Genomic DNA, 461373 nt, shown 5'->3' with positions numbered 1-461373 from the left:
TTTTATTGTTACAAATTTCAATAATTGCTTTTTAACACTTAATTATAGTACAATCTAATGCAGGAGGTATTATATATGGAAAATAATGAACAAAATAAGAAAAAAATAGATAAATCTCGGCCATTAGTAGAAATTTTGAATCTAACAAAGGAATATAAAAATAAAGTAGCCTTAGATAAAGTTAATTTAACTATTAATCCCGGTGATCGAATTGGAATCATTGGTGCAAATGGTAGTGGTAAATCAACTTTAAGTGAAATTATTGGTGGTATTCGTAAACCAACATCTGGTGAAATAATTCGTCAAGAACATCTAGTAAATGGTTTACAATTTCAAGAATCTAGATATCGGGCCGGAATATCTGTTATGGATATGATTAAATATTATTTACATACTTTTAATATTTCAATGAAAGAAGATGAGTTATTAGAGTTACTGAAGACATACCAATTACTTGGAATTGAAAATAAGTTTATTCAAACACTTTCAGGTGGACAACAACAACGTTTAAATATTTTACTTGCTGTTATTCATGATCCTGATCTAATTATTTTAGATGAAGTTTCCACAGGATTAGATATTGAAGTTCGTTCAGAAATTTTTGAATTTTTTAGAAAAAATATTATTGACAAAAATAAGACAATGATCTTAGTTACTCACAATATGAGCGAAGTTGAAGAATTTTGTGAAAAGTATATTTACATTCATAATGGAATTATAAAAGAAGCAGGAAATGTTAAAGATATTGTTAAAAAATATGGTTCAGTTCATAACTTTACATGAAAAATGTTTGATAAAAATAAAAAAGCTGATTTAAAAAAACAATATGAAGAAATAAAAAAAGAAAATGCTGAAATCAAAAAAACAAAGAAAAAAAATAAATGAATTCATAAAGCCAAAATGCCCGAAAAAAGTCGACCATGAGGCTTTTATGTAATCTGTGTATCTTTGTTTTACAAAGTACTAGTTTAGATTAATTCTATCTTCAAATTTTATCATAAAATGAGCAATTGCTGTATTTCAATTTTGAATGGGCATTGTTCATTTTTTTGTTATATTTTCAATTGCTAAATAAAATATTTTAAAAACTGCCATATCATTAGGAAAAACTTTTTTATTTCTGATAACTTTTCGTAATTGACTATTTACAGATTCAATAGCATTTGTTGTATAAATAACTCTTTTGATTTCTGTAGGATAACTAATAAAAACCATTAAATTATCTCAATTTTTATATCAAGATTTAGCAATTTGAGGATATTGTTTATTTCACTTATTTTCAAAGGATTCTAAAGCCTGCATTGCTTGTTCTTCACTACATGCAGTATAAATTGGTTTTAAATCTGCAACTAGAGATTTTCTATGCTTATATGAGACATATTTCAAACTATTTCTAATTTGATGAACTATGCATAATTGATGTTCTGTTTTAAGATAAACTGATTGTATTGCTTCTGACATGCCTGTTAAATTATCACTGCAGGCAATAAGAATATCATTTAAGCCACGATTTTTCATTTCTGTTAAATTTGCTAATCAAAATTTAGCACCTTCATTTTCACTAATTCATAAACCTAAAACATCTTTTTTACCTTCTAAATCAACTCCTAAAGCTATATAAACTGATTTATTAATAATCCTTTTATCTTGTCGTACTTTCACTACTATGCAATCAAAATAAACAATCGGATAGACACTTTCTAATGGTCGATTTTGCCATGCTTTTACATCATCAATAACATCATCAGTAATTTGACTAATAACACTTTCACTAATATCAGCACCATGATATAACTCTTGTAATTGCATTCTAATATCTGATAATGTCATACCTTTTGCATATAAAGAAAGAACTTGTTGATCAAAACCATCAAATCTTCTTTGTCTTTTTGCAACTATTATAGGATTAAAATTACTATTGCGATCTCGTGGTACATCAATCTCAATTTTACCTTGTTGAGTTATTATTTTTTTTGAACTTATACCATTACGAGCATTGTCACTATTACTATGTTGATTCTTTTCATATCCCAAATAATTTTGCATCTCAGAATTCAACATTTTTTCTACTAATCTTTTTGTTAATTCTTTATACAATCCTCCCTCTTTAAAAACTGTTGTTAAATCTTCAGTATTTTCTAATAATAAATCTACTGCTTTTGATATTGGATCATTATTATTAATATTTTGCTTTTTAGCCATCTGTAACTCACTCTTTCTAGTCATTTAATTATATTTACTAGAATTAATTAAACATAGTTATTTTTGTAAGTTACACAGATTACTAAACATTACCTCGACCATTAATAAACTTAATGTTTAAATATTATTATCGATGATTTTTTGTACCCTTCTTTCTAGTTTTATTTCCAATTCTAATGTTGTTCTTAGAAGGTTTTGCTTTTAAACAAATGGAAGGTGATACTGTAAAAAGTTTACATACTTTAGTTGGTTCAATTTCAATGTTACAACCAATGGCAGTAGGAATTTTCATTATTCCACAAACAATTGTTGAATTTAAAAATAGTGTTTTAATGAAGCGAATTGGAGCAACAAATATTAAACCAATTTTCTTTGTTCTTTCAGTTATGATAATTGGATTTTTCTTTATGATAGCAACATTCTTATGATCTTTATTATGAGCTGGAATTATGTTTGGTGGTACTTATCGGTGAAATAATATAGTAACAGCAAATTTTATTGGAGAATCTATCCCATTTATTATCTTAATTTTCTTTTCATCAATGGGTTTAGGAATGTTATTGGCCTCAATTTTCAAATCAGTAACTGCTTTAGTTGCAGCATCAAATGTAATTTATTTTCCAGTTGCACTTTTAAGTGGGGTATTTTTCCCAGCTGAGTTAATTAATAGTAGTCCTGTTTTAAAATACGCAACTTACTTTAATCCATTTAAATACGCTATGGATCCATTTATTCAAGCTTGAAGTGGAACAAATTTTAAATTTTACAACAACTTATGGAATATATCTAGGAGTTGCGCTTGGATTAATTGGTATTTACACAATAGTTGCAAGTTCAAAATTACGTTTACAAGCATAAGATATTAAATCTAATAATTAAAAATAATAAAATTAAAAAGGACTAAAAGTCCTTTTTAATTTTATTATTTAAATAAATCACTATTACGTCAAAATTTATGATCTTTTGTATCTTTTTTATTATCATTATCTAAACTATCATCAAAAAGTGATGGATCGATTTCATAGGGTTTACCACTTAAAGCATTATTAATAGCATTTTGATATTCCGAATTGGCTCTCATAATTTTATTACGATCAATTTTTGGATTAAGAATAGCAATAACTAGTATAATAGCAATTGGTAAAATTGCTGATGCTGCTGTAATATATGTTAATATTTGAAAAGCTTTAAAAGTTGCTAATCCTTTTAATCAAGGTAAAGCATTAGGATTAAAATCATCAGGTTTATCTAAAAAAGAAGTAAATGTTCTTTTTAATGAATCATCTGTTGTCATATAAATTAAATTTCAAATTGTATAAATTATTCAAAAAATTAAAATAAGTATTAAAAAATATGATGTTCGATATAAATCACGACCTAATTTTGGTGGTTTTAAAATTGAATATAAAAAGCCTCCATTTAGAACTATTGTTGTAACAATAGTGAAAACTATAGTTTTTGATTGTTTTGCAAAATTATAATAGTCAGGTGCACTATTATTTTTAATTTGAAAAGTACCTGCTATAAAATAAGTTAGTATATAAGTAGCTATTGCTAGCACTGTTGTTAATAAGAAAAAAGCTGATAATATTTTCTTTAAAAGTGGAATATATTTTGGTTTATTCATATACGGGTAAAATTTAGGATTTGTGGCGGGATGTTGCGGTAATACACCTAACTTCGCTAAATTTGCTAAACTATTATTATCAAGATTATTAATATTTAAATTATTACCTAGATTCCCAATGCCACCAATATTAGGATTTGTATCAACATTATTATCAACATTCTGATTATTTGGAGTAACACTTGGCTTAACCTCAGTAGCATCATCACTAAAATTATTTAATGCAGTAATTTGATCATTTAATTCATTAAAAGTATTATTATCAAACTGTCTTATTCGTTCAAGACTTTCTTTTTCCACAGTCTTACAAATATTAGTAATTGTAACTATTAATAAGTTACGCTCTTCAAGAATTTCAATACGATTTTTAGGAGAACTTTTAGTAATACTCAAACTACGATTTACCAAATTAGAAATTAACTGCAAAAATTCTATTGCATACTTTTTATCTTTTAATTCTTTTAGTTCTTTTTCAAGAAAAAATAAATTAGAAATTTGTAATTCTAAAATTTTTAAAAGTTCTTCATTAGCAAAAATAGATTTTCTAACAATTAAATTATTTAAACTGTTATATATAGTACTTGATATTTCATAGTATAATGCAACATTTAAATCTTCTTCTGAGTACACTTTTTCGGTTTTTTTATTTGTAACTCTTTTTACTTTTGGTTTAACCAATGTAATGTCACTATTTTCTTCTACTAACTTTTTTTCTGTAACATCAGTATTTTTATTACTTTTCATTATATGTATCACCTCTTGAGTTTAAAACATCTATAATTATATACTAAATATTCAAAAAAAATAAATCAATTGCAATATTTTTATTAAACTTTCCTTTTTTGATATTGTAATCTAATTCATATAATTTTAACAAAATATTATTAATATTTAAATTAATATTTAAATATTGTTCTAATATTTTTACTTGAAACTTAGAAATATTTAAAATATTGGAAATATCTTCATTACTTTTTTTTTGTTTAACTAAAATTTTGATATCTCTAATTAATTCTAATTGATATACAAGAATATTAATCAATTTAATTTTATCATAATTAATAACATTATAATAGTTATATTGTGTTCAAAAATTGTTATAATCTTTTTTTAATATATATTCAACAGTTTTAAAAATATTTGTTTCAAAATATTTAGGAACCACCTCAATAATAATATCTGAAGTTATTTTTTTTCCAATTAATCTTAATTTTGATAACTCATTTAAAATAATACTGACATCATTTGGCAAGTATTCTAAAAGAAAATTAGTTGCTTCTTGAGTAATGTTAATTTTAAAATTATTGCAAACTTTATTAATTAATAATAATAATTGTGATTTTGTATAATTTTTAATTTTGATAATATTAAATTGTTGAAATTCTCTACTAATTTTAAAATCAACATTTAAACTTTTAATAATTATCATTGTTTTTTGATTATGATTAAGCAAAGCATTAACAAATTTTTTTTCTTTAATATATTTTTGTCATAAATTACTGCTATCATTAATTACGATTACTTTATTTTCTTCAAATATACTCATAATTTGAATTTCATTAATAATATTAACAATTGTATCCTCTTGTAATTCATATAGATTATAATCATAATTTTCTTTTTTATGATTTTTTTTAATTAATTGTTCAATATTTTTTCTTACTAAATACTCATCTTGACCATGAACAATATAAACCATGTTTCCAACCTCACAAAATTATTAATATATTTTATGTTAATGTTATAATATCATAATGTTTCATATATAATCACACTTTTATTTTTTCCTCAATAATAAACTTTTTTAAGATTATTCAGTGTTTCAATATTCGGAAAATACTTTTGTTTTTGATAATATTCCAAATTTGAACTTTTATCTTATATAGTAATTATTAGACTTCTTGCAAAACCTATCTATTAAAAATTTAATTTTTAAAATAAAATTAAAAATAAAAAAGATAGGTAATCTATGATGTTTGATAAATTAAAAACTATTAACAATCCAGAATTATTAAGATTAACTGGTATAAATGATATTATTTTTAATAAAATTCTAGAAATTTTAAAGACAGAAGAAGTAAAAAAGTTTAAAAATGGTGGTACACCTAATAAATTATCATTAGAAAATCGTTTATTAATGACTTTAGAATATTGAAGAGAGTATCGAACTTATTTTCATATTGCTAAAAGTTATGGAATTAGTGAAAGTAGTTGCTAGAGGAATATCAAGTGAATAGAAAATACTTTAATAAAACATCCTGATTTTCAACAACTTGATGGGCAAAAATCACTGTTAAATAATAATTTTAAAGATAAAACAGTTATCATTGATGTGACTGAAAGTACTATTCAACGCCCAAAAAAAGTCAAAAACAATATTATTCAGGAAAAAAGAAAAAACATACAATAAAAACTCAAGTCAATAATTGAAAAAGATAGTAAAAAAATTATAAGTTCTTATTTTTCTTATGGTAAAAATCATGATTTTAAAATTTTAAAAAATTCAAAAACGAAATTTTTATCAGAAACAACTATTTTAGTAGATTTAGGATATCAAGGTATACAAAACATACATAAAAATGTCTTATTACCTAAACGAAAATCAAAGAAAAACCCTTTAACTAAAGAAGAAAAGAAAAATAATAAGGCTATTTCAAAAATGAGAGTTGTTATTGAACATGTTTTTGCGATTCTTAAAAAATTTAAAATTATTAGTGAAAAATATCGAAATAGAAGCAAAAAATTTGCATTAAGATTTAATTTAATAGCTTCAATTTATAATTTACAATTATTAATTTAAATATATTTGATAATTTAATATTTTATTTTTTTATTTGAAATAATAATTTTTGTTGTATTTTAATGACAAAAAATAAAACATATTTTGAACAATAATTTTTAAAAAATATTAAAAGTGTTATTAAAATAAATTTTTAAACTTAAAAAATGTGATTAATATCATAGTTTTGCAAGAAGTCTATTATATCTAATGTTTTAAAACATTATCACTTTTCAACTAAATTATAAAGATCTTCAGCAACCGCTTGATGCACTAATGTTGTTGGATGAACTTCATCAAAGAAGAAATAATTATTTAATGTTTCTTTTGTTGAACCATTAACATATGTTGCTGTAACAGCACCATCTAATGCCATATGAGCATAATCAGATTCAATTGCATTTTGAGTAATATTTTTACCTTCTTGTTGAAATATCAGCGCATATTTACTTAATGCTTCTCTTAAACTAAATCTTCTAATAAAATTAGGATAATTAGTTATATATAAAGATATCTCGTGATTTCAAAGTGTTTTATAAGCATCAGATAATTGTTTTGCTAAAACTTGCGATTTAGTTCCATAATATTTTGGGACAAGACTAAAATCTGGAACATCAGTAGCAACAATATGTTGGATGCCTTTATTAATTAATTCTTGAATTATATCTCCTTCTTTTATAATTGCATTATAAATAATATCAAGTCCTTTATAATAATTACCACTATCAATAGCAGCCAACATATCATTATTTCCTGATTCAAGAAAGACTAAATCATCACTTTGTAAATCTTGATGTTGAGATAAAAAAGCAGCCATTTGATGTTGAAGGCTAAAACGATTTGAATAAAATGTTCCTGTTCATGAATCATTTTCAGCTGCAACAGCACCCCCAACCGCATAGTTATTACCAAATTGTTCATAAGTTGCTGCATCATTTAAATCGTATATTTTCATCCTGCTTGTAAGTTTAAATGTAATTTATTAGCTAAAATTTCAGCTGCAACCTTACCATTACTGAAAGAGCGATTTAAATAATATGGATCTCCTAATTCTACTTGAGCGACTCATCAAGGTGCTAATGGTGATTTTTGGACAAAGTCACTCCCAGCTCCAACAAAACTCCCAGTATCAGAAAGACTATCACCAAGAATGTATAATTGATGATAATCAATAACTGTTTTTTCTTCCTTAATATTGGATGTAATAGTAGTTATTAACATTGAAGGTAACAACAAAATTTTTAATAAATGATTTATTTTTTTCATATTTTTCCCCTTTTGTTTTAATTATATATTTTTTAGTTTCTTTTCTAAAAAGTAATTTTCTTTTAATTATTCAATACTTTTTACTAAATATTCATATTGAACATGAATAATATAAATACTATTTCTAATCTCACAATATTATTATATCAGTTTATATTAACGTTATAATATCATAATGTTTCATATATATTCTTATAATCACAGTTTTATTTTTTCCCGAATAATAAACTTGAGCATTAATTTTTTTAAGATTATTCAATGTTTCAATATTCGGAAACTGTCTTCGTTTTTGATAATGTCCGGAAATTAATGCTATTTCTGGATTAAGAGTTTTTAAAAAAGTAATAGTTGATGAAGTTTTTGAACCATGGTGAGGAACTTGTAAAATATTAATTTTACTTAATACATGGGCGTTAACTAATAAATTTTCGGTTTGTTCTTCAATATCACCATTAAATAAAATTTTATAATTATAAATTTTTAATAACAAAACTAAACTTTTATTATTTTCAGAAACATATTGCAAATTAAAACCATAAACTAAATTATGAATTGGATTAAAACCATCAATAATATATTGTGATAATTGATTGGTATTTTCATAAATTTTATCTATTTTTAAGTGCATTTTTAAAAATCCAATATTACTAACATGGTCTAAATCATGGTGAGTTAAAAATACTGCTTTTAAACTATGAATTCCTTTTGCTGAAAGATAATTATAAATAGTTGGATTACTTGGTTTTAAATCTTCTGTACCTGCATCAATTAAAATAGCAGATTTATTATAAGGACTAGTTAGTAAAAAACTCATAGCATTACCAACATTAATCATTGTTAATTCATAATAAGGTTTAATAATACTATTCATTCATAATGTTGAAATTAAAACAAAATTAATAATAATAACTGTTAACATTCTTCAATTAAAATATCGTCAACAGTTATAAATAACTATTAAAATTAAAAAATAAAGTTGTAAAATTCAAATTTCAATTTGAAAAGTTGGGATTCAAATATTACTCATATTTATTAACTTAATAGTAATAATTAAAAAATTTAAAATTGGAGAAACAAAAAAACTTAAAATTGAATTTAAAAATAAATTTAAAAATAAAATAACATCACAAAAAATAATGATTGGTGTAAAAAATAATAAATATGCAACAGTTAACAAACTAAAACCATGATTTATTTGTCACTGAATAGGAATAGTGAATAAAAATAAAACAATATTAATCAATAATAATCTAATCCAATAACTATATTTTTTAAATTTATTATTAATAAATAAAATCAAAAAAGTAATACCAAAAGAAAGTTGAAATCCTAAAAGATAGAATTGTAAAGATCATAAACAAAGACAACAATAAGCACTAAAACTAAGAATAGAAATTGGATGAATAGTTTTTTTATTAAATTTTAAAATACAACTAAAAATTAAAAAAAATAATGCTTTCATTGCTGCAATAGATCAATTAAGTAAATATAAATAAAAACATTAAATTACAAAGCAAATTAAAAGTTTAATTAATTCATTTTTGATAAATCAAAAACTTTTTTTTAAAAAACAAAGAAAAAATTAATGTGTAAACCACTAACAACAATAATTGGAGTAATACCAAACTTATTAAAAATGGTAAAAGTAGATTTGTTTTCTTCGGTTTGCTGACCAAATAATAATAATTTAGTTCAAGTTTTAATTTCCTTTGGAAAAGTATTTATATAATTAAAAAAAATACTTCTAAGAGTTTTTCCAAAAACAACTTTTACCTTATTTTCATTAACTACTATTTGTTTATTAACATTATTAGCATTTAAAAATAATTTAAAATCAAACTCATAAAAATTATTAATAGTTTTTAAATCTTTAGTTTGACCTTTAAAAATAAATGTATCATCTAATTGGGCATTAATAGTATACTGCATATTATTAATATAATAATGTGATAATAAATAATATTTTTTTCATCCTTCTTGTACTATCAAATAATTTGGATGGGTTTCTACTACTTTCAAATTAACATTTTCAATATTTATATGTTCATCTTTTTTAAAGTTAATGTTAACTAAGGAAGTAAAAGTAAATACTAATAATAAAAAGAAATACTTATAAAATGATTGCTTTTTAAAAAAAATAAAATACAAAATAATAATTATTATTAATAATAAAACTAAACCACTAAATATCGTAAAACTTGATAAAAAGAAAACTAAAAATATTAGAAATAAAACTAATAAAGCATGATAAGTAAACATCATTAAAAACTAATAAATTTATGCATCAATTGTATATATTTTCTGGTAATGTTTAGTAATCTGTGTAACTTACAAAAATAACTATGTTTAATTAATTCTAGTAAATATAATTAAATGACTAGAAAGAGTGAGTTACAGATGGCTAAAAAGCAAAATATTAATAATAATGATCCAATATCAAAAGCAGTAGATTTATTATTAGAAAATACTGAAGATTTAACAACAGTTTTTAAAGAGGGAGGATTGTATAAAGAATTAACAAAAAGATTAGTAGAAAAAATGTTGAATTCTGAGATGCAAAATTATTTGGGATATGAAAAGAATCAACATAGTAATAGTGACAATGCTCGTAATGGTATAAGTTCAAAAAAAATAATAACTCAACAAGGTAAAATTGAGATTGATGTACCACGAGATCGCAATAGTAATTTTAATCCTATAATAGTTGCAAAAAGACAAAGAAGATTTGATGGTTTTGATCAACAAGTTCTTTCTTTATATGCAAAAGGTATGACATTATCAGATATTAGAATGCAATTACAAGAGTTATATCATGGTGCTGATATTAGTGAAAGTGTTATTAGTCAAATTACTGATGATGTTATTGATGATGTAAAAGCATGGCAAAATCGACCATTAGAAAGTGTCTATCCGATTGTTTATTTTGATTGCATAGTAGTGAAAGTACGACAAGATAAAAGGATTATTAATAAATCAGTTTATATAGCTTTAGGAGTTGATTTAGAAGGTAAAAAAGATGTTTTAGGTTTATGAATTAGTGAAAATGAAGGTGCTAAATTTTGATTAGCAAATTTAACAGAAATGAAAAATCGTGGCTTAAATGATATTCTGATTGCTTGTAGTGATAATTTAACAGGCATGTCAGAAGCAATACAATCAGTTTATCTTAAAACAGAACATCAATTATGCATAGTTCATCAAATTAGAAATAGTTTGAAATATGTCTCATATAAGCATAGAAAATCTCTAGTTGCAGATTTAAAACCAATTTATACTGCATGTAGTGAAGAACAAGCAATGCAGGCTTTAGAATCCTTTGAAAATAAGTGAAATAAACAATATCCTCAAATTGCTAAATCTTGATATAAAAATTGAGATAATTTAATGGTTTTTATTAGTTATCCTACAGAAATCAAAAGAGTTATTTATACAACAAATGCTATTGAATCTGTAAATAGTCAATTACGAAAAGTTATCAGAAATAAAAAAGTTTTTCCTAATGATATGGCAGTTTTTAAAATATTTTATTTAGCAATTGAAAATATAACAAAAAAATGAACAATGCCCATTCAAAATTGAAATACAGCAATTGCTCATTTTATGATAAAATTTGAAGATAGAATTAATCTAAACTAGTACTTTGTAAAACAAAGATACACAGATTACATAAAAGCCTCTATTTTCTTTTTGTAGTTATTAATAATTTTTCTAAATTCTCTAACAACTGTTTTGCATTTAAATTTTTTTTATTAAATAATAATAATACTTTTTTGGCATCTTGACTATTTAAACCTAAATTAATTAAAGACTCTAAAGTAATAGTATAACGTGAATAATATTTAATAGCATTATTTCTTGGTGATAATATTAATTTATAATTTTCACTAATATTTTGATTTAGATTTAACGCTAAAATGTCAAAATAAACATTAGAAATATTTAAAGTATTAATTAAATTAATAATACTTATTTTTGAATTAAGAATTTTAACATAATAGACTTCTTGCAAAACTATGATATTAATCACATTTTTTAAGTTTAAAAATTTATTTTAATAACACTTTTAATATTTTTTAAAAATTATTGTTCAAAATATGTTTTATTTTTTGTCATTAAAATACAACAAAAATTATTATTTCAAATAAAAAAATAAAATATTAAATTATCAAATATATTTAAATTAATAATTGTAAATTATAAATTGAAGCTATTAAATTAAATCTTAATGCAAATTTTTTTCTTCTATTTCGATATTTTTCACTAATAATTTTAAATTTTTTAAGAATCGCAAAAACATGTTCAATAACAACTCTCATTTTTGAAATAGCCTTATTATTTTTCTTTTCTTCTTTAGTTAAAGGGTTTTTCTTTGATTTTCGTTTAGGTAATAAGACATTTTTATGTATGTTTTGTATACCTTGATATCCTAAATCTACTAAAATAGTTGTTTCTGATAAAAATTTCGTTTTTGAATTTTTTAAAATTTTAAAATCATGATTTTTACCATAAGAAAAATAAGAACTTATAATTTTTTTACTATCTTTTTCAATTATGACTTGAGTTTTTATTGTATGTTTTTTCTTTTTTCCTGAATAATATTGTTTTTGACTTTTTTTGGGCGTTGAATAGTACTTTCAGTCACATCAATGATAACTGTTTTATCTTTAAAATTATTATTTAACAGTGATTTTTGCCCATCAAGTTGTTGAAAATCAGGATGTTTTATTAAAGTATTTTCTATTCACTTGATATTCCTATAGCAACTACTTTCACTAATTCCATAACTTTTAGCAATATGAAAATAAGTTCGATACTCTCTTCAATATTCTAAAGTCATTAATAAAGGATTTTCTAATGATAATTTATTAGGTGTACCACCATTTTTAAACTTTTTTACTTCTTCTGTCTTTAAAATTTCTAGAATTTTATTAAAAATAATATCATTTATACCAGTTAATCTTAATAATTCTGGATTGTTAATAGTTTTTAATTTATCAAACATCATAGATTACCTATCTTTTTTATTTTTAATTTTATTTTAAAAATTAAATTTTTAATAGATAGGTTTTGCAAGAAGTCTAATATTTATTTCGTATACATAAATCTTCTCTAATTGGTAAATGTTCTTTAATTTCAACAGTAATAGTAATAATTTTTGTATCATTTTTTTCCTTACTAACTATTTCATTTTCATTAAAATTTTTAATCAACTTTAATACAACTAATCCATTACTTGCAAGAAAAAGAATTGTCAATGTTATAATTAATAATCTCATTTAATTTCACCTCAATAATTATTAAAAATGAGATAAGCAATTTCCTTTTTTTATTTTTTTTAATATAATAAAATAAAAAAGATAATGCAAAGGCTGATAATAATGACAAAAATAAAAACTGATGGTAAGAAATGAGAAAATAATTTTATAAAAATAATTAAAAATAAAACATTTATTAAATGATGCAAATATAATTCTATTATATTAATATTAGGAACTTCATTAATACTAAATATTATTTATATCCCAAAATTCTTAAATGGTACTACTAATCAAAATAGCATTACTACTAATATTGAAATTACAGCTATCAACGGCAAGGAAACTATTCTTGAAAAAACTAATTATATTACTACTTTTAATACACTTGGTAATTTACTAAGTGCTTGTTCTAATGATTTTACTGTTGAAAAAAGTCAAATTGGAAGATTTTTGGTTGCTGTAAAAGGTAAAAAAGGTACTCAAGAAAATAAAAAATTTTGATACATTGAACACTGAAATGGTAAAGAATTTATTGATTTTTCAGTAGGTATCGATGATATTAAATTGGAAAATAATGAAATTTTTCAACTTGAATTAAAATAAAAGTTTTTTATAATTCTTTAATCTTGGCATTGATTAAAATTTTTTGATTTTGATACTTTTCTAATTTTTGCTTTTCTATTTCAACTTTTGTTGGTGGTGCCTTTGCTAAAAATTGTTGGTTACTTAAAATATCTTTACTACGTTTTATTTCATTTTCAATATAAACTAATTCCTCTTTTAATTTTGCTAATTGTTCTTCTTTATTAAATAAATTTGAAACATTAATTTCTATTATTGCTGAATTAATAATTTTAATTATTTTATTATTAACAGACAACGGACTATCACTAATAGTAACAATTTGACTATTAGTTAATTGTAATAAATAAGGATTTAAAGTATTTTTTTCTAATTCAAAAAAAGAATTAGTCGTATTGATATGAATAGTTAACGGTAATTTTAAAAATAAATTAAGTTCTTTACGAATTTCTCGAATATTACCAATAATTTCAATTAATATTTCAACAAATTGTGTTACATCTTTTGTTTTTTTCATAACTTTAACTTTAGGAAACTTATTTGTTAAAATGCTATTTTTATACCCCATTTCTTCATAAATTGCTTCTGTGATAAAGGGAATAAAGGGATGAACCATAATAATAATTTGTTGTAAAACATAATATAATGTTTGTAATGAGTTACTTTGTTGCTCTTGATTTTGTAAATTAACTTTATTTAATTCAATATATCAAGAACAATATTTATTTCATATAAAATTTGATAGTGCTTTAACTACTAAAACAAATTCATATTTTTCCATATATTGCTCTACATAAATAATCAATTGATTAAGTTCTTGTAAAATTCATTGATCAATAAATGATAATGAATTATTATAAACAATATTTTCATCCAATTGAAAATTATCATCAATATTCATTAGTACATAACGTGCAGCGTTTCATAACTTATTATTGAAATTTCAAGCTGACTCAACTTTAGTAATACTAAATCTTAAATCTTGACCCGGAGCACAATTGCTAACTAAAAAGTAACGTAAAGCATCCGCACCATACTTTTTAATAACTTCCATTGGATCAATTCCATTATTTAATGATTTTGACATTTTTCTACCTTGTTCATCACGAATTAAACCATGAATTAAAACATTAGTAAATGGTTTTTGATTAGTAAATTTTCAACCCATAAACATCATTCGTGCAACTCAAAAAAATAAAATATCATAAGCAGTAACTAATACTGATATTGGATAATATTTTTGCAAATCAACATTTTTTTGTGGTCAATCCAAGGTTACAAAAGATCATAAACCACTAGAAAATCATGTATCTAATACGTCTGATTCTTGAATATAATCGTTAATTGGTGATGGTGGATTAGTATCAACATAAATTTTCTTAGTTTTTTTATGATATCAAACTGGAAGCGAATGACCTCATCACAATTGACGAGAAATACATCAATCTTGAATATTATTTAATCACTGCAAAAGTTGTTGTTCAAATAATATTGGATGAAAATCAATCTTTGTTTTCTTATTTTTTTGTTTATAAATAATCATTTCAACTAATGGTTTCATTTTTATGAATCATTGTTGTGATAAATATGGTTCAATAATAGCGTTACTTCTTTCTGAATAACCAACTTGATGAAGATGGTCTTCAACCTTTACAACTAAATTTTCTTTTCTTAATTGTTCAACTAATTGTTTACGACATACCATTCGATCTTGATTAATATATGATTGTGCTAATTCATTCATAGTTCCATCAACATTCATACAAATAGGCATTGCTAAATTGTGACGTAATGCAATTTCATAGTCATTAGCATCATGAGCTGGTGTACATTTCATAGCACCTGTTCCAAAATTCATATCAACATAATCATCAGCAATGACTTTAATTAACATTTTATTAGCCGGATTAACAACCATTTTACCAATAAATTGTAAATAACGTTTATCTTTACTATTTACAACTATACACTGATCAGCAAACATTGTTTCTGGTCTGGTAGTAGCAATAGTAATAAATTCACTACTATTTTCTATAAAATATTTTAAATAATACATTTTTCCTTTTGTTTCATGATAATTTACTTCAATATTAGAAATAGCGGTTTTTAATTCTGGATCTCAATTTACTATCTTTTTTCCTCGATAAACTAAACCTTCTTTATATAACTTTACAAATACTTCATTAACTGCTTGCTTAACATTTTCATCTAAAGTAAATACTTCATGCGAATAATCTAATGCTAAACCAAGTTTTGCTCACTGTTTTCTTATGTTTTGTGCATATTCTGTTTTTCATTTTCATGCTTGTTGTAAAAATTTATCTTTACCTAATTCTTGCAAATTAAGTTTTTGTTCTTCTTTAATACGTTGTGCAACTTTAACTTGCGTGGCAATGCCAGCATGATCCATACCAGGTATAAATAAAGTATTAAATCCTTGTAAACGTTTATAACGAATTAATAAATCTTGGATAGTACTATCTCAAGCATGACCTAAATGTAAAAGTCCGGTTACATTAGGTGGTGGTAAGATAATAGAAAATGTAGGATTAATAGAACTAACATTTGCCTTAAATAATCCAGATTTTACTCATTGTTCATAACGATCCTTTTCAATTTCAATATGATTATATTTTTTGTTTAAATTTCTATTCATTTGTTATACTCCTTTTTAAAATAAAAAACATTCCACAAATAGGAACCTTTTTTAACGAGGTACCATCCTAATTCATTTACAAAGTAAATGCACTTAATTATTATTTAAATTGCTAATAATATAAGTTACCTTCAAATTAAACTTGCTTAGTTTACAGCAACCACTAAGTCTCTAAATTACCATTTAATTTTACTCTTTTATATTTTAAATTAATTATGAATTTTATTTTACATTGTTAATTTTAAAAAACAAGACATTTGAGAAAAGAAAAAATCTAAATATTAAAATTATCTTTTTTAAAAACAGGAGTTGATGTTTTCATAGACTGCATGCAGTCTAATTTATTTTTTATATTTTGATCAAAATCACACAATAAAGGAGTATCATCTTTTTTTATTATCTTTTTTTGATATGCTTGTTTTTCTAATAATTTTATTTTTCTTTGTTCTGGTGTTAAGTTATTTCATCATTTTTTTGCCTCATTTTTAACAACATCTACTTGTTTGGGGGTTAAAGTATTTCATCATTGTTTTGGATTTTTGATTATTTGTTCTCTTTGTTGATTAAATCAATCAATAACTTTTTGATAATCTTCCTTGAAAATTGATTCTTCATGTATTAAAACTTCATCTAAAATACTAGATAATATTTCACTATCCTCTAATATCTTTTGTTCATCATTTATAGCTTTTGATTTTGATAAGTCAAAATCAATAAAAATTTCTTTTATTTTAATATTTTTTCACTTTTCAATTTCATCTCTTTTATTAAAAATTGCATGAGGTATATTAATTTCATAATCATAAAAAAAAGTTTTTTTTATTTCATGCATAAGTGAATCCTAATTTTTCATAAAATTCACCGACAGTAACATTAGTTGGACCTGATAATAAAATAAGGTTTTCGATATTATTGCTATGACATATCTCAAAAATTTTGTAAATAAGTAAACTACCATATTGTTGCTTACGATATTTTTCTTCAATAAATATACTTTCTAAAATAGATTCTTTTTTTTCTAAATCAATAATAAGTATTGCGTCACCGATTTTATTATTAAATTCATCAATTTATAATAAACTTTTTATACTTGGATTATTTAAATTATTCGTAATAATAATTTCTCTGCCGTTTGCCATATTTTAACTTCTTTCTAATAAACTCAATATAAAACTTGACTTTAAACGCAATAAACCCAATATATAATATTTTTTTAATTAAATTAATTTAATAAAAACAAAAAAACTAATATAGATAAAACTATCTATACTAGTAATTAACAGTTATTAAATTAATTTAATAATATCATAAAAATATCTTTATTTTAAAAGAATAAACAAATTGTATGTAAATTAAAATATATTACATAACTCTTACAGTAGATTTAAGTTTGCTAGTTGTTGATTGAAATAAAAATAGTTATCAAAATGGTAACTATTTTTATTATTATAGATTAATTTATTTTCGTCGATATTTATAAGCCATAATTGCTCCAAATATTAATGCTCCAATTCAAAGTAAACTAACTAAAATCGATATTCAGTAATTATCAAAAAGTGCTGCATTGATTAAATCATTTGGAGTACCATAATTATTTCATCCTCTATTCATAATAGAAACAGGATAAGAAAAAGGAATAATTTTAGCAATAATAACTAAAACTGGTTGTCCTTTAATGGCTACATACGGAATATATTGACCGGATAAAAATGATGTTGGCAAATATAATAATAAAGCAAAAGCATTAGCAATTTTAAAATCAGAAGCAAGAATACCAACCATTATTCCTACTGCTGAACACATAATTGATGAAAGCAGAATTGCTAGTAATATATAACCTCAATTAATTAGTTCTCAATTAATCTGATTATGATATAAAGCTGCACCAATTCCTAATGTTCAAAAACTACCAATAAAAATTAAAATAACATGAAATATTAAAATACTACTAATAAATTGTCATGGTTTTAATGGTGTTGCACCAATTCTTTTAATAATTATTGATTGTTTAAAATCAGAATATGTCATTGATAAAGTAACAATTCCTAATACTGGTGAAGCTGACATCACTAACCCCGGTAATACTGTTTGTGCAGCATTTGGGTTACCGGGTGTTAATACAGCAACTAAAATTATTAACATAATAATAGGGAAAATAAAGCCAAAGAAAATACTATGGAAAGATTTCTTAAAATAACCAAATAATAATTGAAACATTGCTAGCATTATTTTTTTTCCTTTCTCGTAGTTATTTCTAATGGTGTTTCTGTTTTTTCTAAATAATATTTTAATAATGAACCATATTTTTTAGTAACTTCAACAACAGTAGTATCATCAATAATTTGACCATCCTTTAAAAAAATAATACGTTTACATAAAGCTTGGATTTCATCTAAGTTATGACTAACTAAAATTAAAGTAATGTTATTCAAACTAATTTGTTGTTGTAAAAAATTAATAATATCAATTCTTGTTTTAACATCTAAACCAGTTGAAATCTCATCACCAATATAAATTTTTGGTTGATGAAATAATGATAAAAATAAATTAACTCTTTGTCTTTGACCACCCGATAAACTATTTACTTTACGTTTGTATAATTCTTTTAATTGAAACTTATCTAACATACTATTAAAAATTTCGGGTTTTATTTTATCTAAATAAATCTTATGATAAAAATTTATTAATTCTTTAACTGTTATAAAGTTAGGATAAACTTGATCTTGAAAATTTATTCCAACAACATATGGAATATCTTTTTTATTAAAGTTATATTCAATTTCTCCTGTACTTGCATTTTTAGTATTACTAATAATCTCACATAATGTGGTTTTACCAGCACCATTAGCACCAAAAATAGCAACAGAACTACCACTCTCAATTTCTAAATTAATAGGTCCGAGTACAACATTACCATTATACGACTTCGTAATATTTTTAACCTTAATTACTTTCATAATTGCTTCCTTTCATATTATTTTAAACTTTATAAATAAGTATAGCATTAAAAAAATCTAATTTTATATCATAAGAACCAACATTTTTTTTAATTAAAATTTTTTTTAATATATTTAATTTTAAGTAACATTTTAAATGTTACTTAAAATTTTTATTTAAAATTGTTTTAAAACTATTTAGTGTTATTGAATATAGAAATAAATATTTTTTGAAAAAATAGTTTAAAAAATGAGTTTACATTTTAAACAAAAAATTGTTAATAATATTTTTATATTAACTCGATAAAAATTTAAATTTTAGAGGCTTTTATGTAATCTGTGTATCTTTGTTTTACAAAGTACTAGTTTAGATTAATTCTATCTTCAAATTTTATCATAAAATGAGCAATTGCTGTATTTCAATTTTGAATGGGCATTGTTCATTTTTTTGTTATATTTTCAATTGCTAAATAAAATATTTTAAAAACTGCCATATCATTAGGAAAAACTTTTTTATTTCTGATAACTTTTCGTAATTGACTATTTACAGATTCAATAGCATTTGTTGTATAAATCACTCTTTTGATTTCTGTAGGATAACTAATAAAAACCATTAAATTATCTCAATTTTTATATCAAGATTTAGCAATTTGAGGATATTGTTTATTTCACTTATTTTCAAAGGATTCTAAAGCCTGCATTGCTTGTTCTTCACTACATGCAGTATAAATTGGTTTTAAATCTGCAACTAGAGATTTTCTATGCTTATATGAGACATATTTCAAACTATTTCTAATTTGATGAACTATGCATAATTGATGTTCTGTTTTAAGATAAACTGATTGTATTGCTTCTGACATGCCTGTTAAATTATCACTGCAGGCAATAAGAATATCATTTAAGCCACGATTTTTCATTTCTGTTAAATTTGCTAATCAAAATTTAGCACCTTCATTTTCACTAATTCATAAACCTAAAACATCTTTTTTACCTTCTAAATCAACTCCTAAAGCTATATAAACTGATTTATTAATAATCCTTTTATCTTGTCGTACTTTCACTACTATGCAATCAAAATAAACAATCGGATAGACACTTTCTAATGGTCGATTTTGCCATGCTTTTACATCATCAATAACATCATCAGTAATTTGACTAATAACACTTTCACTAATATCAGCACCATGATATAACTCTTGTAATTGCATTCTAATATCTGATAATGTCATACCTTTTGCATATAAAGAAAGAACTTGTTGATCAAAACCATCAAATCTTCTTTGTCTTTTTGCAACTATTATAGGATTAAAATTACTATTGCGATCTCGTGGTACATCAATCTCAATTTTACCTTGTTGAGTTATTATTTTTTTTGAACTTATACCATTACGAGCATTGTCACTATTACTATGTTGATTCTTATCATATCCTAAATAATTTTGCATCTCAGAATTCAACATTTTTTCTACTAATCTTTTTGTTAATTCTTTATATAATCCTCCCTCTTTAAAAACTGTTGTTAAATCTTCAGTATTTTCTAATAATAAATCTACTGCTTTTGATATTGGATCATTATTATTAATATTTTGCTTTTTAGCCATCTGTAACTCACTCTTTCTAGTCATTTAATTATATTTACTAGAATTAATTAAACATAGGACATATTCCGTAATTAAATTTAATTAATTGTCAATAAAATTGTTTTAAAACTATTTAGTGTTATTGAATATAGAAATAAATATTTTTTGAAAAAATAGTTTAAAAAATGAGTTTACATTTTAAACAAAAAATTGTTAATAATATTTTTATATTAACTCGATAAAAATTTAAATTTTAAAAAAATATTTTTAATATTTTTTTTTATTTTAATGGTTTTATTTTATTAAAAATTTCACAAAGTAAGTTAAATCTTAAGTACATAAGTCTAAATTTAGATTTTCTACATTTATTTACTAAAATTTTGAATCTTTTCAATCAAGCAAAGACATGTTCAACTTTAATTCTAATTTTAGATACAATCTTATTGTATTTTCTTTCTTGTTTAGTTAATTTTTTATTTTTAGTTCTTTTAATTGGTATTATTGTATTTTTATAAATATTTTGTATACCTTGATATCCTAAATCACCAATAATTATTGTTTTTTCTGAAAATTCAAGATTTGAATTTTTTAATATTTGAAAATCATGCACTTTACCATTATCAGCAAAAATATCAACAATTTTTTTATTAAAAAAATCATATACAATTTGAAATTTTATAGAATACATTCAACTTTTACCAGAAAAATATTCTAACTGTAGTTTTTTTTAGTTGGTCTTTCAATTTCAATCTCAGTTGAATCAATTAAATAAAATTGAAATTCATTTGAATTTTCTTGTTTTTTATCAATTTTTAATTTATATCTTTCTTTTAAAAATTGGTAATCTTTGTGGTTACTAAGTTTATTTTCTACTCAAGTAATATTTCGAAAACAACTTGATGGGCTCATTTTAGATTTAATACTCATTTGAAAAAAAGTATAATATTCTTTTCAGTATAATAAAGTCATCATTAATCTTTCTTCTACTGAAAGTTTATTTTTTCGACCTTTATTTTTTTCTAATTTTTCTATTTCAATTAATTTTTCTAACATTTCATTAAAATGAAAACGTTTTATACCAAAATATCTATAAAATTCTTCATTTTTTAATTTTTTTAAATTTTCAAAAATCATTTTTATCAACACTTTTCTAAATTTATTGTTAATAACAAAATTATAAAATAAATTTTAAAATTATTAATTGACTTTTAAAAAATTTAATTACGGAATATGTCTATAGTTATTTTTGTAAGTTACACAGATTACTAAACATTACCGTAAGTTACACAGATTACTAAACATTACCTTTATATTTAGCTTTATTTTTGACAATAATTTCTATTTTCTGCCTATTATTAGTGCTGCTTGCTTTAAAATATCATTTTCCATTCGTAATTGCTTTAATTCTTTTCTTAATTTAATTAATTCATTTTCTTCAAAAGAACGATTATCTTTAGTTTTAAAACTTCCTGAATTACTAAATTGCTTAATTCAATTGTAAGTAACTGCTCTTGTAACATTATATTCTTTAGCAAGGCAAGATACTGATTTGCCACTTTGATATAAAGCTACTATTTGTTTTTTAAATTCATCGGTATATGAGTTAATATTGGCCATAATTATAGTTCCTTTCTTTTAACAAATTTGTTTACTTGTCTACGTAATTAGTGTCCAATAAATTGTAACCCATCCACATTAATATAATATTCATATAAAGAATCTCAATTATCACTTGTTAAAAACATATCTTCTTCAATCATGTTATTAATACATTTATTACAATAGTATGTATTTTCTAATTCACTAAATCAAATATATTTTTCATTATGAATATTACATTTCATTTTTTTCACCAATTAATTTATAAAAACATTTATTACAAGTTCTATTTGCAAATGATGAATTTTTATGACAAATATCACATGAACCATTAATTCTATATTCTGTACATTCCATTTTATTCATCCCTTTCTATAATTTTTAATATTTCTTGTATTTCAATATATTTTTTATTTTTAAGTAATTTTTCATTACATAAATTTTTAATTAATTCTATTTTTTCAACATTTAATAACATATTAATTTCCTTTAATACTTTAAATAAAATATTTTTTCATTATGAGTATTTATATCTTTCATTGGTGTAACAATATAATTTATTACTAAATCATTATCTTTATATGGATTATTTATTTTAAAACTTTTCATATCTTTTTCTCATGTAATGTTATATTTAAAACATTCTTGATTTTTATCATTTGTAAAAATATAATAACCATTATATTTTTCATAAAATGTACAAGATATTAATTCATTTTCATTTGTAGTAATATCTGAAATATTTTTTATATATTTTAAAATATCACTACCTTTAATACTTTCAATATCTTTTGTAATTGATTTTTTACCTAATTTATAATTAAAATCTTCAATTATTTTTAATGCTATTTTTTTATTTTTTTCATCAATAGTAGTATATTGTTTAGGAAATCATGTTTCATATTCACCAATTTCTAATAATATGCCACCTTTATTTTTTTCATCTTTATATGTTTCTCTAATTTTAGTTTTCAAATCTAAATTAACATTAATCATTACGAATCCTTTCTATGTATAAGCCTTATCACATACAGTGATAAAAGGCTTATATACTACTAACTAATACTTCTACTACTACGTAAGGCTTTGCTACTTACAGTAGCAAAGCCTTGGAGGGTAGGGGTTCTAGGGGAAGGGAACCAAAAAATATCAAGTTTTAAAAGAGCAACACAAAAATTACTATTAGTTATATCTGCACTATAGCCTTTAATAATTTTTATTTAGTTATGTAATAATTAATTACTTTAATAAAGTACAGATTTATCAAAATAATTAATTATAATTGTTCAACAATTAAAAATGAGAGTTTTATCTCTCATTTAATTTCTTATTAAACCGTATCCAAGTTTGCAATGCGCCCTTTCATAAACCGTTATATAATTTATCACTATTTTGTTTAAGTAGTTCTATTTCCAATTTTAATGAATTAATTTCTTGGTTTTTTATTCATATTTATATCTCCTACTTAATCTAACATTTAAAATACAGTCATAACAAATTGCTTTATTATTTTTGTCTCTTAAAAAGTTTTGTCTTGTTTTTATATCATTAGTATTAAAGAATAAATAATCTAATTTATGTTGTTTACATGTTCAACAAAAATACTTTTTCATAATAGTTCTTTTTAATATATTCTGTTGCTTGTAGCATAAAGAATATATATTTTTATTTTTATATTATTAATACTATTAGTTTTATTAATTCCAGCAATTCTGGGCTCAAAAATAAATTGTGAAATTTTAAAAAACATTGAGGCATTCGATTCAATATTTATTTAATTTGTGTTAAACAAATTAATATTTTAATTGAACCGGCACTGCTCAATTTTTTTTACAAGTTTGAAATTTATTTTCTCGCCCAAAAAATTTTTCAAAAAAAATAAAAAATAAAACCAACACTTGCTCACTGGGGAGTGGCAAGGTTGGTTAAATAAAGAATAGAATTAATACAATAGGTCTCTACAACAGGTCTATATATACTAGTTTCCAATTCGCTCCCACCCCAAGAATTACCATTAATGGTTAGTATATTTTATTAGGTATCACTCCACTTTTTATTTATACATGCAAATCCACATGCTCTAGCTACTATTTTTAACAACTGTGTTGTAGTTCACTCTTTTAGTTCCCTAACACGTGTTGATAATAGCGTTAAAGACGGTTATTAATTATTAACTTTCTCCTACTTGGTCACTGCGTGTAGTAGATATTTAAAGGATGTTAATAATAAAAAATTTTAAAATTTTACAATTACAAAAAAAGACAAGATTTTTATTCTCGTCTTTTATCATTTATTTTTAATTTAAGGGTTTAAAAAAGAAAGGAGCTATTTTTAAAACTTTTTAGTTATCGACATCTTCGCCACGCTCCCAAATATTTTTAAGTCATACTTTAATATGATAATATTTATTATTATTTTATTTTTAATTGTATTAAATTAAGGTATGATTTTTTAATTTAATATTAAAATTTCTAAAAAGGAATGTTTAACTTAGTTCTTCTATTTTAATATTACTATTAATATTTTTTTTGTTATCTACATTTTGCTTATTTTTATTATATAATAAAGAAATTCCTATTATTAAACCAATTAAATTTAATGTTAAAAATAATAATATGATGCCTAATGCATTATTACTATTACATAAAGTTATACCTCAAATTAAAAACACTATTCAAATTACTAAACATATTCATATAATAAATGTAATTAAACCAATACTCATTACCTTGCACCTTTTTCTTTCTAAAAAATAATTAAACTAAATAAAATATAGTATTTTCTATTAGATTCTTATAATTTAATATTTTTTTCTTTATACAAGTATTTACTCTATATAAATATAAGAAAAATGCATATTTTTATGCATTTTTCTTATATTTATTAAATCAACCCCTATCTATATCCTTTTCTTATGATCAATTTATTTCATTTGGTTTCATTGGTTTTTCATTATTCTTTACACTAATAATTTTACCATTTTTAACGTTAATAACAGTATTTGCAACATATTGGAAGTTAGGATTATGAGTAACCATAATAATTGATGTTTTATATTCTCGATTAACATCCAATAAAATTTCTAACACCTTACGTCCCATTTCCTCATCAAGTGCTCCTGTTGGCTCATCACAAAATAAAATTGTCGGATTTTTTGCTAGTGCTCTACCAATCGATACTCTTTGTTGTTGTCCACCCGATAATTGACTTGGAAACTTATTCATATGTTCATCCATTTCAATAACTTGAAAAATATCATCAATACTCATATTTTTATTTTTATTTTTAGCAAGATTTTCACCAACTTCAGCATTTTCACGAGCAGTTAAGTTAGTTAATAAATTGTATTGTTGAAAAATAAAACCAACATTATCTCGTCTAAATTTAGTTAAATGACTATCTTTTAATAAAGATAAATTGTATCCCGCCACAAAAACATCACCAGTATTAGGTTTATCCAATCCCGAAATAATATTTAATAATGTTGTCTTACCACTTCCCGATCGTCCTAAGATAACAACAAAATCACCTAATTTAATTTTTAAATTAACTCCTTTTAATACTTCATATTCTAAGTCTCCAGTTAAGTAAGATTTTTTAACATCAAATAATTCAATAACATTAGTTTGAGTATCAGGAGTATTATTAGTCATTGATATAATTTTACCTGCTAAAATTTCTTTTGAATGAGTTTTTGTTAATTTTTTAATTGCTTTTTGATTATCTTTAAAAGCTTGCAATTTAGCTTTATTAGCTTCTATTTCTTCCTTTGATTCTGGTTTATCATGAGATTTATGAGTTACTGGTGGTATTGTACCTTCGGTTTTAGATACTGACTTCTTTGTAAAACTAGATTCTAACTTATTTTTAGTTACTTGTTCACTTGAATTTTTAGTGTTTTTTTTATCATTTTTCATGTTTTTATTCCTTTCTGCTTTTAATCAATTTCATTTAAAGTTTTAATTGGATTAATCTTCTTCATGGCATATCAATCAATAATAAAGGTTGTTGCATAAATACCAAAGACAATTAAACCAACCACAAGCGGTAATCATCAAACAAAGAATAATGGTAAAACCCATGTTGTATTAGCAGCTAAATAGTTAAGAATAAACTTAACAATTATTCATCCTACAGGAAAACCAATAACAAACATAACAGCAATCACTGGTAAATACATACCAATAACAATATTAGTTATTTTTGCATCACTATAACCAAGTGTTTTCATTGTTGCTATTGTTTTACGATTTTCATAAATTACTAAATTACTTGTTAATAAAATAATAAAGAACGAAATGATTAATGAAAAGATAATAAATGCAACCAATACTGTATCAACTAAAGCAGTAATTTGATTTAACAACTGATGATGGATATCTTTTGGGGTAATATTAACAGCACTACCTGCACCATAACCTTGATAAGTACCAGAACCATCAGTACCACCATTTAAACCAAAAGCACTGTAATCTCCATACATTTGCGAAGTTGAAAATGAATTAGTTATATCTGGTAATGATTGCGAATTTGAAAATTTAAAATTAAAGATTGGATTTTCATTTTCAAATATTTGATTAAGTTTATAAATAACGGGATCATTTAATTGATTAAGAAAATTTTGATATTCATTAAATGATTTTAATTTACCAAAATCAACATCACAAGTTGTTTTTTTGTCTTCTCATTCTTTTTTAAATAATAAAAATAAAAATTCTTTTGTTTTATTAAATGATAAAACTTTATCAGCATTAGTTTTACTAATATAAGCATTAGGTTGACCATAACCATTATATATACCAACTACTTTATACGTTGGTGTTTTAGAACTTATCTTATCATTATAAGAATTAACAACCTTACCAGCAGCAATTTCTTTTAACATATTTGTAGCATTAATACCCGCATTAACATAAGCCTCATCCTTTAACTCATCAACTTGTGTATAACCAGTTTGTTGTTTTAATAATGTTACATTATTAACATTTTTACTATCACCAACAACGTTATCAATATTAATTTTATCCAAATCAAAAGGTTTCAATTTATTATTATCTTTAAATTTCATAGTATTACCATTACTACTCATTTTAAATTCATCATTTATTTTTAAATTTAATTGTTTAGCAATTGTTTGATTAATAACAAGACTAATACTATCATCACTATTTTCTTGTTCTAAAAGTTGATTTAATGAAGAACCTCCAGCATCATATAATTGCATCATTGAAGGTTTGCCTAACTGTTGTTGATTTTGTAAACCATAAACTTTCATTAAATATTTGTTCTGTTTAAATAATTTTTCAGGAGTACCAATAAAGTAAGTTCCTAATTCATCAGTTTCTTTATCAAAAGGCACAACATTAAAAGCAACATTAAAAGGAGCATTGGGATCACTATAAGCTTTGGCAATATTTTGACGAATAAAATATGGGCTTTTAGTATAAGCACCTTGCACTACAGTTTGTCCCATTCTATTATAAAATAAAGCACCAAATCAAATTCCAACTTTATTAATTCAACTATCACGCTCTTTGTCACTAATTTCAGATGCATTATTATTCAATAATTGTGTTTCATTAGTTAAATGTCACGGATATAATTTATCGTTAGTATCAAAACTTAAATTATCAATATCATTAATAAAAGTAGGACCCTTACTTGAGGCATTTTTGTAAGCAGGAATATTACTATTTGCTCAATCTTTGAATTTTGTAATATCTAAATCATTAGGATTAGTACTAATCTTACCAGTCTTCGAAATCGTACCACTAATATTCATTGCCACTGTTGTTCGATAGTTTTGATAAAATTTTCTAATAATATTATAAGTATTCTCACTATAAAAACTGTTAATATTAGTATTTTTTAAAACTGTGTCATACATTGGTAATGCATTTGGTCAAGCCATTTGTACCATAATTCCAACAATCACAGAAGCATCTTTAATATCACTAGAATCTAATCCATTTAAAAAGTTTTTAGTAAGCATTTTACCATTTAAATACGTTAAACCAGTATATCCTAAATCACTAATAGCAGCACTGGGATTAGATTCATCTGACATTGGAGCATATGCTTCAGCATTAATATTATTTTCTAATAATTCTTTAACAAAAGTATCATTTAATGGTCCAGAATTATCAAAACGTGGTGAATGTCAATATGTATCACCAGTAGTACTATCAACACTAGAAGTATAAGTTCAATCATCTTTATTATTTGGATTATAAGTTTTATAAAAACTATATGGAGAATTATAAGTCGGAATGTCATATTCAACTAAGGAGTGATAATTCATACCAGTAAAAGAAAGTAATTTATTATCAGCCATAATTTTTGGACCAATAATAGATGTTGTCATTAAAGTTGTTCCTAAAAACATAGTTAATGATGCTGCTGCCATTTTTCCAATTGATGATGTAAATAGTGATAAACGGAATCTTGTTAAAAATCCACGATTAATACTTTTTGTTTTAATAATTCGACTAAAGCGAGAATTAACAGTAGCTGATTCGTTTTTAATTAAATCTATTGGTTTTTAATAACTGTTAAAGCACTAATAACTCATGCAATAATTGATAAAAAACCAAATATTAAAATTAAACAATATATAAATCCTAAACCATTAAAAATAAAATGACCAAAATCTAGATTAAAATAGTTGGCAAATGTTTGAACTATAATTACTTGTAAACCATTTGCTGGTAAAAACACTAAAATAGTACCAATAAGTGCTGCTACCATTGGATAAGCTAAAGATGTAATTAAAATTTTAATATTACTATAACCTAATGATTTTAAAATTCCAATTTGTGTTCGTGAATTATCAATATTTTTATAAGTAATTAATATTACTGTAATTGCTGTAATAATTAAAACAATTAACAATAAACCAATTAATAAACTTTTAAATCCAATAATAGTTGCATTCAAAGTAGCAGTACGATTATTAAACGTATACTTATTATTTCCTAACTTATATACTAAAGCAGCATCAGAATCAATAGTATTAATATATTTACTTCTTAAACTTTGTGAAATTAATTTAATATCATTAATTTTACCTATTGTTGATTTTCCAACAAAATAAATTTCGCGATCATTATCAGAAGAAATTGTGATTTTTTCATTAGCTTTATCATATGATCAAATATAATTATTTTTTTCTAACCTTTTACTTAAACCAAATTGCATTGGATAAACGTATAATAAACCTTCACGAGTTTTATTTGGAATTGGTGTAGTTTGATCAATAATTGGGGTTGTGAAATCAGCAGATACACCATATCCAACAATTTTTAATCAATTATAACTACTATAAGCAGCATCATTTAAATCATATCCTGAAACTTTTAAACTACTTCCTAATTGATCTGATTGCACACGAATTGTATCATTAATATGCAAATTATTTTTTTGAGCAAATTCTTTATTAATAACTACCTGTTTTCAACTTGGAGTTTTATCTGGATTATTACTATCTCCTATTTGATAACCATCACTAATGATTAATTTATCAATACGAGCATCTTGATTATAAGTTAATATTTTTAAAATTCTAGGATTACTATTATTATCTAATTGCATAGTTCTGCCTTCAACACGATCTCATATAAATTCATTACCAGCATCATTTGCAATATTGTTAATATCAAAATCATTCTTTTCATCAACAGCAGTTGTTGATGTTGAGATTTTATTAGAAACAGTTTTTGGAGTAGTATTAGATAAATCAATAACAAAATCATGTAAATTAGATTTTGCAACTAATGTTGAATATTCATCAGAAATTCTTGCTAAACTTGTTTGCATTAATGAAAAAATAGTTGATGATAATAATACTAAAACAATTAAACCAACTAATTGAATTTTATTACGAAATGCTTGTTTAAACGCATTTTTAAAAAGCAAAAATGATTGTTTTTTCATATTCGTTCTTCCTTTCTTTTAAATTTTAAAACAAAAAAAGTTATTGAATTAAAGCCATTTTTCAACCATTAATTAAAGTTTTTAAATCTTGAATAGTTTTAGTAATAAGTAGTGTTAATTGGGCACTTAAAAAATAAGTTAAATTCTTCTTAAAAATAGCAATTAAAAGTTTTTTATTATTATCAGTAATAGAAACTTGGTGGTCAAAATTAGTAAACATTTGTTTTTTAAATTGCCATGTTAAAATGATAATTTTAGTTTTAGTATATGCTTTTACTGGAAATTGTTTATTAATAATATTGGGTAATGAAGAATTACTAAATAATGTTACTCAAGTTTTTTTAATTAAATTAAAAATTGTAAATAAATTATCACTAAGCATTTTTCATGAAAAGAAACCTAATCAATAGTAAAAGAACACTAAAATTAGTACTGAAATAAAGTTATTTATTGATGGTAATGATATTTTAATCATAGTAAAATTAAATTGTAAAATAATAGCAATTATAATAATTCACAAAATAGTAAAACGCATCACTTTCATAATTTGATTATTATTACGGCTTAAAAAACTAAAACAAATAAATAAATGTAAAATCGAAATCAATGATAGCATTGGTAAACTTTCTAAATCTAAAAAATTAATATTAATTACCATTTCTTGAACTGGTAATAAAAATAAACAAAATTGTGCTAAAAATCATAAACTAAATTGAAGAATAATGATTTTTGTTTTATTAAATATTTTTTTATTATTATTACTATTTTTATGAAAATTAATAGTAATTAAAAAAGTTAATTTCATAATTAAAAGTAAAAAAAAGAACTGGTAAACCAAAAAAAATAAATAATTGTTCAAAATTATTAATACTATTAATTTTTAAAATATTACTACTACGTAACATTATATTCACCTTTAAATAAACTTTGTTATTATTATAATTATAAACTATTAAAATTAAATAATGCAATTATTTAATTTTAGATAGTGTTCAAATATTCAAAAAGAAAAGGAAAAAAGAAAATGTTATGAAACTGCTGTATTAAATTCTTTAGTAATAATTTTGATAATGAATATCAATATTTACAAACTATGGATTCAAACTATATGTACTACCCCACTACTAATTATCAAACTACTACATCTACTACTAAAATAATAGCTGTTGAACAACCAACTAAAAATACATCAACAGTTTTTTCAAATAGAAAAATTATTTCAAAACCATTGAAAAAAAAGATACAAGAAAATTAAGGTAATGTTTAGTAATCTGTGTAACTTACAAAAATAACTATGTTTAATTAATTCTAGTAAATATAATTAAATGACTAGAAAGATTGAGTTACAGATGGCTAAAAAGCAAAATATTAATAATAATGATCCAATATCAAAAGCAGTAGATTTATTATTAGAAAATACTGAAGATTTAACAACAGTTTTTAAAGAGGGAGGATTGTATAAAGAATTAACAAAAAGATTAGTAGAAAAAATGTTGAATTCTGAGATGCAAAATTATTTGGGATATGAAAAGAATCAACATAGTAATAGTGACAATGCTCGTAATGGTATAAGTTCAAAAAAAATAATAACTCAACAAGGTAAAATTGAGATTGATGTACCACGAGATCGCAATAGTAATTTTAATCCTATAATAGTTGCAAAAAGACAAAGAAGATTTGATGGTTTTGATCAACAAGTTCTTTCTTTATATGCAAAAGGTATGACATTATCAGATATTAGAATGCAATTACAAGAGTTATATCATGGTGCTGATATTAGTGAAAGTGTTATTAGTCAAATTACTGATGATGTTATTGATGATGTAAAAGCATGGCAAAATCGACCATTAGAAAGTGTCTATCCGATTGTTTATTTTGATTGCATAGTAGTGAAAGTATGACAAGATAAAAGGATTATTAATAAATCAGTTTATATAGCTTTAGGAGTTGATTTAGAAGGTAAAAAAGATGTTTTAGGTTTATGAATTAGTGAAAATGAAGGTGCTAAATTTTGATTAGCAAATTTAACAGAAATGAAAAATCGTGGCTTAAATGATATTCTGAGACTTTTATGTAATCTGTGTATCTTTGTTTTACAAAGTACTAGTTTAGATTAATTCTATCTTCAAATTTTATCATAAAATGAGCAATTGCTGTATTTCAATTTTGAATGGGCATTGTTCATTTTTTTTGTTATATTTTCAATTGCTAAATAAAATATTTTAAAAACTGCCATATCATTAGGAAAAACTTTTTTATTTCTGATAACTTTTCGTAATTGACTATTTACAGATTCAATAGCATTTGTTGTATAAATAACTCTTTTGATTTCTGTAGAATAACTAATAAAAACCATTAAATTATCTCAATTTTTATATCAAGATTTAGCAATTTGAGGATATTGTTTATTTCACTTATTTTCAAAGGATTCTAAAGCCTGCATTGCTTGTTCTTCACTACATGCAGTATAAATTGGTTTTAAATCTGCAACTAGAGATTTTCTATGCTTATATGAGACATATTTCAAACTATTTCTAATTTGATGAACTATGCATAATTGATGTTCTGTTTTAAGATAAACTGATTGTATTGCTTCTGACATGCCTGTTAAATTATCACTGCAGGCAATAAGAATATCATTTAAGCCACGATTTTTCATTTCTGTTAAATTTGCTAATCAAAATTTAGCACCTTCATTTTCACTAATTCATAAACCTAAAACATCTTTTTTATCTTCTAAATCAACTCCTAAAGCTATATAAACTGATTTATTAATAATCCTTTTATCTTGTCATACTTTCACTACTATGCAATCAAAATAAACAATCGGATAGACACTTTCTAATGGTCGATTTTGCCATGCTTTTACATCATCAATAACATCATCAGTAATTTGACTAATAACACTTTCACTAATATCAGCACCATGATATAACTCTTGTAATTGCATTCTAATATCTGATAATGTCATACCTTTTGCATATAAAGAAAGAACTTGTTGATCAAAACCATCAAATCTTCTTTGTCTTTTTGCAACTATTATAGGATTAAAATTACTATTGCGATCTCGTGGTACATCAATCTCAATTTTACCTTGTTGAGTTATTATTTTTTTTGAACTTATACCATTACGAGCATTGTCACTATTACTATGTTGATTCTTTTCATATCCCAAATAATTTTGCATCTCAGAATTCAACATTTTTTCTACTAATCTTTTTGTTAATTCTTTATACAATCCTCCCTCTTTAAAAACTGTTGTTAAATCTTCAGTATTTTCTAATAATAAATCTACTGCTTTTGATATTGGATCATTATTATTAATATTTTGCTTTTTAGCCATCTGTAACTCAATCTTTCTAGTCATTTAATTATATTTACTAGAATTAATTAAACATAGTTATTTTTGTAAGTTACACAGATTACTAAACATTACCTGATAAACTTTTACTAGCATTCAACATTAACCGTTCTTTAAGTAAAAAAGGTTGTCCTTATGATAATGCTGTTGCTGAAGCAACTTTTAAAACTTTTAAAACCGAATTTATTAATGATAAAAATTTTACATCATTAATCCAATTAAAATTAGAATTATTTGATTACATCAATTGATATAACAATATAAGAATTCACAGCACTTTAAACTACTTAACTCCAGTTAAATATCAACAACAAATGTTTACCAAAAAATAGTCCTAAAAAGTGTTGCAATTCCATAACATAGTTTAATCCATTTCATTGACCACGAACACTATAATATAATTCTTTATTACCTTTTTCGTAATATTTTGCTTCAATAGTGTTACTAAGTTTTACTGTTAATTTGACATAATTTGTTTTATCTTTCATTTTTATAATTTCCTTAAATAATTATCAAAAATTAATATTTTTTTATGATTTTTTAAATAATATTGAATATGTTTATAAGCATCTTGTTCATGTTTTGTTAATTTTATATTTCCTTTATAATTTTCTATTTTAGTTTTATTTTTTGGTTCACTTTCTTGATAATCTCAATTCATAACATCTTGAACTAATACCATTAATGCACCAATAATTTTAGGGGTTGCTAATGGATTAGTTAATAATTGTTTTGAACTTAAAAAGAAATTTTCTACAATAACTAATATTTTTTTATCAATAAATTTTTCTTTAATTAATTGAAATTTTTCTTTATAAATATTTTTAGTTCATAAAACAGTTAATGTATTGAATGTTTCATTAAAAACAATATTATTAGTTTCATTTGAATATATAACAATTCCATTATTACCAATACCAGCAGGGTCAATACCAATAATTAAGTGATATTGCATTAGACTTCTTGCAAAACCTATCTATTAAAAATTAAATTTTTAAAATAAAATTAAAAATAAAAAAGATAGGTAATCTATGATGTTTGATAAATTAAAAACTATTAACAATCCAGAATTATTAAGATTAACTGGTATAAATGATATTATTTTTAATAAAATTCTAGAAATTTTAAAGACAGAAGAAGTAAAAAAGTTTAAAAATGGTGGTACACCTAATAAATTATCATTAGAAAATCGTTTATTAATGACTTTAGAATATTGAAGAGAGTATCGAACTTATTTTCATATTGCTAAAAGTTATGGAATTAGTGAAAGTAGTTGCTATAGGAATATCAAGTGAATAGAAAATACTTTGGACATATTCCGTAATTAAATTTAATTAATTGTCAATAAAATTGTTTTAAAACTATTTAGTGTTATTGAATATAGAAATAAATATTTTTTGAAAAAATAGTTTAAAAAATGAGTTTACATTTTAAACAAAAAATTGTTAATAATATTTTTATATTAACTCGATAAAAATTTAAATTTTAAAAAAATATTTTTAATATTTTTTTTATTTTAATGGTTTTATTTTATTAAAAATTTCACAAAGTAAGTTAAATCTTAAGTACATAAGTCTAAATTTAGATTTTCTACATTTATTTACTAAAATTTTGAATCTTTTCAATCAAGCAAAGACATGTTCAACTTTAATTCTAATTTTAGATACAATCTTATTGTATTTTCTTTCTTGTTTAGTTAATTTTTTATTTTTAGTTCTTTTAATTGGTATTATTGTATTTTTATAAATATTTTGTATACCTTGATATCCTAAATCACCAATAATTATTGTTTTTTCTGAAAATTCAAGATTTGAATTTTTTAATATTTGAAAATCATGCACTTTACCATTATCAGCAAAAATATCAACAATTTTTTTATTAAAAAAATCATATACAATTTGAAATTTTATAGAATACATTCAACTTTTACCAGAAAAATATTCTAACTGTAGTTTTTTTTAGTTGGTCTTTCAATTTCAATCTCAGTTGAATCAATTAAATAAAATTGAAATTCATTTGAATTTTCTTGTTTTTTATCAATTTTTAATTTATATCTTTCTTTTAAAAATTGGTAATCTTTGTGGTTACTAAGTTTATTTTCTACTCAAGTAATATTTCGAAAACAACTTGATGGGCTCATTTTAGATTTAATACTCATTTGAAAAAAAGTATAATATTCTTTTCAGTATAATAAAGTCATCATTAATCTTTCTTCTACTGAAAGTTTATTTTTTCGACCTTTATTTTTTTCTAATTTTTCTATTTCAATTAATTTTTCTAACATTTCATTAAAATGAAAACGTTTTATACCAAAATATCTATAAAATTCTTCATTTTTTAATTTTTTTAAATTTTCAAAAATCATTTTTATCAACACTTTTCTAAATTTATTGTTAATAACAAAATTATAAAATAAATTTTAAAATTATTAATTGACTTTTAAAAAATTTAATTACGGAATATGTCTTTTAATAAAACATCCTGATTTTCAACAACTTGATGGGCAAAAATCACTGTTAAATAATAATTTTAAAGATAAAACAGTTATCATTGATGTGACTGAAAGTACTATTCAACGCCCAAAAAAAGTCAAAAACAATATTATTCAGGAAAAAAGAAAAAACATACAATAAAAACTCAAGTCATAATTGAAAAAGATAGTAAAAAAATTATAAGTTCTTATTTTTCTTATGGTAAAAATCATGATTTTAAAATTTTAAAAAATTCAAAAACGAAATTTTTATCAGAAACAACTATTTTAGTAGATTTAGGATATCAAGGTATACAAAACATACATAAAAATGTCTTATTACCTAAACGAAAATCAAAGAAAAACCTTTTAACTAAAGAAGAAAAGAAAAATAATAAGGCTATTTCAAAAATGAGAGTTGTTATTGAACATGTTTTTGCGATTCTTAAAAAATTTAAAATTATTAGTGAAAAATATCGAAATAGAAGAAAAAAATTTGCATTAAGATTTAATTTAATAGCTTCAATTTATAATTTACAATTATTAATTTAAATATATTTGATAATTTAATATTTTATTTTTTTATTTGAAATAATAATTTTTGTTGTATTTTAATGACAAAAAATAAAACATATTTTGAACAATAATTTTTAAAAAATATTAAAAGTGTTATTAAAATAAATTTTTAAACTTAAAAAATGTGATTAATATCATAGTTTTGCAAGAAGTCTATTTTATTTTTTTATTTGAAATAATAATTTTTGTTGTATTTTAATGACAAAAAATAAAACATATTTTGAACAATAATTTTTAAAAAATATTAAAAGTGTTATTAAAATAAATTTTTAAACTTAAAAAATGTGATTAATATCATAGTTTTGCAAGAAGTCTATTGTGAAATTTTAAAAAACATTGAGGCATTCGATTCAATATTTATTTAATTTGCGTTTAGCAAATTAATATTTTAATTGAACCGGCACCGCTCAATTTTTTTTACAAGTTTGAAATTTATTTTCTCGCCCAAAAAATTTTTCAAAAAAAATAAAAACTAAAACCAACACTTGCTCACTTGTCAGTGGCAAGGTTGGTTAAATTAAGAATAATAATAGTTCGTCCCCACTCCGGGTCTATATATACTAGTTTCCAATTCGCTCCCACCCCAAGAATTACCATTACTGGTTAGTATATTTTATTAGGTATCACTCCACTTTTTATTTATCCATGCAAGTCCACATGCTAGCTACTATTTTTAACAACTGTGTTGTAGTTCACTTTTTTAGTTCCCTAACACGTGTTGATAATAGCGTTAAAGAGGTTTATTAAAAATTTTAAAATTTTACAATTACAAAAAAAGACAAGATTTTTATTCTCGTCTTTTGTCATTTATTTTTAATTCAAGGGTAAAAAAAAGAAAGTTTTTATTTTTGAAAATGATTAGTTACCGACATCTTCGACACGGTCCCCTAAATTTTAATCATATAGATAGTATAAAAATTTATGTAATATTGATAAAAATAATTAAATTTTCTATACTAAATATAGAAAATATGATATTATTTTTTTAAAACTTAATATAAGTTTTAAACTCATTACTTATTCAAAAGTAAATGAGTTTTTTTTATTTTTTTTAAAAAAGGAGAAGTTAATAATGACTTGATTAGAACTAGAAAAAGCAATTGCAGATTTAGATGAAAGACAAAAAGATGAAACTAATTTTATATTAGTTGATAGTAATTATCATCCAGAAATGACTAAGAAAAAATACAAATACTGAAAAAAATTTAAAACAAAGCATTCAACAACAGCAAAAACGTTAAAAATTATTTGTGCGTCTACTAAAGGACTTGTTAAGGGGGCTTATGAAGGGATTCCTGAAGGTGCTGTTAGAGGTACTATTATTGGTGCTGCTGGTGTTTTGGTTACAACTTTTTTTATATCTCCACCTGCAGGCATTATTGTTGCAGGAGCTGCTGTTGCTGGTGGTGTTACTTATGCAGTTGTTAAAGGTAGTCATGTAGTTATTATAAAAGGAAAAGTAGCAGCAAAAAAATTTGATGAAAAGAAAAAAGTACAAAAACAAGATTTAGAAGAAGCACAAAAACACGCAATAAATTTTAATACAGATTTACAAAATAAAACAAAAACTAAATCAAAAAAATCAATTAATTTATAGGATAAATAATTTTTAATTTCATTAAATTGTGGAAAACTATTTTTACTTTTATTTTAAATTTTTGTATTAAAATAAGTGTTATTTAATAAATATAAATCGTATTTAATTATTGATAAAAGCATGTTAAAATTGTAAAGAATTATATTATAGAAGAGGATAAGTATGGAAAATAAAAACCAAGAAGTTAATTTTGAAAATAATAGTGAAAATACATTTCTAAGAACTAAGTTTTTGATAAGTGTTGGCTATTTAATAATACAAGTATTAATTCCAGGGATTATTCTTTTTTTTACTACTAGTACTGATTTTACTTTTACTTTTAAATTACCTTTTTGAATAATGGTACTTTCTAGTTTAAGTTTAATCATATTTACTTTTATTATAACCTTTATTACATATAAGTTAAAATTACATCAATTAGATCAATTTACATATAGTATTCCATTTGCTTTTGTTTTATCATTATTTTATTTGTCAGGATACTTTTTAACTCCTCAACAAATTTTAATACGTTTTATTATTTCAATCGCTGGTGCTGTTATTGGTATTTTTTTAACGAGTATTATTTTATTATTAGTATTAAGAAAAAAACAAAAAAAATCATATATTAAGTTATAATAAGTGATATAAATCTAAAAAAATAAAACGAAAAAAAGGCGCGTAATATATGTTACGCACCTTTTTAAATATATGTTTTTTATTTACTGTATAAAAATTATTCAATAGACTTCTTGCAAAACCTATCTATTAAAAATTAAATTTTTAAAATAAAATTAAAAATAAAAAAGATAGGTAATCTATGATGTTTGATAAATTAAAAACTATTAACAATCCAGAATTATTAAGATTAACTGGTATAAATGATATTATTTTTAATAAAATTCTAGAAATTTTAAAGATAGAAGAAGTAAAAAAGTTTAAAAATGGTGGTACACCTAATAAATTATCATTAGAAAATCGTTTATTAATGACTTTAGAATATTGAAGAGAGTATCGAACTTATTTTCATATTGCTAAAAGTTATGGAATTAGTGAAAGTAGTTGCTATAGGAATATCAAGTGAATAGAAAATACTTTAATAAAACATCCTGATTTTCAACAACTTGATGGGCAAAAATCACTGTTAAATAATAATTTTAAAGATAAAACAGTTATCATTGATGTGACTGAAAGTACTATTCAACGCCCAAAAAAAGTCAAAAACAATATTATTCAGGAAAAAAGAAAAAACATACAATAAAAACTCAAGTCATAATTGAAAAAGATAGTAAAAAAATTATAAGTTCTTATTTTTCTTATGGTAAAAATCATGATTTTAAAATTTTAAAAAATTCAAAAACGAAATTTTTATCAGAAACAACTATTTTAGTAGATTTAGGATATCAAGGTATACAAAACATACATAAAAATGTCTTATTACCTAAACGAAAATCAAAGAAAAACCCTTTAACTAAAGAAGAAAAGAAAAATAATAAGGCTATTTCAAAAATGAGAGTTGTTATTGAACATGTTTTTGCGATTCTTAAAAAATTTAAAATTATTAGTGAAAAATATCGAAATAGAAGAAAAAAATTTGCATTAAGATTTAATTTAATAGCTTCAATTTATAATTTACAATTATTAATTTAAATATATTTGATAATTTAATATTTTATTTTTTTATTTGAAATAATAATTTTTGTTGTATTTTAATGACAAAAAATAAAACATATTTTGAACAATAATTTTTAAAAAATATTAAAAGTGTTATTAAAATAAATTTTTAAACTTAAAAAATGTGATTAATATCATAGTTTTGCAAGAAGTCTATTTTATTTTCTGTAATTTTAACTAGGGTATTTACATCACCTCAATCGTCAAAACGATATTTTTTAGTATTACCAGTATTAATATCTAATTCATAAACATTACCAATACCAGTACCAACATATAACTTATCTTTTGAACCTTCAATTAAAGTTTTAGAATCATACTTATCACCAAATCCAGTGAATTTCTTTTCTGCAGTTTCAGTTTCTAAATTAATTTCTCAAACTGTATTTGTTATTGTACCAGCATATACTTTACCATTTGATGCTTTAATTAAACTATTTATACGTTCTTCATTTAATTGATATTTATTGATTTTTGTATTATTAGTAAAATCAATCTCTCAAATATTTCCGTTCTCTGTTGCAGCAAATATTATACTATCTGAGATTTGAAGAAATTTATTTATTTTTCCATCATTTAATTCATATTTATTAGAAATTTGACCTTCACCTATGATAATTGTTAGATTAGTAGTTAAATTTTTAAATGAATCATAATTATAATTAATTTTTGCATCAATAGAACCACTAACTGTGAAGTCTTCATCTTTTAAATCAATTTCTTTATTATTAGTAATTTTGTTTAATGAAAATAAATTATTTTTAAAAGAATTTTTAATTTCAGAAATTAATGAATTTTTAATAAATTCAGCATTAATTGAATCATTTAATTCCATTACTGAACTTTGAAAATTAACTTTTTTTGTATATTTTGTTTCACTAATAGCATCAACAATTTGTTTATCTGAATATTTTACACTGATTTTTAAATCAACAAATTGATTTTTAATTTTTCCATAATTATAATTAATTTTTGCATTAATAAGTCCTATTTTTTTAAAATCATTATTATTAATTTCTTCATTTTTTTCATTTATAATTTTATTTAATGAAAATAAATCATTATTAAAATTTTTTTGATTAATTTCATCTAATGAATTTTTAATAAATTCTGAACTAATGTTTGTTTTTAATTCATCTATAGTACTATTAATTATAATATTATCAAGTGAATAATTAGTTTGATTAATTCAATTTACTATTTTTTGATCATTATTTTTTTGTTTTTCTTTTATTGCACATGATGCAATACTTAAAGACATTGGTAATACAACAGTTAATGCACCAACTGTTGCTAGCATTTTTTTGTAACTTAATTTTCTTTTCATTTTTCACCACTCCAAAGTGTTATTATATTTCCTTTCTGTTTTAATTTCAATACTTAAAAAGGAATGAGTTAAATTGAATATCAATTATATTTTCATTCCTAAATAATTTTTTAATGTTTTAATTTACTATTGATTAGTTTACATTAGTTTTAATTTATATTGATTTGTTGAAGATTTTTTTTGTGAATTTAGTGAATTTGCTTCTTTTTTTATTGAAGAAAAATCTTGAATCTTATTTACTTTTTTCTTGATTTTATATCCTTGTTTCAATATTTGATATTCTGGTCTAGATTTTACATAATTACTACCTTTATCAACAATATATTTGCCACCTTTAGCAATTATAATACCACCAGCAGTTGCTTCTAATGTATTCATTAATGATGCTTCTGGATTTAATATTGCATTTAATACACCAGCACCAGCACCACAAATTAATGATGTTCCAACTTTGGTTTTATTTTTATCTTTATGTTTTATGGATTTTTTAATTTGATAACCTGTTATTCCTCCGGCTACAGCACCAATTGCAATGTCGGTAACAGGTAGTGGATTTGTTCATGAAAGACCATCAATTGCTCCTAATCCAGCACCAATCAATGGTAAATAATCAATTGTTTCATTAACGATATTTTTATCTTTAGCGATTTCTTTTAATCTTCCTTTCTAAAAATAAAAAACTCATTTACTTTTTAACAAGTAATGAGTTAAAAACTTATATTAAGTTTAGAAAAATAATATCATAATTTTAATAATAATTATAAAAAAATATTAATTACATAATTTAGTGTAGATATAATTATAGTTATATTAAATATTAAGTATTAAAGATATATTTTTTTATTTTTCTTTTTTTAGTAATTTTTATATTTAAATTATGTGTATAATTACTAAATTTTGTATTGCTTTTAATAAAAAATACTTTATAATATTTAAGACTGTTTATGAAGTTTCAACCGCTCTACTTTAGGTTAACAAGTGATTTATTCCACCTATAAGGCGAGTCTAAACTGGAGGTAATAAGAAAAATGTTTGTAGTTATTCAAACAGGAGGAAAACAAATTAATGTTTCCTATGGTCAAGAAATTTTTGTTGAAAAACTTGTTGGCAAAGCTAAAGATAAGATTATTTTTGACAAAATATTGATGATTGATCAACAATTCGGTAAACCTTTCCTAAAAGGTGCTGAAGTTCATGGTGAGATTATTAAACAAGATAAATCAAAAAAGATTCGAGTGTTTAAATATAAACCTAAGAAAAATTCAAAAACAATGTATGGACACCGTCAGCCATATACAAAGGTATTAATTACTGATATTTTACTTGCTGGTAAAAGTCTTGTTGATAAGAAGGCAGAACAATCAAAACCAGTAATTAAAGATGAAGTAAAAAAAGAAGTAATTTCTAAAGTAGTAACTCCTATTATTTAAGAGCCAAAATCAGTAGTTAGTAAAGTAAAAAAAGAACTTACAAAAGAAAAAGTTGTTAAAACTAAATCAGTTGTTAAGGATAATATTACAGAACCAGATAACACTAAAACTGTTGTTAGTGAAGGTAATTTAAAAACTATTTTTGATCATAAAAATATGACTGTTAAAGATGATGATGAAAATAATAAAAAATAATTTAAGGTAATATCAAATTATGGTTAAAGTTACTTATAATTACCAAAATAGTAACATTGTAGAAGTTATAATTACTGGTCATGCTAATTTTTCAAAAATTGGAAATGATATTGTTTGTGCAGGGATTTCAGCCATTGTTATTGGTACATTAAATGCACTTCATGAACTTGATAATGATCAAGTTCAAGTAATTAATAATACTGCTGGATTAGTTAAACTTAAAGTTGCTAGTTTCACTAATAATAGTCAAATCATTTTAAAAACAATGCTTTGACAATTAAAAACTATTAAAGAACAATATCCAAAATATATTAACATAAAGGAGGTGTAATTATGTTTTATAAATTAAATTTACAATTATTTGCTTCAAAAAAAGGAGTAGGTTCAACTCGTAATGGTCGTGATTCACATTCTAAACGTTTAGGTGCTAAAATTGGTGATGGACAAAGTTTAAAAGAGGGAACAATTATTTATCGTCAACGTGGAACTAAAATTCACCCTGGTGAAAATGTAGGGCGTGGTGGTGATGATACCTTATTTGCTTTAAAATCAGGAATTGTTAAGTATACTATTTTTAAAAAAAATAAAACACGAGTTTCAGTTATACTTGATAAAAAGTAAAAATAAATTTTTAATAATAAAAACCTATTTTCAATGCTATCATATTTTAAAGATAGGTTTTGTTTGTTTATTTTATGTTTAATGATATGATAGGAGAAAATAATGAAACATATTACTTTAATAATTACTGGTAGTATTGCAGCAAACAAAGCCTTAATTTTATTAAAACAATTAAAAAAAGAATTTTTAGTTGATATTATTTGTACTAAAAGTTCTTTACATTTTCTAGAAGATAAAACATTTTCTTATTATTCTGAAATGTTTGAACAAGAATCGTATGTTAAAGGAGATTTAATTACTCACACTAATTTAGCAATTAAAACAAATTTAATTGTTGTTTATCCTGCTACTATGAGTTTTACTAGTAAAGCAAATTTAGCAATTGCTGATAGTTTAGCATTATCAGTATTTTTAGCTTCCAAAGCAGAAAAGATATTATTTCCAGCAATGAATCATAATATGTATCACAATCAAAGTTTTCAAAAAAATTTATTAGAATTATCTAATTTTGAAAATATTACTATTATTCCTCCAGATTCAGGAATGTTAGCCTGTAAGATGATTGGTGATGGACGGGTTAAAAGTCCAAATAATGCATTAACAATAATTAAAGATTTTTTTAAAAAAAGTATTGATTTATCTAATAAAAAAATTTTAATTAATATTGGTCGTACTAGAACTTATATTGATCCAATTCGTTATATTACTAATAATTCTTCAGGAAAAATGGGTAAAGCATTAGTAGATGCTTTTCTTAAAACTAAGGCTAAAGTAGTATTAGTTGCAGGTGATTGTGATTTTGAAATTAAATCACAAAAAAACCTAACTATTATTGAAGCAAATACTAATGAAAAAATGTTCTTAGCAATGAAAGAAAACTTTGATAATGCTGATATTGTAATATGTGGTGCTGCTTTAAATGATTATAAAGTAAGTAAATATATTCCTAATAAAATAATTAAAAATAAAAATGAAAATTTATCTTTATCACTGATTGCTAATATTGATGTATTGGCATTTTTAGGTAAGCAGAAAACACAACAAGTTTTAATTGGTTTTGCTGCTCAAGAATTTAATGATAAAAATCTTGGTATCGAAAAAATGAAAATTAAAAATTGTGATGGTATTTGTATTAATAATATTAGTGTTATGGGTAAAAATGAAACAGAAATTAATTTTTATTTTAAAAATAATAATTATAATTTGATTGGTTCAAAAGTGGAAGTTGCTAAACAGATAGTTGATATTATAAGTAAGAATATTTTAAATTATTAATAGACTTCTTGCAAAACTATGATATTAATCACATTTTTTAATTTTAAAAATTTATTTTAATAACACTTTTAATATTTTTTAAAAATTATTGTTCAAAATATGTTTTATTTTTTGTCATTAAAATACAACAAAAATTATTATTTCAAATAAAAAAATAAAATATTAAATTATCAAATATATTTAAATTAATAATTGTAAATTATAAATTGAACCTATTAAATTAAATCTTAATGCAAATTTTTTTCTTCTATTTCGATATTTTTCACTAATAATTTTAAATTTTTTAAGAATCGCAAAAACATGTTCAATAACAACTCTCATTTTTGAAATAGCCTTATTATTTTTCTTTTCTTCTTTAGTTAAAGGGTTTTTCTTTGATTTTCGTTTAGGTAATAAGACATTTTTATGTATGTTTTGTATACCTTGATATCCTAAATCTACTAAAATAGTTGTTTCTGATAAAAATTTCGTTTTTGAATTTTTTAAAATTTTAAAATCATGATTTTTACCATAAGAAAAATAAGAACTTATAATTTTTTTACTATCTTTTTCAATTATGACTTGAGTTTTTATTGTATGTTTTTTCTTTTTTCCTGAATAATATTGTTTTTGACTTTTTTTGGGCGTTGAATAGTACTTTCAGTCACATCAATGATAACTGTTTTATCTTTAAAATTATTATTTAACAGTGATTTTTGCCCATCAAGTTGTTGAAAATCAGGATGTTTTATTAAAGTATTTTCTATTCACTTGATATTCCTATAGCAACTACTTTCACTAATTCCATAACTTTTAGCAATATGAAAATAAGTTCGATACTCTCTTCAATATTCTAAAGTCATTAATAAACGATTTTCTAATGATAATTTATTAGGTGTACCACCATTTTTAAACTTTTTTACTTCTTCTGTCTTTAAAATTTCTAGAATTTTATTAAAAATAATATCATTTATACCAGTTAATCTTAATAATTCTGGATTGTTAATAGTTTTTAATTTATCAAACATCATAGATTACCTATCTTTTTTATTTTTAATTTTATTTTAAAAATTAAATTTTTAATAGATAGGTTTTGCAAGAAGTCTATAAATAAAAATAGAATTTATTGCGGTAATGTTTAGTAATCTGTGTAACTTACAAAAATAACTATGTTTAATTAATTCTAGTAAATATAATTAAATGACTAGAAAGAGTGAGTTACAGATGGCTAAAAAGCAAAATATTAATAATAATGATCCAATATCAAAAGGAGTAGATTTATTATTAGAAAATACTGAAGATTTAACAACAGTTTTTAAAGAGGGAGGATTGTATAAAGAATTAACAAAAAGATTAGTAGAAAAAATGTTGAATTCTGAGATGCAAAATTATTTGGGATATGAAAAGAATCAACATAGTAATAGTGACAATGCTGGTAATGGTATAAGTTCAAAAAAAATAATAACTCAACAAGGTAAAATTGAGATTGATGTACCACGAGATCGCAATAGTAATTTTAATCCTATAATAGTTGCAAAAAGACAAAGAAGATTTGATGGTTTTGATCAACAAGTTCTTTCTTTATATGCAAAAGGTATGACATTATCAGATATTAGAATGCAATTACAAGAGTTATATCATGGTGCTGATATTAGTGAAAGTGTTATTAGTCAAATTACTGATGATGTTATTGATGATGTAAAAGCATGGCAAAATCGACCATTAGAAAGTGTCTATCCGATTGTTTATTTTGATTGCATAGTAGTGAAAGTACGACAAGATAAAAGGATTATTAATAAATCAGTTTATATAGCTTTAGGAGTTGATTTAGAAGGTAAAAAAGATGTTTTAGGTTTATGAATTAGTGAAAATGAAGGTGCTAAATTTTGATTAGCAAATTTAACAGAAATGAAAAATCGTGGCTTAAATGATATTCTTATTGCCTGCAGTGATAATTTAACAGGCATGTCAGAAGCAATACAATCAGTTTATCTTAAAACAGAACATCAATTATGCATAGTTCATCAAATTAGAAATAGTTTGAAATATGTCTCATATAAGCATAGAAAATTTCTAGTTGCAGATTTAAAACCAATTTATACTGCATGTAGTGAAGAACAAGCAATGCAGGCTTTAGAATCCTTTGAAAATAAGTGAAATAAACAATATCCTCAAATTGCTAAATCTTGATATAAAAATTGAGATAATTTAATGGTTTTTATTAGTTATCCTACAGAAATCAAAAGAGTGATTTATACAACAAATGCTATTGAATCTGTAAATAGTCAATTACGAAAAGTTATCAGAAATAAAAAAGTTTTTCCTAATGATATGGCAGTTTTTAAAATATTTTATTTAGCAATTGAAAATATAACAATAAAATGAACAATGCCCATTCAAAATTGAAATACAGCAATTGCTCATTTTATGATAAAATTTGAAGATAGAATTAATCTAAACTAGTACTTTGTAAAACAAAGATACACAGATTACATAAAAGCCTCGTTTATCAATAATTTTATTGTTAAATTCATTACCGCGATCACTATGAAATATTTGAATATCTTTTAAACAGCGATTTGATTGCATAAATGCTTGATGTACTAATGATGCATCTTTTTTAACTCCAACACTATGTCTGATAATTTCGCGGTTAAATAGGTCTATTAATAGGCAAATATAGTTTCACCTACCATTAACTTGTACATAAGTTAAATCACTAACAATAACTTCATTTTTAATCCTATTCTTAAATTTTCTATTAACAAGATTAGTTATTTGACTATCGTTAACTTTGTTATTATGATTTTTGAATGATAATTTAGTATATTTTGATATTAAATTATGTTCATTCATAATTTTTTTAATTTTTCTGCCCGATAAATAAATTTCTTGGTTTTCTAGAATTTTTTTTAATCTTCTAGTACCATAAACTTCTTTATTTTCTTTAAAAGCACTAATAACAGCTTCATCATAAATATTATTTTTGATTTTATTTTCTTTTTTCTTTAAATTAAAATAATATGTTGATTTAGATATTTTTAAAAAACGACACATTGTGCGAATTTTATATTTAGTTTTATTTTTGACAATAATTTCTATTTTCTGCCTATTATTAGTGCTGCTTGCTTTAAAATATCATTTTCCATTCGTAATTGCTTTAATTCTTTTCTTAATTTAATTAATTCATTTTCTTCAAAAGAACGATTATCTTTAGTTTTAAAACTTCCTGAATTACTAAATTGCTTAATTCAATTGTAAGTAGCTGCTCTTGTAACATTATATTCTTTAGCAAGGCAAGATACTGATTTGCCACTTTGATATAAAGCTACTATTTGTTTTTTAAATTCATCGGTATATGAGTTAATATTGGCCATAATTATAGTTCCTTTCTTTTAACAAATTTGTTTACTTGTCTACGTAATTAGTGTCCAATAAATTGTAACCCATCCAAAGAACAATTTATATTTATGAAATTGAACGTTTATTTAAAAATAATGAAAATAATAGTTTAAAATTTTCAGCAAATACTATTAAAATAGGTTTTATTGATATTGATAAAGCATTAAAAACTACTGCTGTTGAAACATCAGACTTTACTATGCAATTAAATCAAAGAGCTAGCACAAATATTAATGATAATACTATTGAATATACTATGACTGATATTAAAAACTTAATTTTTCAAGAAATAAATTTATTAAATCAATTTAAGTTATATGCTGTATCTATTAATGAGCCACTAACTGAAAATAATATTGATAATTTATATATCATTAATAACTACTCACAACCTTATCAAAACCCTAAAACAAGAAGTACTAAAAGTATAACTATTATTAAAATTAAAGATTTTAAAACAAGAGATGGTTATCCAATTATTATTAAATTACAAAAACCATTAGATAAAGATACCAAAGTAATTGGTTTAAAAATTAAAGCCCCTAGAAGCATGATTTTTGGCAATATAAAGGTACTTGGTGAAGTTGATAATATGGAAGTATACCCAAAGTTATTTGTTAAAGATAAGATAGAATTTCCGCTATTATCAATGCCTATTGAAACTCAACCAAAAGTTAGAATACTAGAACAATGATTTAGTGAACAAATATTACCTTGAAATTTAGCAAAACAATTTATTGGACAAGAAAAATCAGTATTAGATTTAATTGCTATCGGTGGTGGAACTGAAACAAGAAAAGAAATTATTAATAATGCAAAAATAACATATGCAAAAATTGGTAAATATGATGGTGGAAAACCAGTACCGAAAAAATTACCAGATTTTGAAATGAAAAAGAACGAACAATATTTCTTATATAGTCATCAAGAACCAAACCCACCATATCCAAGTAGAGTTATTGCTATTGAATTATCACAGAACTTTAATTCAATTGAAATTGAAGTAAATGATAAACCACCAATTGATAGTTTACAAAAAGTATTATTAGATATGCTAACTTACACATATACTTATAATAGAAATTTTGATGGTTTTGACCCTACTAATTTGTCACAAGATATTGCAAAATTACGTGCTAAATTTGAAAATCAAAAACCAAGTGATGTTATTACTAATTTATTTAAGCAATGAGAACTAGATTATCCAAATTACATTAATTTACCACAAATTCAAATATTTAAACAAATAGTAATTATGTTATCAAAAAATATTTATTCAACAATGTCAATTAATAATGGTTTAAATGATGATTATAAATTATTATTACCATATTATTTTGAATTAAAATCAAATTCCATACATTCTACACCTGAAAAAGTTTGAGAATTTAAAGATGCAAAAGTAGTATTAAAATCTGTCTATTTTGAATTTACAGATATTAATAAATATAAATTAAAAAATAATGATATTAGTCAAAATCAATTATTCAAATTTGATGATAATCAATTTAATTGATTATCTATTACAAACGAATTAGAAAGCAATAATATCCCATCATTAATTCCGGCTGACTGAACATTAGGAAATGGCGAATATGGAAAATATTTTACAAGAGCAATTATTGATAAAAATAAAATTGAAAATGCTTTAAATTTATATGGTTCAAACAAATTTCAATTATTTTCTAGATTAGAATTTTATAAAGAAATTTCACAAGTTGATAATAATAGTAATTTTGAATTACAAATTTCAATCCGATTTAAATTATTAATCGGATTGAAATTAGTGGCATATTTGGCGCTGGTAACTATGATTTAATTCTAATAACAGATAAACGAGAAATCAATTTAACTAATATTAATTTATTTGATAAATATAACGAAAATATTTCTTATATAAATATTGAAACTTAATGATTAAAGTATCCTTCTGGATATTTTCCATCTCATATTATATCATCAGGATTTTGTTTTATTGTATCAAAATACAAATGTATTTTTTGTTTACCACTTATTTTTTCTGACCATATAATAGCCCCCCAAGTCACTGTATAATTAGGATTTAAAAAATAACTTATGTTATTAGTTTTGTTTTGTGCTACTGAGCCAATTATTAAACCAGTTACTCCACTTATAGCACCAGTTAATGCTAATGCTAATGTTATTTTGTTTAAATTTGTTTTTATTCATGTTTTCATTTTATTGTCCTTCCTACAAGAATATTTATGGTTTTATTCTTTTACCTTTTGCAATATTAATTGGTTTAGATTTTTCTATTTTATTATCAATACTATTTATGATTTTTTTTGAAAAAACTGGTGCTTTTTTAGTATTTAATATTAATAATAATTCATTACTTTGATATATTTTTTCATTAAAATAATCTATTACAGATTCGTGGTATTTAATTTTAGAATTTATTTTTTTATTTCAATCAGTAAAATCAAAAGATGTGTCTTTTAAAGATATATTATTAAATTCTTGATTTTTTTTCTTTTCTAAAAAAGATATTTCTGTATGAGCATTTTCTATATTTTTCTTAAAATCTTTAATAGATTGTTCTATTTTATGTTTTTCAAATTGACTCATATTAAATTACTCTTTATGTCTTAATTTTACTTTAAAATTGTACTATTTTTCATTATTTTTACAAGTATGCTTTTAAACGAAAAATAACGCCTAAATTCAAGGCGTTTATTTTGTGAAACCATAACTATTAATTATATTGTACTTGTTTATTATATGGCAAATGTGAAGATGCTTTTTTTCACAGTAGCATTATTTTTACCCCTAATTATATTTTTATATGGATATAGTGCATAAAACAATGCATCATATGGGTCTTGATACATATTTTTGTCAGGAATGTTAGTTTTGGTTTGGTCATAACGTAATTCTTCTAAACATTGAGTAGTTTTTGGTAAATCATCTTTATTAGCATAAAAGTTTCCATAACTCATAATATTTCTCATTCAAACTACTCTATTAGTTAATCCTGCTTCTTGATTTAGATTTGAAGCATGTTTAATAGCAGTTTGTGTTATTAAAATAGTATTATGTTCATCTATTAATTTTTGATTTAATCAATCAATGGCTGTTCTTGCTTTATCATCATAAAAATAAATTGCTTGGTCAAAATTTTCAAAATTATCCATTAATCCTAAAATTTCATTTACATAAGCATTAATTTTTTCATTTTCATTAATAAAATCATTTGGAGTAACTACTAATTCACAAATAACATAAGGGTCATAATATCCAGTATTATTATATTCTTTAAAACCAACTATCATAAATACAGTATGGTCTTTTGGACCAGTTGCTCAATCAATACCAACACTATAAAAATCAAATTTATACATATCTTTTTCTTGATTATAAAATTGTTTTAAGTCATATAATTGTCAATATTTTACTGTTTTTTGAAATGGGAAAATTGTTGCATCACTATCTAAAAATTCAAAACCATAATAAACAGTATTAAATTCATCAGGATTACTTTTTTCCATTTCTAATAATGTTTTTTGTTGAATTTCAGGTAATTTATCTCAAAACGGTTTAATAGTAAATCTTAAAATAAATAAGCCTAAACCACTAAATATATCTTTATTTTCATAATAAATTTTACCAACTTTTTTAAGATTTTCCATGACCTTATCATTTAAAGGTAAAAATGGCGTGCAATACTTTAAATAAAATGGGTGGTATTTATCATAAGGATTGCATGTAAAAGTAATAAAAAAACTTTTGTAAAAATAGCGAGTAATTGATTTTCCAAAGGTACTACTATATATATTTTTATCAATAAATGTTCAACTTCACTCTTTAATTGGTTCATTTGAAACTTTAATACGATTACTTCTAAACATAGAATTTTGTAATCATTCATATCGATATGTTAATTGCTTTTCTGTTAATGTTTCTTTTTCTTCTGCCATAATTATTTCATCAGTACGTGAACCTAAAAAACTTGACCCACCTGCTTCTTTTCCAAAAATCTTATTACCATTAGCATAACCAATAAAATCAATTTGTTGATTATTAGGAAAAATAATACTACCACCATCCTTAGTAATTTTTCACTTAATACCATATGAATTATTAGGTAATAAATTAATATCATATTTTTCTAGTAAGACTTGACAAACATTCATTAAAGCACCAATTGTAGTTTCACTATGGGTATTTTCGTATCTTCTTACTTCTTGAACACTGCTATCGCTAAAATTACAGCATATAAATAAATCAAATGCTAAACAATTTCAAGTTTTTCTTGTTCCCCGTGCAGTTGGAATAAAACGATAAAAACAATTAGTAGTAAAATATTCTGCTCATTCATCACCAACAAATTGTTTAAAAATATCTCAACTAAAACCATAATTATTATCACTAAAATTAAGATTATATTTTTTATTTAATTGTGCATAACTAGTGATAAAATCCATATTTACTCCTTATTAACACATATAAGTTAAAATTAAATTATTTAAAAGAAAGGAAAATTAAAAATGATAAAATTACCATTTCCTAATCATTTTGATTGAGACAAACACTATTTTAATCAAGATGAATTAAATTTACAACAAACAGAAGAATTATTTGCAAAAATAGATGATTATTTATGAAGTACATGTGATAAATCTGCATATAAATCATATAGATTTAGAAAAAGAAAATTAAAAACAAAAAAAGGTTTATTAAATTATAAACGACGTATTTGTACACATTATAACATAGAAAAACAAAAAACTGAATACGTATCTTTATTAGATAATTATCTTGGTGTTAAAAAATATAGTAAACTTGCACCTAATGTTATTAAACAAATTTTAAAATTTTTTGCTGATGGAAAAAAGTATCGTGATGTTTGTGATACTTTTATTGAAGATTTAATAGGTACTAGTACAGTTTGTAGAACATATAAAAAGTTTGAATTACCAAAAGCTAATATTCCTAAAATACCATTGCAACTAAATCAAACTCTATACATAAATATTGATGAGGGACATAGAAAATTTAAGTTTAATGAAAAACACAATACTAAAAATTGTAAAAAATGTTCTATGAGATTAATAGTATTTTGTACTGGTAAAAAGAAAAATGGAAAATTAATTAATAAAAGAGCTGTATGTAAAATAAGAGTATCAAAAACAGAAATTGGTGCAGAAAAAACAGCTAAATTAATTCAAACATATGGTAATTTATATTTTGAAAATTTTGACCAAGCAAATTTAGTAGTTTGTGGAGATAGTGCAAAATGAATTAGAAAAACTGCTACAATTTTAAATGCTAAATTTATTTTAGATAAATTCCATGCTTTTCATGTTTTATTTCTTGGTATAATGGCCGGAAGAAGAAAAAATAAAATTGCTAAATTACACTATCAAAATGCAATAAATTTATTTTCCAAAGGTCAATATTATGAATTAATTGATTTTTTACAATTACTAACTTTGCAATATAAAAAATTAAAAGTTGGTTATTTTATTAATGCAAAAGATGGCGTATTAAACCAAGCATTAGTTGAAAATATTGGTTGCTTTACTGAAACTAATATTAAACAAATTTTAAAGCATATGATTGGTGATAGAACCTATAATATTGATATGTATACAAAAATGGTTAATTTTAAATGCTATCAAATAAATACCGCCATCCAGTTATTATAAAATAAAAACTTAAATTTAAAAATAACTAAAAATAAAATAAAACTTATTAAAGTAACTATTAATAAGGATTTTTGAATTATAAAAGTAAGTATTATTGTTGACTAATATTTTACAAGTGTTAATATTAACATACAATTGCATATTGAAGTCAAAATTATTTTCGTCTAACTTTATAATTTTAAGACAAATTTGAATATTATTGACATCTTCGGTATGCTCCCAAATTTAGTAAACTATATCTATAATGACTAGAGTTACCCCAAACTGCTTACTTTTTAATTTTCTTTCTTCTTAATATTGCTATAACTACTGGAATAGCAATAATAACTAATAAAAAAGTACTACCAATAATTATAATATTTCAATTATTAATTAAAGTTGTTGTTTTTGGTTTTATTTCTGGTAAGGCAAAAGGGTTATTTTTATTTTTTTCATCATGTTTAACATTAGCATATAAATGAGTAATTAAATCGTGCTCATAAAACAATAATCAATAACGTAATTGACCTGGATTTAGTACATCAATTGCACAATCTATATTAGTGGTTTCTTGTAAATACTGATTAAAATCAATACCAGATTGACTATTAGCAAAATTAGTAAAACCAGAAAACTTAGTTGATAAAGGATTAATATTATAAATATTTAAATATTGTCTTGAAGAACTATCAACTTTATCATTTACTATTCTTTGTAATAAATAAATAGTATGATCTTCAGATTGATATGTTTTTAATGGTTGATTTGAAATAGGTGTTACCTTTTCTTCTTGTGGAACAAGATTATCATCAACACGCTGATATATTCATTTATCTTCACTAACATTAGCAGTAATAACAGCTTCTGATTTAATTTGACTAAAAGCAATCATTTGTAAATTATTATTTTTTTCTTCATTAATAAAATATTGATGAATTAATGAAGATTTATCTTCTTTTTCATTAATAAATTGAATGTCTGGCATAGAACTATTAATAGTAAGTGTTTCTTGTCTTAAAACGGTACTACCATCACTATCATTTCATTTAACATTATATATAGTGGGTTTATTTTTAGTATAATCTTGGTTTAAAATAGCATAGTCAAAAGTTTTATTACTATTAGTTTTAACAATTTTTTTTATTTCTCTGTTTTCATTATTAATAGAAATTTGGGTGAGTAAAGTTAATAGTTATAATTTAATTTTCTTTAAATAAAAGACAACTTTAAATTATTAATTGTTGGTTACATTATATACCTTTTTATATTTATAATCAAGTGTTTTAAGTTATTATTTTACAATTATCTAAACTAAAAATTCCTAACTATTTAGGTTTAGATTTATTAATTTTTTAAAATATTAAAGTAAAAGATTTAATTTATTAATTCTTGCTGAATTAATAATAAGCATATTATCAAGAACTTTATCATTAAAAATTTTAGCACCATATCCTTTTAAAGATTTAACTAAATGTGATACATCACTTTCAGCACAAACTCCTTGATTTCAATTTTCTTTTTGATTTATAACACCATCTTTATTATTTTTAAAATATTTATATACTTCTTCATTTACATTATTTTCTTTTAAAAAATCTAATAATTTATAATATTCACCATTAACAAATAATTCATATGCATTAGTTAATTTTTTATTATCTACTTTTCTATTAATAATAAATCCTTTTTTAAGTGCTTTAAATGCATGATGTCTATCAATTACATAAGGAATATTTTCTTTTTTAGCAGTAGTTTTAATTCAAGGTGCACCATCACCAATAAATATTAAACTACTTTTACTATAAATATATTGTAAATCAAGAAATTCATAAATTTTATCAATTAATTCTTGTCTTTTAATTCTTTGACCATTTTTAGTTTTCATATAAGTAATTTTTTTATCTTTTAAAACATTTCTACTTTTAGTTGATTTATCTAAATCTTTACCCTTATTTGCACTAATAGTACGAATACGATTTTTTTGTTTTTTGTTATTAAATAATGAAGAAATAAAACAATCATCCATATTTATAAATAATTTTTCATTTGGTAATACTACTTTTTTCTCTTTTATTTTTTCAACTTCAATTATTGCATTTTTCATTACATTAGTCATATATGTTTTAGAAAAATTAGTATTTTTTATTATATCTTGTACATCAGATTGTCTTTTACCATTACCTGAATTTTTTATTATTGTATGTTCTAAACTTGTAAGTGTTCTTTTTCTTTTTTTAATTTTTATATAATTATCTAAAGGATAATAATATTTATTAGTTTCTAATATTAAATAACCTCTACGATAAAAATTATTTATTTTACCATATTGAGTATTTGGATTTCTTTTTGCAGTTTTAACATATTTATATTTAGTTTTATCATATATATTTTGATATCAAAAATCATCATATGCTTTTAATAGATTTGTAAAATAATTTAAACCATTATTTTTAATTTGATTATCAAGTTCATCATAATTAAGTTCATTATTAAGAAAATTCATAATATTATTTCCTTTCTTAATTTATGATTTTCATTATAGTAATTTTAGAAAAAAAGTTTGGAAATATGATAATTGTAAAATGATATAATTAAATATATATGTTTTAAAATAAGGTGATTAATATGCCAGCAAAAAGAAAAGAATTAGGAAATTATAAAGAAAAAATAAATGAATATTTTAGAGATAATAAAAATGTTCCAACTAGAATGACAAAAACTGGTTTAAATTTAGCATTAGGAATTGATAGAAAATATATATTTGATTGCCGACGCTACCAGACAAAATGACAACAAAAATTTTTAAAAGATTATGATAAAGCATGTCAAAAAATTGCTAATTATTTATTAAGAAGTACTATGCAAGACCCAAAGTATCAATGAGAATATTTAAGAAAATGTCATCCAGAAGAATTTGATGATTTACAAGAAAATTATCAAGATAATACCACTAAAAATAATATAATTATTAATATTTGTGAACCAAGAAAAATTGAAAATGATGATTAAAGGTCTATATTATATATAGATTTTTTCTTTATTTTAAAGGGAAAAAATGATACAATATATTAAAGTGAATATGTTAAATTAACATATATAAAAGTGACCTATTAACCAAGTGAATTATTAAAATTTTATTAACAAGGGAGATTAAAAGTATGAGTGATTTTACTTTTGATGAAAAAGAGAATTATAGTTTAGATGATGTTAAAAATTTACTAAAACAACATAGAAATGTAGTATATGCTGAAAGTAAAAAAGATATTGAACCTAAATTAACTAAATTAAGTGAATATGAAATAAAAATAAAAGAATATGAAAATAAAATTAATAGTTTTGAAGAGCAACAATTATTTTCTAATATTAAAGATACAAAAAAAGTAAATTTAATTAAAAATTTAATGAGTACTGATAATTATAAATCTTTATCTAAACAAGAAGCATTTAATAAAATAAATGAAGATTATAAAGAATTTCTTATTGATAAAACAGAACCTATTAAATCAGAAAATAAACTTAATTCAAATGATTTTAATCCTAAAACTCTTTTAGATTTACATACAAATAGTATTAATCCAGAAGAATTAGAAAGAAAATTAAATGAAAAAGCAAAAACTACAGGTATTACTGACCCTAAAGAATTAGAAAAACTTGTAAATTTAGCAAGAGGAAATGCACTTCAATCTATTAAATAGAAAGAGGATAATATGGCAATTCCACAAATACCTAAAGCATTTATTATTGGTGGTAATTCTCCTACTGAAAATGCTGTTTTAAGTGTACTTGAAGCACAAGTTCGTGGTGAATTAACTGCTGAATTAAGTACTTTATTTATGAGAAATACTGTTACTGCTGACCAAATAGCAAATATTAGTGGTGTAGCAATGGCAATATATAGAGCAACTGTTCGTGTATTATGAGGTTCAACATGAGATGAATTTACTGGTACTAAAAGACAAAAAGGAACAGTTAAAACAACAACATTAATTATTGATAAAGAATTAACAATTGATTTTAATATTCCAGAATTTGATATTGGACATATTCCGTAATTAAATTTAATTAATTGTCAATAAAATTGTTTTAAAACTATTTAGTGTTATTGAATATAGAAATAAATATTTTTTGAAAAAATAGTTTAAAAAATGAGTTTACATTTTAAACAAAAAATTGTTAATAATATTTTTATATTAACTCGATAAAAATTTAAATTTTAAAAAAATATTTTTAATATTTTTTTTATTTTAATGGTTTTATTTTATTAAAAATTTCACAAAGTAAGTTAAATCTTAAGTACATAAGTCTAAATTTAGATTTTCTACATTTATTTACTAAAATTTTGAATCTTTTCAATCAAGCAAAGACATGTTCAACTTTAATTCTAATTTTAGATACAATCTTATTGTATTTTCTTTCTTGTTTAGTTAATTTTTTATTTTTAGTTCTTTTAATTGGTATTATTGTATTTTTATAAATATTTTGTATACCTTGATATCCTAAATCACCAATAATTATTGTTTTTTCTGAAAATTCAAGATTTGAATTTTTTAATATTTGAAAATCATGCACTTTACCATTATCAGCAAAAATATCAACAATTTTTTTATTAAAAAAATCATATACAATTTGAAATTTTATAGAATACATTCAACTTTTACCAGAAAAATATTCTAACTGTAGTTTTTTTTAGTTGGTCTTTCAATTTCAATCTCAGTTGAATCAATTAAATAAAATTGAAATTCATTTGAATTTTCTTGTTTTTTATCAATTTTTAATTTATATCTTTCTTTTAAAAATTGGTAATCTTTGTGGTTACTAAGTTTATTTTCTACTCAAGTAATATTTCGAAAACAACTTGATGGGCTCATTTTAGATTTAATACTCATTTGAAAAAAAGTATAATATTCTTTTCAGTATAATAAAGTCATCATTAATCTTTCTTCTACTGAAAGTTTATTTTTTCGACCTTTATTTTTTTCTAATTTTTCTATTTCAATTAATTTTTCTAACATTTCATTAAAATGAAAACGTTTTATACCAAAATATCTATAAAATTCTTCATTTTTTAATTTTTTTAAATTTTCAAAAATCATTTTTATCAACACTTTTCTAAATTTATTGTTAATAACAAAATTATAAAATAAATTTTAAAATTATTAATTGACTTTTAAAAAATTTAATTACGGAATATGTCTATTGAAAGATTTATGACTTCACCAGCAAATGTAGCAACACAAATTGTTTCAAATTGAACAAGTTCATTTATGAGAAATTTAAGAGAAAACTTTGAATTAATATTTTTACAAGGTACAAAAGATTATGCAATTGCTAAATCATTAGTATTACCTTTAAATTTAAATAATATGACTAAAGAACAAGCATTAAATGCTTATTATATAATCGGAGAAAGAAATAATAAATTAATTAAAAAAGTAGATGATATTACAGTTGGTATTAATAAAGCAGATTTAACTGGTGCTTGTGGTATTGATAGTAGTTTTAATTTAGCAAAAGCATTTACATTATTAAATTATGGACAAATTGCTGCAAATACTTTAGCAACTGGTAAAAGATATACAAATCAAATTATGGGAATGGAATTTTATGAAAGTTTTTATTTAGAACAAGATTTTATTCATGATACTGTTTCTGGTATGCATTTAGAAAAAGATTATAAATTATTAGATTTATTTGGTGTAGTTTATAACAGATATATGTGAGGTATGCCTATTTCATTTACTAAAGTAAGAAATAAATTAGATAATGCTACAGATAATATTCGTATTATTGGTAAAGCATTATATTCATTACCAGCAGCAATAAGACCTAATTTAATGTATATAATTCAAGAAAAAATGCCTACAATAGATGAAATTAAAGAAGCAAGAGCAAAAAATTATAAAGTTGATGCAACTAATATTAATGCAAGTTATCAATCAACTGATTATGATAATATGAATATTTTAGATTTACAAGATGTAATTTATTATAAAAATTTAGGAAAAATTACTATGGCAGGAACTACTCCTACTAATGATGAATTAGAAACTGTAATATTAAATATTGGTAATAATGGTTATGAAAAAGGTAAAGTAACATTTAGTAATATTACATCAACAAGTGCTACTATTTCTGGCAATAATAAAGATTATTATGGAACAGTAAAATTAGAATTTACTAAAAAATAATTATGGAATTTATATATAAATATTTTGATGAAAAAGCACATATTACTATTTATTCACCTAAACCAGAAGATTTAACTAGTAGTAATGATATAAGAGCAATTTTATTAGATGAATATCCTAAATTAAGAAATGATTATTTTATAGTAAGTGATGTACATGATAATTATGCTATATGTGTTGGAGATAATATTCATTGTGAAGGTAAAGTAATTATTAAAATAGAAAAACAAACTAATTTATTAAAAGGAGTAAATGAAAATGCCAAATGACATTACTATACAATCAAATAATTATACTTTATTAAAGATAATTCGTTCTTCAATTAGTCCATTATCAGCAATGATTGGTACAAGTGCTTATTATGGTCAAGTAATTGCAAATCCAGTATTAGGTTCAATCAATAGTTTATTATTTGGTAAAAAATTAGGTTTAGATATTTGAAATTTAAATCAAAGACCAAATACTAAAACTAAATTAATTAATAGTTCTAAAAAAATATTATTAGGTTTAGGAACAATTGGATTATCAAATTATAGCAAATTTACTAATTCTTCAATTAATCCAAATCCATTTCCAGATTTATTATTAAAAAATAATAAATTAATGGATTGAGATACATATATTAGTTTAAATGCTTATGGTATTTCAAATCTTATTAGTGGATTAACTGAATTAATCCCAAATAGATTTGAAACTATACGTAAAATAGCAAATATGGGTACTGGTGGATGTTTGATTAGTAGTGGTGTTGCTATGGGTATTAATAATGATTTTAATAATGCTTATGCAATTCCAACAATAGTTGCTGGTGCATCTGAAATAATTCATAATTTATTACCTATGGAAACTACTAATCATGTTGAAGAAATGCAAGAAACACCATTTAATAACGAAACTTCAAGATTAATTAATGATAATAGATTCACAATTAATAGTGAAACAACTAGTCAATATGGTAGTGATAATATGAGTGAAGTAATATTAGATAATGCTTCATTAAATTGAGATTATAACCATATGAGCTTATAATGTTACCTTTAATTATTAGAATTATTTATTCTGCATTAGAAACTAATGATATAAGAACTGCAATTATTAGTTTATTAAAATTATATAGTAAAAATCAAAGTTTAAAATCAATTTTAGATAGTGAAAATGTTAGTAATGAAGAACTTGACCAACCATATTCAACTTTTAATCCAAATATTATTAAAAAACTTATTTCAATTTTAAAACCTAGTCAATTAACTGAATTAAAAACTCAATTAGATAAATTAATATTTAAACCTATAAAAAAAGTTAATAATTTGTTTAAAGAAGATAAAAAAGATATTAATGATAAAGATATTAAACAACACAATAATAAAGATTATAAAGGATGAGTAATATTATCAAGTTCTTGATTTAAAAAAGGTTTATTTTATAAATCAAATAAATCATTAAAAGTAGGAATATTACAGGGTTTATTTCAAAGTGATACAAGTAAAAATAAACGTTGATATGGTCCTTATACTTATCCAAATGTACCAGAAGAAACTTGAAATTTAATGAAAGTTCAAAAAGGTAAAAATGGTTCTGGTGCTGGAACAATATTTTGAAGATATTTTTTAAGAGGGTTTTTACCAAGTCAAATACGTTTATATGTAAAGAAACAACTTAAAGAACAGAAAGGTATTAGTAAAGGTAAACAACGTTATAACATTATTAAATCAATTAATATTAATGTTTTAAAAACAACTGCATTTATTAATAGATTAGAACGTGGATTTTTTAAACTTAAAGATTTTAAAACTTTACCAAAAACTGAATTAGGTAGTAGAGCATGAAGAGTAGAAAGAAAAGAATATTTAACTTTTCATAAAACTAATAATTTAAATAAAAATATTGGTATTTCAATTTATAAAAATAAAAGTAAATATAAAACATGAAAGTAGGTGGTAATTATTATTGAATTAGATAAACCAATTAAACCAATTGGTATATGAAATACTATTAATCCTATAAGTAAAGATAATAAAGAATATAAAAGATTAAATAAGATTTGATTTAATAAAAATAGTACTCATATTGATAAAATTAAAATTTTAATATCAAATATTTTAAAAATAACTAGTCATATTATTGGTATATTAATAACATTATTTTTTACTAGTACACCTTGATTAATACCTAAAATACCAATAGAAATGGGAATAGGAAATTATACTAATCAATATAATTTTACTTGACCTGACCATTTAATATTAACTTTATTTCCTATGTTTGGTCATATTGGATTAAATCTTATTACTAAATTAGGTAATTATGGAAAATTAATTAAATATATATTAATAACTATACCAATTATTATTACAAGTCCTTATTTAATATATCAATATAAAGAAATTAAAAAACATAAAAAAGAATGTCATTTATGTAAACAACATTCAAATAAAATACAATTGGAGGAATAAAAAATGAATTTTTCAATAGAATTAATATCAGCAGTAATAGGAGGAGCAGTTGCTAGTGGAATATGTATTACTTTAGCATTTCTATTATTTGGAAAATCAATTAAAAAATCAAAGAAAAATAAATTAGCAAAAGAATTAAAAAGAGATAAAGAAATTGAATTTATTAAATCAAATATTAAACAAATAAATTCTCAATTACAATTAGAAACTACATCAATTGCTAAATCTTTAGATAGTTTTAATAATGATAATGAAAAAGATGAAGTATTTAAAAATACTATTATTAGTCAAAGAGCTTCTAAAAAAGAATTATCAGAAAAAGATAAGAAAAAAGCAACTAAAGTTGGAATTTAAAGGGTTTAAATACCCTTTATTTTACATTAAGGAGTAAATTATTATGGCTATTAAAGACCCAATTTTATTTATAACAGTTGAAGAATTTAAAAATTCTAAATATTTTAATGATTTATTATTTGATAAAGTTACTACTCCAGATAATGAAATTTGATTTGCAATATCTGTAGCAAGTAGTAATATTAATTATTTAAGTGGTTTTACTATTTCAAAAAAATGACCAGAAATAACACCAACTGATTTTACAGATAATATTCAAACAGCAACTACTCATTATGTTAGATTTTTATTAACTAAAGATGTAGATTATTTACGTGGTCAAGGTTCAATTAGTCAAGGTGGATTAACTTATAGTGAAACTAATCCAGATGACCCTTATTTTATACCACCCGAAGTATTTAATTGTTTAAGAAAAATTAAAGAATATCCAAATATTAAAGGTTTTAATTTAAAAGGTATAGAATCACAAAAAAAATAATTGATTTAATAAATTTATTTCAAATTGTGGTGAAGATAGTCCATTAAATGCATATATACCTTATAATAATATAAAATCATTAGATTCTAGAACTAAAATTACTATTACTCATCCACAAAATATGTTAAGACCAATAGTTAATATTGATACTAGTGGAATTAAAACAGATATTGATAATTCATTATGAGAAGTTATTGAAGATAATTCTAATTTTATTAAACCAAAAGATGATAAAGGTATTGATGCTAATAGTAAAAGAATAATTGATGTTGGTACACCTACATTTTTAACAGATGCTACAACTAAAGAATATGTTGATAATAAAATACCTAATTTAACTGATTATTATAAAAAAGAAGAAACTGATAATAAATTGTTATTAAAACAAGATAAATTAATTGCTGGTGATAATATTAAAATTGAAAATAATGTTATTAGTGCTAAGGGTAGTAGTGTTGAATCATTATGAGAAATAGACCCTAATTCGCCTAATATTATTCAACCTAAAGAAAAAAGATTAATTACTTCTAATAATAAAAGAATTATTTATATAGCAGACCCTGAACAACCACAAGATGCTGTAAACAAAAGATATGTTGATAATAAAATACAACCAAGTCCAAGTATTCCACAATGAAAAGAAGTAGGAACAAAAGTTAATATAAATCATATTAGATATAATTTTATAACTAATAAAAAGTATAAAATTTATTATAATTTTGAAAGTCAATCAAGCATTAAAAAATTTGCTTTTATTTGTAAAGAATTTTTATACGGTGAGTTAAATACTGATGTTCAAACTTTGGATTGAGATAAAGTTAATGATAGAATAATGGTTTCTTTACAAATGCAAAATGATACAATTGCTATTGTTAGTGACCCTGTAAGATATGGTCAACTTTTAAAATTAGAAGAATTACAGGAATAATATTATGAATAAAGAATTTACTTATTTACATGAAATTAGTTATTGATTATTAAATAAAAGTGATTTTACTCATAGTGAATATAATTTAAGTGGAAGTAGATATTCAAGTAAAACATATAGTATTGCTGAAGAATTAGCAATATTAATAGCAATTTCAATTAAAGTTAATAAATCAATTGCTATATATTGTTTTAGAAAACTTAATAAAGATATTAATGATTTATTTAAAGAAATATATAATGCTTTAATAATAATTAGTTTTAATGATTATAAAGATTTTACTTTAAAATATCCAAATAAACAAGCAGATTTTAGATTTAAAGGTAGTAAATCATTTATTAGAGTTATGGGTGTATATAGTAATTCAAATGATAGAATACCTTTAAAAGGTCTTTCTCGTAGTGAAATAAAAGGATTTGATTTAGCAATTGAATGATGTGAAGAAGCAAATGAATTTAGTCAACAAGAATTTCAAGCAATTACATTTGCATTAGGTAATGCTAAAAAAAGAATAAAAATTAAAAGTTGTAATCCAGATAATATTTATCAATATTTTATTGAATATATGAATAATATTGTACCTTTTAACTTAGAAATTATGAAATCTAATAATGAACAAATTAAATCAGTATTTGATAATAATATATTTAAATTATTTCATTATTCAAATTGAAAAGTAAATAATCATAATTTGACATTAGATATGATTAATGATTTAGAAGAATTAAAAGTATTAGACCCTATTAAAGCACAAAGTTGATATTATGGTGTACCTAGTATTTTAACTGGTGCTATATTTGCAAGATATTTAGATAAAGTAGGAACTAAATTAGATTTTCAAGTACAAAGATTAACTGGTGGATTAGATATTGGTATGGCAACAAGTAGTAGTGGTCATCCAACTGCTGCTTCATTATGATTTATTGGTGAAAATGAAAATGGAAGAAGAGCGCATAAAGAAAGTGAATTTTATCATAGTAATGTTACTATGCAATATAAAGATACTGATACTTTAGCAAATGATATTATTAATTATTATTTAAATGAAAGTAAACGTTATATAGCAATGATATTTGGTTTTACTTGTTATGTTGATTATGGTAATGGTGGATTAGTATTTATTGATGTTTTAAAAAGTTGAGTTAAAAAACGTAATATAACATGATTAAAATTTATAGCAGTAGATAAATTAACTTTATATTTAAATGATAGAATTGATTTTACAACAATTTGTATGCTTAAAAATATTATTAGTTTTAATTGAGAAAAATGTCTAGAAACTAAAAGACAATATAGTTTAATGCAATGATTAGATAAAAAGAAATTAGATACTAATAATAATACTCCCAAAATGTTAGATTTACATGATGATACTTGAGATAGTGATATGTATGCTTTAATGCATGAAATGAAATGATTAATTAATAAAAATAAATTTAATGGTGATGAATTATGATAAATACAATGGAATATTTAAGTTGTGATAAATCAAATTGATATATTGATATACCTATGATTATTGCTCAAAAATCAACTAAATTATGATTAGGTAAAGGTTTTTTATTTAATTCAAGTAAAAAAGAAATATTAGATTATTTAAATGAAATGAATTTAAAAGATAAATGATTAGAAAAATTTTATAAATTTGGTTTACAAAATAGTTTAATGGGAAAAGTATTTATAATGATTATAGTAAATGAAGATAATAGTAAATCACTTAAAATATTACCTAATAGTTTTTGTGGTAGAGTTGCTAAATATAATGAACAAGAACAAGCAGCTGAATTTTATTTTATTAATGAACAAGCAGATTCAGCAACTTTAACTTGAGTAACAATTCAAAATGGAAAAGTTAAATATGAAACATATAAAGATAATAATAAAGATATTATTTTAGGTTCTACAAGAACTAAATTAAAACCAAATATTACTCCATTAAAAACTTATGAAATTAAAAATCCATTTAATTATATACCTATTTTTGAAATTACTAATTTACCAATTATAAATTTATATGGTAATGCTACAACTTTAAATGCATATCCAGATTGTACACCAGTATGAGATTTAATTTGAGATTTAAATCGTGTAATTAGACAAAAAAGATTAGAAAGAGAATTAAATGTTACTACTTTATTTGCATCATTAGATAATGAAACAGTTAAAGAAATACAAGAAAATGGCAATATTGTAGAAAATCCTAAAAAAGATATGTTTGTTAATGTTGGTAGTGCTGGTTATGATAAAAATGGTAATGGTGGTATGCAAATTATTCAAGATGACCCTAAATTTAATGAATATTGATTAGATTATAATGGTACTGCTAAAGTAATATTTAATGGTGCTGGATATGATTATGATGAACATGGTAATGATGTTTATACTAATAAAACAGAAAGTATGTTTAATAATAAATATGATATGGAGACAACAGAAATAAAAATAGCATTTTATAGTGCTTATTTTTATCGTATATTTGATTTATTACTTATTAGTGAAAATTTATGAAATGGTATTGGAGAAAGACCTTATAGTTTTAAATTTATTCCAATTGCTATGACTGACCAAATAATACAAGACCAAATTATTAATTCAAGATTAAATAATGGCACAATGACAGTCATTGAAGCAATTGGTGAATATGATAATATTGACCAACTTATGGCTGAAAATAAATTAGAAAATATTATTAATGAAAATCAAAAATTAAATAAAGATTTAGGAGGTAATAATAATGAGCAGACATCAACAAATACAATTAATGAAACACGCTCACATGAGATTAAAGATGCAACAAATATTGATTAAAAGACAAAGTCATTGAAAAATATTTCCATTTGTTATAAATAATGGTGCTATACCTTTAACTGAAACTGGTTATAAACCAATTAATAGTAAAATAAGTGATTTTGGACAATATGAATTAATATTAACTGGTAATACTCCAGTTGTATGTATTTGAAAAAATAGTACAAAAATATATCAAAAAAATAAAGGTATAACAGACCCAAATACTCATAAAACTACAGGTCAAGATGAATTTTATACAAAAGAATATAAAATTGGTGATTATTGAAATGCTTATTTAATTGATGATACAAGTGGTGTTGATTTTAGTAATTTACCAAATAATCAAATATTTAAAACAGTACAAACTAAAAGACAGTATACTTTAGTAATGTTTGAAGAACATATTACAATTGATGATTATTTACAATTTTTTGTTGTATTTAATGATGAAAATGAAAATATTGGTGGTAATTCTTGTAAAAATCAAGATAGACAATTATTATATATTTCAAATGTAACAAATTATTATAGTCCTTATAATGGTGCATTTAGTATACAAGTATTAACTTTTAGTAGTTTAAATGATAGAGTAATTAGTAGTGGTCAAAATACACTTGATTTTGTACAATATGCAAGTCCTGGTAGTGGTTATGCTTTTCCTACTATTCAACAAGGAAAAGTAACATTAAATCGTACTTTAATGTGTGATATAGGAGTAAGATATAGTCATAGACAAAGTTATGGATTAGAATTATTATCAAGTTGTTATTATTATGGAAGACCTATTATTCAAGGACAAAAACCAATACAACAAAATAATGAAGAAATATTTGAAAGTAAAGTATTTGCTTCAAGAAGATTATTTATTGCTGGTAATAATGAAAAATCTACAACTGATATTAAAAATAATGGTGGTTTACTTGCTGGTATAAATGATAAAATAACAACAAGTAGTCATCCAGAAACTACATTTTATAATATTATGGATGCAAAACCTACGGGATTTACTAATTTTAAAAATTTTACAGAATGATTAAAAACTTCATTAAATTTTCAAGATAATTTATTTGTAACAAAAGATTTTAAAGGTATGTTAGCATTTGATAAAGATAAAGCAAGATTAAGTAATGCTGAAGATATTGGTAATGCTAAATTCTTTTGAGATAGTGAATGAAATATTAATAATTTAACGGGTAATTATAATGTAGATATGAGTAGTAATTTTAAATATAAAGACCCAGATACTCATTTAATTATAGGAAGTCCAACTGTTGATTATAGTAAAATATCACAAAAATATATGTCTGCAATATTAAATTTTAATTCAGTTGTATTTAGTCCATTAATACAAATGCCTTATGATAGTAATCAATGATTACCATTTGCATTAAGTGATATACCTTTAATTGGTAAATTATTAAATGCTTTAACATTAGGTATTTGAAGTAGTTGAGTTATTACTCAAAATGTTCAACAATATAAAAAAATGTTATATTTTAATGGTTTTATGAGTGCATTTTTTACAAGTAATTTAGAAAATATTATTGGTAATGGTGGTTTAATTCCTTTAAATGCTTTTACAAATGATAATGATTTTACTATTGGTAAATTATTAGGTGCAAATGTTTCAACAACTGCTATGACAATGAAATTAAGTGATAGAGTAAGTGTTTATCCATGAGACCCTACTAGTGGTAAGAAATTAACTACTAAAGAACAAATAAGTACAATTGATTTATCACAAAAGAAAAATAATAAAGTTTATATTTTAGCAGAAGATACTGAATTTTTAGATATAGCAAGTCCTTTTACAAATGAAGATAAAAATTGTCAATGAAATCCTACTGCAAATGGTGTAATTGATGGTTCAAATTATGCTTATATTATTGATACAATTGTTACACAAAGTTTACATCAAGGTGAAGAAAGACATACATTTTATAGTGATAATCCTTTTACTTATCAAGGTGATTATAATGAAATAGCAGTTGCTCAATTTCGTTATAATAATATGGGTTATTTAACTGGTAATGCTTTTTATTGAACAACATTATATAAATTAAATCATGATGAATATGAAGAAAGTGAAGAAACTACATTTAGTTATCCTGCAAAAATATTACCACCAAGTCCACAAAATATAGCAAAAAATATAACAATTTTAAGTTCAAAAGAAGTATCTGCAAAATATATTAATCAAAATGTAAATTTAATTAATTCTAAAATTACAAATAATTATTCTAATTGATATGGTAGTACTGAAATTGGTGATATAAATGAAAATGATTTAAAAGTTTATTCTATTGATTTAAAATCATTATTAGACCCTACATTATTAATCAATACTTTTAATGATTTAAAAAGATATTATAAATCAATAACTATTGAATATTATATAAATGCTGATTTAACTACTAATTTTCCTATACAAGGTTTTAATTAGGACATATTCCGTAATTAAATTTAATTAATTGTCAATAAAATTGTTTTAAAACTATTTAGTGTTATTGAATATAGAAATAAATATTTTTTAAAAAAATAGTTTAAAAAATGAGTTTACATTTTAAACAAAAAATTGTTAATAATATTTTTATATTAACTCGATAAAAATTTAAATTTTAAAAAAATATTTTTAATATTTTTTTTATTTTAATGGTTTTATTTTATTAAAAATTTCACAAAGTAAGTTAAATCTTAAGTACATAAGTCTAAATTTAGATTTTCTACATTTATTTACTAAAATTTTGAATCTTTTCAATCAAGCAAAGACATGTTCAACTTTAATTCTAATTTTAGATACAATCTTATTGTATTTTCTTTCTTGTTTAGTTAATTTTTTATTTTTAGTTCTTTTAATTGGTATTATTGTATTTTTATAAATATTTTGTATACCTTGATATCCTAAATCACCAATAATTATTGTTTTTTCTGAAAATTCAAGATTTGAATTTTTTAATATTTGAAAATCATGCACTTTACCATTATCAGCAAAAATATCAACAATTTTTTTATTAAAAAAATCATATACAATTTGAAATTTTATAGAATACATTCAACTTTTACCAGAAAAATATTCTAACTGTAGTTTTTTTTAGTTGGTCTTTCAATTTCAATCTCAGTTGAATCAATTAAATAAAATTGAAATTCATTTGAATTTTCTTGTTTTTTATCAATTTTTAATTTATATCTTTCTTTTAAAAATTGGTAATCTTTGTGGTTACTAAGTTTATTTTCTACTCAAGTAATATTTCGAAAACAACTTGATGGGCTCATTTTAGATTTAATACTCATTTGAAAAAAAGTATAATATTCTTTTCAGTATAATAAAGTCATCATTAATCTTTCTTCTACTGAAAGTTTATTTTTTCGACCTTTATTTTTTTCTAATTTTTCTATTTCAATTAATTTTTCTAACATTTCATTAAAATGAAAACGTTTTATACCAAAATATCTATAAAATTCTTCATTTTTTAATTTTTTTAAATTTTCAAAAATCATTTTTATCAACACTTTTCTAAATTTATTGTTAATAACAAAATTATAAAATAAATTTTAAAATTATTAATTGACTTTTAAAAAATTTAATTACGGAATATGTCTTTAGTTCTTTTAATTGGTATTATTGTATTTTTATAAATATTTTGTATACCTTGATATCCTAAATCACCAATAATTATTGTTTTTTCTGAAAATTCAAGATTTGAATTTTTTAATATTTGAAAATCATGCACTTTACCATTATCAGCAAAAATATCAACAATTTTTTTATTAAAAAAATCATATACAATTTGAAATTTTATAGAATACATTCAACTTTTACCAGAAAAATATTCTAACTGTAGTTTTTTTTAGTTGGTCTTTCAATTTCAATCTCAGTTGAATCAATTAAATAAAATTGAAATTCATTTGAATTTTCTTGTTTTTTATCAATTTTTAATTTATATCTTTCTTTTAAAAATTGGTAATCTTTGTGGTTACTAAGTTTATTTTCTACTCAAGTAATATTTCGAAAACAACTTGATGGGCTCATTTTAGATTTAATACTCATTTGAAAAAAAGTATAATATTCTTTTCAGTATAATAAAGTCATCATTAATCTTTCTTCTACTGAAAGTTTATTTTTTCGACCTTTATTTTTTTCTAATTTTTCTATTTCAATTAATTTTTCTAACATTTCATTAAAATGAAAACGTTTTATACCAAAATATCTATAAAATTCTTCATTTTTTAATTTTTTTAAATTTTCAAAAATCATTTTTATCAACACTTTTCTAAATTTATTGTTAATAACAAAATTATAAAATAAATTTTAAAATTATTAATTGACTTTTAAAAAATTTAATTACGGAATATGTCTATAATAGTTGAGAAAGTCCACGTGGCCGTGGTTATATTGCTTATGCTTATTCACAATCACAATGAACTTATGTATTTCAAAAAGCAAAATTTAAAATACAGTTTAATGGTCAAGGAACAAATTATAATAATGTATTAGATTATATTCCTTTATGTGGTATAAATTTTGATAATTCATCAAATAGTTTAATATGAAATATTGGTACTTCAACTTCTTATTTTGAGTTAGATTGTACACCAAATGAAATTGATAATAGAATTGGTAATATAAAAAATGGAAATAACAATTCTTTAATAATTAATAAAATTGTGTTAAATGCAAGATAAAAATTATTTTTTTGTTATAATTTCTTATGATAGATTAGATAAATTAGGTTATATTAATTATAATAAAAGGGGTATTTTCATATGAAACGTATTTTAAAGTTATTAAGTATTATTAAATTAACAACAATATCAGTGACAGTCACTACTGCTTGTGGCATTGAACAAGGTCTTCCACAAAATTTTACAGCAAAATTTGATAAAATTAGTAAATTTAATGTTATCATTATTAATATGTCAATTCCAGTAATGGATTTAAAACTTTATAAAAGTGATGTATTAGATAATGCCGGCTCTCTTAATGATTTTTATAATAAAGAAGGATATATAAAAATTGAAATTAGCGGAACAATGTTTAGTAAATTTTTAAATGTATATGGATTAAATATGAATAATACCAAAAGTGAAATAAAAGATAAATTAAATAATACTATTGTTTCAAATGGTAATATTACTATTGTTAAATATGCACCTTATGTTAATTTTTATTATCTTAATGATTTTTCTGGTAAAGTCTATCCAAATAACATTCCATCAAAATCTTAAAATAATGTATAATAAAAAGACTTACATAAGTAAGTATATGAAATAAAAAAGTTCTCAAACTTATATTAAGTTTTATATAATTAGCTTGGCACCTAATTAAAAAGTTACCTTATTGGTAACTTTTTTTACTTATATATTTAAATTTACTATAAACTTGTTATATTATTTGTAGAGAAATTTGTTTTATTATTAATTGCTAAATGTTGTTCATGATTAATAGATTTTGTAAATTCATTAGTTCATTTAGTTGAATTAGAAATAATATTTCTTTTTTTTCTATCATTAGAATTTGAAATTTGAGCTTCTGTATCATCATTATATAATCTAAAACCATTACCTACTTTCATTCAGCAATCCAAGCTAGCACCAGAACCTTGTCAATTTAAATATTGATATGTAATAAATTGTAAATAATAATTATTATTTTCTCGATATCAACTTAATCCTGCTCTTTGTCTGCTTTCATATCACATTGTATGTAACAAATTAGCTCCATTAACTTTTTGTAGTAACATTGGAAAATTTTCCTCTATATTATTATTTTGTATGTTTATCTCATCAAATTTTTTATTTTTAATTATATCATGAAAATTATTATTTCTACTACTCATAAAATATCTTAAATCATAATGATTTGATGGTCAATAGTTTTCCTTATTACCGTCAGAAACTCAACTACCTCATGCCGATTTTACTCCTCATTTATCAGAATAAACATCACCAATAAATTCCATTTTTTTGTAATTATTAACTGGATGAATACTTTTTAAATTTATAGTAAAAATTTCATTATGTTTAAGAGAATCTGTTAAAAACAATATTTGATGATGGTAAACTTCGTTTTCATGATTATAATTATAATATATTTTTAATTCTTTATTTAAATCACAACTTTCCATATTTGATAATTTTTCAGAACCTCATCCAATTAAATTTAAATGATAAATTTCACATTTATCATTTATTACATAAGCACTACCATTTCCATCTAAAATAATATCTTTTATTGGAAAATTTAAATTATCAAATCTACTTACATGTCCTTCAGGATAAATTAAATAAACACCATTATCTGTTCCTACATATATAGTCCCTTCTTTTAAATTACCACCTTGTGTCTTTTCATCTAAAACTTTTATAGCAGTTATTTTTCCTTGAATTTTATCAATTTGTGGTTTTAAATCACAAAATTTTTCATGTCAATAATTATTATTTATTATTTGTCTTGCTTGTCTTCTATTACAATTATCTAAATTTCGTTTAATAAAAAAAGATAATATAATTCTAATATTGCTATGTCCCAGAATATTTGTAAGTTGATTTATTGGCAAAATTAATATTCTTGATAAGAAATTTACAAAATGTTCATCGTCTCTTCTTCTTAAATAGCCAAATTCAGTCAATATGTTTCTTGCTTCTTGATTTGAATTTGGATTATGTCTTCTATCATTTGGAGTTGAAAGTAAATCTATTATAAGAGATTGAGTACGAGATTCTTCACTTCAATTAACTAATGTATTGTAAATAGGATTGCGATTATTACGTCCTAAAGTAATATATTCATTATTATTAACTAATTGTTGAATAATATGAGTATGAAGTGATCAAAATCTTAATGATTCTGCAGTAACTAAAATTACATCACCCAAAGATCTAGCTAAATTTCCTAAAGCACCTTCTATTAAAATTCCTTGCTCATTAAAATTATCATCCATACGATTTATCAATTGAAAAAAAGAACCTCAAATATTACTTCAGTAAATATTTTCATCGTTTTCACGTATCATATCCCTGTAATCTGGACTAATTCCATTTAACACTATATTATTTTGTATTCCTTCAATTCGTTCTAAAAGAGGAACCGAACCATCTCTAACAGCTTGTGGTTGCATATTCATATTGATATTTGTAAAATCAAAATGATAATAATAATTATTAACTATAAATCCTTGAAGATATAAATTATCTGTTCTTAAAACTAATTCTAAATTATTTTCAATACTTTGTGTATCTTGTTCTCATCGAATTGCAACTGGTAATCTAAAATAACCATAATTTGATTCAGGATTTAAAGCCAAAATAGTATTATCTTCACAAATAAAATCAGCATTAACTAATACATTTAGATCTCTAATTCTTCTTAATACTCCTCTATCAACTAATTCATTAATAATAGTTTGAAAACTAATTTGATATTCTCTTCGATTATTTTGATTAATAATTATTTTTTCATTTAATTTCAAAATTTCTTTAGATGGTCTTGGATTTGGTGTCACTTGTTTTTTAATTCTGTTTCTACTTTTTTGATGACGGTGTTTATGATGTTGATTATGTATAGTTAAATTGCTATTTCATAATGGTAAATTTAATAAAGATGTTTGATTATTTGATAAAGTTAATTCTTGATTTATTGATTCTAAACTACTAGTATTTTTGCTAGCTCAATCTTTAATATTTTGATTATCAATTGACTTAGCATATATACCTTGATTTTCAGAATTAAATAATGGTCCAGATAATAGTCATAATTTAAATCAATAAGTTGGATTAAAATATTTCATTATAAATATTTCCTTTCATTAATAAATATGTGTTAAAAACAAAAAAAGAAAAAACTACTCTAACTTCAACGAATTAGAAAGGCTCTTCTTTTTATTTTATCTATTTAAATAAAAATATTTTCATTAAGTTTTTAACAATTAAATTATACATATAAAAATTTTAAAGTGTGAAAATATAATTTTTTAAAATTTAATTTAATTATTTTTATAATATTCTTTTATTTCTTTTACTTTATTTTTAAATTGTTTTTTATGAAAATAACACATATTAAAAAATTGAACTACACTATCTTCTACATTTAAAGTTTTTAAAGTAACTAATACTTTACTATTACAATCTTTAACAATACATTTTAATAATACTTTTTCTTCTTTTTGTTTTTGCATTATTTAACTTCCTTATTATTTTTAATTATTTTATTAAAAATTTCATATTTATTTACTTCAAAAATAATATTTTTTTTCATACCTTCAAATATTTCAATATTTCATTTAACTTTTTTTAATTCATCAACATTTTTTTCCATTTTTTTATAATTTAAAATAGTAGGATTTTGAATAAATTTTTTCTTTTCTAAATAAATCAATTCTTCAATAACTTTTATTTTTTCTTTGCTCATTATTTATTCTCCTTATTTAAATAATATCAACCAATTAATAAACTATCTGCTTCATCATGATTTGATATTGTTATATTTCAATTATTTTCTTCTATTAAATTTTCACACGTAAATAAAGAAACATTTTTATCTCATTTATAATTTATACCATTTACAAATGTAATAGCAGAACAATATTTATCATTTTTTACATATCATTTTTTTCATTCACTTGGACTTATTAACATATTTTTTGTTAATAATTTATTAAATTGTCCAGCAATAAAACCTCTTAAATGTTCTTGAGTTTCATAACCAATACCATTTTTTGAATGAAAAGTACCACGTTCAATAATTAAATCTATATCTTCATCTCTTTTTCTCTGAAAAAATATTTCACCTTGAAAATCAATAAAATCTAATTTTTTATTGTTAAAACTAAAACTTCCCATTCATATTGGCTTTCATTTGTATACATATTCAATTTCATTATAATTAACTTCACATTCACTAATTCTTTTTGTTTTTTCTCATAAAGTAAATCCAGTATTTTTAATACTTGGGTCAATTGAAAGTAAATAATTATTCATAATTATTTCTCCTTAATTTAAACTTAGTTTTTTTAATATTTTCATTAATTGTTTATCTTTTTTTGCTACTTTAATTCCATGTTCAACTAATTTTTCATTATATTTAAATTGTTTTCTTTTATTCATTATTTTTTTTCCTTATTTTTATTTAAATTTATAACTAATATTTTTAAACAATTCATACATCAATATTGAGAAAATCAAATTCTTTTATTACAATATTTACATTTATTCATAATTTCTATACTCATTTTTATTATTATTTTTTACATTTTTAAATCTTTCACGAATTTCTTTAAATTTATCAAATAAAGTTTTTAAATAATTTTCACCCATTAATATTAAAAAATCTTTATTATTATTTGGATTTAATCTTTCCATATCTTCTCTTATACATTCATCAAATAAAACTGTATTTGTAATCATATATTTTTCAAAATAATCTAATTGTTTTTCACTTGGTTCTCATTTTTCATTAGATACTTTTATATTATTAACGTAATTATTTTGTGATTTATTATTTTGTATTAAATTAACATTATCATTATCTGGGTCAAGTTCATCTTCACTTAATAATAATAAATTCATTAAAAAATATCTATAAGCATAAGTTTCTGCACTACCTTTTGCTTTTGCTATATCTGTATTTTTAGCACAAGCTAATATATCAAAATATTTAATTTCTTTATCATTATCTAAATCTATAATTGTATATCTTTTAAAATAAGTTATTTCTATTTCTTTAGTATCTAAATAATTTATTTTTCTATCAGTTGTTAATATATCTTCATGTGTAATAACAATATTTAATTCTTTACATAATAATTTAAATTTATTAAAAATATCACTTAATAATCAATATTTATAATTTCCAAATTTATTAAAACCATTTTTAGGTGTACTACCAATTTCTAATTGTAATTTAAGTATTTTTTTATATAAATTATTCATTATAATCACTCTTTCTATTTATTTATTGCTTTTTTAATTAAACTTCTTATAAAACCATTAATTTTCATATTTTTTTCTTCACAAATTTCTTTTAATTTTTCATAATCTTTTTCAGTAAATCTTAAATGAACAATAATTTGTTTAATCATTAAATCTTCTGCTTTCTTTTTTGGGGCTGCTGCCATATTTATTCACTACTTTCTTTTTGTATAAATAATTGTTTAATTCTTTCGCCATATTTACCATTTTCAATATCTTGAAAAAATAATTGCATATCATTTTTTATTTCTTTAAAACTTTTATCTTTCATGATTTATTACACTCCTTTAAAATTTTCTAATTGTAATTCATTAATATAATATTCATATAAGTAATCTCAATTATTACTTGTTAAATACATATCTTCTTCAATCATTTCATCTATACATTTATTACAATAATATGTATTTTCAATTTCATGTAATTCAGAAAATCATATATATTTTTCATTATGAATATTACATTTCATTTTTTTCACCTATTAATTTATAAAAACATTTATTACAAGTTCTATTTGCAAATGATGAATTTTTATGACAAATATCACATGAACCAAATATTTTTTCTTCTTCATATTTTATATATATTCTTTTATCTTCTTTTAAATTCAACATAATTAATTCCTTTCTATAATTTTTAATATTTCTTGTATTTCAATATATTTTTGATTTTTAAGTAATTTTTCATTACATAAATTTTTAATTAATTTTATTTTTTCAACATTTAATAACATATTTAATTTCCTTTAATACTTCAAATAAAATATTTTATTATTATGAGTTGATATATCTTTCATTGGTGTAACAATATAATTTATTGCTAAATCATTATGTTTATATGGATTATTGATTTTAAAACTTTTCATATCTTGTTCTCATGTAATGTTATATTTAAAACATTCTTGATTTTTATCATTTTTAAAAATATAATAACTATTATATTGTTCATAAAATTCACAAGATATTAATTCATTTTCATTTGAATTAATATTTGGAATATTTTTAATATATTTTAAAATATCACTACCTTTAACACTTTCAATATCTTTTGTTATTGATTTTTTACCTAATTTATAATAAAAATCTTCAATTATTTTTAATGCTATTTTTTTATTTTTTTCATCAATAATAGTATCTTTAATAGGAAATCATGTTTCATATTCACCAATTTCTAATAACATACCTTTAGTTGTTTCTTTAATTTTATTTTTAATATCTAAATTAACATTAATCATTACGTATCCTTTCTATGTATAAGCCTTATCACCTACAGTGATAAAAGGCTTATATACTACTAACTACTTATCTACTATACGTAAGGCTTATGCTACTGTAGGTAGCAAAGCCTTGGAGGGTAGGGGTTCTAGGGGAAGGGAACCAAAATTTCTGAAATTTTCAAAGAGCAACAGAAAAATTACTATTGGTTAATTCCAGCACAATAGCCTACATAATTTTTTATTTAGTTATGTAATAATTAATTACTTTAATAAAGTGCTGGTTTAATAAAATAATTAATTATAATTGTTTAACAATTAAAAAATGAGAGTATTATCTCTCATTTAACTTCTTTTTAAATCTAACCATTAACTTTATACGCCCTAGAAATTTCTAATCCTGATTTTTTAAAAGGAGGATGCACATAAAAAACAAATATTTCATTACTAAAACTATCCTTAGTATTTGCAAATGGTCCAATTGGAAATATTTTAGCACGCGTTTCAAAATTAGATTTTTGAAAATTAGTACTTGGTTGTAAATTATATGGAACTTCCATTAAAGTATTAATGTCACTTGCTTCATATATTGTTGCAAAAAGTCCTGCATCAATACTTTCTTTAATTGTTTGATGATATTGTAAAATTAAATTATTACTTTTTTCATTAAAAGTATGACCAAAAGCACCCGCAGTAAGAAAACCTTGTGCATTTTTAAAATAACTACTATTATCATTAATAATACTTTTTAATTGACTATAACCTTGATCATTAATAATATCATTGGTTTCAATATTACTATGTGTTCAATCATTATTAATAATTTGATCATAACTATCAAAATTAACATTTAATGGTGTACTTTTAACATTATTATATAAATATTGTGAATCATTATTTCAAGATTTAATACTATTAACTAAGTTACGATTTGATGACTTAACAGTAATATGAAAGCCGCTAACTTTACTATTACTAGTTTGATGATTTTTATTATTAAAACTAATACTTAATACTGAGGTTACTAATAAACTGCTAGCACTAAGTAATAAAATTAATTTTTGTTTAAATTGTTTCATAATATTTCCTTATAAATTTAATATTTAAAAGTTATTAAATTACTATTTTTTATTTTTATCTAGCAATTATGTAATTAGTATATCAATTCTTTTAAAAATATGATATATATTATTTACACGAGAAATATATATTTAAGATCTAAAATACCTACAAGATCTATCACAAATATTAATATTATATTAAGTTTCTTTAATTGAAAATACTTATCCCTAAGTCAATTAAATATAAAATTAGCAGTTACTACTTGAAACTGCTAATTTTATTTGTTAGTATATTAATATGATTAGCAATCAAGTAATTATAGTGCTAAAAAGAGGAGTGACATTATGCAATTAAATGAAATCCCTAACTATAGTAATGATCCTAAAATTCTTGATAAATTTGCTCGTAATCTAATTGTACAAGCTAAAACAGGAAAAATGGATCCTATTATTGGACGTGATGAAGATATTCGTAAAGTAGAAGAAATACTCTCACGAAAAACTAAAAACAACCCCGTCTTAATCGGTTTACCTGGTATTGGTAAGACTGCTATTATTGAAGGTTTAGCCCAACGTATTGTTCGTGGTGATGTTCCCAGTAACTTAAAAGATAAAATTATTTATGAACTAGATATGGGAGCACTAATTGCTGGCGCTAAATTCCAAGGTGAGTTTGAAGAACGATTAAAAGCGGTTATTAACCAAATTAAAAATTCTAATGGAAAAATTATTTTATTTATTGATGAACTACATTTAATTGTTGGTGCTGGTAGAACACAAGGTTCAATGGATGCTTCTAATTTACTAAAACCAATGTTAGCACGCGGTGAACTACGTTGTATTGGTGCCACAACACTTGACGAATATCGTCAATACATTGAAAAAGATGCAGCCCTTGAACGAAGATTTCGTAAGATGATTATTAAAGAACCAACAACAGAAGATACAACTGCTATCTTACGTGGTTTAAAAGAACGTTTTGAAGCTTATCATGGTGTCAAAATTCATGATAGTGCATTAAGAGAAGCTGTTTATCTATCTAATAAATATATTAATGATCGTTACTTACCTGATAAAGCAATTGACTTAATTGATGAAGCTTGTGCTAGTATTAAAACTGAAATTGCTTCGGTTCCTAGTGATTTAGATGATATAAGAAGAAAAGTCTTACAATTAAAAATTGAACAAGCAGCCTTAAGCAAAGAAAAAGATGAAAATTCGCAAACAAGACTAATTGAAGTCGATAAACAATTAAAAACTAAAAAAAATATTTTACAACAATTAGAAGATAAATGAATCAAAGAAAAGTCAGCATTAGACCATATTACTAGTTTAAAAAATAAATTAGAAAATGCTAAATCAGAATTAGAATTGTATCAATTATCAGGTAATTTTACAAAAGCTGGTGAACTACAATATAGTATTATTCCCAACTTAGAAAAAGAACTTAAAGATAGTGAAAATATAAAAAAAGATAATCCTTTACTACGCGAAGATGTTACTAGTGAAGATATTGCAAAAGTTGTTGCAAAATGAACTGGCATTCCTGTTACTCGTTTATTAGCAACCGAAAAAGAAAAATTATTAAAATTACCCTTAACTTTAAATACGAGAATTAAAGGTCAAAGTAATGCCCTACAGTTGGTAAGTGATGCTTTAATTAGAGCTCGTGCTGGCATTAAAGATCCCAATCGCCCAATTGGTTCATTTATTTTCTTGGGTCCAACCGGTGTTGGAAAAACTGAAGTTGCTAGAACCTTAGCTGATATTTTATTTGATAGCGAAAAAAATATGGTTCGTATTGATATGTCAGAATTTATGGAAAAACACGCAGTTAGCAAATTACTAGGTTCACCTCCTGGCTATGTTGGTTATGAAAACGGTGGACAATTAACCGAAAAAGTAAGAAGAAATCCTTATAGTATCATTCTTTTTGATGAAATCGAAAAAGCCCATCCTGAAGTATTAAATATTTTATTACAAATTCTTGATGAAGGTAGAATTACAGACAGTCATGGTCTCTTAATTGACTTTAAAAACACAATAATTATTATGACTTCAAATCTTGGTTCACAAGAACTATTAAGTGGTAAAGATAACAGCAAAGAGCAAGCATTAAATATCTTAAAAAAATCATTTCGACCAGAATTTATTAATCGAATTGATGAAATTGTTATCTTCAATCCATTAAGTAAAAAAGTTATAACAGAAATTATTATTAAAGAATTAGATACTTTATTATTGCGATTAAGACAAGAAAAAAATTTACAATTATCTTATGAATCAGAAGTAGTTAATAAAATACTAAAAGATGCTTATGATGAAGAATATGGCGCACGACCGATTAAACGCTATATTCAACACTATATTGAAACTATTATCGCACAAGCTATTATTAAAGAAGAACTAATACCCCACAAACGAATGATAATTACTATCAATAAAGACAATATGTTTATTCTCAGTAAAAAAATAAAATTCAATTAAGTCTTGATATTATTACACTCTCAGTTATAATTATATAAGTATTGGCATTCAATGTTAATGAATGCTAAAAAAGGTGGTGAACAATGTTAAGTAACAGACAATCACAAATTTTAAAAATCATTGTTGAAAAATATATTAAAACAGGATTACCAATTGGTAGCAAAACTATTTTAGAAAATAATAACAATATTAATTTTTCTAGTGCTACTATTCGTAATGAATGTGTTGAATTAGAAACATTAGGATTATTAGAAAAAGCACATAGCTCTAGTGGTCGTATTCCTTCAACAAAAGGTTATCGCTATTATGTTGATAATTTAATGAATATGGGTGAACATCAAGAACTAGAAATCTTGAAGAAAAAAATAGCAGAAGTATTTAATAACCGTAACTTAGTAATTACCGAAGTATTAAATAAAACTAGTAGTATTTTAAGTGAAATGACTAATTTGATTAGTATTGTTACTGGTCCTAATATTAATGAAGATACTTTAAAAAAAATTGAATTAATACCGATTAGTAATGATAATGCTTTAACAATTTGTATTACTAGTAATGGTCATGTTCAAAACAAAATGTTTAATATTCAAGAAACATCATTAACCGATTTATCAATTGCCATTGATATTTTTAACACCAGATTAATTGGTACTAAAATTAGTGAAATTAGTGAGAAAGTAAATTTATTAAAACCAATCCTTGAACAACAAGTACAAAAATCAGAATATATTATTCAAGGATTTGTTAACACTTTAATTAATTTCTCACGACCACTATCAACAACACACGGTGTTCAATATATGTTAGAAAATCCTGAATTTAATGATATTAATAAGGTTAAAACAATTATTAAATTCATTGAATCACAATCACCATGAATGTATTTTGATGAATTAAATAATAATCAACTACAAATTAAAATTGGTGAAGAACTGGGTAATGAAAATAACGATATGGCAATGATTACTACTACTTTTAAAGTTCATGATGGTGAACAAGGACAAATTGCAATTGTTGGACCTAAACGTTTAGAATATGAAAAACTAACTGAAATTCTAAATTGGATTAATCAAACATTGATTAAAAACTTTAAATAGAAATGAGATGATAAAATGACAAAAGCTAAAAAAGATAACATTGATAACGTATCAGCAACAGAAACTAAAGATACAACTATTTCAACTCCTGTTACTGAAACACCAGTAAGTGTCGAAGAAGAAAAAATATCATTAAATAAAGAAATCGAATTAGAAACAAAAATTAAAGAATTAACAACAGAACTTAATAAAATTAATTCACAACAAAAGCAATTAATGCTAGCTACTAGATTAAATACCATTAAAGAATTAGAAATTCAAAATAAAGAACACATTAAATATGCTAACCAAAAAATTATTAAAGATTTAGTTCATACTTTATTAAATTTCCAACGAGCACTAAACTTTAAAACTGATAATGCAGCTGTTCAAAATTTCCTAGTTGGTTTTAAATTTATCTATGAAGAATTAATTAAAGCACTTGGTAAAGAAGGTTTAAAAGAAATTACTGCTAAAGTTGGAGATCAATTTAATTCTCACCAACATGAGGCAGTAGAAATTATTAATGATAATACAAACAATGCTTATCAAAATGTAAAAAATAATACTATTGTTGAAGTTATAGCTAATGGTTATGAATTGCATAATCGTGTCATTAGCACCACTAAAGTTAAAGTTTTTCAAACTAAAGAAGAAAAAACAGAAACAAAGAAAAATTAAGGAGTGAAAATATTATGTCTACAAATAAAACAACAAATAAAGAAATCATTTTAGGAATCGATCTAGGAACAACTAATTCATGTGTTGCCGTAATGGAAGGTGATAAGCCAAAAGTTATTGAAAATGCCGAAGGCGGAAGAACAACACCATCAGTTGTTGCTTACAAAGATGGTCAAATTATGGTTGGTGAAGTTGCTAAACGTCAAGCTATTACTGATCCAGATAATACTGTTAGTTCAATTAAAAGAATTATGGGAACTAAAGAAACAGTTAAAGCCGGTACTAAAACACGTAAACCAGAAGAAGTATCTGCAGAAATTTTACGCACTATTAAAACTTTTGCTGAATCAAAATTAGGTAAAAAAATATCAAAAGCAGTTATTACTGTTCCTGCTTACTTTAACAATGAACAACGTGAAGCTACTAAAAATGCAGGAATTATTGCAGGATTAAAAGTAGAAAGAATTATTAACGAACCAACTGCTGCTGCCATCGCTTATGGTTTAGACAAACAAGATAAAGATCACAAAATTTTAGTATTTGACTTAGGTGGTGGAACATTTGACGTTTCAGTTCTAGAATTAGCAGGTGGAACATTTGAAGTATTATCAACTAGTGGTGATAACAAACTTGGTGGTGACGACTTTGATGCCTTAATTGTTCAACATTTAGTTAGTGAATTCAAAAAAAGTAATGGTGTTGACTTATCAAAAGATAAAATGGCAATGCAACGTTTAAAAGATGCTGCTGAAAAAGCAAAAAAAGACTTATCAGGAGTAGTACAAGCTGATATTTCATTACCATTTATTTCAATGAATGCCTCAGGTCCATTACATTTAAATGAAAAATTAACACGTGCCAAATTTAATGAACTAACAAAATCACTAGTTGAAAGAACTATTGCTCCTGTTCGTGATGCCTTAAAAGAAGCTAAATTAAGCAAAAATGAAATTGATGAAGTTATTTTAGTTGGTGGTTCAACAAGAATCCCAGCTGTGCAAGAAGTTATTAAAAACGAAATTGGTAAAGAACCACATCGTGGTGTTAACCCTGATGAAGTAGTAGCTTTGGGTGCTGCTATTCAAGGAGGAGTATTATCGGGTGATGTTACTGACGTTTTACTATTAGATGTAACTCCTTTATCATTAGGTATTGAAACTTTAGGAGGAGTAATGACGCCATTAATCTCTCGTAATACTACTGTTCCTACTAAAAAGTCACAAGTTTTTTCAACTGCTGAAGACAATCAACCCGCTGTTGATATTAGTGTTTTACAAGGAGAACGTCCACTAGCTAAAGATAATCATTCACTGGGTCGTTTCCAATTAAGTGGTATCGAACCAGCACCAAGAGGTGTTCCACAAATTGAAGTTACTTTTGATATCGATGTTAATGGTATTGTATCTGTTAGTGCTAAAGATCTAAAAACTAATAAAGAACAAAAAATTACTATTAGCAATAGTGGTACTTTAAGTAAAGACGAAATTGAAAAAATGGTACAAGATGCTGAAAAGAATCGTGAAAACGATGAAAAACATAAAGAAGAAATTGAATTATCTAATCAAGCACAAGCCTATATTTATGATATTGATAAAATGACTGCTGAAGTTACTAAATCAGCAAAAGAAGGCGAAGCAGAAAATCCACAAATTGCTGAAATGAAAAAACTACGTGATGACTTACAAAAATCACTAGATGAAAAAAAATATGATGATTTAAAAGAAAAACTAGAACAATTAAAACAAGCATTTGCTGCTGCACAACAATTTATGAACCAACAAAAACAAGAACCAACAGATCATATTAAAAAAGATGATAATAAAAGTGATGATGTTATTGATGTTGACGCAACAACTAAATAAAATAATTAGAGGTGGACAAAATGGCAAGTAAAAAACGTGATTATTATGAAATTCTAGGAGTTTCGCGTAATGCTACTCCAGATGAAATTAAGAAAGCGTTTCGTACGCTTGCAAAAAAATATCATCCCGATTCACCAAGTGGTGGTGATGAAGCTCGATTTAAAGAAATAAGTGAAGCTTATCAAGTTTTATCTGATACTAATGAAAGAGCAAAATATGATCAATTTGGTCATGATATGCCCGGAGTTGGTAGTTCTTCTGGCTTCGGTGGCTTTGGTGGTTTCGGTGACTTTAGTTCGGCATTTGGTGACTTATTTGGTGACTTATTTGGTGGTAATAGAAGACAACAACAACAACGCTATAATGGTAAAACACCAGGTGATAATATCCTAACAAAAGTTGAAATTAGTTATCGTGATGTATTCTTTGGCAAAAAAATGACCATTAGTATTAACATTGATGTTGCTTGTAAGGATTGTAAAGAAACTGGTGCTAGAACTCCTAATGATATTAGTACATGTGATAAATGTAAAGGTAAAGGAGTTCTTGAATATGTTCAACAATCACCATTAGGTATGTTTAGACATCAAGGTGTTTGCAACCAATGTCAAGGACTTGGTAAAATTATTCGTCAAAAATGTTTAAAATGCAAAGGACATCGCTATTATATTGAAAATCAAAAATTAGAATTTGATATTCCTCGCAGTATTTTTGATGGTCAACAAATTAGAATTAAAGGTAAAGGTAAAATTGGTCATAATGGTGGCACTCAAGGCGATTTATTTGTTGGTATTAATATTAAGCGACATGCTTTCTTAGATCGTCAAGGTAGTGATATGTATATTAAATTACCAGTATCTTACTTAGATATTATTTTGGGAAATATTATTATGATTCCTACCTTTGAAGGAATAATTAAACATAAATTACCATTAGGACTACAATACGGTGACAAAATTACTTTAAAAAATCAGGGATTCTATTACCCTAATAGTAGTAAACGTGGTGATTTACATGTTATTCTTGATATACAAATGCCTAATAAAGTTACTAAAACAGAGCAAGAAAAATTATCAAATATTAATAACGAAACTAAATTTGATCCAAATGAAGATTTTGTTAATAGTGCAATAAAAAGAATTTAATAAATTAATATATAAAAAATAAGAACATATGTTCTTATTTTTTATATATTAATTTTTTCACTGGACATATTCCGTAATTAAATTTAATTAATTGTCAATAAAATTGTTTTAAAACTATTTAGTGTTATTGAATATAGAAATAAATATTTTTTGAAAAAATAGTTTAAAAAATGAGTTTACATTTTAAACAAAAAATTGTTAATAATATTTTTATATTAACTCGATAAAAATTTAAATTTTAAAAAAATATTTTTAATATTTTTTTTATTTTAATGGTTTTATTTTATTAAAAATTTCACAAAGTAAGTTAAATCTTAAGTACATAAGTCTAAATTTAGATTTTCTACATTTATTTACTAAAATTTTGAATCTTTTCAATCAAGCAAAGACATGTTCAACTTTAATTCTAATTTTAGATACAATCTTATTGTATTTTCTTTCTTGTTTAGTTAATTTTTTATTTTTAGTTCTTTTAATTGGTATTATTGTATTTTTATAAATATTTTGTATACCTTGATATCCTAAATCACCAATAATTATTGTTTTTTCTGAAAATTCAAGATTTGAATTTTTTAATATTTGAAAATCATGCACTTTACCATTATCAGCAAAAATATCAACAATTTTTTTATTAAAAAAATTATATACAATTTGAAATTTTATAGAATACATTCAACTTTTACCAGAAAAATATTCTAACTGTAGTTTTTTTTAGTTGGTCTTTCAATTTCAATCTCAGTTGAATCAATTAAATAAAATTGAAATTCATTTGAATTTTCTTGTTTTTTATCAATTTTTAATTTATATCTTTCTTTTAAAAATTGGTAATCTTTGTGGTTACTAAGTTTATTTTCTACTCAAGTAATATTTCGAAAACAACTTGATGGGCTCATTTTAGATTTAATACTCATTTGAAAAAAAGTATAATATTCTTTTCAGTATAATAAAGTCATCATTAATCTTTCTTCTACTGAAAGTTTATTTTTTCGACCTTTATTTTTTTCTAATTTTTCTATTTCAATTAATTTTTCTAACATTTCATTAAAATGAAAACGTTTTATACCAAAATATCTATAAAATTCTTCATTTTTTAATTTTTTTAAATTTTCAAAAATCATTTTTATCAACACTTTTCTAAATTTATTGTTAATAACAAAATTATAAAATAAATTTTAAAATTATTAATTGACTTTTAAAAAATTTAATTACGGAATATGTCTACTTTATTAATTGGACCTTTTTTACCAATATAACACATTACACAACTAGTTTCATTTAAATATTTGTAATAATCTTCATTAGAGTGGAACCTTTGTCATTGTTTTACTTCTCATATTGGTATGTCGGTAATATTAATTACTACAACATTAAAATACAACGGACTTAATAATCATAATAAATGAAATAAATAATTTATATCACTATTAATATTTTTAAATAATAAATCACAAATAAACAATGCTGTCATCATATATCAAAACCCAATTTCTGCTAAATAATTAGGGTGACGACAATCTTTTCATAAACCATAATTAATAAAAAATAAATCATGTTTTTTCTTTAAGGAAAATCTAAACTTTTGTCAATCTGCAATTGTCTCAATAACTAAAAATAAAATAGCAAGCATAATAAAAATAAGTAAGTAATTATTAAATGTACTATTAAAATAACCAATATCAAGACTTAATGCAAAAACCGTAGGAATACTAATCATAAAAACTGAAATTCCTTGTAAAATTGAAAAAATACTAAATTTTCAAAAATTAATAATAATTTTATCAAAACGATATTCAACCTTATGTTTAATAATTTTTAATAATAAAAAACTACCTAATCTTAGAGCTCAAATATTATAAAGAACAAACAACGAAATTTGGACAGGACTAAAATTTTGCTTTCACGCAACGATGATCACACTTAAATAAATAAAACTTAAACAATAAATAATATCAGTTAAAATAGTAGTTTTAAAAATAAAAGCTATCATAAAGAAAATAAAATTAATAGTTAATGATATTAAAAATATTCAAAGTATAATATAAAAATCCATAATAAATACCTCTCTAAATTATATTAAATATATTTCAATTATAACAACTAATGAAATAAGTTTAATAACTTAGATTTAAATTTTAATTTTGTACAAAAATATATTTAAATTATATATTTTAAATATATAATTCAATTATAAACTTACATAATATAAGTTTATAATTAACTTTAGTTTTAAAGTAATTGAATTTTTAATTTTAAAATAAAGGGGAATTAAAATTATGCCATCAATAACTGAAATAGTTAATATATATTACACACAAGATTTATTAAAAGAAAGAGAAAAAAATAAAAATATTAAAAAAGAAAAAGTAAATGACAAATTAGATGTTATTAAAATAAATGCTAATGATACACAAAATAAACAAAATTCAATAAACAAAGATAATAGTTATTGTAGTATTTCATAATTTGTTATTAATACAAATATACAAAAATAGTTAATTGCATTTATTTTTAAAAACACTAAAATGTAGTTAACTTCTTAAATTTAAGAAGTTATTGGAAAAAATAAAAAGGGGGTTTTCATAATGAAAACATTATTAATAGCAGTAAGTCTTTTAACACTTGCAACAACCACAGGAAATTTAACAAGTTTCTTAAACTCAACTATACAAAAAAATGATATTACAACTAACTATATTCAAAATAAAACTCAACAAGACACAATTTATATTGACAAAGATGGCAAACAAATAACAACTAGTGAAAGAGACCTATCAAAGATAAATAGTAAAGAAATTATTCAAATTGGATTTTTTAAAAATACATTAGAAGAAATTCAAGTTGTTAGAATGCCAAGAACAATTGAAAAAGTACCTGACAAATTACCACCAGAAATCACATCTTTAAAAAATATGTTTACAGGTGCAACCTTATTCAATCAAGACCTTTCAACATGAGATACTTCCAATATAACAAATATGAATTTTACATTTAATGGAGCCACTTCATTTAATAGTAATATTACTAATTGAAATGTTTCTAATGTAAAAAGTACTTTTGTTATGTTTGCAAATGCAACTTCATTCAATCAAGATCTTTCAACATGAAATGTATCTAATATAAACCGTTTTAGTCTTATGTTTTATGGTGCAACCTCATTCAATCAAAACCTTTCAAATTGAAATACTTCTAATGCAGTATATATGAATTTTATGTTTTATGGCGCTAAATTATTTGATCAAGACCTTTCAACATGAAATGTAAAAAAAGTAAGAGAACATAGTAACTTTGCAAATTATTCAGGAATTACTAATCCTAATAAATTACCAAAATTTAAAAATAATATTATAACAATATATTAATTAATATATTACTAATTTTTCTTGCCTTTTATATTAATACTTAAAGTGTTAAAATTAAGATGGATAGAAAATATTTCCAAGTTTTGGATTAATATTATCATTCCTAAAATTTATAGAAACTATTATTAATCCAAAATATCCTTTTAATTTATCACATATATAAAGAAGGTGTTTAAAATGAAAAATTTAATTACTGCCCTAAGTGTTTTAACACTTGGTACAACTGTAGGAAATTTAAGTAGTAACTTAAAGACTAATCAAAAAACAGAAGCTGTTAATACTATTTTAAACCAAGATATAAAAAAAGTAAGTAATGTTGATTTATCTAATATTACTGCTGAAAATAACGTTTGAAAATATCTAACAAAAAATAACGTAGCAACATATGCAGGTGGCGAAAACTATTATCAATATTATTTTGCTTACCATGTTATTGGATTAAATCATGATACATTAGACTTCTTGCAAAACTATGATATTAATCACATTTTTTAAGTTTAAAAATTTATTTTAATAACACTTTTAATATTTTTTAAAAATTATTGTTCAAAATATGTTTTATTTTTTGTCATTAAAATACAACAAAAATTATTATTTCAAATAAAAAAATAAAATATTAAATTATCAAATATATTTAAATTAATAATTGTAAATTATAAATTGAAGCTATTAAATTAAATCTTAATGCAAATTTTTTTCTTCTATTTCGATATTTTTCACTAATAATTTTAAATTTTTTAAGAATCGCAAAAACATGTTCAATAACAACTCTCATTTTTGAAATAGCCTTATTATTTTTCTTTTCTTCTTTAGTTAAAGGGTTTTTCTTTGATTTTCGTTTAGGTAATAAGACATTTTTATGTATGTTTTGTATACCTTGATATCCTAAATCTACTAAAATAGTTGTTTCTGATAAAAATTTCGTTTTTGAATTTTTTAAAATTTTAAAATCATGATTTTTACCATAAGAAAAATAAGAACTTATAATTTTTTTACTATCTTTTTCAATTATGACTTGAGTTTTTATTGTATGTTTTTTCTTTTTTACTGAATAATATTGTTTTTGACTTTTTTTGGGCGTTGAATAGTACTTTCAGTCACATCAATGATAACTGTTTTATCTTTAAAATTATTATTTAACAGTGATTTTTGCCCATCAAGTTGTTGAAAATCAGGATGTTTTATTAAAGTATTTTCTATTCACTTGATATTCCTATAGCAACTACTTTCACTAATTCCATAACTTTTAGCAATATGAAAATAAGTTCGATACTCTCTTCAATATTCTAAAGTCATTAATAAACGATTTTCTAATGATAATTTATTAGGTGTACCACCATTTTTAAACTTTTTTACTTCTTCTGTCTTTAAAATTTCTAGAATTTTATTAAAAATAATATCATTTATACCAGTTAATCTTAATAATTCTGGATTGTTAATAGTTTTTAATTTATCAAACATCATAGATTACCTATCTTTTTTATTTTTAATTTTATTTTAAAAATTAAAAATAAAAAAGATAGGTTTTGCAAGAAGTCTATTACATAAATTAAATAATGCGATTGGTTCGGGAATAGGAGCAGTCTCTGCTGTCCTAGGTGTTGCCTTACCAGCATTAGCTCCAATAATTGGTGCAGTTGCAGCAATATTAATTGCACAATGATACATATGACAAATTTCTGACTATGATAATGGTAATGGAGTTGTTATTGATATGGTTAGTTTAACACCAACATGAATCGTTAATGTTTCATCACAATAAAAAATAATAATACTTAAATTTATTAAAAACAGACCTGTGAAATAGGTCTGTTTTTAATAAATTTATTTTTAATATAACATAAAATTTAAACGACATAATTAACATTTTTCACTGATTTATCGCTTTCAATAATTTTTTTAGCATCTGCTAATTTAATGGCTACCATTTTCGTAATTCCTTGATTTTGCATAGTTGTACCATATAATACATCACAATTTTCCATTGTGCCTGGACGATGAGTAACAATAATAAATTGTGTATATTGTGAAAAACTACGAACATATCTAGCAAAACGCTCTAAATTTGCTGGATCCAATGGTGCTTCAACCTCATCTAATATTGTCAATGGCAACGGCTTGACTTTTAAAATAGCAAATAATACTGCTAATGCAACTAATGATTTTTCACCACCTGATAATAAGTTTAAATTACTAATTCTTTTACCAGGAGGATTAGCAAGCACTTCCACACCTGTATTTAAAATATCATCAGGTGATGTATATCGTAAACTACAAGTTCCTCCACCAAATAAAGTTTGAAATGTTTCGGGCAATACCATATTAATAGCTTTCATTGTTTCATCAAATTGCGTTACCATAACATTATCCATTTCATCAATGGCTGTTAACAAAGATTGTGATGCTAATTGTAATTCATCATGTTTAGTTTTTAAACGTAAATAACGTTCATTTTCATTTTCAAATTCTTCAATAGCATTAATATTTACAAATCCTAAATCTTCAATTTCACTACGTAATTGTTGTACCAAATTACGTGCTTGTTGTTCGTCTGCTAATGGTTCACTATAATGTTCTCTAGCATATTCATAAGTTAAATTATAAGTTTCAACTAAACGTCTTAAATGTTGTTCTACTTTTGACTCCATTTTTACTTGTTCAAGCTTTTGATTATTTAATTTATCACTAGTCATAAAATGTTCTTGATTTAAACTATATAATTCATTTTCTAAACTTTGCATTTGTTCTAATAATTGATGTTTCTGTTTACGAATTAATTGTAGTTGACTTTTTATTGTTGCTTGATCATATTTAGAATTTTCATATTGAATAAAAATATCATTTAATTGGTTTGTAGTATCAATATCTAATTTTTTACCAGTTAATGTTTGATATTGAGTAGTTAATAATTGTGATTGATTAGTGATATCACTAATTTCACTAATCAGTTTATTTATTGTTAAAGTAATTGTCAACTTTTGACCTTGATAATTATTTAATTCGCTTTCAATACTTGTTCTTTGGACATTTATATTAACTAATTGTTGTTCTAATGATTTAATTTCTTCTTTTAATTCAGAAACTATTAACTTTTCTTTAAAAACATTAATACTATTTTGATGTTGATAACCTCCAACAATAGCACCACCAGCTTTAATTAATTGACCATCTAAAGTTACACATTGGTATTTAGCAGCAATTAATTGTGAAATAACTCTTGCGCTTTCTAAGTCTTCACAAATAATAGTACGACCTAAAAGAAAATTAATAATCGGCTGAATTCTATTATCAACTGCTGTAACTAAATGATGAGCAAAACTTAAATAACCTGATTTATTATTAACAATAATTTCATCTTCTTTAGTCGCTGTTCGAACTTGAATTGAATTTAAAGGTAAAAAAGTGGCAATTCCCGCTTTATTTTGTTTTAAAAATTCAACAGCCTTGGTTGCATCTTTGTTAGTCGCCGTAACAATGTTTTTTAAAGTATTGCCCAATACTTTAACAATCGCTTCACTATAAAGATCGGGCACCGAAATTAAATCACTCACTACTCCAATGATGCCATATAGTTTATCTTTATTATTTAAAATTGTTTGAACACCCAAATATTTTTGATTTTGTCGTTGTTGATAATTAATTACCGATTCTAATTGTGCTTTTTTTTCACCTAAACCACGATGAATATTATTTTGTCCTAAAATTAAATCTTGATGTTGAACATTTAGTTCTTCAAATAAATTATTAATTTTATCAAAATTTTCTTGTTCTTTTTTTTGTAAAAAAGTTTTTTGTTCAATAATAGTAAGCAAAGTTTCAATTTCATTTTTTAATTTTTCAACTTCTGTTTGATCTTTTATTTCACTTTGTTTTGTTTTCATTAACGATTTTTGTTGTTCTAAAACTTGCAATAAACTATTAACATTAGATAAATTCATTTCTAAACTATTAATGTTTTTATCTAAATCATAACTTTTATTTTTTAAAAATTTTAATTGTTGTTCATTCTTACTAATATTTAAATTAAGTTGTTGTTGTAAAATTTCATTATCATTTATACTAACTGTTGTAAGTTTTAATTGATTATGATATGTCTCCAAATCTTTAACAATAATAGTAATTTCATATTTTTTTAAATTATCACGTAATTCAACATAAGTTTTAGCTTTCTGTGCTTGTTTTGCTAATGGTTCAATTTTTCTACTTATTTCACTAATAATATCATTAACTCGAACTAAATTTTCATTAGTACGCTCTAATTTACGTAATGACTCTTCTTTCCTCTTTTTGTATTTTGAAACACCAGCAGCCTCTTCAAATAAAGTTCTTCTTTCTTCTGGCTTAGAATCAGCAAATCGTGAAACATTACCTTGACTAATAATTGCAAGTGAACCTTTAGCTAAACCTGTACCCATAATAATTTCTTGTACATCTTTTAAACGAACACGAGCTTTATTAATGTAATATTCATTTTCTGAACTATTACGAAAAGTTTTTCTAGTAATTTGTACTTCATTAAAATCAACTTTAAATATTTTATTAGTATTATCAAAAACTAAAGTAACTTGAGCACTATTTAATGGTTGTTTTCCTTTAGCACCATTAAAAATTATATCTTCACTATTTTCACCACGTAATGATTTAACTGATTGTTCACCTAAAACTCAACGAATAGCATCATTAATATTAGACTTCCCAGAACCATTAGGGCCAACAATACCTACAATATTAGTATCAAATTCTATTGTTAAAGGCTCTGCAAATGACTTAAAACCATATGCTTCGATTCTTTTTAAGAATGCCATCTTACCTCACCTATTTTAAAATATTAAAATATATATTTATATTTTACCATGAATCAGCTTAATATTTATTGTTAAGATTTAGCAGAAATATTACTTTATTTGCATTATTATTTGTTCTTTAATTGTTTTATAATAAAATTTATTAATTCACAAATAAAATAATGTAGTACTAATAATAGTACTAATAATTAACATTATAACTAAGATACTATTAATTCATAATGGAATTCCAATAATTGAATAATTAAAGTTGAGGATGTTATAAGGATAAATAAAATTTTTAACATCATTTGCTTGTAAAATACCGGCTCTAATATAAATATAAGTTAGATAAATAATTGGATAAATAACCACTAATATAAATTGTTTTTTAATATTGATATTAAATTTGTTTTTTCTAAACGTTAAAATTAAAAAAATAATCATCAATATTGGTGATACTAAATGATCTAAAAAGGAACAAAATAAAGATAAATTATTCAATTTTCAAAATCAATTAAGTTCTAAATCTAACTTTGAAACACTATCAATAAATATCCACACTCAAAAAATAAGGGCAGTAATAGTTATGTATATTGTTAAATTAATTTGACTATAAATATTAGTGAATCTATTTGTCTGCTCTTTTTGATGATAAATTAAATAAAATAAAAATCAAATATTAACAATAAATATTAGACTTCTTGCAAAACCTATCTATTAAAAATTTAATTTTTAAAATAAAATTAAAAATAAAAAAGATAGGTAATCTATGATGTTTGATAAATTAAAAACTATTAACAATCCAGAATTATTAAGATTAACTGGTATAAATGATATTATTTTTAATAAAATTGTAGAAATTTTAAAGACAGAAGAAGTAAAAAAGTTTAAAAATGGTGGTACACCTAATAAATTATCATTAGAAAATCGTTTATTAATGACTTTAGAATATTGAAGAGAGTATCGAACTTATTTTCATATTGCTAAAAGTTATGGAATTAGTGAAAGTAGTTGCTATAGGAATATCAAGTGAATAGAAAATACTTTAATAAAACATCCTGATTTTCAACAACTTGATGGGCAAAAATCACTGTTAAATAATAATTTTAAAGATAAAACATTTATTATTGATGTGACTGAAAGTACTATTCAACGCCCAAAAAAAGTCAAAAACAATATTATTCAGGAAAAAAGAAAAAACATACAATAAAAACTCAAGTCATAATTGAAAAAGATAGTAAAAAAATTATAAGTTCTTATTTTTCTTATGGTAAAAATCATGATTTTAAAATTTTAAAAAATTCAAAAACGAAATTTTTATCAGAAACAACTATTTTAGTAGATTTAGGATATCAAGGTATACAAAACATACATAAAAATGTCTTATTACCTAAACGAAAATCAAAGAAAAACCCTTTAACTAAAGAAGAAAAGAAAAATAATAAGGCTATTTCAAAAATGAGAGTTGTTATTGAACATGTTTTTGCGATTCTTAAAAAATTTAAAATTATTAGTGAAAAATATCGAAATAGAAGAAAAAAATTTGCATTAAGATTTAATTTAATAGCTTCAATTTATAATTTACAATTATTAATTTAAATATATTTGATAATTTAATATTTTATTTTTTTATTTGAAATAATAATTTTTGTTGTATTTTAATGACAAAAAATAAAACATATTTTGAACAATAATTTTTAAAAAATATTAAAAGTGTTATTAAAATAAATTTTTAAACTTAAAAAATGTGATTAATATCATAGTTTTGCAAGAAGTCTAATATAGTAAATTCATTATTGATAGCATCACATATTCTATTAATATTTCATTCTAAACTATCTGCTGCAAATTGTTCAGTACTATTAAAAATAAGAAATTGATAATAGTAATTCATTATCTTAGAATCTTCAATATTATTAATAAAATTTTTTAATTCATTTATACTTTTTGATAATTTTTTTTGAAAACTATTATAGTAATTTTCATTATTATAATCTTCTAAATCAATTAAAAATTGTTTTCTTTTCATAACATTACTAACTAATACTACTTGATCACTACATTCTTTAACTTTTTCTAGATTTCTTTTATGATTTAAAATAAATTCTTGATAATTTTCAACAATAATTTTAAATTTTTTAATATTTTTTTCAAAATTAATAAAAACATTACACAACTCAGCAATTTTTTCTTTTCACTCTACTGATAAAAACTGTTCTAGATTTTCTTCTTGTATAATTTGTTTTCAAAAATTAATCGCATTATCAGGAATTTTTAATTCAGGAAAAAAGTAATCAAAATTAATTCGTGCTTGTTCTTGTTTAAATTTTATAATTTCAAAATATTGCTCTGGAAATGATTCTTTAACTATATTTTTTAATTCAATAATTAAGTTATGTTCTTCATTAAAAATTTGCTGTTCTTTCTCAATTCATTCTAATGAATCTATTAAATTTTCTAATAAAAGTTCATCAAATATTAAAAACTTTTTATTATTATAAAGAGAAAATAATTCTTTATAAAGGACATATTCCGTAATTAAATTTAATTAATTGTCAATAAAATTGTTTTAAAACTATTTAGTGTTATTGAATATAGAAATAAATATTTTTTGAAAAAATAGTTTAAAAAATGAGTTTACATTTTAAGCAAAAAATTGTTAATAATATTTTTATATTAACTCGATAAAAATTTAAATTTTAAAAAAATATTTTTAATATTTTTTTTATTTTAATGGTTTTATTTTATTAAAAATTTCACAAAGTAAGTTAAATCTTAAGTACATAAGTCTAAATTTAGATTTTCTACATTTATTTACTAAAATTTTGAATCTTTTCAATCAAGCAAAGACATGTTCAACTTTAATTCTAATTTTAGATACAATCTTATTGTATTTTCTTTCTTGTTTAGTTAATTTTTTATTTTTAGTTCTTTTAATTGGTATTATTGTATTTTTATAAATATTTTGTATACCTTGATATCCTAAATCACCAATAATTATTGTTTTTTCTGAAAATTCAAGATTTGAATTTTTTAATATTTGAAAATCATGCACTTTACCATTATCAGCAAAAATATCAACAATTTTTTTATTAAAAAAATCATATACAATTTGAAATTTTATAGAATACATTCAACTTTTACCAGAAAAATATTCTAACTGTAGTTTTTTTTAGTTGGTCTTTCAATTTCAATCTCAGTTGAATCAATTAAATAAAATTGAAATTCATTTGAATTTTCTTGTTTTTTATCAATTTTTAATTTATATCTTTCTTTTAAAAATTGGTAATCTTTGTGGTTACTAAGTTTATTTTCTACTCAAGTAATATTTCGAAAACAACTTGATGGGCTCATTTTAGATTTAATACTCATTTGAAAAAAAGTATAATATTCTTTTCAGTATAATAAAGTCATCATTAATCTTTCTTCTACTGAAAGTTTATTTTTTCGACCTTTATTTTTTTCTAATTTTTCTATTTCAATTAATTTTTCTAACATTTCATTAAAATGAAAACGTTTTATACCAAAATATCTATAAAATTCTTCATTTTTTAATTTTTTTAAATTTTCAAAAATCATTTTTATCAACACTTTTCTAAATTTATTGTTAATAACAAAATTATAAAATAAATTTTAAAATTATTAATTGACTTTTAAAAAATTTAATTACGGAATATGTCTAAAGATGATGAACAATATTTAAAAAGCAAAGTAATGAATCTGCTTTAATTAAACTATTAAAAAATATAGTAAGGTCATCACTATTAATTGTTTTTATTAATTGTTTGCAATATTTTTTTCTATTTTTGCACTTGTAATCTTAGAAGTTATTTCTTTTCTAAAATCCTTAATATTTTTTTGCTTTTTATTATCAGAACCTATTTCTTGAATTTCTGTAGGCACTTTTTTACATCCTTTCAAATAAAAAACCCATTTATTTTATTAAAAATAAAACAATGTCCTTGAAAAACATATTTTTTTGAATTTTTTATTTTAAATTTTCATTAAAATAAGCAAAGGAACAATTCTAAAATAAATTAGTTATAATTTATTTGAAAAAGTTAATTAACAATTTCTAAAATCTCTTGTTAATTAGCTATAATAATGCATATAGTTTATCTCTAATATTTGAGATAAACTATTGCTAAATAATAGCATGTATAAAATGTATTACAAATAATATACAAAAATCATACTTTATATTACATTAATTTTACTAATTAAAATGATAAATAAAATCATATTCAATTAATTTTAACACTTTTATTATGAAATAAATTTTATTTTGTAAATAAAATATTTTATAATAAAAATACTATTTATATATAGAATAGGGGTTACATAAATCCACTATTATAAATAGTACTACTTAAAGGGGGAGGAAATTATGAGCAAATTATTAACATCAACACCAAAAAAAGATGGTTTTTTTGCCCCAATTGAATCAATAGAACATAAAGGCACATGAATGATTTGACCGCTTATGAAAGATAATTAACAAAAAGAATGTCAACCAGCACGAACTGTTTTTGCAAAAATAGCTAACTCAATCAATAAGCATGAACCAGTAAAAATTATTATTAATAAAAGTAATTGAAATGAAGCTCGCAAACTATTAGATCCAACTATCAAATTAATCGATATTAAATATCAAGATAGTTGAGCGCGTGATATGGGACCAATTTATTTATTAGACTTCTTGCAAAACTATGATATTAATCACATTTTTTAAGTTTAAAAATTTATTTTAATAACACTTTTAATATTTTTTAAAAATTATTGTTCAAAATATGTTTTATTTTTTGTCATTAAAATACAACAAAAATTATTATTTCAAATAAAAAAATAAAATATTAAATTATCAAATATATTTAAATTAATAATTGTAAATTATAAATTGAAGCTATTAAATTAAATCTTAATGCAAATTTTTTTCTTCTATTTCGATATTTTTCACTAATAATTTTAAATTTTTTAAGAATCGCAAAAACATGTTCAATAAAAACTCTCATTTTTGAAATAGCCTTATTATTTTTCTTTTCTTCTTTAGTTAAAGGGTTTTTTTTGATTTTCGTTTAGGTAATAAGACATTTTTATGTATGTTTTGTATACTTTGATATCCTAAATCTACTAAAATAGTTGTTTCTGATAAAAATTTCGTTTTTGAATTTTTTAAAATTTTAAAATCATGATTTTTACCATAAGAAAAATAAGAACTTATAATTTTTTTACTATCTTTTTCAATTATGACTTGAGTTTTTATTGTATGTTTTTTCTTTTTTCCTGAATAATATTGTTTTTGACTTTTTTTGGGCGTTGAATAGTACTTTCAGTCACATCAATGATAACTGTTTTATCTTTAAAATTATTATTTAACAGTGATTTTTGCCCATCAAGTTGTTGAAAATCAGGATGTTTTATTAAAGTATTTTCTATTCACTTGATATTCCTATAGCAACTACTTTCACTAATTCCATAACTTTTAGCAATATGAAAATAAGTTCGATATTCTCTTCAATATTCTAAAGTCATTAATAAACGATTTTCTAATGATAATTTATTAGGTGTACCACCATGGGAGATTGTCAAAAATCCGGAATAAATTAAATCTATATATTTTTATTATAATTTTAGACAAGAAATAATTTGGATTTTTATGAAATTGTACATTCATCTTACTATTTTTTAAAATATATTTCAACTAAAATACTTAATTTTAAAAATTACTAAAATAAATTTAATATTTATACACAATAAAAATTCTTAACTTATTAAGTATATGTAAAGTATTTATTTTTTATTAAAATATTTTTAATTAGAAATTTTTATATAAAATTATGTTTCAAAATTTATCTTATTACATTTAAAAATAACCATTTTAATATAAATTGAAATATTATATGTTCTATTACCAAGCATTTCTTTTAAAACATGCCAAATATTAGTTTCTGTAAAACAACCAATATTTCACTTTGCACCTTGATTTTCAATATCTTCTTTATTATTTTTAAAGTATTGTTTTTTTAATTTTTTATGATTATCTAATTGATTATATAAATAGTTAATTAATTGTTCATATTGACCATTATTAATTAAATATTTACAATGATTATATTCTTCTAAATATTTTTCTTTATTTCCAGCCATTATACCAAGATATAATGTTCTAAAGACATATTCCGTAATTAAATTTTTTAAAAGTCAATTAATAATTTTAAAATTTATTTTATAATTTTGTTATTAACAATAAATTTAGAAAAGTGTTGATAAAAATGATTTTTGAAAATTTAATAAAATTAAAAAAAGAAGAATTTTATAGATATTTTGGTATAAAACGTTTTCATTTTAATGAAATGTTAGAAAAATTAATTGAAATAGAAAAATTAGAAAAAAATAAAGGTCGAAAAAATAAACTTTCAGTAGAAGAAAGATTAATGATGACTTTATTATACTGAAAAGAATATTATACTTTTTTTCAAATGAGTATTAAATCTAAAATGAGCCCATCAAGTTGTTTTCGAAATATTACTTGAGTAGAAAATAAACTTAGTAACCACAAAGATTACCAATTTTTAAAAGAAAGATATAAATTAAAAATTGATAAAAAACAAGAAAATTCAAATGAATTTCAATTTTATTTAATTGATTCAACTGAGATTGAAATTGAAAGACCAACTAAAAAAAACTACAGTTAGAATATTTTTCTGGTAAAAGTTGAATGTATTCTATAAAATTTCAAATTGTATATGATTTTTTTAATAAAAAAATTGTTGATATTTTTGCTGATAATGGTAAAGTGCATGATTTTCAAATATTAAAAAATTCAAATCTTGAATTTTCAGAAAAAACAATAATTATTGGTGATTTAGGATATCAAGGTATACAAAATATTTATAAAAATACAATAATACCAATTAAAAGAACTAAAAATAAAAAATTAACTAAACAAGAAAGAAAATACAATAAGATTGTATCTAAAATTAGAATTAAAGTTGAACATGTCTTTGCTTGATTGAAAAGATTCAAAATTTTAGTAAATAAATGTAGAAAATCTAAATTTAGACTTATGTACTTAAGATTTAACTTACTTTGTGAAATTTTTAATAAAATAAAACCATTAAAATAAAAAAAATATTAAAAATATTTTTTTAAAATTTAAATTTTTATCGAGTTAATATAAAAATATTATTAACAATTTTTTGTTTAAAATGTAAACTCATTTTTTAAACTATTTTTTCAAAAAATATTTATTTCTATATTCAATAACACTAAATAGTTTTAAAACAATTTTATTGACAATTAATTAAATTTAATTACGGAATATGTCCTAACTAAATGAAATTTATCTAAAACAAACTGTGCACCTAAATAATCAGCAACTTCTTTAATTCATCCTGCACTATCACCACAAATAATAATTTTTGCTTGTTCAATATTTTCATAAAATTTTTGACAATGGTCTTTAACAAATTCAGCAGTTTTTTTAACTCCAATTGGAGTTCTTGTTTTTCTTATAATTGCTTTTACTCTTTTATTTTGTACTTTATGATTAATATTATCTGTATATGTTACTATTAATCTCATAGAGTATTTTGTACCTTTACGTTTAAAATCTCAAAATTTTCGATGTCCATCATCAATTGCTACAAAAATAGGTTGATTTTTTTCCAATTTTACTTTTACTGGATTTGCTTCATTTATTTTTAAATTTTTAAAAACTCTATGAACGCTACTAAGACTAATACCTGCCTGTTTACAAATCGCACAAATATCACGATATCTTTTTCCATCAGCAAAATTTTCAATAATAGTATCTTCGATATCTTCACCAATTCTTTTATATTTTGGAAGTTCCATTTTTTCATCAACTAAACAAACACGAACTAATTTTTGTAATTTTTCATCAAAATATTCATAAATTCTTCTTTTATAAGTTACTAATCCATACATTGTTTTTCTTGTTCGATATTGAAAATCAACAATTTTATATTTCTTTTTATCTCTTGTATTTTTTATTCTTCAATCTCACTTTTCTCATTTCTTTGTTATATGTTCTAAAATTAATTTATCAATTTTAGGATATTGTTCTTTATAAGTTCATTTATAATTAAAATTCAATTTTACTTCTCCTAGCTATTTTAAAAAAATCTAAATTTATTGTAAATATATTTAAAAAATTAATTTACTTAATTATTATATAAATATATAAGTGTAATTTTAAATAAAATAAAAATTATTTTAAAAAATGCTTTCATATTTAAAATATAATAAACAATTTCAATATAATTAATAGTATAGGTATCACAAAATAAACGCCTTTAATTTAGGCGTTATTTTACATTTAAAAGCATACTTGTAAAAATAATCAAAAATAGTACAATTTATAAGTAAAATCAAGGAAAAAAGGAGAATTTATGAGTAAAAAAAGGAGTAAAGTTCGAAAAAAGGTAAAAAGTAAACAAAAACAATTTAAAATAATGAATGATAATTTTGATGAAGAAATTGTAATTTGTCAAAGAAAAGGATGTAATAATATTTCAGATAATATTGTTCATGTAGTAATTGATGACGAAGAATTAGCAAATATTTTTGCATGTGAAGAACATGCAGATGAATGTGAAGATAGATTTGTACCTGAATTATTAGAAAATATTAAAAAAATAGAAAATGATGACGAAATTAATAATGCAGAACATTTAATAAATTAAAAAGGAGAAGTTTATTATGAAAACATGAATAAAAATAAATTTAAGTAAAATAACATTAGCATTAGCACTAACTGGTGCTACAACTGGAACAATAGGTTTAATCATGGGGGGATGCTTACCCATAATGTTAGTGGAGTTAAATATTTTTTAACTCCACATAAACAAGTTGAATGAGGTGTTCAAAAAATATGAATGTCTGATATTCATGGTATTTCAGTCGATATAAAAAATGAATTTAAAATTTATTTTTCTGATACTCCTGAAAAAACAGAATTTTATAATAGTGGAAATACTCTTGAAAGAATAGATATATCATGAGATGGTAATTATCCTGATGGATATTTTTGATAATTAAAGTTCAATATTTATATAAGAAATATTTTCGTTATATTTATCAAATAGATTAATATTTTTTAAATTTATTTCTTGCTTATCAGTTATTAAAATTAAATCATAATTACCAGCACCAAATATTCCACTAATTTCAATACGATTTAAATTATTAATTGCTTTTTTAATTTGTAAATCAAATTCATTATTGTTATCAATTTGTAATATTTCTTCATAAAATTCTAATTTAGAAAATAATTGAGATTTATTTGAACCATATAAGTTTAAAGTATTCTCAAGTTTATTTTTATTAATAATTAATCGTGTAAAATATTTACCATATTCTCCATTTGCTAGTGTTCAATCAGCAGGAACTAATGATGGAATATTATTACTTTCTAATTCATTTGTAATAGATAATCAATTAAATTGATTATCATCAAGTTTAAATAATTCATTTTGACTAATATCATTATTTTTTAATTTAATATTATTCTTATCTGAAAAATCAAAATATTCAGATTTTAATATAACTTTTATATCTTTAAATTGTCAAATATCATTTTTACTGGGTTTTATTGGACTTGATTTTAGTTCAAAATAATAAGGTAATAATATTTTATTATCATCATTCAAACCTTTATTTATTGATAAAGTTGAATAAATATATTTTGATAACATAATAAATACTTGTTTAAATATTTTAACTTGTTGCAAATTTATATAATTTGGATAATCTAACTCTCATTGTTTAAATAAATTAGTAATTATTTCGTCAGGTTTTTGCCCCGAAAATGTATCACGTAATTCTGCTATTTTATTTGTTGGTTTACCCGTTTTTTCATCATATGTAGCACCTTCAAAATTTCTATTGTAATTATATGTATAACTTAACATGTTTAATAATAATTGTTGTAAACTATCATTTTTTGGTGCATCTTGTATTTCAATTGCAATATCTTTAAATCTATTATTAGTTGCAAGATAAACATATCATCCTTCATTACTAAAAGATAAAACTTTTTTATCTTCTAAATGTATTTCATGTTTTAATGGTCAATTACCATTTCAAATACCACCCATTTCTCAACCTAATCAAGTATCAGTTACTCTTGCATTATTAATTACTTCTTTTCTTGTTTCTTTAGACATATTCCGTAATTAAATTTTTTAAAAGTCAATTAATAATTTTAAAATTTATTTTATAATTTTGTTATTAACAATAAATTTAGAAAAGTGTTGATAAAAATGATTTTTGAAAATTTAAAAAAATTAAAAAATGAAGAATTTTATAGATATTTTGGTATAAAACGTTTTCATTTTAATGAAATGTTAGAAAAATTAATTGAAATAGAAAAATTAGAAAAAAATAAAGGTCGAAAAAATAAACTTTCAGTAGAAGAAAGATTAATGATGACTTTATTATACTGAAAAGAATATTATACTTTTTTTCAAATGAGTATTAAATCTAAAATGAGCCCATCAAGTTGTTTTCGAAATATTACTTGAGTAGAAAATAAACTTAGTAACCACAAAGATTACCAATTTTTAAAAGAAAGATATAAATTAAAAATTGATAAAAAACAAGAAAATTCAAATGAATTTCAATTTTATTTAATTGATTCAACTGAGATTGAAATTGAAAGACCAACTAAAAAAACTACAGTTAGAATATTTTTCTGGTAAAAGTTGAATGTATTCTATAAAATTTCAAATTGTATATGATTTTTTTAATAAAAAAATTGTTGATATTTTTGCTGATAATGGTAAAGTGCATGATTTTCAAATATTAAAAAATTCAAATCTTGAATTTTCAGAAAAAACAATAATTATTGGTGATTTAGGATATCAAGGTATACAAAATATTTATAAAAATACAATAATACCAATTAAAAGAACTAAAAATAAAAAATTAACTAAACAAGAAAGAAAATACAATAAGATTGTATCTAAAATTAGAATTAAAGTTGAACATGTCTTTGCTTGATTGAAAAGATTCAAAATTTTAGTAAATAAATGTAGAAAATCTAAATTTAGACTTATGTACTTAAGATTTAACTTACTTTGTGAAATTTTTAATAAAATAAAACCATTAAAATAAAAAAAAGATTAAAAATATTTTTTTAAAATTTAAATTTTTATCGAGTTAATATAAAAATATTATTAACAATTTTTTGTTTAAAATGTAAACTCATTTTTTAAACTATTTTTTCAAAAAATATTTATTTCTATATTCAATAACACTAAATAGTTTTAAAACAATTTTATTGACAATTAATTAAATTTAATTACGGAATATGTCCAAAGAAGATTTGATGGTTTTGATCAACAAGTTCTTTCTTTATATGCAAAAGGTATGACATTATCAGATATTAGAATGCAATTACAAGAGTTATATCATGGTGCTGATATTAGTGAAAGTGTTATTAGTCAAATTACTGATGATGTTATTGATGACGTCAAAGCATGGCAAAATCGACCATTAGAAAGTGTCTATCCGATTGTTTATTTTGATTGCATAGTAGTGAAAGTACGACAAGATAAAAGGATTATTAATAAATCAGTTTATATAGCTTTAGGAGTTGATTTAGAAGGTAAAAAAGATGTTTTAGGTTTATGAATTAGTGAAAATGAAGGTGCTAAATTTTGATTAGCAAATTTAACAGAAATGAAAAATCGTGGCTTAAATGATATTCTTATTGCCTGCAGTGATAATTTAACAGGCATGTCAGAAGCAATACAATCAGTTTATCTTAAAACAGAACATCAATTATGCATAGTTCATCAAATTAGAAATAGTTTGAAATATGTCTCATATAAGCATAGAAAATCTCTAGTTGCAGATTTAAAACCAATTTATACTGCATGTAGTGAAGAACAAGCAATGCAGGCTTTAGAATTCTTTGAAAATAAGTGAAATAAACAATATCCACAAATTGCTAAATCTTGATATAAAAATTGAGATAATTTAATGGTTTTTATTAGTTATCCTACAGAAATCAAAAGAGTTATTTATACAACAAATGCTATTGAATCTGTAAATAGTCAATTACGAAAAGTTATCAGAAATAAAAAAGTTTTTCCTAATGATATGGCAGTTTTTAAAATATTTTATTTAGCAATTGAAAATATAACAAAAAAATGAACAATGCCCATTCAAAATTGAAATACAGCAATTGCTCATTTTATGATAAAATTTGAAGATAGAATTAATCTAAACTAGTACTTTGTAAAACAAAGATACACAGATTACATAAAAGCCTCTTTTAATGACAAAAAATAAAACATATTTTGAACAATAATTTTTAAAAAATATTAAAAGTGTTATTAAAATAAATTTTTAAACTTAAAAAATGTGATTAATATCATAGTTTTGCAAGAAGTCTATTATTTTTTGTATTTGTTTTTTGGTAAATCTTAATTTAAGTTTATATTTGAAAAAAATAATATACAATAAAAAAACTAAAAAAATGTGAATTACAATTACACTTTATCAAAATTATATATGTAATATGTATTGTTTCCCTTTATTTATATTGTGATTCTTAGTTAGTTATGGTATTCTATTATGGTATTCTATATTAAAAGATGGTCTTGTAAGTGAGGTGTTTGTTATGTTAAATTTAGATTTTGTTGGACCTCACGGCATTACTGATACTTATGGTGGATGGTTTCATGTTTATGCATTTGCTATTATGTCAGGTATTTTTGCTTCAATTATTGCTTCTTGAGTAAAATTTAAACGTTATCGTGTTCCTACTGATTCTTTAGCATCATCAATAATATTTATTATTCCTGCTTCATTATTTGGTGCTAGTTTTCTTGGTAAGGATGATCCTGATAAGTCAATTAGTTTTTTTGAAAAATTTGCATTTTGAAAACCAGGGATGTCTATTCATGGTGGTGTTTTATTTGGCATTATTGCTGGTGCAATTATTTTTTACTTTGTTGGTCGTAAGTATAAAATATCATTATGAATATATGGCGATTTAATTATTCCTAATATTTTATTAGGGCAGATATTAGGACGTTGAGGTAATTTCTTTAATCATGAATTACTTGGTAACGTTGTAAGTTATGATTCATTATCATGATTACCTGCTTTTATTCGTGATAATTGTTTTAAATTAATTGGTGCACCAAGTGGTAATCCCGAAATGATTAATGGTGAAATTGTTTATCGTGCACCAATATTTCTTTATGAATCAATTGCTAATTTAGGTTTATGATTAGCGATTACATTTATTGTTCCAAATCTTGGTAAATGATTTGGTAAAAAGCCATGAAAAGTAGAGCCAGATAAGTTTCAATTTGATTTTAAAGATAATTTTAAATACTGAGGAAAAATAACTTTTAATCCAAAATATTGAAATAAAGTAAATCGTGATCCAAAGCATTTGACTTGAACTAAAATGTGAAATGAAGTTTACTATTATAATCAAGTACAAAAAAATGTAGTAAATAAAGCATTAGCAGAAGTCAAACCTTCTGGTAAGAAAATTAATGATTATACAAATAAAAGCAAAAAACTTTATGAAATAAATAATCCACATCATTATCGAATGATGCATGCAGGTGTTCAAATGGGACTTTACTTTTTTGGATGAAATTTAATTAGATTTATTTTAGAGTTACAGCGCCCACCAGAAGATTTATTTTTAATTAATCGTCCAATCCTTGATTATACAATTTTATTATTGATTACTTTCTTTGGTCTGTTTCTAGCAATATTTGCACAATTTGTTGCAGCAAAATATTTACGTAGCGAAGAATGAACATATGAAAAAGAATATTAATAATATTCTTTTTTATTATTAAAATAATTATTATAACAGAAAATAAGCTATTAAATAGATAATATTAATTAGATTTGGTGTTTTTGTTATAATATTTATATACTAATGTATGAGGTGAAATTAGTGTTAGCAGTAGTAAGTGATGATAGTAGTACTAATACCATTAAGTTTTTAGGTTTTGAGATTCCAATTACTACTTTTTTATATTCAATGGGTGGGTTAGCACTTTTGATTTTTCTGTTATTATTATCAATTTTATTAATAATGTATTTACGCAAAAGGATTTCTATTAAAGGATACTTAAGTTTAGAAGAAAAAGATTATCAATTTGAAGATAAAATTTTGGAAATTGAACATGAAATTGCCAAATTACAAAGAAAATTTTATTCAAGTAAACATATTTCTAAAAAGACAAAAAAATATTTTAACTAATTAAATGTAGGTGATGTATATGTCTAAAATAAAATTTAAATTATTTGATAAATTTTTTTCACAAAAAAATAGGTTATCAGATAAAGAAGGTTATCAAAAATCAACTAATAATAACACTTATTTTAGAAATGTTGTACCACCAATTAATAAAAATAAAGAAAATATTCATAATTCTGATTTTAATGAAAATGATTATAATGAAAAAAAATATGATGGTAAAAATATACAAGTTACTAGTTCTTATATAATACCTTTACAAGAAAAAAAGACAGTGCCGATCAATGAAAACTTTACTAAAGAAAAAGATATGTATTATGATCAACCACAAACATTTAATACTATGGAAATAGTTAGTTATAAAAATAGTTTTAAAATTCCAAAACCAATTAGCAGAGAAATTAAATCAGAGAAGCTAAAAAAATTGATTTTATTATTTATTGGTGTTATGACATTAATTATTGCTTCAACTTTTATTGGTTTATATTTTGGTATGATTAACATAAAAATTATTCCTCATCCTGTAATTACTATTCCATTAGCAATTATTGCTCTTACTATTATTTTGATTAATATTATTGAATTTGTGACATTAAGAAGAGAAGTGGATTTATATATTGAAAGAACACTAAAAGGATCGCTATTACCTCCTAATTTTATAATTAGAAATTATCGTAAAATTCATGCTAACTTGATAATTGTTAATTGAATAAGTATTAGTAGTTATATTGTTCTTGGTATTATTATTGGCATTATGTTTTTGATTAGTGGTCAGAAATTAACTTTTATTATTCAAAAATGAACAGTTAATGTTCCTGATATTATTAAAGATGCAATAACATTAGCAATTATTTTAGGTGTTATTTTCTTTATTCATATGATTAATATTGTTATTTTTAAATTTCGTAAACGTAATATTATAAGTTATTATGGCTATGAAATTATTAATCCACAAGAGTTAAATCAATACAAAAAAAAGATAAATAGAATATGTATGATTATTACTATTGGTTTTACTGCTTTAATATTTTTTGCAATTGTTATTCCAATATTTGTATTAAAAAGAAGAAAGAAAAAGTAGTTATTATTTATAATATATATATATATATAGTAATAATCATTTTTATAAGGTGTTAATTATGTCAAAAAATTTAAATAAATGAGGAAGAGAAACAATTACTTTCAATGAATTCCAAAATAAAAAATGTCAATTTAAAAGTTGTGAAGAAAATATTTTTAGTCATAGTTTAGATTTAAATTATTTTAAAAAAATGATTTTTGAACATTTAACAAATTTAAATAAATTAGAACAAAATAAAGAGTTATTTAAATTTAGTAACTCTATATATGCATCTGATTTTTGCAAAAATCATTTATTTGAAATATATTTTTCTTATTTAACTAAACTTAAGATTATTGATTTTTTAATTCCTCGTTCAAATAAAATAATAGAGTCATGATTTTTTGATTTTTTAATATATAATCAAACTAATGATGAATGATTAAGATGTTACCATGATAATAAAGGTATTGACATTTTAAAACCTAGTTTGATAAAAATAATTCCTGATGATTTTTTTCAAATAAATAATAGTGAAATTAAGTGATTTAATGACTCTAATCATTATTTAGGAATTCCTATTAAAATAAGAAAGAATTATATTTTAAAAGAATATATAGGTACTACAAAAGAACAAGGTAGATTAAATGGCCCAGATTTTATTTTAGAAAATATAAATAATAAAAAAACATTAGGACTTGAAATTGTTGAATTAAATCCTGTGTTGTTTGTTTTTCCTAATGGAGTAAGAGATTTTGAAAAAGTTTGTAAAAAGTTAGATAAACAAATTAATGAACAAAAAGGTGGAAATTTTTATAGAAATTGAATTAATTTAATTAAAATAGTTGAAGATAAAATTAATAAGTGAAAAAAATTTCAAAAAAACTGATGAAAAGGCAATTGGAATAATGTTAAATAATTGAGTTCCCGATATTTGATATTATATTTTTGAAATATCTTTAAAATTTTCCAAATTTAATAATGAAATTGATTATTTTTTTATTCTTTAAAACAAAATTATTTTTTTTATTTTGAAATGATTATTTTAGTAAATTTATTTTTTATGACAGCAATAAAAGAATTTTAGAAAACAATTATTAGTAGATGAAATTAATGATTATAGATTAGACTTCTTGCAAAACCTATCTATTAAAAATTTAATTTTTAAAATAAAATTAAAAATAAAAAAGATAGGTAATCTATGATGTTTGATAAATTAAAAACTATTAACAATCCAGAATTATTAAGATTAACTGGTATAAATGATATTATTTTTAATAAAATTCTAGAAATTTTAAAGACAGAAGAAGTAAAAAAAGTTTAAAAATGGTGGTACACCTAATAAATTATCATTAGAAAATCGTTTATTAATGACTTTAGAATATTGAAGAGAGTATCGAACTTATTTTCATATTGCTAAAAGTTATGGAATTAGTGAAAGTAGTTGCTATAGGAATATCAAGTGAATAGAAAATACTTTGGACATATTCCGTAATTAAATTTAATTAATTGTCAATAAAATTGTTTTAAAACTATTTAGTGTTATTGAATATAGAAATAAATATTTTTTGAAAAAATAGTTTAAAAAATGAGTTTACATTTTAAACAAAAAATTGTTAATAATATTTTTATATTAACTCGATAAAAATTTAAATTTTAAAAAAATATTTTTAATATTTTTTTTATTTTAATGGTTTTATTTTATTAAAAATTTCACAAAGTAAGTTAAATCTTAAGTACATAAGTCTAAATTTAGATTTTCTACATTTATTTACTAAAATTTTGAATCTTTTCAATCAAGCAAAGACATGTTCAACTTTAATTCTAATTTTAGATACAATCTTATTGTATTTTCTTTCTTGTTTAGTTAATTTTTTATTTTTAGTTCTTTTAATTGGTATTATTGTATTTTTATAAATATTTTGTATACCTTGATATCCTAAATCACCAATAATTATTGTTTTTTCTGAAAATTCAAGATTTGAATTTTTTAATATTTGAAAATCATGCACTTTACCATTATCAGCAAAAATATCAACAATTTTTTTATTAAAAAAATCATATACAATTTGAAATTTTATAGAATACATTCAACTTTTACCAGAAAAATATTCTAACTGTAGTTTTTTTTAGTTGGTCTTTCAATTTCAATCTCAGTTGAATCAATTAAATAAAATTGAAATTCATTTGAATTTTCTTGTTTTTTATCAATTTTTAATTTATATCTTTCTTTTAAAAATTGGTAATCTTTGTGGTTACTAAGTTTATTTTCTACTCAAGTAATATTTCGAAAACAACTTGATGGGCTCATTTTAGATTTAATACTCATTTGAAAAAAAGTATAATATTCTTTTCAGTATAATAAAGTCATCATTAATCTTTCTTCTACTGAAAGTTTATTTTTTCGACCTTTATTTTTTTCTAATTTTTCTATTTCAATTAATTTTTCTAACATTTCATTAAAATGAAAACGTTTTATACCAAAATATCTATAAAATTCTTCATTTTTTAATTTTTTTAAATTTTCAAAAATCATTTTTATCAACACTTTTCTAAATTTATTGTTAATAACAAAATTTTAAAATAAATTTTAAAATTATTAATTGACTTTTAAAAAATTTAATTACGGAATATGTCTTTTAATAAAACATCCTGATTTTCAACAACTTGATGGGCAAAAATCACTGTTAAATAATAATTTTAAAGATAAAACAGTTATCATTGATGTGACTGAAAGTACTATTCAACGCCCAAAAAAAGTCAAAAACAATATTATTCAGGAAAAAAGAAAAAACATACAATAAAAACTCAAGTCATAATTGAAAAAGATAGTAAAAAAATTATAAGTTCTTATTTTTCTTATGGTAAAAATCATGATTTTAAAATTTTAAAAAATTCAAAAACGAAATTTTTATCAGAAACAACTATTTTAGTAGATTTAGGATATCAAGGTATACAAAACATACATAAAAATGTCTTATTACCTAAACGAAAATCAAAGAAAAACCCTTTAACTAAAGAAGAAAAGAAAAATAATAAGGCTATTTCAAAAATGAGAGTTGTTATTGAACATGTTTTTGCGATTCTTAAAAAATTTAAAATTATTAGTGAAAAATATCGAAATAGAAGAAAAAAATTTGCATTAAGATTTAATTTAATAGCTTCAATTTATAATTTACAATTATTAATTTAAATATATTTGATAATTTAATATTTTATTTTTTTATTTGAAATAATAATTTTTGTTGTATTTTAATGACAAAAAATAAAACATATTTTGAACAATAATTTTTAAAAAATATTAAAAGTGTTATTAAAATAAATTTTTAAACTTAAAAAATGTGATTAATATCATAGTTTTGCAAGAAGTCTATTAATTGTTAATAAGTTATTTAAAATTTTTATAAAAAAGCATATATCCAAAAAAATATTGACTTTCGCGTTAAAGTTATATATATTACAAAATAGTATTTGAATAAAGCTAATAAATTATATATAGAGGAAGATATAAGATGCCATCAAAATTAGTAATCATGGAATCTCCAGTTAAAAGTAAAGCAGTACAATCATATTTAGGTAATGATTATTTAGTGTTATCTTCGGATGGACACATTCGTAATTTAGCAATTAAAGGTCAATATGGTTTGGGAATTGATTTAGAAACTTTTGAACCAATTTACAAAATTGATCGCAAAAAAATGCCAAAGGTAAAAGAATTAAAAAGTAAATTAAAAAGTATTACTCATGTTTATCTAGCAACCGATCATGATCGTGAAGGAGAAGCAATTGCTTATCATTTAGATCAAGTATTAGCAACAAGTAATATATCATCACGAATAACTTTTAATGAAATTACTAAAGATGCAATTTTAACAGCATTTAAATCTCCACATAGTATTGATTTACCATTAGTTCGTAGTCAAGAAGCAAGAAGAATGGTTGATCGTATCATTGGTTTTCGCTTAAGTAATCTATTACAAAAGAAGATCGGTTCACGTAGTGCAGGGAGAGTACAATCAGTAGCATTAAAATTAATAGCAACAAGAGAACGTGAAATTACTAATTTTATTAGCAAAGAATTTTGAACAATTAATAGTACTTATCAAAAAAAAATAATATTAAATTGTGAAAAATATAAAGAAGAACTGTTAGTTATTAATAATGAACAAGAAGCAGTTGCTATTAAAAATGCATTAAGTGATAGTTATCAAGTAATTTCTGTTACTGAACAAAATCGTAAGCGTAATTCATTAAATCCATTTACTACTAGTAGTTTATTACAAGCAGCATCAACACAATTAAATTTTAGTACTGCTAAAACAACGCTTATTGCTCAGCAATTGTATGAAGGAATTGATGTTAATGGAACACTTACTGGATTTATTAGTTATCCTCGTACTGATTCAATACGTTTAAATGATAAATTTATTGAAAATGCCAAAACATTAATTGTTAATGAATATGGTGAACAATATCTTGGGCAGAAGAAAGAACAGACTAATAAAAAAAATGTGCAAGATGCTCATGAAGCAATCAGACCAACTGATTTAACAATGAATAATAAACGTGCTATTGATTTTTTAAATAAAGATCAATTAAAACTTTATAATTTAATTTATTTTCGTGCCCTTAGTTCATTAATGGCACCAGCACAATTAATTAGTACTACTGTCTTATTTAAAAATAATGATTATCAATTTCGTTTAACAGGACAACAAATCAAGTTTAAAGGATTTTTAATGCTTGATGTAGAAAGTCTTGAAAATGAAGAACTTTTAGTTTTACCAAAATTTGAAAAAAATCAAATTATTAAAGTTGAGTCAGTAAATTTACAGCAACACTTTACTAAACCAAAACCAAGATACACAGAAGCTAAATTAATTAAAACATTAGAAGAACTAGGAATTGGTCGACCATCGACTTATAATCCAATTATGAACACTATTAAAGAACGCGGTTATGTTATTATTGAAAATAAGTCTTTTAAAGCTACTGAGAAAGGTCTTTTAACTAATGATAAACTTCAAGAGTTTTTTTATGATATTATTAATGAGACATATACTTCACAAGTTGAAACTCAATTAGATCAAATTGCTCATGGTAATTTTGATATGCATCAAGTGGTAAAAGACTTTTGAGTTAAGTTTGAACCAAGGATTGATGATGCTTTTGATAAAATGACTGAGTTTAAAATTAAACCGGTTTTATTAGATCAAGATTGTCCACTTTGTGGTGCCCCACTTGTGCAAAGAACAGGAAGATATGGTAAATTTAAGGGTTGTTCATCATTTCCAAAATGTCGATATATTCAAAAACAATTAGAAAAAATTAAACCTTGTTTAGTATGTACAGATGGTTGAATGGTTGTTAAATCTTCAAAACAAAATCGAAAATTTTTAGGATGTACTAATTATCCAAATTGTAAACATGTTGAAAAGTATCAAGAAGTAACTTCTGATAAAGAAGTAAAGTAGGTGAAACACATGTTAAAAGATTATATATTATTAATAGATAAACCTTCATTTATGACATCACAAGATTGTCTTGTTGTTATTAAAAAACGTTTGAAATTAAATAAAATTGGTCATACAGGTACGTTAGATCCTTTAGCAACAGGACTAATGGTAGTACTTGTGAATGAAGCAACCAAAATTAGTGATTTTATTTTAAAAAGTGATAAAGTTTACATTGCAAAAATGCAACTATTTTTAAAAACCGACACCGGCGATATTACTGGTAAAATTATTGAATCAAAACCACATCTTGATTTAAAAGAATCAGAAATTGTTAAAGCACTTGAATTTTATAATAATCGTCAATATCAGCAAATAATTCCTGCTTATGCAGCAGTTAAAATTAATGGTAAAAAACTTTATGAATATGCTCGTGAGAATATTCCTGTTGAATTACCAAAACGTAAGGTTTATATTAAATCTTTAAAATTAATTAGTTTTAATAATGATTTAGTTACTTTTGAAGTAGTATGTTCAAAAGGAACTTATGTTCGAGCTTTGGTTACTGACATTGCTAGAATTTTACATACATCAGCAACTTTAACTTATTTGAGAAGAATTCATCAATCGGGTTTTGATTTAAGTAATGCCCTAAATTTAGATGTTATTAATGAAGAAACAGTTAGTAAAAATCATATTAGTATTTATGATGGTGTTAAAAATATTATGCCAGCGATTGTTGTTGATAATAGTAAAAGTGTTATTGATGGTAAACCCTTAGTTATTGATAGCACTAATGAGCCATATGTTTTAGTTGTTAATTCTGAACATTTGCCATTAGCTATTTATCGTAATCAAAAAAATAATTTATACGTAAGCCAACGAGGTTTTAAATGTAATGAAGATATTAAAATTGAAAAATCTAAATATTCAAAATCAAAAATTGATGTCTAAACCAATTATTGCTTGTTGAGGTTTTTTTGATGGTATTCATCAAGGTCATCAAGCCCTATTTAAACAATTATTAGTTAATTCAACAATAAATAATTATCAAACATGTATTATTAGTTTTGATAGAAAACCACAAAGTGTAATTAGTAATAAAAATAATGAGGTTTTATTAAGTAATGAAGATAAAATTAAAACAATTGCTAAATACAATTTTGATTATTATTGGGAAATTAAGTTTAGTAAAGAAATAGCAACACTTTCACCAGAGCAATTTATTTCGTGATTATTGGCAAATAATGTTAAAGCAGTAGTTGTTAACCCAAATATTAGGTTTGCTTATCAAGGGCAAGGTAATATTAAAACATTACAACAATCTTCATTACAAGTTTATCTTTGTAATGATATTATTGTTAATAATAACAAAGTTTCTTCAACTTATATTAAACAACTTTTACAAAATAAAGATATTAGTAGTGCTAATCTTTGTTTACAACAAGAGCCATATACAATTAGTGGTAAAGTAGTTCATGGTATTAAAGAGGCTAGAACGATTAATTTTCCAACTGCTAATTTATCGTTATTAACAAACTATGCATTACCGGGTCTTGCTACTTATATTACGCTTACTGAAGTAGATAATAGATGATATCAAAGTATGACAGTAATTATGTTACGTAATAATAAGCCGTTAGTTGAAACTTACTTATTAAACTTTAATCAAGATTTATATGGAAAAATCATTAAAGTTAGATTTTTAGATTTTCTTCGTGATAATTTAAAGTTTACTAATTTAGATGATTTAAAAAAACAAGTCGATAAAGATTTAATAGAAACAATTAAATATTTTGCTAATTCTAGTACTAAATTATTAAAGCCATAATAATTGTGATATTCTTTATATTTACAATAATTATGGCTTTAATAATTGTGATATTCTTTATATTTACAATAATTATTAACATTATAAATACTATTTATTAAAAACTATTTCCAATAAAATTTAATTTTATTGTATATGCTAATGAAAAATAAAAAAGAAAAAAGGGACTAAATAAATAATGAAATATTGAGTAAAAGAATTTATAAATCAAATAAAAGATAATAATGAAATTTGCGCAAACTGTGATTATAAAGAAAATTTACAAAAAAATATTACTTCAAATGATAATTGTCAAATTGTAAATGATGAAAGAATGCCATTGTTACAAGAACACGCTTCAAATAATAAATGTATAGTTATTGAAATAGAATCAAACATTTCAGCTGTTAATAATATAGTAGAAATAAATTTACAAGGAAAACAAATTGAACAAAAAAAACAGACTACTAATAAATTACCTAATTATGGTTCAATTTGTTAAGAAGTTAAAACTACATAATCAGACTTAAAATGATGAATTATTTAAATAACTTATTTTAATAGATTAGTTAATTTACTTTCACTAATTTCTTTATATATGTTTAAATTAGTTTGTTCGTATAAATAACAAGCTCAATAATATCAAATTAAATTTTGATAATTCATTCATTTTTAGCAATAATTATTTGTTCATTATTTAAATTAAAACAATTAAATCAAGTATTAATTTCGGTTTCAGAAGTTAAACTTTCAGAAGCAAAAGAGGCAATATCAAATAATTCATCATTTCAACAAGCAAAATCTCAATCAATTAAATATCAACAATTATTTTTTTTAACAAAATTATTTAATGTTAAATCATTATGAGATAAAACAATTGTTGTTGGTTGATAAGTAGCAATTCATTTGATTACCTCACTGGTTATTTTTTCTAAGCAAGGATTACTAGTAGTTAAATTACAGTATAAATTAAGTTGTTCTAAACCTTTTCAAGTTTTAATTAATGATTTATTATCAAATTTAATATTATGTAGTTGTTTTACCAATGATGAAATTTGTTCTAATATTTGTTTATTAATTATTTGTTCGCTTAAATTAATTAAATTATGATAATATGGCATTAAGGTTAATAGTTTATTATTATTAATATTGACTTCATTAATAGGTAATGTAAATTTTTTTGATTTAATTAATTTAATAACATTAATTTGATTTGTAAAATTCAAAAAAGGTTGCAAAATATCTTTAGATTGTTTTAAAAAAAATGTTTATTTACTAAAAATAAGTCATTGGTTAAACCTTTTGTTTTTAATAGTTCTAATTGATATGGTGGTTTAATAGTTTTAAATTTCAAAATGACACCTCTATTTTGCTTGTATTGTCTGTAATAAAATTATACAATTTATTAAATAAAAAATATTGAAAGTAAGTGATAGTATGTTAAAAAAAGGTTATATTCATATTTATAAAGGTGAAGGAAGAGGTAAAACCTCAATTCTTAATGGTATGGTAATTAGAGCATTGGGTAATAATCTTAATGTTAGTTACTTACGTTTTTTAAAAAATTGTCCTTCTGGTGAAATTAATTTTTTAAAACAAAATACTAAACTTAAAATTGAAAGTTTTTATGAATCTTCGCAAAAATTTTTTTGAGAAATGGATGAAGAAGAAAAAAATAAATTAAAACAAGAAACTAATTATGGTCTTACTAGATTAAAACTGTTAAGTCAAAATGATAATACTGATCTTATTGTTGTTGATGAAATTTTAGGGTGTATTCAAAATAATTTGATTAAAGAACAAGACTTAATTGAAATTTTAAAAAATAAAAAATCACATATTGAAATTGCATTATCTGGTAGATATGCATCTTTTGCCTTAGAGCAATGTGCTAATTTAATTAGTGAAGTTAAATCAATTAAACATTATTTTGAAAAAGGTCAAATTGCTCGTGAAGGGATTGATTATTAATGACTGCTAAAACCTTATGGTTTGCATCTAATAATATCGGTAAAATTAATGAATTAAAGAGTATCTTACAGACAAAGGGATATAATGTCAAATCAATGTTAGATCTTAATTCTCCTCTTGAAATCAATGAAACAGGTACATCATTTATTGAAAATGCAATTTTAAAAGCAACAACACTTGCAAAATTAGTGAATGGTCCTGTAATTGCTGATGATTCAGGGTTAGAAATATTAGCTTTAAATAATTTTCCTGGTATTAACTCAGCACGATGAAAGGGTGAAATGTCCTATCATGATGCAATGTTAGACATTTTAGAACAAATGGAAGGTGAAACTAATCGTGCAGCAGTATTTATTTCTGCTATTGCTTATGTTGATTTTGATCATAAGATTACTAAAGCATTTATTGGTAAACTTGAAGGTGAAATCACTACTGAGATAAAAGGTAATGATGGTTTTGGTTACGATCAAATATTTTATGTTCCAGTAGTACATGCTACTTTAGGTGAATTGTCATTGGCAGATAAAAATAAAATTTCTCATCGTAATTCAGCAATTCAGCAATTATTAACATTTTTACAAGAACAAAATTAGATAGTTAAAATGAAAAATAAAAAGGATGGTTTAATTCTTTTTTATAGTTTTTCTTTTTTAAAGATTGAATTTTGTTTAGAAACTATTTTAAATAATAGTTTAAGTAAAATAGATAAATTAAAAAAAATTAGTAAAGATACTATGTTAGTTATATCATTTTAGTAATAGTTTACTTGTTTATTTTTTAGTGATATTTTTAAAAAATGAAAGAATGGTTTATATAAAAAAATAACGCAAAATGAAGTTGATTCATTACAAGAAGTAGTTGTTATTGGATTTCCTAGAACATATAATACTTTTGGTAATACTGAACTTTAATATTAAAACATAGTATTAGTTTTGATAGTTTTTTAATATTCAAGAAATAAATGAAAATGGTAAATGAGATTTTACGGTAATGTTTAGTAATCTGTGTAACTTACAAAAATAACTATGTTTAATTAATTCTAGTAAATATAATTAAATGACTAGAAAGAGTGAGTTACAGATGGCTAAAAAGCAAAATATTAATAATAATGATCCAATATCAAAAGCAGTAGATTTATTATTAGAAAATACTGAAGATTTAACAACAGTTTTTAAAGAGGGAGGATTGTATAAAGAATTAACAAAAAGATTAGTAGAAAAAATGTTGAATTCTGAGATGCAAAATTATTTAGGATAGGATAAGAATCAACATAGTAATAGTGACAATGCTCGTAATGGTATAAGTTCAAAAAAAATAATAACTCAACAAGGTAAAATTGAGATTGATGTACCACGAGATCGCAATAGTAATTTTAATCCTATAATAGTTGCAAAAAGACAAAGAAGATTTGATGGTTTTGATCAACAAGTTCTTTCTTTATATGCAAAAGGTATGACATTATCAGATATTAGAATGCAATTACAAGAGTTATATCATGGTGCTGATATTAGTGAAAGTGTTATTAGTCAAATTACTGATGATGTTATTGATGATGTAAAAGCATGGCAAAATCGACCATTAGAAAGTGTCTATCCGATTGTTTATTTTGATTGCATAGTAGTGAAAGTACGACAAGATAAAAGGATTATTAATAAATCAGTTTATATAGCTTTAGGAGTTGATTTAGAAGGTAAAAAAGATGTTTTAGGTTTATGAATTAGTGAAAATGAAGGTGCTAAATTTTGATTAGCAAATTTAACAGAAATGAAAAATCGTGGCTTAAATGATATTCTTATTGCCTGCAGTGATAATTTAACAGGCATGTCAGAAGCAATACAATCAGTTTATCTTAAAACAGAACATCAATTATGCATAGTTCATCAAATTAGAAATAGTTTGAAATATGTCTCATATAAGCATAGAAAATCTCTAGTTGCAGATTTAAAACCAATTTATACTGCATGTAGTGAAGAACAAGCAATGCAGGCTTTAGAATCCTTTGAAAATAAGTGAAATAAACAATATCCTCAAATTGCTAAATCTTGATATAAAAATTGAGATAATTTAATGGTTTTTATTAGTTATCCTACAGAAATCAAAAGAGTGATTTATACAACAAATGCTATTGAATCTGTAAATAGTCAATTACGAAAAGTTATCAGAAATAAAAAAGTTTTTCCTAATGATATGGGAGTTTTTAAAATATTTTATTTAGCAATTGAAAATATAACAAAAAAATGAACAATGCCCATTCAAAATTGAAATACAGCAATTGCTCATTTTATGATAAAATTTGAAGATAGAATTAATCTAAACTAGTACTTTGTAAAACAAAGATACACAGATTACATAAAAGCCTCGATTTTACTATTAATAGTAGTCAAAAATTTAATTTTATATCAATATAATTTGTTTAAAAATTAATTTTTAAAAAGCTTGTAACTTTTAAGTTACAAGCTTTTTTTACATTTTGGGTAAATTTGGTTTAAATTCACTTGTTGTTGATTGATTTTGCAAATCCATAGTGTTAATCTTTGTGATTACTTGTTTTGGTCAAAATACTTCTTTTTGTTCTTCTGTAAAGTATTCAATTTGTTCTTTAGTAAATCATGGAATTTGTATAGGTGTAAATGATTGTATTTGTTGAATTGTAAAACTTTGTATTTGTTCTGCTGTAAGTTCTTTAATTTGTCAATTTGTTAATCATTTTATTTGTTTTGGTGATAATCTTTGTATTTGTTCTGTTGTTAGTGTTGAGACTAATATATTTGTGCTTCTTTTTTTATGTCTGTTTTTAATTTTAGTTGTTGTTAATGGTGTTGTTATTTGTTGTCTTAACTTTTTTCCTCATTCTTGTGATTTTAAAAAAAATTGATATGTTTGTTCAACTTTATTTTTGTGTTCTTGAATAGAATTTTTTCAAGTAATATTTTTTATATTAGTAGGATCTGTATTGTTAGTATTAAAAGTTACCAATTCACTGGTATTATTAATAAGTAAATCATTCATTTTAGATACCTCTTTTTAACTATAAAACTCATTACTTTAAAAAAAGTAATGAGTTAGAAATGTTTAGAATTATTGTTATTTTTACTAAATCTGCTTATCTACTAAAATTTTAGCACCTTATAAATAAAATACAATAAAAAATAAACACGTATCTTAGTTATATCAATTTATAAAAAATGGAATAATCAATATTAAGAAATAAAAAAGTAAAAGAAGATAATTATATATCTTCTTTTAAAAATTATATAGTTTTTTTAGCAGCAGTTTTTAATAGATTACCTGTGATTAAAGCTGTTAGTTGATCAAAAAACTGATTTGGATTATCAATAGTTCCTCATTCTTGGCCAACAGTTATTAGTTTACCTTTATTAACAATAAAAACAATTGGTAAAGCTTTAAATGCTCTTTCTTTATCAACAGGATTTTGAATTTCCTTGACACCTGAATCAGCAACAGCTGCTGAACTATTATCAGAAATTTTATGGTCAAGTAGTCAATGATAAATTTGTTGTTGTCAACTAATTTTTTTATCATTTCAAAATTGGTTAACAATATCACTACTAGGGTTGGCATAAGGAGATTTTTCATAAATTTTAATATCAATAGTCCCATTAGTAGTAACACTGTTTATTTCAGTTTTCTTTTCTGTTAATCAGTTATCTCATTTACTTGGTACATTATTATTTTTGATTTGCATTGTGTGTAAACCGTCAATAATTTGCTTAGAAAGTTGATTATCAGCAGCACCAAGTATGCCAAAAAAAGCATGCCCACTATTAACATCACTAATAAATTTTTGATATTTTGAATCATCTGTACAAGCACTAACTTGTAAACTAGTTGTTGTGCCTATTATTAAGGCTGCTATTAGTCCAAATTTTTTACACATTTATTTTCATCACCTTCAATATAATATCATAAAGTTATATGAGTAATAAATTAATAATTAAATATAACGTACTAAGTATACTATGTTATAATCTTAATAACAATATAAAAATCAAAAGGAGTAGTTTTTTTTCTATATGGACAGTAATTGGTATATTTATTTAATAATATTGCTAGTTTTATTATTTTTAAGTGGTTTTTATTCATCTGCTGAAACATCATTAACTTCTTTAAATGTTATAAGAATTAAATCTATTGGTAAATTACGTAGTAAGAAAAGTCGTCGTGCTAATATTGTATTTAAGTTAGTTAAAAATTATAATGTAACTTTAACAACAATTTTACTTGGTAACACAGTAATTAATGTTGGAATTGGTACTTTAAGTACCATATTATTTATTGATTCTTTTCATGTTTCTCCTACTTATGGTCCTTTAATATCAACTTTAGTTTCAGCAATTGTTGTTTTAATTATTGGTGAAATTATACCTAAAAGTGTTGCAAAATTACATCCCGAGACAATAGCTTTAAATTATGCATATATTTTGTATATTCTTAATATTATTTTTTATCCAATAACTTTTATTGTTACTTTATTTCAATTTAAAAGTAAAAAACCAACAAGTTCTGAACAAGAACTTATTGAATTGATTTCAATAATTGAAAGAGAAGGAGTTCTTGAAAAAGCAGAACGTGATTTAATTGAATCTGCAATTAAATTTGATGAAAAATCAGTTTTTCAAGCTATGCATCCCAAAAGTAAAATTAAATATATTTATGATGATACGCCACCTAAAGTTATTAAACATCTATATTTAGAAGAAAAATATAGTAGAATTCCTGTTTTAGATCATGTTAATCAAAATGTAATTGGTATTTTAAATATTAAAGAATTTATTATTAATATGTTAGAAAATGAAAATCCAGATTTATTACAATTAATGTTACCAGCAATTTTTATTTCTAAGCGTACTAAGTTAAATGAAGCATTGGAAATTTTACAAACCGAAAGAATGCATATGGCTATTGTCTGCAATAATAAAGATAAAAAAGATTTTAATGGTATTATTACACTTGAAGATATTCTTGAAGAATTAGTTGGTGAAATTTATGATGAAACTGATGAAATTGGATTGATACAAGAAATAGGAACACATAAGTTTCGTGTTGATGGTTCTTTAAAACTTGAAGTATTATTTAAACGTTATTTAAAAAGAAAACCTCCAAATTATAATAAACAAACTGTCCAAGAATGATATATGTTCAAAACAAAAGTAAAGAAAGTAAGGAAAAATAGTCCACTTTTGAAATTTCGAAATTTTTCATTTAAAGTTATAAAGGTTCGCAAAGAATTTGCTGTTTTTGAAGTTGAAATTTTTACTAATAAAAAAATTAAAAATAAATGAGAATAGTTAGTGCAGGATTTTTATTTAAATGCTACAATGTAAAATCATAATTATAATTATGATATGAAGGGGAGGTTAATTATGAAAAAAGGTATTAAATTAGTAACTATGATTACAGCATTAAATCTTGTAACAGTTAATGGTTTAATGTTAACGTTTTCTCCAGACAGTAATCATTATGTCTATTTAAATAAGCATGATGCTAATGCTAGTTTATTAAAATGAAAACTTTCACCAGAAGATGCAAAGATGGTAAAAAAATATGAATATAAAATCCATCAAATGGCAAGTAAAGAAAGTATTGATGAATTTAATAACTTGTATGATAATAATAAAAGTGATGTAATTTGAAGTAATTATGATAGTTTACAATATGATTTAACTCATACTAAAATTGGTGGTAAAACCATTGATGTTAATTGAGTTGAAATGTATAAAAAAGCTGGTTTAAATAATGAACAATTACAATTAGCAGAGCAACAACAATTACGTTTTTATAATATTTTTGCTAAAGTTTTTCCTAAAAACACTGTTATTAAACTAATTCAAAAAGTAGCACCAGTTGCTGTAAGTGATAGCACAGTAGCATGAACTGCTTTTAATTCAGAAGCTGATAATCAACGTATGGGTTATGGTCCTGAATTTGCAAATATTAATTTAATTGATCAACAATTTCAAGAGGGATTTTGATCTTCAGATCAAATAATTAGTGTTACAACTCACGAATATGGTCATGCTTTAAGTAATTTTATTGGTTTAAGTGCTGATGAAAGAAATTCATTTAATGCTAATTGAAAGTGAGCAGATAGCAGTTATAGTGATGTTAATACTAATATGACATCAGTTTATCATAAACTAACTGTTAACAATGATAACAAACAAATTTATGATCGTACTTGATATTTAATTGATTATTTAGGTCAACAAGCAAAATTAACTAATATTAAGCAAAAATTATTATTTGGTTTAATAACAGTTAATAGTAATTATGGTCGTAGTGCCTGATTTAATGGTAAATATAATATAAATCTTGATGATGAATTTTTTGCTGAAAGTTTTGCTAGATGAATTTTAACACCTCAGAATCAGCGTGATTGAGGATGAGAATTGGAAAATAGTTTTTTCTTACATTATTTACCAATGGTTTTATAACATTTTACTAGTTAAAAAGGAGAATTATTTCTCCTTTTTTATTATTTGGTATAATAAATTTAAGTAAAAGAATTGAGGAAAGTAGGTAATTTTATGTTTGGCAAAAATATCCATGATCATGAATCACAGCAAAATAGTTGTTTAAAATGTCAGTATGAAAAACTTTTTAAAACAGGTAAAACATTATTTGATGAATGAGATAAACAACCACCAGCACCTGCTCAATTACTTAAAATAAAAAAACAATTAAATGAATTAAAAATTAAAATTGAAGAACAAAAAAATGATTCGGAATTAAAGTTTTGTGCCAATCACCCAGAAATTTTTGACTTCTTGCCTTTAGAAGTTTTATAGTTTTTTGTATTAATAGTATTAAAATATTTATATTTAGTAGAAGTTTAATATAATTAATGCCCTATTGTTTTGAAAAATAAAACAATAGGTTTTTTATTTTAGTATATTAAATTTATAAAAAACTTTTTTAAATAAAAACCTATTTACTTTATTTTTAAAGTAAATAGGTTAAAAACTTATATTAATGTTTAAAAACTATATCATATTACAAGTATAGAAATAATAGTTAATATATTTTCATTTCCATTAAATATAAATTTCACTTTCTTCATAAAGATTTAATAATTTTGATAAATGATCACCAACGCCACCCTCATCATTAGTTTTAGTAGTAATATCATTGGCAATACTTTTAATAACAATATTACCATTTTTCATTGCTACACCATAGCCAACTTCCATCAACATTTCTTTATCATTAATTTCATCACCATAAGCAATAACATCTCTAATATCAACATTATAATATTGAGCCAAAATGCGAGCTGTCATTCCTTTATCAATAAATTTACTTGAAATTTCAAAGATTAGTTTATTATTATCATAACGATTTCAAGTATTTACCTTAATTGAGTTTGAATATTTTTCCAAGTCACGATATACTTGATCAAGATTAGTATTTTCTTTAAATTCAATTAAAATGGCATTAGCGCTCCCTTTTCAATCACGAATTAATTTACTAATTGTAAAAGTATCATTTTCAATAGTATCTAAATGAAAATAAGTTTCAAAGAAATCATCTTTTTTTCAACATACTGCTTTGTTGTAATATTCAATAACCGCGTTTTCAATTTGTTGAAAAATATAGTCTTCATTTAAAATATGTTTAACAATTGTTTCAGAAATTGGAAAAACTAATCGTTTGAATTTTTTGATTTTTGGATCATGAATATGGCCACCATTAAAATTGCATAGTAATGTATTAAGACCTAATTCACGATAAAATTTAATTGATCCACGATAAGGTCGACCAGTGACAATACAAACAATATGACCTTGTTTTTGAGCATCAATTAGTGCTTTTTTAGTATTAATATGAATTTCTCGACCACCACTTTTTAATAGAGTACCATCTAAATCAACTAGGATTAAATGTTTTTGTTTTTTATTGTATAAAGACATTGTCTCTTCCTCCTATCTTTCTTTCTCGATAAAATTAATACCCATTGTGTCTTGAACAAAGTTTAATTTTTTAGTAGCAATATTATTAGCAAAATTTGCACCTTCTTCTAAATATTTTGCTAATTGTGATGATTTTTCATTAATAAATTCTTGGTGTTTTTTTTGCATTGGTTCTAATAAATCATTTATTACTTTAATTACTTCTTCTTTTAAAAAACCATAATTGTGATTGCTGAAGTATTGTTCACAAGTTTTGATATCTTTTTTAGTAATGCTAGCATAAATAGTTAATAAATTACTAACTCCAGGCTTATGTTCTGGATCAAATTTAATAATATTTTCTGAATCAGTAACTGCTTTTTTAATTTTATTGGTAACTTCTTGTTTGCTATCGCTTAAAAAAATAGTATTTTTTAGATTAGTATCAGATTTTGACATTTTTTTTTCAGGTTCTTGTAAACTCATAATTTTCTGTGCTTGTTTATCAATAATTATTTTAGGAATTTTGAATAAATCAGTTTTATAATTGTTATTCATTCTTGTTGCTAAAGTTTTTGTCAATTCTAAATGTTGAGTTTGATCAACACCAACTGGCACAAAATCAGCGTCATATAGTAAAATATCAGCTGCCATTAATGCTGGATATGTAAGAATGCCTGTTGGAATACTAATCGTTTTATTTTGTTGATTTGTCATTTTTTGACTTTTATCTTTAAATTGTGTCATTCGTTCTAATTCACCGACATAACTATTACATAATAATATATATCCTAATTGACTATGGGCTAAAACATCAGATTGAATAAAAATATGAGATTTATTTGGTATAATACCAGCAGCAAAATATCAAGCGGCAATATCTTTAATATTATCTCTTAATTCTTGTGCTTTTATTGGTAGTGTTAATCCATGTAAATTTGCAACAAATATTAAGAGTTCATGTTCTTCTTGCAATTTTAAAAAATTATTAATTGCTCCCAAGTAGTTACCAAGAGTTAATTTTCCAGTGCTAGTTATTCCAGATATAATACGAGCCATATATTTTGCTTCCTCCAAATTAATTTTTTAATATAATTAATTATCAATGATAAAGTTAAATAATTCAATTAATTATATTAAAATTTGTTTGATTTTGATATAATAAAAACATAAATTAAAAATAGTTTTTGACCCATAGCTTTTATTTTTTTAAGAGTAATGGGTTTTTTACTTTATAAAGGAGTTTTTTTATGTTATTTGGAGAAGAAAAATATAAGGATGATTTACAAAAATATTTAAAGAAAATAGAAGATCGAAACAATGTGAAAGAATATCTTCAAACTCTTGGGTTAAAACTTGAGGAATTAGAAATCAAGAAACAAAATATTGCCGAAAAACAAGCAAGTTTTGAATTTGAAAGAAAACAACTAGAAGATATATTGAAGAAAGCTGAAAGTCAATTAAGAAATATCAAAGATAGTGAAGATAAAAAAAACATTTATTGAACAATATGTTAATCAGATGACTGATAAATTAAAAGCAGTTAATGAAAATATATATACTTTAGAAGTTGAAAGTAAAGAAACTGATAAAGATATAAAAAACAGAAATCTAGACAAAGTAGATAACAGAAGAACCTTAGAAAGAATTAGAAATGAATTATTTAATTTAAAAGAAATAATTCAAGAATCATCTTTTTTTAATGGTAGTTTAAAAGCATTAAAAGAAAATATGACAAAATTACAAGAAGAAAAAACTAAAATATTAAATTTAAAAAAAGAAATTTTAAAAAAAGAAGAATTGAAAGCGGAATTACAAAGTTTAGAAAATTTAATTGCATTAATAAAACAAAAATCAGAAATTGAATTAGAAATTGAAAGATTAGAAAAAAACAAGGAACAATTAACAACAGACATTGATGCAAATAAAGGTCAAATACAATCTATTTTAAATGATAATGAAAGTTCTAAAGAACAATTAATCACAAAAATAGATGAAATAAATTTAAATATTAAAACATTAAATGACAATATAGATGCAAAAACTAATTCAATTTCTTGTTTAGAAAAAGAAATTAAAAGTAATGAAGAAAATATTAGTTTAAAACTAAAAGATTCAGAAAATATTTTTCAAAATATTATAGTTTTACAAGATTGAAGAGATAGTATTTGACGTCGTGTTATTTCACTATTAACTTTTGGCATTTTTTGTAATTACAAAAGTGTTCAAAAAAAATTAGATAAAGAATTTGTTAATCGAAGTAATATAAATAAAGAAATTACTGATTTACGAATGGCAAATGAAAAAAAAATAAAACAAGAAAAAGATTTGTTTAATGAGATATTAAAACATAAAAAAGAGACAAATATATTAAAGGAAAATTGACTAGTATTAAAAGCACAATTAAGCAAAAAGAATAGTACTAAAGAAATAGAAGATTTAAAAGTGACTAATAGTCAAAAACAATTTTTATTAGAAAATACAATACTAAAAATTAAACAACAAAGAGAAAAATTAAAAAATATTTCAATTGAAAATATGCAACCATTAACCGATTTAGAAATACTTCAAAAAGAAAAAAGTGATAAATTAAATTCATTAAATGCCATTAGTTTAGATAAACTTGATAAAGATATAGAAACACTAATAGTAAGAGAAAGTGAATTAAAAATAAAAATTAATGAAAATAAATCATCTATTTCAGATTCTAGTTTAGATAATTTTAAGATAGAAGTAGAAATTGAAACAAAAAAACAACTTTCAGAAGTAGAACCATTTACTAAAGTAAAGCCACTCTTAGAAAAGAGTAATTCTAATGATTCTGGTATTGATATAATAACAGAATCAATTAAAATGATAAAATCAGTTTAATTTATTAAGCTATTTAATTTATTAAGCTATTTAATTTATTAAGCTATTTAAATTAAATTTTATTTGTCTTTAAAAGATAAATATTTATAAAGTATTAATTGTTACTTTATTATTTATATTATTGACTGGGTTTTGTAATTCAAAGTTATTGATGTTCGTTACATCATTATTTGCTAATAAAGGAGTTCTTTTTTAGATTTTGAAAATGATACTAGCATATTTTCTATTAATCCTTTAGTGGCATTTGTTATTTTTTTATTACCAACTTGTGTTATGTTTAAACTATGAATTAAAGGTACAGAACCCATTATGCATACTACTAAATTATTTGGATTTAAAATAGTATTTAATTTATCTTTTATTGATTTTCCATTTTTTGTATTATCATAAAAAAATAAAATAGTGGATAAACTAAGACCAGTTAATAATATTCCGGTGGAACTAATTATAGTTTCAATTATGAATTCTTTAAAATATTTACTGTTATTATTTTGAATAGGCATGTTTAGTTAACTCCTTGTTTTTTTACTCATAAAAATTATTTATTTTTAATTATTTACTTTAAAATAAAGAAAATTTAATTTTATAATTTCATTATATTATAATTCAAATTATTAATAAAATTTGATAGTAAAATATATGTTAAATTTTTTTATAAAATTTAAGGAATAAAAGTATCTATTTTTCAAAAAATAATATGATATAATATGTGGGTGAAGGATATAGCGGAAAAGGTCTTTCATGTACTTATTTTCTAAGTTTGGTCAAAGATAGTGTGGAAATATATATTATTATAGTAATGTAGAGTTTATTAACTTTTATCTTTTAAAGATAAAAAAATATTAATTTTAAAAAAGAGTATTTAAATCAAATGTAGTCTAAAAGCAAAGAGGGGTATTGTCATGATTAAAATATATGTTTCGCCAAGTTGTTTGTCTTCAAAAAAAGTTATTCAATTTTTTGATAAACATAAAATTCCATATATTAAACGTAATATTATCCATAATCCATTGACCGATACTGAAATTAAATTATTATTAAGATTTGTGCCAAATGGTGTTGGTGATATTATTTCAACAAGAGCAAAGTTTATTAAAACACATGCTATTAATATTGAAAAGTTAACAATGTTACAAGTTTTTGATTTAATTAAAACTTCACCAACTGTTTTAAAACGTCCAATTATTGTTCAAGAAAATAAACAACGTATTCAAATTGGTTATAATGAAGATGAGATTGAATTATTTTTACGTGGTTCTATTGAAAACGAATTTGAAGATTCTTGTGAAATATTTTAATTGAAATATGATTGGAATACATGATGAAAAATTATAAATTTACAATTATTGCTAATAAATATGAGAATTCTCAATCATTAGCTAAGGAATTAAGGGCCAAGTTATTGGCCCTTAAAGCACTTGAAGATACTTCTTTTCCAGATATTGTTTTTATTATTGGCGGTGATGGAACATTTTTAAAAGCTGTTCATGATTATAATAATATACTCAATACTGTTAAGTTTGTTACTTTTAAATGTGGTAATCTTGGTTTTTATGAAAACTTTTTAAACACAGAAGTTGACAAAGTATTAATGTGAATTGATAAAAATGATAATAATTTAATAGTAAATAAATTTTCATTATTAGAAGTAAATATTAATAATAAGATTTTATATGCTATTAATGAAGTTAAATTTGTTAATTTAACAACAACTCTTTCATGTCAAGTGTTAATTAATAATCAATTATTTGAAAACTTTCGTGGTTCTGGTTTAGTTATTGCAACAAGAACTGGTTCGATGGGTTTAATGAAATCACTTGGTGGTGCTGTTTTAATTTCAAATCATAACTTAATGCAATTTCATGAAATTGCTCCAGTAGCTAATAATAGTTATCGCAGTTTAAATTCACCACTAATTTTGGATGAAAATCATGAAATTACTTTGAAAAATATTCAAAAAGATAGTAAATTGAGCGATTTTGGAAAATTAATTGTTGATACTTTTGATTTTAATGATAAACTAAATGATAAGGTAACAATTAAATTATCAGAATTAACGTTACAAGTTTTAGAATATCGACTTAATCATTATTCTTTACTTGCTAAAGTAAAAAAAGCTTTTATTCAAGAAGATTAAGAAAATATTTAAAAATATATTAATTAAGGAAGGTAATCATGCCAATTTGACAAATAGTATTATTAGTTATTGCATTGTTATTTGCTGTGGCTAGTATTGGGATTTGAATATGAAATGTTAGTACAGCTAAAAAATTACGCAATCAACAAGAAAGTAATTCAAAACATATTAATAAACCACAAAAATTCCCATTTAAATTACAAAATTTTATTGTTGATTTAGGGGGAATTGATAATATTAAAGAGACAACAGCAACAGCAAATAAAATTAAGGTAGAGATTATTGATCATTCAAAAATTAATTTTAATAATCTTAAAAAAATTAAAAATCGTGGTATTTTAGACCAAGACGATAGTGTTAGTTTAGTCTTAGGAACTTATTGTAATAATTTAAGTATTGCTATTAATGATCTTATTAAATTAAATAATGAGAAATAAGTTATTTTTTGTAATATCCATAAATACCATTAATTAAAACATAAGTGTTAGTATAGCCCAATTCTCTGAGTGTTAGTGCAGCAGCAGTTGAACGATTTCCTGCATTACAAATAGTTATAATCACTTGATTTTTGTTTTCAATATATTTACTAGGATTTTTAATCAAATCATAGTAAGGAATATTAACAATATTAAGTTCACCATTATCATTTGTTATTTTTTTTAAAATTTGATATTCAGCAACATCACGAACATCAATAATTAAAGCTTTATTTTTAATTTTATCAAAGTCTTTATTTGAAATTGAAATTTCATTTTGTATTTTATGTTTAAACATAAGTTATGACCTCCTAAAATAAAATTGTTCTATAACTTATTTTAACATTTTATTATGCTATAATGCTCATAGTTGCGACAAAAAATGGAAGCTAAGGAGTAAATAATGTTAAAAGAAAAATTCCTTTTTAAAGAAGGAAAATATGAATTAATTGTTGAATTAGGTACAATGGCTAATTTAGCAGAAAAATCAGTAAAAATTACTTATGGAAATACAGTTGTATTAACAACTGTATCATATAATGAAGTTATTAATAATCAAGATTTTTTTCCATTACAAATAGTTTTTCAAGAAAAGTTATATTCAGTTGGTAAGATTCCAGGTGGTTTTTTAAAGCGTGAAGGTCGACCTAGTGAATATGCAACACTATGTGCTAGATTAATTGATCGTTCAATCCGTCCATTATTTCCAAAAGGTTTTGTTAATGAAGTGCAAGTTGTAAATAATGTTTTTGCGTTAGATGATGCTTGTGATGTTAGAGTAAATGCAGCTTTTGGTACTTCACTTGCTTTAGGATTAAGTAGTTTGCCATTTCAGGGTCCTAGTGCTACTGTTGTTGTTGGTAAAATAAATGATGAACTTGTCCTTAATCCAACACAAGAGCAATTATTAAATTCAAAAATGGAATTGATTGTTGGTGGAACAAAAGATGCCATCAATATGGTTGAAGCTGGATGTCATGATATTTTAGAAAAAGATATTATTAAAGCATTAAAATTTGCACATGAACATATTATTAAATTAATAATTTTTCAAGAAAGTATCATTGAAAAATTAAAACCAAATAAATTTAAACCACAGTTAGCATTAATTCCTGTTAATATTGAACAATTTGTTTCTACAAATTGTCAATCACAAATTAGTAAAATTACTACTACTTTTGATAAAAAAAGTCGAAGTAACTTGATTAAAAATTTAGTTGAAGAAACATTTCAAAGTTTTAAAAATAAATTTAATCAAGAAGTTTTAAATGCTGGTGAAGAAACAAGTATTCATAATTTACGCAAAAGTATTGATCAATTATTACAAAAAGCAATGCGTACTATGATTTTAAAAAATAATGTACGAGTTGATGGACGAAAAGCAGATGATATTAGAAAATTAACAAGTATGATTGATGTTTTACCTATTGTTCATGGTAGTGCAATGTTTACTCGTGGTGAAACACAAGTTTTATCAGTTTTAACTTTGGGTGCACTTGCGGAACATCAAATTATTGATGGATTAGGTAAAGAAGAGTATAAACGTTTTATTCATCATTATAATTTTCCTCCATTTTCTGTTGGTGAAACCGGAAGAATGGGTGTTCCTTCACGACGTGAGATTGGTCATGGCGCCCTTGGTGAAAAAGCATTATTACAAATTATTCCTCTTGAAAAAGATTTTCCTTATACAATTAGATTAGTATCAGAAGTATTAGCATCAAATGGTTCAACTTCACAAGCAGCAATTTGTGCTTCATCAATGGCATTAATGGCTGGTGGTGTACCGATTAGAGCTGCAATTGCTGGTATTGCCATGGGTTTAATTAAAGAAGAAAAAGATTTTATAATTTTAACTGACATTCAAGGATTAGAAGATCACTTAGGTGATATGGATTTTAAAGTGGCGGGAACAGCTAATGGTATTTGTGCTTTACAAATGGATATTAAAATTACTGGTATTGATTTTAATATTATTACACAAGCTTTAGAAAAAGCCAGAATTGCGAGATTACAAGTATTAGCAAACATGAATGAAGTAATTAAAAAACCTAGAACTACATTGGCACCTAATGCTCCAAAAATTATTCAAAAGTTAATTCCAATTGATAAAATTCGTGATATTATTGGTGTTGGTGGGAAAGTTATTAATAAAATTATTACCGACTGTGATAATGTTAAAATTGATATTGAAGATGATGGACGATTGATGATTTATCATAATGAACAATCAGCCATTGATAAAGCTTGACAAATTATTGAAAGTATTGTTAATCCTGTTCAAATTAAAATCGGTTCTGAATTTGATAGTAAAGTTGTAAAAATTGTTAATTTTGGTGTTTTTGTTAATTTACAAGATAAGATTGATGGTTTAATTCATATTTCAGAATTTTCAAAAAAATTTAATAAACGTATTGATAATTTAAATAATGTCGTTAAAATCAATGATATAATTAAAGTTCGAGTAATTAAAGTTGAAGATAATAGTAAGCTTAGCTTAGAAATTATTGATAAATAATTTGAAACTATTTTTAATGAAAATTAATTACAGTTTTATTATTAAATTAGTGTTAAAATACTAATAACATAATATAGCAGCATCTTGGGAATTTAAGTTAAAGTTTTAATTTTTATGTTCTTCTAAGATATTAAATTTTATAAAATAAAAATAAAGAAAGTAGAAAACTGGTGAAAACATGGCAAAGATAAAAGTATTTGCTCTGGGTGGATTAGATGAACGTGGTAAAAACTTATATGTTGTTGAAGTAAATGATAAGATATTTGTATTTGATGCCGGCATTAGACTCCCAGAAAGAGAAATTTTAGGAATTGATATTATTATTCCAGATTATACATATTTAAAAGAAAATAAACATCGTATTCAAGGTATATTTATTTCAAAACCATCTGATGATGCTTTTGGAGCACTACCTTATATTTTAAAAGATTTTAATAAAATAAAACCCGAGTATAAAGTTCCAATCTTTACTAGTAAACTAACTGATTTTATGATTAAGCAGAAATTAGAACGTTTTCGTTTTATTAATCAAAATGAAATTATAATTAAAACTATTGAACCTGAACAAAAAGTATCATTTGGTAATGTTGTTGTTAAAACATTTAAAACAACTACTTCAATTCCAGGTAGTTTAGGTTTTGTTCTAACTGTAAATAATGGTGAAAATATTAAATTAAATGAAACAATTGTTTATACGGGTGATTATATTTTTGATGGTGAACATCGTAGTGATTTTACTACTGATATTCAACATTTAGCTAGTGTTTCTAAAAATGATGTTTTATTATTAATTAGTGAAGCAACATGCGCCAATAGAAAAGCTTTTACAGCTCCTAAGCATAAAATTCAAACTATTATTGAACCAGTATTAAAAGAAGCACCAGGAAGAGTTATTCTTGCATGTTATGATCAAGATTTATATCGTGTTAGTGAAATTCTTAATGCTATTAAAGAAACTGACTCTAAACGTAAAATTGCAGTTTATGGTGCAACTTTATATGATATTTTATTAAAAGTTAATGATTTAAACGCTTTCAATATTGATAAATCACAAATTATTAATTTAGCACAAACAATTGGTACTAAAGATACAGTAATTATTGTTACTGGTAGTGGTGAGCGTTTATTTACTAGAATGAATAAAATTGCTATTGGTAATGATGATTATTTAAAACTTGAATCCCAAGATACAATAATTTTAGCAACTCCACCAATTCCAGGAAATGAATTGGCTCATGCAGCCTTATTAGATGACTTAGCACGTACTGATGTTAAAGTTATTAATATATCAGAAAAACAAGCTTGAAGTTTAAATGCTTCTTATGAAGATATTAAGTTAATGGTTAATATTATTGAACCAAAATATTTTTTACCAGTTAAAGGTTTATATAAAGATTTTGTAGCAGCACAAGCAGCAGCCATTGATGCTGGTGTATTACATAACAATGCTTTAATTCATGATAATGGTGAAGTTATTACTTTTGAAAATGGTAAATTAATTGATAATTTTGTTAAACAGTATGTTGCACGTCCTTCTCGTTTTAATGATAAAAATGCTACTAATAAAACAACAGATAACTTAATAAAAACTGGTGATGTATATGTAGATGGTATTGGTGTTGGTGATATTGGTTCCATTGTTATTAGTGAAAGAAAACAATTACAACGTGATGGTATTTTAATTACAGGAGTGACAATAAATCGTAAAACTAAAGAAATTATTTCTTTAATTGATGCACAAATGCGTGGTGTTGTTTATTTAACTAATAATGAAGAAATGTTGAAAAAATTGCAAAACATTATTATTAATGTTATTGAAAAATATAAAACTAATAATGCTTTTAGTCTTAGTGAAGTTAAGACTAAAATGAAAAATGACTTACAAGATTATATTAAAAAAGAAACTGGTAAGTTACCTATGATTTTAACAGTTGTTAATGAAATTTAAGGTTAATGATATTATCATTAACCTTAACTTATATAATTTTTCATATTTAAACTAATTTTAAAATTTATATAATGTTTAGTAAATTAGAACCAGTTTAGAAAAATTACTAAAAACTATTGAAAATAATTTATAGTGCATTTAGTAAAAAAACATGAAAATTATTGCTGGAGAATTTGAAGAGGCTTTTATGTAATCTGTGTAACTTACAAAAATAACTATGTTTAATTAATTCTAGTAAATATAATTAATTTTCTAGAAAGAGTGAGTTACAGATGGCTAAAAAGCAAAATATTAATAATAATGATCCAATATCAAAAGCAGTAGATTTATTATTAGAAAATACTGAAGATTTAACAACAGTTTTTAAAGAGGGAGGATTGTATAAAGAATTAACAAAAAGATTAGTAGAAAAAATGTTGAATTCTGAGATGCAAAATTATTTGGGATATGAAAAGAATCAACATAGTAATAGTGACAATGCTCGTAATGGTATAAGTTCAAAAAAAATAATAACTCAACAAGGTAAAATTGAGATTGATGTACCACGAGATCGCAATAGTAATTTTAATCCTATAATAGTTGCAAAAAGACAAAGAAGATTTGATGGTTTTGATCAACAAGTTCTTTCTTTATATGCAAAAGGTATGACATTATCAGATATTAGAATGCAATTACAAGAGTTATATCATGGTGCTGATATTAGTGAAAGTGTTATTAGTCAAATTACTGATGATGTTATTGATGATGTAAAAGCATGGCAAAATCGACCATTAGAAAGTGTTTATCCGATTGTTTATTTTGATTGCATAGTAGTGAAAGTACGACAAGATAAAAGGATTATTAATAAATCAGTTTATATAGCTTTAGGAGTTGATTTAGAAGGTAAAAAAGATGTTTTAGGTTTATGAATTAGTGAAAATGAAGGTGCTAAATTTTGATTAGCAAATTTAACAGAAATGAAAAATCGTGGCTTAAATGATATTCTTATTGCCTGCAGTGATAATTTAACAGGCATGTCAGAAGCAATACAATCAGTTTATCTTAAAACAGAACATCAATTATGCATAGTTCATCAAATTAGAAATAGTTTGAAATATGTCTCATATAAGCATAGAAAATCTCTAGTTGCAGATTTAAAACCAATTTATACTGCATGTAGTGAAGAACAAGCAATGCAGGCTTTAGAATCCTTTGAAAATAAGTGAAATAAACAATATCCTCAAATTGCTAAATCTTGATATAAAAATTGAGATAATTTAATGGTTTTTATTAGTTATCCTACAGAAATCAAAAGAGTTATTTATACAACAAATGCTATTGAATCTGTAAATAGTCAATTACGAAAAGTTATCAGAAATAAAAAAGTTTTTCCTAATGATATCGCAGTTTTTAAAATATTTTATTTAGCAATTGAAAATATAACAAAAAAATGAACAATGCCCATTCAAAATTGAAATACAGGAATTGCTCATTTTATGATAAAATTTGAAGATAGAATTAATCTAAACTAGTACTTTGTAAAACAAAGATACACAGATTACAGAAAACCCTCAAATTCACTAATATTATAACTCATATTTTTTAAAAATGTAAAAAATATAATTATTTATGTAATACAAAAAATTCTACTAATGTAGATTTAACAATAAAAAACTATTTTTTAATAATTAATGTATTGTTCTATTTTTTAATAATTCAATTATATTTAAACCGTTAATATTTGCTAATCTTAAAGTTAACATATTTTGATAAGTCCGTAAATTAAAACTTTTTGCACCATAACCAAATAATGATTTTAAAATAGAGATATTACTTTCAGCAAAAGTACCAATATTTAATGGGTGTTTTTGATTAGTAATACCTATTTCATTATTTTTTAAAGTACTATAAGCAGTTTTTTGTAACTTAGTTTTATTTTGAATGGTACTATATTTTTCATTAATTTTTAGCATTAATTCTTTATAATTACCTTTACAAAATAAATCAATACACTCTTTATTATTTAATTTTAATGTTTTTAAATCTCTAATTGCATGGAATTTATCTGTTATATAAATTGAATTATTAACATAAGTTGGTAAATTTTTAATTCAAGTAGCACTATCTCCACCAATAATTTTAAAAGAACTATCAACATTATTATAAAAATTATGAGCAAAATTTAATGCTCTATTAACAAATTTTCTAGTATCAATTTTAGTACCACTAGTTACTATTTCAGCATAAAATTTTTTATTTGCAAGTTCTTTACGATTAGCAAAATCATTAACATATCCAGTATGAAACACAGCAATTCTTACTCTACATTTTCTAAGTTTATTATTAACTACTAATGTAGGCAAAAAATCATCAACATTTATATATAAACATTTACCAATAGTTATTTTTTGAACATTATAACTACATGGGTCACTTAATATTTTTAAATCAAATGAATTTATAATATTACAAATAGATTTAATATGCATTTGTGCATTTGAAAAAATATCATTAATAATTGTTTGAGTTGCACCAGTTGAAATTTTAGTTAAAACACGAAATTTTAAACTATCATGTACTCGTTGATATCTTTTAATATCATATTCTTTATCAACTAAACAAATATAACGCCACTTACCGTTTAATCAGTACTTATAGCGATGTCTTTTAAAAGTAACAATTCCATACTTTGTAATAATTGTTCGTGAAGCAATAGAATGGGGTATATAACTCTTATCTTTTCTTCATTGAGAATTAAAAATTTCTCAGTCTTTTTCTTCAATTGCATTTTTAAAAATCTCTGTTTGAGAATTTATTATATTTTGTTTTAAGTTTTCATCATGAAAACTAGTAAATTTGAATAACATGTATATTCATACTCCTTAAATTGGTATTTTTTGTTATAATTAACCATAACATGGATAAGTTATAAGAAAGGAAATTATAATATGAGAAAAATAATATTATCAATGTTTGGAATAGCAACACTTTCAACTCCAACATTAACAATAATTGCGTGTAATAACGATACACCACTTGAAATAACTAACAATGACATATACGATGAACCGGGTAATACTGGAAAGATTGATAAAATAGCATTTACATTTATGTATGCATTACCAAAAGAGGTAATGTTTAGTAATCTGTGTAACTTACAAAAATAACTATGTTTAATTAATTCTAGTAAATATAATTAAATGACTAGAAAGAGTGAGTTACAGATGGCTAAAAAGCAAAATATTAATAATAATGATCCAATATCAAAAGCAGTAGATTTATTATTAGAAAATACTGAAGATTTAACAACAGTTTTTAAAGAGAGAGGATTGTATAAAGAATTAACAAAAAGATTAGTAGAAAAAATGTTGAATTCTGAGATGCAAAATTATTTGGGATATGAAAAGAATCAACATAGTAATAGTGACAATGCTCGTAATGGTATAAGTTCAAAAAAAATAATAACTCAACAAGGTAAAATTGAGATTGATGTACCACGAGATCGCAATAGTAATTTTAATCCTATAATAGTTGCAAAAAGACAAAGAAGATTTGATGGTTTTGATCAACAAGTTCTTTCTTTATATGCAAAAGGTATGACATTATCAGATATTAGAATGCAATTACAAGAGTTATATCATGGTGCTGATATTAGTGAAAGTGTTATTAGTCAAATTACTGATGATGTTATTGATGATGTAAAAGCATGGCAAAATCGACCATTAGAAAGTGTCTATCCGATTGTTTATTTTGATTGCATAGTAGTGAAAGTACGACAAGATAAAAGGATTATTAATAAATCAGTTTATATAGCTTTAGGAGTTGATTTAGAAGGTAAAAAAGATGTTTTAGGTTTATGAATTAGTGAAAATGAAGGTGCTAAATTTTGATTAGCAAATTTAACAGAAATGAAAAATCGTGGCTTAAATGATATTCTTATTGCCTGCAGTGATAATTTAACAGGCATGTCAGAAGCAATACAATCAGTTTATCTTAAAACAGAACATCAATTATGCATAGTTCATCAAATTAGAAATAGTTTGAAATATGTCTCATATAAGCATAGAAAATCTCTAGTTGCAGATTTAAAACCAATTTATACTGCATGTAGTGAAGAACAAGCAATGCAGGCTTTAGAATCCTTTGAAAATAAGTGAAATAAACAATATCCTCAAATTGCTAAATCTTGATATAAAAATTGAGATAATTTAATGGTTTTTATTAGTTATCCTACAGAAATCAAAAGAGTTATTTATACAACAAATGCTATTGAATCTGTAAATAGTCAATTACGAAAAGTTATCAGAAATAAAAAAGTTTTTCCTAATGATATGGCAGTTTTTAAAATATTTTATTTAGCAATTGAAAATATAACAAAAAAATGAACAATGCCCATTCAAAATTGAAATACAGCAATTGCTCATTTTATGATAAAATTTGAAGATAGAATTAATCTAAACTAGTACTTTGTAAAACAAAGATACACAGATTACATAAAAGCCTCCCAAAAGATGAAATACCAAATCATAGTATTAATGCTTTTTATAATTGAGATTGAAATTTAGATAATAGAATGAAAATAATAGGTTTAAACTTTGCTGATAGATTAGGTACAAAAAGAGAATATTGAAAAATAACATTACAAAAAACAAAAAATAAAGGTATTTTTGTAAGTGAATATCAAAAATCTGAAAAACCAATAAAAAATGCTCAAAGTTAAGAGCATTTTTATTTTTATATCAATCTTACTAATTTCATAAAAACTATCATTACAAATAAATTTGTTACTGTGTTATAGAGTGCTGGACTAAATTTTCATACATCAAATAACTGATTAAAGAAATTAACTGTATCTTTCAAAATTGCACCAACACCAAATGCTAATTCATTTGCTTGTTTTACACCGGGTATCGTATTTACAATTCAAATGGCACCGTTTTTAAGGTGACAAAATAAATCATATCAAGCACAACTTTCATAACCTTGATTTCATCATTGACCATCGGGATATAAACCATCTTTTGTTATTTCTTGTCAATTATAAATACCAAAATTAAAATCAAAATAGCGATACATATTGCCATCGGGTTGTGCTGATAAAGTAAATACATTATAACCAACAGTTCGACTATCTAATTTTTGAAACTTAAAAAGATATTTTAGTTTTAAATCAATTTCATCAGATTTATAAAAAATATATTTATCCTTATCAGTTGTATTAAAGTCTTTTGATACTGAATAATCATAATTAAAATTATATCCATATTTTGTTTTATAAAATCTATTTTGATAAGCACTATATAAACTTACTTTTAAATTTTTATATTTATCACTGTAATAAAAATATTGTGGATAAATTTTAAAACCATTATTACATAATAATCCATATTCATGATTATAACCTTGAACATAAGTATTATTATCCATATCAAAAATTGCTCTAATATAATCACGATAAAAACCTTTTGAAATTACTAAAATATTTTTAATTAAATTATTTCATTCAGTAATAGGTTTATTGTTATTATCAGTTAGCAAATTTTGAAATTGAATATCTTTTAAACCAAAAAAGTTAATTAAAACACTATCATAAGTTAAATTATCTAAATAACCACTTTCAATAAATTTACTACGATTTTGAAAAATAGGAATTAAAGCATTACTAAAAAATTGTGTTAAAAATTCTTGTAAATTCAAATTACCAGTAATATTTTCATAAGTAGTTTTCGTGCCATGACCATCATAACTAAATGTTTCAATTTGTGTTACATATTTATTTTGGTCATTTTGAACAAAATTAAAAGTAAAATTTAATCTATCTGCTTGATAATTATTTCCTTTTTTATTTAAAAAATGCAAAGTACCAGCACGAATAATTTTTTGGTCATTTATTGTTAAAGTCATTTGGTAATTTTCTTTTAAAATATTATATTTCTCATCATTATCATTAACAACTTCAAAAGAAAAAATAATTTTTTCAGTTCCATTTGTATCAATATTCTCATAATTGGGACTACCACCATTTTGTACACGCATTAATTCTTGAATAATAACATCACTATAATCATTTAAAAAATTAATAGCACTCTGTTGAATATTATTTTTTTCAGCAACAAGTTTTCCACCATCACGCATTTCCGAAGCCAAATAATTATTACCAACATAATTATTAGTAGCAGAATAGTCTTTAAATGGTAAGCGAGCAGGATAATAAGTAAAATTATTTAATTGTGTATCAACAGTATTAGCGAAATTATGTAACTGTGTATTATTTCAACCTTGAAATTCATCAAAAACACCATTAGGATAAAATTCTAGTTTCATAGTCATACCACTAACAATAATATCTAAAAATAATGATTTATTATATGATGGTTCTTTCAAATGACTATACAAATATTCACCGGTATATGAACTACTATTATAAATAACATTACCAAAATATTTATCAATAATATTTACATAGTTTTTATATAAATTCATAAATTTATCACTAGGTCTATTGACAGAAATACCAGTACTAAAACTATCTTTAATATAATCCATATATCAATTTTGATTATAAGTCAAAGGTTTTGAATTTTTTAAAGTTGGATTAATAAAATAATTAGTGTCTGACCAATTTTCAAAAAAAGAACTTTTTAAAAACATAGTATTAATAAAATCTTCTTCATTTATACCACTGTTTGCTTTTAAATTATTTGATTTTATAAAATCACTACTAACTACTGTTTGTATTTGTGGTATTTGAAATGTACTAAAAAAAGTACAAAACATTACTATTATTAAATTATAAATTTTTCTCATAAACAACTCCTTTCAAAAGAGTTAAAATAATTAAAGTAGCAAAGGTTAAAAATATTAAAAGAAAGGGGGTAACATAGCAACAAAAATTATTAAAGCAATTATAGAAGTAATAGCATTTCCTATAACTATTTTCATGTTAGGTTTAATTGGCAGAACAATGATAAATGCTGGTGTAACTGGTATGTGATTTGCAATTGCTGAATTATTAACCTTATGTGAATTTATACAACATTGAATAAGCACATTTAGAATTGAATTAATTACCATATTAATTTCTAAAATATGAAATTCAATTGATTATGAATATCAAATTTTAATAATTTTAAGTGGAATATTATTTTTAATAATTCTTTCAAATAAAATTTTTATAAAGATATTTAATTAAATTTTGTAATTAACCCTTGCTACTGTAATTAGATAACCTATTTTTAGGTTATTTTTTATGAATAAATTGTTTTGCTAATAATAAAATAAATAATATAAATACTAGATAATGCAAGCATAAAAGGATGTGAAAAGATAATTGCTATTTTAGATACTCAATGCACTAATAAATCACTAGAATGATACATATCTAAAATAATATGACTTGCTGTTGACATTTGGTTCAATATCATTGTAATAAAACCAACACCAAAAATTGTTACTGCTGAAACTAATAAAACTAATTTAACCATTACTTATCACTCCTTGTACCACCAAATTTACTTTTATTATTTTTAATTTTATTTTTTCTATTAAATTTTGTATTTTTTATATTTCTATGATTTTCTTTTATATTATGTTTACTTAATTGTCTTTTTTTAGATGATTGAGTACCAGGTGTATATTTTGCAATTTTTGAATAAGCATTTGAAGTATTATTATGTAATTCACTTGCCATACTATTATATTGTGTACCAGTACCATTTACAGCATAAATTGATAAACGCACTATCATTCAAAATAATAGTCAATAACCAATGGAAATATCTGTTAAAGGTAATTTTGTATTTCAAATTAAATCCATTAAAAACATAAAATTGTCGTATATTCAAGCAAACATCTTGTCTCACTTTTCACTATTACTTGTTAAATAATTCATACTAATTACCCCCTAAATTCTTTTTAAGAATATCAATATCAAATAATTTTAATTTTTCTTGGTCTGTTAAATGTTCAATATCATTTCAGTAATATTCTTTTTGGTCTTTGATTTTGTCATTTTTTAATTCTCTAACAAAATTTAATCAACAACTATCATATTTTTTAGCAATCGACATAGGAATAATTTATTTAAAAAATTTAACACCTAATCCCATATCACTTTTACGTTTTGATTTTTTACCGTCAGACACACGTTCCATACTTTTATTTTTTCAAATTTCATACATATCCATATCTTGAAATACGCCTAATTCCATAATAAAAAATTTAGGAATTAATGTTTTACCATTTGGTGGTTTTTTCAATGATAATGGAATAATAGTGCATGTTGCTAACTCTCTTATGTTATTTCAAACCATATTAGGTCTTTGAGCAGTTATACATAAATTGTTATTGAAATGTCTTGCTAAAAGAATATAGGGAATTTTACCATTATGTATTAATTTAGTTGTTTTAGGGTCAGTTCCGTCCATATACAAAAAACTTTCATCAAAACCAATAAATGAGTTATTAGGTGGTATTAATTTGGTTTTATCGTTAAAATCAAAATGTTTAAAAGTAATAATTTTAGTATTTTTATCATTAATTGGATAATTAGTATAAACATGTGATGATTTAGTTTGCATAATTTCATTAAGATAAGTTAATAGTAAAGTTTTACCAGTTCCTAATTTACCAATAATCATAGAAATAGGACTATCTAATATAAAGTTTCTTAAACGAAAATTATTTAATTGATAAAAAATATTTTTTCATAATCAAAATATAAAATAGGCAACTTCTAATATTAATCATACATAAACTAAAAAACCACCAGTTCAAACATAAGAAAAGAAAAAGATAATAAAGTAAAAAAAGTTAAAAAAAGTTAAAGAACTATTAATATAAGCAAAATTTATTAAAATTAATCTTAAATTTTTTCAAAAACCATTTCACATTAAAATCAACTCCTTACTTTAAAACACATTCATAATGTAAATCAAATTACAACAATAAGAACAATTCAAATACCAATACAACAAACATAATAATCACTATTAGTTAATGTTGTTGATAATACATTTTCCAATTTTATTTTAGGTATAAAAGTAAAACTTTGAATTAAAAAAGTAATTAATTCATCATATCACTTCATTAGTGAAATACCCTTAAAATCAATTTAATAATTCCAAAAAAAGAACCAAAAAATAAAATGATAAATAAAACAAAAGAAAACGCATATAAAATAGGTGGTGAATTTGAACCTAAAATAATAGATATAAATTGTACTCAGTAATCATATAATGATTGTGTTTTATCCATAATCTCAACTCCTTTTATTTCTACATTGATAACAAATTTTTTTATTTATTACATATTCTTTATAAGTAATAATTTGATATTGACAACAACATTTACAGCGTAATTTATAAGTTTTTTCTAACATCATTATTTTGGAAAGGGATTTTAATTAAAATCCCTTTATTAAATGTCTAAATGTGTTTAATATTTTGATTATGAAGAACGCTGCGAATGGGATTAAAATGATTCAAAAGTCACCAAGGAATAACATAATTTCGGGTAAAATTGAGTAAATACCTTCTTTAATTTTTACCATTGCTGAACCTAGACCATGTCAAATACTATCTAAGGCACCACTAGGAGTTACAGCATTGATTAAGTTTGTTAACATTATTTATCACCCCCTTTCTTATTTTCTTTTTCTTTAATTTCTAATTTTTGTTTTTTAATTTTTAAAATGTTTTTATAAATTACTAATCCTAATGAAATTAGCATTCCACTAACAATGATTACTGAAATAATTATTCCTAACACATGCATATTATTTTTTCACTCCTTGCTTTTTTAATTTTCAATTTTTATATTTCAAAATTGATAAAACAATAATTGTTGATACTAATAAAATTATTGATATTGTGACAACTATAACTTCTGTTGAATTTAACTTTACACAGTTGCATAATAAATTAGTCATTAGTATTTATTCCTTAAATATCTTTTCACACGTTTTTTATGTTGTTGTTTTAAAGACATTCTTTTTCATTTAGATTTTTTAGTAAAAGTCATTTCTAGAACTCCTTAGTGTAATAATCGTGTTGTTGTTTTTTCATAATTTGTTATTTTATAATCATAAGTTGCACCAACTAATATAGTTTTAGATGAATTAATAATTTGTTTTTTCATAAATTTAATAAAATCAGCATTAGCAGATTTGTTAATCAATTGGTTAATAGTTAAGTAAGATATTGATTTTTCAATACGTGGATTTGAGCAGTTATAAGAAAATTGATAAGATTTTAAATTTAAGTCATATTGATTTAAAGACTTCATGTTATCTAATGATTTTGTAATATACTTTCCTAAATATTTAGCAACAAATTCATTAGTACCTTTACGAACTTTTAAATTTTTATTAATACCATGAGTTTAATTTTTAAGAATTATTTTATTAGGTATTTGTGTATTCATTAAAATATGAAAGTGTACTGCACCACGGTCTTGATATTCATAAGTATAAACATACTTTAAACTCTTATTTTTATTAGTTAATAATCAAGATTTGATATTTCTAAAAAATTTTGCTAAATCTTTTTTACATTTTTTAACATTATTTTCATTAATTTGATAAGTTAAAGTTAAAAAACTTAACTTTTTACAATCTGCAAAATTATGATAAATTTTACGAATAAAATTACTTTTTGCTCTAATATTATTATGTGTTAATTTCTTTTCATTTTTACCAGTGTTTTTAATACCGCAAATATTACGTTTATTAAAATTAATCATTGATAAAGGTAAAAATATTTCTTTAACATAATTACCATAAAAAACACTTTTTACATAATAACTTTCAGCATGTAACATTATTCATACACCTATCTTTTTTTATTTTTGTCGAGATGTGATATTTAATCGAGATGTGATATTTAATCAAGTAATAGCGACTTCGTCGCTATAACGCGACATAAATGTCCGCGTTAGTTATTTTTTTCTTTTTTATCTAGTTCTCTAATGTCAATAATTTTTCCAGAAAAAGAAAGGTCAACTTCATAATAAGAAGCAAACTCAAAATTAACTTTATTTAATAATTCACTACCATCTCTTAAATATTTATCTTGCATTTCACCAGTTGGTACACCAGTTTTTTTGTCAATTTCTAATAATTTTAAAACTACAAATTTTATGTCTTGATTATTATTTTTATCATTAATAACTTTGTCACTCATTTTAATTAATTGTACTTTGAACATTTTTGAATACTCCTTTGAAATTTAAAATAAAAGATATATAAATAATTGTTAATATTTTTGATATGAAATTGTGTTTATCTTTAGCACTCCTTTTGAATATAAAAAATTCAGTTATATAACTGAATTTAAAATCTGTTTAATTGGTGTTAATCATTTTATTAACACTTATCCGTTATCAAAAGAATATTTCCAACGCCCCATTACGTTTACATGCAATTCTTATGATAAATATCATCCATTTTATTTAAAATACTGTACGGCATTTTTACCATTAAATGATGAAGTCATGGAAAATCTTAAAAAAGTTGGCAAACTTTATTACGAAAATAAAGATATATTTAGTGGTTTAGGTTTATTTATTTTAAGATTTACTATTCAACCATTTTGAAAAAAATTACCAGATATTCAAAAAAGAACATTATTAGAAATGAAAAAAAGTAATCCGGATGAATTTAATACTGTTTTTTATGGTTTTGAATTTTTAGATAGTGATGCAACAATTTTTCCATTTCAAAAAGTAGTAAAATATTGACAATCATATGATTTAAAACAATTTTATAATCAAGAAAAAGATATGTATAAATTTGATTTTTATAGTGTTGGTATTGATTGAGCTACGGGACCAAAAGACCATACTGTATTTATGGTAGTTGGGTTTAAAGAATATAATAATACTGGATATTATGATGCTTATATTATTTGTGAATTAGTAGTTACACCTAATGACTTTATAAATGAAAATGAAAAAATTAATGTTTATGTAAATGAAATTTTAGGATTAATGGATAATTTTGAAAATTTTGAACAAGCAATTTATTTTTATGATGATAAAGCAAGAACAGCCATTGATTGATTAAATCAAAAATTAATAGATGAACATAATACTATTTTAATAACACAAACTGCAATTAAACATGCTTCAAATCTAAATCAAGAAGCAGGATTAACTAATAGAGTAGTATGAATGAGAAATATTATGAGTTATGGAAACTTTTATGCTAATAAAGATGATTTACCAAAAACTACTCAATGTTTAGAAGAGTTATGTTATGATGAAACAAAAACTAACATTCCAGACAAAAATATGTATCAAGACCCTTATGATGCGTTGTTTTATGCCTTGTATCCATATAAAAATGTAATTAGGCGTAAAAATAATGCTAGTGTGAAAAAAAGCATCTTCACATTTGCTATATAATAAACAAGTTGAATATCATTAATATTATTGGTCTCACAAAATAAACGCCTTGCATTTAGGCGTTATTTTTCATTTAAAAGCATACTTGTAAAAATAATCAAAAATAGTACAATTTTAAAGTAAAATAAAGGAAAAAAGGAGTAATTTAATATGAAAACATGAATAAAAACAAATTTAAGTAAAATAACATTAGCATTAGCACTAACTGGTGCTACAACTGGAACAATAGGATTAATCATGGGGGGTGCTTACCCATAATGTTAGTGGAGTTAAATATTTTTTAACTCCACATAAACAAGTTGAATGAGGTGTTCAAAAAATATGAATGTCTGATATTCATGGTATTTCAGTCGATATAAAAAATGAATTTAAAATTTATTTTTCTGATACTCCTGAAAAAACAGAATTTTATAATAGTGGAAATACTCTTGAAAGAATAGATATATCATGAGATGGTAATTATCCTGATGGATATTTTTGATAATTAAAGTTCAATATTTATATAAGAAATATTTTCGTTATATTTATCAAATAGATTAATATTTTTTAAATTTATTTCTTGCTTATCAGTTATTAAAATTAAATCATAATTACCAGCACCAAATATTCCACTAATTTCAATACGATTTAAATTATTAATTGCTTTTTTAATTTGTAAATCAAATTCATTATTGTTATCAATTTGTAATATTTCTTCATAAAATTCTAATTTAGAAAATAATTGAGATTTATTTGAACCATATAAGTTTAAAGTATTCTCAAGTTTATTTTTATTAATAATTAATCGTGTAAAATATTTACCATATTCTCCATTTGCTAGTGTTCAATCAGCAGGAACTAATGATGGAATATTATTACTTTCTAATTCATTTGTAATAGATAATCAATTAAATTGATTATCATCAAGTTTAAATAATTCATTTTGACTAATATCATTATTTTTTAATTTAATATTATTCTTATCTGAAAAATCAAAATATTCAGATTTTAATATAACTTTTATATCTTTAAATTGTCAAATATCATTTTTACTGGGTTTTATTCGACTTGATTTTAGTTCAAAATAATAAGGTAATAATATTTTATTATCATCATTCAAACCTTTATTTATTGATAAAGTTGAATAAATATATTTTGATAACATAATAAATACTTGTTTAAATATTTTAACTTGTTGCAAATTTATATAATTTGGATAATCTAACTCTCATTGTTTAAATAAATTAGTAATTATTTCGTCAGGTTTTTGCCCCGAAAATGTATCACGTAATTCTCCTATTTTATTTTTAGGTTTTCCTGTTTTTTCATCATATTCTGCACCTTCAAAATTTCTATTGTAATTATATGTATAACTTAACATGTTTAATAATAATTGTTGTAAACTATCATTTTTTGGTGCATCTTGTATTTCAATTGCAATATCTTTAAATCTATTATTAGTTGCAAGATAAACATATCATCCTTCATTACTAAAAGATAAAACTTTTTTATCTTCTAAATGTATTTCGTTTTAATGGTCAATCACCAGTTCAAATAGAACCTAATTCTCAACCTAATCAAACTGAACATCTAGAATAAAGTAGACACAGAATTGTAACCTTTGTGTTAAAAATACTTTAAGGAAGGTGTTAATTTTTTTTATGGCTAAATGACTATCAAAAGAAGAAAAGTTAAAAATAATAAAAATAAGTAAAATTAAAACGATTGATAAAACTGCATTAGAATATGGTATTGGCCGATCATCAATAAAAGAATGAATTAAAGCATACAAATTATTAGGTGAAGAAGGTTTAGAATATGGCAATGGAATTCGTCCTAAAAAAACCAAAAGAACAGGTCGAACCAAATCTTTAAATTTTAATGAAATGACAAAACAAGAATTAATTCAATAGACTTCTTGCAAAACTATGATATTAATCACATTTTTTAAGTTTAAAAATTTATTTTAATAACACTTTTAATATTTTTTAAAAATTATTGTTCAAAATATGTTTTATTTTTTGTCATTAAAATACAACAAAAATTATTATTTCAAATAAAAAAATAAAATATTAAATTATCAAATATATTTAAATTAATAATTGTAAATTATAAATTGAAGCTATTAAATTAAATCTTAATGCAAATTTTTTTCTTCTATTTCGATATTTTTCACTAATAATTTTAAATTTTTTAAGAATCGCAAAAACATGTTCAATAACAACTCTCATTTTTGAAATAGCCTTATTATTTTTCTTTTCTTCTTTAGTTAAAGGGTTTTTCTTTGATTTTCGTTTAGGTAATAAGACATTTTTATGTATGTTTTGTATACCTTGATATCCTAAATCTACTAAAATAGTTGTTTCTGATAAAAATTTCGTTTTTGAATTTTTTAAAATTTTAAAATCATGATTTTTACCATAAGAAAAATAAGAACTTATAATTTTTTTACTATCTTTTTCAATTATGACTTGAGTTTTTATTGTATGTTTTTTCTTTTTTCCTGAATAATATTGTTTTTGACTTTTTTTGGGCGTTGAATAGTACTTTCAGTCACATCAATGATAACTGTTTTATCTTTAAAATTATTATTTAACAGTGATTTTTGCCCATCAAGTTGTTGAAAATCAGGATGTTTTATTAAAGTATTTTCTATTCACTTGATATTCCTATAGCAACTACTTTCACTAATTCCATAACTTTTAGCAATATGAAAATAAGTTCGATACTCTCTTCAATATTCTAAAGTCATTAATAAACGATTTTCTAATGATAATTTATTAGGTGTACCACCATTTTTAAACTTTTTTACTTCTTCTGTCTTTAAAATTTCTAGAATTTTATTAAAAATAATATCATTTATACCAGTTAATCTTAATAATTCTGGATTGTTAATAGTTTTTAATTTATCAAACATCATAGATTACCTATCTTTTTTATTTTTAATTTTATTTTAAAAATTAAATTTTTAATAGATAGGTTTTGCAAGAAGTCTAATATATTGAGGTAATGAACGATATAAAAAAGTATTTAGAAAAATCGACAAAAAAGAAGAAATATTTTCTGATTTTCTCCTTGAAGAAAAAATATCAGATTAGTTATTTATGTTGATTTTTAAAGGTTTCAAAATCAGGATATTACAAATGAATTAAAAACGGAATGAATGAATTTAATAAATGAGATAAATTTTTAGCTAATATAATTAAAAATATTTTTTATGAATTTAAAGAAATTTATGGTTATAAAATGATAACTTTATTAATTAACAAAATTTATAATTTAAAATTAAAATTTCATGTTGTATATAGATATATGAGAAATATGGGTTTAAAAGCTAAGGTTCGCATAAAGAAATTTGATTATAAAACTAAATCAGGAAGTTTAAGATATGATAATTTATTAAATCGTGATTTTTCAACTACTGATTTAAATCAAAAATTAGGTACTGATATAACTTATTTATTGACTAATGGTAAAACATATTATTTATCAATTGTTAAAGATTTTCATAATAATGAAATATTAGATTATAAAATAAGCGCAAGTTTAGATATGACATTTGTTGTCCAAAACATTATTCAAGCTTGAGTTAATGCTCAAAAACCTACTTCATGAATTTTACAATCAGACCAAGGATTTCATTATACAAATCCTTCTTATAAAACCTTATGTGACGAATTAAAAATAAAAATTTCGATGTCTAGAAGAGGTAATTCTTGTGATAATGGTGCTACTGAATCTTGATTTGGAACAATGAAAACAGAATTTCTATATCAAATTCTAAGAAAAAACAGAACTATTGAATAGACTTCTTGCAAAACCTATCTATTAAAAATTTAATTTTTAAAATAAAATTAAAAATAAAAAAGATAGGTAATCTATGATGTTTGATAAATTAAAAACTATTAACAATCCAGAATTATTAAGATTAACTGGTATAAATGATATTATTTTTAATAAAATTCTAGAAATTTTAAAGACAGAAGAAGTAAAAAAGTTTAAAAATGGTGGTACACCTAATAAATTATCATTAGAAAATCGTTTATTAATGACTTTAGAATATTGAAGAGAGTATCGAACTTATTTTCATATTGCTAAAAGTTATGGAATTAGTGAAAGTAGTTGCTATAGGAATATCAAGTGAATAGAAAATACTTTAATAAAACATCCTGATTTTCAACAACTTGATGGGCAAAAATCACTGTTAAATAATAATTTAAAGATAAAACAGTTATCATTGATGTGACTGAAAGTACTATTCAACGCCCAAAAAAAGTCAAAAACAATATTATTCAGGAAAAAAGAAAAAACATACAATAAAAACTCAAGTCATAATTGAAAAAGATAGTAAAAAATTATAAGTTCTTATTTTTCTTATGGTAAAAATCATGATTTTAAAATTTTAAAAAATTCAAAAACGAAATTTTTATCAGAAACAACTATTTTAGTAGATTTAGGATATCAAGGTATACAAAACATACATAAAAATGTCTTATTACCTAAACGAAAATCAAAGAAAAACCCTTTAACTAAAGAAGAAAAGAAAAATAATAAGGCTATTTCAAAAATGAGAGTTGTTATTGAACATGTTTTTGCGATTCTTAAAAAATTTAAAATTATTAGTGAAAAATATCGAAATAGAAGAAAAAAATTTGCATTAAGATTTAATTTAATAGCTTCAATTTATAATTTACAATTATTAATTTAAATATATTTGATAATTTAATATTTTATTTTTTTATTTGAAATAATAATTTTTGTTGTATTTTAATGACAAAAAATAAAACATATTTTGAACAATAATTTTTAAAAAATATTAAAAGTGTTATTAAAATAAATTTTTAAACTTAAAAAATGTGATTAATATCATAGTTTTGCAAGAAGTCTAATGAATAAAAGAAAATTTACCCAAATATATTTACTTTTATAATAACGATAGACCTCAAACAAAATTAAAAGGAATGAGTCCAATCGAATATCGATTAGCTCATTCCAAATCAACAAATAATTACTTCATATCTACAAATTTAACACTTACAAACACTATTTTATAAAATTTAATAAAAGGTTACTTTAATTGTCCACTTTTCTTGACAAATTCAATACTTTGTTGTAAAATATAAGATAATGTAGAAAAAATTTTCGCAAAATTATTTATTAAATTTTGACTAAAACAACAACTTCCAAATATTTTAGCATCTTCTTCTTCCACTGATTTAGAAAGTACTTCAATATCACTGCCATCATCATCTTCATTAAAAGTACTATCGCTACTTGAAGATGTTATTGTAATTTCTTCTTCTGGTATATCTGATAATTGTCTTTCAAAATTGATACTGCTTGACTTTGAATATATTTTTAGATTATCATTTTCTTGTTCTAATTCAGAAAGTACTTCAATATCACTGCCATCATCATCTTCATTAAAAGTACTATCGCTACTTGAAGATGTTATTGTAATTTCTTCTTCTGGTATATCTGATAATTGTCTTTCAAAATTGATACTGCTTGACTTTGAATATATTTTTAGATTATCATTTTCTTGTTCTAATTCAGAAAGTACTTCAATATCACTGCCATCATCACTATTATATCCAGAAGAATTTTGTTCTAATGAAGAATCATTATTAATAGGAACTACTATTTTTTTTGCTATTTGATTTTTTAAATTATCTAACTGTTGAAAAAATTCTTTATTAATTTTAATTAATCGATTGTTAACAAAAAATAAGTTTTTTAAAAGAATATTAGTTTTTTTAATAATTTTTAATTTTTTAATTTTTAACAATTTAATAATATTTTTATTATTATTTATCCTTTGTTTCAAACATTCTCTATTAATTTTTATTTCTTTAATTTGCTTATCAATATTTTTATTTTTATAATATTTAAAAATACCAAAAGTAAATACATTTAAAAAAGTTAGTTTTCAATTTTTTTGGTTTTTTTGTTTTTCTAGAACTTTAATATTTTTTTCTAATACTTTAATTTCTCCAATTAATTTTATATTTTTATCTTCTTCATCAAATATTTGTCCAGTTAATTCATTGATTTCTTCATCTAATGTAAAAAATTCCTCCTCTTTGATTAATGAAATATTCAATTTTAATTCTGTATTTTTTTTATCAATATAAGATATTTTTTCATCTAATTCTTTAATTTCTTTATCTAATATTAAAAAAGATTCTTCTTTAGTTAATGGCATATATACTTCTCCTTTTTAAAAACAAAAGAACCCATTTGCTTTAAAAAAACAATGGGTAAAAACTTATATTAAGTTTATTAAAGTATATTATACTTTATTTTTTTATTTTTTAACTATTAATTTTTAAAAAATAGTTATATTGAACAAAAATATTGGATTATAAAATAAAAAACTATCTTTAAAATAATATAATATATTTATATTAGAAATATAGTTATTAACTAAATTCAATCATATACTAGTTATAATTACTTATTTATTTTATCTAAAACACCATTAATGTATTTATAAGCATCATTTGGACAATAAGCTTTAGTTATAATAATAGCTTCATTAATAATAATTTTTTTATCTGTTTTAGTATGGACAATTTCATACACTGCTAAAATTAAAATTGCTTGTTCAATTGGTTTTAAATTTTCAAAATCTCATCCTTGTTTTAAATTATTATTGATTAAATCTATTAAATCATATTCATAATCAATTATTTTATTTAATATCTCGCATTGTTCAGTAATTAAACTCTTACCTTCTTCTTCAAAAAGAAATTGTTTAAACGCTTGTTGTGATTGGCCTTCAAGGAAATATTGATATAATACTTCCATCATGCCAATTCTTTTATGATGCTGGGTTATCTTCTTTTGTTCTTGCATTGTTGATTTCTACTTCCTTAGTTTGAGCAATAAATATTATATGAATATTTAATAAAAATAAATTTAAAGCTGATTCAGTACGTCTTAAAATTAAATTATTAATTTTATTTTTTAAATTTACTAAATCTTCATTTGGATTAACAATTAATTTTATTCGCACAACAATATTATTATTAATAGCAGTAATATCATTTGTTTCTAACATTAGAACTTCAACATCTTCTAATGTTAATTGATAGTTATCATTAATTAATAACATATAAATAAATTTTTTAATAACTAACGAAGATAATTTTAATGTTCCAACTTTACTTTCTTCAATAAGTATTTCCATAATATTCACCTTTCTTAAGCGCGAGTTTTGTATTTCCCTTCATCTGTACTTACTACAATTTTATCACCATTATTAATAAACATTGGTACTTGTAATTGTAAACCAGTTTCTAAAATAGCTGTTTTTGTCGTATTAGAAACACTATTTCCCTTTACTCCTGGTGGAGCATCAACAACCGCTAATACTACCGAAGGAGGTAAATCAATACCTAATATTTCTAAATTTTTATAAACCCTTAATGATACTTCATTAGCAGGAACTAAAAAATTTTTTTCTCATGATAAGCGTGATTGATCAATCCTAATTTCATTATAATCTTCATTATCCATAAAAACTGAATACATACCATCATCATAACTATAAATTGCTGGTCGTTTATCAATAATAGCTGGATAAACTGTATCACCACCAGTAAAAGTAATACTAATAATAGCTTGTGTTCTTAAATTTTTTGCTTTTACTTTCACATGCGCTTGTCCACGTCCACTTTTAGAATGTGCTGATTCAATAACTATTAAAATATCAGTTTTATTATGTAAAAAAGTAATTCCTGGTTTAAAATCATTAACGTTAATCATTTTTATTTTTTATCCTTTCAAATATCAATTTCACGAGATGATTTTGTTAAAATTTGATAACCATCTTTGGTAACTAAAATATCATCTTCAATTCTAACACCACCTAAATTAGGAATATAAATACCTGGTTCAACAGTAATAACCATTCCCGGAACTAAAATAGTAGATTCATTTTTAATAACTCAAGGTGATTCATGAATTTCAATACCAAGTCCATGACCAGTACCATGAGTAAAATATTGTTCATAACCCTTTTCTTTAATATATTCTCTACAAATCTTATCAATTTCACCAATAGCTATACCCGGCTTTACAGCCTTAATTCCTGCCATTTGTGCTGACTTAACTATTTCATGAATTTCAATTAATTTTGGATTAACTTTACCAATCGCAAAAGTTCTAGTCATATCTGAACAAAAACCTTCATATACACAACCAAAATCACAAGTAATTAACTCATTATTGCCAATTTTTTTATTACTGGCTTTACCATGAGGCATTGCTCCTCTTTCTCCAGAAGCAACAATAGTATCAAATGATGCTTTTGTTGCACCATTTTTAACAAATGAACGTAATATTATATCTTCAACATCTTTTTCACTAACACCAGGTCGGATAAAGTTTAAAACTTCATTAAAAGCCAAATCAGCAATAGCACAAGCTTTTGCAATTCGTGCAATTTCGATTTCATCTTTAATCATTCTTAGTGAACTAACATAAATTGGAACAAATTGAATATCTTTAATTTCTTGCTTTCAACTTTCTAGTTGAGCAATAGTAATATATTCTGCTTCAAAACCAATTTTTTTAATTTTTTGTGATTTTAATAAATCTTTCAATGAAGAAAAAATATTACTAAATTGAATGCATTTAACATTTTTGGCATTTTCTTTTCCCTCAGTAATATATCTTCCATCTAATAATAAATTTGCATCATTTTTGCTAATCAATAAATAACCTAACGTTGAAATAAAATCACTATATCAAAAGCGATTTTCTGGAGAATAAAATAACATAGCATCTATTTTATTTTTGGTTAATATTGTTTCAATAATTTCTTTTTTATTTAAATTTTTCATTTTAAATTCAATCCTTTTAATAAATCATTAATTAATAACTAAGTATATTGTACTGCAAATTAAAGAAAAGAAATAAGTAAAACTTATTTCTTTTCTTTATGTAGTGTATGTTGATTACAACGAGAACAATGTTTTTTTGTTTCTAATTTTTCAGGCTTAGTTTTTTTATTACGATCAGCAATATAATTTTCTTCTTTGCAAACTTCACATCTTAAAGTTAATCCATCACGCATTGTGCGCCTCCTTAATAATAATTGAGTTATATACAATACAATATTATTGCATAATTAAATAGTTAGTTCAATTAAATAAAGGAATTATTTTTAAACTTCCTTATATGAAAAAATGTTACTAATATTAAAAATAAAAAATATCAGTAACTAGGTAATTATTTAAATAATATTATTTAAAACACTTGATATCAATATAAGTCATCAGTTTTATACTGTGTAAAAATACTAACTGTTTTATTATATCTATTAATTTCGCCATTCATTCCATCAGGAATACTTTTAGTATTAACTTCTAAATTCTCAATTTTGTTTATATTTGCATCAATATTAAGAACATAATTTGTATTATTTTAATGGACGTATGAGATTAACCCTTAGAATTATGAGTAACATTAACAATATAACTGCAAATTCTATGATTTGTTATTTAAATTATAACATATATTTTAAAAATATTAAAAAATATAATTACAAAATTACATTTAAACAAAACAAAAATTCTAATATTAAAATTAGGTTTTAAAAATATTAAGTTTCAACTTATTAAGTACTATTTATATAACTTCTAGCATTTAAATAATTTGCTTTTGCTATTAACATATTATTTAATGTTTGATAATTATATATTTTTGCTCCATTAGTTAAAGATTTTAAAAAATGATAAACATCACTTTCAGCAGAACAACCAATATTTCAACTAGCATTTTGATTTACAATACCATGAGCATTATTTTTAAAATAATTATAAGTTTTTTCATTAACATTAGGTTTTAAAAAAGAAAGTAATTGATTACAATCACCACTTGAAAAAGTAGTAGCACCTTCAATATATTTAGTTCAATCATGAGTTTCTTTTTTCTTACCACGAACTCCAACAAAAGATTTTCATAAATAATTTAAAGCATGAAACTTATCTAAAATATAATAACATCCCAATCAACTTGCCATTGCTTTAATTCATAATGCACCATCACCAGCAACTACTAAATTATAATTATGATATTCTCATTGAACACCTAATATATTTAAATTAATATCATAATGATTAAGAATAGTTTGTGTTGTAAAATTATATAATTGTTCTTGATTTAAACCATTACCAGATTTAAATAATAAAAATGCAGTTATTTTCTTATCTAATTTATTTCTATATGAATAAATTTCTTTTTTTCCTAAATTAAAAGTTAAAATTCTACAACAATATTGCTGTTTTAAACCATTTTCATCTCAACAAGTAATAAAAGCATCATCTGCACATATATTTAATTTTTGATTATCTAATACTTTAAATTTTTCTTCTGGTATTCATTTTGCAATTTTTGCATTTTTAAAAATTCTTGAAATAAGATTTTTAGAAAAAGAAGTATATTTAAATTCTGATTGAATATTAAAATAACCCTTTTTACTTATTAAATTTTCAATTAAATTATCTAATATATCAAAATATAAATCATTAGTAATTCTTGCTCTTTTTTTAATACCAAATTCTTCATAAATTGGATAATAAGTTTTTTTATTTATTTTATCTCAATAAACTCTTTGTCTAAAAGTTCCTATTCCAATGGGAGTATTTACTGTTCTATTACATGTTCAAGCAACTTTATATTGATTTTTATCTCTATTTAGAAAAAAATATTCATCAAAAACCTGTATTTTTTGAAAATATTTTGCTAAAATATCAGTGATTTCAGATTTTAGAAATTCTTTAAAACTAAACATTTTTTAACACCTTTCTATTTATTTTTTAACTCCAAGTATTCTATCAAATTTATTAAAATATTGTTGAAAAATGTTTGGTTTTAGAGTATAATATTAAAGAACGATAAAATAAACTGCAAATTCTATTTACGTTTAAAAGATAACTAATAAAAGTTATCTTTTCTTTTTTAATAAAATAATGTACAATAAAGAAAAATATAAATAGAAAAGGAAAATAAAAAAATGCTAGAAAGAACATTATGGATATTATTAATAATAGTAGTAGAGATGACATGAATTTTATTAATACATTATGGAATTAAATATTGTAATAATGATAAAATTTTTGGTATTTTTTTGATAACAATTCCATTGCCTATAATAGGTACTTTTATTGGTTGCATGATTATATATAAATCACAACATCCCGAATATAAATTTTGAAAAATTTTAGAAAATAAAATTAAGAAAATATTTAAATTTAAAAAAATAAAAAATAAAATTAAAAATGGAATTCCTAATGTATAAAAATATTATTAAAATAGATAAAAAAAGTGATATTAACAAAAAATGACCAAATTTTAATAATAAAATTAAGAGTTATAAATTAGTTTTAAAAAATAAAGAATATAATTTATTTTTTGCCTATGGTGAAATTATTAAATTAAATAATATAGAACTGGATATAAGTGAAATACAAAAATATGGAGGTTGGGGTCTTGCTTTAAAAGGATTAGTAAGAGAACATTGATTAAGAGATATTGAAAATAAAACAGAAGAAGAAATATTAAAAGATAAAGAAAAATTATTTAAAAAAGGAATAAATGGTAAAAAATAGCATTATACTGCTATTTTTTGTTATAATTATATTATAAAAATTAAATAAAAAAATATATGAAGTAATTAATAAAGTTAATAAGTTATTACGAGCGAAGTCTAACTTAAAGATTATATTAATTATAGCATAAATTTTTTTGTTTTTAAAGCATATGAAAGGAGATTTTTATGTGCAAGAAGAAAAAATAAAAATAAGAACAATTTTTAATGATGCAAAAGTCTTAAAACAAGAATTAGTAAATTATTTTACTCATTGTAATGATAATAAAGAAGTTCCTACTAAGTTAGGTATGTTAATTTATTTAGATATAACTGAAAATACTTTAAAAAAATAAAAAGAAAAAAAGAGAAATACTTTTTTACAACAAATTAATTGAGCGCATTCTCAAATTGAACACTTAAATTTACAAAGATATTTAAAGTCACACTCTTCTAATTCTTCATGATATTTAGAAAGAGCATATGTTAATAAATATCACTTATCTACTAAAATTGATATAAAAAATAATGATAATACCACCCCTATAGCAATTAGTTTAGAAAATAAGAGTAAAAATAAATGTTAGAACATTTTGGATATCTTAATGATATTTTAAAACAAATGTATTATAAAAAATCTTTAACTGTTAAAAGAATTGACCAATTAGGTAGTCGTAAATCTGGTAAAACTATTCAAGATTTTGATTTTGAATGTAAAGCAACTGTATTACCTAATACAAAAGTTAAAACTTATGTTTTTAGAAATATGAGTGAACAATTATATGATACTTGAAAACAATTAAAAAATAGATGAGTATTATTTGCTATTGGTTTAGAATATACAATGTCTGAAACTCGTAAAACTATTAATTATAGAGATAGTGAAAGTGAATGTCGTGCGTTATATAAACAAAATAATAGTGAAATTAAATTAACTGGTTTACCAGATAATTCAAAATATGATTATGTAATTAGACATGTTGATGAAGCACATCAAATTGCTGAAAAAGATTGACAAGATATGGCAGATGCTATTCGTGGTTGTAGTCAATTATTAGAAATTAATAGTTGTAATCCTTGAAGTATTTTAAATTATTATATTAAAAATGTAGTTACATATTGTCCACAAAATGAAAAACAAATAATTAATGAATATGAACAATTTTATTTTAATGAAAAAGATAAAAGAATTGTTCATTATCAAAATTGAAAACTTAATTATTTATTACCAAAACATGAAGGTCAACGATTATTAGAATTACAAAAATTAGACCCAATATCTGCAAGAGTAAGAAGTCATGGTTTAGTAGGTTATGAATCTGGTGGAATATATACACATTTAATTCATAAAATATCACGTTTATTACAACCAAGTTATAGATTTAGTGCTGGATTAGATTATGGGTTTAAAGATGATGCTATGGCATGTTTATTAATAGGTTTTGATTATAATTTTAAATTTGTTAATGTTATTGATTGTTTAAAAATAGAAAATAAATTAATTCGTTATGATAATAAACAATTAGCAAGATTAGTAGTAGAGTTTTATATTAAATTAGCAAAAGAAAATAATTTGTTATATGAATATGGATTAACTGTATATTGTGATTTTAGTAATTATACATTTATTGAAATGTTAAATGATACAGCAATTAAATATAACGTTAATTCATGGCTCTATTTTAAAGATTGTGTGAAATTAAGACTTGAGTTTAGAATAGGTAAGAATGTGGCTTTAATGGCTTCAGAACGCTTAAATATTAGTATGAATGCACAAGAATTATTAGATGAATTTAGATTAGCAATATGAGATGAAAAAAGTATTAAACAAATACCTTTGCCGGGCAATGACCACCTCAGAGATGCTTTTGATTATGCTATAGAACCATATATTAGAAATTTAAGTGCAAATATAAATCCTTATTTTGAAAGGAAGTAACATATGAATAATCATAATACTGAAATATTAACTCCTAAGTGATGTATGATAAATCTTCAAGAAATAATAGCAAATCATGCTTCAAAATTATTATGAGGTAATGGTTATACTTTAACAAGTGAACATCCAGAATATAAAAATGCTATTGAAAAATTAAAAGAATGAAATAATTTTGATAGTTTATTTTATCAAGATTGTCATATTAAATCTGGTTATGGTTATAGTATTGTTCAAATTGATAAAAGTAAAACTGGTAGAATATCATTAAATTTTGCTCAGCCATATGCTCAATCAAGAGTTGCAAGAGTATTAGAAACTGAATATAGTGCATCAACATGGTCAAGAGTACAGTATGATGACCAAAGTATTTATGTTAAAACAACATATACTCGAAATCAAATAATTAGATATTTTACAAGTGATTATGTTACTTTAGATGGTTTACAAGAAAAAATAAGTAAAGATTTACAATTACCATTAATAGAAAATCATAATTTAGGTATTATTCCAGTTAAATTTATGCAAAATTTACCTAAAAAGAATTTCTTTGGTGGAGTTATTGGTGATTATTATCCATATATGACTGCTTGTAAAGGATTACAAAAATTATTGAATAAAACATTTGAATCAATTGAACATGAACTTGAATATAATGTTACTCGTGTATTTTTAGATATTACTGAACAAGAAATAAATCAATCTAAAACTGCTTTTGATTTAAAAAAATTAATAGGTAAATTTATTTTACAAGCAAATTTAAGAAGTTTAGGAAGTACTAGTGGAACACCACCAATTGCTATTTTACAAGGTAATCCCATTTTAGATAAATATGGTGAATTTATACAATTTATTATTGATAAAGCATTTGAGGGTAGTGGCTATAGTCCAGTAAATGATACTACAAGTCAAAAAACTGAAGCAGAAGTATTAATTACTAATTCAAGAGATATGGAAACTACTAGAATTAAAAGAACTTTAAATCAAAGTGATTGAAATGAAATATTTCAAAGATGTTTTATTTTAATGGGATTAGATGGTGATAAATCTAAATGAACATTTGAAATTAAAGAAAATACTATTATAGATAGATTAAAATCATTAGAAATTAATGAGAGAAAATTAGCATTAGATTTAACTAATAGAAAACGTATTCTTGTGCAAGAAGAAGGTGTTAGTGAAGAAGAAGCAATGAACATTCTTGAAGAAAATAGAAGAATGAGAAAAGAAGAAATTGATTTTGATAATAAATTAGTAAAAGATATTGATGGAGAAACTAAAAATGATACCGAAAATAAATCATCAATTAATTAAAACTGTATGAAAAAGTACAGGTGAAATTGAAAAAGATTTTACACAAAATAAAGATTTACAATTTCGTGTTTGTCCTTTTACTATTATTTTAGGTGCTATAAATTCAACAGAAACGGGATATAAACCACCAACTAGTATTCCTAATGATTATACTTCATTTAGTAAGATATTCACTGGTAGAGAAGCAATACAAGCAGTTTGAGACCATTCTTATTTTCCTATTCAAAATAAAGATAATCCAGATGAAGCATATAAACAATTACAAGTTGGTGATGTATTTTATGGAAATATTTTAAGTGACCAATTAGGTATTACTTATTCAGCAACACCAGCAAATAATGCTTTTATTCAAGAACAAGCAATTAAAAATGTAGTTATTAATATACCAAATGAAAAAAAGAATTTTGATTTTATTAATAATATTGTTTCAAATTTATATAAGTTATATATGATTCCAGAAATTAATAAAGTTATAAATACTGATAAATCAATTAAAGTTGATAGACAATGATATATTCTTGAAGTTGCTAGTAAAACTTATAATAATGAAAATAAAGAACTTGCATATATTCAATGTACTTTTAGTTCATTAAATGATAAATTAGCACATAGTGGATTAGCAATTAATCAATATGTACAATTAGGTGCGCCTGCTGACCCCGTTGCATTACCAGCATTAGATGAAAATAATAATATTATTTTAGATAGTAATTATTTAACACCATTACCAGTTACTCATTGTCAAATATCTTTTTATGGTTCAGTAAAACCTATTTCAATAGCATTATGGGGTAGAGATATTGATAATAATCATGAAAATACTAAACAACATAAATATAGACAATATCCAAGTAAATTATTATTTCCATGAGAATATCAATGTTCAACTTATGACCCAGTAAGTTTTCAAGCATTACCAGAAACTAATTATGTTTTAACTGTACGTGGTGAAAGTACAATGGATAGTTATCAAGATTGGCAAAAAGTAATTGCACCAAATTATGATGATGGTGCAACAAAACATTATGAAGGTCATTTAAGAACTAATGTTGAAAAAACAACAACTACAAATAAACTGGATGCTTCTAAAAGATTAGTAAATTATTGAGATAATAATTTTTTAAATGGTGCTGAAATTGAATATTATAATTATGCAACTGCTGGTAATCCATATTTTCAATATTATAATAAAAATAATAAAAAATTTATTGGTAATACTCATTATAATATGAATAATAATAAATTTAAACAGTTAAATACTATAAATGCATTACATTATTTTATTTATAATCCTATTAGTGAAATACCTTTAACAGTTAGAGAAACTATTAAAATTAATCTTAATACTATACCAGTATTTGGTTCATTTATGAATGCTTTTGTTGGTGGTTTAGATATTGGTGCAAAGTTAAGTAGTAATTTATTAATACCTCAATTTCCTTATATAAATGGCTTAATATCTGCTGAATTATATAATTTTTATACAACATTATTATATAGTTCACAAAGTACTAATCCAGCATTAATTCCATTAGATGTATTTAGAAATGAAACACCAGATACTATTCAATCTGTATTAGGTACAGCAAGTCATATGACATCATTTACATTTAATTTAACTGATAATCTTAATATGACTAGATTTAATGCAGAAAATGGAAGTATATTATTTGATTCAGTAGAAACAACTGAAAATTTAGGTCAATTTTCATCTGGTAGTCCTGACCAAGTACGGTTATTACCAAAAGATGATTCTACAAATTCATTATTACAAACACCAGATTTTACTAATACAAATATTGTTAAATGAGCAATTGATATGATTGATATAAAAGTTGTTGGTAAAAGTAATTTTAAAATAACATTTTATTCAATGCCAGATAATAGAAGTGGTGCTGTTAATGATAATTTTAGTATTTGAAGTGGTACTTATCAAACAGTTGGTAAAGCAAGTAATAATAGTAGATTAATTCAAAATACATTTATTTTAGCAAATAATACTTTTAAATTTGACCAACCATTTAATTATCCACAAACAATTCAACCACCCCCATTAATAGAAAGAGCGCATCCTATATTTATTGATTTAAGTAATCAAAGTCAATATGGAATTAATAATGATATTAATAGAACATTAGAAGCATCGCTAAATGATATTTTTCAAATGAGACCGCATACTTTAGAAGATGTTAAAGGTAAGTTTCATAATAGTATTGGTATTTATGTAAATCAATATGGTTATGATAATATTGATAAATTTAAAGAAGATTATGAAAGTATAACATTTAATTTTACATTAAATATGAAGGATAATTGAAATTTTTCTCCAGATAATCCGAGTTATACTAATTCAAAAAGTTGATTTACACCTATTAAAATAAATTTAAATGATATTGGTAATTTGCCAGATAACCAAAATGATACTGCGCTTTTTCAAAATAAGGATATTATTTATAATAATAATTCTGGAAATCATAATGATAGTAATAATAATTGAATATTTAATATAAATAATCGTACTAGTTTACCAATTAGTCAAACTGCTTCTTTAACAAATGCAGAAAGATTAAATAATATATATATTAATGATTTATTATGAACAAATGATACTCCAAGTAGTGGTCACACAATACCTTCATCAACATGATTTAAAATAATGGCTTTTAAAACAAAAGCATATCAAAGTGAAGATGATAACTTAATCGTAGTTCAATATCAATTTATAACTACATTTGATGCACCTACAAAAATTCTCAAACCTGGATTTGCTAATGCTAATTGAAACTTACAAACTACATCATTGGTAATTAATCCAAAAAGTTCAACTTAGAAAGGTGGTGGTAATTATGTTAAATGAAAATGAAATGAAAGAAGGTAATAGTATGGAAGAAAAAGAAAAAGATGAACAAAAAGAAACTGAATCAAATTCAACAGAAAATGAATCAAAAGAGCCAAAAAGTGAATCAAAAACCGAAGAAAGTGAATCAAAAGACAATGAAACTGAAGAATCTAAAGAACCAACTTTAGAAGATAAATATAAAGAATTAGAAGAAAAATATAAAGTTTTATATAAAGAAAAAACTGATAAAGATAGAGAAATTAGACATTCAGAAAGTTATAAAAAATATGATTTATCACAAGAAAATATTGATTTATTAAAAAGATATCTTGGAGATAAAGAAGATATTGAAGAAGAATTATCATTATTAAATAAAGATTTTCCACATTTATTTAATAAAAATAAAGATACAAATATTAGTAATTCTTTAGATATAAAAGATAAATTTAAAGAAGAAAAAGAAGATGAAGTAGATACTAGAAAAATAGGAATGGTAGGTTAAAAATATGGCAATTATTACAACACAATCAACAACAATTAATGACCCAAGTAATCCAACTGGGAAATTAGATTTATCAGTTAAATATATTAAAAATTTAAAAGTTTTATTATCAAAAAGAGTAGCATTAATTAATGCAACAGTAGAAAATAGAGAACAATTAGATGCTGGTACTGCTATTTATAATATTACTAAAAGAAATATTACTGAAGATTATACTGCTGGTGCTGGAGCAAATAATAATACTGCATCTGATTCAATACAAATTTTGTTAAATAAGAAAAAAGAAATTAATTTTGAAGAAGAAACATTAGATTTAAAATTATTAGGTGCAAAATATGAAGATGGTAATGTTCTTGTATCAGATAGTTTAGCATCAAGTTGAATTGATGCAAAAGCAAAATCAGTAGAAATATATTTAGTTGCTAAATTATTATCATTAGCAGTTAAAACAGCCAAAGATAATGGCATTATTAATATTGCATTACCAAGTAATCCAAAAATAGATGATTATCGTATGCTTTTATGATTAAAAATATCAAATACATTAGCAACATTAAAAGCACGTATTAATGATGAATATATTGGTACAGATGAAGAAGATTATGTATTATGAGTATCTAGTTTCTTTAAACCTTTAGTATTATTATCAACTACAAGTTTAGGTAGTGATAGTGCAAGTCAAGCATTAAAAGATGGTAAAATTGTAGAAATTGGTGGTATTAAAATTATAGAATGTCCATGATTAGGAAGAAATTATCCAGCTGGAGTTATTGATAAACAAGAATCATTTAATTTTTTAGGATGTGATGCTGTATTAGTACATAAAGAAGCATTAGCATTTCCATTTAATCGTGGTCAAGATAATACTTTTGTTTTACAAAGTAATGGTAATGTTAAGAATTTTCATAAGTTTTTAGTTTCAGAAGGTAAAGCATTAAGACCAGATTTAGTTAAAGGATTTACAGTTACTTCAAGTATAGATATTGCTACAGCAATTGAATTTACAAATTTAGGAAAAATAACTATGGCTGGTGATGCTCCAACTGCAGATGAAGTAGAAAAAGCAGTTATTGCTAAAAATCCTAATTATCGAAAAGGTAATGCTAATTTTTCAGATTTAACAGCAACAAGTGCTAATGTTGAAGGTAAAACTTTATATGATGGTTCTTTACAAGTAACTTTTACAAAGAAGTAATTTAAATGCCTATTATCTTACTTTTAAGAATAATATTAGAAACTGCTGTTAGTGATATACAAACTGCTGAATTAATAGAAAAATTTAAAAAAAATAATTCATTATTTAATAGTTTTTTAAAAAATCCAGCAGGAATATTAAAAAATCAATTAATGTCAAAAGTATTAGGACAAGGTAAATCTCAAAAAGAATTATCTGAATTTCAACAAGTTTTACAAAAATTAACAAATTTACCAGTAATTCATAAAAAAATAATGACACATATTACTAATAATAATATTGCTAAATTACAACATATTCAAAAACAATATTTAAATGGTAAGTCATTAATGGATAAGGGTAAAGAAATTATTATGAATTCTTTAACACAAGAAGATTATGACAGTATGATTGGAGTTTATGTAAATCTTTCTAGTAGTGCATTAGCGGGTGGTATGTGAACTCCAGTAGTACAAGCACAATCTGGTACTTATGGTATTGCTACATTAACATATAGAACTAATTTAAGTAAATCATATGATTATTTTAATGTTTCAAGAGAAACTTGAATTGATATGTGTAAATCTATGGGTGCTTATGGTACTGGTGCTAATAGTGTATTTATCAGAGAGTATTTAGGTGGAGTAAATAAAACTAGAAAAGAAATGAATGCTACTGTTAGAAAAAATGTTAGTCAATTAAATAGAGCAGTAACTAAACCTAATAAATCAGTTATTAGTACAGTTAATAAATCACAAGCAGTACAAGGATATGGAAGGTATAAAGATTATGGAAAACAAAAATAATATTGATTGAAATGTAAATTTAAATTATATTACAAAAGATGATTTAAAAACTATATATGGTTTTATACCAGATGCTGACCAAACTACTACTGATAATACTAAAACTGATTTTACTATTATGGCAATTGCTATTTCAAGTGAAAGAATTAATACTATTACTGGTAATCAAATTGAAGTAATAGGATTTAAAAATCTTAATGAAACTCAACAAAATTTAGTTAAAAGAGCAACAGCAAGAATGACTATATATTATTTAACTGATGGAATGGCATTTATAAGAAGTAGTGTTTCTATTAGTGGTAATGGTTTATCAAGTAGTATTAGTCCACCAAGTGAACCAGATTATGTTTTAATGGAAGTATATAATTTATTACAACAAGCAAATTTACATACTCCAAGAAAAGCAATTAATAATCCTATTTCATGTAATACAGACAATTTTAATACACCTAGTATTTTTGATGAAAGTGATACAAGAGTAATAACTTGAGATTCTGGTAATAAAACATTTTTACGAAAAGAAGGAATAATTGCTGGTACTGGTATAAAAATAGATGATATTACTGATACTATACCTAAATTAAAAATTCATGTTGATAGTAATATTGATTCATTATGAGAAATTAATATAGATAATCCTAATTTTATAAAGCCAAAAGATGATAAAGGTATTAGTGCAAATGATAAACGTATTATTGATGTTGGTACACCTACTTTTTTAAGTGATGCTACAACTAAAGAATATGTTGATAATTTAATTGATAAAAAACAAGATAAATTAATTGCTGGTGAAAATATTAAGATTGATGAAAAAACTAATACTATTAGTGCTACTGGTGGTAAAGTAGATTTATCAGATTATTATAAAAAAGAAGAAATAGATAAAAAATTAGAAGATACAAAAGCACAATTTCCGATTGCATTTCAAATAAATGCTCTAAGTCAAGAAATTCCTAATTTAGAAACTACTAATAAAACAGTTGTTGGTGCTATTAATGAATTAAAAGAAAAAATAAAAGACAAAAAATTTTCAAATGATTATTTTAAATATAATACTGAAACAAATGAAATTTTACTAAATGATGAAGAAAATTCATTACTTTGTAAGGAATTATTAGAAAATAATGAATATAAAATATTAAAAACTCAAAATAAAAAATTATTACAAGCAATTAATGAAATATTAGAAAAACAACCACAACCAAGTCCAAGTCGTTCAAATTGAAAAAAAGTAGGAGAAGTTATAACAGATAAAAATAATAATAATCAAAATTTTATAAAATATATATTTAAAGATAAAACACATTATAGAATATATATAAGTTATGGTGATTATACAAGTAAAGAAAATAATAAAAATTATAGTTGACAAATAATTAATTTTTATTATCAATTAGATACAAGCGTTGTAAAAAGTAGTTTATGAATAGCAAATAATAACAATAACCAACAAACTGAAATTAATATTTATAACAATAGAATAATGTGGGGTATGGGTAGAGATTATATTTTTAAAAAATTAGAAGAATTACAGGAATAATATTATGTTTTTTAAAATAATAAAAATTATTTTAGGTTTAATTGGAGTAATTCTATCGTCAGCAACAGCGGGTTTAATTATATTTATCATTGTAAAAATAATATTAAAAATTAATCAAATATTTTAGAAAGGTGGTGATTAATATGGATACTACAACAATTATTATAGTTGCTAATTTATGTATTAATGGGGGTTATGTTTTAATTAAATTAGGAAAAGCATTTATTGCTTTTGGCAAATCTTTAACAGACCCTAATAAAAAAGAAATTAAAAAACAAAATAAAATTAATAAATTACAAAATAAATTAAATTCTATTAATAAACAACCAGAAGTAAAAAGTATTTATTAAAAAAACAGAGGCTTTTATGTAATCTGTGTATCTTTGTTTTACAAAGTACTAGTTTAGATTAATTCTATCTTCAAATTTTATCATAAAATGAGCAATTGCTGTATTTCAATTTTGAATGGGCATTGTTCATTTTTTTGTTATATTTTCAATTGCTAAATAAAATATTTTAAAAACTGCCATATCGTTAGGAAAAACTTTTTTATTTCTGATAACTTTTCGTAATTGACTATTTACAGATTCAATAGCATTTGTTGTATAAATCACTCTTTTGATTTCTGTAGGATAACTAATAAAAACCATTAAATTATCTCAATTTTTATATCAAGATTTAGCAATTTGAGGATATTGTTTATTTCACTTATTTTCAAAGGATTCTAAAGCCTGCATTGCTTGTTCTTCACTACATGCAGTATAAATTGGTTTTAAATCTGCAACTAGAGATTTTCTATGCTTATATGAGACATATTTCAAACTATTTCTAATTTGATGAACTATGCATAATTGATGTTCTGTTTTAAGATAAACTGATTGTATTGCTTCTGACATGCCTGTTAAATTATCACTGCAGGCAATAAGAATATCATTTAAGCCACGATTTTTCATTTCTGTTAAATTTGCTAATCAAAATTTAGCACCTTCATTTTCACTAATTCATAAACCTAAAACATCTTTTTTACCTTCTAAATCAACTCCTAAAGCTATATAAACTGATTTATTAATAATCCTTTTATCTTGTCGTACTTTCACTACTATGCAATCAAAATAAACAATCGGATAGACACTTTCTAATGGTCGATTTTGCCATGCTTTTACATCATCAATAACATCATCAGTAATTTGACTAATAACACTTTCACTAATATCAGCACCATGATATAACTCTTGTAATTGCATTCTAATATCTGATAATGTCATACCTTTTGCATATAAAGAAAGAACTTGTTGATCAAAACCATCAAATCTTCTTTGTCTTTTTGCAACTATTATAGGATTAAAATTACTATTGCGATCTCGTGGTACATCAATCTCAATTTTACCTTGTTGAGTTATTATTTTTTTTGAACTTATACCATTACGAGCATTGTCACTATTACTATGTTGATTCTTTTCATATCCCAAATAATTTTGCATCTCAGAATTCAACATTTTTTCTACTAATCTTTTTGTTAATTCTTTATACAATCCTCCCTCTTTAAAAACTGTTGTTAAATCTTCAGTATTTTCTAATAATAAATCTACTGCTTTTGATATTGGATCATTATTATTAATATTTTGCTTTTTAGCCATCTGTAACTCACTCTTTCTAGTCATTTAATTATATTTACTAGAATTAATTAAACATAGTTATTTTTGTAAGTTACACAGATTACTAAACATTATCAGTTAATATAAAAATATTATTAACAATTTTTTGTTTAAAATGTAAACTCATTTTTTAAACTATTTTTTCAAAAAATATTTATTTCTATATTCAATAACACTAAATAGTTTTAAAACAATTTTATTGACAATTAATTAAATTTAATTACGGAATATGTCCTATGTTGATTCTTTTCATATCCCAAATAATTTTGCATCTCAGAATTCAACATTTTTTCTACTAATCTTTTTGTTAATTCTTTATACAATCCTCCCTCTTTAAAAACTGTTGTTAAATCTTCAGTATTTTCTAATAATAAATCTACTGCTTTTGATATTGGATCATTATTATTAATATTTTGCTTTTTAGCCATCTGTAACTCACTCTTTCTAGTCATTTAATTATATTTACTAGAATTAATTAAACATAGTTATTTTTGTAAGTTACACAGATTACTAAACATTACCAAAAAACACCTTAATTGGTGTTTTATTTTTGTTTAATATACGCGTGTGCATAATCATTACAATTATTATCTTGGCAATTATCTAAATGATAATTAATTTTTCCTAATTGCCTTGAACCAATCATATTAAATGTTTCTTTATTATCATTGTCTATATATCAATCTTTTTTTGGTCTCATTATTTACTCCTTATATTAAATAAGTATAATATAACATAATTATAAACTCATATGATTATAATCTCAATTTAATGAAGTATTATCATAATTTAATGGTACTTCATGTAAATCACTACCATATTGACTACTTGTTTCACTATTAATTGTAAATCTATTATCATTAATTAATCTTGTAACTTCATTTGTAAATGCTGTTTCTTGCATTTCTTCAATATGATTTGTAGTTTCCATAGGTAGTAAATTATGAATAATTTCAGAAGCACCAGCAATTATTGTAGGTAATGCATAAGCATTATTAAAATCGTTATTAATACCCATTGCTACACCACTACTAATCAAACATCCACCAGTTGCCATATTACAAATTTTTCTTATTGCTTCAAATTTATTAGGTATTAACTCAGTAATTCCTGCAATTAAATTTGCTATACCATAGCTATTTAAACTAATAAATGTATCTCAATCCATTAAATGATTAGAAGAGTTACTAAGATTACTAAATAATAAATCTGGTGGAAATGGGTTTACTGTTGTAGTTGTTGTGGGACTTTCTGTTGGATTAGGATTAATATCTGCATTAGTAAATTTACTATAATTAACTAATCCAATTGTTCCTAATCCTAATAATATTTTTTTAGAACTATTAAGTAATCGAGAATTTGTGCTTGGCGTTTGGTTAAGATTTCATATATCAATTGCTAGTTTCTTGCTAAATAATAAAGCATTTATACTAGCTAGTATTGAATTATTAATTACTTGACCATAATAAGCACTTGTTCCAATCATTGCTGATAAGGGGCTTATTCCAGTTCTAATTAATTTGGTTAAAGTATAATTTGATTGTGAGTTTTCTGTATTTGGCATTTTATTCTCCTTTTATAAATTTAAATTGCATATTTCCAATAGTATCTCTATTATTACCAACTATAATTAAATATCCAGTTTGATTATTTTCTAATATTCATGAATAAAAAATATCTTGTGGATATAATTTTGGATATAAATTTAATCCTAATAAATAACATAAAGCATCTTCTTTATTTTTTAATAAATTTACTGTTGGACATTTTATTTCTTTTGGACTTTTTTCATTATAAAATCATTCAGTTCTAATATTTCTCATTATTTCACATCCTTTTATGAACTGATCAGCACCGTAATAAACGGTGGACTATAGAATTATAATGTTATCCAAATTTTAATAATTCTATAGTTTCGTTCTGTATAAAATAAAATTTAGGACTTACATTGACATATTTAAATAAAATAAAAAAAGGAACGGGTAAAGGGTTATATGTCAAATGCCTAAATATTAATTATTTTTATTTTTTATTTAATTCTTCATTTTCATATTGAATAAAACAGATTTCATGCATATATCACTTTACTTTTTTGAAGCAAAAAATTTTTTTATAATTTTTTATTCAATTACCATCCATTATTGATTTTTTACAATAATCACATTTATAAATTATCATTATCAAATTCTCCATTTTCAATTAATTCCTTTAAAATAAATAAAGTTACATCAGTTCTACGTTCTGGTTCTAATTTAATTAAATTATTAATATGATTAATTAGTTTTTCTTTATTAATACAATTTTTATGTCTTGATTTATTAATTTCATCAACTTTAATTCTATGCCCTAAACAATAGGCTCTACCATTTTCATCAATAGATTCATTAGCTTTAATTTGACATTGTATTAATTTTTCATTTCAAGTTTCAGTTCACATACATATCATGATAAATTTACCTTTCATTAAACTTCAAAATTTTCTATTATTTCTTCTTCCTTTTCTAATTCTTTTAATTTAGATAAAGTAGAATTTATATCATTATTATCAATTTCATGATTTGAATTAATAATTTTTACTTCTTCACCAGTATTATCTTTATAAGCAATTGTTTCTTCATCAATTACTACACCTTGGTCTAATTGAAGTGCTAAATTAATATCATCTTGATTATTTAATACTATAATTGGTGTTTTATTAATTTCGCGAATTAATGCTTTAACTACTGTTTTTAAAGCCATTTGGTCAAAAGCAGAAGTTCATATATGATTTAATTTTCATTCTTGATTTTTTTTATTATAAGTTTTGCCATATTTATCTCTATGTTGATTTATTTCTTCAACAGTCATTCCTTTATAAAAATTATTAATTTTACCATTTTTATCTAAAAGTGAAATATAACAATAATAACCAATAGTATTAATAGTTTTTCTTTCAAAAATTAATGCTGGATTAATTTCTCATTTATTATTTTCTTGATTAAATTTATGTGCAGTTGTTATTTTTTCTCTTTGAAAATCAATTACTAATCCAGTTCTTTGTAATAATGTTAATCAACCATCTTCTTGAATTTGTACTTGTAATTCATCACCATAAGGAATTAATGCTAATTCTTTTTTAATAGGATTAATAGAAAGATTTAACTTATATAAATTTATTAAAGCATTAATTAAACTTTGAGTATTCATATTTTTTAAATCTTTACTAGAATTTATAATCATTTCATAATAATTTCTAAATTTTATATATTCTTCTTTATTACTTTTAATAAAATTAGGAATTTTTAATTCATTTTTATTATTACTCATTATTTTCTTCTCCTTTTTTATTTAATAATTCTAAAATTTCATCTAATTTTTTATTAATTTTTCCTAAATGTTTTAATAAAATTAAAATTGACTTATCCATGATTATCATCCTTACTTACTATTTCATCAACTATTTTTTCTAAACAATTCATACATCAATTTTTACTTAATCAGATTCTTTTATTACATTTTTTACATTTATTCATATTTATTTATCCTTGTTTTTAGTAAACTTAATTCATATTTAATTTGTTTTCTAATTTCAAATTCAATTACTTCATCATGTGCATATTCTAATAATTCATTTAAATATTTAATATTTTCTTTAATTTGTTCTATTTTCATTTTTATTTTCTCCTTTAAAATATTTTGTTTTTGCATTAAATCATTCAATTAATAATTCATTTGTTATTTCAATTTCTATTTCTTCTTGACTATTTTTATTAGTTAAATAAACATAAGTTTTATTACATGGACTTATACCATTAGCAAGTAACATACAATAATAAGCAGTTAATTGTAATTTAATTCTTTTGAATTTATCTTCATCAATACAAGCATATGTTTTATAATCAACTAAATAATATTTATTTTCTTTTTTATCTAAATAAACTAAATCTGGTGTTCCTGCAACTAAAGTATCAGTAATAGGTTTTTCAATAATAAATTCATAATTATTTTTATCTTTAAATTTTTCTTTTAAAAAAATAAGTGATTTTTTACAATAAGAATAATTTATATTATTAGTTACTGGTTTTAATTTTTTTAATAAATTATTAATAATATTTTCTTGATTAATATTTTGTAAATATAATTCATTAAGTTTATGAACTCATTTACCACGAACTGAAGCATTTTTTAATACTTCTGCTGAGATATGACTATATCCAAAACCTAAATAATTATCAATAATTCTAGAAACTGAAATTAATTCTTTATCTTCTAAAAAATATTGATGTGTTTCTTTTTTAAAAATTAATTTACTCATATTTATTTCTACCTATTAATATTCAAAAACATTTATTACATAATCTATTACCAAAAGAAGATTGTTTTCTACAATTATCACAAGAACCATTCATTCTATATTCTCTATATTCCATAAATATTTTTACCTTTCATTAATTAAGTTTTTTATTTAATTCCTTATTATTTAAATTTATGTCTAATTCCATTACTAATATTTCATATTTTTCAATATAAGCCTCTTTGATTAAATGATGTTTATAATTTCTATGAAAGTTATTAGCATTTTCAACTGTAGAAAAGGCTTTATATTTTATTTGAGAAGTATAATTAACTTCATATTTTAATAAGTAAACATATTTCATATTTATTTTTTCTCCTTTATTTTATTTATTGTGTTATGATATTGTTAATGAGGTATGTATTTATATATAAAACCCCCTATTTTTTTAAATAATACAAATGTAATTATTAATTAGATTAATGGGGTATTTACTGAGCCATAATAAGGCTATTCAAATTAATCTATAATTACATTAAGCGATATACTGTTATTTTCTAATTTGCTTAACATTAGAATCCTTTTATACTGATAGAAAGATAGGCCTATAGCCAACAGTTATTTTTTTTCTTTCCGACAGGGTATTAAGTTTTAATCTTTTAACAAAAAAAGAACGATAGTTATATCGTTCTTTGTTATCCAATTATTAATCTAAGGGTTAAAGTGATGCGCCCTATTTAAGACTTCTTGCAAAACCTATCTATTAAAAATTTAATTTTTAAAATAAAATTAAAAATAAAAAAGATAGGTAATCTATGATGTTTGATAAATTAAAAACTATTAACAATACAGAATTATTAAGATTAACTGGTATAAATGATATTATTTTTAATAAAATTCTAAAAATTTTAAAGACAGAAGAAGTAAAAAAGTTTAAAAATGGTGGTACACCTAATAAATTATCATTAGAAAATCGTTTATTAATGACTTTAGAATATTGAAGAGAGTATCGAACTTATTTTCATATTGCTAAAAGTTATGGAATTAGTGAAAGTAGTTGCTATAGGAATATCAAGTGAATAGAAAATACTTTAATAAAACATCCTGATTTTCAACAACTTGATGGGCAAAAATCACTGTTAAATAATAATTTTAAAGATAAAACAGTTATCATTGATGTGACTGAAAGTACTATTCAACGCCCAAAAAAAGTCAAAAACAATATTATTCAGGAAAAAAGAAAAAACATACAATAAAAACTCAAGTCATAATTGAAAAAGATAGTAAAAAAATTATAAGTTCTTATTTTTCTTATGGTAAAAATCATGATTTTAAAATTTTAAAAAATTCAAAAACGAAATTTTTATCAGAAACAACTATTTTAGTAGATTTAGGATATCAAGGTATACAAAACATACATAAAAATGTCTTATTACCTAAACGAAAATCAAAGAAAAACCCTTTAACTAAAGAAGAAAAGAAAAATAATAAGGCTATTTCAAAAATGAGAGTTGTTATTGAACATGTTTTTGCGATTCTTAAAAAATTTAAAATTATTAGTGAAAAATATCGAAATAGAAGAAAAAAATTTGCATTAAGATTTAATTTAATAGCTTCAATTTATAATTTACAATTATTAATTTAAATATATTTGATAATTTCATATTTTATTTTTTTATTTGAAATAATAATTTTTGTTGTATTTTAATGACAAAAAATAAAACATATTTTGAACAATAATTTTTAAAAAATATTAAAAGTGTTATTAAAATAAATTTTTAAACTTAAAAAATGTGATTAATATCATAGTTTTGCAAGAAGTCTAATGTTTTAACGAAAAAATTAGTTGAAGATTTACCCTTATTTTCTTGATTATTTAATAATTTTATTTCACTTATTTCATTAGTTAAATTAATTGTTTTTAATACAACTAATTGATTTTCAGAATTAAGATTTCTCTCAATTATTCTAACTGTCATTTTTTGTTGTCGATCAAATAAAAGTAATAATTGACTATTAATATTCAATAAATCATAATCATCAGAAATTTCAAAATTATATTTTCCTTTAATGACTTGACCTGATGAATCAATAATTTGAATATTTTTACTATCTGCTTTTAAAATATATGTTTTACTATTTAATCTAATAATATCAATTCCATAAAGATCTAATTCAGAATATGTATTACTTACATAATCATAAATTAATACTTGATTATTATCATCTTTAATTACTCAAACTTCCCTATTAGTTTTAAAAAAATATTTTGCTGTTCACGATAATTTATTAATAGTAAAATCGGAATTACTTATTAAAAGACTATAGTCTCCATTATCTGACTTAATAATAACTTCATCATCACGAATATAGTTAATTTCTTTTATTGCATGAAATAAAGAAACAAATTTTAATGGCATTAATTTTTGATCTTTTATTTCTCCAAGAGTAAGTATAGTGTGATTTAAAATTTTTGTTTCAATTAAAAATTTTGTATTACTAATTGCTGTTACTTTGCCATAAAGATTAAATTCTTTAAATATTTCTATTTTTAATGAAGTTAAAACACCATTAGAAGTTAATAAATACAGGTTTTTGGTAGATTTTTCTGTTAAAATTCCGTAATTTCCTCCTTGACCATTAGTGAATTCAGTGAATCTTATATGATCAGGATTAGAAATTTCTTAAAACTTCTTATCTTTATCTAAAAATCATAATTGATTTCCATTAATCACTAAACCAAGATTATTATTAAAAAAATAAAATTTACCTTTTTTATTCAAATTAATTAAAGAAATATCATCTTTATTTTGTTGAAGATTACATTTTAAATCTTGTAACTGATTAGCATTCGTACCTATATTATTAGTATTTAAAATACTACTTAAACTGCTAACAGTTGTTGCAAGTGTTAAAACACTTAATGTTTTTAATAATGCTTTCATGATGAAAAGCCCCTTTTTTCCCCATTAACTTCTTAAATTTAAGAAGTTAATTACATTTTAATTTTCAAAAAAAATAAATGCAATAAAAAATTAATATTCATGGTATTCTAATCTATTTTCTAAAAAATATTTTTTATCAAAACCATTCTCCTTTTTAAAATCTTTAATTTGACAAATTTTAAAATATACTTATCAAATAACTTCTATTTACAATTAATTTATTTTTATATTAAACTAATAATATATTTATAATTGGATGGATTACAATTTATTGGACACTAATTACGTAGACAAGTAAACAAATTTGTTAAAAGAAAGGAACTATAATTATGGCCAATATTAACTCATATACCGATGAATTTAAAAAACAAATAGTAGCTTTATATCAAAGTGGCAAATCAGTATCTTGCCTTGCTAAAGAATATAATATTACAAGAGCAGCTACTTACAATTGAATTAAGCAATTTAGTAATTCAGGAAGTTTTAAAACTAAAGATAATCGTTCTTTTGAAGAAAATGAATTAATTAAATTAAGAAAAGAATTAAAGCAATTACGAATGGAAAATGATATTTTAAAGCAAGCAGCACTAATAATAGGCAGAAAATAGAAATTATTGTCAAAAATAAAGCTAAATATAAAATTCGCACAATGTGTCGTTTTTTAAAAATATCTAAATCAACATATTATTTTAATTTAAAGAAAAAAGAAAATAAAATCAAAAATAATATTTATGATGAAGCTGTTATTAGTGCTTTTAAAGAAAATAAAGAAGTTTATGGTACTAGAAGATTAAAAAAAATTCTAGAAAACCAAGAAATTTATTTATCGCGCAGAAAAATTAAAAAAATTATGAATGAACATAATTTAATATCAAAATATACTAAATTATCATTCAAAAATCATAATAACAAAGTTAACGATAGTCAAATAACTAATCTTGTTAATAGAAAATTTAAGAATAGGATTAAAAATGAAGTTATTGTTAGTGATTTAACTTATGTACAAGTTAATGGTAGGTGAAACTATATTTGCCTATTAATAGACCTATTTAACCGCGAAATTATCGGACATAGTGTTGGAGTTAAAAAAGATGCATCATTAGTACATCAAGCATTTATGCAATCAAATCGCTGTTTAAAAGATATTCAAATATTTCATAGTGATCGCGGTAATGAATTTAACAATAAAATTATTGATAAACTTTTACTAGCATTCAACATTAACCGTTCTTTAAGTAAAAAAGGTTGTCCTTATGATAATGCTGTTGCTGAAGCAACTTTTAAAACTTTTAAAACCGAATTTATTAATGATAAAAATTTTACATCATTAATCCAATTAAAATTAGAATTATTTGATTACATCAATTGATATAACAATATAAGAATTCATAGCACTTTAAACTACTTAACTCCAGTTAAATATCAACAACAAATGTTTACCAAAAAATAGTCCTAAAAAGTGTTGCCATTCCAAAAGATTAAATAATACATACCAGGTAATAAAATACCACCACCAATAAAATGAACATCTAGAATAAAGTAGACACAGAATTGTAACCTTTGTGTTAAAAATACTTTAAGGAAGGTGTTAATTTTTTTTATGGCTAAATGACTATCAAAAGAAGAAAAGTTAAAAATAATAAAAATAAGTAAAATTAAAACGATTGATAAAACTGCATTAGAATATGGTATTGGCCGATCATCAATAAAAGAATGAATTAAAGCATACAAATTATTAGGTGAAGAAGGTTTAGAATATGGCAATGGAATTCGTGCTAAAAAAACCAAAAGAACAGGTCGAACCAAATCTTTAAATTTTAATGAAATGACAAAACAAGAATTAATTCAATATATTGAGGTAATGAACGATATAAAAAAGTATTTAGAAAAATCGACAAAAAAGAAGAAATATTTTCTGATTTTCTCCTTGAAGAAAAAATATCAGATTAGTTATTTATGTTGATTTTTAAAGGTTTCAAAATCAGGATATTACAAATGAATTAAAAACGGAATGAATGAATTTAATAAATGAGATAAATTTTTAGCTAATATAATTAAAAATATTTTTTATGAATTTAAAGAAATTTATGGTTATAAAATGATAACTTTATTAATTAACAAAATTTATAATTTAAAATTAAAATTTCATGTTGTATATAGATATATGAGAAATATGGGTTTAAAAGCTAAGGTTCGCATAAAGAAATTTGATTATAAAACTAAATCAGGAAGTTTAAGATATGATAATTTATTAAATCGTGATTTTTCAACTACTGATTTAAATCAAAAATTAGGTACTGATATAACTTATTTATTGACTAATGGTAAAACATATTATTTATCAATTGTTAAAGATTTTCATAATAATGAAATATTAGATTATAAAATAAGCGCAAGTTTAGATATGACATTTGTTGTCCAAAACATTATTCAAGCTTGAGTTAATGCTCAAAAACCTACTTCATGAATTTTACAATCAGACCAAGGATTTCATTATACAAATCCTTCTTATAAAACCTTATGTGACGAATTAAAAATAAAAATTTCGATGTCTAGAAGAGGTAATTCTTGTGATAATGGTGCTACTGAATCTTGATTTGGAACAATGAAAACAGAATTTCTATATCAAATTCTAAGAAAAAACAGAACTATTGAATGAATAAAAGAAAATTTACCCAAATATATTTACTTTTATAATAACGATAGACCTCAAACAAAATTAAAAGGAATGAGTCCAATCGAATATCGATTAGCTCATTCCAAATCAACAAATAATTACTTCATATCTACAAATTTAACACTTACAAACACTATTTTATAAAATTTAATAAAAGGTTACTTTAATTGTCCACTTTTCTTGACAAATTCAAAGTCCGGCCGCAATACCCATTAAAAAAGTTTTTAATAACGGACTTTGTGCTTTCTTTAATGCATACTTATAAACAGCAATATAAGTTTCAATACTTGTTAATGTTTCTTCATTATTCATATTTTCTACACTTGTATTCACGAATAAACTACTCCTATCTTTTATTTAATAGCAGCAAAAGCTGTTTCTAAAGTTTCTTTAATAATTGCACAAGATTTATCAAATGCCGTTTGCTCTTCTTTCGTTAATGGTAACTGAACTACTCTTTTTCAACCTTTTTCGTAAAGTATTGTTGGTACACCAATATAAAAACCTTGCTGTCCATATTCTCCTTGTAAATAAGCACCCGCTACTAAAACGTGATTTTGTCCTTCAAGGATATTTCTTACTAATAATGCCAATGCTGCACCAATACCATAAAAAGTTGCACGTTTTAATTTAATAATTTTATAAGGTCTTTGTGCTACTTCTTTTCTTAATTCTTCTAAATCTTTTTCTTTAATTCTACCTTCAGTAATTTGTTGATAAATAGTTTTATTACCTACCGAAACCGAACTTCAAGGAATCATTGAAGAATCACCGTGTTCACCAATTACATAAGCAGCAACTGACTTTGGATTAACTGCAATTTTTTCTCCAATTAAATATTGTAAACGTAAGGTATCTAAAATCGTACCAGAACCTAATACTTGATGATAATCAAATTGTGTAATTTTTTGATAAACAGTTGTCATTATATCAACAGGATTAGATGCAATAATAGTAACACCTTTAAATCCTGATTTTTTAATTTCTAAAGCAATGCTCTTCATAATTTTGGCATTATCTGCTACCATATTTAATCTTGTTTCACCATCTTTTTGTGGTCTTCCAGCAGTAATAACAATAATATCAGCATCTTTACAATCGCTGTAATTTCCAGCCTTAATTGAAATAAAAGGATGATCTAAAGCTGCTTGACAATCAGCAAAATCAATTGCATTACCTTCAGCTATACCTTCAAAAGCATCAATTAATACATATTCTTGGGCTAAACCTTGATTAATGGCACTGTAAATAAAACTACTACCAACAGCTCCACATCCAACAAGTACAATTTTTCGTTTTGCCATATTTACCTCCATATTTTTTGCATTTCATGTAACAGTACTTTATCCTCGGCACTATTTTAATAACTTACTTTTTAAAATAAAAGTTACAATGATATGTAATATTTTTATTATGCTTTTTATATAAGAATGTTAAAAAAATAAAAATCTAATTAACAAGGACAAAAATTTATTACATTTTTATCTTACCACTATTTTAATAAAAAAATAAGTTTTATTTTTTTATTAAAATAAGTTTTATTTTTTCTTTTAAATTTTTGTTTTTCAATTAATAACAATACCTTTTGGTCTAGTAAAAGCAAGTAACGAAGGACGAATACCTTGTACGCCAAGACCTGAATCCTTAACACCAACAAAAGAAAAGTGATCGGGACCACGTTGTGACTGATCGTTAATATTAACACTTCCAACTTCTAATAATTTAGCAATACTCATTGCACTATTAATATTAGTAGTAAAAACAGAAGCTTGTAAACCATATTGTGAATCATTTGCAATATTAATTGCTTCTTTTACTTCATCAAAAATAATAATCGGCAACAATGGTGCAAAAGGTTCTTCTCATGCTAAATTCATTTTTGTTGTTACGTCAGTAATAATAGTTGGTCACATTAAATTTTCTTTAAATTTATTACCAATTAAACAATTGGCTCCTTTATCTAAAGCATCTTTAATTAATTTTTTAGCATTATCAACTGTTGGTTGATCAATAACAGGAGTAATATCACAATCATCTGTGGGCAAACCAACAGTTAATTTTTCAACTTTTTCTTTTAAAATTGGAATTAATTTGCTACTAATTGTTCTTTGCACTAACACTCTCTTAATAGCAGTACATCGTTGTCCTGAATAACTAAATGCACCTTTAATGATTTTGGTTGCTGTATCTTCAAGATCAGCATCATTAAGCACTATTGCTGGATCTTTACCTCCTAATTCTAAAATCAAATCAGCTTTTAAAGATTTCTGTGAAATACGATTACCAACAACAGCACTACCAGTAAAAGAAATAACATTAATTGCTTCATTTTCAACTAAACTATCACCAATTTCACTACCTTTACCACTTATAGCATTAAAAACACCATTAGGAATGTTAGCTTCTTTGGCTAATTTAGCTAAGTGTAATCCCACCAATGATCCTTGTGTTGCGGGTTTAAAAACAACACTATTACCGGTCACAAGTGCTGGAAATATTTTAGAGACTGATAAATTTATCGGATAATTAAAAGGAGAAATAGCAAGAACAATTCCTTTTGGTACGTATTCAAAAATAGCTAATTTGTTCATACTTCCTCAACTATCACCTGTATAAGATTCAGGATGAAGACGTAATGCTTCTTGTAAAGTATATTCAATATATTCAACTGTTCTATCAATTTCACTGCAAGCCGCTTTTGTGCCTTTAGCAATTTCATTGGTCATTAATTCAGCAAGTATTAATTTATCGCGAATAATTAATTGTTTTCAAGAATTTAAAAAAGAAATTCTTTTTAAAATAGGCATTTGTTCTCAATTTTTTTGAGCAAATTTTGCAGATTCATATACTTTTTTAATTTCAACTTTAGTTAAGGTAGGAACTTGGCCTGCTATTTTATTAGTAGTGGGGTTGATAACTGATATTCAATTACCATTTTCATACAACTCACCATTAATTAGAGATTGATATTTAATAATATTATTTGTCATCTATACTTCCTCCTTAAATCACTACTATAATAATTATAGCATTGATATAAGTCCTATCCTATTCACTCTTAACTAAAATTATTATTTAAATTTATATTATGAAATTCAAAAAAACTAATTCTTTAAAAAAGTTCATAATTTTCAATAAAAAAGTTTATTTTAAATACCATTGTTGCTTTCTTTTGTATTAAAATTTTCTGATATTGATGATATATCAGCATCAATAACATCAGTTTTTAAATCAATCACTAAATTATTACCACCAGCAATAATATCATCAGCAACTACTTTGCCAGTTCCTTCATTTACCTTGCTAAGATTAATGTCACTTGCTTTAATCACTAATCATTTTTCTTTTTTCGTTAATATATTAATAAAAGATGTTGCTGGTGATAAGAAGGTTTTAATAATACTAATACTTTTACTTTTAGGAACTTTTATTACTTTATTACCTTTTGTTGTTCGTGAAGTTTGTTCAATAGTATTGAATAACATTCGTTTAATTGTTCCAACTGATGTTAACATTGCATAAATATCATTACTATTACCACAAGCCATTCCTACCACTTCATCTTCTTCAGAATTAATTTTCAAAGCTTTAACACCTGTTGCAGTTTTAGTTAATAATGGAACTTTCGTTTCTAAATATTTTAAAGTCATACCCTTGCGAGTACTAATAACAATAAAATCATGACCGGTAGTACTATTAACACTAATAACACTATCGTTCTCTTTTAACTTAACATATTTGGCGGTTTTATTAAATCTAGTAGTTGCTAACTCTAAAAGTGGAATTCTTTTAATTAAACCATATCTAGTAGCGACTACTATATTTACATTTGGCTGTTCAAAACTATTAACTTGCGCAACACTAATAATTTTTTCATTTCCTTCAAGTTTACATAACGTATTAACATGAATACCATTATCTTTTCATTTATTTTCTTCTAATTTAAAAATTGGTATTAAAAAATAATTACCTTTATTTGTAAAAAATAATAAATTATTAAAATTATTGAACATTGCTCCACCAATAATAACATCATTTGGCTTACGTCCAAAATCTTGATAATCAAGATTTTGTAAAAATACTTTACTACTTATTACCTTAATTCAACCATCATAACTAATACTAATAAATACATTTTCTTGTCGCAATGTTGCTTTTTCATCAATTGTAATTTCAGAAATTTCACCTTGAATTTGTGATTTTCTTAGTCCAGAAAAATGAGAATTAATTTGTTCTAACTCAGTAATAATAACTTGACGTAGTGAATTTTCATTATTAAGAATTTCTTGTAAAACAATAATTTTACTTTCAATATCTGCTTTTTCTAAAAGTAATGATTGAATATCAGTAGCAGTTAAACGATACAAACGCAATTGTACAATTGCTTCTGCTTGAATATCAGTAAAATTAAAAGCTGATATTAAATTTAATTTTGCTTGCATACGGTCAGTTGATGTTCTAATAATTTTAATTACTTTATCAACTTCACTTAATGCAATAACTAAACCATTAACAATCTCTAATCTTCGTTCTAATTGTGCTAAGTCATATTGTGAACGCTTAGTAACAACATCAATTTGATGATTAATATAAAAATCTAACATATTAATTAAACTCATTTGTACTGGTTTTTTGTTAGCGATTGCTACTAAATTAAAGTTATAATAAATTTGTAAATTGGTATTTTTAAATAAATAATTTAAAATTTCTTGCGGTTTACTATCTTCTACTAAATCAATAACTATTCGTAAACCAAAACGATCCGTTTCATCACGTACTTCTTTAATACCATGAATTTTTGCTAATGTTTTAACATCATCAATTTTTTTAATCAAATCTTGTTTAATAACTTCAAATGGAATTTCGGTAATAATTATTTGTGGAATTTCACCTTCATTATTAATATGAGTTTTAGCACGAATTGCAATTCGCCCTTTACCAGAACGATAAGCTTCTTTAATACCTTTAATACCTTGAATAATTCCTCCGGTTGGAAAGTCAGGACCCTTAATAACACGCATTAATTCGCTTAAATTACATTGTGGATTATTAATTCTCATGACAATTGCATTAATTACTTCTTGTAAATTATGAGGTGGAATATTAGTTGCCATTCCAACAGCAATTCCAGAAGCACCATTTACTAATAAATTAGGAAAATAGGCAGGTAAAACTGTTGGTTCTGTTTCTGATTCATCAAAATTTTTAATTAAACTAACAGTATTTTTCTTAATATCCTTCAATAATAATTCTGAAATTAATGATAAACGCGCTTCTGTATATCGCATCGCAGCAGGATTATCACCATCAATTGAACCTTTATTACCATGCATTTGTACTAATGGTCATGCTACCTTTCACTCTTGTGCCATTCTACACATCGCAGCATAAACCGCTGTATCACCATGAGGATGATATTTACCAATTACTTCTCCAACAACACGAGCTGCTTTTTTATATGCTTTATCATTGGTTAAACCCAAATCATTCATAGCATGCAAAATTCGACGTTGAACTGGTTTCAAACCATCACGGACATCGGGCAATGCTCGTTCTAAAATAATATATTTGGCATATCGACCAAAACGTTCTGCAACAATATCATCAATAGGATAAGATAAAATTTGTTCATTATTTTGTTGAATCTCTTCTTTACTATTCATAACTTATAAACTCCTTTTTCTTAATAATCACTAGCTTCAAAAGAAATATTTTCTTCAATTCATTTTCGTCTTTTTTCTGGTTTATCACCCATTAATATTTGAATTTCTGTTTCTGCTGATAGAGCATCCTCAATAGTAATTTTAATTAATTGACGGACATTTGGATCCATAGTTGTTTCTCATAATTGTTCAGCATTCATTTCTCCTAAACCTTTATAACGTTGCAGGTCATATTTACCTTTAATTGTTTCAACTTTATCTTTTAATTCTAACTCATTTCAAACATATACATGTTTCTCTTGCTCTTCTTCTTTAAAAGAAATTTTAAATAAAGGCGGTAATGCAATATAAATATTACCCGAAGTAATTAAATCTCGCATATAACGATAGAAAAAAGTTAGTAATAAAATTTGAATATGGGCACCATCAGTATCGGCATCAGTCATAATAATGACTTTATTATAATTACAAGTTTCAATACTAAATTCGTTACCAACACCAGCACCAATCGCATTAATAATCATACTAATTTCCTCATTATTAAAAAGATCAATTACTTTAGTTTTTTCGGCATTAATTACTTTTCCTTTTAACGGTAATATCGCTTGGAACTTACGATCACGACCTGACTTGGCACTGCCACCAGCGGAATCTCCTTCCACTAAAAATAATTCATTAATGTTAGGATTTTTACTTTGTGCAGGCACCAATTTACCTACTAAAAATTTTTGCGTATCTTTACTTTTATTACGCAATGATTCGCGTTCTTTTCTTAAAGCATTACGAATATCACGAGCCTTAATGGCTTTATCAATAATTTTTTTAGCAGCATCACTATTTTCGTGAAGTCAAAATGAAAATCTTTCATTAACAATATTATCAACAACAATTCTTGCTTCGGGCGTTCCTAATTTACCTTTTGTTTGACCTTCATATTGAATTAAATTTTCAGGAATACGCAACGAAACAATAGCAACCAAACCTTCTCGCAAATCATTACCTTCTAAATTTTTATCTTTTGCTTTTAATAATTCTTGTTTTCTTGCATATTCATTAATAGCTTTCGTTAAACCACTTTTAAAACCAACTAAATGACTTCCACCATCAACAGTTTTAACATTATTAGCAAACCCTACTAACGTTTCACTATAATCTTCAGTATATTGTAATACAATTTCAACGTCAATATTATTTTGTTTACCTTTTAAACTAACAATTGGTGATAAATTTTTTTTATCTTTATTTAAATATTGCATGAAAGCAACTAAGCCATTTTCATAATGAAAAGTTTCTTCAGTACCTGTCCTCTTATCAATTAATTGAATACTTAAATCATTAATTAAAAAAGCACTTTCACGTAAATGTTGTTCAAATAAATGAACATTTCAATCACAATCTAGAAAAACACGATGAAAATCAGGTAAAAATTGTACCCTAGTTCCTGTTTTATAAGTGCTACCAATCATTTTTAAACTTTGATCAATCTTACCACCATTTTTAAATTTAATTTCATGAATTTTTTTATCACGATGAATAGTAACAATCATTCAATTACTTAAAGCATTTACTACTGAAGCACCAACACCATGTAAACCACCCGAGGTTTTATAACTATTAGTGTCAAATTTTCCACCAGCATGTAAAACCGTATAAATAACTTCGGGAGTACTTTTTTTTGAAGCATGCATACCAGTTGGAACACCACGACCATTATCTTCAACAGTAACTGACTTATCAACATTAATAGTAACAACAATACTAGTACAAAAGCCAGCTAATGCTTCATCAATACCATTATCAACAATTTCTCAAACTAGATGATGAAGACCACGATTATCAGTAGAACCAATATACATTCCAGGTCTTTTTCTAACTGCTTCTAGACCTTCTAAAATTTGAATTGATGATTCATTATAAACACTGCTTTTTGGTTTATTTGCCATGAAAAAAACTCCTTACTACAATTTATTTCATTTTCATTTTATCATATATTTATTTATTTAAAGATAATGTCGATAAAAGAACTAAATCAATTTTATAATTTAAAGTTAAAGGTTTCTATACAAAATTTAATATAATAGATTTAAAATAAATATTTATCTAATAATTTTTAATTATTAATAAAACAGTTATAAAATAAATATAAAAAAACTATTAACTTTTAATTAATTTAAAAGTTAATATTTGAATCATAAAAAAATAAATATAATAATCTTATAAAGATTATAGAATTTTATCGCTTACTTATTTTAATATTTACAAAAGACATATTCCGTAATTAAATTTTTTAAAAGTCAATTAATAATTTTAAAATTTATTTTAAAATTTTGTTATTAACAATAAATTTAGAAAAGTGTTGATAAAAATGATTTTTGAAAATTTAAAAAAATTAAAAAATGAAGAATTTTATAGATATTTTGGTATAAAACGTTTTCATTTTAATGAAATGTTAGAAAAATTAATTGAAATAGAAAAATTAGAAAAAAATAAAGGTCGAAAAAATAAACTTTCAGTAGAAGAAAGATTAATGATGACTTTATTATACTGAAAAGAATATTATACTTTTTTTCAAATGAGTATTAAATCTAAAATGAGCCCATCAAGTTGTTTTCGAAATATTACTTGAGTAGAAAATAAACTTAGTAACCACAAAGATTACCAATTTTTAAAAGAAAGATATAAATTAAAAATTGATAAAAAACAAGAAAATTCAAATGAATTTCAATTTTATTTAATTGATTCAACTGAGATTGAAATTGAAAGACCAACTAAAAAAAACTACAGTTAGAATATTTTTCTGGTAAAAGTTGAATGTATTCTATAAAATTTCAAATTGTATATGATTTTTTTAATAAAAAAATTGTTGATATTTTTGCTGATAATGGTAAAGTGCATGATTTTCAAATATTAAAAAATTCAAATCTTGAATTTTCAGAAAAAACAATAATTATTGGTGATTTAGGATATCAAGGTATACAAAATATTTATAAAAATACAATAATACCAATTAAAAGAACTAAAAATAAAAAATTAACTAAACAAGAAAGAAAATACAATAAGATTGTATCTAAAATTAGAATTAAAGTTGAACATGTCTTTGCTTGATTGAAAAGATTCAAAATTTTAGTAAATAAATGTAGAAAATCTAAATTTAGACTTATGTACTTAAGATTTAACTTACTTTGTGAAATTTTTAATAAAATAAAACCATTAAAATAAAAAAAATATTAAAAATATTTTTTTAAAATTTAAATTTTTATCGAGTTAATATAAAAATATTATTAACAATTTTTTGTTTAAAATGTAAACTCATTTTTTAAACTATTTTTTCAAAAAATATTTATTTCTATATTCAATAACACTAAATAGTTTTAAAACAATTTTATTGACAATTAATTAAATTTAATTACGGAATATGTCCTATGTATTAATATTTATATTTGCTTTATTCTTTTTATTAAAAAAGATAAGAAAAAATAATGGTTTTATAAACTATTAAGATTATTGTAATTAGAAGAAATATTTGTATTTGATAAATTTTGTTCATTATTTATATTTATTATGTGTTCTTGCAATAAAGGTGTTGTTTCATTTACTAATTGATTTAAAATAGGTTCAATTCTTTGACTTTCAAAGAATTCTCTATAAGCATTTGTTTCTGAACGCTCCTCTATACAATTAGAAACAATTTGACCAAACATCAAACCTATCATTCCTCCTATAATAGAACCTACAATAGCAGTACACAATAAAATACTATTCAAATCTTGAACGTGTTCATTTTTATTATCATTATCAAAAGAATTTTCATAAAGTAAAGTTAATCCTATGCCTCCGACTAATATTCCTGATAAAGTTCCAAATAATTCTTTTTTATTCATAGTTAATTTCATCCTTTCAAAATAAAAAAACTCAATTATTTATAAAAAAATAATGAGTCTAAAACTTATATTAATATAATTAATTTTAATATAAAAAAGTAATTATATTACAATTATTTTTCCTTTTAATTACTTTTATAATACTTTTAATATCTTTTAATATCTTTTAGAGACCAAAAATACCGCATAAATAAAGGGAAAAATGAACATAATTGTACCCTCAAAGTACGTCTATTGTACCCTCAAAGTAATATAATGTAACTCATTTATAATAAAGGGTACAATTATATTAAATAAAATCATAAAAAGGAGTTAAATTATGGAACAAGAGTTAAAACCAAAATCAATGATTTTGTATGCTAAAAACGAAATTAATACTGTACCTTTAAAAAAATTAACTTTGAAAGAAATAGATTTATTTTTTTATTTATGTTTTCGTTTAAACGAAAAAGAATCAGAAAGAGTTACATTAACTTTTAGCGAAGTAAAAAAAATTTTAGATTTTAAACCTAATGATATTGAAAGATTAAGTAAATTATTTTTAAGAACTCATCAAAAAATGTTAGAAATTAATTTTACAGTAAAAGAAAATAATAAAATAATTTCCTTTCCTGTATTTTATAAATTCGGAATAGATAAAGATGATAAATGCGTATCTATTCAGGTACATCCACGTTTTCAACATGTTTTAAATTATTTTAAATTTGGTGGTCAATTTACAAGAATTAATTTATTAGAAATAATTTCTTTGAAATCAGATTACGCAAAGAAGCTATATCCAATTTTAAAGCAGTTTGAGTCAACTGGTGATGAAAGATACACAGATTACATAAAAGCCTCTAAAAATTAATAAAAAACTATTAATTTGCATAATTTTAACCTTGTTTACATCAATAATTTTTTGATATATAGCAAGTGTATTAAATATTTTTATTTTTTTACAAAAATTAAACTTTACTTTTTTCGAACCATTTAATTATTTTTTTGCTCCTTTTTCTTTAATTTTAGCGTTAATTTGTTGTGCAAGCATATCATTTTTTCTTTGATGAAAATGTTTTTATAAAAATAATTTTAGCAATGATTTACAAGAAAATAAGTTTTTAAGTAAAAAAGAATTTACTAAAAACTTTGCAGAATGTTGCTTATATCATAAAACTGATAAATACGGTTTTGTTACAAAATTATCAATTATTAATAAATTACCAGTTGTTAATACTATAAATAAAACACATGCTCTTGTAATTGGTGCTACTGGTAGTGGAAAAACGCAAAATATTATCATTCCAACCATTATTTTAAATGCTTACTCTGTACATAAACCAAGTATGATTATTAGTGATCCTAAGGGTGAATTGTTTGAAAAAAAATCTTTAATTTTAGAAAAACAAGGTTATAATATTAAAGTTTTAGATCTAAAAAATTTTGAAATAGGTAATCAATGAAATCCATTAAATTATATTTTTAAATTATGAAAACAAAAATCATATATTAAAGTTAATAAAGAAATTGATAGTTTAGTAAATATTATTTGTCCAATTCACTATAATACTAATCCTCATTGAGACCAAACAGCACAGAATTTTATTAAAGGAATTATCTATGCTCTTTTAGAAAATTATGATATGAATAAAAATATAAACGAAAATAACTTTAATTTTTCAAGTATTAATAAGATTTTGTTTTTACCACTAGAAGAATTAAAATCATATATTTTTGATAGAAATATTGAAAGCAAAGCTAAGAAATATTTTGCTAATCTAAATACTGCAAGTCAAGAAAATAAAGAAGTTGATAGTTTAATGTCAACAACTAAAACAGTTTTAAATAAATTTGAAAATTTAGAAATCATACTATCCAATAATAATTTTGATTTTCAAGAATTTATTGATAAACCAACTGCTTTATTTTTAATTTTATCTGACCATAGTAATGAATATCATTTTTTGGCAAATCTATTTATTGCACAATTATATAAGTTTTAGTTGGCAAAGCTGATAATTCAGAGATTAAAACACTAAAAAGACCGACATTATTTTTATTAGATGAATTTGCTAATTTACCAATGATTAAAGATATAACTAATTAGACTTCTTGCAAAACCTATCTATTAAAAATTTAATTTTTAAAATAAAATTAAAAATAAAAAAGATAGGTAATCTATGATGTTTGATAAATTAAAAACTATTAACAATCCAGAATTATTAAGATTAACTGGTATAAATGATATTATTTTTAATAAAATTCTAGAAATTTTAAAGACAGAAGAAGTAAAAAAGTTTAAAAATGGTGGTACACCTAATAAATTATCATTAGAAAATCGTTTATTAATGACTTTAGAATATTGAAGAGAGTATCGAACTTATTTTCATATTGCTAAAAGTTATGGAATTAGTGAAAGTAGTTGCTATAGGAATATCAAGTGAATAGAAAATACTTTAATAAAACATCCTGATTTTCAACAACTTGATGGGCAAAAATCACTGTTAAATAATAATTTTAAAGATAAAACAGTTATCATTGATGTGACTGAAAGTACTATTCAACGCCCAAAAAAAGTCAAAAACAATATTATTCAGGAAAAAAGAAAAAACATACAATAAAAACTCAAGTCATAATTGAAAAAGATAGTAAAAAAATTATAAGTTCTTATTTTTCTTATGGTAAAAATCATGATTTTAAAATTTTAAAAAATTCAAAAACGAAATTTTTATCAGAAACAACTATTTTAGTAGATTTAGGATATCAAGGTATACAAAACATACATAAAAATGTCTTATTACCTAAACGAAAATCAAAGAAAAACCTTTTAACTAAAGAAGAAAAGAAAAATAATAAGGCTATTTCAAAAATGAGAGTTGTTATTGAACATGTTTTTGCAATTCTTAAAAAATTTAAAATTATTAGTGAAAAATATCGAAATAGAAGAAAAAAATTTGCATTAAGATTTAATTTAATAGCTTCAATTTATAATTTACAATTATTAATTTAAATATATTTGATAATTTAATATTTTATTTTTTTATTTGAAATAATAATTTTTGTTGTATTTTAATGACAAAAAATAAAACATATTTTGAACAATAATTTTTAAAAAATATTAAAAGTGTTATTAAAATAAATTTTTAAACTTAAAAAATGTGATTAATATCATAGTTTTGCAAGAAGTCTATTGAATAACGGCTGCAAGAAGTAGAAATATTTGATTTATGTTAGTCATTCAAGATTTTGAACAACTTAAAAATAAATATAAAAATTATCGTACACTTATTGCTAATTGCAACTTAAAATATTTTTTGCATACTAATGATTATCAAAATGCTAAAATACTAGCAGAAGAATATGGTACTATTAAAGTAAATGAATCTAGTACCACTAAAAGTGAAAAGCATATATCAACTACAACATATCAAAAACAAAAACCATTAATTACAGCTGAAACTCTTATTAAACTACCAGTAAATACACAAATTATTAAATACAATCGTCTTAATGTAGCCAAAGTTGAAACATTACCAATTTGAAAAATAAAGAATTATAGTGAGGCAAAAACTAGTATTATTAATGAAATTAAAGATATAAATATTGAAACCGTTAATATCATTAATAATAAAATTAAAACTATAAAAGATAAGATTAATTGATTATTAAAACAAGATTTAAGTCATGAAATTAAAAAGACATATTCCGTAATTAAATTTTTTAAAAGTCAATTAATAATTTTAAAATTTATTTTATAATTTTGTTATTAACAATAAATTTAGAAAAGTGTTGATAAAAATGATTTTTGAAAATTTAAAAAAATTAAAAAATGAAGAATTTTATAGATATTTTGGTATAAAACGTTTTCATTTTAATGAAATGTTAGAAAAATTAATTGAAATAGAAAAATTAGAAAAAAATAAAGGTCGAAAAAATAAACTTTCAGTAGAAGAAAGATTAATGATGACTTTATTATACTGAAAAGAATATTATACTTTTTTTCAAATGAGTATTAAATCTAAAATGAGCCCATCAAGTTGTTTTCGAAATATTACTTGAGTAGAAAATAAACTTAGTAACCACAAAGATTACCAATTTTTAAAAGAAAGATATAAATTAAAAATTGATAAAAAACAAGAAAATTCAAATGAATTTCAATTTTATTTAATTGATTCAACTGAGATTGAAATTGAAAAACCAACTAAAAAAACTACAGTTAGAATATTTTTCTGGTAAAAGTTGAATGTATTCTATAAAATTTCAAATTGTATATGATTTTTTTAATAAAAAAATTGTTGATATTTTTGCTGATAATGGTAAAGTGCATGATTTTCAAATATTAAAAAATTCAAATCTTGAATTTTCAGAAAAAACAATAATTATTGGTGATTTAGGATATCAAGGTATACAAAATATTTATAAAAATACAATAATACCAATTAAAAGAACTAAAAATAAAAAATTAACTAAACAAGAAAGAAAATACAATAAGATTGTATCTAAAATTAGAATTAAAGTTGAACATGTCTTTGCTTGATTGAAAAGATTCAAAATTTTAGTAAATAAATGTAGAAAATCTAAATTTAGACTTATGTACTTAAGATTTAACTTACTTTGTGAAATTTTTAATAAAATAAAACCATTAAAATAAAAAAAATATTAAAAATATTTTTTTAAAATTTAAATTTTTATCGAGTTAATATAAAAATATTATTAACAATTTTTTGTTTAAAATGTAAACTCATTTTTTAAACTATTTTTTCAAAAAATATTTATTTCTATATTCAATAACACTAAATAGTTTTAAAACAATTTTATTGACAATTAATTAAATTTAATTACGGAATATGTCCAAAATATAATTAAAAAAATTAAAAATGAAAAATGAAAAAGATTTACAGAATTATATACTAAAAATCAAAGAAAATTTAAGTTTGGAACTTGTATTAAAAATCAAAGAAAATAATATTATTTATTTAATATTTAATGAATATTTATTTATAATGTATTTATTATTTAAGTATTAATTAAATAATATTTATTTAAAAAAAGGAGGAAAATATGAGTAAAGTTTTATCATTTATAAATAATAAAGGTGGAGTATTAAAAACTACTTTAACAGTTAATTGTGCTTCATTATTGGCATTACAAGGACATAAAGTACTGATTATTGATATGGATGCACAAGGTAATGTTGGCTCTAGTTTTGGTCAAAATGTAGAAGCATTAAAATATACTATTTATGATGTTATTTTTAATAATGTAAATATTAATGATGTAATATTGCCAATATTAATTGAAAATGGAAAACTTCATCTTTTACCATCAAATTCAAAAATGTCTTTCTTTGACATTAATATTAATAAAAAATGAAATGTTGAAAATAAGCAATTTTATTCTCTAAAATTACTTATTGAACTTATAAAAAATGACTATGATTTTATTTTTATTGATAGTCCTCCTTCTATGGGTTTAACAATGATTAACATTTTATTTGCAGTCGATTGTATTATTATTCCTATGCAAGCAGAAGCCTATAGTTATCAAGGATTTAATCGTTTATTAAACTATATAGATGAAATTAAACAATATCATAAAATTAATCCAAAAATATTAGGTGTATTACCTACATTAATAAATAAAAGAACAAAAATCCATTTACAAATGATAAAAACTATAAAAAATAATGTTGATAAAAAAGATATAAAAATTTTTGAAAATTTTATTCCTATTTCTATTAAACAAGCAGAGTTTATGGCAACCAAAAACTTGCCTTTGGTTTTTGAAAATAAAAAAACACAACTCTTAGATATTTATAAAAATTTAGTTAATGAAATATTAAATAAATAATATGTAATTATTATTTATTTAATATTTAATGAATATTTATTTATAATGTATTTATTATTTAAGTATTAATTAAATAATATTTATTTAAAAAAGGAGGAAAATATGAAAGATATTAATTTAAATTTGGATGCTTTTGAAATTTTAAAACCCAATAAACAAGAAAAAAATAACATTAAAAAAGATGAAATAAATAACAACAGCTTTAAAGAAAAAGTTTCTTTAAATATGATTAATAACGGGAATAAAAATAAAAATAAAATAATTAAAACATTTATCTTACCACAAGAAACCGTTGATAAAATTAATGAAATCGCAAAAATTAAATCTACAACATATTCACAAGTAATAGTTGATTTAGTAAATTTGGTAAAATTTAATTAATAATAATTTATGGAGGCATATTATGAACAAAAAAGAATTAGTAAAATCAATTAGTAACGAAATTAATTTAAACCAAAAAGATGTTGAAAAGTGCATTGATAAACTTTCAGAAATAATTATTGCTAAAAATTCAATTGGTGAATTTGTTGATATTTCAAATCTTGGAAAATTCATGATTGTTAAAAAGAATGCAAGAACAGTAAGAAATCCTAGAACTGGTCAAACTTTACAAATGAGTGAACATTACTCACCAAAATTTCAACCAAAATCTATTTACAAACAAACAATTAAATCAGCAATTATTCAAAAAGAAACTGAGGTAAAAACAAATGTTTAAAAAAATTAAATCAATTTTCAAAAAGAATAAAAATAAAAAAATATCTTGTAAAAATATTGCAAAATCAAAATGAACTAGTAAACATGAATTTGAAAATAAACAAATATAACAAAATAAAGGTCATATATGACCTTTATTTAAAGACAAAAGAACAGGTTCTAAGATATATATTTTTAAATATTTAAAAATATATTTTACTTAAATAACTGTTAATATTTTAAGTAAAACTCTACAAGAAAAAATAAAACGAGGCTTTTATGTAATCTGTGTATCTTTGTTTTACAAAGTACTAGTTTAGATTAATTCTATCTTCAAATTTTATCATAAAATGAGCAATTGCTGTATTTCAATTTTGAATGGGCATTGTTCATTTTTTTGTTATATTTTCAATTGCTAAATAAAATATTTTAAAAACTGCCATATCATTAGGAAAAACTTTTTTATTTCTGATAACTTTTCGTAATTGACTATTTACAGATTCAATAGCATTTGTTGTATAAATAACTCTTTTGATTTCTGTAGGATAACTAATAAAAACCATTAAATTATCTCAATTTTTATATCAAGATTTAGCAATTTGAGGATATTGTTTATTTCACTTATTTTCAAAGGATTCTAAAGCCTGCATTGCTTGTTCTTCACTACATGCAGTATAAATTGGTTTTAAATCTGCAACTAGAGATTTTCTATGCTTATATGAGACATATTTCAAACTATTTCTAATTTGATGAACTATGCATAATTGATGTTCTGTTTTAAGATAAACTGATTGTATTGCTTCTGACATGCCTGTTAAATTATCACTGCAGGCAATAAGAATATCATTTAAGCCACGATTTTTCATTTCTGTTAAATTTGCTAATCAAAATTTAGCACCTTCATTTTCACTAATTCATAAACCTAAAACATCTTTTTTACCTTCTAAATCAACTCCTAAAGCTATATAAACTGATTTATTAATAATCCTTTTATCTTGTCGTACTTTCACTACTATGCAATCAAAATAAACAATCGGATAGACACTTTCTAATGGTCGATTTTGCCATGCTTTTACATCATCAATAACATCATCAGTAATTTGACTAATAACACTTTCACTAATATCAGCACCATGATATAACTCTTGTAATTGCATTCTAATATCTGATAATGTCATACCTTTTGCATATAAAGAAAGAACTTGTTGATCAAAACCATCAAATCTTCTTTGTCTTTTTGCAACTATTATAGGATTAAAATTACTATTGCGATCTCGTGGTACATCAATCTCAATTTTACCTTGTTGAGTTATTATTTTTTTTGAACTTATACCATTACGAGCATTGTCACTATTACTATGTTGATTCTTTTCATATCCCAAATAATTTTGCATCTCAGAATTCAACATTTTTTCTACTAATCTTTTTGTTAATTCTTTATACAATCCTCCCTCTTTAAAAACTGTTGTTAAATCTTCAGTATTTTCTAATAATAAATCTACTGCTTTTGATATTGGATCATTATTATTAATATTTTGCTTTTTAGCCATCTGTAACTCACTCTTTCTAGTCATTTAATTATATTTACTAGAATTAATTAAACATAGTTATTTTTGTAAGTTACACAGATTACTAAACATTACCAATAAAACTACTCATTGAGTAGTTTTGTAATATTTAAGATTTACATTTTTGGTCCTTTTGAATTTGATGCTTTTTTATCTTTTTCAGATTCAAAAGACTTAGCAACTTTTTCTCGTCTTTCACTTTCGTTTTTTTCACCTCAAGCTTTATTTATTCTTTCGGCATCTTTGTTATATTCATCTTTTTTTTCTTGACTTCATTCATTACATGATCTTCACATATTTATATTCTCCTTTATTATTTTTTAGAATATTTTTTTCTATCCTTAAAATACTCACAAAAAAAGTATATATATTTAAAACGAAAAATGTGTAAAAAATAATAAAAAATCATTATTTTTAAAAAATAGTACATAAAGGGAGAAAAGCCAAAATTTATTACTTATTGATTATGTAAATAAACATTTAACTTTATTTCAGTTATGATTTGAAGTTGTTAAAGGTTGTGAGTCTTGATTATTTACTCTATTTCGTATAAATCAATCAAAATTTTGATTACTTTCTGATTCAATAGTCAAATTTTCTAGAAGATTGTTTGGATTATGATTTATTGTATTGTTACTTATTAGTTCAATATGATTTTTATCTTTTCTGTTATCTAGTTCTTGTTTTAAAATATCATATTGTGTTTGTAATCTAGTTTCTAATTTAATTTCTGTTTTATTACTGGTAAGATTTTTAATTATTGATTGACGTTCTTTTTTATTTTTCTCTTTTTGTTCTTTATTTTTATTTATTTTTTGTTTAATTCAAGTTTCAACTTTTTTTGTTGTAGGTGAAAATATTGATGCAATTCCCTTAAGACCAAGACTAACAATACCAAATCCCAATCTCATTATAAATAGAGGGGGATGAATAAGACCAATAGTAATAAGAACTATGGGTATTAATATAGTAATAGTTCATATACTTATTTCACCTTTAGTTGGTTTTAGTTTAAAATCTTGTTGTTGTTTTAAAAAATTATTAATTGGTACAAATTGATAATTATTAGTATCATTGGTTGAAATTTTATCAATTAACAAAATATGTTTTTTATACTGATTTAAATTTTCATATTTTTTCAACTGCTTCATGATTTCAATATCACCATTTTGAAATTGTTTGAAATGCATTACTTCTTCATTAATTGAGTTATCCAGATTTTGAATAGTTGTTATAAAAAATATTTTATCTTCGATTGGTAAAATTTCTTCGTGAATTTTTTCAATTCCTGTTTTTTTTATATTTTTTTCATCATAAATTGTTATTGCGTTATATGAAAATTTTGTCAAATTAACATTGCTTTGTTTTGAACTATTTAATTCTTCAATTTGTTTTTTAAGTTTTTGAATTTCGTTTGATTGTTCTTCAATTATTGATTGTAATTTTGATATTTCTTCTGTAGACATATTCCGTAATTAAATTTTTTAAAAGTCAATTAATAATTTTAAAATTTATTTTATAATTTTGTTATTAACAATAAATTTAGAAAAGTGTTGATAAAAATGATTTTTGAAAATTTAAAAAAATTAAAAAATGAAGAATTTTATAGATATTTTGGTATAAAACGTTTTCATTTTAATGAAATGTTAGAAAAATTAATTGAAATAGAAAAATTAGAAAAAAATAAAGGTCAAAAAAATAAACTTTCAGTAGAAGAAAGATTAATGATGACTTTATTATACTGAAAAGAATATTATACTTTTTTTCAAATGAGTATTAAATCTAAAATGAGCCCATCAAGTTGTTTTCGAAATATTACTTGAGTAGAAAATAAACTTAGTAACCACAAAGATTACCAATTTTTAAAAGAAAGATATAAATTAAAAATTGATAAAAAACAAGAAAATTCAAATGAATTTCAATTTTATTTAATTGATTCAACTGAGATTGAAATTGAAAGACCAACTAAAAAAAACTACAGTTAGAATATTTTTCTGGTAAAAGTTGAATGTATTCTATAAAATTTCAAATTGTATATGATTTTTTTAATAAAAAAATTGTTGATATTTTTGCTGATAATGGTAAAGTGCATGATTTTCAAATATTAAAAAATTCAAATCTTGAATTTTCAGAAAAAACAATAATTATTGGTGATTTAGGATATCAAGGTATACAAAATATTTATAAAAATACAATAATACCAATTAAAAGAACTAAAAATAAAAAATTAACTAAACAAGAAAGAAAATACAATAAGATTGTATCTAAAATTAGAATTAAAGTTGAACATGTCTTTGCTTGATTGAAAAGATTCAAAATTTTAGTAAATAAATGTAGAAAATCTAAATTTAGACTTATGTACTTAAGATTTAACTTACTTTGTGAAATTTTTAATAAAATAAAACCATTAAAATAAAAAAAATATTAAAAATATTTTTTTAAAATTTAAATTTTTATCGAGTTAATATAAAAATATTATTAACAATTTTTTGTTTAAAATGTAAACTCATTTTTTAAACTATTTTTTCAAAAAATATTTATTTCTATATTCAATAACACTAAATAGTTTTAAAACAATTTTATTGACAATTAATTAAATTTAATTACGGAATATGTCCTCAGTTGAATCAATTAAATAAAATTGAAATTCATTTGAATTTTCTTGTTTTTTATCAATTTTTAATTTATATCTTTCTTTTAAAAATTGGTAATCTTTGTGGTTACTAAGTTTATTTTCTACTCAAGTAATATTTCGAAAACAACTTGATGGGCTCATTTTAGATTTAATACTCATTTGAAAAAAAGTATAATATTCTTTTCAGTATAATAAAGTCATCATTAATCTTTCTTCTACTGAAAGTTTATTTTTTTGACCTTTATTTTTTTCTAATTTTTCTATTTCAATTAATTTTTCTAACATTTCATTAAAATGAAAACGTTTTATACCAAAATATCTATAAAATTCTTCATTTTTTAATTTTTTTAAATTTTCAAAAATCATTTTTATCAACACTTTTCTAAATTTATTGTTAATAACAAAATTATAAAATAAATTTTAAAATTATTAATTGACTTTTAAAAAATTTAATTACGGAATATGTCTTTTGAAATATGTCTCATATAAGCATAGAAAATCTCTAGTTGCAGATTTAAAACCAATTTATACTGCATGTAGTGAAGAACAAGCAATGCAGGCTTTAGAATCCTTTGAAAATAAGTGAAATAAAGAGGCTTTTATGTAATCTGTGTATCTTTGTTTTACAAAGTACTAGTTTAGATTAATTCTATCTTCAAATTTTATCATAAAATGAGCAATTGCTGTATTTCAATTTTGAATGGGCATTGTTCATTTTTTTGTTATATTTTCAATTGCTAAATAAAATATTTTAAAAACTGCCATATCATTAGGAAAAACTTTTTTATTTCTGATAACTTTTCGTAATTGACTATTTACAGATTCAATAGCATTTGTTGTATAAATAACTCTTTTGATTTCTGTAGGATAACTAATAAAAACCATTAAATTATCTCAATTTTTATATCAAGATTTAGCAATTTGAGGATATTGTTTATTTCACTTATTTTCAAAGGATTCTAAAGCCTGCATTGCTTGTTCTTCACTACATGCAGTATAAATTGCTTTTAAATCTGCAACTAGAGATTTTCTATGCTTATATGAGACATATTTCAAACTATTTCTAATTTGATGAACTATGCATAATTGATGTTCTGTTTTAAGATAAACTGATTGTATTGCTTCTGACATGCCTGTTAAATTATCACTGCAGGCAATAAGAATATCATTTAAGCCACGATTTTTCATTTCTGTTAAATTTGCTAATCAAAATTTAGCACCTTCATTTTCACTAATTCATAAACCTAAAACATCTTTTTTACCTTCTAAATCAACTCCTAAAGCTATATAAACTGATTTATTAATAATCCTTTTATCTTGTCGTACTTTCACTACTATGCAATCAAAATAAACAATCGGATAGACACTTTCTAATGGTCGATTTTGCCATGCTTTTACATCATCAATAACATCATCAGTAATTTGACTAATAACACTTTCACTAATATCAGCACCATGATATAACTCTTGTAATTGCATTCTAATATCTGATAATGTCATACCTTTTGCATATAAAGAAAGAACTTGTTGATCAAAACCATCAAATCTTCTTTGTCTTTTTGCAACTATTATAGGATTAAAATTACTATTGCGATCTCGTGGTACATCAATCTCAATTTTACCTTGTTGAGTTATTATTTTTTTTGAACTTATACCATTACGAGCATTGTCACTATTACTATGTTGATTCTTTTCATATCCCAAATAATTTTGCATCTCAGAATTCAACATTTTTTCTACTAATCTTTTTGTTAATTCTTTATACAATCCTCCCTCTTTAAAAACTGTTGTTAAATCTTCAGTATTTTCTAATAATAAATCTACTGCTTTTGATATTGGATCATTATTATTAATATTTTGCTTTTTAGCCATCTGTAACTCACTCTTTCTAGTCATTTAATTATATTTACTAGAATTAATTAAACATAGTTATTTTTGTAAGTTACACAGATTACTAAACATTACCAATAAAACTACTCATTGAGTAGTTTTGTAATATTTAAGATTTACATTTTTGGTCCTTTTGAATTTGATGCTTTTTTATCTTTTTCAGATTCAAAAGACTTAGCAACTTTTTCTCGTCTTTCACTTTCGTTTTTTTCACCTCAAGCTTTATTTATTCTTTCGGCATCTTTGTTATATTCATCTTTTTTTTCTTGACTTCATTCATTACATGATCTTCACATATTTATATTCTCCTTTATTATTTTTTAGAATATTTTTTTCTATCCTTAAAATACTCACAAAAAAAGTATATATATTTAAAACGAAAAATGTGTAAAAAATAATAAAAAATCATTATTTTTAAAAAATAGTACATAAAGGGAGAAAAGCCAAAATTTATTACTTATTGATTATGTAAATAAACATTTAACTTTATTTCAGTTATGATTTGAAGTTGTTAAAGGTTGTGAGTCTTGATTATTTACTCTATTTCGTATAAATCAATCAAAATTTTGATTACTTTCTGATTCAATAGTCAAATTTTCTAGAAGATTGTTTGGATTATGATTTATTGTATTGTTACTTATTAGTTCAATATGATTTTTATCTTTTCTGTTATCTAGTTCTTGTTTTAAAATATCATATTGTGTTTGTAATCTAGTTTCTAATTTAATTTCTGTTTTATTACTGGTAAGATTTTTAATTATTGATTGACGTTCTTTTTTATTTTTCTCTTTTTGTTCTTTATTTTTATTTATTTTTTGTTTAATTCAAGTTTCAACTTTTTTTGTTGTAGGTGAAAATATTGATGCAATTCCCTTAAGACCAAGACTAACAATACCAAATCCCAATCTCATTATAAATAGAGGGGGATGAATAAGACCAATAGTAATAAGAACTATGGGTATTAATATAGTAATAGTTCATATACTTATTTCACCTTTAGTTGGTTTTAGTTTAAAATCTTGTTGTTGTTTTAAAAAATTATTAATTGATACAAATTGATAATTATTAGTATCATTGGTTGAAATTTTATCAATTAACAAAATATGTTTTTTATACTGATTTAAATTTTCATATTTTTTCAACTGCTTCATGATTTCAATATCACCATTTTGAAATTGTTTGAAATGCATTACTTCTTCATTAATTGAGTTATCCAGATTTTGAATAGTTGTTATAAAAAATATTTTATCTTCGATTGGTAAAATTTCTTCGTGAATTTTTTCAATTCCTGTTTTTTTTATATTTTTTTCATCATAAATTGTTATTGCGTTATATGAAAATTTTGTCAAATTAACATTGCTTTGTTTTGAACTATTTAATTCTTCAATTTGTTTTTTAAGTTTTTGAATTTCGTTTGATTGTTCTTCAATTATTGATTGTAATTTTGATATTTCTTCTGTAGACATATTCCGTAATTAAATTTTTTAAAAGTCAATTAATAATTTTAAAATTTATTTTATAATTTTGTTATTAACAATAAATTTAGAAAAGTGTTGATAAAAATGATTTTTTAAAATTTAAAAAAATTAAAAAATGAAGAATTTTATAGATATTTTGGTATAAAACGTTTTCATTTTAATGAAATGTTAGAAAAATTAATTGAAATAGAAAAATTAGAAAAAAATAAAGGTCGAAAAAATAAACTTTCAGTAGAAGAAAGATTAATGATGACTTTATTATACTGAAAAGAATATTATACTTTTTTTCAAATGAGTATTAAATCTAAAATGAGCCCATCAAGTTGTTTTCGAAATATTACTTGAGTAGAAAATAAACTTAGTAACCACAAAGATTACCAATTTTTAAAAGAAAGATATAAATTAAAAATTGATAAAAAACAAGAAAATTCAAATGAATTTCAATTTTATTTAATTGATTCAACTGAGATTGAAATTGAAAGACCAACTAAAAAAAACTACAGTTAGAATATTTTTCTGGTAAAAGTTGAATGTATTCTATAAAATTTCAAATTGTATATGATTTTTTTAATAAAAAAATTGTTGATATTTTTGCTGATAATGGTAAAGTGCATGATTTTCAAATATTAAAAAATTCAAATCTTGAATTTTCAGAAAAAACAATAATTATTGGTGATTTAGGATATCAAGGTATACAAAATATTTATAAAAATACAATAATACCAATTAAAAGAACTAAAAATAAAAAATTAACTAAACAAGAAAGAAAATACAATAAGATTGTATCTAAAATTAGAATTAAAGTTGAACATGTCTTTGCTTGATTGAAAAGATTCAAAATTTTAGTAAATAAATGTAGAAAATCTAAATTTAGACTTATGTACTTAAGATTTAACTTACTTTGTGAAATTTTTAATAAAATAAAACCATTAAAATAAAAAAAATATTAAAAATATTTTTTTAAAATTTGAGGCTTTTATGTAATCTGTGTATCTTTGTTTTACAAAGTACTAGTTTAGATTAATTCTATCTTCAAATTTTATCATAAAATGAGCAATTGCTGTATTTCAATTTTGAATGGGCATTGTTCATTTTTTTGTTATATTTTCAATTGCTAAATAAAATATTTTAAAAACTGCCATATCATTAGGAAAAACTTTTTTATTTCTGATAACTTTTCGTAATTGACTATTTACAGATTCAATAGCATTTGTTGTATAAATAACTCTTTTGATTTCTGTAGGATAACTAATAAAAACCATTAAATTATCTCAATTTTTATATCAAGATTTAGCAATTTGAGGATATTGTTTATTTCACTTATTTTCAAAGGATTCTAAAGCCTGCATTGCTTGTTCTTCACTACATGCAGTATAAATTGGTTTTAAATCTGCAACTAGAGATTTTCTATGCTTATATGAGACATATTTCAAACTATTTCTAATTTGATGAACTATGCATAATTGATGTTCTGTTTTAAGATAAACTGATTGTATTGCTTCTGACATGCCTGTTAAATTATCACTGCAGGCAATAAGAATATCATTTAAGCCACGATTTTTCATTTCTGTTAAATTTGCTAATCAAAATTTAGCACCTTCATTTTCACTAATTCATAAACCTAAAACATCTTTTTTACCTTCTAAATCAACTCCTAAAGCTATATAAACTGATTTATTAATAATCCTTTTATCTTGTCGTACTTTCACTACTATGCAATCAAAATAAACAATCGGATAGACACTTTCTAATGGTCGATTTTGCCATGCTTTTACATCATCAATAACATCATCAGTAATTTGACTAATAACACTTTCACTAATATCAGCACCATGATATAACTCTTGTAATTGCATTCTAATATCTGATAATGTCATACCTTTTGCATATAAAGAAAGAACTTGTTGATCAAAACCATCAAATCTTCTTTGTCTTTTTGCAACTATTATAGGATTAAAATTACTATTGCGATCTCGTGGTACATCAATCTCAATTTTACCTTGTTGAGTTATTATTTTTTTTGAACTTATACCATTACGAGCATTGTCACTATTACTATGTTGATTCTTTTCATATCCCAAATAATTTTGCATCTCAGAATTCAACATTTTTTCTACTAATCTTTTTGTTAATTCTTTATACAATCCTCCCTCTTTAAAAACTGTTGTTAAATCTTCAGTATTTTCTAATAATAAATCTACTGCTTTTGATATTGGATCATTATTATTAATATTTTGCTTTTTAGCCATCTGTAACTCACTCTTTCTAGTCATTTAATTATATTTACTAGAATTAATTAAACATAGTTATTTTTGTAAGTTACACAGATTACTAAACATTACCTAAAATTTAAATTTTTATCGAGTTAATATAAAAATATTATTAACAATTTTTTGTTTAAAATGTAAACTCATTTTTTAAACTATTTTTTCAAAAAATATTTATTTCTATATTCAATAACACTAAATAGTTTTAAAACAATTTTATTGACAATTAATTAAATTTAATTACGGAATATGTCCATTATATTCTTTAGCAAGGCAAGATACTGATTTGCCACTTTGATATAAAGCTACTATTTGTTTTTTAAATTCATCGGTATATGAGTTAATATTGGCCATAATTATAGTTCCTTTCTTTTAACAAATTTGTTTACTTGTCTAGGTAATTAGTGTCCAATAAATTGTAACCCATCCAATATTTAAATTAATAATTGTAAATTATAAATTGAAGCTATTAAATTAAATCTTAATGCAAATTTTTTTCTTCTATTTCGATATTTTTCACTAATAATTTTAAATTTTTTAAGAATCGCAAAAACATGTTCAATAACAACTCTCATTTTTGAAATAGCCTTATTATTTTTCTTTTCTTCTTTAGTTAAAGGGTTTTTCTTTGATTTTCGTTTAGGTAATAAGACATTTTTATGTATGTTTTGTATACCTTGATATCCTAAATCTACTAAAATAGTTGTTTCTGATAAAAATTTCGTTTTTGAATTTTTTAAAATTTTAAAATCATGATTTTTACCATAAGAAAAATAAGAACTTATAATTTTTTTACTATCTTTTTCAATTATGACTTGAGTTTTTATTGTATGTTTTTTCTTTTTTCCTGAATAATATTGTTTTTGACTTTTTTTGGGCGTTGAATAGTACTTTCAGTCACATCAATGATAACTGTTTTATCTTTAAAATTATTATTTAACAGTGATTTTTGCCCATCAAGTTGTTGAAAATCAGGATGTTTTATTAAAGTATTTTCTATTCACTTGATATTCCTATAGCAACTACTTTCACTAATTCCATAACTTTTAGCAATATGAAAATAAGTTCGATACTCTCTTCAATATTCTAAAGTCATTAATAAACGATTTTATAATGATAATTTATTAGGTGTACCACCATTTTTAAACTTTTTTACTTCTTCTGTCTTTAAAATTTCTAGAATTTTATTAAAAATAATATCATTTATACCAGTTAATCTTAATAATTCTGGATTGTTAATAGTTTTTAATTTATCAAACATCATAGATTACCTATCTTTTTTATTTTTAATTTTATTTTAAAAATTAAATTTTTAATAGATAGGTTTTGCAAGAAGTCTAATGTATTTTCTTTATTTTCACTACAAAAAACAATATAAACTGATGGTGTAGTTAATAATTTTGTTTTTTGAATTGATTGTAATTGTTCAATTTGTAAATCAATTAAATAATTATTTTCATCACTACTTCTTTTTGTTTTTTGTGATTTTAAATTATTAATTTGTTCTATAAAATCATAATTTTGATTTGTTTTTATGATTTTACATGGCATTGTAATTGTTTTTAATAAATCAGCAAAATCAGCAAGCACTGTTGCTTGTTGAGATTCATTTAATAAAGTTAAATTTATTGTTTCTAATTTAATACCGGACATAAAAAGATTGTCTTTTAAATATTTAAATTTAACAATGTTTTTATTATTTTCTAATTCAAAATTAGGATTTAAATTTATAGTTGAACTTTTACCCATAATTGCTAAATATTTAAAAGCACGAACAAGCATTTCATACGCTCTTGTTTCATTTTTGAATTTTTGAATACAAACAAAACCAAGTCCGATTATTATTAAACTTAAAGAAAATTTTAAATAAATATTAATTGAAATTAAAAATGCTATTGAAATAGATATACTTATAAAAATCAATAATACTAATAAATCAGTCAAGTTTATACCCCGAAAAATTTGATAATGAATTTTTTTAGTACTTTTTGGTAAATTTACTTTTTCCATTTTTATTCTCCTTTATTATCTTTTTTATACCAATTAACAAATTAGATTTTGTTTTTCTCATTGGTTTTTTACCTAAGTTTTTGGTATCGTATCAGTCACTTTTATGTTTTTCTGTATTATTTTTAGATTCATTTTCATATCAATTTGGTTGACTATTTTCAAAATATTTATCAACAATCTTTTGGTCAACTTATATGCAGCTTCTTTTGCATATAAATGAACATGATGTTTTGCAACTTTGATATGTGTTTTAAATGTTCTTCGTATATGTTTTCATACTGATTCAATTTGGTTGGTATTTACACCAATTTTTGAAACATAGCCATCTTGATGGTTAACTGTTTCATCTTAGTGAAAACTGATTTAAAATCGCGATATCCTTTTCAAGAATCAGTATGTACATCACAATTTGAAGAAATGTGTTTTCTTGCAAACTGCAAAAGATTTTTACTTTTTGCGTTTTTCAATACTTTCACAATTAAATTATTGGTTGTTTTTTCATAAATCCCAACAATCAAGGTTTTATTAACTAAGGATCTTCCTTGTTTTTTAAAACCCATATGTGAAAGATACATTTCATCCATTTGCACTATGCCATCAACAATAAATTTATGTTCTTGTTTTGCAATGACACTTCGGATTTCATGACCCATTTTTCAAGCAGTTTTCAAAGTCACACCCAATTCTTTTGCAACATCAGTTGATGGAATTCCATGTTTAGTGTTTATTCATCTAAAGATGAGATAAAACCAAGATGTCAAAGGTGTTTGTGACTTGTAAAAAATGGTGTTATGAAGAAAACTAAATGTTTGATGACATTTCAAACATCTTATTCTTCTTAAATTATAAGTATTTAAACTTGTTTAAGAACATCTGATACATTTGTTTTCCTTCAAACTTGCTATATATTTCAAACAATCTTGTTCTGTTTGAAAAGTATTGTTGAACTCATTCAATTTCATTGTTTCCTCCCCACTAGTACATGTGGGGAGAAATCCGTTATTTTATTAAATAATAAAAATAAAAAAAGATTGCAACTGCAATCTTTTAAAATATTTAATAATTAAGCATTTGGTACATCACAATCAATTCTAGAAGAAAGTATTACATTACCAAAATGGATTTCTAAAAAAACTTTTGTAGTTGGAAAATTTCCTGTTACTTCTGTTCCACCAGTAACAGCATTAAAGAATTTTGTATTGACATTTGTATTTAATAATGTAATTAAAGAATCAAATTGTTTTTGTTTCTTATCTGAATTTATTTTTAATTTAAAATTTGAAATTGGCTGTCCTTGTTTAAATCCTTCACTATCAGTTAATTTTAGACCATCTTTATTAACTATAAGATTAGTAATAACTGATGCATTAATATTTAATGCATCATTTTTAAGAGTTTTGATAGTGTAAGATTTTACAACTGTCGCATCATTTCCGGCTTTATTCATAATGTCTACTTGACAAGTACCATCAGAAACTTTAAAATCAGTTGTTCCGTTTGCTTCAATTTTACCTGGAGTGCTACTTGTAACTTTGGCAATTAATGCAGTAATTTTCGTAACATCATCAATTGAATAATCTTTACTGTCACTGCCAGAATTAAAACCTAAGTCAGATAAGAATTTTGTAGCTTCAGTATTTTTTGCTTTAAACTTACCTGCAGCAGAACCTTGAATTAATAATTTAGTTTTAAAAAGTTCAGCAGTTTTAATTAGTGAATCATCAGCAATAATTGAATAATTTTCTTTACCAGTAGTATCATTTTTGTTTAATTTCTGGTTAATTTTACTTTTTCCATTTGCATCATATCATTCCAATAATTTCGCAACATCAACATGTATTTCTGGTGATTTAGATCCACAAGCAACAACTGAACTTGCTGCAACTGTAGTTAAACTAACTGCACCTAATAATCTTAATAATGTTTTCATACTTCTCATAATTTATGCCTCCTCTTAAATCTAGAAAATTACAATTATTTTTAATGACCAATAAAAAATAAACACTAAAAATAATTTTCTAATGTTAATTATATCAATTTTATGGATTGTAGTTGTTTGATTAAAAATTAATCAAACAACTAACACTTATAACATATTTTATTATTTCTTATCAAAACAAAATTTTAAAAATGATAAAATTTAAGTCTTCAATATTGAACATTTTCATATTTCTTATATTATGTTTACTCTACAGTACTTCCAAGATTATTGAGTAATATAATTAAAAAACCCGAAAAAATATTTTTTCGGGTTTTTTTATAAATTTATTTATTTATATACGTATAGTACTTACTTATTGATTGTACATAAGTAAGTAATTATTTATTTTAATTGGTCAATAATTTGTTCATTTAAATTACTTACCGATATACCATTTTTTCTAGCAATTATTTTTAACTTTTCAACTTTTTCATGGTTTATAGATAATGATAATTGCACTTTTCTTGCTTTTAACTGATTAGTATTAATTTTAATTCTTCTCTACGTTTTCTTCTACGAGCATTGATTTGCTCTCTATGTGATATTGCATATATCTTATTTCTGTTATCAATTTTTTCTTTGTTTTGTTGATAATACTCTTTTTGTTTTAATTTAAAGTTTTCATTATTTTTATTTTTCTCATAGTATGCTTTTATTATTTTTCTTATTTTTTCTTGATTTTTTAGATAATATTGTCGTTTTTTTTCTTTGTTTTGTTGATAATACTCTTTTTGTTTTAATTTAAAGTTTTCATTATTTTCTTTTCTAAATTTTCTTGCTCTTGCAATAATTTTTTCTTTATTTTTTAAATAATATGCTTTTTGTTTTTCAGTCATTAAAAACTCCTTATTGTAGATTTATTTTGTCAAAAAGTTATATATTTAAATAATAAACTTTACCTTTATCAGTACCAATATATAATAGACTTCTTGCAAAACTATGATATTAATCACATTTTTTAAGTTTAAAAATTTATTTTAATAACACTTTTAATATTTTTTAAAAATTATTGTTCAAAATATGTTTTATTTTTTGTCATTAAAATACAACAAAAATTATTATTTCAAATAAAAAAATAAAATATTAAATTATCAAATATATTTAAATTAATAATTGTAAATTATAAATTGAAGCTATTAAATTAAATCTTAATGCAAATTTTTTTCTTCTATTTCGATATTTTTCACTAATAATTTTAAATTTTTTAAGAATCGCAAAAACATGTTCAATAACAACTCTCATTTTTGAAATAGCCTTATTATTTTTCTTTTCTTCTTTAGTTAAAGGGTTTTTCTTTGATTTTCGTTTAGGTAATAAGACATTTTTATGTATGTTTTGTATACCTTGATATCCTAAATCTACTAAAATAGTTGTTTCTGATAAAAATTTCGTTTTTGAATTTTTTAAAATTTTAAAATGATGATTTTTACCATAAGAAAAATAAGAACTTATAATTTTTTTACTATCTTTTTCAATTATGACTTGAGTTTTTATTGTATGTTTTTTCTTTTTTCCTGAATAATATTGTTTTTGACTTTTTTTGGGCGTTGAATAGTACTTTCAGTCACATCAATGATAACTGTTTTATCTTTAAAATTATTATTTAACAGTGATTTTTGCCCATCAAGTTGTTGAAAATCAGGATGTTTTATTAAAGTATTTTCTATTCACTTGATATTCCTATAGCAACTACTTTCATTAATTCCATAACTTTTAGCAATATGAAAATAAGTTCGATACTCTCTTCAATATTCTAAAGTCATTAATAAACGATTTTCTAATGATAATTTATTAGGTGTACCACCATTTTTAAACTTTTTTACTTCTTCTGTCTTTAAAATTTCTAGAATTTTATTAAAAATAATATCATTTATACCAGTTAATCTTAATAATTCTGGATTGTTAATAGTTTTTAATTTATCAAACATCATAGATTACCTATCTTTTTTATTTTTAATTTTATTTTAAAAATTTAATTTTTAATAGATAGGTTTTGCAAGAAGTCTAATATCTATATAAAGACAATTGATAATAAACTTTATAAATTATTAGAAGAAAATAATAAGTTATTTCAAGTTGAGTTAAAACCTAAATTAAACATTGGACATATTCCGTAATTAAATTTAATTAATTGTCAATAAAATTGTTTTAAAACTATTTAGTGTTATTGAATATAGAAATAAATATTTTTTGAAAAAATAGTTTAAAAAATGAGTTTACATTTTAAACAAAAAATTGTTAATAATATTTTTATATTAACTCGATAAAAATTTAAATTTTAAAAAAATATTTTTAATATTTTTTTTATTTTAATGGTTTTATTTTATTAAAAATTTCACAAAGTAAGTTAAATCTTAAGTACATAAGTCTAAATTTAGATTTTCTACATTTATTTACTAAAATTTTGAATCTTTTCAATCAAGCAAAGACATGTTCAACTTTAATTCTAATTTTAGATACAATCTTATTGTATTTTCTTTCTTGTTTAGTTAATTTTTTATTTTTAGTTCTTTTAATTGGTATTATTGTATTTTTATAAATATTTTGTATACCTTGATATCCTAAATCACCAATAATTATTGTTTTTTCTGAAAATTCAAGATTTGAATTTTTTAATATTTGAAAATCATGCACTTTACCATTATCAGCAAAAATATCAACAATTTTTTTATTAAAAAAATCATATACAATTTGAAATTTTATAGAATACATTCAACTTTTACCAGAAAAATATTCTAACTGTAGTTTTTTTTAGTTGGTCTTTCAATTTCAATCTCAGTTGAATCAATTAAATAAAATTGAAATTCATTTGAATTTTCTTGTTTTTTATCAATTTTTAATTTATATCTTTCTTTTAAAAATTGGTAATCTTTGTGGTTACTAAGTTTATTTTCTACTCAAGTAATATTTCGAAAACAACTTGATGGGCTCATTTTAGATTTAATACTCATTTGAAAAAAAGTATAATATTCTTTTCAGTATAATAAAGTCATCATTAATCTTTCTTCTACTGAAAGTTTATTTTTTCGACCTTTATTTTTTTCTAATTTTTCTATTTCAATTAATTTTTCTAACATTTCATTAAAATGAAAACGTTTTATACCAAAATATCTATAAAATTCTTCATTTTTTAATTTTTTTAAATTTTCAAAAATCATTTTTATCAACACTTTTCTAAATTTATTGTTAATAACAAAATTATAAAATAAATTTTAAAATTATTAATTGACTTTTAAAAAATTTAATTACGGAATATGTCTAAAGTAAATGGGTTTTTATTGTTAAAGGAGTAAAAAAATGAATGACGATTTAAATGAAAAATTAATAAATAGTGCTTGAAATGGTGATTTAGATACAATTAATATTTTACTGACAAATAATGGTGCTGATGTTAATTATTTAACTATAAATAATTTTAGTGCTTTAACACTAGCCGCCTGAAATGGACACTTAAATATCGTTAAAACTTTACTAGAAAATGGTGCTAATATCAATCATGCTAATATATTTGGTAATACTGCTTTATTATTAGCTGCTGAAAATAATCATATTGAAATAGTTAATACACTAATAGAAAATAACGCTAATATTAATCATGAAAATAATGGTAATGAAACCGCTTTATTATTAGCTGCTAAAAATGGACACTTAAATATCGTTAATAGTTTAATAATGCAACATAATATTAATATTAATCATCCTAATAATTTTAATAATACTGCTTTAACACTAACTGCTAAAAATGGACACTTAAATATCGTTAATGTATTAATAACACATAATGCCAATGTTAATCATATAAATGAAGATAATGATGAAACCGCTTTAATCTTAGCCGCCAGAAACGGACACCATGAAATCATTAATCTCTTAATCGATAATTTTGCTAATATTAATCATGAAAATCGTTATGGTGATACAGCTTTAATATCAGCCGTTAGAAACGGACACTTAAATATTGTTAATAGCTTAATAATGCAACATAATATTAATATTAATCATGAAAATATAGAAGGTTACACTGCTTTCAAGTGAGCCGCCAGAAACGGATATTTAGATATAGCTAATGTTATAATAGCGCATAATGCTAATGCTGATTATACAAATCAAATAAATAATAATGCTTTAATATGAAGCGCGCGAAATGGTTATCTAAATATAGTTAATAGTTTAATAGTACATAATACCAATATTAATTATGTAAATGAAAAAGGTGATACAGCTTTAATATGAAGTACTTGAAAAGGTTATTTGGAAATAGTTAACACTTTACTAACAAAAAATGGGGCGTATTTCGTTAATAGTTATGTTTAATAAAAGTGTGAATGAGAGATAAAACTCTCATTTTTAATTGTTGAACAATTATAATTAATTATTTTATTAAACCAGCACTTTATTAAAGTAATTAATTATTCCATAACTAAATAAAAAATTATGTAGGCTATTGTGCTGGAATTAACCAATAGTAATTTTTGTGTTGCTCTTTGAAAATTTCAGAAATTTTGGTTCCCTTCCCCTAGAACCCCTACCCTCCAAGGCTTTGCTACTTACAGTAGCATAAGCCTTACGTATAGTAGATAGAAGTATTAGTTAGTAGTATATAAGCCTTTTATCACTGTAGGTGATAAGGCTTATACGTAGAAAGGATTTGTAATGATTAATGTTAATTTAGATATTAAAAATAAAGTTAGAGAAACAACTAAAGGTATGTTATTAGAAATTGGTGAATATGAAACATGATTTCCAATTAAAGATACTACTTTTAATAAAAATAATAAAAAAAATAACATTAAAAATAATTGAAGATTTTAATTATAAATTAGGTAAAAAATCAATTACAGAAAATATTGAAAGTATTAAAGGTAGTGATATTTTAAAATATATTAAAAATATTCCAGATATTACTACAAATGAAAATGAATTAATTGCTTGTAATGAAAAAATTAATGAACAATATAATGGTTATTATATTTTTACAAATAATAAAAATCAAAAATGTTTTAAATATAACATTACATGAGAAAAAGATAATAAAAGTTTTAAAATAAATAATCCTTATAAAGAAAATGATAAGCCAATTAATTATATTGTTATGCCAATGAAAGATATAGAAACTCATAATGAAAAAATATTTTATTTAAATTATTAAAGGAAATTAATATGTTATTAAATATTGAAAAAATAGAATTAATTAAAAATTTATGTAATGAAAAATTACTTAAAAATAAAAAAAATATTGAAATACAAGAAATATTAAAAATTATAGAAAGTGAGAATTAATTATGTTGAATTTAAAAGAAGATAAAAGAATTTATTTAAAACATGAAATAAAAATATATGGTTCATGTGATATTTGTCATAAAAATTCATCATTTGCAAATAGAACTTGTAATAAATGTTTTTATAAATTAATGAGTGATAATGATGAAATGTAATATTCATAAGGAAAAATATATATGATTTTATGAATTAGAAAATACATATTATTGTAATAAATGTATTAATGAAATGATTGAAGAAGATATGTATTTAACATCAAATAATTGAGATTACTTATATGAATATTATATTAATGAATTACAATTAGAAAATTTTAAAGGAGTGTAATAAATAATGAATCAATTAGAATTACAAAAAGCAAAAGAATTATTAGATAAATTTGATGAGTTACAAGAAGAATTTAATAGGAAATATGAAAGTAGTTTAGACGTTAGAATTGACGATGACGGAGATTTAAACATTAGTAATGATTATTTTAAATATGAAAATGTAAATAAAATTGAACAAGCAATTATTGATTATAAAAAAATTATTAAAGGTTAAAAGAAAGTAGTGAATAAAAATGGTAGCAGCCCCTAAAAAGAAACTAGAAGATTTAATGATAAAACAAATTATTGTTCATTTAAGATTTACTGAAAAAGATTATGAAACATTAAAAGAAATTTGTGAAGAAAAAAATATGAAAATTAATGGATTTATAAGGAGTTTAATTAAAAATGCAATTAAACAATCAAAAAAATAATTTAATTTTTAAAAAAGAAACACATCAATATTTTATTCAAAATAAAGAATTAATATCAGTAAGTAAAATATTAGATTATTATTTAGGTAATTCATATTGTAAATGTAATAACTGTAAATATTGTTTTAATATTTATAATGCAAGAATTCGAGGTAATGCAGTTCATAAAATAGCAGAATTATATTTTAAAAATATAACTATTAAAAATATAAATAATCAAATTAAAAATATTATTAAAGATTTATTTCCCGAAAATTATTTAAATTATTGTTATACATTATTAGAATATTTACCAACTAAATTTATTAATAATAATGAATATATTATTGAAAAAGCATTTAATTAGGATATTGTTGCAGGAACTCCAGATTTAATATTTAAAAATGAAAAATTAAATTTATATACAATAATTGATTTTAAAACTTATAAAGTTTTTAGTAAAGAATTATTAGAAAAATCAAAATTACAAATAATAGCATATTATTGATTATTAAAAAATAATAATTATGAATTATCAAATATACATTTTATATGTTGAGTTAAAGAAAATAAAATTGAATTAATAAAAGTAGAAATAACAAATGAATTATTAATTGAATGAGAAAAAGCAATTTGAACATGAAAGGAATTAAAATAAAATGACAAATTTAATATTACCTAAAACAATTACAAAAAATCAAATTAATGATTTTAAAAAATATTATGAAGTTACTAAATTAAATGATAAAAAATTATCAACATTAAATCAACAATCTTTACTAAATACATTAGCAACTATATTTGAATTAAATTTATCAAATAATCCTATTAAAAAAGAATTAGCATTAATACCTTATGGTACTGAATTACAAGTACAAATTCAAGAAGATGGTTTTTTAACTTTATTACAAAGAAGTAATTGTGTTATTGATTTTCAAAGAGAAGTTATTACAAATAAACATATTTATAATGATAAAACTAAACGTTGAGAAATTAATCCAGCAAAAATATTTGAACCAAAAGAAATTATTGGTTATTATGGAATGATTTGTATTAAAGATTATTTAGGAAAAAATATTACTTTCATTAAAGGTATGACTAAACAAGAATGTGAAGAACATAGAAAAAAATATAGTAAAGCAAATGGTAATAGTCCTTGAAATACTAGTTTTGATGCTATGGCTTTAAAAACAGTTATTAAAGCAATAATTAGAGATATTAATAAAAATCCAAGTATTAAATTAGAAAATCAAAATTTAATTAATAAAGCATTACAAGTTGACCAATCAGCAATAATTGATGAAGAAATTGTTTATATTGATAATCCAAATACTAATAATGTAATTGAAAATAATACAAATTTTCAACAATTAGAAGAAAATATAAGTAAATTAGATAATTATGAGTTTAAAAATGAATAATTGTAAATATTGTAATAAAAGAATTTGATTAACAAATTATTGATGTATGAATTGTTTAAAAATATTAGTTATGAATTTAAATAAAAATAAGGAGAAAAAATAATGACTAATTATTTACTTTCAATTGACCCAAGTATAAAAAATACTGGATTTACTTTATGAGAAAAAGAATGTGAACTAAATTGTAAATATTTATGAAAACCAATAGAAAGTAATACTCCACATACAAATGATATATGAAAACCAATTTGAATAAATAGTTATGATTTTAAAAAATATAGTACTAAATATGAAGTTAGTAAAAGTGATGCAATATATAACAATAATTTTAATTTTTTAATTAAATTAAAAATTGAAAAATTAATTAAATGTGACATTGGTAGTTTATTTTATAATAATAATTTAAATTTAATTATTGAACGTGGTACTTTTCATTCAAAAAATGGTATTGGTTATGAAACACAAGAACATTTACGTGGTTTTATTGCTGGACAATTTAATAAATTAATAACAAAAGATATGTTAATAAGTCCAAGTGAATGAAAAAAATGATATGTTAAAATATTTTGATATGCAAAAGATAAAATATGAAATAAAGAATTATCAATTAAATTAGCAAAACAAGTAATTCAAGAACAAGGTTGAAATATAACAATATCCAATCATGATGAAGCTGATAGTTTATTAATTGGTTGATATTATTTAAATAAGGAGAATTAATATGCGTAAAAAAGATAATGAGATATGAGAAGCACTATATAATAATGCAAAGAATATAAATCTTGTTTTAAAAGAAATATTAGAAATTAGACAAATAATTAATAAGGAAAATAAAAATGACTAAACAAGATATTTTAGAAATAATAGAAAAATTAAAAGAATTAAAAAATTTAGATGGAATAACTATTAATATAAATATTGATGATATTAATATCGAAAATAATTAAGGAGAATAAATAATGGTTTGATGAGAAATATTAACTATAGTATCAGTATCAGTAATTTTATTTTTAATGATAATTTCAACAATAATTGGTATTATAACTGAAATTATTAATGAGTGATAATTATGAAACATATAATTAAATGTATGGCTAAAAATTGTAATATTAAAATTGAAATTGAATTAAAAAAAACTTGATATTTAAATGATAATAATAAAAGAATTTATACTTATGCAAGAGAAAATAAATTATCTTTTTGTAATTTTCATACAATACAATTTAATAATGCTTTAAATGAAATGAAAGAAAATATATCAAAAGAAAATATATCAAAAGAAAATATACAAAAAATATTAAAAGAAAATATTAATAATAAAGTAAATAAAGAATTAAATAAATATAAGGAGTAAATAATGATAATGATAAATTGTACAATAGATGAATTTTTAAATAAATGAAAAAAAGAAAAACATTATGATGTAAGTGTTGGTTATTTTTCAGTTGAAGGAGATTTTACTTTAAATTTTAAAAGTTTGCATGTTGATAAAAATAATATTGAAGAATTTGAAGAATTATTAAATGATTATAATATTAATAGAAAAATTTGAGAAAAAACAGAAAAATGTAAACAATGTCATCATCATAATTCTCAAATAGAAAATGATGATGATGATGAATAAAATAACTAAATTATCTATATTTAATATAGAAAATATGATATAATTAATAGAGAGAAATTACTCATTCTTAAATAGTTTCTCTTTTTTTATTTTTTTAATTTATAATATTATTAACAAATAAAAAATTGGGAATGAGTTTTTATTTATGAATAATAATACAAATGAATATTTCATATTTATTGATGATAGTGGTAAATTATATGATAATAAAAAATTTGCAAACTATACTGCAGTAGTATTTAATAATAAAGAAAAATATTTAAATTTTAAAAAATGTTTTCGCGAATTACTAAAAGAAATTAATGGTGGAAAAGAAATAAAAGGTTCTAAATTTTGAAGTAGAACATCACATAAAAATAAAAATAAAATCTTAAAATTATTAAGTGAACATAATATTAAAAGTTTTTCACTAATGATTAATATAAATAAACTTAAAAACAAATATAAAAATGATATTGAAACTGAAAGAATATTAAATATTTGTATTGCAATTTTATCTCAATATATTATTAATCAACTTAATTTATTAAATTGTAAAATATCTTTATATATTGATGAACAAATTAGAAAACAATTTAATAAATTAAATGGAAAAAGTATTGAAAATTTTTTAAATTATAAATCTAATAATGATAAATATACTATTTTTTCACAGTTAATTTTTAGACAAAAAAATATAATATTTTATGTAAAAGATGATTGTAAATCACATTTATATAGTGGTATCATGGTAGCAGATAAAATAGCAAATGGAATTAATAGAGTATATAATGATAAAAATAAAGAAGTTGAAAAATATTTAAAAATACATAATATTACAGTAAAAAAGAAATTTTGACCTAAAGTTTTTGAAGAAATATTTTAATTTAAATGTGGTATAATCATAATATATTAGTATGGTATTCATTTGAAATAATAATGAACTAAGTACATTAGTGTTGCCTTACTAATATTTTTTTATATAAAAAAAGTTACCTTAATTGGTAACTTTTTAATTAGGTGCCAATCTAATTATTAGCAAAATTAATATAAACTTGAGAACTTTTTATTTCATATACTTACATAAGTAAGTAATCTAAGTATATATTAATATTTTTAAATTTAAAAGTATTTTTTAAAATAAAAAGTTACTATTGATTATAGTAACTTTTATATTAGGTGCTTACCTAACTATGAAATGAAATAACGTGACATTTATAACTTACCTTTTCTAACCCCTTAGGTAAGTATTTAAAATTATACATTAATATTTAAGATTGTGGGGAAATATTATTTTCTTGTTTATCTAAATAATTATTTATCCTATTATATAATGTTTTTTTTCTTTATACCTTAAATTTGAAATAATACAACAACCTAAAATTAAACCAAAAACATTTAATGCAATAAAAAGCAGTAAAATTCCAAAAGCATTATTTTCATTGCATAATTTGGTACCTTTATTAATTAAATACCCGAGGCTTTTATGTAATCTGTGTATCTTTGTTTTACAAAGTACTAGTTTAGATTAATTCTATCTTCAAATTTTATCATAAAATGAGCAATTGCTGTATTTCAATTTTGAATGGGCATTGTTCATTTTTTTGTTATATTTTCAATTGCTAAATAAAATATTTTAAAAACTGCCATATCATTAGGAAAAACTTTTTTATTTCTGATAACTTTTCGTAATTGACTATTTACAGATTCAATAGCATTTGTTGTATAAATAACTCTTTTGATTTCTGTAGGATAACTAATAAAAACCATTAAATTATCTCAATTTTTATATCAAGATTTAGCAATTTGAGGATATTGTTTATTTCACTTATTTTCAAAGGATTCTAAAGCCTGCATTGCTTGTTCTTCACTACATGCAGTATAAATTGGTTTTAAATCTGCAACTAGAGATTTTCTATGCTTATATGAGACATATTTCAAACTATTTCTAATTTGATGAACTATGCATAATTGATGTTCTGTTTTAAGATAAACTGATTGTATTGCTTCTGACATGCCTGTTAAATTATCACTGCAGGCAATAAGAATATCATTTAAGCCACGATTTTTCATTTCTGTTAAATTTGCTAATCAAAATTTAGCACCTTCATTTTCACTAATTCATAAACCTAAAACATCTTTTTTACCTTCTAAATCAACTCCTAAAGCTATATAAACTGATTTATTAATAATCCTTTTATCTTGTCGTACTTTCACTACTATGCAATCAAAATAAACAATCGGATAGACACTTTCTAATGGTCGATTTTGCCATGCTTTTACATCATCAATAACATCATCAGTAATTTGACTAATAACACTTTCACTAATATCAGCACCATGATATAACTCTTGTAATTGCATTCTAATATCTGATAATGTCATACCTTTTGCATATAAAGAAAGAACTTGTTGATCAAAACCATCAAATCTTCTTTGTCTTTTTGCAACTATTATAGGATTAAAATTACTATTGCGATCTCGTGGTACATCAATCTCAATTTTACCTTGTTGAGTTATTATTTTTTTTGAACTTATACCATTACGAGCATTGTCACTATTACTATGTTGATTCTTTTCATATCCCAAATAATTTTGCATCTCAGAATTCAACATTTTTTCTACTAATCTTTTTGTTAATTCTTTATACAATCCTCCCTCTTTAAAAACTGTTGTTAAATCTTCAGTATTTTCTAATAATAAATCTACTGCTTTTGATATTGGATCATTATTATTAATATTTTGCTTTTTAGCCATCTGTAACTCACTCTTTCTAGTCATTTAATTATATTTACTAGAATTAATTAAACATAGTTATTTTTGTAAGTTACACAGATTACTAAACATTACCAAATACCCAAAAACTAATACTCCAATTATAATGGATATTGCTATTAAAGAAATAATACCTCTTGACATAATAACTCCTTTGATATTTTGAATGATTTTAAATAAATTATATCAATATTATCTATTATTCAATATTATTTTATAAATATTTATTTTTAATGATTTGATTGTAATATAACCATAACCGTATTGTACAGGTACACTATCAATAATAATTCTATTTTCAATTTTTCCTAATGTTGCTTGTAAATAAAAATTTCATTTCAACTTATCATTTACTATTGATAAACCTATTGATTTTTTGTTATTAAATTCAATATTTCAATCGTGAAAAGCCCCGCTATCTTTTATAGTAAATTCGTAACTATTTAAACTATAATCACTGTCAGTAAGCCCATACATATATGATGTTCCAGTTCTACTTTTTATATATTCATAATCACTATTTGCATGTTTTCAATGATAAAGATGATTTCCGTTACGTGGTGGTATGTCTCTCAAAATTAAATCTTTTAAATTAATAGTTATACTTGTATTTTTAATTTCTTTTGCCGGATTAAAACTTTCTGTACCTGATAAATTAGTTGTTATTTCTGTTGTAGAAACATTTTTAATCTCTTTTTCGGTTTCAATATTATAATCATAATATATTGTTATAGTTTTATAATAACGTTGTAAATCGTTAAAAGACTTAATTAATAATGTAGGGTCTAATAATGAATTTAAATCAATTTCATAATTAACTTGTTTACTATGATTGGCCTCTCATCAATTTTCTGTATTATCTTTTACTGGTATTGAACTTGTATCTGTTAAAGCTATATTATTTGCTATCATTTCTATTTTTAAATCTGGATTAATTACAATTGTTTTAGCTATATTTTGAGGACTTGGCGGTAATATTTTTGCAGGATATGAAAATGTAGTTTCTTCAGTTTCTTCATATTCATCATGATTTAATTTATATAAAGTAGTTCAATTAAAAGCATTACCAGTTAATGCACCCATATTATTATATCTAAACTGAGCAACTGATATTTCATTATAATCACCTTGATAAGTAAAAGGATTATCACTATAAAATGTATGTCTTTCTTCTCCTTGATGTAAACTTTGAGTAACAATTGTATCAATAATATAAGCATAATTTGAACCATCAATAACTCCATTACTTGTTGGATTTCATTCACAATTAGTATCTTCATTTGTAAATGGTGAAGCAATATCTAAAAATTCACTATCTTCTGCTAAAATATAAACTTTATTATTTTTTTTTGTGATAAATCAACAGTTGATATTTGTTCTTTAACTTCTAACTTTTTACCAGTAGTAGGGTCTCATGGATAAACACTTACTCTATCACTTAATTTCATTGTCATAGCAGTTGTACTAACATTTGCACCTAATAATTTACCAATAGCAAAATCATTATCATTTGTAAATGCATTCAATGGAATTAAACCACCATTACCAATAATATTTTCTAAATTACTTGTAAAAAATGCACTCATAAAACCATTAAAATATAACATTTTTTTATATTGTTGCATATTTTGAGTAATAACTCATCCAACAGGAACTCCTAAAGTTAAAACATTTAATAATTTACCAACTAATGGTATATCACTTAAAGCAAATGGTAATCATTGTTGACTATCATAAGGCATTTGAATTAAACTACTAAAGACATATTCCGTAATTAAATTTTTTAAAAGTCAATTAATAATTTTAAAATTTATTTTATAATTTTGTTATTAACAATAAATTTAGAAAAGTGTTGATAAAAATGATTTTTGAAAATTTAAAAAAATTAAAAAATGAAGAATTTTATAGATATTTTGGTATAAAACGTTTTCATTTTAATGAAATGTTAGAAAAATTAATTGAAATAGAAAAATTAGAAAAAAATAAAGGTCGAAAAAATAAACTTTCAGTAGAAGAAAGATTAATGATGACTTTATTATACTGAAAAGAATATTATACTTTTTTTCAAATGAGTATTAAATCTAAAATGAGCCCATCAAGTTGTTTTCGAAATATTACTTGAGTAGAAAATAAACTTAGTAACCACAAAGATTACCAATTTTTAAAAGAAAGATATAAATTAAAAATTGATAAAAAACAAGAAAATTCAAATGAATTTCAATTTTATTTAATTGATTCAACTGAGATTGAAATTGAAAGACCAACTAAAAAAAACTACAGTTAGAATATTTTTCTGGTAAAAGTTGAATGTATTCTATAAAATTTCAAATTGTATATGATTTTTTTAATAAAAAAATTGTTGATATTTTTGCTGATAATGGTAAAGTGCATGATTTTCAAATATTAAAAAATTCAAATCTTGAATTTTCAGAAAAAACAATAATTATTGGTGATTTAGGATATCAAGGTATACAAAATATTTATAAAAATACAATAATACCAATTAAAAGAACTAAAAATAAAAAATTAACTAAACAAGAAAGAAAATACAATAAGATTGTATCTAAAATTAGAATTAAAGTTGAACATGTCTTTGCTTGATTGAAAAGATTCAAAATTTTAGTAAATAAATGTAGAAAATCTAAATTTAGACTTATGTACTTAAGATTTAACTTACTTTGTGAAATTTTTAATAAAATAAAACCATTAAAATAAAAAAAATATTAAAAATATTTTTTTAAAATTTAAATTTTTATCGAGTTAATATAAAAATATTATTAACAATTTTTTGTTTAAAATGTAAACTCATTTTTTAAACTATTTTTTCAAAAAATATTTATTTCTATATTCAATAACACTAAATAGTTTTAAAACAATTTTATTGACAATTAATTAAATTTAATTACGGAATATGTCCTAAATACAACTGAATTAAAATTTAATATTGCTGACATATATTTTTGTGATATTTTACTATAATCAACAGTTGGACTTCCTATAATTAAATGTGTATCTGGGTCTTTATATTTAAAATTATTTGACATATCTACATTATAATTACCTGTTAAATTATTAATATTTCATTCACTATCTCAAAAGAATTTTGCTTCTCCTATTGATGTACCATTACTTAATCTTGCTTTTTCTTTATCAAAAGCAAGCATACCTTTAAAATCTTTTGTTACAAATAAATTATCTTGAAAATTTAATGAAGTTTTTAATCATTCTTTAAAATCTTTAAAATTTAAAAATCCAGTAGGTTTTGCATCCATAATATTATAAAATGTTGTTTCTGGATGACTACTTGTTGTTATTTTATCATTTATTCCAGCAAGTAAACCACCATTATTTTTAACATCAGTTGTAGATAAATCATTATTACCAGCAATAAATAATCTTCTTGAAGCAAATACTTTACTTTCAAATATTTCTTCATTTCCTTGTTTTATAGGTTCTTGACCTTGAATTATAGGTCTTCCATAATAATAACAACTTGTTAATAATTCTAATCCATATGATTGTCTATGACTATATCTTACTCCTATATCACGCATTAAAGTACGATTTAACGTTACTTTTCCTTGTTGAATAGTAGGGAAAGCATAACCAGAGCCTGGTGAAGCATATTGTACAAAATCAAGTGTATTTTGACCACTTGCAACTACTCTATCATTTAAACTACTAAAAGTTAATACTTGCATACTAAATGCACCATTATAAGGACTATAATAATTTGTTACATTTGAAATAAATAATAATTGTCTATCTTGATTTTTACCACTATTACCACCAATATTTTCATTTTCATCATTAAATACACAAAAAAATTGTAAATAATCATCAATTGTAATATGTTCTTCAAACATTACTAAAGTATATTGTCTTTTAGTTTGTACTGTTTTAAATATTTGATTATTTGGTAAACCACTAAAATCAACACCACTTGTATCATCAATTAAATAAGCATTTCAATAATCTCCAATTTTATATTGTTTTGTATAATATTGGTCTTGACCTGTAACTTTATGAGTATCTGGATTAATACTTCCTTTATTTTTTTGATATATTTTTGTACTATTTTTTCAAATACATACAACTGGAGTATTACCAGTTAATATTAATTCATATTGTCCGAAATCACTTATTTTACTATTAATAGGTTTATAACCAGTTTCAGTTAAAGGAATTGCACCATTATTGAGGCTTTTATGTAATCTGTGTATCTTTGTTTTACAAAGTACTAGTTTAGATTAATTCTATCTTCAAATTTTATCATAAAATGAGCAATTGCTGTATTTCAATTTTGAATGGGCATTGTTCATTTTTTTGTTATATTTTCAATTGCTAAATAAAATATTTTAAAAACTGCCATATCATTAGGAAAAACTTTTTTATTTCTGATAACTTTTCGTAATTGACTATTTACAGATTCAATAGCATTTGTTGTATAAATAACTCTTTTGATTTCTGTAGGATAACTAATAAAAACCATTAAATTATCTCAATTTTTATATCAAGATTTAGCAATTTGAGGATATTGTTTATTTCACTTATTTTCAAAGGATTCTAAAGCCTGCATTGCTTGTTCTTCACTACATGCAGTATAAATTGGTTTTAAATCTGCAACTAGAGATTTTCTATGCTTATATGAGACATATTTCAAACTATTTCTAATTTGATGAACTATGCATAATTGATGTTCTGTTTTAAGATAAACTGATTGTATTGCTTCTGACATGCCTGTTAAATTATCACTGCAGGCAATAAGAATATCATTTAAGCCACGATTTTTCATTTCTGTTAAATTTGCTAATCAAAATTTAGCACCTTCATTTTCACTAATTCATAAACCTAAAACATCTTTTTTACCTTCTAAATCAACTCCTAAAGCTATATAAACTGATTTATTAATAATCCTTTTATCTTGTCGTACTTTCACTACTATGCAATCAAAATAAACAATCGGATAGACACTTTCTAATGGTCGATTTTGCCATGCTTTTACATCATCAATAACATCATCAGTAATTTGACTAATAACACTTTCACTAATATCAGCACCATGATATAACTCTTGTAATTGCATTCTAATATCTGATAATGTCATACCTTTTGCATATAAAGAAAGAACTTGTTGATCAAAACCATCAAATCTTCTTTGTCTTTTTGCAACTATTATAGGATTAAAATTACTATTGCGATCTCGTGGTACATCAATCTCAATTTTACCTTGTTGAGTTATTATTTTTTTTGAACTTATACCATTACGAGCATTGTCACTATTACTATGTTGATTCTTTTCATATCCCAAATAATTTTGCATCTCAGAATTCAACATTTTTTCTACTAATCTTTTTGTTAATTCTTTATACAATCCTCCCTCTTTAAAAACTGTTGTTAAATCTTCAGTATTTTCTAATAATAAATCTACTGCTTTTGATATTGGATCATTATTATTAATATTTTGCTTTTTAGCCATCTGTAACTCACTCTTTCTAGTCATTTAATTATATTTTTACTAGAATTAATTAAACATAGTTATTTTTGTAAGTTACACAGATTACTAAACATTACCCCATTATTAATAACAAATGGAAATATTTTTCAATAACTACATCTTTTAATCAGAAGTTGTTGTTTTTTCAATTGCAGATGAAGATGTTTCATTAATTGAATTTGTTGATGTCTGTTCATTTTTATTTTCTCCTAATAATTTTATTTTTTCATCTTCTTTATCTTCTTTATTTACTTCTTTTAATATATTTTTTGCTTGTAATAAATTAACATTTCTTAATTTACCAATCGCTTCTTTTTTAGTCATTAATCCATAAATTAATTGAAATTCAATTAATTCTTTTTCTTGTAATTGGTCAGTCATAGCAATAGGTATAAAATCAAAACTATATGTTCTTTCACCAATCATATTTCAATGACCATAATAATACATTCACATATCCATTAAACGTAATATATAAGGTTTATAATGTGCTATTTTATATTCTGTTGTTTCCATATCAAATTTATTATTAAACATTGATTGAGTTTTATTTGTATATTGTTGACCATTATAATCTTCAATATCATATCCAGCACCATTAAATATTTGTTTAATAATACCATTATAATCAAGTCAATATTCACTAAATTTAGGATTACCTTGAATAAAATTAATTCCACCATTACCAGTTTTATCATATGGTGTACTACTAACATTCATAAAAAAATCTTCTACATATTGACCAATATCAGATTTACCAGTCATTAATTCAAGTAATTGTTCATTTGATAATTGACCAAATGCTCTTGTTTGATTTAATATTCTTTCTTTTCTTTTTTGTTTAATATTATGATTTAAATCTTCAATTAATGGATATACTGACATACAATCTGGATAACCATTTAATGTAGTACTTTGACCAAATAATAAAGGATTTGGTAAATTTGTTATTTCTACAATTGGTAAAAAACCAAATGGATTTTTTAATGTATAACTTGTTTTTACTAAATTTTCAGGTTTTGTTTTTGATTTTGTTGTACCTAAAATTGTCTCTTCACCAACATTATTAAATATTTCAACATGTACTATTTTTGGTGTTATTGTAACTCATGTTAAAGTTTGATTATCTGCTTGATTATTTGTAAAAAATAATTCTGCTGATTGTTCTTGTTCATTAATTTTTGCAACTCTTGACATAAATGTTGGAGTTGGTACAACTAATGTTAACTCACCAGTTTTAGTAATCATTCATAATAAAATACATCTACCTAATAAACTATTTTGAATACCAAATTTTGCTAATTTTTCAAATATTTTATCTTTAAAATAAAAATTATTTCAATTATCTAATAATTTTTTATCTTCACTTTGTAATAATATTCCTTTACCTAATCATAATCTTGTTGATTTTTGAGCAATAATTCTAGGTATATCTAAATATCAATTTTGTTTATTTTCTAAATAAAAATTAATATTATATAAATCCATTTAAAACACCTCTTTTCTTTGTAAGTAATAATTCATTACCAATTGAATCAATTAAATCTTTCATATCATTCATTAAAGCAAAACAATCACTATCTCATGTATCATCATGTAAATCTAACATTTGAGGTTCCATATTTGAACTTAATGATTTTTTAGTATTATCTAATCATTGAATTAATGAATATTGTTTTTTAGTATAAGGACAATTATTTCAATCATAACTTAATATATTTTTAATTAATCCAGCAGTTGTAAAATCAATTCTATCTCTTAAATAAAATATTTCTTTATTTACTGGTTGAAATATTAATCAATAAATATTTCTATCTTTTCTTTGTTTTTTTAAAATATCAATAAATGCTTGACCACCATTACCATAATCAACATTTACATATAATTTTTTAATTATTAATTGTGTATATTTTTGACCTTGAATTAAATAATAATCAATAATACTATTTGCTAATTCATAACTATTTTTAAATTGCATTGTTACATTACTATGATAAAATTCACTTAATTTATGTGCTTTAGTTTTACTTTGATTTAAACATCATAAACTTCCTGCTGTAGGATGACCGCTTGGACTTGTAGCATAACCAATATCTAAACCTGCTCTAAAATAATATGGTTGAAATTCTAATTTAGTATTTACTTTATCTAAAAATCTTGCAAAAATAGCACCAGTTAAAATACTAGGTACACCATAATATCAACTTTGTGCTTTTATAGGGTCAAGTATTTTTAATTTTTCTAAATCATTAATTTTATCTTGTAATAAATTATGTTCATTAATTTTTCAATTTGAATAATGAAATAATTTAAAAATATTATTTTCAAATATTGATTTAATTTGTTCATTATTAGATTTCATTATTTCTAAATTAAAAGGTACTCTATTATTCATATATTCAATAAAATATTGATAAATATTATCTGGATTACAACTTCTAATTTTAATTATTTTTTTAGCATTACCTAATGCAAATGTAATTGCTTGAAATTCAGCTTGACTAAATTCATTTGCTTCTTCACATCATTCAATTGTTAAATCAAAACCTTTTATTTCACTTCTAGAAAGCCCTTTTAAAGGTATTCTATCATTACTATTAGAATACACACCCATAACTCTAATAAATGATTTTGAACCTTTAAAACAAAAATCTGCTTGTTTATTTGGATATTTTAAAATAAAATCTTTATAATCAAAACCAACATTAATTAAAGCTTCATTAATTTCTTTAGTTAATTCATTAATATCTTTATTTAATTTTCTAAAACAATATATAGCAATTAGAGGCTTTTTAATAATCTGTGTTTCTTTGTTTTACAAAGTACTAGTTTAGATTAATTCTGTCTTCAAATTTTATCATAAAATGAGCAATTGCTGTATTTCAATTTTGAATGGGCATTGTTCATTTTTTTGTTATATTGTCAATTGCTAAATAAAATATTTTAAAAACTGACATATCGTTAGGAAAAACTTTTTTATTTCTGATGACTTTTCGTAATTGACTATTAACAGATTCAATAGCATTTGTGGTATAAATTACCCTTTTTATTTCTGCAGGATAACTAATAAAAACCATTAAATTATCTCAATTTTTATATCAAGATTTAGCAATTTGTGGATATTGTTTAGTTCATTTATTTTCAAATGATTCTAAAGCCTGCATTGCTTGTTCTTCACTACATGCAGTATAAATTGGTTTTAAATCTGCAACTAGAGATTCTCTATGCTTATATGAGACATATTTCAAACTATTTCTAATTTGATGAACGATGCATAATTGATGTTCTGTTTTAAGATAAACTGATTGTATTGCTTCTGACATGCCTGTTAAATTATCACTACAAGCAATAAGAATATCATTTAAGCCACGATTTTTCATTTCTGTGAAATTGGCTAATCAAAATTTAGCACCTTCATTTTCACTAATTCATAAACCTAAAACATCTTTTTTACCTTCTAAATCAACTCCTAAAGCTATATAAACTGATTTATTAATAATCCTTTTATCTTGTCGTACTTTAACTACTATACAATCAAAATAAACAATCGGATAAACACTATCTAATGGTCGATTTTGCCATGCTTTGACGTCATCAATAACATCATCAGTAATTTGACTAATAACACTTTCACTAATATCAGCACCATGATATAACTCTTGTAATTGCATTCTAATATCTGATAATGTCATACCTTTTGCATATAAAGAAAGAACTTGTTGATCAAAACCATCAAATCTTCTTTGTCTTTTTGCAACTATTACAGGATTAAAATTACTATTACGATCTCTTGGTACATCAATTTCAATTTTACCTTGTTGGGTTATTAATTTTTTTGAACTTATACCATTACGAGCATTGTCACTATTACTATGTTGATTCTTATCATATCCTAAATAATTTTGCATCTCAGAATTCAACATTTTTTCTACTAATCTTTTTGTTAATTCTTTATATAATCCTCCCTCTTTAAAAACTGTTGTTAAATCTTCAGTATTTTCTAATAATAAATCTACTGCTTGTGATATTAGATCATTGTTATTAATATTTTGCTTTTTAGCCATCTGTAACTCACTCTTTCTAGAAAATTAATTATATTTACTAGAACTAATTAAACATAGTTATTTTTGTAAGTTACACAGATTACTAAACATTACCAGCAATTAATTTATTAATTTTAATTGAAATTGCTATTAACATTGCTAATTCTTCTGCAATACTATATGTTTTACTTGAATATCTACTTCCACTTAAATTATATTCACTATGAGTAAAATCACTTTTATTTAATAATCAATAACTAATTTCATGTAAATAAGTAAATTCTTTATTCATAATTTTATTCCTGTAATTCTTCTAATTTTAAAAGTTGACCATATTTTACAGGGTCACTAACAATAGCAATAGTATCATTTTGCATTTGTAAAGATACCATTATTCTATCATTAACTTTATCTCAATATAATGTTTGAACATCAGTATTCAACTCACCATATAAAAATTCTTTAGACATAAAAGCAAATTTTTTAATACTTGATTGACTTTCAAAATTATAATAAATTTTATATTTAGTATTTGATTTAAAAGTATGTTTAATATGATTTATATTTATTTTTGTTCCTACTTCTTTTCACTTCTCTTTATTTATCATATTTTGTTCATCATTTGTTAATCTAGTTAATAAATCATCAACTCTTAATGCTAATTCATTAATAGCACCAAAAATTGATTTAGAAGATGTTTTTAATGAGCCACCATAAGTATTAATTTTTAATAATTCATTTGCTACACCAAGTGAAGAATTTGGATTTGTATCAACTATTAATTTATTATCTTTTCATTCAAAATAATCATTATTAAAATATTTAGTTCATGACATTAAATCAATAATTTCTTGTTTTGTTTTTAATATTTCATTAATAGCACCAGCAATAGTTTTATTAGTAGTTTCTAAATTAGGAATTTCAGTACCAATAGTGTTGATAGCAAAAGCATATTGAAATTGGTCTTTATCCATTTTATCTTCTAATTTTTTATCTACTTCTTCTTTTTTATAATAATCAGGTAAATCTGCTTTACCACTAGTAGCACTAATAGTATTAGTATTTGGGTCAATTTTAATATTTTCACCAGCAGTTAATTTATTTTGTTTTTTATCTAATAAATTATCAACATATATTTTAGTTGTAGCATCACTTAAAAATGTAGGTGTACCAACATCAATTATTCTTTTACCATTAACATCAATACCTTTATCATCTTTTGGTTGAATAAAATTAGGATTATCTTTATCAACTTCTCATAATGAATTATCAATATCATTTTTAATACCACGTGTATCAATATCAATTATTACTCCATTAATATTTTTTTGATGTATTTTTTTAATTTCAACTCTTGGGTCACTTGACTTTAAAAGTTTACTATTTACATATTCTTCAAGTATATTTTCATTACCACCATTACCCATAAAACTATTATCTTTATTTGGAGATACATTTAATGGAAAACCTTTAAATGTTAAATAATGTTTAATTTTTCTTAAACAACTAAATACTTCAGGAACAATAAAATAAGGGTCATCTGGATTATTTTCACTATAAGTAATACCACCTTGACTAATACTTGCTTGTCCACGTAAATAATTAACATCTTTTGTTAATAAAAAATTAACATAATATGCAGTTGCAGTTTGTATTTCATCAGTAAAATCTGTAATTGTAATTTCTGGTCATTTAGGTGAAATAGTAAAACCACTTAAATAATCAATATTATTACTTGCTATTGAAATTGCTTTAAATATTTCACTATCTGGTGTTGTTATTTCATCAAATTCTAATTTATTAAAACCATTTCAAGATTTAAATTCTTGTATTGTTATAAAAATTAATGGGTCTTTAATAGCCATAATAATTTACTCCTTAATGTAAAATAAAGGGTATTTAAACCCTTTAAATTCCAACTTTAATTGCTTTTTTCTTATCTTTTTTTGATAATTCTTTACGTTTTGCTCTTTGACTTATAATAGTATTTTTAAATACTTCATCTTTTTCTTCATCATTATTAAAACTATCAAGTAATTTAGCAACTGATGTTGTTTCTAATTGTAATTGAGAATTTATTTGTTTAATATTTTCAATAATAAATTTAATTTCTTTATCTCTTTTTAATTCTTTTGATATTTTACTTTGTTTTGATTTTTTAATAAATTTTGATAATAAAAGTAAAACAATAGTAACTATAATTCCACTAGTTATTGCTCCGCTTAATACTGCTGTTATTAATTCTTTTGATAAATTCATTTTTTATTCCTCCAATTGTATTTTATTTGAATGTTGTTTACATAATTGACATTCTTTTTTATGTTTTTTAATTTGTTTATATTGATATATTAAATATGGACTTGTAATAATAATGGGTATAGTTATTAATACATATTTAATTAATTTTCCATAATTACCTAATTTAGTAATCAGATTTAATCCAATATGACCAAACATAGGAAATAAAGTTAATATTAAATGGTCAGGTCAAGTAAAATTATATTGACTTGTATAACTTCCAATTCCCATTTCTATTGGTATTTTAGGTATTAATCAAGGTGTACTAGTAAAAAATATAGTTATTAATATACCAATAATATGACTAGTTATTTTTAAAATATTTGATATTAAAATTTTAATTTTATCAATATGAGTACTATTTTTATTAAATCAAATCTTATTTAATCTTTTATATTCTTTATTATCTTTTGAAATTGGATTAATAGTATTTCATATACCAATTGGTTTAATTGGTTTATCTAATTCAATAATAATTATCACCTACTTTCATGTTTTATAAAAATTAGAATTTCTTTTAATTTTTATATATTTATTTGTATGTAAAGAATTTTTTAATAATTGTTTTCTTTCATATCTTCATTGATTACTTCCTATTTCATTTTTAGATAAAGTTTTATATTCTTTTAATTTAAAAAAACCTTTTTCTAATCTATTAATAAAATTTATAGTTTTTTGTACATTAATATTATTTGGATAAATTACTTTAGTATCTTGTGAACCATAATATTTACCTATTTTTGCTAATTCACTTTTAACATATTTTCTTAATTGACTTGGTAATCATTTTCTATTTCAAAATTTTCAAAATATTGTTCCTGCACCACTACCATTTTTACCTTTAGCTTGTGTCATTAATATTCATATTTCTTGTGGAAATGCTGGATAAGTATAAGGACCATATCATATTTGTCTTTTATCATTATCACTTTGAAATAATGTTGTTAAAGTTCCAATTTTTAAATTTTTATTATCAACAATAAATCTTCCTCTTTTAAATCATGAACTTGATAATACTTCTCATGCATTATCTGGTATTTCTTCTTCATTTTCTTTAAATAAATTATCAACTTTATTTACATAATTTTTAACAGTTCTAATTTCTGTTGGTATAATTGATTTTTTAAAACTATTTACTGGATTTTTAAATTTATTAATTTCATTTTGTAATAATGATAATTCAGTTGGTTTTAATATACTAATTAACTTTTTTAATATATTTGGATTTGCAAATGAATAAGGTTGATGTATTTCTTTTTCACTAACATTTTCACTTTCAAATATTGCTTTTAATGACTGATTTTTATAATAAGTTTTTAAAATATTTATTAATGCTAATTTAATATCATTACTTGCTAAAGCATAATAAATAAATTCAATAATTAAAGGTAACATTATAATCTGTTAATAGGTACTATAGTTTCTTTATAAGGATTATTAGAATCAAAAATAATATTACTACTACCCATACTTAAATTATCAATACTACTATTTGAACCATAATTTTGTCTTTGTCTTTCATATTCTTGTTCGGTGTTATTAATTAAATTAGCATGTTCATTAGTAAATGTTGTTTCTTGCATTTCTTCAATATGATTAGTAGTTTCCATTGGTAGTAAATTATGAATAATTTCACTTACACCTGCTACTATTGTAGGAATAGCATAAGCATTATTAAAATCATTATTTATACCCATATTACCACCAATTGATATTAAACATCCACCAGCAGAAGTATTTGCTATTATTGTAATGGTTTCAAATTTATTAGGTATTAATTCTAGAATACCAGCAAGTAAATTAGTAATACCATATGAAATGAAAGAAAAATATGTATTTCAATCCATTAAATGATTAGGATTAAAATTATTATTTACATTTTCAAATAATATTAATGATTCTGTTGGTCATGGTGGAGTTTCTGTAGTTGTTGTAGTTGGAGTAATAGGATTGATTGTTTCAGTAAATTTACTATAATTTGCTAATCCAATTGTTCCTAATCCTAATAATATTTTTTTAGAACTATTTAATAATTTAGTTTTAGTACTAGGCATTTGATTTAAATTTCAAATATCAATTCCTAATTTTTTACTAAATAATAAAGCATTTATACTTCCTAATACTGGATTACCTATTAATTGACCATAATAAGCACTTGTACCAATCATTGCTGATAAAGGACTTATTCCAATTCTTATTAATTTTGTTAATGTATAATTATTCAATTGTGTATTCTCAACATTTGGCATTATTATTTTCTCCTTTTAATAATTGATTAGATTTTTGTTTTATTTCAATTAATACTCTACCTTTACAATTAATATTATCTCCAACTAATAATGCTGTATTTGCATGAACATTACTTAATACAAAATAATCATTTCTTAAATTAGGATATTCATCTAATAAAATTGCTCTTAAATCATTACTATCAGTTATATCTTTTGGATTTGGTGAATTAATAATAATTTTTGTTTTATTATTTACATAATTATAAATATATTCCATAATTTAAGCCTTTTCATATTTTAATGTTACAGAACCTATATATAAAGTATCATTAACTTTAGCAGTCATTGTAGCATTAGTTTCAGTAATATTACTATAATCAGCATGTTCTATTGTATAACCTATATTTTTTTTATTAACTGCATTATCTAATTCAGGAATTGTTGGTTTTGTTCCTGCAATAGTAATTTTTCCTAAATCTAAATAAAAAATTAAATTTTCTAAATCAATTTTTGTATCATCAAAATCTGCTAATTTATAAGTAGCATTTGTTTTTTGTTCTGATGTATCTTTTGTATATTGGACATATTCCGTAATTAAATTTAATTAATTGTCAATAAAATTGTTTTAAAACTATTTAGTGTTATTGAATATAGAAATAAATATTTTTTGAAAAAATAGTTTAAAAAATGAGTTTACATTTTAAACAAAAAATTGTTAATAATATTTTTATATTAACTCGATAAAAATTTAAATTTTAAAAAAATATTTTTAATATTTTTTTTATTTTAATGGTTTTATTTTATTAAAAATTTCACAAAGTAAGTTAAATCTTAAGTACATAAGTCTAAATTTAGATTTTCTACATTTATTTACTAAAATTTTGAATCTTTTCAATCAAGCAAAGACATGTTCAACTTTAATTCTAATTTTAGATACAATCTTATTGTATTTTCTTTCTTGTTTAGTTAATTTTTTATTTTTAGTTCTTTTAATTGGTATTATTGTATTTTTATAAATATTTTGTATACCTTGATATCCTAAATCACCAATAATTATTGTTTTTTCTGAAAATTCAAGATTTGAATTTTTTAATATTTGAAAATCATGCACTTTACCATTATCAGCAAAAATATCAACAATTTTTTTATTAAAAAAATCATATACAATTTGAAATTTTATAGAATACATTCAACTTTTACCAGAAAAATATTCTAACTGTAGTTTTTTTTAGTTGGTCTTTCAATTTCAATCTCAGTTGAATCAATTAAATAAAATTGAAATTCATTTGAATTTTCTTGTTTTTTATCAATTTTTAATTTATATCTTTCTTTTAAAAATTGGTAATCTTTGTGGTTACTAAGTTTATTTTCTACTCAAGTAATATTTCGAAAACAACTTGATGGGCTCATTTTAGATTTAATACTCATTTGAAAAAAAGTATAATATTCTTTTCAGTATAATAAAGTCATCATTAATCTTTCTTCTACTGAAAGTTTATTTTTTCGACCTTTATTTTTTTCTAATTTTTCTATTTCAATTAATTTTTCTAACATTTCATTAAAATGAAAACGTTTTATACCAAAATATCTATAAAATTCTTCATTTTTTAATTTTTTTAAATTTTCAAAAATCATTTTTATCAACACTTTTCTAAATTTATTGTTAATAACAAAATTATAAAATAAATTTTAAAATTATTAATTGACTTTTAAAAAATTTAATTACGGAATATGTCTTGTAGTTTTTTTTAGTTGGTCTTTCAATTTCAATCTCAGTTGAATCAATTAAATAAAATTGAAATTCATTTGAATTTTCTTGTTTTTTATCAATTTTTAATTTATATCTTTCTTTTAAAAATTGGTAATCTTTGTGGTTACTAAGTTTATTTTCTACTCAAGTAATATTTCGAAAACAACTTGATGGGCTCATTTTAGATTTAATACTCATTTGAAAAAAAGTATAATATTCTTTTCAGTATAATAAAGTCATCATTAATCTTTCTTCTACTGAAAGTTTATTTTTTCGACCTTTATTTTTTTCTAATTTTTCTATTTCAATTAATTTTTCTAACATTTCATTAAAATGAAAACGTTTTATACCAAAATATCTATAAAATTCTTCATTTTTTAATTTTTTTAAATTTTCAAAAATCATTTTTATCAACACTTTTCTAAATTTATTGTTAATAACAAAATTATAAAATAAATTTTAAAATTATTAATTGACTTTTAAAAAATTTAATTACGGAATATGTCTATTCTTTATTTTGTGCTTCTGTTATTTCTGCTACTGTAGGCATATTAGCTTGAATAATATATTGTAAATGACCTCTAATCATTGTTGGAAGAGCATATAATGCTTTACCAATTCATTTTAAATTAGCAGTATTATTATCTAACATTTGTCTAATACTTTGAAATGAACTTGGCATTGCAACAGCATTTTTATGAATAAATCCTGCTAACATTTTTCTTAAATCAAATGTTTTTTGTAAATGTAATCCTGTTTCAGTACCATGTTTAAATTCTTGTTCTAAATAAAAACTTTTAAATAAATCAGTACCAAAAATACTATCTTTATATAATTTACCTGTTGTAATAGTATCTGCAGCAATAGAACTATAATTTAATTTTTGAAATACTTTTGTAAATTGTAAATAACTATTAAATCCAATACCACCTAATATATCAGTTAAATTAACTCCAACTTCAGTATTAGTTATTTTTTGAATTAATCTATTATTTCTTTGTCCAATTGTATAAAATGCTTCATATGCAGTATCTTGATTTAAATTTAATAAATTAATAGGTAATACTTGTGATTTTGAAATACAATAATCTTTAATACCAGTTAAAAATATTGCTTCTAAACAATATAAATAACCTTTTATCATACTTGAACTTCATTCTGCTAATAATGTTGCTCTTACATTTGGGTCACTTGATAAAAATCTTTCCATATCAAAATCTTCAACTGCTCAATTAATAGTTAATTTTTGGTCAAGTATTACTGTTGTTGTTTTTGCACTTGTTCATTGTCTTGTAATACCAGTTACAGGGTCATAATCACTACCTCAAACAATACGTTCAGCAATTCTATAAATTGCCATTCCTACACCATTTAAAGTTTCAATTTGTTGAGCAACTGCACTTGTTCTAAAATACATTGTTGTATTTTCATTATTTAATACACCACGAACTTGTGCTTCAATTACACTTAAAATTGCTTTTTCACTGTCAGAATTTCCACCAGTGATTAAAGCCTTTGGTATACTTGGCAAAGCCATATTTATTCTCCTAACTATTTTTAGGAATATCAGAGAATGCTTTTTTTGTATATTCTAATATTTCATTTTTATCTATTAAACCTTTAGTTTTTGCTTTAGTATCTAAATTAACTTTTTGATTTGTATTATAAATATTATCTAAATTTAATAAATCTAAAGTATTAAAATATTTTATTTCTTCTTTAGGTTCTTCTTTTTTTATTATTTCAGTATTTGAAATATTAGATTTATTATTAAAAATCTCTATATATTCTTGTTTAATTTTTTCTAATGCTTCAGTTTTTGAAATATCTTTATAATCATTTAATAATGATTTAGCAATTTTAATTTGTTTATCATTTAAACCATTAAATAATTCTTTTTCTTGATATTCATTAACTTTTGCTTCATATTCTTTTAATTTTATTTCATACTCACTTAATTTAGGTTCAATATCTTTTTTACTTTCAGCATATACTACATTTCTATGTTGTTTTAGTAAACTTTCAACATCATCTAAACTATAATTCTCTTTTTTATCAAAAGTAAAATTACTCATACTTTTAATCTCCCTTTATTAAATTTTATTATATTAATAGGTCACTTTTATATATGTTATTTAACATATTCACTTTATGTAATTATATCATTTTTAGCCTTTAAAATAAAGAAAAAAACCTATATTTATTATAGGTTTCTAATCATCATTTTCTATTTTTCTTGGTTCACAAAGATTAATAATTATATTACTTTTTTCGTTATTTTCTTCTAAATTATTTTGTAAATCATCAAATTATTCTGGATGACATTTTCTTAAATATTCTCATTGATATTTTGGGTCTTTCATAGTATTTCGCAATAAATAATTAGCAATTTTTTGACATGCTTTATCATATTCTTTTAAAAAATTTTGTTGTCATTTTGTCTGGTAGCGTCGGCAATCAAATATATATTTTCTATCAATTCCTAATGCTAAATTTAAACCAGTTTTTGTCATTCTTGTTGGAACATTTTTATTTTCTTTAAAATATTCACTTATTTTTTCTTTATAATTTCCTAATTCTTTTCTTTTTGCTGGCATATTATCACCTTATTTAAAACTTATATACTAATTATATCATTTCTATTTTTATTAAATCACAACAATTTAATTTTAATAGTCATATAATCAAATCATAAATTAAGAAGGAGATTATTATTATGAATTTTCTTATTAATGAACTTAATTATGATGAACTTGATATTATAATTAAAAATAATGATTTAAGTTTTATAACAAATATATGACAAGGATATGATGATTTTTGATATCAAAATATATATGATACAACTAAACATAAATATGTTAAAACAGCTCCAAGAAGTCCAAATACTCAATATGGTAAAGTAAATGATTTTTATCGTAGATGTTATTTAATATTAGAAACTAATGAATATTATTATCCTTTAGATGAATATATAAAAATTAAAAAAAGAAAAAGAACACTTACAAGTTTAGAACATACAATAATAAAAAATTCAGGTAATGGTAAAAGACAATCTGATGTACAAGATACAGTAAAAAATTCTAATTTTTCAAAAACATATATGACTAATGTAATGAAAAATGCAATAATAAATGTTGAAGAAATAAAAGAGAAAAAAGTAGTATTACCAACTGAAAAATTATTTATAAATATGGATGATTGTTTTATAAGTTCATTATTTAATAATAAAAAACAAAAAAATCGTATTCGTACAATTAGTGCAAATAAAGGTAAAGATTTAGAAAAATCTACTAAAAGTAGAAATGTTTTAAAAGATAAAAAAATTACTTATATGAAAACTAAAAATGGTCAAAGAATTAAAAGACAAGAATTAATTGATAAAATTTATGAATTTCTTGATTTACAATATATTTATACTAAAAGTAGTTTAGTATTTATTGGTGATGGTGCACCTTGAATTAAAACTACTGCTAAAAAAGAAAAAATTCCTTATGTAATTGATAGACATCATGCATTTAAAGCACTTAAAAAAGGATTTATTATTAATAGAAAAGTAGATAATAAAAAATTAACAAATGCATATGATTTATTTGTTAATGGTGAATATTATCAATTATTAGATTTTTTAAAAGAAAATAAAGTTGATGAGCAAATATATAAATATTTTAAAAATAATAAAGATGGTGTTATTAATCAAAAAGAAAATTGAAATCAAGGAGTTTGTGCTGAAAGTGATGTATCACATTTAGTTAAATCTTTAAAAGGATATGGTGCTAAGATTTTTAATGATAAAGTACTTGATAATATGCTTATAATTAATTCAGCAAGAATTAATAAATTAAATCTTATACTTTAATTTTTTAAAACTTAATAAATCTAAACCTAAATAGTTAGGAATTTTTTTCATTTATAATTATAAAATAATTATTTAAAACACTTGATTATAAATGAAAAAAGGTATATAATTTAACCAACAATTAATAATTTATTTTATCTTTTATTTAAAGAAAATTAAATTATAACTATTAACTTTACTCACCCCAAAAAATGTTAATGTTAATTATTCAGATCAATCTGGTTACAGTCCTTTAATGATAGCTGCTGAAAATGGTTTTTTAGAAATTACTAATGCTTTAATAGAAAATAACGCTAATCTTAATTATGCAAATCAAAATGGTAATACAGCTTTAATGATGGCCAATAAAAATAACCATATAAAAATAGCAAGAATAATCGAGCAAATAAATCAACTAAATCAACTAAAAGCAGAAAATTTAATAAATGCTAAAGAAATGATACTAAACATTAATAAGATTTTAAATGAACAACTAAAAAAAACTAATGAAATAAAAGATAATCAAAATGATAATAGACTTCTTGCAAAACCTATCTATTAAAAATTTAATTTTTAAAATAAAATTAAAAATAAAAAAGATAGGTAATCTATGATGTTTGATAAATTAAAAACTATTAACAATCCAGAATTATTAAGATTAACTGGTATAAATGATATTATTTTTAATAAAATTCTAGAAATTTTAAAGACAGAAGAAGTAAAAAAGTTTAAAAATGGTGGTACACCTAATAAATTATCATTAGAAAATCGTTTATTAATGACTTTAGAATATTGAAGAGAGTATCGAACTTATTTTCATATTGCTAAAAGTTATGGAATTAGTGAAAGTAGTTGCTATAGGAATATCAAGTGAATAGAAAATACTTTAATAAAACATCCTGATTTTCAACAACTTGATGGGCAAAAATCACTGTTAAATAATAATTTTAAAGATAAAACAGTTATCATTGATGTGACTGAAAGTACTATTCAACGCCCAAAAAAAGTCAAAAACAATATTATTCAGGAAAAAAGAAAAAACATACAATAAAAACTCAAGTCATAATTGAAAAAGATAGTAAAAAAATTATAAGTTCTTATTTTTCTTATGGTAAAAATCATGATTTTAAAATTTTAAAAAATTCAAAAACGAAATTTTTATCAGAAACAACTATTTTAGTAGATTTAGGATATCAAGGTATACAAAACATACATAAAAATGTCTTATTACCTAAACGAAAATCAAAGAAAAACCCTTTAACTAAAGAAGAAAAGAAAAATAATAAGGCTATTTCAAAAATGAGAGTTGTTATTGAACATGTTTTTGCGATTCTTAAAAAATTTAAAATTATTAGTGAAAAATATCGAAATAGAAGAAAAAAATTTGCATTAAGATTTAATTTAATAGCTTCAATTTATAATTTACAATTATTAATTTAAATATATTTGATAATTTAATATTTTATTTTTTTATTTGAAATAATAATTTTTGTTGTATTTTAATGACAAAAAATAAAACATATTTTGAACAATAATTTTTAAAAAATATTAAAAGTGTTATTAAAATAAATTTTTAAACTTAAAAAATGTGATTAATATCATAGTTTTGCAAGAAGTCTAATGAAATTTGAAAAAATAATCAAGAAGAAATTATTGAAATCATTGATAACTATGAACATAATTTAAATCAAAAACTTAAAAATATTAATTCAGAACTTAATAATCATTCTCTAAAAAAAGATTTTATTAATATTATCAAGTTTGGAAAAGAAAATTATTCATTATTACATATAGCAGTATTAAATGATTGACAAAAATTAGTAACTTATTTAATAAATGAATGACCAGTTGATATTGATTATAAAGATAATTCAGGAAATTCGGCATGAAATCATGCTTGTATGTTATTACAATCAAAAAATACTTTGACTATTAAAAAAGAACATCAATTAACTTATAAAAATAAAGTATTTATAAAACAATTAATTCCTTCATCTCCAAATTGAAATCCAATTGAAAAAAAAGAAATTAATAAAAATGCCAGTCAAAATAGAAAAAAAATTATTGACTATTATATGCCAAAAGATAAAAATAGTATTGAAAGTTGAGAACATATTAGTAGTATCGATTTACAAATGCAAAATTCTTTCACAAACGAAAGCAATACCTTAAAATTTTCAATATCTTAAAACATTAAGATATTTTTTGGTAATGTTTAGTAATCTGTGTAACTTACAAAAATAACTATGTTTAATTAATTCTAGTAAATATAATTAAATGACTAGAAAGAGTGAGTTACAGATGGCTAAAAAGCAAAATATTAATAATAATGATCCAATATCAAAAGCAGTAGATTTATTATTAGAAAATACTGAAGATTTAACAACAGTTTTTAAAGAGGGAGGATTGTATAAAGAATTAACAAAAAGATTAGTAGAAAAAATGTTGAATTCTGAGATGCAAAATTATTTAGGATATGATAAGAATCAACATAAGACATATTCCGTAATTAAATTTTTTAAAAGTCAATTAATAATTTTAAAATTTATTTTATAATTTTGTTATTAACAATAAATTTAGAAAAGTGTTGATAAAAATGATTTTTGAAAATTTAAAAAAATTAAAAAATGAAGAATTTTATAGATATTTTGGTATAAAACGTTTTCATTTTAATGAAATGTTAGAAAAATTAATTGAAATAGAAAAATTAGAAAAAAATAAAGGTCGAAAAAATAAACTTTCAGTAGAAGAAAGATTAATGATGACTTTATTATACTGAAAAGAATATTATACTTTTTTTCAAATGAGTATTAAATCTAAAATGAGCCCATCAAGTTGTTTTCGAAATATTACTTGAGTAGAAAATAAACTTAGTAACCACAAAGATTACCAATTTTTAAAAGAAAGATATAAATTAAAAATTGATAAAAAACAAGAAAATTCAAATGAATTTCAATTTTATTTAATTGATTCAACTGAGATTGAAATTGAAAGACCAACTAAAAAAAACTACAGTTAGAATATTTTTCTGGTAAAAGTTGAATGTATTCTATAAAATTTCAAATTGTATATGATTTTTTTAATAAAAAAATTGTTGATATTTTTGCTGATAATGGTAAAGTGCATGATTTTCAAATATTAAAAAATTCAAATCTTGAATTTTCAGAAAAAACAATAATTATTGGTGATTTAGGATATCAAGGTATACAAAATATTTATAAAAATACAATAATACCAATTAAAAGAACTAAAAATAAAAAATTAACTAAACAAGAAAGAAAATACAATAAGATTGTATCTAAAATTAGAATTAAAGTTGAACATGTCTTTGCTTGATTGAAAAGATTCAAAATTTTAGTAAATAAATGTAGAAAATCTAAATTTAGACTTATGTACTTAAGATTTAACTTACTTTGTGAAATTTTTAATAAAATAAAACCATTAAAATAAAAAAAATATTAAAAATATTTTTTTAAAATTTAAATTTTTATCGAGTTAATATAAAAATATTATTAACAATTTTTTGTTTAAAATGTAAACTCATTTTTTAAACTATTTTTTCAAAAAATATTTATTTCTATATTCAATAACACTAAATAGTTTTAAAACAATTTTATTGACAATTAATTAAATTTAATTACGGAATATGTCCATAGTAATAGTGACAATGCTCGTAATGGTATAAGTTCAAAAAAAATAATAACTCAACAAGGTAAAATTGAGATTGATGTACCACGAGATCGCAATAGTAATTTTAATCCTATAATAGTTGCAAAAAGACAAAGAAGATTTGATGGTTTTGATCAACAAGTTCTTTCTTTATATGCAAAAGGTATGACATTATCAGATATTAGAATGCAATTACAAGAGTTATATCATGGTGCTGATATTAGTGAAAGTGTTATTAGTCAAATTACTGATGATGTTATTGATGATGTAAAAGCATGGCAAAATCGACCATTAGAAAGTGTCTATCCGATTGTTTATTTTGATTGCATAGTAGTGAAAGTACGACAAGATAAAAGGATTATTAATAAATCAGTTTATATAGCTTTAGGAGTTGATTTAGAAGGTAAAAAAGATGTTTTAGGTTTATGAATTAGTGAAAATGAAGGTGCTAAATTTTGATTAGCAAATTTAACAGAAATGAAAAATCGTGGCTTAAATGATATTCTTATTGCCTGCAGTGATAATTTAACAGGCATGTCAGAAGCAATACAATCAGTTTATCTTAAAACAGAACATCAATTATGCATAGTTCATCAAATTAGAAATAGTTTGAAATATGTCTCATATAAGCATAGAAAATCTCTAGTTGCAGATTTAAAACCAATTTATACTGCATGTAGTGAAGAACAAGCAATGCAGGCTTTAGAATCCTTTGAAAATAAGTGAAATAAACAATATCCTCAAATTGCTAAATCTTGATATAAAAATTGAGATAATTTAATGGTTTTTATTAGTTATCCTACAGAAATCAAAAGAGTGATTTATACAACAAATGCTATTGAATCTGTAAATAGTCAATTACGAAAAGTTATCAGAAATAAAAAAGTTTTTCCTAATGATATGGCAGTTTTTAAAATATTTTATTTAGCAATTGAAAATATAACAAAAAAATGAACAATGCCCATTCAAAATTGAAATACAGCAATTGCTCATTTTATGATAAAATTTGAAGATAGAATTAATCTAAACTAGTACTTTGTAAAACAAAGATACACAGATTACATAAAAGCCTCTATTTTTTATCTAATTTTTGATATTTTTACATTAGTAACTTAGATAAATATCTTATTTACGTTATTATTTATTTCTTAATAATATATTATTCAAAACTATGTAATTCTTTTCATAGTTTTTCTAAAATTACTTTTGATTTAACTAATGATGAAAGTTGTGTTTTTGTAGCATTTTGCAATAATTGTCAAGTTGGAAATTGCTGTAATATTTTATTTTGTAATTGTAAACCAATTCCTGGTACTGATGATAAAACACTACTTATCATTGATTGACTTCGTTTTGTTTTATGATATTTAATTGCATAATTATGAACTTGATCTTGTAATTTACTCAAAAATAAAAAACAAGCATCAGTTTTAGGAATATTAATAATTTGCATTTTATCATTTATAATTTTATCAGTTTGATGTTTTTTATTTTTAACTAATCCAATAATAGGAATTGTTAAGTTTAATAATGTTAGTTGTTCTAATGTAGCACTAATTTGTGGTTTTCCACCATCAACAATAATTAAATCAGGAAGTGGCAATTTATTAATAACTAAGTGATGATATCTACGATAAATCATTTCACAAAAACGATGATAATCATCAATAATTTTTGGATCTAATAAAAATTTGCGATAATCATTAAAACTAGGATTACCATTCTTATAAACAATCATACCGCCAACACTAGCACTTTGTTGAAGATTAGAAACATCAAAAACCTCTAAATGATTTAAATTAGGAATTTTTAATCATTGTGATAATACTTTCATCATATTTAACGGTTCATTAAATTGATTAGTTTGTAAATAATTATTTCATGCGTAAATGGCATTGGTTTTTGCCAATGTTAAAATATGTTCTTTTGTTCCTTTAATTGGATTAATAAATTTTATTTGTGGAAATAATAATTTTAATTGTTTTAAATCAATATTTGATGGTAAATATATTTCATTTGGCAATGTATTTTTACTATATAGTTGTTGACAATAATTACGAATTAAATCTTGAATTTCTAAGTAATTATTTTGAACTATTTGTTCATCTTTAGCTTGCAATTTACCATTACGATAAAATAAAGTAATTAAAACAATCATTTCATCTTCAATTAAAAAATTAATAAAATCGCGATTTCCATAATCTTGAAACTCAACAACTTGTTGTGATAAAAATAAATCTATTTTTGATAACAAAATTTTAATACGATTAGCATTTTCAAATTGTAAGTTTTCAACACTAATATTCATATTATTAATTAATATTTTTTTAACAGCAGTAACATTCCCTTTGAAAAATTGATCAATTTTACTAATCATATCTTCATAATAAGTAATAGGTACTGATTTAAAACAAGCACCAGAACATTGCTGTAAATGATAATATAAACAAGGTTTACCAAGATTACCAGCACATTTTCGTAATGGAAAAATTCGTTCCAATAACTTTAAAATTTCACGCGCACCAGTACCATCTGGAAATGGTCCATAATAATGTCCCTCTTTTTTAGTAGCACTACGTACATAACGATATTGTGGATCACGATTATTAGTAATTTGAATATAAGGATATTTTTTATCATCTGCTAACAAAATATTATATTTAGGATGATGTTTTTTAATCAATGTTTGTTCTAAAATTAAAGCCTCTTTTTCATTAGATGTCGTAATGTATTCAACATCATGAATATCATTAACTAATAACATTGTTTTAAAATTACTGGCTTTATTTAAATATGAAGTTACTCGTTTTTTTAATGAATTAGCTTTACCAACATAAATTAAATTATTATGTATATCTTTAAATAAATAACATCCAGCAATATTAGGTAAAAGTTTAATTTTCATTTGTAGTAAAGATTTTTCTGCCATTAGTTCACCTAAATTTATTAACAAATTAAAAGATACTTTGATTTTAACATTAATATAATGTTTTATCCTAAAGTAAACTCTTAATTTTATTCATTATTAATTACTTATGATTCGTTATTAATAATAGTTTCGTTATCATTAAGAATTTCACGATTTAAAATACTATCTTCTAAACTTTTTTTAACTACCAGAGTACCTTTGCTATTACTCATTACATCTTTTTGTTTTTCAGGGTCAATTTTACCAAAAGGAGTTAAATAACTATTTTCATTAAAATAAACAATAGGCGAAGAAGGTTTATTGATAATGTCACTATTATCATTTTGTTTTATTTCATTTTGTTTTATTTCTGCTTTTTTTACTGGTGATATAAGTGGTTCTTTCTTTGATTCCTTATTGAAATTATTTTCTTTTCTAAAAGATTTTTTAACTTGTTTATCAATTAATAATTTTTCTTTTTTTAACTTAATATGTTTTTGTTTTAAATCAGCATTTATTTTATTTTTTTGCTTTTTATTTTTATTATTAATAATAATTTGTTTAATAATTTGTTTCATTTTGCTAAAGAAAATAAAAGGTTTATTAAAAATAAATAAACAAGTTAAAGAAAAAATACTAATAAAGTTTGCAATTAAATTAGTAACAAAAAAACCATAATTAAAAATACCTATTAAAACATTACTAATAATGCCACCAGTAGCATATGCTGGAAAAAAGGTTTCAACACTAAAATCTTTAAAAGAAATTGGTGAAGCAAAAAAACCTAGATAATTATTTATACCATTTGTATTTCATCATGTTTTAACGTATATTTCACTAATATTTAATAGGTTTAAATTATAATAACTAGTTCATAAATTATTCTTTCCTAAAATTATTAAAGTTAAAGTTTGCGTTGTCCAACAACTAATCACTAAAAATAAAAAATAAACAAAAATATACTTCAATTTAAATTGCATGCGATAACCAAAAGCTAAAGAAATAATCATTAAAAAAAGAAAGAAATAAACAGCATATTTCATTCACCCAAATAAAAAAGAAAAAAGAAAATCATCAAGTACTTTACCAATTATTGAAAATCTAGTTAAACTAACTATTAGGAAAAAGAAGATTACTAATAAGAAAAAAAGTAATCCAACTTCATCACCACGAGATTGAGATTTTGATATTTTAATGCCATTTTTAATCATAAGAACATCACCTCTTAACATTCTCCACAAAATAACTTATAAAAATAGTATAACATAATTGATATATGTAATAGACTTCTTGCAAAACCTATCTATTAAAAATAAAAAAGATAGGTAATCTATGATGTTTGATAAATTAAAAACTATTAACAATCCAGAATTATTAAGATTAACTGGTATAAATGATATTATTTTTAATAAAATTCTAGAAATTTTAAAGACAGAAGAAGTAAAAAAGTTTAAAAATGGTGGTACACCTAATAAATTATCATTAGAAAATCGTTTATTAATGACTTTAGAATATTGAAGAGAGTATCGAACTTATTTTCATATTGCTAAAAGTTATGGAATTAGTGAAAGTAGTTGCTATAGGAATATCAAGTGAATAGAAAATACTTTAATAAAACATCCTGATTTTCAACAACTTGATGGGCAAAAATCACTGTTAAATAATAATTTTAAAGATAAAACAGTTATCATTGATGTGACTGAAAGTACTATTCAACGCCCAAAAAAAGTCAAAAACAATATTATTCAGGAAAAAAGAAAAAACATACAATAAAAACTCAAGTCATAATTGAAAAAGATAGTAAAAAAATTATAAGTTCTTATTTTTCTTATGGTAAAAATCATGATTTTAAAATTTTAAAAAATTCAAAAACGAAATTTTTATCAGAAACAACTATTTTAGTAGATTTAGGATATCAAGGTATAAAAAACATACATAAAAATGTCTTATTACCTAAACGAAAATCAAAGAAAAACCCTTTAACTAAAGAAGAAAAGAAAAATAATAAGGCTATTTCAAAAATGAGAGTTGTTATTGAACATGTTTTTGCGATTCTTAAAAAATTTAAAATTATTAGTGAAAAATATCGAAATAGAAGAAAAAAATTTGCATTAAGATTTAATTTAATAGCTTCAATTTATAATTTACAATTATTAATTTAAATATATTTGATAATTTAATATTTTATTTTTTTATTTGAAATAATAATTTTTGTTGTATTTTAATGACAAAAAATAAAACATATTTTGAACAATAATTTTTAAAAAATATTAAAAGTGTTATTAAAATAAATTTTTAAACTTAAAAAATGTGATTAATATCATAGTTTTGCAAGAAGTCTAATATTATATAATCATTGTAAACTTAATATAAGTTTTACCCGTTGCTTTATTTAAAGTAAAATGGGTTTTTATTTTCTAATTTTAAAGGGGACATAAACAATGTGGGGTTTTAATAAAAATAAAAAAGAAGAACAAGAAAGACAAAGAGAAGCCGAAAAACAAGCAGAACAACTACGAAAAATTGAAAGAGACCAAGCTAGATTAAAAGCCGAAAGAGAAGAAAGAAAAAGACAAAAAGAAGAACAAGAAAAAATAGGACATATTCCGTAATTAAATTTAATTAATTGTCAATAAAATTGTTTTAAAACTATTTAGTGTTATTGAATATAGAAATAAATATTTTTTGAAAAAATAGTTTAAAAAATGAGTTTACATTTTAAACAAAAAATTGTTAATAATATTTTTATATTAACTCGATAAAAATTTAAATTTTAAAAAAATATTTGAGGCTTTTATGTAATCTGTGTATCTTTGTTTTACAAAGTACTAGTTTAGATTAATTCTATCTTCAAATTTTATCATAAAATGAGCAATTGCTGTATTTCAATTTTGAATGGGCATTGTTCATTTTTTTGTTATATTTTCAATTGCTAAATAAAATATTTTAAAAACTGCCATATCATTAGGAAAAACTTTTTTATTTCTGATAACTTTTCGTAATTGACTATTTACAGATTCAATAGCATTTGTTGTATAAATAACTCTTTTGATTTCTGTAGGATAACTAATAAAAACCATTAAATTATCTCAATTTTTATATCAAGATTTAGCAATTTGAGGATATTGTTTATTTCACTTATTTTCAAAGGATTCTAAAGCCTGCATTGCTTGTTCTTCACTACATGCAGTATAAATTGGTTTTAAATCTGCAACTAGAGATTTTCTATGCTTATATGAGACATATTTCAAACTATTTCTAATTTGATGAACTATGCATAATTGATGTTCTGTTTTAAGATAAACTGATTGTATTGCTTCTGACATGCCTGTTAAATTATCACTGCAGGCAATAAGAATATCATTTAAGCCACGATTTTTCATTTCTGTTAAATTTGCTAATCAAAATTTAGCACCTTCATTTTCACTAATTCATAAACCTAAAACATCTTTTTTACCTTCTAAATCAACTCCTAAAGCTATATAAACTGATTTATTAATAATCCTTTTATCTTGTCGTACTTTCACTACTATGCAATCAAAATAAACAATCGGATAGACACTTTCTAATGGTCGATTTTGCCATGCTTTTACATCATCAATAACATCATCAGTAATTTGACTAATAACACTTTCACTAATATCAGCACCATGATATAACTCTTGTAATTGCATTCTAATATCTGATAATGTCATACCTTTTGCATATAAAGAAAGAACTTGTTGATCAAAACCATCAAATCTTCTTTGTCTTTTTGCAACTATTATAGGATTAAAATTACTATTGCGATCTCGTGGTACATCAATCTCAATTTTACCTTGTTGAGTTATTATTTTTTTTGAACTTATACCATTACGAGCATTGTCACTATTACTATGTTGATTCTTTTCATATCCCAAATAATTTTGCATCTCAGAATTCAACATTTTTTCTACTAATCTTTTTGTTAATTCTTTATACAATCCTCCCTCTTTAAAAACTGTTGTTAAATCTTCAGTATTTTCTAATAATAAATCTACTGCTTTTGATATTGGATCATTATTATTAATATTTTGCTTTTTAGCCATCTGTAACTCACTCTTTCTAGTCATTTAATTATATTTACTAGAATTAATTAAACATAGTTATTTTTGTAAGTTACACAGATTACTAAACATTACCAAATATTTTTAATATTTTTTTTATTTTAATGGTTTTATTTTATTAAAAATTTCACAAAGTAAGTTAAATCTTAAGTACATAAGTCTAAATTTAGATTTTCTACATTTATTTACTAAAATTTTGAATCTTTTCAATCAAGCAAAGACATGTTCAACTTTAATTCTAATTTTAGATACAATCTTATTGTATTTTCTTTCTTGTTTAGTTAATTTTTTATTTTTAGTTCTTTTAATTGGTATTATTGTATTTTTATAAATATTTTGTATACCTTGATATCCTAAATCACCAATAATTATTGTTTTTTCTGAAAATTCAAGATTTGAATTTTTTAATATTTGAAAATCATGCACTTTACCATTATCAGCAAAAATATCAACAATTTTTTTATTAAAAAAATCATATACAATTTGAAATTTTATAGAATACATTCAACTTTTACCAGAAAAATATTCTAACTGTAGTTTTTTTTAGTTGGTCTTTCAATTTCAATCTCAGTTGAATCAATTAAATAAAATTGAAATTCATTTGAATTTTCTTGTTTTTTATCAATTTTTAATTTATATCTTTCTTTTAAAAATTGGTAATCTTTGTGGTTACTAAGTTTATTTTCTACTCAAGTAATATTTCGAAAACAACTTGATGGGCTCATTTTAGATTTAATACTCATTTGAAAAAAAGTATAATATTCTTTTCAGTATAATAAAGTCATCATTAATCTTTCTTCTACTGAAAGTTTATTTTTTCGACCTTTATTTTTTTCTAATTTTTCTATTTCAATTAATTTTTCTAACATTTCATTAAAATGAAAACGTTTTATAGCAAAATATCTATAAAATTCTTCATTTTTTAATTTTTTTAAATTTTCAAAAATCATTTTTATCAACACTTTTCTAAATTTATTGTTAATAACAAAATTATAAAATAAATTTTAAAATTATTAATTGACTTTTAAAAAATTTAATTACGGAATATGTCTATAGAAAAACAAAGAGAAGCCGAAAAACAAGCAGAACAACTACGAAAAATTGAAAGAGACCAAGCTAGATTAAAAGCCGAAAGAGAAGAAAGACAAAAAGAAGAAAGAGAAAGAGAAGAAAGAAAAAGACAAAAAGAAGAACAAGAAAAAAAAGAAAAGCAAAGAGAAGCCGAAAAACAAGCAGAACAACTACGAAAAATTGAAAGAGACCAAGCTAGATTAAAAGCCGAAAGAGAAGAAAGACAAAAACAAAAAGAAGAAAGAGAAAGAAAAAAAATAGAAAAGCTGAAGAAGAAAGCCAACGATGATATAAGAACTGCAATTATTAGTTTATTAAAATTATATAGTAAAAATCAAAGTTTAAAATCAATTTTAGATAGTGAAAATGTTAGTAATGAAGAACTTGACCAACCATATTCAACTTTTAATCCAAATATTATTAAAAAACTTATTTCAATTTTAAAACCTAGTCAATTAACTGAATTAAAAACTCAATTAGATAAATTAATATTTAAACCTATAAAAAAAGTTAATAATTTGTTTAAAGAAGATAAAAAAGATATTAATGATAAAGATATTAAACAACACAATAATAAAGATTATAAAGGATGAGTAATATTATCAAGTTCTTGATTTAAAAAAGGTTTATTTTATAAATCAAATAAATCATTAAAAGTAGGAATATTACAGGGTTTATTTCAAAGTGATACAAGTAAAAATAAACGTTGATATGGTCCTTATACTTATCCAAATGTACCAGAAGAAACTTGAAATTTAATGAAAGTTCAAAAAGGTAAAAATGGTTCTGGTGCTGGAACAATATTTTGAAGATATTTTTTAAGAGGGTTTTTACCAAGTCAAATACGTTTATATGTAAAGAAACAACTTAAAGAACAGAAAGGTATTAGTAAAGGTAAACAACGTTATAACATTATTAAATCAACTAATATTAATGTTTTAAAAACAACTGCATTTATTAATAGATTAGAACGTGGATTTTTTAAACTTAAAGATTTTAAAACTTTACCAAAAACTGAATTAGGTAGTAGAGCATGAAGAGTAGAAAGAAAAGAATATTTAACTTTTCATAAAACTAATAATTTAAATAAAAATATTGGTATTTCAATTTATAAAAATAAAAGTAAATATAAAACATGAAAGTAGGTGGTAATTATTATTGAATTAGATAAACCAATTAAACCAATTGGTATATGAAATACTATTAATCCTATAAGTAAAGATAATAAAGAATATAAAAGATTAAATAAGATTTGATTTAATAAAAATAGTACTCATATTGATAAAATTAAAATTTTAATATCAAATATTTTAAAAATAACTAGTCATATTATTGGTATATTAATAACATTATTTTTTACTAGTACACCTTGATTAATACCTAAAATACCAATAGAAATGGGAATAGGAAATTATACTAATCAATATAATTTTACTTGACCTGACCATTTAATATTAACTTTATTTCCTATGTTTGGTCATATTGGATTAAATCTTATTACTAAATTAGGTAATTATGGAAAATTAATTAAATATATATTAATAACTATACCAATTATTATTACAAGTCCTTATTTAATATATCAATATAAAGAAATTAAAAAACATAAAAAAGAATGTCATTTATGTAAACAACATTCAAATAAAATACAATTGGAGGAATAAAAAATGAATTTTTCAATAGAATTAATATCAGCAGTAATAGGAGGAGCAGTTGCTAGTGGAATATGTATTACTTTAGCATTTCTATTATTTGGAAAATCAATTAAAAAATCAAAGAAAAATAAATTAGCAAAAGAATTAAAAAGAGATAAAGAAATTGAATTTATTAAATCAAATATTAAACAAATAAATTCTCAATTACAATTAGAAACTACATCAATTGCTAAATCTTTAGATAGTTTTAATAATGATAATGAAAAAGATGAAGTATTTAAAAATACTATTATTAGTCAAAGAGCTTCTAAAAAAGAATTATCAGAAAAAGATAAGAAAAAAGCAACTAAAGTTGGAATTTAAAGGGTTTAAATACCCTTTATTTTACATTAAGGAGTAAATTATTATGGCTATTAAAGACCCAATTTTATTTATAACAGTTGAAGAATTTAAAAATTCTAAATATTTTAATGATTTATTATTTGATAAAGTTACTACTCCAGATAATGAAATTTGATTTGCAATATCTGTAGCAAGTAGTAATATTAATTATTTAAGTGGTTTTACTATTTCAAAAAAATGACCAGAAATAACACCAACTGATTTTACAGATAATATTCAAACAGCAACTACTCATTATGTTAGATTTTTATTAACTAAAGATGTAGATTATTTACGTGGTCAAGGTTCAATTAGTCAAGGTGGATTAACTTATAGTGAAACTAATCCAGATGACCCTTATTTTATACCACCCGAAGTATTTAATTGTTTAAGAAAAATTAAAGAATATCCAAATATTAAAGGTTTTAATTTAAAAGGTATAGAATCACAAAAAAATAATTGATTTAATAAATTTATTTCAAATTGTGGTGAAGATAGTCCATTAAATGCATATATACCTTATAATAATATAAAATCATTAGATTCTAGAACTAAAATTACTATTACTCATCCACAAAATATGTTAAGACCAATAGTTAATATTGATACTAGTGGAATTAAAACAGATATTGATAATTCATTATGAGAAGTTATTGAAGATAATTCTAATTTTATTAAACCAAAAGATGATAAAGGTATTGATGCTAATAGTAAAAGAATAATTGATGTTGGTACACCTACATTTTTAACAGATGCTACAACTAAAGAATATGTTGATAATAAAATACCTAATTTAACTGATTATTATAAAAAAGAAGAAACTGATAATAAATTGTTATTAAAACAAGATAAATTAATTGCTGGTGATAATATTAAAATTGAAAATAATGTTATTAGTGCTAAGGGTAGTAGTGTTGAATCATTATGAGAAATAGACCCTAATTCGCCTAATATTATTCAACCTAAAGAAAAAAGATTAATTACTTCTAATAATAAAAGAATTATTTATATAGCAGACCCTGAACAACCACAAGATGCTGTAAACAAAAGATATGTTGATAATAAAATACAACCAAGTCCAAGTATTCCACAATGAAAAGAAGTAGGAACAAAAGTTAATATAAATCATATTAGATATAATTTTATAACTAATAAAAAGTATAAAATTTATTATAATTTTGAAAGTCAATCAAGCATTAAAAAATTTGCTTTTATTTGTAAAGAATTTTTATACGGTGAGTTAAATACTGATGTTCAAACTTTGGATTGAGATAAAGTTAATGATAGAATAATGGTTTCTTTACAAATGCAAAATGATACAATTGCTATTGTTAGTGACCCTGTAAGATATGGTCAACTTTTAAAATTAGAAGAATTACAGGAATAATATTATGAATAAAGAATTTACTTATTTACATGAAATTAGTTATTGATTATTAAATAAAAGTGATTTTACTCATAGTGAATATAATTTAAGTGGAAGTAGATATTCAAGTAAAACATATAGTATTGCTGAAGAATTAGCAATATTAATAGCAATTTCAATTAAAGTTAATAAATCAATTGCTATATATTGTTTTAGAAAACTTAATAAAGATATTAATGATTTAGTTAAAGAAATATATAATGCTTTAATAATAATTAGTTTTAATGATTATAAAGATTTTACTTTAAAATATCCAAATAAACAAGCAGATTTTAGATTTAAAGGTAGTAAATCATTTATTAGAGTTATGGGTGTATATAGTAATTCAAATGATAGAATACCTTTAAAAGGTCTTTCTCGTAGTGAAATAAAAGGATTTGATTTAGCAATTGAATGATGTGAAGAAGCAAATGAATTTAGTCAACAAGAATTTCAAGCAATTACATTTGCATTAGGTAATGCTAAAAAAAGAATAAAAATTAAAAGTTGTAATCCAGATAATATTTATCAATATTTTATTGAATATATGAATAATATTGTACCTTTTAACTTAGAAATTATGAAATCTAATAATGAACAAATTAAATCAGTATTTGATAATAATATATTTAAATTATTTCATTATTCAAATTGAAAAGTAAATAATCATAATTTGACATTAGATATGATTAATGATTTAGAAGAATTAAAAGTATTAGACCCTATTAAAGCACAAAGTTGATATTATGGTGTACCTAGTATTTTAACTGGTGCTATATTTGCAAGATATTTAGATAAAGTAGGAACTAAATTAGATTTTCAAGTACAAAGATTAACTGGTGGATTAGATATTGGTATGGCAACAAGTAGTAGTGGTCATCCAACTGCTGCTTCATTATGATTTATTGGTGAAAATGAAAATGGAAGAAGAGCGCATAAAGAAAGTGAATTTTATCATAGTAATGTTACTATGCAATATAAAGATACTGATACTTTAGCAAATGATATTATTAATTATTATTTAAATGAAAGTAAACGTTATATAGCAATGATATTTGGTTTTACTTGTTATGTTGATTATGGTAATGGTGGATTAGTATTTATTGATGTTTTAAAAAGTTGAGTTAAAAAACGTAATATAACATGATTAAAATTTATAGCAGTAGATAAATTAACTTTATATTTAAATGATAGAATTGATTTTACAACAATTTGTATGCTTAAAAATATTATTAGTTTTAATTGAGAAAAATGTCTAGAAACTAAAAGACAATATAGTTTAATGCAATGATTAGATAAAAAGAAATTAGATACTAATAATAATACTCCCAAAATGTTAGATTTACATGATGATACTTGAGATAGTGATATGTATGCTTTAATGCATGAAATGAAATGATTAATTAATGGTATTAATAATAAATTATTAATTAATAAAAATAAATTTAATGGTGATGAATTATGATAAATACAATGGAATATTTAAGTTGTGATAAATCAAATTGATATATTGATATACCTATGATTATTGCTCAAAAATCAACTAAATTATGATTAGGCAAAGGTTTTTTATTTAATTCAAGTAAAAAAGAAATATTAGATTATTTAAATGAAATGAATTTAAAAGATAAATGATTAGAAAAATTTTATAAATTTGGTTTACAAAATAGTTTAATGGGAAAAGTATTTATAATGATTATAGTAAATGAAGATAATAGTAAATCACTTAAAATATTACCTAATAGTTTTTGTGGTAGAGTTGCTAAATATAATGAACAAGAACAAGCAGCTGAATTTTATTTTATTAATGAACAAGCAGATAGTGCAATTTTAACTTGAGTAACAATTCAAAATGGAAAAGTTAAATATGAAACATATAAAGATAATAATAAAGATATTATTTTAGGTTCTACAAGAACTAAATTAAAACCAAATATTACTCCATTAAAAACTTATGAAATTAAAAATCCATTTAATTATATACCTATTTTTGAAATTACTAATTTACCAATTATAAATTTATATGGTAATGCTACAACTTTAAATGCATATCCAGATTGTACACCAGTATGAGATTTAATTTGAGATTTAAATCGTGTAATTAGACAAAAAAGATTAGAAAGAGAATTAAATGTTACTACTTTATTTGCATCATTAGATAATGAAACAGTTAAAGAAATGCAAGAAAATGGCAATATTGTAGAAAATCCTAAAAAAGATATGTTTGTTAATGTTGGTAGTGCTGGTTATGATAAAAATGGTAATGGTGGTATGCAAATTATTCAAGGTGACCCTAAATTTAATGAATATTGATTAGATTATAATGGTACTGCTAAAGTAATATTTAATGGTGCTGGATATGATTATGATGAACATGGTAATGATGTTTATACTAATAAAACAGAAAGTATGTTTAATAATAAATATGATATGGAGACAACAGAAATAAAAATAGCATTTTATAGTGCTTATTTTTATCGTATATTTGATTTATTACTTATTAGTGAAAATTTATGAAATGGTATTGGAGAAAGACCTTATAGTTTTAAATTTATTCCAATTGCTATGACTGACCAAATAATACAAGACCAAATTATTAATTCAAGATTAAATAATGGCACAATGACAGTCATTGAAGCAATTGGTGAGGTAATGTTTAGTAATCTGTGTAACTTACAAAAATAACTATGTTTAATTAATTCTAGTAAATATAATTAAATGACTAGAAAGAGTGAGTTACAGATGGCTAAAAAGCAAAATATTAATAATAATGATCAAATATCAAAAGCAGTAGATTTATTATTAGAAAATACTGAAGATTTAACAACAGTTTTTAAAGAGGGAGGATTGTATAAAGAATTAACAAAAAGATTAGTAGAAAAAATGTTGAATTCTGAGATGCAAAATTATTTGGGATATGAAAAGAATCAACATAGTAATAGTGACAATGCTCGTAATGGTATAAGTTCAAAAAAAATAATAACTCAACAAGGTAAAATTGAGATTGATGTACCACGAGATCGCAATAGTAATTTTAATCCTATAATAGTTGCAAAAAGACAAAGAAGATTTGATGGTTTTGATCAACAAGTTCTTTCTTTATATGCAAAAGGTATGACATTATCAGATATTAGAATGCAATTACAAGAGTTATATCATGGTGCTGATATTAGTGAAAGTGTTATTAGTCAAATTACTGATGATGTTATTGATGATGTAAAAGCATGGCAAAATCGACCATTAGAAAGTGTCTATCCGATTGTTTATTTTGATTGCATAGTAGTGAAAGTACGACAAGATAAAAGGATTATTAATAAATCAGTTTATATAGCTTTAGGAGTTGATTTAGAAGGTAAAAAAAGATGTTTTAGGTTTATGAATTAGTGAAAATGAAGGTGCTAAATTTTGATTAGCAAATTTAACAGAAATGAAAAATCGTGGCTTAAATGATATTCTTATTGCCTGCAGTGATAATTTAACAGGCATGTCAGAAGCAATACAATCAGTTTATCTTAAAACAGAACATCAATTATGCATAGTTCATCAAATTAGAAATAGTTTGAAATATGTCTCATATAAGCATAGAAAATCTCTAGTTGCAGATTTAAAACCAATTTATACTGCATGTAGTGAAGAACAAGCAATGCAGGCTTTAGAATCCTTTGAAAATAAGTGAAATAAACAATATCCTCAAATTGCTAAATCTTGATATAAAAATTGAGATAATTTAATGGTTTTTATTAGTTATCCTACAGAAATCAAAAGAGTGATTTATACAACAAATGCTATTGAATCTGTAAATAGTCAATTACGAAAAGTTATCAGAAATAAAAAAGTTTTTCCTAATGATATGGCAGTTTTTAAAATATTTTATTTAGCAATTGAAAATATAACAAAAAAATGAACAATGCCCATTCAAAATTGAAATACAGCAATTGCTCATTTTATGATAAAATTTGAAGATAGAATTAATCTAAACTAGTACTTTGTAAAACAAAGATACACAGATTACATAAAAGCCTCGATTTATTAATAATCCTTTTATCTTGTCGTACTTTCACTACTATGCAATCAAAATAAACAATCGGATAGACACTTTCTAATGGTCGATTTTGCCATGCTTTTACATCATCAATAACATCATCAGTAATTTGACTAATAACACTTTCACTAATATCAGCACCATGATATAACTCTTGTAATTGCATTCTAATATCTGATAATGTCATACCTTTTGCATATAAAGAAAGAACTTGTTGATCAAAACCATCAAATCTTCTTTGTCGAGGCTTTTATGTAATCTGTGTATCTTTGTTTTACAAAGTACTAGTTTAGATTAATTCTATCTTCAAATTTTATCATAAAATGAGCAATTGCTGTATTTCAATTTTGAATGGGCATTGTTCATTTTTTTGTTATATTTTCAATTGCTAAATAAAATATTTTAAAAACTGCCATATCATTAGGAAAAACTTTTTTATTTCTGATAACTTTTCGTAATTGACTATTTACAGATTCAATAGCATTTGTTGTATAAATAACTCTTTTGATTTCTGTAGGATAACTAATAAAAACCATTAAATTATCTCAATTTTTATATCAAGATTTAGCAATTTGAGGATATTGTTTATTTCACTTATTTTCAAAGGATTCTAAAGCCTGCATTGCTTGTTCTTCACTACATGCACTATAAATTGGTTTTAAATCTGCAACTAGAGATTTTCTATGCTTATATGAGACATATTTCAAACTATTTCTAATTTGATGAACTATGCATAATTGATGTTCTGTTTTAAGATAAACTGATTGTATTGCTTCTGACATGCCTGTTAAATTATCACTGCAGGCAATAAGAATATCATTTAAGCCACGATTTTTCATTTCTGTGAAATTTGCTAATCAAAATTTAGCACCTTCATTTTCACTAATTCATAAACCTAAAACATCTTTTTTACCTTCTAAATCAACTCCTAAAGCTATATAAACTGATTTATTAATAATCCTTTTATCTTGTCGTACTTTCACTACTATGCAATCAAAATAAACAATCGGATAGACACTTTCTAATGGTCGATTTTGCCATGCTTTTACATCATCAATAACATCATCAGTAATTTGACTAATAACACTTTCACTAATATCAGCACCATGATATAACTCTTGTAATTGCATTCTAATATCTGATAATGTCATACCTTTTGCATATAAAGAAAGAACTTGTTGATCAAAACCATCAAATCTTCTTTGTCTTTTTGCAACTATTATAGGATTAAAATTACTATTGCGATCTCGTGGTACATCAATCTCAATTTTACCTTGTTGAGTTATTATTTTTTTTGAACTTATACCATTACGAGCATTGTCACTATTACTATGTTGATTCTTTTCATATCCCAAATAATTTTGCATCTCAGAATTCAACATTTTTTCTACTAATCTTTTTGTTAATTCTTTATACAATCCTCCCTCTTTAAAAACTGTTGTTAAATCTTCAGTATTTTCTAATAATAAATCTACTGCTTTTGATATTGGATCATTATTATTAATATTTTGCTTTTTAGCCATCTGTAACTCACTCTTTCTAGTCATTTAATTATATTTACTAGAATTAATTAAACATAGTTATTTTTGTAAGTTACACAGATTACTAAACATTACCTCTTTGTCTTTTTGCAACTATTATAGGATTAAAATTACTATTGCGATCTCGTGGTACATCAATCTCAATTTTACCTTGTTGAGTTATTATTTTTTTTGAACTTATACCATTACGAGCATTGTCACTATTACTATGTTGATTCTTTTCATATCCCAAATAATTTTGCATCTCAGAATTCAACATTTTTTCTACTAATCTTTTTGTTAATTCTTTATACAATCCTCCCTCTTTAAAAACTGTTGTTAAATCTTCAGTATTTTCTAATAATAAATCTACTGCTTTTGATATTGGATCATTATTATTAATATTTTGCTTTTTAGCCATCTGTAACTCACTCTTTCTAGTCATTTAATTATATTTACTAGAATTAATTAAACATAGTTATTTTTGTAAGTTACACAGATTACTAAACATTACTAATAAATCAGTTTATATAGCTTTAGGAGTTGATTTAGAAGGTAAAAAAGATGTTTTAGGTTTATGAATTAGTGAAAATGAAGGTGCTAAATTTTGATTAGCAAATTTCACAGAAATGAAAAATCGTGGCTTAAATGATATTCTTATTGCCTGCAGTGATAATTTAACAGGCATGTCAGAAGCAATACAATCAGTTTATCTTAAAACAGAACATCAATTATGCATAGTTCATCAAATTAGAAATAGTTTGAAATATGTCTCATATAAGCATAGAAAATCTCTAGTTGCAGATTTAAAACCAATTTATACTGCATGTAGTGAAGAACAAGCAATGCAGGCTTTAGAATCCTTTGAAAATAAGTGAAATAAACAATATCCTCAAATTGCTAAATCTTGATATAAAAATTGAGATAATTTAATGGTTTTTATTAGTTATCCTACAGAAATCAAAAGAGTTATTTATACAACAAATGCTATTGAATCTGTAAATAGTCAATTACGAAAAGTTATCAGAAATAAAAAAGTTTTTCCTAATGATATGGCAGTTTTTAAAATATTTTATTTAGCAATTGAAAATATAACAAAAAAATGAACAATGCCCATTCAAAATTGAAATACAGCAATTGCTCATTTTATGATAAAATTTGAAGATAGAATTAATCTAAACTAGTACTTTGTAAAACAAAGATACACAGATTACATAAAAGCCTCAAATACAGGAATTGCTCATTTTATGATAAAATTTGAAGATAGAATTAATCTAAACTAGTACTTTGTAAAACAAAGATACACAGATTACATAAAAGCCTCAATTCATCATATATCACCAGTGTACAGATTAATTATAATCCTATAGCTATCTTCTTTATATTAATTAGTTAAATTTTCTATATTTAATATAGAAAATTTAACTAATTATTCATTATCAAATCTATCCTTTCTAATTTTTTCATATATAAAATTTAATCTTTCCATTTCATATTTAAGTTCTTCAATTAATTTTTCTTTATTCATATTTACTCCTTATTTTCATTATTAAGATATTCAATTACTTCATCTAATCTTTCATTAGTTAATTCATACATTTCTTTATGTATATTTCACATATTATGATAATGTTTAAAATTAATATCTTGTATTTCTAAAATATGTTTTTCTTTAATTTTAATTATTAAAAATAAATTAATAATTCACATTGTACTGATAATAATTCATATTATTAAAGCATATTCATATCAATTCATATTTACTCCTTATATTTATTTAATTGTTTATTTACATTATTATTAATATTTTCTTTTAATATATTTTCAATATTTTCTTTTGAAATATTTTCTTTCATTTCATTTAAAGCATTAGTAAATTCTTGATTATGTTTTGAACAAAAAGATAATTTATTTTCTCTAGCATATGTATAAATTCTTTTATTATTATCATTTAAATATCAAGTACGTTTTAATTCAATTTCAATTTTAATATTACAATTTTTAGCCATACATTTAATTATATGTTTCATTTTTTTACTTCCTTAATTTTTTTAATTCAATGTTTTGAACAATAATAAATTTCAAATTCTAAATCTTTATCTTCATTTTTATGATTCTTTATAATACGATTAGTTAATTTAGTTGAAGCTCTTCTAAAACATTCACAACATTTCATTAATCAAATACTCCTTAATTATTTTCAATATTAATATCATCAATATTTATATTAATAGTTAATCCATCTAAAATTTTTAATTCTTTTAATTTATCTATTATTTCTAAAATATCTTGTTTAGTCATTATCAAATACTCCATTCTTTATTAATTCTAATATTAAAGCAGTTTGTTCTATTGAACCTTTTATATGATTTTCATTATAAAGTTTAGTTTGTAATCTTTTATTATCCATATCAATACATAAATTTAAATAATTAATTAATTTTTGTTTATATTTGTTTTTATATTCATTAATAATATCTTCAGTAGTAATTTCCATTATTTATTCTCCTTTATGTCAATAACATAATCAATTGTTATATTTTTATAATTATTAAAATGAGTTTTACATAATCCTAATTTTGTATCTTTTTTGATTGAACAAACATATATTTTTTGATTACTATTGTTATTTTTACAACCATAAGTATCACAATATCATATTCAATCATACTCATTAATCATTATTTATTCTCCTTATTTAAATAATATCAACCAATTAATAAACTATCAGCTTCATCATGATTTGATATTGTTATATTTCAACCTTGTTCTTGAATTACTTGTTTTGCTAATTTTATTGATAATTCTTTATTTCATTTTTTATCTTTTGCATATCAAAATATTTTTACATATCATTTTTTTCATTCACTTGGACTTATTAACATATCTTTTGTTAATAATTTATTAAATTGTCCTGCAATAAAACCACGTAAATGTTCTTGTGTTTCATAACCAATACCATTTTTACTATGAAAAGTACCACGTTCAATAATTAAATCAATATTAGTATTTTTCATATTATTAAAAAATATTTCACTTTCAAAATTTAAAACTCCATATTTTTTAAAACTATAACTACTAATTAATATTGGTTTTCATTTGTATATGTATTCAATTTCATTATAATTAATTTCACATTCACTAATTCTTTTTGTTTTTTCTCATAAAGTAAATCCAGTATTTTTTATACTTGGGTCAATTGAAAGTAAATAATTAGTCATTATCAAATTCTCCGTTTTTTATTTTTTCAATAAGTTCTTGATGTATTATTAAATTTATTGAAATAATTGTTTGTTTTTCCCAATTATCAGTTTCCATAAATAAATTTTTTAAATATTCAATTAATTTTTCTTTATTCATTATCAAATACTCCATTTCTTATTAATTCAATTATTTCATAATAGTTATCACAAGATGAACATGACATTACACAATTACATGTATTTTCAATTAAATATTTAAGTAATTTTTCTTTATTCATTATTATCAACTCAACTTTCATTTAATCATAAAAATATTTCATGTAAAACTAATATTGAATCTGCTTTATCTTTATAATTAAACATTAAATCTGTTATATATTTACGTAATACACTTTTATTTACTCTATTTTCTTTTTTCATTATTTTTTCTCCTTATTTTTATTTAAATTCATAACTAATATTTTTAAACAATTTATACATCAATAATTATTTAATCAAATTCTTTTATTACAATATTTACATTTATTCATTTTTAAATACCAAATTATCTAATTTACTTATATTTTCTTCTAATTGTTGAAAATTTGTATTATTTTCAATTACATTATTAGTATTTGGATTATCAATATATATTTTTTCTGTTTCAGTAATAATTGCTTGGTCATTTTCATATGCAATTTGCATTTCAGTACTCATAATTCCTCATTTTCTTAATAATTGAGTTAATACTGTTTTACTTGCCATATCATCAAAACTAGCAATTGTAAATTCTTTATTTTTTGCATAAGTTTTTGAATAATTATTAAAATGTTCTTCTACTTGTTCTTTACTTCAATAAATAGTTTTTTCATAACCATTTTTTAATTTAAAATAAGCACAATAACCTATTGTTTTTTGCTTTTAATCTTTCAATTGGATTTTCAATAAATTTAAATTTTATTTCATCTTTTAAATAATCAATTTTTTCCAATTCATTATTTTTAATTTCAATTACATTAATTCTTTTATATTGTTGACTTCTTTGTGCTAATTGAATATAACCTTTATATCCCATTTGAAACTGTGCTTCTTTAACAACTACTCAATCACCTTTTTCATCTTTATATTTACGATTAAAAGGTACTATTCAACAATAACCAAAATTCTTTTCTAATGGTAATTGTAATAATGTTGCTTGATAACATGCTTCTAATACTGTTCTTAAACTTGAATCTGCTAAACCTAATTGATTTTTTACTGCTAATACATTACTTTTAAATCTTTGTACTTCTTTAACATTTAAAACATTTTGATTATTTTTATTAATAAATCACTGTTCAATAGTTAATTTATTTTTATTTAAATCATTCATTTATTTCATTTCCTTTCATGTTCAAATTGCTTTTTCTCATGCAATTAATAATTCATTTGTTATTTCTACTTTTATTAATTCAATTTCATTTTCTTTAACTCAACATATAAAATGTATATTTGATAATTCATAATTATTATTTTTTAATAATCAATAATATGCTATTATTTGTAATTTTGATTTTTCTAATAATTCTTTACTAAAAACTTTATAAGTTTTAAAATCAATTATTGTATATAAATTTAATTTTTCATTTTTAAATATTAAATCAGGAGTTCCAGCAACAATATCATAATTAAACATTTTTTCACTAATATATTCATTAGTATTAATAAATTTAATTGGTAAATAATCTAATAATGTATAACAATAATTTAAATAATTTTCTGGAAATAAATCTTTAATAATATTTTTAATTTGATTATTTATATTTTTAATAGTTATATTTTTAAAATATAATTCTGCTACTTTATGAACACAATTACCTCGAATTCTTGCATTATAAATATTAAAACAATATTTACAATTATTACATTTACAATATGAATTACCTAAATAATAATCAAGTATTTTACTTACTGATATTAATTCTTTATTTTGAATAAAATATTGATGTGTTTCTTTTTTAAAAATTAAATTATTTTTTTGATTGTTTAATTGCATTTTTAATTAAATTTCTTATAAATTTTGTAATTGTAATATTTTTACTTTTACAAAAATCTTTAATTTCTTGTTTTTCAATTTCAGAAACACGTATTCTTATTCAATTACTTAATAATTTATCTTTTGAAATTTTATTTCTAGGTGCCATTTTTATTCACTACTTTCTTTTAACCTTTAATAATTTTTTTATAATCAATAATTGCTTGTTCAATTTTATTTACATTTTCATATTTAAAATAATCATTACTAATGTTTAAATCTCCGTCATCGTCAATTCTAACGTCTAAACTACTTTCATATTTCCTATTAAATTCTTCTTGTAACTCATCAAATTTATCTAATAATTCTTTTGCTTTTTGTAATTCTAATTGATTCATTATTTTTACACTCCTTTAAAATTTTCTAATTGTAATTCATTAATAAAATATTCATATAAGTAATCTCAATTATTTGATGTTAAATACATATCTTCTTCAATCATGTCATCTATACATTTATTACAATAATAACTATTATCTATTTCACTAATTCATATATATTTTTCATTATGAATATTACATTTCATCATTATCACTCATTAATTTATAAAAACATTTATTACAAGTTCTATTTGCATATGATGAATTTTTATTACATATATCACAACTATGAGTTACTTTAATTTTTAAATAATTTTTTCTATATTCATAATTTTCTTTTCAATTAAGCATTAGTTTCAATTCCTTTCTTAACAAAATTATTTTTTTCTTGTAATTTTTCTCAAAAATTATTTTCAATTGGTAAACTTGCTTTTAATTGTTTTAATTTTAAAAGTAATTTATAACCTTTAATACTCTCTAATTTTTTATTAGTTTTATTTTTTAAATCATATTCATAAATAGTAAAATTAAAACTTCTTTTAATACTTATTCTAATTTCATTTTTTTCTTTACTTCTATGAATAAATCTTTTATCAATTCATACACCAATAACATTGGAATTATTTTCATTTAATAATTTAATAAAACTAGCTTTATTAGTTTCATTAATAATTGCTATTTTTGATAAAAAAATAGAAGTAAAATTATTTTTAGTTTTTTCTAATAATTCTTTTATTTCTTTTTCTTCTAAATTTTGTTGAAAAATATTATCTTTATCAAAATCTAAAAGTAAATTAGTAATTTCTTTTTTTGATAAATCTTTTTTAATATTTTCTTTAAACATAAAATATAATCCTTTCTTTAATTGAAGTCTTATTTAAAAGAAGTCTTAAAAAGAGAAAAATTCTTTTCTCTTTCTTTTTGAAAAAGAGGGGGTGTGGGGGAGAAAAAACTTTTTCTTTCTCTTTTCTTAAAGAGAACACACTAAAAATTACTATTAGTTATATCTGCACTATAGCTTTTAATAATTTTTTATTAAGTTATGTAATAATTAATTACTTTAATAAAGTACAGATTTATCAAAATAATTAATTATAATTTTTTAACAATTAAAAATGAGAGTTTTATCTCTCATGTCATTTTTATAAAATATACCAATTTTGTATTCGGCCATTAAATAACGTTTATTACCAATAATTTTATCTGTTAAAATTTCTTTTTCACTTACTTGACTAATAATTTCTTGTAAGTTTTTTGCTTCTTTAATACCAACTTGTTCTAATGTTTTAGTTTTTTCTGCTAGTTTAATAAATTTAGTAATACGATAACCACGACTAATTTTATTAAGTCCAGCAAATGCAGGTAGTATATTAAAGAAAGTATTTCATTTTGTTACATTTCCTTTTAAATAATCATAAACTTGATTAATAGTAAAATCAGTTGTAGCATAAATACCAAAATTAATAGTACTTGCAATAAAATCACTTGCACCTAATCCAAGTGCTACGCTTTCACTTAAACCACCAGTAAAAGGAGCAAGTGCTACTGCTATAACTTGTACACCAATCATTTCTAAAATTTCTCATCAAAAACTTTTATTTTCTTGCTGTTTACTTGTTCTAGTATGTTTTGGTTTATTTATGTTTAAAAGTATTGCTGTACTAGTTGTACCAATTGGCATGATATGAATTTCCTTTATTTAAGAGTTATTTTAATTGGATTTGTTGAACCTTTATAATTTAAATCATTAACATTTGAAGAAATAACTATGTATAAGTCACCCGCTTTTTGTTTTTGATTACTTACATTAATTTTTCCTTGTGCATCACTAAAATATTTAATAGTTGGATTTGTTAAATTTGGATTTAATGATTTAAGTTCATTAGTACTTTTTATTTCTGTATTTAATTCATTGTTATTGTTATTAACATTTGCAGTAATATTTGTTGTTAAAACTGTAATTTTAGTTTTTAAATCAGTTTTTTCTGTTTTAATAATTCCACATAACATTCAACGTGATGTTGTTTCATTATTAGAAATATATGGTATTGCTTCTCCAACAACTTCACCAGCAACTTTATATGCTCTTCCTGCTTTATCATCTTTAATAAAATCTACATAAATAACTGTATTTTCTATCATATATCTTTTCATCGCTCTTGGTGTTGCTAAAATAAAGGTCATTAATTGTTGTTCATTTTTATCATTAGGACATATTCCGTAATTAAATTTAATTAATTGTCAATAAAATTGTTTTAAAACTATTTAGTGTTATTGAATATAGAAATAAATATTTTTTGAAAAAATAGTTTAAAAAATGAGTTTACATTTTAAACAAAAAATTGTTAATAATATTTTTATATTAACTCGATAAAAATTTAAATTTTAAAAAAATATTTTTAATATTTTTTTTATTTTAATGGTTTTATTTTATTAAAAATTTCACAAAGTAAGTTAAATCTTAAGTACATAAGTCTAAATTTAGATTTTCTACATTTATTTACTAAAATTTTGAATCTTTTCAATCAAGCAAAGACATGTTCAACTTTAATTCTAATTTTAGATACAATCTTATTGTATTTTCTTTCTTGTTTAGTTAATTTTTTATTTTTAGTTCTTTTAATTGGTATTATTGTATTTTTATAAATATTTTGTATACCTTGATATCCTAAATCACCAATAATTATTGTTTTTTCTGAAAATTCAAGATTTGAATTTTTTAATATTTGAAAATCATGCACTTTACCATTATCAGCAAAAATATCAACAATTTTTTTATTAAAAAAATCATATACAATTTGAAATTTTATAGAATACATTCAACTTTTACCAGAAAAATATTCTAACTGTAGTTTTTTTTAGTTGGTCTTTCAATTTCAATCTCAGTTGAATCAATTAAATAAAATTGAAATTCATTTGAATTTTCTTGTTTTTTATCAATTTTTAATTTATATCTTTCTTTTAAAAATTGGTAATCTTTGTGGTTACTAAGTTTATTTTCTACTCAAGTAATATTTCGAAAACAACTTGATGGGCTCATTTTAGATTTAATACTCATTTGAAAAAAAGTATAATATTCTTTTCAGTATAATAAAGTCATCATTAATCTTTCTTCTACTGAAAGTTTATTTTTTCGACCTTTATTTTTTTCTAATTTTTCTATTTCAATTAATTTTTCTAACATTTCATTAAAATGAAAACGTTTTATACCAAAATATCTATAAAATTCTTCATTTTTTAATTTTTTTAAATTTTCAAAAATCATTTTTATCAACACTTTTCTAAATTTATTGTTAATAACAAAATTATAAAATAAATTTTAAAATTATTAATTGACTTTTAAAAAATTTAATTACGGAATATGTCTATTTTTGTTTAATAAAATACATCGTCTATAAAATTTTGGGTTGTTAAAAATTAAAGTAACATAGTTTAAACCATTTCATTGACCTCGAACACTATAATATAATTCTTTATTACCTTTTTCGTAATATTTTGCTTCAATACTGTTACTCAGTTTTACTATTAATTTGACATAATTTGCTTTATCTTTCATGTTTATAATTTCCTTAAATAATTATCAAAAATTAATATTTTTTTATGATTTTTTAAATAATATTGAATATGCTTATAAGCATCTTGTTCATGTTTTGTTAATTTTATATTTCCTTTATATTCTGTTATTTTATTTTTATTTTTTGGGTGATTTTCGAAATAATCTCAGTTGAAAACATCTTCTACTAATACCATTAATGCACCAATAATTTTAGGTGTTGCTAATGGATTAGTTAATAATTGTTTTGAACTTAAAAAGAAATTTTCTACAATAACTAATATTTTTTTATCAATAAATTTTTCTTTAATTAATTGAAATTTTTCTTTATAAATATTTTTAGTTCATAAAACAGTTAATGTATTGAATGTTTCATTAAAAACAATATTATTAGTTTCATTTGAATATATAACAATTCCGTTATTACCAATACCAGCGGGGTCAATACCAATAATTAAGTCATATTGCATTAATTAAGTTAACCTCTAATAACTGTTTTAATAATTTCTAAATCACAATTACATCAACAATATTTACATTCTTCAATAAATTCTTTATGACCACAAACTAAATTATCTTTTTGTAAACTATCAATAAGTTTAATTAATCCTACTCTATATTCAATATCATCACTATCCGTTATGCAAATCGTTCCTCTTTTAGTTAAATATTCTTTATCCATACTTATACCTCCTACTTAACCTAACATTTAAAATACAGTCATAACAAATTGCTTTACCGTTTTTGTCTCTTAAAAAATATTTTCTTGTTTTTATATCATTAGTATTAAAGAATAAATAATCTAATTTATTTTGTTTACATGTTCAACAAAAATACTTTTTCATTATGAGTTGAAATTTCCTTATAAGAAGTAACTATATAATTAATTGGTAAATCATCATGTTTATATGGATTATTTATTTTAAAACCTTTTCTGTTTTCTTCTCACGTAATGTTATATTTAAAACAAGGATTAGTAATTTTAGTTTTGTTATCTGTTATTTCACCCATAAATCAACTATTATGCTGTTCATAAAATGTTAATGGTTCAAGTTTTATATCATTAAGATAATATTCTTTTGGAGCAATTGGTTTATTAACAATTATTTTTTGGTCTTTAATATATGGTTCTAATAATTTTATTAATTCATTACCACTTAATTCTCTTTTAATATTTTCTAAATTAAAAACTCAATATGTGTAATTGTTATCAACAATAAAAGAATTATTTTTAATCATTCATTTTGGAAGTGATAATTTATATTCAACATAATCAATAAGAATAGATTGTGGTTTATCTTTTATAATTTGTTCTTTTTTAAATTCTATTTGCATAATAATTCTTTCCTAATATGTCCTTTATGCTAGAAGCAACAGGACATATATTTTAATTTTTAGATTATTAATAATACTACTATTCGTTTTATTCATTCCAGTAATTCTGGGCTCAAAAATAAATTGTGAAATTTTAAAAAACATTGAGGCATTCGATTCAATATTTATTTAATTTGTGTTTAACAAAAGACATATTCCGTAATTAAATTTTTTAAAAGTCAATTAATAATTTTAAAATTTATTTTATAATTTTGTTATTAACAATAAATTTAGAAAAGTGTTGATAAAAATGATTTTTGAAAATTTAAAAAAATTAAAAAATGAAGAATTTTATAGATATTTTGGTATAAAACGTTTTCATTTTAATGAAATGTTAGAAAAATTAATTGAAATAGAAAAATTAGAAAAAAATAAAGGTCGAAAAAATAAACTTTCAGTAGAAGAAAGATTAATGATGACTTTATTATACTGAAAAGAATATTATACTTTTTTTCAAATGAGTATTAAATCTAAAATGAGCCCATCAAGTTGTTTTCGAAATATTACTTGAGTAGAAAATAAACTTAGTAACCACAAAGATTACCAATTTTTAAAAGAAAGATATAAATTAAAAATTGATAAAAAACAAGAAAATTCAAATGAATTTCAATTTTATTTAATTGATTCAACTGAGATTGAAATTGAAAGACCAACTAAAAAAAACTACAGTTAGAATATTTTTCTGGTAAAAGTTGAATGTATTCTATAAAATTTCAAATTGTATATGATTTTTTTAATAAAAAAATTGTTGATATTTTTGCTGATAATGGTAAAGTGCATGATTTTCAAATATTAAAAAATTCAAATCTTGAATTTTCAGAAAAAACAATAATTATTGGTGATTTAGGATATCAAGGTATACAAAATATTTATAAAAATACAATAATACCAATTAAAAGAACTAAAAATAAAAAATTAACTAAACAAGAAAGAAAATACAATAAGATTGTATCTAAAATTAGAATTAAAGTTGAACATGTCTTTGCTTGATTGAAAAGATTCAAAATTTTAGTAAATAAATGTAGAAAATCTAAATTTAGACTTATGTACTTAAGATTTAACTTAATTTGTGAAATTTTTAATAAAATAAAACCATTAAAATAAAAAAAATATTAAAAATATTTTTTTAAAATTTAAATTTTTATCGAGTTAATATAAAAATATTATTAACAATTTTTTGTTTAAAATGTAAACTCATTTTTTAAACTATTTTTTCAAAAAATATTTATTTCTATATTCAATAACACTAAATAGTTTTAAAACAATTTTATTGACAATTAATTAAATTTAATTACGGAATATGTCCTATCTTTTTCAATTATGACTTGAGTTTTTATTGTATGTTTTTTCTTTTTTCCTGAATAATATTGTTTTTGACTTTTTTTGGGCGTTGAATAGTACTTTCAGTCACATCAATGATAACTGTTTTATCTTTAAAATTATTATTTAACAGTGATTTTTGCCCATCAAGTTGTTGAAAATCAGGATGTTTTATTAAAGTATTTTCTATTCACTTGATATTCCTATAGGAACTACTTTCACTAATTCCATAACTTTTAGCAATATGAAAATAAGTTCGATACTCTCTTCAATATTCTAAAGTCATTAATAAACGATTTTCTAATGATAATTTATTAGGTGTACCACCATTTTTAAACTTTTTTACTTCTTCTGTCTTTAAAATTTTTAGAATTTTATTAAAAATAATATCATTTATACCAGTTAATCTTAATAATTCTGGATTGTTAATAGTTTTTAATTTATCAAACATCATAGATTACCTATCTTTTTTATTTTTAATTTTATTTTAAAAATTTAATTTTTAATAGATAGGTTTTGCAAGAAGTCTAATATATTTTATTTTTTTTCAAATAAATTTCAAATAAAAATAGAGCAAATTTTAATTTAAACTAAAAATCATAAAAAAATATATTTTGGACATATTCCGTAATTAAATTTAATTAATTGTCAATAAAATTGTTTTAAAACTATTTAGTGTTATTGAATATAGAAATAAATATTTTTTGAAAAAATAGTTTAAAAAATGAGTTTACATTTTAAACAAAAAATTGTTAATAATATTTTTATATTAACTCGATAAAAATTTAAATTTTAAAAAAATATTTTTAATATTTTTTTTATTTTAATGGTTTTATTTTATTAAAAATTTCACAAAGTAAGTTAAATCTTAAGTACATAAGTCTAAATTTAGATTTTCTACATTTATTTACTAAAATTTTGAATCTTTTCAATCAAGCAAAGACATGTTCAACTTTAATTCTAATTTTAGATACAATCTTATTGTATTTTCTTTCTTGTTTAGTTAATTTTTTATTTTTAGTTCTTTTAATTGGTATTATTGTATTTTTATAAATATTTTGTATACCTTGATATCCTAAATCACCAATAATTATTGTTTTTTCTGAAAATTCAAGATTTGAATTTTTTAATATTTGAAAATCATGCACTTTACCATTATCAGCAAAAATATCAACAATTTTTTTATTAAAAAAATCATATACAATTTGAAATTTTATAGAATACATTCAACTTTTACCAGAAAAATATTCTAACTGTAGTTTTTTTTAGTTGGTCTTTCAATTTCAATCTCAGTTGAATCAATTAAATAAAATTGAAATTCATTTGAATTTTCTTGTTTTTTATCAATTTTTAATTTATATCTTTCTTTTAAAAATTGGTAATCTTTGTGGTTACTAAGTTTATTTTCTACTCAAGTAATATTTCGAAAACAACTTGATGGGCTCATTTTAGATTTAATACTCATTTGAAAAAAAGTATAATATTCTTTTCAGTATAATAAAGTCATCATTAATCTTTCTTCTACTGAAAGTTTATTTTTTCGACCTTTATTTTTTTCTAATTTTTCTATTTCAATTAATTTTTCTAACATTTCATTAAAATGAAAACGTTTTATACCAAAATATCTATAAAATTCTTCATTTTTTAATTTTTTTAAATTTTCAAAAATCATTTTTATCAACACTTTTCTAAATTTATTGTTAATAACAAAATTATAAAATAAATTTTAAAATTATTAATTGACTTTTAAAAAATTTAATTACGGAATATGTCTTTTATATTTAAAAAAATATTTTGAATGTTATAATAGTAGTAAATATGGATTAATTTGCATATATTATATAAAGCAGGGGTGGCATTGCCTGAGAAATACCCTATAACCTGATCTAGTTAGTACTAGCGGAGGGAGACTTTATTTTTTATATTTTAAAAAATGATAACTCCTTTTTTGTTATGTAAGATAAATTAAAGGAGTTATCATTTTATTATGTTTAAAGAACAACTATTAACAACTATCAATTATAATAAAGTTAAAAGCAAACTGGAGGTAGGAATGTTAATTAAAGCATCAGCCATTTTTAGTTTAATTACTCTTCTAACATTAACAGTTATTATTAGTATTTTACCTGCTAGTAGTATTAATCACTTTTTTAAAGTTACTACTATTACTGGTTGACAATTTTATAGCAGTAAAATTTATTTAATATTAATTCTTTGTTTATTATTAATTTCATCAATTTTATTATCTGTTATTACATGAACAGTTAAAATAGAAGATATTCATAAAAATATTGTTATTGTTACATTACTATCAATTTTTAGTATCAATCCCATTGCATTAATTTTTAATTTAATTAAACATTATCAATGACAAAAAGAAGAAACTTTTTCCATTTTAAAAACAAGATGATGAACTAATTTTAAATTTGCATTTGGTATTAAACGATGATTAGTTATTGATTATACAATTATTGGTTTATTTACTGGTGTAACTATTGCTTGTGCTTTTATTGAACAAAATTTATTACCAAAAATGCCATACGGCGGCGGTATTGCTATTAAATATATACCTTTAATGGTTATTAGTTATATTATTGGCTTTGCAGGTGGATGATTAACGGGTATGATTAGTGCTTTAATGTCATTATTATTTATTAGTGGTGGTTATGTTATTAGTGCTTGAAGTTATTTATTAGATTATTTTTTGCCAATGACAACACCCGCTATTATTTCATTATTACGTTTTAATTTAAAAGCTGATAAATCAATTTTTACTTATATTAATTATTTTTTACATTGTTTTTTAGTTTGTTTAATTATTTATTTTTGACAAACAATAGCAGGATATTTTATTTGATCACAAATTACTAATGCTGATGGAAGTAAAAATATTTGATCAGGATTTAATCCTCTTTTTTACTCATTAGTTTACAATTTTATTCATATTTTTTTGTTTACTTATCCAATTATGCAATTAACAATACCTTTTATTTATCGTGGTTTAGTTAGTCACTATGTAGAAAGATATCGTTAGAATAGTAATTCCAATTACTATTTCTTTTTTTAAATAGCGTTATAATATTAATTGATAGAAAGGGTGATTATAATGAAAAATGATGAAATAATCAAAGAAGATATTATTATTATGGATGGTAATATTAAATTAATGAATAAAGCATTAAATGAGAAAAAGGTTGTATTAGCAGCAATTGAATTAGGAAAACATGCTCAACATACAATTGATAGGACGTATTTCAAATGTGGATATAATTTAATTTTCTTTAAATAAAAGATAAAATATTAAATTATCAAATATATTTAAATTAATAATTGTAAATTATAAATTGAAGCTATTAAATTAAATCTTAATGCAAATTTTTTTCTTCTATTTCGATATTTTTCACTAATAATTTTAAATTTTTTAAGAATCGCAAAAACATGTTCAATAACAACTCTCATTTTTGAAATAGCCTTATTATTTTTCTTTTCTTCTTTAGTTAAAGGGTTTTTCTTTGATTTTCGTTTAGGTAATAAGACATTTTTATGTATGTTTTGTATACCTTGATATCCTAAATCTACTAAAATAGTTGTTTCTGATAAAAATTTCGTTTTTGAATTTTTTAAAATTTTAAAATCATGATTTTTACCATAAGAAAAATAAGAACTTATAATTTTTTTACTATCTTTTTCAATTATGACTTGAGTTTTTATTGTATGTTTTTTCTTTTTTCCTGAATAATATTGTTTTTGACTTTTTTTGGGCGTTGAATAGTACTTTCAGTCACATCAATGATAACTGTTTTATCTTTAAAATTATTATTTAACAGTGATTTTTGCCCATCAAGTTGTTGAAAATCAGGATGTTTTATTAAAGTATTTTCTATTCACTTGATATTCCTATAGCAACTACTTTCACTAATTCCATAACTTTTAGCAATATGAAAATAAGTTCGATACTCTCTTCAATATTCTAAAGTCATTAATAAACGATTTTCTAATGATAATTTATTAGGTGTACCACCATTTTTAAACTTTTTTACTTCTTCTGTCTTTAAAATTTCTAGAATTTTATTAAAAATAATATCATTTATACCAGTTAATCTTAATAATTCTGGATTGTTAATAGTTTTTAATTTATCAAACATCATAGATTACCTATCTATTAAAAATTTAATTTTATTTTAAAAATTAAATTTTTAATAGATAGGTTTTGCAAGAAGTCTACTATCTAATGGTCGATTTTGCCATGCTTTGACGTCATCAATAACATCATCAGTAATTTGACTAATAACACTTTCACTAATATCAGCACCATGATATAACTCTTGTAATTGCATTCTAATATCTGATAATGTCATACCTTTTGCATATAAAGAAAGAACTTGTTGATCAAAACCATCAAATCTTCTTTGTCTTTTTGCAACTATTACAGGATTAAAATTACTATTACGATCTCTTGGTACATCAATTTCAATTTTACCTTGTTGGGTTATTAATTTTTTTGAACTTATACCATTACGAGCATTGTCACTATTACTATGTTGATTCTTATCATATCCTAAATAATTTTGCATCTCAGAATTCAACATTTTTTCTACTAATCTTTTTGTTAATTCTTTATATAATCCTCCCTCTTTAAAAACTGTTGTTAAATCTTCAGTATTTTCTAATAATAAATCTACTGCTTGTGATATTGGATCATTGTTATTCATATTTTGCTTTTTAGCCATCTGTAACTCACTCTTTCTAGAAAATTAATTATATTTACTAGAACTAATATTTACTAGAACTAATTAAACATAGTTATTTTTGTAAGTTACACAGATTACTAAACATTACCAAAATTGATAATAAAAATATTCAAAGTATAATATAAAAATTCATAATTAAAAATTGATTGAAACTAATTATAGTTTTCAATCAATTTTTTTAATATTTCTTTAGAAACTTGTGGATTTGCTTGTCCTTTAGTTAGTTTCATTAATTGACCGATAAAAAATTTCATTGCTTTTTCTGGATTGACTTTATAAATAGTAATCATGTTTTCATTTGCTTTTAAAATTGTGATTAATATTTTTTCTAAATCATTACTATCACTTACTAAAGTAATACCTAATGTTCTAATAAGATCGGTAGGGCTTTTTTCACTATTAATCATAATTGCATTTAATAACTGTTTACTTTGTTTATCATTAATTTTTTGCTCATAAACTAGACTAACTAATTGTGATAGATTATTAGCAGTAAGTTCGCTGTTTTTAATAGTAGTGTTATTAGTATTACAATAAGCTTGCACAGGACCTACTAAATAATTAAAGGTAGGTAATGCTAAATTATTAATGACAACTGTTTGTTCAAAAATAGTTAATATTTCTACTTTGTCAATTAATAAATTAATATCTTTTGTTGGTAGATTGTATTGTTTTTTTAATCTTTCCATTATTTCTTTAGGCAATTCAGGAAGATTTTTAGCAATCATTTTGATTCATTTTTCGTCTAGTTGAATTGGAAAAATATTTGGTTCAGGAAAATATTTATAATCAATTTTATTTTCTTTGCTACGCATGCTAACGGTTTTATTAGTTTTTTCATCAAATCTTCTAGTTTCAAGATTAATTTTTTGTTTTTTATTTAAAATATTAGTTTGACGATTAATTTCATCATTTATTGCTAAAGTAATATTATGTGTAGAATTTAAGTTTTTAATTTCAACTTTGGTACCTAAAATATCACTACCATGTGGTTTTAACGATATATTAATATCACATCGTAATGAGCCTTCATTCATTTTAGCATCACTAACTTGTAAATGAATTAATAATTGACGTAGAGTATTAATATATGCTACTACTTGTTCACTTGTGTTAAAAATTGGTTTAGTAACAATTTCCAATAAGGGAATTCCCGCTCGATTATAGTCTAATAATGTTTTTTTATTATTATGAATTTGTTTTGCTGTATCTTCTTCAATATGTAAGCGTTCAAAATTAACAATAAATTCTTCATTATTTACAACTATTGGTAATTCACCATTTGTGCCAATTGGATGAAAAAATTGTGTGATTTGATAACCTTTAGGTAAATCGGGATAAAAATAACTTTTTCGATCAAAACGTAAGAGTGGATCAATATTCATTTTTAAAGCAGTACATGTTTGAATTGCCATTATAATAACAGCTTGATTAACTGTTGGTAATGTTCCTGGATATCCGCAATCAATGGCATTAATTTGAGTATTTGGTTTTTGACCAAAAGTATTGGCGGCGTTGGAAAAACATTTAGTTTTAGTTTTTAATTCACAGTGGATTTCAATACCCATTACAACATCATATTTATTATTCATGATCATCACCTAGTAGTTTATTATTAAAATTAATTTTTTTACTTAAAAATGAAGCAATATTCAATATAACTTGATCATTAAAAGGTGCACCATTAATATTAAAACCAATCGGTAAACCATTAACAGTAGTTAACGGAATATTAATGCTTGGTCCACCATTTAAATTAGAAAGTAGTAGTAAGTCTTCTAAATAATCATGTTCACTTTTAATAACTTTTTTCTGTTCTAATACATCTTTAATTTTTGGAGCTGGATTAATATTTGGCATAATAATGAAAGCATCATATTTTTTAAAGATAGTATTTAAATGTTCAACAATTAATCTTCTTACTTTTTTAGCTTTGTTAAATAATTCTTCTTGATGATTTTCAGATAAAGCATATGCACCAATAATGTATCTGCGTTTTACCATATCACCGAAACCAAATGTTCGTGAATTTGTCATAACTTCTTGATAATTTTTACCATTTTTACGAACACCAAAATTAATACCAGTTAGATTTGCGTGGCAACTAGTTGCTTCAGCAAAAGAAATAATCATATAGACTGGTAATAAAGATTGTAATAATTCTTTATTAAATTCAATTTGTTGAACTTTTGCACCACCATCAGTTAAATGCTTTATTGCTTCATCAAAACTAGATTTAACTATATCATTTCACTGATAATCATTATAATTTAAAATAGCAATATTTTTACCTTCTATATTTTGATTTAAGTTTTGAGTATAATCTTTTTCTTTACTTTGAACACTAGTAAAGTCTTGTTCATCAAATAAAGCAATACTATCCAAGACAATGGCAATATCTTCGACATGATTAGTAAATATACCAACTGTGTCTAAACTTGGAGCATAAGGAAAAACACCATTTCTTGAAATTAAACCATATGTTGGTTTAAAACCAACAATACCACAATAAGCGGCAGGTTTACGTATTGAATCACCAGTATCTGTTCCTAAAGCAAATGGTACAATTCCAGCAGCGACTAAAGCTGCACTGCCACTAGAACTACCACCAGTGATATGTTTTAAATTCCAAGGGTTTAAGACATGACCGGTAGCTGCATATAAACCATCTCCACCCATTCCTAGTTCATCAAGAGCAGTTTTAGCTATATTAATGGCTTTATTATTTGTTAATAACATATTAACAGTACTGTCATAATTAGGAATAAAATTAGCAAGAATTTTTGATGAACCTGTTGTTAAGAAATTAATAGTAGCAATATTATCTTTCATTACAAATGGAATTGCTGCTAATAAATTATCATTAATTTCTTGTTCAGTAATTGATTTTGTTTGTTTAATGGCATTTTGTTCCAGTGAAGTAACAACAGCATTTAATTTTTTGAATTGTTCTAATCGTTTGTATACTAATTTAGTTAATTGATCTGGAGTAAGTATTTTTGTTTTTAATAGTTCATGAAGTTGACGAATTGAAAGTTGGTGGTAATTAATTTTCATGATTAATCACCTGATTAATACTAATGTAATTATTTTCAACTTCTGGAGCAATATTTAAAACAGTTTTAGATGTTAAATGAGTTCCAACATTATCGGAACGTAATAAATTATTAATAATAGGAAATGGGTAATTTAAAGGTTCAATATCATTTGTATTAATATTTGTCACAATTTCCATTTGTTTTTCAATAGCTTTAAATTCTAGTAAAAGATTTTCACATTGTTCTTCGCTTAAATTGAACATAAGTTCGTTAGCAAATTCATGTAGCATTTTTGTTGTCATTTTCTTTTCAATTTTATCCATTTTTTGCTACCTCTTTCAATAAATTTTGTAATTGCTCTTCATTAATAATTTTAACATTAAGTTTGCGTGCTTGTGCTAATTTATTTCCTGGATTTTCTCCAACAATTAAATAAGAAGTATTATTACTAATAGTATTGGTAATTTTAGCACCATAGTTATTTAATAATTGAATAAATTCGTTACGACTTTTAGTTAAAGTTCCTGTTAAGACAAAAGTTTTACCATTCAATACTTGTGATTGGTTTTTTTGTAAATAATTAAAGTTAAGTTTAAAGTTTTGCAAGTTAGTAATTAGTTGTTGATTAGTAGGATTAAGGAAATAATCAATAACACTAGTAGCAATTGTTGGACCAATTTCATTAGTATTAGCTAGATCATCAAAGGTTGCTTCCATTAAGTTATTTAAAGTTAAATATTTTTTTGCAAGAATAATTGCTGTTTTTTGGCCAACATGACGAATTCCCAAACCGAATAAAAGTCTTTCTAAGGAATTTTGTTTTGATAGAATAATTGAATTAGCAAGATTAGTGAAAGATTTTTCACCAAAACGTGGTAATGATAGTATTTCTTTTCGTAAATTAACTAAATTGTAAATATCACTAATAGTTTTAATTCATTTTAAATCTAAAAAACGTAATAATATTTTTTCATTTAAACCAATAATATCCATAGCATTTCTTGAACAGAAGTGCATTAATGATTTAAGAATTCGTGATGGACAATCACTATTAATGCAAAATTGATCAACTTCTGGCGGAACTTGTTCCAATTTTGTTTTACACACTGGACAATGGATAGCTTTTTTAAAAATAATATTGTTTATTTGACGATTACTAATAATTGGCGCAATTACTTCTGGAATAATATCACCCGCTTTTTTAACACTTACTAAATCATTAATACGTAAATCACGATTAATAATATAATCACCATTATGAAGTGTGGCAAAAGTAACGGTAGTACCAGCAATTATCACTGGTTGTAATCTAGCATTATAGGTTATTTTTCCTGTTCTACCAACAGTTGGAAATATATCTAAAAGCTTAGTAACACTAGTAACAGCAGGAAATTTATAAGCTATTGCTCATTTTGGCGCCTTATTAGTTCTTCCTAACATATCATAACTGGTTAGATCATTAATTTTAATGACAATACCATCAATTTCATATGGTAATGTATTTCTTAACTTTTCATATTTATGAATATAAGTTCATACTTCTTCAATATTTTTACATAACTGTCATTGTTCATTAATTTTGAAACCATATTTTTGTAAGGTAAATAATGCTTGTTCATGGGTTTTAATATTATCATTAGTAGCATTAATATAATAGTAAAGAAAACCATCTAATTTTCTTGAATTAACAATATTAATATCAAGTTGGCGAATAGTACCGGCTGCAGCATTGCGAGGATTAGCAAAGAGTGGTAAGTTTTGTTGTTGTTGTTTTTCATTAATGCGATTAAATTCTTCTTTACTTAAATATATTTCTCCTCTTACTTCTAATTTAGAATTAATTGGTATTGTTTTTGGTATTGTTTTAATTGTCAAAATATTATTGGTAATGTCTTCACCAGCAATACCATCACCTCTGGTAGCAGCAGTTTTTATTTTTCCTTTTTCATAAGTTATAGAAATTGATAGACCATCAATTTTTAGCTCACAAACATATTCAATGTTATTTTCTGATAATGTTTTTTTAATTTGTTGATCAAATTTTAGTAAATCTTCATAGTTAAAGGCATTACCCAAACTTAGCATTGGTTGTTGGTGAAAAATTTTTGTTAAAGAATTAAGTGGTTTATTACCAACAGTTTTAGTTGGAGAATCATTACTATTAAATTGGGGATATTGTTCTTCTAATTTTATTAATCTATGATAGGCGCTATCATAAAGTTCGTCACTAACAGTAGGTTTATCTAAAACATGATATTCATAATTTCATTGTTTAATTTGGTTTCTTAATTGTATTATTTCATTTTTAATATCATTATTTTTGTTACTCATATTACTTTCTCCCCTAATTGGTTTGTTAATAAGACATAATTAATTATAAATGAATTATTACTTTAATTGTAATCTTGTTTTATAAAAGTATAATTTAGTAATGTAAATAAAATAAATAAATAATAATATACATTTTTTTAAAAAAATGATTATAATAAAATTAGTATTAAAAAATAATGGCTAATTAAGTATTTAGTTTTTAAACTCCTGTTAATTTTATTTTGACTTAAAGGTTTTTTTATATAACTAGACACATTTTTTAATATTAACCTTTGATAAGTTTTAAGTATAGTATTAAAACTAAAAATAATTACTTTAATTTTATATGAGTTAGGAGTAAGTTATGAAAGATACATATGCATCTGTTCGTTTAGCACAAAAGCCAGAAAATGCTTTTGCTTGTCATCGATGTGGTAGGGTTATTTTAATTGCCGAATTTTTAGAAGCAAAAAATATTCAATTGAATTGTAATCGATGTGGTTTTAAAAAGCATGTTGAAAAAATTAAAATAGAAAAAAAAGCAGAAATTGAAAAAACTAGAATTGCTGCTATTTCTTCGAAAAATTCTTCTAAAAAATAATTTAGATTAGATTAATATTAATAATATTATAAAAAAAGAACTCAATTGAGTTCTTTTTTACTTATTTTTTAGTTTTTTCATTTAAATACTCTTGATAATTGTTATTTACTTGTTCTCAATTGATAACTTTTAATAATGCTTGTAAGTATTTCTCTTGTTCGTTTTTATATTGTAGATAATGTGCATGTTCTCATACATCAATAGCGATCAATGGATACATATTCAAGAATCATGGATTGTCTTGATTAAAAGTTTTGTATAGTCTTAATGTACCATTATTGTCAATTACTAATCATGCTCAACCACTTCCAAAAATATCTATGGCAGTTTTTGTTAAAGCAGCTTCAAATTTTTCATAAGATTCAAAGCGATTAATTATTGCTTTACCAATAGCTGATTTTTCATTAAAACCTTTATTTTTCCCCAATAGTGAAAAGAAAAGATTATGATTAATTACTCCCCCACCAAATTGTCGAATGCTACTTTGTAATTTTTTTACATTACAAGTTTCTTTATCCTCACATATATCTTCTAATTTACAATAATTACTTAATAAACGATTTAGTTCCCCTTTAGTTTCAATATTATAATCAGAAAAAACTTTCGGATGTTTATCCATCACTAATTTTAAAGAAGTTAAATATTTCTTATGAAGTTCTTCATAATGATGTTTCATTGTTTCTTGTGAAATATAAGGTTCTAAAGCATCATAATTATATGGTAAATCGATAATATTAATCTTGTATTTAGGCATTCTTTTCTATCCTCCTTTTCTTTTTAAACTCTTCACATATAAATATTGCATTACATTATAATAAATTAATGTAAAATTACAAGTTTATTATATTACAAGATTTCTCACTATATGTTATACTAAAAATTAATATTAAATACTAATTTTACTAACAAAGGGTGAAAGTTTTCGTGCAGTACTTATACATGTTTAATAAAAAATCTAATCAAATTAATGTTTCTCACAACAATGATATCATACGTAGAATTAATGTAAACCAAACTGATAACATTAATAGTAATAATTTAGAAAAAAATGAACAAAAACAGTCATTTATTGATAAATTTACTTCAAAATCACTTAGTTGTGATGACACCAATAACTTTAATTTCAAAACAGCCAGTTGAACTCTAACAATAATTTATCTTATATCTTTTATTATAATTCCAATTCTTTATAGTTTAATCAAAACTTATGCTGTAAAAGATACTAGTCAAAGTTCATTTCTTAGTCTTTTTATTTTTAGTTTATTGCCAATTTTTGGGTTAGTTGTTTCACTTGGTATTGATTGAGAAACTATGATTAAAAAAGGTGGGTGGGCTGCTTATAGTCATAGCGTATTTGGTTTTATTAGTGTAGTATTTGTTCTTTTATTTTTTATTGCAACAAAAGTTATTAGTGGTAAAGATGATGATGTAACTTCGCTTGCTACTACATTTTTAATTCAACAATTATTTCAATTGTTAGGATCAATTTTAGTATTAATATTTTGTAGATCATTACGTGAGAGAATTATTACTACTTTAAAAGAAGCAAAATTAGATTTAATAACTTGAGTTACCATTTTTGCTGTTATTGGTACTATTTTAAATATTATTTTCAACATAATTCCTAAATTTAGTGAATTTAATATGTTAACAAGTAATAATACTTCAAAAAATCAAGATGTTTTAAACTTATTAATGAATACTCCATATGGCATTTTTGTTTTAGTTCTTAGTACTATTTTTATTGCTCCAATTAATGAAGAAATATCATATCGTCATGGTACTTTTACCATTGTTCGTTATCGTTGGTTAGCATATGCTGCTTCATTAATTTATTTCCCATCAATTCATGTTATGGATAGTGGTGATTGAAATAATATTATTGGTTATTTAGGATTTAGTATTATATTACCCTTATTATTTATAATGACACGCGGTAATACTACATATACTATTGGTTTACATGCTTTTTCTAATCTAATTGCAACTATTTCTGGTTTTATTAATAAAAATTAAAAGGAGAAATTATGACTACCCTAACAATTACTGCCAATGATGCTGATCAAACTTTAATTAATTATTTAAAAAAAGTATTTAAAACACTACCACTGTCAAAAATTTATCGTTTATTTAGAACAAAAAAAATCAGAGTTAATAATAAAACTACTACTGATTTTAAATATCGCTTACAAGAAAATGATTTAGTAGTCATTTATGAAAGTAATTTAGTTGTTAACTATAAACCAGAAAAAATTACTAAAGAAGCACCAATTGAATTGTTTTATGAAGATGATAATTTTTTAATTGTTAATAAAGATCATAATATTGTTGTCCATCAACCATATGGTTCTTGCTTAGATAACATGGTAAAATATTATTTACAACAAAAATATCCGAAGAAGAAACGTGAGCAAACATTTAATATTAGTCATCAGTATCGTTTAGATAAACTAACTAAGGGTTTAATTATTTATCCGAAAAATAAAATGACACAAAATGCATTTCATAATGCTACCAAAAATGGTCAAATTATTAAAAAATATTTGGCTATTTGTTCTGGCCAATTAACTAAAAATTTAAATATTTCTGGTTATATTACTCATGATGAGTTAACAATGAAAATGAAATTTTCAATTGAACCAAGTGAACAAAGTAAAAGTTGTAGCACCATCTTTACACCAATATTTAATACTAAAGACTTTACTTTAGTTGAGTGTCAATTAGTTACTGGTAGAAAACATCAAATTCGTAGTACTTTACAATTTTTAAATTTACCAATTGTTGGTGACACTAAGTATGGGTCAACAATAGTTACTCCTAATAAAATTGCATTATTTGCTTATTATTTATCATTTAATGATTTAGAAGAACCATTTACTTATTTGAATGATCAAAATTTTATAATAAAAGATTTAAAAACAGATTTAATTAAACAGATTAAAAAAGAAAAATGATAAAATTAATCTATACTAATATATAGAATACATTTTTATTTTTTTGCTATTTTTTTTATTTTTAATAGTGATTAATAATATTGAACTTTTAATTTTGGGTTGTTAACATATTTAAGTAAAAAACAAAATTAGTTTTATTTATATAGATTGGGTGAAGTAATGACAACTAAAAAAGGTATTTTTAATACAATTGTTGGTGTTATCGTGACAATTGTTATCTCTATTTTACAGTTAACTTTTCTTTATGTTACTGGTTTAGCATACGGTGAAAAAATTAATGGTTTAATTCGTGTTATTATTTCTTTTTTGACTTACCTTAGTTTGACAGAAGGAGGACTTGGTTTAATTACCATTTTTTCTTTATATCGTCCTTTACAAAATGATGATTATGAAACCGTCAACGATATTATTAATACGACAAGAAAAAATTATCATCATTCAGGAAGAATATATTTAATTATTCTTGTCAGTGCTGGTTTTATTTTAGGATTAGCTAGTGTTCATTTACCAGAAATTGGTTTAGATATGGAAATTCCTTTTTGACAAGTAGCACTTATTATTATTTCTTTAGGATCACGTGAATTAATCTTTTTTTATTTTAGTGGTGCTTATCAAAATTTAATTCAAGCTGATCAAAAAGGTTATTTAAATCGTTTAATTTTTATTTTTTCAGAGATTATTATGTATATTTTACTAATGACGTTATTAGTTATTAGAAAATCTGATGGTAAACCAATAGATATGTATATTCCTTTTTTTGCTTATTTTGTTTGTGGTGTATTAAAAGCATTTGTTACTTTTATCGTTATTAAAATTGAATATCCATGATTACAACATAAAAAATGAACACAACAAAAAAGGATGCTAAAACAATCATGATGAGTAGCCCTGAATCGTTTACCTGACATGATTATTTCTAACATTGATATTATTTTAATTACTTTATTTTTATCACTGACAACAACATCAATTTACACTATTTATATTATTATTGCCACAACAATGCGCTCAATTGCTTTAATTTTAATTAGTTCTTTTCGCGAAGTTTTTGGATATTGAATTGCCAAAAGTGGACGAATTAGATGAACTGTGTATACTAAATTTGAGTTATATGCTTATATGATTGCTGGTTTTTTATTTATTAATCAATTTATTATTACTCAATATTTAGTGTCTGTTTTAAGTATTACAAATATTAATAATTCTGATGGTAATTTTGATTCTTCAAAAAATCTTTTTATTAATTTATTTTTGTCACAACCATGATTTATTTTACTTTTATCTTTAAAAAATACAATTCAAGTGGCAACCGAACCAGGAAAAGTTATTGTAAATGCTACTGTAAAATACAAAGAAACAATTTGAGGTTCATATATTCAATCAATAATAAATCTTGTTTTAGGTGTTATTTTGGGTTGAATACTATCAAATTTAGGTTGAAAACATCAAAGTTATCAATATTTATCATTAAGTTTATATATGATTCTTTTATCAAGTTGTATTGGTTGGGTTTATCGTTTAATTTCAATCTGAGTTTATGTTTGAAAACATTTGACGTATAATAGTGATTTACGTTTTATTATTCAAAATACTTTAGTTTTAATTATTCCAATTTTAGCAGTAACATTATTTGGATGCCTTTATTTCTTTGACAAATATCCACCAACATATAATTTCACAGATTATAGTTTTGTATTACGAGTTATCGGTTATTCATTATTGTATTCATCAATTTTAATTTTTGGTTTAGCAATGACTATTAATTTTCGTCAGTTTTGATCAATTTTTAATTTTAAGAAATTCTTTACTAATTTATTTTCACGTAAACGTAAGCAAAAAGCATTTATGAATCAAGAAGTACAAGAATTTTTTAAAGATAGTAATAAAGCCAAAAATAACTTTACTAATAAAACATTTGATTGAACTGCTACTTATCAAAGTACCAATATGAACGTTGATGACTTTATTGAACAAGAGTTGTTACGAAGAAAAAAAGAAGTAGATATTAAAAGTGAAACAAAAGAATCTGAAAATTCTTCTATTCGTGTTGGTATTTATAAAATTAGAGGTTAGTTTATTTAAGGAGTGAATTACATGTTATTAAATAAAAAATGATTTGCAGAAAATATTGTTGAAGAAAAATATTTAGAATTATTAAAGCGTAATTATCCTCAACATCAACTTAAAGATTTATTATTATTAAACATTGATTTACGTTTATTGTATTTAAAACATATTTTAATGATTGAAAATTCTTTAAAAAATGCTTTATTACATCAACTTTTTAATGATAATGTTCAAAATTTAGATAATGCTACTTTTCTTAATCCAGAACACCTAGCTCAAATGAAAACAGCTTTACGTTTGATTCGTGCTGGTTATAATAAATATAATAGAAGTGGTGTTTTAAAATCACGAACAATACGCAGTTTAATAGAAGTTATGTCATTTGAATGAACAATGAAATTATTACAAACTTTAAATGATAAAAGTATCGCTAAGATTGCTTATTATTTTGGTATCAAAGAATTTAATGATAGTAAAATTTTATTAGAACAGTTAGAGTATATTAAAGATGTTCGTAATTATTTATCACATAATTTTAAAGTATTAGCAATTCAATTTAAGTATAAAGAACGGTTCGCTTATTATGAACAAACTTTAAATGCCAATAATGATCATCATTATTTGCACTTATTAATTACTCGTTTTTCTAGTAAAAACCAATTACTAGTGCCATTTAATGTTGATTATGAAAATTTATTTGATAGTTATGATGTTAAAATTCATGATTGTGTTAAGGAAGATAATCAAAGTATAATCCATACTTAGTATAGAAAAATTATTAAATTTTAGTAGATTTAATTTAATAAGTATATTATAATGATATCAATTAATTACTAGTGTAAAATAAACCATTGTCATTTTTTAAATGACAATGGTTTATTTTATTTAGAATTAATGAAACTTGAAGAAAGTAGGAAAAAAATGAAATCAGAGTATAATGAAAAAAAGATTTAAATATTACAGAATTAAAACGACTTGATTTATTAAAAGAGTTATTTCCCGAAGAAATTATTAGTAAAAAAAATCTTTTTCAGATAATGAATCATTTTTATAAAAACTTAGAAGTAAAATATAAAGGTATATCTAATTATTTTGCTCCAACTATTGAAAAAACTGAAAATAGTATATTACTTAATACAATTTTTAATTTAAATAAAATGAAAATCACAGATAATATACAAAAGGGTTTTTTAAATTGTTTATTATTGAAAGGTAATGTTGAACAATTATATGCAAGTTTGTTAAAAATATCAGAAGTACAAAAGGCACTTGATCAATTTATTGAAAGAAATAGTCAATCAGTTACAAAAAGTTTTTCTGCAACAGTAGTATTAGATATCAATAAAGAAGATACAGTATCTACTTCCGTTATTGAAAAAAATAATATTTCTTTATAATTAATTATATTTATAAACTTAAAATATTAGAAAATAATAAAAAAACATTAAAGAAAATGGCTTAAATATTTAAATATTTTATTAAAAAAAGAATTATAAAAATTACTATTATCCTATTTAAAATTTATTTAAATAGGATATTTTAAGTTATAAAAATAATTAGAAATACTTAATTGTTTATTTGATAGTATGTTGTAAATAATTAATAATTTTGCTTTTTTATATAAAATATAATATTAAATTAATAAAAAGAATAAATTTATCAAAATATAATTTGATATTGATAGTTGAAGATAAAAAATAAAAACGTTATACTATCTCTGGAGTTAAATGGTAAAAGAATTAGTGTTAAATATATTTAAATATATTAATTATTAATGTTTTAAATTATTATCAAAATAGTATTTAAAAATATTAACAAAAGTTAATTTATAATTAAAGTCAATTTTTATTAACAATATTAAAATATTAATGTAATTTTATAATTAATAATAACTTACAGTCAAATATTAATTTAATTGAATATGCTTTTATAAAACATTCTAATGTTTAAAAATTTTCTTATCAAAAACCATAAAAATAATCTTAGTTTGAAAAAACCAAAAACTATTTTTTAGATAGTTTTTTATTAATAGTTAATAATAATTATCAAAGTTTGCAAAAAATCATCATAATGTTTTATAAAACAAAATTAAAAATAAACTTGATAAAAATAATTTCAAAGATAAGAATAGTTATTGTTTTTTTAGTTACACTTAAAAATTTAAATGTAGCTTAAAGAAATAGAAATTAAAAAAAATAAAATTTAATTATTAATTTAATTTATTTTTTATTTAAATCAATAACTAATAAAAAGGAATTTTAACTAATGAATGACAATGAAGTTAATTTACTAAATGAAATTAAAAAACAAATAGAAAGATTTGATGGAAAGGCTAGCATATTATCAGCTATTGCCGGTGCTCTTTTAGGACTGTCTTTTGGTTGAATACCAATATTTAAAAATATTGAAAATTGTAATATAACAATTAAAACATGTTTTTTATTTACTTTTGTACTTTTATATGTAGTGTTTTTATGTTTAGCATTTTTATTTTTTATTTTAACAATTTTTCCAAGAAGTACACCTAAAAAACTTAATAAAATAAGAAAAAATGATTATACTCTTTATTATAAAGATTTACAAAAAATGAAACGTGATAGTATTAAAGAAATAATTTTACAAGATCAAGAAACTGACTTATTGAAACGAATTCAAATTAATTCTATTATAGCTTGTAAAAAACATAAAATGTTAGTTTTAGGCATTTTATTTTTGATTTTATCAACACTTTCAATAGTTATTTCACTTTTACTTTATATGTTTATATAAAATAAACTAGAAAAATTAATAAAAAAGACTATTTTTAAAAATAGTCTTTTTTCCTTTTTGTTTTTAAAAATGTGTACACTTATTTAGGATATTTTTTATAAAATTAGAAAAATAATTCCAAAAATATTGATAAATTAATGTTTTAGTTACAAAAAAAGTAATAAAAAAGAAAAATTCTTTTCTTTTTTTGAAGTGTAATTAACAGATAAAAAGAAAGAAGGAGAAATAAAAAACTATGGAAATTTATGTTAATGATGAAGTTAAACAATGCAAAAATAATGGAATTTTTGAAGAACATTTTGCAGGTTTTATTAAAACTGCTCAAGAAGAAAATGTAGTTCTTATTGTAAGAAATGTTAATCCAATAACAAAAGTATTAATACCTCAAAAATATCCAGCAAAACATTTTAGTATTAAAAATAAAAGTTCTGATTGAGGTGTACAATCTGGCTTTATAATTTCTTTAGATGAGTTAACATTTTTAAGCAAAATAGGATTAAAAGATAATGAAACACAAACTGAAAAAATAAATCTTCTTTGTAAGAAATTTTCAATAAAATTAAATAAAAATAATAAAGATAATAAAATAAATCCTGTTTCTTTAAAATTAAAAAATAATGAAACTATTTTAAAAATCACTAATGAACATTTTTTTTTTATTAGTTAATATGGAAAAATTTGGAATTATTGATGCTGAATTTTTTTTGGATGAAATTTTTGTTAAATGTTGTCAACCAAAAAATAAAAAAAACGAGATAGTACTTTATTTAGAAAAAGAAAAAAATAATAATACATATAATGTTTATTATATTTTTGCGCTTGATGAAGAAAATAATATTAAAAATTTAAATAATAGAGATTTAAAAGAAATAATAGAAATTGAAAAAAATAATTTAATTTATTTTCCAATTTCTATTTTTTGTCAAGAAATTTCTAAAGAAAAAAAACCAATAATTCCTGATTATGATCTTTTTGCAGTTTGTTGAACAATAGATGAATCAATAAAATATCATCAACCACCAATACCTACTAATTCATTTGCAGCATTGAAAATAGATAGTTGATCAAATAGTTATAGAGAAAGAGATTTGAGTAAAATTTTTAAAAAAGGTCATAATTATGAAAAATTTTTTGATTTTAGATACTCTTTAGAAATATTAAATACTTTAGAAAACAAAGTATTTCTTGATAAATTAAGTAAAAATTTGGGTTATGAAGAGGGAATAAATGATCAATTATGTCCAATTCAGCATTCTTTTGAACTTGTTAATATTAACGTTAGAGATTTTAATGAAAATTTTTATACATTTTTTTTACCTAATCAACAATTATTAATTGATTTTACATTTCCTAATGGAATAAAAGTAGATAAACAGACTATTTCTTATTTTGCTGTTTATGAATCTTTTAATGATGGAATTTTTTTATGAGAAAAATTTCTAGAACCTTTTTTGTTTTATATAAAAACAAAAGGATATTATGTTCCAAATAATTGTTTTGTAAAACAAACTGATTTTTTAGGTTTTGCTAATTCATTTAATCCTTGAGTTAGAAAAATAAGAGAAGAACAAAGTGAAAGACGGAAATCTAATGAACTAAGTTTATCACTTAATGTTGAAGCAGTAAATAGCTTAGAAAATGATAAACATAATTCCAAAAAAATAAAAGAGCAGTTATTTTTTATTAATTCACATTTGTCTTTGTGTTAGATTGCTTTTTTTTGAATTGTTGTTTTAAGTATCAATCATAAATAATAGCAATAATAGTTAAAATGAAACCAATACTAAGAAAACCAGAAATAATATAACCTAAAGTATTACCACGCGCTTCATTAATTGTTCAATTAACTGATAAATTTCTTAGATTATTAATTTCTGTTGCATTCATATTTTCTAGTTCCTTAGAATTATAATTAAGTTTAAAGCAGCATTTCATAATTTTATACCAGTATCAGTAGTTCAAAATTCAATAATAGGTAAATTATTACCATGATAAATAGTAAAATATTGTCAGTTGCTAATATTATTTCAATTAACAGTTTGTAGTAAATATACATTATTATTGCTTTTGGCATTTAATTTAAAAGTAGTTTTTGGTTTTAATGTTCATAAATTCATTTTATTCATAGTAGTACTATCAATAGTAATAATATTTACAAATTGAATAGTATTATCATAGTTAAAATTAATTGTAAAACCGTCATTAGTATTAGTGCTATTAATATCATATAAATTATTATTTACTATTCCAACATATTTAATATTAGTATTAGTACTATTATCTAGTGTTGGCAAAATATTTTGATTATATATTAATACATGGTAAGTTATTATTTCATCTTTAAATTTAATATTAATTTCAGAATTACTATTAATAATAGTTGTAATACTATTATTAATATTTGGTAATAATGGTTGATTATCATTAATAGTAATATCTTTTAGTTCATCATTAGTTACATTTAAAATTAGATTATTATTACTAATTCAATTATTAGTACGATTAACTGCAGTAAGTTTATCTTTATCAATATATGAATTAATAAAATTAGTCAATTGTTCATCTTTAGTTTTAGTAAATTTAATAGTATTAATTCGACTTCAATTGTTATTTTTACTATCACTTAGTAATAATTTACTTGTACTATTATTAATAAAACCAAGATTATCATTTATTCTTTGGAAATTGGCACAATAACCAATTTTAGTAAAAGCACCTAATTCATTTACAAAATAGCCAATTTCTTGTTCATCAATAAAAATACCTAAACCATCATGAAGTAAAATGAAATTACTCATATAATGTTCATTAATTTTTGTAAGTTTAATATCATTACTATCAGTAATGCTTAAATGATAAGGTTGTCCAAAAAATTTGGAGCTATTTTTGAGATTTACATTTAAAATTCCTTGATTGTTACCAGTCTTGCTAAAAAAAACAGTAGTAGTACTAAACAGTGGCTTCTTATTAATAATTAATGGTTTTGTTGTAGCATTACCATTATCTTCTATTGTTAAATAAAATAATTGACCATTAACATCACGAATAATGCCACCATTATTATTAATGGCAACAAAAGAATTTAATAGTATTGGATTAGGAACATTCATATTAATTGGCTTGATATTACCATCAACTTTTAGAATATAAGAATTTTGATCACCACCAACAAAAACACCAAAAGTAGCATTTATAGTAGTAAAACTAGTTTTACCTTTTCCATAATGATAGGGAGTAACTAAGTTAGTTACTTTTCCGTCTGTATTAATTAAGTCAGCACCAATATCGGTACTAACGATATTATTACCAAAGTTAGTAAAAGTATGATTTGGAGTTTCAATGGCAGTAGCATCATCACTAATACCATTTTTAGTCATTAAAAATGAATTATTAATAAAATTAGTATCATCACTTTTATGAAAATTATTTAAAGTAGCAATTCCTAAGTTATCATCAAATCTAATAAAATTATTAATTTGTAAGTCTAAATTATTATATGTGCCATCCTTATTTAATAAATAAGATTGTGCTTGTGACTTTGTAAAAATACCAGCAATAGAATTAGTTGAATCATTTTCATTTCAATTATAAAAATTTCCACTTTCAAAAGCTAAGGTTAAACTTTGTTCATTTAGGATAGTATTTTCTGATTTTATTTCTTTATGATGATAATTATTTATTTTCACTTGGCTTAAATTAGTAAAAGCGGCTAGTGAAATAGTAACTAGTGTATATAAAATTTTAAACATATTATCAATTCCTTTAATATAAACTAATATTAATTATAAAGATTTTGAAGATAGTGTATAGCAAAATAATAAAAATAAGTTACAATTTATATATGATATTTTTTAAATTAAGGAATGATTATAATTATGAAAAAAATTTTAACATTAATGGGTACTATTGCTTTTGGTAGTGGAATAGTAACGCCAGTTTTAGCTTGTTCTGATCAACAACAAGATAGTATTTTAAAAGCAATTACTAATGGTAATGGTAATTATAATGGTTGAGAATCAACTTTATCAAAAGTTGGTATTAAAAAACCAGTGGGTGTTCCTATTGATGGTCAAAGACCTGAAAAAGAACAAGTTATTGAAAATAAAGCATTAGAAAACAGTCTTGCACAAGCACTTGCCAAATTAATTTTAGATAAAGCAAATATTAACGAACCAACTTGATTTGATAGTCATTTAGAAGTAGGTACTAAATGTTATTATTTTACGATTGATAATGGTAAAATAGATGAATCAACAAAAGCAAGAACTTGAAATGTTGATACTTCAACTGGTAGAATTAGTATTAATATTACTTATCAAGTTGGAGTAGTAAATAATGATAAAAGTTTTAAAGTTGAACAATACATAAAAAAAACTTTTAATATAAAATGTTCTTATACACAAAGCGATTACATAGTTTATAGTTGTGTTACTGATGTTACTAAATTATCAGAACAAATAGTACCAATTAGTGTTGATGAAGAAACTAAACCTGATATTGATAAAACATATGCTGATTTTTCTCAAAAAACTAAAACTTTAGTTCAAGAAGGAATAAGTTTAGCATTAAATAATAATCCTTATGTTAATTCTGTTAATATTAATATCAAAGGAATTGATGGTCAAAAAGTTACAAGCTCTGGTCCTAATAAATTAGAACTTAAAGTTAATTTTGTGATTAGTTTTCAAGATTCATTAATTGACATGTCTTTACCTTCGCCTTATGATGATAGTAATTATGTTCCAACAATACTTCAATTTAATAGTTAAAAAGGAGTTTAATATGTCCAATAATTCAGAAGCAAAAAATAAAGATAAAGAGCCACCGTTAATTGTTGATGCCTTTACTTTTAAAAATATTGGTGTTAAACAAGAGATCCATTCTTCATGAAAAAACTTTAATTGAAAAATAACTTCTAAAAATTTATTATTAATTTTTATTGGTGCTTTTTTAACAACTGTTTCCTTTTTTTATTTTATTAATCGTGCTGGTTTATATACTAATGGTTTATCAGCTTTTGCACAATTAATAGCTAAATTTATTGCCTTATCTTATAATGGCAGTATTACTGAACAAGAAACAACGCAAGCATTTTGATTTTATCCAGTATATTTTTTTATTAATGGTCCTATCATTATTTGAGGATTATTCAAGGTTGGATTTCGTTTTACTCTTTATACTATCATTTATTTGTTATTTCAAAATGGAATTAACTTTTTGTTAACAGCAATTGATTCTCTTAAAAATTTTCAAGTTTTAGGTAATGAGCCATTAAAAGGTACTACAGATTATTGGCACTTAATTTTACCACGTACTTTTATTTTTGCTGCTTTAGGTGGATTAATTTATGGTGCTGGTATTGGTATTTTATTTAAAACTGGTGGATCTAGTGGTGGTATGGATTTTATTAGTACTTATATTTCTATGAAACGTAAATATTCAATTGCTACTATTATTAGAAATACTAATATTATTATTGTTGTTATTGTTTTAATTCTTGATGGAACTTTTTTACAGAAAACTAGTCTTGCTGATAATTTTTTAGTTAGACCTTATTTTATGTCAACGCTTGTTTATATTTATGTAGCAGCTTTTGTTATGAATAGAGTTTATCCAAAATATATGTTGATGAGTGTCTTTATTATTTCTAATGAATTAGAGCAAATCCGTAATGATATTTATCGAAATAATTATTTACGTGGTGGTAATGTTTGAAACGTGAAAGGTTTGTATTCAGGTAATGAATATAAAATGATGATGACAACAATGTCATTATTAGAATATAATTTTTTTAAAACAAAAATAGTTCGAATCGATCCTAAAGTTTTTATGGTAGCAGTTCCTGCAAAATATATGCATGGTGGTAATGCAGGTAAACCTCCACAAAATGCACCTGTTAATATTACTGAAATTAATGATTTTTTAGAAAAAAACTAATAATATATATGTTATAATGTAATTAGTTTTATAATAGTAGGTTTTTAGACTTTTAAATAGATTATTACATCTATAGTTAGTCTTTTTCTATTTTTTTATAAAACAAAATTAGTTATAAACTATATTAAGAATTAAAAAAGAATGGAATAATCATGAAACATAGTTTATCACCAAAGGTTGTAAATGAGATTGTTAATAATATTCATACTGACTATAATAATAGTAGTAATCATTGATGAATTAAATTAATAAATAATCGTTTATGAATTAGTTTATGAATTATTACTACCATTATTGCTATTGGTGCTAGTATTGGTATTAACAAATCATCATTTATTAAAAAACCATTTACCATTATTAGTATTATTGGATTCATTGTTGGATGCTTTTTATTAGTGCAGAGTTTTGTATTAAAAACTAAAATTCATGAAAAATTAATAGAAGAATTACCAATTATTAACTATTATCAATGAGTTATTAAAGATAATAATTCACAAATGAATTTAACAACTATTAGTGATTATTGAACAATTGAACCACAAGGTAATTTACCTTTAGATGAACAACCTAATTATTATAATTATTGCGAACAAGTAATGATAGGAAGTATTAATGGTCAAAATTTTAACTATGGAAGTATCATTAACCAAAAAGTTATGTATGAGACAAGTTCTGGATATAATAGTGCTGCTCAAGTTATTGAAACAGAAAAAATTACTTGTTATTATGCACGTTTTGTTTATTATACAACTATTATTAGGAATAATAATTTTACAATGACATTAACACCACGTAATATATTTTCAAAAAAATTTCGTAGTAAAAAGAAAGTTCAATTAGAATCACATTTATTTGAAGATTTATTTGAAGTAAAATGTGATAATCAAATTAAATTAAGATTAATTTTAGAACCAAAAGTAATGAATTTACTTAATGAATTTGCTTATAGTTTAGGAAATAAGGATTTACCAGTTATTCACATAGAAAATGAACAATTAACATTAAGTTGAAAATATGAATTAGGAAAAAATTCTTATAATGATGGAAAAGGCAAATTGATGGTTTTACCCACTACTACTAATCTTGAAAAGTTTATTAATAAATTATTAGCAATGATTAGTAAAGATATTTTAAATTTAACGCAAGCACAAATGTGAGTTAATAGCTTACAATTATTATAATAATAATTTAAAAATAAGGTAGATAAAATTATGAATAACTATCAATTATTAAAATCAAGTTGAAAATGATTTAACAATAAATATTTGATGCAGACGATCTTATGAATATTGTTAACAATTTGTTTGATTATTTGTGCAATTTTATGAGAAGTTAAAAGTAGTATTTTTAATAAAATTTTAACATTTGATTTTTTTAATAATGCTAGTATTACTGATGAAACTATTATTACTTTAAAAACTTATTTATATATTGCCATTTTTAGTAGTTGTATTGCAAGTAATACTTTAATATTTATTCAAATCAGATGTTGAATGAAAAAATATATTGAAAATAAATATAAGGTAATTTCAAATTTTGAAAATAATTTTTTTATTTTTAAAGCTTTATTAGTATTAAATGTTGCTAGAAACATTACTTATATTTTTTGTTTTACTAATGTTTTTACCACATTATTTGTTTTAACTTATTGATTTTGTTATTTTATTATTTATATTATTTTAGAAAAAATATTAGAAGAAAAAAATCAGATTCTTGGTAATCCTTGATGAAAAGATATAGAAAAACGATCATTATTTATTATTTTAGGTTTTGAAGTTTTATATTTAATTGTAAAAAATTCAATTTTGAATTTTACTAAGGGTACTATTAACATTGATCAAGTTTTAAAGTACTTTATTCCCGCTAGTTCTTTAGCATTAATATTAGCAGTCTTCATTCAAAGTTTAGTTAAAAATGATGTTAAAACTATTTTAAATAATATTAAAAATGTTAAAACCAAAGTTGATGATTTTAAAATATTTTATAATTGAGATTATAAAAATATCATTAGTGATTTTCTATTTGTTAAAGAAGCACCATTAATTATTCGAAATGAATTAAAACAAAAAGTATTAACTAATGAAGAAAAAAATAAAATATTTGAACTTTTACATGAAATTTATCAATTTCTAATATTTGTTGAAAAACAAAATATTAAAGTTAGTGAGTTGAAATATATTTATTATCATTTATTTTATGAAATAACAAACCGCGATGAAATTTCACAAATTAAAAATAGAATTATTAATACAAAAAAGAAAAATTTGAAGATAATACTAAAAAAGTAGTGATTATCTAAGGAAGTTTATTATGAAAAAAATATTAAAAATTATAAGTGTTTTTGCATTTACTAGTAATACTAGTATTAATATTAGTGCATGTGATGTTTTTCACAATTCATCAGTTGATTATCAGCAATTATTAGAAGATGCTGCAAATTTAATTGCTAATAATACTTATCCCAATTTTAATAATTTTTTAAAACCCGAAAATAAAACTCATGTTTTTGATTTTAAAGAATTAATTGAAGACAATATTAGTGACTTGTTTAATACTGCTCCAGAAGATTTTAGTAATATTACTTATGAAATTACTAATGGTCAAGATGAAATAAAAAAAATTAGTACTACTAATATTAAAATTCATTTAGCTGTTTATAATAATTCTACGGTAAAAGATTGTAGTTTTGATGCTAATTTTAGTCCATTACAAGATTATATAAATGAAAAATTAGAACCATTAGTTAATGGAACACAATATTTATCAATTAACAAAAAAGACAGTGGTGGATTTTATAATGACTTAGTTACTGCTGGTGCTACTTTTAAAAGGGAAGAAAAAAATCAAAAAGAACAATATTTAAGAAATAATTCAGATAAAGCTAAAAATTTTTGAAAATTATTTCAAGAGTGAATTCCTTCTGAAGAAGTGAAAAACCCTTTACTTAATATTTTAGTTCCATTATTAAATTTTATTCCAAAAAAACCCTTTACTTGGTTAACTTTTGATAATTTTAAACCATATTTGTTAAATGCTGGCGGCTATAATAATGTTATTGCTATTACTGGCAATAAAAAATTTGGTGATAAATATTATGATTATATAAAAATTGGATTAGAGGGTAAAAATTCAAAGGATATTGCTTTTGGTAATAAATATGAAGGTTTAACTTTTATTTTTACTACTAATAGTTAATTAATAAATTTTTAGTTGCTTTTTGAAAAGATAAAAATTAATAATAAAAATTACTTTTATAACTAATTTTGTATTAAAAAAATTAAAAAAAATATAGACAAGTTATAAAACACATGCTATTATTTTTTCATACCTTTTTAGGTTAAATAATATATGCGACTAAAAGAAGTAGTTTCACGTAATAATTATATTACTGGATACTACTTTTTATTTTAAAAAAGTAGCAACTTAAGAAAATTATTATTATATATGAAAGAAGTGTTTAAAATGTCTCCTTTATTTACAGGTAATCAAAATCTTAATATTCGTAGAATGTCTGATGATAGTGCAATAAGTTTATTAGGTTCAAGTGGTGATTTTTCTAGCATATCTAATAGTAGTACAATATCTATTTTTGAAGAAACTGCTATTAGAGAAAACAAATATTTATCAAAAATAACTAAACTTTTAGGTAAAAATATTACTTTTATTGTTGCTCTTTCTGGTAATATCACTGCTCAAATGATAATTAGTACTACTGTTGCTAAAACACCATGAAATTGACAAACTATTAAGGATAGTTTGATATTTAGTGGTATACTTATTGGTTTTGATACAGCTATTGAACCTTTTATTTTTGGTTCAATCGAAAATATTGAAAATTGAGTTATAGATAAATGAAAAAACAATGAAAATAATATTAATGTAGGAAAAGAAATAATAAAAGTTATTCCTTTCTTATTATTTTTAAGTTATTCTGGTGTAATTTTGGATAGAGTTTCTAATAATATTTTAGATAATTGAATTTCAATGGAAATTCTTGGACAGACAACTATTGAATTTACTAGTTATGTGTTAAATATGACTTTTCATGGTGCAATCATTTATAGGATAGAAAAAGTAATAAAATTAGGTTGAGAAAAAGTTAAAAGATTATTTAATAACAATATTAATGATATAGAAAATCAACTTCTTAATAGTGAACAAAATATTGATGAAAATAGTAATTTTTTTTATAAAAATATTTTATCATTATTTTTTATAACACCAATATCAATGACTATAACATGAGGTACTGAGAATTATATATCTAATCAAGAATTTACTTGAAAAAAACTGTCAACAGATGCTCCAAAAGTTATTGGTGGTATAACTCTTTCTCTAGTTTCATCTTTACTTAATTGTATGGTTAATAAAGAAGGAATACCATTTCTTCCAAAACTGAGTACTGTTATAGATACTATTAAAAGATGAACTGGTTATCAACAAAATAATGGTAATATTGAACAATCAGTAACATCATGTCAATCTTCTATTAATGATTCTTGTTTAGTAGATGTTTTTAGTGAATTAGAAAGTATTGAAGAATTTTCTAGTGTTATTGGACAATTATGTAATGAAGAAGAATGAAATTTTAAAAATGATGAAGAAAATGAAATCTTTTTTGATGCTGTTGAAGAGCAGAAAGTAAATAGTAATTTTGGATCTAGTACTAAACCAAGAAATAACTATGGAACATTCAATAACTATTGTGAGTCTACAAATTCTTTGGATAATGGAATTAGTAGTTCAATTCTTAAAACAGAGTTTGATGAACAATCACTTCTTTCAAAGCCACGCTCATTTACTATATAAAAACAGTATATAATAAATGTATAATAATATTTCTATATTATATAATTATATGATTTTGAAATTTAATAAATCAGAAAAAAGTATTTTAGTAAATTAAAGTACTTTTTTTATTAGACTTCTTGCAAAACCTATCTATTAAAAATTTAATTTTTAAAATAAAATTAAAAATAAAAAAGATAGGTAATCTATGATGTTTGATAAATTAAAAACTATTAACAATCCAGAATTATTAAGATTAACTGGTATAAATGATATTATTTTTAATAAAATTCTAAAAATTTTAAAGACAGAAGAAGTAAAAAAGTTTAAAAATGGTGGTACACCTAATAAATTATCATTAGAAAATCGTTTATTAATGACTTTAGAATATTGAAGAGAGTATCGAACTTATTTTCATATTGCTAAAAGTTATGGAATTAGTGAAAGTAGTTGCTATAGGAATATCAAGTGAATAGAAAATACTTTAATAAAACATCCTGATTTTCAACAACTTGATGGGCAAAAATCACTGTTAAATAATAATTTTAAAGATAAAACAGTTATCATTGATGTGACTGAAAGTACTATTCAACGCCCAAAAAAAGTCAAAAACAATATTATTCAGGAAAAAAGAAAAAACATACAATAAAAACTCAAGTCATAATTGAAAAAGATAGTAAAAAAATTATAAGTTCTTATTTTTCTTATGGTAAAAATCATGATTTTAAAATTTTAAAAAATTCAAAAACGAAATTTTTATCAGAAACAACTATTTTAGTAGATTTAGGATATCAAGGTATACAAAACATACATAAAAATGTCTTATTACCTAAACGAAAATCAAAGAAAAACCCTTTAACTAAAGAAGAAAAGAAAAATAATAAGGTTATTTCAAAAATGAGAGTTGTTATTGAACATGTTTTTGCGATTCTTAAAAAATTTAAAATTATTAGTGAAAAATATCGAAATAGAAGAAAAAAATTTGCATTAAGATTTAATTTAATAGCTTCAATTTATAATTTACAATTATTAATTTAAATATATTTGATAATTTAATATTTTATTTTTTTATTTGAAATAATAATTTTTGTTGTATTTTAATGACAAAAAATAAAACATATTTTGAACAATAATTTTTAAAAAATATTAAAAGTGTTATTAAAATAAATTTTTAAACTTAAAAAATGTGATTAATATCATAGTTTTGCAAGAAGTCTATTGTATATTTATTTTTTCAATTATAAATTTAAATTGGGATTTAATCAAAATACCATATAATTCAATATTATTTTATACTTTTTTAAATTTACAATTGTTTATATTAAATAAAGTTAGAAAAATTATATTTTTGATGAATCTTAATATTGGTACAAGGAAACCACTAATATAAATTAGAACTATTCTGATATTTTTTATTTTTAAATTTAATTAAAAATCAGATTATAAAAAATGTTATTTTTAACATATATAGAAGGATAAAAAATTAATGGATACTAGTGATGAAGAAAATATTTCTGTAGAAGATTTACAAAAGCAACTAGAAAAGATTACTCAAGAAAAAGAGGAAGTTCAATCTAAATTAGATGAAACTAGTAAGGCTAAAGAAGAAGTAGAATCTAAGTTAGAAGAAGCTAATAAAGAAGTATCTAAATTAAAAGAAGAAATTAAAAACTGTAGTGATAATGAAAAATTACAAGAACTAAAAAATAAGTTAGAAGAAGCTAATAAAGAAATTGAAAAATTAAAAAAACAATTAAATGAAAAAGATAATAATGAAATAAAGCCTAATCCTAAAATTGAATTATTAAAAGAGAAATTAGAAAGACTTGAAAAGAAATTAAAAGAAAAGGAAAAAGAAATTCAAAATATTAAAAATGATCCAGAGTCATTAGAGGACTTAGAAGCTAATATAGAAGAAAAAGAAGCTATTGAAAAACAAATCAATAGTGTTAAAAAACAATTGGAAATTTTAATAAAAGAAGAAGAAAAAAATAAGATTCATTTAATTAATTGTCAAATTTTACAAGAACAATTAAAAGAAATAAATGAAAAAATTGATAATTGTCAATCTAATGAAAAAAATGATAATAGTCAAGAGGCTTTTATGTAATCTGTGTATCTTTGTTTTACAAAGTACTAGTTTAGATTAATTCTATCTTCAAATTTTATCATAAAATGAGCAATTGCTGTATTTCAATTTTGAATGGGCATTGTTCATTTTTTTGTTATATTTTCAATTGCTAAATAAAATATTTTAAAAACTGCCATATCATTAGGAAAAACTTTTTTATTTCTGATAACTTTTCGTAATTGACTATTTACAGATTCAATAGCATTTGTTGTATAAATAACTCTTTTGATTTCTGTAGGATAACTAATAAAAACCATTAAATTATCTCAATTTTTATATCAAGATTTAGCAATTTGAGGATATTGTTTATTTCACTTATTTTCAAAGGATTCTAAAGCCTGCATTGCTTGTTCTTCACTACATGCAGTATAAATTGGTTTTAAATCTGCAACTAGAGATTTTCTATGCTTATATGAGACATATTTCAAACTATTTCTAATTTGATGAACTATGCATAATTGATGTTCTGTTTTAAGATAAACTGATTGTATTGCTTCTGACATGCCTGTTAAATTATCACTGCAGGCAATAAGAATATCATTTAAGCCACGATTTTTCATTTCTGTTAAATTTGCTAATCAAAATTTAGCACCTTCATTTTCACTAATTCATAAACCTAAAACATCTTTTTTACCTTCTAAATCAACTCTTAAAACTATATAAACTGATTTATTAATAATCCTTTTATCTTGTCGTACTTTCACTACTATGCAATCAAAATAAACAGGTAATGTTTAGTAATCTGTGTAACTTACAAAAATAACTATGTTTAATTAATTCTAGTAAATATAATTAAATGACTAGAAAGAGTGAGTTACAGATGGCTAAAAAGCAAAATATTAATAATAATGATCCAATATCAAAAGCAGTAGATTTATTATTAGAAAATACTGAAGATTTAACAACAGTTTTTAAAGAGGGAGGATTGTATAAAGAATTAACAAAAAGATTAGTAGAAAAAATGTTGAATTCTGAGATGCAAAATTATTTGGGATATGAAAAGAATCAACATAGTAATAGTGACAATGCTCGTAATGGTATAAGTTCAAAAAAAATAATAACTCAACAAGGTAAAATTGAGATTGATGTACCACGAGATCGCAATAGTAATTTTAATCCTGTAATAGTTGTAAAAAGACAAAGAAGATTTGATGGTTTTGATCAACAAGTTCTTTCTTTATATGCAAAAGGTATGACATTATCAGATATTAGAATGCAATTACAAGAGTTATATCATGGTGCTGATATTAGTGAAAGTGTTATTAGTCAAATTACTGATGATGTTATTGATGATGTAAAAGCATGGCAAAATCGACCATTAGAAAGTGTCTATCCGATTGTTTATTTTGATTGCATAGTAGTGAAAGTACGACAAGATAAAAGGATTATTAATAAATCAGTTTATATAGTTTTAAGAGTTGATTTAGAAGGTAAAAAAGATGTTTTAGGTTTATGAATTAGTGAAAATGAAGGTGCTAAATTTTGATTAGCCAATTTCACAGAAATGAAAAATCGTGGCTTAAATGATATTCTTATTGCCTGCAGTGATAATTTAACAGGCATGTCAGAAGCAATACAATCAGTTTATCCTAAAACCGAACATCAATTATGCATCGTTCATCAAATTAGAAATAGTTTGAAATATGTCTCATATAAGCATAGAAAATCTCTAGTTGCAGATTTAAAACCAATTTATACTGCATGTAGTGAAGAACAAGCAATGCAGGCTTTAGAATCCTTTGAAAATAAGTGAAATAAACAATATCCTCAAATTGCTAAATCTTGATATAAAAATTGAGATAATTTAATGGTTTTTATTAGTTATCCTGCAGAAATAAAAAGGGTAATTTATACCACAAATGCTATTGAATCTGTTAATAGTCAATTACGAAAAGTCATCAGAAATAAAAAAGTTTTTCCTAACGATATGTCAGTTTTTAAAATATTTTATTTAGCAATTGAAAATATAACAAAAAAATGAACAATGCCCATTCAAAATTGAAATACAGCAATTGCTCATTTTATGATAAAATTTGAAGATAGAATTAATCTAAACTAGTACTTTGTAAAACAAAGAAACACAGATTATTAAAAAGCCTCACAAAATAAAATAATTAAGTAAATTTACTTAATTATTTTATACTGTCAATTCAGTTATTTTTATTTAATAGAAGTAGTTCAACCACGTGTTCTTTTAACTGCTTCTTGTCAACCCTTATAAAAAGTTTCTGCTTTTTTTTCTATCATAATTGGTTTATATTCTTTTTCAATTTTATTTATTTTTTTAATATCATTAATATTTCAAAATCCAATTGCAAGTCCTGCTAAGTAAGCAGTACCCATTGCTGTAGTTTCAGTATTTTTAGGTTTAATTAAATTAGTACGAGTAATGTCACTTTGGAATTGCATAATATATGAATTATTACTTGCTCCACCATCAACTTTAATCTTAATTTTTAAATCTTTTAAATCTTTATTTAATTTAACATCTGCTTGCATTGCCAGAATAACATCTTGTGACTGGTAAGCTAATGATTCAATGGTACCTTTAACAATATGTTCACGCTTCGTACCACGTTCTAAACCAAATATAGCGCCACGTGCTGTTGAATCTCAATAAGGGGCACCCAAACCAACAAAAGCAGGTACTACATAAATACGTTGTTCTTCTTTGGGATCAACAATTTGTGAATATCATAGACTTTCATCGGAACGATATAACATTCGTAATTGATCACGTAAAAATTGAACAGCAGCCCCTGCAATAAAAACTGAACCTTCTAAAGCAAAAACTGGTTCTTCGCCTGATAATTGATAAGCAATAGTCGTTAGTAAACCTTGTTTTGAAAAAAGAGGAGTATTTCCAATGTTCATTAAAATAAAACAACCAGTACCATAAGTATTTTTGATTTCACCAGGTGTTAAACATAATTGACCAAATAATGCAGCTTGTTGATCACCAATTGAAGCAGTAATAGGAATTTCTTGCTCATCATTTTGGAATAACATTCCTTTATAAGTAGTTCCAATTTTACCTGAACTGGGAACTACTTCTGGTAACATATTTTTAGGAATATTAAATAATTCTAGTAATTCTTCATCTCATTTTTTAGTATTAATGTTGAATAACATTGTTCGTGAAGCATTTGTAATGTCAATAACATGTTTAGTTTTTTCAACATTATTTTCAATACCATTTGTCATTTTATAAATTAATCAACTATCAATAGTACCAAAAGCTAGTTTTCCTTTTTTTGCTAATTCACGTGCATTTTTAACATTATCTAAAATTCATTTTATTTTAGTAGCAGAAAAATAAGAATCAATTAGTAAGCCGGTTTTTTTATGAATTTTTTCTTTTCATCTTTTTTTTGCTAATTCTTCACAGTAATCTGCTGTTCTGCGATCTTGTCAAACAATAGCGTTATAAATTGGTAAACCTGTATCACGATTTCATACTACTGTTGTTTCACGTTGATTAGTAATACCAATTGCTTCAATTTGATTAGATTTAATATTACTTTTATTTAAAGCTTGTTGCATTGTTGTTAATTGATTATTTCAAATTCCAAGTGCATCATGTTCAACTCAACCTGATTGAGGGGGATAATGCTGAGGTATATCAATTTGATGGATACCAGTAATTTTTCCTTCTTTATCAATAATTAAAGTACGACAACTAGATGTACCTTCATCTAATGCCATAATATATTTTTTTTCTTCTGACATATTATTTATCCTTTCTGTACTTTTATTAAAGTATTTCAATTACTTGAATTAAACCACCAGCAATAATTGCTCCTAAAATTGGTCCAATAACAGGAACTGGAGCATATTTTCAATCAGAACTTCCTTTATTTGCTATTGGTAAAATAGCATGAATAATTCGTGGTCCTAAATCTCGAGCTGGATTAATAGCAAAACCTGTTGGTCCACCAATAGCAAGTCCAATAACCATAACACCAATACCAACAGTCGCAGGTCCAGTAATAAACGCAGAACCACTATTAAATATTTGTGAATTAATAACTAAATTTTTAATACCAATAGTAGCACAAACAATCATAACTAGCATAAATGTTCCAATAATTTCTGTTATAGTATTTCAAATATAACTACGTTCGGCTGGAGCTGTTGCAAAAGTTGCTAAAATTTTATTATTATCTTCAGTAATGTTATATTGTTTAAAATATGCTAAGTAAACAACTAATTGTCCTAACATTGCACCTAAAAATTGAAATAAAATATATAATGGAATATAAAGGAAGTTTTCCCCAATAAAAACTGTTTTTTTATTAGCAACTCATAATCCAATAGTAACAGCAAATCCTCATCCAGTACAAATAACAAGTCAACCGCTATTTTCTCCCTTTGTTTTTTTTAATAAAACGTTGGCAACAACACAATTTCCTAGTAAAATTAGGATAAATGTGCCAAATAGTTCACCAATAATTACTTGTGAGACTTCTGGCATAATATTTTCCTCCTTAAATTAAATATTTTTTATCATATTTGCTACTAGTAAAGCAATTGTTGGTGCTGAACTTAGACCTGGTGATTTAATACCAGCAACATTAATAAAGTTAGTATTATTACTAGCAAATTTTATGAAAAAATCATCAGTTTCAACACAAATTGCTCGTGAACCACTAATTACTTTACAAGTTTTATTAATATTTAAAATTGGAATAATTTTTAGACCAATTTTATTAATAAGTTCAATATCTTCAATTGTAATTAATCTAGTATCACTTTTCGGTACATTTTCATGAGAAGTAGGACCCACCAAGATATGACCATCAAGCATTGGAGCAACTATTACTCCTTTACCATTAATAGTAGGTATCATAAATAGAATGTGATTATTTATAATATGATTTTCGGTTTTTTCAAGAATACAATACTGTCCTCTTCTAGTTTTTAAAGTGAAATCTTGACAATTTATTAACTTTGCAATATCATCAGCATAATCACCAGCAGCATTAATAATATATTTTGAAGTAAAAGTTACTTTTTTTTGATTATTTAAACAAGTAACTCGAAAACCTGAATTTAATGTTTCAATATTAATTACTTGATGATCAACTTTTAGTTGTCCTCTATTTTTAATCATGCGATTAATTAAAGATTGTGTTAATAATACTGGATCAACAGCATATGAAGCAGAACAAAGTAGTGCACTAGTAACTTTTGGGTTAACATTAGGTTCTAATGAAATTACTTCTTCTCTTGTTAATATTGATAATTCTTTTTTAGCAAGACCATTAGTAATACCACGTGCATATAATTTTTGTATTTCTGAGTTTTCTTCTTTGCTAAAAGCAAGTATTAAAGAATCAATTTTTTTTCATGGAAAATCTAAATTTTTAAATCAATCATTTTCATATAATTTTCTGCCCTCCAGATTTAATTTAGCATTTAGTTTTCCTGGTGTTGGATCAAATCCACCATGAATGACTCCAGAATTTCCTTCTGATGTTTCTTGGGCAATTCTTAAATTTTTTTCTAAAATAACTACTTTTAAGTTTCTTTTTGATAATTCATCACTAATAGCAGCACCAATAACACCAGCACCAATAGTAATAACATCAAAATCAAATTCCATTACTTTCACCTCTCTCTAAACATCATTAAGAACAAAAGTTTTATCTGTGTATAGTTTAATTATAATATATTTTTTTATTATTAACTTAATTCAAAATATTAGATTAATTTTTAAACATTTTTAAATGAGATTTTATTAAAAAAAATAAGAAAAATTTGTGTTATATTATAAATAACGATATAAATTCAATATCGTTATAATTTTAATGAGTATATATAAAAAGATATCTAATTATTAAAATTGTATTATTTAAAAGGTAGGTATATGAATGAAACAATTATTAATTACTTTAAGTACATTAACAACATTAACTTTAACAAGTAATACTGTTATTAATAGTATTAATGATAATATTGTTAATAACAGTAGCTTAACAAATAAATCATCAATAAAGAATTCTACAAATTCATTATTTAATAATCAATGAAATATTTTAGGTACTAGTGATTGAATTACTAACCAATCAATAACCGATTATAAATTTTACAGTTATGATACTTCAGCATTAAAAAGTTATACTTTTGCCAATGCTCAAAATACTTTTTTAGTAGATACAACAGGTAATCTAGTTTATAATACCAAAGTAATTGTTCCTGATAAAGATAAATCAGATATTGAAAATACAAAACAAGAAATGAATAATACTAAAAAAGTAACTACTATTAAAGATACATATAATCCATATAGTAAAAGTGAATATAGTACTTCTTACTTTAGTGGTGATAATCAAGATTGAAAGTTAATTCAGCAAGGTGGAATTGAAAAACACATTGATATTTCACAACAAACAGGTGGTCATAAAGTTGAGCATAGTGATAATTTAAGTGAAACATTGGGTCTATATTATATTGCTAAAGCAACATTATCTAATAAAATTGATAGAACAATTGCTGAGAAGTTGTCTAATTATTTTATTAGTCAAAGTAGTTTAAAAGGAAAAATTAATAATGAATTAGCTACTAAAATTGTTGATTTAATTGTTGATAATAAAGATATTTATAATTTTATTTATAATCTTCCATTTAATATTAGTGACAAGAACTATTCATTAAACTATATTTTTGATAATAATAATAATTTAATTGAAATTTATTATAATAAATTTAAAAATGATAATATTACACAAAATGTAAATTTTAATTATACTACTAATTATAATGGAACAGATTCTACAAATGTTTATAATAGTGAGCAAAAAAATATATTTTCAAATTGAACTGACTATGCTAAATCTTGGGATGATTTTACTACTTTATTTCCTAGTATCAGCTTTGATAATAATTCTTTTATTTCTGCTGGTGATTCAAGTCAAAGTACTCAAAAACATAATATTAAAATTAGCACAAAAGATATAACAGAAGCGATTGATAATTCTGCTAAAATTGATAATAATTTTTCTGTAAGTGGTTTTATGTGACATGCATATATTAATTCATCTGTTTTTATTTGACATGATTCTTCTGGTATTTACATTAGACTTCTTGCAAAACTATGATATTAATCACATTTTTTAAGTTTAAAAATTTATTTTAATAACACTTTTAATATTTTTTAAAAATTATTGTTCAAAATATGTTTTATTTTTTGTCATTAAAATACAACAAAAATTATTATTTCAAATAAAAAAATAAAATATTAAATTATCAAATATATTTAAATTAATAATTGTAAATTATAAATTGAAGCTATTAAATTAAATCTTAATGCAAATTTTTTTCTTCTATTTCGATATTTTTCACTAATAATTTTAAATTTTTTAAGAATCGCAAAAACATGTTCAATAACAACTCTCATTTTTGAAATAGCCTTATTATTTTTCTTTTCTTCTTTAGTTAAAGGGTTTTTCTTTGATTTTCGTTTAGGTAATAAGACATTTTTATGTATGTTTTGTATACCTTGATATCCTAAATCTACTAAAATAGTTGTTTCTGATAAAAATTTCGTTTTTGAATTTTTTAAAATTTTAAAATCATGATTTTTACCATAAGAAAAATAAGAACTTATAATTTTTTTACTATCTTTTTCAATTATGACTTGAGTTTTTATTGTATGTTTTTTCTTTTTTCCTGAATAATATTGTTTTTGACTTTTTTTGGGCGTTGAATAGTACTTTGAGTCACATCAATGATAACTGTTTTATCTTTAAAATTATTATTTAACAGTGATTTTTGCCCATCAAGTTGTTGAAAATCAGGATGTTTTATTAAAGTATTTTCTATTCACTTGATATTCCTATAGCAACTACTTTCACTAATTCCATAACTTTTAGCAATATGAAAATAAGTTCGATACTCTCTTCAATATTCTAAAGTCATTAATAAACGATTTTCTAATGATAATTTATTAGGTGTACCACCATTTTTAAACTTTTTTACTTCTTCTGTCTTTAAAATTTCTAGAATTTTATTAAAAATAATATCATTTATACCAGTTAATCTTAATAATTCTGGATTGTTAATAGTTTTTAATTTATCAAACATCATAGATTACCTATCTTTTTTATTTTTAATTTTATTTTAAAAATTAAATTTTTAATAGATAGGTTTTGCAAGAAGTCTATTAAATTTTGAATTGGTGAAGATTCATTTTTTTATAATGATAGTCTTATTTTTTCTATAGTATTAGATAAAGATACTTTTAATAATTCAATGAATAGTTAGTTTATATTAAAAGAATGCAAATTTGAAAAATATTTATTTAAGTATAAAGGATATTGAATTAAAAATGCTGGTAATTGTCCAGCATTTTTAAAGTTATATTTGATAATAAACTATATTAGAAAATTAAACTATTATTTATTCAAACTCTGATTTAGGAAATACATATTTATCGATAGCTTTTGCAACACCACCACAAGTATTTTTACTAGTAACATCATATGCTATTTCTTTTAAATTAGGATGAGCATTTTGCATTGCAATACCATATTTAGCCCATTTTATTAATTTATAATCATTCATACCATCACCACAAGCTAGTACTTGCTCAGGAATAATATTTCATTTTTTGCATAAAAATTGTACAGCAGCAGCTTTATTAACACCAATTGGATTAATTTCGATAACACTATGAGAAGAAGTAGCAAGTTCTAAATCTTTTATAGTATTTAATTGTTCTAAAATTGGATTAACTTGTTTTTTCTTTTTACAAAATAATAAAATTTTATACATACCCTCATCGGTATTCTCATCAATTTGTTTAGTTGGTAGGTTATTAAAATTTTCCATAATTTTAACTTTTAGTGATCTGCGATTAATTAAGCCTGTTTTATTATCGGTACTATATCCTCACATTGCTAAATTATTTTTATTAGCAAATTTAATTATTGTTTGTATTTGTTCTTTTGTTAATGATTTTTCATACAATAGACTTCTTGCAAAACCTATCTATTAAAAATTTAATTTTTAAAATAAAATTAAAAATAAAAAAGATAGGTAATCTATGATGTTTGATAAATTAAAAACTATTAACAATCCAGAATTATTAAGATTAACTGGTATAAATGATATTATTTTTAATAAAATTCTAGAAATTTTAAAGACAGAAGAAGTAAAAAAGTTTAAAAATGGTGGTACACCTAATAAATTATCATTAGAAAATCGTTTATTAATGACTTTAGAATATTGAAGAGAGTATCGAACTTATTTTCATATTGCTAAAAGTTATGGAATTAGTGAAAGTAGTTGCTATAGGAATATCAAGTGAATAGAAAATACTTTAATAAAACATCCTGATTTTCAACAACTTGATGGGCAAAAATCACTGTTAAATAATAATTTTAAAGATAAAACAGTTATCATTGATGTGACTGAAAGTACTATTCAACGCCCAAAAAAATTCAAAAACAATATTATTCAGGAAAAAAGAAAAAACATACAATAAAAACTCAAGTCATAATTGAAAAAGATAGTAAAAAAATTATAAGTTCTTATTTTTCTTATAGTAAAAATCATGATTTTAAAATTTTAAAAAATTCAAAAACGAAATTTTTATCAGAAACAACTATTTTAGTAGATTTAGGATATCAAGGTATACAAAACATACATAAAAATGTCTTATTACCTAAACGAAAATCAAAGAAAAACCCTTTAACTAAAGAAGAAAAGAAAAATAATAAGGCTATTTCAAAAATGAGAGTTGTTATTGAACATGTTTTTGCGATTCTTAAAAAATTTAAAATTATTAGTGAAAAATATCGAAATAGAAGAAAAAAATTTGCATTAAGATTTAATTTAATAGCTTCAATTTATAATTTACAATTATTAATTTAAATATATTTGATAATTTAATATTTTATTTTTTTATTTGAAATAATAATTTTTGTTGTATTTTAATGACAAAAAATAAAACATATTTTGAACAATAATTTTTAAAAAATATTAAAAGTGTTATTAAAATAAATTTTTAAACTTAAAAAATGTGATTAATATCATAGTTTTGCAAGAAGTCTAATATATCTAATCTATTATCATTAGTAATATCAAGGATGTTACCACCATTATAACAAATAATATGACCGGTTTTTTCATGCATTAAACATGATTTTGCAATATCAATGGTTGAACTTGGTGCTCTTCCTGTTGCAATAATAACTTTAATATTTTTTTGATATGCTTTTTGAATTGCAATTAGATTTTTAGGATGAATTTTTCATCTACTTTTCAATAAAGTTCCATCTAGATCAAGAACAATTAATTTAATAGCCATTATAAATACCTTATTTTCCTATTTCTTCGATAATATTAGTCATATCTTTTTCAGAAACTAAACCAAAAGTTTTTTTAACTTCTTTTCCTTCTTTATTAAAATAAATTAATGTTGGAATTGATTGGATTTCATAATCTTTTGCTAGTTCTTTAGCTTTGTCAACATCAACTTTAATAAAATTAATATTTTTGTGTTTTTCGTCATTAGCAACATTTTCAAATCTTGGCCCTAACATTTTACAAGGACCACATCATTCTGCTGAAAAATCAATTACTGTTATTTTTTTTGATTGTAAAAGTTGCTCAACTTCTTTTATAGAATTAATATGTTGTATTTTGCTTTCATTATGCATGTGTTCACTACCTTTTCTTTTAATTTATTTTATGGTTTAATTCTATCATTAGTTTTAATTTTTAAAACATTAAAAGATAAAATAATTTTTTTAATTTTAGTTATTACTATATAAATATTTATAATTTTTTTAGAATAAATTCATAAGAAAATTGTAAATTATTTTTTTTAAAATTAAAGAAATATCTTTTCAATTTTAGAATATATCTGTTATAATCTGAAATATATTAATTAAGTATCGTTTTTCTTTTATTATTTGTTTTTATAATTTTTTATGTTAAGATTTGTTTGTTATTAAAATTTATAAAATTGGTTTTTTAAAACCTAGAATGTGCGAATTTTATATATGGATATTCAACAGGATTTTTATATTAAAAAGATTTTTTTATGCTTGTTATGTTAAAAATGTAGTTTTACCTATTTCTTTTTTGAATAATATTGGAAATAAGAAAGGTAAATGTTATGTTGGTAATAAACAAAAATTAAGAAATAATACTTCTCGTACTAAAACTAATTTAATTCAAAAGGCATTACATAATTTTTATAATAGTAAAATGTTAAGTTTTATTACTTTAACATATAAAGATAATATGCAAGATGTTAAAAAAGCAAAAAAAGATATTGGTTTATTTTTTATTAAATTAAAGAAATGATGAAATGACCCCAAACGTTTTGAACATTTAGGAGAATTAAAATATTTTTATGTTTATGAATATCAAGAACGTGGAGCAATTCATTTTCATATTATTTTTAATAGAAAGATACATAAAAGTATGTTAGCAGAATGATGAACTCATGGTTTTAATGATTTAAAAGTCGTTAAAAGAGGTACAAATGAATTTGTGATTAAATATTTGGGAAAATATGTTACAAAAGCATTAGATGATGTTAAATCTATAAATCAAGCGGATATAGGTGTAAAGGCTTATGCTTTTAGTCGTAATTGTAAAAATCCTATTGTAGTTCGTGGTATTAAGAAATTAACAATTCAAGATATAATTAAAGCAAGTTTTAATGCAACAAATGTATTTTATTTTAAATCGCAAAGAGATACTAATGGTGATACTGTTATGATTGGTGGTATTATTGAAAGTACTGTTGTAAATGATTATTTTAAAGAATATGAAGATTACGAAAGATATGTATATTTAAGTGCTTTATCGTATAAGCATTATTTACGAACCAGTGAAATTGGTTATTTAATTCAAAGAGATAAAGATGTTTTGTCTTGGGCAGAGAAAGTTTTTGGTAATAAACTTGAGAAAATAGATTTTAAAAAAAGAGTTTTACATTAGAAAAAAAAACTTGATTTTTCTATATTTTTACTTGTATATATATATATATATATATATAATGGTTAATGAACATTAGTAATTACGCACATTCTTACTAGTGTTCATTTTTTTTTATTTTAATTTTATTTTTTTTGTGTTATACTTAATTTGTAAGTATAGCTTTACCCTACTATGCTTAACTTATTAAATTAAATTTTAATGAATGTGCGAGGTTAAGTTTTTTTATGTTTAAAGTTCAATTAGTTAATATTGAAAAAGGGCGTATTATTCCCGATAAAAATAATAAAGGTCAAACATTAAAGTTTGATGTTTTGAAGTTTGTAGAAATAAATAAACAAACGAGCGTGCCAACTGGTCAAATACGTGATAAATGATATAATCCGGAATTTGCTAGTGATTTTAATAATTGTTTATCTAGTGTTGATTTAAAAGTTGGTAATTTTTATTCACTTGAACTTGATTTAAGCGGTAATATTAAAAAACTTTCTAATTGAAAATAGTTATTTATTAAAAGGGTAATTTTAAATAATTATTTTATGTTAGGAGTTAAGTTTAAATTATGGCTAATAATGATAATTGTTCATGTGAACAAGCATTTCATTTAGCAATTTATATGTGTAAACTTTGTGACCAAGTTATTTGTCCTAAAAAAATTTTACAAAACTTATATACTAGAAAATATTATTGTCCAAATTGTATATTAGATATTGCTTTAAATAAAGCAATTAAAGAAGAAGAAAGTAAGTTTAATTATGAGACATAAGTGTAGTGATTGAACTTATGAACGATTATATGGTTGTGAAATGTGTTACAGAGTTGCTAATGAAATGGAACGAATAAGAAAAGAAAATAAAAGAAATAAGTAAAAATTAAATAAGGGGCTTATATATGGATTATATATTTTTCATTAAGCCCCAATGGATTAGATTATAATTCATAAATAAGCTCCTTATTAGCATATAAAGTAAGGAGTTTTATTTATGCCTAATGAGTTAGAACAAACTAGTAATTATACTTTAACTAAAATTTTAAGAACTGGATTAAGTCCATTAAGTGCTATGGTAGGAGTTAGTGCTTATTATGGTCAATATTTAAAAGACCCAGTATTAGGTTCTATTAATTCATTGTTATTTAGTAAAAAGTTAGGAATTGATATATGGAATATTAATCAAAGACCTACTACTAGAAATAAAGTGATTAATAGTTATAAAAAGATATTTTTGGGAATTGGGACAATTGGTTTAATAAATTATGCTAAGTTTGTTCAGTATGTATATAAGTCAGTTTTTTTATTAAGAGATGAACCGTGTTTTTGACCACCTTGCCCTACTGAACCACCAAGGCCAACATATCCGCCATTTACAACTGTTAAACCTATAATTGATAATCCTTTTGTAGATTGGGATACTTATATATCTTTAAATAGTTTTGGTATAGCAAATGTTATTAGTGGTTTAACTGAATTAATACCTAATAGGTTTCAAAATATAAGAAAAATAGCAAATATGGCTACTGGCGGATGTTTGATTAGTAGTGGTGTAGCAATGGGCATTAATAATAATTTTAATAATTATTTTGCTATTCCTACGATTATTGCCGGTGCAAGTGAGATTATAAATACTTTATTGTTACCTTTGGGAAGTACATATAATAATACAGAATTACAAGAAGTATTTACAGATGAAAGAGCAAGATTAATTAATGGCAGTGTTAATGATTATCAAAGTACAGATGACGGTATGGTTGATGTTGATTTAAATGATGATAGTATGTCGGAGATTAATTTAGATAGAGCAAGTTTAAATTGGGATTATTCTTATGCTTATACGTTAGGTGGTGCTGTTTAAAATGAAAAAAGATAAATGAAAAAATATGCCAAGACAAAAGTTGCATAAGAAAAAGGCAAAAAGAAATTTTGAACAGAGATTATATGAAAATATGAGTTTTGATAGTTTTTTAGGAGGTAGAAAATAATGGTTAAATGAATAGTTGTGATAATTGCTGTGCTTGGTACTTCTTGGGCTTTTAAAGGTACTATTAAAAAGTTAGTTTGAAAATTTAAACATAGAAAACACAATGTAGTTGACCCAGATTGTTGATATTGTAAAGAACAAAAACGTAAAGAAAGAGCAAGAAAAGAATTAGAGGAGGGAGGTGATTAGTATGCCAAGAGGTTTAAGTGCTTTAATAGAAATGATTGGAGGTATTGGTCAAAAATTATTAGAATCTTTTAGTTATGTTTTTAACTGAGTATTTGCTGGTGATTCAATAATGACAAATTGACCAGTCTTAATTCCAATATTTATGATGGTCTTAGTATTTATTAAAGAATTTATTGGACATATTATTCGTGGATTTAGATAGAAAAAATTAAAGTTGTTTTTAGGAGGTAATAGTTATGATTAAATTATTTTTTGCAATAATTTTTGTTTTTCCTTTATTAGGTAAACTTTTACCTTCTTTAAATAATATTGTGCAAAATATTTTGCAAAGTTATATTACTGATTTTTCTGGTTTACATAATTTGTCTTTGGTTATTAAAAGTTTTATTTTTGGTGATAATTCACAACAAATAGTTTCAATGCCAGCACCATTGTTAGCAATTATTTTAGTACTTTTTACTTTTTCATTAATTTTAAAATTATTAAAAATAATATAGGAGTAGTTTATTATGGGTGTTGCTTTTATTTCAAAAGTTTTAGAACTATTTGGACAAATTTTTATGAAATTTTGAAATTTGCCAATGGCAGATTTAGGTTTTAATTTGGGAACTTTTGTTGTTTTTATTCTTTTAATAAAGTTTGCTATGTCAGTTTTTTTAAATATTGACATTCAGCCAGTTTCTACATCGGGGACTGTAAAGCAAAGTTATAGAAATATTAAAGGTAGTTCAAAATTTGTTGGTAAAAAAATTGCTAAGGTTCATAGTAAACGTATTGATAAATTAAAAGAAAAAAATAAAAAACAAGGTAAGTTTAAAGGTGGTGCTGGTGGTAATAAATTTACTGGAACATCTAGTGGTTGAGGAGTTGGTAATTAATTATGAGTGATTTTGTGAATAGTATATTGCATTTAATTTTTATATTTTCTAGTAATGATATTGGTATATTTTTAAATCAAACTAATATTACTGATGAAGTTTATATTTTGTTTAATTTGACTTTTTGGTTGGTATTAGGTGTATTTTTTAATTTTATTTATCGTAGTATTAAATTTATTTTTAGGTCATTGTTTGGGTAGGTGTTAAGTATGAGTGTTTGAGATATTTACAATAAAATACATCAATGTATAGTTGATTATTGAACTATGTTTATAGGAAGTCCAGTTGACCAATTTACTACTATTTTATGAAATTTAGTAGTTTATGGAACGCAGTTTTTTATTGGATTTATTATATTTTATGGTTTATGATGAGTTTTAAGATGTTTGTTTGGTAAATAATTATGTGATTTAAATTTGCTAAATTGTTTTTTGTTGTAAATACTTCTGTTCAAGCACCAACTAGTTTAATTGCTTCAAATGACCCTAATGTTGTTAATTATGATATTAAAAAAGAAATGATTAAACATGTTAAATATAATGATTTTAATGATTGAGCAACTATTCCATGAAATTCTGCTTATTTTGATGTCGACCAACCGGATTTAAAATTAGTTAGTGGCGAAATTATAGGTGGTTTAGATAATGATTTGGATGTTCAATATCAAAGTGATGTTGTAGGTGTTAAAAAGACAACACTTAATACTGGAACTGGTGTTTATTCTTTTAGGAGATATCAGTTAGATGACATTTCTCGTATTATGTTTAATCATAATTTTATTCAATATGGTAAAAAAAATCAACTTCTTATTTATAATGTAAATCATTGAGCTAAACCTTTAAGTTTACGTTTTGAATTAAATTTTGAAATTGATAAACCTTTAAGTTTTTATATTCAGGGTTTTATGTTTTATTTTAGTTATGAAGGTTTTTCTACATTTACTGGTGATTTTGCTTTTAGTTTTTTAGATTATGAGGGTAATACAAAATATGTTTTTAAAGGAACAGTTGGTAATGATATTTATATGCAAGATTTGTATAATTTTATTTCTATGCCAGTTCGTGTTCCTAATTTGAGACATTTAACTGTATTTTTTGATATTCATGGAACTACAAATTTAACTATTCCACCAGATGTTCTATTTGGTCAAGTTAATATTTTTTCAAGTGAAAATATAACACCAGTGCCACCAAATAGTCCTTTTAATCCCGAATATGAAAGACCAAGTTGATATGATGTCTTTGGACATTTACGTAATGCTTTTAGATGAGTACTTTATGGTGTTGTTGGTAAAGTTTTACCAGTTGAACCATTAAGACAATTTGTTTTTACAACAGATAGTTTATTACGACATATTTTTTCAGATACGATTAGTACTGCTTTAAATGTTGATATTGTTAGTGGAATAGAAAATATTATACCTTTATGATTATTTGTTAGAGCAATTAGTTTAATTATAGGTTAGGAGTTTATTATGCCTTGATATGGTTATGTGTTATTAGTTATAGGTTTGATTATAATTATTTATCCAATTCTTATAACTATTCGTAATGTTAAAATTTTAAAACGAGTTGGTAGTTATATTATTTCAGCACCTCCAAGAACGGGTAAATCTGCTCTTGCTTGTTGTTTAGCACAAACTCATAAGAAACGAGTAGTTAGTCCTTTTCCTATTAAGTTAAAGACTGGTTATTCTTATTTGGTTAATTATAACGATGTTTTTACTTTTAATCAGTTAGCAAGTAATTATGCTTTTGAGGAACAAGATTTAATAATTTTAGATGAATTAGCATTAAAAATAAATTCTAATGATTTAGGAGTACAGTTTAAAAATCAACAAGAAAGTTTAGGACAATTTTGTAAGTTAATAGGTCACATGTTTAATGGTACAATGTATTTGATTGAATAACACCCTAATAGAATACCAGTACAAGCAAGAGAAAAAGTAGAATATATAGTTCAAGTTAAAAGAATGCGTGTTTTATTATTTTTTGTTGTATTTAATGGACATATTCCGTAATTAAATTTAATTAATTGTCAATAAAATTGTTTTAAAACTATTTAGTGTTATTGAATATAGAAATAAATATTTTTTGAAAAAATAGTTTAAAAAATGAGTTTACATTTTAAACAAAAAATTGTTAATAATATTTTTATATTAACTCGATAAAAATTTAAATTTTAAAAAAATATTTTTAATATTTTTTTTATTTTAATGGTTTTATTTTATTAAAAATTTCACAAAGTAAGTTAAATCTTAAGTACATAAGTCTAAATTTAGATTTTCTACATTTATTTACTAAAATTTTGAATCTTTTCAATCAAGCAAAGACATGTTCAACTTTAATTCTAATTTTAGATACAATCTTATTGTATTTTCTTTCTTGTTTAGTTAATTTTTTATTTTTAGTTCTTTTAATTGGTATTATTGTATTTTTATAAATATTTTGTATACCTTGATATCCTAAATCACCAATAATTATTGTTTTTTCTGAAAATTCAAGATTTGAATTTTTTAATATTTGAAAATCATGCACTTTACCATTATCAGCAAAAATATCAACAATTTTTTTATTAAAAAAATCATATACAATTTGAAATTTTATAGAATACATTCAACTTTTACCAGAAAAATATTCTAACTGTAGTTTTTTTTAGTTGGTCTTTCAATTTCAATCTCAGTTGAATCAATTAAATAAAATTGAAATTCATTTGAATTTTCTTGTTTTTTATCAATTTTTAATTTATATCTTTCTTTTAAAAATTAGTAATCTTTGTGGTTACTAAGTTTATTTTCTACTCAAGTAATATTTCGAAAACAACTTGATGGGCTCATTTTAGATTTAATACTCATTTGAAAAAAAGTATAATATTCTTTTCAGTATAATAAAGTCATCATTAATCTTTCTTATACTGAAAGTTTATTTTTTCGACCTTTATTTTTTTCTAATTTTTCTATTTCAATTAATTTTTCTAACATTTCATTAAAATGAAAACGTTTTATACCAAAATATCTATAAAATTCTTCATTTTTTAATTTTTTTAAATTTTCAAAAATCATTTTTATCAACACTTTTCTAAATTTATTGTTAATAACAAAATTATAAAATAAATTTTAAAATTATTAATTGACTTTTAAAAAATTTAATTACGGAATATGTCTAATATTAATTTATATACTAATATTGAGGATTATAATAAAGTAGTATTTTCACGTCGTAGAACAAAGAAAATGATTAAAAGAGGTATTATGCCTCCAAGTTATAGTGGTGAAGCAATGGCTATGACTTTATTTTTTCCTAGACACTGGTTAAAAAGGTATAATTCACGTGCTTTACATTATGTGCATGAACTTAAAAGTGAATTGTCATCTAAGAAATACCTTAAAGAAGCAAGTAGTATTGATATGACTTATAGTGATATTAAATCTGCTGGTTTGGATAAATTAGATAATATATTAAAAAAGAAAGATAAACCTAAAAATAAAGATAAATAAAAATAATTATAGTCCCAGTGAACCTACTGGGACTATAATTTGGGTGAGCCACGTAGTGGCGAGGGACGTAGTCCCTATATACTTGATAGGTTAGGACTAAACAATTTGAGAAGGGGATAAATAAATTATTAGTACATTTTATAAAACTGTTTAATAAATAAATGTAAATGAATTTTAAAAGGTGTAGAGTTAATATTTATTTATGGTATTTCAAAAAAATAGTTTGGTAGAGAGTTATTTTTTAATTTTTAATATTATTTATTTTTCCACAAAAACAAAAATTGTAAAAACCTATGTGTTAAAGTATGTTTATATTAAGTTTTTAAGAGCAGGTTATTTGGGTTACTATAATTTATGCATCCTTTTAGAAGGAGAGTAAAAAAAATGTCTGTTTTTAATAGACTTGCATGTGTTTTTAAGCCACCTGCAAAAAAAGAAATTTTTAGTGAAGACTTAAAGCAAGTTAATAAAAAATTTATTATTTTACGTAATCAAGTTTTTGGTTTTAGCATTTTATCATATATTCTTTACTACTTTACTCGTCAAGCGTATACAGTAGCGGGTTCTGCTTTAGAAAGCAATGGTAGCATAACTAAAATGGAGTATGCTTTAATGGGAACAATTTTTGCCGTTGTTTATGGTGTTGCTAAATTTATTGTTGGAAATGTTGCTGACCGTAGTTCAGGAAGAGTAATCATGATTTTTGGATTATTTGTTTCTTCTATTTTAAATATTATTATGGGTGGTGTAGTTGCTTTTGCTGGAACTAAAATTAGTGTTGGCCCATTTGTAATGATGTTGAGTTTGATTGCGATGTTAGCTGTTTTCCAAGGCATGGGCTGACCAGCTACAGCTAGACTATTTTCTCATTGATTTACTGATAAAGAACGTTCGGGACGTATTGGAATTTGAAACTCAGGACAAAATATTGGTGCTGCTTTATTACCGGTTGTTGTTATTTCTTTAGTAACATTACTTGATCCGGGTGGAACAATTTATGGTTTATATTTTTGAATTCCTAGTATTTTTGCTTTAGCTATGATTCCATTATGTTTATGAGGATTGCGTGATCGCCCTGAAGCAGAAATATAGTGAAAAGATTCCTACTTTTAATGAAATTAAAAGTAGGAATTAACATATATGAAAAATATTTAAAAATATTAAAATCATTTTTATTTACAAAAAGTTTAAATTATAATAAATATTTTATACAATATTTCATTTTTTTTATTATAATTTAGTAGACTATTAATAAACATATTTTATAAGGAGTGAAATATATATAATGTTAAAAATGAAAGGTATTGGTGCTAGTAATGGCATTGCTCTAGCCAAAGCATTAATTTTAAAACATGAAACTATCAAAACTAATCCTAAAAAAATTGATGAAAAAGAAATAGAAGGAGAAGTTAAAAAGTTACATGATGCCTTAAAAATAGCAGGTGATGAAATTAAACAACTCATCCAAAATACAACAAAAACTTTAGGTGAAGAAAAAGCCGCTGTTTTTGAAGCTCATTTTTTAGTAACAACTGATCCAATATTAATTGAAGATACTGAAAAGTTAATTAAAGAAGAAAAATATAATGCTGCTAATGCTTTAGAAAGTACTGCTAATAAAGCAATTGCAACATTTCAATCAATAGATGATGATTATTTTCGTGAACGTGCTGCTGATGTTATTGATGTTCGTGATCGAATTTTACGTAAAATTTTAAATATTAAAACTATTGATTTAAGTGCAATTAAAGAAGAAACAATTATTGTTAGTCATGATCTAACACCTTCAGAAACAAGTCAATTGAATCCTAAATTTGTTAAAGGATTTTTATGTGATATTGGTGGTAGAACTTCTCATGCAGCAATTATGGCTCGTAGTCTTGGTATTCCAGCGGTTCTTGGATTAAAAAATGTTACTACAAAAGTAAAAAATAATCAATTTTGTGTATTAGATGGTAATACTGGTGAAATTGAAATTGATTTAAATAGTAGTGAAAAAAATAAATGAGTTGCTAAACAAAACGCATGAATTGAAGAACAAAAAGAATTATTAGTATTTAAAGGTAAATTAACTAAAACCAGTGATAATCATGAAGTAAAGTTAGAAGCAAATATTGGTTCACCTAAAGATATGATTAAAGCAATTGAATATGATGCACAAGGAGTAGGACTTTTTAGAAGTGAATTTCTTTATATGGAAAGTAGTGATTTTCCAAGTGAAGATATTCAATTTGAAGAATATAAAAAAGTATTGTCTGCTACTAAACATAAAGTTGTTATTAGAACTTTAGATATTGGTGGTGATAAAGAATTATCATATTTAGATTTACCAAAAGAAATGAATCCTTTCCTTGGTTATCGTGCCATTCGTTTGTGTTTAGATTGTAAAGATATTTTTAAAACTCAATTACGTGCTTTAATTCGTGCTTCAGCTTTTGGTAAATTAGCTATTATGTTTCCAATGATTGCCACTGTCGAAGAATTTAAAGCAGCTAAAGCATTATATGAAACTTGCAAAAAAGAATTGATTAAAGAAAAAGTTAAAGTTAGTGATGATATTCAAGTTGGAATGATGATTGAAATTCCAGCAGCAGCAGTTAATGCCGAAACATTTGCTAAATATGCAGATTTCTTTTCAATTGGAACTAATGATTTAATTCAATATAGTTTAGCCGCTGATCGTATGTCAGAAAAAGTGTCTTATTTATATCAACCATATCATCCATCAATTTTACGTTTGATTAAGATGACAATTGATGGTGGACATAAATATAATCGTCCTGTTGCCATGTGTGGTGAAATGGCTGGTGATAAAATTGCTGTTCCACTACTAGTTGGTCTAGGGCTAGATGAATTTTCAATGTCTGCATCTAGTGTTTTAGAAACTAGAAAAATTATTAGTACTTTAAATAAAAAGGATACAGAAATATTAGCATCAAAAGCATTACAATGTGAAACCAATGAAGAAGTTAAATCATTAGTAGAAAAATTTTTATCAAAAAAATAAAAATATTATTTATTTTTAAAGTTACATTATTTAATGTTAAAATTATAAACATCTAATTTACATAATTTTGAGGAGAATCGACATATGTTTTTCAAGAAAAAAAAACAATTACCTTTATTAATTTATGCGCCAGTTACTGGTAAAGTTATTAACCTTAGTAAAGTTGAAGATCCAGTATTTGCTCAGGAAATGTTAGGGACTGGTTTTGCTATTATTCCTGAATATAAAGATAAAGATGGAGTTGAATTTGTATCACCATTTGATGGAAAATTAGCAACAGTATTTAATACAGGACATGCTTATGGTATTAAAGATGTAAATACAGGTATTGAATGTTTAGTTCATATTGGTATTGATACTGTTGAATTAGCTGGTAAGGGCTTTGATATTAAAGTTGAACAAGGTAAACCAATTAAAAAATCAGAAGTAATGGTAGTTGCTAATTTACAAGAAGTTAAGAATAAAGGTAAAAAAGTAACAACACCAATTGTTTTCACTAATGAAACAATGGAAGGTTATGTTGTAAAGCAAGTAGTAAAAGATGATGAACAAGTAACGGTTGCTCAATTAATTGCTGAAGTCACTAAGAAATAAATATTTTTATTAAAACAAAATTAATTTGATAAAATATTAGTAAGTATTTATATATTATTGGAGGGTATCATTTATTATGGATAATTTTTGGCAACATTATTGATGAGCAGCACTTATTGTAGTTTTAGCTATGTTAATAATACTTTATATTTTATATAGAATTTATCAAATTTTCCATATTGATTATCACTGAGAACTGAATCGTCATTTTCCACAATGAAGTAATGAGGGAATCATTACTAGGGATAACTATTTTTTACATACTGAATTTAAATTTGTTGATATTAGTAAATATATTATTATTGGTATTCATGGTATGGGTGCCTCTTTAACAGACTTTAAAACAGCTGCTAAGTTTTTTACTAAACATGGTATTTCATTTTTAAGTTTTGATCAACGAGGTTGAGGAGAAAATGAAAAATGAAAATATCATACTTTAGGAACAACTATTAATGATATTAAAGATATTATAACGGTTTTGAATGAACGTTATCCTAATAAAAAAATTTTATTAATTGGTGAATCATTAGGTTCGGCATTAACAGCATTAGCAATTAAAAGATTACCAAAAATGATTGATGGTGCAATTTTAACTAATTTTGTTACTAAGAAACAAATATTTAAAATAAAACCTTCATTAGTTTGTCATGCAATTTGAGGATTTCTATTTTATAAACATCATCCATTACCTATTACTTTTGATATGGAAACAATTTCTATTAACTCTAATTATATTAAAAAAGGGAAAATTAGAGCAATGACTAATATGAAATTTACATTATTATTTTCTTTACAAGCACAAAAATTAAGTAAACAAGTACCAAAAAATCTTAATAATGCTAAATGTCCGGTTTTGATTGTTCAATCTGCAAAAGATATATTTGCCGATTTTGATAAAATTGAAAAAAATAATAAACGTTGAAGACAGGGGATAACTTATAGTTTTTATGAAGAAGGTAATCATGCAATTTTAAATGAACCCAATATTAATATTATTTTAGAAGATGTTTTAACTTGAATAGAAAAAGAACATATATAATGATTATTTATGTTATTAGATCAAAAAAATAATTAGAAAATTTAAAAATAGTAAATAATAGTTGATTGAGTAATTTTTACTTTATAGTTATAATAGTATTTATAATTTAATAATTATTCATACCTAGTATAGTTAAATTACTATACTAGGCTTTATTAAATTAAAATTATATGTGAAAAGGAAGATAAAAATTATGAATATTATTGCAGATCAAAAAGAATTAATGAATAGAATTGAAGGTTTATTAGAAGAAATTAAAAATAAAATTGAAGTAGAAAGAAGAATTGATAAAACTAAAAAGAAATATTAGGTGATATTTCAGATTCTGTAGGTACTCCTGCCTATATGCAAACAGCTGGACTAGAACAATATATTAAACAACAATTAAACGAGGAGAAGTCAAAAACAAATCCTAATATTAAACAATTAATGTCAATTATGTCAGAACTTAATGAAGTAAAAGAAAAAATAGATGTCACAGGTCAAGAGTATAATTGACGTAATGCTAGAAAATATCAAACATCTAATAATCCTGAATTTTTAAAAAGAATTAAAGAGGTTTTTATGTAATCTGTGTATCTTTGTTTTACAAAGTACTAGTTTAGATTAATTCTATCTTCAAATTTTATCATAAAATGAGCAATTGCTGTATTTCAATTTTGAATGGGCATTGTTCATTTTTTTGTTATATTTTCAATTGCTAAATAAAATATTTTAAAAACTGCCATATCATTAGGAAAAACTTTTTTATTTCTGATAACTTTTCGTAATTGACTATTTACAGATTCAATAGCATTTGTTGTATAAATAACTCTTTTGATTTCTGTAAGATAACTAATAAAAACCATTAAATTATCTCAATTTTTATATCAAGATTTAGCAATTTGAGGATATTGTTTATTTCACTTATTTTCAAAGGATTCTAAAGCCTGCATTGCTTGTTCTTCACTACATGCAGTATAAATTGGTTTTAAATCTGCAACTAGAGATTTTCTATGCTTATATGAGACATATTTCAAACTATTTCTAATTTGATGAACTATGCATAATTGATGTTCTGTTTTAAGATAAACTGATTGTATTGCTTCTGACATGCCTGTTAAATTATCACTGCAGGCAATAAGAATATCATTTAAGCCACGATTTTTCATTTCTGTTAAATTTGCTAATCAAAATTTAGCACCTTCATTTTCACTAATTCATAAACCTAAAACATCTTTTTTACCTTCTAAATCAACTCCTAAAGCTATATAAACTGATTTATTAATAATCCTTTTATCTTGTCGTACTTTCACTACTATGCAATCAAAATAAACAATCGGATAGACACTTTCTAATGGTCGATTTTGCCATGCTTTTACATCATCAATAACATCATCAGTAATTTGACTAATAACACTTTCACTAATATCAGCACCATGATATAACTCTTGTAATTGCATTCTAATATCTGATAATGTCATACCTTTTGCATATAAAGAAAGAACTTGTTGATCAAAACCATCAAATCTTCTTTGTCTTTTTGCAACTATTATAGGATTAAAATTACTATTGCGATCTCGTGGTACATCAATCTCAATTTTACCTTGTTGAGTTATTATTTTTTTTGAACTTATACCATTACGAGCATTGTCACTATTACTATGTTGATTCTTTTCATATCCCAAATAATTTTGCATCTCAGAATTCAACATTTTTTCTACTAATCTTTTTGTTAATTCTTTATACAATCCTCCCTCTTTAAAAACTGTTGTTAAATCTTCAGTATTTTCTAATAATAAATCTACTGCTTTTGATATTGGATCATTATTATTAATATTTTGCTTTTTAGCCATCTGTAACTCACTCTTTCTAGTCATTTAATTATATTTACTAGAATTAATTAAACATAGTTGTTTTTGTAAGTTACACAGATTACTAAACATTACCTTATTTTCATGTTGAACATTTTTTTGATTATCATTGTCTTTTCAAATACAAATATAAGAAAATTTGCTTTTAATACCTCTAGCAATTAAAAAGTTAATAGTTTTTTTAATGTCTGTAATTTGATTTGCTTCTCTTTTAATAAATTTGATTTCATTAAATGGGATGTAACTTGGTTTTTTAATTTTAATATGTTCATTTAATTGTTTAAAATAAGTTTCTTCATTTAAGTTTTTAGTTTTTCCCTCATAACATATTATTAATAATGCCTGACAATTAATAATTTTATTACTCATCTGTACTTAGTATTTTTTAGTAAATCTATTATATATTTCATCAATACTATCACTGTCAGGGTGAGAATTAATAATTTCTAATATATAATTTTTTGAAAATAATTTATCATTTCTTTTAATTCCATAATTTTCAGAGTTGCTTAATTTTTCAAAATTATTATTTTGATTATATAAACTAACGTTAATACAATTATTATGTATTTTAGCTATATCAAAAATATAAGGATTATGTGTAGTAAATAGAAGTTGCGAATTGTTAGGATTATTTTGATTATAATAAAATATTCTTAATATTGTGTCAATAATTCTTGGATGAAACGAATTTTCAATTTCATCAATAATATATATTTTATTTTTATCATTATTCATAATTCTGGGCATTAAATAAAGAAATCTTTTTGTTCCCTCCGATATATTTTCAAATGGTACTTTTATTTCTTTATTGTTTTTATCTTTGACAATTGCAATAATATCATCATCATAACCATGATATTGTAAATCAATAATATTTGGATCAACAGCCTTAATTAGGATTTTTAAATTTTTTAATTCTTGTTTACTTTTGTCATTTTTAGATTTAAAAATTTTCTTTAAATTATGTGTAAGATGATGGTGTTCATAAACTCCAAAAACATTATCAAAAATTTCAATATTTTTTATAAATAAAAATAAGTTATTTATTAAATTAACTTCTTTTTCTTCAAATTTAAAAGTTATTTTTTCCTCATATTCAGAAATAGTTGCTACTCTTCATAATAAACAATAATCTTTATAATTTTCAAAAATAGTTTTTCATTCTGTAACTTCATTATTAATTTTTTCAAAAATAAATAATTTTTCTTTAATTAATTTGAAATGATCACTAAATTCTAAATCATGTTTTAATAAATTATTATTAATTATATATTCAAAACTAAATAGTTTTTTTTCTTTTCAAACCCACATATATTTTTTATAGTATTTTTATTAATTTCAAATTTATTAGTAACTATTTTCTTATATATATATATATTGGATCTAAAAAAGAAGATTTACCAGTTGCATTACCGCCAATAATACCAGCTAAATTAAATGTATATAAAATATTAGTATTAGTTAATTTATGTGTTATAGTAACATTTTTATTTTTATTAGCTATATTTTTATGAGTATAGTATTCTATTTCTGCATTTGTTAAACTTTTAAAACCTTTAATTTTAATTTTAGTTAACATATACTTTCTCCTTTTTAATTTATGTTACAGAAATATAGTAACATAAATTAAATAAATGTAAAGTTAAATATTAAAATTTTACCCCATAATTCCAGCTTCATATAAATGTTTAAAGTGACCTTCTTTAACTTTTAATTCATCAAAAGTACCAACTTGAACTAAACCTTTTTCTTTTTCTAAAACTAAAATCTTATCAACAGTTTTAATTGTTGATAAACGATGGGCAATAATAATACTAGTACGACCAATCATTAATTTATTAAATTGTGCTTGTATTTCCTTTTCGACAATATTATCTAAGGCACTAGTAGCTTCATCTAAAATTAATAGTTCTGGATTTTTTAAAAAGATACGAGCAATAGCTACTCTTTGTTTTTGCCCACCAGATAAGTTAATCCCACGTTCACCTAAAATTGTATTATAACCATTAGGTAATTGTTCAATGTAATCATGTAAGTTAGCTTTACTTGCAGCAATTTTGATTTCTTCTAAAGTTGCTCCTTGCTTAGTATAACTAATGTTTTCGGCAAATGTGCCAAATAAAATTTGTGGATCTTGTTCAATATAGCCAATATGATGTAAGTATTGTGCTAAGTCAATATCACGTAAATCAGTATTATTATTAATTAAAATTCTTCCTTTAGCGGGGTCATAGTAACGTAGTAATAACTTAGAAATAGTAGTTTTTCCGACACCAGTTGCACCAACAATAGCATAACTTTTACCTTTTTCAAAAGTGAAAGAGAAGTTATTTAAAATTCAGTCTTCTTTTTCATCATAGCGGAAATTAACATTTTCAAAAATAATATCACTAGTAATTTGTTTTACTGGTAAGGCTTTTTCTTTATTAACTATTTTTGGTTTAATATTAAGAATTTCATTAACTCTTAAAATTGAAGTTGATGTTTTAGCTCAATTACCTAAGAATTGAATACTTTGAATAACTGGGAAAATTAAAGTGTTGACTGCTAATAAAAAAGCAATTAGTGTTGGAACACTAATGATGTGTTTACTTACAAACATGAAACCAGCAACTAAACCAACAATGTTAATTCCTGTTAGCAATGTAATTAGTAATGCTCTAGTAAAACTTTCAAAAGTAATAGTTTTTTTTGCTGCTTGGTAATATTTAAGATGTTCATTAGAAAATCTTTTATTTTCACTTTTTTCTGTAGCATTACTTTTAATTAAAGTAATAGTATTTATTCGATCAGTAATATCAGCATTAACTTCAGTGTAAACTTTTCTTCATTTATAGTTTAAATAACGAATAATTTGAACATTTAATACTGATATTATTAAAATTAATAAAACAATACCTAAAACAATTAATGATAATTGTCAATTTAAAGAAAAAATAACGTAAATTGAACCAAAAAAAGTCACAATTGAACTAAGCATAGTTAAAGGAATAGATTGCATATTTTCACCAATAACACTAGTATCACTAATTAGTTTTGTTAAAGTGTCACCAATTTTGCGGTCTTCATAATATGACATATCTAAATCTAGTAAATGTTTTAAAACTTTATTTCGATATTCAATTTCAACTTTAACACCAATGATGCTTCCTGTTAAATTACGAAAGTACATAAATAATCCTGATGCAATTTGTAAACTAATTAAAATATAAGCTAAAGTAGTAATTTTTTCTCATTGAAAACCATCGGGGGTAGCTAAAAAATTATTAGTAATTTTAGGAATAATCACTGAAATTATTGAAGAAGCAATAGTGGTTAGTATTGCAATTAGATAAAGTAGTGGATATTTTTTAAAGTATTTAATAACTGCGCTTAAGAAACCACTTTTTTTTATTTTTAATTCATTATAATCAGTCACGCTTTTTTTTATTTTTGCTGTTGTTTTTTCTTTTGTCGGCGAAGCAGTAATTTTTGTTTTATTTTTTTTGGACATAATATTTGATCTCCTTATTAATAATTTATTTTTATTTGTTATAGTGGTAAACCCAATTCTTTTAATGGAATATAATTAAAAAAATAACGACAATTACTATCTATTATATAATTTAAAGTATCTTTATATTCTGGTTTTTTAAATCAATCACTTAATAAATATCAGTATTCAATTTTGCAATTTAATATTGATAAAAGTTTTTGTCATTGTTTTCTTTTAAAATCACAAGTTTGTAGTTTTTCATCAACACTTCCAGCAACATTTTGTGTTTTAATTTCAATAATGAAAAAAGTATTATTCTTATATACAAAAATACTGTCATCTGGTAGTAATTTTTTTGATAAAAAGTAATTTCAGTTTAAATTGTGGTGTTTTTCTAAATAAACATAGATTGCATGTTTTTTGAAAATATTAGCAACATGTTCTCCCATATAAAACAATTCAAATGCATCATTTCTTTTTAAATTGTGGATTCCAATCATATTTTTAATTTCATAATTTTCCTGTTTTTTAAAAAATGAATATAACTCTTTTTCTCCTTCAAAAGCGAGACCAGTTTTTGTATTTGCACCACCGATTCCATTTTTAACCATTATTATCATCCAATCTTTTTTTTGCTAGATTAAAATATTCAATATTATTTTCAATTCCTATGAAATTTCTATTGTGCATTTTACATGCAAGACCAGTTGTGCCACTACCCATAAACGGATCTAAGACAATATCATTTTCATTAGTACAAGCAATTATAATTCTTTTTAAAAGATCTAATGGTTTTTGTGAAGGATGTTTACCATAAATTTTTTCAAATGGTTTAGGGGTAGTTATTGCTCAAACACTTCGCATTTGCTTATCTTCATTCTTAAAATTATCTTCTTCTCATTTAGAATATTTCATATCTTTGTAATTAAAAACATGTTTAGAATTACTATCTTTTTTTGCTCATATTAATGTTTCATGACTAGCAGTAAAATTTCTACAACCAATATTAGGTGTACAATTAGGTTTGTATCAAGCTATGTCATTAAGAATGTGAAAATTTAGTTCTTGTAAAATAAAACCACAAATGTAAATAGAATGATAAGTTCCAGTAATTATTAAAGTTCCATTTGGTTTTAAAATTCTTTTGCATTCTTTAATTCATTTTTGATGAAATTTATAATTTTCAATAAAACCTTTACTTTTATCTCATTCACCTTTATTAACAGATGTTCTTTTGCCAGCGTTAACACTATAACCATCATTTGATAAAAAATAAGGTGGATCGATAAATATAAAATCAACTAATTCATTTTTCATTTTTTTCATTTCAATAAAACTATCTCCAAAAATAAGATTTATTTTTTTAACTTTATTTGAATTTGAATTATCTATTTTAAGTTTAACTGTTTTTCCATTTTTGGTTTCTAATTCTTTACTCACTAAACTCATTATTAGTACTCCTTAGTTACAATTATTTGTTTATATTATTACAATACTATTTAGTTTATTAAACTTCCCTTTTCTTTAATATTATATATTAAATAATTAATAAATAAGTATTTTACTATAGATACTATTTATTAATTTTTATTACTTCACGTTTCATATATTGTTAAAAACTTATTATTTAATGGTTTTTTTTGTTCTATTAAATGCTTTTTTAAAATTTCTAGATAGTATTTAAAAGCAACAGTTAAATCTTGAAAGGCAAGTTTTCTTAATTCTTCAACATAATAATGGTTACGTTCAATTGATATTTTATCTGCTAATAATACTATTAATTCTAAAGGTTTCATTTCAGTTGCACCAGTAGTATGTTTAGCAATTGCATGAAGAACTAAATCATCATGGTACTGATAATGATTTTTTAAATACAATGCTGCTACATAACCATGTCAAATTGGAAATGGTTCTTGTAAAAATTCTTTATTATATTTTGTTAAAAATTTAGTCATTTTATTTTTACTTCATTGTTTGCAAAGGTCATGATAAGTGCCTGCAATTAGGGCTTTATTAGCATCTTCGTTATAATGAATTGCTAATTTAACAGCCATTTTACCAACATTAATACAATGTTCAGTTCTATTGTTATCTAAATTTGCTTTTAAACGCTCATAACTATATATTAAATTATTGTTAATATAATCATTAATTTTTATATCAATTTGATTAATAATTTCACCATTTCTAATTTTGGCAGAGCTAATATCACTACTTGGTCGAACTACTAAATTTTGACACTTGTATTTTGACATTAGTTCTAATGTTTTACGATAATGAGGGCGATTAACAACAATAATTTTAACTAAATTAATTAACTGTTCAATTCCTTGTCATTTATTTAAGGTATATAAATTATCAGAACCGATAATAAAAAAGAATTTGTGATTTGGATAGTTTTCAATAAAGTAGTTAATAGTATTAATAGTATAACTAGGTTGTTTACTTGTTAGTTCATAATCATTTAATTTTATTCAAGAATAGTTTTTAATAACTAAATTAATCATATCGACTCTTTGTTGATCGCTGGCACTGACACTGTCTTTTAACGGATTTTGTTTTGTTGGTAAAATTCAAACTTCATCAAGTGAAAGTTTATGATAAGCTGTATTTGCAATATTTAAATGTTGATTATGAAATGGATCAAAAGTTCCACCAAAAATACCAATTCTTTTCATTATTTGCTAGTTCCTAATGATTCTAAAATTTCTTTATTATATTTTTTTGTTCTTATCATTTTAATTTCATGTAAATAAGGTGGATGTCCATTAATTCATGGCGTTTCTAAAATTTTTATTTTAGTAAGCAACAATGGATGATAAATAATGTTAATTAAAGTTTGACAACCAAGGTAACCCATTCCTAAGTTAGCATGACGATCTTTATGAGCATTGATTGGGTTTTTAGAATCATTAACATGAATAACTAATAATTTATCTAATCCAATAAGTTGATCAAATTGTTGTATTACTTGTTCTAAATTATTATTAAGATCATAACCAGCATCAGATAAGTGACAAGTATCTCAACAAACACCAATTAGTTCGGGTCTTTTTACATTATTAATAATATATTGAAGTTGTTCAAAAGTAGTTCCTACTTCACTACCTTTTCCTGACATTGTTTCCAAAGCAATTTTTACAGTTTGTTTTTCTAAACATGCTGCATTTAGTCCTTTAACAATTTGATCTAAAGCAGTTTGTGGTAAAGCACCAACAGCGCTACCTGGATGTAAAACCAAAGTTTTAATGCCAATATCTTGACAGCGAATTATTTCTTGTCGTAAGAAATCTACTGCTAATTGATAAGTACTTTTGTTAATACTATTAGCCAGATTAATAATATAAGGAGCATGGACAATAAGATTATTAATATTAATATTTTTTTCAATTAGTTTTTCTGTAAATTCTTTAATAAATAATGCTTTGGTTGGTTTACGAATTGTATTTTGTGGAGCACCTGTATAAAACATAAACGTATTGGCATTATAACTTAGAGCTTCTTCAAGAGCACCTAATAAATATTTTGGTGCTTTCATTGAAACATGAGATCCAATAATTAATTTGTCATTTTCCATCTTGCTTCCTCTTTCATTATTAATTTTCATCAAAAAGTTTTTTTCTTCTTGCAATTGCTTGTGTTTTTTTAATTTTCTTAATTGATGCTTTAATGTGTTGTTTTCTTGTTTCTTTTTTTATTGCTTCTAAATCTTTATTAAATTTTTTCTTATAACCAGGAGTTACATTTTTATTTTTTTTAAAGCGATTAATAACATATTGTTCTTCTTTATTTCTTTCTATTTTTCGTTTATGAGCAATGATGTTGTCATTAGTAATTTCTGGTATTAACTTATTATCTTTAATTTTATAGTATTCTATTGGAACGTTTAAATTTTTTAACTTATGAATAGTAGAATTATCACTCTTATCATAAAATACATAAGAAATACCTGAATAGTTAGCTCGTCCTGTTCGCCCTGCTCGATGAAAATAATATTCTATATTATTTGTCGGTAATTGTAAAGAGATAACATGAGATACTCCTTCAATATCAATACCACGTGCTGCGATATCTGAACAAACAACATATTGATATTCAAAATTTTTAATACGTTTAAAAGTTTGAGAACGTTCTCGTGCTGGTAATCCACCATGTAAGATTGCTACTTTTTTATTTTCTTCAATTAAGACGTTTGCAATTTCTTCAATATTTTCTTTGTTATTAACAAAAATTAAACATAAATAAGGATCAAACATTGTTAATAATGATTGTAGTTGTTTTTTACTATCTTGATGATGACGATTAATAAAAATATGTTGAATTTTTTGAGATTTATTATCAATACTAATTGTAGTAGCATTAGTAATATATTTTTTTAATCAAGTAACTAGTTGGGGTAATATTGTTGCTGAAAAAGTCATAATTTGAGTATTTTTATTCATTTTAGTAATTAAAAAATCTAAATCTTTCATGAATCCCATATCAAATAACATATCACATTCATCAATAACTAAAGTGTTAGTAGTAGTAATTGCTAACATATTAAGTTCATATAAACGTTTTAATCTAGTTGGAGTACCAATTACAATTTGTGGTTGATTATTACTTAAATTATTACTTTGACGAATAATATCTTTGCCACCCACTAAACAAGCAATGCTAATATTTTGATCTTTGATTAAAGCTTTTAAAAAATTGAACGTTTGTTGAGCAAGTTCACGAGTAGGTGTAATAATAACTGCTTGTGTTACTTTAAAAGTAACATTACAATTATTTAAAATTGGAATTAAATAAGTATGAGTTTTACCACTACCAGTAGCACTTTTAATAATTAAGTTTTTATTAGTTAATGCTAAAGGAATGATTTCAGTTTGGACTGGTGTTGGATTAATTAGTTTTTCTTTTTTTAAATTTTCAATTAGTCATGGTTGTAAATTAAATTGTTGAAATGACATACGTTCACCTTTTTCTTTAATGCAATATTAATATTTTATCTTATTTTTACTAAGTTCTTTAAAAAATAAGATAAAAAACTTTATTAAAAGTAATAATAATTACTATTTTAATGTTTAAGATTATTAATTTTCAAAAAATAAAAAAATACATCAGTAATTTATACAACTAATTGTTTATATAAATTTCTAATCTAATAAAAGTAAAATGTCAATAGATTATTTGTAATCATGTAAAATTAACTTAGAAAAAATTTAAGGGCTTAGAAAAGAGGTTTGTAATTTATATCAGAAGAAGATGAAGAAAAAAAGAAAAAGAAGAAGAAATCAACAAAAATTATTGCTGGTCTTATCGGCTCTGCAGCTTTAATTGGAGCCACCATTGCTGGTGGTATGACAGCTATTGCTGAAACAGAAGGAGAAAAAGAAGAAGAAGAGGAAGAAAAAAATAAAAAAAATCAAATGGTTCGATCTCTAAACAATCATCAATTAGTGATAATAAACGAATTTTAGCAGTAATTTTAAAAAGCAAAACAAATTTGCAATTAAAAACTGAAGACAAATTGAAAATGACAAGTCCAGAAACTGTAAAGGAGGTTATTAAAGAGAGACTAATTGAAAGTAATCCACAATCAAATTTAATAAAAGAAAAAATTATTTTAGGTAATTTAAAATATAATAATATGAACATTAAACCAACTACTTTAACAGTTGAAATGACTTATGATGACCCTTTAGTTATTGGAAGTGTAATTTTAAATATAATTTATCCAAAATAAAAGATAAGCAGAACTTGTTTATAAAATGACGCAAATTTATATATATTAAGAAAATTTAGGGAGTTATTTATATGCAAAATAATTTAAATATAATGTTTTTAGTTAATTGATCAGATTTTTCAATAAAGGACTGAATAATCATAGGATTATCAATATTATTATTAATGCTAACTTTTATTTTTATTTTAGTTATTTTTCTTTTTAAAAGAAAAAGATTTAAGTTTAAAATAAACAATATTATAAGTGATAATTTAGTAAAAATAGGTAAAAATAATTATAAATTTTCAAGTAGAAATGCTTTTATACTCTTTAATGAAATTAAATCAATAATTTTAGATAAGCGTTATAAGTATTTTTATAAATTTAAAAAGAGATATAAAGATGGTAGTTTAAATAATAGACTTCTTGCAAAACTATGATATTAATCACATTTTTTAAGTTTAAAAATTTATTTTAATAACACTTTTAATATTTTTTAAAAATTATTGTTCAAAATATGTTTTATTTTTTGTCATTAAAATACAACAAAAATTATTATTTCAAATAAAAAAATAAAATATTAAATTATCAAATATATGTAAATTAATAATTGTAAATTATAAATTGAAGCTATTAAATTAAATCTTAATGCAATTTTTTTTCTTCTATTTCGATATTTTTCACTAATAATTTTAAATTTTTTAAGAATCGCAAAAACATGTTCAATAACAACTCTCATTTTTGAAATAGCCTTATTATTTTTCTTTTCTTCTTTAGGACATATTCCGTAATTAAATTTAATTAATTGTCAATAAAATTGTTTTAAAACTATTTAGTGTTATTGAATATAGAAATAAATATTTTTTGAAAAAATAGTTTAAAAAATGAGTTTACATTTTAAACAAAAAATTGTTAATAATATTTTTATATTAACTCGATAAAAATTTAAATTTTAAAAAAATATTTTTAATATTTTTTTTATTTTAATGGTTTTATTTTATTAAAAATTTCACAAAGTAAGTTAAATCTTAAGTACATAAGTCTAAATTTAGATTTTCTACATTTATTTACTAAAATTTTGAATCTTTTCAATCAAGCAAAGACATGTTCAACTTTAATTCTAATTTTAGATACAATCTTATTGTATTTTCTTTCTTGTTTAGTTAATTTTTTATTTTTAGTTCTTTTAATTGGTATTATTGTATTTTTATAAATATTTTGTATACCTTGATATCCTAAATCACCAATAATTATTGTTTTTTCTGAAAATTCAAGATTTGAATTTTTTAATATTTGAAAATCATGCACTTTACCATTATCAGCAAAAATATCAACAATTTTTTTATTAAAAAAATCATATACAATTTGAAATTTTATAGAATACATTCAACTTTTACCAGAAAAATATTCTAACTGTAGTTTTTTTTAGTTGGTCTTTCAATTTCAATCTCAGTTGAATCAATTAAATAAAATTGAAATTCATTTGAATTTTCTTGTTTTTTATCAATTTTTAATTTATATCTTTCTTTTAAAAATTGGTAATCTTTGTGGTTACTAAGTTTATTTTCTACTCAAGTAATATTTCGAAAACAACTTGATGGGCTCATTTTAGATTTAATACTCATTTGAAAAAAAGTATAATATTCTTTTCAGTATAATAAAGTCATCATTAATCTTTCTTCTACTGAAAGTTTATTTTTTCGACCTTTATTTTTTTCTAATTTTTCTATTTCAATTAATTTTTCTAACATTTCATTAAAATGAAAACGTTTTATACCAAAATATCTATAAAATTCTTCATTTTTTAATTTTTTTAAATTTTCAAAAATCATTTTTATCAACACTTTTCTAAATTTATTGTTAATAACAAAATTATAAAATAAATTTTAAAATTATTAATTGACTTTTAAAAAATTTAATTACGGAATATGTCTTTAGTTAAAGGGTTTTTCTTTGATTTTCGTTTAGGTAATAAGACATTTTTATGTATGTTTTGTATACCTTGATATCCTAAATCTACTAAAATAGTTGTTTCTGATAAAAATTTCGTTTTTGAATTTTTTAAAATTTTAAAATCATGATTTTTACCATAAGAAAAATAAGAACTTATAATTTTTTTACTATCTTTTTCAATTATGACTTGAGTTTTTATTGGAATGGCAACACTTTTTAGGACTATTTTTTGGTAAACATTTGTTGTTGATATTTAACTGGAGTTAAGTAGTTTAAAGTGCTGTGAATTCTTATATTGTTATATCAATTGATGTAATCAAATAATTCTAATTTTAATTGGATTAATGATGTAAAATTTTTATCATTAATAAATTCGCTTTTAAAAGTTTTAAAAGTTGCTTCAGCAACAGCATTATCATAAGGACAACCTTTTTTACTTAAAGAACGGTTAATGTTGAATGCTAGTAAAAGTTTATCAATAATTTTATTGTTAAATTCATTACCGCGATCACTATGAAATATTTGAATATCTTTTAAACAGCGATTTGATTGCATAAATGCTTGATGTACTAATGATGCATCTTTTTTAACTCCAACACTATGTCCGATAATTTCGCGGTTAAATAGGTCTATTAATAGGCAAATATAGTTTCACCTACCATTAACTTGTACATAAGTTAAATCACTAACAATAACTTCATTTTTAATCCTATTCTTAAATTTTCTATTAACAAGATTAGTTATTTGACTATCGTTAACTTTGTTATTATGATTTTTGAATGATAATTTAGTATATTTTGATATTAAATTATGTTCATTCATAATTTTTTTAATTTTTCTGCGCGATAAATAAATTTCTTGGTTTTCTAGAATTTTTTTTAATCTTCTAGTACCATAAACTTCTTTATTTTCTTTAAAAGCACTAATAACAGCTTCATCATAAATATTATTTTTGATTTTATTTTCTTTTTTCTTTAAATTAAAATAATATGTTGATTTAGATATTTTTAAAAAACGACACATTGTGCGAATTTTATATTTAGCTTTATTTTTGACAATAATTTCTATTTTCTGCCTATTATTAGTGCTGCTTGCTTTAAAATATCATTTTCCATTCGTAATTGCTTTAATTCTTTTCTTAATTTAATTAATTCATTTTCTTCAAAAGAACGATTATCTTTAGTTTTAAAACTTCCTGAATTACTAAATTGCTTAATTCAATTGTAAGTAGCTGCTCTTGTAACATTATATTCTTTAGCAAGGCAAGATACTGATTTGCCACTTTGATATAAAGCTACTATTTGTTTTTTAAATTCATCGCTATATGAGTTAATATTGGCCATAATTATAGTTCCTTTCTTTTAACAAATTTGTTTACTTGTCTACGTAATTAGTGTCCAATAAATTGTAACCCATCCAAATATTATTTAAAAAATGAAAAAGAATTAAAGAAAAAATCAAAACCTTTATTTGAAAATAAAAAAAATGATAAACCCAGTGATGCTGTTAATAAAAAAGATGATAAAAAAGTTAAATTTGTTTTTGATGATCAAGAAATGACAGTAAAAATTGAAGAAGATAAATAAAACTACTCAATTGAGTAGTTTTATTTATTTATAACTATTTTTTATCTTTTAAAAATATGTATAAAAATTTAACACCAAATATTCTAGATATTATGATATAATTCTTTAAACTTAATTTAATTTTTCAACTCATTATTTTATTTTTTTAAAGTAAATGGGTTTTTTATTTTTTTTGAAAGGAAGATTAAAAGATATGTATAGTAAAGTTAAAAAAATAAAAAGTATATATAAATTAATTGCTGAAATTAAAGAAGAAATAAAACTTCCAGAAGGATTTGAAGAAAGAAAAATGTACCATGCTTGAGTACAAGAACCACTTTGCAATGTTTTAGATACCACTTGATATCATGAAATTGATATAAAAATTCAAAATATTGAAAAAAGATTAAATAATAATATTAATAAAACTAGTTTAAAAGAAATCAAAATAGAATTGGAAAAAATAACAAAAGAAATTGATCAAAAAAATGGTTGAGATATAGAAAAAGATAATAATTTTATTGATGAAATAAATAAAATAAGTTTATCAATCCAACATAAAACTAAAATTAATAATAAATTTATAGCAAAATAAAAATAGTTACCATTTTGGTAACTATTTTTCTAAAGACATATTCCGTAATTAAATTTTTTAAAAGTCAATTAATAATTTTAAAATTTATTTTATAATTTTGTTATTAACAATAAATTTAGAAAAGTGTTGATAAAAATGATTTTTGAAAATTTAAAAAAATTAAAAAATGAAGAATTTTATAGATATTTTGGTATAAAACGTTTTCATTTTAATGAAATGTTAGAAAAATTAATTGAAATAGAAAAATTAGAAAAAAATAAAGGTCGAAAAAATAAACTTTCAGTAGAAGAAAGATTAATGATGACTTTATTATACTGAAAAGAATATTATACTTTTTTTCAAATGAGTATTAAATCTAAAATGAGCCCATCAAGTTGTTTTCGAAATATTACTTGAGTAGAAAATAAACTTAGTAACCACAAAGATTACCAATTTTTAAAAGAAAGATATAAATTAAAAATTGATAAAAAACAAGAAAATTCAAATGAATTTCAATTTTATTTAATTGATTCAACTGAGATTGAAATTGAAAGACCAACTAAAAAAAACTACAGTTAGAATATTTTTCTGGTAAAAGTTGAATGTATTCTATAAAATTTCAAATTGTATATGATTTTTTTAATAAAAAAATTGTTGATATTTTTGCTGATAATGGTAAAGTGCATGATTTTCAAATATTAAAAAATTCAAATCTTGAATTTTCAGAAAAAACAATAATTATTGGTGATTTAGGATATCAAGGTATACAAAATATTTATAAAAATACAATAATACCAATTAAAAGAACTAAAAATAAAAAATTAACTAAACAAGAAAGAAAATACAATAAGATTGTATCTAAAATTAGAATTAAAGTTGAACATGTCTTTGCTTGATTGAAAAGATTAAAAATTTTAGTAAATAAATGTAGAAAATCTAAATTTAGACTTATGTACTTAAGATTTAACTTACTTTGTGAAATTTTTAATAAAATAAAACCATTAAAATAAAAAAAATATTAAAAATATTTTTTTAAAATTTAAATTTTTATCGAGTTAATATAAAAATATTATTAACAATTTTTTGTTTAAAATGTAAACTCATTTTTTAAACTATTTTTTCAAAAAATATTTATTTCTATATTCAATAACACTAAATAGTTTTAAAACAATTTTATTGACAATTAATTAAATTTAATTACGGAATATGTCCTAAATTAAAAAAGATGCTAAAATCAAGAACATAAACTTAATATAAGTTTATAAATACACTATTTATTTTAAAAAGGAAATATAAAATATGGATATAATGTTAGAGAATAACAATAACGAAAAAACAAAAGATGAATCTATTTTTATACCTTCTCCTGCTATTTTTGTAGAAATTTCATTTGAAAACATTAAAACTAAAAAACAAAAACATGCAGAAAGACAAAAAAATATTTAGAAAAAAATAAATCAAATCCTGAATTTATTAGAAAAAAAGAGAAGGAGAAAAAAGACGCAGAAAAAAATATATTGAAAAGAAAAAAAATAAAGAACTGCTTGATAAGCAAATTCAATTAATGATTAATGAAGTTAATAACTTTGCTAATTATGAAACAATACAGATAGAAGATATATTGCAAGAAAATCAAAAAATTCTGTCTTTAAATGATATTATTGATATTGAATCAGAATATTGAGTATCTACAGTTAACTGTGTAAATTATAATCCTTTTAATCTTTAAAAAAAATCGTAAGTATTACTTACGATTTCTATTTTGTTTACGTTCATTTTCAGTCAAGAATTTTTTACGCATACGAATATTTTGTGGTGTTACTTCAACTAATTCATCGCTAGCAATAAATTCTAAAGATTCTTCTAAACTAAAAATAGTTGGTGGTGTTAATCTAACAGCTTCATCATTACCTGAACTTCTAGTATTTGTTAATTGTTTTGCTTTGCAAGGATTAACATCTAAATCTTTATCACGATTACTTAAACCAATAATCATTCCTTCATACACTTTAGTTTGCGGTTTAACAAATAAAGTACCACGTTCTTCTAAAGAATTTAAAGCATAAGGTAATGTTGTGCCTGTAATCATACTTACTAGAACGCCATTTCTATTATTATTAATTTCGCCTTTTAATGGTTCATATGTAAGGAAACTACGAACCATAACACCAGTTCCGCGAGTAATATTAACGTATTGACGACCAAATCCAATTAATCCTCTTGTTGGAATATGAAAAATAATTTTATCACGAACATTATCAGAATCCATATTAGTCATAATACCTTTTCTTAGATTTAAATTATTAATAACAGTACTACTATATTCAGTAGGATGATTTAAAATAATTTCTTCGACTGGTTCAGTGGTGTGTCCTTTTTCATCTTTTTTAAATACTACTTCCGGTTTAGAAATACCTAATTCAAAGCCTTCGCGACGCATATTTTCAATTAAAACAGATAAATGTAATTCACCACGACCAAAAACTTTAAAACCATCAGCATTACTTCCAGATAATTGTTCTATTTTTAAACCAACATTAGTTTCTAATTCTCTTGTTAAACGTTCTTTAATTTTATTACTAGTTACTAGTTTACCTTCAGTTCCAGAAAATGGTGAATTATTAACAAGGAAATTCATTGACATTGTTGGAGCCTGTATTGTAATTGGTTCCATTGGCACAACATTATCTTTATCACAAATAGTATTACCAATTGTTATATTTTCAATACCCGCTATGCAAACAATATCACCAGCAACAGCGTTTTTAACAGCTACTCGTTTTAATCCTTGATAAACAAATAAATATTTTACTTTAGCTTTTCTTTTTAAATCATAATCATCAACAACAATTATTTCTTGTCCTTCAGAAATAGTACCTTGAAATAATCTACCAATTCCAATTCTGCCAATAAAACTATCATAATCTAATGAACTAATTTGCATTTGTAAAGGCTCATTATATTTTACTAATTTAGAAATTTTAGCATGTTTAATAATTGTTTCAAATAATGGTTCTAAATTTTCACTTGGTTGATTCAATTCATATTGGGCAATACCTTGTTTAGTAATTCCATAAAGTGTTGGAAAGTCTAACTGTTCATCATTAGCATTTAATTCCATAAAAAGTTCTAATACTTCATCTTTTACTTCTTCAATTCTTTGGTCCTTTTTATCAATTTTGTTAATCATTAAAATTGGATTTAAGTTATGTTCTAGTGCTTTTTGCAATACAAAACGAGTTTGTGGCATTGGTCCTTCAACACTATCAACTAGTAAAATAACACAGTCTACTGTTTTCATAATTCTTTCAACTTCAGAGGAAAAGTCAGCATGACCAGGTGTATCAATAATATTAATTTTTGTATTACCATGCATGATTGAACAATTTTTAGAATAAATAGTAATTCCTCGTTGACGTTCTTGATCATTACTATCCATTATTTGTTCAACAATAACTTGGTTTTGATGAAAAATATTTGATTGCTTTAATAAAGCATCAACTAATGTTGACTTTCCAACATCGACGTGTGCTATCACTGCAATATTAATAATTTTTTGTTCAGCAGAAACTTTTTCTTGTTCAGACATTTTTCATTCTCCGTTATTCTTAAATTTTGACATTATATAAATTATACGCAATATTTTTAAATTTAGTAAAATAATTAAAAAAATAATTTATTTAAAATGATTTTTTGACATATAATAATTATTTAAATCTTATGATTTGTGATTTTTTTTCATTTTCATGAGTTTTATTTCTATATTTACTTTTTTCATTATTATTTAAAAAATTATTTTGTTGTATTTGTTCGGTTAATAAATAGACTTCTTGCAAAACCTATCTATTAAAAATTTAATTTTTAAAATAAAATTAAAAATAAAAAAGATAGGTAATCTATGATGTTTGATAAATTAAAAACTATTAACAATCCAGAATTATTAAGATTAACTGGTATAAATGATATTATTTTTAATAAAATTCTAGAAATTTTAAAGACAGAAGAAGTAAAAAAGTTTAAAAATGGTGGTACACCTAATAAATTATCATTAGAAAATCGTTTATTAATGACTTTAGAATATTGAAGAGAGTATCGAACTTATTTTCATATTGCTAAAAGTTATGGAATTAGTGAAAGTAGTTGCTATAGGAATATCAAGTGAATAGAAAATACTTTAATAAAACATCCTGATTTTCAACAACTTGATGGGCAAAAATCACTGTTAAATCATAATTTTAAAGATAAAACAGTTATCATTGATGTGACTGAAAGTACTATTCAACACCCAAAAAAAGTCAAAAACAATATTATTCAGGAAAAAAGAAAAAACATACAATAAAAACTCAAGTCATAATTGAAAAAGATAGTAAAAAAATTATAAGTTCGGTAATGTTTAGTAATCTGTGTAACTTACAAAAATAACTATGTTTAATTAATTCTAGTAAATATAATTAATTTTCTAGAAAGAGTGAGTTACAGATGGCTAAAAAGCAAAATATTAATAATAATGATCCAATATCAAAAGCAGTAGATTTATTATTAGAAAATACTGAAGATTTAACAACAGTTTTTAAAGAGGGAGGATTGTATAAAGAATTAACAAAAAGATTAGTAGAAAAAATGTTGAATTCTGAGATGCAAAATTATTTGGGATATGAAAAGAATCAACATAGTAATAGTGACAATGCTCGTAATGGTATAAGTTCAAAAAAAATAATAACTCAACAAGGTAAAATTGAGATTGATGTACCACGAGATCGCAATAGTAATTTTAATCCTATAATAGTTGCAAAAAGACAAAGAAGATTTGATGGTTTTGATCAACAAGTTCTTTCTTTATATGCAAAAGGTATGACATTATCAGATATTAGAATGCAATTACAAGAGTTATATCATGGTGCTGATATTAGTGAAAGTGTTATTAGTCAAATTACTGATGATGTTATTGATGATGTAAAAGCATGGCAAAATCGACCATTAGAAAGTGTCTATCCGATTGTTTATTTTGATTGCATAGTAGTGAAAGTACGACAAGATAAAAGGATTATTAATAAATCAGTTTATATAGCTTTAGGAGTTGATTTAGAAGGTAAAAAAGATGTTTTAGGTTTATGAATTAGTGAAAATGAAGGTGCTAAATTTTGATTAGCCAATTTCACAGAAATGAAAAATCGTGGCTTAAATGATATTCTTATTGCCTGCAGTGATAATTTAACAGGCATGTCAGAAGCAATACAATCAGTTTATCTTAAAACAGAACATCAATTATGCATAGTTCATCAAATTAGAAATAGTTTGAAATATGTCTCATATAAGCATAGAAAATCTCTAGTTGCAGATTTAAAACCAATTTATACTGCATGTAGTGAAGAACAAGCAATGCAGGCTTTAGAATCCTTTGAAAATAAGTGAAATAAACAATATCCTCAAATTGCTAAATCTTGATATAAAAATTGAGATAATTTAATGGTTTTTATTAGTTATCCTACAGAAATCAAAAGAGTTATTTATACAACAAATGCTATTGAATCTGTAAATAGTCAATTACGAAAAGTTATCAGAAATAAAAAAGTTTTTCCTAATGATATGGCAGTTTTTAAAATATTTTATTTAGCAATTGAAAATATAACAAAAAAATGAACAATGCCCATTCAAAATTGAAATACAGCAATTGCTCATTTTATGATAAAATTTGAAGACAGAATTAATCTAAACTAGTACTTTGTAAAACAAAGATACACAGATTACATAAAAGCCTCATAAGTTCTTATTTTTCTTATGGTAAAAATCATGATTTTAAAATTTTAAAAAATTCAAAAACGAAATTTTTATCAGAAACAACTATTTTAGTAGATTTAGGATATCAAGGTATACAAAACATACATAAAAATGTCTTATTACCTAAACGAAAATCAAAGAAAAACCCTTTAACTAAAGAAGAAAAGAAAAATAATAAGGCTATTTCAAAAATGAGAGTTGTTATTAAACATGTTTTTGCGATTCTTAAAAAATTTAAAATTATTAGTGAAAAATATCGAAATAGAAGAAAAAAATTTGCATTAAGATTTAATTTAATAGCTTCAATTTATAATTTACAATTATTAATTTAAATATATTTGAGAGGCTTTTATGTAATCTGTGTATCTTTGTTTTACAAAGTACTAGTTTAGATTAATTCTGTCTTCAAATTTTATCATAAAATGAGCAATTGCTGTATTTCAATTTTGAATGGGCATTGTTCATTTTTTTGTTATATTTTCAATTGCTAAATAAAATATTTTAAAAACTGCCATATCATTAGGAAAAACTTTTTTATTTCTGATAACTTTTCGTAATTGACTATTTACAGATTCAATAGCATTTGTTGTATAAATCACTCTTTTGATTTCTGTAGGATAACTAATAAAAACCATTAAATTATCTCAATTTTTATATCAAGATTTAGCAATTTGAGGATATTGTTTATTTCACTTATTTTCAAAGGATTCTAAAGCCTGCATTGCTTGTTCTTCACTACATGCAGTATAAATTGGTTTTAAATCTGCAACTAGAGATTTTCTATGCTTATATGAGACATATTTCAAACTATTTCTAATTTGATGAACTATGCATAATTGATGTTCTGTTTTAAGATAAACTGATTGTATTGCTTCTGACATGCCTGTTAAATTATCACTGCAGGCAATAAGAATATCATTTAAGCCACGATTTTTCATTTCTGTTAAATTTGCTAATCAAAATTTAGCACCTTCATTTTCACTAATTCATAAACCTAAAACATCTTTTTTACCTTCTAAATCAACTCCTAAAGCTATATAAACTGATTTATTAATAATCCTTTTATCTTGTCGTACTTTCACTACTATGCAATCAAAATAAACAATCGGATAGACACTTTCTAATGGTCGATTTTGCCATGCTTTTACATCATCAATAACATCATCAGTAATTTGACTAATAACACTTTCACTAATATCAGCACCATGATATAACTCTTGTAATTGCATTCTAATATCTGATAATGTCATACCTTTTGCATATAAAGAAAGAACTTGTTGATCAAAACCATCAAATCTTCTTTGTCTTTTTGCAACTATTATAGGATTAAAATTACTATTGCGATCTCGTGGTACATCAATCTCAATTTTACCTTGTTGAGTTATTATTTTTTTTTGAACTTATACCATTACGAGCATTGTCACTATTACTATGTTGATTCTTATCATATCCTAAATAATTTTGCATCTCAGAATTCAACATTTTTTCTACTAATCTTTTTGTTAATTCTTTATACAATCCTCCCTCTTTAAAAACTGTTGTTAAATCTTCAGTATTTTCTAATAATAAATCTACTGCTTTTGATATTGGATCATTATTATTAATATTTTGCTTTTTAGCCATCTGTAACTCACTCTTTCTAGTCATTTAATTATATTTACTAGAATTAATTAAACATAGTTATTTTTGTAAGTTACACAGATTACTAAACATTACCATATTTGATAATTTAATATTTTATTTTTTTATTTGAAATAATAATTTTTGTTGTATTTTAATGACAAAAAATAAAACATATTTTGAACAATAATTTTTAAAAAATATTAAAAGTGTTATTAAAATAAATTTTTAAACTTAAAAAATGTGATTAATATCATAGTTTTGCAAGAAGTCTAATATGTTTGTATATCATTAAAATTATTTGTATATATAAAACTACTACTAGGTTTTGATATTTTTATTTCGATAAATAAACTGTCTTTAGTGTGTGTTTCTAATGTATTAGTATAATGTTTTTTATTAATTAAAGATGTGTTAATTTTTGTTGTTAATTCTCATATTTGATTTTTATTTGGTAATGATAAATCTAATGGTTCTTGTTGCAGTCTTTGTTTTTTACTTGATAGTGATAAATCTAATGGTTTTTCATTTTTTAATTGTTCTGAAAATTGATGAAATATTGTAAATAAATATTGTAATTCTTCATCTGTTATGTTTTCTTGATTTATTAATTCACCTACAAATAAATTTAATTCAGTTAATATTTCAAATAATTGTTGAGGTTCTTTTTTATATTTATTAATAAAAAAACTAAATTTTTTTATTTGTGCTAAATATTTGTTTAAAATTTTATTTAATTTCTTTTTTATCTTTTTGTTTTTATTAAATTTTCTTTGAATTTTATTTCTGTATTTTCTAATATTTTCTAATTCTAAAAAATATTTTTGTTGTTTATATAAATCATTATTGATACTTGCAATTGCATTAGTTATTTCAGAAATTTTAAATTTGTAATTAATTAAAGTACTAATTTTTAAATTTCTATTCATCAATTCAAGTAATTTTTGTCTTCTTTCATTCATATTTTTGCCTCTTTCTATATTTTTGATAGTCTAATCTCAAATTTCTTAATAATTATCATTTGTGTACAAATACTAAAATTTCTATAATAACTACTTATATTTATTTTTTAGAATTAATATCTATTTAATTTAAAATTTTTTTATAAACTTTTTTAAAAGTTTTACACACTTTAATGATAACACTTTATAGAAATTGATAAAATTATAATAAATATTTCATTTTTTTATAAAACTATATTTTTATTTATTATTTTTTAAAAAATAATAAATAAAAACTGATAAAATCAAATTACAAAGTTATTTTAGATATTTCGGAGGCAAAAATAATGGCAAATAAAATATTAGTAATTCGTTCTTCTATGATTAAAAAAGAACTATCTTATTCTGAAAGTTTAGTATCTCGTTTTGTTAAATATTATCGTGAATTTCATCCAGAAGATTCAATAATTGAATTAGATTTAAATCAAATACCAATGGCAAGTATTACTATTACGCAAAAAAACTTTACTTCATATTTTAATGAAAAAGATTCTGATTATTATATTAATCAACTAAAAAATGTTAATAAAGTTATATATACAACACCAATGACAAATTTTAATGTTACTAGCATGACAAAAAATTATTTAGATCACATCTTAGTTGCTGGTAAAACTTTTGATTATAAATATACCAAACAAGGTGAAGCTAGAGGATTATTACCACATTTAAAAGTTCAAATTTTGGCGACACAAGGAGCACCATATGGCTGATATTTATGAGGTAATCATGCAACTTATTTAAAAGGGACATGAGAATTTGTAGGTGCTAAAGTAGTAGAACCAATTCTTATTTGTGGTACTAAGGTTCAAGAACTTCATCAAAATGATGCTAATTTACTTATTGGTTCTAAAATATTAGCAAAAGGTGGAGGTTTGCCAGCATTAGGGCCAGAAAAAACGATGGATAAATTTGAACACTATATTAAAGAAGCAGCAAAAAAGTTTTAACTTTAAAAAATATAATTTTTGTGAATTTATCTTCAAAAAGTAGTAAAGTAAAATTGGCTTCTTAAATAAAGTCAAAATAATAAAATAGAAGGATGAAAAAATGAAAAAATATTGACAGCATTAAGTGTTTTAACATTTGCATCAGCTGCAGGAAGTTTAACTGTAACTGTCTTAAACACAAGTTCCCAAAAAAATGATGTTTTAAATAATAAAACTCAACAAGATACAATTTACATTGATGAAAATGGCAAAAAAGTAATAACTAATAAGCATAATCTATCATATATAAAAACTACCAAAATTACTCAAATTGGATTTTATAAAAATGATCAGGGAAAAATTCAAGTTGTTAATATGCCAATAACAATTAAAGAAGTCCCAGAACAATTACCACCAGAAATAACTTCTTTGAGTTATATGTTTATTCATACAATATCATTTAATCAAGATTTATCAAAATGAGATGTATCTAATGTAACAAATATGAGTTGAATGTTTTCCGCTGCAAATGCATTTAATCAAAATTTATCATCTTGAGATACTTCAAATGTAACAAATATGAGTTATATGTTTGCTGGTGCAAGAAAATTTAATCAAGATTTGTCAAAATGAGATGTATCTAATGTAACAAATATGAACAATATGTTTAGTAATGCATGAGTATTTAATCAAGATTTATCAAAGTGAAATACATCAAACGTAATAGATATGAGTTGAATGTTTTGCAGTACTTTAAAGTTTAACGGTAATATTTCAACTTGGGATACTTCAAAAGTAACAAATATGAGTTGAATGTTTTCCGCTGCAAATGCATTTAATCAAGATTTATCAAAGTGAAATACATCAAACGTAATAGATATGAGTTGAATGTTTTTATACGCTTTTTTATTTAATGGAGATATTTCATCTTGAGATACTTCAAATGTTACGAATATGAATTTAATGTTTGCTCATGCTTTAAAATTTAATCAAGATTTATCAAAATGAAATGTATCTAATGTTATGAAATACGAAAGTTTTTCTTTTGATTCAGGACTTCATAACTCAAAAAAATTACCAAAGTTTAAAAAAAATTTTTAATAATTTAAAATACTAATTTAAGATTTTTATAGTTTTTTATCCTAAATCTTCGTCCTTTATTAGAATTTCACGATTAGGATTTTGTTCAATTATTAATTGTTTGTAAATTGTATCACGATATTTTACACAACCATCAATAACATTATCTAAAGGATTTAGAGCAGTACGCACTTCAAAAAGATCTCCTTCATATTTTTGACGCATTGGTTTTGTACCTTTTTCAGTTTTAACTTCAATATAATATTCTTTAGCTAATTCTTCTTCAATAAATTTATCAACTTTTTTAATATAAGCTCCACCACCACAAATTGTGATTCCCTTACCTTTTTTCTTTAAATCACTAATACTTCCGGCAGCCTTCTCACCAGCAGTTCTTAGGACATATTCCGTAATTAAATTTAATTAATTGTCAATAAAATTGTTTTAAAACTATTTAGTGTTATTGAATATAGAAATAAATATTTTTTGAAAAAATAGTTTAAAAAATGAGTTTACATTTTAAACAAAAAATTGTTAATAATATTTTTATATTAACTCGATAAAAATTTAAATTTTAAAAAAATATTAAAAATATTTTTTTTATTTTAATGGTTTTATTTTATTAAAAATTTCACAAAGTAAGTTAAATCTTAAGTACATAAGTCTAAATTTAGATTTTCTACATTTATTTACTAAAATTTTGAATCTTTTCAATCAAGCAAAGACATGTTCAACTTTAATTCTAATTTTAGATACAATCTTATTGTATTTTCTTTCTTGTTTAGTTAATTTTTTATTTTTAGTTCTTTTAATTGGTATTATTGTATTTTTATAAATATTTTGTATACCTTGATATCCTAAATCACCAATAATTATTGTTTTTTCTGAAAATTCAAGATTTGAATTTTTTAATATTTGAAAATCATGCACTTTACCATTATCAGCAAAAATATCAACAATTTTTTTATTAAAAAAATCATATACAATTTGAAATTTTATAGAATACATTCAACTTTTACCAGAAAAATATTCTAACTGTAGTTTTTTTTAGTTGGTCTTTCAATTTCAATCTCAGTTGAATCAATTAAATAAAATTGAAATTCATTTGAATTTTCTTGTTTTTTATCAATTTTTAATTTATATCTTTCTTTTAAAAATTGGTAATCTTTGTGGTTACTAAGTTTATTTTCTACTCAAGTAATATTTCGAAAACAACTTGATGGGCTCATTTTAGATTTAATACTCATTTGAAAAAAAGTATAATATTCTTTTCAGTATAATAAAGTCATCATTAATCTTTCTTCTACTGAAAGTTTATTTTTTCGACCTTTATTTTTTTCTAATTTTTCTATTTCAATTAATTTTTCTAACATTTCATTAAAATGAAAACGTTTTATACCAAAATATCTATAAAATTCTTCATTTTTTAATTTTTTTAAATTTTCAAAAATCATTTTTATCAACACTTTTCTAAATTTATTGTTAATAACAAAATTATAAAATAAATTTTAAAATTATTAATTGACTTTTAAAAAATTTAATTACGGAATATGTCTTTAGTACTCTACGAATGGCTGGAATAATATGTTCTTTGAATTGAGCTTGCATAACATTTTCACGAATTTCTTCTGATGTAATTTCAATAGTTTTAGAAATTGACATTGTTTCTCCTGGTTGAGAATTTAATCTAGGTAATGAAAAACCCGAAATTGTGGATGGTTTTTCATCTTGATATTTCATAAGTGAACCAATATTTTTAATAACATCTTCAGCTTCTTTTATTCCAACTTTTAAGGCATGTTTTTTTATAATATATTCTTGAACTTTTTGTATTAAATAGTCACCAGCACAATGTGTTGTATATGAATATAATATTGAATTATTACTAATAATAGCAACATCAGTACTGCCACCACCAATATCAATGCACATAATTGCACTTCCAAAAATATCTTGCCCTGAGCCTAACGCTGCCATTTTTACTTCTTCTTGTACAAATCCACGGAGTGCTCCTAAACGATATACAATATTTTCTAAAGCTTCTTTTTGTACTGAATTAATTTCACTTGGTGTTGCCATCAACACAATCAAATTACAATTTTTATATAATTTTTCATGTTTTTTTATAGAATTGTTATTAATTTCTTTTAAATTTTTAATTTCAAGTCTGAAATCTTGAAAAATTTTAGTAAGAATACGTTGTAAAGCATCTGGATCAGCAATATTACCATCACGAACTGGACGTTTAATAATAACGTTTTCATTTGTTTTGTCAGTTAAAGCCTTAGCCTGTTCACCGTAAAGAATTCTATTTTTTTCATAGTCTTCAGCTAAATAGGTTGGAGCATCATATCTAAGACCTATATTAATATGTCTAGCTTTAAAGTTTTCTGTTCCGATATCTAAAGCTAATCATTGATAATCAGTTATTGATTTAAGTTTGTTATTTTTCTGATTTAAATTTTCTTTTCTTGTTTTAAACATTTCTCTAATTTTCCCTTTCTTTAAATACTTAAATTTTATCTAAATTAATTGGGAGCGTGTCGAAGATGTCGTTAACTAAAAAGTTTTAAAAATAGCTCCTTTCTTTTTTTACCCTTGAATTAAAAATAAATGACAAAAGACGAGAATAAAAATCTTGTCTTTTTTTGTAATTGTAAAATTTTAAAATTTTTAATAAACCTCTTTAACGCTATTATCAACACGTGTTAGGGAACTAAAAAAGTGAACTACAACACAGTTGTTAAAAATAGTAGCTAGCATGTGGACTTGCATGGATAAATAAAAAGTGGAGTGATACCTAATAAATTATACTAACCAGTAATGGTAATTCTTGGGGTGGGAGCGAATTGGAAACTAGTATATATAGACCTGTTGTAGGGACCTATTGTATTATTTGTATTCTTTATTTAACCAACCTTGCCACCCCCCAGTGAGCAAGTGTTGGTTTTATTTTTTATTTTTTTTGAAAAAATTTTTTGGGCGAGAAAATAAATTTCAAACTTGTAAAAAAAATTGAGCGGTGCCGGTTCAATTAAAATATTAATTTGTTAAACACAAATTAAATAAATATTAGACTTCTTGCAAAACCTATCTATTAAAAATTTAATTTTTAAAATAAAATTAAAAATAAAAAAGATAGGTAATCTATGATGTTTGATAAATTAAAAACTATTAACAATCCAGAATTATTAAGATTAACTGGTATAAATGATATTATTTTTAATAAAATTCTAGAAATTTTAAAGACAGAAGAAGTAAAAAAGTTTAAAAATGGTGGTACACCTAATAAATTATCATTAGAAAATCGTTTATTAATGACTTTAGAATATTGAAGAGAGTATCCAACTTATTTTCATATTGCTAAAAGTTATGGAATTAGTGAAAGTAGTTGCTATAGGAATATCAAGTGAATAGAAAATACTTTAATAAAACATCCTGATTTTCAAGAACTTGATGGGCAAAAATCACTGTTAAATAATAATTTTAAAGATAAAACAGTTATCATTGATGTGACTGAAAGTACTATTCAACGCCCAAAAAAAGTCAAAAACAATATTATTCAGGAAAAAAGAAAAAACATACAATAAAAACTCAAGTCATAATTGAAAAAGATAGTAAAAAAATTATAAGTTCTTATTTTTCTTATGGTAAAAATCATGATTTTAAAATTTTAAAAAATTCAAAAACGAAATTTTTATCAGAAACAACTATTTTAGTAGATTTAGGATGGATGGGTTACAATTTATTGGACACTAATTACGTAGACAAGTAAACAAATTTGTTAAAAGAAAGGAACTATAATTATGGCCAATATTAACTCATATACCGATGAATTTAAAAAACAAATAGTAGCTTTATATCAAAGTGGCAAATCAGTATCTTGCCTTGCTAAAGAATATAATGTTACAAGAGCAGCTACTTACAATTGAATTAAGCAATTTAGTAATTCAGGAAGTTTTAAAACTAAAGATAATCGTTCTTTTGAAGAAAATGAATTAATTAAATTAAAGACATATTCCGTAATTAAATTTTTTAAAAGTCAATTAATAATTTTAAAATTTATTTTATAATTTTGTTATTAACAATAAATTTAGAAAAGTGTTGATAAAAATGATTTTTGAAAATTTAAAAAAATTAAAAAATGAAGAATTTTATAGATATTTTGGTATAAAACGTTTTCATTTTAATGAAATGTTAGAAAAATTAATTGAAATAGAAAAATTAGAAAAAAATAAAGGTCGAAAAAATAAACTTTCAGTAGAAGAAAGATTAATGATGACTTTATTATACTGAAAAGAATATTATACTTTTTTTCAAATGAGTATTAAATCTAAAATGAGCCCATCAAGTTGTTTTCGAAATATTACTTGAGTAGAAAATAAACTTAGTAACCACAAAGATTACCAATTTTTAAAAGAAAGATATAAATTAAAAATTGATAAAAAACAAGAAAATTCAAATAAATTTCAATTTTATTTAATTGATTCAACTGAGATTGAAATTGAAAGACCAACTAAAAAAAACTACAGTTAGAATATTTTTCTGGTAAAAGTTGAATGTATTCTATAAAATTTCAAATTGTATATGATTTTTTTAATAAAAAAATTGTTGATATTTTTGCTGATAATGGTAAAGTGCATGATTTTCAAATATTAAAAAATTCAAATCTTGAATTTTCAGAAAAAACAATAATTATTGGTGATTTAGGATATCAAGGTATACAAAATATTTATAAAAATACAATAATACCAATTAAAAGAACTAAAAATAAAAAATTAACTAAACAAGAAAGAAAATACAATAAGATTGTATCTAAAATTAGAATTAAAGTTGAACATGTCTTTGCTTGATTGAAAAGATTCAAAATTTTAGTAAATAAATGTAGAAAATCTAAATTTAGACTTATGTACTTAAGATTTAACTTACTTTGTGAAATTTTTAATAAAATAAAACCATTAAAATAAAAAAAATATTAAAAATATTTTTTTAAAATTTAAATTTTTATCGAGTTAATATAAAAATATTATTAACAATTTTTTGTTTAAAATGTAAACTCATTTTTTAAACTATTTTTTCAAAAAATATTTATTTCTATATTCAATAACACTAAATAGTTTTAAAACAATTTTATTGACAATTAATTAAATTTAATTACGGAATATGTCCAATATAAGAATTCACAGGACTTTAAACTACTTAACTCCAGTTAAATATCAACAACAAATGTTTACCAAAAAATAGTCCTAAAAAGTGTTGCCATTCCACCATTACAACCAAATCAAAATTTATACTTAAATATTGATGATGGACATAGAAAATTTAAGTTTAATGAAAGACACAATACTAAAAATTGTAAAAAATGTTCTATGAGATTATTAGTATTTTGTACTGGTAAAAAGAAAAATGGAAAATTAATTAATAAAAGAGCTATATGTAAAATAAGAATATCAAAAACAGAAATTGGTGCAGAAAAAACAGCAAAATTAATTCAAACATATGGTAATTTATTTTTTGAAAATTTTGACCAAGCAAATTTAATAGTTTGTGGCGATAGTGCAAAATGAATTAGAAAAACTGCTACAATTTTAAATGCTAAATTTATTTTAGATAAATTTCATGCTTTTCATGTTTTATTTCTTGGAATAATGGCTGGAAGAAGAAAAAATAAAATAGCTAAATTACACTATGAAAATGCCATAAATTTATTTGCCAAAGGTCAATATTATGAATTAATTGATTTTTTACAATCACTAACTTTACAATAGACTTCTTGCAAAACCTATCTATTAAAAATTAAATTTTTAAAATAAAATTAAAAATAAAAAAGATAGGTAATCTATGATGTTTGATAAATTAAAAACTATTAACAATCCAGAATTATTAAGATTAACTGGTATAAATGATATTATTTTTAATAAAATTCTAGAAATTTTAAAGACAGAAGAAGTAAAAAAGTTTAAAAATGGTGGTACACCTAATAAATTATCATTAGAAAATCGTTTATTAATGACTTTAGAATATTGAAGAGAGTATCGAACTTATTTTCATATTACTAAAAGTTATGGAATTAGTGAAAGTAGTTGCTATAGGAATATCAAGTGAATAGAAAATACTTTAATAAAACATCCTGATTTTCAACAACTTGATGGGCAAAAATCACTGTTAAATAATAATTTTAAAGATAAAACAGTTATCATTGATGTGACTGAAAGTACTATTCAACGCCCAAAAAAAGTCAAAAACAATATTATTCAAGAAAAAAGAAAAAACATACAATAAAAACTCAAGTCATAATTGAAAAAGATAGTAAAAAAATTATAAGTTCTTATTTTTCTTATGGTAAAAATCATGATTTTAAAATTTTAAAAAATTCAAAAACGAAATTTTTATCAGAAACAACTATTTTAGTAGATTTAGGATATCAAGGTATACAAAACATACATAAAAATGTCTTATTACCTAAACGAAAATCAAAGAAAAACCCTTTAACTAAAGAAGAAAAGAAAAATAATAAGGCTATTTCAAAAATGAGAGTTGTTATTGAACATGTTTTTGCGATTCTTAAAAAATTTAAAATTATTAGTGAAAAATATCGAAATAGAAGAAAAAAATTTGCATTAAGATTTAATTTAATAGCTTCAATTTATAATTTACAATTATTAATTTAAATATATTTGATAATTTAATATTTTATTTTTTTATTTGAAATAATAATTTATGTTGTATTTTAATGACAAAAAATAAAACATATTTTGAACAATAATTTTTAAAAAATATTAAAAGTGTTATTAAAATAAATTTTTAAACTTAAAAAATGTGATTAATATCATAGTTTTGCAAGAAGTCTATTGAATGTCAAGGTCAAAAAGGACCAGAATATGTACTAACAGAACAAAAAATTAAAGAAACGGATGTCGTTATTTTAGCAACAGATGTTGCAATTGACTTAGAACGTTTTATTGGTAAAAAACATATACTTGTGGTACAAAACCAGTAGTTAAAGATGCTAAACAAACTATTAAAGAAAGTTTAACAAAAGCAAAAATATACGGTGAACCTAATGGAAATAGTGGTGATTTCATTTTAAATGCTTCGAAAGGTAAACCAGCAATTTTAAAACATTTATTAAGTGGAGTATCATATATGATACCATTTGTTGTTTTTGCTGGTTTAATTTTTGCTATTGTTGGTGATATCGCAAAAGGTACTTTTGGTAATGGATTTGAATTTAAAAATTCATGAGAAGAACAACTTGCTTGATTAAAAACAAATCCACCAGGAGTTAATTCTGGATTAATTGGTGGTACAACGCTAATGCATGTATTAATGATTATCAATAACATTGCTGGTATTGGTTTTACATTGATGATACCAATCATGGGTGCTTATATTGCTTATTCAATCGCAGGACGTCCTGGTATTGCTCCAGCAATGATTATTACATTTTTATTAGTATCACCTGGTACGGGAATGTGATTTGGATGAGAAATATTTAATCTTACTGCTAGTTCTAAAATTGATGCAAGTCAAACTTTTCAGGGTAATGCTAATGTTTCATGAACATTATTTGGTGCTCTTTATGTAGGACTAATGGCTGGTTATTTAGTTCGATTTGTAAATTCATGAAAAGTACCAAAATGATTATTACCAATTATGCCAATTATTATTATTCCTGTTTTTTGTACAGCAATTATTGCAATTCCAACCGCTTTCTTTTTAGCAGCACCATTTGGATATGTAATGGGTGCATTGGATTATGGTTTAAGTTGAATGGGATTACATCCAAATATAGGGTTTTTAGTTGGATTATTATTAGGAGCAATGGTTGGATTTGATATGGGTGGTCCAATTAATAAAACAGCTGTTCTTGTTGCAACATCATTAATGGTACAAGATGGTGGTCGATTAATGGGACCAGTAGCAGCAGCGATTCCGATTGCGCCATTGGGTTGTGCATTGACATCAACAGTATTTAGTCGTAAATTATTTACAAAAAAAGAACAATCAATGCCGGGACTTTTCAGAAATCTGTGTAACTTAGTGATTTTACAACTAAAATTTATTTAAAAAACACAGTTTTTAGGAAAGTCCGTCAATTCAATTTTACCTTGTTGGGTTATTAATTTTTTTGAACTTATACCATTACGAGCATTGTCACTATTACTATGTTGATTCTTATCATATCCTAAATAATTTTGCATCTCAGAATTCAACATTTTTTCTACTAATCTTTTTGTTAATTCTTTATATAATCCTCCCTCTTTAAAAACTGTTGTTAAATCTTCAGTATTTTCTAATAATAAATCTACTGCTTGTGATATTGGATCATTGTTATTAATATTTTGATTTTTAGCCATCTGTAACTCACTCTTTCTAGTCATTTAATTATATTTACTAGAATTAATTAAACATAGTTATTTTTGTAAGTTACACAGATTACTAAACATTACCTCAGGATAGGTTCCATCTCATTTTATATCTTTATCTTTATTAGGTTTAATTGCAAAATATAAATCTATTTTATAATGGTCTCCTCTTTGACTTTGTCAAATAGAAGCCCCCCCAGTGCGCATTATAATGATGGTCTAAAAAATAAGTCAAATCATTAGTTTTATGATGTGCTATTGAACCAATTATTAAACCAGTTACTCCACTTACTGCACCAGTTAATGCTAATGTTATTTTATTTAAATTTATTTTTATTCATGTTTTCATATTTATTTACTACTTTATTATAAATAATTTACTAACAGTTCTGCATTATCAATTTCATCATCATTTTTTAATTCTTTTCTAATTTCTTCTAACCATTCAGGTGCTAACTCATATTCAAGTTCATCTGCATGTTCTTTACATAAAAAAACATTGGTTACTTTTTTTTCGTCAACTCTTAATTGAACAATATTATCTGATACAATATTGCATCCTTTTCTTTGACAAATTACATCTTCATCAAAATTATCATTCATCATTTTAAATTGTTTTTGTTTATTTTTTACTTTTTTTCGAACTTTGCTTTTTTTCTTACTCATAAATTCTCCTTTTTTCTTTGTTTTACTTCTAAATTGTACTATTTTTGATTATTTTTACAAGTATGCTTTTAAATACAAAATAAACGCCTTTAATTTAGGCGTTTATTTTGTGAGACCTATACTATTAATTGTATTTAACTTGTTTATTATATTTTAAATATGAAAGTCCTTTTTTAAAAATATTTTAATTTAATTTTAAATTACACTTATAAATGTATATAATAAACCAGTCAATTAATATTTTAAAAATATTTACAATAAATTTAGAAATTTAAAAAATGATTAGGAGATTAAATATGGATTTTAATTATCGATGAACTTATAAAGAACAATATCCTAAAATTGATAAATTAATTTTAGAACATATAACAAAGAAATGAGAAAAATGAGATTGAAGAATAAAAAATACAAGAGATAAAAAGAAATATAAAATTATTGATTATCAATATCGAACAAGAAAAAACATTATATGGAATGGTAACATATAAAAGAAGAATTTATGAATATTTTGATGAAGAATTACAAAAATGAGTTCGTGTTTGTTTAGTTGATAAAATACTTCAATTACCTAAATATAAAAGAATTGGCGAAGACATTGAAGACACTATTATTGAAAATTTTGCAGATGGAAAAAGATATCATGATATTTGTGCTATTTGTAAAAAAGCAGGTATTAGTGTTAGTAGTGTTCATAGGGTTTTTAAAAATTTTGAAATAGTTGAAGCAAGTCCAGAAAAAGTAAAATTAGAAAAAAATCAACCTATTTTTGTAGCAATTGATGATGGACATCGAAAATTTTGAAATTTTAAACGTAAAGGTATAAAACACTCTATGCGATTAATAGTAACATATACAGATAATATTAATCACAAAGTACAAAATAAAAGAGTAAAAGCGATTATTAGAGCAACAAAAACAAAAATTGGAGTTAAAAAAACTGCTGAATTTGTTAAAGAACATTGTCAAAAATTTTATGAAAATATTGAACAAGCAAAAATTATTATTTGCGGTGATAGTGCAGGATGAATTAAAGAAGTTGCTGATTATTTAGGTGCACAGTTTGTTTTAGATAAATTCTATTTAATTAGAACATTATATCTTGGAATAATGGCTGGAAATAAAGAAAAATATTTAGAAGAATATAATCATTGTAAAAATTTAATTAATAATGGTCAATATGATGAATTAATTAACTATTTATATAAAAGACATATTCCGTAATTAAATTTTTTAAAAGTCAATTAATAATTTTAAAATTTATTTTATAATTTTGTTATTAACAATAAATTTAGAAAAGTGTTGATAAAAATGATTTTTGAAAATTTAAAAAAATTAAAAAATGAAGAATTTTATAGATATTTTGGTATAAAACGTTTTCATTTTAATGAAATGTTAGAAAAATTAATTGAAATAGAAAAATTAGAAAAAAATAAAGGTCGAAAAAATAAACTTTCAGTAGAAGAAAGATTAATGATGACTTTATTATACTGAAAAGAATATTATACTTTTTTTCAAATGAGTATTAAATCTAAAATGAGCCCATCAAGTTGTTTTCGAAATATTACTTGAGTAGAAAATAAACTTAGTAACCACAAAGATTACCAATTTTTAAAAGAAAGATATAAATTAAAAATTGATAAAAAACAAGAAAATTCAAATGAATTTCAATTTTATTTAATTGATTCAACTGAGATTGAAATTGAAAGACCAACTAAAAAAAACTACAGTTAGAATATTTTTCTGGTAAAAGTTGAATGTATTCTATAAAATTTCAAATTGTATATGATTTTTTTAATAAAAAAATTGTTGATATTTTTGCTGATAATGGTAAAGTGCATGATTTTCAAATATTAAAAAATTCAAATCTTGAATTTTCAGAAAAAACAATAATTATTGGTGATTTAGGATATCAAGGTATACAAAATATTTATAAAAATACAATAATACCAATTAAAAGAACTAAAAATAAAAAATTAACTAAACAAGAAAGAAAATACAATAAGATTGTATCTAAAATTAGAATTAAAGTTGAACATGTCTTTGCTTGATTGAAAAGATTCAAAATTTTAGTAAATAAATGTAGAAAATCTAAATTTAGACTTATGTACTTAAGATTTAACTTACTTTGTGAAATTTTTAATAAAATAAAACCATTAAAATAAAAAAAATATTAAAAATATTTTTTTAAAATTTAAATTTTTATCGAGTTAATATAAAAATATTATTAACAATTTTTTGTTTAAAATGTAAACTCATTTTTTAAACTATTTTTTCAAAAAATATTTATTTCTATATTCAATAACACTAAATAGTTTTAAAACAATTTTATTGACAATTAATTAAATTTAATTACGGAATATGTCCAAAGAATTAGATAATCATAAAAAATTAAAAAAACAGTATTTTAAAAATAATAAACAAGGTATTGAAAATCAAGGTGCAAAGTGAAATATAGGTTGCTTTACTGAAACTAATATTTGACATGTTTTAAAAGAAATGCTTGGTAATAGAACATATAATATTAGTATTTACATTAAAATGGTTATTTTTAAATGTAAGAACCTGTTTGGAATCTTTTGAAAAATTATTAATACAGTTTTTGAGTTTTAATTTATGTTAAAAATAACATGATTAAATGTATTTTATTTTTTTTATTTTTATTATTAAAAAAAATATAAGTGCTTTTTAAATAATTTGCCTGTATTTTGGACATATTCCGTAATTAAATTTAATTAATTGTCAATAAAATTGTTTTAAAACTATTTAGTGTTATTGAATATAGAAATAAATATTTTTTGAAAAAATAGTTTAAAAAATGAGTTTACATTTTAAACAAAAAATTGTTAATAATATTTTTATATTAACTCGATAAAAATTTAAATTTTAAAAAAATATTTTTAATATTTTTTTTATTTTAATGGTTTTATTTTATTAAAAATTTCACAAAGTAAGTTAAATCTTAAGTACATAAGTCTAAATTTAGATTTTCTACATTTATTTACTAAAATTTTGAATCTTTTCAATCAAGCAAAGACATGTTCAACTTTAATTCTAATTTTAGATACAATCTTATTGTATTTTCTTTCTTGTTTAGTTAATTTTTTATTTTTAGTTCTTTTAATTGGTATTATTGTATTTTTATAAATATTTTGTATACCTTGATATCCTAAATCACCAATAATTATTGTTTTTTCTGAAAATTCAAGATTTGAATTTTTTAATATTTGAAAATCATGCACTTTACCATTATCAGCAAAAATATCAACAATTTTTTTATTAAAAAAATCATATACAATTTGAAATTTTATAGAATACATTCAACTTTTACCAGAAAAATATTCTAACTGTAGTTTTTTTTAGTTGGTCTTTCAATTTCAATCTCAGTTGAATCAATTAAATAAAATTGAAATTCATTTGAATTTTCTTGTTTTTTATCAATTTTTAATTTATATCTTTCTTTTAAAAATTGGTAATCTTTGTGGTTACTAAGTTTATTTTCTACTCAAGTAATATTTCGAAAACAACTTGATGGGCTCATTTTAGATTTAATACTCATTTGAAAAAAAGTATAATATTCTTTTCAGTATAATAAAGTCATCATTAATCTTTCTTCTACTGAAAGTTTATTTTTTCGACCTTTATTTTTTTCTAATTTTTCTATTTCAATTAATTTTTTTAACATTTCATTAAAATGAAAACGTTTTATACCAAAATATCTATAAAATTCTTCATTTTTTAATTTTTTTAAATTTTCAAAAATCATTTTTATCAACACTTTTCTAAATTTATTGTTAATAACAAAATTATAAAATAAATTTTAAAATTATTAATTGACTTTTAAAAAATTTAATTACGGAATATGTCTTTTGTTAAAATTTTTTGAACATGAAAAAAGATCCTAAACAGGTTCTAACAAAATAAATTTAGAAACATAATTTAATGAATATAGTAATTATTGATTATTTCGCAATTTTGAATAGCATCTCAAAAATTATTATTTTTTATTTTTATTTTTAAACCAATAATGAAAAAAGTAAATAACATAGTTATAAAAAATAAAATTGGAACTAAAATTAAAACCAAAAAAATTTCACTTCGTAATTCAGTTCATTCATAATAATTTTCTTTAATATGATGAGTTCCAAGATTATAAAAATATTTTGCAGAATGCTCTATGATAAAACTTAATTGAAAATGTTTTAACATTTTAAATCCATTAATACAATTTAAATTTTTATCAAAATAAAAAAGATTAAAGTGACTAAAATCTATTAATATTAATCCTATAATTAAAGTTAAAATGCTTAAAATAAATAGTAATACAGTTATTAACTGTAATTTTTTCAGTGTTTTAATTTTCATTTTTAAATTCTCCTTAACATTATTTCATAAGTTTAACACTTAATAAAATTAATTATAAGTATTTTAGTTGCATTTAAGTTAAAAAAATTATATTATTTAAATACAATTTCATAAAATTCCAAATTATTTCTTGTCTAACATAATAATAAGACTATATGAATTAATTTATTCCGGATTTTTGACAATCTCCCTGGTTTTTTATCCAAAGTGACATAATTAACATTTTTTATCTCGAAAGGAACAATAATAAAATGTCAACAAATAAATATGATTTTGATATTGAAAAAGATAAAAATTGAGAACAAGCAGTAAAATGTAAAGAAAATATTTTTATTAAATGCCGAACAGAAAAAAATACTATTATATGCAAATTATTAGAAGATAAAGATAAAACAGAAATGCAACAAAATGAAGTAAAAACATTTCAAACACTATTTAAAAAAAGAACGTCAGAAAATAATAATTTATGTAATGAAAATTTAGAAAATATACAATTTGAACAAATAACTACATGAAATAAATATTTACAAAAAGAAATTAACAGTAATACCACTAATTATTTTTTTGATAAAAAAAGAAGAAGCAATACTTTTTAATCAATATTATATTAATTTTACAATAAAAATGTACGTAAAAATTTAAAGGTACATTTTTATTATTTTCTATTTTTTATTAACTTTGTATCATTCTAATTCTAAATCTTGTGCAACATCCATAACTACTTCTGACATTGTTGGATGTGGATGACAAGAAGAGGCTAATTCAACAATAGTACCTTCCGTTTGCATAATATTAACAATTTCAGCAATTATATCAGTAGCCGTTGAACATAAAATATGAGCACCTAGGATTTCTCCATATTTTTTATCAATAATTATTTTAACAAAACCATCAGTCTCACCATCAGCCAATGCCTTACCATTAATAGTAAATGGTATTTTCTTCATCAAATATTCTTTACCTAAAGATTTACATTCAGTTTCAATTAAACCAACGCTTGCCACTTCAGGGAATGAATAAATACAACTAGGAATTTTATTATAATCTACTTCTTGCTCTTTCAATGGCTGATTATCAGCATCCGTTCTACCTTCTTTAACTAAAATATTATTAAGTGCTGCTAATCCTTGTGTTGACGCAACGTGAGCAAGCATTCTTTGACCATTAGCATCTCCAATTACATATATATTATCAATAACATTATTGTTAGCATCTAAAGCTTCCAATTTATTATTTACGGCAAATGCTTGATTAGGCTTAATTTGAATTCCCAAATTAGTAAAACCTTCAGTAATTGGCGTTCTTCCAGTACTTAATAAACAATAGTCGCTAGTTACTGTTAATGGTTTTTTATGTTCTTTATCGGTTGCAGCATAATAAGTTAAAGTTTTATCCTTTAATTCATTAACACTATGACCAGTAATAATATTAACACCATTTTTTTCAAGAATTTTAGTTAAAGTTGTACTAATATCTTCATCTAGTAATGCTAAAATACGATCTAAATATTCAATAATAGTAACTTTAGTACCAAGTGTACTAAATAAACAAGCAAACTCAATTCCAATAACACCACCACCAATAATAGTTAGTGTTTTTGGAACTTCTTTTAAAGAAAGAATTTCAGTCGAAGTTAATAATGTTTGGTTTGTTTTTAAATCTTTTTCACTTAAACCTTGTGGACCATTAGGATTATCAAACATTTTTACTTTTGAACCAGTAGCAATTATCATATATTTAGTAGTATATTTCTTTTCTTTACCGTCTTTAGCTTTCACTAAAATCGTATTTTTATCAATAGCACTTCCAGTTCCTAATAATTGTTCAACTTTATTAGATTTCATTAAAAAGCCAACACCACCAGTTAAACCTTTAACAACACCAGCTTTACGATCTTGCATTACTTTTCAATTAATTTCAATATTTTTTTTATCTTTAATAGCAACACCATATTTATCAGCATTTTCAATATAATGAAAAACTTTTGCGCCCTTTAGTAACGTCTTAGTAGGAATACATCCAACATTTAAACAGACTCCACCTCAGTTATCTTTTTCAACAATTGCAGTTTTTAAACCCATCTTTGCTGCTCGAGCCGCTGTTACATAACCACCAGGACCTGCCCCGATAATTATTAAATCAAAATCATAGTTAGACATCTTTTACATTTTCTCCTTAAGCTAAAATTAATGTTGGATTTTCTAATAACTCTTTAAGTCGAGAAAGGAAATAACCAGCAGGTGCACCATCAATAACACGATGATCAATTGAAAGTGATAATGGAAAGAACTTATGTTCAAAAATTTTACCATCAGCAATAATTAGTTTTTTTTGCATCATTCCTAGACCCAGAATTGCTACTTCTGGATAATTAATAACTGGTGTTCCCATTTCAATTCCTGCTGAACCAAAATTAGTAATAGTAAATGATCCACCTTGCATTTCATCACCTTTTAATAGCCCCTTACGAGCTTTATCACCCAATGAATTAACTTGTCTTGCTATTTCAAATAATGAAAGTTGATCAGCATTTTTAATAACAGGAACTACTAAACCCTTTTCAGTATCAGCTGCCATACCAATGTTATAATATTTTTTAACAAGAATTTCATTATTAGCCATGTTCAAAGTTGAATTAAGTAATTTAAATCGTTCTTCTTTTAACGCTTTAGCAACAGCCTTTACAAAGAATGGCATAAATGTTAATTTAGCACTACCATCTGGATCTTTTTCCGCTGGTTCTTTTAAAGTTGCACGTAATTGTACTAAGTTTTCAGCATCAACATTAATCATTAAACTAACATGTGGTGCTGTATAAACTGATAATGACATTTGATTAGCAACAGCCTTACGAATTCCTGATAATGGTAAATGTTCAACATTACCAAAACTTTCGATTTTAGTAACATTAATACCTTGTGAACTAATAGTTGTAGCAGAAACTGAAGATATTGAATTAATAGGTGTTGTTGATGCAGTAGCACTAGTTGTTGTACCACCATTCTTGGCATTTAATAAATCATCTTTTAAAATTCTACCACGAGGACCAGTTCCTTTAATTGTTCCCATATCAACACCTAAGTCACGAGCCATTCTACGTGCTAATGGTGTTGCTAATACTTTACCCGTTTGTTGAATAGGTTGCACATTTTGTTTTGGTAATTCAACTGGTGATACTGTAGATGTACTAGCAACTGATTCAGATTTTGGTGAAGAATTTGTTGATGAAGGACTTTTATTATCACTAATTGTCCCACCAAACTCAACAATAACAGCACCTGACTTAATACTATCTCCTTCTTTAACAAGAATCTTAGAAACTTTACCATCTGCTTCGGCTTTAATACTATCTGAAGCTTTATCTGCTTCGATATCAACAACATTATCACCTTTTTTTACATTATCTCCAACTTTAACATGAATTTGAGTTACAGTAACTTCATCGATTCCATCCATATCTTTAAACTTCAATTCCATCTTTTCACTTTCCTTTCTTTAAACAACTAACTAAACTGGATAATTCATCATTAGTTTAACTTTTTCCATAATTTTATCTGGACTAATTATAAATCATTTTTCACCTTTAGACAGTGGAACAGTAATATCATAACCCGTTAATCTTGTTGGAGGACATTCTAAATATTCAAAACACTTTTCATTAACAATGGTAATAATTTCTGAGGCAACTGAAAATGAACGAACCGCTTCTGAAACAACTAATAATCTTCCTGTTTTTTTAACAGAATTAACAACTGTTTCTTCATCTCATGGTTGTAATGTTTGTAAATCAATTAATTCAATTTTAAAATTTTCTTTTTCTTCTAAAATTTTAACAGCAGCTTCACAATCATAAACTTTTGAACCATAAGTTACAATCGTTAAATCAGGTTTTTCTTCAGCCTTATATTCTTTAAGAACTTTAGCTTTACCAAGAACAGCCACTTCATAAGCATCACTAACTTCTTCTCTAACATCATATGTATAATTATTGCTAGTATAACTATTGAAATAAGTTCCTAAACATTCTAAAACAATAACAGGATCTGGACTTTCAATTGCTGCCAATAATAATTTTTTAGTATCATTAGGTTTTGAAGTCATAACTACTTTTAAACCTGGAATATGACAAAATAAAGCTTCAATTGCTTCTGAATGATGCTCCAAAGCACCATTATTACCATTATTTCAATCATATGAAGGCATACGTACTACCATTGGACAAGTGAATCTACCACGAGAACGATTTCTCATTCGTGCAGCATGACATAACAATTGTTGAAAAGCAGGGAAAGCAAATCCTGAAAATTGCATTTCAATAATTGGATTTAAACCATTAATTGCCATTCCAACGGCACTACCAGCAATAACTGCTTCAGCAATTGGTGCATCAAAACAACGATTAACGCCAAATTTTGCTTGTAAACCTTTAGTTGCTCGAAAAACACCACCAACATTACCGGCATCTTCACCATAAACAACAACATTAGGATTTTTTTTCATTGCTAATTCTAAGGCTAAAGTAATAGCTTGCACATTATTTCTTTTCATAATTATTTTTTCTCTCCTTCATTGAAGAAAGCTTTTGCTTCTGCTTTTTGTTCTATTAATTGTGGTGTTAATTTTTCATATGTATAATCAAATATTTCATCAATTGAAACACTTTCATTTTTTAATGCTCAAGTAATTGCATCATTAACCTTTTTAGTAATTTGTTTATCTAATTCTGCTTGTTTGTTGTCATCTCAAAGTTTAATTGATTTTAAATATTCTCTAATACGATCGATTGGATCTTTTTTTAATCATTCTTGTTCAATTTTATAATCTTCAGCAGAAAAATAATCTTTTTTAATATCAAAAGCAGAATGCGCATTTTGACGATAAGTAACAGCTTCAATTAATGAAGGACCATTACCTTTTTTTGCTCTTTCAATTGCTTCTTGTGTAGCATAATAAACAGCAAAAAAATCATTACCATCAACACGAATATTAGGTACACCAAATGCTGTTCCTTTTTGTGCAAAAGTTGGACTCATTGTTGCTTTAGCAGTTGGTGTATCTAATGATCACTGATTATTTTCAACAAAGAAAACAACAGCTAATTTATGGATAGCAGCAAAATTAATTGCTTCAGAAAACTCACCTTCAGAAGTACCACCATCACCAATCGTAGTAATAACAATTCCTTTATCTTTTTTATATTTTTCAGCAAAAGCAATACCTGTTGCATGTGAATATTGAGTAGCAATTGGAATATTAACTGGTAAAATATTAACACCTTTCGGCATTTGACTTCCCATTTCATTTCCTAATCAATATTGAATTACTTTTTCAACTGGATATCCAGCAGTAATTCATGCTGCATTATTACGATAAGCTGGTACTAATCAATCAATACCTGGTCGTAAGCAACTAGCATAAGCAACTTCAACACCTTCTTGACCTTTTGAAGATAAAAAGTTAATAACTTTTCCGATTACTTTTGGAATTCCATTTACTAATTTAACTTGTCCTTTTTCATCTTTTTCATAGTTTAATTCCATTTGCATTTGTTCTTGTATTCGTGAAAAACACATGTTTTCATATGCTTTTAATAAAACCTTACTATCAAATTTTTTTAAATAATCAACAAAATTAGGATTAATTACTCCTTTTTCATTTAATATTTGAAAAATTTCTTTTTGGGGATTATCAAATTTCTCAACTCACATTTAAATTTTCCTCCTAAATATTTTAGTTAATTGCAGTTACACTTTTAATTATACTAATTTTTAAAATAATGAATGAACATACCTTTTCATTATACTACTAATAATTGTTGGTTCAAGATAATTTGTACTAAAATATTAATTTATCTCCGGTTTTATTAATATACTATTTTTTTTATTTCCTATTATCATGTAAAAATGAAAAATATATTCTAACAATAAACAAAACAGAAAAAATAATTTAAATCATAATATCATTGTTTATTTATTTTTTACAACATAAAGTCCTAATAAAATTAGGACTTTATAATAAAATTTATAATCATAAAACATTATCAAGATAATAAATATACAATAAAAATATTTTTATTTAATGTAAGATAAATATTCTTCATATCCTTCTGTAATCATTTCTGATAACGGAATAAAACGTAAAGCTGCTGAATTAATACAATAGCGTAAACCGCCTTCTTTTTGTGGACCATCCTTAAAAAAATGCCCTAAATGAATATCATTTTTTTTAGAACGTACTTCAGTACGCTGCAACATTAGGTTAGTATTATCTTCCTTTTTAAGGATAACTATTTCACTAATTGGTCTTGTAAAACTTGGTCAGCCATGACCAAAATTACATTTATCTGATGATGCAAATAATGGTTCACCTGATAAAATATCGACATAAATTCCCTTTTCCTTATTATCTCAATATTTATTTTTAAAAGGAAGTTCCGTTACTGAATTTATAATGACCTCATATTGTAAAGTAGTTAACTCATTAATAGTTTTAATTTTTCATTTTTGTTTCATATTTTTTTTACCTTTTTCTAAACAAAATATTAATTTTTAGTTGAATAATTATTTTCTAACTTTCTTAACTCATCCCTAGTATCTTTAGGTAAACTTTCACCATAATCCATAAGTTTAACCATTTCCTTAAAAGCAGCTTTAGGAATAGCTAATTTTTCAATATCTTTTTCAGTAATATGTAAATTAATTTTATCAATTTGCATAGTTTTTATTTTTCTAACAAAATCAGGTTCGGCTACAAAAACAGAAGATAATCCTATCATATCTCCATATTCTAAGGCTTCTAAACATTTATCAGGACTATTTATACCACCACTAACAATAACAGGAATACGTTGATTAATGTGTTGATAAACAACTTTATTCACTAATTGATTAAAATATTCCCCCTGAGATTGAACTTTATATTTATATATATTTCTTCCCCAACTAGCTAGTGCTAAATAATCAATTTTAATGTTTATTAATACTTGATCCATGAATTGTAAAAAATCTTCAATTGGATAACCTATTTCTTGACCTCTAGTTTCTTCAGCTGTAGCTCGATATCCTAAAATAAAATTTTCACTAGCATGCTTATCAATTGTTTCTCTTACTGCTTGTAAAATTTCTAATCCCAAACGTGAACGATTTTCTAAATTTTGATTACCATAAATGTCATTTCTTTGATTACTAATTACTGAAAAAAAAGCTTGAATTAAAAGTTTTTGTGCTGAAGAAATTTCGACACCATCAAAACCAGCTTCAATAGCCCTTAAGGTATCTTTTTGATAATCTTTAATTAATTCTTTGATTTGCTTAATACTCAGTTCTTGAACTTCATGTGGAAAAGGATACATAAAAGATTGCTTAGAAGGTCCAACTACATAACCTAAACGATTTAAACTAATTATAGAAAAACGACCTGAATGTGCTAACTGTAAAATAGCTTTTGCACCTTTTGATTTCATAGCATTAGCAACTTGTTTTAATGAATCAATATGTTCATCATTAGCAGCAGAAAAACCAAATTCAAAAATTTGTCCCTCTAAATTAATATAAGCAGCACTAGATATCGCTAAGTATGCACTATGAGCTCTTTTAAGAGCATAATCAATATTTTCTTTACTAGCAAAACCATCATAACTAGAAACATTTAAGGTAATTGGTGAAAGCACAAACCGATTATCAAAAACAAAATTTTTAATTTTGATTGGTGAAAATAACTTAGAATATTTTTTATTCATGTTAACTCAAAATTAATTCTAAAAATTGGTTATTATCTATTTTCTTTAAAAAATATGAAGAAATATCCAATTCTTGTAATTTTATTTTTAAATCTTGTTTAATCATTTTAGTACCTTCAAGACCTTTCTCAAAAATAGTTAAATCTTTTGTAGCAAAAAAATCACCACTAATTTTGCAACTTTTAATTTTACCATTATCAATTATTAATGAAATATTCATTGTTCCAATTTCTAAACGTGCTTCACGATTATATTGATAGCGAGGACTTAAACCATAAACCCATTCTCAATTCTTATACTTTTGATCAACTAACTTGTCAATTTCTAGTCATTGCTCATTTGATAAAACGTATCGTTCAACATCTGCTATTTTTTCTACATTCATCAATCGTTTAATAATTTCATCTTTAAACTCAAAAATAGTTAATTTTTTGAATTCTTCATTAAGGTGATTTTTTAATTTATCTACTCTTTGATTAATTGATTTAATTCCTTTTGATTCATTTTTTTTACAACTTGGTTTAAGTGCCAAGATCATAGCATCCAAATCAATATCATAAAGTAATGAATAACCACCATAAATAATATTATCTTCTTTTAACATAGCTGCTCCAGAAACTTTTTTACCATTAATTGCCAAATCATTTTTTCCACTTTGCATGATATTTTTAATCCCATATCTTTAAGCACTTTTATAATTGGCTTATAGAATTCTTGGTAATTAGCATAAATCGAATTAGTATTAGAATTTAATGGAATTAAAAAACAAAAATTTACTGAATTTGAATCAATAAAAATAGCTCCTCCTCCAGTATCACGACGCACAACTGGAATATTATTTTTATCCAAATATTCTTTATTAACTTCAACCTCTGGATTTTGAAAATATCCCAATTGAATATGAGGATCAAAAATAAAAGGAAATATTATCGTTTTGTTTTTTACTTTTAAATTATTTAGTGCTCATACTTGAATCGCTAAAGCATAAGCTCCATCTTTGATATATTTACCATTTCTTATAGGTTCAATTAAAATCATAATATTCCTCCAATTTTATTAAATTTGTAAATCAATTTTAATTTTCTTCAAGTTCTAAAAATTCTTTTTCAACTACATCTGTTAATTTCAAAATTCAATTATCTTTAGACTTTTTTGAATTGAAAAGAGTTGGATTTTCAATTGCTCTTTGATTATATTCCAAAACCTTTCCTGTTAGTGGACTGCGCGCATGCAAAATAGCTTTTGAAGCCTCTACTGTTAATACTAAATCATTTTTATTAACTACATCATTTTCTGTATTATATTTAACATAACACGCCATACCCATATCATCTTGTAATTTGGGTGTAGGACTAATTATGTATATATTATCTCTTTTTTCTATTATTAAACAATTTGCATTTTTTTCATTTTTACCCCCTAAAATAAAATAAGAAATGTTCAATGAATAAATTAAGACTATAGTAATTTTTCTTAACTCTATCTAATTATTATTCATTTCATATTTATTTATAAATTTTTTTATCTCATTAATATAAGTTTGATGAGCATCTGGCAAAGTTTCAACATGACCAATATTTTCTAAAAATAAATAATTATAATTTTTATTATTACCTTTAATTTGAAAATTATGAATAACATTAGCCATGAAAAATGGGACAAAATCATCTTTTTTACCATGAATTAATAAGGTAGGAACTTTAAATCCTGTTTTTAGTTTTTTTAATAAATCATATTCTAAAATATTTGTATTTGTAAATTTTTGATATCTTTTAGATATACCATTACTAATTAATCATCAAGGTTTTTTATAACGATATTGCATGACGTAACGAAATTGAACAAGTAGATTAGAGAATCCACAATCAGTAATTGCTCAATTAATTGAACTGATTGGTGCATAATTCAACAAATAATAATTAATTGTTGATGCGCCCATACTATTACCAATTAAACCAATTGTTTCAACTTGATAATTAGTCTTTAATCAATTAATTAAACAATTAACATCTTGCGCACAAGTAAGACCAGTATCACTATATTGACCATAAGTTTTACCATGAGCAACACTATCAAATGTTAAAATATTATATCCTTCTTCATAAAATCAAGAGACTAACCTTAAAGCTAAATATTTATTTTCAGTTCAACCATGAAAACCAATAACTCATTTGTTGCTTTTATTTTTTTGAATAACAGCTAAACAACTAATATCTTCATTATTATTATTTTTAATAACAAATTCTTGATAATTTTCTTTTTTTCAATCAATTGGATAACCATATTTATTAAGTTCTTTAATCTTACAATCATAATAATGATAATCAAAACTATTAATATCAACTAATTGATCATCATTAATTTTAACATTTTCTTCTTTTTGATAAGTAAAACAAAATTTAAAAAATTGTTTTTGATATTTTTTTGAATAAAAATAAACAAAAGGAAATAATAAAATAACTAATAAAATTTTGCTAAAAGAATAACAAAATTTTTGATAACCATTCATTAAAATTTCGTCACTAACAGAATCATTTATTACCTTCATTTCCCAGTCTCTCCTATCTAACAAATTTGTATCAAATCCATATTTGATTAAAAAAATAACTAGTTTTATTTTTTATATACCGTGTCCTTTTTTTGTTACAATCTAATTTTCCTTAAAAAATATTTTTTTTCAAGATCTATTTTTAAATTTATAAAAATAATATATTATTCAATAGACTTCTTGCAAAACTATGATATTAATCACATTTTTTAAGTTTAAAAATTTATTTTAATAACACTTTTAATATTTTTTAAAAATTATTGTTCAAAATATGTTTTATTTTTTGTCATTAAAATACAACAAAAATTATTATTTCAAATAAAAAAATAAAATATTAAATTATCAAATATATTTAAATTAATAATTGTAAATTATAAATTGAAGCTATTAAATTAAATCTTAATGCAAATTTTTTTCTTCTATTTCGATATTTTTCACTAATAATTTTAAATTTTTTAAGAATCGCAAAAACATGTTCAATAACAACTCTCATTTTTGAAATAGCCTTATTATTTTTCTTTTCTTCTTTAGTTAAAGGGTTTTTCTTTGATTTTCGTTTAGGTAATAAGACATTTTTATGTATGTTTTGTATACCTTGATATCCTAAATCTACTAAAATAGTTGTTTCTGATAAAAATTTCGTTTTTGAATTTTTTAAAATTTTAAAATCATGATTTTTACCATAAGAAAAATAAGAACTTATAATTTTTTTACTATCTTTTTCAATTATGACTTGAGTTTTTATTGTATGTTTTTTCTTTTTTCCTGAATAATATTGTTTTTGACTTTTTTTGGGCGTTGAATAGTACTTTCAGTCACATCAATGATAACTGTTTTATCTTTAAAATTATTATTTAACAGTGATTTTTGCCCATCAAGTTGTTGAAAATCAGGATGTTTTATTAAAGTATTTTCTATTCACTTGATATTCCTATAGCAACTACTTTCACTAATTCCATAACTTTTAGCAATATGAAAATAAGTTCGATACTCTCTTCAATATTCTAAAGTCATTAATAAACGATTTTCTAATGATAATTTATTAGGTGTACCACCATTTTTAAACTTTTTTACTTCTTCTGTCTTTAAAATTTCTAGAATTTTATTAAAAATAATATCATTTATACCAGTTAATCTTAATAATTCTGGATTGTTAATAGTTTTTAATTTATCAAACATCATAGATTACCTATCTTTTTTATTTTTAATTTTATTTTAAAAATTTAATTTTTAATAGATAGGTTTTGCAAGAAGTCTAATATTTAAATACACTTATTGAATATTTAAAAATTAAAAAATAAGAATATATTTTGTTTAATTGCTTATTTTCTAGTACCATGTAAAAAAAAGAAAAATATGATCCAACAGCAAACAAACCAATAAATGTTAGGCAAAAAAATACTGGTTGATAAATATTGGTGAATGATAGTTTATAATCAACTGAAGGAACAATCTGAAAAAAATTATAATAATTTTTATCACTTTGACTATAAAAAAATAAAATTAATTCAAGTTATATATTTTTGTGGTACAAAATATCCAATAATAATGGTTGGTGTTGAAATTGTATATGTCATATCAATAAAAAAGTCACCAAATAAAATAGAAGTTAAAAAAATAATTATATTAATTATTTGAATTATATAAGGATTTTTTATAGAACCAGAAATTAATAAAGCCAAGAAAAAAATAACAATAATATTTAGACTAATACTAAATATAAGACCAAATCATTGTGAAAAAGTTTTCATTGCTAATATTCATACTGTCATGATATTAGTTCCTTGTAACTTATCAAGAAAAAATAAATATCCAAGTAATATAAATACTGTACAAAAAGAAATAACAAAAATAACAATTAATAAACTTAAAATAAATGCAATCTTATTGATACCAAAATTGTGTAATTGTTTTAAAAAAACTGATTCGCGTCATTGACAAATAATATCTCCAATTAAAAAAATATTAAATAATATTGGTAATAAAATATAACTAGAAACTATAATATAACGATTATATTTAATAATTGACTGTGATGTTAAAAAATAAACTAAACTAAGTAAAATAACAGGCATTATTAAAAAGTAAATATAAGTTCTAAATGTTTTTAAAATCGTTTTAAACATATAACTTATACAATGACTAAAAATTACTATACTATTTTTATTTTTCATATTTCACCTTTAAATTTCTATATTAAACACAAATGATTGTTGAGAAATAACATTATTGTTATAAACTGGTTTAATCATTAATTTTAACTGATTATGAATAGATTTTAAATTTTTTAAAAATAATAGTTTTGACTAGTTTCGCCAATACGATATCATTTTTTTTCATCAAAATAATAAATAGCATAATAACTTAAATTTTCAATATTAACAGCATCTCATTGAAAACGAGCATTGTATAATATTTGATTATTAACTGTTCGATTAATTACATATTCTGATTTTGGATTTGAAATTACTGTATTTTCTTTGATTTGATTATTAGTTGTTGGACTATTTATTTCAAATTCACCAACATTAAACTTAAAATTATTATTAGTTGCTTTAATTTGTAATCCTAATTTAGAAATACGATTAAAAGTATTAATACCACCAATTTTCTTTAAATCTAAAGTAATTTTAACTCAACCACCTTGTAACTTTTCTTCATTATTTGGTGAAAAAGTTTGACGGTTTGCTATTAACGATTTTTGATCAGTAGTAGTAACTAAAAAATTAACTTTAGCATTATTATCACCATTAGTATTATAAATAAAGCTAATTTGATGGTCATTTTTAATTAAATTAGTTCCCATAATATCTCAATCATAAACTTTATTTGTATTTCAATCGCCATTAACTATACTACCTTCTTCATTAAAACCCGAACCAATAGCAATTGAATTTCCTTTTTCATACACTTGATCATAATCATAAAAACCAGAAATTTTAGAGATATCTAATGGTTGTTCTGGATGAACATCATCATAAATTTTTCATTGATAAGTTGCTAAAATATCAGTTAATCTACGATTTGTTCATGGATAATCATTAGCAACAATACTATTACCATTTTGATCATGATTAACAAATTTAATACCACTACCCATTGAAAAATTAGTTTTCTTATTTAAAATTTGATTATCATCAAATAAAGTAGTTCGTTCTTTAACTAAATCACCAATGCCATAACTTGATGAGTTATAACCATTATTAGTTAAATAATTATAAATAGTATCTTTTACAAATGGATTTGGTTTTCCTTTAGTAACTGCAGTTTTTATTCTAGGATCCGATATAAATGCTGCCTCTTGATAATTATCACTTGCATTTCAACCTTGATAATCATTTGCATTATTATTTGCTTGCATACCAATATTATTATTTCTAATAAAAGTATTTGTTCCTGAAAATTGAATATTATTAAATAAATTTGTTGTTTGTGTCGCAAATAAATAAGCTCTAGTATCATTAACATTATGATTTTTAGCTCAATTATAAGCATACGATCCAAATGTTCCAGCACCATTATCTAAAAAATCAGAAATTCCAGTATACACATTTTTATTATATTGAGGTTTACCAGCAATCATTGTTTCTGCATAACCTAATTGTCGAAAATCATAACTTCCAAAAAATTGGGCATTAGCTCCAGCATCAAGAATAGTATTTAAATTTTTACCACTATAATTTGGATAATCTGTTAAAAATGAGGTTGTTTTATCTGGTGTTTCACCAAAAGTTAATTGAATATCAGTTGGTGTAACTTCACCATTAGCTTTACGATAACCACTATCTGCCATTTTTAATGTTTCTATATTATTATATCCAGTAACACTTTTTGAAACTGTAGCACCATTACGATAAAAAATTATTTTTAATGATTGAATATTTGGATCACTAGCAGTAGCTACTTTATAATTAAATTCTTTAATAATTTCGGCCATAACATTATAATCTAAAACTGTACCATTGGGAGCAGCAACTTTTGGTTCATTATTAATAAATCAACCATCAAAGCCATTATAATTAGCAATATTAATTAAAATATCAACTATTTTATAACTACCATCACTATTTTTACTAAGAAAATCTTTTAACATTTCTTTTGTTAAACCGTGATATCCATCAAGAAAAAGATTACCAAATATTGGTGTTCCATTAATGTGTGCACTATCAATAATATCAGCTGGTGGTGGAACAATTGGCCCTTCAAATCAAGAACCTGATCAATTAATAAAATAATTAGTATATTGTCAATTTAATGGTGTATTTTCAAATGGATTTTTTGTCCCCACTATTGTATTATCAAAAGTACGATGTTTTCGTGTTGAAAATCCTAGTTGATTATAATTAATATTTTCATCTTGGTTACTTGAGTTGTATGTTGCTACAAATTGACGTTTCTGTAAAGGTACTGTTGCTCGATTATACTTTGCATCATAGTCTTTTTGTGGATTCCAATCTAAAATTGAATTCATTCTTAAATATTTTCGAGCTGAAGAAGTTATTCCAAAATCAGAAGCATAATTACCATTAGGCATAAAACCTTTATTTAAAGGAATGCCAGTCACTGCTTGTTTTTTAATGTTTTGTGTTCATTGAAAACCAGTATTAAATTTTGAATAATTTAAATAATGACCAGTATTGCTTGGTTTAACATTTCCCAAATCATTAATATTACCAATATTATTAATAATATTTTGCGAGTTAGTATTATCAAAATTAATACCATCTCCATAATCTGAATTTGTTCAGTCAAAATTTGGTAAACCATTTAAATAATCACTACCATCTAAACTACCAATATTACAACCAACTACTAAACTAGCAGGAGCAGAAATTAAACTAAAAACACCAAAAAGTAATAATATTTTTTTCATCAATTTTTATCCTTTCATTCCTCAATTAAAAAATCTTTTTGATAAATAGGAAAACAACATAGTAAATATCAAGATTCCAATTAATGTTTGCCAAATACTAGTAAAAACAACAAATGATATTTCATTATAATTTTGAATAATTTGACTTATTCCTAGTGAATCTAAAAATTGATATGAAGTAATCAACATATTAAACCAAATAAAATATTTAGTTGGACATAAATAACCAATAACAATAAATATTAAATTATTGTTAGTTACTGTTGGTTGAATTAAAACATCCGAAAAAATAATCAAAAATATGGTAAAAATAGCAAGCATTACAAATGATAAATTAAACTTAGGAAAAAATGTTGTAATAAATATGTTAGCAACTGTTAAAAAAAATGTTAATAATATCATAGCAAATATATAGAAAATTCAAATAAATCATCTAATATTAGAAAGTAAATTTAGATGAAAATTAAATATTGAAATTAAAGAATAAATATTATAACAAATAATATTAATACTTACTGATAATGATACCATTATTAAATTTGATAAAAAAATTGTTAAAATAATATAATATTCATTAATACCAATTATTTTTATTCTTTTTAAAAAGTTTTTCTTTCGCCATTCAATCATAAATATTCCTAAATAAAAATATGAAATAAAAACTGATATTGATAAAAAATTTAACAAAATGGGGGGTAAAATTTGATAATAACTATAATTATTTCATAATCACGATGATAATGCAGAAATTAAAAAACCTAATAAAAATACAAAAATATAAGTTCTAGGATTTCCAAAAATTACTTTTGAAATTAAAGAAAAAAGTCTTGAAAATTTAGAAACAGTACTTTGTTTGAATAATTCTTTAGTTACCATTAACTTCATTTTGATAATACTCCACCATTATTTTACGTAAACTACCATATTTTTTTATAATTGCATCAATACTTTGGTCTTGATAAATTTCACCATTTTTTAAAATTACTACCCGATCACAAAGTAATTCAACTTCTTCTGGTGTGTGTGAAACAATTAATAAATTAATTTTTTTAATTTCTTTTCATGACTTAATAAAATTAACAAGTTTAATTTGCATTTTTAAATCTAAACCTGTAACTAACTCATCTAAAATTAAAATTTCAGGATCATTTAAAATTGATAAAAAACAATTAAATCTTTGTCTTTGACCACCCGAAAGTAAAGAAATTTCTTTTTTCAAAATATCATTTAACTCAAAAACATCAATTAATCCTTTGCCTTCTTCACTTTTAATATATTTTTTATTTTTATAAAATTTAATTAAATCAATAATTCGTGTACCAACTGGTCAATAACCTTCTTGAAATTGAACACCAATTTTCCGACTAACCTTTTTACCAACATCATCAAGAAATAATACTTTACCTGATTTTGGTTTTAAAACTTGTGAAATAATTTCAACCAAAGTAGTTTTACCAGAACCATTAGCACCTAAAATAGCAAGTGATTGTGAAGCAGGTATCTCTAAATTAATATTTTTTAAAACCTGATTTTTAGCATAATTTTTACTTATATTTTCTAGAATAATCATTTTTATTTTCCTTGTAAATTATTATTTAAAATTTCTTCATATAATTGATTAAACATTTTTTTCATATCAGAATCCAAAATTAATAGTGGCTTTACTGTTTTGTCACTGGGTGGTTTATTTCACATATATTCACCTTTATTATTTCGTTCCACATATTTATCAAAAGTGTAAAAATCAATATCAATTGATTTTTCAATTGTTCTACCTAAATCTTGAATTCAAATTTTTACTCATTGAAAATAAAAACCAGCTTCAAAATACTTCATAACTCATAAGTTTAAATATTCATTTGCATTAATATAATTACTACTTGGATCATTAATTTTATTAATAGTAAACTCAATAAAATATGTTCGCAATGTTAAGGCCATGTATATTTGCATTGATTGTGAATGAATAATTTTATTATTAATATAATCATTAATATCTGCTGTTGGTATACCAATTTCATCATAGCCAGATTTACCAGCATTTTTACTTGCTGAATCACGGTATTTATCAAATTCAGCAAGATAAAAATTATTAAAACCATTAACAATATTATCATTAGTTTTACCTACTTTATCAATAGCATCTTGATATAAAAATTGTCAAACATTTAATTGATTTCTATCTTTTTTTGGTCAACCACGTGTTGGATAAAGAATATCATTTATACTATTTGTTTGATCAAAACTATTATTTACTAAAAATGTAATAACATTGCTAATTGGTGTTATAAAAATAAACATTATAAATAAAATCCATAAATATTTCTTCATATTTCCTCTTTAATATTAGTTATAAAAGTAAGGATATCATAAATAAGAATTTTATTCATTATTTTATGATACTTTTTATGATTTCTTCAGCAAGAAAATTTTCACCAAAAATTTCGTTAATATTAGCATTTTCAATTATATTAGTAATAGTTGCTACATTATATTTTTGTTTTTCTAGTTTTTTTTCTAAACTAGTAGTACCTGCTGACCCTAGGAAATCACCATATATTTTAATATTTTCAATAATTCCTGCCTTAACATTCATTCAAACGTGAATAGTTCCTTTACTAGGAAAAAGTGTTTTATGTTTTAAATCAAAATCTGGAGATTTACCATAAACTCAATCTCAAGTTCGATATTTAGTATTTGCTAATGATTCAATATCAGCAATCATTTTTTCAGAAAATTCCATAATCTTTGTATTTTTTGTACTTTTTAATTGTTCAATAATTAAATTTTGAAATTCTTCAATTGTTATTGGTGGATTTAATAATGGTAAAATATTTGTTACTCGTGCTTGTACTGATTTAATACCTTTTGATTTTAATTTATCCAAATCAGGTTTTAATACTTTTGGTAACATTTGCATATCAACATTAAAAAGAATAGTACCATGATGTAAAATTCGATTTTTATATGTATATTGGGCATTACCCGATATTTTTTTATCATCAACTAAAATATCATTTTTACCACTAAATTGAGCATTTAAACCTAGATTTTGTAAAACATTAACTATTGGTTTTGTAAAAAGACCATAATTACGAGCATTATCTTTATTTTTATCAAGAATAAAAGTAAAATTTAAATTTCCTAAATCTTGATAAACAGCTCCACCACCAGATAATCTTCGTACAACATTAACTTTTTTTGTTCTCACATATTCATTATTAATTTCTTCAATTGTATTTTGGTTTCTACCAACAACAATAGTATTATTATTTTGTCATAATAATAAGATTTCATCATTTATATAAGGATTAGTAATCAAATATTCTTCGGCTGCTAAATTAAAATATGGGTCTTTGCTATTATTAATATAATAAATCATTATTAATTTAATCTCCTTTATCTTCGGTTTTAAAATTTGTTCATTTATTAACAAATTTTAAAGTAGTTTTGCAATATGTATCATAATCGGTAGTGACGGCTCTTATATGTTTAGCAGATGGCATAATTAATAATTCACTTATTGTTTCTTCTTCATAATTTAGTTTCTCTTCATACATTTTTTTGTGCCATTGTTGCTGGTACAGTTTCATCATCATTACCATGAATAAATAATACAGGAATTGAAGAACAATATTTTAATTTATTAATAGGATCAATACTATTAATATTAAATTTATCTTTTAACCTAAAGAAAAATTTAACACCATAATAAAATCAAAATCAATGAAGGTTAAAGTATTGTTTACCCATAATTTTAATAATATGACTAAAACTATCAAATCCACAATCAGAAATTGCACATTTAACACCAAATTTACCAGTATCAAATCGAGATATTGTTTCCAAAACAGTACTGGCACCCATACTATTACCAATTAAAGTAATATTAGGAGGTTGTTTAAAATCTGTTTCTGCTAAATAATTATTAAGACTTAAAATAACAGCATATAAATCATCTGCTTCTTTATTACCAAAAGTAATTGCATCATGGATATTATTACTACCATGACCTCTTGTATCATAAGTAACAATACTATATCCCTGTTCATAAAAATGTTTAACTAAATATAAAATGCTATAGCGATTTTGTTGTCAACCATGAGTTGCAATTATTCATTTATGATTTTTATTAGATTGATGATTATTAATGAAAAAAGCTGATAACAAGCGATTATCATAAGTAGTTATCGTCATATCTTGTGCTTCCATCATATCCCAATTACTATCATCAATCATTAGTTGTAGAGAATTTTGTAATTCCATATCTCGATTATAAAAACTCAAAGTATTGAGATCAATTTTAGCAAAATTTGGATTAGTACTTCGTCCAATTCGTTGAAAATTTTCCATAACATTTCGCATCATCAAACCAATAAAAAAATTAGTAATTAAAAAAGGAATAATCCATAACGGAAAAGTAAATATCAAAATAATTTTTAATCATCAAGCAATTTTATATTTACTTTCTTTAACTGGTAAAGTCATTCTTGCTCTAAGTTTTAAATATTTTTCATTACTAACCATTATATTTTATTCCTCTCAAAATTAATTTGATAAGGCAATCTATTTTTTCTTACCTTTTAAATATGGATCTGGATATGTAACATCTTCTTTTGTTAAAATTCCTGTTGCTAAAAGTGCTGCCGCAGTAACAAAGTTATAAGGCTTATTAAAGTGTGGTAAGAAATACATATCAATTAATGAAATTTCATCAATAGTAACCTTTTTCAATATTGCTAATGAAAACATTGCAATTGTTTCTGTATGATCATGAGTTGAACCAATTTCAGCTCCAACAATACGACGAGAACTCTTTTCTCATATAATTTTAATTTTTACTTCATGATTTTCACTCATAAAAGGTGGAAAAACTGTATCTTGATAAAAATATGCTTCTACATTATTAGATCCTAAAATTGCTTTTGCAGAAACTTCTGATAAACCAGTAGCACACAGTTTTCAACCAAAAACAGCAATTGCATTTGTTCCTTGAACACCAGGAAAGGCGATTCTTGTTTTAGGATCTGTTTTTGCAACATTTAATCCAGCAATTAAACCACTACGTACAGCATTAGTTGCTAAGGCAATATTAACATTTTTATTTCAAGCATTTGAACGAATATTAATACAATCACCAATTGCATAAACATTAGGATCTGAAGTTTGAAAATATTCATTAACTTCAATTGCACCACGAGGATCTAAGTTAAGTTGAACTTTACCATTCTCATCTTTCAAGATAGCAGTATTTGGTAAGAAACCAACAGCCATAATTACTAAATCAGCTTTATATGTTCCTTTATTAGTTTTTACTTCACTCACTTTATCATCTTTAATAATAAATTCTTGTAAAGTTTCTCCTAATTGTAATTTTACTCCTACTTTTTTCATATCTGCTTCAACATCATTTGTAAATTCTTCATCATAATAACGAGGCATAATACGATTTTCAAAATCAATTAAAATAACTTCTTTTTTATCTTTATAAAAAGCTTCTACTAATTCAATACCAATATAACCTGCACCAATTACTACTACTTTTTTTACTTCTGGTTTACTCAAATCAGAAATAATTTCTTGAGCATGTTGATATAGTTTTGATAAATGAATGCCATTTGTTAATTTAACACCATTTAAAGTATCTTTAACAACTACGCCATCTTTATGAGCAATTAAACCAGGAATTTCTTTACCACCTGGATTTAAGATTGGTCATGAACCAATTCCTAATACTAACTTATCATAACTTTCAGTAAATACTTCATTAGTATCTAAATTTTTAATAGTAACAATTTTGGCTTTACTATCATATTTAATCATTTCATGTTTTTCTTTAATTTTAACACCTAATGCTCTTAACTTTTCAATTGTGGCATAAAATAATCCTTTTGGATCAGTAAATTCTTTACCAACTCAAAGCGCAATTCCACATCCTAAAAATGAAATATTATCATTACGATCATATGCTACTACTTCACTATTTGGATTAGACCTCATAATTGCCTTTAGTGCTGTTGTTCCGGCATGATTAACACCTATAACAACTATCTTTTGTTTTCTTTCCATGCTAAAATCCTCTCTTACTTATTACTTTTTTTTCAATTTCTTTTATTGTGTAATCACAAATACAAATATATATTATTTTATCACTTTTTATTTAATAGTTACAACTCTTTCTTTCGGTAGACAATATACCATTCATTTTAAAAACCTAAAATTGCAATTGGTCAATTTCCATCATGATAATTATCTTTATTACTTTCTTCTTTTCAATCACGACAAGTAACCCTACTACGACTTGATGATGACTTCTTAGTTAATTTATTAATTTCATTTATCATATTTTATCAAAATTTTTATATTGATTTTCCTCACTAATTTTATGATTATTTTTTTCTTTAATGTATTTAAATTCCATACTTTTTTCTCCTTGAATCTTTAAAGTATTTATTTTTAATTAAAATTTGATAATTATTAAGTATTTTCACTTAATTTAAACATTATATATCAAAATAAAAAACCTTAATATATTTTTTTATTTTTTAAATATTTTTTAATAAATTATATGTATCTTGACAAATCATTAATTCTTCATTTGTTCTAATTTTAAAAATAGGAACTTCTGATTGTTTATCACTAATTTCTAAGTAATCATTATACTTATCATTATTTTTATTAGTTACTAATTTTAAAGTAAACACTTTAATTTCCTCAATAACTAATTGACGAATAATTGCAGAATTTTCACCAATACCTGCAGTAAATACTAATGCATCAATATTACTATCTAAATCATTACCATATTGAACAATATAATTAGCAATTCTTTGCACAAACATTTTTATTGCTAATTGTGATTGTAAATGATACTTATGGTTTTTATCATTACTACTTGCAAGAACATCACGTAAATCAGAAGAATGTCCACTAATTCCTAATAAACCCGAACTTTTATTTAAATCATTAGTAACGGTTTCAATAGTTGCTTCTGCTTTAACATTACACATATAACCATGAATAGAAGGGTCAATGATACCACTTCTAGAACCCATAATTAAACCATCTAACGGTGTTAATCCCATGCTAGTATTAAAACTTTTACCATTTTTAATAGCACAAATACTAGCACCATTACCTAAATGACAAATAATAGCATTAATCTTATCTTTTGGTTTATTTAAAATATTAGTTAATTTATCTAAAATATAACGATAACTAGTACCATGAAATCCATATCTTCTTACCTCATATGTTTTATATCAATCATATGGAACTGAGTAAAGATATTTTTCTTCAGGAATAGTACTATGAAATGAAGTATCAAATACTGCCACATGTTTAGCATGTGGAACTAATTTTTGAAAAGATGATAATCCTTTTAAAGCTGGTGGATTATGTAATGGTGCTAAAGGAATACATGCTTTGATACCAGCAATGACTTTCTCATCAATAACAATTGAGTTATTAAATTTTTGACCACCGTGAACCATACGATGACCAATTCGTTTAATATCATCAAAATTATTAATGACCTTATACTCAATTAATGCATCAATTACTGTTTGCGCTCCTATAACATGATCAGCAATATCTTTTGTTACTTCATGTTTAATAAAGTTATCACCATTAGCAATTTCAATAATAAAATTACTATTTTTAATAGCTATCCTTTCAACTAAGCCTTTACAAAGAATAGTAAAATGAGGTTGTTTATCATTATTAATAGCATTAAAAAGTTGAAATTTAATAGAACTACTTCCGGCATTAATAACTAAAATTTTATTTTGTTCTGACATATTTGTTTTATCTCCTTATTAATTTTTAATTAATGTTTGAATAGCAGTGATCAATGCTGTGTAATAAATGTCATCAATAGTAGCACCACGAGAAAGATCATTAACTGGCTGATTTAAACCCAAAACAATAGGACCAATAGCTTTATAATCACCTAATCTTTGGGCAATTTTATAACCAATATTAGCAGCATCTAAAGTTGGGAAAATAAATGCATTACAATGATTTTTAATTGTTAATTCTGGGAATTTTTTATTTCGCACTTCTTGATCTCAAGCAGCATCAAATTGAATTGGTCCTGCTACTTGCACGTTTTTTAATTTTAATTGTTGAACAAAGTTAGTAGCATTACGTACTTTATCAACACTTTCACCACTACCACTAGTATTAGTAGAATAAGATAACATTGCTAATTTAATTGGATTAAATTCTAAAAGTTCACCAAAGTGAATTGTAGATTTTGCAATATCTGCTAATTGTTCAGCTGTTGGATTTAAATTAATTGAACTATCACTAAATAAAAATATTTCTTCATTTTTATTCATAATAAATGTACTTGAAACAGTTTTAGTACCTGCTTTTGGTCCAATAATTTGCAAAGCTGGACGTAAAATATCAGCAGTAGTAAAAGTAATACCACCAACAAAACCATTAACCTCTTTATTATTTAATAACATCATTCCATAGTAATTACGACTTAATACCAATTTATTAGCTGCTGCTAAAGTTAAACCCTTTGCTTTTCTTAATTCATATAATTGATTAGTAAAATTTGTTACTTGATTTTCTTCAATAGATAATGTTTTAATATTAGAATTTTTAATATTACTAGGAATTTCTTTATCATTATTAAATAATAAAACTGGTGTAATAAAATTTTTAACAGGTGAATTATCATTAATAATTTTTAAAGCTACTGCCTGTACTTTTTCATTATCTCCTTCTGGAAATAAAATTCTGATTGGTGTTTTGCTTTTTTGTAAAATAGATAAAATAAAATCTAATAGTTTCATATTATTTTCTCTCCTTTAATTTGTTAATTTTGATTGCTAATAATAGTTGCAATTGCTTTATTTTGTACTGCTTTAATGATATTGTTTTCAACCTTAATATCAAATACCATAATTTTCAAGTTAGCTTCCATGCACATCGTTGAAGCAGTTAAATCCATTACTTTTAATTGTTTATTAGTAATATCTTGATATGATAAATGTGAATAACGAATAGCATTTTTGTTAATGTTTGGATCTTTATCATAAACACCATCAACGCCATTTTTTGCCATTAATAATATATCCGCATTAATTTCAGTAGCACGAAGTGCTGCTGCAGTATCCGTTGTAAAGTATGGTGAACCAGTACCACCAGCAAAAATACAAACATAGCCTTTTTCAAAACTACTAATAGCTTTTTTGTAATAAAAAGGTTCAGCAACTTGATTAATCTCTAATGATGTTTGCACAATAACTTTTACGTTAAGCGCTTTTAACTTTGATTCAATTACCAAAGCATTCATAATAGTCGCTAACATTCCCATATAATCAGCATTAATTCTTTTTAAACCAATCTTTTCTCCTTGTTTAGCACCACGTCAAATATTACCACCGCCAATTACTAAACCAACTTCTACTTTTCCCTTAACTAGGGTTTGAATTTGTTGACAAACATTATCAATACTTTCATTATTATATAATTCATTACTACCATCACCTAAAGCTTCACCACTAATTTTTAATAATATTCGTTTATATTTAAATTGTTCCATTTTTGATCATCCTCCTTAAATTTAATATTATAAGAAGCCACAGATTGCTTTGTGGCTTCTTATTTATTTACTGTTATCACTAGATAATGAATCATTATTTGCGCTTTCAGCAACAGTTTCTAATTCAACGTTAGCAATAACTTTTTGTGCTAAATGATCTTTAACAAAAAGTTGTGCTTGTGGAGTAATAATTGTTAAACGTTTTTTAATTTTTTTAATACCCTGTTCATAAACAATTTTTAAAACATTTTTCTTTTGTTCCAATGCAACAATTTTACTAGTATTAAGGCTTTGTCCAAAGAAATAAATATTATGTTCATCAACTGCGATACCAAAATCAAAACTAAAAATATATGCTAATCCTAACATGATAACTAAAAATATATATTCTACTATTAATAAAGTTAAAAAAGCAGGATCAGATTTAATATATTCTGGTTCAAATGTTCAAACTTGCATTCCAATTGGAACAATCGAGATAACTAAACCAATTACACCAACTATTAATGTTGCTACTAATAATTTTAAATTCAAAAATTTAATAGTTGTTTTTGGTTTATTAAAACTATATCATCCTCAACCAAGAATAACTAATAATAATATAAACATTACTAATGCAATATAATATATAATTTGAAAATTCACTTTATTTACCTCCTAAATGTTTATTTGGCAGAACTATCAATTTTTTCACCTAATTGATAACGTATCATAGCTATAATTGTAGCATGATTTTTAGTTAAATACTCTTTAACCTTAATTGTATTATCTTTAATATAAAGTTGATCAACAATAGTTAATTCAGATAATACTTTTTCAAAACGACCTCTTATAATATTTTCAAGAATATTATCAGGACGTTTTTTTGCTTTCAATTTTTCTTCTTCTTTTGTTTTTTCACTAATAATTGATAATTCTTTATCACGAACTGTTGCAGGTATGTGATCAATATCAATGTATTTAGCATCTGCTGATACTAATTGCATAGCAACATTATTTGGAATATCACTTTCCTTATCAACACCTTTGATAATAACTAAACCACTATATTTACCACCACCATGGACATATGAACCAAAAACTTCATCACTATTTTTACTTAAATATTGAAAACGATTTAAAACAATATTTTCACCTAATTTAGCGATAGCAAATCTTATCTCATCATTTAAACTTTCACTACTTCCATCAGCTTTTAACATTAAAGCTTCTTCAATAGTTTTAGGTTGATGTTTTAAAATTGTTTCTAAAATTTTAGTAAATAAATCATTAAAATCTTCTAAATCAGCAACTTGTTCAGTTTGACAATTTAATTCACCAATAATTGCATTATTACCACTAATAACAACTTTAGTAACCCCTTCAGTAGCTTTATTAATACTTTTTTTCTCTGCTTTTGCTAAACCTTTAATTTTTAATAGGGAAAGTGCTGCTTCAAAAATATTATTTTTTTCCATCAAAGCTTCTTTACAATCAGTAATTGGTAAATCGGTTGTATCTCTTAATTTTTTCAATAATTTAACATCTACTTTAACTTCTGACATATAAACTATTCTCCTTTATTCTTTATTTTTTTCAATTACATTTTCAGTTTTATTTTCATCAAGACTAATAGTTTCTTCTATTACTATTTCTTTTTTATCAATAACTGGTTTTACACTTTGTCCTTCATTAATAGCTTCAGCAATTTTCTTTGTAATTAAAGTAATTGATTTTGTAGCATCATCATTACCAGGAATAATATAATCAATATTATCTGGATTTGAATTACTATCACAAATCGCAATAATTTTGATACCAAGTTTAACTGCTTCTTCGACAGCAATTTTATTAGTAATAGTATCAGTAACAAAAATAGCTTCTGGTAATTTATACATATTTCTAATACCACCAAGGTTACGTTCTAAACGTGCTTTTTCTTTAATTACTAACATTTGCTCTTTTTTTGTTAAAAGTTTAATTTCTCCACTTTTTTCTTTATTTTCAATATCAATTAACTTTTTAATACTTGATTTAATAGTTTTAAAATTAGTTAAATTACCACCTAATCAACGTTCTGTTACATAAGGTGAATTACAACTAATTGCAAGTTCTTGCACAGCTTCTTTGGCTTGTTTTTTTGTACCTACAAATAAAACTTTACCACCATTTTCACTAGTTTCTTTAACAAAGTGACAAGCTTCATCTAATTTACGCATTGATTTTTGTAAATCAATAATATGAATACCATTTCTTTGACCAAAAATATATTTACGCATCTTTGGATCTCATCTTTTAGTTTGGTGACCAAACTGAACTCCTGCTTCAAGGAGTTGTTCACGTGTTACAACTGACATATTGTCTCCTTCTAATTTGTTTTTCTTCCATTTATTTCTAACATTAGCCACTTTTTAATTAAAAAGCACTAGGCAATGAATTCACAAATGTGTTGCTTATTTTCATTAAATTAAGCCTGTATATTGTAGCATATTTTTTATATTTTAAACAAATTATTTTTAAACATGGGCGCATAAAGTTGATGGATAGTTTTATAAATAATAAGAACGATAGAAATATCGTTCTTTTTTATTATTAGCACCTTTAAATATCTAATAACACGCTGTGACCATGTTAGGAGAAAGTTAATAATAAATCAAAATCTATATTTATAAAACTTAATACAAGTGTCATAGAAGTCAAATAGCGAGTACGAAAGGTAAATACTTCTATATCACTATAAAAGAGATATTAACCTTGAACAAGTTAAATATTTACGCTGATTGGTTCAAACGGGAAATGATTATATGTGAGATTAATTTCAAAGCATCATATCTTAACTGTCGGGATGTCCGAAAAACTATAATTCCTTAATTAAAAATGGTTCACAAGGGGCGGATGAGTGAAAGAAATAATTATAGTGCTACTTTTCTAAGGAACATACTATGTAAAATTAGGAGAATATAAAAATGTTAAATAAAACTAATTATTCTTGAAAAGAATTAGAACAATGAAGTAATTATTTAGATAATTTAAAACAACCAGTAATAGATTGAATTGATTTAGATAATAAATTACAAAATTTATATGATTTTATAAGTAAAGGAAGTATAGACATATTCCGTAATTAAATTTTTTAAAAGTCAATTAATAATTTTAAAATTTATTTTATAATTTTGTTATTAACAATAATTTTAGAAAAGTGTTGATAAAAATGATTTTTGAAAATTTAAAAAAATTAAAAAATGAAGAATTTTATAGATATTTTGGTATAAAACGTTTTCATTTTAATGAAATGTTAGAAAAATTAATTGAAATAGAAAAATTAGAAAAAAATAAAGGTCGAAAAAATAAACTTTCAGTAGAAGAAAGATTAATGATGACTTTATTATACTGAAAAGAATATTATACTTTTTTTCAAATGAGTATTAAATCTAAAATGAGCCCATCAAGTTGTTTTCGAAATATTACTTGAGTAGAAAATAAACTTAGTAACCACAAAGATTACCAATTTTTAAAAGAAAGATATAAATTAAAAATTGATAAAAAACAAGAAAATTCAAATGAATTTCAATTTTATTTAATTGATTCAACTGAGATTGAAATTGAAAGACCAACTAAAAAAAACTACAGTTAGAATATTTTTCTGGTAAAAGTTGAATGTATTCTATAAAATTTCAAATTGTATATGATTTTTTTAATAAAAAAATTGTTGATATTTTTGCTGATAATGGTAAAGTGCATGATTTTCAAATATTAAAAAATTCAAATCTTGAATTTTCAGAAAAAACAATAATTATTGGTGATTTAGGATATCAAGGTATACAAAATATTTATAAAAATACAATAATACCAATTAAAAGAACTAAAAATAAAAAATTAACTAAACAAGAAAGAAAATACAATAAGATTGTATCTAAAATTAGAATTAAAGTTGAACATGTCTTTGCTTGATTGAAAAGATTCAAAATTTTAGTAAATAAATGTAGAAAATCTAAATTTAGACTTATGTACTTAAGATTTAACTTACTTTGTGAAATTTTTAATAAAATAAAACCATTAAAATAAAAAAAATATTAAAAATATTTTTTTAAAATTTAAATTTTTATCGAGTTAATATAAAAATATTATTAACAATTTTTTGTTTAAAATGTAAACTCATTTTTTAAACTATTTTTTCAAAAAATATTTATTTCTATATTCAATAACACTAAATAGTTTTAAAACAATTTTATTGACAATTAATTAAATTTAATTACGGAATATGTCCTATCATTAATAAGATTTGCAGTTTCATTATTAAATGGTGTTTCTTGCATTTCTTCAATATGATTTGTAGTTTCCATAGGTAATAAATTATGAATAATTTCACTTGCACCAGCAATTATAGTAGGTATTGCATAAGCATTATTAAAATCATTATTTATACCCATAGCTACACCACTTGATATTAAACAACCACCAGTAGTCATATTTGCTATTTTACGTATAGTTTCAAATCTATTAGGAATTAATTCTGTAATTCCATTAATAAGATTTGAAATACCATAAGCATTTAAACTAATATACGTATCTCAATCCATTAAATGATTATCAGTAGTAGAATTACTAAACAATAAATCATCTGGAAATGGATTAGGATTTGGATTAATTGAATTAGTAGTAAATTTAGCATAATTTGATAAACCAATTGTTCCTAAACCTAATAAGATTTTTTTACTACTATTAATTAATTTAGTTTTAGTATTTGGTCTTTGATTTAAATTTCAAATATCTAAACCTAATTTTTTACCAAATAATAAACTATTAATTGAACCTAATACTGGATTTGCAATTACTTGACCATAATAAGCACTTGTACCAATCATTGCTGATAATGGACTAATTGAAGAACGAATTATTTTTAATAAAGTATAATTATTTGATTGTATAGTTTCAGAAATTGGCATTTTCATTTACTCCTTCTAATAAATTAGGTTGTTTTTCTATTTTAATAATTACTTTACCTTCACAATGAATATTATCTCCTACACATATAGCATAAGTATCATGTACATCACTTACTATAAAATAATCATTTCTTAATTTAGGATATTCATCTAATAAAATTGCTCTAATATCATTACTTGTAGTTAAATCTTCTGGTTTTGGTGAATAAATAGTAATATGTGCTTTTTCATCAAAATATTTATAAATATATTCCATAATTATTTTTTAGAAAATTTTAATTCTATGGACATATTCCGTAATTAAATTTAATTAATTGTCAATAAAATTGTTTTAAAACTATTTAGTGTTATTGAATATAGAAATAAATATTTTTTGAAAAAATAGTTTAAAAAATGAGTTTACATTTTAAACAAAAAATTGTTAATAAGACATATTCCGTAATTGACTTTTAAAAAATTTAATTACGGAATATGTCTTATTTCTTCAATATAATCTTTATCATTACCAGTCATAGTAGCACTTTTTGATGTAATATTACTAAATATTGCTTTACCTTTTTCATAACCATTATTACCAGCATTTATTATTGCAGTTTCTAATTCATCATTAGTTGGTTTATCACCAGCAATTTTAATTTTTCCTAAATTTTTAAAATAAATTAAATCATTTAAACTAATTCTAAAATCATCAAAATCAGCAATTTTAAATGTTACTGGTGCTTTTTCTCTTTCTGCTGGAATTAATTTAATTCAATTAGTTCAACAACGTTTTTGAGCTTCTTTAATTTCATCAGCTGTTGGCATTTTTTCCATAATAATAAATGATAATCAACCACGAATTGCTGTTGTTATACCATAAAGTGCTTTACCTAATGTTTTTTGATTTAATGTATTATTATCAATTAAATTTACTATTTTTTGAAAACTATTAGGTTGTGCAAATGCATTTCTATGTACAAAAACTCCTAATACTTTTTTTAAATCAAATGTTTTTTCTAAATGTAAACCAGTTTTAGTATCTTTAACCATATCTTTATTTAAAAACATATGTTTATATAAAAACATACCAAATACTGATTGTTTATATAATTGACCACTTGCTACAGTATCTGCTGCAATTTGACCATAATTTAATCTTAAATATGCTTTTGTTAATTGTAACATTGGAGTAAATCCTAATGCACCAATAAAATCACTTACATTTGTACCAATTTCAGTTTCAGTTATATTTCCTAATAATTCATTCATTTTATCACCAATTTGATAAAATGCTGATTTTGCTGTATCTTCTGTCATTTCTAACATATTAATAGGAATTACTTGTGATTTAGCAATACAATAATCTTTAATACCTTGTAAAAAAATACATTCTTGAATAAATAAATAATTTCTTAATGCACTTTCTGCTCATATTGATAACATATTTGCTTTTAATGGAATTGGACTTGACATAAATCTATTCATATCAAAATCTTCAGTTCTTCAATCAATAACTAATATTTGGTCTAAAATAACACTAGTTGTTCTTAATGTTGTTCATTGTTTATTTGTTCCAACTTCAACATCATATTTTGAACCTCAACGTAAACGTTCAGCAATACGGTAATATGCTTCTACTGCTCCAGGTATTTCACTTATTTGTTCTGCAACTGCACTTGCTTTTAAAAACATCATACTTTCATCATTATAAAGTATACCTTTTACTTGTGCTTCCATAGCAGTTAACATTGCTTTATTTCCATTATTACCACCAGTAATTAAACCAGTTGGAACTTGTGGAATAGCCATAATATCTCTCCTTTTGAGAAATATTTAATTATTTACTAAATAAAAATTCTAAAAATTTAATCATTTCTTGTTTAGTTTTTGCACCAACAACTTCTGTATTTTTTAATAATTCTTCATTTTTAATAATTTCTTGTTTTTTAATTTCTTTATTATGTAAATTATTATTAAATATTTCTGCATAATCTTCTTTTATTTTATTTAAAGCTTCTGCTTTTGATAAATTATTATATTTAGAAGTCATTAATAATTTTGACATTTCTTTTTGTTTATCATTAAAACCATTAAATAATTTTTCTTCTTCATATATATTTACTTTATTTTCATATTCTTTTAATTTTGTTTCATATTCACTTAATTTAGGTTCTAATTCAGTCTTAGTAGTTTTATAAACAAAATTTCGGTGTTGTTCTAATAAACTTTCTAATTCTTCACTATTATAATTTTTATTTTTATCTCAGTTAAAGCTTTCCATATTTAACTCCTATTCTCACAGAATGGCTACTGTTTCCTTAATATTAATTATATCATTTTTTCCCTTTAAAATAAAGAAAAAACCTATATTTATTATAGGTTTCTAATCATTATTTTCTATTTTTCTAGGTTCACAAATATTAATAATTATATTACTTTGAGTAGTATCATCTTCTTCATTAATATCAAATTCATTAGGATGAGATTTTAATCAATGTTGATAAATTAATTCTGGTTTTACTAATGCTTTTTCTAACATATGAGTTGAAATAATACTACGTGCTTTATCATAACTTTTTAAAAAATTACGTTGTCATGGACTGCTTCTGCGTCGGCAATCAAATATAAATTTTCTATCAATTCCAAGTGCATTATTTAATCCTTGTGGTGTTAATTTTTTATTTTTAGTTCTTAAATAATTACTAATTGTAACATCATAATTTCCTAATTCTTTTCTTTTTGCTGGCATATTATCACCTTATTTAAAACTTATATATTTAATTATATCATTTCTAAATTTATTAAATTACAACAATTTAATTTTAATAAGCATATAATCAAGGCATAAATTTAAGAAAGGATTTATATCATGCCTTGAATTAATGATAAATATGATTATGATACTTTTGATATTCAACATGCAAATCAAAAATTAAATGATTATGATAAAGATTTATTAGATTATGATTATTATTGATATAAAAATAAATATGATAAAACAAAATTTAAATTAATACAAAGAAGAATGAAATTATTAATTAATCCTTTTGGAAAATCTTATCTTCCATTACGAATATATAAAAATTTAGAAACTAATGAAAATATAATTCCAGTTAAACAAGCAATAGGAATTAAAAAATATAAAAATTGTACTAATAATTTAACATTATTTATAATTAAACAAATACATAAAGGTAAAAGACAATGTGATATTAAAGATATGTTACCTTATTGTAATATTTCTAAACAAACTTATAGTAATATAATAAAAAATACAAAAATTGAAATTCAATTACCAATAAATAAATATGAAGTTAAAGATTATTTACATATTGATATGGATGATTGTTTTGAATATTTAGCAAATGAAAAAGGAATAATTGAAAAATATTGTATTAGAATTTTCAGTCTTTATACTCATAAAATTAATATTTATAAAAATAGGAATCAATTACAAAATAAAACATGAGCATATATGATTTTTAAACCAAGTGATAATATAACTCAAGATAAAGTATATGATTTTATATATACAACTAGTATTAATCATTATAATATTAAAATTAATCATTTTACTGATATATTTTGACAAAATAATAATTTAATTATTGGTGGAGATGGTGCATTATGAATTAGAGCAATGGCTAAATGATTTGGCGGAAAATATGTATTAGATTGTTTTCATGGTATTAGTTATTTATGAAAAGCATTTATTAATGTAAAAGGTAAGAAAAAAGCAGATACAAATTGACCTAATTATTTTGATACATCATTTAATTTTAAAAATGGTAATTATAATGAATTAATTAATATTTTAAAACCTAATGTTAATTAAAAAACTTATAATTATTTTAAAAATAATGAACAAGGAATTATTAATCAAGGTAAAGATTGAAATATTGGTGTTTCTGCTGAAAGTACTGTTTCACATTTAGTTAAATCTTTAAAAGGTTATGGTGCAAAATCATATAATTATAAAACATTTGTAAATATGTTAAATACAAGAGTTGCTTATATGAATAATCAAAATATTATTATTTGTTAATGTTATAAAATTAAATAAATCTAAACCTAAATAGTTAGGAATTTTTATTTTGTAATAGTAAAATAAAACACTAAAATACTTTATTTATTAATAATTATATGATATAATTATATTAACAATTAAAGATATTTTTCTCTCAAAAAAATATACTTTATACGCATTTTTTAAACGGCCATTGTATGGTAAAACTTGCGTTAATAAAAACATTAATAATAATAAATAAAAAATCTTTTGATAACTAATATTACCAAAAACATGTTTTCTTTGAAAATTTAATATTTTATAATTAATAACTAATTTATTTTTAATAATTTTAAAAAATAAATATGGAAACAAAAAAATTCATAATAAAAACATTAAAAAAGAAAAATTTGAAAAAAAATATTCATATTACTTTACTACTTTCTTTAATATTTATTAAGAACTTACTTAATGACTTAGATTATACCAAAATATAATTTTTCTTAAATAAAAAATGAAATAAATAATAAAAGAATTAAATCTAATTAATATAAATTTTAATTTTATAAATCAATTTTAATATCTTGACGATCGCTATCTGATGCAAGAAAGTAATCTTTTGAAACTAAATTTAATGTTGATGCTAAAACATTACTTGGAAAGGTTTTAATTTTACTATTGAACACCTTAACATTAGCATTATAAAATCTTCTAGCAGCAGCAATATTATCTTCACAATCTTTGGCACCTGATTGTAATTGTAAAACAGTAGTATTTGCTTTTAAATCAGGATAATTTTCTAATAAAGCATTAAATTTTCCAAAAGCTGCATTAAGTCCACTATCTGCTTTTGAAAGATCACTCATTGTTTCCATTTTTCCACTTCGTAAAGATACAACATCTGTTAATGTACTTTTTTCAAATTTCATATAACCTTTAGTAGCATCTACTAATTTTGTTAATAAATCAAAACGACGCTTTAATTGCACATCAATATCAGAAGCAGTTTCTTCAATTGATTGTTGTAATCTTAGAAAATTATTACGAGAAACAATAAATAAAATTATTGGAAATATTAAAACAAAAGATAAATAAACCATAATTTTTCCAAATAGTGACGGTTGGGCAGTAAATGATTCATTGCTTGGTTTAATTGTTGACATAATTTTCTCCTTTCTTATCAATATCTAATAACAAACTATGTTTAATAACTAGTCCATTCTTGGTAAGTTAAATATTATTTACACACTAAACCATAATTATTTTACTATATTTTTAAATTTAAGTAATGTATTTTTTTAAGTTTTTATTTAAACTTATAATATTTTTGGGAGCATACTGATGTTGTCAATAATATTCAAATTTGTCTTAAAATTATAAAGTTAGACGAGAATAATTTTGACTTCAATATGCAATTGTATGTTAATCTTAACACTTGTAAAATATTAGTCAACAATAATACTTACTTTTATAACTCAAAAATTCTTATTAGCGTTTACTTTAATAAGTTTTATTTTATTTTTAGTTATTTTTAAATTTAAGTTTTTATTTTATAATAACTGAATGGCGGTATTTATTTGATAGCATTTAAAATTAACCATTTTTGTATACATATCAATATTATAGGTTCTATCACCAATCATATGCTTTAAAATTTGTTTAATATTAGTTTCAGTAAAGCAACCAATATTTTCAACTAATGCTTGGTTTAATACGCCATCTTTTGCATTAATAAAATAACCAACTTTTATTTTTTTATATTGTAAAGTTAGTGATTGTAAAAAATCAATTAATTCATAATATTGACCTTTGGAAAATAAATTTATTGCATTTTCATAATGTAATTTAGCAATTTTATTTTTTCTTCTTCCGGCCATTATACCAAGAAATAAAACATGAAAAGCATGGAATTTATCTAAAATAAATTTAGCATTTAAAATTGTAGCAGTTTTTCTAATTCATTTTGCACTATCTCCACAAACTATTAAATTTGCTTGGTCAAAGTTTTCAAAATATAAATTACCATATTTTTCAATTAATTTAACTGTTTTTTCTGCACCAATTTCTGTTTTTGATACTCTTATTTTACATACAGCTCTTTTATTAATTAATTTTCCATTTTTCTTTTTACCAGTACAAAATACTAATAATCTCATAGAACATTTTTTACAATTTTTAGTATTATGCTTTTCATTAAACTTAAATTTTCTATGACCATCATCAATATTTATATATAAAGTTTGATTTGGTTGCAATACTATTTTAGGGATATTAATTTTTGGTAATTGAAATTTTTGATATGTTCTACAAACTGTACTATTACTTATTAAACCTTCAATAAAAGTATCACAAACATCACGATATTTTTTACCATCAGCAAAATATTTTAAAATTTGTTTAATAACATTTGGTGCAAGTTTGCTATATTTTTTAACACCAAGATAGTTATCTAATAAAGATACGTATTCAGTTTTTTGTTTTTCTATGTTATAATATGTACAAATACGTCGTTTATAATTTAATAAGCCTTTTTTTGATTTTAATTTTCGTTTTCTGAATCTATATGATTTATATACAGATTTATCACATTCATTTCATAGTTGTTCATCTATTTTTGCAAATAATTCTTCTGTTTGTTTTAAACTTAATTCATCTTGATTAAAATCGTGTTTGTCTCAATCAAAAAGATTAGGGAATGGTAATTTTAACATTTTTAATGTTCCTTTCTTTTAAATAATTTAATTTTAACTTATATATGTTAATAAGGAGTAAATATGGCTTTTATTAGTAGTTATGCACAACTAAATAAAAAATATAATCTTAATTTTAGTGATAATAATTATGGTTTTAGTTGAGATATTTTTAAACAATTTGTTGGTGATGAATGAGCAGAATTTTTCACTACTAATTGTTTTTATCGTTTTGTACCAACTGCACGTGGAACAAGAAAAACTTGAAACTGCTTAGCATTTGATTTATTTATATGTTGTAATTTTAGTGATAGTAGTGTTCAAGAAGTAAGACGATATGAAAATACTCATAGTGAAACTACAATTGGTGCTTTAATGAATGTTTGTCAAGTTTTATTAGATACATATAATATTAATTTATTACCTAATAATCCACATGGTATTAAATGAAAAATTACTAAGGACGGTGGATGTATTATTTTTCCTAGTAATCAACAAATTGACTTTATTGGGTATGCTAATGGTAATAAGATTTTTGGAAAAGAAGCCGGTGGGTCAAGTTTTTTAGGTTCAAGAACAGATGAAATTATTATGGCAGAAGAAAAAGAAACATTAACAGAAAAGCAATTAACTGGATGGGTTACAATTTATTGGACACTAATTACGTAGACAAGTAAACAAATTTATTAAAAGAAAGGAACTATAATTATGGCCAATATTAACTCATATACCGATGAATTTAAAAAACAAATAGTAGCTTTATATCAAAGTGGCAAATCAGTATCTTGCCTTGCTAAAGAATATAATGTTACAAGAGCAGCTACTTACAATTGAATTAAGCAATTTAGTAATTCAGGAAGTTTTAAAACTAAAGATAATCGTTCTTTTGAAGAAAATGAATTAATTAAATTAAGAAAAGAATTAAAGCAATTACGAATGGAAAATGATATTTTAAAGCAAGCAGCACTAATAATAGGCAGAAAATAGAAATTATTGTCAAAAATAAAGCTAAATATAAAATTCGCACAATGTGTCGTTTTTTAAAAATATCTAAATCAACATATTATTTTAATTTAAAGAAAAAAGAAAATAAAATCAAAAATAATATTTATGATGAAGCTGTTATTAGTGCTTTTAAAGAAAATAAAGAAGTTTATGGTACTAGAAGATTAAAAAAAATTCTAGAAAACCAAGAAATTTATTTATCGCGCAGAAAAATTAAAAAAATTATGAATGAACATAATTTAATATCAAAATATACTAAATTATCATTCAAAAATCATAATAACAAAGTTAACGATAGTCAAATAACTAATCTTGTTAATAGAAAATTTAAGAATAGGATTAAAAATGAAGTTATTGTTAGTGATTTAACTTATGTACAAGTTAATGGTAGGTGAAACTATATTTGCCTATTAATAGACCTATTTAACCGCGAAATTATCGGACATAGTGTTGGAGTTAAAAAAGATGCATCATTAGTACATCAAGCATTTATGCAATCAAATCGCTGTTTAAAAGATATTCAAATATTTCATAGTGATCGCGGTAATGAATTTAACAATAAAATTATTGATAAACTTTTACTAGCATTCAACATTAACCGTTCTTTAAGTAAAAAAGGTTGTCCTTATGATAATGCTTTTGCTGAAGCAACTTTAAAAACTTTTAAAACAGAATTTATTAATGATAAAAATTTTACATCATTAATCCAATTAAAATTAGAATTATTTGATTACATCAATTGATATAACAATATAAGAATTCACAGCACTTTAAACTACTTAACTCCAGTTAAATATCAACAACAAATGTTTACCAAAAAATAGTCCTAAAAAGTGTTGCCATTCCATAACATATCGATATGAACGATTACAAAATTCTATGTTTAGAAGTAATCGTATTAAAGTATCAAAAGAACCTATTAAAGAATGAAGTTGAACGTTTATTGATAAAAATATATATAGTCCTAATTTTGGAAAAAAGATTACTCGCTATTTTTATAAAAGTTTCTTTATTACTTTTACATGTAATCCTTATGATAAATATCATCCATTTTATTACGCCATTTTTACCATTAAATGATAAAGTGATGGAAAATCTTAAAAAAGTTGGCAAAATTTATTATGAAAATCAAGATATGTTTAGTGGTTTAGGTTTATTTGTTTTAAGATTTACTATTCAACCATTTTGAAATAAATTACCAGATATTCAAAAAAGAACATTATTAGAAATGAAAAAAAGTAATCCTGATGAATTTAATACTGTTTTTTATGGTTTTGAATTTTTAGATAGTGATGCAACAATTTTTCCATTTCAAAAAAACAGTAAAATATTGACAACCATATGATTTAAAACAATTTTATAATCAAGAAAAAGAAATGTATAAATTTGATTTTTATAGTGTTGGTATTGATTGAGCTACGGGACCAAAAGACCATACTGTATTTATGGTAGTTGGTTTTAAAGAGTATAATAATACTGGTTATTATGACCCTTATGTTATTTGTGAATTAATAGTTACTCCAAATGATTTTATTAATGAAAATGAAAAAATTAATGCTTATGTTAATGAAATTTTAGGATTAATGGATAATTTTGAAAATTTTGAACAAGCAATTTATCTTTATGATGATAAAGCAAGAACAGCAATGGATTGATTAAATCAAAAATTAATTGATGAACATAATACTATTTTAATAACACAAACTGCAATTAAACATGCTTCTAATTTAAATCAAGAAGCAGGATTAACTAATAGAGTAGTTTGAATGAGAAATATTATGAGTTATGGAAACTTTTATGCAAATAAAGATGATTTACCAAAAACTACTCAATGTTTAGAAGAATTACGTTATGATGAAACAAAAACTAACATTCCTGACAAAAATATGTATCAAAACCCTTATGATGCGTTGTTTTATGCCTTGTATCCATATAAAAATGTCATTAGGGGTAAAAATAATGCTAGTGTGAAAAAAAGCATCTTCACATTTGCTATATAATAAACAAGTTGAATATCATTAATATTATTGGTCTCACAAAATAAAGCCTTTAATTTAGGCGTTATTTTGCATTTAAAAGCATACTTGTAAAAATAATCAAAAATAGTACAATTTATAAGTAAAATCAAGGAAAAAAGGAGTAATTAAATATGAGTGAACAAAATACAGAATTACATTACGCTAAAAACATAGCAAAACAAAGAAAAACAGAGGCTTTTATGTAATCTGTGTATCTTTGTTTTACAAAGTACTAGTTTAGATTAATTCTATCTTCAAATTTTATCATAAAATGAGCAATTGCTGTATTTCAATTTTGAATGGGCATTGTTCATTTTTTTGTTATATTTTCAATTGCTAAATAAAATATTTTAAAAACTGCCATATCATTAGGAAAAACTTTTTTATTTCTGATAACTTTTCGTAATTGACTATTTACAGATTCAATAGCATTTGTTGTATAAATAACTCTTTTGATTTCTGTAGGATAATTAATAAAAACCATTAAATTATCTCAATTTTTATATCAAGATTTAGCAATTTGAGGATATTGTTTATTTCACTTATTTTCAAAGGATTCTAAAGCCTGCATTGCTTGTTCTTCACTACATGCAGTATAAATTGGTTTTAAATCTGCAACTAGAGATTTTCTATGCTTATATGAGACATATTTCAAACTATTTCTAATTTGATGAACTATGCATAATTGATGTTCTGTTTTAAGATAAACTGATTGTATTGCTTCTGACATGCCTGTTAAATTATCACTACAAGCAATCAGAATATCATTTAAGCCACGATTTTTCATTTCTGTTAAATTTGCTAATCAAAATTTAGCACCTTCATTTTCACTAATTCATAAACCTAAAACATCTTTTTTACCTTCTAAATCAACTCCTAAAGCTATATAAACTGATTTATTAATAATCCTTTTATCTTGTCGTACTTTCACTACTATGCAATCAAAATAAACAATCGGATAGACACTTTCTAATGGTCGATTTTGCCATGCTTTTACATCATCAATAACATCATCAGTAATTTGACTAATAACACTTTCACTAATATCAGCACCATGATATAACTCTTGTAATTGCATTCTAATATCTGATAATGTCATACCTTTTGCATATAAAGAAAGAACTTGTTGATCAAAACCATCAAATCTTCTTTGTCTTTTTGCAACTATTATAGGATTAAAATTACTATTGCGATCTCGTGGTACATCAATCTCAATTTTACCTTGTTGAGTTATTATTTTTTTTGAACTTATACCATTACGAGCATTGTCACTATTACTATGTTGATTCTTTTCATATCCCAAATAATTTTGCATCTCAGAATTCAACATTTTTTCTACTAATCTTTTTGTTAATTCTTTATACAATCCTCCCTCTTTAAAAACTGTTGTTAAATCTTCAGTATTTTCTAATAATAAATCTACTGCTTTTGATATTGGATCATTATTATTAATATTTTGCTTTTTAGCCATCTGTAACTCACTCTTTCTAGTCATTTAATTATATTTACTAGAATTAATTAAACATAGTTATTTTTGTAAGTTACACAGATTACTAAACATTACCATTAAATTATCTCAATTTTTATATCAAGATTTAGAAATTTGAGGATATTGTTTATTTCACTTATTTTCAAAGGATTCTAAAGCCTGCATTGCTTGTTCTTCACTACATGCAGTATAAATTGGTTTTAAATCTGCAACTAGAGATTTTCTATGCTTATATGAGACATATTTCAAACTATTTCTAATTTGATGAACTATGCATAATTGATGTTCTGTTTTAAGATAAACTGATTGTATTGCTTCTGACATGCCTGTTAAATTATCACTGCAGGCAATAAGAATATCATTTAAGCCACGATTTTTCATTTCTGTTAAATTTGCTAATCAAAATTTAGCACGTTCATTTTCACTAATTCATAAACCTAAAACATCTTTTTTACCTTCTAAATCAACTCCTAAAGCTATATAAACTGATTTATTAATAATCCTTTTATCTTGTCGTACTTTCACTACTATGCAATCAAAATAAACAATCGGATAGACACTTTCTAATGGTCGATTTTGCCATGCTTTTACATCATCAATAACATCATCAGTAATTTGACTAATAACACTTTCACTAATATCAGCACCATGATATAACTCTTGTAATTGCATTCTAATATCTGATAATGTCATATCTTTTGCATATAAAGAAAGAACTTGTTGATCAAAACCATCAAATCTTCTTTGTCTTTTTGCAACTATTATAGGATTAAAATTACTATTGCGATCTCGTGGTACATCAATCTCAATTTTACCTTGTTGAGTTATTATTTTTTTTGAACTTATACCATTACGAGCATTGTCACTATTACTATGTTGATTCTTATCATATCCTAAATAATTTTGCATCTCAGAATTCAACATTTTTTCTACTAATCTTTTTGTTAATTCTTTATACAATCCTCCCTCTTTAAAAACTGTTGTTAAATCTTCAGTATTTTCTAATAATAAATCTACTGCTTTTGATATTGGATCATTATTATTAATATTTTGCTTTTTAGCCATCTGTAACTCACTCTTTCTAGTCATTTAATTATATTTACTAGAATTAATTAAACATAGTTATTTTTGTAAGTTACACAGATTACTAAACATTACCGATGAATTTCATGTCTTCTTTTTTTTAATTAGATAAATATAAAAAAAGTTACCAATTAAGGTAACTTTTTAATTAGGTGCCAACTTAATTATTTAGAACTAATATAAATTTGAGAACTTTTTACTTCATATACTTACAAAAGTAAGTACTTTAATTATACATTATTTAAGATTGTGAGGAAATATTATTTTCAAACAGTGAATGCTGCAATTAAAAGAGCAACAGTTATCATTAAGACCACTATAGATATTACAGTAATAGAAATTAAAAAGTACTTATTATTATAAAGTTTACTAGTAAACTTTTCTTTTTCTATTTCATGAGTTATAACATTTTTTTTGTATCCATAATTTACTCCTTGAATATTTTAGTTAACTTAATAATATAATAACATAATTATCTTGAATTTAGTACTATTTTATATATATATTTGCTTTAATACTATTAATATATATGCTAGCGTATGCTTTATCATCTTCACCAATTTTACCTGTAATATATCACATATCTTCAATTTTACCTATTGTTGTTTGTAAATAAAAATTTCATTTAAGATAGTTATTAACTATACAAAAACCTAATAATTGATTATTTTCATATTTTATATTTCAACCACCAACATTACCATTATCATTTATAGGACATATTCCGTAATTAAATTTAATTAATTGTCAATAAAATTGTTTTAAAACTATTTAGTTTTATTGAATATAGAAATAAATATTTTTTGAAAAAATAGTTTAAAAAATGAGTTTACATTTTAAACAAAAAATTGTTAATAATATTTTTATATTAACTCGATAAAAATTTAAATTTTAAAAAAATATTTTTAATATTTTTTTTATTTTAATGGTTTTATTTTATTAAAAATTTCACAAAGTAAGTTAAATCTTAAGTACATAAGTCTAAATTTAGATTTTCTACATTTATTTACTAAAATTTTGAATCTTTTCAATCAAGCAAAGACATGTTCAACTTTAATTCTAATTTTAGATACAATCTTATTGTATTTTCTTTCTTGTTTAGTTAATTTTTTATTTTTAGTTCTTTTAATTGGTATTATTGTATTTTTATAAATATTTTGTATACCTTGATATCCTAAATCACCAATAATTATTGTTTTTTCTGAAAATTCAAGATTTGAATTTTTTAATATTTGAAAATCATGCACTTTACCATTATCAGCAAAAATATCAACAATTTTTTTATTAAAAAAATCATATACAATTTGAAATTTTATAGAATACATTCAACTTTTACCAGAAAAATATTCTAACTGTAGTTTTTTTTAGTTGGTCTTTCAATTTCAATCTCAGTTGAATCAATTAAATAAAATTGAAATTCATTTGAATTTTCTTGTTTTTTATCAATTTTTAATTTATATCTTTCTTTTAAAAATTGGTAATCTTTGTGGTTACTAAGTTTATTTTCTACTCAAGTAATATTTCGAAAACAACTTGATGGGCTCATTTTAGATTTAATACTCATTTGAAAAAAAGTATAATATTCTTTTCAGTATAATAAAGTCATCATTAATCTTTCTTCTACTGAAAGTTTATTTTTTCGACCTTTATTTTTTTCTAATTTTTCTATTTCAATTAATTTTTCTAACATTTCATTAAAATGAAAACGTTTTATACCAAAATATCTATAAAATTCTTCATTTTTTAATTTTTTTAAATTTTCAAAAATCATTTTTATCAACACTTTTCTAAATTTATTGTTAATAACAAAATTATAAAATAAATTTTAAAATTATTAATTGACTTTTAAAAAATTTAATTACGGAATATGTCTATAGTAAAATTATAACTATTTAAATGGTAATCAGTATCAGTTCTTCCGTAAATATATGATATTCCACTTTCTCTTTCAAGTTGTATAGTAGTTCCTTGTTTATTATGATTTCAGTGATAAATATGATTTCCATTACGTGGTGCTATATCTCTAAAAATTAAATCTTTTAATTGAATTTCTTTAAAACCAACATCTTTTTTTGGGTTTAAAAAATTTTCTTCTATGGAAAAATCAGTGGACATATTCCGTAATTAAATTTAATTAATTGTCAATAAAATTGTTTTAAAACTATTTAGTGTTATTGAATATAGAAATAAATATTTTTTGAAAAAATAGTTTAAAAAATGAGTTTACATTTTAAACAAAAAATTGTTAATAATATTTTTATATTAACTCGATAAAAATTTAAATTTTAAAAAAATATTTTTAATATTTTTTTTATTTTAATGGTTTTATTTTATTAAAAATTTCACAAAGTAAGTTAAATCTTAAGTACATAAGTCTAAATTTAGATTTTCTACATTTATTTACTAAAATTTTGAATCTTTTCAATCAAGCAAAGACATGTTCAACTTTAATTCTAATTTTAGATACAATCTTATTGTATTTTCTTTCTTGTTTAGTTAATTTTTTATTTTTAGTTCTTTTAATTGGTATTATTGTATTTTTATAAATATTTTGTATACCTTGATATCCTAAATCACCAATAATTATTGTTTTTTCTGAAAATTCAAGATTTGAATTTTTTAATATTTGAAAATCATGCACTTTACCATTATCAGCAAAAATATCAACAATTTTTTTATTAAAAAAATCATATACAATTTGAAATTTTATAGAATACATTCAACTTTTACCAGAAAAATATTCTAACTGTAGTTTTTTTTAGTTGGTCTTTCAATTTCAATCTCAGTTGAATCAATTAAATAAAATTGAAATTCATTTGAATTTTCTTGTTTTTTATCAATTTTTAATTTATATCTTTCTTTTAAAAATTGGTAATCTTTGTGGTTACTAAGTTTATTTTCTACTCAAGTAATATTTCGAAAACAACTTGATGGGCTCATTTTAGATTTAATACTCATTTGAAAAAAAGTATAATATTCTTTTCAGTATAATAAAGTCATCATTAATCTTTCTTCTACTGAAAGTTTATTTTTTCGACCTTTATTTTTTTCTAATTTTTCTATTTCAATTAATTTTTCTAACATTTCATTAAAATGAAAACGTTTTATACCAAAATATCTATAAAATTCTTCATTTTTTAATTTTTTTAAATTTTCAAAAATCATTTTTATCAACACTTTTCTAAATTTATTGTTAATAACAAAATTATAAAATAAATTTTAAAATTATTAATTGACTTTTAAAAAATTTAATTACGGAATATGTCTAGTATATAAAGTTGATGTTATAGTAGGAATTGAATTATTATGAATTTCTTTTTCGGTTTCAATATCATAATCATAATATATTGTTATACTTTTATAATAACGTTGTAAATCATTAAAAGATTTAATTAATAATGTAGGGTCTAATAATGATTTTAAATCAACTTCATAGTTAACTTGTTTACTTTTATTTACTTGTCATCAATTTTCAGTATTATCTTTTACCGGAATTGAACTTGTATCTGTTAAAGGTAAATTATTTGCTATCATTTCAACTTTTAAATCTGGAATAATAATAATAGTTTTTGCTATATTTTGAGGACTTGGAGAAAATATTTTTGCTGGATAACTAAAAGTAGTTTCTTCACTTTCTGAATATTCATCATGATTTAATTTATATAAAGTAGTTCAATTAAAAGCATTACCAGTTAATGCACCCATATTATTATATCTAAACTGTGCAACTGATATTTCATTATAATCACCTTGATAAGTAAAAGGATTATCACTATAAAATGTATGTCTTTCTTCACCTTGATGTAAACTTTGTGTAACAATTGTATCAATAATATAAGCATAATTTGAACCATCAATAACTCCATTTGATGTTGGATTTCATTCACAATTAGTATCTTCATTTGTAAATGGTGAAGTAATATCTAAAAATTCACTATCTTCTGCTAAAATATAAACTTTATTATTTTTCTTTTGTGATAAATCAACTGTACTTATTTGTTCTTTTGTAGTTAATTTTTGTCCATTTTCTGGATTGCATGGATAAACACTAACTCTATCACTTAATTTCATTGTCATAGCAGTTGTTGAAACATTTGCACCTAATAATTTACCAATAGCAAAATCATTATCATTTGTAAATGCATTTAAAGGAATTAAACCACCATTACCAATAATATTTTCTAAATTACTTGTAAAAAATGCACTCATAAAACCATTAAAATATAACATTTTTTTATATTGTTGCATATTTTGAGTAATAACTCATCCAACTGGAACTCCTAAAGTTAAAACATTTAATAATTTACCAACTAATGGTATATCACTTAAAGCAAATGGTAATCATTGTTGACTATCATAAGGCATTTGAATTAAACTACTAAATACAACACTATTAAAATTTAATATTGCTGACATATATTTTTGTGATATTTTACTATAATCAACAGTTGGACTTCCTATAATTAAATGTGTATCTGGGTCTTTATATTTAAAATTATTTGACATATCAACATTATAATTACCCGTTAAATTATTTATATTTCATTCACTATCTCAAAAGAATTTTGCTTCTCCCACTGATGTACCATTACTTAATCTTGCTTTTTCTTTATCAAAAGATAACATACCTTTAAAATCTTTTGTTACAAATAAATTTGCTTGTAAATTTAAACTTGTTGATAATCATTCTTTTCAATCTTTAAAATTTAAAAATCCAGTAGGTTGTGCATTCATAATATTATAAAATGTAGTTTCTGGATGACTACTTGTTGTTATTTTATCATTTATACCAGCAAGTAAACCACCATTATTTTTAATATTAGTTGTAGATTTTTCATTATTACCAGCAATAAATAATCTTCTTGAAGCAAATACTTTACTTTCAAATATTTCTTCATTATTTTGTTGAATAGGTTCTTGACCTTGAATAATAGGTCTTCCATAATAATAACAACTTGATAATAATTCTAAACCATAACTTTGTCTATGAGAATATCTTACTCCTATATCACGCATTAAAGTACGATTTAACGTTACTTTTCCTTGTTGAATAGTAGGGAAAGCATAACCACTACCAGGACTTGCATATTGTAAAAAATCAAGTGTATTTTGACCTGTAGAAACTACTCTATCATTTAAACTACTAAAAGTTAATACTTGCATACTAAATGCACCATTATAAGGACTATAATAATTTGTTACATTTGAAATAAATAATAATTGTCTATCTTGATTTTTACCACTATTACCACCAATATTTTCATTTTCATCATTAAATACACAAAAAAATTGTAAATAATCATCAATTGTAATATGTTCTTCAAACATTACTAAAGTATATTGTCTTTTAGTTTGTACTGTTTTAAATATTTGATTATTTGGTAAATTACTAAAATCAACACCACTTGTATCATCAATTAAATAAGCATTTCAATAATCACCAATTTTATATTGTTTTGTATAAAATTCATCTTGACCACTAGGTTTATGAGTTATAGGGTCAATTTTACCTTTATTTTTTTGATATATTTTTGTACTATTTTTTCAAATACATACAACTGGAGTAGTACCAGTTAATATTAATTCATATTGTCCAAAATCACTAATTTTACTATTAATAGGTTTATAACCAGTTTCAGTTAAAGGAATTGCTCCATTATTTATAACAAATGGAAATATTTTTCAATAACTACATCTCTTTATTAATTGTTGAGTTTGTTTTAATGCTAGATGTGCTTGTTTCATTAATTGAATTTTCATTGCGTTGCTTATTATCATTTGTATTATCTCCTAAATGTTTATTTAAAAATTTACTTTCTTCAATAATATGTTCTAATTTTTGTTTTGCCATTAATGTATCAATATTTTCATATAAACTAATTGCTTCAATTACTGATAATGTACCATTATTTAATCTACTATTAATTAATTCATCTTGTACTAATTGGTCAACCATAGCAATTGGTATAAATTCAAAACTATAAGGTCTTTCACCTTTACCATTTCAATATACTTTTCCATTTTCATCTTTAGAAGAAGTTACTAACATATCAAACATTCTATATAAATAAGTTGTATAATGTGTTATTTTTACTTCTGTTGTTTGCATATCAAATTTATTATTCATTAATGTTTTAGTTTTATTTTCATAATTAATTCCATTAAATTCATCATAATCATAACCAGCACCATTAAATATTTGTTTTGCTGTACCATTATAATCAAGTCAATATTCACCAAATTTTGGATTACCTTGTACAATATCAACTCCACCATTACCACCTTTTACATAATTTGCAGTAGTAATATTTAAAAATGCGTCTTTAATAATTGATTGAAAATCATCACTTAAATTTAAAGCTTTAAATTTTTCATTATCAATAATTCCATAAAATCTAGTTAAATTTAATATTCTTTCTTTTCTTTTTTGTTTAATAATATGTTGTAAATCTCATATTAAATTTCATACTGGTGCACAATCTGGATATGCATTCATTTGTGTACTATTACCATAAAAATGAATTTGTGGTAAATTTGTAATTTCAACAATTGGTAAATAACCAAATGGATTTTTTAATTCATATTGTTGTTTTAATTGACTTTCTGGTTTAATTTTTGATTTTGTACTACCTAATAAAATTTCTCTATTACCATTAAATATTTCAACTTTTACTTTTGAATTTTCTATTGTTACTCATGTTAAACTACCATTATCACTTTGTTCATTCATAAAAAATAATTCTGCTGATTGTTCTTGTTCATTAAATTTAGCAACACGTGACATAAAACTTGGACTTGGTAAAGTTAAGCTTAATTCACCATTTTTAGTTAACATTCATATTAAAAAACATTTACCTAATAATGAATTTTGAATACCAAATTGATATAATTTTTCATTTCATTTATCTTTATCTTTTAATTTATTTAAAAAATTTAATAAGTCTTTATTTTCACTTTTAAATAATAAACCTTTACCTAATCATAACATTGTACTTTTATTTGCAATAATTCTAGGTATATCTAATTCTCAATTATCTTCATGTATACTAAAATATTCTGTTGGACTATAATTCATATTATCACTCCTTATTATTAATAAAACTATATTGTTTACCAAATTCAAATTTAGTTTTATTAATTAATAATTCATTATTTATTTGTTCAATTAATCATTTCATATCATTCATTAATGCATAACAATCACTATCTCAAGTATCATCATATAAATCTAACATTTTAGGTTCATTATTTGAATTTTCTATTTTAGATTTAGATAATCATTGAATTAAACTATATTGGATGGGTTACAATTTATTGGACACTAATTACGTAGACAAGTAAACAAATTTGTTAAAAGAAAGGAACTATAATTATGGCCAATATTAACTCATATACCGATGAATTTAAAAAACAAATAGTAGCTTTATATCAAAGTGGCAAATCAGTATCTTGCCTTGCTAAAGAATATAATGTTACAAGAGCAGCTACTTACAATTGAATTAAGCAATTTAGTAATTCAGGAAGTTTTAAAACTAAAGATAATCGTTCTTTTGAAGAAAATGAATTAATTAAATTAAGAAAAGAATTAAAGCAATTACGAATGGAAAATGATATTTTAAAGCAAGCAGCACTAATAATAGGCAGAAAATAGAAATTATTGTCAAAAATAAAGCTAAATATAAAATTCGCACAATGTGTCGTTTTTTAAAAATATCTAAATCAACATATTATTTTAATTTAAAGAAAAAAGAAAATAAAATCAAAAATAATATTTATGATGAAGCTGTTATTAGTGCTTTTAAAGAAAATAAAGAAGTTTATGGTACTAGAAGATTAAAAAAAATTCTAGAAAACCAAGAAATTTATTTATCGCGCAGAAAAATTAAAAAAATTATGAATGAATATAATTTAATATCAAAATATACTAAATTATCATTCAAAAATCATAATAACAAAGTTAACGATAGTCAAATAACTAATCTTGTTAATAGAAAATTTAAGAATAGGATTAAAAATGAAGTTATTGTTAGTGATTTAACTTATGTACAAGTTAATGGTAGGTGAAACTATATTTGCCTATTAATAGACCTATTTAACCGCGAAATTATCGGACATAGTGTTGGAGTTAAAAAAGATGCATCATTAGTACATCAAGCATTTATGCAATCAAATCGCTGTTTAAAAGATATTCAAATATTTCATAGTGATCGCGGTAATGAATTTAACAATAAAATTATTGATAAACTTTTACTAGCATTCAACATTAACCGTTCTTTAAGTAAAAAAGGTTGTCCTTATGATAATGCTGTTGCTGAAGCAACTTTTAAAACTTTTAAAACCGAATTTATTAATGATAAAAATTTTACATCATTAATCCAATTAAAATTAGAATTATTTGATTACATCAATTGATATAACAATATAAGAATTCACAGCACTTTAAACTACTTAACTCCAGTTAAATATCAACAACAAATGTTTACCAAAAAATAGTCCTAAAAAGTGTTGCCATTCCATTACTTTATCTAAATATCTTGCAAATATAGCACCTTGTAAAACACTAGGTACACCATAATATCAAGATTGTGCTTTAATAGGGTCTAATACTTTTAATTCTTCTAAGTTATTAATTATATCTTGTGATAAGTTATGTTTATTTAATTTTCAATTTGAATAATGAAATAATTTAAATTTATTTTTGAGGCTTTTATGTAATCTGTGTATCTTTGTTTTACAAAGTACTAGTTTAGATTAATTCTATCTTCAAATTTTATCATAAAATGAGCAATTGCTGTATTTCAATTTTGAATGGGCATTGTTCATTTTTTTGTTATATTTTCAATTGCTAAATAAAATATTTTAAAAACTGCCATATCATTAGGAAAAACTTTTTTATTTCTGATAACTTTTCGTAATTGACTATTTACAGATTCAATAGCATTTGTTGTATAAATAACTCTTTTGATTTCTGTAGGATAACTAATAAAAACCATTAAATTATCTCAATTTTTATATCAAGATTTAGCAATTTGAGGATATTGTTTATTTCACTTATTTTCAAAGGATTCTAAAGCCTGCATTGCTTGTTCTTCACTACATGCAGTATAAATTGGTTTTAAATCTGCAACTAGAGATTTTCTATGCTTATATGAGACATATTTCAAACTATTTCTAATTTGATGAACTATGCATAATTGATGTTCTGTTTTAAGATAAACTGATTGTATTGCTTCTGACATGCCTGTTAAATTATCACTACAAGCAATCAGAATATCATTTAAGCCACGATTTTTCATTTCTGTTAAATTTGCTAATCAAAATTTAGCACCTTCATTTTCACTAATTCATAAACCTAAAACATCTTTTTTACCTTCTAAATCAACTCCTAAAGCTATATAAACTGATTTATTAATAATCCTTTTATCTTGTCGTACTTTCACTACTATGCAATCAAAATAAACAATAGTAATGTTTAGTAATCTGTGTAACTTACAAAAATAACTATGTTTAATTAATTCTAGTAAATATAATTAAATGACTAGAAAGAGTGAGTTACAGATGGCTAAAAAGCAAAATATTAATAATAATGATCCAATATCAAAAGCAGTAGATTTATTATTAGAAAATACTGAAGATTTAACAACAGTTTTTAAAGAGGGAGGATTGTATAAAGAATTAACAAAAAGATTAGTAGAAAAAATGTTGAATTCTGAGATGCAAAATTATTTGGGATATGAAAAGAATCAACATAGTAATAGTGACAATGCTCGTAATGGTATAAGTTCAAAAAAAATAATAACTCAACAAGGTAAAATTGAGATTGATGTACCACGAGATCGCAATAGTAATTTTAATCCTATAATAGTTGCAAAAAGACAAAGAAGATTTGATGGTTTTGATCAACAAGTTCTTTCTTTATATGCAAAAGGTATGACATTATCAGATATTAGAATGCAATTACAAGAGTTATATCATGGTGCTGATATTAGTGAAAGTGTTATTAGTCAAATTACTGATGATGTTATTGATGATGTAAAAGCATGGCAAAATCGACCATTAGAAAGTGTCTATCCGATTGTTTATTTTGATTGCATAGTAGTGAAAGTACGACAAGATAAAAGGATTATTAATAAATCAGTTTATATAGCTTTAGGAGTTGATTTAGAAGGTAAAAAAGATGTTTTAGGTTTATGAATTAGTGAAAATGAAGGTGCTAAATTTTGATTAGCAAATTTCACAGAAATGAAAAATCGTGGCTTAAATGATATTCTTATTGCCTGCAGTGATAATTTAACAGGCATGTCAGAAGCAATACAATCAGTTTATCTTAAAACAGAACATCAATTATGCATAGTTCATCAAATTAGAAATAGTTTGAAATATGTCTCATATAAGCATAGAAAATCTCTAGTTGCAGATTTAAAACCAATTTATACTGCATGTAGTGAAGAACAAGCAATGCAGGCTTTAGAATCCTTTGAAAATAAGTGAAATAAACAATATCCTCAAATTGCTAAATCTTGATATAAAAATTGAGATAATTTAATGGTTTTTATTAGTTATCCTACAGAAATCAAAAGAGTTATTTATACAACAAATGCTATTGAATCTGTAAATAGTCAATTACGAAAAGTTATCAGAAATAAAAAAGTTTTTCCTAATGATATGGCAGTTTTTAAAATATTTTATTTAGCAATTGAAAATATAACAAAAAAATGAACAATGCCCATTCAAAATTGAAATACAGCAATTGCTCATTTTATGATAAAATTTGAAGATAGAATTAATCTAAACTAGTACTTTGTAAAACAAAGATACACAGATTACATAAAAGCCTCTAAACAATCGGATAGACACTTTCTAATGGTCGATTTTGCCATGCTTTTACATCATCAATAACATCATCAGTAATTTGACTAATAACACTTTCACTAATATCAGCACCATGATATAACTCTTGTAATTGCATTCTAATATCTGATAATGTCATACCTTTTGCATATAAAGAAAGAACTTGTTGATCAAAACCATCAAATCTTCTTTGTCTTTTTGCAACTATTATAGGATTAAAATTACTATTGCGATCTCGTGGTACATCAATCTCAATTTTACCTTGTTGAGTTATTATTTTTTTTGAACTTATACCATTACGAGCATTGTCACTATTACTATGTTGATTCTTTTCATATCCCAAATAATTTTGCATCTCAGAATTCAACATTTTTTCTACTAATCTTTTTGTTAATTCTTTATACAATCCTCCCTCTTTAAAAACTGTTGTTAAATCTTCAGTATTTTCTAATAATAAATCTACTGCTTTTGATATTGGATCATTATTATTAATATTTTGCTTTTTAGCCATCTGTAACTCACTCTTTCTAGTCATTTAATTATATTTACTAGAATTAATTAAACATAGTTATTTTTGTAAGTTACACAGATTACTAAACATTACCTTATTATTATCAAATACTGATTTTATTTGTTCATTTTTTACTTTCATTATTTCTAAATTAAAAGGTACACGTTCATTCATATAATTAATATGATATTGATATATATTATCTGGATTACAAGTTGTTATTTTAATTCTTTTTTTAGCATTACCAATAGCAAATGTTATTGCTTGAAATTCTGCTTGACTAAATTCATTTGCTTCTTCTTCTCATTCTATTGCTAAATCAAAACCTTTTATTTCTGCTCTAGAAAGACCTTTTAAAGGTATTCTATCTTCGATTGGACTCATTCCTTTTAATTTTGTTTGAGGTCTATCGTTATTATAAAAGTAAATATATTTGGGTAAATTTTCTTTTATTCATTCAATAGTTCTGTTTTTTCTTAGAATTTGATATAGAAATTCTGTTTTCATTGTTCCAAATCAAGATTCAGTAGCACCATTATCACAAGAATTACCTCTTCTAGACATCGAAATTTTTATTTTTAATTCGTCACATAAGGTTTTATAAGAAGGATTTGTATAATGAAATCCTTGGTCTGATTGTAAAATTCATGAAGTAGGTTTTTGAGCATTAACTCAAGCTTGAATAATGTTTTGGACAACAAATGTCATATCTAAACTTGCGCTTATTTTATAATCTAATATTTCATTATTATGAAAATCTTTAACAATTGATAAATAATATGTTTTACCATTAGTCAATAGACTTCTTGCAAAACTATGATATTAATCACATTTTTTAAGTTTAAAAATTTATTTTAATAACACTTTTAATATTTTTTAAAAATTATTGTTCAAAAGACATATTCCGTAATTAAATTTTTTAAAAGTCAATTAATAATTTTAAAATTTATTTTATAATTTTGTTATTAACAATAAATTTAGAAAAGTGTTGATAAAAATGATTTTTGAAAATTTAAAAAAATTAAAAAATGAAGAATTTTATAGATATTTTGGTATAAAACGTTTTCATTTTAATGAAATGTTAGAAAAATTAATTGAAATAGAAAAATTAGAAAAAAATAAAGGTCGAAAAAATAAACTTTCAGTAGAAGAAAGATTAATGATGACTTTATTATACTGAAAAGAATATTATACTTTTTTTCAAATGAGTATTAAATCTAAAATGAGCCCATCAAGTTGTTTTCGAAATATTACTTGAGTAGAAAATAAACTTAGTAACCACAAAGATTACCAATTTTTAAAAGAAAGATATAAATTAAAAATTGATAAAAAACAAGAAAATTCAAATGAATTTCAATTTTATTTAATTGATTCAACTGAGATTGAAATTGAAAGACCAACTAAAAAAAACTACAGTTAGAATATTTTTCTGGTAAAAGTTGAATGTATTCTATAAAATTTCAAATTGTATATGATTTTTTTAATAAAAAAATTGTTGATATTTTTGCTGATAATGGTAAAGTGCATGATTTTCAAATATTAAAAAATTCAAATCTTGAATTTTCAGAAAAAACAATAATTATTGGTGATTTAGGATATCAAGGTATACAAAATATTTATAAAAATACAATAATACCAATTTAAAGAACTAAAAATAAAAAATTAACTAAACAAGAAAGAAAATACAATAAGATTGTATCTAAAATTAGAATTAAAGTTGAACATGTCTTTGCTTGATTGAAAAGATTCAAAATTTTAGTAAATAAATGTAGAAAATCTAAATTTAGACTTATGTACTTAAGATTTAACTTACTTTGTGAAATTTTTAATAAAATAAAACCATTAAAATAAAAAAAATATTAAAAATATTTTTTTAAAATTTAAATTTTTATCGAGTTAATATAAAAATATTATTAACAATTTTTTGTTTAAAATGTAAACTCATTTTTTAAACTATTTTTTCAAAAAATATTTATTTCTATATTCAATAACACTAAATAGTTTTAAAACAATTTTATTGACAATTAATTAAATTTAATTACGGAATATGTCCAAAATATGTTTTATTTTTTGTCATTAAAATACAACAAAAATTATTATTTCAAATAAAAAAATAAAATATTAAATTATCAAATATATTTAAATTAATAATTGTAAATTATAAATTGAAGCTATTAAATTAAATCTTAATGCAAATTTTTTTCTTCTATTTCGATATTTTTCACTAATAATTTTAAATTTTTTAAGAATCGCAAAAACATGTTCAATAACAACTCTCATTTTTGAAATAGCCTTATTATTTTTCTTTTCTTCTTTAGTTAAAGGGTTTTTCTTTGATTTTCGTTTAGGTAATAAGACATTTTTATGTATGTTTTGTATACCTTGATATCCTAAATCTACTAAAATAGTTGTTTCTGATAAAAATTTCGTTTTTGAATTTTTTAAAATTTTAAAATCATGATTTTTACCATAAGAAAAATAAGAACTTATAATTTTTTTACTATCTTTTTCAATTATGACTTGAGTTTTTATTGTATGTTTTTTCTTTTTTCCTGAATAATATTGTTTTTGACTTTTTTTGGGCGTTGAATAGTACTTTCAGTCACATCAATGATAACTGTTTTATCTTTAAAATTATTATTTAACAGTGATTTTTGCCCATCAAGTTGTTGAAAATCAGGATGTTTTATTAAAGTATTTTCTATTCACTTGATATTCCTATAGCAACTACTTTCACTAATTCCATAACTTTTAGCAATATGAAAATAAGTTCGATACTCTCTTCAATATTCTAAAGTCATTAATAAACGATTTTCTAATGATAATTTATTAGGTGTACCACCATTTTTAAACTTTTTTACTTCTTCTGTCTTTAAAATTTCTAGAATTTTATTAAAAATAATATCATTTATACCAGTTAATCTTAATAATTCTGGATTGTTAATAGTTTTTAATTTATCAAACATCATAGATTACCTATCTTTTTTATTTTTAATTTTATTTTAAAAATTAAATTTTTAATAGATAGGTTTTGCAAGAAGTCTAATTAATAAAGTTATCATTTTATAACCATAAATTTCTTTAAATTCATAAAAAATATTTTTAATTATATTAGCTAAAAATTTATCTCATTTATTAAATTCATTCATTCCGTTTTTAATTCATTTGTAATATCCTGATTTTGAAACCTTTAAAAATCAACATAAATAACTAATCTGATATTTTTTCTTCAAGGAGAAAATCAGAAAATATTTTTTCTTTTTTGTCGATTTTTCTAAATACTTTTTTTATATCGTTCATTACCTCAATATATTGAATTAATTCTTGTTTTGTCATTTCATTAAAATTTAAAGATTTGGTTCGACCTGTTCTTTTGGTTTTTTTAGCACGAATTCCATTGCCATATTCTAAAACTTCTTCACCTAATAATTTGTATGCTTTAATTCATTCTTTTATTGATGATCGGCCAATACCATATTCTAATGCAGTTTTATCAATCGTTTTAATTTTACTTATTTTTATTATTTTTAACTTTTCTTCTTTTGATAGTCATTTAGCCATAAAAAAAATTAACACCTTCCTTAAAGTATTTTTAACACAAAGGTTACAATTCTGTGTCTACTTTATTCTAGATGTTCAATATTAATTTATTAAAATAATTATACTTAAAATTATTATTTTTACTATCAACTTAACCATTAATATCTTATAATAACATTTAGAATACTAAAATATAGTAAGAATTTAGGAGAGAAAGATATGGAACTTACAATTAATATTTTATCTTGGATTGGAGCAATTTTAACTAGTATTGTTTTAATTCCTCAAAGTTTTAAAATAATTCGCACCAGAAATACAAAATCATTATCATTATATATGTATATTATTTTTGTACTATCAGCAATAACATGAATTATTTTTGCAATATTGTCTAATCAACCTGCTATTATTACAACTAATACTATTGTATTATTTTTTGCAAGTATTATTTTAATTCTAAAAATTAATAATATTTTTAGAAAAAAAGAAAAACCATAGTTTCAATTAGGTAATAAGAATTAAAGGATTTTCATTAATATATTTAATTCATCATTTAAAACCATGACTACCATTTTCATCAATTACTAAATTAGTAGTAATTTTTCTATTAGTTAATATTTTTTTTAATTCAATAGTATTACTTTCATAATTTGTTACTAATTTGCCTTCAAAAAACTTTGGTTCTTTTTTTCCTACCCATAGTTCAACTATTAAAGGTTGATTATTATTTAAAACTTTAGTTTTTAAATCTTCAATAATTTGTGAATTAAATCAAATTGCTGGCGAAAATAATAATAATTTTGTAAATTGTAATTTTGATAAATATAACATTTGTAAACAAAAATATGCTCCCAAAGAACAACCAATGGCATTTAAATTTTTAATTTTTAAATTAAAGTTTTTAATAACAAATGGTATAACCTCATTAATAATAAATTCTAAGTAATTTTTACCATTACCACCAAGAAAATCAATCTTACTTTTTTTTAATTCAGGAAAATATTTTGTCATTAATATTTTTACATCATCATTGGTATAAGTTGCTAAATCATTAAAACGAGTCATATTATTGGTACTACCAATACCAATAAAAATACAATTACTATTATTTTCAAATAAAATATTACTATTACTATTAAGTAACATATCTTTACCATCAAAAACTAAATAAACTTCATAAGCAATATTTTGATCATAAATAGAAGGTAAAGCAATAATAATATCTTTATTAATATTTAAAAATTTACTTTTAATATTTTCAACTTTTACATCATAATTATTCATATTTTTTCTCCTTAATTTATTGATAATTTCCTAACAAAGAATAATTCATTATTCTAATATAAAAATTAAAATTAGTTTGTTCTAAGCGCATAGCACATTTAACCAATTCATCTAAAATTATCAACTTATTAGTAAATAAAGTTTCATATGAAAAAAAAGCTTTTAAATTTAAATCAGTACTATCTTTTGTTAGCAATGTTTTTCTAGTTTCTAAATCCAACAAGTAAAATAACATTAATAAACTTCCAAACTCATAATTATTTTTTATGTTTGTTTCATTCTTAGTTAAATTAATAAAAATATTACCACTAATATTTACCAATCTTTTAATTATTAGCAAACTTTCTTTTTTCAAATTAGAATTATTTATCAAAAAATTAGGTAATACTACTTTTGAAGTATCATCAAACCAAACTTTTATTTGGTCTTTACATCCAAGTAATAATAAAAGTTCCTTGGCATTTTGATAATCATCTAACTGTTTTTCTTGACGCTTAAAAGTAGGAATTAAAGCAGAAATAGTTAATATAAAATTTGCAACTAATCTTAAATATTCTTTATAAGAAATTTTATTAAAATATAAATAAACACTTATTATTTTCATAAACATTAAATTTTGATTACTATTAAATATTAAGTTATAAGTATTACGATAATCTTTTGCTTTTAAATGACCTAATTTTTTTTTAATTTCGCGCTTAAAAAAATAATTACTTTTTAAAAGCAAAAGATGGTTAAATAATCGATATTCGGGAATCATTTTTTACTTCCAATCTAATTATATATTTTTAAATTTAATCTTAAAATAATTATAACATTGAAATAAATAAGTAACATTATGTACTTATTTATTATATTTAATTGCCAATAATATCATTGATAATTAATTATATTTAATAGACTTCTTGCAAAACTATGATATTAATCACATTTTTTAAGTTTAAAAATTTATTTTAATAACACTTTTAATATTTTTTAAAAATTATTGTTCAAAATATGTTTTATTTTTTGTCATTAAAATACAACAAAAATTATTATTTCAAATAAAAAAATAAAATATTAAATTATCAAATATATTTAAATTAATAATTGTAAATTATAAATTGAAGCTATTAAATTAAATCTTAATGCAAATTTTTTTCTTCTATTTCGATATTTTTCACTAATAATTTTAAATTTTTTAAGAATCGCAAAAACATGTTCAATAACAACTCTCATTTTTGAAATAGCCTTATTATTTTTCTTTTCTTCTTTAGTTAAAGGGTTTTTCTTTGATTTTCGTTTAGGTAATAAGACATTTTTATGTATGTTTTGTATACCTTGATATCCTAAATCTACTAAAATAGTTGTTTCTGATAAAAATTTCGTTTTTGAATTTTTTAAAATTTTAAAATCATGATTTTTACCATAAGAAAAATAAGAACTTATAATTTTTTTACTATCTTTTTCAATTATGACTTGAGTTTTTATTGTATGTTTTTTCTTTTTTCCTGAATAATATTGTTTTTGACTTTTTTTGGGCGTTGAATAGTACTTTCAGTCACATCAATGATAACTGTTTTATCTTTAAAATTATTATTTAACAGTGATTTTTGCCCATCAAGTTGTTGAAAATCAGGATGTTTTATTAAAGTATTTTCTATTTACTTGATATTCCTATAGCAACTACTTTCACTAATTCCATAACTTTTAGCAATATGAAAATAAGTTCGATACTCTCTTCAATATTTTAAAGTCATTAATAAACGATTTTCTAATGATAATTTATTAGGTGTACCACCATTTTTAAACTTTTTTACTTCTTCTGTCTTTAAAATTTTTAGAATTTTATTAAAAATAATATCATTTATACCAGTTAATCTTAATAATTCTGGATTGTTAATAGTTTTTAATTTATCAAACATCATAGATTACCTATCTTTTTTATTTTTAATTTTATTTTAAAAATTAAATTTTTAATAGATAGGTTTTGCAAGAAGTCTAATATTTCAAGAAATAAATTTATTAAATCAATTTAAGTTATATGCTGTATCTATTAATGAACCATTAACAGAAGCTAATATTAATAATTTATATATCATTAATAATTATTCACAACCTTATCAAAATCCAAAAACAAGAAGTACTAAAAGTATTACTATTATTAAAATTAAAGATTTTAAAACAAGAGATGGTTATCCAATCATTATTAAATTACAAAAACCATTAGATAAAGATACCAAAGTTATTGGTTTAAAAATTAAAGCCCCTAGAAGCATCATTTTTGGCAATATAAAGGTACTTGGTGAAGTTGACAATATGGAAGTATACCCAAAGTTGTTTGTTAAAGATAAGATAGCATTTCCGCTATTATCAATGCCTATTGAAACTCAACCAAAAGTTAGAATATTACAACAATGATTCAGTGAACAAATATTACCTTGAAATCTTGCAAAACAATTTATTGGAGAAGAAAAATCAGTTTTAGATTTAATTGCTATTGGTGGTGGAAGTGAAACAAGAAAAGAAATTATTAATAATGAAAAAATAACATATGCTAAAATTGGTAAATATGATGGTGGAAAACCAGTACCGAAAAAATTACCAGATTTTGAAATGAAAAAGAACGAACAATATTTCTTATATAGTCATCAAGAACCAAACCCACCATATCCAAGTAGAGTTATTGCTATTGAATTATCACAAAACTTTAATTCAATTGAAATTGAAATAAATGATAAACCACCAATTGATAGTTTACAACAACTATTATTAGATATGCTAACTTATACATATACTTATAACAGAAATTTTGATGGTGCTGTATATGAAAACGGAAATCCTAAAAATGATATTGCTAAATTAAGACAAAAATTTGAAGGTCAAAAGCCTGATGATGTTATTACTAATTTATTTAAAAGACATATTCCGTAATTAAATTTTTTAAAAGTCAATTAATAATTTTAAAATTTATTTTATAATTTTGTTATTAACAATAAATTTAGAAAAGTGTTGATAAAAATGATTTTTGAAAATTTAAAAAAATTAAAAAATGAAGAATTTTATAGATATTTTGGTATAAAACGTTTTCATTTTAATGAAATGTTAGAAAAATTAATTGAAATAGAAAAATTAGAAAAAAATAAAGGTCGAAAAAATAAACTTTCAGTAGAAGAAAGATTAATGATGACTTTATTATACTGAAAAGAATATTATACTTTTTTTCAAATGAGTATTAAATCTAAAATGAGCCCATCAAGTTGTTTTCGAAATATTACTTGAGTAGAAAATAAACTTAGTAACCACAAAGATTACCAATTTTTAAAAGAAAGATATAAATTAAAAATTGATAAAAAACAAGAAAATTCAAATGAATTTCAATTTTATTTAATTGATTCAACTGAGATTGAAATTGAAAGACCAACTAAAAAAAACTACAGTTAGAATATTTTTCTGGTAAAAGTTGAATGTATTCTATAAAATTTCAAATTGTATATGATTTTTTTAATAAAAAAATTGTTGATATTTTTGCTGATAATGGTAAAGTGCATGATTTTCAAATATTAAAAAATTCAAATCTTGAATTTTCAGAAAAAACAATAATTATTGGTGATTTAGGATATCAAGGTATACAAAATATTTATAAAAATACAATAATACCAATTAAAAGAACTAAAAATAAAAAATTAACTAAACAAGAAAGAAAATACAATAAGATTGTATCTAAAATTAGAATTAAAGTTGAACATGTCTTTGCTTGATTGAAAAGATTCAAAATTTTAGTAAATAAATGTAGAAAATCTAAATTTAGACTTATGTACTTAAGATTTAACTTACTTTGTGAAATTTTTAATAAAATAAAACCATTAAAATAAAAAAAATATTAAAAATATTTTTTTAAAATTTAAATTTTTATCGAGTTAATATAAAAATATTATTAACAATTTTTTGTTTAAAATGTAAACTCATTTTTTAAACTATTTTTTCAAAAAATATTTATTTCTATATTCAATAACACTAAATAGTTTTAAAACAATTTTATTGACAATTAATTAAATTTAATTACGGAATATGTCCAAAGAATGAAAATTAGCTTATCCAAATTATATAAATTTACCACAAGTTCAAATATTTAAACAATTAATTATTATGTTATCAAATAATATCTATTCAAATATGTCAATTAATAAAGGATTAAATGACGATAATAAAATTTTATTACCTTATTATTTTGAATTAAAATCAAATCCTATACATACAGATACTGGTAAAGTTTGAGAATTTAAAGATGTAAAGGTAATATTAAAATCTAAATATTTTGATTTTACAGATATTAATAATATTAATTTAAAAAAATAATGATATTAGTCAAAATGAATTATTTAAACTAGATGATAATCAATTTAATTGATTATCTATTACCAATGAATTAGAAAGTAATAATATTCCGTCATTAATTCCTGCTGATTGAACATTAGGAAATGGAGAATATGGAAAATATTTTACAAGAGTAATTATTAATAAAATTAAAATTGAAAATGTTTTAAATTTATATGGTTCAAATAAATCTCAATTATTTTCTAAATTAGAATTTTATAAAGAAATTTCACAAATTGATAATAATATTGAATTTGAATTACAAATTGAAAATCCGATTAATAATTTAAATCGGATTGAAATTAGCGGAATATTTGGTTCTGGAAATTATGATTTAATTTTAATAACAGAGAAACAAGAAATTGATTTAAAAAAATATTAATTCATTCGATAAATATAATGAAAATATCTCTTATATAAATTTAGAAATTTAATTATCAATCAAAATATCCATTTGGATATTTACCATCCCATTCTATATCAACTTTATGTTGTTTAACAGATGAAAAATATAGTGAAAATACATCTGATGAAGTTGTTTTATCAACTCAAATTTGATACTTACCAAAAACTATGTTAATGTTTAGTAATCTGTGTAACTTACAAAAATAACTATGTTTAATTAGTTCTAGTAAATATAAGACATATTCCGTAATTAAATTTTTTAAAAGTCAATTAATAATTTTAAAATTTATTTTATAATTTTGTTATTAACAATAAATTTAGAAAAGTGTTGATAAAAATGATTTTTGAAAATTTAAAAAAATTAAAAAATGAAGAATTTTATAGATATTTTGGTATAAAACGTTTTCATTTTAATGAAATGTTAGAAAAATTAATTGAAATAGAAAAATTAGAAAAAAATAAAGGTCGAAAAAATAAACTTTCAGTAGAAGAAAGATTAATGATGACTTTATTATACTGAAAAGAATATTATACTTTTTTTCAAATGAGTATTAAATCTAAAATGAGCCCATCAAGTTGTTTTCGAAATATTACTTGAGTAGAAAATAAACTTAGTAACCACAAAGATTACCAATTTTTAAAAGAAAGATATAAATTAAAAATTGATAAAAAACAAGAAAATTCAAATGAATTTCAATTTTATTTAATTGATTCAACTGAGATTGAAATTGAAAGACCAACTAAAAAAAACTACAGTTAGAATATTTTTCTGGTAAAAGTTGAATGTATTCTATAAAATTTCAAATTGTATATGATTTTTTTAATAAAAAAATTGTTGATATTTTTGCTGATAATGGTAAAGTGCATGATTTTCAAATATTAAAAAATTCAAATCTTGAATTTTCAGAAAAAACAATAATTATTGGTGATTTAGGATATCAAGGTATACAAAATATTTATAAAAATACAATAATACCAATTAAAAGAACTAAAAATAAAAAATTAACTAAACAAGAAAGAAAATACAATAAAATTGTATCTAAAATTAGAATTAAAGTTGAACATGTCTTTGCTTGATTGAAAAGATTCAAAATTTTAGTAAATAAATGTAGAAAATCTAAATTTAGACTTATGTACTTAAGATTTAACTTACTTTGTGAAATTTTTAATAAAATAAAACCATTAAAATAAAAAAAATATTAAAAATATTTTTTTAAAATTTAAATTTTTATCGAGTTAATATAAAAATATTATTAACAATTTTTTGTTTAAAATGTAAACTCATTTTTTAAACTATTTTTTCAAAAAATATTTATTTCTATATTCAATAACACTAAATAGTTTTAAAACAATTTTATTGACAATTAATTAAATTTAATTACGGAATATGTCCATAATTAATTTTCTAGAAAGAGTGAGTTACAGATGGCTAAAAAGCAAAATATTAATAACAATGATCCAATATCACAAGCAGTAGATTTATTATTAGAAAATACTGAAGATTTAACAACAGTTTTTAAAGAGGGAGGATTGTATAAAGAATTAACAAAAAGATTAGTAGAAAAAATGTTGAATTCTGAGATGCAAAATTATTTGGGATATGAAAAGAATCAACATAGTAATAGTGACAATGCTCGTAATGGTATAAGTTCAAAAAAATTAATAACCCAACAAGGTAAAATTGAAATTGATGTACCAAGAGATCGTAATAGTAATTTTAATCCTGTAATAGTTGCAAAAAGACAAAGAAGATTTGATGGTTTTGATCAACAAGTTCTTTCTTTATATGCAAAAGGTATGACATTATCAGATATTAGAATGCAATTACAAGAGTTATATCATGGTGCTGATATTAGTGAAAGTGTTATTAGTCAAATTACTGATGATGTTATTGATGACGTCAAAGCATGGCAAAATTGACCATTAGATAGTGTTTATCCGATTGTTTATTTTGATTGTATAGTAGTTAAAGTACGACAAGATAAACGGATTATTAATAAATCAGTTTATATAGCTTTAGGAGTTGATTTAGAAGGTAAAAAAGATGTTTTAGGTTTATGAATTAGTGAAAATGAAGGTTCTAAATTTTGATTAGCCAATTTCACAGAAATGAAAAATCGTGGCTTAAATGATATTCTTATTGCTTGTAGTGATAATTTAACAGGCATGTCAGAAGCAATACAATCAGTTTATCTTAAAACAGAACATCAATTATGCATCGTTCATCAAATTAGAAATAGTTTGAAATATGTCTCATATAAGCATAGAGAATCTCTAGTTGCAGATTTAAAACCAATTTATACTGCATGTAGTGAAGAACAAGCAATGCAGGCTTTAGAATCATTTGAAAATAAATGAACTAAACAATATCCACAAATTGCTAAATCTTGATATAAAAATTGAGATAATTTAATGGTTTTTATTAGTTATCCTGCAGAAATAAAAAGGGTAATTTATACCACAAATGCTATTGAATCTGTTAATAGTCAATTACGAAAAGTCATCAGAAATAAAAAAGTTTTTCCTAACGATATGTCAGTTTTTAAAATATTTTATTTAGCAATTGAAAATATAACAAAAAAATGAACAATGCCCATTCAAAATTGAAATACAGCAATTGCTCATTTTATGATAAAATTTGAAGACAGAATTAATCTGAATTAGTAACTTTGTAAAACAAAGAAACACAGATTACATAAAAGCCTCGATATTAATCACATTTTTTAAGTTTAAAAATTTATTTTAATAACACTTTTAATATTTTTTAAAAATTATTGTTCAAAATATGTTTTATTTTTTGTCATTAAAATACAACAAAAATTATTATTTCAAATAAAAAAATAAAATATTAAATTATCAAATATATTTAAATTAATAATTGTAAATTATAAATTGAAGCTATTAAATTAAATCTTAATGCAAATTTTTTTCTTCTATTTCGATATTTTTCACTAATAATTTTAAATTTTTTAAGAATCGCAAAAACATGTTCAATAACAACTCTCATTTTTGAAATAGCCTTATTATTTTTCTTTTCTTCTTTAGTTAAAGGGTTTTTCTTTGATTTTCGTTTAGGTAATAAGACATTTTTATGTATGTTTTGTATACCTTGATATCCTAAATCTACTAAAATAGTTGTTTCTGATAAAAATTTCGTTTTTGAATTTTTTAAAATTTTAAAATCATGATTTTTACCATAAGAAAAATAAGAACTTATAATTTTTTTACTATCTTTTTCAATTATGACTTGAGTTTTTATTGTATAGACATATTCCGTAATTAAATTTTTTAAAAGTCAATTAATAATTTTAAAATTTATTTTATAATTTTGTTATTAACAATAAATTTAGAAAAGTGTTGATAAAAATGATTTTTGAAAATTTAAAAAAATTAAAAAATGAAGAATTTTATAGATATTTTCGTATAAAACGTTTTCATTTTAATGAAATGTTAGAAAAATTAATTGAAATAGAAAAATTAGAAAAAAATAAAGGTCGAAAAAATAAACTTTCAGTAGAAGAAAGATTAATGATGACTTTATTATACTGAAAAGAATATTATACTTTTTTTCAAATGAGTATTAAATCTAAAATGAGCCCATCAAGTTGTTTTCGAAATATTACTTGAGTAGAAAATAAACTTAGTAACCACAAAGATTACCAATTTTTAAAAGAAAGAGATAAATTAAAAATTGATAAAAAACAAGAAAATTCAAATGAATTTCAATTTTATTTAATTGATTCAACTGAGATTGAAATTGAAAGACCAACTAAAAAAAACTACAGTTAGAATATTTTTCTGGTAAAAGTTGAATGTATTCTATAAAATTTCAAATTGTATATGATTTTTTTAATAAAAAAATTGTTGATATTTTTGCTGATAATGGTAAAGTGCATGATTTTCAAATATTAAAAAATTCAAATCTTGAATTTTCAGAAAAAACAATAATTATTGGTGATTTAGGATATCAAGGTATACAAAATATTTATAAAAATACAATAATACCAATTAAAAGAACTAAAAATAAAAAATTAACTAAACAAGAAAGAAAATACAATAAGATTGTATCTAAAATTAGAATTAAAGTTGAACATGTCTTTGCTTGATTGAAAAGATTCAAAATTTTAGTAAATAAATGTAGAAAATCTAAATTTAGACTTATGTACTTAAGATTTAACTTACTTTGTGAAATTTTTAATAAAATAAAACCATTAAAATAAAAAAAATATTAAAAATATTTTTTTAAAATTTAAATTTTTATCGAGTTAATATAAAAATATTATTAACAATTTTTTGTTTAAAATGTAAACTCATTTTTTAAACTATTTTTTCAAAAAATATTTATTTCTATATTCAATAACACTAAATAGTTTTAAAACAATTTTATTGACAATTAATTAAATTTAATTACGGAATATGTCCTATGTTTTTTCTTTTTTCCTGAATAATATTGTTTTTGACTTTTTTTGGGCGTTGAATAGTACTTTCAGTCACATCAATGATAACTGTTTTATCTTTAAAATTATTATTTAACAGTGATTTTTGCCCATCAAGTTGTTGAAAATCAGGATGTTTTATTAAAGTATTTTCTATTCACTTGATATTCCTATAGCAACTACTTTCACTAATTCCATAACTTTTAGCAATATGAAAATAAGTTCGATACTCTCTTCAATATTCTAAAGTCATTAATAAACGATTTTCTAATGATAATTTATTAGGTGTACCACCATTTTTAAACTTTTTTACTTCTTCTGTCTTTAAAATTTCTAGAATTTTATTAAAAATAATATCATTTATACCAGTTAATCTTAATAATTCTGGATTGTTAATAGTTTTTAATTTATCAAACATCATAGATTACCTATCTTTTTTATTTTTAATTTTATTTTAAAAATTAAATTTTTAATAGATAGGTTTTGCAAGAAGTCTAATTTTATATCTATGCCGGTGCGTGTTCCAAATTTAAGACATTTAACTGTATTTTTTGATATTCATGGAACTACAGATTTAACTATTCCACCAGATGTTTTATTTGGTCAAGTTAATATTTTTTCAAGTGAGAAAGTAACACCAGTTCCACCAAATAGTCCTTTTAATCCTGAGTATGAACGAGTTAGTTGATATGATGTTTTTGGTCAATTGCGTAATGCTTTTAGATGAGTACTTTATGGTGTTGTTGGTAAAGTTTTACCCGTTGAACCTTTAAGAGATTTTTTTGCTAAACTTGACGGATTATTGAGACGTATTTTTGATGATACTATTAGTTCTGTTTTAAATGTTGATTTTACTAGTGGTTTAGAACAAGTTTTAACTTTATGAGTATTTTTAAAAGCAGTAGGATTTTTAGTTGGTTAGGAGTTTATTATGAAAAAGAAAGATTTATTTGAAATTTGTAGTGGAGTTATTTTTTGTTTTTTAATATCATCGCTTACTGCGTTATTTTTTGATTTTGATGTAGACAAATTAAAGTTATTTTTTGAAAATGCTAGTTTTGGTTCAAAAATTTTAATTTTCTTTTTTGATTTTATTTTTCCCTTTATTTTAAGTTCATATTTTGTAGAGTTTTGTTTTTGAATTAAAAATAAGTTTAAAAATAAAAGTAAGGTGGTTAAATAATGCCTTGATATGGTTATTTACTTTTAGGAGTTATATTATTAATAATATTTTATCCATTTTTAATAACTAGAAAAAATATAAAAATATTACAACGTGTAGGTAGTTATATAATTTCAGCACCACCACGTACTGGTAAATCTGCTCTTGCTTGTTGTTTAGCACAAAAACATAAGGGTAGGGTAGTAAGTCCTATTCCTATTAAAGTTCGTAATGAGTATAGTTATCGTTGTTCTTATGATGATGTTTTTAAATTTAATCAATTAAATAGTAATTATGCTTTTAAAGAGTGTGATATGGTTGTTTTAGATGAGTTAGGTTTGAAAATTAATAGTAATGATTTGTCGCCCGAATTTAAAGAAACACAAGAAAGTTTAGGAATGTTTTGTAAATTAATAGGTCATAACTTTAATGGAATTATGTATATGATTGAACAACATCCCGATAGAATACCAAAACAAGCACGTGAAAAAGTTGAATATATTGTGCAAGTTAAAACAATGCGTATTTTGTTATTTTTAGTTAAGTTTAAACTAAATATTTATACTAATGTTGATGATTATAATAAAGTTGTATTATCTAAAAGACAAACAAAGCGAATAATTAAACGTGGTGGATTACCACCTAGTTATAGTGGTGAAAGTATGACTTTTAGTTTATGATTTCCTAGGTCTTATTTACAAAGATATAATAGTCGTGCTTTAAATTATATTCATTCGTTAAAGAGTGAATTAAGTACTGTTAAAGACTATGAACAATCACAAGCATTAGATTTTACTGTTGATGATATTAGAGCAGTAGGATTAGATAAGTTGGATAATATATTACAAACTGAAAAGAAAGAAACTGAAAATACTGTATGCCGTACTTGTTATTATAGAAATAAATATTCTAAGAAAAATAAGAAAGATGTTAAAAAAGAGTAAACCTATATTATTGGTCGAAGCCAACCAGAACCTTGGTTGGTTGGCCGTGGGGTTTACGCCACTGGGGTGAGTTGCGAAGCAACTAGGGGCAAAGCCCCTATATACTTGGTTTAAAATCTAGTCATATCTGGGATACGGCCAGTTTATAATGGCTGTTGAAAGACCTTTTAAAAATCGTCAAAATCAATTTCAAATTGATTTTATCACTATTAAAACTTGAATAGCTAATACAGAGGAATTAAAAACACTATTAAGAAAGAATGCAATTATTGGTATTAAAGGTAGAATTCAAACATTTGCTAATAAAGCTAATGATTTTTACTATACAGAAATTATTGCTGATCGTATTATTTATTTAACTTAAAAGTAATTAAAAAATGGTCTTAATTATTGACTAATTAAGACCATTTTTATTTTTACTACTAATAAGTTTATAGTCACTTTATATTTTTTCAAATTAAAACGATATATAGTAAAATAAATTTGTTATAATTTTACTATAATTTATTAAGACATATTCCGTAATTAAATTTTTTAAAAGTCAATTAATAATTTTAAAATTTATTTTATAATTTTGTTATTAACAATAAATTTAGAAAAGTGTTGATAAAAATGATTTTTGAAAATTTAAAAAAATTAAAAAATGAAGAATTTTATAGATATTTTGGTATAAAACGTTTTCATTTTAATGAAATGTTAGAAAAATTAATTGAAATAGAAAAATTAGAAAAAAATAAAGGTCGAAAAAATAAACTTTCAGTAGAAGAAAGATTAATGATGACTTTATTATACTGAAAAGAATATTATACTTTTTTTCAAATGAGTATTAAATCTAAAATGAGCCCATCAAGTTGTTTTCGAAATATTACTTGAGTAGAAAATAAACTTAGTAACCACAAAGATTACCAATTTTTAAAAGAAAGATATAAATTAAAAATTGATAAAAAACAAGAAAATTCAAATGAATTTCAATTTTATTTAATTGATTCAACTGAGATTGAAATTGAAAGACCAACTAAAAAAAACTACAGTTAGAATATTTTTCTGGTAAAAGTTGAATGTATTCTATAAAATTTCAAATTGTATATGATTTTTTTAATAAAAAAATTGTTGATATTTTTGCTGATAATGGTAAAGTGCATGATTTTCAAATATTAAAAAATTCAAATCTTGAATTTTCAGAAAAAACAATAATTATTGGTGATTTAGGATATCAAGGTATACAAAATATTTATAAAAATACAATAATACCAATTAAAAGAACTAAAAATAAAAAATTAACTAAACAAGAAAGAAAATACAATAAGATTGTATCTAAAATTAGAATTAAAGTTGAACATGTCTTTGCTTGATTGAAAAGATTCAAAATTTTAGTAAATAAATGTAGAAAATCTAAATTTAGACTTATGTACTTAAGATTTAACTTACTTTGTGAAATTTTTAATAAAATAAAACCATTAAAATAAAAAAAATATTAAAAATATTTTTTTAAAATTTAAATTTTTATCGAGTTAATATAAAAATATTATTAACAATTTTTTGTTTAAAATGTAAACTCATTTTTTAAACTATTTTTTCAAAAAATATTTATTTCTATATTCAATAACACTAAATAGTTTTAAAACAATTTTATTGACAATTAATTAAATTTAATTACGGAATATGTCCTTAGTATAAAAGGTTAGGAGCAAACAAAATGAAAATTGGAATTGTAAGTGATTCAGCTACTGGTTTTACCGTTGAAGATATGAAAAAATATCCTGAAATAATAATTATTCCTTTAAATATTATTGAAGGAGAAAATGCTTATGATGATAATAACATTGATATTGATAGCGAAACAATTCGTAAAAAGATGATTGATGAACACTGTATTTTAAAAACTAGTCAAACTAGTCGTGGTAAACTTGAACAATATTGAGATAATGCTTTAAGTAAATATGATCAAATTTTATTTTTACCAATTGCTAATAATGCTTCAGGACAATATGCAAGTTCACAAGTTTTACAAAAAGAAGAAAAATATAAAAATAAAGTTCATATTTTAGAAACAGGTGCTGCTTCAATAACTTTAAAATTTATGGTTTTAATTGCTTTTACTCTTGTTAAAAATGGAAAAAAATTCCTGAAATTTTAGGAATTTTAAATAAATTTCGTAAAACTTATGAATCTTATATTGCTCCTAATGATTTAAAATTTTTGGCTCGTGGTGGTAGATTACCAATGAGTAAAGCAAGAATTGGTAATTTTTTACGTTTTAAACCAATTTTAAGATGTAAAGAAACAATTGATAATATTGGTAGAGTTAGAACCTTAAGTAAAGCTATGGAAGAAATGTTAGATATTATTACTAAAATTAAAGATGTTACTAAAGAAACAATATATATTATTGATGGTTGATGTAGAAAAGATATTATTGATGAAGCAATTAAAAAAGTAAAAAATAGAGGATTTACCAAATATAAAGTTGAACCATTATGTAATATTTTAAAAACACATACTGGTAATAATACTATTGGTTTTTCAGTAGTACCTAATCAATGAGTAAAAGAAGTCTAATAAAAAAGTAGTTTTATAAAAAATGATTAAGTATTCTGTTTTTTAGAAAATATATAAAAAACTTTAAATCTAAAAAAGAATGTTAGTAAAGGTTAATTTAGTTTACTAACATTCAGATTTTTTCAACTTATAAATAATAAAATATTAAATATTATGATTTAAATTCTTATTAATAATTAAAGTTTTAAACTAAAGAAATAATTGAAAAAATTTAATAAAATAAATATTTATAAATCAAAGTAATGGTTTTTTAATTTATTGAGTTTTAACTATAAAATTAAAAAATATTTTTATTAAGTATCCTTAACCATTTCATAGTATAACTATTTTATTTTTTTAATTTTAATAGCCATTTTCATTTAGTGGTATTTTAAATCAAAAACCTTCATAACAAACAACATTTCCAAAATTATTTTTATATTTTTGATAAGAACGACAAATATTATTATAGGCTTGATAATAGCGTTTTTTATTAGTTTTATCAATGTGGTAAACTTTTAATATTGCTTCTTCCATAGTGTCATAAACATCTAAACAGTTATCTTCTTTATGATATCTCGCATAAATAAAATTATTTTTTTTCATTTTTAACTCCAATACTTTTTTATATATTCCCATAATTTAAGATTTACTTAGAACATAGATTATATTTATAATATTTAGGATTTTAAAAAAATATGAAATGGTGTAAGAACATTAAATTAGTTTGTAAATTTATAAAAAATAAAATGATAAGTTAAATTTATGACAATATTAAAAATATTGTTAATAACATAAATTGATAACAAATTATTTTTTTATAGAATATAGTTTTAATTGAAAAATTATTATTTATTGTTTATTTTTGAATTCTAAGTAAATCTTAATTTAAGTCTATAATTGAAAAAATGAATATACAATAATAAATTCACTTTTTTATAAAAAGGCGAATTTATTTCATAATTTTATATTTATTGTAAAATTAAAATTAAAATTTTATTTAATTTTTAACTAATATTTTTTAAATTTATTATTTTATTTTAAATAAATTTTTACTATTTTAGTGGTTTTTTATTTTTTTATTATAAATTATTTTTCATTTTTTTAGATTTATTTGAAAAAATATTAACTAAACACTTTCTATTTTAAATGATAAAAAGTAAAATAATGTTATTGTTAATAAAACAAGAAATAAGTATATTAATAGTTTTAAAAAAACTACTAAGATATTTTTAAAATTTAATAGAGGATGAAAATGCAAACTTTTATTGGAATTATAGGTTATTTAGCCGGAATATTGTCTATTATAACATTTATTCCACAAGCAATAAAAACAATAAAAACTAAGGAAACTAAACATATAATCTTATCAACTTATATTATTTATAATATTGCTACTCTTTTTTTCTTGATATTTGGAATACTTTCAGTAACATTACCAGTAATGTGACCAGAAGGTGCTGATACTCTTGAAATTGCAATTTGAGGTTCTACCTTAATAATACCGTATACAGTAACAATGACTGCAACTAATTGTATTATTTATGTTAAAGTAAAAAATATGAAAACGTTGGGCAAAAATGCTAAAACTTTGGAGGAATAAAAATAATGGCAAATACTGAATGATGAATTATTACTATAATAGGGATTATTGGAGCACTTATTGCTGTTATAGCATTTTGTCCACAGTCTTTAAAAACAATAAAAACTAAAAAAACAGATGGTATTTCTTTACTTACATTTATTCTTTATACAACAGCTAACAGTTTATGAGTATTATGGGGCATTATTCATTTATCATATCATGGTGGATCTGAATCAACAATTTTAATGAAAGATTTAGTTATAATTTGTGCTAATACACCTTGTGCAATATGATCAGGAATTATTCTTGGTATTAAAATTAATAATATGTATAAATATGGTGAAGATTGTAAAAAATGAAAAGGTAAAGTAAATATAAAGAGTGACTTTTAATAGTTTATTTTTTATTAAAAATAATAATTTATTACTAAAAATGCATTGTAATGATGCATTTTTTAATAGTTATAGTAGTAAAATACTTATCAAAATTAAAAATATAATTTAAGTTATAATATATTTATAATTAAAAATTCTGTGGGGTTAAATAATGATAATTCAAAATGATGTTTATAAAATTCTAGTACAAGTAATCCTAGAAAAAGGTCATTGTAATGTTTTATTAGCACAAATGATGCGAGATAAAAATCTAACATTATCAGAAAAAGAAGCAATTGAAAAGATAGTACTAGGAACCTTAAAAAATCAAATTTATTTAGATTATATATTAAATCAAATATGAAATGTTTTGAAATCAGTAATTACTATTCCTTTTCACATAACTATTTTATTATGAATAGTTTTATATGAAATCTATTTTTTAGAAATTACTAATAAAGAAATCTTCATTGAAAATACTTTAAAAAAAGTAAGCACCATTGATAATAAACTAACATTTATTATTTCTAAAGTATTAGATTTATGTTTTACTGAATTTAGATCAGAATTTAACTTACAAAAAGAAAGTAAACAAAATATTAAATTAATTAAATATAGTTATCCTAGTTGATTATACTCTTTAATAAAATCACATTTTAGTATTAATATTGCAAATCAATTGATAAAAGATAACTTAAGAATGCCATTAATTAGTTTTAGAGTTAATACATTAAAAACTACTGTTAATAAAGTGTTAAACAATGAAAATTATAAATCTTTTAACTTTTGTTTAAGCGAGATAGTATCTGATGGTATTATTAGTTCAAAGTCAATTTTTAACACAAAATTATATGAAAATGGTGAAATTATTAAACAAGATCAAGCAAGTATGCTAGTTAGTCATATTTTAGATCCACAACCATATGATGAAGTATTAGATATGTGTGCAGGAATTGCTAGTAAAACAGCCCATATGGCAGCTTTAATGTCTAATCACGGTAAGATAGTTGCTTGTGATATAAATGAAGAACGATTAAAAATTGGTGCTACTTATTTGAAAAAATTAGGCGTAACAAATACTGAACTTAAATATGGTGATTCTACAATATTAGATTTTAATAATAAATTTGACAAAATTTTAATTGATGCTCCTAGTACTGCTTGAGGTTTAATTAAAAGAAAACCAGAAGTTAAACTTATCAATTGAAGTAAAGAAGAAATTAATCAGTTAATTACTGTTCAAGCAAAATTATTAAATAAGGCTTATCAACTTTTAAAACCTGAAGCGATAGTTGTGTATGTTACTTGTACTTTCAATATTAAAGAAAATCAAAATCAAATTGAGAATTTTGTTAAAAATCACCCAGATATGACAATCATTGCAGAAAAACAATTTTTTGGTTTTAATAACAATACTGATGGATTTTATATTTGTAAATTAAAAAAAGGAATATAGAGGGACAGTTTATGAAAATAAATGCTAGTTATAAAACAGATGTTGGTAATTATCGTACAAATAATCAAGATGCCATTTTATATTTAACAAATAACACTGGACAAGTTATTGGTGTTGTTTGTGATGGATTGGGTGGTCATAAATGTGGTGAAGTGGCCAGTAATATGGCTGTTAGTATGTTAAAAAAATTTTTTGAAACAACAGATTTTACTAAATTAAAACATGATAAACAAATTCATGCATGATTACAAGAAAAGATAGAAATTATTCAAATTGAAATGAATAATTTTAGTTTAAGTAATGAACAAGCGCTTGATATGGGAACAACTATGGTAATAATTTTAATTACTAATAACAAAGCTTATTTAGTAAATATTGGTGATTCACGTATTTATCAATATAGTGAACAAGGATTAAAACAGTTAACAGTTGACCATAATATTTTAAATTTATATTTACAAAAAAATACAACTAAAGAATCAAGTTTTGATTTAAATCACACTTATTGAAAGGCATTGACTAGTGCTCTTGGTCCACGTAAGCCATTAAAAACCGATATTTTTCATTTACCATTAATAATTCCATCATATTTTCTTTTAACTAGTGATGGTGTTCATGATTTTTTAGAAGAATATGAAATAGTTAATATTTTAGAAAAAAATGGAAATATTAATAATAAAGTTAAATTATTAATTAAGCAAGCATTACTTAATGTTTCAACTGATAATGTTACTGCATTATTAATGGAAATAAAATTTTAGTCTTTTGATATTTTTGTGTAAAAGACATATTCCGTAATTAAATTTTTTAAAAGTCAATTAATAATTTTAAAATTTATTTTATAATTTTGTTATTAACAATAAATTTAGAAAAGTGTTGATAAAAATGATTTTTGAAAATTTAAAAAAATTAAAAAATGAAGAATTTTATAGATATTTTGGTATAAAACGTTTTCATTTTAATGAAATGTTAGAAAAATTAATTGAAATAGAAAAATTAGAAAAAAATAAAGGTCGAAAAAATAAACTTTCAGTAGAAGAAAGATTAATGATGACTTTATTATACTGAAAAGAATATTATACTTTTTTTCAAATGAGTATTAAATCTAAAATGAGCCCATCAAGTTGTTTTCGAAATATTACTTGAGTAGAAAATAAACTTAGTAACCACAAAGATTACCAATTTTTAAAAGAAAGATATAAATTAAAAATTGATAAAAAACAAGAAAATTCAAATGAATTTCAATTTTATTTAATTGATTCAACTGAGATTGAAATTGAAAGACCAACTAAAAAAAACTACAGTTAGAATATTTTTCTGGTAAAAGTTGAATGTATTCTATAAAATTTCAAATTGTATATGATTTTTTTAATAAAAAAATTGTTGATATTTTTGCTGATAATGGTAAAGTGCATGATTTTCAAATATTAAAAAATTCAAATCTTGAATTTTCAGAAAAAACAATAATTATTGGTGATTTAGGATATCAAGGTATACAAAATATTTATAAAAATACAATAATACCAATTAAAAGAACTAAAAATAAAAAATTAACTAAACAAGAAAGAAAATACAATAAGATTGTATCTAAAATTAGAATTAAAGTTGAACATGTCTTTGCTTGATTGAAAAGATTCAAAATTTTAGTAAATAAATGTAGAAAATCTAAATTTAGACTTATGTACTTAAGATTTAACTTACTTTGTGAAATTTTTAATAAAATAAAACCATTAAAATAAAAAAAATATTAAAAATATTTTTTTAAAATTTAAATTTTTATCGAGTTAATATAAAAATATTATTAACAATTTTTTGTTTAAAATGTAAACTCATTTTTTAAACTATTTTTTCAAAAAATATTTATTTCTATATTCAATAACACTAAATAGTTTTAAAACAATTTTATTGACAATTAATTAAATTTAATTACGGAATATGTCCAAAATATAAATTATAAATAAGTTAGTAATTTTTAAAAAATAAATTTAAAAGTAATGGTGAAACTAATGGAAATAAATAAATTATTGAATAATCGTTATCATATTTTAAAAATTATTGGTTCGGGTGGTATGGGTAAAGTTTATGAAGCACAAGATAAATATTTAAATCGGCAAGTTGCTTTAAAAGTAATTAATCCAATTTCACCGCTAGATGACTTAATAAAAGAACGATTTTTGCAAGAAATTAGAGCAGTATCTAGAGTTAGACATCCCAATGTTATTTTGGTATATGATGTTTTTATTGATAAGAAAGATTGATGCTTAGTTTTTGAATTATTAGAAGGTAAAACATTAAAAGAATATTTAAGTAATTATTCGGTTTTATCAGTTAATGAAGTTATAGTTATTATAAAAGAAATTTTAAAAGGGGTTAATGCGTGTCATTCAGTCAATATTATTCATCGTGATTTAAAACCTGAAAATATTATTTTAACTAGTAGTGGAGCAATTAAAGTTTTAGACTTTGGTATTGCTGTTATTGATGATTATGAAGTTAAAAAACATGCTAATCAAGTTGTAGGAACAATGAAATATATTGCTCCAGAAGTAGTAAAATTTCAAAAACCAACAATTCAAAGTGATATTTATGCTTTGGGTATTATATTATATGAATTATTAGTTGGTAAACCACCTTTTTTTCATAAAAATCCACAAATATTAGCCGCTAAACATATTAAAGAACCAATGCCATTAATTCATGAAATTAATAAGAATATTCCACAAAGTTTAGAAAATATTATTTTGAAGGCAACTGCTAAGAATATTAATGATCGCTATCGGACAATTAGTGAATTGAGTAATGATTTAGATTGTTGTTTAAAAACGGAAAATAAAAATAATATGTTATTTAAGAAAAATTACTTAAATTCACAAAAATTAAAAAAACCATTTTATTTAAAAAAAGAATTTTTATTATTTTTAATTTTAATTATATTATTACTTATTGGTGTTATTATAAGCATATTAATTTTATATTAATTGGAGGACACTATGAATTTTAAACAAGGAATAGTTATTGGAGTTGCAAATAACTTTGTTGAAGTAAGAATTGAAAATCAAATTTTTTCTTGTTTAATCAAAGGAAATTTAAAATTTCAAACAGCAAAAATTTTAGTTGGTGATTATGTTAAAGTTAATTTTAAAGATGATAAAAATCCTTTGGTTGAATCAATTTTACCTCGATTTAATGAACTATATCGACCAAGCATTGCTAATGTTGATCAAGTATTAATTGTTAGTTCTCTTGTTAATCCTTTTCTTAGTAGTTTTCTATTAAATAAATTATTAACAATTTTTAATTATTATCATTTAAAAATAATTTTAATATTTACAAAAATTGATTTGGTAACTAAAGATAATGAAGTTTGAACAAAAGTTAAAGCATATCAGAATTTAAATTTACCAACAATTTTTATTTCAAATGTTAAAAAAAATGGTATTGAAGATTTAAAAAAAGTTTTTACAAACAAGTTATCAATATTAACAGGTACTTCAGGAGTGGGAAAGAGTTCAACTTTAAATAGTTTGGATAATAATTTAAAATTATGAACACAGGATATTTCTACAAGTTTAAATCGTGGTAAACATACCACAACTAAAACTCGCCTTTATTTTTTACATGATGGTATTATTGCAGATACACCTGGTTTTTCGGTCTTTCAGTTACAAGGTCTAAGTAGTATTGATATTGCTACTAATTTTCCTAGTTTTACTAATATTTGACAAAATTGTAAGTTTCGTACTTGCTTACATCAGCAAGAACCAGAATGTGCAATTAAAAAAGCAGTTGCAAATAAAATAATTTCTAGTTTTTTTTATGAAGATTATTGTAAAATTTTAATAGAATTCAATAAAATTAATAATTTAAAATAAAGGATGGTAATATATGAAAAAAGAAGTAACAATTGCCGCTAGCATTTTAACTGCTAACTTTCTATCTTTAAAAGATGATTTATTAAATTTACAAAATGCAGGAATTAATTGAATTCATTTTGATGTTATGGATCATCATTTTGTTGAAAATTTAAGTTTTGGTGCAAAAATATTAAGTGATGTATGTAAATTTAGTTCTAATATCAATATTGATTGTCATATGATGGTAAAGATAACAACATCAAAAGTATGTGATTATTTAAAACCATTTATAATTTTACCGCAAGTTAAAAATATTACTTTGCATTATGAAGCATTAACAGAAGAACAATTAAAAGAATTTCTGCAGTGAAAAAATCCTGGTTTTAAAAAAGGAATTGCCATTAATCCTGATACACCAATTTCAAAAATTTATGATTATTTGAAAGATCTTGATACAATTTTAATTATGAGTGTGCAACCAGGTGCGGGTGGACAACGTTTTTTAGATTTAACTATTAATAAAATTAAAATGTTAGTAAAACATATCGATAATAATTTTCCAAATATTACAATTGCTGTTGATAGTGGCATTAATAATTTAACAGCAAATGATTGTATTGCTGCTGGTGCTAATTACCTAGTAGCGGGTAGTTATTTATTAAATAGTGATAATTCAGTAAAAAAACAAGTTGCGATGTTAACAAATTATGAAAAATAGTGATATTAAACAATTAGTAATTGTTTGTCGTGATTATAATTTAAATTGAGAACAATTTATTAATCCAATTTTTATTGGTGTTGAAACTGTGAATTTGTCAAGAAAAGTGGACAATTAAAGTAACCTTTTATTAAATTTTATAAAATAGTGTTTGTAAGTGTTAAATTTGTAGATATGAAGTAATTATTTGTTGATTTGGAATGAGCTAATCGATATTCGATTGGACTCATTCCTTTTAATTTTGTTTGAGGTCTATCGTTATTATAAAAGTAAATATATTTGGGTAAATTTTCTTTTATTCATTCAATAGTTCTGTTTTTTCTTAGAATTTGATATAGAAATTCTGTTTTCATTGTTCCAAATCAAGATTCAGTAGCACCATTATCACAAGAATTACCTCTTCTAGACATCGAAATTTTTATTTTTAATTCGTCACATAAGGTTTTATAAGAAGGATTTGTATAATGGTTTTATTTTATTAAAAATTTCACAAAGTAAGTTAAATCTTAAGTACATAAGTCTAAATTTAGATTTTCTACATTTATTTACTAAAATTTTGAATCTTTTCAATCAAGCAAAGACATGTTCAACTTTAATTCTAATTTTAGATACAATCTTATTGTATTTTCTTTCTTGTTTAGTTAATTTTTTATTTTTAGTTCTTTTAATTGGTATTATTGTATTTTTATAAATATTTTGTATACCTTGATATCCTAAATCACCAATAATTATTGTTTTTTCTGAAAATTCAAGATTTGAATTTTTTAATATTTGAAAATCATGCACTTTACCATTATCAGCAAAAATATCAACAATTTTTTTATTAAAAAAATCATATACAATTTGAAATTTTATAGAATACATTCAACTTTTACCAGAAAAATATTCTAACTGTAGTTTTTTTTAGTTGGTCTTTCAATTTCAATCTCAGTTGAATCAATTAAATAAAATTGAAATTCATTTGAATTTTCTTGTTTTTTATCAATTTTTAATTTATATCTTTCTTTTAAAAATTGGTAATCTTTGTGGTTACTAAGTTTATTTTCTACTCAAGTAATATTTCGAAAACAACTTGATGGGCTCATTTTAGATTTAATACTCATTTGAAAAAAAGTATAATATTCTTTTCAGTATAATAAAGTCATCATTAATCTTTCTTCTACTGAAAGTTTATTTTTTCGACCTTTATTTTTTTCTAATTTTTCTATTTCAATTAATTTTTCTAACATTTCATTAAAATGAAAACGTTTTATACCAAAATATCTATAAAATTCTTCATTTTTTAATTTTTTTAAATTTTCAAAAATCATTTTTATCAACACTTTTCTAAATTTATTGTTAATAACAAAATTATAAAATAAATTTTAAAATTATTAATTGACTTTTAAAAAATTTAATTACGGAATATGTCTAATGAAATCCTTGGTCTGATTGTAAAATTCATGAAGTAGGTTTTTGAGCATTAAATCAAGCTTGAATAATGTTTTGGACAACAAATGTCATATCTAAACTTGCGCTTATTTTATAATCTAATATTTCATTATTATGAAAATCTTTAACAATTGATAAATAATATGTTTTACCATTAGTCAATAAATAAGTTATATCAGTACCTAATTTTTGATTTAAATCAGTAGTTGAAAAATCACAATTTAATAAATTATCATATCTTAAACTTCCTGATTTAGTTTTATAATCAAATTTCTTTATGCGAACCTTAGCTTTTAAACCCATATTTCTCATATATCTTATACAACATGAAATTTTAATTTTAAATTATAAATTTTGTTAATTAATAAAGTTATCATTTTATAACCATAAATTTCTTTAAATTCATAAAAAATATTTTTAATTATATTAGCTAAAAATTTATCTCATTTATTAAATTCATTCATTCCGTTTTTAATTCATTTGTAATATCCTGATTTTGAAACCTTTAAAAATCAACATAAATAACTAATCTGATATTTTTTCTTCAAGGAGAAAATCAGAAAATATTTCTTCTTTTTTGTCGATTTTTCTAAATACTTTTTTATATCGTTCATTACCTCAATATATTGAATTAATTCTTGTTTTGTCATTTCATTAAAATTTAAAGATTTGGTTCGACCTGTTCTTTTGGTTTTTTTAGCACGAATTCCATTGCCATATTCTAAACCTTCTTCACCTAATAATTTGTATGCTTTAATTCATTCTTTTATTGATGATCGGCCAATACCATATTCTAATGCAGTTTTATCAATCGTTTTAATTTTACTTATTTTTATTATTTTTAACTTTTCTTCTTTTGATAGTCATTTAGCCATAAAAAAAATTAACACCTTCCTTAAAGTATTTTTAACACAAAGGTTACAATTCTGTGTCTACTTTATTCTAGATGTTCAAAAAGCTAAAAATAAAATATGTGGACAAATTAATAATTTTAATTTGAATTTCAAAAATGAAAAACAATTAGCAAGAAGATGGTGACATTGACCACTTAAATTTTTAACTTGTGGAATGTGAGAAAGTAATAAAATTAAAGCAATTAATAATAAATATAGTAAGGATAGTTTTGATAAATTAATTGGCGAACATAATGGATTAAATACTAAAATTAATGAGTTAGAAAGTGATATTAAAATTTTAAAAACTAAAGTTAATAAATCAGAAAAGAAAACTAAAATATTAGGAAGTAGTAGTTTAAATTATGGTAAAAATGGGTAATGTTTAGTAATCTGTGTAACTTACAAAAAAACTATGTTTAATTAATTCTAGTAAATATAATTAAATGACTAGAAAGAGTGAGTTACAGATGGCTAAAAAGCAAAATATTAATAATAATGATCCAATATCAAAAGCAGTAGATTTATTATTAGAAAATACTGAAGATTTAACAACAGTTTTTAAAGAGGGAGGATTGTATAAAGAATTAACAAAAAGATTAGTAGAAAAAATGTTGAATTCTGAGATGCAAAATTATTTGGGATATGAAAAGAATCAACATAGTAATAGTGACAATGCTCGTAATGGTATAAGTTCAAAAAAAATAATAACTCAACAAGGTAAAATTGAGATTGATGTACCACGAGATCGCAATAGTAATTTTAATCCTATAATAGTTGCAAAAAGACAAAGAAGATTTGATGGTTTTGATCAACAAGTTCTTTCTTTATATGCAAAAGGTATGACATTATCAGATATTAGAATGCAATTACAAGAGTTATATCATGGTGCTGATATTAGTGAAAGTGTTATTAGTCAAATTACTGATGATGTTATTGATGATGTAAAAGCATGGCAAAATCGACCATTAGAAAGTGTCTATCCGATTGTTTATTTTGATTGCATAGTAGTGAAAGTACGACAAGATAAAAGGATTATTAATAAATCAGTTTATATAGCTTTAGGAGTTGATTTAGAAGGTAAAAAAGATGTTTTAGGTTTATGAATTAGTGAAAATGAAGGTGCTAAATTTTGATTAGCAAATTTAACAGAAATGAAAAATCGTGGCTTAAATGATATTCTTATTGCCTGCAGTGATAATTTAACAGGCATGTCAGAAGCAATACAATCAGTTTATCTTAAAACAGAACATCAATTATGCATAGTTCATCAAATTAGAAATAGTTTGAAATATGTCTCATATAAGCATAGAAAATCTCTAGTTGCAGATTTAAAACCAATTTATACTGCATGTAGTGAAGAACAAGCAATGCAGGCTTTAAAATCCTTTGAAAATAAGTGAAATAAACAATATCCTCAAATTGCTAAATCTTGATATAAAAATTGAGATAATTTAATGGTTTTTATTAGTTATCCTACAGAAATCAAAAGAGTGATTTATACAACAAATGCTATTGAATCTGTAAATAGTCAATTACGAAAAGTTATCAGAAATAAAAAAGTTTTTCCTAATGATATGGCAGTTTTTAAAATATTTTATTTAGCAATTGAAAATATAACAAAAAAATGAACAATGCCCATTCAAAATTGAAATACAGCAATTGCTCATTTTATGATAAAATTTAAAGATAGAATTAATCTAAACTAGTACTTTGTAAAACAAAGATACACAGATTACATAAAAGCCTCTAAAATTTAATTATTTATAAATAATAAACCTCTTAATGAGGTTTATTATTTTTCTTAAATGTTTCTGTTATATTAGTAGCAATATCATTAGCAAATTTAGTTTGTAATTCTTTTTTAGAATAATTTTGTTTAATTTTGTTTAATTTCTTTTAATTTATTATTAAATTGTTCTTTATGTATTGGACAAAAATTTAACATTTCTTTTGGTTCAAATTGTTCTTTATTATCAATAATTACTTTATTTACTTCAATAATAATTTGCACTTTACAATCTTTAGCCATACATTTAATTTTTATAAAATTAGTTTTCATTATTTATTCTCCTTTTATTAAATCTATTAAATATGCAATAAACACAGTAATTCCAAATAAAACTAATACTCCAATTATTATTGTTACTAAACTAAGTATTCATATTTCTACTGATGTCATTATTTATTCTCCTTATTTAAATAATATCAACCAATTAATAAACTATCTGCTTCATCATGATTATTAATATCAATATTTCATTCATATTTTTCATTTAAATAAAAACATATATCTTCACTTATTTTTTTATTTCAATTTCTTAAAGAAATATTAGTAATAATATTATCTATATATCATTTTTTTCATTTACTAGGACTTATTAACATATCTTTTGTTATAAGTTTATTAAATTGTCCAGCAATAAAACCTCTCAAATGTTCTTGTGTTTCATAACCAATACCATTTTTTGAATGAAAAGTACCACGTTCAATAATTAAATTTATATCTTCATTTCTTGTTCTATGAAAAAATATCTCATTTTGAAAATCAATAAAATCTAATTTTTTATTATTAAAACTATAACTACTTATTCATATTGGTTTTCAATAATATATTTTTAAACATTCTTCTTTATCACAATAATGCTTAAATTTTTCTCATAAAGTAAATCCAGTATTTTTAATACTTGGGTCAATTGAAAGTAAATAATTATTCATTATCAAATTCTCCATATTCAATTTTCATATAAATATCTCAATACCCTATTGCTTGATTGTTTAAATTTACTTCTTTTAATTCTAAAAATTTATTTTTACAATATTCAAATAATTTTTCTTTATTAATAATATTTAAATTTGGTTCGTATTTTTCTTTCATTTTCAAGTACATTATATATCTTATTTCTTCAACTTTTTTCATATGTTCTTCACAAAAATATCTAATTTGATGATTATCTTCATCTCTTTTAGTTGGGGTATTAGGACAGTTAGTAATGAGCTTTCCATCTTTATTAACCTCACTTCAACAGCAAGGAATTACGTTATCTTTTAATAAATCTTGGTTTGCTTTAATATTTTCCATTTTTTCACTCCTTAAATGATTTAAAATATAATTCATTGTTTTTAATTCTTATATTAGAAAAAGAAAGTCTAACTAATAATAAATATAAAACCAAAATTGAAAAATTAAATAAAAAACTACAAGAAACTCTTGATGATTTAAAAGAAATAAGTGATTTCTATGCAAAATCAGAAAGAGATGCATTAGATAAAAGAAAAATAATTACAAATCTTGCAAATAAAATTACAGAATTAGAAACACAGTTAATAGAAAATCAACAACAAGCAGAAATAAAAAATAATAATAAAAAAATTATAATTTCAAAAATAAATTTAATAATACCTGGTGAAATATGTTCTTTAGCAACTGATACAAAAGGTAATCTTTATCTTGGAACTAGAAATAGTTCTTGACATGGTGCTATTTATAAATGTTTAGCAGGAGAAACAAACTTTAAACCAATATTAGGAATATATGGTGAAATATGAACAATAGCTATTGATAAAAATGAAAATGTTTATATAGGTACTAGAGAAAGTAGTTTTAAAGGTAACGTTTATAAATATCAAAAAAATCAAAATACTTTTAAAAAAATGGATGGTATAAATAAATCTGTTTCTTCTTTAACTTTTGACAATGATGATAATATTTATGCAGGAGTTTGAACCGGTTCATATCAATCTCCTAGTAATGGTGAAGTTTACAAATGTTTAGCAGAAGAAACAAACTTTAAACCAATGTCTGGAATAAAAGGGGGAGTACTATCATTATTTTTTAATAAAAATACAAATTTTTTATATGTTACTACATGAAACGGAGATGGAAAAACTAAAACTAATGACGGTTCACTTTATAAATGCTTACCACCAAATAATGTCTTTACTTTAGTTCAAAAAAATTTACCAGCTATATGACATCTAAAAACCAAAGATAGTGAACCATTTATTGAACTTGAATATTAACAAATATTAAAAAAAATATAATTGAAATTAATAATTATTAATTTAACATTATTGAAAAATTGATTTCAATTAAATTACATAATTAATCTCTAATGAAAAACAATTTAATTATTTTTCATTAGAGATTTTTAATATTTATATTTTCTAATTTTATTAAACTTCTAATCACTTTAAAATTAAAATTTTACTTCTTAAATTCCAAATTTAATATTGATAACTGATCAGATGAAATTTCACTAGGACTATTTGTTAATAAACAAATACCACGATTATTTTTAGGAAAAGCAATAGTATCACGAATTGATTCATTCTTAATTAAAATCATTAATAAACGATCAATGCCAAAAGCAATACCACCATGTGGAGGAACTCCGTAATTAAAAGCTGATAAGAAAAAACCAAATTTATTTTCAATTTCTGTTTTACTTAAATCTAATAATTCAAAAATCTTTTTTTGTAATTTATAATCATGAATTCTAATGCTCCCACCAGCAATTTCAAAACCATTTAAAACCAAATCATAAGCATCTGCAGTTAAAGTTCCTAAATCTTTATTTTTTATATCTAATAATTTTTCAGGATTTTTTGGACTTGTAAAAGGATGATGACAAGCTTGTCATTTATTTTCTTCCTGTTCAAACATTGGTCAATCAATAATTCAAATAAATTCAAAGTTTTCAATTATTCATAAAATCTTTATGATTAATTCGTTTTGACAAATCATTAATATAAAAACTTCTAATAGCACCCATAACTTTATTAGCAACATCTTGTTGTTCATATACGAAAATTAAAAAATTATTATTATATTTTATTTTTGATATTTCTTCTGCTAAAACTAAATCATCAAACTTTACTTTAGAATTATTATGAATAATTTTTTTCTTAATTAAGTCATAAATTATTAATGTTTTTCCTCCATGCTGATTGCTAATTTCTGTTATTTTTTTTATAGTTGTTTCATTCATTTTATCATTAACTATAAAACCCTTATAAATAAATCCATCACTATTATTGTTAATATTAATATTTATTAACTTACATGTACAACGCAAATCAGGTTTATCACTACCATATAAATCCATTGCTTGATCATAGGTAATCGATGAAAATGTTGAGGGAATATTACCAATTTTTAAAGTATTAAAAAGACTTATTATCATATTTTCTACTATTAATTTAATTTCTTTACTAGTAGTAAATGCCATTTCTAAGTCTAATTGTTGAAATTCGGGTTGTCTATCAGCACGAAAATCTTCATCACGAAAACATTTAGCAATTTGATAATATTTGTCAATACCTGATATCATTAATAATTGCTTATAAATTTGTGGTGATTGTGGTAAAGCATAAAAATGTTTTTTTGAATACGAGCAGGAACTAAAAAATCACGAGCACCTTCTGGTGTTGATTTTGTTAAGCAAGGAGTATCAATTTCTAAAAAATTATTTTGATTCAAAAATGTTCGTAAGCAACTAAGAACTTGGTGTTTAAATTTAATATTATAATTCATTGCTGGTCTTCTTAAATCTAAATAGCGATATTGTAAACGTAATTCTTCACTAGCAAGCGTATTATCATTTTTAATAACAAATGGTAAATTAATAGAATTGCTTAATATTTCAATATCTTTTGCTACTACTTCAATCATATCATTAGCAGTTTTTGCATCTTTATTTTTTCGTAAGACAACTGTTCCAATTACTTTTAAAACAGATTCAACTTTAACATTTTTTATTTCTTGATAATATCCGTTATCTGGTTTAACAATGACTTGTGTTGTTCCATACATATCACGTAAATCAATAAAAATACCAAATTTATTAATACGAATATCTTTAACTCAACCACTAATAATAATTTCTTTTGTAATATCACCCTGCGTTAAATTACCACATGTATGAGTTCTAAAGAGTTTTTCCATATTCTTCATTCTCCTCTAATAATAGATTTTTAACCTTACTAAGCAATTGCTGTTCAGTATCAAAAATTAATTTTATCATTTCTTTTTAACAAAAGAATAAAAAGTAACCTGATTTTTTTCTTTTAAAAATAGTATATTTTTGGCTAAACTACGATCAATAATCTGTGACTTATTTTTATCTTGATATAAATTATATTCCATATCAATATGATAATTTTCTTTACGTAATTGTAATAATAAATCGGAAGCTATTATTAATCCTAATTCGCTTAAAGCAATAATTTGTAAATCAATAATTGGTGGTTTATTAATATTTTTATTTTCTACCAATAATAACATTAATCTTTCAATACCAATTGCAAAACCAATAGCAGGTATTTTTAATGGTGAACCCAATTCATTAAATAAATTATCATATCTACCACCACCAAGTAAAGTATTTTGACTTTCACCAATTCGTGAATCAATAGTAGTTATTTCAAAAATAATACCATTATAATAATCTAAACCACGAACTAAATGCTCATCAATAATAAAATTAACTTTATTATTTTTTAAACTATTAATAATGGTTGTAAAATATGTTTTTTCTTCATTAGTTAAAAAATCATTTAAATATGGTATTTCTAAATTTAATTTAGTACAAATTTTACAATCAAGAACTCTTAACGGCGATACTTTAACTCTAATTTGACAATTTTCACACAATTGCTTACTTTGATTTAATAATTGTTCTTTAAGTGCTATTTGGTATTTATTTTTTGTTTCATTAGATCCAAAATAATTAATATTTAAAGTTAAATTTGGTATTGAAAAACTTTTTATCATTTCTAGGGCCATCATCATTACTTCAACATCAACTAAAGGATGTTTAACACCAACAGTTTCGATACCAAATTGATTAAATTGACGTTGACGCCCTTTTTGAGGTCTTTCATATCGAAACATTGAACCATAATAAAAATACTTTAACGTTTGCTTAGATTTATATAATTTATTTTCAATTATAGCACGAACAATACCCGCTGTTCCTTCAGGACGAAGAGCTAATAATCTATCATTTTTATCATTAAATTGATAAATTTCTTTCTGAATAATATCAGTTGTATCTCCCACGGCTCGTAAAAATAGTTGAGCATTTTCAAAAATAGGAGTAATAAATTCTTGATAATTATATTTAATTGCACACTGTGTTAAAGATTTAATAATATTACGATATATAATAACCTCTTCATTATACATATCACGTGTTCCTCTTGCTTTTTGAAATTGCATACTTTTTTTACTCCTTTTAATAAAAAATAAATCTTCTAAAAAAACGTTCCTTTATTTTAGGAACGTTTCTTAACGCGGTACCATCCTAATTCATTTACAAAGTAAATGCACTTAATTATAATTTATCATATTTAATTAATTAATAATACAAGCTATTTAATGTCATAAAATTAGTTAACCAATGTTTGCACCAACCACACTGTCTCTTAATGTTTACCCTAAATTTACTTTTAAATGCTGAAATAAATGCTGAAAATATTATACTAAAATATTACATAATTATTCTGTTTATTGCAATAATATCAGGAATTTTTTTAATTGATGAAATAATTTGATGTAAACGTTCAATATTAGAAACTTTAATTAAAATTTTTAAACTTCCATGATTTTCCTTAAGCTTATTATTAGCATCAATACTTTGAATTTGTGCCTTTAAATAGCCCAAAATATTTAAAACATCAGTCATCAATGCTGGTCGATCTAAATATTGAATTTGAATTTTTGAATTATAAAGATGATGACTGGTTGCTAATAAATTTCACTTAGTATCAATAATACGTTGGGAGATTGTCAAAAATCCGGAATAAATTAAATCTATATAGTCTTATTATATTTTAGACAAGAAATAATTTGGATTTTTATGAAATTGTATTTAAATAATATAATTTTTTTAACTTAAATGCAACTAAAATACTTATTTTTAAAAATTACTAAAAAATTAAAAAATAAATTTAATATTTATACACAACAAAAATTCTTATTAAAACACATTTAATAAGTTTTATTCTATTTTGATTTTTAAAAAAAAGTTAAATTTTAATTTATAATAATTGTATCTCTGTATTTATTTTATTACATTTAAAAATAACCATTTTAATATAAATTGAAATATTATAAGTTCTATTACCAAGCATTTCTTTTAAAACATGTCAAATATTAGTTTCAGTAAAGCAACCAATATTTCATTTTGCACCTTGATTTTCAATACCTTGTTTATTATTTTTAAAATATTTTTTCTTTAATTTTTTATGATTATCTAATTCTTTATATAAATAATCAATTAATTGTTCATATTGACCATTATTAATTAAATTTTTACAGTAATTATATTCTTTTAAATATTTTCCTTTATTTCCCGCCATTATACCAAGATATAATGTTCTAATTAAATAAAATTTATCTAAAACAAACTGTGCACCTAAATAATCAGCAACTTCTTTAATTCATCCTGCACTATCTCCACAAATAATTATTTTTGCTTGTTCAACATTTTTATAAAATTTTTGACAATGTTCTTTAACAAATTCAGCAGTTTTTTTAACGCCAATTGCTGTTTTTGTTGGTCTTATAATTGCCTTTACTCTTTTATTTTGTACTTTATGATTAATATTATCTGTATATGTTACTATTAATCGCATAGAATGTTTTGTACCTTTACGTTTAAAATTTCAAAATTTTCGGTGACCATCATCAATTGCTACAAAAATAGGTTGATTTTTTTCTAATTTTACTTTTACTGGATTTGCTTCAATTACTTCTAAATTTTTAAAAACTCTATGAACAGTACTAACACTAATACCTGCTTTTTTACAAATAGCACAAATATCATGATATCTTTTTCCATCAGCAAAATATTCAATAATAGTTTGTTCAACATCTTCACCAATTCTTTTATATTTAGGTAATTCTAGTCATTCATCAACTAAACAAACACGAACTCATTTTTGTAATTTTTCATCAAAATATTCATAA

Annotated in this window: 551 protein-coding genes, 25 pseudogenes, 1 riboswitch and 1 other annotated feature (1 of these 578 only partly in view); of the genes and pseudogenes, 263 read left to right on the top strand and 313 right to left on the bottom strand. The window is 22.6% G+C overall.

Features of this window, described 5'->3' with window-relative positions:
* The first annotated feature begins 75 nt into the window (after window positions 1-75).
* Window positions 76-972: an ABC transporter ATP-binding protein gene (locus AACL24_RS10035; RefSeq protein WP_339046579.1), complete on the top strand. Its 897-nt coding sequence runs from the start codon at window positions 76-78 to the stop codon at window positions 970-972.
* Here the strand turns inward: AACL24_RS10035 and AACL24_RS10030 are convergent.
* The gene (locus AACL24_RS10030; protein WP_339046650.1) at window positions 964-2202 is read right to left on the bottom strand and encodes an IS256 family transposase; all 1239 of its coding nucleotides are present in this window, start codon (window positions 2200-2202) and stop codon (window positions 964-966) included. The two genes, AACL24_RS10035 and AACL24_RS10030, sit on opposite strands and share 9 nt — an antisense overlap.
* 176 nt (window positions 2203-2378) lie before the next feature.
* Between AACL24_RS10030 and AACL24_RS10025 the strand changes: the two genes are divergently transcribed.
* Window positions 2379-3068: an ABC transporter permease gene (locus tag AACL24_RS10025; protein WP_339046577.1), complete on the top strand. Its 690-nt coding sequence runs from the start codon at window positions 2379-2381 to the stop codon at window positions 3066-3068.
* A gap of 56 nt (window positions 3069-3124) precedes the next feature.
* Here the strand turns inward: AACL24_RS10025 and AACL24_RS10020 are convergent, their stop codons facing one another.
* Window positions 3125-4573, bottom strand: a complete 1449-nt coding sequence (locus AACL24_RS10020) for a hypothetical protein (protein WP_339046575.1) — start codon at window positions 4571-4573, stop codon at window positions 3125-3127.
* A 43-nt stretch (window positions 4574-4616) separates the two neighbouring features.
* A complete protein-coding gene (holA, locus tag AACL24_RS10015) occupies window positions 4617-5528 on the bottom strand; it encodes a DNA polymerase III subunit delta (RefSeq protein WP_252320471.1) in 912 nt (303 codons plus the stop codon).
* Between the two features lie 270 nt (window positions 5529-5798).
* On the opposite strand from holA, the pseudogene AACL24_RS10010 reads away from it, so the two are divergent.
* Window positions 5799-6629 (top strand): annotated as a pseudogene (locus AACL24_RS10010) (IS5 family transposase).
* 202 nt (window positions 6630-6831) lie between these two features.
* Here the strand turns inward: AACL24_RS10010 and AACL24_RS10005 are convergent.
* The 4 genes from AACL24_RS10005 to AACL24_RS09990 form a co-directional block, all read right to left on the bottom strand.
* Window positions 6832-7563, bottom strand: a complete 732-nt coding sequence (locus tag AACL24_RS10005; protein WP_339046573.1) for an SGNH/GDSL hydrolase family protein — start codon at window positions 7561-7563, stop codon at window positions 6832-6834.
* Window positions 7545-7874, bottom strand: a complete 330-nt coding sequence (locus AACL24_RS10000) for a hypothetical protein (protein WP_339046571.1) — start codon at window positions 7872-7874, stop codon at window positions 7545-7547. The genes AACL24_RS10005 and AACL24_RS10000 overlap by 19 nt, the downstream gene beginning before the upstream one ends.
* Window positions 7875-8025: 151 nt before the next feature.
* Window positions 8026-8793 carry a ComEC/Rec2 family competence protein gene (locus AACL24_RS09995; RefSeq protein WP_339046569.1) on the bottom strand — a complete coding sequence of 256 codons (768 nt, stop codon included), beginning with the start codon at window positions 8791-8793 and terminating at the stop codon, window positions 8026-8028.
* A gap of 644 nt (window positions 8794-9437) precedes the next feature.
* Window positions 9438-9863 (bottom strand): hypothetical protein, encoded by a 426-nt coding sequence (locus AACL24_RS09990; protein ID WP_339046567.1) that lies wholly within the window; start codon window positions 9861-9863, stop codon window positions 9438-9440.
* 408 nt (window positions 9864-10271) lie between these two features.
* Here AACL24_RS09990 and AACL24_RS09985 point away from each other — a divergent pair, with 408 nt between their 5' ends.
* Window positions 10272-11510, top strand: coding sequence for an IS256 family transposase (locus tag AACL24_RS09985; protein ID WP_339046650.1), 1239 nt, complete (start codon window positions 10272-10274; stop codon window positions 11508-11510).
* 40 nt (window positions 11511-11550) lie between these two features.
* Here the strand turns inward: AACL24_RS09985 and AACL24_RS09980 are convergent, their stop codons facing one another.
* The 3 genes from AACL24_RS09980 to AACL24_RS09970 all read right to left on the bottom strand — a co-directional run bounded on the left by AACL24_RS09980 (window position 11551) and on the right by AACL24_RS09970 (window position 13150).
* Window positions 11551-11883 carry a hypothetical protein gene (locus AACL24_RS09980; protein WP_339046565.1) on the bottom strand — a complete coding sequence of 111 codons (333 nt, stop codon included), beginning with the start codon at window positions 11881-11883 and terminating at the stop codon, window positions 11551-11553.
* A 166-nt stretch (window positions 11884-12049) separates the two neighbouring features.
* A protein-coding gene (locus tag AACL24_RS09975; RefSeq protein ID WP_339046563.1) for an IS5 family transposase occupies window positions 12050-12879 on the bottom strand; the annotation gives its coding sequence in 2 pieces (ribosomal slippage) (window positions 12050-12483 and window positions 12483-12879; 831 coding nt in all).
* Between the two features lie 73 nt (window positions 12880-12952).
* Window positions 12953-13150 carry a hypothetical protein gene (locus AACL24_RS09970; RefSeq protein ID WP_339046561.1) on the bottom strand — a complete coding sequence of 66 codons (198 nt, stop codon included), beginning with the start codon at window positions 13148-13150 and terminating at the stop codon, window positions 12953-12955.
* A gap of 102 nt (window positions 13151-13252) precedes the next feature.
* On the opposite strand from AACL24_RS09970, the gene AACL24_RS09965 reads away from it, so the two are divergent.
* Window positions 13253-13735, top strand: coding sequence for a hypothetical protein (locus tag AACL24_RS09965; protein ID WP_338988312.1), 483 nt, complete (start codon window positions 13253-13255; stop codon window positions 13733-13735).
* Window positions 13736-13742: 7 nt separating this feature from the next.
* Here AACL24_RS09965 and AACL24_RS09960 read toward each other — a convergent pair whose 3' ends face one another.
* From AACL24_RS09960 to AACL24_RS09885, 17 genes are all read right to left on the bottom strand, one after another.
* Window positions 13743-16370, bottom strand: coding sequence for a valine--tRNA ligase (locus AACL24_RS09960; protein WP_339046559.1), 2628 nt, complete (start codon window positions 16368-16370; stop codon window positions 13743-13745).
* Window positions 16371-16644: 274 nt separating this feature from the next.
* Complete coding sequence (locus AACL24_RS09955) at window positions 16645-17202, bottom strand: hypothetical protein (protein WP_339046557.1); 558 nt, start codon at window positions 17200-17202, stop codon at window positions 16645-16647.
* The gene (locus tag AACL24_RS15595) at window positions 17159-17419 is read right to left on the bottom strand and encodes a GNAT family N-acetyltransferase (protein ID WP_422398093.1); all 261 of its coding nucleotides are present in this window, start codon (window positions 17417-17419) and stop codon (window positions 17159-17161) included. The genes AACL24_RS09955 and AACL24_RS15595 overlap by 44 nt, the downstream gene beginning before the upstream one ends.
* Window positions 17420-17828: 409 nt before the next feature.
* On the bottom strand, window positions 17829-18596 hold the full coding sequence (locus AACL24_RS09950; protein WP_339046555.1) for an ABC transporter permease: 768 nt from the start codon (window positions 18594-18596) through the stop codon (window positions 17829-17831).
* Window positions 18596-19327 (bottom strand): ABC transporter ATP-binding protein, encoded by a 732-nt coding sequence (locus tag AACL24_RS09945; protein ID WP_339046553.1) that lies wholly within the window; start codon window positions 19325-19327, stop codon window positions 18596-18598. Before AACL24_RS09945 ends, AACL24_RS09950 begins: the two co-directional genes overlap by 1 nt.
* A 341-nt stretch (window positions 19328-19668) precedes the next feature.
* Window positions 19669-20907 carry an IS256 family transposase gene (locus AACL24_RS09940; protein ID WP_339049405.1) on the bottom strand — a complete coding sequence of 413 codons (1239 nt, stop codon included), beginning with the start codon at window positions 20905-20907 and terminating at the stop codon, window positions 19669-19671.
* A gap of 259 nt (window positions 20908-21166) precedes the next feature.
* Window positions 21167-21574, bottom strand: coding sequence for a transposase family protein (locus tag AACL24_RS09935; protein ID WP_339045908.1), 408 nt, complete (start codon window positions 21572-21574; stop codon window positions 21167-21169).
* A gap of 23 nt (window positions 21575-21597) precedes the next feature.
* Entirely contained in the window at window positions 21598-22020 is a 423-nt protein-coding gene (locus tag AACL24_RS09930; protein WP_339045912.1) for a transposase family protein, read from the bottom strand.
* A gap of 204 nt (window positions 22021-22224) precedes the next feature.
* A complete protein-coding gene (locus tag AACL24_RS09925) occupies window positions 22225-22503 on the bottom strand; it encodes a transposase (RefSeq protein WP_339046551.1) in 279 nt (92 codons plus the stop codon).
* 47 nt (window positions 22504-22550) lie between these two features.
* The gene (locus AACL24_RS09920) at window positions 22551-22730 is read right to left on the bottom strand and encodes a hypothetical protein (protein ID WP_339046549.1); all 180 of its coding nucleotides are present in this window, start codon (window positions 22728-22730) and stop codon (window positions 22551-22553) included.
* Window positions 22720-22842, bottom strand: coding sequence for a hypothetical protein (locus AACL24_RS09915; RefSeq protein ID WP_339046547.1), 123 nt, complete (start codon window positions 22840-22842; stop codon window positions 22720-22722). Before AACL24_RS09915 ends, AACL24_RS09920 begins: the two co-directional genes overlap by 11 nt.
* Window positions 22843-22974: 132 nt before the next feature.
* A complete protein-coding gene (locus AACL24_RS09910; protein WP_339046545.1) occupies window positions 22975-23481 on the bottom strand; it encodes a hypothetical protein in 507 nt (168 codons plus the stop codon).
* Window positions 23482-24970: 1489 nt separating this feature from the next.
* The gene (locus tag AACL24_RS09905) at window positions 24971-25210 is read right to left on the bottom strand and encodes a hypothetical protein (protein WP_252319631.1); all 240 of its coding nucleotides are present in this window, start codon (window positions 25208-25210) and stop codon (window positions 24971-24973) included.
* Window positions 25211-25397: 187 nt separating this feature from the next.
* Entirely contained in the window at window positions 25398-26402 is a 1005-nt protein-coding gene (locus AACL24_RS09900) for an ABC transporter ATP-binding protein (protein ID WP_339046543.1), read from the bottom strand.
* Between the two features lie 20 nt (window positions 26403-26422).
* A complete protein-coding gene (locus AACL24_RS09895) occupies window positions 26423-28891 on the bottom strand; it encodes an ABC transporter permease (protein WP_339046541.1) in 2469 nt (822 codons plus the stop codon).
* 125 nt (window positions 28892-29016) lie between these two features.
* Window positions 29017-30417, bottom strand: a complete 1401-nt coding sequence (locus AACL24_RS09890; RefSeq protein ID WP_339046539.1) for an ABC transporter permease — start codon at window positions 30415-30417, stop codon at window positions 29017-29019.
* A 40-nt stretch (window positions 30418-30457) separates the two neighbouring features.
* Entirely contained in the window at window positions 30458-30955 is a 498-nt protein-coding gene (locus AACL24_RS09885; RefSeq protein ID WP_339046536.1) for a hypothetical protein, read from the bottom strand.
* A 486-nt stretch (window positions 30956-31441) separates the two neighbouring features.
* Between AACL24_RS09885 and AACL24_RS09880 the strand changes: the two genes are divergently transcribed.
* A complete protein-coding gene (locus tag AACL24_RS09880) occupies window positions 31442-31672 on the top strand; it encodes a hypothetical protein (RefSeq protein ID WP_339046534.1) in 231 nt (76 codons plus the stop codon).
* Between the two features lie 94 nt (window positions 31673-31766).
* A pseudogene (locus AACL24_RS09875) lies at window positions 31767-32480 on the top strand (IS256 family transposase); the annotation flags it as partial.
* Window positions 32481-32520: 40 nt separating this feature from the next.
* On the opposite strand, the pseudogene AACL24_RS09870 reads toward AACL24_RS09875, so the two are convergent.
* A pseudogene (locus tag AACL24_RS09870) lies at window positions 32521-33760 on the bottom strand (IS256 family transposase).
* A 95-nt stretch (window positions 33761-33855) separates the two neighbouring features.
* On the opposite strand from AACL24_RS09870, the pseudogene AACL24_RS09865 reads away from it, so the two are divergent.
* Window positions 33856-34110 (top strand): annotated as a pseudogene (locus AACL24_RS09865) (IS3 family transposase); the annotation flags it as partial.
* Here the strand turns inward: AACL24_RS09865 and AACL24_RS09860 are convergent.
* Together AACL24_RS09860 and AACL24_RS09855 are read right to left on the bottom strand one after the other, a co-directional pair.
* Window positions 34066-34266, bottom strand: coding sequence for a hypothetical protein (locus AACL24_RS09860; protein WP_339046530.1), 201 nt, complete (start codon window positions 34264-34266; stop codon window positions 34066-34068). The pseudogene AACL24_RS09865 and the gene AACL24_RS09860 overlap by 45 nt on opposite strands.
* Window positions 34267-34268: 2 nt before the next feature.
* Window positions 34269-34733, bottom strand: a complete 465-nt coding sequence (locus AACL24_RS09855; protein WP_339046528.1) for a hypothetical protein — start codon at window positions 34731-34733, stop codon at window positions 34269-34271.
* 76 nt (window positions 34734-34809) lie between these two features.
* Here AACL24_RS09855 and AACL24_RS09850 point away from each other — a divergent pair, with 76 nt between their 5' ends.
* The gene (locus AACL24_RS09850) at window positions 34810-35106 is read left to right on the top strand and encodes a helix-turn-helix domain-containing protein (protein ID WP_422398048.1); all 297 of its coding nucleotides are present in this window, start codon (window positions 34810-34812) and stop codon (window positions 35104-35106) included.
* 183 nt (window positions 35107-35289) lie between these two features.
* Here AACL24_RS09850 and AACL24_RS09845 read toward each other — a convergent pair whose 3' ends face one another.
* Together AACL24_RS09845 and AACL24_RS09840 are read right to left on the bottom strand one after the other, a co-directional pair.
* Window positions 35290-35697: a transposase family protein gene (locus tag AACL24_RS09845; RefSeq protein ID WP_339045908.1), complete on the bottom strand. Its 408-nt coding sequence runs from the start codon at window positions 35695-35697 to the stop codon at window positions 35290-35292.
* Window positions 35698-35720: 23 nt separating this feature from the next.
* Window positions 35721-36143 carry a transposase family protein gene (locus AACL24_RS09840; RefSeq protein ID WP_339045912.1) on the bottom strand — a complete coding sequence of 141 codons (423 nt, stop codon included), beginning with the start codon at window positions 36141-36143 and terminating at the stop codon, window positions 35721-35723.
* Window positions 36144-36210: 67 nt separating this feature from the next.
* Between AACL24_RS09840 and AACL24_RS09835 the strand changes: the two genes are divergently transcribed.
* The 5 genes from AACL24_RS09835 to AACL24_RS09815 all read left to right on the top strand — a co-directional run bounded on the left by AACL24_RS09835 (window position 36211) and on the right by AACL24_RS09815 (window position 40050).
* A complete protein-coding gene (locus tag AACL24_RS09835; RefSeq protein WP_339046396.1) occupies window positions 36211-36411 on the top strand; it encodes a hypothetical protein in 201 nt (66 codons plus the stop codon).
* The gene (locus AACL24_RS09830; protein WP_339049439.1) at window positions 36408-36800 is read left to right on the top strand and encodes a transposase family protein; all 393 of its coding nucleotides are present in this window, start codon (window positions 36408-36410) and stop codon (window positions 36798-36800) included. Before AACL24_RS09835 ends, AACL24_RS09830 begins: the two co-directional genes overlap by 4 nt.
* A 1096-nt stretch (window positions 36801-37896) precedes the next feature.
* Entirely contained in the window at window positions 37897-38421 is a 525-nt protein-coding gene (locus AACL24_RS09825; RefSeq protein ID WP_339046526.1) for a hypothetical protein, read from the top strand.
* A gap of 162 nt (window positions 38422-38583) precedes the next feature.
* Entirely contained in the window at window positions 38584-39039 is a 456-nt protein-coding gene (locus AACL24_RS09820; RefSeq protein ID WP_339046524.1) for a DxFTY motif-containing membrane protein, read from the top strand.
* A gap of 181 nt (window positions 39040-39220) precedes the next feature.
* Window positions 39221-40050, top strand: a protein-coding gene (locus AACL24_RS09815) for an IS5 family transposase (protein WP_339046522.1) whose coding sequence is annotated in 2 segments (ribosomal slippage) — window positions 39221-39617 and window positions 39617-40050 — 831 coding nt in all. Because the reading frame shifts where the segments join, the coding sequence is not laid out codon by codon here.
* Between the two features lie 139 nt (window positions 40051-40189).
* On the opposite strand, the gene AACL24_RS09810 is transcribed toward AACL24_RS09815, so the two are convergent.
* Window positions 40190-41401: a hypothetical protein gene (locus AACL24_RS09810; protein ID WP_339046520.1), complete on the bottom strand. Its 1212-nt coding sequence runs from the start codon at window positions 41399-41401 to the stop codon at window positions 40190-40192.
* 138 nt (window positions 41402-41539) lie between these two features.
* A complete protein-coding gene (locus AACL24_RS09805; RefSeq protein ID WP_339046518.1) occupies window positions 41540-42001 on the bottom strand; it encodes a hypothetical protein in 462 nt (153 codons plus the stop codon).
* Between the two features lie 344 nt (window positions 42002-42345).
* Window positions 42346-42418 (top strand) — a sequence feature (ribosomal protein L21 leader region).
* Window positions 42419-42429: 11 nt separating this feature from the next.
* Between AACL24_RS09805 and rplU the strand changes: the two are divergent.
* From rplU to coaBC, 4 genes and pseudogenes are all read left to right on the top strand, one after another.
* Window positions 42430-42720: pseudogene (gene rplU, locus AACL24_RS09800) on the top strand (50S ribosomal protein L21); the annotation flags it as partial.
* Between the two features lie 325 nt (window positions 42721-43045).
* Window positions 43046-43357: a ribosomal-processing cysteine protease Prp gene (locus AACL24_RS09795; protein ID WP_338987544.1), complete on the top strand. Its 312-nt coding sequence runs from the start codon at window positions 43046-43048 to the stop codon at window positions 43355-43357.
* A gap of 2 nt (window positions 43358-43359) precedes the next feature.
* Complete coding sequence (gene rpmA / locus AACL24_RS09790) at window positions 43360-43647, top strand: 50S ribosomal protein L27 (RefSeq protein ID WP_174481212.1); 288 nt, start codon at window positions 43360-43362, stop codon at window positions 43645-43647.
* 102 nt (window positions 43648-43749) lie between these two features.
* Window positions 43750-44922 (top strand): bifunctional phosphopantothenoylcysteine decarboxylase/phosphopantothenate--cysteine ligase CoaBC, encoded by a 1173-nt coding sequence (gene coaBC / locus AACL24_RS09785; RefSeq protein ID WP_339046513.1) that lies wholly within the window; start codon window positions 43750-43752, stop codon window positions 44920-44922.
* A 180-nt stretch (window positions 44923-45102) separates the two neighbouring features.
* Here the strand turns inward: coaBC and AACL24_RS09780 are convergent.
* Window positions 45103-45932, bottom strand: a protein-coding gene (locus AACL24_RS09780; protein ID WP_339046511.1) for an IS5 family transposase whose coding sequence is annotated in 2 segments (ribosomal slippage) — window positions 45103-45536 and window positions 45536-45932 — 831 coding nt in all. Because the reading frame shifts where the segments join, the coding sequence is not laid out codon by codon here.
* Window positions 45933-46125: 193 nt separating this feature from the next.
* Between AACL24_RS09780 and AACL24_RS09775 the strand changes: the two genes are divergently transcribed.
* Entirely contained in the window at window positions 46126-47364 is a 1239-nt protein-coding gene (locus tag AACL24_RS09775; protein ID WP_339049437.1) for an IS256 family transposase, read from the top strand.
* Here AACL24_RS09775 and AACL24_RS09770 read toward each other — a convergent pair.
* On the bottom strand, window positions 47356-47958 hold the full coding sequence (locus AACL24_RS09770; RefSeq protein ID WP_339046509.1) for a DDE-type integrase/transposase/recombinase: 603 nt from the start codon (window positions 47956-47958) through the stop codon (window positions 47356-47358). The genes AACL24_RS09775 and AACL24_RS09770 overlap by 9 nt on opposite strands.
* A 41-nt stretch (window positions 47959-47999) precedes the next feature.
* Window positions 48000-48278 carry a transposase gene (locus tag AACL24_RS09765; protein WP_338987908.1) on the bottom strand — a complete coding sequence of 93 codons (279 nt, stop codon included), beginning with the start codon at window positions 48276-48278 and terminating at the stop codon, window positions 48000-48002.
* Between the two features lie 224 nt (window positions 48279-48502).
* On the opposite strand from AACL24_RS09765, the gene AACL24_RS09760 reads away from it, so the two are divergent.
* Window positions 48503-50122, top strand: coding sequence for a hypothetical protein (locus AACL24_RS09760; protein WP_339046507.1), 1620 nt, complete (start codon window positions 48503-48505; stop codon window positions 50120-50122).
* 91 nt (window positions 50123-50213) lie between these two features.
* On the opposite strand, the gene AACL24_RS09755 is transcribed toward AACL24_RS09760, so the two are convergent.
* From AACL24_RS09755 to AACL24_RS09745, 3 genes are all read right to left on the bottom strand, one after another.
* On the bottom strand, window positions 50214-50501 hold the full coding sequence (locus AACL24_RS09755; protein WP_339046505.1) for a hypothetical protein: 288 nt from the start codon (window positions 50499-50501) through the stop codon (window positions 50214-50216).
* 25 nt (window positions 50502-50526) lie between these two features.
* Window positions 50527-50892 carry a hypothetical protein gene (locus AACL24_RS09750; RefSeq protein ID WP_339046503.1) on the bottom strand — a complete coding sequence of 122 codons (366 nt, stop codon included), beginning with the start codon at window positions 50890-50892 and terminating at the stop codon, window positions 50527-50529.
* 149 nt (window positions 50893-51041) lie between these two features.
* The gene (locus AACL24_RS09745) at window positions 51042-52748 is read right to left on the bottom strand and encodes a hypothetical protein (protein WP_339046501.1); all 1707 of its coding nucleotides are present in this window, start codon (window positions 52746-52748) and stop codon (window positions 51042-51044) included.
* 63 nt (window positions 52749-52811) lie between these two features.
* On the opposite strand from AACL24_RS09745, the gene AACL24_RS09740 reads away from it, so the two are divergent.
* Window positions 52812-53972 (top strand): Mbov_0401 family ICE element transposase-like protein, encoded by a 1161-nt coding sequence (locus AACL24_RS09740; RefSeq protein ID WP_339046499.1) that lies wholly within the window; start codon window positions 52812-52814, stop codon window positions 53970-53972.
* A gap of 268 nt (window positions 53973-54240) precedes the next feature.
* On the opposite strand, the gene AACL24_RS09735 is transcribed toward AACL24_RS09740, so the two are convergent.
* Both AACL24_RS09735 and AACL24_RS09730 read right to left on the bottom strand, forming a co-directional pair.
* Window positions 54241-54936 carry a hypothetical protein gene (locus tag AACL24_RS09735; protein WP_339046497.1) on the bottom strand — a complete coding sequence of 232 codons (696 nt, stop codon included), beginning with the start codon at window positions 54934-54936 and terminating at the stop codon, window positions 54241-54243.
* A 375-nt stretch (window positions 54937-55311) separates the two neighbouring features.
* Window positions 55312-56454: an Mbov_0401 family ICE element transposase-like protein gene (locus AACL24_RS09730; RefSeq protein WP_339046495.1), complete on the bottom strand. Its 1143-nt coding sequence runs from the start codon at window positions 56452-56454 to the stop codon at window positions 55312-55314.
* A 122-nt stretch (window positions 56455-56576) separates the two neighbouring features.
* On the opposite strand from AACL24_RS09730, the gene AACL24_RS09725 reads away from it, so the two are divergent.
* The 3 genes from AACL24_RS09725 (at window position 56577) to AACL24_RS09715 (ending at window position 58003) form a co-directional block, all read left to right on the top strand.
* Window positions 56577-56960, top strand: a complete 384-nt coding sequence (locus tag AACL24_RS09725; protein WP_339046493.1) for a hypothetical protein — start codon at window positions 56577-56579, stop codon at window positions 56958-56960.
* 149 nt (window positions 56961-57109) lie between these two features.
* A complete protein-coding gene (locus tag AACL24_RS09720) occupies window positions 57110-57646 on the top strand; it encodes a hypothetical protein (RefSeq protein ID WP_339046491.1) in 537 nt (178 codons plus the stop codon).
* Between the two features lie 12 nt (window positions 57647-57658).
* Complete coding sequence (locus AACL24_RS09715; protein WP_339046489.1) at window positions 57659-58003, top strand: hypothetical protein; 345 nt, start codon at window positions 57659-57661, stop codon at window positions 58001-58003.
* 187 nt (window positions 58004-58190) lie between these two features.
* Here the strand turns inward: AACL24_RS09715 and AACL24_RS09710 are convergent, their stop codons facing one another.
* Together AACL24_RS09710 and AACL24_RS09705 are read right to left on the bottom strand one after the other, a co-directional pair.
* Window positions 58191-58598, bottom strand: coding sequence for a transposase family protein (locus AACL24_RS09710; RefSeq protein WP_339045908.1), 408 nt, complete (start codon window positions 58596-58598; stop codon window positions 58191-58193).
* A gap of 23 nt (window positions 58599-58621) precedes the next feature.
* On the bottom strand, window positions 58622-59044 hold the full coding sequence (locus AACL24_RS09705) for a transposase family protein (protein ID WP_339045912.1): 423 nt from the start codon (window positions 59042-59044) through the stop codon (window positions 58622-58624).
* A gap of 96 nt (window positions 59045-59140) precedes the next feature.
* Between AACL24_RS09705 and AACL24_RS09700 the strand changes: the two genes are divergently transcribed.
* The 11 genes from AACL24_RS09700 to AACL24_RS09650 all read left to right on the top strand — a co-directional run bounded on the left by AACL24_RS09700 (window position 59141) and on the right by AACL24_RS09650 (window position 69585).
* Window positions 59141-60139: a hypothetical protein gene (locus tag AACL24_RS09700; RefSeq protein WP_339046487.1), complete on the top strand. Its 999-nt coding sequence runs from the start codon at window positions 59141-59143 to the stop codon at window positions 60137-60139.
* Between the two features lie 2 nt (window positions 60140-60141).
* Window positions 60142-60429 (top strand): hypothetical protein, encoded by a 288-nt coding sequence (locus AACL24_RS09695; protein WP_339046485.1) that lies wholly within the window; start codon window positions 60142-60144, stop codon window positions 60427-60429.
* Window positions 60398-61168 carry a hypothetical protein gene (locus AACL24_RS09690; RefSeq protein ID WP_339046483.1) on the top strand — a complete coding sequence of 257 codons (771 nt, stop codon included), beginning with the start codon at window positions 60398-60400 and terminating at the stop codon, window positions 61166-61168. The genes AACL24_RS09695 and AACL24_RS09690 overlap by 32 nt, the downstream gene beginning before the upstream one ends.
* Window positions 61168-62073 (top strand): hypothetical protein, encoded by a 906-nt coding sequence (locus AACL24_RS09685; RefSeq protein ID WP_339046481.1) that lies wholly within the window; start codon window positions 61168-61170, stop codon window positions 62071-62073. Before AACL24_RS09690 ends, AACL24_RS09685 begins: the two co-directional genes overlap by 1 nt.
* Window positions 62074-62592: a hypothetical protein gene (locus tag AACL24_RS09680; RefSeq protein WP_339046126.1), complete on the top strand. Its 519-nt coding sequence runs from the start codon at window positions 62074-62076 to the stop codon at window positions 62590-62592.
* 3 nt (window positions 62593-62595) lie between these two features.
* Complete coding sequence (locus AACL24_RS09675) at window positions 62596-62946, top strand: hypothetical protein (RefSeq protein WP_339046124.1); 351 nt, start codon at window positions 62596-62598, stop codon at window positions 62944-62946.
* A 43-nt stretch (window positions 62947-62989) separates the two neighbouring features.
* Window positions 62990-63424, top strand: coding sequence for a hypothetical protein (locus AACL24_RS09670; protein ID WP_339046479.1), 435 nt, complete (start codon window positions 62990-62992; stop codon window positions 63422-63424).
* A gap of 121 nt (window positions 63425-63545) precedes the next feature.
* The gene (locus tag AACL24_RS09665; RefSeq protein WP_339046477.1) at window positions 63546-64352 is read left to right on the top strand and encodes a hypothetical protein; all 807 of its coding nucleotides are present in this window, start codon (window positions 63546-63548) and stop codon (window positions 64350-64352) included.
* A gap of 4 nt (window positions 64353-64356) precedes the next feature.
* Window positions 64357-65811: a hypothetical protein gene (locus AACL24_RS09660; RefSeq protein WP_339046475.1), complete on the top strand. Its 1455-nt coding sequence runs from the start codon at window positions 64357-64359 to the stop codon at window positions 65809-65811.
* Window positions 65805-67160, top strand: coding sequence for a hypothetical protein (locus tag AACL24_RS09655; protein ID WP_339046473.1), 1356 nt, complete (start codon window positions 65805-65807; stop codon window positions 67158-67160). Before AACL24_RS09660 ends, AACL24_RS09655 begins: the two co-directional genes overlap by 7 nt.
* Window positions 67087-69585 (top strand): hypothetical protein, encoded by a 2499-nt coding sequence (locus AACL24_RS09650; protein WP_339046471.1) that lies wholly within the window; start codon window positions 67087-67089, stop codon window positions 69583-69585. The genes AACL24_RS09655 and AACL24_RS09650 overlap by 74 nt, the downstream gene beginning before the upstream one ends.
* A 201-nt stretch (window positions 69586-69786) precedes the next feature.
* On the opposite strand, the gene AACL24_RS09645 is transcribed toward AACL24_RS09650, so the two are convergent.
* From AACL24_RS09645 to AACL24_RS09630, 4 genes are all read right to left on the bottom strand, one after another.
* Complete coding sequence (locus tag AACL24_RS09645) at window positions 69787-70194, bottom strand: transposase family protein (RefSeq protein WP_339045908.1); 408 nt, start codon at window positions 70192-70194, stop codon at window positions 69787-69789.
* Between the two features lie 23 nt (window positions 70195-70217).
* Window positions 70218-70640 carry a transposase family protein gene (locus AACL24_RS09640; RefSeq protein ID WP_339045912.1) on the bottom strand — a complete coding sequence of 141 codons (423 nt, stop codon included), beginning with the start codon at window positions 70638-70640 and terminating at the stop codon, window positions 70218-70220.
* An 83-nt stretch (window positions 70641-70723) separates the two neighbouring features.
* On the bottom strand, window positions 70724-70951 hold the full coding sequence (locus AACL24_RS09635) for a transposase (protein WP_339046469.1): 228 nt from the start codon (window positions 70949-70951) through the stop codon (window positions 70724-70726).
* 23 nt (window positions 70952-70974) lie between these two features.
* Window positions 70975-71397 (bottom strand): transposase family protein, encoded by a 423-nt coding sequence (locus AACL24_RS09630; protein ID WP_339045912.1) that lies wholly within the window; start codon window positions 71395-71397, stop codon window positions 70975-70977.
* A 509-nt stretch (window positions 71398-71906) separates the two neighbouring features.
* Between AACL24_RS09630 and AACL24_RS09625 the strand changes: the two genes are divergently transcribed.
* Entirely contained in the window at window positions 71907-72368 is a 462-nt protein-coding gene (locus AACL24_RS09625; protein WP_339046467.1) for a hypothetical protein, read from the top strand.
* A 146-nt stretch (window positions 72369-72514) separates the two neighbouring features.
* Here the strand turns inward: AACL24_RS09625 and AACL24_RS09620 are convergent, their stop codons facing one another.
* From AACL24_RS09620 to AACL24_RS09570, 11 genes are all read right to left on the bottom strand, one after another.
* On the bottom strand, window positions 72515-74929 hold the full coding sequence (locus tag AACL24_RS09620) for a hypothetical protein (RefSeq protein WP_339046465.1): 2415 nt from the start codon (window positions 74927-74929) through the stop codon (window positions 72515-72517).
* Between the two features lie 195 nt (window positions 74930-75124).
* A complete protein-coding gene (locus AACL24_RS09615) occupies window positions 75125-75316 on the bottom strand; it encodes a hypothetical protein (protein WP_339046463.1) in 192 nt (63 codons plus the stop codon).
* Window positions 75316-75549 carry a hypothetical protein gene (locus AACL24_RS09610; RefSeq protein WP_339046461.1) on the bottom strand — a complete coding sequence of 78 codons (234 nt, stop codon included), beginning with the start codon at window positions 75547-75549 and terminating at the stop codon, window positions 75316-75318. Before AACL24_RS09610 ends, AACL24_RS09615 begins: the two co-directional genes overlap by 1 nt.
* On the bottom strand, window positions 75549-76118 hold the full coding sequence (locus AACL24_RS09605) for a hypothetical protein (protein WP_339046459.1): 570 nt from the start codon (window positions 76116-76118) through the stop codon (window positions 75549-75551). The genes AACL24_RS09610 and AACL24_RS09605 overlap by 1 nt, the downstream gene beginning before the upstream one ends.
* 228 nt (window positions 76119-76346) lie before the next feature.
* The gene (locus AACL24_RS09600) at window positions 76347-77069 is read right to left on the bottom strand and encodes an ERF family protein (RefSeq protein ID WP_339046457.1); all 723 of its coding nucleotides are present in this window, start codon (window positions 77067-77069) and stop codon (window positions 76347-76349) included.
* A gap of 14 nt (window positions 77070-77083) precedes the next feature.
* Window positions 77084-77254, bottom strand: a complete 171-nt coding sequence (locus AACL24_RS09595) for a hypothetical protein (RefSeq protein WP_339046455.1) — start codon at window positions 77252-77254, stop codon at window positions 77084-77086.
* A gap of 2 nt (window positions 77255-77256) precedes the next feature.
* The gene (locus AACL24_RS09590; RefSeq protein WP_339046453.1) at window positions 77257-77379 is read right to left on the bottom strand and encodes a hypothetical protein; all 123 of its coding nucleotides are present in this window, start codon (window positions 77377-77379) and stop codon (window positions 77257-77259) included.
* 6 nt (window positions 77380-77385) lie between these two features.
* Window positions 77386-77577, bottom strand: coding sequence for a hypothetical protein (locus AACL24_RS09585; protein ID WP_339046451.1), 192 nt, complete (start codon window positions 77575-77577; stop codon window positions 77386-77388).
* Window positions 77567-77722: a hypothetical protein gene (locus AACL24_RS09580; RefSeq protein ID WP_339046449.1), complete on the bottom strand. Its 156-nt coding sequence runs from the start codon at window positions 77720-77722 to the stop codon at window positions 77567-77569. The genes AACL24_RS09585 and AACL24_RS09580 overlap by 11 nt, the downstream gene beginning before the upstream one ends.
* A 131-nt stretch (window positions 77723-77853) precedes the next feature.
* On the bottom strand, window positions 77854-78342 hold the full coding sequence (locus AACL24_RS09575) for a hypothetical protein (protein ID WP_339046447.1): 489 nt from the start codon (window positions 78340-78342) through the stop codon (window positions 77854-77856).
* A gap of 341 nt (window positions 78343-78683) precedes the next feature.
* Complete coding sequence (locus AACL24_RS09570; protein ID WP_339046445.1) at window positions 78684-79400, bottom strand: hypothetical protein; 717 nt, start codon at window positions 79398-79400, stop codon at window positions 78684-78686.
* 327 nt (window positions 79401-79727) lie between these two features.
* Between AACL24_RS09570 and AACL24_RS09565 the strand changes: the two genes are divergently transcribed.
* The 5 genes from AACL24_RS09565 (at window position 79728) to dnaJ (ending at window position 86633) form a co-directional block, all read left to right on the top strand.
* A complete protein-coding gene (locus AACL24_RS09565) occupies window positions 79728-81869 on the top strand; it encodes an ATP-dependent Clp protease ATP-binding subunit (protein ID WP_339046443.1) in 2142 nt (713 codons plus the stop codon).
* Between the two features lie 83 nt (window positions 81870-81952).
* Entirely contained in the window at window positions 81953-82966 is a 1014-nt protein-coding gene (gene hrcA / locus AACL24_RS09560) for a heat-inducible transcriptional repressor HrcA (RefSeq protein WP_252320996.1), read from the top strand.
* A 15-nt stretch (window positions 82967-82981) separates the two neighbouring features.
* Window positions 82982-83626 carry a nucleotide exchange factor GrpE gene (locus AACL24_RS09555; protein ID WP_281748893.1) on the top strand — a complete coding sequence of 215 codons (645 nt, stop codon included), beginning with the start codon at window positions 82982-82984 and terminating at the stop codon, window positions 83624-83626.
* A gap of 14 nt (window positions 83627-83640) precedes the next feature.
* The gene (gene dnaK, locus AACL24_RS09550; RefSeq protein WP_339046440.1) at window positions 83641-85488 is read left to right on the top strand and encodes a molecular chaperone DnaK; all 1848 of its coding nucleotides are present in this window, start codon (window positions 83641-83643) and stop codon (window positions 85486-85488) included.
* Window positions 85489-85508: 20 nt separating this feature from the next.
* Entirely contained in the window at window positions 85509-86633 is a 1125-nt protein-coding gene (gene dnaJ / locus AACL24_RS09545) for a molecular chaperone DnaJ (RefSeq protein ID WP_339046438.1), read from the top strand.
* Between the two features lie 264 nt (window positions 86634-86897).
* Here dnaJ and AACL24_RS09540 read toward each other — a convergent pair whose 3' ends face one another.
* The 3 genes from AACL24_RS09540 to AACL24_RS09530 form a co-directional block, all read right to left on the bottom strand.
* Window positions 86898-87305: a transposase family protein gene (locus AACL24_RS09540; protein ID WP_339046436.1), complete on the bottom strand. Its 408-nt coding sequence runs from the start codon at window positions 87303-87305 to the stop codon at window positions 86898-86900.
* A gap of 23 nt (window positions 87306-87328) precedes the next feature.
* Window positions 87329-87751: a transposase family protein gene (locus AACL24_RS09535; RefSeq protein ID WP_339045912.1), complete on the bottom strand. Its 423-nt coding sequence runs from the start codon at window positions 87749-87751 to the stop codon at window positions 87329-87331.
* Window positions 87752-87834: 83 nt separating this feature from the next.
* Window positions 87835-88683 (bottom strand): DUF1295 domain-containing protein, encoded by an 849-nt coding sequence (locus AACL24_RS09530; RefSeq protein WP_339046434.1) that lies wholly within the window; start codon window positions 88681-88683, stop codon window positions 87835-87837.
* Window positions 88684-88906: 223 nt separating this feature from the next.
* Here AACL24_RS09530 and AACL24_RS09525 point away from each other — a divergent pair, with 223 nt between their 5' ends.
* From AACL24_RS09525 to AACL24_RS09515, 3 genes are all read left to right on the top strand, one after another.
* A complete protein-coding gene (locus tag AACL24_RS09525; protein WP_339046432.1) occupies window positions 88907-89095 on the top strand; it encodes a hypothetical protein in 189 nt (62 codons plus the stop codon).
* Window positions 89096-89215: 120 nt separating this feature from the next.
* On the top strand, window positions 89216-89992 hold the full coding sequence (locus AACL24_RS09520; protein WP_339046430.1) for a BspA family leucine-rich repeat surface protein: 777 nt from the start codon (window positions 89216-89218) through the stop codon (window positions 89990-89992).
* 177 nt (window positions 89993-90169) lie between these two features.
* A complete protein-coding gene (locus AACL24_RS09515) occupies window positions 90170-90487 on the top strand; it encodes a hypothetical protein (RefSeq protein ID WP_339046428.1) in 318 nt (105 codons plus the stop codon).
* 139 nt (window positions 90488-90626) lie between these two features.
* On the opposite strand, the gene AACL24_RS09510 is transcribed toward AACL24_RS09515, so the two are convergent.
* From AACL24_RS09510 to AACL24_RS09500, 3 genes are all read right to left on the bottom strand, one after another.
* A protein-coding gene (locus AACL24_RS09510; RefSeq protein WP_339046426.1) for an IS5 family transposase occupies window positions 90627-91456 on the bottom strand; the annotation gives its coding sequence in 2 pieces (ribosomal slippage) (window positions 90627-91060 and window positions 91060-91456; 831 coding nt in all).
* Window positions 91457-91489: 33 nt separating this feature from the next.
* Window positions 91490-91660, bottom strand: coding sequence for a hypothetical protein (locus AACL24_RS09505; protein ID WP_339046424.1), 171 nt, complete (start codon window positions 91658-91660; stop codon window positions 91490-91492).
* 179 nt (window positions 91661-91839) lie between these two features.
* Window positions 91840-94797, bottom strand: a complete 2958-nt coding sequence (locus AACL24_RS09500; protein WP_339046422.1) for an AAA family ATPase — start codon at window positions 94795-94797, stop codon at window positions 91840-91842.
* 751 nt (window positions 94798-95548) lie between these two features.
* Between AACL24_RS09500 and AACL24_RS09495 the strand changes: the two genes are divergently transcribed.
* Window positions 95549-96378 (top strand): IS5 family transposase gene (locus AACL24_RS09495; protein WP_339046420.1). Its coding sequence is split into 2 segments (ribosomal slippage): window positions 95549-95945 and window positions 95945-96378, totalling 831 coding nucleotides; the frame shifts between segments, so codons are not numbered across the junction.
* A gap of 139 nt (window positions 96379-96517) precedes the next feature.
* On the opposite strand, the gene AACL24_RS09490 is transcribed toward AACL24_RS09495, so the two are convergent.
* The 8 genes from AACL24_RS09490 to AACL24_RS09460 all read right to left on the bottom strand — a co-directional run bounded on the left by AACL24_RS09490 (window position 96518) and on the right by AACL24_RS09460 (window position 100926).
* Window positions 96518-96955 (bottom strand): hypothetical protein, encoded by a 438-nt coding sequence (locus tag AACL24_RS09490; protein ID WP_339046418.1) that lies wholly within the window; start codon window positions 96953-96955, stop codon window positions 96518-96520.
* Between the two features lie 549 nt (window positions 96956-97504).
* On the bottom strand, window positions 97505-97912 hold the full coding sequence (locus AACL24_RS09485; RefSeq protein ID WP_339045908.1) for a transposase family protein: 408 nt from the start codon (window positions 97910-97912) through the stop codon (window positions 97505-97507).
* 23 nt (window positions 97913-97935) lie between these two features.
* A complete protein-coding gene (locus tag AACL24_RS09480; RefSeq protein WP_339045912.1) occupies window positions 97936-98358 on the bottom strand; it encodes a transposase family protein in 423 nt (140 codons plus the stop codon).
* 198 nt (window positions 98359-98556) lie between these two features.
* A complete protein-coding gene (locus AACL24_RS09475) occupies window positions 98557-98682 on the bottom strand; it encodes a hypothetical protein (protein WP_339046416.1) in 126 nt (41 codons plus the stop codon).
* Window positions 98683-99650: 968 nt separating this feature from the next.
* Complete coding sequence (locus tag AACL24_RS09470; RefSeq protein ID WP_339049399.1) at window positions 99651-99848, bottom strand: transposase family protein; 198 nt, start codon at window positions 99846-99848, stop codon at window positions 99651-99653.
* The gene (locus AACL24_RS15590; protein WP_422398084.1) at window positions 99830-100042 is read right to left on the bottom strand and encodes a hypothetical protein; all 213 of its coding nucleotides are present in this window, start codon (window positions 100040-100042) and stop codon (window positions 99830-99832) included. Before AACL24_RS15590 ends, AACL24_RS09470 begins: the two co-directional genes overlap by 19 nt.
* The gene (locus AACL24_RS09465; RefSeq protein WP_339046414.1) at window positions 100039-100368 is read right to left on the bottom strand and encodes a transposase family protein; all 330 of its coding nucleotides are present in this window, start codon (window positions 100366-100368) and stop codon (window positions 100039-100041) included. The genes AACL24_RS15590 and AACL24_RS09465 overlap by 4 nt, the downstream gene beginning before the upstream one ends.
* A 246-nt stretch (window positions 100369-100614) precedes the next feature.
* Window positions 100615-100926 (bottom strand): hypothetical protein, encoded by a 312-nt coding sequence (locus tag AACL24_RS09460; protein ID WP_339046412.1) that lies wholly within the window; start codon window positions 100924-100926, stop codon window positions 100615-100617.
* Window positions 100927-101051: 125 nt separating this feature from the next.
* On the opposite strand from AACL24_RS09460, the gene AACL24_RS09455 reads away from it, so the two are divergent.
* Window positions 101052-101474, top strand: coding sequence for a transposase family protein (locus tag AACL24_RS09455; protein ID WP_339046410.1), 423 nt, complete (start codon window positions 101052-101054; stop codon window positions 101472-101474).
* Window positions 101475-101497: 23 nt separating this feature from the next.
* Window positions 101498-101905, top strand: coding sequence for a transposase family protein (locus tag AACL24_RS09450; RefSeq protein WP_339045908.1), 408 nt, complete (start codon window positions 101498-101500; stop codon window positions 101903-101905).
* Between the two features lie 173 nt (window positions 101906-102078).
* On the opposite strand, the gene AACL24_RS09445 is transcribed toward AACL24_RS09450, so the two are convergent.
* Window positions 102079-102897 (bottom strand): Mbov_0401 family ICE element transposase-like protein, encoded by an 819-nt coding sequence (locus tag AACL24_RS09445; protein ID WP_339046408.1) that lies wholly within the window; start codon window positions 102895-102897, stop codon window positions 102079-102081.
* A gap of 296 nt (window positions 102898-103193) precedes the next feature.
* Here AACL24_RS09445 and AACL24_RS09440 point away from each other — a divergent pair, with 296 nt between their 5' ends.
* Both AACL24_RS09440 and AACL24_RS09435 read left to right on the top strand, forming a co-directional pair.
* The gene (locus tag AACL24_RS09440; protein ID WP_339040929.1) at window positions 103194-103487 is read left to right on the top strand and encodes a hypothetical protein; all 294 of its coding nucleotides are present in this window, start codon (window positions 103194-103196) and stop codon (window positions 103485-103487) included.
* Between the two features lie 111 nt (window positions 103488-103598).
* Window positions 103599-103838, top strand: coding sequence for a hypothetical protein (locus AACL24_RS09435; protein ID WP_339046328.1), 240 nt, complete (start codon window positions 103599-103601; stop codon window positions 103836-103838).
* Here AACL24_RS09435 and AACL24_RS09430 read toward each other — a convergent pair whose 3' ends face one another.
* Window positions 103839-104969 (bottom strand): hypothetical protein, encoded by a 1131-nt coding sequence (locus tag AACL24_RS09430; protein WP_339046406.1) that lies wholly within the window; start codon window positions 104967-104969, stop codon window positions 103839-103841.
* Window positions 104970-105065: 96 nt separating this feature from the next.
* On the opposite strand from AACL24_RS09430, the gene AACL24_RS09425 reads away from it, so the two are divergent.
* The 9 genes from AACL24_RS09425 (at window position 105066) to AACL24_RS15580 (ending at window position 111601) form a co-directional block, all read left to right on the top strand.
* Window positions 105066-105503, top strand: a complete 438-nt coding sequence (locus tag AACL24_RS09425; protein WP_339046404.1) for a transposase family protein — start codon at window positions 105066-105068, stop codon at window positions 105501-105503.
* A gap of 7 nt (window positions 105504-105510) precedes the next feature.
* Entirely contained in the window at window positions 105511-105918 is a 408-nt protein-coding gene (locus tag AACL24_RS09420; RefSeq protein WP_339045908.1) for a transposase family protein, read from the top strand.
* 177 nt (window positions 105919-106095) lie between these two features.
* Window positions 106096-107040 (top strand): IS256 family transposase, encoded by a 945-nt coding sequence (locus AACL24_RS09415; RefSeq protein ID WP_339049436.1) that lies wholly within the window; start codon window positions 106096-106098, stop codon window positions 107038-107040.
* A gap of 391 nt (window positions 107041-107431) precedes the next feature.
* Window positions 107432-108613 carry a prolipoprotein diacylglyceryl transferase gene (locus tag AACL24_RS09410; RefSeq protein ID WP_339046402.1) on the top strand — a complete coding sequence of 394 codons (1182 nt, stop codon included), beginning with the start codon at window positions 107432-107434 and terminating at the stop codon, window positions 108611-108613.
* 123 nt (window positions 108614-108736) lie between these two features.
* Window positions 108737-109045 carry a hypothetical protein gene (locus tag AACL24_RS09405; RefSeq protein WP_174480536.1) on the top strand — a complete coding sequence of 103 codons (309 nt, stop codon included), beginning with the start codon at window positions 108737-108739 and terminating at the stop codon, window positions 109043-109045.
* Between the two features lie 19 nt (window positions 109046-109064).
* Complete coding sequence (locus tag AACL24_RS09400) at window positions 109065-110123, top strand: MSC_0882 family membrane protein (RefSeq protein WP_339046400.1); 1059 nt, start codon at window positions 109065-109067, stop codon at window positions 110121-110123.
* A gap of 58 nt (window positions 110124-110181) precedes the next feature.
* Entirely contained in the window at window positions 110182-111021 is an 840-nt protein-coding gene (locus tag AACL24_RS09395) for a hypothetical protein (RefSeq protein ID WP_339046398.1), read from the top strand.
* 282 nt (window positions 111022-111303) lie between these two features.
* Window positions 111304-111426, top strand: coding sequence for a hypothetical protein (locus tag AACL24_RS15585; RefSeq protein WP_422398047.1), 123 nt, complete (start codon window positions 111304-111306; stop codon window positions 111424-111426).
* A gap of 46 nt (window positions 111427-111472) precedes the next feature.
* The gene (locus tag AACL24_RS15580) at window positions 111473-111601 is read left to right on the top strand and encodes a helix-turn-helix domain-containing protein (protein WP_422398046.1); all 129 of its coding nucleotides are present in this window, start codon (window positions 111473-111475) and stop codon (window positions 111599-111601) included.
* Between the two features lie 183 nt (window positions 111602-111784).
* Here AACL24_RS15580 and AACL24_RS09385 read toward each other — a convergent pair whose 3' ends face one another.
* Window positions 111785-112192 (bottom strand): transposase family protein, encoded by a 408-nt coding sequence (locus tag AACL24_RS09385; RefSeq protein WP_339045908.1) that lies wholly within the window; start codon window positions 112190-112192, stop codon window positions 111785-111787.
* 23 nt (window positions 112193-112215) lie between these two features.
* The gene (locus AACL24_RS09380; protein ID WP_339045912.1) at window positions 112216-112638 is read right to left on the bottom strand and encodes a transposase family protein; all 423 of its coding nucleotides are present in this window, start codon (window positions 112636-112638) and stop codon (window positions 112216-112218) included.
* Between the two features lie 67 nt (window positions 112639-112705).
* On the opposite strand from AACL24_RS09380, the gene AACL24_RS09375 reads away from it, so the two are divergent.
* The 6 genes from AACL24_RS09375 (at window position 112706) to AACL24_RS09350 (ending at window position 117867) form a co-directional block, all read left to right on the top strand.
* Entirely contained in the window at window positions 112706-112906 is a 201-nt protein-coding gene (locus AACL24_RS09375; protein WP_339046396.1) for a hypothetical protein, read from the top strand.
* A complete protein-coding gene (locus AACL24_RS09370; RefSeq protein ID WP_339049435.1) occupies window positions 112903-113295 on the top strand; it encodes a transposase family protein in 393 nt (130 codons plus the stop codon). Before AACL24_RS09375 ends, AACL24_RS09370 begins: the two co-directional genes overlap by 4 nt.
* Before the next feature lie 319 nt (window positions 113296-113614).
* Window positions 113615-115576, top strand: a complete 1962-nt coding sequence (gene topA / locus AACL24_RS09365) for a type I DNA topoisomerase (protein WP_339046394.1) — start codon at window positions 113615-113617, stop codon at window positions 115574-115576.
* A gap of 9 nt (window positions 115577-115585) precedes the next feature.
* Entirely contained in the window at window positions 115586-116509 is a 924-nt protein-coding gene (gene truB / locus AACL24_RS09360; RefSeq protein WP_339046392.1) for a tRNA pseudouridine(55) synthase TruB, read from the top strand.
* Window positions 116502-117386 carry a riboflavin biosynthesis protein RibF gene (gene ribF, locus AACL24_RS09355; RefSeq protein WP_339046390.1) on the top strand — a complete coding sequence of 295 codons (885 nt, stop codon included), beginning with the start codon at window positions 116502-116504 and terminating at the stop codon, window positions 117384-117386. The genes truB and ribF overlap by 8 nt, the downstream gene beginning before the upstream one ends.
* A 178-nt stretch (window positions 117387-117564) precedes the next feature.
* A complete protein-coding gene (locus AACL24_RS09350) occupies window positions 117565-117867 on the top strand; it encodes a hypothetical protein (protein ID WP_252320869.1) in 303 nt (100 codons plus the stop codon).
* A gap of 145 nt (window positions 117868-118012) precedes the next feature.
* On the opposite strand, the gene AACL24_RS09345 is transcribed toward AACL24_RS09350, so the two are convergent.
* A complete protein-coding gene (locus AACL24_RS09345) occupies window positions 118013-118486 on the bottom strand; it encodes a phosphotransferase (RefSeq protein ID WP_338980674.1) in 474 nt (157 codons plus the stop codon).
* 316 nt (window positions 118487-118802) lie between these two features.
* Here AACL24_RS09345 and AACL24_RS09340 point away from each other — a divergent pair, with 316 nt between their 5' ends.
* From AACL24_RS09340 to AACL24_RS09330, 3 genes and pseudogenes are all read left to right on the top strand, one after another.
* Window positions 118803-119336, top strand: coding sequence for a cob(I)yrinic acid a,c-diamide adenosyltransferase (locus tag AACL24_RS09340; protein WP_339046388.1), 534 nt, complete (start codon window positions 118803-118805; stop codon window positions 119334-119336).
* The gene (gene rdgB / locus AACL24_RS09335) at window positions 119336-119929 is read left to right on the top strand and encodes an RdgB/HAM1 family non-canonical purine NTP pyrophosphatase (RefSeq protein WP_174480548.1); all 594 of its coding nucleotides are present in this window, start codon (window positions 119336-119338) and stop codon (window positions 119927-119929) included. The genes AACL24_RS09340 and rdgB overlap by 1 nt, the downstream gene beginning before the upstream one ends.
* A gap of 487 nt (window positions 119930-120416) precedes the next feature.
* Window positions 120417-121655 (top strand): annotated as a pseudogene (locus AACL24_RS09330) (IS256 family transposase).
* Window positions 121656-121799: 144 nt separating this feature from the next.
* Here AACL24_RS09330 and AACL24_RS09325 read toward each other — a convergent pair.
* On the bottom strand, window positions 121800-122345 hold the full coding sequence (locus tag AACL24_RS09325) for a hypothetical protein (protein WP_339046386.1): 546 nt from the start codon (window positions 122343-122345) through the stop codon (window positions 121800-121802).
* A gap of 241 nt (window positions 122346-122586) precedes the next feature.
* Window positions 122587-123234 carry a hypothetical protein gene (locus tag AACL24_RS09320; RefSeq protein WP_339046384.1) on the bottom strand — a complete coding sequence of 216 codons (648 nt, stop codon included), beginning with the start codon at window positions 123232-123234 and terminating at the stop codon, window positions 122587-122589.
* Window positions 123235-123403: 169 nt separating this feature from the next.
* On the opposite strand from AACL24_RS09320, the gene AACL24_RS09315 reads away from it, so the two are divergent.
* The 3 genes from AACL24_RS09315 (at window position 123404) to AACL24_RS09305 (ending at window position 126145) form a co-directional block, all read left to right on the top strand.
* Window positions 123404-124645: a hemolysin family protein gene (locus AACL24_RS09315; protein WP_339046382.1), complete on the top strand. Its 1242-nt coding sequence runs from the start codon at window positions 123404-123406 to the stop codon at window positions 124643-124645.
* 75 nt (window positions 124646-124720) lie between these two features.
* Window positions 124721-125791 carry a hypothetical protein gene (locus tag AACL24_RS09310; RefSeq protein WP_339046380.1) on the top strand — a complete coding sequence of 357 codons (1071 nt, stop codon included), beginning with the start codon at window positions 124721-124723 and terminating at the stop codon, window positions 125789-125791.
* Window positions 125792-125884: 93 nt separating this feature from the next.
* The gene (locus tag AACL24_RS09305; protein WP_174480370.1) at window positions 125885-126145 is read left to right on the top strand and encodes a hypothetical protein; all 261 of its coding nucleotides are present in this window, start codon (window positions 125885-125887) and stop codon (window positions 126143-126145) included.
* A gap of 246 nt (window positions 126146-126391) precedes the next feature.
* Here the strand turns inward: AACL24_RS09305 and AACL24_RS09300 are convergent, their stop codons facing one another.
* Both AACL24_RS09300 and trpS read right to left on the bottom strand, forming a co-directional pair.
* Complete coding sequence (locus AACL24_RS09300) at window positions 126392-127267, bottom strand: Cof-type HAD-IIB family hydrolase (protein ID WP_174481248.1); 876 nt, start codon at window positions 127265-127267, stop codon at window positions 126392-126394.
* 12 nt (window positions 127268-127279) lie between these two features.
* Complete coding sequence (trpS, locus tag AACL24_RS09295; protein WP_338973834.1) at window positions 127280-128305, bottom strand: tryptophan--tRNA ligase; 1026 nt, start codon at window positions 128303-128305, stop codon at window positions 127280-127282.
* A gap of 191 nt (window positions 128306-128496) precedes the next feature.
* Between trpS and AACL24_RS09290 the strand changes: the two genes are divergently transcribed.
* Window positions 128497-128763: a hypothetical protein gene (locus AACL24_RS09290; RefSeq protein WP_339046377.1), complete on the top strand. Its 267-nt coding sequence runs from the start codon at window positions 128497-128499 to the stop codon at window positions 128761-128763.
* Window positions 128726-130117 (top strand): hypothetical protein, encoded by a 1392-nt coding sequence (locus AACL24_RS09285; protein ID WP_339046375.1) that lies wholly within the window; start codon window positions 128726-128728, stop codon window positions 130115-130117. The genes AACL24_RS09290 and AACL24_RS09285 overlap by 38 nt, the downstream gene beginning before the upstream one ends.
* 173 nt (window positions 130118-130290) lie before the next feature.
* On the opposite strand, the gene AACL24_RS09280 is transcribed toward AACL24_RS09285, so the two are convergent.
* Window positions 130291-130620, bottom strand: coding sequence for a hypothetical protein (locus tag AACL24_RS09280; protein ID WP_339046373.1), 330 nt, complete (start codon window positions 130618-130620; stop codon window positions 130291-130293).
* Between the two features lie 399 nt (window positions 130621-131019).
* Here AACL24_RS09280 and AACL24_RS09275 point away from each other — a divergent pair, with 399 nt between their 5' ends.
* From AACL24_RS09275 to AACL24_RS09265, 3 genes are read left to right on the top strand one after another with little or no spacing between them, the layout of a single operon-like run.
* A complete protein-coding gene (locus AACL24_RS09275; protein ID WP_174481244.1) occupies window positions 131020-131415 on the top strand; it encodes a Spx/MgsR family RNA polymerase-binding regulatory protein in 396 nt (131 codons plus the stop codon).
* Window positions 131416-131435: 20 nt separating this feature from the next.
* Entirely contained in the window at window positions 131436-132254 is an 819-nt protein-coding gene (locus AACL24_RS09270) for a hypothetical protein (RefSeq protein WP_339046371.1), read from the top strand.
* A 38-nt stretch (window positions 132255-132292) separates the two neighbouring features.
* Window positions 132293-132691, top strand: a complete 399-nt coding sequence (locus AACL24_RS09265) for a hypothetical protein (RefSeq protein WP_339046369.1) — start codon at window positions 132293-132295, stop codon at window positions 132689-132691.
* Between the two features lies 1 nt (window position 132692).
* On the opposite strand, the gene AACL24_RS09260 is transcribed toward AACL24_RS09265, so the two are convergent.
* Window positions 132693-133028 carry a rhodanese-like domain-containing protein gene (locus AACL24_RS09260; protein WP_252320544.1) on the bottom strand — a complete coding sequence of 112 codons (336 nt, stop codon included), beginning with the start codon at window positions 133026-133028 and terminating at the stop codon, window positions 132693-132695.
* 105 nt (window positions 133029-133133) lie between these two features.
* On the opposite strand from AACL24_RS09260, the gene AACL24_RS09255 reads away from it, so the two are divergent.
* From AACL24_RS09255 to AACL24_RS09245, 3 genes are all read left to right on the top strand, one after another.
* Complete coding sequence (locus AACL24_RS09255; protein ID WP_339046367.1) at window positions 133134-135248, top strand: polyribonucleotide nucleotidyltransferase; 2115 nt, start codon at window positions 133134-133136, stop codon at window positions 135246-135248.
* 178 nt (window positions 135249-135426) lie between these two features.
* Entirely contained in the window at window positions 135427-137196 is a 1770-nt protein-coding gene (locus tag AACL24_RS09250) for a ribonuclease J (RefSeq protein ID WP_339046365.1), read from the top strand.
* A gap of 272 nt (window positions 137197-137468) precedes the next feature.
* Window positions 137469-138707, top strand: coding sequence for an IS256 family transposase (locus AACL24_RS09245; RefSeq protein WP_339046363.1), 1239 nt, complete (start codon window positions 137469-137471; stop codon window positions 138705-138707).
* A 156-nt stretch (window positions 138708-138863) separates the two neighbouring features.
* Here AACL24_RS09245 and AACL24_RS09240 read toward each other — a convergent pair whose 3' ends face one another.
* Window positions 138864-140042 carry an Mbov_0401 family ICE element transposase-like protein gene (locus AACL24_RS09240; RefSeq protein WP_339046361.1) on the bottom strand — a complete coding sequence of 393 codons (1179 nt, stop codon included), beginning with the start codon at window positions 140040-140042 and terminating at the stop codon, window positions 138864-138866.
* Between the two features lie 102 nt (window positions 140043-140144).
* Between AACL24_RS09240 and AACL24_RS09235 the strand changes: the two genes are divergently transcribed.
* From AACL24_RS09235 to AACL24_RS09225, 3 genes are all read left to right on the top strand, one after another.
* Window positions 140145-140342 carry a hypothetical protein gene (locus AACL24_RS09235; RefSeq protein ID WP_339046359.1) on the top strand — a complete coding sequence of 66 codons (198 nt, stop codon included), beginning with the start codon at window positions 140145-140147 and terminating at the stop codon, window positions 140340-140342.
* Between the two features lie 57 nt (window positions 140343-140399).
* Window positions 140400-141638, top strand: coding sequence for an IS256 family transposase (locus AACL24_RS09230; protein ID WP_339049434.1), 1239 nt, complete (start codon window positions 140400-140402; stop codon window positions 141636-141638).
* 110 nt (window positions 141639-141748) lie between these two features.
* Window positions 141749-141895: a hypothetical protein gene (locus AACL24_RS09225; RefSeq protein WP_339046357.1), complete on the top strand. Its 147-nt coding sequence runs from the start codon at window positions 141749-141751 to the stop codon at window positions 141893-141895.
* Between the two features lie 14 nt (window positions 141896-141909).
* Here AACL24_RS09225 and AACL24_RS09220 read toward each other — a convergent pair whose 3' ends face one another.
* Complete coding sequence (locus AACL24_RS09220; RefSeq protein WP_339046356.1) at window positions 141910-143982, bottom strand: spiroplasma phage ORF1-like family protein; 2073 nt, start codon at window positions 143980-143982, stop codon at window positions 141910-141912.
* Window positions 143983-144139: 157 nt separating this feature from the next.
* Between AACL24_RS09220 and AACL24_RS09215 the strand changes: the two genes are divergently transcribed.
* The gene (locus tag AACL24_RS09215; protein ID WP_339046354.1) at window positions 144140-144367 is read left to right on the top strand and encodes a hypothetical protein; all 228 of its coding nucleotides are present in this window, start codon (window positions 144140-144142) and stop codon (window positions 144365-144367) included.
* A gap of 55 nt (window positions 144368-144422) precedes the next feature.
* On the opposite strand, the gene AACL24_RS09210 is transcribed toward AACL24_RS09215, so the two are convergent.
* The 11 genes from AACL24_RS09210 to AACL24_RS09160 all read right to left on the bottom strand — a co-directional run bounded on the left by AACL24_RS09210 (window position 144423) and on the right by AACL24_RS09160 (window position 148379).
* Entirely contained in the window at window positions 144423-144659 is a 237-nt protein-coding gene (locus AACL24_RS09210; protein WP_339046352.1) for a hypothetical protein, read from the bottom strand.
* Window positions 144659-144922 carry a hypothetical protein gene (locus tag AACL24_RS09205; protein ID WP_339046350.1) on the bottom strand — a complete coding sequence of 88 codons (264 nt, stop codon included), beginning with the start codon at window positions 144920-144922 and terminating at the stop codon, window positions 144659-144661. Before AACL24_RS09205 ends, AACL24_RS09210 begins: the two co-directional genes overlap by 1 nt.
* 145 nt (window positions 144923-145067) lie before the next feature.
* Entirely contained in the window at window positions 145068-145244 is a 177-nt protein-coding gene (locus tag AACL24_RS09200) for a hypothetical protein (RefSeq protein ID WP_339046348.1), read from the bottom strand.
* 9 nt (window positions 145245-145253) lie between these two features.
* Window positions 145254-145814 carry a hypothetical protein gene (locus AACL24_RS09195; protein ID WP_339046346.1) on the bottom strand — a complete coding sequence of 187 codons (561 nt, stop codon included), beginning with the start codon at window positions 145812-145814 and terminating at the stop codon, window positions 145254-145256.
* Window positions 145815-146422: 608 nt separating this feature from the next.
* A complete protein-coding gene (locus AACL24_RS09190) occupies window positions 146423-146557 on the bottom strand; it encodes a hypothetical protein (RefSeq protein WP_339046344.1) in 135 nt (44 codons plus the stop codon).
* A gap of 21 nt (window positions 146558-146578) precedes the next feature.
* Window positions 146579-146800 carry a hypothetical protein gene (locus AACL24_RS09185; protein WP_339046342.1) on the bottom strand — a complete coding sequence of 74 codons (222 nt, stop codon included), beginning with the start codon at window positions 146798-146800 and terminating at the stop codon, window positions 146579-146581.
* Entirely contained in the window at window positions 146800-146949 is a 150-nt protein-coding gene (locus AACL24_RS09180) for a hypothetical protein (RefSeq protein WP_339046340.1), read from the bottom strand. Before AACL24_RS09180 ends, AACL24_RS09185 begins: the two co-directional genes overlap by 1 nt.
* A gap of 1 nt (window position 146950) precedes the next feature.
* Window positions 146951-147103, bottom strand: coding sequence for a hypothetical protein (locus tag AACL24_RS09175; RefSeq protein WP_339046338.1), 153 nt, complete (start codon window positions 147101-147103; stop codon window positions 146951-146953).
* Window positions 147104-147207: 104 nt separating this feature from the next.
* Entirely contained in the window at window positions 147208-147459 is a 252-nt protein-coding gene (locus AACL24_RS09170; RefSeq protein ID WP_339046336.1) for a hypothetical protein, read from the bottom strand.
* Window positions 147460-147555: 96 nt separating this feature from the next.
* On the bottom strand, window positions 147556-147993 hold the full coding sequence (locus AACL24_RS09165) for a rolling circle replication-associated protein (protein ID WP_339046334.1): 438 nt from the start codon (window positions 147991-147993) through the stop codon (window positions 147556-147558).
* A 113-nt stretch (window positions 147994-148106) separates the two neighbouring features.
* Entirely contained in the window at window positions 148107-148379 is a 273-nt protein-coding gene (locus AACL24_RS09160; protein WP_339046332.1) for a hypothetical protein, read from the bottom strand.
* Window positions 148380-148449: 70 nt separating this feature from the next.
* Here AACL24_RS09160 and AACL24_RS09155 point away from each other — a divergent pair, with 70 nt between their 5' ends.
* Both AACL24_RS09155 and AACL24_RS09150 read left to right on the top strand, forming a co-directional pair.
* Window positions 148450-149577 (top strand): hypothetical protein, encoded by a 1128-nt coding sequence (locus AACL24_RS09155; RefSeq protein ID WP_339046330.1) that lies wholly within the window; start codon window positions 148450-148452, stop codon window positions 149575-149577.
* Window positions 149578-149821: 244 nt separating this feature from the next.
* The gene (locus AACL24_RS09150; protein ID WP_339046328.1) at window positions 149822-150061 is read left to right on the top strand and encodes a hypothetical protein; all 240 of its coding nucleotides are present in this window, start codon (window positions 149822-149824) and stop codon (window positions 150059-150061) included.
* Here AACL24_RS09150 and AACL24_RS09145 read toward each other — a convergent pair whose 3' ends face one another.
* Complete coding sequence (locus AACL24_RS09145; RefSeq protein ID WP_339046326.1) at window positions 150062-150937, bottom strand: hypothetical protein; 876 nt, start codon at window positions 150935-150937, stop codon at window positions 150062-150064.
* Window positions 150938-151217: 280 nt separating this feature from the next.
* Here AACL24_RS09145 and AACL24_RS09140 point away from each other — a divergent pair, with 280 nt between their 5' ends.
* Window positions 151218-151469 (top strand): helix-turn-helix domain-containing protein, encoded by a 252-nt coding sequence (locus AACL24_RS09140; protein WP_339046324.1) that lies wholly within the window; start codon window positions 151218-151220, stop codon window positions 151467-151469.
* A gap of 177 nt (window positions 151470-151646) precedes the next feature.
* On the opposite strand, the gene AACL24_RS09135 is transcribed toward AACL24_RS09140, so the two are convergent.
* Window positions 151647-152476 (bottom strand): IS5 family transposase gene (locus AACL24_RS09135; RefSeq protein ID WP_339045885.1). Its coding sequence is split into 2 segments (ribosomal slippage): window positions 151647-152080 and window positions 152080-152476, totalling 831 coding nucleotides; the frame shifts between segments, so codons are not numbered across the junction.
* Window positions 152477-152565: 89 nt separating this feature from the next.
* On the opposite strand from AACL24_RS09135, the gene AACL24_RS09130 reads away from it, so the two are divergent.
* From AACL24_RS09130 to AACL24_RS15575, 3 genes and pseudogenes are all read left to right on the top strand, one after another.
* Entirely contained in the window at window positions 152566-153363 is a 798-nt protein-coding gene (locus AACL24_RS09130; RefSeq protein ID WP_339046322.1) for an IS3 family transposase, read from the top strand.
* 73 nt (window positions 153364-153436) lie between these two features.
* Window positions 153437-154264, top strand: a pseudogene (locus AACL24_RS09125) (IS5 family transposase).
* Window positions 154265-154448: 184 nt separating this feature from the next.
* Window positions 154449-154610, top strand: coding sequence for an IS3 family transposase (locus AACL24_RS15575; RefSeq protein WP_422398091.1), 162 nt, complete (start codon window positions 154449-154451; stop codon window positions 154608-154610).
* Between the two features lie 14 nt (window positions 154611-154624).
* Here AACL24_RS15575 and AACL24_RS09120 read toward each other — a convergent pair whose 3' ends face one another.
* The 7 genes from AACL24_RS09120 to AACL24_RS09090 form a co-directional block, all read right to left on the bottom strand.
* Window positions 154625-155761, bottom strand: a complete 1137-nt coding sequence (locus tag AACL24_RS09120; protein ID WP_339046320.1) for a hypothetical protein — start codon at window positions 155759-155761, stop codon at window positions 154625-154627.
* 248 nt (window positions 155762-156009) lie between these two features.
* On the bottom strand, window positions 156010-156414 hold the full coding sequence (gene nusB / locus AACL24_RS09115; protein ID WP_339046318.1) for a transcription antitermination factor NusB: 405 nt from the start codon (window positions 156412-156414) through the stop codon (window positions 156010-156012).
* Window positions 156380-156748: a hypothetical protein gene (locus AACL24_RS09110; RefSeq protein WP_252320429.1), complete on the bottom strand. Its 369-nt coding sequence runs from the start codon at window positions 156746-156748 to the stop codon at window positions 156380-156382. The genes nusB and AACL24_RS09110 overlap by 35 nt, the downstream gene beginning before the upstream one ends.
* Before the next feature lie 14 nt (window positions 156749-156762).
* Window positions 156763-157326 (bottom strand): elongation factor P, encoded by a 564-nt coding sequence (gene efp / locus AACL24_RS09105; protein WP_339046316.1) that lies wholly within the window; start codon window positions 157324-157326, stop codon window positions 156763-156765.
* 2 nt (window positions 157327-157328) lie between these two features.
* Window positions 157329-158405, bottom strand: coding sequence for an aminopeptidase P family protein (locus AACL24_RS09100; RefSeq protein WP_339046314.1), 1077 nt, complete (start codon window positions 158403-158405; stop codon window positions 157329-157331).
* Between the two features lie 83 nt (window positions 158406-158488).
* Window positions 158489-158638, bottom strand: coding sequence for a 50S ribosomal protein L33 (gene rpmG, locus AACL24_RS09095; protein WP_174481164.1), 150 nt, complete (start codon window positions 158636-158638; stop codon window positions 158489-158491).
* Between the two features lie 543 nt (window positions 158639-159181).
* A complete protein-coding gene (locus tag AACL24_RS09090; RefSeq protein WP_339046312.1) occupies window positions 159182-160357 on the bottom strand; it encodes an Mbov_0401 family ICE element transposase-like protein in 1176 nt (391 codons plus the stop codon).
* A 222-nt stretch (window positions 160358-160579) separates the two neighbouring features.
* On the opposite strand from AACL24_RS09090, the gene AACL24_RS09085 reads away from it, so the two are divergent.
* The 11 genes from AACL24_RS09085 (at window position 160580) to AACL24_RS09035 (ending at window position 171613) form a co-directional block, all read left to right on the top strand.
* Window positions 160580-160864: a hypothetical protein gene (locus AACL24_RS09085; protein WP_339046310.1), complete on the top strand. Its 285-nt coding sequence runs from the start codon at window positions 160580-160582 to the stop codon at window positions 160862-160864.
* Window positions 160857-161174, top strand: coding sequence for a hypothetical protein (locus AACL24_RS09080; protein WP_339046308.1), 318 nt, complete (start codon window positions 160857-160859; stop codon window positions 161172-161174). Before AACL24_RS09085 ends, AACL24_RS09080 begins: the two co-directional genes overlap by 8 nt.
* Window positions 161175-161343: 169 nt before the next feature.
* Window positions 161344-161508 (top strand): hypothetical protein, encoded by a 165-nt coding sequence (locus tag AACL24_RS09075; RefSeq protein ID WP_339046306.1) that lies wholly within the window; start codon window positions 161344-161346, stop codon window positions 161506-161508.
* Window positions 161509-161732: 224 nt separating this feature from the next.
* Window positions 161733-163091 carry a phage terminase large subunit gene (locus AACL24_RS09070; protein WP_339046304.1) on the top strand — a complete coding sequence of 453 codons (1359 nt, stop codon included), beginning with the start codon at window positions 161733-161735 and terminating at the stop codon, window positions 163089-163091.
* Window positions 163092-163094: 3 nt separating this feature from the next.
* Entirely contained in the window at window positions 163095-164402 is a 1308-nt protein-coding gene (locus AACL24_RS09065) for a hypothetical protein (protein WP_339046302.1), read from the top strand.
* A complete protein-coding gene (locus AACL24_RS09060) occupies window positions 164371-167232 on the top strand; it encodes a hypothetical protein (protein ID WP_339046300.1) in 2862 nt (953 codons plus the stop codon). The genes AACL24_RS09065 and AACL24_RS09060 overlap by 32 nt, the downstream gene beginning before the upstream one ends.
* A gap of 16 nt (window positions 167233-167248) precedes the next feature.
* Window positions 167249-167743, top strand: a complete 495-nt coding sequence (locus tag AACL24_RS09055) for a hypothetical protein (RefSeq protein ID WP_339046298.1) — start codon at window positions 167249-167251, stop codon at window positions 167741-167743.
* Window positions 167744-167747: 4 nt separating this feature from the next.
* A complete protein-coding gene (locus AACL24_RS09050; RefSeq protein WP_339046296.1) occupies window positions 167748-168938 on the top strand; it encodes a hypothetical protein in 1191 nt (396 codons plus the stop codon).
* A gap of 5 nt (window positions 168939-168943) precedes the next feature.
* The gene (locus AACL24_RS09045) at window positions 168944-169723 is read left to right on the top strand and encodes a hypothetical protein (protein ID WP_339046294.1); all 780 of its coding nucleotides are present in this window, start codon (window positions 168944-168946) and stop codon (window positions 169721-169723) included.
* Entirely contained in the window at window positions 169707-171263 is a 1557-nt protein-coding gene (locus AACL24_RS09040) for a hypothetical protein (RefSeq protein WP_339046292.1), read from the top strand. The genes AACL24_RS09045 and AACL24_RS09040 overlap by 17 nt, the downstream gene beginning before the upstream one ends.
* A 143-nt stretch (window positions 171264-171406) precedes the next feature.
* Window positions 171407-171613 carry a hypothetical protein gene (locus tag AACL24_RS09035; RefSeq protein ID WP_339046290.1) on the top strand — a complete coding sequence of 69 codons (207 nt, stop codon included), beginning with the start codon at window positions 171407-171409 and terminating at the stop codon, window positions 171611-171613.
* A gap of 48 nt (window positions 171614-171661) precedes the next feature.
* Here the strand turns inward: AACL24_RS09035 and AACL24_RS09030 are convergent, their stop codons facing one another.
* The 11 genes and pseudogenes from AACL24_RS09030 to AACL24_RS08980 form a co-directional block, all read right to left on the bottom strand.
* Window positions 171662-172900, bottom strand: a complete 1239-nt coding sequence (locus tag AACL24_RS09030) for an IS256 family transposase (protein WP_339046650.1) — start codon at window positions 172898-172900, stop codon at window positions 171662-171664.
* Window positions 172901-173157: 257 nt separating this feature from the next.
* Window positions 173158-173346, bottom strand: a pseudogene (locus AACL24_RS09025) (IS256 family transposase); the annotation flags it as partial.
* Window positions 173347-173462: 116 nt separating this feature from the next.
* The gene (locus AACL24_RS09020; RefSeq protein ID WP_339046286.1) at window positions 173463-173618 is read right to left on the bottom strand and encodes a hypothetical protein; all 156 of its coding nucleotides are present in this window, start codon (window positions 173616-173618) and stop codon (window positions 173463-173465) included.
* Window positions 173619-173657: 39 nt separating this feature from the next.
* A complete protein-coding gene (locus AACL24_RS09015) occupies window positions 173658-174482 on the bottom strand; it encodes a hypothetical protein (RefSeq protein WP_339046284.1) in 825 nt (274 codons plus the stop codon).
* A gap of 1 nt (window position 174483) precedes the next feature.
* Window positions 174484-174741 (bottom strand): hypothetical protein, encoded by a 258-nt coding sequence (locus AACL24_RS09010; RefSeq protein WP_339046282.1) that lies wholly within the window; start codon window positions 174739-174741, stop codon window positions 174484-174486.
* 341 nt (window positions 174742-175082) lie between these two features.
* Window positions 175083-175364 carry a hypothetical protein gene (locus AACL24_RS09005; protein ID WP_339046280.1) on the bottom strand — a complete coding sequence of 94 codons (282 nt, stop codon included), beginning with the start codon at window positions 175362-175364 and terminating at the stop codon, window positions 175083-175085.
* 17 nt (window positions 175365-175381) lie between these two features.
* Window positions 175382-176224: a RecT family recombinase gene (locus tag AACL24_RS09000; protein WP_339046278.1), complete on the bottom strand. Its 843-nt coding sequence runs from the start codon at window positions 176222-176224 to the stop codon at window positions 175382-175384.
* A gap of 198 nt (window positions 176225-176422) precedes the next feature.
* A complete protein-coding gene (locus AACL24_RS08995; RefSeq protein WP_339046276.1) occupies window positions 176423-176569 on the bottom strand; it encodes a hypothetical protein in 147 nt (48 codons plus the stop codon).
* A complete protein-coding gene (locus AACL24_RS08990; RefSeq protein WP_339046274.1) occupies window positions 176550-177212 on the bottom strand; it encodes a PD-(D/E)XK nuclease family protein in 663 nt (220 codons plus the stop codon). Before AACL24_RS08990 ends, AACL24_RS08995 begins: the two co-directional genes overlap by 20 nt.
* Entirely contained in the window at window positions 177205-177327 is a 123-nt protein-coding gene (locus AACL24_RS08985) for a hypothetical protein (protein ID WP_339046272.1), read from the bottom strand. The genes AACL24_RS08990 and AACL24_RS08985 overlap by 8 nt, the downstream gene beginning before the upstream one ends.
* 18 nt (window positions 177328-177345) lie before the next feature.
* On the bottom strand, window positions 177346-177555 hold the full coding sequence (locus tag AACL24_RS08980; protein WP_286641247.1) for a hypothetical protein: 210 nt from the start codon (window positions 177553-177555) through the stop codon (window positions 177346-177348).
* 451 nt (window positions 177556-178006) lie between these two features.
* Between AACL24_RS08980 and AACL24_RS08975 the strand changes: the two genes are divergently transcribed.
* A protein-coding gene (locus AACL24_RS08975; RefSeq protein WP_339046269.1) for an IS5 family transposase occupies window positions 178007-178836 on the top strand; the annotation gives its coding sequence in 2 pieces (ribosomal slippage) (window positions 178007-178403 and window positions 178403-178836; 831 coding nt in all).
* 139 nt (window positions 178837-178975) lie between these two features.
* Here the strand turns inward: AACL24_RS08975 and AACL24_RS08970 are convergent.
* Both AACL24_RS08970 and AACL24_RS08965 read right to left on the bottom strand, forming a co-directional pair.
* A complete protein-coding gene (locus AACL24_RS08970; RefSeq protein ID WP_339046267.1) occupies window positions 178976-179611 on the bottom strand; it encodes a hypothetical protein in 636 nt (211 codons plus the stop codon).
* Between the two features lie 264 nt (window positions 179612-179875).
* Window positions 179876-180136, bottom strand: a complete 261-nt coding sequence (locus tag AACL24_RS08965; protein WP_339046265.1) for a hypothetical protein — start codon at window positions 180134-180136, stop codon at window positions 179876-179878.
* Window positions 180137-180465: 329 nt separating this feature from the next.
* On the opposite strand from AACL24_RS08965, the gene AACL24_RS08960 reads away from it, so the two are divergent.
* Window positions 180466-181586, top strand: a protein-coding gene (locus AACL24_RS08960) for an IS3 family transposase (protein ID WP_422398045.1) whose coding sequence is annotated in 2 segments (ribosomal slippage) — window positions 180466-180709 and window positions 180709-181586 — 1122 coding nt in all. Because the reading frame shifts where the segments join, the coding sequence is not laid out codon by codon here.
* A 150-nt stretch (window positions 181587-181736) separates the two neighbouring features.
* A complete protein-coding gene (locus AACL24_RS08955) occupies window positions 181737-182957 on the top strand; it encodes an IS3 family transposase (protein WP_339046261.1) in 1221 nt (406 codons plus the stop codon).
* 3 nt (window positions 182958-182960) lie between these two features.
* Here the strand turns inward: AACL24_RS08955 and AACL24_RS08950 are convergent, their stop codons facing one another.
* The 5 genes from AACL24_RS08950 to parE all read right to left on the bottom strand — a co-directional run bounded on the left by AACL24_RS08950 (window position 182961) and on the right by parE (window position 190419).
* Entirely contained in the window at window positions 182961-183146 is a 186-nt protein-coding gene (locus AACL24_RS08950; RefSeq protein ID WP_339046259.1) for a hypothetical protein, read from the bottom strand.
* Window positions 183147-183166: 20 nt separating this feature from the next.
* On the bottom strand, window positions 183167-184117 hold the full coding sequence (locus AACL24_RS08945) for an L-lactate dehydrogenase (RefSeq protein WP_339046257.1): 951 nt from the start codon (window positions 184115-184117) through the stop codon (window positions 183167-183169).
* A 246-nt stretch (window positions 184118-184363) separates the two neighbouring features.
* Window positions 184364-185803, bottom strand: coding sequence for an NADP-dependent glyceraldehyde-3-phosphate dehydrogenase (locus AACL24_RS08940; RefSeq protein ID WP_339046255.1), 1440 nt, complete (start codon window positions 185801-185803; stop codon window positions 184364-184366).
* A gap of 159 nt (window positions 185804-185962) precedes the next feature.
* A complete protein-coding gene (gene parC / locus AACL24_RS08935) occupies window positions 185963-188476 on the bottom strand; it encodes a DNA topoisomerase IV subunit A (protein WP_339046253.1) in 2514 nt (837 codons plus the stop codon).
* A gap of 20 nt (window positions 188477-188496) precedes the next feature.
* Entirely contained in the window at window positions 188497-190419 is a 1923-nt protein-coding gene (parE, locus tag AACL24_RS08930) for a DNA topoisomerase IV subunit B (RefSeq protein WP_339046251.1), read from the bottom strand.
* 422 nt (window positions 190420-190841) lie between these two features.
* On the opposite strand from parE, the gene AACL24_RS08925 reads away from it, so the two are divergent.
* Window positions 190842-191264 carry a transposase family protein gene (locus AACL24_RS08925; RefSeq protein WP_339045912.1) on the top strand — a complete coding sequence of 141 codons (423 nt, stop codon included), beginning with the start codon at window positions 190842-190844 and terminating at the stop codon, window positions 191262-191264.
* A gap of 23 nt (window positions 191265-191287) precedes the next feature.
* Window positions 191288-191695 (top strand): transposase family protein, encoded by a 408-nt coding sequence (locus AACL24_RS08920; RefSeq protein ID WP_339045908.1) that lies wholly within the window; start codon window positions 191288-191290, stop codon window positions 191693-191695.
* A 266-nt stretch (window positions 191696-191961) separates the two neighbouring features.
* Here the strand turns inward: AACL24_RS08920 and AACL24_RS08915 are convergent, their stop codons facing one another.
* Window positions 191962-192357 (bottom strand): hypothetical protein, encoded by a 396-nt coding sequence (locus AACL24_RS08915; RefSeq protein ID WP_339046248.1) that lies wholly within the window; start codon window positions 192355-192357, stop codon window positions 191962-191964.
* Between the two features lie 319 nt (window positions 192358-192676).
* Here AACL24_RS08915 and AACL24_RS08910 point away from each other — a divergent pair, with 319 nt between their 5' ends.
* The 10 genes from AACL24_RS08910 to AACL24_RS08865 all read left to right on the top strand — a co-directional run bounded on the left by AACL24_RS08910 (window position 192677) and on the right by AACL24_RS08865 (window position 198904).
* Window positions 192677-193207 carry a replication initiation protein gene (locus AACL24_RS08910; protein WP_339046246.1) on the top strand — a complete coding sequence of 177 codons (531 nt, stop codon included), beginning with the start codon at window positions 192677-192679 and terminating at the stop codon, window positions 193205-193207.
* A 31-nt stretch (window positions 193208-193238) separates the two neighbouring features.
* The gene (locus AACL24_RS08905; RefSeq protein ID WP_339046244.1) at window positions 193239-194339 is read left to right on the top strand and encodes a type IV secretory system conjugative DNA transfer family protein; all 1101 of its coding nucleotides are present in this window, start codon (window positions 193239-193241) and stop codon (window positions 194337-194339) included.
* Between the two features lie 177 nt (window positions 194340-194516).
* Window positions 194517-195346, top strand: a protein-coding gene (locus tag AACL24_RS08900; protein WP_339046242.1) for an IS5 family transposase whose coding sequence is annotated in 2 segments (ribosomal slippage) — window positions 194517-194913 and window positions 194913-195346 — 831 coding nt in all. Because the reading frame shifts where the segments join, the coding sequence is not laid out codon by codon here.
* Between the two features lie 166 nt (window positions 195347-195512).
* The gene (locus tag AACL24_RS08895) at window positions 195513-196094 is read left to right on the top strand and encodes a TraM recognition domain-containing protein (RefSeq protein WP_339046240.1); all 582 of its coding nucleotides are present in this window, start codon (window positions 195513-195515) and stop codon (window positions 196092-196094) included.
* Between the two features lie 40 nt (window positions 196095-196134).
* Window positions 196135-196572 carry a transposase family protein gene (locus AACL24_RS08890; RefSeq protein WP_339046238.1) on the top strand — a complete coding sequence of 146 codons (438 nt, stop codon included), beginning with the start codon at window positions 196135-196137 and terminating at the stop codon, window positions 196570-196572.
* A gap of 7 nt (window positions 196573-196579) precedes the next feature.
* Window positions 196580-196987 (top strand): transposase family protein, encoded by a 408-nt coding sequence (locus tag AACL24_RS08885; RefSeq protein WP_339045908.1) that lies wholly within the window; start codon window positions 196580-196582, stop codon window positions 196985-196987.
* A gap of 226 nt (window positions 196988-197213) precedes the next feature.
* Complete coding sequence (locus tag AACL24_RS08880; protein ID WP_339046236.1) at window positions 197214-197363, top strand: hypothetical protein; 150 nt, start codon at window positions 197214-197216, stop codon at window positions 197361-197363.
* Between the two features lie 34 nt (window positions 197364-197397).
* Window positions 197398-198186, top strand: a complete 789-nt coding sequence (locus AACL24_RS08875; RefSeq protein WP_339046234.1) for a ParA family protein — start codon at window positions 197398-197400, stop codon at window positions 198184-198186.
* A 102-nt stretch (window positions 198187-198288) separates the two neighbouring features.
* Entirely contained in the window at window positions 198289-198567 is a 279-nt protein-coding gene (locus tag AACL24_RS08870; RefSeq protein WP_339046232.1) for a hypothetical protein, read from the top strand.
* Window positions 198568-198589: 22 nt separating this feature from the next.
* Window positions 198590-198904, top strand: coding sequence for an HU family DNA-binding protein (locus AACL24_RS08865; protein WP_339046230.1), 315 nt, complete (start codon window positions 198590-198592; stop codon window positions 198902-198904).
* A gap of 289 nt (window positions 198905-199193) precedes the next feature.
* On the opposite strand, the gene AACL24_RS08860 is transcribed toward AACL24_RS08865, so the two are convergent.
* The 3 genes from AACL24_RS08860 to AACL24_RS08850 all read right to left on the bottom strand — a co-directional run bounded on the left by AACL24_RS08860 (window position 199194) and on the right by AACL24_RS08850 (window position 201916).
* Complete coding sequence (locus AACL24_RS08860; protein ID WP_339046650.1) at window positions 199194-200432, bottom strand: IS256 family transposase; 1239 nt, start codon at window positions 200430-200432, stop codon at window positions 199194-199196.
* 134 nt (window positions 200433-200566) lie between these two features.
* Window positions 200567-200746, bottom strand: a complete 180-nt coding sequence (locus AACL24_RS08855; RefSeq protein WP_339046218.1) for a hypothetical protein — start codon at window positions 200744-200746, stop codon at window positions 200567-200569.
* Between the two features lie 168 nt (window positions 200747-200914).
* A complete protein-coding gene (locus tag AACL24_RS08850; protein ID WP_339046228.1) occupies window positions 200915-201916 on the bottom strand; it encodes a hypothetical protein in 1002 nt (333 codons plus the stop codon).
* Between the two features lie 96 nt (window positions 201917-202012).
* Here AACL24_RS08850 and AACL24_RS08845 point away from each other — a divergent pair, with 96 nt between their 5' ends.
* Together AACL24_RS08845 and AACL24_RS08840 are read left to right on the top strand one after the other, a co-directional pair.
* On the top strand, window positions 202013-202435 hold the full coding sequence (locus tag AACL24_RS08845) for a transposase family protein (RefSeq protein ID WP_339046226.1): 423 nt from the start codon (window positions 202013-202015) through the stop codon (window positions 202433-202435).
* Window positions 202436-202458: 23 nt separating this feature from the next.
* Window positions 202459-202866, top strand: a complete 408-nt coding sequence (locus AACL24_RS08840; RefSeq protein WP_339045908.1) for a transposase family protein — start codon at window positions 202459-202461, stop codon at window positions 202864-202866.
* Between the two features lie 183 nt (window positions 202867-203049).
* Here AACL24_RS08840 and AACL24_RS08835 read toward each other — a convergent pair whose 3' ends face one another.
* On the bottom strand, window positions 203050-203451 hold the full coding sequence (locus AACL24_RS08835) for a transposase family protein (protein WP_339046224.1): 402 nt from the start codon (window positions 203449-203451) through the stop codon (window positions 203050-203052).
* Window positions 203452-203554: 103 nt separating this feature from the next.
* On the opposite strand from AACL24_RS08835, the pseudogene AACL24_RS08830 reads away from it, so the two are divergent.
* Window positions 203555-203680 (top strand): annotated as a pseudogene (locus AACL24_RS08830) (transposase); the annotation flags it as partial.
* Between the two features lie 38 nt (window positions 203681-203718).
* Here AACL24_RS08830 and AACL24_RS08825 read toward each other — a convergent pair.
* From AACL24_RS08825 to AACL24_RS08815, 3 genes are all read right to left on the bottom strand, one after another.
* The gene (locus AACL24_RS08825) at window positions 203719-204957 is read right to left on the bottom strand and encodes an IS256 family transposase (protein WP_339049432.1); all 1239 of its coding nucleotides are present in this window, start codon (window positions 204955-204957) and stop codon (window positions 203719-203721) included.
* 134 nt (window positions 204958-205091) lie between these two features.
* Entirely contained in the window at window positions 205092-205271 is a 180-nt protein-coding gene (locus AACL24_RS08820) for a hypothetical protein (protein WP_339046218.1), read from the bottom strand.
* 168 nt (window positions 205272-205439) lie between these two features.
* The gene (locus AACL24_RS08815; RefSeq protein WP_339046216.1) at window positions 205440-206441 is read right to left on the bottom strand and encodes a hypothetical protein; all 1002 of its coding nucleotides are present in this window, start codon (window positions 206439-206441) and stop codon (window positions 205440-205442) included.
* Window positions 206442-206618: 177 nt separating this feature from the next.
* Between AACL24_RS08815 and AACL24_RS08810 the strand changes: the two genes are divergently transcribed.
* On the top strand, window positions 206619-206960 hold the full coding sequence (locus AACL24_RS08810; protein ID WP_339046214.1) for a transposase family protein: 342 nt from the start codon (window positions 206619-206621) through the stop codon (window positions 206958-206960).
* A gap of 23 nt (window positions 206961-206983) precedes the next feature.
* Complete coding sequence (locus AACL24_RS08805; RefSeq protein WP_339045908.1) at window positions 206984-207391, top strand: transposase family protein; 408 nt, start codon at window positions 206984-206986, stop codon at window positions 207389-207391.
* A gap of 72 nt (window positions 207392-207463) precedes the next feature.
* Here the strand turns inward: AACL24_RS08805 and AACL24_RS08800 are convergent, their stop codons facing one another.
* The 10 genes and pseudogenes from AACL24_RS08800 to AACL24_RS08755 form a co-directional block, all read right to left on the bottom strand.
* A complete protein-coding gene (locus AACL24_RS08800) occupies window positions 207464-208702 on the bottom strand; it encodes an IS256 family transposase (RefSeq protein ID WP_339046650.1) in 1239 nt (412 codons plus the stop codon).
* 258 nt (window positions 208703-208960) lie between these two features.
* Window positions 208961-209074, bottom strand: a complete 114-nt coding sequence (locus tag AACL24_RS08795; RefSeq protein ID WP_339046212.1) for a transposase — start codon at window positions 209072-209074, stop codon at window positions 208961-208963.
* Window positions 209075-209154: 80 nt separating this feature from the next.
* A pseudogene (locus AACL24_RS08790) lies at window positions 209155-209984 on the bottom strand (IS5 family transposase).
* The gene (locus AACL24_RS08785; protein WP_339046210.1) at window positions 209966-210730 is read right to left on the bottom strand and encodes a hypothetical protein; all 765 of its coding nucleotides are present in this window, start codon (window positions 210728-210730) and stop codon (window positions 209966-209968) included. Before AACL24_RS08785 ends, AACL24_RS08790 begins: the two are co-directional and overlap by 19 nt.
* A 299-nt stretch (window positions 210731-211029) precedes the next feature.
* Complete coding sequence (locus AACL24_RS08780) at window positions 211030-211383, bottom strand: transposase (RefSeq protein WP_339046208.1); 354 nt, start codon at window positions 211381-211383, stop codon at window positions 211030-211032.
* A gap of 410 nt (window positions 211384-211793) precedes the next feature.
* The gene (locus AACL24_RS08775) at window positions 211794-212669 is read right to left on the bottom strand and encodes a hypothetical protein (protein WP_339046206.1); all 876 of its coding nucleotides are present in this window, start codon (window positions 212667-212669) and stop codon (window positions 211794-211796) included.
* Between the two features lie 512 nt (window positions 212670-213181).
* On the bottom strand, window positions 213182-213547 hold the full coding sequence (locus AACL24_RS08770) for a hypothetical protein (RefSeq protein WP_339046204.1): 366 nt from the start codon (window positions 213545-213547) through the stop codon (window positions 213182-213184).
* Between the two features lie 265 nt (window positions 213548-213812).
* Window positions 213813-214642 (bottom strand): IS5 family transposase gene (locus AACL24_RS08765; RefSeq protein WP_339046202.1). Its coding sequence is split into 2 segments (ribosomal slippage): window positions 213813-214246 and window positions 214246-214642, totalling 831 coding nucleotides; the frame shifts between segments, so codons are not numbered across the junction.
* Between the two features lie 373 nt (window positions 214643-215015).
* The gene (locus AACL24_RS08760; protein WP_339045908.1) at window positions 215016-215423 is read right to left on the bottom strand and encodes a transposase family protein; all 408 of its coding nucleotides are present in this window, start codon (window positions 215421-215423) and stop codon (window positions 215016-215018) included.
* Between the two features lie 23 nt (window positions 215424-215446).
* A complete protein-coding gene (locus AACL24_RS08755; protein WP_339045912.1) occupies window positions 215447-215869 on the bottom strand; it encodes a transposase family protein in 423 nt (140 codons plus the stop codon).
* A gap of 139 nt (window positions 215870-216008) precedes the next feature.
* Here AACL24_RS08755 and AACL24_RS08750 point away from each other — a divergent pair, with 139 nt between their 5' ends.
* The 13 genes from AACL24_RS08750 (at window position 216009) to AACL24_RS08690 (ending at window position 222622) form a co-directional block, all read left to right on the top strand.
* A complete protein-coding gene (locus AACL24_RS08750; protein WP_339046200.1) occupies window positions 216009-217025 on the top strand; it encodes an ankyrin repeat domain-containing protein in 1017 nt (338 codons plus the stop codon).
* Window positions 217026-217440: 415 nt separating this feature from the next.
* Complete coding sequence (locus tag AACL24_RS08745; RefSeq protein ID WP_339046198.1) at window positions 217441-217860, top strand: hypothetical protein; 420 nt, start codon at window positions 217441-217443, stop codon at window positions 217858-217860.
* 133 nt (window positions 217861-217993) lie between these two features.
* Window positions 217994-218146: a hypothetical protein gene (locus tag AACL24_RS08740; RefSeq protein ID WP_339046196.1), complete on the top strand. Its 153-nt coding sequence runs from the start codon at window positions 217994-217996 to the stop codon at window positions 218144-218146.
* A complete protein-coding gene (locus AACL24_RS08735; protein ID WP_339046194.1) occupies window positions 218133-218318 on the top strand; it encodes a hypothetical protein in 186 nt (61 codons plus the stop codon). The genes AACL24_RS08740 and AACL24_RS08735 overlap by 14 nt, the downstream gene beginning before the upstream one ends.
* A 6-nt stretch (window positions 218319-218324) precedes the next feature.
* On the top strand, window positions 218325-218534 hold the full coding sequence (locus tag AACL24_RS08730; protein ID WP_339046092.1) for a hypothetical protein: 210 nt from the start codon (window positions 218325-218327) through the stop codon (window positions 218532-218534).
* A 19-nt stretch (window positions 218535-218553) separates the two neighbouring features.
* Window positions 218554-218733: a hypothetical protein gene (locus AACL24_RS08725; RefSeq protein WP_339046192.1), complete on the top strand. Its 180-nt coding sequence runs from the start codon at window positions 218554-218556 to the stop codon at window positions 218731-218733.
* Window positions 218708-219079, top strand: coding sequence for a hypothetical protein (locus tag AACL24_RS08720; RefSeq protein WP_339046190.1), 372 nt, complete (start codon window positions 218708-218710; stop codon window positions 219077-219079). The genes AACL24_RS08725 and AACL24_RS08720 overlap by 26 nt, the downstream gene beginning before the upstream one ends.
* 292 nt (window positions 219080-219371) lie before the next feature.
* On the top strand, window positions 219372-220133 hold the full coding sequence (locus AACL24_RS08715; protein WP_339046188.1) for a RecT family recombinase: 762 nt from the start codon (window positions 219372-219374) through the stop codon (window positions 220131-220133).
* 102 nt (window positions 220134-220235) lie between these two features.
* Window positions 220236-220853 carry a hypothetical protein gene (locus AACL24_RS08710; RefSeq protein WP_339046186.1) on the top strand — a complete coding sequence of 206 codons (618 nt, stop codon included), beginning with the start codon at window positions 220236-220238 and terminating at the stop codon, window positions 220851-220853.
* Between the two features lies 1 nt (window position 220854).
* Window positions 220855-220977, top strand: coding sequence for a hypothetical protein (locus tag AACL24_RS08705; RefSeq protein WP_339046184.1), 123 nt, complete (start codon window positions 220855-220857; stop codon window positions 220975-220977).
* A 225-nt stretch (window positions 220978-221202) separates the two neighbouring features.
* Window positions 221203-221487, top strand: a complete 285-nt coding sequence (locus tag AACL24_RS08700) for a hypothetical protein (protein ID WP_339046182.1) — start codon at window positions 221203-221205, stop codon at window positions 221485-221487.
* A 3-nt stretch (window positions 221488-221490) separates the two neighbouring features.
* Window positions 221491-221757 (top strand): hypothetical protein, encoded by a 267-nt coding sequence (locus tag AACL24_RS08695; protein ID WP_339046181.1) that lies wholly within the window; start codon window positions 221491-221493, stop codon window positions 221755-221757.
* A 145-nt stretch (window positions 221758-221902) separates the two neighbouring features.
* Window positions 221903-222622 carry a DUF3800 domain-containing protein gene (locus AACL24_RS08690; protein ID WP_339046179.1) on the top strand — a complete coding sequence of 240 codons (720 nt, stop codon included), beginning with the start codon at window positions 221903-221905 and terminating at the stop codon, window positions 222620-222622.
* Window positions 222623-223254: 632 nt separating this feature from the next.
* Here AACL24_RS08690 and AACL24_RS08685 read toward each other — a convergent pair.
* From AACL24_RS08685 to AACL24_RS08675, 3 genes are all read right to left on the bottom strand, one after another.
* The gene (locus AACL24_RS08685; RefSeq protein ID WP_339046650.1) at window positions 223255-224493 is read right to left on the bottom strand and encodes an IS256 family transposase; all 1239 of its coding nucleotides are present in this window, start codon (window positions 224491-224493) and stop codon (window positions 223255-223257) included.
* Between the two features lie 210 nt (window positions 224494-224703).
* On the bottom strand, window positions 224704-225594 hold the full coding sequence (locus AACL24_RS08680) for a hypothetical protein (protein ID WP_339046177.1): 891 nt from the start codon (window positions 225592-225594) through the stop codon (window positions 224704-224706).
* Between the two features lie 239 nt (window positions 225595-225833).
* Window positions 225834-226253: a hypothetical protein gene (locus tag AACL24_RS08675; RefSeq protein WP_339046175.1), complete on the bottom strand. Its 420-nt coding sequence runs from the start codon at window positions 226251-226253 to the stop codon at window positions 225834-225836.
* Window positions 226254-226372: 119 nt separating this feature from the next.
* Between AACL24_RS08675 and AACL24_RS08670 the strand changes: the two genes are divergently transcribed.
* A complete protein-coding gene (locus AACL24_RS08670) occupies window positions 226373-226795 on the top strand; it encodes a transposase family protein (RefSeq protein WP_339045912.1) in 423 nt (140 codons plus the stop codon).
* A gap of 23 nt (window positions 226796-226818) precedes the next feature.
* Window positions 226819-227226 (top strand): transposase family protein, encoded by a 408-nt coding sequence (locus AACL24_RS08665; RefSeq protein ID WP_339045908.1) that lies wholly within the window; start codon window positions 226819-226821, stop codon window positions 227224-227226.
* A 173-nt stretch (window positions 227227-227399) separates the two neighbouring features.
* Here AACL24_RS08665 and AACL24_RS08660 read toward each other — a convergent pair whose 3' ends face one another.
* The 18 genes from AACL24_RS08660 to AACL24_RS08575 form a co-directional block, all read right to left on the bottom strand.
* Window positions 227400-228377, bottom strand: a complete 978-nt coding sequence (locus AACL24_RS08660) for a hypothetical protein (RefSeq protein WP_339046173.1) — start codon at window positions 228375-228377, stop codon at window positions 227400-227402.
* A 374-nt stretch (window positions 228378-228751) separates the two neighbouring features.
* Window positions 228752-229990 carry an IS256 family transposase gene (locus tag AACL24_RS08655; protein ID WP_339046650.1) on the bottom strand — a complete coding sequence of 413 codons (1239 nt, stop codon included), beginning with the start codon at window positions 229988-229990 and terminating at the stop codon, window positions 228752-228754.
* A gap of 141 nt (window positions 229991-230131) precedes the next feature.
* Window positions 230132-231496: a hypothetical protein gene (locus tag AACL24_RS08650; protein ID WP_339046171.1), complete on the bottom strand. Its 1365-nt coding sequence runs from the start codon at window positions 231494-231496 to the stop codon at window positions 230132-230134.
* Entirely contained in the window at window positions 231483-232616 is a 1134-nt protein-coding gene (locus AACL24_RS08645; RefSeq protein ID WP_339046169.1) for a hypothetical protein, read from the bottom strand. Before AACL24_RS08645 ends, AACL24_RS08650 begins: the two co-directional genes overlap by 14 nt.
* Window positions 232617-232833: 217 nt before the next feature.
* Entirely contained in the window at window positions 232834-234072 is a 1239-nt protein-coding gene (locus AACL24_RS08640; RefSeq protein WP_339046167.1) for an IS256 family transposase, read from the bottom strand.
* An 82-nt stretch (window positions 234073-234154) separates the two neighbouring features.
* Window positions 234155-234343 carry a hypothetical protein gene (locus tag AACL24_RS08635; protein WP_339046165.1) on the bottom strand — a complete coding sequence of 63 codons (189 nt, stop codon included), beginning with the start codon at window positions 234341-234343 and terminating at the stop codon, window positions 234155-234157.
* 4 nt (window positions 234344-234347) lie between these two features.
* Window positions 234348-235916, bottom strand: coding sequence for a hypothetical protein (locus AACL24_RS08630; RefSeq protein WP_339046163.1), 1569 nt, complete (start codon window positions 235914-235916; stop codon window positions 234348-234350).
* Window positions 235917-235959: 43 nt separating this feature from the next.
* Window positions 235960-236310 (bottom strand): hypothetical protein, encoded by a 351-nt coding sequence (locus tag AACL24_RS08625; protein WP_339046161.1) that lies wholly within the window; start codon window positions 236308-236310, stop codon window positions 235960-235962.
* Window positions 236311-236313: 3 nt separating this feature from the next.
* A complete protein-coding gene (locus AACL24_RS08620) occupies window positions 236314-236832 on the bottom strand; it encodes a hypothetical protein (protein WP_339046159.1) in 519 nt (172 codons plus the stop codon).
* On the bottom strand, window positions 236833-237744 hold the full coding sequence (locus AACL24_RS08615) for a hypothetical protein (protein WP_339046157.1): 912 nt from the start codon (window positions 237742-237744) through the stop codon (window positions 236833-236835).
* Window positions 237744-238598 carry a hypothetical protein gene (locus AACL24_RS08610; RefSeq protein ID WP_339046155.1) on the bottom strand — a complete coding sequence of 285 codons (855 nt, stop codon included), beginning with the start codon at window positions 238596-238598 and terminating at the stop codon, window positions 237744-237746. The genes AACL24_RS08615 and AACL24_RS08610 overlap by 1 nt, the downstream gene beginning before the upstream one ends.
* Window positions 238567-238857 (bottom strand): hypothetical protein, encoded by a 291-nt coding sequence (locus tag AACL24_RS08605; RefSeq protein ID WP_339046154.1) that lies wholly within the window; start codon window positions 238855-238857, stop codon window positions 238567-238569. Before AACL24_RS08605 ends, AACL24_RS08610 begins: the two co-directional genes overlap by 32 nt.
* 504 nt (window positions 238858-239361) lie before the next feature.
* Complete coding sequence (locus tag AACL24_RS08600) at window positions 239362-239769, bottom strand: transposase family protein (protein ID WP_339045908.1); 408 nt, start codon at window positions 239767-239769, stop codon at window positions 239362-239364.
* Window positions 239770-239792: 23 nt separating this feature from the next.
* Window positions 239793-240215 carry a transposase family protein gene (locus AACL24_RS08595; RefSeq protein WP_339045912.1) on the bottom strand — a complete coding sequence of 141 codons (423 nt, stop codon included), beginning with the start codon at window positions 240213-240215 and terminating at the stop codon, window positions 239793-239795.
* A gap of 40 nt (window positions 240216-240255) precedes the next feature.
* Complete coding sequence (locus AACL24_RS08590) at window positions 240256-240735, bottom strand: transposase family protein (RefSeq protein WP_339046152.1); 480 nt, start codon at window positions 240733-240735, stop codon at window positions 240256-240258.
* A 100-nt stretch (window positions 240736-240835) separates the two neighbouring features.
* Window positions 240836-241867, bottom strand: coding sequence for a hypothetical protein (locus AACL24_RS08585; protein ID WP_339046150.1), 1032 nt, complete (start codon window positions 241865-241867; stop codon window positions 240836-240838).
* Window positions 241868-241877: 10 nt separating this feature from the next.
* Window positions 241878-242405 carry a hypothetical protein gene (locus AACL24_RS08580; protein WP_339046148.1) on the bottom strand — a complete coding sequence of 176 codons (528 nt, stop codon included), beginning with the start codon at window positions 242403-242405 and terminating at the stop codon, window positions 241878-241880.
* Between the two features lie 234 nt (window positions 242406-242639).
* Entirely contained in the window at window positions 242640-242927 is a 288-nt protein-coding gene (locus AACL24_RS08575) for a hypothetical protein (RefSeq protein ID WP_339046146.1), read from the bottom strand.
* A 119-nt stretch (window positions 242928-243046) separates the two neighbouring features.
* On the opposite strand from AACL24_RS08575, the gene AACL24_RS08570 reads away from it, so the two are divergent.
* From AACL24_RS08570 to AACL24_RS08535, 8 genes and pseudogenes are all read left to right on the top strand, one after another.
* Window positions 243047-244189 carry an Mbov_0401 family ICE element transposase-like protein gene (locus tag AACL24_RS08570; protein WP_339046144.1) on the top strand — a complete coding sequence of 381 codons (1143 nt, stop codon included), beginning with the start codon at window positions 243047-243049 and terminating at the stop codon, window positions 244187-244189.
* Between the two features lie 169 nt (window positions 244190-244358).
* On the top strand, window positions 244359-244730 hold the full coding sequence (locus tag AACL24_RS08565) for an ankyrin repeat domain-containing protein (protein WP_339049430.1): 372 nt from the start codon (window positions 244359-244361) through the stop codon (window positions 244728-244730).
* Window positions 244731-244778: 48 nt separating this feature from the next.
* Window positions 244779-245608, top strand: a protein-coding gene (locus AACL24_RS08560; RefSeq protein ID WP_339045885.1) for an IS5 family transposase whose coding sequence is annotated in 2 segments (ribosomal slippage) — window positions 244779-245175 and window positions 245175-245608 — 831 coding nt in all. Because the reading frame shifts where the segments join, the coding sequence is not laid out codon by codon here.
* Between the two features lie 485 nt (window positions 245609-246093).
* Window positions 246094-246357 carry a hypothetical protein gene (locus AACL24_RS08555; protein WP_339046142.1) on the top strand — a complete coding sequence of 88 codons (264 nt, stop codon included), beginning with the start codon at window positions 246094-246096 and terminating at the stop codon, window positions 246355-246357.
* A gap of 112 nt (window positions 246358-246469) precedes the next feature.
* Window positions 246470-246658 (top strand): annotated as a pseudogene (locus AACL24_RS08550) (IS256 family transposase); the annotation flags it as partial.
* Between the two features lie 106 nt (window positions 246659-246764).
* On the top strand, window positions 246765-247187 hold the full coding sequence (locus tag AACL24_RS08545) for a transposase family protein (RefSeq protein ID WP_339045912.1): 423 nt from the start codon (window positions 246765-246767) through the stop codon (window positions 247185-247187).
* A gap of 23 nt (window positions 247188-247210) precedes the next feature.
* Window positions 247211-247618: a transposase family protein gene (locus tag AACL24_RS08540; protein ID WP_339045908.1), complete on the top strand. Its 408-nt coding sequence runs from the start codon at window positions 247211-247213 to the stop codon at window positions 247616-247618.
* Window positions 247619-247822: 204 nt separating this feature from the next.
* Window positions 247823-248869 (top strand): annotated as a pseudogene (locus AACL24_RS08535) (IS256 family transposase); the annotation flags it as partial.
* Window positions 248870-248996: 127 nt separating this feature from the next.
* Here the strand turns inward: AACL24_RS08535 and uvrC are convergent.
* The gene (uvrC, locus tag AACL24_RS08530) at window positions 248997-250766 is read right to left on the bottom strand and encodes an excinuclease ABC subunit UvrC (RefSeq protein WP_339046138.1); all 1770 of its coding nucleotides are present in this window, start codon (window positions 250764-250766) and stop codon (window positions 248997-248999) included.
* 104 nt (window positions 250767-250870) lie between these two features.
* A complete protein-coding gene (locus AACL24_RS08525) occupies window positions 250871-251956 on the bottom strand; it encodes a hypothetical protein (protein ID WP_339046136.1) in 1086 nt (361 codons plus the stop codon).
* Window positions 251957-252077: 121 nt separating this feature from the next.
* On the opposite strand from AACL24_RS08525, the gene AACL24_RS08520 reads away from it, so the two are divergent.
* Together AACL24_RS08520 and AACL24_RS08515 are read left to right on the top strand one after the other, a co-directional pair.
* A protein-coding gene (locus tag AACL24_RS08520; protein WP_339046134.1) for an IS5 family transposase occupies window positions 252078-252907 on the top strand; the annotation gives its coding sequence in 2 pieces (ribosomal slippage) (window positions 252078-252474 and window positions 252474-252907; 831 coding nt in all).
* A gap of 279 nt (window positions 252908-253186) precedes the next feature.
* Window positions 253187-253357, top strand: a complete 171-nt coding sequence (locus AACL24_RS08515) for a hypothetical protein (protein WP_339046132.1) — start codon at window positions 253187-253189, stop codon at window positions 253355-253357.
* Between the two features lie 216 nt (window positions 253358-253573).
* Here the strand turns inward: AACL24_RS08515 and AACL24_RS08510 are convergent, their stop codons facing one another.
* From AACL24_RS08510 to AACL24_RS08500, 3 genes are all read right to left on the bottom strand, one after another.
* Entirely contained in the window at window positions 253574-254812 is a 1239-nt protein-coding gene (locus AACL24_RS08510; protein ID WP_339046650.1) for an IS256 family transposase, read from the bottom strand.
* A 114-nt stretch (window positions 254813-254926) separates the two neighbouring features.
* Entirely contained in the window at window positions 254927-255334 is a 408-nt protein-coding gene (locus AACL24_RS08505; protein ID WP_339045908.1) for a transposase family protein, read from the bottom strand.
* A 23-nt stretch (window positions 255335-255357) separates the two neighbouring features.
* Window positions 255358-255780 carry a transposase family protein gene (locus AACL24_RS08500; protein WP_339046130.1) on the bottom strand — a complete coding sequence of 141 codons (423 nt, stop codon included), beginning with the start codon at window positions 255778-255780 and terminating at the stop codon, window positions 255358-255360.
* 96 nt (window positions 255781-255876) lie between these two features.
* Here AACL24_RS08500 and AACL24_RS08495 point away from each other — a divergent pair, with 96 nt between their 5' ends.
* From AACL24_RS08495 to AACL24_RS08465, 7 genes and pseudogenes are all read left to right on the top strand, one after another.
* On the top strand, window positions 255877-257046 hold the full coding sequence (locus AACL24_RS08495) for a hypothetical protein (RefSeq protein ID WP_339046128.1): 1170 nt from the start codon (window positions 255877-255879) through the stop codon (window positions 257044-257046).
* Entirely contained in the window at window positions 257047-257565 is a 519-nt protein-coding gene (locus AACL24_RS08490) for a hypothetical protein (RefSeq protein WP_339046126.1), read from the top strand.
* 3 nt (window positions 257566-257568) lie between these two features.
* Window positions 257569-257919, top strand: coding sequence for a hypothetical protein (locus tag AACL24_RS08485; RefSeq protein WP_339046124.1), 351 nt, complete (start codon window positions 257569-257571; stop codon window positions 257917-257919).
* A gap of 43 nt (window positions 257920-257962) precedes the next feature.
* Window positions 257963-259324 carry a hypothetical protein gene (locus AACL24_RS08480; RefSeq protein WP_339046122.1) on the top strand — a complete coding sequence of 454 codons (1362 nt, stop codon included), beginning with the start codon at window positions 257963-257965 and terminating at the stop codon, window positions 259322-259324.
* Window positions 259325-259328: 4 nt separating this feature from the next.
* Window positions 259329-260810 carry a hypothetical protein gene (locus tag AACL24_RS08475; protein ID WP_339046120.1) on the top strand — a complete coding sequence of 494 codons (1482 nt, stop codon included), beginning with the start codon at window positions 259329-259331 and terminating at the stop codon, window positions 260808-260810.
* On the top strand, window positions 260804-262027 hold the full coding sequence (locus AACL24_RS08470; protein ID WP_339046118.1) for a hypothetical protein: 1224 nt from the start codon (window positions 260804-260806) through the stop codon (window positions 262025-262027). The genes AACL24_RS08475 and AACL24_RS08470 overlap by 7 nt, the downstream gene beginning before the upstream one ends.
* A 57-nt stretch (window positions 262028-262084) precedes the next feature.
* Window positions 262085-263324 (top strand): annotated as a pseudogene (locus tag AACL24_RS08465) (IS256 family transposase).
* A 40-nt stretch (window positions 263325-263364) separates the two neighbouring features.
* On the opposite strand, the pseudogene AACL24_RS08460 reads toward AACL24_RS08465, so the two are convergent.
* The 3 genes and pseudogenes from AACL24_RS08460 to AACL24_RS08450 form a co-directional block, all read right to left on the bottom strand.
* Window positions 263365-263625, bottom strand: a pseudogene (locus AACL24_RS08460) (transposase); the annotation flags it as partial.
* A gap of 43 nt (window positions 263626-263668) precedes the next feature.
* Window positions 263669-264907, bottom strand: coding sequence for an IS256 family transposase (locus AACL24_RS08455; protein ID WP_339049427.1), 1239 nt, complete (start codon window positions 264905-264907; stop codon window positions 263669-263671).
* Window positions 264908-265001: 94 nt separating this feature from the next.
* A pseudogene (locus AACL24_RS08450) lies at window positions 265002-265325 on the bottom strand (transposase); the annotation flags it as partial.
* 34 nt (window positions 265326-265359) lie between these two features.
* Here AACL24_RS08450 and AACL24_RS08445 point away from each other — a divergent pair.
* Window positions 265360-266088, top strand: coding sequence for an IS256 family transposase (locus tag AACL24_RS08445; RefSeq protein WP_422398090.1), 729 nt, complete (start codon window positions 265360-265362; stop codon window positions 266086-266088).
* Window positions 266089-266434: 346 nt separating this feature from the next.
* Here the strand turns inward: AACL24_RS08445 and AACL24_RS08440 are convergent, their stop codons facing one another.
* The 24 genes from AACL24_RS08440 to AACL24_RS08325 form a co-directional block, all read right to left on the bottom strand.
* Complete coding sequence (locus tag AACL24_RS08440; protein ID WP_339046114.1) at window positions 266435-266662, bottom strand: hypothetical protein; 228 nt, start codon at window positions 266660-266662, stop codon at window positions 266435-266437.
* Window positions 266663-266664: 2 nt separating this feature from the next.
* Window positions 266665-266934, bottom strand: a complete 270-nt coding sequence (locus AACL24_RS08435) for a hypothetical protein (protein WP_339046112.1) — start codon at window positions 266932-266934, stop codon at window positions 266665-266667.
* On the bottom strand, window positions 266922-267080 hold the full coding sequence (locus AACL24_RS08430; RefSeq protein WP_339046110.1) for a hypothetical protein: 159 nt from the start codon (window positions 267078-267080) through the stop codon (window positions 266922-266924). Before AACL24_RS08430 ends, AACL24_RS08435 begins: the two co-directional genes overlap by 13 nt.
* 117 nt (window positions 267081-267197) lie before the next feature.
* Window positions 267198-267401, bottom strand: coding sequence for a hypothetical protein (locus AACL24_RS08425; protein ID WP_339046108.1), 204 nt, complete (start codon window positions 267399-267401; stop codon window positions 267198-267200).
* Window positions 267401-267586: a hypothetical protein gene (locus AACL24_RS08420; protein WP_339046107.1), complete on the bottom strand. Its 186-nt coding sequence runs from the start codon at window positions 267584-267586 to the stop codon at window positions 267401-267403. Before AACL24_RS08420 ends, AACL24_RS08425 begins: the two co-directional genes overlap by 1 nt.
* Window positions 267586-268125: a hypothetical protein gene (locus AACL24_RS08415; RefSeq protein WP_339046105.1), complete on the bottom strand. Its 540-nt coding sequence runs from the start codon at window positions 268123-268125 to the stop codon at window positions 267586-267588. Before AACL24_RS08415 ends, AACL24_RS08420 begins: the two co-directional genes overlap by 1 nt.
* Complete coding sequence (locus AACL24_RS08410) at window positions 268118-268264, bottom strand: hypothetical protein (protein WP_339046103.1); 147 nt, start codon at window positions 268262-268264, stop codon at window positions 268118-268120. The genes AACL24_RS08415 and AACL24_RS08410 overlap by 8 nt, the downstream gene beginning before the upstream one ends.
* A 113-nt stretch (window positions 268265-268377) precedes the next feature.
* On the bottom strand, window positions 268378-268527 hold the full coding sequence (locus AACL24_RS08405) for a hypothetical protein (protein ID WP_339046101.1): 150 nt from the start codon (window positions 268525-268527) through the stop codon (window positions 268378-268380).
* Window positions 268528-268629: 102 nt separating this feature from the next.
* Entirely contained in the window at window positions 268630-268947 is a 318-nt protein-coding gene (locus AACL24_RS08400) for a recombinase RecT (protein WP_339049425.1), read from the bottom strand.
* Window positions 268948-268972: 25 nt separating this feature from the next.
* The gene (locus tag AACL24_RS08395) at window positions 268973-269458 is read right to left on the bottom strand and encodes a recombinase RecT (RefSeq protein WP_339046098.1); all 486 of its coding nucleotides are present in this window, start codon (window positions 269456-269458) and stop codon (window positions 268973-268975) included.
* Window positions 269459-270121, bottom strand: a complete 663-nt coding sequence (locus AACL24_RS08390) for a hypothetical protein (protein WP_339046096.1) — start codon at window positions 270119-270121, stop codon at window positions 269459-269461.
* Entirely contained in the window at window positions 270096-270269 is a 174-nt protein-coding gene (locus AACL24_RS08385) for a hypothetical protein (RefSeq protein WP_339046094.1), read from the bottom strand. The genes AACL24_RS08390 and AACL24_RS08385 overlap by 26 nt, the downstream gene beginning before the upstream one ends.
* Window positions 270270-270288: 19 nt before the next feature.
* Window positions 270289-270498 carry a hypothetical protein gene (locus tag AACL24_RS08380; protein ID WP_339046092.1) on the bottom strand — a complete coding sequence of 70 codons (210 nt, stop codon included), beginning with the start codon at window positions 270496-270498 and terminating at the stop codon, window positions 270289-270291.
* Between the two features lie 5 nt (window positions 270499-270503).
* Complete coding sequence (locus AACL24_RS08375) at window positions 270504-270689, bottom strand: hypothetical protein (RefSeq protein ID WP_339046090.1); 186 nt, start codon at window positions 270687-270689, stop codon at window positions 270504-270506.
* Window positions 270676-270831: a hypothetical protein gene (locus AACL24_RS08370; protein ID WP_339046088.1), complete on the bottom strand. Its 156-nt coding sequence runs from the start codon at window positions 270829-270831 to the stop codon at window positions 270676-270678. The genes AACL24_RS08375 and AACL24_RS08370 overlap by 14 nt, the downstream gene beginning before the upstream one ends.
* Window positions 270824-271324 (bottom strand): hypothetical protein, encoded by a 501-nt coding sequence (locus tag AACL24_RS08365; RefSeq protein ID WP_339046086.1) that lies wholly within the window; start codon window positions 271322-271324, stop codon window positions 270824-270826. The genes AACL24_RS08370 and AACL24_RS08365 overlap by 8 nt, the downstream gene beginning before the upstream one ends.
* A gap of 258 nt (window positions 271325-271582) precedes the next feature.
* Window positions 271583-272161 carry a hypothetical protein gene (locus AACL24_RS08360; RefSeq protein ID WP_339046084.1) on the bottom strand — a complete coding sequence of 193 codons (579 nt, stop codon included), beginning with the start codon at window positions 272159-272161 and terminating at the stop codon, window positions 271583-271585.
* Between the two features lie 14 nt (window positions 272162-272175).
* Window positions 272176-272664, bottom strand: coding sequence for a hypothetical protein (locus tag AACL24_RS08355; protein ID WP_339046082.1), 489 nt, complete (start codon window positions 272662-272664; stop codon window positions 272176-272178).
* A gap of 227 nt (window positions 272665-272891) precedes the next feature.
* Window positions 272892-273299 (bottom strand): transposase family protein, encoded by a 408-nt coding sequence (locus AACL24_RS08350; protein ID WP_339045908.1) that lies wholly within the window; start codon window positions 273297-273299, stop codon window positions 272892-272894.
* Between the two features lie 23 nt (window positions 273300-273322).
* A complete protein-coding gene (locus AACL24_RS08345) occupies window positions 273323-273745 on the bottom strand; it encodes a transposase family protein (protein WP_339045912.1) in 423 nt (140 codons plus the stop codon).
* Between the two features lie 87 nt (window positions 273746-273832).
* Window positions 273833-274036 (bottom strand): hypothetical protein, encoded by a 204-nt coding sequence (locus tag AACL24_RS08340; RefSeq protein ID WP_339046080.1) that lies wholly within the window; start codon window positions 274034-274036, stop codon window positions 273833-273835.
* 2 nt (window positions 274037-274038) lie between these two features.
* Window positions 274039-274503: a hypothetical protein gene (locus AACL24_RS08335; RefSeq protein WP_339046078.1), complete on the bottom strand. Its 465-nt coding sequence runs from the start codon at window positions 274501-274503 to the stop codon at window positions 274039-274041.
* Window positions 274504-274511: 8 nt separating this feature from the next.
* The gene (locus AACL24_RS08330; RefSeq protein WP_286641513.1) at window positions 274512-274715 is read right to left on the bottom strand and encodes a hypothetical protein; all 204 of its coding nucleotides are present in this window, start codon (window positions 274713-274715) and stop codon (window positions 274512-274514) included.
* Between the two features lie 134 nt (window positions 274716-274849).
* Window positions 274850-275368, bottom strand: a complete 519-nt coding sequence (locus AACL24_RS08325; RefSeq protein WP_339046076.1) for a hypothetical protein — start codon at window positions 275366-275368, stop codon at window positions 274850-274852.
* 289 nt (window positions 275369-275657) lie between these two features.
* On the opposite strand from AACL24_RS08325, the gene AACL24_RS08320 reads away from it, so the two are divergent.
* Entirely contained in the window at window positions 275658-276080 is a 423-nt protein-coding gene (locus AACL24_RS08320; protein WP_339045912.1) for a transposase family protein, read from the top strand.
* Between the two features lie 23 nt (window positions 276081-276103).
* The gene (locus AACL24_RS08315; RefSeq protein WP_339046074.1) at window positions 276104-276511 is read left to right on the top strand and encodes a transposase family protein; all 408 of its coding nucleotides are present in this window, start codon (window positions 276104-276106) and stop codon (window positions 276509-276511) included.
* A gap of 229 nt (window positions 276512-276740) precedes the next feature.
* Here AACL24_RS08315 and AACL24_RS08310 read toward each other — a convergent pair whose 3' ends face one another.
* The 3 genes from AACL24_RS08310 to AACL24_RS08300 form a co-directional block, all read right to left on the bottom strand.
* Entirely contained in the window at window positions 276741-277181 is a 441-nt protein-coding gene (locus AACL24_RS08310) for a transposase family protein (RefSeq protein WP_339046072.1), read from the bottom strand.
* A gap of 364 nt (window positions 277182-277545) precedes the next feature.
* Window positions 277546-277953 carry a transposase family protein gene (locus AACL24_RS08305; protein ID WP_339045908.1) on the bottom strand — a complete coding sequence of 136 codons (408 nt, stop codon included), beginning with the start codon at window positions 277951-277953 and terminating at the stop codon, window positions 277546-277548.
* A gap of 23 nt (window positions 277954-277976) precedes the next feature.
* Complete coding sequence (locus AACL24_RS08300) at window positions 277977-278399, bottom strand: transposase family protein (protein WP_339045912.1); 423 nt, start codon at window positions 278397-278399, stop codon at window positions 277977-277979.
* Window positions 278400-278565: 166 nt separating this feature from the next.
* Window positions 278566-278653: riboswitch (TPP riboswitch) on the top strand.
* Window positions 278654-278780: 127 nt separating this feature from the next.
* Here AACL24_RS08300 and AACL24_RS08295 point away from each other — a divergent pair.
* Both AACL24_RS08295 and AACL24_RS08290 read left to right on the top strand, forming a co-directional pair.
* Window positions 278781-279761, top strand: coding sequence for an energy-coupled thiamine transporter ThiT (locus tag AACL24_RS08295; RefSeq protein WP_339046070.1), 981 nt, complete (start codon window positions 278781-278783; stop codon window positions 279759-279761).
* A 72-nt stretch (window positions 279762-279833) separates the two neighbouring features.
* Window positions 279834-280016, top strand: a complete 183-nt coding sequence (locus AACL24_RS08290; RefSeq protein WP_339046068.1) for a hypothetical protein — start codon at window positions 279834-279836, stop codon at window positions 280014-280016.
* Window positions 280017-280045: 29 nt separating this feature from the next.
* On the opposite strand, the gene AACL24_RS08285 is transcribed toward AACL24_RS08290, so the two are convergent.
* From AACL24_RS08285 to ligA, 6 genes and pseudogenes are all read right to left on the bottom strand, one after another.
* Window positions 280046-280875, bottom strand: a protein-coding gene (locus AACL24_RS08285; protein WP_339045885.1) for an IS5 family transposase whose coding sequence is annotated in 2 segments (ribosomal slippage) — window positions 280046-280479 and window positions 280479-280875 — 831 coding nt in all. Because the reading frame shifts where the segments join, the coding sequence is not laid out codon by codon here.
* A 75-nt stretch (window positions 280876-280950) separates the two neighbouring features.
* Window positions 280951-281457 (bottom strand): annotated as a pseudogene (locus AACL24_RS08280) (transposase); the annotation flags it as partial.
* A gap of 173 nt (window positions 281458-281630) precedes the next feature.
* Window positions 281631-283070 carry an Asp-tRNA(Asn)/Glu-tRNA(Gln) amidotransferase subunit GatB gene (gene gatB, locus AACL24_RS08275; protein WP_339046066.1) on the bottom strand — a complete coding sequence of 480 codons (1440 nt, stop codon included), beginning with the start codon at window positions 283068-283070 and terminating at the stop codon, window positions 281631-281633.
* Window positions 283063-284535, bottom strand: coding sequence for an amidase family protein (locus tag AACL24_RS08270; protein ID WP_252319184.1), 1473 nt, complete (start codon window positions 284533-284535; stop codon window positions 283063-283065). The genes gatB and AACL24_RS08270 overlap by 8 nt, the downstream gene beginning before the upstream one ends.
* Window positions 284525-284839: an Asp-tRNA(Asn)/Glu-tRNA(Gln) amidotransferase subunit GatC gene (gatC, locus tag AACL24_RS08265; RefSeq protein WP_338959780.1), complete on the bottom strand. Its 315-nt coding sequence runs from the start codon at window positions 284837-284839 to the stop codon at window positions 284525-284527. The genes AACL24_RS08270 and gatC overlap by 11 nt, the downstream gene beginning before the upstream one ends.
* A complete protein-coding gene (gene ligA, locus AACL24_RS08260) occupies window positions 284832-286847 on the bottom strand; it encodes an NAD-dependent DNA ligase LigA (protein WP_339046063.1) in 2016 nt (671 codons plus the stop codon). Before ligA ends, gatC begins: the two co-directional genes overlap by 8 nt.
* Window positions 286848-287190: 343 nt before the next feature.
* On the opposite strand from ligA, the gene AACL24_RS08255 reads away from it, so the two are divergent.
* A complete protein-coding gene (locus AACL24_RS08255) occupies window positions 287191-287427 on the top strand; it encodes a hypothetical protein (protein WP_252319187.1) in 237 nt (78 codons plus the stop codon).
* Between the two features lie 61 nt (window positions 287428-287488).
* Here AACL24_RS08255 and AACL24_RS08250 read toward each other — a convergent pair whose 3' ends face one another.
* The gene (locus tag AACL24_RS08250; RefSeq protein WP_339046061.1) at window positions 287489-288181 is read right to left on the bottom strand and encodes a superoxide dismutase; all 693 of its coding nucleotides are present in this window, start codon (window positions 288179-288181) and stop codon (window positions 287489-287491) included.
* 557 nt (window positions 288182-288738) lie between these two features.
* On the opposite strand from AACL24_RS08250, the gene AACL24_RS08245 reads away from it, so the two are divergent.
* The 8 genes from AACL24_RS08245 (at window position 288739) to AACL24_RS08210 (ending at window position 296926) form a co-directional block, all read left to right on the top strand.
* The gene (locus AACL24_RS08245) at window positions 288739-289443 is read left to right on the top strand and encodes a CPBP family intramembrane glutamic endopeptidase (RefSeq protein ID WP_339046059.1); all 705 of its coding nucleotides are present in this window, start codon (window positions 288739-288741) and stop codon (window positions 289441-289443) included.
* An 11-nt stretch (window positions 289444-289454) separates the two neighbouring features.
* Entirely contained in the window at window positions 289455-290384 is a 930-nt protein-coding gene (locus AACL24_RS08240; protein WP_252319191.1) for an RluA family pseudouridine synthase, read from the top strand.
* Between the two features lie 156 nt (window positions 290385-290540).
* Window positions 290541-292454 (top strand): hypothetical protein, encoded by a 1914-nt coding sequence (locus AACL24_RS08235; protein WP_339046056.1) that lies wholly within the window; start codon window positions 290541-290543, stop codon window positions 292452-292454.
* Between the two features lie 21 nt (window positions 292455-292475).
* Window positions 292476-293213 carry an Abi family protein gene (locus tag AACL24_RS08230; protein WP_339046054.1) on the top strand — a complete coding sequence of 246 codons (738 nt, stop codon included), beginning with the start codon at window positions 292476-292478 and terminating at the stop codon, window positions 293211-293213.
* Window positions 293214-293485: 272 nt separating this feature from the next.
* On the top strand, window positions 293486-293845 hold the full coding sequence (locus AACL24_RS08225) for a hypothetical protein (RefSeq protein WP_339046052.1): 360 nt from the start codon (window positions 293486-293488) through the stop codon (window positions 293843-293845).
* Window positions 293846-294713: 868 nt separating this feature from the next.
* Window positions 294714-295217, top strand: a complete 504-nt coding sequence (locus tag AACL24_RS08220; RefSeq protein ID WP_339046050.1) for a Pycsar system effector family protein — start codon at window positions 294714-294716, stop codon at window positions 295215-295217.
* A 235-nt stretch (window positions 295218-295452) separates the two neighbouring features.
* On the top strand, window positions 295453-295884 hold the full coding sequence (locus AACL24_RS08215; protein WP_339046048.1) for an anthrax toxin-like adenylyl cyclase domain-containing protein: 432 nt from the start codon (window positions 295453-295455) through the stop codon (window positions 295882-295884).
* 1 nt (window position 295885) lies between these two features.
* On the top strand, window positions 295886-296926 hold the full coding sequence (locus AACL24_RS08210) for a hypothetical protein (protein WP_339046046.1): 1041 nt from the start codon (window positions 295886-295888) through the stop codon (window positions 296924-296926).
* On the opposite strand, the gene AACL24_RS08205 is transcribed toward AACL24_RS08210, so the two are convergent.
* On the bottom strand, window positions 296901-297104 hold the full coding sequence (locus tag AACL24_RS08205; RefSeq protein ID WP_339046044.1) for a hypothetical protein: 204 nt from the start codon (window positions 297102-297104) through the stop codon (window positions 296901-296903). The two genes, AACL24_RS08210 and AACL24_RS08205, sit on opposite strands and share 26 nt — an antisense overlap.
* Window positions 297105-297109: 5 nt before the next feature.
* Window positions 297110-298966, bottom strand: coding sequence for a hypothetical protein (locus AACL24_RS08200; RefSeq protein WP_339046042.1), 1857 nt, complete (start codon window positions 298964-298966; stop codon window positions 297110-297112).
* 126 nt (window positions 298967-299092) lie between these two features.
* Between AACL24_RS08200 and AACL24_RS08195 the strand changes: the two genes are divergently transcribed.
* The 8 genes from AACL24_RS08195 to AACL24_RS08160 all read left to right on the top strand — a co-directional run bounded on the left by AACL24_RS08195 (window position 299093) and on the right by AACL24_RS08160 (window position 308052).
* A complete protein-coding gene (locus AACL24_RS08195; protein WP_339046040.1) occupies window positions 299093-299986 on the top strand; it encodes a hypothetical protein in 894 nt (297 codons plus the stop codon).
* Between the two features lie 13 nt (window positions 299987-299999).
* Window positions 300000-301154: a YitT family protein gene (locus tag AACL24_RS08190; RefSeq protein ID WP_339046038.1), complete on the top strand. Its 1155-nt coding sequence runs from the start codon at window positions 300000-300002 to the stop codon at window positions 301152-301154.
* 152 nt (window positions 301155-301306) lie between these two features.
* Entirely contained in the window at window positions 301307-302335 is a 1029-nt protein-coding gene (locus AACL24_RS08185) for a DUF3137 domain-containing protein (protein WP_339046036.1), read from the top strand.
* Between the two features lie 30 nt (window positions 302336-302365).
* Window positions 302366-303442: a hypothetical protein gene (locus AACL24_RS08180; RefSeq protein ID WP_252319207.1), complete on the top strand. Its 1077-nt coding sequence runs from the start codon at window positions 302366-302368 to the stop codon at window positions 303440-303442.
* Window positions 303443-303464: 22 nt separating this feature from the next.
* Complete coding sequence (locus AACL24_RS08175; protein WP_339046034.1) at window positions 303465-304349, top strand: hypothetical protein; 885 nt, start codon at window positions 303465-303467, stop codon at window positions 304347-304349.
* A gap of 249 nt (window positions 304350-304598) precedes the next feature.
* A complete protein-coding gene (locus AACL24_RS08170; protein ID WP_339046032.1) occupies window positions 304599-305963 on the top strand; it encodes a hypothetical protein in 1365 nt (454 codons plus the stop codon).
* A gap of 187 nt (window positions 305964-306150) precedes the next feature.
* Window positions 306151-306980 (top strand): IS5 family transposase gene (locus AACL24_RS08165; RefSeq protein WP_339046030.1). Its coding sequence is split into 2 segments (ribosomal slippage): window positions 306151-306547 and window positions 306547-306980, totalling 831 coding nucleotides; the frame shifts between segments, so codons are not numbered across the junction.
* A gap of 448 nt (window positions 306981-307428) precedes the next feature.
* Entirely contained in the window at window positions 307429-308052 is a 624-nt protein-coding gene (locus AACL24_RS08160; protein ID WP_339046028.1) for a hypothetical protein, read from the top strand.
* 26 nt (window positions 308053-308078) lie between these two features.
* Here AACL24_RS08160 and AACL24_RS08155 read toward each other — a convergent pair.
* Window positions 308079-308798: pseudogene (locus AACL24_RS08155) on the bottom strand (IS256 family transposase); the annotation flags it as partial.
* Between the two features lie 95 nt (window positions 308799-308893).
* Here AACL24_RS08155 and AACL24_RS08150 point away from each other — a divergent pair.
* Window positions 308894-310132, top strand: a complete 1239-nt coding sequence (locus AACL24_RS08150; protein WP_339049423.1) for an IS256 family transposase — start codon at window positions 308894-308896, stop codon at window positions 310130-310132.
* A 101-nt stretch (window positions 310133-310233) separates the two neighbouring features.
* Here the strand turns inward: AACL24_RS08150 and glpK are convergent, their stop codons facing one another.
* The 3 genes from glpK to glpO are packed head-to-tail and all read right to left on the bottom strand — an operon-like array spanning window position 310234 to window position 313678.
* Complete coding sequence (glpK, locus tag AACL24_RS08145; RefSeq protein ID WP_339046026.1) at window positions 310234-311802, bottom strand: glycerol kinase GlpK; 1569 nt, start codon at window positions 311800-311802, stop codon at window positions 310234-310236.
* A gap of 25 nt (window positions 311803-311827) precedes the next feature.
* Window positions 311828-312547, bottom strand: coding sequence for an MIP/aquaporin family protein (locus AACL24_RS08140; RefSeq protein ID WP_339046024.1), 720 nt, complete (start codon window positions 312545-312547; stop codon window positions 311828-311830).
* An 18-nt stretch (window positions 312548-312565) separates the two neighbouring features.
* A complete protein-coding gene (glpO, locus tag AACL24_RS08135) occupies window positions 312566-313678 on the bottom strand; it encodes a type 2 glycerol-3-phosphate oxidase (RefSeq protein WP_339046022.1) in 1113 nt (370 codons plus the stop codon).
* Window positions 313679-313946: 268 nt separating this feature from the next.
* On the opposite strand from glpO, the gene AACL24_RS08130 reads away from it, so the two are divergent.
* Window positions 313947-315179, top strand: coding sequence for a hypothetical protein (locus AACL24_RS08130; protein ID WP_339046020.1), 1233 nt, complete (start codon window positions 313947-313949; stop codon window positions 315177-315179).
* Window positions 315180-315331: 152 nt separating this feature from the next.
* Here AACL24_RS08130 and AACL24_RS08125 read toward each other — a convergent pair.
* Both AACL24_RS08125 and AACL24_RS08120 read right to left on the bottom strand, forming a co-directional pair.
* A protein-coding gene (locus tag AACL24_RS08125; protein ID WP_339046018.1) for an IS5 family transposase occupies window positions 315332-316161 on the bottom strand; the annotation gives its coding sequence in 2 pieces (ribosomal slippage) (window positions 315332-315765 and window positions 315765-316161; 831 coding nt in all).
* Between the two features lie 312 nt (window positions 316162-316473).
* Entirely contained in the window at window positions 316474-317043 is a 570-nt protein-coding gene (locus AACL24_RS08120; RefSeq protein ID WP_339046016.1) for an HAD-IIB family hydrolase, read from the bottom strand.
* Window positions 317044-317119: 76 nt separating this feature from the next.
* Here AACL24_RS08120 and AACL24_RS08115 point away from each other — a divergent pair.
* Window positions 317120-317949 (top strand): IS5 family transposase gene (locus tag AACL24_RS08115; RefSeq protein WP_339046014.1). Its coding sequence is split into 2 segments (ribosomal slippage): window positions 317120-317516 and window positions 317516-317949, totalling 831 coding nucleotides; the frame shifts between segments, so codons are not numbered across the junction.
* 139 nt (window positions 317950-318088) lie between these two features.
* Here AACL24_RS08115 and AACL24_RS08110 read toward each other — a convergent pair.
* Both AACL24_RS08110 and trxA read right to left on the bottom strand, forming a co-directional pair.
* Window positions 318089-318385, bottom strand: coding sequence for an HAD-IIB family hydrolase (locus AACL24_RS08110; protein WP_339046012.1), 297 nt, complete (start codon window positions 318383-318385; stop codon window positions 318089-318091).
* Between the two features lie 10 nt (window positions 318386-318395).
* Window positions 318396-318737: a thioredoxin gene (trxA, locus tag AACL24_RS08105; RefSeq protein ID WP_199188855.1), complete on the bottom strand. Its 342-nt coding sequence runs from the start codon at window positions 318735-318737 to the stop codon at window positions 318396-318398.
* Between the two features lie 427 nt (window positions 318738-319164).
* Between trxA and AACL24_RS08100 the strand changes: the two genes are divergently transcribed.
* From AACL24_RS08100 to AACL24_RS08045, 12 genes are all read left to right on the top strand, one after another.
* Window positions 319165-320031, top strand: a complete 867-nt coding sequence (locus AACL24_RS08100; protein WP_339046010.1) for a rolling circle replication-associated protein — start codon at window positions 319165-319167, stop codon at window positions 320029-320031.
* A gap of 224 nt (window positions 320032-320255) precedes the next feature.
* A complete protein-coding gene (locus tag AACL24_RS08095) occupies window positions 320256-320531 on the top strand; it encodes a hypothetical protein (RefSeq protein ID WP_339046008.1) in 276 nt (91 codons plus the stop codon).
* 59 nt (window positions 320532-320590) lie between these two features.
* A complete protein-coding gene (locus AACL24_RS08090; protein ID WP_339046006.1) occupies window positions 320591-320794 on the top strand; it encodes a hypothetical protein in 204 nt (67 codons plus the stop codon).
* A gap of 217 nt (window positions 320795-321011) precedes the next feature.
* Window positions 321012-321878 carry a hypothetical protein gene (locus AACL24_RS08085; protein WP_339046004.1) on the top strand — a complete coding sequence of 289 codons (867 nt, stop codon included), beginning with the start codon at window positions 321012-321014 and terminating at the stop codon, window positions 321876-321878.
* A gap of 1 nt (window position 321879) precedes the next feature.
* On the top strand, window positions 321880-322005 hold the full coding sequence (locus AACL24_RS08080) for a hypothetical protein (RefSeq protein WP_339039527.1): 126 nt from the start codon (window positions 321880-321882) through the stop codon (window positions 322003-322005).
* On the top strand, window positions 322005-322193 hold the full coding sequence (locus AACL24_RS08075; RefSeq protein ID WP_338960158.1) for a hypothetical protein: 189 nt from the start codon (window positions 322005-322007) through the stop codon (window positions 322191-322193). The genes AACL24_RS08080 and AACL24_RS08075 overlap by 1 nt, the downstream gene beginning before the upstream one ends.
* A 1-nt stretch (window position 322194) precedes the next feature.
* The gene (locus tag AACL24_RS08070) at window positions 322195-322395 is read left to right on the top strand and encodes a hypothetical protein (RefSeq protein ID WP_339046001.1); all 201 of its coding nucleotides are present in this window, start codon (window positions 322195-322197) and stop codon (window positions 322393-322395) included.
* Window positions 322396-322429: 34 nt separating this feature from the next.
* On the top strand, window positions 322430-322690 hold the full coding sequence (locus tag AACL24_RS08065) for a hypothetical protein (RefSeq protein WP_339045997.1): 261 nt from the start codon (window positions 322430-322432) through the stop codon (window positions 322688-322690).
* A gap of 12 nt (window positions 322691-322702) precedes the next feature.
* Window positions 322703-323071 (top strand): hypothetical protein, encoded by a 369-nt coding sequence (locus AACL24_RS08060; protein WP_338956929.1) that lies wholly within the window; start codon window positions 322703-322705, stop codon window positions 323069-323071.
* Window positions 323072-323280: 209 nt separating this feature from the next.
* On the top strand, window positions 323281-323472 hold the full coding sequence (locus AACL24_RS08055; protein ID WP_338956933.1) for a hypothetical protein: 192 nt from the start codon (window positions 323281-323283) through the stop codon (window positions 323470-323472).
* 23 nt (window positions 323473-323495) lie between these two features.
* Window positions 323496-324536, top strand: a complete 1041-nt coding sequence (locus tag AACL24_RS08050) for a hypothetical protein (protein ID WP_339045995.1) — start codon at window positions 323496-323498, stop codon at window positions 324534-324536.
* Between the two features lie 9 nt (window positions 324537-324545).
* Window positions 324546-324980 (top strand): hypothetical protein, encoded by a 435-nt coding sequence (locus AACL24_RS08045; RefSeq protein WP_339045993.1) that lies wholly within the window; start codon window positions 324546-324548, stop codon window positions 324978-324980.
* A 298-nt stretch (window positions 324981-325278) separates the two neighbouring features.
* On the opposite strand, the gene AACL24_RS08040 is transcribed toward AACL24_RS08045, so the two are convergent.
* From AACL24_RS08040 to AACL24_RS08030, 3 genes are all read right to left on the bottom strand, one after another.
* Window positions 325279-325686 carry a transposase family protein gene (locus tag AACL24_RS08040; RefSeq protein WP_339045908.1) on the bottom strand — a complete coding sequence of 136 codons (408 nt, stop codon included), beginning with the start codon at window positions 325684-325686 and terminating at the stop codon, window positions 325279-325281.
* Window positions 325687-325835: 149 nt separating this feature from the next.
* A complete protein-coding gene (locus tag AACL24_RS08035; protein WP_339045991.1) occupies window positions 325836-325970 on the bottom strand; it encodes a hypothetical protein in 135 nt (44 codons plus the stop codon).
* 9 nt (window positions 325971-325979) lie between these two features.
* Window positions 325980-326132: a hypothetical protein gene (locus AACL24_RS08030; protein WP_339045989.1), complete on the bottom strand. Its 153-nt coding sequence runs from the start codon at window positions 326130-326132 to the stop codon at window positions 325980-325982.
* 171 nt (window positions 326133-326303) lie between these two features.
* Between AACL24_RS08030 and AACL24_RS08025 the strand changes: the two genes are divergently transcribed.
* From AACL24_RS08025 to AACL24_RS08000, 6 genes are all read left to right on the top strand, one after another.
* Window positions 326304-326567, top strand: a complete 264-nt coding sequence (locus AACL24_RS08025) for a hypothetical protein (protein WP_339045987.1) — start codon at window positions 326304-326306, stop codon at window positions 326565-326567.
* Between the two features lie 384 nt (window positions 326568-326951).
* Window positions 326952-327659, top strand: coding sequence for an MFS transporter (locus AACL24_RS08020; protein WP_339045985.1), 708 nt, complete (start codon window positions 326952-326954; stop codon window positions 327657-327659).
* Window positions 327660-327849: 190 nt separating this feature from the next.
* Window positions 327850-329574: a phosphoenolpyruvate--protein phosphotransferase gene (ptsP, locus tag AACL24_RS08015; protein ID WP_422398089.1), complete on the top strand. Its 1725-nt coding sequence runs from the start codon at window positions 327850-327852 to the stop codon at window positions 329572-329574.
* 84 nt (window positions 329575-329658) lie between these two features.
* Window positions 329659-330168 carry a PTS glucose transporter subunit IIA gene (locus AACL24_RS08010; RefSeq protein ID WP_339045981.1) on the top strand — a complete coding sequence of 170 codons (510 nt, stop codon included), beginning with the start codon at window positions 329659-329661 and terminating at the stop codon, window positions 330166-330168.
* Window positions 330169-330244: 76 nt separating this feature from the next.
* Window positions 330245-331207 (top strand): alpha/beta hydrolase, encoded by a 963-nt coding sequence (locus AACL24_RS08005; RefSeq protein WP_339045979.1) that lies wholly within the window; start codon window positions 330245-330247, stop codon window positions 331205-331207.
* Between the two features lie 345 nt (window positions 331208-331552).
* Window positions 331553-331777 carry a hypothetical protein gene (locus AACL24_RS08000; protein ID WP_339045977.1) on the top strand — a complete coding sequence of 75 codons (225 nt, stop codon included), beginning with the start codon at window positions 331553-331555 and terminating at the stop codon, window positions 331775-331777.
* Window positions 331778-331803: 26 nt separating this feature from the next.
* Here the strand turns inward: AACL24_RS08000 and AACL24_RS07995 are convergent, their stop codons facing one another.
* The 10 genes from AACL24_RS07995 to AACL24_RS07950 all read right to left on the bottom strand — a co-directional run bounded on the left by AACL24_RS07995 (window position 331804) and on the right by AACL24_RS07950 (window position 341493).
* On the bottom strand, window positions 331804-333042 hold the full coding sequence (locus tag AACL24_RS07995; protein ID WP_339049422.1) for an IS256 family transposase: 1239 nt from the start codon (window positions 333040-333042) through the stop codon (window positions 331804-331806).
* Window positions 333043-333066: 24 nt separating this feature from the next.
* On the bottom strand, window positions 333067-333429 hold the full coding sequence (locus AACL24_RS07990; RefSeq protein WP_339045975.1) for a hypothetical protein: 363 nt from the start codon (window positions 333427-333429) through the stop codon (window positions 333067-333069).
* A 6-nt stretch (window positions 333430-333435) separates the two neighbouring features.
* Window positions 333436-334374 (bottom strand): ATP-binding protein, encoded by a 939-nt coding sequence (locus AACL24_RS07985; RefSeq protein WP_339045973.1) that lies wholly within the window; start codon window positions 334372-334374, stop codon window positions 333436-333438.
* A 43-nt stretch (window positions 334375-334417) separates the two neighbouring features.
* On the bottom strand, window positions 334418-334642 hold the full coding sequence (locus tag AACL24_RS07980) for a hypothetical protein (protein ID WP_339045971.1): 225 nt from the start codon (window positions 334640-334642) through the stop codon (window positions 334418-334420).
* A gap of 78 nt (window positions 334643-334720) precedes the next feature.
* Complete coding sequence (locus tag AACL24_RS07975) at window positions 334721-336556, bottom strand: ABC transporter ATP-binding protein (protein WP_339045969.1); 1836 nt, start codon at window positions 336554-336556, stop codon at window positions 334721-334723.
* 38 nt (window positions 336557-336594) lie between these two features.
* Window positions 336595-337149: a hypothetical protein gene (locus tag AACL24_RS07970; RefSeq protein WP_338987405.1), complete on the bottom strand. Its 555-nt coding sequence runs from the start codon at window positions 337147-337149 to the stop codon at window positions 336595-336597.
* The gene (locus AACL24_RS07965) at window positions 337142-337864 is read right to left on the bottom strand and encodes a DNA-methyltransferase (RefSeq protein WP_422397952.1); all 723 of its coding nucleotides are present in this window, start codon (window positions 337862-337864) and stop codon (window positions 337142-337144) included. The genes AACL24_RS07970 and AACL24_RS07965 overlap by 8 nt, the downstream gene beginning before the upstream one ends.
* Before the next feature lie 254 nt (window positions 337865-338118).
* Window positions 338119-339216 (bottom strand): nicotinate-nucleotide adenylyltransferase, encoded by a 1098-nt coding sequence (locus tag AACL24_RS07960; RefSeq protein WP_338987402.1) that lies wholly within the window; start codon window positions 339214-339216, stop codon window positions 338119-338121.
* Window positions 339216-340115, bottom strand: a complete 900-nt coding sequence (locus tag AACL24_RS07955; RefSeq protein ID WP_339045964.1) for a deoxyribonuclease IV — start codon at window positions 340113-340115, stop codon at window positions 339216-339218. The genes AACL24_RS07960 and AACL24_RS07955 overlap by 1 nt, the downstream gene beginning before the upstream one ends.
* 19 nt (window positions 340116-340134) lie before the next feature.
* Window positions 340135-341493, bottom strand: coding sequence for a DEAD/DEAH box helicase (locus tag AACL24_RS07950; protein ID WP_339045962.1), 1359 nt, complete (start codon window positions 341491-341493; stop codon window positions 340135-340137).
* 566 nt (window positions 341494-342059) lie between these two features.
* Between AACL24_RS07950 and AACL24_RS07945 the strand changes: the two genes are divergently transcribed.
* Together AACL24_RS07945 and AACL24_RS07940 are read left to right on the top strand one after the other, a co-directional pair.
* The gene (locus AACL24_RS07945) at window positions 342060-342269 is read left to right on the top strand and encodes a hypothetical protein (protein WP_338987396.1); all 210 of its coding nucleotides are present in this window, start codon (window positions 342060-342062) and stop codon (window positions 342267-342269) included.
* A gap of 71 nt (window positions 342270-342340) precedes the next feature.
* Window positions 342341-342694 carry a hypothetical protein gene (locus AACL24_RS07940; protein WP_339045960.1) on the top strand — a complete coding sequence of 118 codons (354 nt, stop codon included), beginning with the start codon at window positions 342341-342343 and terminating at the stop codon, window positions 342692-342694.
* 134 nt (window positions 342695-342828) lie between these two features.
* Here the strand turns inward: AACL24_RS07940 and AACL24_RS07935 are convergent, their stop codons facing one another.
* From AACL24_RS07935 to AACL24_RS07920, 4 genes are all read right to left on the bottom strand, one after another.
* Entirely contained in the window at window positions 342829-343032 is a 204-nt protein-coding gene (locus tag AACL24_RS07935; protein ID WP_422398088.1) for a transposase family protein, read from the bottom strand.
* A gap of 194 nt (window positions 343033-343226) precedes the next feature.
* Window positions 343227-343634, bottom strand: coding sequence for a transposase family protein (locus AACL24_RS07930; RefSeq protein WP_339045908.1), 408 nt, complete (start codon window positions 343632-343634; stop codon window positions 343227-343229).
* A 23-nt stretch (window positions 343635-343657) separates the two neighbouring features.
* The gene (locus AACL24_RS07925) at window positions 343658-344080 is read right to left on the bottom strand and encodes a transposase family protein (protein ID WP_339045912.1); all 423 of its coding nucleotides are present in this window, start codon (window positions 344078-344080) and stop codon (window positions 343658-343660) included.
* A 343-nt stretch (window positions 344081-344423) separates the two neighbouring features.
* A protein-coding gene (locus AACL24_RS07920; protein WP_339045958.1) for an IS3 family transposase occupies window positions 344424-345544 on the bottom strand; the annotation gives its coding sequence in 2 pieces (ribosomal slippage) (window positions 344424-345301 and window positions 345301-345544; 1122 coding nt in all).
* A gap of 436 nt (window positions 345545-345980) precedes the next feature.
* Here AACL24_RS07920 and AACL24_RS07915 point away from each other — a divergent pair.
* The 5 genes from AACL24_RS07915 to AACL24_RS07895 all read left to right on the top strand — a co-directional run bounded on the left by AACL24_RS07915 (window position 345981) and on the right by AACL24_RS07895 (window position 348069).
* The gene (locus tag AACL24_RS07915; protein ID WP_338987394.1) at window positions 345981-346361 is read left to right on the top strand and encodes a hypothetical protein; all 381 of its coding nucleotides are present in this window, start codon (window positions 345981-345983) and stop codon (window positions 346359-346361) included.
* 135 nt (window positions 346362-346496) lie between these two features.
* On the top strand, window positions 346497-346919 hold the full coding sequence (locus tag AACL24_RS07910; RefSeq protein ID WP_339045912.1) for a transposase family protein: 423 nt from the start codon (window positions 346497-346499) through the stop codon (window positions 346917-346919).
* A 23-nt stretch (window positions 346920-346942) separates the two neighbouring features.
* The gene (locus tag AACL24_RS07905; protein WP_339045955.1) at window positions 346943-347350 is read left to right on the top strand and encodes a transposase; all 408 of its coding nucleotides are present in this window, start codon (window positions 346943-346945) and stop codon (window positions 347348-347350) included.
* A gap of 289 nt (window positions 347351-347639) precedes the next feature.
* The gene (locus tag AACL24_RS07900) at window positions 347640-347786 is read left to right on the top strand and encodes a hypothetical protein (protein WP_339045953.1); all 147 of its coding nucleotides are present in this window, start codon (window positions 347640-347642) and stop codon (window positions 347784-347786) included.
* A 118-nt stretch (window positions 347787-347904) separates the two neighbouring features.
* Window positions 347905-348069 carry a hypothetical protein gene (locus AACL24_RS07895; protein ID WP_338956862.1) on the top strand — a complete coding sequence of 55 codons (165 nt, stop codon included), beginning with the start codon at window positions 347905-347907 and terminating at the stop codon, window positions 348067-348069.
* Between the two features lie 15 nt (window positions 348070-348084).
* Here AACL24_RS07895 and typA read toward each other — a convergent pair whose 3' ends face one another.
* Window positions 348085-349929 (bottom strand): translational GTPase TypA, encoded by a 1845-nt coding sequence (gene typA, locus AACL24_RS07890; RefSeq protein WP_338956865.1) that lies wholly within the window; start codon window positions 349927-349929, stop codon window positions 348085-348087.
* Between the two features lie 309 nt (window positions 349930-350238).
* On the opposite strand from typA, the gene AACL24_RS07885 reads away from it, so the two are divergent.
* The 3 genes from AACL24_RS07885 to AACL24_RS07875 all read left to right on the top strand — a co-directional run bounded on the left by AACL24_RS07885 (window position 350239) and on the right by AACL24_RS07875 (window position 352450).
* Entirely contained in the window at window positions 350239-350679 is a 441-nt protein-coding gene (locus AACL24_RS07885; protein WP_339045950.1) for a transposase family protein, read from the top strand.
* Between the two features lie 140 nt (window positions 350680-350819).
* Complete coding sequence (locus AACL24_RS07880; RefSeq protein ID WP_339045948.1) at window positions 350820-352058, top strand: IS256 family transposase; 1239 nt, start codon at window positions 350820-350822, stop codon at window positions 352056-352058.
* A 17-nt stretch (window positions 352059-352075) separates the two neighbouring features.
* Window positions 352076-352450 (top strand): transposase family protein, encoded by a 375-nt coding sequence (locus AACL24_RS07875; RefSeq protein WP_339049418.1) that lies wholly within the window; start codon window positions 352076-352078, stop codon window positions 352448-352450.
* Window positions 352451-352501: 51 nt separating this feature from the next.
* Here the strand turns inward: AACL24_RS07875 and AACL24_RS07870 are convergent.
* Window positions 352502-353741, bottom strand: a pseudogene (locus AACL24_RS07870) (IS256 family transposase).
* A 269-nt stretch (window positions 353742-354010) separates the two neighbouring features.
* A complete protein-coding gene (locus AACL24_RS07865) occupies window positions 354011-354700 on the bottom strand; it encodes a hypothetical protein (RefSeq protein WP_339045946.1) in 690 nt (229 codons plus the stop codon).
* Window positions 354701-355026: 326 nt separating this feature from the next.
* Between AACL24_RS07865 and AACL24_RS07860 the strand changes: the two genes are divergently transcribed.
* Both AACL24_RS07860 and AACL24_RS07855 read left to right on the top strand, forming a co-directional pair.
* A complete protein-coding gene (locus AACL24_RS07860; protein WP_339045944.1) occupies window positions 355027-355689 on the top strand; it encodes an FMN-dependent NADH-azoreductase in 663 nt (220 codons plus the stop codon).
* Between the two features lie 111 nt (window positions 355690-355800).
* Window positions 355801-356769 carry a BspA family leucine-rich repeat surface protein gene (locus AACL24_RS07855; protein ID WP_339045942.1) on the top strand — a complete coding sequence of 323 codons (969 nt, stop codon included), beginning with the start codon at window positions 355801-355803 and terminating at the stop codon, window positions 356767-356769.
* 36 nt (window positions 356770-356805) lie between these two features.
* On the opposite strand, the gene AACL24_RS07850 is transcribed toward AACL24_RS07855, so the two are convergent.
* The 4 genes from AACL24_RS07850 to AACL24_RS07835 all read right to left on the bottom strand — a co-directional run bounded on the left by AACL24_RS07850 (window position 356806) and on the right by AACL24_RS07835 (window position 359232).
* Complete coding sequence (locus AACL24_RS07850) at window positions 356806-356973, bottom strand: hypothetical protein (protein ID WP_339045940.1); 168 nt, start codon at window positions 356971-356973, stop codon at window positions 356806-356808.
* Between the two features lie 375 nt (window positions 356974-357348).
* Window positions 357349-357756 (bottom strand): transposase family protein, encoded by a 408-nt coding sequence (locus AACL24_RS07845; RefSeq protein ID WP_339045908.1) that lies wholly within the window; start codon window positions 357754-357756, stop codon window positions 357349-357351.
* Between the two features lie 23 nt (window positions 357757-357779).
* Window positions 357780-358202: a transposase family protein gene (locus AACL24_RS07840; protein ID WP_339045912.1), complete on the bottom strand. Its 423-nt coding sequence runs from the start codon at window positions 358200-358202 to the stop codon at window positions 357780-357782.
* A 40-nt stretch (window positions 358203-358242) separates the two neighbouring features.
* Window positions 358243-359232 carry a rod shape-determining protein gene (locus AACL24_RS07835; protein WP_339045938.1) on the bottom strand — a complete coding sequence of 330 codons (990 nt, stop codon included), beginning with the start codon at window positions 359230-359232 and terminating at the stop codon, window positions 358243-358245.
* Between the two features lie 665 nt (window positions 359233-359897).
* Between AACL24_RS07835 and AACL24_RS07830 the strand changes: the two genes are divergently transcribed.
* The 8 genes from AACL24_RS07830 (at window position 359898) to AACL24_RS15565 (ending at window position 363748) form a co-directional block, all read left to right on the top strand.
* Window positions 359898-360338 (top strand): transposase family protein, encoded by a 441-nt coding sequence (locus tag AACL24_RS07830; RefSeq protein ID WP_339045936.1) that lies wholly within the window; start codon window positions 359898-359900, stop codon window positions 360336-360338.
* Window positions 360335-360523 (top strand): hypothetical protein, encoded by a 189-nt coding sequence (locus AACL24_RS15570; RefSeq protein ID WP_422398087.1) that lies wholly within the window; start codon window positions 360335-360337, stop codon window positions 360521-360523. Before AACL24_RS07830 ends, AACL24_RS15570 begins: the two co-directional genes overlap by 4 nt.
* A gap of 31 nt (window positions 360524-360554) precedes the next feature.
* Window positions 360555-360821 carry a transposase gene (locus tag AACL24_RS07825; RefSeq protein ID WP_339045934.1) on the top strand — a complete coding sequence of 89 codons (267 nt, stop codon included), beginning with the start codon at window positions 360555-360557 and terminating at the stop codon, window positions 360819-360821.
* 40 nt (window positions 360822-360861) lie between these two features.
* A complete protein-coding gene (locus tag AACL24_RS07820) occupies window positions 360862-361284 on the top strand; it encodes a transposase family protein (protein ID WP_339045932.1) in 423 nt (140 codons plus the stop codon).
* Between the two features lie 23 nt (window positions 361285-361307).
* Window positions 361308-361715, top strand: coding sequence for a transposase family protein (locus AACL24_RS07815; RefSeq protein WP_339045908.1), 408 nt, complete (start codon window positions 361308-361310; stop codon window positions 361713-361715).
* Window positions 361716-362117: 402 nt separating this feature from the next.
* On the top strand, window positions 362118-362516 hold the full coding sequence (locus tag AACL24_RS07810) for a hypothetical protein (protein ID WP_339045930.1): 399 nt from the start codon (window positions 362118-362120) through the stop codon (window positions 362514-362516).
* Between the two features lie 73 nt (window positions 362517-362589).
* Window positions 362590-363419 (top strand): IS5 family transposase gene (locus AACL24_RS07805; protein ID WP_339045928.1). Its coding sequence is split into 2 segments (ribosomal slippage): window positions 362590-362986 and window positions 362986-363419, totalling 831 coding nucleotides; the frame shifts between segments, so codons are not numbered across the junction.
* Window positions 363420-363598: 179 nt separating this feature from the next.
* A complete protein-coding gene (locus AACL24_RS15565) occupies window positions 363599-363748 on the top strand; it encodes a hypothetical protein (protein ID WP_422398086.1) in 150 nt (49 codons plus the stop codon).
* Here the strand turns inward: AACL24_RS15565 and AACL24_RS07800 are convergent.
* Window positions 363708-364130 carry a hypothetical protein gene (locus AACL24_RS07800; RefSeq protein WP_339045926.1) on the bottom strand — a complete coding sequence of 141 codons (423 nt, stop codon included), beginning with the start codon at window positions 364128-364130 and terminating at the stop codon, window positions 363708-363710. The two genes, AACL24_RS15565 and AACL24_RS07800, sit on opposite strands and share 41 nt — an antisense overlap.
* Here AACL24_RS07800 and AACL24_RS07795 point away from each other — a divergent pair.
* Window positions 364117-364818 (top strand): PTS transporter subunit EIIC, encoded by a 702-nt coding sequence (locus tag AACL24_RS07795; protein WP_339045924.1) that lies wholly within the window; start codon window positions 364117-364119, stop codon window positions 364816-364818. The genes AACL24_RS07800 and AACL24_RS07795 overlap by 14 nt on opposite strands.
* A gap of 8 nt (window positions 364819-364826) precedes the next feature.
* On the opposite strand, the pseudogene AACL24_RS07790 reads toward AACL24_RS07795, so the two are convergent.
* From AACL24_RS07790 to AACL24_RS07780, 3 genes and pseudogenes are all read right to left on the bottom strand, one after another.
* A pseudogene (locus tag AACL24_RS07790) lies at window positions 364827-365108 on the bottom strand (transposase); the annotation flags it as partial.
* Window positions 365109-365271: 163 nt separating this feature from the next.
* Entirely contained in the window at window positions 365272-365466 is a 195-nt protein-coding gene (locus tag AACL24_RS07785; RefSeq protein ID WP_339045920.1) for a hypothetical protein, read from the bottom strand.
* 17 nt (window positions 365467-365483) lie between these two features.
* Window positions 365484-365783 (bottom strand): hypothetical protein, encoded by a 300-nt coding sequence (locus tag AACL24_RS07780; RefSeq protein ID WP_339045918.1) that lies wholly within the window; start codon window positions 365781-365783, stop codon window positions 365484-365486.
* A 296-nt stretch (window positions 365784-366079) separates the two neighbouring features.
* Here AACL24_RS07780 and AACL24_RS07775 point away from each other — a divergent pair, with 296 nt between their 5' ends.
* The 5 genes from AACL24_RS07775 (at window position 366080) to AACL24_RS07755 (ending at window position 368393) form a co-directional block, all read left to right on the top strand.
* Window positions 366080-366271, top strand: a complete 192-nt coding sequence (locus AACL24_RS07775; RefSeq protein WP_339045916.1) for a hypothetical protein — start codon at window positions 366080-366082, stop codon at window positions 366269-366271.
* Window positions 366219-367004: an Mbov_0401 family ICE element transposase-like protein gene (locus AACL24_RS07770; RefSeq protein ID WP_339045914.1), complete on the top strand. Its 786-nt coding sequence runs from the start codon at window positions 366219-366221 to the stop codon at window positions 367002-367004. Before AACL24_RS07775 ends, AACL24_RS07770 begins: the two co-directional genes overlap by 53 nt.
* A gap of 87 nt (window positions 367005-367091) precedes the next feature.
* Complete coding sequence (locus AACL24_RS07765) at window positions 367092-367514, top strand: transposase family protein (RefSeq protein WP_339045912.1); 423 nt, start codon at window positions 367092-367094, stop codon at window positions 367512-367514.
* Between the two features lie 23 nt (window positions 367515-367537).
* A complete protein-coding gene (locus AACL24_RS07760) occupies window positions 367538-367945 on the top strand; it encodes a transposase family protein (protein WP_339045908.1) in 408 nt (135 codons plus the stop codon).
* Window positions 367946-368141: 196 nt separating this feature from the next.
* Window positions 368142-368393 carry a hypothetical protein gene (locus AACL24_RS07755; RefSeq protein ID WP_339045910.1) on the top strand — a complete coding sequence of 84 codons (252 nt, stop codon included), beginning with the start codon at window positions 368142-368144 and terminating at the stop codon, window positions 368391-368393.
* A 299-nt stretch (window positions 368394-368692) separates the two neighbouring features.
* Here AACL24_RS07755 and AACL24_RS07750 read toward each other — a convergent pair whose 3' ends face one another.
* Window positions 368693-369100, bottom strand: a complete 408-nt coding sequence (locus AACL24_RS07750; protein ID WP_339045908.1) for a transposase family protein — start codon at window positions 369098-369100, stop codon at window positions 368693-368695.
* Between the two features lie 23 nt (window positions 369101-369123).
* On the bottom strand, window positions 369124-369546 hold the full coding sequence (locus AACL24_RS07745) for a transposase family protein (RefSeq protein WP_339045906.1): 423 nt from the start codon (window positions 369544-369546) through the stop codon (window positions 369124-369126).
* 850 nt (window positions 369547-370396) lie between these two features.
* Between AACL24_RS07745 and AACL24_RS07740 the strand changes: the two genes are divergently transcribed.
* A complete protein-coding gene (locus AACL24_RS07740; protein WP_252320582.1) occupies window positions 370397-370741 on the top strand; it encodes a hypothetical protein in 345 nt (114 codons plus the stop codon).
* A 66-nt stretch (window positions 370742-370807) separates the two neighbouring features.
* On the opposite strand, the gene lpdA is transcribed toward AACL24_RS07740, so the two are convergent.
* From lpdA to rpsB, 24 genes and pseudogenes are all read right to left on the bottom strand, one after another.
* Window positions 370808-372304 carry a dihydrolipoyl dehydrogenase gene (gene lpdA, locus AACL24_RS07735; protein WP_339045904.1) on the bottom strand — a complete coding sequence of 499 codons (1497 nt, stop codon included), beginning with the start codon at window positions 372302-372304 and terminating at the stop codon, window positions 370808-370810.
* 16 nt (window positions 372305-372320) lie between these two features.
* Window positions 372321-373622: a dihydrolipoamide acetyltransferase family protein gene (locus AACL24_RS07730; RefSeq protein ID WP_339045902.1), complete on the bottom strand. Its 1302-nt coding sequence runs from the start codon at window positions 373620-373622 to the stop codon at window positions 372321-372323.
* 30 nt (window positions 373623-373652) lie between these two features.
* Window positions 373653-374693 carry an alpha-ketoacid dehydrogenase subunit beta gene (locus tag AACL24_RS07725; RefSeq protein ID WP_339045900.1) on the bottom strand — a complete coding sequence of 347 codons (1041 nt, stop codon included), beginning with the start codon at window positions 374691-374693 and terminating at the stop codon, window positions 373653-373655.
* Window positions 374694-374695: 2 nt separating this feature from the next.
* The gene (locus tag AACL24_RS07720) at window positions 374696-375853 is read right to left on the bottom strand and encodes a thiamine pyrophosphate-dependent enzyme (protein WP_252320590.1); all 1158 of its coding nucleotides are present in this window, start codon (window positions 375851-375853) and stop codon (window positions 374696-374698) included.
* Window positions 375854-376216: 363 nt separating this feature from the next.
* Window positions 376217-376657, bottom strand: coding sequence for a peptide-methionine (R)-S-oxide reductase MsrB (gene msrB / locus AACL24_RS07715; protein ID WP_339045898.1), 441 nt, complete (start codon window positions 376655-376657; stop codon window positions 376217-376219).
* A 29-nt stretch (window positions 376658-376686) separates the two neighbouring features.
* Window positions 376687-377883: an NADH-dependent flavin oxidoreductase gene (locus tag AACL24_RS07710; RefSeq protein ID WP_339045896.1), complete on the bottom strand. Its 1197-nt coding sequence runs from the start codon at window positions 377881-377883 to the stop codon at window positions 376687-376689.
* A 1-nt stretch (window position 377884) separates the two neighbouring features.
* A pseudogene (locus AACL24_RS15560) lies at window positions 377885-378921 on the bottom strand (lipoate--protein ligase).
* A gap of 37 nt (window positions 378922-378958) precedes the next feature.
* Window positions 378959-379327, bottom strand: a complete 369-nt coding sequence (locus AACL24_RS07695; RefSeq protein ID WP_339045890.1) for a hypothetical protein — start codon at window positions 379325-379327, stop codon at window positions 378959-378961.
* 39 nt (window positions 379328-379366) lie between these two features.
* Entirely contained in the window at window positions 379367-380431 is a 1065-nt protein-coding gene (locus AACL24_RS07690; protein WP_339045888.1) for an alpha/beta hydrolase, read from the bottom strand.
* 352 nt (window positions 380432-380783) lie between these two features.
* Window positions 380784-381613, bottom strand: a protein-coding gene (locus AACL24_RS07685) for an IS5 family transposase (protein ID WP_339045885.1) whose coding sequence is annotated in 2 segments (ribosomal slippage) — window positions 380784-381217 and window positions 381217-381613 — 831 coding nt in all. Because the reading frame shifts where the segments join, the coding sequence is not laid out codon by codon here.
* Between the two features lie 305 nt (window positions 381614-381918).
* Entirely contained in the window at window positions 381919-382605 is a 687-nt protein-coding gene (locus tag AACL24_RS07680) for a hypothetical protein (RefSeq protein ID WP_339045883.1), read from the bottom strand.
* Window positions 382606-382718: 113 nt separating this feature from the next.
* Window positions 382719-385304: an endo-beta-N-acetylglucosaminidase gene (locus tag AACL24_RS07675; RefSeq protein WP_339045881.1), complete on the bottom strand. Its 2586-nt coding sequence runs from the start codon at window positions 385302-385304 to the stop codon at window positions 382719-382721.
* Window positions 385305-386169: 865 nt separating this feature from the next.
* A complete protein-coding gene (locus AACL24_RS07670; protein ID WP_339045879.1) occupies window positions 386170-386874 on the bottom strand; it encodes an ABC transporter ATP-binding protein in 705 nt (234 codons plus the stop codon).
* A 2-nt stretch (window positions 386875-386876) separates the two neighbouring features.
* On the bottom strand, window positions 386877-387605 hold the full coding sequence (locus tag AACL24_RS07665; protein ID WP_339045877.1) for a hypothetical protein: 729 nt from the start codon (window positions 387603-387605) through the stop codon (window positions 386877-386879).
* 88 nt (window positions 387606-387693) lie between these two features.
* Window positions 387694-388686, bottom strand: coding sequence for a lipoate--protein ligase (locus AACL24_RS07660; protein WP_252320808.1), 993 nt, complete (start codon window positions 388684-388686; stop codon window positions 387694-387696).
* Between the two features lie 110 nt (window positions 388687-388796).
* A complete protein-coding gene (locus tag AACL24_RS07655; protein ID WP_339045874.1) occupies window positions 388797-389831 on the bottom strand; it encodes an alpha/beta hydrolase in 1035 nt (344 codons plus the stop codon).
* Between the two features lie 39 nt (window positions 389832-389870).
* Window positions 389871-391373: an FAD-dependent oxidoreductase gene (locus tag AACL24_RS07650; protein ID WP_339049351.1), complete on the bottom strand. Its 1503-nt coding sequence runs from the start codon at window positions 391371-391373 to the stop codon at window positions 389871-389873.
* A gap of 137 nt (window positions 391374-391510) precedes the next feature.
* A complete protein-coding gene (locus tag AACL24_RS07645) occupies window positions 391511-391648 on the bottom strand; it encodes a hypothetical protein (protein WP_252319741.1) in 138 nt (45 codons plus the stop codon).
* Between the two features lie 201 nt (window positions 391649-391849).
* Window positions 391850-393103 (bottom strand): acetate kinase, encoded by a 1254-nt coding sequence (locus AACL24_RS07640; RefSeq protein WP_252319743.1) that lies wholly within the window; start codon window positions 393101-393103, stop codon window positions 391850-391852.
* A gap of 18 nt (window positions 393104-393121) precedes the next feature.
* Window positions 393122-394114, bottom strand: a complete 993-nt coding sequence (pta, locus tag AACL24_RS07635) for a phosphate acetyltransferase (RefSeq protein ID WP_339049349.1) — start codon at window positions 394112-394114, stop codon at window positions 393122-393124.
* 23 nt (window positions 394115-394137) lie between these two features.
* Window positions 394138-394866, bottom strand: a complete 729-nt coding sequence (gene pyrH / locus AACL24_RS07630) for a UMP kinase (protein WP_339049347.1) — start codon at window positions 394864-394866, stop codon at window positions 394138-394140.
* A gap of 63 nt (window positions 394867-394929) precedes the next feature.
* Complete coding sequence (locus AACL24_RS07625) at window positions 394930-395511, bottom strand: hypothetical protein (protein WP_339049345.1); 582 nt, start codon at window positions 395509-395511, stop codon at window positions 394930-394932.
* Window positions 395512-395531: 20 nt separating this feature from the next.
* A complete protein-coding gene (gene tsf / locus AACL24_RS07620) occupies window positions 395532-396410 on the bottom strand; it encodes a translation elongation factor Ts (RefSeq protein WP_252319749.1) in 879 nt (292 codons plus the stop codon).
* A gap of 15 nt (window positions 396411-396425) precedes the next feature.
* Entirely contained in the window at window positions 396426-397202 is a 777-nt protein-coding gene (gene rpsB / locus AACL24_RS07615) for a 30S ribosomal protein S2 (RefSeq protein ID WP_339049344.1), read from the bottom strand.
* A 609-nt stretch (window positions 397203-397811) separates the two neighbouring features.
* Here rpsB and AACL24_RS07610 point away from each other — a divergent pair.
* The 3 genes from AACL24_RS07610 to AACL24_RS07600 all read left to right on the top strand — a co-directional run bounded on the left by AACL24_RS07610 (window position 397812) and on the right by AACL24_RS07600 (window position 398910).
* Window positions 397812-397973, top strand: a complete 162-nt coding sequence (locus tag AACL24_RS07610; RefSeq protein WP_339049343.1) for a hypothetical protein — start codon at window positions 397812-397814, stop codon at window positions 397971-397973.
* An 83-nt stretch (window positions 397974-398056) separates the two neighbouring features.
* Window positions 398057-398479 (top strand): transposase family protein, encoded by a 423-nt coding sequence (locus AACL24_RS07605; protein WP_339045912.1) that lies wholly within the window; start codon window positions 398057-398059, stop codon window positions 398477-398479.
* 23 nt (window positions 398480-398502) lie between these two features.
* The gene (locus AACL24_RS07600) at window positions 398503-398910 is read left to right on the top strand and encodes a transposase family protein (protein ID WP_339045908.1); all 408 of its coding nucleotides are present in this window, start codon (window positions 398503-398505) and stop codon (window positions 398908-398910) included.
* 173 nt (window positions 398911-399083) lie between these two features.
* On the opposite strand, the gene AACL24_RS07595 is transcribed toward AACL24_RS07600, so the two are convergent.
* The 5 genes from AACL24_RS07595 to AACL24_RS07575 form a co-directional block, all read right to left on the bottom strand.
* Window positions 399084-399791, bottom strand: a complete 708-nt coding sequence (locus AACL24_RS07595; RefSeq protein WP_339049342.1) for a hypothetical protein — start codon at window positions 399789-399791, stop codon at window positions 399084-399086.
* Window positions 399760-400047, bottom strand: a complete 288-nt coding sequence (locus AACL24_RS07590; RefSeq protein ID WP_339049341.1) for a hypothetical protein — start codon at window positions 400045-400047, stop codon at window positions 399760-399762. Before AACL24_RS07590 ends, AACL24_RS07595 begins: the two co-directional genes overlap by 32 nt.
* A 206-nt stretch (window positions 400048-400253) precedes the next feature.
* Window positions 400254-401579 carry a hypothetical protein gene (locus AACL24_RS07585; RefSeq protein WP_339049340.1) on the bottom strand — a complete coding sequence of 442 codons (1326 nt, stop codon included), beginning with the start codon at window positions 401577-401579 and terminating at the stop codon, window positions 400254-400256.
* Between the two features lie 28 nt (window positions 401580-401607).
* Window positions 401608-402051, bottom strand: a complete 444-nt coding sequence (locus AACL24_RS07580) for a hypothetical protein (protein WP_339049339.1) — start codon at window positions 402049-402051, stop codon at window positions 401608-401610.
* A gap of 102 nt (window positions 402052-402153) precedes the next feature.
* The gene (locus AACL24_RS07575; protein ID WP_339049338.1) at window positions 402154-402519 is read right to left on the bottom strand and encodes a hypothetical protein; all 366 of its coding nucleotides are present in this window, start codon (window positions 402517-402519) and stop codon (window positions 402154-402156) included.
* A 120-nt stretch (window positions 402520-402639) separates the two neighbouring features.
* Here AACL24_RS07575 and AACL24_RS07570 point away from each other — a divergent pair, with 120 nt between their 5' ends.
* Window positions 402640-403605, top strand: coding sequence for a hypothetical protein (locus tag AACL24_RS07570; protein ID WP_339049337.1), 966 nt, complete (start codon window positions 402640-402642; stop codon window positions 403603-403605).
* A gap of 734 nt (window positions 403606-404339) precedes the next feature.
* On the opposite strand, the gene AACL24_RS07565 is transcribed toward AACL24_RS07570, so the two are convergent.
* Together AACL24_RS07565 and AACL24_RS07560 are read right to left on the bottom strand one after the other, a co-directional pair.
* Window positions 404340-404939, bottom strand: a complete 600-nt coding sequence (locus AACL24_RS07565) for a LemA family protein (protein WP_339049336.1) — start codon at window positions 404937-404939, stop codon at window positions 404340-404342.
* A gap of 387 nt (window positions 404940-405326) precedes the next feature.
* Window positions 405327-406487: an Mbov_0401 family ICE element transposase-like protein gene (locus AACL24_RS07560; RefSeq protein ID WP_339049335.1), complete on the bottom strand. Its 1161-nt coding sequence runs from the start codon at window positions 406485-406487 to the stop codon at window positions 405327-405329.
* A 63-nt stretch (window positions 406488-406550) separates the two neighbouring features.
* Between AACL24_RS07560 and AACL24_RS07555 the strand changes: the two genes are divergently transcribed.
* The 4 genes from AACL24_RS07555 (at window position 406551) to AACL24_RS07540 (ending at window position 409471) form a co-directional block, all read left to right on the top strand.
* Entirely contained in the window at window positions 406551-407135 is a 585-nt protein-coding gene (locus AACL24_RS07555; protein WP_339049334.1) for a hypothetical protein, read from the top strand.
* 39 nt (window positions 407136-407174) lie between these two features.
* Window positions 407175-408295 (top strand): IS3 family transposase gene (locus AACL24_RS07550; protein WP_339049333.1). Its coding sequence is split into 2 segments (ribosomal slippage): window positions 407175-407418 and window positions 407418-408295, totalling 1122 coding nucleotides; the frame shifts between segments, so codons are not numbered across the junction.
* Window positions 408296-408558: 263 nt separating this feature from the next.
* Window positions 408559-408834, top strand: a complete 276-nt coding sequence (locus AACL24_RS07545) for a hypothetical protein (RefSeq protein ID WP_339049332.1) — start codon at window positions 408559-408561, stop codon at window positions 408832-408834.
* Between the two features lie 13 nt (window positions 408835-408847).
* Window positions 408848-409471: a hypothetical protein gene (locus AACL24_RS07540; RefSeq protein ID WP_339049331.1), complete on the top strand. Its 624-nt coding sequence runs from the start codon at window positions 408848-408850 to the stop codon at window positions 409469-409471.
* A 250-nt stretch (window positions 409472-409721) separates the two neighbouring features.
* Here AACL24_RS07540 and AACL24_RS07535 read toward each other — a convergent pair whose 3' ends face one another.
* From AACL24_RS07535 to AACL24_RS07490, 10 genes and pseudogenes are all read right to left on the bottom strand, one after another.
* A complete protein-coding gene (locus AACL24_RS07535; protein WP_339049369.1) occupies window positions 409722-410960 on the bottom strand; it encodes an IS256 family transposase in 1239 nt (412 codons plus the stop codon).
* Window positions 410961-411050: 90 nt separating this feature from the next.
* Window positions 411051-412043: pseudogene (locus tag AACL24_RS07530) on the bottom strand (IS256 family transposase); the annotation flags it as partial.
* 935 nt (window positions 412044-412978) lie between these two features.
* Window positions 412979-413386: a transposase family protein gene (locus tag AACL24_RS07525; RefSeq protein ID WP_339045908.1), complete on the bottom strand. Its 408-nt coding sequence runs from the start codon at window positions 413384-413386 to the stop codon at window positions 412979-412981.
* 23 nt (window positions 413387-413409) lie between these two features.
* On the bottom strand, window positions 413410-413832 hold the full coding sequence (locus tag AACL24_RS07520) for a transposase family protein (protein WP_339045912.1): 423 nt from the start codon (window positions 413830-413832) through the stop codon (window positions 413410-413412).
* A gap of 83 nt (window positions 413833-413915) precedes the next feature.
* Window positions 413916-414176: a hypothetical protein gene (locus tag AACL24_RS07515; RefSeq protein ID WP_339049329.1), complete on the bottom strand. Its 261-nt coding sequence runs from the start codon at window positions 414174-414176 to the stop codon at window positions 413916-413918.
* Window positions 414177-414372: 196 nt separating this feature from the next.
* The gene (locus AACL24_RS07510; protein WP_339045908.1) at window positions 414373-414780 is read right to left on the bottom strand and encodes a transposase family protein; all 408 of its coding nucleotides are present in this window, start codon (window positions 414778-414780) and stop codon (window positions 414373-414375) included.
* Window positions 414781-414803: 23 nt separating this feature from the next.
* Window positions 414804-415226, bottom strand: coding sequence for a transposase family protein (locus AACL24_RS07505; protein WP_339045912.1), 423 nt, complete (start codon window positions 415224-415226; stop codon window positions 414804-414806).
* Between the two features lie 87 nt (window positions 415227-415313).
* Window positions 415314-417839, bottom strand: a complete 2526-nt coding sequence (locus AACL24_RS07500; protein ID WP_339049328.1) for a hypothetical protein — start codon at window positions 417837-417839, stop codon at window positions 415314-415316.
* Window positions 417751-419136, bottom strand: a complete 1386-nt coding sequence (locus AACL24_RS07495) for a hypothetical protein (RefSeq protein ID WP_339049190.1) — start codon at window positions 419134-419136, stop codon at window positions 417751-417753. The genes AACL24_RS07500 and AACL24_RS07495 overlap by 89 nt, the downstream gene beginning before the upstream one ends.
* Window position 419137: 1 nt before the next feature.
* Window positions 419138-419296 (bottom strand): hypothetical protein, encoded by a 159-nt coding sequence (locus tag AACL24_RS07490; protein ID WP_339049327.1) that lies wholly within the window; start codon window positions 419294-419296, stop codon window positions 419138-419140.
* 137 nt (window positions 419297-419433) lie between these two features.
* Here AACL24_RS07490 and AACL24_RS07485 point away from each other — a divergent pair.
* Window positions 419434-420554, top strand: a protein-coding gene (locus AACL24_RS07485) for an IS3 family transposase (protein WP_339047313.1) whose coding sequence is annotated in 2 segments (ribosomal slippage) — window positions 419434-419677 and window positions 419677-420554 — 1122 coding nt in all. Because the reading frame shifts where the segments join, the coding sequence is not laid out codon by codon here.
* 248 nt (window positions 420555-420802) lie between these two features.
* Here AACL24_RS07485 and AACL24_RS07480 read toward each other — a convergent pair.
* Window positions 420803-421525, bottom strand: a pseudogene (locus AACL24_RS07480) (IS256 family transposase); the annotation flags it as partial.
* 94 nt (window positions 421526-421619) lie between these two features.
* On the opposite strand from AACL24_RS07480, the gene AACL24_RS07475 reads away from it, so the two are divergent.
* Window positions 421620-422858 carry an IS256 family transposase gene (locus AACL24_RS07475; RefSeq protein ID WP_339045948.1) on the top strand — a complete coding sequence of 413 codons (1239 nt, stop codon included), beginning with the start codon at window positions 421620-421622 and terminating at the stop codon, window positions 422856-422858.
* 43 nt (window positions 422859-422901) lie between these two features.
* Here the strand turns inward: AACL24_RS07475 and AACL24_RS07470 are convergent.
* Together AACL24_RS07470 and AACL24_RS07465 are read right to left on the bottom strand one after the other, a co-directional pair.
* Window positions 422902-423423: pseudogene (locus AACL24_RS07470) on the bottom strand (transposase); the annotation flags it as partial.
* 57 nt (window positions 423424-423480) lie between these two features.
* The gene (locus tag AACL24_RS07465) at window positions 423481-424221 is read right to left on the bottom strand and encodes an IS3 family transposase (RefSeq protein WP_339049325.1); all 741 of its coding nucleotides are present in this window, start codon (window positions 424219-424221) and stop codon (window positions 423481-423483) included.
* Between the two features lie 199 nt (window positions 424222-424420).
* On the opposite strand from AACL24_RS07465, the gene AACL24_RS07460 reads away from it, so the two are divergent.
* Window positions 424421-424843, top strand: coding sequence for a transposase family protein (locus AACL24_RS07460; RefSeq protein ID WP_339045912.1), 423 nt, complete (start codon window positions 424421-424423; stop codon window positions 424841-424843).
* A gap of 23 nt (window positions 424844-424866) precedes the next feature.
* Window positions 424867-425067 carry a transposase gene (locus AACL24_RS07455; RefSeq protein ID WP_339049324.1) on the top strand — a complete coding sequence of 67 codons (201 nt, stop codon included), beginning with the start codon at window positions 424867-424869 and terminating at the stop codon, window positions 425065-425067.
* 495 nt (window positions 425068-425562) lie between these two features.
* On the opposite strand, the gene AACL24_RS07450 is transcribed toward AACL24_RS07455, so the two are convergent.
* The 3 genes from AACL24_RS07450 to AACL24_RS07440 all read right to left on the bottom strand — a co-directional run bounded on the left by AACL24_RS07450 (window position 425563) and on the right by AACL24_RS07440 (window position 426984).
* Window positions 425563-426392 (bottom strand): IS5 family transposase gene (locus AACL24_RS07450; protein WP_339045885.1). Its coding sequence is split into 2 segments (ribosomal slippage): window positions 425563-425996 and window positions 425996-426392, totalling 831 coding nucleotides; the frame shifts between segments, so codons are not numbered across the junction.
* A 48-nt stretch (window positions 426393-426440) separates the two neighbouring features.
* A complete protein-coding gene (locus tag AACL24_RS07445) occupies window positions 426441-426572 on the bottom strand; it encodes a hypothetical protein (protein WP_339049323.1) in 132 nt (43 codons plus the stop codon).
* A gap of 61 nt (window positions 426573-426633) precedes the next feature.
* Window positions 426634-426984 (bottom strand): hypothetical protein, encoded by a 351-nt coding sequence (locus tag AACL24_RS07440; protein ID WP_339049322.1) that lies wholly within the window; start codon window positions 426982-426984, stop codon window positions 426634-426636.
* A 198-nt stretch (window positions 426985-427182) separates the two neighbouring features.
* Between AACL24_RS07440 and AACL24_RS07435 the strand changes: the two genes are divergently transcribed.
* Complete coding sequence (locus AACL24_RS07435) at window positions 427183-427461, top strand: SemiSWEET family sugar transporter (protein WP_339049321.1); 279 nt, start codon at window positions 427183-427185, stop codon at window positions 427459-427461.
* Between the two features lie 6 nt (window positions 427462-427467).
* Here the strand turns inward: AACL24_RS07435 and AACL24_RS07430 are convergent, their stop codons facing one another.
* The 4 genes and pseudogenes from AACL24_RS07430 to AACL24_RS07415 form a co-directional block, all read right to left on the bottom strand.
* Entirely contained in the window at window positions 427468-428247 is a 780-nt protein-coding gene (locus AACL24_RS07430; protein ID WP_339049320.1) for an alpha/beta hydrolase-fold protein, read from the bottom strand.
* Window positions 428248-428263: 16 nt separating this feature from the next.
* On the bottom strand, window positions 428264-429007 hold the full coding sequence (locus AACL24_RS07425; protein ID WP_339049319.1) for a hypothetical protein: 744 nt from the start codon (window positions 429005-429007) through the stop codon (window positions 428264-428266).
* A 317-nt stretch (window positions 429008-429324) separates the two neighbouring features.
* A pseudogene (locus tag AACL24_RS07420) lies at window positions 429325-430154 on the bottom strand (IS5 family transposase).
* A gap of 48 nt (window positions 430155-430202) precedes the next feature.
* Complete coding sequence (locus AACL24_RS07415; protein WP_339049318.1) at window positions 430203-430328, bottom strand: hypothetical protein; 126 nt, start codon at window positions 430326-430328, stop codon at window positions 430203-430205.
* Between the two features lie 217 nt (window positions 430329-430545).
* On the opposite strand from AACL24_RS07415, the gene AACL24_RS07410 reads away from it, so the two are divergent.
* From AACL24_RS07410 to AACL24_RS07380, 7 genes are all read left to right on the top strand, one after another.
* Window positions 430546-431160, top strand: a complete 615-nt coding sequence (locus AACL24_RS07410) for a hypothetical protein (protein WP_339049317.1) — start codon at window positions 430546-430548, stop codon at window positions 431158-431160.
* 87 nt (window positions 431161-431247) lie between these two features.
* Window positions 431248-431670 carry a transposase family protein gene (locus tag AACL24_RS07405; protein WP_339045912.1) on the top strand — a complete coding sequence of 141 codons (423 nt, stop codon included), beginning with the start codon at window positions 431248-431250 and terminating at the stop codon, window positions 431668-431670.
* Window positions 431671-431693: 23 nt separating this feature from the next.
* Window positions 431694-432101 (top strand): transposase family protein, encoded by a 408-nt coding sequence (locus tag AACL24_RS07400; protein WP_339045908.1) that lies wholly within the window; start codon window positions 431694-431696, stop codon window positions 432099-432101.
* A gap of 196 nt (window positions 432102-432297) precedes the next feature.
* Window positions 432298-432585, top strand: a complete 288-nt coding sequence (locus tag AACL24_RS07395) for a hypothetical protein (RefSeq protein WP_339049316.1) — start codon at window positions 432298-432300, stop codon at window positions 432583-432585.
* 760 nt (window positions 432586-433345) lie between these two features.
* Window positions 433346-433768 carry a transposase family protein gene (locus AACL24_RS07390; protein WP_339045912.1) on the top strand — a complete coding sequence of 141 codons (423 nt, stop codon included), beginning with the start codon at window positions 433346-433348 and terminating at the stop codon, window positions 433766-433768.
* A 23-nt stretch (window positions 433769-433791) separates the two neighbouring features.
* Complete coding sequence (locus AACL24_RS07385; RefSeq protein WP_339045908.1) at window positions 433792-434199, top strand: transposase family protein; 408 nt, start codon at window positions 433792-433794, stop codon at window positions 434197-434199.
* 234 nt (window positions 434200-434433) lie between these two features.
* Entirely contained in the window at window positions 434434-435672 is a 1239-nt protein-coding gene (locus tag AACL24_RS07380; protein WP_339049315.1) for an IS256 family transposase, read from the top strand.
* Window positions 435673-435874: 202 nt separating this feature from the next.
* Here AACL24_RS07380 and AACL24_RS07375 read toward each other — a convergent pair whose 3' ends face one another.
* On the bottom strand, window positions 435875-436288 hold the full coding sequence (locus tag AACL24_RS07375; RefSeq protein WP_339049398.1) for a transposase family protein: 414 nt from the start codon (window positions 436286-436288) through the stop codon (window positions 435875-435877).
* Between the two features lie 86 nt (window positions 436289-436374).
* Between AACL24_RS07375 and AACL24_RS07370 the strand changes: the two genes are divergently transcribed.
* Window positions 436375-436797 carry a transposase family protein gene (locus AACL24_RS07370; protein WP_339049314.1) on the top strand — a complete coding sequence of 141 codons (423 nt, stop codon included), beginning with the start codon at window positions 436375-436377 and terminating at the stop codon, window positions 436795-436797.
* Between the two features lie 23 nt (window positions 436798-436820).
* Window positions 436821-437228, top strand: coding sequence for a transposase family protein (locus AACL24_RS07365; protein WP_339045908.1), 408 nt, complete (start codon window positions 436821-436823; stop codon window positions 437226-437228).
* A gap of 187 nt (window positions 437229-437415) precedes the next feature.
* Here the strand turns inward: AACL24_RS07365 and AACL24_RS07360 are convergent, their stop codons facing one another.
* Entirely contained in the window at window positions 437416-437865 is a 450-nt protein-coding gene (locus tag AACL24_RS07360) for a transposase family protein (protein WP_339049312.1), read from the bottom strand.
* A gap of 87 nt (window positions 437866-437952) precedes the next feature.
* Here AACL24_RS07360 and AACL24_RS07355 point away from each other — a divergent pair, with 87 nt between their 5' ends.
* The 7 genes and pseudogenes from AACL24_RS07355 (at window position 437953) to AACL24_RS15555 (ending at window position 442109) form a co-directional block, all read left to right on the top strand.
* Window positions 437953-438366, top strand: a complete 414-nt coding sequence (locus tag AACL24_RS07355) for a hypothetical protein (RefSeq protein ID WP_339049311.1) — start codon at window positions 437953-437955, stop codon at window positions 438364-438366.
* A gap of 9 nt (window positions 438367-438375) precedes the next feature.
* Window positions 438376-438627, top strand: a complete 252-nt coding sequence (locus AACL24_RS07350; protein WP_174481476.1) for a hypothetical protein — start codon at window positions 438376-438378, stop codon at window positions 438625-438627.
* A complete protein-coding gene (locus AACL24_RS07345; RefSeq protein ID WP_339049310.1) occupies window positions 438627-439550 on the top strand; it encodes a hypothetical protein in 924 nt (307 codons plus the stop codon). The genes AACL24_RS07350 and AACL24_RS07345 overlap by 1 nt, the downstream gene beginning before the upstream one ends.
* Window positions 439551-439698: 148 nt before the next feature.
* The gene (locus AACL24_RS07340) at window positions 439699-439914 is read left to right on the top strand and encodes a single-stranded DNA-binding protein (RefSeq protein WP_339049309.1); all 216 of its coding nucleotides are present in this window, start codon (window positions 439699-439701) and stop codon (window positions 439912-439914) included.
* 248 nt (window positions 439915-440162) lie between these two features.
* Entirely contained in the window at window positions 440163-440585 is a 423-nt protein-coding gene (locus tag AACL24_RS07335; protein ID WP_339045912.1) for a transposase family protein, read from the top strand.
* Between the two features lie 23 nt (window positions 440586-440608).
* Complete coding sequence (locus AACL24_RS07330; RefSeq protein WP_339045908.1) at window positions 440609-441016, top strand: transposase family protein; 408 nt, start codon at window positions 440609-440611, stop codon at window positions 441014-441016.
* Window positions 441017-441246: 230 nt separating this feature from the next.
* Window positions 441247-442109: pseudogene (locus AACL24_RS15555) on the top strand (DegV family protein).
* Window positions 442110-442451: 342 nt separating this feature from the next.
* Here the strand turns inward: AACL24_RS15555 and AACL24_RS07315 are convergent.
* Window positions 442452-442727: a hypothetical protein gene (locus tag AACL24_RS07315; RefSeq protein ID WP_339049306.1), complete on the bottom strand. Its 276-nt coding sequence runs from the start codon at window positions 442725-442727 to the stop codon at window positions 442452-442454.
* Window positions 442728-443343: 616 nt separating this feature from the next.
* Here AACL24_RS07315 and AACL24_RS07310 point away from each other — a divergent pair.
* The 10 genes from AACL24_RS07310 to AACL24_RS07265 all read left to right on the top strand — a co-directional run bounded on the left by AACL24_RS07310 (window position 443344) and on the right by AACL24_RS07265 (window position 450193).
* Window positions 443344-443691 (top strand): SemiSWEET family sugar transporter, encoded by a 348-nt coding sequence (locus AACL24_RS07310; protein WP_339049305.1) that lies wholly within the window; start codon window positions 443344-443346, stop codon window positions 443689-443691.
* A gap of 5 nt (window positions 443692-443696) precedes the next feature.
* On the top strand, window positions 443697-444065 hold the full coding sequence (locus AACL24_RS07305) for a SemiSWEET family sugar transporter (RefSeq protein WP_252319585.1): 369 nt from the start codon (window positions 443697-443699) through the stop codon (window positions 444063-444065).
* Window positions 444066-444219: 154 nt separating this feature from the next.
* The gene (locus AACL24_RS07300; protein ID WP_339049304.1) at window positions 444220-445503 is read left to right on the top strand and encodes a methyltransferase domain-containing protein; all 1284 of its coding nucleotides are present in this window, start codon (window positions 444220-444222) and stop codon (window positions 445501-445503) included.
* Between the two features lie 11 nt (window positions 445504-445514).
* Window positions 445515-446264, top strand: a complete 750-nt coding sequence (locus tag AACL24_RS07295; protein ID WP_339049303.1) for a protein phosphatase 2C domain-containing protein — start codon at window positions 445515-445517, stop codon at window positions 446262-446264.
* A gap of 124 nt (window positions 446265-446388) precedes the next feature.
* Window positions 446389-446811, top strand: a complete 423-nt coding sequence (locus AACL24_RS07290; protein WP_339045912.1) for a transposase family protein — start codon at window positions 446389-446391, stop codon at window positions 446809-446811.
* Window positions 446812-446834: 23 nt separating this feature from the next.
* Window positions 446835-447242, top strand: a complete 408-nt coding sequence (locus AACL24_RS07285; protein WP_339045908.1) for a transposase family protein — start codon at window positions 446835-446837, stop codon at window positions 447240-447242.
* Between the two features lie 267 nt (window positions 447243-447509).
* Entirely contained in the window at window positions 447510-448481 is a 972-nt protein-coding gene (locus AACL24_RS07280; RefSeq protein ID WP_339049301.1) for a serine/threonine-protein kinase, read from the top strand.
* Window positions 448482-448493: 12 nt separating this feature from the next.
* Window positions 448494-449375 carry a ribosome small subunit-dependent GTPase A gene (gene rsgA / locus AACL24_RS07275; protein ID WP_174481522.1) on the top strand — a complete coding sequence of 294 codons (882 nt, stop codon included), beginning with the start codon at window positions 448494-448496 and terminating at the stop codon, window positions 449373-449375.
* Between the two features lie 13 nt (window positions 449376-449388).
* A complete protein-coding gene (locus tag AACL24_RS07270; protein WP_339049300.1) occupies window positions 449389-450075 on the top strand; it encodes a ribulose-phosphate 3-epimerase in 687 nt (228 codons plus the stop codon).
* Entirely contained in the window at window positions 450065-450193 is a 129-nt protein-coding gene (locus tag AACL24_RS07265) for a hypothetical protein (RefSeq protein ID WP_339046926.1), read from the top strand. Before AACL24_RS07270 ends, AACL24_RS07265 begins: the two co-directional genes overlap by 11 nt.
* Window positions 450194-450212: 19 nt before the next feature.
* Here AACL24_RS07265 and AACL24_RS07260 read toward each other — a convergent pair whose 3' ends face one another.
* From AACL24_RS07260 to AACL24_RS07240, 5 genes are all read right to left on the bottom strand, one after another.
* Entirely contained in the window at window positions 450213-450485 is a 273-nt protein-coding gene (locus AACL24_RS07260; protein WP_339046928.1) for an IS3 family transposase, read from the bottom strand.
* Window positions 450486-450519: 34 nt separating this feature from the next.
* Window positions 450520-450939 (bottom strand): transposase family protein, encoded by a 420-nt coding sequence (locus tag AACL24_RS07255; RefSeq protein ID WP_339049299.1) that lies wholly within the window; start codon window positions 450937-450939, stop codon window positions 450520-450522.
* 23 nt (window positions 450940-450962) lie between these two features.
* Window positions 450963-451385 carry a transposase family protein gene (locus AACL24_RS07250; RefSeq protein ID WP_339045912.1) on the bottom strand — a complete coding sequence of 141 codons (423 nt, stop codon included), beginning with the start codon at window positions 451383-451385 and terminating at the stop codon, window positions 450963-450965.
* Between the two features lie 100 nt (window positions 451386-451485).
* Window positions 451486-451818 carry a hypothetical protein gene (locus tag AACL24_RS07245; protein ID WP_339049298.1) on the bottom strand — a complete coding sequence of 111 codons (333 nt, stop codon included), beginning with the start codon at window positions 451816-451818 and terminating at the stop codon, window positions 451486-451488.
* A 5-nt stretch (window positions 451819-451823) separates the two neighbouring features.
* Window positions 451824-452381: a hypothetical protein gene (locus AACL24_RS07240; RefSeq protein ID WP_339049297.1), complete on the bottom strand. Its 558-nt coding sequence runs from the start codon at window positions 452379-452381 to the stop codon at window positions 451824-451826.
* Between the two features lie 193 nt (window positions 452382-452574).
* On the opposite strand from AACL24_RS07240, the gene AACL24_RS07235 reads away from it, so the two are divergent.
* Together AACL24_RS07235 and AACL24_RS07230 are read left to right on the top strand one after the other, a co-directional pair.
* Complete coding sequence (locus AACL24_RS07235; protein ID WP_339049296.1) at window positions 452575-452781, top strand: hypothetical protein; 207 nt, start codon at window positions 452575-452577, stop codon at window positions 452779-452781.
* Between the two features lie 88 nt (window positions 452782-452869).
* On the top strand, window positions 452870-454108 hold the full coding sequence (locus AACL24_RS07230) for an IS256 family transposase (protein ID WP_339049413.1): 1239 nt from the start codon (window positions 452870-452872) through the stop codon (window positions 454106-454108).
* 170 nt (window positions 454109-454278) lie between these two features.
* Here the strand turns inward: AACL24_RS07230 and AACL24_RS07225 are convergent, their stop codons facing one another.
* The 3 genes from AACL24_RS07225 to AACL24_RS07215 all read right to left on the bottom strand — a co-directional run bounded on the left by AACL24_RS07225 (window position 454279) and on the right by AACL24_RS07215 (window position 455481).
* Complete coding sequence (locus AACL24_RS07225) at window positions 454279-454461, bottom strand: hypothetical protein (protein ID WP_339049294.1); 183 nt, start codon at window positions 454459-454461, stop codon at window positions 454279-454281.
* A gap of 119 nt (window positions 454462-454580) precedes the next feature.
* Window positions 454581-455117 carry a hypothetical protein gene (locus AACL24_RS07220; RefSeq protein WP_339049293.1) on the bottom strand — a complete coding sequence of 179 codons (537 nt, stop codon included), beginning with the start codon at window positions 455115-455117 and terminating at the stop codon, window positions 454581-454583.
* Window positions 455110-455481, bottom strand: a complete 372-nt coding sequence (locus AACL24_RS07215) for a hypothetical protein (protein ID WP_339047224.1) — start codon at window positions 455479-455481, stop codon at window positions 455110-455112. The genes AACL24_RS07220 and AACL24_RS07215 overlap by 8 nt, the downstream gene beginning before the upstream one ends.
* Window positions 455482-455516: 35 nt before the next feature.
* Between AACL24_RS07215 and AACL24_RS07210 the strand changes: the two genes are divergently transcribed.
* Window positions 455517-456422, top strand: a complete 906-nt coding sequence (locus AACL24_RS07210) for a hypothetical protein (RefSeq protein ID WP_339049291.1) — start codon at window positions 455517-455519, stop codon at window positions 456420-456422.
* Between the two features lie 184 nt (window positions 456423-456606).
* Here AACL24_RS07210 and AACL24_RS07205 read toward each other — a convergent pair whose 3' ends face one another.
* From AACL24_RS07205 to AACL24_RS07180, 6 genes are all read right to left on the bottom strand, one after another.
* The gene (locus AACL24_RS07205) at window positions 456607-457065 is read right to left on the bottom strand and encodes an amino acid--tRNA ligase-related protein (protein WP_339049290.1); all 459 of its coding nucleotides are present in this window, start codon (window positions 457063-457065) and stop codon (window positions 456607-456609) included.
* The gene (locus AACL24_RS07200) at window positions 457043-457732 is read right to left on the bottom strand and encodes an amino acid--tRNA ligase-related protein (protein ID WP_339049289.1); all 690 of its coding nucleotides are present in this window, start codon (window positions 457730-457732) and stop codon (window positions 457043-457045) included. Before AACL24_RS07200 ends, AACL24_RS07205 begins: the two co-directional genes overlap by 23 nt.
* The gene (locus AACL24_RS07195) at window positions 457732-458346 is read right to left on the bottom strand and encodes an amino acid--tRNA ligase-related protein (RefSeq protein ID WP_339049288.1); all 615 of its coding nucleotides are present in this window, start codon (window positions 458344-458346) and stop codon (window positions 457732-457734) included. Before AACL24_RS07195 ends, AACL24_RS07200 begins: the two co-directional genes overlap by 1 nt.
* Window positions 458347-458418: 72 nt before the next feature.
* Window positions 458419-459621 (bottom strand): histidine--tRNA ligase, encoded by a 1203-nt coding sequence (gene hisS / locus AACL24_RS07190; RefSeq protein ID WP_339049287.1) that lies wholly within the window; start codon window positions 459619-459621, stop codon window positions 458419-458421.
* A 271-nt stretch (window positions 459622-459892) separates the two neighbouring features.
* Window positions 459893-460195: an ACT domain-containing protein gene (locus tag AACL24_RS07185; RefSeq protein WP_339049286.1), complete on the bottom strand. Its 303-nt coding sequence runs from the start codon at window positions 460193-460195 to the stop codon at window positions 459893-459895.
* Window positions 460196-460442: 247 nt separating this feature from the next.
* Window positions 460443-461373, bottom strand: the 3' portion of a protein-coding gene (locus AACL24_RS07180) for an Mbov_0401 family ICE element transposase-like protein (RefSeq protein WP_422398085.1). It continues 98 nt past the right edge of the window; only the last 931 of its 1029 coding nucleotides appear in the window; its start codon lies off the right edge, out of view — the gene reads right to left on this strand; it ends in the stop codon at window positions 460443-460445.

Origin of the sequence: Spiroplasma endosymbiont of Colias croceus (assembly GCF_964020095.1) — a bacterium.
Lineage (GTDB): Bacteria > Bacillota_I > Bacilli_A > Mycoplasmatales > VBWQ01 > Spiroplasma_E.
This window is presented reverse-complemented; position numbering and strand designations above follow the sequence as displayed.